The organism is Priestia sp. JV24, assembly GCF_025910025.1.
Classification (GTDB): domain Bacteria; phylum Bacillota; class Bacilli; order Bacillales; family Bacillaceae_H; genus Priestia; species Priestia megaterium.
Window position 1 is genome coordinate 403,317 of the sequence record NZ_JAPCIN010000023.1, and the last position, 442,586, is coordinate 845,902.

At 38.6% G+C, this 442,586-nt stretch carries 444 protein-coding genes, 8 tRNA genes, 1 other RNA gene, 4 pseudogenes, 4 riboswitches and 9 other annotated features (1 of these 470 only partly in view); of the genes and pseudogenes, 74 read left to right on the forward strand and 383 right to left on the reverse strand.

Going from position 1 to position 442,586, the window contains the following annotated elements:
* From OK414_RS23315 to OK414_RS23420, 22 genes are all read right to left on the reverse strand, one after another.
* Positions 1 to 423, reverse strand: partial view of a TlyA family RNA methyltransferase gene (locus tag OK414_RS23315; protein ID WP_013084988.1) — the 5' portion only. Its footprint begins 405 nt before the window's first position; 423 of the gene's 828 nt are visible here — the first part of the coding sequence; the start codon lies at positions 421 to 423; its stop codon lies beyond the left edge, outside the window.
* The gene (dxs, locus tag OK414_RS23320; protein WP_013059138.1) at positions 420 to 2,321 is read right to left on the reverse strand and encodes a 1-deoxy-D-xylulose-5-phosphate synthase; all 1,902 of its coding nucleotides are present in this window, start codon (positions 2,319 to 2,321) and stop codon (positions 420 to 422) included. The genes OK414_RS23315 and dxs overlap by 4 nt, the downstream gene beginning before the upstream one ends.
* Before the next feature lie 320 nt (positions 2,322 to 2,641).
* Positions 2,642 to 3,538 (reverse strand): polyprenyl synthetase family protein, encoded by an 897-nt coding sequence (locus OK414_RS23325; RefSeq protein ID WP_263045095.1) that lies wholly within the window; start codon positions 3,536 to 3,538, stop codon positions 2,642 to 2,644.
* Positions 3,538 to 3,771, reverse strand: a complete 234-nt coding sequence (locus OK414_RS23330; protein ID WP_013059140.1) for an exodeoxyribonuclease VII small subunit — start codon at positions 3,769 to 3,771, stop codon at positions 3,538 to 3,540. Before OK414_RS23330 ends, OK414_RS23325 begins: the two co-directional genes overlap by 1 nt.
* A 3-nt stretch (positions 3,772 to 3,774) precedes the next feature.
* Positions 3,775 to 5,115 (reverse strand): exodeoxyribonuclease VII large subunit, encoded by a 1,341-nt coding sequence (xseA, locus tag OK414_RS23335; RefSeq protein WP_016765542.1) that lies wholly within the window; start codon positions 5,113 to 5,115, stop codon positions 3,775 to 3,777.
* Between the two features lie 84 nt (positions 5,116 to 5,199).
* Entirely contained in the window at positions 5,200 to 5,592 is a 393-nt protein-coding gene (gene nusB / locus OK414_RS23340) for a transcription antitermination factor NusB (RefSeq protein ID WP_013059142.1), read from the reverse strand.
* A 221-nt stretch (positions 5,593 to 5,813) separates the two neighbouring features.
* The gene (locus OK414_RS23345; protein ID WP_013059143.1) at positions 5,814 to 6,215 is read right to left on the reverse strand and encodes an Asp23/Gls24 family envelope stress response protein; all 402 of its coding nucleotides are present in this window, start codon (positions 6,213 to 6,215) and stop codon (positions 5,814 to 5,816) included.
* A gap of 29 nt (positions 6,216 to 6,244) precedes the next feature.
* Entirely contained in the window at positions 6,245 to 7,597 is a 1,353-nt protein-coding gene (gene accC, locus OK414_RS23350) for an acetyl-CoA carboxylase biotin carboxylase subunit (RefSeq protein WP_013084993.1), read from the reverse strand.
* A gap of 12 nt (positions 7,598 to 7,609) precedes the next feature.
* Positions 7,610 to 8,116 carry an acetyl-CoA carboxylase biotin carboxyl carrier protein gene (gene accB / locus OK414_RS23355; RefSeq protein WP_034648955.1) on the reverse strand — a complete coding sequence of 169 codons (507 nt, stop codon included), beginning with the start codon at positions 8,114 to 8,116 and terminating at the stop codon, positions 7,610 to 7,612.
* A gap of 352 nt (positions 8,117 to 8,468) precedes the next feature.
* Positions 8,469 to 9,119: a SpoIIIAH-like family protein gene (locus OK414_RS23360; protein ID WP_272801048.1), complete on the reverse strand. Its 651-nt coding sequence runs from the start codon at positions 9,117 to 9,119 to the stop codon at positions 8,469 to 8,471.
* Between the two features lie 7 nt (positions 9,120 to 9,126).
* Positions 9,127 to 9,789: a stage III sporulation protein AG gene (gene spoIIIAG, locus OK414_RS23365; RefSeq protein WP_013084996.1), complete on the reverse strand. Its 663-nt coding sequence runs from the start codon at positions 9,787 to 9,789 to the stop codon at positions 9,127 to 9,129.
* Entirely contained in the window at positions 9,786 to 10,406 is a 621-nt protein-coding gene (spoIIIAF, locus tag OK414_RS23370; protein WP_013059148.1) for a stage III sporulation protein AF, read from the reverse strand. The genes spoIIIAG and spoIIIAF overlap by 4 nt, the downstream gene beginning before the upstream one ends.
* A gap of 5 nt (positions 10,407 to 10,411) precedes the next feature.
* On the reverse strand, positions 10,412 to 11,596 hold the full coding sequence (gene spoIIIAE, locus OK414_RS23375; RefSeq protein ID WP_013059149.1) for a stage III sporulation protein AE: 1,185 nt from the start codon (positions 11,594 to 11,596) through the stop codon (positions 10,412 to 10,414).
* Between the two features lie 24 nt (positions 11,597 to 11,620).
* Complete coding sequence (gene spoIIIAD, locus OK414_RS23380; RefSeq protein ID WP_013059150.1) at positions 11,621 to 12,004, reverse strand: stage III sporulation protein AD; 384 nt, start codon at positions 12,002 to 12,004, stop codon at positions 11,621 to 11,623.
* 20 nt (positions 12,005 to 12,024) lie between these two features.
* Positions 12,025 to 12,231 carry a stage III sporulation protein AC gene (gene spoIIIAC, locus OK414_RS23385; RefSeq protein WP_013059151.1) on the reverse strand — a complete coding sequence of 69 codons (207 nt, stop codon included), beginning with the start codon at positions 12,229 to 12,231 and terminating at the stop codon, positions 12,025 to 12,027.
* Positions 12,232 to 12,250: 19 nt separating this feature from the next.
* Positions 12,251 to 12,763: a stage III sporulation protein SpoIIIAB gene (gene spoIIIAB, locus OK414_RS23390; RefSeq protein WP_013059152.1), complete on the reverse strand. Its 513-nt coding sequence runs from the start codon at positions 12,761 to 12,763 to the stop codon at positions 12,251 to 12,253.
* 6 nt (positions 12,764 to 12,769) lie between these two features.
* Complete coding sequence (gene spoIIIAA / locus OK414_RS23395; RefSeq protein ID WP_034648949.1) at positions 12,770 to 13,717, reverse strand: stage III sporulation protein AA; 948 nt, start codon at positions 13,715 to 13,717, stop codon at positions 12,770 to 12,772.
* Positions 13,718 to 13,782: 65 nt separating this feature from the next.
* Positions 13,783 to 14,064 carry a YqhV family protein gene (locus OK414_RS23400; RefSeq protein WP_013059154.1) on the reverse strand — a complete coding sequence of 94 codons (282 nt, stop codon included), beginning with the start codon at positions 14,062 to 14,064 and terminating at the stop codon, positions 13,783 to 13,785.
* Positions 14,065 to 14,202: 138 nt separating this feature from the next.
* Positions 14,203 to 14,760 carry an elongation factor P gene (efp, locus tag OK414_RS23405; protein WP_013059155.1) on the reverse strand — a complete coding sequence of 186 codons (558 nt, stop codon included), beginning with the start codon at positions 14,758 to 14,760 and terminating at the stop codon, positions 14,203 to 14,205.
* A gap of 19 nt (positions 14,761 to 14,779) precedes the next feature.
* On the reverse strand, positions 14,780 to 15,838 hold the full coding sequence (locus tag OK414_RS23410; protein ID WP_047932624.1) for a M24 family metallopeptidase: 1,059 nt from the start codon (positions 15,836 to 15,838) through the stop codon (positions 14,780 to 14,782).
* Position 15,839: 1 nt separating this feature from the next.
* Positions 15,840 to 16,277: a type II 3-dehydroquinate dehydratase gene (gene aroQ, locus OK414_RS23415; protein ID WP_034648945.1), complete on the reverse strand. Its 438-nt coding sequence runs from the start codon at positions 16,275 to 16,277 to the stop codon at positions 15,840 to 15,842.
* Positions 16,278 to 16,398: 121 nt separating this feature from the next.
* Positions 16,399 to 16,935, reverse strand: a complete 537-nt coding sequence (locus OK414_RS23420) for a YqhR family membrane protein (protein ID WP_016765547.1) — start codon at positions 16,933 to 16,935, stop codon at positions 16,399 to 16,401.
* A 313-nt stretch (positions 16,936 to 17,248) separates the two neighbouring features.
* Between OK414_RS23420 and OK414_RS23425 the strand changes: the two genes are divergently transcribed.
* Both OK414_RS23425 and OK414_RS23430 read left to right on the forward strand, forming a co-directional pair.
* Positions 17,249 to 18,205: a DUF1385 domain-containing protein gene (locus OK414_RS23425; protein WP_263045096.1), complete on the forward strand. Its 957-nt coding sequence runs from the start codon at positions 17,249 to 17,251 to the stop codon at positions 18,203 to 18,205.
* Between the two features lie 48 nt (positions 18,206 to 18,253).
* A complete protein-coding gene (locus OK414_RS23430) occupies positions 18,254 to 18,652 on the forward strand; it encodes an SA1362 family protein (RefSeq protein ID WP_013059160.1) in 399 nt (132 codons plus the stop codon).
* A 30-nt stretch (positions 18,653 to 18,682) separates the two neighbouring features.
* On the opposite strand, the gene OK414_RS23435 is transcribed toward OK414_RS23430, so the two are convergent.
* The 5 genes and pseudogenes from OK414_RS23435 to OK414_RS23455 form a co-directional block, all read right to left on the reverse strand.
* Positions 18,683 to 19,564 (reverse strand): patatin-like phospholipase family protein, encoded by an 882-nt coding sequence (locus tag OK414_RS23435; RefSeq protein WP_016765549.1) that lies wholly within the window; start codon positions 19,562 to 19,564, stop codon positions 18,683 to 18,685.
* Between the two features lie 102 nt (positions 19,565 to 19,666).
* On the reverse strand, positions 19,667 to 20,098 hold the full coding sequence (gene mntR, locus OK414_RS23440; RefSeq protein WP_034648943.1) for a transcriptional regulator MntR: 432 nt from the start codon (positions 20,096 to 20,098) through the stop codon (positions 19,667 to 19,669).
* Positions 20,099 to 20,382: 284 nt separating this feature from the next.
* A pseudogene (locus tag OK414_RS23445) lies at positions 20,383 to 22,161 on the reverse strand (vitamin B12-dependent ribonucleotide reductase); the annotation flags it as partial.
* Between the two features lie 372 nt (positions 22,162 to 22,533).
* Positions 22,534 to 23,322, reverse strand: a pseudogene (locus tag OK414_RS23450) (ribonucleotide reductase N-terminal alpha domain-containing protein); the annotation flags it as partial.
* Positions 23,323 to 23,634: 312 nt separating this feature from the next.
* Positions 23,635 to 24,468 (reverse strand): biotin/lipoate A/B protein ligase family protein, encoded by an 834-nt coding sequence (locus OK414_RS23455; RefSeq protein WP_013085005.1) that lies wholly within the window; start codon positions 24,466 to 24,468, stop codon positions 23,635 to 23,637.
* Between the two features lie 230 nt (positions 24,469 to 24,698).
* Between OK414_RS23455 and OK414_RS23460 the strand changes: the two genes are divergently transcribed.
* Complete coding sequence (locus tag OK414_RS23460; RefSeq protein WP_013085006.1) at positions 24,699 to 25,082, forward strand: rhodanese-like domain-containing protein; 384 nt, start codon at positions 24,699 to 24,701, stop codon at positions 25,080 to 25,082.
* A gap of 44 nt (positions 25,083 to 25,126) precedes the next feature.
* Here OK414_RS23460 and gcvPB read toward each other — a convergent pair whose 3' ends face one another.
* Genes gcvPB through gcvT form a run of 3 tightly spaced genes read right to left on the reverse strand, consistent with a single transcriptional unit; the run spans position 25,127 to position 29,065 of the window.
* The gene (gene gcvPB, locus OK414_RS23465; RefSeq protein WP_013059165.1) at positions 25,127 to 26,605 is read right to left on the reverse strand and encodes an aminomethyl-transferring glycine dehydrogenase subunit GcvPB; all 1,479 of its coding nucleotides are present in this window, start codon (positions 26,603 to 26,605) and stop codon (positions 25,127 to 25,129) included.
* On the reverse strand, positions 26,598 to 27,944 hold the full coding sequence (gcvPA, locus tag OK414_RS23470) for an aminomethyl-transferring glycine dehydrogenase subunit GcvPA (RefSeq protein WP_043976247.1): 1,347 nt from the start codon (positions 27,942 to 27,944) through the stop codon (positions 26,598 to 26,600). Before gcvPA ends, gcvPB begins: the two co-directional genes overlap by 8 nt.
* Positions 27,945 to 27,964: 20 nt before the next feature.
* Positions 27,965 to 29,065: a glycine cleavage system aminomethyltransferase GcvT gene (gcvT, locus tag OK414_RS23475; RefSeq protein WP_034648938.1), complete on the reverse strand. Its 1,101-nt coding sequence runs from the start codon at positions 29,063 to 29,065 to the stop codon at positions 27,965 to 27,967.
* Positions 29,066 to 29,277: 212 nt separating this feature from the next.
* Positions 29,278 to 29,370, reverse strand: a riboswitch (glycine riboswitch).
* Positions 29,371 to 29,550: 180 nt separating this feature from the next.
* Here gcvT and OK414_RS23480 point away from each other — a divergent pair.
* Together OK414_RS23480 and OK414_RS23485 are read left to right on the forward strand one after the other, a co-directional pair.
* Positions 29,551 to 31,224 carry a DEAD/DEAH box helicase gene (locus tag OK414_RS23480; protein WP_013085010.1) on the forward strand — a complete coding sequence of 558 codons (1,674 nt, stop codon included), beginning with the start codon at positions 29,551 to 29,553 and terminating at the stop codon, positions 31,222 to 31,224.
* On the forward strand, positions 31,211 to 32,035 hold the full coding sequence (locus OK414_RS23485; RefSeq protein ID WP_016765555.1) for a YqhG family protein: 825 nt from the start codon (positions 31,211 to 31,213) through the stop codon (positions 32,033 to 32,035). The genes OK414_RS23480 and OK414_RS23485 overlap by 14 nt, the downstream gene beginning before the upstream one ends.
* A 24-nt stretch (positions 32,036 to 32,059) precedes the next feature.
* On the opposite strand, the gene OK414_RS23490 is transcribed toward OK414_RS23485, so the two are convergent.
* The 12 genes and pseudogenes from OK414_RS23490 to OK414_RS23545 all read right to left on the reverse strand — a co-directional run bounded on the left by OK414_RS23490 (position 32,060) and on the right by OK414_RS23545 (position 39,678).
* The gene (locus OK414_RS23490) at positions 32,060 to 32,245 is read right to left on the reverse strand and encodes a YqzE family protein (RefSeq protein WP_013059170.1); all 186 of its coding nucleotides are present in this window, start codon (positions 32,243 to 32,245) and stop codon (positions 32,060 to 32,062) included.
* Positions 32,246 to 32,288: 43 nt separating this feature from the next.
* On the reverse strand, positions 32,289 to 32,663 hold the full coding sequence (gene comGG / locus OK414_RS23495) for a competence type IV pilus minor pilin ComGG (RefSeq protein WP_095378815.1): 375 nt from the start codon (positions 32,661 to 32,663) through the stop codon (positions 32,289 to 32,291).
* Entirely contained in the window at positions 32,653 to 33,090 is a 438-nt protein-coding gene (gene comGF, locus OK414_RS23500; protein WP_095378817.1) for a competence type IV pilus minor pilin ComGF, read from the reverse strand. The genes comGG and comGF overlap by 11 nt, the downstream gene beginning before the upstream one ends.
* Complete coding sequence (locus tag OK414_RS23505; protein ID WP_016765558.1) at positions 33,087 to 33,425, reverse strand: type II secretion system protein; 339 nt, start codon at positions 33,423 to 33,425, stop codon at positions 33,087 to 33,089. Before OK414_RS23505 ends, comGF begins: the two co-directional genes overlap by 4 nt.
* A complete protein-coding gene (gene comGD / locus OK414_RS23510; RefSeq protein ID WP_016765559.1) occupies positions 33,409 to 33,846 on the reverse strand; it encodes a competence type IV pilus minor pilin ComGD in 438 nt (145 codons plus the stop codon). Before comGD ends, OK414_RS23505 begins: the two co-directional genes overlap by 17 nt.
* Complete coding sequence (gene comGC, locus OK414_RS23515; RefSeq protein WP_095378818.1) at positions 33,833 to 34,144, reverse strand: competence type IV pilus major pilin ComGC; 312 nt, start codon at positions 34,142 to 34,144, stop codon at positions 33,833 to 33,835. Before comGC ends, comGD begins: the two co-directional genes overlap by 14 nt.
* A gap of 14 nt (positions 34,145 to 34,158) precedes the next feature.
* Positions 34,159 to 35,205, reverse strand: a complete 1,047-nt coding sequence (gene comGB / locus OK414_RS23520; RefSeq protein ID WP_034648932.1) for a competence type IV pilus assembly protein ComGB — start codon at positions 35,203 to 35,205, stop codon at positions 34,159 to 34,161.
* Positions 35,196 to 35,813, reverse strand: a pseudogene (locus tag OK414_RS23525) (ATPase, T2SS/T4P/T4SS family); the annotation flags it as partial. The gene comGB and the pseudogene OK414_RS23525, both read right to left, overlap by 10 nt.
* 150 nt (positions 35,814 to 35,963) lie before the next feature.
* The gene (locus OK414_RS23530) at positions 35,964 to 36,788 is read right to left on the reverse strand and encodes a hypothetical protein (RefSeq protein WP_263045097.1); all 825 of its coding nucleotides are present in this window, start codon (positions 36,786 to 36,788) and stop codon (positions 35,964 to 35,966) included.
* 1,058 nt (positions 36,789 to 37,846) lie between these two features.
* A complete protein-coding gene (locus tag OK414_RS23535) occupies positions 37,847 to 38,224 on the reverse strand; it encodes an HNH endonuclease (RefSeq protein ID WP_263045098.1) in 378 nt (125 codons plus the stop codon).
* Between the two features lie 101 nt (positions 38,225 to 38,325).
* Positions 38,326 to 39,471 (reverse strand): hypothetical protein, encoded by a 1,146-nt coding sequence (locus tag OK414_RS23540; RefSeq protein WP_263045099.1) that lies wholly within the window; start codon positions 39,469 to 39,471, stop codon positions 38,326 to 38,328.
* A 24-nt stretch (positions 39,472 to 39,495) separates the two neighbouring features.
* Positions 39,496 to 39,678 carry a DUF5659 domain-containing protein gene (locus OK414_RS23545; RefSeq protein WP_263045100.1) on the reverse strand — a complete coding sequence of 61 codons (183 nt, stop codon included), beginning with the start codon at positions 39,676 to 39,678 and terminating at the stop codon, positions 39,496 to 39,498.
* Positions 39,679 to 40,025: 347 nt separating this feature from the next.
* Between OK414_RS23545 and OK414_RS23550 the strand changes: the two genes are divergently transcribed.
* Together OK414_RS23550 and OK414_RS23555 are read left to right on the forward strand one after the other, a co-directional pair.
* The gene (locus OK414_RS23550; RefSeq protein WP_263045101.1) at positions 40,026 to 40,292 is read left to right on the forward strand and encodes a hypothetical protein; all 267 of its coding nucleotides are present in this window, start codon (positions 40,026 to 40,028) and stop codon (positions 40,290 to 40,292) included.
* Positions 40,293 to 40,521: 229 nt separating this feature from the next.
* Positions 40,522 to 40,770: a helix-turn-helix domain-containing protein gene (locus OK414_RS23555; protein ID WP_263045102.1), complete on the forward strand. Its 249-nt coding sequence runs from the start codon at positions 40,522 to 40,524 to the stop codon at positions 40,768 to 40,770.
* A 40-nt stretch (positions 40,771 to 40,810) separates the two neighbouring features.
* Here the strand turns inward: OK414_RS23555 and OK414_RS23560 are convergent, their stop codons facing one another.
* The 4 genes and pseudogenes from OK414_RS23560 to OK414_RS23575 all read right to left on the reverse strand — a co-directional run bounded on the left by OK414_RS23560 (position 40,811) and on the right by OK414_RS23575 (position 45,525).
* Positions 40,811 to 42,496, reverse strand: coding sequence for a reverse transcriptase domain-containing protein (locus tag OK414_RS23560; protein ID WP_263045103.1), 1,686 nt, complete (start codon positions 42,494 to 42,496; stop codon positions 40,811 to 40,813).
* Between the two features lie 341 nt (positions 42,497 to 42,837).
* Complete coding sequence (locus OK414_RS23565) at positions 42,838 to 44,304, reverse strand: recombinase family protein (protein ID WP_263045104.1); 1,467 nt, start codon at positions 44,302 to 44,304, stop codon at positions 42,838 to 42,840.
* Between the two features lie 128 nt (positions 44,305 to 44,432).
* Positions 44,433 to 44,873: pseudogene (locus tag OK414_RS23570) on the reverse strand (ATPase, T2SS/T4P/T4SS family); the annotation flags it as partial.
* A 268-nt stretch (positions 44,874 to 45,141) separates the two neighbouring features.
* Entirely contained in the window at positions 45,142 to 45,525 is a 384-nt protein-coding gene (locus OK414_RS23575) for a Spx/MgsR family RNA polymerase-binding regulatory protein (RefSeq protein WP_013059178.1), read from the reverse strand.
* A gap of 262 nt (positions 45,526 to 45,787) precedes the next feature.
* Between OK414_RS23575 and OK414_RS23580 the strand changes: the two genes are divergently transcribed.
* Complete coding sequence (locus tag OK414_RS23580; protein WP_013059179.1) at positions 45,788 to 46,024, forward strand: DUF2626 domain-containing protein; 237 nt, start codon at positions 45,788 to 45,790, stop codon at positions 46,022 to 46,024.
* A gap of 37 nt (positions 46,025 to 46,061) precedes the next feature.
* Here OK414_RS23580 and OK414_RS23585 read toward each other — a convergent pair whose 3' ends face one another.
* Positions 46,062 to 46,694, reverse strand: coding sequence for an MBL fold metallo-hydrolase (locus OK414_RS23585; protein ID WP_034648929.1), 633 nt, complete (start codon positions 46,692 to 46,694; stop codon positions 46,062 to 46,064).
* Positions 46,695 to 46,902: 208 nt separating this feature from the next.
* Between OK414_RS23585 and OK414_RS23590 the strand changes: the two genes are divergently transcribed.
* Entirely contained in the window at positions 46,903 to 47,079 is a 177-nt protein-coding gene (locus OK414_RS23590; protein ID WP_013059181.1) for a DUF2759 domain-containing protein, read from the forward strand.
* A 35-nt stretch (positions 47,080 to 47,114) separates the two neighbouring features.
* Here the strand turns inward: OK414_RS23590 and OK414_RS23595 are convergent, their stop codons facing one another.
* From OK414_RS23595 to OK414_RS23705, 23 genes are all read right to left on the reverse strand, one after another.
* Positions 47,115 to 48,017: a M14 family metallocarboxypeptidase gene (locus tag OK414_RS23595; RefSeq protein ID WP_016765563.1), complete on the reverse strand. Its 903-nt coding sequence runs from the start codon at positions 48,015 to 48,017 to the stop codon at positions 47,115 to 47,117.
* Positions 48,018 to 48,128: 111 nt separating this feature from the next.
* Positions 48,129 to 49,097 (reverse strand): ROK family glucokinase, encoded by a 969-nt coding sequence (locus OK414_RS23600; protein WP_016765565.1) that lies wholly within the window; start codon positions 49,095 to 49,097, stop codon positions 48,129 to 48,131.
* Positions 49,098 to 49,099: 2 nt separating this feature from the next.
* The gene (locus OK414_RS23605) at positions 49,100 to 49,306 is read right to left on the reverse strand and encodes a YqgQ family protein (RefSeq protein ID WP_013059184.1); all 207 of its coding nucleotides are present in this window, start codon (positions 49,304 to 49,306) and stop codon (positions 49,100 to 49,102) included.
* Between the two features lie 181 nt (positions 49,307 to 49,487).
* The gene (locus OK414_RS23610) at positions 49,488 to 51,008 is read right to left on the reverse strand and encodes a rhomboid family protein (protein WP_034648924.1); all 1,521 of its coding nucleotides are present in this window, start codon (positions 51,006 to 51,008) and stop codon (positions 49,488 to 49,490) included.
* Positions 51,009 to 51,143: 135 nt separating this feature from the next.
* Entirely contained in the window at positions 51,144 to 51,320 is a 177-nt protein-coding gene (locus tag OK414_RS23615; protein WP_168797076.1) for a hypothetical protein, read from the reverse strand.
* A gap of 51 nt (positions 51,321 to 51,371) precedes the next feature.
* Complete coding sequence (locus OK414_RS23620; protein ID WP_034648921.1) at positions 51,372 to 52,169, reverse strand: DUF92 domain-containing protein; 798 nt, start codon at positions 52,167 to 52,169, stop codon at positions 51,372 to 51,374.
* On the reverse strand, positions 52,156 to 52,722 hold the full coding sequence (locus OK414_RS23625) for a 5-formyltetrahydrofolate cyclo-ligase (RefSeq protein ID WP_025750520.1): 567 nt from the start codon (positions 52,720 to 52,722) through the stop codon (positions 52,156 to 52,158). Before OK414_RS23625 ends, OK414_RS23620 begins: the two co-directional genes overlap by 14 nt.
* A 46-nt stretch (positions 52,723 to 52,768) precedes the next feature.
* A complete protein-coding gene (gene rpmG, locus OK414_RS23630) occupies positions 52,769 to 52,918 on the reverse strand; it encodes a 50S ribosomal protein L33 (RefSeq protein ID WP_013059189.1) in 150 nt (49 codons plus the stop codon).
* A gap of 242 nt (positions 52,919 to 53,160) precedes the next feature.
* Positions 53,161 to 55,440, reverse strand: coding sequence for a sugar phosphate nucleotidyltransferase (locus OK414_RS23635; protein ID WP_034648915.1), 2,280 nt, complete (start codon positions 55,438 to 55,440; stop codon positions 53,161 to 53,163).
* Positions 55,437 to 57,755 (reverse strand): glycosyltransferase, encoded by a 2,319-nt coding sequence (locus OK414_RS23640; protein ID WP_205661953.1) that lies wholly within the window; start codon positions 57,753 to 57,755, stop codon positions 55,437 to 55,439. The genes OK414_RS23635 and OK414_RS23640 overlap by 4 nt, the downstream gene beginning before the upstream one ends.
* Complete coding sequence (locus OK414_RS23645; RefSeq protein WP_013085028.1) at positions 57,748 to 58,242, reverse strand: DUF4912 domain-containing protein; 495 nt, start codon at positions 58,240 to 58,242, stop codon at positions 57,748 to 57,750. The genes OK414_RS23640 and OK414_RS23645 overlap by 8 nt, the downstream gene beginning before the upstream one ends.
* Positions 58,243 to 58,434: 192 nt before the next feature.
* Positions 58,435 to 59,094, reverse strand: coding sequence for a phosphate signaling complex protein PhoU (phoU, locus tag OK414_RS23650; protein ID WP_013059193.1), 660 nt, complete (start codon positions 59,092 to 59,094; stop codon positions 58,435 to 58,437).
* Between the two features lie 22 nt (positions 59,095 to 59,116).
* Positions 59,117 to 59,914 (reverse strand): phosphate ABC transporter ATP-binding protein PstB, encoded by a 798-nt coding sequence (pstB, locus tag OK414_RS23655; RefSeq protein ID WP_370506071.1) that lies wholly within the window; start codon positions 59,912 to 59,914, stop codon positions 59,117 to 59,119.
* Between the two features lie 345 nt (positions 59,915 to 60,259).
* On the reverse strand, positions 60,260 to 60,388 hold the full coding sequence (locus tag OK414_RS23660) for a hypothetical protein (RefSeq protein WP_256656505.1): 129 nt from the start codon (positions 60,386 to 60,388) through the stop codon (positions 60,260 to 60,262).
* A gap of 142 nt (positions 60,389 to 60,530) precedes the next feature.
* Positions 60,531 to 62,708, reverse strand: a complete 2,178-nt coding sequence (locus tag OK414_RS23665) for a peptidoglycan D,D-transpeptidase FtsI family protein (RefSeq protein ID WP_205661954.1) — start codon at positions 62,706 to 62,708, stop codon at positions 60,531 to 60,533.
* Between the two features lie 161 nt (positions 62,709 to 62,869).
* A complete protein-coding gene (locus tag OK414_RS23670; RefSeq protein WP_013059197.1) occupies positions 62,870 to 64,147 on the reverse strand; it encodes an MFS transporter in 1,278 nt (425 codons plus the stop codon).
* Between the two features lie 129 nt (positions 64,148 to 64,276).
* Positions 64,277 to 64,885: a superoxide dismutase SodA gene (gene sodA, locus OK414_RS23675; RefSeq protein WP_034648906.1), complete on the reverse strand. Its 609-nt coding sequence runs from the start codon at positions 64,883 to 64,885 to the stop codon at positions 64,277 to 64,279.
* 197 nt (positions 64,886 to 65,082) lie between these two features.
* Positions 65,083 to 65,175 (reverse strand) — tRNA-Ser (locus tag OK414_RS23680).
* 11 nt (positions 65,176 to 65,186) lie between these two features.
* A tRNA-Ile gene (locus OK414_RS23685) sits at positions 65,187 to 65,263 on the reverse strand.
* Between the two features lie 3 nt (positions 65,264 to 65,266).
* Positions 65,267 to 65,341: transfer RNA gene (locus tag OK414_RS23690), tRNA-Asn, on the reverse strand.
* 40 nt (positions 65,342 to 65,381) lie between these two features.
* Positions 65,382 to 65,455, reverse strand: a tRNA-Met gene (locus OK414_RS23695).
* 1 nt (position 65,456) lies between these two features.
* A tRNA-Asn gene (locus OK414_RS23700) sits at positions 65,457 to 65,531 on the reverse strand.
* A gap of 62 nt (positions 65,532 to 65,593) precedes the next feature.
* The gene (locus OK414_RS23705) at positions 65,594 to 66,079 is read right to left on the reverse strand and encodes a DUF456 domain-containing protein (protein WP_034648904.1); all 486 of its coding nucleotides are present in this window, start codon (positions 66,077 to 66,079) and stop codon (positions 65,594 to 65,596) included.
* Positions 66,080 to 66,426: 347 nt separating this feature from the next.
* On the opposite strand from OK414_RS23705, the gene OK414_RS23710 reads away from it, so the two are divergent.
* On the forward strand, positions 66,427 to 67,218 hold the full coding sequence (locus OK414_RS23710; protein ID WP_034648900.1) for a DUF1189 domain-containing protein: 792 nt from the start codon (positions 66,427 to 66,429) through the stop codon (positions 67,216 to 67,218).
* 147 nt (positions 67,219 to 67,365) lie between these two features.
* On the opposite strand, the gene OK414_RS23715 is transcribed toward OK414_RS23710, so the two are convergent.
* Complete coding sequence (locus OK414_RS23715; protein ID WP_034648898.1) at positions 67,366 to 68,577, reverse strand: MFS transporter; 1,212 nt, start codon at positions 68,575 to 68,577, stop codon at positions 67,366 to 67,368.
* Between the two features lie 76 nt (positions 68,578 to 68,653).
* Here OK414_RS23715 and OK414_RS23720 point away from each other — a divergent pair, with 76 nt between their 5' ends.
* Together OK414_RS23720 and ispG are read left to right on the forward strand one after the other, a co-directional pair.
* Positions 68,654 to 68,986, forward strand: a complete 333-nt coding sequence (locus tag OK414_RS23720) for a hypothetical protein (RefSeq protein ID WP_034648895.1) — start codon at positions 68,654 to 68,656, stop codon at positions 68,984 to 68,986.
* A 151-nt stretch (positions 68,987 to 69,137) separates the two neighbouring features.
* Positions 69,138 to 70,241, forward strand: a complete 1,104-nt coding sequence (ispG, locus tag OK414_RS23725; RefSeq protein ID WP_201763664.1) for a flavodoxin-dependent (E)-4-hydroxy-3-methylbut-2-enyl-diphosphate synthase — start codon at positions 69,138 to 69,140, stop codon at positions 70,239 to 70,241.
* A 37-nt stretch (positions 70,242 to 70,278) separates the two neighbouring features.
* Here ispG and OK414_RS23730 read toward each other — a convergent pair whose 3' ends face one another.
* A complete protein-coding gene (locus OK414_RS23730; RefSeq protein ID WP_013059205.1) occupies positions 70,279 to 70,644 on the reverse strand; it encodes a hypothetical protein in 366 nt (121 codons plus the stop codon).
* Between the two features lie 261 nt (positions 70,645 to 70,905).
* Here OK414_RS23730 and OK414_RS23735 point away from each other — a divergent pair, with 261 nt between their 5' ends.
* Complete coding sequence (locus tag OK414_RS23735) at positions 70,906 to 71,481, forward strand: 5' nucleotidase, NT5C type (protein WP_013085038.1); 576 nt, start codon at positions 70,906 to 70,908, stop codon at positions 71,479 to 71,481.
* A gap of 30 nt (positions 71,482 to 71,511) precedes the next feature.
* Here OK414_RS23735 and OK414_RS23740 read toward each other — a convergent pair whose 3' ends face one another.
* The 3 genes from OK414_RS23740 to OK414_RS23750 are packed head-to-tail and all read right to left on the reverse strand — an operon-like array spanning position 71,512 to position 73,540.
* Positions 71,512 to 71,925, reverse strand: coding sequence for a Fur family transcriptional regulator (locus OK414_RS23740; RefSeq protein ID WP_034648891.1), 414 nt, complete (start codon positions 71,923 to 71,925; stop codon positions 71,512 to 71,514).
* Entirely contained in the window at positions 71,922 to 72,764 is an 843-nt protein-coding gene (locus OK414_RS23745; RefSeq protein WP_047932605.1) for a metal ABC transporter permease, read from the reverse strand. Before OK414_RS23745 ends, OK414_RS23740 begins: the two co-directional genes overlap by 4 nt.
* Entirely contained in the window at positions 72,761 to 73,540 is a 780-nt protein-coding gene (locus tag OK414_RS23750) for a metal ABC transporter ATP-binding protein (RefSeq protein ID WP_013059209.1), read from the reverse strand. Before OK414_RS23750 ends, OK414_RS23745 begins: the two co-directional genes overlap by 4 nt.
* A 273-nt stretch (positions 73,541 to 73,813) precedes the next feature.
* On the opposite strand from OK414_RS23750, the gene OK414_RS23755 reads away from it, so the two are divergent.
* Entirely contained in the window at positions 73,814 to 74,065 is a 252-nt protein-coding gene (locus OK414_RS23755; protein ID WP_013059210.1) for a DUF2624 domain-containing protein, read from the forward strand.
* 49 nt (positions 74,066 to 74,114) lie between these two features.
* On the opposite strand, the gene OK414_RS23760 is transcribed toward OK414_RS23755, so the two are convergent.
* Together OK414_RS23760 and OK414_RS23765 are read right to left on the reverse strand one after the other, a co-directional pair.
* Positions 74,115 to 75,002 carry a deoxyribonuclease IV gene (locus OK414_RS23760; protein WP_034648887.1) on the reverse strand — a complete coding sequence of 296 codons (888 nt, stop codon included), beginning with the start codon at positions 75,000 to 75,002 and terminating at the stop codon, positions 74,115 to 74,117.
* Positions 75,003 to 75,030: 28 nt separating this feature from the next.
* On the reverse strand, positions 75,031 to 76,350 hold the full coding sequence (locus OK414_RS23765) for a DEAD/DEAH box helicase (protein WP_013059212.1): 1,320 nt from the start codon (positions 76,348 to 76,350) through the stop codon (positions 75,031 to 75,033).
* Positions 76,351 to 76,526: 176 nt separating this feature from the next.
* Between OK414_RS23765 and OK414_RS23770 the strand changes: the two genes are divergently transcribed.
* On the forward strand, positions 76,527 to 77,240 hold the full coding sequence (locus OK414_RS23770; RefSeq protein ID WP_234943173.1) for a YqfQ family protein: 714 nt from the start codon (positions 76,527 to 76,529) through the stop codon (positions 77,238 to 77,240).
* Positions 77,241 to 77,368: 128 nt separating this feature from the next.
* The gene (locus OK414_RS23775; protein ID WP_016765582.1) at positions 77,369 to 78,319 is read left to right on the forward strand and encodes a 4-hydroxy-3-methylbut-2-enyl diphosphate reductase; all 951 of its coding nucleotides are present in this window, start codon (positions 77,369 to 77,371) and stop codon (positions 78,317 to 78,319) included.
* 47 nt (positions 78,320 to 78,366) lie between these two features.
* Here the strand turns inward: OK414_RS23775 and OK414_RS23780 are convergent, their stop codons facing one another.
* The 35 genes from OK414_RS23780 to gpr form a co-directional block, all read right to left on the reverse strand.
* Positions 78,367 to 79,488: a Nif3-like dinuclear metal center hexameric protein gene (locus tag OK414_RS23780; RefSeq protein WP_263045106.1), complete on the reverse strand. Its 1,122-nt coding sequence runs from the start codon at positions 79,486 to 79,488 to the stop codon at positions 78,367 to 78,369.
* Positions 79,485 to 80,189, reverse strand: coding sequence for a tRNA (adenine(22)-N(1))-methyltransferase (locus OK414_RS23785; protein ID WP_128819619.1), 705 nt, complete (start codon positions 80,187 to 80,189; stop codon positions 79,485 to 79,487). Before OK414_RS23785 ends, OK414_RS23780 begins: the two co-directional genes overlap by 4 nt.
* 170 nt (positions 80,190 to 80,359) lie before the next feature.
* The gene (gene cccA, locus OK414_RS23790; RefSeq protein WP_034648875.1) at positions 80,360 to 80,719 is read right to left on the reverse strand and encodes a cytochrome c550; all 360 of its coding nucleotides are present in this window, start codon (positions 80,717 to 80,719) and stop codon (positions 80,360 to 80,362) included.
* 131 nt (positions 80,720 to 80,850) lie between these two features.
* Positions 80,851 to 81,990: an acyl-CoA dehydrogenase family protein gene (locus tag OK414_RS23795; protein ID WP_263045107.1), complete on the reverse strand. Its 1,140-nt coding sequence runs from the start codon at positions 81,988 to 81,990 to the stop codon at positions 80,851 to 80,853.
* 385 nt (positions 81,991 to 82,375) lie between these two features.
* Entirely contained in the window at positions 82,376 to 83,509 is a 1,134-nt protein-coding gene (gene rpoD / locus OK414_RS23800) for an RNA polymerase sigma factor RpoD (RefSeq protein WP_013059219.1), read from the reverse strand.
* 65 nt (positions 83,510 to 83,574) lie between these two features.
* Positions 83,575 to 85,383, reverse strand: coding sequence for a DNA primase (dnaG, locus tag OK414_RS23805; protein WP_263045108.1), 1,809 nt, complete (start codon positions 85,381 to 85,383; stop codon positions 83,575 to 83,577).
* A 41-nt stretch (positions 85,384 to 85,424) separates the two neighbouring features.
* Entirely contained in the window at positions 85,425 to 85,895 is a 471-nt protein-coding gene (locus OK414_RS23810; RefSeq protein WP_026106699.1) for a YaiI/YqxD family protein, read from the reverse strand.
* Positions 85,896 to 86,206: 311 nt separating this feature from the next.
* Positions 86,207 to 87,010 (reverse strand): pyruvate, water dikinase regulatory protein, encoded by an 804-nt coding sequence (locus OK414_RS23815; protein WP_013059222.1) that lies wholly within the window; start codon positions 87,008 to 87,010, stop codon positions 86,207 to 86,209.
* Positions 87,011 to 87,043: 33 nt separating this feature from the next.
* A complete protein-coding gene (locus OK414_RS23820) occupies positions 87,044 to 87,682 on the reverse strand; it encodes a helix-turn-helix transcriptional regulator (protein ID WP_025750542.1) in 639 nt (212 codons plus the stop codon).
* Between the two features lie 258 nt (positions 87,683 to 87,940).
* On the reverse strand, positions 87,941 to 88,705 hold the full coding sequence (gene recO / locus OK414_RS23825; protein WP_014458194.1) for a DNA repair protein RecO: 765 nt from the start codon (positions 88,703 to 88,705) through the stop codon (positions 87,941 to 87,943).
* A gap of 27 nt (positions 88,706 to 88,732) precedes the next feature.
* Positions 88,733 to 88,876 carry a YqzL family protein gene (locus OK414_RS23830; protein ID WP_014458193.1) on the reverse strand — a complete coding sequence of 48 codons (144 nt, stop codon included), beginning with the start codon at positions 88,874 to 88,876 and terminating at the stop codon, positions 88,733 to 88,735.
* A 155-nt stretch (positions 88,877 to 89,031) separates the two neighbouring features.
* A complete protein-coding gene (era, locus tag OK414_RS23835) occupies positions 89,032 to 89,937 on the reverse strand; it encodes a GTPase Era (RefSeq protein ID WP_016765588.1) in 906 nt (301 codons plus the stop codon).
* The gene (locus tag OK414_RS23840; protein ID WP_013059226.1) at positions 89,930 to 90,328 is read right to left on the reverse strand and encodes a cytidine deaminase; all 399 of its coding nucleotides are present in this window, start codon (positions 90,326 to 90,328) and stop codon (positions 89,930 to 89,932) included. The genes era and OK414_RS23840 overlap by 8 nt, the downstream gene beginning before the upstream one ends.
* Before the next feature lie 92 nt (positions 90,329 to 90,420).
* Positions 90,421 to 90,792, reverse strand: coding sequence for a diacylglycerol kinase family protein (locus OK414_RS23845; protein ID WP_016765589.1), 372 nt, complete (start codon positions 90,790 to 90,792; stop codon positions 90,421 to 90,423).
* Positions 90,776 to 91,246 carry an rRNA maturation RNase YbeY gene (gene ybeY, locus OK414_RS23850; RefSeq protein WP_014458190.1) on the reverse strand — a complete coding sequence of 157 codons (471 nt, stop codon included), beginning with the start codon at positions 91,244 to 91,246 and terminating at the stop codon, positions 90,776 to 90,778. Before ybeY ends, OK414_RS23845 begins: the two co-directional genes overlap by 17 nt.
* Positions 91,243 to 93,351, reverse strand: coding sequence for an HD family phosphohydrolase (locus OK414_RS23855; RefSeq protein ID WP_026106700.1), 2,109 nt, complete (start codon positions 93,349 to 93,351; stop codon positions 91,243 to 91,245). The genes ybeY and OK414_RS23855 overlap by 4 nt, the downstream gene beginning before the upstream one ends.
* Positions 93,352 to 93,414: 63 nt before the next feature.
* A complete protein-coding gene (locus OK414_RS23860; RefSeq protein ID WP_034648869.1) occupies positions 93,415 to 94,389 on the reverse strand; it encodes a PhoH family protein in 975 nt (324 codons plus the stop codon).
* A 3-nt stretch (positions 94,390 to 94,392) separates the two neighbouring features.
* Positions 94,393 to 95,580, reverse strand: a complete 1,188-nt coding sequence (gene yqfD / locus OK414_RS23865) for a sporulation protein YqfD (protein WP_263045109.1) — start codon at positions 95,578 to 95,580, stop codon at positions 94,393 to 94,395.
* 16 nt (positions 95,581 to 95,596) lie between these two features.
* Positions 95,597 to 95,881: a sporulation protein YqfC gene (gene yqfC, locus OK414_RS23870; protein WP_013059232.1), complete on the reverse strand. Its 285-nt coding sequence runs from the start codon at positions 95,879 to 95,881 to the stop codon at positions 95,597 to 95,599.
* A 59-nt stretch (positions 95,882 to 95,940) separates the two neighbouring features.
* A complete protein-coding gene (locus OK414_RS23875; RefSeq protein WP_016765593.1) occupies positions 95,941 to 96,402 on the reverse strand; it encodes a hypothetical protein in 462 nt (153 codons plus the stop codon).
* A 31-nt stretch (positions 96,403 to 96,433) separates the two neighbouring features.
* Entirely contained in the window at positions 96,434 to 97,417 is a 984-nt protein-coding gene (gene floA / locus OK414_RS23880) for a flotillin-like protein FloA (protein WP_013059234.1), read from the reverse strand.
* Positions 97,417 to 98,748: an NfeD family protein gene (locus OK414_RS23885; RefSeq protein ID WP_263045110.1), complete on the reverse strand. Its 1,332-nt coding sequence runs from the start codon at positions 98,746 to 98,748 to the stop codon at positions 97,417 to 97,419. Before OK414_RS23885 ends, floA begins: the two co-directional genes overlap by 1 nt.
* A 178-nt stretch (positions 98,749 to 98,926) precedes the next feature.
* Positions 98,927 to 99,370 (reverse strand): GatB/YqeY domain-containing protein, encoded by a 444-nt coding sequence (locus OK414_RS23890; protein WP_013059236.1) that lies wholly within the window; start codon positions 99,368 to 99,370, stop codon positions 98,927 to 98,929.
* Positions 99,371 to 99,385: 15 nt separating this feature from the next.
* Positions 99,386 to 99,559 (reverse strand): 30S ribosomal protein S21, encoded by a 174-nt coding sequence (rpsU, locus tag OK414_RS23895; protein WP_013059237.1) that lies wholly within the window; start codon positions 99,557 to 99,559, stop codon positions 99,386 to 99,388.
* A gap of 226 nt (positions 99,560 to 99,785) precedes the next feature.
* Positions 99,786 to 101,144: a tRNA (N(6)-L-threonylcarbamoyladenosine(37)-C(2))-methylthiotransferase MtaB gene (mtaB, locus tag OK414_RS23900; RefSeq protein ID WP_034648865.1), complete on the reverse strand. Its 1,359-nt coding sequence runs from the start codon at positions 101,142 to 101,144 to the stop codon at positions 99,786 to 99,788.
* Between the two features lie 5 nt (positions 101,145 to 101,149).
* On the reverse strand, positions 101,150 to 101,902 hold the full coding sequence (locus OK414_RS23905; protein ID WP_034648864.1) for a 16S rRNA (uracil(1498)-N(3))-methyltransferase: 753 nt from the start codon (positions 101,900 to 101,902) through the stop codon (positions 101,150 to 101,152).
* A gap of 19 nt (positions 101,903 to 101,921) precedes the next feature.
* A complete protein-coding gene (prmA, locus tag OK414_RS23910; RefSeq protein WP_263045111.1) occupies positions 101,922 to 102,863 on the reverse strand; it encodes a 50S ribosomal protein L11 methyltransferase in 942 nt (313 codons plus the stop codon).
* A 117-nt stretch (positions 102,864 to 102,980) separates the two neighbouring features.
* Positions 102,981 to 104,111, reverse strand: coding sequence for a molecular chaperone DnaJ (gene dnaJ / locus OK414_RS23915; protein ID WP_013059241.1), 1,131 nt, complete (start codon positions 104,109 to 104,111; stop codon positions 102,981 to 102,983).
* A gap of 235 nt (positions 104,112 to 104,346) precedes the next feature.
* On the reverse strand, positions 104,347 to 106,164 hold the full coding sequence (dnaK, locus tag OK414_RS23920) for a molecular chaperone DnaK (protein ID WP_013059242.1): 1,818 nt from the start codon (positions 106,162 to 106,164) through the stop codon (positions 104,347 to 104,349).
* Positions 106,165 to 106,194: 30 nt separating this feature from the next.
* Positions 106,195 to 106,755, reverse strand: a complete 561-nt coding sequence (gene grpE / locus OK414_RS23925) for a nucleotide exchange factor GrpE (protein ID WP_016765598.1) — start codon at positions 106,753 to 106,755, stop codon at positions 106,195 to 106,197.
* Between the two features lie 105 nt (positions 106,756 to 106,860).
* Complete coding sequence (gene hrcA, locus OK414_RS23930; protein WP_013059244.1) at positions 106,861 to 107,889, reverse strand: heat-inducible transcriptional repressor HrcA; 1,029 nt, start codon at positions 107,887 to 107,889, stop codon at positions 106,861 to 106,863.
* Between the two features lie 91 nt (positions 107,890 to 107,980).
* On the reverse strand, positions 107,981 to 109,120 hold the full coding sequence (gene hemW / locus OK414_RS23935; RefSeq protein WP_016765599.1) for a radical SAM family heme chaperone HemW: 1,140 nt from the start codon (positions 109,118 to 109,120) through the stop codon (positions 107,981 to 107,983).
* Positions 109,121 to 109,295: 175 nt separating this feature from the next.
* Positions 109,296 to 111,119, reverse strand: a complete 1,824-nt coding sequence (gene lepA / locus OK414_RS23940) for a translation elongation factor 4 (protein ID WP_013059246.1) — start codon at positions 111,117 to 111,119, stop codon at positions 109,296 to 109,298.
* A gap of 128 nt (positions 111,120 to 111,247) precedes the next feature.
* The gene (locus OK414_RS23945) at positions 111,248 to 111,583 is read right to left on the reverse strand and encodes a DUF3679 domain-containing protein (RefSeq protein WP_013085063.1); all 336 of its coding nucleotides are present in this window, start codon (positions 111,581 to 111,583) and stop codon (positions 111,248 to 111,250) included.
* Between the two features lie 84 nt (positions 111,584 to 111,667).
* Complete coding sequence (gpr, locus tag OK414_RS23950; RefSeq protein WP_034648856.1) at positions 111,668 to 112,780, reverse strand: GPR endopeptidase; 1,113 nt, start codon at positions 112,778 to 112,780, stop codon at positions 111,668 to 111,670.
* A gap of 256 nt (positions 112,781 to 113,036) precedes the next feature.
* Here gpr and rpsT point away from each other — a divergent pair, with 256 nt between their 5' ends.
* Positions 113,037 to 113,303, forward strand: a complete 267-nt coding sequence (gene rpsT, locus OK414_RS23955) for a 30S ribosomal protein S20 (protein ID WP_013059249.1) — start codon at positions 113,037 to 113,039, stop codon at positions 113,301 to 113,303.
* A 34-nt stretch (positions 113,304 to 113,337) separates the two neighbouring features.
* Here rpsT and holA read toward each other — a convergent pair whose 3' ends face one another.
* The gene (gene holA, locus OK414_RS23960) at positions 113,338 to 114,354 is read right to left on the reverse strand and encodes a DNA polymerase III subunit delta (protein WP_013059250.1); all 1,017 of its coding nucleotides are present in this window, start codon (positions 114,352 to 114,354) and stop codon (positions 113,338 to 113,340) included.
* 326 nt (positions 114,355 to 114,680) lie between these two features.
* On the opposite strand from holA, the gene OK414_RS23965 reads away from it, so the two are divergent.
* Positions 114,681 to 114,815 (forward strand): YqzM family protein, encoded by a 135-nt coding sequence (locus OK414_RS23965; RefSeq protein WP_013059251.1) that lies wholly within the window; start codon positions 114,681 to 114,683, stop codon positions 114,813 to 114,815.
* Positions 114,816 to 114,872: 57 nt separating this feature from the next.
* Here the strand turns inward: OK414_RS23965 and OK414_RS23970 are convergent, their stop codons facing one another.
* The 3 genes from OK414_RS23970 to OK414_RS23980 form a co-directional block, all read right to left on the reverse strand.
* Entirely contained in the window at positions 114,873 to 117,164 is a 2,292-nt protein-coding gene (locus OK414_RS23970) for a DNA internalization-related competence protein ComEC/Rec2 (protein WP_034654976.1), read from the reverse strand.
* A gap of 68 nt (positions 117,165 to 117,232) precedes the next feature.
* On the reverse strand, positions 117,233 to 117,799 hold the full coding sequence (locus tag OK414_RS23975; protein WP_013085067.1) for a ComE operon protein 2: 567 nt from the start codon (positions 117,797 to 117,799) through the stop codon (positions 117,233 to 117,235).
* 96 nt (positions 117,800 to 117,895) lie between these two features.
* The gene (locus OK414_RS23980; RefSeq protein ID WP_034648853.1) at positions 117,896 to 118,531 is read right to left on the reverse strand and encodes a helix-hairpin-helix domain-containing protein; all 636 of its coding nucleotides are present in this window, start codon (positions 118,529 to 118,531) and stop codon (positions 117,896 to 117,898) included.
* A 96-nt stretch (positions 118,532 to 118,627) separates the two neighbouring features.
* On the opposite strand from OK414_RS23980, the gene comER reads away from it, so the two are divergent.
* Positions 118,628 to 119,458, forward strand: a complete 831-nt coding sequence (gene comER, locus OK414_RS23985; RefSeq protein WP_013085069.1) for a late competence protein ComER — start codon at positions 118,628 to 118,630, stop codon at positions 119,456 to 119,458.
* Between the two features lie 40 nt (positions 119,459 to 119,498).
* Here comER and OK414_RS23990 read toward each other — a convergent pair whose 3' ends face one another.
* From OK414_RS23990 to OK414_RS24025, 8 genes are read right to left on the reverse strand one after another with little or no spacing between them, the layout of a single operon-like run.
* Entirely contained in the window at positions 119,499 to 120,257 is a 759-nt protein-coding gene (locus OK414_RS23990; RefSeq protein ID WP_013085070.1) for a class I SAM-dependent DNA methyltransferase, read from the reverse strand.
* A complete protein-coding gene (gene rsfS, locus OK414_RS23995) occupies positions 120,254 to 120,607 on the reverse strand; it encodes a ribosome silencing factor (RefSeq protein ID WP_013085071.1) in 354 nt (117 codons plus the stop codon). The genes OK414_RS23990 and rsfS overlap by 4 nt, the downstream gene beginning before the upstream one ends.
* Positions 120,600 to 121,172, reverse strand: a complete 573-nt coding sequence (yqeK, locus tag OK414_RS24000) for a bis(5'-nucleosyl)-tetraphosphatase (symmetrical) YqeK (protein ID WP_034648849.1) — start codon at positions 121,170 to 121,172, stop codon at positions 120,600 to 120,602. The genes rsfS and yqeK overlap by 8 nt, the downstream gene beginning before the upstream one ends.
* Positions 121,159 to 121,731 (reverse strand): nicotinate-nucleotide adenylyltransferase, encoded by a 573-nt coding sequence (locus OK414_RS24005; RefSeq protein WP_013085073.1) that lies wholly within the window; start codon positions 121,729 to 121,731, stop codon positions 121,159 to 121,161. The genes yqeK and OK414_RS24005 overlap by 14 nt, the downstream gene beginning before the upstream one ends.
* A 60-nt stretch (positions 121,732 to 121,791) precedes the next feature.
* Positions 121,792 to 122,091: a ribosome assembly RNA-binding protein YhbY gene (yhbY, locus tag OK414_RS24010; RefSeq protein WP_013059260.1), complete on the reverse strand. Its 300-nt coding sequence runs from the start codon at positions 122,089 to 122,091 to the stop codon at positions 121,792 to 121,794.
* A gap of 18 nt (positions 122,092 to 122,109) precedes the next feature.
* On the reverse strand, positions 122,110 to 122,949 hold the full coding sequence (gene aroE, locus OK414_RS24015; RefSeq protein ID WP_016765605.1) for a shikimate dehydrogenase: 840 nt from the start codon (positions 122,947 to 122,949) through the stop codon (positions 122,110 to 122,112).
* A 19-nt stretch (positions 122,950 to 122,968) separates the two neighbouring features.
* Positions 122,969 to 124,075: a ribosome biogenesis GTPase YqeH gene (gene yqeH / locus OK414_RS24020; RefSeq protein ID WP_013085075.1), complete on the reverse strand. Its 1,107-nt coding sequence runs from the start codon at positions 124,073 to 124,075 to the stop codon at positions 122,969 to 122,971.
* A 3-nt stretch (positions 124,076 to 124,078) separates the two neighbouring features.
* Positions 124,079 to 124,591: a YqeG family HAD IIIA-type phosphatase gene (locus tag OK414_RS24025; protein ID WP_013059263.1), complete on the reverse strand. Its 513-nt coding sequence runs from the start codon at positions 124,589 to 124,591 to the stop codon at positions 124,079 to 124,081.
* A gap of 549 nt (positions 124,592 to 125,140) precedes the next feature.
* On the opposite strand from OK414_RS24025, the gene OK414_RS24030 reads away from it, so the two are divergent.
* Positions 125,141 to 125,281, forward strand: a complete 141-nt coding sequence (locus OK414_RS24030; RefSeq protein ID WP_013059264.1) for a sporulation histidine kinase inhibitor Sda — start codon at positions 125,141 to 125,143, stop codon at positions 125,279 to 125,281.
* A 73-nt stretch (positions 125,282 to 125,354) separates the two neighbouring features.
* Here the strand turns inward: OK414_RS24030 and OK414_RS24035 are convergent, their stop codons facing one another.
* Positions 125,355 to 126,137, reverse strand: a complete 783-nt coding sequence (locus OK414_RS24035) for a phosphatidylserine decarboxylase (protein WP_013085076.1) — start codon at positions 126,135 to 126,137, stop codon at positions 125,355 to 125,357.
* A 114-nt stretch (positions 126,138 to 126,251) separates the two neighbouring features.
* Here OK414_RS24035 and pssA point away from each other — a divergent pair, with 114 nt between their 5' ends.
* Positions 126,252 to 126,791: a CDP-diacylglycerol--serine O-phosphatidyltransferase gene (gene pssA, locus OK414_RS24040; protein ID WP_034648840.1), complete on the forward strand. Its 540-nt coding sequence runs from the start codon at positions 126,252 to 126,254 to the stop codon at positions 126,789 to 126,791.
* Between the two features lie 175 nt (positions 126,792 to 126,966).
* Here pssA and OK414_RS24045 read toward each other — a convergent pair whose 3' ends face one another.
* Positions 126,967 to 127,116 carry a hypothetical protein gene (locus tag OK414_RS24045; protein ID WP_013085077.1) on the reverse strand — a complete coding sequence of 50 codons (150 nt, stop codon included), beginning with the start codon at positions 127,114 to 127,116 and terminating at the stop codon, positions 126,967 to 126,969.
* A gap of 216 nt (positions 127,117 to 127,332) precedes the next feature.
* Between OK414_RS24045 and sigK the strand changes: the two genes are divergently transcribed.
* Positions 127,333 to 128,061 (forward strand): RNA polymerase sporulation sigma factor SigK, encoded by a 729-nt coding sequence (gene sigK / locus OK414_RS24050; RefSeq protein ID WP_013059268.1) that lies wholly within the window; start codon positions 127,333 to 127,335, stop codon positions 128,059 to 128,061.
* Positions 128,062 to 128,231: 170 nt separating this feature from the next.
* Here the strand turns inward: sigK and OK414_RS24055 are convergent, their stop codons facing one another.
* From OK414_RS24055 to OK414_RS24080, 6 genes are all read right to left on the reverse strand, one after another.
* Positions 128,232 to 128,372, reverse strand: a complete 141-nt coding sequence (locus OK414_RS24055; protein ID WP_013059269.1) for a YrzI family small protein — start codon at positions 128,370 to 128,372, stop codon at positions 128,232 to 128,234.
* A 390-nt stretch (positions 128,373 to 128,762) separates the two neighbouring features.
* Positions 128,763 to 128,993: a YrhC family protein gene (locus tag OK414_RS24060; RefSeq protein ID WP_013085078.1), complete on the reverse strand. Its 231-nt coding sequence runs from the start codon at positions 128,991 to 128,993 to the stop codon at positions 128,763 to 128,765.
* Between the two features lie 81 nt (positions 128,994 to 129,074).
* Positions 129,075 to 130,208 (reverse strand): bifunctional cystathionine gamma-lyase/homocysteine desulfhydrase, encoded by a 1,134-nt coding sequence (locus OK414_RS24065; protein ID WP_016765606.1) that lies wholly within the window; start codon positions 130,206 to 130,208, stop codon positions 129,075 to 129,077.
* Position 130,209: 1 nt separating this feature from the next.
* Entirely contained in the window at positions 130,210 to 131,133 is a 924-nt protein-coding gene (locus tag OK414_RS24070; protein WP_034648836.1) for a PLP-dependent cysteine synthase family protein, read from the reverse strand.
* A 142-nt stretch (positions 131,134 to 131,275) separates the two neighbouring features.
* Positions 131,276 to 131,971 carry a 5'-methylthioadenosine/S-adenosylhomocysteine nucleosidase gene (gene mtnN, locus OK414_RS24075; protein WP_013085081.1) on the reverse strand — a complete coding sequence of 232 codons (696 nt, stop codon included), beginning with the start codon at positions 131,969 to 131,971 and terminating at the stop codon, positions 131,276 to 131,278.
* 17 nt (positions 131,972 to 131,988) lie between these two features.
* Positions 131,989 to 132,630 (reverse strand): class I SAM-dependent methyltransferase, encoded by a 642-nt coding sequence (locus OK414_RS24080; RefSeq protein ID WP_016765609.1) that lies wholly within the window; start codon positions 132,628 to 132,630, stop codon positions 131,989 to 131,991.
* A gap of 138 nt (positions 132,631 to 132,768) precedes the next feature.
* Between OK414_RS24080 and OK414_RS24085 the strand changes: the two genes are divergently transcribed.
* The gene (locus OK414_RS24085) at positions 132,769 to 132,984 is read left to right on the forward strand and encodes a DUF2536 family protein (protein ID WP_013085082.1); all 216 of its coding nucleotides are present in this window, start codon (positions 132,769 to 132,771) and stop codon (positions 132,982 to 132,984) included.
* Between the two features lie 13 nt (positions 132,985 to 132,997).
* Here the strand turns inward: OK414_RS24085 and OK414_RS24090 are convergent, their stop codons facing one another.
* From OK414_RS24090 to cymR, 21 genes are all read right to left on the reverse strand, one after another.
* Positions 132,998 to 133,666 carry a YrrS family protein gene (locus OK414_RS24090; RefSeq protein ID WP_034648833.1) on the reverse strand — a complete coding sequence of 223 codons (669 nt, stop codon included), beginning with the start codon at positions 133,664 to 133,666 and terminating at the stop codon, positions 132,998 to 133,000.
* A 117-nt stretch (positions 133,667 to 133,783) separates the two neighbouring features.
* Positions 133,784 to 135,550, reverse strand: coding sequence for a peptidoglycan D,D-transpeptidase FtsI family protein (locus OK414_RS24095; protein ID WP_263045112.1), 1,767 nt, complete (start codon positions 135,548 to 135,550; stop codon positions 133,784 to 133,786).
* Positions 135,551 to 135,671: 121 nt separating this feature from the next.
* On the reverse strand, positions 135,672 to 136,229 hold the full coding sequence (locus OK414_RS24100; RefSeq protein WP_026106703.1) for an isochorismatase family protein: 558 nt from the start codon (positions 136,227 to 136,229) through the stop codon (positions 135,672 to 135,674).
* 119 nt (positions 136,230 to 136,348) lie between these two features.
* Positions 136,349 to 136,825 (reverse strand): transcription elongation factor GreA, encoded by a 477-nt coding sequence (gene greA / locus OK414_RS24105; RefSeq protein WP_013059279.1) that lies wholly within the window; start codon positions 136,823 to 136,825, stop codon positions 136,349 to 136,351.
* 218 nt (positions 136,826 to 137,043) lie between these two features.
* A complete protein-coding gene (gene udk, locus OK414_RS24110; protein WP_013059280.1) occupies positions 137,044 to 137,679 on the reverse strand; it encodes a uridine kinase in 636 nt (211 codons plus the stop codon).
* A 7-nt stretch (positions 137,680 to 137,686) separates the two neighbouring features.
* A complete protein-coding gene (locus OK414_RS24115; RefSeq protein ID WP_034648827.1) occupies positions 137,687 to 138,949 on the reverse strand; it encodes a peptidase U32 family protein in 1,263 nt (420 codons plus the stop codon).
* A gap of 39 nt (positions 138,950 to 138,988) precedes the next feature.
* A complete protein-coding gene (locus tag OK414_RS24120) occupies positions 138,989 to 139,918 on the reverse strand; it encodes a peptidase U32 family protein (RefSeq protein WP_016765613.1) in 930 nt (309 codons plus the stop codon).
* Positions 139,915 to 140,571, reverse strand: a complete 657-nt coding sequence (locus tag OK414_RS24125; RefSeq protein WP_013059283.1) for an O-methyltransferase — start codon at positions 140,569 to 140,571, stop codon at positions 139,915 to 139,917. The genes OK414_RS24120 and OK414_RS24125 overlap by 4 nt, the downstream gene beginning before the upstream one ends.
* A 181-nt stretch (positions 140,572 to 140,752) precedes the next feature.
* Positions 140,753 to 141,856, reverse strand: coding sequence for an endolytic transglycosylase MltG (gene mltG, locus OK414_RS24130; RefSeq protein WP_013085087.1), 1,104 nt, complete (start codon positions 141,854 to 141,856; stop codon positions 140,753 to 140,755).
* Between the two features lie 412 nt (positions 141,857 to 142,268).
* Complete coding sequence (locus OK414_RS24135; RefSeq protein WP_013059285.1) at positions 142,269 to 142,553, reverse strand: DUF1292 domain-containing protein; 285 nt, start codon at positions 142,551 to 142,553, stop codon at positions 142,269 to 142,271.
* 154 nt (positions 142,554 to 142,707) lie between these two features.
* Entirely contained in the window at positions 142,708 to 143,124 is a 417-nt protein-coding gene (ruvX, locus tag OK414_RS24140) for a Holliday junction resolvase RuvX (RefSeq protein WP_013059286.1), read from the reverse strand.
* Positions 143,125 to 143,394 (reverse strand): IreB family regulatory phosphoprotein, encoded by a 270-nt coding sequence (locus OK414_RS24145; RefSeq protein ID WP_013059287.1) that lies wholly within the window; start codon positions 143,392 to 143,394, stop codon positions 143,125 to 143,127. It lies immediately after the preceding gene.
* Positions 143,395 to 143,478: 84 nt separating this feature from the next.
* Positions 143,479 to 146,112 (reverse strand): alanine--tRNA ligase, encoded by a 2,634-nt coding sequence (gene alaS / locus OK414_RS24150; protein WP_034648824.1) that lies wholly within the window; start codon positions 146,110 to 146,112, stop codon positions 143,479 to 143,481.
* Positions 146,113 to 146,500: 388 nt separating this feature from the next.
* Complete coding sequence (locus OK414_RS24155) at positions 146,501 to 147,562, reverse strand: AI-2E family transporter (protein WP_013059290.1); 1,062 nt, start codon at positions 147,560 to 147,562, stop codon at positions 146,501 to 146,503.
* A gap of 113 nt (positions 147,563 to 147,675) precedes the next feature.
* The gene (locus OK414_RS24160) at positions 147,676 to 147,810 is read right to left on the reverse strand and encodes a YrzQ family protein (protein ID WP_013059291.1); all 135 of its coding nucleotides are present in this window, start codon (positions 147,808 to 147,810) and stop codon (positions 147,676 to 147,678) included.
* Between the two features lie 25 nt (positions 147,811 to 147,835).
* Positions 147,836 to 148,027 carry a hypothetical protein gene (locus OK414_RS24165; protein WP_013059292.1) on the reverse strand — a complete coding sequence of 64 codons (192 nt, stop codon included), beginning with the start codon at positions 148,025 to 148,027 and terminating at the stop codon, positions 147,836 to 147,838.
* A gap of 141 nt (positions 148,028 to 148,168) precedes the next feature.
* Complete coding sequence (locus OK414_RS24170) at positions 148,169 to 150,526, reverse strand: ATP-dependent RecD-like DNA helicase (RefSeq protein ID WP_034648822.1); 2,358 nt, start codon at positions 150,524 to 150,526, stop codon at positions 148,169 to 148,171.
* A gap of 24 nt (positions 150,527 to 150,550) precedes the next feature.
* Positions 150,551 to 151,210, reverse strand: coding sequence for a tetratricopeptide repeat protein (locus tag OK414_RS24175; protein ID WP_013085089.1), 660 nt, complete (start codon positions 151,208 to 151,210; stop codon positions 150,551 to 150,553).
* A gap of 157 nt (positions 151,211 to 151,367) precedes the next feature.
* Complete coding sequence (gene mnmA, locus OK414_RS24180) at positions 151,368 to 152,480, reverse strand: tRNA 2-thiouridine(34) synthase MnmA (protein WP_034648820.1); 1,113 nt, start codon at positions 152,478 to 152,480, stop codon at positions 151,368 to 151,370.
* A 106-nt stretch (positions 152,481 to 152,586) separates the two neighbouring features.
* Complete coding sequence (locus OK414_RS24185) at positions 152,587 to 153,729, reverse strand: cysteine desulfurase family protein (protein WP_034648817.1); 1,143 nt, start codon at positions 153,727 to 153,729, stop codon at positions 152,587 to 152,589.
* A 23-nt stretch (positions 153,730 to 153,752) separates the two neighbouring features.
* The gene (cymR, locus tag OK414_RS24190; RefSeq protein ID WP_013059297.1) at positions 153,753 to 154,169 is read right to left on the reverse strand and encodes a cysteine metabolism transcriptional regulator CymR; all 417 of its coding nucleotides are present in this window, start codon (positions 154,167 to 154,169) and stop codon (positions 153,753 to 153,755) included.
* 226 nt (positions 154,170 to 154,395) lie between these two features.
* On the opposite strand from cymR, the gene OK414_RS24195 reads away from it, so the two are divergent.
* Entirely contained in the window at positions 154,396 to 155,673 is a 1,278-nt protein-coding gene (locus tag OK414_RS24195) for a replication-associated recombination protein A (protein WP_016765622.1), read from the forward strand.
* Positions 155,674 to 155,719: 46 nt separating this feature from the next.
* Here the strand turns inward: OK414_RS24195 and pstA are convergent, their stop codons facing one another.
* From pstA to OK414_RS24235, 8 genes are all read right to left on the reverse strand, one after another.
* Positions 155,720 to 156,649 (reverse strand): phosphate ABC transporter permease PstA, encoded by a 930-nt coding sequence (pstA, locus tag OK414_RS24200; protein ID WP_016765623.1) that lies wholly within the window; start codon positions 156,647 to 156,649, stop codon positions 155,720 to 155,722.
* Positions 156,646 to 157,533 (reverse strand): phosphate ABC transporter permease subunit PstC, encoded by an 888-nt coding sequence (gene pstC / locus OK414_RS24205; protein WP_013059300.1) that lies wholly within the window; start codon positions 157,531 to 157,533, stop codon positions 156,646 to 156,648. The genes pstA and pstC overlap by 4 nt, the downstream gene beginning before the upstream one ends.
* 124 nt (positions 157,534 to 157,657) lie before the next feature.
* Positions 157,658 to 158,542 (reverse strand): phosphate ABC transporter substrate-binding protein PstS family protein, encoded by an 885-nt coding sequence (locus OK414_RS24210; RefSeq protein ID WP_013059301.1) that lies wholly within the window; start codon positions 158,540 to 158,542, stop codon positions 157,658 to 157,660.
* 423 nt (positions 158,543 to 158,965) lie between these two features.
* Positions 158,966 to 159,730, reverse strand: a complete 765-nt coding sequence (locus OK414_RS24215) for a ThiF family adenylyltransferase (RefSeq protein WP_034648810.1) — start codon at positions 159,728 to 159,730, stop codon at positions 158,966 to 158,968.
* Positions 159,731 to 159,892: 162 nt separating this feature from the next.
* A non-coding RNA gene (gene ssrS, locus OK414_RS24220) (6S RNA) lies at positions 159,893 to 160,074 on the reverse strand.
* A gap of 118 nt (positions 160,075 to 160,192) precedes the next feature.
* Complete coding sequence (gene aspS / locus OK414_RS24225) at positions 160,193 to 161,971, reverse strand: aspartate--tRNA ligase (protein ID WP_028410587.1); 1,779 nt, start codon at positions 161,969 to 161,971, stop codon at positions 160,193 to 160,195.
* A gap of 12 nt (positions 161,972 to 161,983) precedes the next feature.
* The gene (gene hisS / locus OK414_RS24230) at positions 161,984 to 163,252 is read right to left on the reverse strand and encodes a histidine--tRNA ligase (protein ID WP_028410586.1); all 1,269 of its coding nucleotides are present in this window, start codon (positions 163,250 to 163,252) and stop codon (positions 161,984 to 161,986) included.
* A gap of 68 nt (positions 163,253 to 163,320) precedes the next feature.
* Positions 163,321 to 163,553: a binding site (T-box leader), on the reverse strand.
* 87 nt (positions 163,554 to 163,640) lie between these two features.
* On the reverse strand, positions 163,641 to 163,817 hold the full coding sequence (locus OK414_RS24235; RefSeq protein WP_013059305.1) for a hypothetical protein: 177 nt from the start codon (positions 163,815 to 163,817) through the stop codon (positions 163,641 to 163,643).
* Between the two features lie 166 nt (positions 163,818 to 163,983).
* Between OK414_RS24235 and OK414_RS24240 the strand changes: the two genes are divergently transcribed.
* Positions 163,984 to 164,868, forward strand: a complete 885-nt coding sequence (locus OK414_RS24240; protein WP_230586506.1) for an N-acetylmuramoyl-L-alanine amidase — start codon at positions 163,984 to 163,986, stop codon at positions 164,866 to 164,868.
* On the opposite strand, the gene dtd is transcribed toward OK414_RS24240, so the two are convergent.
* From dtd to OK414_RS24270, 6 genes are all read right to left on the reverse strand, one after another.
* The gene (gene dtd / locus OK414_RS24245) at positions 164,859 to 165,320 is read right to left on the reverse strand and encodes a D-aminoacyl-tRNA deacylase (RefSeq protein ID WP_016765630.1); all 462 of its coding nucleotides are present in this window, start codon (positions 165,318 to 165,320) and stop codon (positions 164,859 to 164,861) included. The genes OK414_RS24240 and dtd overlap by 10 nt on opposite strands.
* Positions 165,321 to 165,335: 15 nt before the next feature.
* The gene (locus tag OK414_RS24250) at positions 165,336 to 167,534 is read right to left on the reverse strand and encodes a RelA/SpoT family protein (RefSeq protein ID WP_013059308.1); all 2,199 of its coding nucleotides are present in this window, start codon (positions 167,532 to 167,534) and stop codon (positions 165,336 to 165,338) included.
* A 185-nt stretch (positions 167,535 to 167,719) separates the two neighbouring features.
* Positions 167,720 to 168,232 carry an adenine phosphoribosyltransferase gene (locus tag OK414_RS24255; RefSeq protein ID WP_013059309.1) on the reverse strand — a complete coding sequence of 171 codons (513 nt, stop codon included), beginning with the start codon at positions 168,230 to 168,232 and terminating at the stop codon, positions 167,720 to 167,722.
* Between the two features lie 15 nt (positions 168,233 to 168,247).
* Positions 168,248 to 170,590 carry a single-stranded-DNA-specific exonuclease RecJ gene (recJ, locus tag OK414_RS24260; RefSeq protein WP_034648802.1) on the reverse strand — a complete coding sequence of 781 codons (2,343 nt, stop codon included), beginning with the start codon at positions 170,588 to 170,590 and terminating at the stop codon, positions 168,248 to 168,250.
* Between the two features lie 140 nt (positions 170,591 to 170,730).
* Positions 170,731 to 172,968: a protein translocase subunit SecDF gene (gene secDF, locus OK414_RS24265; RefSeq protein ID WP_016765632.1), complete on the reverse strand. Its 2,238-nt coding sequence runs from the start codon at positions 172,966 to 172,968 to the stop codon at positions 170,731 to 170,733.
* A gap of 137 nt (positions 172,969 to 173,105) precedes the next feature.
* On the reverse strand, positions 173,106 to 173,399 hold the full coding sequence (locus tag OK414_RS24270; RefSeq protein ID WP_016765633.1) for a post-transcriptional regulator: 294 nt from the start codon (positions 173,397 to 173,399) through the stop codon (positions 173,106 to 173,108).
* Between the two features lie 64 nt (positions 173,400 to 173,463).
* Between OK414_RS24270 and spoVB the strand changes: the two genes are divergently transcribed.
* Positions 173,464 to 175,074, forward strand: coding sequence for a stage V sporulation protein B (gene spoVB / locus OK414_RS24275; protein ID WP_263045113.1), 1,611 nt, complete (start codon positions 173,464 to 173,466; stop codon positions 175,072 to 175,074).
* Between the two features lie 20 nt (positions 175,075 to 175,094).
* Here the strand turns inward: spoVB and OK414_RS24280 are convergent, their stop codons facing one another.
* A complete protein-coding gene (locus OK414_RS24280) occupies positions 175,095 to 175,748 on the reverse strand; it encodes a DUF421 domain-containing protein (protein WP_016765635.1) in 654 nt (217 codons plus the stop codon).
* 146 nt (positions 175,749 to 175,894) lie between these two features.
* Here OK414_RS24280 and OK414_RS24285 point away from each other — a divergent pair, with 146 nt between their 5' ends.
* Complete coding sequence (locus tag OK414_RS24285; protein WP_014458132.1) at positions 175,895 to 176,278, forward strand: TIGR04086 family membrane protein; 384 nt, start codon at positions 175,895 to 175,897, stop codon at positions 176,276 to 176,278.
* Positions 176,279 to 176,313: 35 nt separating this feature from the next.
* On the opposite strand, the gene yajC is transcribed toward OK414_RS24285, so the two are convergent.
* From yajC to OK414_RS24320, 7 genes are all read right to left on the reverse strand, one after another.
* Positions 176,314 to 176,577, reverse strand: a complete 264-nt coding sequence (gene yajC, locus OK414_RS24290; protein ID WP_013059316.1) for a preprotein translocase subunit YajC — start codon at positions 176,575 to 176,577, stop codon at positions 176,314 to 176,316.
* A gap of 72 nt (positions 176,578 to 176,649) precedes the next feature.
* Entirely contained in the window at positions 176,650 to 177,789 is a 1,140-nt protein-coding gene (gene tgt / locus OK414_RS24295; protein ID WP_013059317.1) for a tRNA guanosine(34) transglycosylase Tgt, read from the reverse strand.
* A gap of 23 nt (positions 177,790 to 177,812) precedes the next feature.
* Entirely contained in the window at positions 177,813 to 178,841 is a 1,029-nt protein-coding gene (queA, locus tag OK414_RS24300; protein WP_034648797.1) for a tRNA preQ1(34) S-adenosylmethionine ribosyltransferase-isomerase QueA, read from the reverse strand.
* A gap of 23 nt (positions 178,842 to 178,864) precedes the next feature.
* Positions 178,865 to 179,065, reverse strand: a complete 201-nt coding sequence (locus OK414_RS24305) for a DUF2905 domain-containing protein (RefSeq protein ID WP_028411697.1) — start codon at positions 179,063 to 179,065, stop codon at positions 178,865 to 178,867.
* Positions 179,062 to 180,063: a Holliday junction branch migration DNA helicase RuvB gene (gene ruvB / locus OK414_RS24310; RefSeq protein WP_013059320.1), complete on the reverse strand. Its 1,002-nt coding sequence runs from the start codon at positions 180,061 to 180,063 to the stop codon at positions 179,062 to 179,064. The genes OK414_RS24305 and ruvB overlap by 4 nt, the downstream gene beginning before the upstream one ends.
* A 16-nt stretch (positions 180,064 to 180,079) precedes the next feature.
* The gene (gene ruvA / locus OK414_RS24315) at positions 180,080 to 180,691 is read right to left on the reverse strand and encodes a Holliday junction branch migration protein RuvA (protein WP_013059321.1); all 612 of its coding nucleotides are present in this window, start codon (positions 180,689 to 180,691) and stop codon (positions 180,080 to 180,082) included.
* A gap of 297 nt (positions 180,692 to 180,988) precedes the next feature.
* On the reverse strand, positions 180,989 to 181,525 hold the full coding sequence (locus tag OK414_RS24320; protein ID WP_034648793.1) for a BofC C-terminal domain-containing protein: 537 nt from the start codon (positions 181,523 to 181,525) through the stop codon (positions 180,989 to 180,991).
* Between the two features lie 291 nt (positions 181,526 to 181,816).
* Here OK414_RS24320 and OK414_RS24325 point away from each other — a divergent pair, with 291 nt between their 5' ends.
* Entirely contained in the window at positions 181,817 to 182,896 is a 1,080-nt protein-coding gene (locus OK414_RS24325; protein WP_034648791.1) for a YsnF/AvaK domain-containing protein, read from the forward strand.
* A gap of 103 nt (positions 182,897 to 182,999) precedes the next feature.
* Here the strand turns inward: OK414_RS24325 and OK414_RS24330 are convergent, their stop codons facing one another.
* The 6 genes from OK414_RS24330 to nadB form a co-directional block, all read right to left on the reverse strand.
* Positions 183,000 to 183,659, reverse strand: coding sequence for a YhcN/YlaJ family sporulation lipoprotein (locus OK414_RS24330; RefSeq protein WP_013059324.1), 660 nt, complete (start codon positions 183,657 to 183,659; stop codon positions 183,000 to 183,002).
* Positions 183,660 to 183,753: 94 nt separating this feature from the next.
* On the reverse strand, positions 183,754 to 184,719 hold the full coding sequence (locus OK414_RS24335) for a phosphotransferase (RefSeq protein WP_230586505.1): 966 nt from the start codon (positions 184,717 to 184,719) through the stop codon (positions 183,754 to 183,756).
* Positions 184,709 to 185,983 carry a SafA/ExsA family spore coat assembly protein gene (safA, locus tag OK414_RS24340; protein WP_404932052.1) on the reverse strand — a complete coding sequence of 425 codons (1,275 nt, stop codon included), beginning with the start codon at positions 185,981 to 185,983 and terminating at the stop codon, positions 184,709 to 184,711. The genes OK414_RS24335 and safA overlap by 11 nt, the downstream gene beginning before the upstream one ends.
* A 220-nt stretch (positions 185,984 to 186,203) precedes the next feature.
* Positions 186,204 to 187,304 (reverse strand): quinolinate synthase NadA, encoded by a 1,101-nt coding sequence (nadA, locus tag OK414_RS24345; RefSeq protein ID WP_026106706.1) that lies wholly within the window; start codon positions 187,302 to 187,304, stop codon positions 186,204 to 186,206.
* Positions 187,261 to 188,154: a carboxylating nicotinate-nucleotide diphosphorylase gene (gene nadC / locus OK414_RS24350; RefSeq protein WP_034648782.1), complete on the reverse strand. Its 894-nt coding sequence runs from the start codon at positions 188,152 to 188,154 to the stop codon at positions 187,261 to 187,263. Before nadC ends, nadA begins: the two co-directional genes overlap by 44 nt.
* Before the next feature lie 36 nt (positions 188,155 to 188,190).
* Entirely contained in the window at positions 188,191 to 189,735 is a 1,545-nt protein-coding gene (gene nadB / locus OK414_RS24355; RefSeq protein ID WP_034648780.1) for an L-aspartate oxidase, read from the reverse strand.
* Between the two features lie 89 nt (positions 189,736 to 189,824).
* On the opposite strand from nadB, the gene OK414_RS24360 reads away from it, so the two are divergent.
* Together OK414_RS24360 and OK414_RS24365 are read left to right on the forward strand one after the other, a co-directional pair.
* Positions 189,825 to 190,961 carry an IscS subfamily cysteine desulfurase gene (locus OK414_RS24360; protein ID WP_034648777.1) on the forward strand — a complete coding sequence of 379 codons (1,137 nt, stop codon included), beginning with the start codon at positions 189,825 to 189,827 and terminating at the stop codon, positions 190,959 to 190,961.
* A 15-nt stretch (positions 190,962 to 190,976) separates the two neighbouring features.
* On the forward strand, positions 190,977 to 191,522 hold the full coding sequence (locus OK414_RS24365; RefSeq protein WP_034648775.1) for a transcription repressor NadR: 546 nt from the start codon (positions 190,977 to 190,979) through the stop codon (positions 191,520 to 191,522).
* Positions 191,523 to 191,551: 29 nt separating this feature from the next.
* On the opposite strand, the gene pheA is transcribed toward OK414_RS24365, so the two are convergent.
* The 23 genes from pheA to OK414_RS24480 form a co-directional block, all read right to left on the reverse strand.
* On the reverse strand, positions 191,552 to 192,424 hold the full coding sequence (gene pheA / locus OK414_RS24370; RefSeq protein WP_028410569.1) for a prephenate dehydratase: 873 nt from the start codon (positions 192,422 to 192,424) through the stop codon (positions 191,552 to 191,554).
* Positions 192,425 to 192,452: 28 nt separating this feature from the next.
* Entirely contained in the window at positions 192,453 to 192,902 is a 450-nt protein-coding gene (locus OK414_RS24375; protein ID WP_013059332.1) for an ACT domain-containing protein, read from the reverse strand.
* Between the two features lie 33 nt (positions 192,903 to 192,935).
* Complete coding sequence (gene obgE, locus OK414_RS24380; protein ID WP_013085117.1) at positions 192,936 to 194,222, reverse strand: GTPase ObgE; 1,287 nt, start codon at positions 194,220 to 194,222, stop codon at positions 192,936 to 192,938.
* Positions 194,223 to 194,273: 51 nt separating this feature from the next.
* Positions 194,274 to 194,810, reverse strand: a complete 537-nt coding sequence (locus OK414_RS24385) for a Spo0B C-terminal domain-containing protein (RefSeq protein WP_047932163.1) — start codon at positions 194,808 to 194,810, stop codon at positions 194,274 to 194,276.
* 171 nt (positions 194,811 to 194,981) lie between these two features.
* Complete coding sequence (gene rpmA, locus OK414_RS24390) at positions 194,982 to 195,275, reverse strand: 50S ribosomal protein L27 (protein WP_013059335.1); 294 nt, start codon at positions 195,273 to 195,275, stop codon at positions 194,982 to 194,984.
* A 16-nt stretch (positions 195,276 to 195,291) separates the two neighbouring features.
* Entirely contained in the window at positions 195,292 to 195,624 is a 333-nt protein-coding gene (locus OK414_RS24395; RefSeq protein ID WP_013059336.1) for a ribosomal-processing cysteine protease Prp, read from the reverse strand.
* Positions 195,625 to 195,633: 9 nt separating this feature from the next.
* Positions 195,634 to 195,942, reverse strand: coding sequence for a 50S ribosomal protein L21 (rplU, locus tag OK414_RS24400; RefSeq protein ID WP_013059337.1), 309 nt, complete (start codon positions 195,940 to 195,942; stop codon positions 195,634 to 195,636).
* Positions 195,943 to 195,956: 14 nt separating this feature from the next.
* Positions 195,957 to 196,028, reverse strand: a sequence feature (ribosomal protein L21 leader region).
* A 78-nt stretch (positions 196,029 to 196,106) separates the two neighbouring features.
* Complete coding sequence (locus OK414_RS24405; RefSeq protein WP_263045115.1) at positions 196,107 to 197,576, reverse strand: Rne/Rng family ribonuclease; 1,470 nt, start codon at positions 197,574 to 197,576, stop codon at positions 196,107 to 196,109.
* Between the two features lie 83 nt (positions 197,577 to 197,659).
* Positions 197,660 to 198,526: a M50 family metallopeptidase gene (locus OK414_RS24410; RefSeq protein ID WP_263045116.1), complete on the reverse strand. Its 867-nt coding sequence runs from the start codon at positions 198,524 to 198,526 to the stop codon at positions 197,660 to 197,662.
* Complete coding sequence (locus tag OK414_RS24415; protein ID WP_034648767.1) at positions 198,519 to 199,301, reverse strand: M23 family metallopeptidase; 783 nt, start codon at positions 199,299 to 199,301, stop codon at positions 198,519 to 198,521. The genes OK414_RS24410 and OK414_RS24415 overlap by 8 nt, the downstream gene beginning before the upstream one ends.
* A 120-nt stretch (positions 199,302 to 199,421) precedes the next feature.
* Complete coding sequence (gene minD / locus OK414_RS24420) at positions 199,422 to 200,222, reverse strand: septum site-determining protein MinD (RefSeq protein ID WP_013059341.1); 801 nt, start codon at positions 200,220 to 200,222, stop codon at positions 199,422 to 199,424.
* 2 nt (positions 200,223 to 200,224) lie between these two features.
* Positions 200,225 to 200,908, reverse strand: a complete 684-nt coding sequence (minC, locus tag OK414_RS24425; RefSeq protein WP_013059342.1) for a septum site-determining protein MinC — start codon at positions 200,906 to 200,908, stop codon at positions 200,225 to 200,227.
* 116 nt (positions 200,909 to 201,024) lie between these two features.
* Positions 201,025 to 201,543: a rod shape-determining protein MreD gene (mreD, locus tag OK414_RS24430; protein ID WP_013059343.1), complete on the reverse strand. Its 519-nt coding sequence runs from the start codon at positions 201,541 to 201,543 to the stop codon at positions 201,025 to 201,027.
* The gene (gene mreC / locus OK414_RS24435) at positions 201,543 to 202,424 is read right to left on the reverse strand and encodes a rod shape-determining protein MreC (RefSeq protein WP_013059344.1); all 882 of its coding nucleotides are present in this window, start codon (positions 202,422 to 202,424) and stop codon (positions 201,543 to 201,545) included. Before mreC ends, mreD begins: the two co-directional genes overlap by 1 nt.
* Before the next feature lie 19 nt (positions 202,425 to 202,443).
* Positions 202,444 to 203,469 (reverse strand): rod shape-determining protein, encoded by a 1,026-nt coding sequence (locus OK414_RS24440; RefSeq protein WP_013059345.1) that lies wholly within the window; start codon positions 203,467 to 203,469, stop codon positions 202,444 to 202,446.
* Positions 203,470 to 203,698: 229 nt separating this feature from the next.
* Positions 203,699 to 204,385 (reverse strand): RadC family protein, encoded by a 687-nt coding sequence (gene radC, locus OK414_RS24445; protein WP_034648765.1) that lies wholly within the window; start codon positions 204,383 to 204,385, stop codon positions 203,699 to 203,701.
* A gap of 15 nt (positions 204,386 to 204,400) precedes the next feature.
* Entirely contained in the window at positions 204,401 to 204,970 is a 570-nt protein-coding gene (locus OK414_RS24450) for a Maf family protein (RefSeq protein WP_034648762.1), read from the reverse strand.
* A gap of 110 nt (positions 204,971 to 205,080) precedes the next feature.
* Entirely contained in the window at positions 205,081 to 206,163 is a 1,083-nt protein-coding gene (locus OK414_RS24455; RefSeq protein ID WP_034648759.1) for an SPOR domain-containing protein, read from the reverse strand.
* A 118-nt stretch (positions 206,164 to 206,281) separates the two neighbouring features.
* Complete coding sequence (locus tag OK414_RS24460) at positions 206,282 to 207,037, reverse strand: prepilin peptidase (protein ID WP_263045117.1); 756 nt, start codon at positions 207,035 to 207,037, stop codon at positions 206,282 to 206,284.
* Entirely contained in the window at positions 207,034 to 207,228 is a 195-nt protein-coding gene (locus OK414_RS24465; RefSeq protein ID WP_034648756.1) for a hypothetical protein, read from the reverse strand. The genes OK414_RS24460 and OK414_RS24465 overlap by 4 nt, the downstream gene beginning before the upstream one ends.
* A 186-nt stretch (positions 207,229 to 207,414) precedes the next feature.
* Positions 207,415 to 207,972 carry a DUF420 domain-containing protein gene (locus tag OK414_RS24470; RefSeq protein ID WP_013059351.1) on the reverse strand — a complete coding sequence of 186 codons (558 nt, stop codon included), beginning with the start codon at positions 207,970 to 207,972 and terminating at the stop codon, positions 207,415 to 207,417.
* A gap of 156 nt (positions 207,973 to 208,128) precedes the next feature.
* The gene (locus OK414_RS24475; protein WP_034648752.1) at positions 208,129 to 209,427 is read right to left on the reverse strand and encodes a bifunctional folylpolyglutamate synthase/dihydrofolate synthase; all 1,299 of its coding nucleotides are present in this window, start codon (positions 209,425 to 209,427) and stop codon (positions 208,129 to 208,131) included.
* Between the two features lie 96 nt (positions 209,428 to 209,523).
* Positions 209,524 to 212,166 carry a valine--tRNA ligase gene (locus OK414_RS24480; RefSeq protein WP_263045118.1) on the reverse strand — a complete coding sequence of 881 codons (2,643 nt, stop codon included), beginning with the start codon at positions 212,164 to 212,166 and terminating at the stop codon, positions 209,524 to 209,526.
* An 82-nt stretch (positions 212,167 to 212,248) separates the two neighbouring features.
* Positions 212,249 to 212,493: a binding site (T-box leader), on the reverse strand.
* Between the two features lie 230 nt (positions 212,494 to 212,723).
* Here OK414_RS24480 and OK414_RS24485 point away from each other — a divergent pair.
* Positions 212,724 to 212,921, forward strand: a complete 198-nt coding sequence (locus tag OK414_RS24485; protein WP_013059354.1) for a hypothetical protein — start codon at positions 212,724 to 212,726, stop codon at positions 212,919 to 212,921.
* Between the two features lie 11 nt (positions 212,922 to 212,932).
* On the opposite strand, the gene ysxE is transcribed toward OK414_RS24485, so the two are convergent.
* From ysxE to hemA, 8 genes are all read right to left on the reverse strand, one after another.
* Positions 212,933 to 213,982 carry a spore coat protein YsxE gene (gene ysxE / locus OK414_RS24490; protein ID WP_013085128.1) on the reverse strand — a complete coding sequence of 350 codons (1,050 nt, stop codon included), beginning with the start codon at positions 213,980 to 213,982 and terminating at the stop codon, positions 212,933 to 212,935.
* A gap of 77 nt (positions 213,983 to 214,059) precedes the next feature.
* Entirely contained in the window at positions 214,060 to 215,247 is a 1,188-nt protein-coding gene (gene spoVID, locus OK414_RS24495) for a stage VI sporulation protein D (protein WP_205661964.1), read from the reverse strand.
* Positions 215,248 to 215,394: 147 nt separating this feature from the next.
* Complete coding sequence (gene hemL, locus OK414_RS24500) at positions 215,395 to 216,684, reverse strand: glutamate-1-semialdehyde 2,1-aminomutase (protein ID WP_013059357.1); 1,290 nt, start codon at positions 216,682 to 216,684, stop codon at positions 215,395 to 215,397.
* A gap of 16 nt (positions 216,685 to 216,700) precedes the next feature.
* Positions 216,701 to 217,681, reverse strand: a complete 981-nt coding sequence (gene hemB / locus OK414_RS24505) for a porphobilinogen synthase (RefSeq protein ID WP_014458109.1) — start codon at positions 217,679 to 217,681, stop codon at positions 216,701 to 216,703.
* Positions 217,682 to 217,698: 17 nt separating this feature from the next.
* On the reverse strand, positions 217,699 to 218,472 hold the full coding sequence (locus tag OK414_RS24510) for a uroporphyrinogen-III synthase (protein WP_016765661.1): 774 nt from the start codon (positions 218,470 to 218,472) through the stop codon (positions 217,699 to 217,701).
* Entirely contained in the window at positions 218,472 to 219,404 is a 933-nt protein-coding gene (gene hemC / locus OK414_RS24515; RefSeq protein WP_016765662.1) for a hydroxymethylbilane synthase, read from the reverse strand. The genes OK414_RS24510 and hemC overlap by 1 nt, the downstream gene beginning before the upstream one ends.
* A 13-nt stretch (positions 219,405 to 219,417) precedes the next feature.
* Positions 219,418 to 220,251, reverse strand: a complete 834-nt coding sequence (locus OK414_RS24520; RefSeq protein ID WP_013059361.1) for an inner membrane protein YpjD — start codon at positions 220,249 to 220,251, stop codon at positions 219,418 to 219,420.
* Between the two features lie 14 nt (positions 220,252 to 220,265).
* Positions 220,266 to 221,606: a glutamyl-tRNA reductase gene (gene hemA / locus OK414_RS24525; protein ID WP_034648743.1), complete on the reverse strand. Its 1,341-nt coding sequence runs from the start codon at positions 221,604 to 221,606 to the stop codon at positions 220,266 to 220,268.
* A 329-nt stretch (positions 221,607 to 221,935) separates the two neighbouring features.
* On the opposite strand from hemA, the gene OK414_RS24530 reads away from it, so the two are divergent.
* On the forward strand, positions 221,936 to 222,421 hold the full coding sequence (locus OK414_RS24530; RefSeq protein ID WP_013059363.1) for a LiaF transmembrane domain-containing protein: 486 nt from the start codon (positions 221,936 to 221,938) through the stop codon (positions 222,419 to 222,421).
* 93 nt (positions 222,422 to 222,514) lie between these two features.
* Here the strand turns inward: OK414_RS24530 and yihA are convergent, their stop codons facing one another.
* From yihA to OK414_RS24650, 24 genes are all read right to left on the reverse strand, one after another.
* On the reverse strand, positions 222,515 to 223,102 hold the full coding sequence (gene yihA / locus OK414_RS24535; protein WP_013059364.1) for a ribosome biogenesis GTP-binding protein YihA/YsxC: 588 nt from the start codon (positions 223,100 to 223,102) through the stop codon (positions 222,515 to 222,517).
* On the reverse strand, positions 223,099 to 225,423 hold the full coding sequence (lon, locus tag OK414_RS24540; protein ID WP_016765665.1) for an endopeptidase La: 2,325 nt from the start codon (positions 225,421 to 225,423) through the stop codon (positions 223,099 to 223,101). Before lon ends, yihA begins: the two co-directional genes overlap by 4 nt.
* 259 nt (positions 225,424 to 225,682) lie before the next feature.
* Positions 225,683 to 227,350, reverse strand: a complete 1,668-nt coding sequence (gene lonB, locus OK414_RS24545; RefSeq protein WP_013085136.1) for an ATP-dependent protease LonB — start codon at positions 227,348 to 227,350, stop codon at positions 225,683 to 225,685.
* Between the two features lie 152 nt (positions 227,351 to 227,502).
* Positions 227,503 to 228,768, reverse strand: coding sequence for an ATP-dependent protease ATP-binding subunit ClpX (clpX, locus tag OK414_RS24550; RefSeq protein ID WP_013059367.1), 1,266 nt, complete (start codon positions 228,766 to 228,768; stop codon positions 227,503 to 227,505).
* Positions 228,769 to 229,152: 384 nt separating this feature from the next.
* The gene (tig, locus tag OK414_RS24555; RefSeq protein WP_016765666.1) at positions 229,153 to 230,439 is read right to left on the reverse strand and encodes a trigger factor; all 1,287 of its coding nucleotides are present in this window, start codon (positions 230,437 to 230,439) and stop codon (positions 229,153 to 229,155) included.
* A gap of 221 nt (positions 230,440 to 230,660) precedes the next feature.
* Entirely contained in the window at positions 230,661 to 231,662 is a 1,002-nt protein-coding gene (locus OK414_RS24560; protein WP_034648738.1) for a tetratricopeptide repeat protein, read from the reverse strand.
* Between the two features lie 101 nt (positions 231,663 to 231,763).
* Entirely contained in the window at positions 231,764 to 232,354 is a 591-nt protein-coding gene (gene leuD / locus OK414_RS24565) for a 3-isopropylmalate dehydratase small subunit (protein ID WP_013059370.1), read from the reverse strand.
* A 14-nt stretch (positions 232,355 to 232,368) separates the two neighbouring features.
* A complete protein-coding gene (gene leuC, locus OK414_RS24570; protein WP_013059371.1) occupies positions 232,369 to 233,784 on the reverse strand; it encodes a 3-isopropylmalate dehydratase large subunit in 1,416 nt (471 codons plus the stop codon).
* Positions 233,785 to 233,842: 58 nt separating this feature from the next.
* Entirely contained in the window at positions 233,843 to 234,952 is a 1,110-nt protein-coding gene (gene leuB, locus OK414_RS24575; protein ID WP_013059372.1) for a 3-isopropylmalate dehydrogenase, read from the reverse strand.
* 19 nt (positions 234,953 to 234,971) lie between these two features.
* A complete protein-coding gene (locus OK414_RS24580) occupies positions 234,972 to 236,507 on the reverse strand; it encodes a 2-isopropylmalate synthase (RefSeq protein WP_095378878.1) in 1,536 nt (511 codons plus the stop codon).
* Positions 236,494 to 237,519 carry a ketol-acid reductoisomerase gene (ilvC, locus tag OK414_RS24585; protein WP_013085141.1) on the reverse strand — a complete coding sequence of 342 codons (1,026 nt, stop codon included), beginning with the start codon at positions 237,517 to 237,519 and terminating at the stop codon, positions 236,494 to 236,496. The genes OK414_RS24580 and ilvC overlap by 14 nt, the downstream gene beginning before the upstream one ends.
* Positions 237,520 to 237,583: 64 nt before the next feature.
* Positions 237,584 to 238,096, reverse strand: a complete 513-nt coding sequence (gene ilvN, locus OK414_RS24590; RefSeq protein ID WP_013059375.1) for an acetolactate synthase small subunit — start codon at positions 238,094 to 238,096, stop codon at positions 237,584 to 237,586.
* Positions 238,093 to 239,820 (reverse strand): acetolactate synthase large subunit, encoded by a 1,728-nt coding sequence (gene ilvB / locus OK414_RS24595; RefSeq protein ID WP_211186082.1) that lies wholly within the window; start codon positions 239,818 to 239,820, stop codon positions 238,093 to 238,095. Before ilvB ends, ilvN begins: the two co-directional genes overlap by 4 nt.
* A gap of 68 nt (positions 239,821 to 239,888) precedes the next feature.
* Positions 239,889 to 240,142 (reverse strand) — a binding site (T-box leader).
* Positions 240,143 to 240,461: 319 nt separating this feature from the next.
* Positions 240,462 to 240,535 (reverse strand) — tRNA-Arg (locus OK414_RS24600).
* A 125-nt stretch (positions 240,536 to 240,660) separates the two neighbouring features.
* Positions 240,661 to 241,173 carry a metallophosphoesterase gene (locus tag OK414_RS24605; RefSeq protein WP_013059377.1) on the reverse strand — a complete coding sequence of 171 codons (513 nt, stop codon included), beginning with the start codon at positions 241,171 to 241,173 and terminating at the stop codon, positions 240,661 to 240,663.
* Positions 241,174 to 241,188: 15 nt separating this feature from the next.
* Entirely contained in the window at positions 241,189 to 241,782 is a 594-nt protein-coding gene (locus OK414_RS24610; RefSeq protein ID WP_013085142.1) for an XTP/dITP diphosphatase, read from the reverse strand.
* Positions 241,783 to 241,791: 9 nt separating this feature from the next.
* On the reverse strand, positions 241,792 to 242,538 hold the full coding sequence (gene rph / locus OK414_RS24615; RefSeq protein WP_013085143.1) for a ribonuclease PH: 747 nt from the start codon (positions 242,536 to 242,538) through the stop codon (positions 241,792 to 241,794).
* A gap of 134 nt (positions 242,539 to 242,672) precedes the next feature.
* Positions 242,673 to 243,758, reverse strand: coding sequence for a GerMN domain-containing protein (locus OK414_RS24620; protein WP_013059380.1), 1,086 nt, complete (start codon positions 243,756 to 243,758; stop codon positions 242,673 to 242,675).
* A 113-nt stretch (positions 243,759 to 243,871) separates the two neighbouring features.
* Complete coding sequence (gene racE, locus OK414_RS24625; RefSeq protein WP_013085145.1) at positions 243,872 to 244,666, reverse strand: glutamate racemase; 795 nt, start codon at positions 244,664 to 244,666, stop codon at positions 243,872 to 243,874.
* A 10-nt stretch (positions 244,667 to 244,676) separates the two neighbouring features.
* Positions 244,677 to 245,120 carry a MarR family winged helix-turn-helix transcriptional regulator gene (locus tag OK414_RS24630; protein ID WP_013059382.1) on the reverse strand — a complete coding sequence of 148 codons (444 nt, stop codon included), beginning with the start codon at positions 245,118 to 245,120 and terminating at the stop codon, positions 244,677 to 244,679.
* Positions 245,121 to 245,331: 211 nt separating this feature from the next.
* The gene (locus tag OK414_RS24635; RefSeq protein WP_013085147.1) at positions 245,332 to 245,946 is read right to left on the reverse strand and encodes a PH domain-containing protein; all 615 of its coding nucleotides are present in this window, start codon (positions 245,944 to 245,946) and stop codon (positions 245,332 to 245,334) included.
* A 113-nt stretch (positions 245,947 to 246,059) separates the two neighbouring features.
* Positions 246,060 to 247,058, reverse strand: a complete 999-nt coding sequence (locus tag OK414_RS24640) for an inorganic phosphate transporter (RefSeq protein WP_013085148.1) — start codon at positions 247,056 to 247,058, stop codon at positions 246,060 to 246,062.
* A 15-nt stretch (positions 247,059 to 247,073) separates the two neighbouring features.
* Positions 247,074 to 247,706 (reverse strand): DUF47 domain-containing protein, encoded by a 633-nt coding sequence (locus tag OK414_RS24645; protein WP_029711160.1) that lies wholly within the window; start codon positions 247,704 to 247,706, stop codon positions 247,074 to 247,076.
* Positions 247,707 to 248,148: 442 nt separating this feature from the next.
* Positions 248,149 to 250,167: a penicillin-binding transpeptidase domain-containing protein gene (locus tag OK414_RS24650; RefSeq protein ID WP_263045119.1), complete on the reverse strand. Its 2,019-nt coding sequence runs from the start codon at positions 250,165 to 250,167 to the stop codon at positions 248,149 to 248,151.
* A gap of 240 nt (positions 250,168 to 250,407) precedes the next feature.
* Here OK414_RS24650 and OK414_RS24655 point away from each other — a divergent pair, with 240 nt between their 5' ends.
* Positions 250,408 to 250,614, forward strand: coding sequence for a hypothetical protein (locus OK414_RS24655; protein ID WP_013059387.1), 207 nt, complete (start codon positions 250,408 to 250,410; stop codon positions 250,612 to 250,614).
* A 66-nt stretch (positions 250,615 to 250,680) separates the two neighbouring features.
* Here OK414_RS24655 and ssuD read toward each other — a convergent pair whose 3' ends face one another.
* The 13 genes from ssuD to OK414_RS24720 all read right to left on the reverse strand — a co-directional run bounded on the left by ssuD (position 250,681) and on the right by OK414_RS24720 (position 261,750).
* Positions 250,681 to 251,805, reverse strand: a complete 1,125-nt coding sequence (ssuD, locus tag OK414_RS24660) for an FMNH2-dependent alkanesulfonate monooxygenase (RefSeq protein WP_263045120.1) — start codon at positions 251,803 to 251,805, stop codon at positions 250,681 to 250,683.
* On the reverse strand, positions 251,802 to 252,356 hold the full coding sequence (gene ssuE / locus OK414_RS24665; protein WP_263045121.1) for an NADPH-dependent FMN reductase: 555 nt from the start codon (positions 252,354 to 252,356) through the stop codon (positions 251,802 to 251,804). Before ssuE ends, ssuD begins: the two co-directional genes overlap by 4 nt.
* A 69-nt stretch (positions 252,357 to 252,425) precedes the next feature.
* Positions 252,426 to 253,280, reverse strand: a complete 855-nt coding sequence (locus OK414_RS24670) for an ABC transporter permease (protein WP_045291123.1) — start codon at positions 253,278 to 253,280, stop codon at positions 252,426 to 252,428.
* A 10-nt stretch (positions 253,281 to 253,290) separates the two neighbouring features.
* Positions 253,291 to 254,277 (reverse strand): aliphatic sulfonate ABC transporter substrate-binding protein, encoded by a 987-nt coding sequence (locus tag OK414_RS24675; RefSeq protein WP_034648719.1) that lies wholly within the window; start codon positions 254,275 to 254,277, stop codon positions 253,291 to 253,293.
* 33 nt (positions 254,278 to 254,310) lie between these two features.
* Entirely contained in the window at positions 254,311 to 255,108 is a 798-nt protein-coding gene (locus OK414_RS24680) for an ABC transporter ATP-binding protein (protein WP_370531020.1), read from the reverse strand.
* Positions 255,109 to 255,244: 136 nt separating this feature from the next.
* On the reverse strand, positions 255,245 to 256,456 hold the full coding sequence (locus OK414_RS24685) for a cation:proton antiporter (RefSeq protein WP_263045122.1): 1,212 nt from the start codon (positions 256,454 to 256,456) through the stop codon (positions 255,245 to 255,247).
* Entirely contained in the window at positions 256,457 to 256,957 is a 501-nt protein-coding gene (locus OK414_RS24690) for a cation:proton antiporter regulatory subunit (protein WP_013085158.1), read from the reverse strand. It abuts the gene before it with no gap.
* A gap of 148 nt (positions 256,958 to 257,105) precedes the next feature.
* Positions 257,106 to 257,435 (reverse strand): hypothetical protein, encoded by a 330-nt coding sequence (locus OK414_RS24695; protein ID WP_016765680.1) that lies wholly within the window; start codon positions 257,433 to 257,435, stop codon positions 257,106 to 257,108.
* Between the two features lie 200 nt (positions 257,436 to 257,635).
* Entirely contained in the window at positions 257,636 to 257,860 is a 225-nt protein-coding gene (gerE, locus tag OK414_RS24700; protein ID WP_013059396.1) for a spore germination transcription factor GerE, read from the reverse strand.
* Between the two features lie 174 nt (positions 257,861 to 258,034).
* Positions 258,035 to 258,484, reverse strand: a complete 450-nt coding sequence (locus OK414_RS24705) for an acyl-CoA thioesterase (RefSeq protein WP_034648717.1) — start codon at positions 258,482 to 258,484, stop codon at positions 258,035 to 258,037.
* 63 nt (positions 258,485 to 258,547) lie between these two features.
* Positions 258,548 to 259,321 carry a succinate dehydrogenase iron-sulfur subunit gene (gene sdhB, locus OK414_RS24710; RefSeq protein WP_013059398.1) on the reverse strand — a complete coding sequence of 258 codons (774 nt, stop codon included), beginning with the start codon at positions 259,319 to 259,321 and terminating at the stop codon, positions 258,548 to 258,550.
* 3 nt (positions 259,322 to 259,324) lie between these two features.
* A complete protein-coding gene (sdhA, locus tag OK414_RS24715; RefSeq protein WP_034648715.1) occupies positions 259,325 to 261,112 on the reverse strand; it encodes a succinate dehydrogenase flavoprotein subunit in 1,788 nt (595 codons plus the stop codon).
* Positions 261,113 to 261,141: 29 nt separating this feature from the next.
* Complete coding sequence (locus tag OK414_RS24720) at positions 261,142 to 261,750, reverse strand: succinate dehydrogenase cytochrome b558 subunit (RefSeq protein WP_013059400.1); 609 nt, start codon at positions 261,748 to 261,750, stop codon at positions 261,142 to 261,144.
* Between the two features lie 489 nt (positions 261,751 to 262,239).
* Between OK414_RS24720 and OK414_RS24725 the strand changes: the two genes are divergently transcribed.
* Positions 262,240 to 262,767 (forward strand): YslB family protein, encoded by a 528-nt coding sequence (locus OK414_RS24725; protein ID WP_013085162.1) that lies wholly within the window; start codon positions 262,240 to 262,242, stop codon positions 262,765 to 262,767.
* 49 nt (positions 262,768 to 262,816) lie between these two features.
* Here the strand turns inward: OK414_RS24725 and OK414_RS24730 are convergent, their stop codons facing one another.
* From OK414_RS24730 to OK414_RS24765, 8 genes are all read right to left on the reverse strand, one after another.
* Positions 262,817 to 264,049 (reverse strand): aspartate kinase, encoded by a 1,233-nt coding sequence (locus OK414_RS24730; protein WP_034648714.1) that lies wholly within the window; start codon positions 264,047 to 264,049, stop codon positions 262,817 to 262,819.
* Between the two features lie 141 nt (positions 264,050 to 264,190).
* A riboswitch (Lysine riboswitch) is annotated at positions 264,191 to 264,368 on the reverse strand.
* A 65-nt stretch (positions 264,369 to 264,433) separates the two neighbouring features.
* The gene (uvrC, locus tag OK414_RS24735; protein WP_013085164.1) at positions 264,434 to 266,200 is read right to left on the reverse strand and encodes an excinuclease ABC subunit UvrC; all 1,767 of its coding nucleotides are present in this window, start codon (positions 266,198 to 266,200) and stop codon (positions 264,434 to 264,436) included.
* Between the two features lie 224 nt (positions 266,201 to 266,424).
* Positions 266,425 to 266,739, reverse strand: coding sequence for a thioredoxin (gene trxA, locus OK414_RS24740; RefSeq protein ID WP_013059404.1), 315 nt, complete (start codon positions 266,737 to 266,739; stop codon positions 266,425 to 266,427).
* Positions 266,740 to 267,161: 422 nt separating this feature from the next.
* On the reverse strand, positions 267,162 to 268,142 hold the full coding sequence (locus OK414_RS24745) for an electron transfer flavoprotein subunit alpha/FixB family protein (protein ID WP_034648713.1): 981 nt from the start codon (positions 268,140 to 268,142) through the stop codon (positions 267,162 to 267,164).
* 33 nt (positions 268,143 to 268,175) lie between these two features.
* A complete protein-coding gene (locus tag OK414_RS24750; RefSeq protein WP_016765685.1) occupies positions 268,176 to 268,949 on the reverse strand; it encodes an electron transfer flavoprotein subunit beta/FixA family protein in 774 nt (257 codons plus the stop codon).
* Positions 268,950 to 268,967: 18 nt separating this feature from the next.
* Positions 268,968 to 269,741, reverse strand: coding sequence for an enoyl-CoA hydratase (locus OK414_RS24755; protein ID WP_013059407.1), 774 nt, complete (start codon positions 269,739 to 269,741; stop codon positions 268,968 to 268,970).
* Between the two features lie 79 nt (positions 269,742 to 269,820).
* Positions 269,821 to 270,405, reverse strand: a complete 585-nt coding sequence (locus tag OK414_RS24760; protein ID WP_013059408.1) for a TetR/AcrR family transcriptional regulator — start codon at positions 270,403 to 270,405, stop codon at positions 269,821 to 269,823.
* 112 nt (positions 270,406 to 270,517) lie between these two features.
* Entirely contained in the window at positions 270,518 to 272,215 is a 1,698-nt protein-coding gene (locus OK414_RS24765; protein WP_263045123.1) for an AMP-binding protein, read from the reverse strand.
* 211 nt (positions 272,216 to 272,426) lie between these two features.
* On the opposite strand from OK414_RS24765, the gene OK414_RS24770 reads away from it, so the two are divergent.
* Positions 272,427 to 273,533, forward strand: coding sequence for a 5-methyltetrahydropteroyltriglutamate--homocysteine S-methyltransferase (locus OK414_RS24770; RefSeq protein ID WP_263045124.1), 1,107 nt, complete (start codon positions 272,427 to 272,429; stop codon positions 273,531 to 273,533).
* A gap of 151 nt (positions 273,534 to 273,684) precedes the next feature.
* On the opposite strand, the gene OK414_RS24775 is transcribed toward OK414_RS24770, so the two are convergent.
* The 5 genes from OK414_RS24775 to zapA form a co-directional block, all read right to left on the reverse strand.
* The gene (locus tag OK414_RS24775; RefSeq protein ID WP_013059411.1) at positions 273,685 to 274,092 is read right to left on the reverse strand and encodes a DUF350 domain-containing protein; all 408 of its coding nucleotides are present in this window, start codon (positions 274,090 to 274,092) and stop codon (positions 273,685 to 273,687) included.
* A gap of 181 nt (positions 274,093 to 274,273) precedes the next feature.
* Positions 274,274 to 276,637 (reverse strand): endonuclease MutS2, encoded by a 2,364-nt coding sequence (locus tag OK414_RS24780; RefSeq protein WP_034648703.1) that lies wholly within the window; start codon positions 276,635 to 276,637, stop codon positions 274,274 to 274,276.
* Between the two features lie 19 nt (positions 276,638 to 276,656).
* The gene (polX, locus tag OK414_RS24785; protein WP_263045125.1) at positions 276,657 to 278,369 is read right to left on the reverse strand and encodes a DNA polymerase/3'-5' exonuclease PolX; all 1,713 of its coding nucleotides are present in this window, start codon (positions 278,367 to 278,369) and stop codon (positions 276,657 to 276,659) included.
* A 197-nt stretch (positions 278,370 to 278,566) separates the two neighbouring features.
* On the reverse strand, positions 278,567 to 279,124 hold the full coding sequence (locus OK414_RS24790; RefSeq protein WP_014458067.1) for a CvpA family protein: 558 nt from the start codon (positions 279,122 to 279,124) through the stop codon (positions 278,567 to 278,569).
* On the reverse strand, positions 279,121 to 279,381 hold the full coding sequence (gene zapA, locus OK414_RS24795) for a cell division protein ZapA (RefSeq protein ID WP_013059415.1): 261 nt from the start codon (positions 279,379 to 279,381) through the stop codon (positions 279,121 to 279,123). Before zapA ends, OK414_RS24790 begins: the two co-directional genes overlap by 4 nt.
* 143 nt (positions 279,382 to 279,524) lie before the next feature.
* Here zapA and rnhC point away from each other — a divergent pair, with 143 nt between their 5' ends.
* The gene (gene rnhC / locus OK414_RS24800; RefSeq protein ID WP_034648698.1) at positions 279,525 to 280,439 is read left to right on the forward strand and encodes a ribonuclease HIII; all 915 of its coding nucleotides are present in this window, start codon (positions 279,525 to 279,527) and stop codon (positions 280,437 to 280,439) included.
* Between the two features lie 33 nt (positions 280,440 to 280,472).
* Here rnhC and pheT read toward each other — a convergent pair whose 3' ends face one another.
* The 3 genes from pheT to OK414_RS24815 form a co-directional block, all read right to left on the reverse strand.
* Positions 280,473 to 282,887: a phenylalanine--tRNA ligase subunit beta gene (gene pheT, locus OK414_RS24805; RefSeq protein WP_263045126.1), complete on the reverse strand. Its 2,415-nt coding sequence runs from the start codon at positions 282,885 to 282,887 to the stop codon at positions 280,473 to 280,475.
* 13 nt (positions 282,888 to 282,900) lie between these two features.
* The gene (gene pheS, locus OK414_RS24810; protein WP_034648692.1) at positions 282,901 to 283,935 is read right to left on the reverse strand and encodes a phenylalanine--tRNA ligase subunit alpha; all 1,035 of its coding nucleotides are present in this window, start codon (positions 283,933 to 283,935) and stop codon (positions 282,901 to 282,903) included.
* Between the two features lie 54 nt (positions 283,936 to 283,989).
* Positions 283,990 to 284,225: a binding site (T-box leader), on the reverse strand.
* Positions 284,226 to 284,273: 48 nt separating this feature from the next.
* Positions 284,274 to 285,038: a TrmH family RNA methyltransferase gene (locus tag OK414_RS24815; RefSeq protein ID WP_263045127.1), complete on the reverse strand. Its 765-nt coding sequence runs from the start codon at positions 285,036 to 285,038 to the stop codon at positions 284,274 to 284,276.
* Positions 285,039 to 285,178: 140 nt separating this feature from the next.
* On the opposite strand from OK414_RS24815, the gene sspI reads away from it, so the two are divergent.
* Positions 285,179 to 285,385, forward strand: coding sequence for a small acid-soluble spore protein SspI (sspI, locus tag OK414_RS24820; protein WP_013059420.1), 207 nt, complete (start codon positions 285,179 to 285,181; stop codon positions 285,383 to 285,385).
* A 56-nt stretch (positions 285,386 to 285,441) separates the two neighbouring features.
* Here sspI and OK414_RS24825 read toward each other — a convergent pair whose 3' ends face one another.
* A complete protein-coding gene (locus tag OK414_RS24825; RefSeq protein ID WP_016765694.1) occupies positions 285,442 to 286,527 on the reverse strand; it encodes a M42 family metallopeptidase in 1,086 nt (361 codons plus the stop codon).
* 77 nt (positions 286,528 to 286,604) lie between these two features.
* The gene (locus OK414_RS24830; RefSeq protein ID WP_263045128.1) at positions 286,605 to 287,093 is read right to left on the reverse strand and encodes a dUTP diphosphatase; all 489 of its coding nucleotides are present in this window, start codon (positions 287,091 to 287,093) and stop codon (positions 286,605 to 286,607) included.
* Positions 287,094 to 287,225: 132 nt separating this feature from the next.
* On the opposite strand from OK414_RS24830, the gene OK414_RS24835 reads away from it, so the two are divergent.
* Positions 287,226 to 287,603, forward strand: a complete 378-nt coding sequence (locus OK414_RS24835) for a hypothetical protein (protein WP_034648682.1) — start codon at positions 287,226 to 287,228, stop codon at positions 287,601 to 287,603.
* Between the two features lie 18 nt (positions 287,604 to 287,621).
* Here OK414_RS24835 and OK414_RS24840 read toward each other — a convergent pair whose 3' ends face one another.
* The 23 genes from OK414_RS24840 to OK414_RS24950 all read right to left on the reverse strand — a co-directional run bounded on the left by OK414_RS24840 (position 287,622) and on the right by OK414_RS24950 (position 311,068).
* Positions 287,622 to 287,882: a DUF1294 domain-containing protein gene (locus OK414_RS24840; protein ID WP_013085180.1), complete on the reverse strand. Its 261-nt coding sequence runs from the start codon at positions 287,880 to 287,882 to the stop codon at positions 287,622 to 287,624.
* Between the two features lie 60 nt (positions 287,883 to 287,942).
* Positions 287,943 to 288,302, reverse strand: coding sequence for a 50S ribosomal protein L20 (rplT, locus tag OK414_RS24845; RefSeq protein WP_013059425.1), 360 nt, complete (start codon positions 288,300 to 288,302; stop codon positions 287,943 to 287,945).
* Positions 288,303 to 288,341: 39 nt separating this feature from the next.
* Positions 288,342 to 288,542 carry a 50S ribosomal protein L35 gene (gene rpmI, locus OK414_RS24850; protein WP_013059426.1) on the reverse strand — a complete coding sequence of 67 codons (201 nt, stop codon included), beginning with the start codon at positions 288,540 to 288,542 and terminating at the stop codon, positions 288,342 to 288,344.
* 21 nt (positions 288,543 to 288,563) lie between these two features.
* Positions 288,564 to 289,067: a translation initiation factor IF-3 gene (infC, locus tag OK414_RS24855; RefSeq protein WP_013059427.1), complete on the reverse strand. Its 504-nt coding sequence runs from the start codon at positions 289,065 to 289,067 to the stop codon at positions 288,564 to 288,566.
* Positions 289,068 to 289,136: 69 nt separating this feature from the next.
* Positions 289,137 to 289,259 (reverse strand) — a sequence feature (ribosomal protein L20 leader region).
* Between the two features lie 171 nt (positions 289,260 to 289,430).
* Positions 289,431 to 291,389, reverse strand: a complete 1,959-nt coding sequence (thrS, locus tag OK414_RS24860; RefSeq protein WP_211186090.1) for a threonine--tRNA ligase — start codon at positions 291,387 to 291,389, stop codon at positions 289,431 to 289,433.
* Between the two features lie 44 nt (positions 291,390 to 291,433).
* Positions 291,434 to 291,682: a binding site (T-box leader), on the reverse strand.
* A 60-nt stretch (positions 291,683 to 291,742) separates the two neighbouring features.
* On the reverse strand, positions 291,743 to 292,603 hold the full coding sequence (gene ytxC, locus OK414_RS24865; RefSeq protein ID WP_034648675.1) for a sporulation protein YtxC: 861 nt from the start codon (positions 292,601 to 292,603) through the stop codon (positions 291,743 to 291,745).
* Positions 292,604 to 292,699: 96 nt separating this feature from the next.
* Positions 292,700 to 293,632: a primosomal protein DnaI gene (gene dnaI / locus OK414_RS24870; RefSeq protein WP_013059430.1), complete on the reverse strand. Its 933-nt coding sequence runs from the start codon at positions 293,630 to 293,632 to the stop codon at positions 292,700 to 292,702.
* A gap of 32 nt (positions 293,633 to 293,664) precedes the next feature.
* Positions 293,665 to 295,092, reverse strand: a complete 1,428-nt coding sequence (locus OK414_RS24875) for a replication initiation and membrane attachment family protein (RefSeq protein ID WP_263045129.1) — start codon at positions 295,090 to 295,092, stop codon at positions 293,665 to 293,667.
* Between the two features lie 72 nt (positions 295,093 to 295,164).
* Positions 295,165 to 295,626: a transcriptional regulator NrdR gene (nrdR, locus tag OK414_RS24880; protein WP_013059432.1), complete on the reverse strand. Its 462-nt coding sequence runs from the start codon at positions 295,624 to 295,626 to the stop codon at positions 295,165 to 295,167.
* A gap of 243 nt (positions 295,627 to 295,869) precedes the next feature.
* Positions 295,870 to 296,256, reverse strand: a complete 387-nt coding sequence (locus tag OK414_RS24885) for a hypothetical protein (RefSeq protein ID WP_013085185.1) — start codon at positions 296,254 to 296,256, stop codon at positions 295,870 to 295,872.
* A gap of 93 nt (positions 296,257 to 296,349) precedes the next feature.
* A complete protein-coding gene (gene speD, locus OK414_RS24890) occupies positions 296,350 to 296,730 on the reverse strand; it encodes an adenosylmethionine decarboxylase (protein ID WP_013059434.1) in 381 nt (126 codons plus the stop codon).
* A 422-nt stretch (positions 296,731 to 297,152) separates the two neighbouring features.
* On the reverse strand, positions 297,153 to 298,184 hold the full coding sequence (locus tag OK414_RS24895; RefSeq protein WP_016765702.1) for a glyceraldehyde-3-phosphate dehydrogenase: 1,032 nt from the start codon (positions 298,182 to 298,184) through the stop codon (positions 297,153 to 297,155).
* Between the two features lie 218 nt (positions 298,185 to 298,402).
* Entirely contained in the window at positions 298,403 to 298,999 is a 597-nt protein-coding gene (gene coaE / locus OK414_RS24900) for a dephospho-CoA kinase (RefSeq protein ID WP_098314691.1), read from the reverse strand.
* Positions 299,000 to 299,022: 23 nt separating this feature from the next.
* Positions 299,023 to 299,652, reverse strand: coding sequence for a sporulation membrane protein YtaF (gene ytaF, locus OK414_RS24905; protein WP_016765704.1), 630 nt, complete (start codon positions 299,650 to 299,652; stop codon positions 299,023 to 299,025).
* A 60-nt stretch (positions 299,653 to 299,712) separates the two neighbouring features.
* Entirely contained in the window at positions 299,713 to 300,546 is an 834-nt protein-coding gene (gene mutM, locus OK414_RS24910; protein WP_013085189.1) for a DNA-formamidopyrimidine glycosylase, read from the reverse strand.
* Positions 300,547 to 300,566: 20 nt separating this feature from the next.
* Positions 300,567 to 303,194 (reverse strand): DNA polymerase I, encoded by a 2,628-nt coding sequence (polA, locus tag OK414_RS24915; RefSeq protein WP_034648666.1) that lies wholly within the window; start codon positions 303,192 to 303,194, stop codon positions 300,567 to 300,569.
* 328 nt (positions 303,195 to 303,522) lie between these two features.
* On the reverse strand, positions 303,523 to 305,295 hold the full coding sequence (pnpS, locus tag OK414_RS24920) for a two-component system histidine kinase PnpS (protein ID WP_034648662.1): 1,773 nt from the start codon (positions 305,293 to 305,295) through the stop codon (positions 303,523 to 303,525).
* Positions 305,288 to 306,004: a response regulator transcription factor gene (locus tag OK414_RS24925; RefSeq protein WP_013085192.1), complete on the reverse strand. Its 717-nt coding sequence runs from the start codon at positions 306,002 to 306,004 to the stop codon at positions 305,288 to 305,290. The genes pnpS and OK414_RS24925 overlap by 8 nt, the downstream gene beginning before the upstream one ends.
* Before the next feature lie 178 nt (positions 306,005 to 306,182).
* Positions 306,183 to 306,659, reverse strand: a complete 477-nt coding sequence (locus tag OK414_RS24930; protein WP_016765707.1) for a MaoC family dehydratase — start codon at positions 306,657 to 306,659, stop codon at positions 306,183 to 306,185.
* A gap of 133 nt (positions 306,660 to 306,792) precedes the next feature.
* The gene (gene mdh, locus OK414_RS24935) at positions 306,793 to 307,731 is read right to left on the reverse strand and encodes a malate dehydrogenase (RefSeq protein ID WP_016765708.1); all 939 of its coding nucleotides are present in this window, start codon (positions 307,729 to 307,731) and stop codon (positions 306,793 to 306,795) included.
* Between the two features lie 28 nt (positions 307,732 to 307,759).
* A complete protein-coding gene (gene icd / locus OK414_RS24940) occupies positions 307,760 to 309,052 on the reverse strand; it encodes an NADP-dependent isocitrate dehydrogenase (RefSeq protein ID WP_255255780.1) in 1,293 nt (430 codons plus the stop codon).
* Between the two features lie 75 nt (positions 309,053 to 309,127).
* Positions 309,128 to 310,246, reverse strand: a complete 1,119-nt coding sequence (gene citZ / locus OK414_RS24945; RefSeq protein WP_013059445.1) for a citrate synthase — start codon at positions 310,244 to 310,246, stop codon at positions 309,128 to 309,130.
* Positions 310,247 to 310,606: 360 nt separating this feature from the next.
* The gene (locus OK414_RS24950) at positions 310,607 to 311,068 is read right to left on the reverse strand and encodes a DUF441 domain-containing protein (protein ID WP_013059446.1); all 462 of its coding nucleotides are present in this window, start codon (positions 311,066 to 311,068) and stop codon (positions 310,607 to 310,609) included.
* 113 nt (positions 311,069 to 311,181) lie between these two features.
* On the opposite strand from OK414_RS24950, the gene ytvI reads away from it, so the two are divergent.
* The gene (ytvI, locus tag OK414_RS24955) at positions 311,182 to 312,291 is read left to right on the forward strand and encodes a sporulation integral membrane protein YtvI (RefSeq protein ID WP_034648659.1); all 1,110 of its coding nucleotides are present in this window, start codon (positions 311,182 to 311,184) and stop codon (positions 312,289 to 312,291) included.
* Positions 312,292 to 312,330: 39 nt separating this feature from the next.
* On the opposite strand, the gene OK414_RS24960 is transcribed toward ytvI, so the two are convergent.
* From OK414_RS24960 to dnaE, 7 genes are all read right to left on the reverse strand, one after another.
* Entirely contained in the window at positions 312,331 to 312,723 is a 393-nt protein-coding gene (locus OK414_RS24960; RefSeq protein ID WP_263045130.1) for an FxsA family protein, read from the reverse strand.
* Positions 312,724 to 312,802: 79 nt separating this feature from the next.
* Positions 312,803 to 314,563 carry a pyruvate kinase gene (gene pyk / locus OK414_RS24965; protein ID WP_013059449.1) on the reverse strand — a complete coding sequence of 587 codons (1,761 nt, stop codon included), beginning with the start codon at positions 314,561 to 314,563 and terminating at the stop codon, positions 312,803 to 312,805.
* Between the two features lie 479 nt (positions 314,564 to 315,042).
* The gene (gene accA, locus OK414_RS24970) at positions 315,043 to 316,020 is read right to left on the reverse strand and encodes an acetyl-CoA carboxylase carboxyl transferase subunit alpha (protein ID WP_034648654.1); all 978 of its coding nucleotides are present in this window, start codon (positions 316,018 to 316,020) and stop codon (positions 315,043 to 315,045) included.
* Positions 316,014 to 316,895 (reverse strand): acetyl-CoA carboxylase, carboxyltransferase subunit beta, encoded by an 882-nt coding sequence (accD, locus tag OK414_RS24975; RefSeq protein ID WP_013059451.1) that lies wholly within the window; start codon positions 316,893 to 316,895, stop codon positions 316,014 to 316,016. The genes accA and accD overlap by 7 nt, the downstream gene beginning before the upstream one ends.
* A gap of 228 nt (positions 316,896 to 317,123) precedes the next feature.
* Positions 317,124 to 317,726, reverse strand: coding sequence for a FadR/GntR family transcriptional regulator (locus OK414_RS24980; protein WP_016765715.1), 603 nt, complete (start codon positions 317,724 to 317,726; stop codon positions 317,124 to 317,126).
* Positions 317,727 to 317,805: 79 nt separating this feature from the next.
* Positions 317,806 to 319,035, reverse strand: coding sequence for an NADP-dependent malic enzyme (locus OK414_RS24985; RefSeq protein WP_263045131.1), 1,230 nt, complete (start codon positions 319,033 to 319,035; stop codon positions 317,806 to 317,808).
* A 200-nt stretch (positions 319,036 to 319,235) separates the two neighbouring features.
* Entirely contained in the window at positions 319,236 to 322,586 is a 3,351-nt protein-coding gene (gene dnaE, locus OK414_RS24990) for a DNA polymerase III subunit alpha (RefSeq protein WP_095378894.1), read from the reverse strand.
* A 141-nt stretch (positions 322,587 to 322,727) separates the two neighbouring features.
* Here dnaE and OK414_RS24995 point away from each other — a divergent pair, with 141 nt between their 5' ends.
* Positions 322,728 to 323,063: a YtrH family sporulation protein gene (locus tag OK414_RS24995; RefSeq protein WP_013059455.1), complete on the forward strand. Its 336-nt coding sequence runs from the start codon at positions 322,728 to 322,730 to the stop codon at positions 323,061 to 323,063.
* Positions 323,060 to 323,578, forward strand: a complete 519-nt coding sequence (gene ytrI, locus OK414_RS25000; protein WP_016765717.1) for a sporulation membrane protein YtrI — start codon at positions 323,060 to 323,062, stop codon at positions 323,576 to 323,578. Before OK414_RS24995 ends, ytrI begins: the two co-directional genes overlap by 4 nt.
* Before the next feature lie 38 nt (positions 323,579 to 323,616).
* Here ytrI and OK414_RS25005 read toward each other — a convergent pair whose 3' ends face one another.
* Positions 323,617 to 324,555 (reverse strand): DHH family phosphoesterase, encoded by a 939-nt coding sequence (locus OK414_RS25005; protein WP_034648647.1) that lies wholly within the window; start codon positions 324,553 to 324,555, stop codon positions 323,617 to 323,619.
* A 251-nt stretch (positions 324,556 to 324,806) separates the two neighbouring features.
* Between OK414_RS25005 and OK414_RS25010 the strand changes: the two genes are divergently transcribed.
* Positions 324,807 to 325,103: a YtpI family protein gene (locus tag OK414_RS25010; RefSeq protein ID WP_013085203.1), complete on the forward strand. Its 297-nt coding sequence runs from the start codon at positions 324,807 to 324,809 to the stop codon at positions 325,101 to 325,103.
* 26 nt (positions 325,104 to 325,129) lie between these two features.
* Here OK414_RS25010 and OK414_RS25015 read toward each other — a convergent pair whose 3' ends face one another.
* The 7 genes from OK414_RS25015 to OK414_RS25045 all read right to left on the reverse strand — a co-directional run bounded on the left by OK414_RS25015 (position 325,130) and on the right by OK414_RS25045 (position 332,099).
* Positions 325,130 to 326,446 (reverse strand): CBS domain-containing protein, encoded by a 1,317-nt coding sequence (locus OK414_RS25015; protein WP_013059459.1) that lies wholly within the window; start codon positions 326,444 to 326,446, stop codon positions 325,130 to 325,132.
* 81 nt (positions 326,447 to 326,527) lie between these two features.
* Entirely contained in the window at positions 326,528 to 326,764 is a 237-nt protein-coding gene (locus OK414_RS25020) for a hypothetical protein (protein WP_128819500.1), read from the reverse strand.
* Positions 326,765 to 327,110: 346 nt separating this feature from the next.
* Entirely contained in the window at positions 327,111 to 327,788 is a 678-nt protein-coding gene (locus tag OK414_RS25025) for a metal-dependent hydrolase (protein WP_034654962.1), read from the reverse strand.
* Positions 327,789 to 327,901: 113 nt separating this feature from the next.
* Entirely contained in the window at positions 327,902 to 329,023 is a 1,122-nt protein-coding gene (gene ald, locus OK414_RS25030; protein WP_016765722.1) for an alanine dehydrogenase, read from the reverse strand.
* Positions 329,024 to 329,173: 150 nt separating this feature from the next.
* Positions 329,174 to 329,341: a hypothetical protein gene (locus tag OK414_RS25035; protein ID WP_013059463.1), complete on the reverse strand. Its 168-nt coding sequence runs from the start codon at positions 329,339 to 329,341 to the stop codon at positions 329,174 to 329,176.
* A gap of 164 nt (positions 329,342 to 329,505) precedes the next feature.
* Positions 329,506 to 330,894: an argininosuccinate lyase gene (gene argH, locus OK414_RS25040; protein WP_013059464.1), complete on the reverse strand. Its 1,389-nt coding sequence runs from the start codon at positions 330,892 to 330,894 to the stop codon at positions 329,506 to 329,508.
* Positions 330,891 to 332,099, reverse strand: coding sequence for an argininosuccinate synthase (locus OK414_RS25045; RefSeq protein ID WP_013059465.1), 1,209 nt, complete (start codon positions 332,097 to 332,099; stop codon positions 330,891 to 330,893). The genes argH and OK414_RS25045 overlap by 4 nt, the downstream gene beginning before the upstream one ends.
* Before the next feature lie 314 nt (positions 332,100 to 332,413).
* On the opposite strand from OK414_RS25045, the gene OK414_RS25050 reads away from it, so the two are divergent.
* A complete protein-coding gene (locus tag OK414_RS25050; protein ID WP_034648645.1) occupies positions 332,414 to 332,728 on the forward strand; it encodes a hypothetical protein in 315 nt (104 codons plus the stop codon).
* Between the two features lie 25 nt (positions 332,729 to 332,753).
* On the opposite strand, the gene OK414_RS25055 is transcribed toward OK414_RS25050, so the two are convergent.
* From OK414_RS25055 to sppA, 8 genes are all read right to left on the reverse strand, one after another.
* Entirely contained in the window at positions 332,754 to 333,599 is an 846-nt protein-coding gene (locus OK414_RS25055) for an EcsC family protein (protein ID WP_234943467.1), read from the reverse strand.
* Between the two features lie 228 nt (positions 333,600 to 333,827).
* Positions 333,828 to 335,018 carry an acetate kinase gene (locus OK414_RS25060; protein ID WP_013059468.1) on the reverse strand — a complete coding sequence of 397 codons (1,191 nt, stop codon included), beginning with the start codon at positions 335,016 to 335,018 and terminating at the stop codon, positions 333,828 to 333,830.
* A 196-nt stretch (positions 335,019 to 335,214) separates the two neighbouring features.
* On the reverse strand, positions 335,215 to 336,207 hold the full coding sequence (locus OK414_RS25065; protein WP_013085210.1) for a class I SAM-dependent methyltransferase: 993 nt from the start codon (positions 336,205 to 336,207) through the stop codon (positions 335,215 to 335,217).
* A gap of 147 nt (positions 336,208 to 336,354) precedes the next feature.
* On the reverse strand, positions 336,355 to 336,849 hold the full coding sequence (tpx, locus tag OK414_RS25070; RefSeq protein WP_013059470.1) for a thiol peroxidase: 495 nt from the start codon (positions 336,847 to 336,849) through the stop codon (positions 336,355 to 336,357).
* A 177-nt stretch (positions 336,850 to 337,026) separates the two neighbouring features.
* The gene (ytfJ, locus tag OK414_RS25075; protein ID WP_016765725.1) at positions 337,027 to 337,494 is read right to left on the reverse strand and encodes a GerW family sporulation protein; all 468 of its coding nucleotides are present in this window, start codon (positions 337,492 to 337,494) and stop codon (positions 337,027 to 337,029) included.
* Positions 337,495 to 337,507: 13 nt separating this feature from the next.
* Positions 337,508 to 338,206 carry a DUF2953 domain-containing protein gene (locus OK414_RS25080; RefSeq protein ID WP_016765726.1) on the reverse strand — a complete coding sequence of 233 codons (699 nt, stop codon included), beginning with the start codon at positions 338,204 to 338,206 and terminating at the stop codon, positions 337,508 to 337,510.
* 406 nt (positions 338,207 to 338,612) lie between these two features.
* Entirely contained in the window at positions 338,613 to 339,116 is a 504-nt protein-coding gene (locus OK414_RS25085) for an RDD family protein (protein WP_016765727.1), read from the reverse strand.
* A gap of 10 nt (positions 339,117 to 339,126) precedes the next feature.
* Positions 339,127 to 340,137, reverse strand: coding sequence for a signal peptide peptidase SppA (gene sppA, locus OK414_RS25090; RefSeq protein WP_016765728.1), 1,011 nt, complete (start codon positions 340,135 to 340,137; stop codon positions 339,127 to 339,129).
* A 149-nt stretch (positions 340,138 to 340,286) separates the two neighbouring features.
* Between sppA and OK414_RS25095 the strand changes: the two genes are divergently transcribed.
* A complete protein-coding gene (locus tag OK414_RS25095) occupies positions 340,287 to 341,087 on the forward strand; it encodes an NAD kinase (RefSeq protein WP_016765729.1) in 801 nt (266 codons plus the stop codon).
* A 23-nt stretch (positions 341,088 to 341,110) separates the two neighbouring features.
* Here the strand turns inward: OK414_RS25095 and OK414_RS25100 are convergent, their stop codons facing one another.
* The 5 genes from OK414_RS25100 to ezrA form a co-directional block, all read right to left on the reverse strand.
* Positions 341,111 to 342,703 (reverse strand): amidohydrolase, encoded by a 1,593-nt coding sequence (locus tag OK414_RS25100; protein WP_095378900.1) that lies wholly within the window; start codon positions 342,701 to 342,703, stop codon positions 341,111 to 341,113.
* A 123-nt stretch (positions 342,704 to 342,826) separates the two neighbouring features.
* Positions 342,827 to 343,015, reverse strand: a complete 189-nt coding sequence (locus tag OK414_RS25105; RefSeq protein WP_095378902.1) for an alpha/beta-type small acid-soluble spore protein — start codon at positions 343,013 to 343,015, stop codon at positions 342,827 to 342,829.
* Positions 343,016 to 343,103: 88 nt separating this feature from the next.
* Positions 343,104 to 344,315, reverse strand: coding sequence for a tRNA uracil 4-sulfurtransferase ThiI (gene thiI, locus OK414_RS25110; protein WP_263045132.1), 1,212 nt, complete (start codon positions 344,313 to 344,315; stop codon positions 343,104 to 343,106).
* Between the two features lie 6 nt (positions 344,316 to 344,321).
* Complete coding sequence (locus OK414_RS25115) at positions 344,322 to 345,464, reverse strand: cysteine desulfurase family protein (protein WP_016765732.1); 1,143 nt, start codon at positions 345,462 to 345,464, stop codon at positions 344,322 to 344,324.
* 271 nt (positions 345,465 to 345,735) lie between these two features.
* Positions 345,736 to 347,427, reverse strand: a complete 1,692-nt coding sequence (gene ezrA, locus OK414_RS25120; RefSeq protein ID WP_016765733.1) for a septation ring formation regulator EzrA — start codon at positions 347,425 to 347,427, stop codon at positions 345,736 to 345,738.
* Between the two features lie 213 nt (positions 347,428 to 347,640).
* Here ezrA and hisJ point away from each other — a divergent pair, with 213 nt between their 5' ends.
* Complete coding sequence (hisJ, locus tag OK414_RS25125) at positions 347,641 to 348,435, forward strand: histidinol-phosphatase HisJ (protein WP_013085218.1); 795 nt, start codon at positions 347,641 to 347,643, stop codon at positions 348,433 to 348,435.
* On the opposite strand, the gene refZ is transcribed toward hisJ, so the two are convergent.
* Positions 348,427 to 349,074 carry a forespore capture DNA-binding protein RefZ gene (gene refZ, locus OK414_RS25130; RefSeq protein ID WP_013085219.1) on the reverse strand — a complete coding sequence of 216 codons (648 nt, stop codon included), beginning with the start codon at positions 349,072 to 349,074 and terminating at the stop codon, positions 348,427 to 348,429. The genes hisJ and refZ overlap by 9 nt on opposite strands.
* A 217-nt stretch (positions 349,075 to 349,291) precedes the next feature.
* Here refZ and OK414_RS25135 point away from each other — a divergent pair, with 217 nt between their 5' ends.
* The gene (locus tag OK414_RS25135; RefSeq protein ID WP_095378903.1) at positions 349,292 to 349,771 is read left to right on the forward strand and encodes a GAF domain-containing protein; all 480 of its coding nucleotides are present in this window, start codon (positions 349,292 to 349,294) and stop codon (positions 349,769 to 349,771) included.
* A gap of 416 nt (positions 349,772 to 350,187) precedes the next feature.
* Complete coding sequence (gene rpsD / locus OK414_RS25140; protein WP_013059485.1) at positions 350,188 to 350,790, forward strand: 30S ribosomal protein S4; 603 nt, start codon at positions 350,188 to 350,190, stop codon at positions 350,788 to 350,790.
* A gap of 71 nt (positions 350,791 to 350,861) precedes the next feature.
* Here the strand turns inward: rpsD and tyrS are convergent, their stop codons facing one another.
* Both tyrS and acsA read right to left on the reverse strand, forming a co-directional pair.
* Complete coding sequence (tyrS, locus tag OK414_RS25145; RefSeq protein WP_013085222.1) at positions 350,862 to 352,121, reverse strand: tyrosine--tRNA ligase; 1,260 nt, start codon at positions 352,119 to 352,121, stop codon at positions 350,862 to 350,864.
* Between the two features lie 75 nt (positions 352,122 to 352,196).
* Positions 352,197 to 352,407 (reverse strand) — a binding site (T-box leader).
* Positions 352,408 to 352,546: 139 nt separating this feature from the next.
* Positions 352,547 to 354,262 carry an acetate--CoA ligase gene (gene acsA, locus OK414_RS25150; RefSeq protein ID WP_034648635.1) on the reverse strand — a complete coding sequence of 572 codons (1,716 nt, stop codon included), beginning with the start codon at positions 354,260 to 354,262 and terminating at the stop codon, positions 352,547 to 352,549.
* Positions 354,263 to 354,546: 284 nt separating this feature from the next.
* Here acsA and OK414_RS25155 point away from each other — a divergent pair, with 284 nt between their 5' ends.
* From OK414_RS25155 to OK414_RS25165, 3 genes are read left to right on the forward strand one after another with little or no spacing between them, the layout of a single operon-like run.
* On the forward strand, positions 354,547 to 355,179 hold the full coding sequence (locus OK414_RS25155; RefSeq protein ID WP_016765738.1) for a hypothetical protein: 633 nt from the start codon (positions 354,547 to 354,549) through the stop codon (positions 355,177 to 355,179).
* Between the two features lie 30 nt (positions 355,180 to 355,209).
* Positions 355,210 to 355,851 carry an acetoin utilization AcuB family protein gene (locus tag OK414_RS25160; protein ID WP_016765739.1) on the forward strand — a complete coding sequence of 214 codons (642 nt, stop codon included), beginning with the start codon at positions 355,210 to 355,212 and terminating at the stop codon, positions 355,849 to 355,851.
* Positions 355,851 to 357,014, forward strand: coding sequence for an acetoin utilization protein AcuC (locus OK414_RS25165; protein ID WP_263045133.1), 1,164 nt, complete (start codon positions 355,851 to 355,853; stop codon positions 357,012 to 357,014). Before OK414_RS25160 ends, OK414_RS25165 begins: the two co-directional genes overlap by 1 nt.
* Before the next feature lie 29 nt (positions 357,015 to 357,043).
* Here OK414_RS25165 and motS read toward each other — a convergent pair whose 3' ends face one another.
* The 7 genes from motS to OK414_RS25200 form a co-directional block, all read right to left on the reverse strand.
* On the reverse strand, positions 357,044 to 357,700 hold the full coding sequence (motS, locus tag OK414_RS25170) for a flagellar motor protein MotS (RefSeq protein ID WP_016765741.1): 657 nt from the start codon (positions 357,698 to 357,700) through the stop codon (positions 357,044 to 357,046).
* A complete protein-coding gene (gene motP, locus OK414_RS25175; protein WP_016765742.1) occupies positions 357,690 to 358,493 on the reverse strand; it encodes a flagellar motor protein MotP in 804 nt (267 codons plus the stop codon). Before motP ends, motS begins: the two co-directional genes overlap by 11 nt.
* Positions 358,494 to 358,545: 52 nt before the next feature.
* The gene (gene ccpA, locus OK414_RS25180) at positions 358,546 to 359,544 is read right to left on the reverse strand and encodes a catabolite control protein A (RefSeq protein WP_263045134.1); all 999 of its coding nucleotides are present in this window, start codon (positions 359,542 to 359,544) and stop codon (positions 358,546 to 358,548) included.
* Positions 359,545 to 360,102: 558 nt separating this feature from the next.
* Complete coding sequence (locus tag OK414_RS25185) at positions 360,103 to 361,179, reverse strand: bifunctional 3-deoxy-7-phosphoheptulonate synthase/chorismate mutase (RefSeq protein ID WP_016765743.1); 1,077 nt, start codon at positions 361,177 to 361,179, stop codon at positions 360,103 to 360,105.
* Between the two features lie 328 nt (positions 361,180 to 361,507).
* Positions 361,508 to 361,831: a bacillithiol system redox-active protein YtxJ gene (ytxJ, locus tag OK414_RS25190; RefSeq protein ID WP_013059495.1), complete on the reverse strand. Its 324-nt coding sequence runs from the start codon at positions 361,829 to 361,831 to the stop codon at positions 361,508 to 361,510.
* A 213-nt stretch (positions 361,832 to 362,044) separates the two neighbouring features.
* Positions 362,045 to 362,500 carry a YtxH domain-containing protein gene (locus tag OK414_RS25195; protein WP_013059496.1) on the reverse strand — a complete coding sequence of 152 codons (456 nt, stop codon included), beginning with the start codon at positions 362,498 to 362,500 and terminating at the stop codon, positions 362,045 to 362,047.
* Positions 362,501 to 362,527: 27 nt separating this feature from the next.
* Positions 362,528 to 363,013: a DUF948 domain-containing protein gene (locus OK414_RS25200; RefSeq protein WP_013085231.1), complete on the reverse strand. Its 486-nt coding sequence runs from the start codon at positions 363,011 to 363,013 to the stop codon at positions 362,528 to 362,530.
* Between the two features lie 281 nt (positions 363,014 to 363,294).
* Between OK414_RS25200 and OK414_RS25205 the strand changes: the two genes are divergently transcribed.
* Positions 363,295 to 364,410, forward strand: coding sequence for an aminopeptidase (locus OK414_RS25205; RefSeq protein ID WP_013085232.1), 1,116 nt, complete (start codon positions 363,295 to 363,297; stop codon positions 364,408 to 364,410).
* Positions 364,411 to 364,450: 40 nt separating this feature from the next.
* On the opposite strand, the gene murC is transcribed toward OK414_RS25205, so the two are convergent.
* From murC to OK414_RS25245, 8 genes are all read right to left on the reverse strand, one after another.
* Positions 364,451 to 365,752 carry a UDP-N-acetylmuramate--L-alanine ligase gene (murC, locus tag OK414_RS25210; RefSeq protein ID WP_013059499.1) on the reverse strand — a complete coding sequence of 434 codons (1,302 nt, stop codon included), beginning with the start codon at positions 365,750 to 365,752 and terminating at the stop codon, positions 364,451 to 364,453.
* Between the two features lie 185 nt (positions 365,753 to 365,937).
* Positions 365,938 to 366,591 (reverse strand): hypothetical protein, encoded by a 654-nt coding sequence (locus OK414_RS25215; RefSeq protein ID WP_034648632.1) that lies wholly within the window; start codon positions 366,589 to 366,591, stop codon positions 365,938 to 365,940.
* Positions 366,592 to 366,930: 339 nt separating this feature from the next.
* Positions 366,931 to 370,038, reverse strand: a complete 3,108-nt coding sequence (locus OK414_RS25220) for a DNA translocase FtsK (protein WP_095378908.1) — start codon at positions 370,036 to 370,038, stop codon at positions 366,931 to 366,933.
* A gap of 429 nt (positions 370,039 to 370,467) precedes the next feature.
* On the reverse strand, positions 370,468 to 371,073 hold the full coding sequence (ytpR, locus tag OK414_RS25225; protein ID WP_013085234.1) for a YtpR family tRNA-binding protein: 606 nt from the start codon (positions 371,071 to 371,073) through the stop codon (positions 370,468 to 370,470).
* A gap of 2 nt (positions 371,074 to 371,075) precedes the next feature.
* Positions 371,076 to 371,888, reverse strand: a complete 813-nt coding sequence (locus OK414_RS25230; RefSeq protein WP_014457994.1) for a DUF1444 domain-containing protein — start codon at positions 371,886 to 371,888, stop codon at positions 371,076 to 371,078.
* Between the two features lie 72 nt (positions 371,889 to 371,960).
* Positions 371,961 to 372,278, reverse strand: coding sequence for a thioredoxin family protein (locus OK414_RS25235; RefSeq protein WP_013059504.1), 318 nt, complete (start codon positions 372,276 to 372,278; stop codon positions 371,961 to 371,963).
* A 153-nt stretch (positions 372,279 to 372,431) separates the two neighbouring features.
* A complete protein-coding gene (locus tag OK414_RS25240) occupies positions 372,432 to 372,959 on the reverse strand; it encodes a DUF84 family protein (protein WP_263045135.1) in 528 nt (175 codons plus the stop codon).
* Between the two features lie 58 nt (positions 372,960 to 373,017).
* A complete protein-coding gene (locus OK414_RS25245) occupies positions 373,018 to 374,091 on the reverse strand; it encodes a M42 family metallopeptidase (RefSeq protein WP_016765750.1) in 1,074 nt (357 codons plus the stop codon).
* Positions 374,092 to 374,243: 152 nt separating this feature from the next.
* On the opposite strand from OK414_RS25245, the gene OK414_RS25250 reads away from it, so the two are divergent.
* Entirely contained in the window at positions 374,244 to 374,555 is a 312-nt protein-coding gene (locus OK414_RS25250; RefSeq protein ID WP_025750689.1) for a PepSY domain-containing protein, read from the forward strand.
* On the opposite strand, the gene OK414_RS25255 is transcribed toward OK414_RS25250, so the two are convergent.
* Together OK414_RS25255 and trmB are read right to left on the reverse strand one after the other, a co-directional pair.
* On the reverse strand, positions 374,524 to 375,381 hold the full coding sequence (locus tag OK414_RS25255) for a YtnP family quorum-quenching lactonase (protein WP_263045136.1): 858 nt from the start codon (positions 375,379 to 375,381) through the stop codon (positions 374,524 to 374,526). The genes OK414_RS25250 and OK414_RS25255 overlap by 32 nt on opposite strands.
* A 75-nt stretch (positions 375,382 to 375,456) precedes the next feature.
* A complete protein-coding gene (gene trmB, locus OK414_RS25260) occupies positions 375,457 to 376,107 on the reverse strand; it encodes a tRNA (guanosine(46)-N7)-methyltransferase TrmB (RefSeq protein ID WP_263045137.1) in 651 nt (216 codons plus the stop codon).
* A 127-nt stretch (positions 376,108 to 376,234) separates the two neighbouring features.
* On the opposite strand from trmB, the gene OK414_RS25265 reads away from it, so the two are divergent.
* Positions 376,235 to 376,513, forward strand: a complete 279-nt coding sequence (locus tag OK414_RS25265; RefSeq protein WP_013059510.1) for a YtzH-like family protein — start codon at positions 376,235 to 376,237, stop codon at positions 376,511 to 376,513.
* Positions 376,514 to 376,519: 6 nt separating this feature from the next.
* Here the strand turns inward: OK414_RS25265 and OK414_RS25270 are convergent, their stop codons facing one another.
* The 4 genes from OK414_RS25270 to thpR form a co-directional block, all read right to left on the reverse strand.
* A complete protein-coding gene (locus tag OK414_RS25270; protein ID WP_013085241.1) occupies positions 376,520 to 377,314 on the reverse strand; it encodes a phosphotransferase family protein in 795 nt (264 codons plus the stop codon).
* Between the two features lie 191 nt (positions 377,315 to 377,505).
* Positions 377,506 to 379,647: a type I pullulanase gene (gene pulA, locus OK414_RS25275; protein ID WP_095378911.1), complete on the reverse strand. Its 2,142-nt coding sequence runs from the start codon at positions 379,645 to 379,647 to the stop codon at positions 377,506 to 377,508.
* A gap of 92 nt (positions 379,648 to 379,739) precedes the next feature.
* Positions 379,740 to 380,666 carry a hypothetical protein gene (locus OK414_RS25280; protein ID WP_013085243.1) on the reverse strand — a complete coding sequence of 309 codons (927 nt, stop codon included), beginning with the start codon at positions 380,664 to 380,666 and terminating at the stop codon, positions 379,740 to 379,742.
* A 135-nt stretch (positions 380,667 to 380,801) separates the two neighbouring features.
* Complete coding sequence (gene thpR / locus OK414_RS25285) at positions 380,802 to 381,356, reverse strand: RNA 2',3'-cyclic phosphodiesterase (RefSeq protein WP_095378912.1); 555 nt, start codon at positions 381,354 to 381,356, stop codon at positions 380,802 to 380,804.
* A gap of 190 nt (positions 381,357 to 381,546) precedes the next feature.
* Here thpR and cysK point away from each other — a divergent pair, with 190 nt between their 5' ends.
* Positions 381,547 to 382,479, forward strand: coding sequence for a cysteine synthase A (gene cysK / locus OK414_RS25290; protein WP_263045138.1), 933 nt, complete (start codon positions 381,547 to 381,549; stop codon positions 382,477 to 382,479).
* Between the two features lie 32 nt (positions 382,480 to 382,511).
* On the opposite strand, the gene pepV is transcribed toward cysK, so the two are convergent.
* Positions 382,512 to 383,915: a dipeptidase PepV gene (pepV, locus tag OK414_RS25295; RefSeq protein ID WP_263045139.1), complete on the reverse strand. Its 1,404-nt coding sequence runs from the start codon at positions 383,913 to 383,915 to the stop codon at positions 382,512 to 382,514.
* A 408-nt stretch (positions 383,916 to 384,323) separates the two neighbouring features.
* Between pepV and OK414_RS25300 the strand changes: the two genes are divergently transcribed.
* On the forward strand, positions 384,324 to 384,545 hold the full coding sequence (locus tag OK414_RS25300; RefSeq protein ID WP_013059517.1) for a DeoR family transcriptional regulator: 222 nt from the start codon (positions 384,324 to 384,326) through the stop codon (positions 384,543 to 384,545).
* Positions 384,546 to 384,767: 222 nt separating this feature from the next.
* Here the strand turns inward: OK414_RS25300 and OK414_RS25305 are convergent, their stop codons facing one another.
* Together OK414_RS25305 and OK414_RS25310 are read right to left on the reverse strand one after the other, a co-directional pair.
* Positions 384,768 to 385,484, reverse strand: a complete 717-nt coding sequence (locus OK414_RS25305; RefSeq protein WP_013085247.1) for a pseudouridine synthase — start codon at positions 385,482 to 385,484, stop codon at positions 384,768 to 384,770.
* A gap of 55 nt (positions 385,485 to 385,539) precedes the next feature.
* Positions 385,540 to 387,183, reverse strand: a complete 1,644-nt coding sequence (locus tag OK414_RS25310) for a polysaccharide biosynthesis protein (protein ID WP_263045140.1) — start codon at positions 387,181 to 387,183, stop codon at positions 385,540 to 385,542.
* 211 nt (positions 387,184 to 387,394) lie between these two features.
* Between OK414_RS25310 and OK414_RS25315 the strand changes: the two genes are divergently transcribed.
* Complete coding sequence (locus OK414_RS25315) at positions 387,395 to 388,666, forward strand: NAD(P)/FAD-dependent oxidoreductase (protein WP_013085249.1); 1,272 nt, start codon at positions 387,395 to 387,397, stop codon at positions 388,664 to 388,666.
* Between the two features lie 4 nt (positions 388,667 to 388,670).
* On the opposite strand, the gene OK414_RS25320 is transcribed toward OK414_RS25315, so the two are convergent.
* The 8 genes from OK414_RS25320 to OK414_RS25355 form a co-directional block, all read right to left on the reverse strand.
* Entirely contained in the window at positions 388,671 to 388,850 is a 180-nt protein-coding gene (locus OK414_RS25320; protein WP_013059521.1) for a sporulation protein Cse60, read from the reverse strand.
* A gap of 523 nt (positions 388,851 to 389,373) precedes the next feature.
* A complete protein-coding gene (locus tag OK414_RS25325) occupies positions 389,374 to 389,685 on the reverse strand; it encodes a rhodanese-like domain-containing protein (protein ID WP_013085250.1) in 312 nt (103 codons plus the stop codon).
* Between the two features lie 239 nt (positions 389,686 to 389,924).
* Positions 389,925 to 392,339 carry a leucine--tRNA ligase gene (gene leuS / locus OK414_RS25330; RefSeq protein WP_263045141.1) on the reverse strand — a complete coding sequence of 805 codons (2,415 nt, stop codon included), beginning with the start codon at positions 392,337 to 392,339 and terminating at the stop codon, positions 389,925 to 389,927.
* 64 nt (positions 392,340 to 392,403) lie between these two features.
* Positions 392,404 to 392,622 (reverse strand) — a binding site (T-box leader).
* Between the two features lie 243 nt (positions 392,623 to 392,865).
* Positions 392,866 to 393,054 carry a hypothetical protein gene (locus OK414_RS25335; protein WP_034648615.1) on the reverse strand — a complete coding sequence of 63 codons (189 nt, stop codon included), beginning with the start codon at positions 393,052 to 393,054 and terminating at the stop codon, positions 392,866 to 392,868.
* Between the two features lie 64 nt (positions 393,055 to 393,118).
* A complete protein-coding gene (locus OK414_RS25340; protein WP_013085253.1) occupies positions 393,119 to 394,441 on the reverse strand; it encodes a GntP family permease in 1,323 nt (440 codons plus the stop codon).
* 156 nt (positions 394,442 to 394,597) lie between these two features.
* Positions 394,598 to 395,785 (reverse strand): MDR family MFS transporter, encoded by a 1,188-nt coding sequence (locus tag OK414_RS25345; RefSeq protein WP_034648611.1) that lies wholly within the window; start codon positions 395,783 to 395,785, stop codon positions 394,598 to 394,600.
* 158 nt (positions 395,786 to 395,943) lie between these two features.
* The gene (locus tag OK414_RS25350; protein ID WP_013059527.1) at positions 395,944 to 396,099 is read right to left on the reverse strand and encodes a hypothetical protein; all 156 of its coding nucleotides are present in this window, start codon (positions 396,097 to 396,099) and stop codon (positions 395,944 to 395,946) included.
* A gap of 12 nt (positions 396,100 to 396,111) precedes the next feature.
* Positions 396,112 to 396,375, reverse strand: coding sequence for a YtzC family protein (locus OK414_RS25355; RefSeq protein ID WP_013059528.1), 264 nt, complete (start codon positions 396,373 to 396,375; stop codon positions 396,112 to 396,114).
* Between the two features lie 169 nt (positions 396,376 to 396,544).
* Here OK414_RS25355 and OK414_RS25360 point away from each other — a divergent pair, with 169 nt between their 5' ends.
* Both OK414_RS25360 and OK414_RS25365 read left to right on the forward strand, forming a co-directional pair.
* A complete protein-coding gene (locus OK414_RS25360; protein ID WP_013085255.1) occupies positions 396,545 to 397,507 on the forward strand; it encodes a TIGR01212 family radical SAM protein in 963 nt (320 codons plus the stop codon).
* Entirely contained in the window at positions 397,504 to 398,073 is a 570-nt protein-coding gene (locus OK414_RS25365; RefSeq protein WP_095378915.1) for a class I SAM-dependent methyltransferase, read from the forward strand. Before OK414_RS25360 ends, OK414_RS25365 begins: the two co-directional genes overlap by 4 nt.
* 12 nt (positions 398,074 to 398,085) lie before the next feature.
* Here the strand turns inward: OK414_RS25365 and OK414_RS25370 are convergent, their stop codons facing one another.
* Positions 398,086 to 399,144, reverse strand: coding sequence for a tetraprenyl-beta-curcumene synthase family protein (locus OK414_RS25370; protein ID WP_013059531.1), 1,059 nt, complete (start codon positions 399,142 to 399,144; stop codon positions 398,086 to 398,088).
* Between the two features lie 31 nt (positions 399,145 to 399,175).
* Positions 399,176 to 399,952 (reverse strand): alpha/beta fold hydrolase, encoded by a 777-nt coding sequence (locus OK414_RS25375; protein WP_013059532.1) that lies wholly within the window; start codon positions 399,950 to 399,952, stop codon positions 399,176 to 399,178.
* 107 nt (positions 399,953 to 400,059) lie between these two features.
* Between OK414_RS25375 and OK414_RS25380 the strand changes: the two genes are divergently transcribed.
* From OK414_RS25380 to OK414_RS25390, 3 genes are all read left to right on the forward strand, one after another.
* The gene (locus tag OK414_RS25380; protein WP_014457969.1) at positions 400,060 to 400,587 is read left to right on the forward strand and encodes a gamma carbonic anhydrase family protein; all 528 of its coding nucleotides are present in this window, start codon (positions 400,060 to 400,062) and stop codon (positions 400,585 to 400,587) included.
* Positions 400,588 to 400,778: 191 nt separating this feature from the next.
* Positions 400,779 to 401,303, forward strand: a complete 525-nt coding sequence (locus OK414_RS25385) for a phosphatase PAP2 family protein (RefSeq protein ID WP_016765763.1) — start codon at positions 400,779 to 400,781, stop codon at positions 401,301 to 401,303.
* A gap of 18 nt (positions 401,304 to 401,321) precedes the next feature.
* Positions 401,322 to 402,467 (forward strand): glycosyltransferase family 4 protein, encoded by a 1,146-nt coding sequence (locus tag OK414_RS25390; RefSeq protein WP_216875878.1) that lies wholly within the window; start codon positions 401,322 to 401,324, stop codon positions 402,465 to 402,467.
* Between the two features lie 32 nt (positions 402,468 to 402,499).
* On the opposite strand, the gene metK is transcribed toward OK414_RS25390, so the two are convergent.
* Positions 402,500 to 403,702, reverse strand: coding sequence for a methionine adenosyltransferase (gene metK / locus OK414_RS25395; protein ID WP_263045142.1), 1,203 nt, complete (start codon positions 403,700 to 403,702; stop codon positions 402,500 to 402,502).
* 132 nt (positions 403,703 to 403,834) lie between these two features.
* A riboswitch (SAM riboswitch) is annotated at positions 403,835 to 403,952 on the reverse strand.
* A gap of 374 nt (positions 403,953 to 404,326) precedes the next feature.
* Between metK and pckA the strand changes: the two genes are divergently transcribed.
* Positions 404,327 to 405,916 carry a phosphoenolpyruvate carboxykinase (ATP) gene (gene pckA, locus OK414_RS25400; protein ID WP_034648597.1) on the forward strand — a complete coding sequence of 530 codons (1,590 nt, stop codon included), beginning with the start codon at positions 404,327 to 404,329 and terminating at the stop codon, positions 405,914 to 405,916.
* A 34-nt stretch (positions 405,917 to 405,950) separates the two neighbouring features.
* On the opposite strand, the gene OK414_RS25405 is transcribed toward pckA, so the two are convergent.
* Both OK414_RS25405 and OK414_RS25410 read right to left on the reverse strand, forming a co-directional pair.
* Entirely contained in the window at positions 405,951 to 406,193 is a 243-nt protein-coding gene (locus OK414_RS25405; RefSeq protein ID WP_013085261.1) for a DUF2584 domain-containing protein, read from the reverse strand.
* 54 nt (positions 406,194 to 406,247) lie between these two features.
* Positions 406,248 to 407,030, reverse strand: a complete 783-nt coding sequence (locus tag OK414_RS25410) for an alpha/beta hydrolase family protein (RefSeq protein WP_034648593.1) — start codon at positions 407,028 to 407,030, stop codon at positions 406,248 to 406,250.
* A 172-nt stretch (positions 407,031 to 407,202) separates the two neighbouring features.
* Between OK414_RS25410 and OK414_RS25415 the strand changes: the two genes are divergently transcribed.
* Genes OK414_RS25415 through OK414_RS25425 form a run of 3 tightly spaced genes read left to right on the forward strand, consistent with a single transcriptional unit; the run spans position 407,203 to position 409,766 of the window.
* A complete protein-coding gene (locus tag OK414_RS25415) occupies positions 407,203 to 408,201 on the forward strand; it encodes an ABC transporter substrate-binding protein (RefSeq protein ID WP_034648590.1) in 999 nt (332 codons plus the stop codon).
* A gap of 1 nt (position 408,202) precedes the next feature.
* Complete coding sequence (locus OK414_RS25420) at positions 408,203 to 408,973, forward strand: ABC transporter ATP-binding protein (protein ID WP_034648587.1); 771 nt, start codon at positions 408,203 to 408,205, stop codon at positions 408,971 to 408,973.
* Positions 408,960 to 409,766 carry an ABC transporter permease gene (locus OK414_RS25425; RefSeq protein WP_034648585.1) on the forward strand — a complete coding sequence of 269 codons (807 nt, stop codon included), beginning with the start codon at positions 408,960 to 408,962 and terminating at the stop codon, positions 409,764 to 409,766. Before OK414_RS25420 ends, OK414_RS25425 begins: the two co-directional genes overlap by 14 nt.
* 46 nt (positions 409,767 to 409,812) lie before the next feature.
* On the opposite strand, the gene ytkD is transcribed toward OK414_RS25425, so the two are convergent.
* From ytkD to OK414_RS25450, 5 genes are all read right to left on the reverse strand, one after another.
* Complete coding sequence (gene ytkD / locus OK414_RS25430) at positions 409,813 to 410,283, reverse strand: RNA deprotection pyrophosphohydrolase (RefSeq protein ID WP_013059543.1); 471 nt, start codon at positions 410,281 to 410,283, stop codon at positions 409,813 to 409,815.
* A 104-nt stretch (positions 410,284 to 410,387) separates the two neighbouring features.
* Positions 410,388 to 410,708 (reverse strand): hypothetical protein, encoded by a 321-nt coding sequence (locus OK414_RS25435; protein ID WP_013085266.1) that lies wholly within the window; start codon positions 410,706 to 410,708, stop codon positions 410,388 to 410,390.
* A 74-nt stretch (positions 410,709 to 410,782) separates the two neighbouring features.
* Positions 410,783 to 411,208: a holin family protein gene (locus OK414_RS25440; RefSeq protein ID WP_013085267.1), complete on the reverse strand. Its 426-nt coding sequence runs from the start codon at positions 411,206 to 411,208 to the stop codon at positions 410,783 to 410,785.
* A 79-nt stretch (positions 411,209 to 411,287) separates the two neighbouring features.
* Positions 411,288 to 411,728 (reverse strand): Dps family protein, encoded by a 441-nt coding sequence (locus OK414_RS25445; RefSeq protein ID WP_013085268.1) that lies wholly within the window; start codon positions 411,726 to 411,728, stop codon positions 411,288 to 411,290.
* Between the two features lie 163 nt (positions 411,729 to 411,891).
* On the reverse strand, positions 411,892 to 412,365 hold the full coding sequence (locus tag OK414_RS25450) for an S-ribosylhomocysteine lyase (RefSeq protein WP_013059547.1): 474 nt from the start codon (positions 412,363 to 412,365) through the stop codon (positions 411,892 to 411,894).
* Between the two features lie 150 nt (positions 412,366 to 412,515).
* Here OK414_RS25450 and yidD point away from each other — a divergent pair, with 150 nt between their 5' ends.
* Positions 412,516 to 412,743: a membrane protein insertion efficiency factor YidD gene (yidD, locus tag OK414_RS25455; RefSeq protein WP_013059548.1), complete on the forward strand. Its 228-nt coding sequence runs from the start codon at positions 412,516 to 412,518 to the stop codon at positions 412,741 to 412,743.
* A 3-nt stretch (positions 412,744 to 412,746) separates the two neighbouring features.
* Here yidD and OK414_RS25460 read toward each other — a convergent pair whose 3' ends face one another.
* Complete coding sequence (locus OK414_RS25460) at positions 412,747 to 413,319, reverse strand: beta-class carbonic anhydrase (protein ID WP_013085269.1); 573 nt, start codon at positions 413,317 to 413,319, stop codon at positions 412,747 to 412,749.
* Positions 413,320 to 413,438: 119 nt separating this feature from the next.
* On the opposite strand from OK414_RS25460, the gene OK414_RS25465 reads away from it, so the two are divergent.
* Positions 413,439 to 414,626 (forward strand): GTP-binding protein, encoded by a 1,188-nt coding sequence (locus OK414_RS25465; protein WP_080743083.1) that lies wholly within the window; start codon positions 413,439 to 413,441, stop codon positions 414,624 to 414,626.
* 83 nt (positions 414,627 to 414,709) lie between these two features.
* The gene (locus tag OK414_RS25470; protein ID WP_013085271.1) at positions 414,710 to 415,669 is read left to right on the forward strand and encodes a metal ABC transporter substrate-binding protein; all 960 of its coding nucleotides are present in this window, start codon (positions 414,710 to 414,712) and stop codon (positions 415,667 to 415,669) included.
* Between the two features lie 29 nt (positions 415,670 to 415,698).
* Here the strand turns inward: OK414_RS25470 and OK414_RS25475 are convergent, their stop codons facing one another.
* A complete protein-coding gene (locus OK414_RS25475) occupies positions 415,699 to 415,944 on the reverse strand; it encodes a type B 50S ribosomal protein L31 (protein WP_013059552.1) in 246 nt (81 codons plus the stop codon).
* A 152-nt stretch (positions 415,945 to 416,096) separates the two neighbouring features.
* Between OK414_RS25475 and OK414_RS25480 the strand changes: the two genes are divergently transcribed.
* Together OK414_RS25480 and OK414_RS25485 are read left to right on the forward strand one after the other, a co-directional pair.
* Complete coding sequence (locus OK414_RS25480) at positions 416,097 to 417,431, forward strand: cytochrome ubiquinol oxidase subunit I (protein ID WP_013085272.1); 1,335 nt, start codon at positions 416,097 to 416,099, stop codon at positions 417,429 to 417,431.
* A 15-nt stretch (positions 417,432 to 417,446) separates the two neighbouring features.
* Entirely contained in the window at positions 417,447 to 418,484 is a 1,038-nt protein-coding gene (locus tag OK414_RS25485; RefSeq protein ID WP_263045143.1) for a cytochrome d ubiquinol oxidase subunit II, read from the forward strand.
* A 30-nt stretch (positions 418,485 to 418,514) separates the two neighbouring features.
* Here the strand turns inward: OK414_RS25485 and OK414_RS25490 are convergent, their stop codons facing one another.
* Genes OK414_RS25490 through OK414_RS25500 form a run of 3 tightly spaced genes read right to left on the reverse strand, consistent with a single transcriptional unit; the run spans position 418,515 to position 420,080 of the window.
* The gene (locus OK414_RS25490) at positions 418,515 to 418,973 is read right to left on the reverse strand and encodes a flavodoxin (RefSeq protein WP_034648580.1); all 459 of its coding nucleotides are present in this window, start codon (positions 418,971 to 418,973) and stop codon (positions 418,515 to 418,517) included.
* Between the two features lie 15 nt (positions 418,974 to 418,988).
* A complete protein-coding gene (locus OK414_RS25495) occupies positions 418,989 to 419,744 on the reverse strand; it encodes a hypothetical protein (RefSeq protein ID WP_263045144.1) in 756 nt (251 codons plus the stop codon).
* 54 nt (positions 419,745 to 419,798) lie between these two features.
* A complete protein-coding gene (locus OK414_RS25500; protein ID WP_034648574.1) occupies positions 419,799 to 420,080 on the reverse strand; it encodes a DUF2325 domain-containing protein in 282 nt (93 codons plus the stop codon).
* Between the two features lie 207 nt (positions 420,081 to 420,287).
* Between OK414_RS25500 and OK414_RS25505 the strand changes: the two genes are divergently transcribed.
* Together OK414_RS25505 and OK414_RS25510 are read left to right on the forward strand one after the other, a co-directional pair.
* Positions 420,288 to 420,446: a DUF1540 domain-containing protein gene (locus OK414_RS25505; RefSeq protein WP_013059558.1), complete on the forward strand. Its 159-nt coding sequence runs from the start codon at positions 420,288 to 420,290 to the stop codon at positions 420,444 to 420,446.
* Positions 420,447 to 420,512: 66 nt separating this feature from the next.
* On the forward strand, positions 420,513 to 420,716 hold the full coding sequence (locus OK414_RS25510; protein ID WP_013059559.1) for a hypothetical protein: 204 nt from the start codon (positions 420,513 to 420,515) through the stop codon (positions 420,714 to 420,716).
* Positions 420,717 to 420,745: 29 nt separating this feature from the next.
* On the opposite strand, the gene OK414_RS25515 is transcribed toward OK414_RS25510, so the two are convergent.
* From OK414_RS25515 to OK414_RS25550, 8 genes are all read right to left on the reverse strand, one after another.
* The gene (locus OK414_RS25515) at positions 420,746 to 421,789 is read right to left on the reverse strand and encodes a ribonucleotide-diphosphate reductase subunit beta (protein WP_016765777.1); all 1,044 of its coding nucleotides are present in this window, start codon (positions 421,787 to 421,789) and stop codon (positions 420,746 to 420,748) included.
* A 16-nt stretch (positions 421,790 to 421,805) separates the two neighbouring features.
* Positions 421,806 to 424,049 carry a ribonucleoside-diphosphate reductase subunit alpha gene (locus OK414_RS25520; protein ID WP_016765778.1) on the reverse strand — a complete coding sequence of 748 codons (2,244 nt, stop codon included), beginning with the start codon at positions 424,047 to 424,049 and terminating at the stop codon, positions 421,806 to 421,808.
* Positions 424,050 to 424,181: 132 nt separating this feature from the next.
* Positions 424,182 to 424,368: riboswitch (cobalamin riboswitch) on the reverse strand.
* A gap of 279 nt (positions 424,369 to 424,647) precedes the next feature.
* Positions 424,648 to 425,751 (reverse strand): o-succinylbenzoate synthase, encoded by a 1,104-nt coding sequence (menC, locus tag OK414_RS25525; RefSeq protein WP_034648570.1) that lies wholly within the window; start codon positions 425,749 to 425,751, stop codon positions 424,648 to 424,650.
* A gap of 3 nt (positions 425,752 to 425,754) precedes the next feature.
* On the reverse strand, positions 425,755 to 427,218 hold the full coding sequence (locus OK414_RS25530) for an o-succinylbenzoate--CoA ligase (protein ID WP_034648568.1): 1,464 nt from the start codon (positions 427,216 to 427,218) through the stop codon (positions 425,755 to 425,757).
* An 82-nt stretch (positions 427,219 to 427,300) separates the two neighbouring features.
* Entirely contained in the window at positions 427,301 to 428,119 is an 819-nt protein-coding gene (gene menB, locus OK414_RS25535) for a 1,4-dihydroxy-2-naphthoyl-CoA synthase (protein WP_013085280.1), read from the reverse strand.
* Between the two features lie 16 nt (positions 428,120 to 428,135).
* Entirely contained in the window at positions 428,136 to 428,945 is an 810-nt protein-coding gene (gene menH, locus OK414_RS25540; protein ID WP_128819467.1) for a 2-succinyl-6-hydroxy-2,4-cyclohexadiene-1-carboxylate synthase, read from the reverse strand.
* A 3-nt stretch (positions 428,946 to 428,948) separates the two neighbouring features.
* A complete protein-coding gene (gene menD / locus OK414_RS25545) occupies positions 428,949 to 430,703 on the reverse strand; it encodes a 2-succinyl-5-enolpyruvyl-6-hydroxy-3-cyclohexene-1-carboxylic-acid synthase (protein WP_016765782.1) in 1,755 nt (584 codons plus the stop codon).
* Entirely contained in the window at positions 430,690 to 432,111 is a 1,422-nt protein-coding gene (locus OK414_RS25550; RefSeq protein ID WP_034648564.1) for an isochorismate synthase MenF, read from the reverse strand. The genes menD and OK414_RS25550 overlap by 14 nt, the downstream gene beginning before the upstream one ends.
* A gap of 352 nt (positions 432,112 to 432,463) precedes the next feature.
* Here OK414_RS25550 and OK414_RS25555 point away from each other — a divergent pair, with 352 nt between their 5' ends.
* Both OK414_RS25555 and OK414_RS25560 read left to right on the forward strand, forming a co-directional pair.
* Complete coding sequence (locus OK414_RS25555) at positions 432,464 to 433,216, forward strand: TraR/DksA C4-type zinc finger protein (protein ID WP_013059568.1); 753 nt, start codon at positions 432,464 to 432,466, stop codon at positions 433,214 to 433,216.
* 94 nt (positions 433,217 to 433,310) lie between these two features.
* Positions 433,311 to 434,108 (forward strand): TIGR00266 family protein, encoded by a 798-nt coding sequence (locus OK414_RS25560; protein ID WP_263045156.1) that lies wholly within the window; start codon positions 433,311 to 433,313, stop codon positions 434,106 to 434,108.
* Between the two features lie 38 nt (positions 434,109 to 434,146).
* Here the strand turns inward: OK414_RS25560 and OK414_RS25565 are convergent, their stop codons facing one another.
* The 7 genes from OK414_RS25565 to OK414_RS25595 all read right to left on the reverse strand — a co-directional run bounded on the left by OK414_RS25565 (position 434,147) and on the right by OK414_RS25595 (position 442,586).
* Positions 434,147 to 436,558 (reverse strand): glycogen/starch/alpha-glucan phosphorylase, encoded by a 2,412-nt coding sequence (locus OK414_RS25565; RefSeq protein WP_263045145.1) that lies wholly within the window; start codon positions 436,556 to 436,558, stop codon positions 434,147 to 434,149.
* A 13-nt stretch (positions 436,559 to 436,571) separates the two neighbouring features.
* Positions 436,572 to 438,002 carry a glycogen synthase GlgA gene (glgA, locus tag OK414_RS25570; protein WP_013085286.1) on the reverse strand — a complete coding sequence of 477 codons (1,431 nt, stop codon included), beginning with the start codon at positions 438,000 to 438,002 and terminating at the stop codon, positions 436,572 to 436,574.
* On the reverse strand, positions 437,999 to 439,024 hold the full coding sequence (locus tag OK414_RS25575) for a glucose-1-phosphate adenylyltransferase family protein (RefSeq protein ID WP_263045146.1): 1,026 nt from the start codon (positions 439,022 to 439,024) through the stop codon (positions 437,999 to 438,001). The genes glgA and OK414_RS25575 overlap by 4 nt, the downstream gene beginning before the upstream one ends.
* A 22-nt stretch (positions 439,025 to 439,046) precedes the next feature.
* Positions 439,047 to 440,198: a glucose-1-phosphate adenylyltransferase gene (locus OK414_RS25580; RefSeq protein WP_016765788.1), complete on the reverse strand. Its 1,152-nt coding sequence runs from the start codon at positions 440,196 to 440,198 to the stop codon at positions 439,047 to 439,049.
* The gene (glgB, locus tag OK414_RS25585) at positions 440,149 to 442,110 is read right to left on the reverse strand and encodes a 1,4-alpha-glucan branching protein GlgB (RefSeq protein WP_263045147.1); all 1,962 of its coding nucleotides are present in this window, start codon (positions 442,108 to 442,110) and stop codon (positions 440,149 to 440,151) included. Before glgB ends, OK414_RS25580 begins: the two co-directional genes overlap by 50 nt.
* A 293-nt stretch (positions 442,111 to 442,403) precedes the next feature.
* Positions 442,404 to 442,475 (reverse strand) — tRNA-Glu (locus OK414_RS25590).
* A gap of 20 nt (positions 442,476 to 442,495) precedes the next feature.
* Positions 442,496 to 442,586 (reverse strand) — tRNA-Ser (locus OK414_RS25595).

A 442,586-nucleotide genomic window follows, 5' to 3' on the forward strand; every position in this document is an offset into this window, starting at 1 on the left:
AGCTGGCGTCACATAACGGAAATTGGTTCGTTCCATTACTTCTACTCGTTCATCTTGACGAAGCTTCCAAGCTAGCTGATTATAGCCTACGTCTAGCGCATAGGACATCTTCGCTCCATTTTGAAGCGCACAATCGGTAAAGCCTCCAGTAGAAGAACCAATATCAATCATGATTTTATCCGCTACATGGACATTAAATTCTTTAATCGCTTTTTCAAGCTTAAAGCCGCCTCTGCTGACGTAAGGCATCACTGCACCTTTAATTGTCAGCGGCGTATCGCGTTCAATTTTCTCTCCCGGCTTATCCAAACGGACTTCATTCGCATAAACGAGTCCTGCCATCACTGTACGCTTTGCTTTTTCTCTTGTTTCAATCAAACCTCGTTCTACTAATAATACATCTACTCGTTCTTTTTTTGTCACTTAACTTCAAGCCTCTTTTGTGTTGGTGTTACGAGTTTTTTAACTCGATTTATAATCTCTTCTTTGGTTAAGCCAATTTCTTCTAAAAGTTTTGTTACGCTGCCGTGCTCGATAAAGCGATCTGGAATCCCCATACGTTCAACGCGCGTATCATAATAGCCGTGCTCTGATGCAAACTCTAACACCGCGCTTCCAAAACCGCCTTGAAGTACCGCTTCTTCTACCGTAATCACAGGCTTACTAGTTTGGAAAATCTCATGAAGCATTTTTTCATCCAACGGTTTAATAAAACGAGCATTTACCACTTTGACGCTGATTCCTTGCTTCTCAAGTTCTGCTGCTGCATCCATCGCCATTGAAATCGTTGTACCAAACGTTAAAATGGTTGTATCTGAACCTTCTTTTAATACGTCCCATGTACCGATCGGAATGTTTTTCAATTCCGAATCTAGTTCAACACCTAATCCGTTTCCTCTAGCATAGCGCATAGCAATCGGACCTTCTTCATAAGTCAAAGCAGTGTGAACCATGTGCTGGCCTTCATTCTCGTCTTTTGGCATCATAATAACAAGGTTAGGCAAATGACGTAAGAATGCAATATCAAACACGCCTTGATGCGTTTCACCATCAGCACCTACTAGCCCAGCGCGATCAATCCCAATAAATACATTTAGCTTCTGACGGCAAATATCATGAACCACTTGATCGTATGCACGCTGTAAAAACGTAGAATAAATAGCTAAAAAGGGCTTCATATTTTGAGTTGCAAGACCCGCTGCCATTGTTGTTGCATGCTGCTCTGCAATCCCAACATCAAACATGCGATGCGGAAACTCTTTTTGAAATGCTTCGAGTTTTGAACCCACAGGCATTGCTGGCGTTACAGCTACAATGCGATCATCTTCCCTAGCCATCTTCAATACCGTATCACTTACTAGTTTACTCCAAGCAATCGGAACATTTTTGTCTTTAATAAAGTCACCGGATTCAATTTTGTAAGGGCCTGTACCATGCCATGCTCCGCTTTTATCGCTTTCCGCCGGCAAGTAGCCTTTCCCTTTTTTCGTAATAACGTGAATCAGCACCGGACCTTTTGTTTTCTTTGCATATTGTAACGTTTCCAATAAATCATCATAGCTATGGCCATCAACTGGGCCTAAATACGTAAAGCCAAGGTCTTCAAAGAACATGCCTGACACGACCATATACTTTAGACCATCTTTTACACGTTCTGCCGTTGCCGCAAGCTTACCGCCTACTGCAGGCACTTTTTTCAGCAAGACTTCAAGCTCATCTTTTACCCAGTTGTATTTGCCTGCCGTGCGCAACCGTCCTAGAATACTGTGTACAGCCCCCACGTTAGGAGCGATAGACATTTCATTGTCATTTAAAATAACGGTCATATCCGTTTGCTCGTGCCCGATGTGGTTAAGCGCTTCAAGAGCCATACCACCTGTTAAAGCTCCGTCACCAATGATGGGAACAATATGAGCTTTTGTTTTTTGCAAATCTCTTGCAGCAGCCATTCCCATTGCGGCTGAAAGAGATGTAGAACTATGTCCCGTTTCCCATACATCATGTTCACTTTCGTCACGCTTTGGAAAACCGCATAATCCTTTATATTGACGGATTGTATCAAACTCTCCCGCTCGTCCTGTTAAAATTTTATGGACATACGACTGATGCCCCACGTCCCATAAAAATTTATCTTTTGGGCTGTCGAACACTTTATGGAGTGCAAGCGTTAACTCAACAACCCCCAAATTCGGCCCTATATGACCACCAGTTGCAGAAAGCTTTGTAATTAAAAAACGACGAATCTCTTCACTTAGTTCTTCTAATTGTGTTACTGACATTTTCTTTAAAAACTCAGGATTTTTTATCGTTGTAAGATCCAAGGTGGATCACTCACTTTCGTACTTGTTATAAAGTTACCTTAATACATTGTCTATTGTTTTATACGTATAGTCAATTTTTAGTATTTCCTTATTACTTACAATACCTTTGATATTCTATCAGTAAACCAGTGATATTCAAAGGAAAACAGTGAAAAAATAGCCGCTAACACAAATGTGATAACGGCCACCAAGATATTGTATATGTCTTTCAAACCTATGCACTACGCTTTTATACAGTAGTAAAATCATTATAGCATAGCCCCTATTGGGACTCAATCTTATTTTACTGTATCACTCAAAAAACCTGACAGAGATCGTCATTAACTATCACGTTTTGCTATATATAAACAAATTTCTTCTAGTAATCCGTGCTTAATTTGAGCTTGACGTAACGAGAGAAGTGCTTGTTCAACATGATACTGTAACTTTTCTTTGGCCGCTTCCATACCTAACAAAGAAGGATATGTCGTTTTTTCATTTTCTGTATCACTGCCAATTGGCTTTCCTAATTTTTCTTCAGACCCTTCCACATCCAAGATATCATCTTGAATTTGAAACGCTAACCCTACATGCTTACTGAATTCTTCTAATAATTCTTGCTGTAGAGGCGTAGCTTTTGCAAGAATAGCTCCTGCTTTTACACAAAAACCTAGCAGCTTCCCCGTTTTGTGAAGGTGAATATATTCAAGCTCATCTAGCGTGAGCTGCTTTTTTTCGCCTTCCATATCCGCAACCTGTCCGCTGATCATACCTTCTGTTCCGCTTGCTTTTACCAGTTCTGTAATGAGCTGAAGCTTCATATGTGATGTAATCTCGGGATGTGCCGCTTCAGAAATGAGCTGAAAACTATTTGTTAAAAGAGCATCTCCAGCTAATATAGCCGTTGCTTCGCCGTACACCTTGTGATTCGTTGGTTTACCTCTTCTTAAGTCGTCATCATCCATGCTAGGTAAATCATCGTGAATGAGAGAATATGTATGAATCATTTCCACTGCACATGCTGTTTCTAATCCCATGCTCTCGTCTTTTCCAAACGCATGTAGCGTTGCAAACAACAGCACTGGGCGAAGTCGCTTTCCTCCTGCCGTAAGCGAGTAAAGCATGGATTCCTTTAAGTTAACCGGAGCATGTAATGCTTTTACCACTTCAGGCAAGCGTGTTTCTACTCGATCTTTTGTAAAAAAAATATACTCTTTTAAATTCATTTCATTCACCATCACTCTTCCTCCTGCACCGAGAATGGCTCAAGCGTTCCGTCTTCACGTAAAATAGTTTCCATTTGCTTTTCAATATGCTGAAGACGATCGTGACAGAATTTTGAAAGAGTCATTCCTTCTTGGAATTGTTGAATTGCTTCTTCTAAAGGCACGTCGCCTTCTTCTAGCTTGTTTACGATGGTTTCTAACTGCTCCATCGCCTCTTCAAACGTATACTCTTTATTTGTCGCCATTTTTCATCGCTCCTCTATTTTCGAAACTTCACACTGCAACTGTCCATCGGTCAAACGAACGTTTACCACATCGCCTTTGGATACTTGTTTGGTTGATTTAATTAACTCTTTTTCTTTATCGTATACTAAGCTGTAGCCTCTTTCCATTGTTTTTAATGGACTAAGCGTATGTAATTTTGACGTTGCCGTTGCAAATAAAAGCTGTTTTTGCTTTAGCAGCTGCTGCATCTCTTTTGTCAGCATTTTCGTCAGCTGCTGTTGACGCTCCGCCGCTTTCGTTAACTGATGCTCGGGGTGATTGCGCAACAAAGCGGCTGTTAGCTGCTCGTAGTTCGTCCGTTTATGTTCAATGTACCTTCTACCTTCACGATAAAAACGCTCCATCAACTGATCTAACTGCTGCTCTTTTTGCTCGACCAACTTTTGAGGATAACGAAAAGCATATGATTTCTGGGATCGTTCAAGCCTGCGGCTACTAGACTGAAGCATTTCTTTCATCGAACGAAGAAGACGGATGTTTCGCTGAGTCAATCTTTCTGTAATTTCACTGATATGAGGCACAGCTAATTCCGCAGCACCTGTTGGAGTAGGAGCGCGAAGATCTGCTACAAAATCTGCAATTGTAAAATCGGTTTCATGTCCAACCGCTGAAATAACAGGAATAGTAGAAGTGAAAATTGCACGAGCAACGCTTTCTTCGTTAAAAGCCCAAAGCTCTTCAATTGACCCACCACCGCGGCCAACAATTAATACGTCTGCTTCTTTACGACGGTTTGCTTCTTCAATTGCCTTAATGATAGACGGTGCCGCATTCACTCCTTGAACAAGAGCGGGCATAACAATAATGTTCGCATTATATCTGCGCTTTAATGTCGTAATAATATCACGTACGGCTGCTCCAGTTGGAGATGTAATAACACCTATTGTTGTTGGATACTTGGGCAGTTTTCGTTTCCTAGCAGGATCAAATAAGCCTTCTTTTTCCAGCTTTTTTTTCAGCTGTTCGTAGGCTAAGTATAAATTTCCAACGCCGTCAGGCTGCATTTCTTTTACGTACATTTGATAATTTCCGCTTGGTTCATAAACCGAAATTTCAGCTCGAATGAGTACATTCATTCCTTCTTCAGGCTGAAAATTAAGCAGCCGGTTATGCCCAGCAAACATAACGGCTGCGATACGAGCATTTTGATCTTTCAAGGTGAAATACATATGTCCCCGACTATGACGTTTAAAGTTGGAAATTTCTCCTTTAATCCATACATCTTGCATGTGAGGGTCTACATCAAACTTGCGCTTAATGTATCGTGTAAGAGCCGTAACGGTTAGATAACGCACTTCACTCATCGTTTTGCCTCCTTTGCAGTCACCCTCTCCCCTTTATATAAAGGAGAGAAGCATTTTGGTCACTTGATTTGGCAAGATGAACCTTTATTTAGATAAAGTTGTTAACACTTTAGACAATACGCCATTGATAAACTTGCTTGATTGATCATCGCCGAACGTTTTCGCTAATTCAATCGCTTCATTTAACGTAACGCTCGTAGGAATTTCTTCTTCATACTTCATTTCGTATACGGCAATACGTAGGATAACGCGGTCTACAGTAGCTACACGATCTAACGTCCATTTTTCTAAATGATTGCGTAAAAGTTCATCAATTTCTTGCTGATGTTCAACCACACCTAGCACGAGACTTTCTAAAAATTGATCAGACTTTTCATTTTGTACAACATTTCCGATTGCCTCCATTGGCTCGGTCTGCCCTAAATCATGCTGAAATAGTGCTTGTAATGCTTTTTGGCGTGCTGTATGTCTTTTCATTATTTTTGCTCCTTTATTTATCTTCTTCAACTAGTATACCTAGATAATAGCATAGTTTATGATACGATACTTCATTGTTCTTAGACGAAGTTTGTAGAACACGAAAAAGACCGTCTTTATGACGAGACAGTCTTTTTCACTTTACCATAGCTTGTGCTGAAAAGGAACAAGTAATCATACGTTATTCCATTTTAGCAACAGCCGTTAGGTAAACGTTTGTTTTATTCAACTTCTTCAATATCAGTTTTTTGCGTATCAAACTGAATCCCTACGATATGAATGTTTACTTCATCGAGATCAATAGCTGTCATATTTTTAAGGGCTTGACGAATGTTATCTTGTACTTGTTGCGCTACGTTTGGAATAGACACTCCAAACTTCATCATACAAAATACGTCTACTTTTATCCCGTTTTCTGTTAAGTCCACTTTTACACCTTTACCGTGGTTTTTCTTTCCTAGTTTCTCCACAACGCCAGCTGCAAAATTTCCTCTCATTGCAGAAACGCCTTCTACTTCAGAAGCAGCAATACCCGCAATGACTTCAATAACCTCAGGAGCAATTTCTACTTTGCCAAGAGAATTTGGGTGTTCTTCCATTTCTAATACATGATTTTCATTCATGTACAGCACCTCCTATAGTTTATATTATACTAAGAATTCATTACGTCATATAGCTCAAGAAACTTCGTGTTGAATTCACCGCTAACAAATTTTTCATGATTTAATAGTTTTTGGTGAAAAGGAATAGTGGTTGCAACGCCGTCGATAACAAATTCATCTAACGCCCGCTTCATTCGTTCAATAGCTTCCTCACGAGTTGGCGCATGAACAATCAATTTAGCCACCATTGAATCATAGTAAGGCGGGATTGCATAGCCCGGGTATGCAGCAGAGTCTACGCGCACTCCGTAGCCACCTGGCGGCAAGTACATTTGAATCGTACCTGGTGATGGCATAAAGTTTTTCTCTGGGTTTTCCGCGTTGATTCGGCACTCAATTGCCCATCCGTTAAATGTCACTTCTTCTTGCGTAAACGGTAAAGTTTCACCATTTGCCACTTTGATTTGTTCTTTAATTAAGTCAACTCCTGTCACCATCTCTGTAACAGGGTGTTCTACTTGGATACGCGTATTCATTTCCATGAAGTAAAATTTGTTTTCACGGTAATCATAAATGAATTCCACTGTTCCGGCTCCTGTGTAATTAACGGCTTGAGCAGCTTTAACAGCAGCGTCGCCCATTAATTCACGCGTTTTTTCGTCTAACGCTGGAGAAGGCGTTTCTTCAATTAACTTTTGAAGACGGCGTTGAATCGAGCAATCACGCTCTCCTAAATGTACAGTATTCCCATGAGAATCAGCCAACACTTGGATCTCAACGTGACGGAAATCCTCAATGAACTTTTCAATGTACACACCAGGGTTACCGAAAGCTGTAGCAGCTTCTTGCTGTGTAATTGTAATACCTTTAATAAGCTCTTGTTCATTTTTCGCAACGCGGATTCCTTTTCCTCCGCCTCCTGCCGTTGCTTTAATAATAACAGGATAGCCAATATCATTAGCGATTGACATACCGTCTTCCACTGACTCTACAATTCCAGTTGAACCAGGAACAATTGGAACACCCGCTTCACGCATCGTTTCTCTCGCTACGTCTTTTGTTCCCATTTTGTTAATGGCTTCAGGACTTGGTCCTACAAATGTAACGTTACACTCTCTGCATAGCTCTGCAAAATCAGCGTTTTCAGCTAAAAAGCCGTATCCAGGGTGAATAGCGTCACAGCCCGTTAGCATCGCAACACTCATAATGTTTGTAAAGTTTAAATAGCTGTCTTTAGATGACGTTGGTCCAATACAATACGCTTCGTCTGCTAATTGTACATGCAAAGAATCGCGATCAGCTTGAGAATGAACAGCTACTGATTCTACACCTAACTCTTTACACGCTCGAATAATTCGAACCGCAATTTCTCCTCGATTCGCAATTAATAGCTTTTTAATCATATTTACCGCTCCTTATTCAGGCTTTACTAAGAAAAGAGGTTGACCGTATTCTACAAGTTGTCCACTTTCAACTAATACGTCAACGATTTCACCTTTAACTTCTGCTTCGATTTCATTAAATAATTTCATTGCTTCTACGATACATACAACCGAATCTTTTTGTACTTTATCTCCAGGAGTCACGTATACATCTGATTCTGGCGATGATGACGCATAGAAAGTCCCTACCATCGGAGATGTAATTTTATGTAAGCTTTCATCAACCGCTGGGGCCGCTTGTTCTTCTTTTGGTTGAGCAGACTGTGCTGCTGGGGCTGGCGCTGGAGCCGCTGCTGCCTGCGGTGCAGGTGCTGCCACTTGTTCAGGTGCCGAAACCACTACTTGCTGCGCTTGTTTGGAAACAATTGCGTCTTTTTTCTTCATCTTAATTTTGGAGCCTTCGTGCTCATAGGTGAACTCCTCGATTGATGATTGATCAACTAGTTTAATGATCTCACGGATCTCTTGAATTTTTAACATATTGAACACTCCTACCTCATGAAAATAGAATTCTCTACAATGTTAATAATACGACAGATGGCTACAGCCATTCAATTCGTTTGGCAAACATTAAAAAGAAGTTCCACTTACTCTATAATAACTTTTTAGCGTTATCGTTTTATAAATGGAAACATAGCTTTACAGATGACAACACTTATGAAAACGTTTGTCACCTAGTACTAATATAAGATTATGAAACCTATTATAACCGAAGTAAAAAAAGAAAGCCATGTTAAAATTTTTACCGTCTCGCTTAAATTTTAGTCATTTCATAAAAAAAGAAGTGTAAACAACCCCAATTTACGGCTGTTTCACACTTCTTTTATTCCCTTTATTTAGTTGGTTGAAACTCTACCGCTACTTCTTTTGGACCCATTTCTTTTTTGACTAGCTGAATGATTTGATTTGCTTTTGTTTTTGAGTGTTTTTCTGTCTTAACCGTAATTTGTACTTGCTTTCCGTCTGCTCTTACTAGCGCGTCACTGTATCCTTTTGCTTTAATTAATGTTTCCAGCGTGGCTTCTTTTTCCCCAAGCTTTGATAATTCATCAATTTTATCCATCGCCTTGCTTACTTCCGCAGGCGTCACATTTTTTGATGCAGCTACTTCTTGATACTCTTCTTTTAATTGACTTCTTTCATCATTTAATTCCAAACGAAGAGCCGTAAATAGCTCGTCGCTGTCTGTGCTTGATACAACCGCTGATTCTTTTGCATTTTTAGCCGTTTCCTTCTTTACATTTCCTGCTGAACCTTCAGTTTTTGAATCTTCTTTTGTTCCTGATTTCTCATCTGTCTGTTGTTTTGTATCTTCTGCAGGAGCCTTGTCATCAGCCTGCTTTTCGCTCTGTTTTTCATTGTCTACTAGCGCAACATTACTCTGAGGATTTTCTGGCGTTGTCATATAATACACCGATAACACAACAACTAAACTTAACATTGTTAATAACCAAACCGTTTGCTTTTTTAATAACATATTCATTTCCCCCTCATCCTTTTTTCGCTAATACTGCTACTCTATGACTTGGTATATCGAGCGCTCTTGTCACGGCTTCAATAATAGATTTCTTTACCTCGATATTATCAGCTCCTTTAGCGACAACTAACACGCCTCTTACTTTTGGCTTTTCGGTTTTAACTACAACAGGCTTTTCTTGTTCTCCGCTTCTTACAATGACCAGCTGTTCGTCTGTTGAGGAATCTTCAACTTTACGAGTCCCTCCTTCACGGTCTGTTTCGTTGGTCGTTTGCGATTTTGTGACGCTGTTTTTTTCATATATTTTGGATTCTGTTGCATCTAGGTTCACAATTACTTTTACCTTACTTACGCCTCTAACTTGATCCAAAATATCTTTCAATTCTTCCTCATACCGCTCTTCATAGCCTGTCATTGTTGTTGTCTTTTTAGAGCTAAAAGCGGGAACATCCTGTGATACCGGTGGTGCGCTGGTTTCTTTGCTTGCACTCTTTAGTAATCCGCCTGAATTCATAGATGTTGTGAGTGAGTTGCTAAATACCATAAAGATAACGCCTGCAGCTAGTAAAATGCCTATATACATTAACTTTGAAGGTTTCTTCGTAGTTGATGACTGTTTAAGTGAAAAGAACCGCTGAAAAAATGATGGGTCACCTTTTTCTGGCTTTTGACTCATTTCGTGTCTCCCTCCTCCATATTCACAACAACTTGGCCTTGTTTTACATCCCATTTTGCTGCTAAATAGTTGGATAATTTCTTGGATTCTGTTGGTTTGTTTGTTTCGATCGGTGTGGAGGTATCAATAGAAATAACTTTCACAGCTGAAACAACCTCGGAATCATCCGATGCTTTTTTACTTACGGCAACTGAAATGGATTTAATATTATCAGCGGTAGGTTCGTCGTTCGGCTTTTTTGTTTCAATGTGAATTCGATCAATTGCTACACCATACTGATCCATCAACTCCTCTTTTACATCTGCCTCCATTTGGACAGCCATTTGTTCTAAAATATATGCACGTTGTGAAGCTTGTATTTCTTTTTTCTGATTTTCTATTGAATTTTCTACCTGCTGATCGGATCGAATAGATGATAAGCTAAGTGATTTCAGCATTTGATTAACATCCACTTTGAAAATTTGAAAAACGGGTGTAATAATAATCAACATTAAAAGAAGTCCAACCACCAGCTTTGTATATTTTTGAAAACTAGAATTGGGCAATAGTAAATTAATAATGGTAGCTAATAAGATAAAAAGAACGATATTAGTAATCCACGTCGTTAAGGCCTGCAATTTCTTCACCTCACCATCATTGTGACGTTGCTCGCTGTAATGATGACCGTTAAACATAAGAAAAACATAAGCGAGACAACCGCAAGCGCCGCAAAAATATAGATGACGCTTTTACTGATAATGCTCAAGCAGGAAATAACCGGTCCTCCTCCAATGGGTTGAAGAAGAGCTGCTGCTAGCTTATAGATAAAAGCAAGCGTTAACACTTTAATAGCCGGAAACGCGACGATTAACAGTAAGACTGCTACTCCAGCAATCCCTACTGAATTCTTTAATAGAAGCGAGGCACTGATGACTGTATCAGCCGCATCTGTGAACACACGCCCTACAACAGGTATAAAGTTCCCTGTGACAAACTTTGCCGTTCGAATTGTAATACCGTCGGCAACAGCTGAAGTAGCCCCTTGAACGGACAGCACTCCTAAAAAAACAGTTAGGAATATTCCGAGCACGCCAATGCTTATATTTCTCAACAGCTGCGCAAGCTGTGTAACCTTATGTTCATCTGAAATCGTACTCACAATGCTAAGCAGTGCTGAAAGAAAAAGCAGCGGCATCACTACGTATTGAATAAGCAAACCGCTTGTGTTCATTAAAAACAAAATCATCGGATGAAAAAAGGCTGCCGATACAACTCCTCCTGATGATGCCATTAAGGCAAGCAGCAGCGGCACCAGAGCTAAAATGAATTTGGTCATGGTCTCAATCGCTCCCGTTGCATAAGAGATAGCAATTTGAAAACTATTAAGAGCAATGATGATCAAAACCATATATACAAGCGCATACGCTACTTTACTTACGGTTTGCTGATTAAACGCACTTTGGAGTGTTTGTAAAAACACGCTAAAAACCGTTAGCATAATGAGTGTACCGAGGAGTTTTCCATTCGCTAATACTTCATGAAATAAAAACTTTACAAGACCTCCTAGCCATTCTTTAAGAGAGAACTCTTTTTCTCCTTTTAAAAAATCGACTAAACTTCCCTTCTGACTCTCCGGTAAAAAGCCGCCGTATTGGGTAATAATATCGTCCCAAAACTGTTTGACTTCATCGATACCGAGCTTATCAATTTGTTCATTGACAAGTTCTTGCTGCTTCGGGGGTTCGGAAGCTTGTACATTTTCTGGAAAGAAAAAAAAGAGGAACAAAAGAAGAGCGAGTATATTCACTTTAAACGTCCACCGCTTCATTTCGTCACCTCATATTAAGTAAAATTAATTGGGCAGCATTGAAATAATCGTTTCAATAATGACCGTTAAAATAGGAATTGCCATGGAGAGAATCAGCACTTTTCCACCTAATTCAATTTTAGAAGCAATGGCACCTTGCCCTGCATCTTTCGTAATTTGAGCACCAAATTCGGCGATATAGGCGATACCAATAATTTTCAAAATGGTTTCCACATAAATCATGTTAACGTGGGCATTAATCGACAGCCGCTCGACCATCTTAATAATTTCGTAGATTTGATCAATTAAAAACAGAAAGATCACGGATCCCACGAATACAACAAGTAAAAAAGCAATAGGTGATTTATGTTCTTTTAAAATAAGAGCCAAAAACGTAGCTACTAACCCTAAACCCACAATTTGAAGCATTTCAATGGCAACTCACCCCTCTACCCTTGAAATAAAAAAACCGATTTGATTTTTTGAAATAAGTCCTCTACAATCGAAGCAACCATAAATAAAATATAAATAAAACCGATGAGGGTAACCCAGTTCGCGTAATCTTTTTTTCCCATCTGTTCGAGTACGGTGACTAAAAAAGCTACGACGATACCAATCCCAGCAATCTGAAAAATGGTGTTCATATCAATTCCCACATTCAATCCTCCTCTATCGCTACATCAATAGAATGACCAGTAGCAATCCAGATAGAAAGCCTAAACTTTTAACCATTTTTTCATAGCGATTCTGCTTATCAACTGCATCTTGTTCTTCGCGTTCAAGATGATTCAGCGTCAGTAAGATATGCTTTTGCTGCGAATAACGATCATGCTGACCAAGCGTTTCACCAAATTGTTTTAAGATTTCTAGTTCTCCCGTTTTAAGTGCGGTTTGTTTCCAAAATTGGTCCAACGTCTTTTCCCAAGCTTCCTTGACACTTTCAGTACCTTCTTTTAATTTCATAGAAAACTCATTAAATAAAGAAGCCAAAGGATTAGGAAGCTGTAGAGATAACAAATGAGCAACTTCTTGAAGAGGCCGATTGCTGTACATAATTTCTGCTTCTAACGACCTCAGAGCCGTTTTTAATTGCCTGAGCTGCCTAGGTCTTGCACTAAGCTGCTTTGCAAACTCAAATCCTGTGTAAGTGGAAGCAAATAAGATAAAGATGGCACCAAACAGTTTCATACACCATCACCCTTTACTATTTTCAATAAGCGACTTTTCAGCGGACGTTTTCATGGAATTATAGTGCTCATCGTAGATAGCCTCAAGTGTTCCAGGACCTCGGCTGTTCGATAGCACAACATACCTTTTGAATACGTGAAGTTTCATTAAAGCTTGCAAAGTGGGACGCTTCATTAAATCGTCAATGTCATAGCCATGAACAGTCATAATGACACGAACGCCAGCATTAACCGCTTCAAGTACGGCCTTACAATCTTCTTCACTTCCCACTTCATCCACGATCAGCACATCGGGGCTCATGGAGCGAATCATCATCATCATGCCTTCAGCTTTCGGACAGCTGTCTAATAAATCCATTCTAGATCCGAATGTATGCTGAGGAACCCCTTTAACAGCCCCAGCAATTTCTGATCGTTCATCTACAATTCCGACTTTAAACGGAGGAATCTTAGAGCGCTCTATGCCTGTACTTATTACTCTGGCTAAATCGCGAATCATGGTTGTTTTTCCTGTTTGAGGAGGTCCTATAATGACCGTACTTTGCCAATAGCGATTGTATAAAAAAGGAATAAGCTGATTCGAAATACCAATCTTTTGTTTAGCAATCCGGATATTAAAGGATGATACATCTCGAATCACACGAACCTGTCCATTTTCCGTTACAACTTTTCCCGCTAGCCCAACCCGGTGCCCGCCTTCAATGGTGACATATCCTTTTTTCAATTCTTCTTCAATCATATAAATCGAAAACTGGCTTAATTTATTTAAGATAAATAAAGCATCTTCTGCACTTGGAAGATACGATTCGAAATATGGCTGATTGTTGATTGTAAATTCGACAGGTCTTCCTATGCGCACTCGAATTTCTTCTAGTAGATGAGAATGGTTTGTGACATAAAATTCAACAGTCTTTTTTAAATTAGGCGGAAAGATTGCAAGTATTTCGTTTAACATATTCATCCCCTCATATTTGAACTCACTTCAATGTATTATAAGCTTGACCATTTTATGCCTACCTTTTATTTAAAAACACCGATTAAAATGAAGAGCACTCCTACTACAATCATGATTAATTTCCCAAAAGATAATTGATCGGCTACGGACACTAAACCTATGGTAAAAGAACTCACCATTACAATCGGACCAACAAGCGCTAACATTCCATTAATCATTAACGCTTTTTTCACATCATTGTTTGTGACAATTAAAATAGCGGCAATAAACTCAATAAATGAAGAAATAAATCGAAGGCACGCCATCGTTAATACCGTACCGTTTAAATGATCCAACCACTGCTTCATAAGCCCCTCCTATACCTCTGCTTTGTTTAGTACAACCTATGCAAAATAAGGAAGAGTTAGCACAAAAAAACATACAAAAAAGGCAGAGAATGATTCTCTGCCTTTTTTGTATGTTTGCAGCTTGCTTACACGATCCAATTACGCGCGTGATACGTAGCTGCTGTCTGTTGTGTTGATAATTAATACGTCGCCTTCGTTTACAAAGAACGGAACGTTTACTGTTAAGCCAGTTTCCACAGTTGCCGGTTTTGTACCGCCAGAAGCTGTGTCACCTTTAATACCAGGTTCAGTTTCTGTTACTTTAAGCTCAACTGTGTTTGGAAGTTCAACACCTAATGTCTCACCTTGGTACATCATAATTGCTACTTCCATATTTTCTTTTAAGAATTTTAGCTCATATTCAATTGCACTTGCCGGAAGCTCTAATTGCTCATAAGACTGGTTGTCCATGAATACGTGCTGATCGCCGCTTGCATATAGATATTGCATTTTACGGTTATCAATTTGGGCTTTCCCTACTTTTTCACCTGCACGGAACGTTTTTTCTTGCACAGCTCCTGTACGAAGGTTACGTAGTTTTGAGCGAACGAATGCAGCGCCTTTACCAGGCTTTACGTGTTGGAAATCCATTACACGCCAAATACCTCCGTCTACTTCTACTGTCAAACCTGTACGAAAATCATTTACTGAAATCATGAAGAAATCCTCCTATATTTTATAAAATAATGAACTCTTTTGATGAGTGCGATAATGCCTCATTACCTTCTGCTGTGACGATCGTATCATCTTCAATACGCACGCCCCCTAAGTCTGGTATGTAAATACCTGGTTCAACGGTTACAATCATACCTGGCTGCAGTACATCTGTAGATTTCACAGAAAGTGATGGGCCTTCATGTACTTCTAACCCTACGCCGTGACCGGTCGAATGTCCAAAATACTGGCCGTATCCGTGTTCTGTAATATAATCACGCGTTAGCGCATCTGCTTCTTTACCCGTCATACCTGCTTTGATGCCGCTCATTCCGTTAAGCTGCGCTTGCAGTACGACATTATAAATTTCTTTTAGCTTATCACTTACTTCACCGACGGCAAATGTTCGTGTGATATCTGAACAGTAACCATTATAGTATGCGCCAAAATCAAGCGTTACAAGTTCGCCTTTTTCAATGACTTTGTCAGAAGCAACACCATGGGGTAAAGCCCCGCGATGCCCTGAAGCAACAATTGTATCAAAAGATGAAGATGTTGCGCCTTGTTTTCTCATAAAGAACTCCAATTCATTAGATACTTGAAGCTCTGTTAAACCAGGACGAACAAAGGTTAAAATATGTTCATATGCTGCATCTGCTATTTTTGCAGCTTCCTTTAATATCTTAATCTCTGAGTCACTCTTTATCAAGCGTAAGTTTTCGATTGCGTGCGAGATTGGAACAAGTTCCGCGCCGATATGCTTATCAAATAATTGATGCTGTCCATATGTAACATAATTCTGTTCAAAACCAAGCTTTTTAATTCCAAATTGTTTCACTACATTCGCTACTTCTTCTACAATAGGACCCTTGTGCTGAACGATATCAAAACCTTCTGTTTGACTAGTTGCTTGGTCAACATAACGAAAATCTGTTACAAATGCCGCTTTGTCTTCAGAAATAATAACGACACCAGCAGATCCTGTGAAATTGGTCATATAGCGCCTGTTATATTCACTTGTAATTACAACACCGTCCACATTCAACTTTGAAAACTGTTCGCGTAGTTTTTCGATTTTCATTTTATTTCCCCCTTAATTGTAAAAGTGCCTGCAGGGCAAGCTCATATCCATATAAACCTAACCCGACAATTTGACCATGTGTAACAGGTGCCGTCACCGAATGGTGGCGAAACTCTTCACGCTTATGTACGTTCGAAATATGCACTTCAATAACAGGAACAGATATACTAGCAATCGCATCTCGAATGGCATAACTGTAGTGAGTAAAAGCACCAGGATTGATCATAATCCCATCAAATTTCTCATCCGCTTCATGAATCCAGTCGATAATTACACCTTCGTGATTAGACTGTACGCACTCAACTTCTATCCCATGGTCTCTGCCTGCTCGCTGAAGTTTCTCTTCAAGATTTTGAAGATTATCTGTCCCATATACCGCTGGTTCGCGTACGCCTAAACGATTTAAATTAGGACCGTTTATTACTAAAATCTTATTCATCTTAATTCAACACTCTCCCCTACTACGAACCCTTTATGCAGCTCACTCATGTGAATTTGCACTTTATTTTTCTTTTTAAATCATTATATAGAATATATTAGCATACGTTGGAACATTCACACTACTTATTCGCCGTTTGAAAATCTGTAGATTCATCTTTTGTTTGAAGCTCTGCAGCTTCAAAAGAAATGGAATATCCGATGAATACACCATATAAAATATAAATACAGAGGGATGAAATAATCGTGTTAGCTGGAAGCTCTCCAATTGTTTTTAAGTTAGGAAAGAGCGGATTCAAAACAACGAATACAATTGCCCACCATAATAAGCCGTAAGCAAAACCTATCCAAATCGTTTTAAACTTCTTTAATAGGACGTAGTATAACAACCCGACAACAATAGATAATACCCCTATAAGAAAAATACTGACGATAACACCTATTCCTTTGTCCTTCCAATCACCTAATGCCCAAGGATCTAAAAGCATATTTGGATTGATAACACTAAAGCTGAACAAATAATTTAAATAGCCAATAAAGCTCCAGAAAATCCCTCCAAAAAAGGAAATAAAGATGGCTTTAAATAAAAAAGACATTTCCTGTTTATGCGTAGGGTGGTTATCCTGTTTTTTTTCATGCTGTTCTTTAGGTTCTGACATATTAATCACCTCTTGATGTAGTATGAACTTTTTTCTCATTTCCTACTGACTCATTTCTAAGTTTTTACGTTTATTACTCTTCCTATACGCAAGAAGGGAGCCTGATATCAAAGAGACATTTTAAAACTACTTCGCACAGAGTTTCATAAACAAATTTTATAAGTGAAAGGAAAAAAATTCATAACAAGGGTGTGGAGATGAAAAATATTGGCTAAACTAGATAACATGCATCCGCCTAGAGGTTTATTTGATTTTGCTGTAGAATATAAAATACTAAGAAGTCTAGTCTAGTTAAGTTAGGTTGGTGCCTGAAATGTCTAAATTACAAAAACCTGCGTATGGTGGTCAAGCCGTTATAGAAGGCGTCATGTTCGGCGGCAAACGTATGATGGTGACGGCTATTCGCCGCAAAGATCAATCTATTGATTATTTTCATTCAAAAAGAAAATCAAATTCCGTACTCGCTGCTTTTAAAAAAATTCCTTTTTTACGAGGAATTGCTGCTATTGTTGAAGCCAGTGCAAACGGTACGCAGCACTTGAACTTTTCCTCTGAACGCTATGACGTGAATCCAGAAGATGATGCTCAAGTAGCAGAAGAACAACAAAAAGAGAAAAAAGAATCAAAACTATCTTTAATATTTGGCGTTGCAACTATTGGTGTAATATCCTTTCTTTTCGGGAAAGTACTATTTACATTGATTCCTGTGTTTTTAGCACAATTGACACGTCCTGTTTTCACTTCAAGTGTAGCTCAGGTTTTTATTGAAGGAGTATTTAAACTATTATTGCTCCTTGGCTATATTTATGTGATTTCACAAACGCCACTTATTAAACGGGTGGTTCAATATCATGGAGCAGAACACAAGGTCATTAATGCATATGAAAACAATGCTGAACTTACGGTAGAAGCCGTGCAAGCACAATCTCGACTTCATTATCGCTGCGGAAGTAGCTTTATCCTCTTTACCGTAGTTGTAGGAATGTTTGTCTACCTACTCGTTCCAACGGATCCTCTTTGGTTACGAATTGTGGATCGCCTTGCATTAATCCCAGTTGTCCTTGGTTTATCATTTGAAGTGTTACAGTTAACCAATAAAGTTCGTCATGTCCCTCTTCTTCGCTTTTTAGGTTATCCCGGTTTATGGCTTCAGCTTTTAACAACCAAAGAACCAAAAGATGATCAAGTTGAAGTTGCGATTGCTTCATTTAAAGAACTTTTACGCGTTGAAAATGAACGTTCTTCTACCACTGACGAACAAGTTGTCTAATCCACACCGTTTTGCTTTCTTTTTTTACTATTTTAGGAGGTGAACAAAATGAGACGTCCATTCGTGAAACCACTTGTATATGGTCTAATCGGGTTAGGAGTCATTGGCTTTGCATTTACGTTGATTACAGATCCAGCTGTTTTATTACGTCAAGCAGGTTATATTTTTCTGTTTATCATTTTGTTTTACTTAGTTTATCGGTTTATTCTCCGCCCTTCTCAGACAAAAGGTCAAGATAGAGGCTATGTGCGCGCAGTAAAACAATCAAAACTGCGTCAAAAAGAAAAAGAGCGAGGAAGCAACAAAGTTGATATGCATACGTACCGAAGCTCAAATAAGCGCCCGGTATCCAAATCAACGAAACCGCTAAAGAAAAAGAAAAACAACTCACACTTGACCGTCATCGAAGGTAAAAAAGGAAAAAAGAAAAATAGAGCATTCTTTTAAAAAAACAAGGAGAAAAGCCTCCTTGTTTTTTTAATAGCACCATTTTTTCAAAAATGCCCTTGTACGCTTTTTTCCAAACGCAATCAGCTCTTCCTTCCGTTCTTCTGTGAGGGTAAATTCTGTCGCAAAAACTTGATTAACAGGTAAAAAGATAATATTTTTTTCGTGACGTTTTGAAATATGTCTTGCATCGTGCGCATCTTTCATCGTCTCAAAAAGCGCGCTGAATAAACCAACGGCATTTTTAATTTTATTCCGTTCCCTTTCTTCGTCCTTCGGGCTCAGCTTCACACCAATTACCGGTCGCTTCTTAAGACTTTTATCATCATCAAACAGAAAAATTGGAAAGTTGCTTAACACGCCCCCGTCGACTATTAAACTGCTTGGGGTAGATTTTAATTTAACCGGCTCAAAAAAATATGGAATGCTGCAGCTCATTCGAACGGCTCTTGCTACAGAAAAGCGATTCGGGTCGATTTGATATTTAGGCAAATCATCCGGAAGAACAAGCATCGTACTGTTGGTCAAATCTGACGCAATAATACGTAGCGACTGATCAGGCAAATCAGCAAATGTACGAATTCCTCTGCTCCGCAATTTCTCAGCAATCCACTTTTCAAGCCTTTCTCCTTTATACAATCCCATTTTCCAATATAAAAACAGCCACTTTGTCAAGCTTGATGGTAAAAAAGACATTCTTTGATCTAAAAAAGACGATAACTCAATTTCATTCATCATTTCAACAATTTCTTCACTTGTATAACCGGCTGCTACAAATGCACAAATAATGGAACCCGCACTCGTTCCGGCTAACCGCCGAAAGATCAAGCCTTTTTCTTCTAGAGCTTGTAACGCGCCAATCAGTGCAAGCCCTTTAATACCGCCACCTGAAAACACTCCGTCGACGTACACAGCCTCTCCTCCAAACTACCCACTCTACATTTGTAGTCGACTCAGCAACAAGTTATGATAAAAAGAAAAAAAGCAGTGACGCTATTGGCCGCTGCTTTTTTCTTATAATTTCTGCTCTTCTTCATTTTGTTTTTGTACATTGCGAAGATCTTGAATACGGTTATGATTTTCTTCAAAGTATTGAACCAAATCTCCAATTCGATCAATGGAATTCCAGCTTAAATGATGTTCAATTCCTTCTACGTCATCATAAATATTTTTCTCATCTACGCCAATGATGCGCAGCAGCTGCTCTAAAAGCTCGTGGCGATAAACAAGACGTTTTCCAATCTTCTGCCCCTTAGCTGTTAAAACAAGGCCTCGATATTTTTCATAAATTAAGTACTCATCTTTGTCTAGCTTTTGAACCATCTTCGTTACAGATGAGGGGTGAACCGCCAATGCATCAGCAATATCAGACACTCGAGCGTATCCTTTATCTTCAATTAGCATATATATTTGTTCAATATAATCTTCCATACTCGGTGTAGGCATGAAATCTCCCCCAATTAATATTATGTATTGCTAATAATAAGTCATAAATGTCTGTTTCTTATAGTGATATCGTGTTCATGTTTGATAATCTATGTGAAAAAAACGTGTAAATAAAGCGATGTCATAAGATAAAACTGGATAAAAGACATTCAATTAAAATCATACTACAATGCTTATTCAAATACAAGAACCGTTCGATCCCGCTTCTTATTTATGCCCCATTTTTATACATAATAAAAGCTGACTCGTTTGAGTCAGCTTTTACTAGTCAATCATGTTCAAAATTAAAGGCCGCATTTCAGCTGTGCACCACAGTTTGTACATGTGTTGCATCCGCCCATTTCTTCTACCGTTCCTTGACGGCAAACCGGACACGTATTACCTACTTCAGAACCGATTGTTACATCAGTTGAACGAATTTCATTAATTGTATCAACTAACACAACGTGCGGTTTCGTTTCTTCTTTTGGCGCTTCAATTTCTTCATCAAACGTATTTTCTTCTGCTTTTAGCGTTAAGACTTGTGCATCACGGCTGCCGTCTACATACACCGTACCGCCTTTTGCTCCGCCTTTATACAGACGCTCGTACACTTTTTGAACTTGCTCTACTGTGTAACCGCGAGGAGCGTTTACTGTTTTACTAATTGAACTGTCAATCCAGCGCTGAATCACACATTGCACATCCGCGTGAGCTTGTGGGGCAAGTTCCATAGCTGAAATGAACCATTCAGGAAGGTTGTTTGGATCTGCTTCTGGATGCTGATCTAAATACTCTTGAACGATATCAGCTTTTACTTCAATAAATTTACCTAAACGGCCGCTTCGGAAGTATGAGAATGAGAAATAAGGTTCAAGACCCGTTGATACTCCAACCATTGTTCCAGTACTGCCTGTTGGCGCTACTGTTAATAAATGAGAGTTTCGGATACCGTTCTCTTTAATGTTTTCACGAATATCTTCAGGCATTTTTTTCATGAAGCCTGTATTTGTGAATGCTTCACGTAAAGAAGCCGTTTCAGCATCTGTTTCGCCCACTAAGAACGGGAAGCTTCCTTTTTCTTTTCCAAGCTCTACAGACGCGCGGTAAGCCGTCGTTGCAATTGTTTCAAACACTTTATCTACTAACTCATTGCCTTTGTCAGAGCCGTACTCTGTTTCACAATAAATAAGAAGATCGTGAAGACCCATTACACCAAGGCCAACGCGGCGTTCGCCAAGCGCTTGCTTTTGGTTTTCTTCTAAGAAATAAGGAGTTGCATCAATAACGTTATCTTGCATTCTAACGCCTGTTTCAACCGTTTGACGTAACTTTTCAAAGTTAACAGTTTTCGTTTCTTTATCTGCCATTTGCGCTAGGTTAACAGCAGCTAAGTTGCAGACAGAGAATGGTGCAAGTGGTTGTTCACCACATGGATTTGTTGCAACAACGTGCTGACCATATGCTTGAGCATTTGTCATATCATTAGCATTGTCAAAGAAGAAAATGCCTGGTTCAGCTGAGTACGTTGCACAAATATTAATTAAGTTCCATAGCTCTTTTGCACGGATAGTACGATACGTACGAACTTTGTTTCCTTGTTTTGCCCATTCGCGCACATCGCCTACTTCGTGCCAGTTTTCATTGTAGTTAGCCATTTCTTCTTTTGAATAGCTTTCTACGTCTGGGAAGCGAAGTTCGTATTCTCCGTCGTTTTCAACAGCATCCATAAAATCTTTTGTTAAGCATACAGAAATGTTTGCTCCTGTTAAAAACTCTGAGTTATGAACGCTGTACGTTCCGCCTGTTTGCAGCTTTTCTTCTGCATCTTTGATGATTTTTTCACTGAACCCACCAAGACCAGGAATTTGTTTATAGTTAATGATTCCTTGGTACATCGCTTCTTCAGACTCTGTTAGCGGCGTGAACTTCAATTTATCTTGCGCATGTTTTTTAATCATTTCGTCATTTGTGTTTTCAATTAAGAAACGTAAAATGCGAGGGTTTTGCATTTTAGAAATAATAAATTCTACAATGTCAGGATGCCAGTCGGCAAGCATGATCATTTGGGCCCCCAATTTGTTACTCTTCGTTAAGAAGGGTACGGTCATTTCTGCCGTACTCTTACACTTTCATGTAAGATCAGACTATATCATCAAAGAAGAAAATTCCTTTGTCTCGTGCCCCATAGCGACGTTGCCGTTTGCTATGGTTTACTCCTTCCTTTGCTTCCATCATAACATCTACTTTATTCACTAAAGTTTTATTACATCAGAACTTTTAGGAAGTTTCAATAGTCGTTGAACCTTTATCTTCGTTTCCAAAGACACTTGGCTGCTGATTGCCCAATCTTTCCTCTTTTCTAACCATCACGCTCATCGTTGCCGATCACGTTGTGGTGAAGAAAGCTCTAAGGGTGTTCCAGCAATTCACGAGATTACGTCGCCGGTTTGTTAACGACGTGACCCACCTTGCTCAACAAGATGCGTCAATTTAGCAATATCATCTAACCATGAAACCGAACCAGATGATTTGCCGTTTACACCGCGAGCCAGCGTGTTGCGGGGGCGAAGAGTTGAACCATTCGTTCCAACACCGCCTCCACGGCTCATGATTTCCATTACTTGTTTGCGGTGTTCTGAAATACCTTCACGTGAATCTTTTACATAAGGCATTACATAACAGTTGAAGTACGTTACGTCCGTATCAGCACCTGCACCGTAAAGAACGCGGCCAGCTGGTACAAAGTTTAGCTGAACAAGCTCTTGATAGAACTTTTCAAACCACTCTTTGCGCTTTTCTTCTGTTTTTTCCACAGAAGCTAAACCTGTTGCATTACGTTTTGCAATTTGCTCGTAGAAGACTTCTAGAGGTTTTTCAATGACATCTAAAGAACGAGTGATTAATCCGTTTTCTGCTTCTTCAGGCGATAAAGCTCCTCTAAACTCATCTTCTACCTTGACAACAGCGGTTTTTTGCTCAAAATTAATGCTTTCCACATAGCCAAGTCCTCGTGCTGGAAATTTTGGATCTTCCTTTACAGTTAGAACAACAAAATCTCCTTCTGATAACGTTAATTTTCCCGTATCTTTAAACGCATAGCGGTCTAACATTACCAATCTTGAAACACCTTTATGAGTCAACTTCATATCCGGTGTAATCGGATGTACTTGCGGAAAGCGTTCAATATCTGAATTGAGCTTTTCAACATTCATATTCACTTTTTGATTTAACAAAACAGTCATTCTCACAACTCCTTACCTATCGAACATCTATAAATTTATTAACTCTATTTCCTTTTAAAGGAAATAGAGTTTTTCAATCAACTATCAATAACTTACCACACGGCTTGGACGAATTCAATATATAGTATTTGGCACTTCTCTAAACATCTACATATAGAAGGGTGTCAAGTGAAATATTTTTTTTTTCGTAAAAAAAGTGTTTGACTTTTCTTCCCTATGTATTCTATTAGCCAAGCATTGTTTCTAAAAATTCCAATAAAAAGTGCAACTTATAAGAAGTTGCACTTTTATCTATTTCCCATGGGCATCCGTTTAGCGCTTAAAGTTCCATTCATCCGATCCGTACTTTGTACGCGCTAGTTCTTCTACATATGCTTCCTCTTCTTCAGACAGTGTATACGGTTCTAAATCGATATCAAGAGCAGAAGCAAACCCTTTATAAAACGCTTCTTTTGCTTCTTCAATAGAGATTTTGCGGCCCGCAATTGCATTAATGGCTACCGCTTTAGAACGAAATGCGCGCTGCATTCTTTCTTTCACGCGATCATTTGGATAATTAAACACGCTGAATAATTTATCTTCGTCAATCTCTAACAGAATAGAGCCGTGCTGTAGAATAACTCCTTTTTGTCTAGTTTGGGCACTTCCAGCAATCTTGCGGCCCTCTACAACTAGTTCATACCAAGAAGGAGCATCAAAGCACACGGACGAACGAGGGTTTTTTAAGCTATTTTTTTCTTCTTCTGAACGAGGAATAGCAAAATAAGCCTCGAGCCCTAACGAACGAAATCCTTCCAGTAAACCTTCAGAGATTACGCGATATGCTTCTGTAACTGTCTTGGGCATGTTAGGATACTCTTCAGATACAATTACGCTGTAAGTAAGCTCTTCATCGTGAAGCACGCCCCTGCCGCCCGTTGGACGTCTTACAAAGCCTAATCCTAATTCTTTTACTTTATCAAAGTTAATTTCTTTTTCAGCTTTTTGAAAATAACCGATTGACAGCGTTGGAGGGTTCCATCCATAAAAACGAATCGTAGGTGGAATTTCTCCTTTACTATGCCATTCTAATAACGCTTCATCTAACGCCATATTGTAATAAGGCGAACGGTTGTTGGAATCAATAAATCTCCACTTTGCTTTCATCTACCTCATCCTCAGCTATATGTAATATAAAAAATAAATCCGTTTTTTAGTCTACCAAAAGATTGAGCTAAGGAAAAGCAAAGAGCAACATAAAACTGTGAATTCAAATGTGGTAGTTTTTTCATTTTCGGGAAGAAATCCGCTAGATTCAAGGCAAAATCGCTTTACTTCTAATTTCATTCACTTATATAATAAGAGTATGGATTTTGTCGAAGAAAGGAAGAATCAGCATGTCAGCAATTACAGCAGTACTCATTTTACTTGGAGTAATCATCATATACTCTGTCGTTATGTTCTTTGTCCAACGTCGCATTATGAAAACGTTAACTGAAGAAGAATTCCGCAGCGGCTACCGCAAGGCACAGCTAGTTGATATTCGTGAACCGAATGAATTCGAAAACGGACATATTTTAGGCGCACGAAATATTCCTCTTTCACAGTTCCGTATGCGCATTAAAGAATTTCGTCCAGATCAGCCTGTCTACATCTATTGTCAAAGCGGAATGCGCACAGGACGCGCAGCACAAATGCTTCGTCGCCACGGTGTTCAAGAAATCTATGATTTAAAAGGCGGCTTCAAAATGTGGAACGGTAAAGTGAAAAAGAAAAAATAATGGTATGTATATAGAAAAACCTCGCCTTTGGGCGAGGTTTTTTGTTAGACGTTTTGAACAGCCTGTTCTTTCTGGTAGCGAAGAACTGGCTTTCTCGCTGCCAGCGTTTCATCAAGGCGCTTCACAACCGTTGTATGCGGAGCTTCCTGTACGACTTCAGGCGTTTCTTCTGCTTCTTTTGCAATTTGAATCATCGCATCGATAAACGCATCTAGCGTTTCTTTCGACTCCGTTTCCGTTGGTTCGATCATCATGCACTCTTCTACGATAAGCGGGAAGTAGATAGTCGGCGGATGATAGCCAAAATCAAGCAGTCGTTTCGCAATATCCAATGTGCGCACGCCAAGCTTTTTCTGACGTTTTCCAGATAAAACAAATTCGTGCTTACAGTGACGGTCAAACGGAAGCTCATAGTGTTCTGCTAAACGACGCATCATATAGTTGGCATTTAGCACAGCGTTTTCCGTCACCGCTTTTAAGCCGTCTGGACCCATTGAACGAATATACGTATAAGCGCGAACGTTAATACCGAAGTTGCCGTAAAACGGCTTTACACGTCCAATTGACTGAGGACGGTTATAGTCAAAGTGATAGCCTTGTTCTGTTTTCACAAGCACTGGTTTAGGCAAATACGGAATTAAATCTGCTTTTACCCCTACCGGACCAGAGCCAGGACCGCCTCCTCCATGAGGGCCTGTAAACGTTTTATGAAGATTTAAATGAACAACGTCAAACCCCATATCTCCAGGACGGGCTTTACTTAATACTGCGTTTAAATTTGCACCATCATAATAAAGCTTTCCACCTGCTGCGTGAACAATTTCAGCCATTTCTAAAATATCTTCTTCAAATAATCCCAGCGTATTTGGGTTTGTTAACATTAAAGCGGCTGTATCTTCTCCTACTACGCGGCGTAAATCCTCTAAGTCCACTAAACCATGTTCGTTTGATTTTACCGTTACCGTTTCAAATCCCGCAACTGTTGCCGAAGCCGGGTTCGTTCCGTGAGCTGAGTCTGGAACAATGACTTTTGTTCGCTGCGTCTCACCATTTGCTTCATGATAGGCACGAATCATCATAAGCCCGGTCCACTCGCCGTGAGCACCTGCTGCTGGCTGAAGTGTTACTTCATCCATTCCTGTAATTTCTGTTAAATGCTCTTGTAAATCATATAAAAGTTCGAGAGCACCTTGAACCGTTTGCTCATCTTGAAGCGGATGAATATGCGCAAACCCAGCAATGCGTGCTGCTTGTTCATTCACTTTTGGATTATATTTCATCGTACATGAACCAAGCGGATAAAACCCTGAGTCTACCCCGTGATTTCGTTTTGAAAGCGCGGTGTAATGACGCATAATATCGAGTTCTGATACTTCAGGAAGCTCAGGAGCTTTGGTACGCACATACGCTTTCCCAAGCAGTTCTTCAGCATTTACTTGCGGCACATCTAACTCTGGCAATGAATAGCCGATTCGCCCTTCTTTACTGCTTTCAAAAATAAGTGATTGATTTTGATTAAGCATGAAGATCCCCCAATTCATTTACAAGTTGGTCAATTTCCTCTTTTGTACGGAGCTCTGTAAAAGCAAGCAGCATGTGATTTTCAAGCGCTTGGTTATCACGGCTAAGATCATAACCGCCAATTATTTTTGATGCTAATAAATGATTGTTTGCTTCTGTTACCGAAACCGGAAGCTTCACGACTAATTCGTTAAAAAACGGTCCTTCAAATGCTACATTTACCCCTTTTGCCTTTAACGCTTCATATGCATAATGCGTTTTTGATAAGTTTTGCAGCGCCATTTCTTTTACACCTTGCTTGCCTAAAGCTGTCATTGCAACTGATGCTGCTAAAGCATTTAACGCTTGATTTGAACAAATGTTAGACGTCGCTTTATCGCGGCGTATATGCTGTTCACGCGCTTGAAGGGTTAAAACAAACCCTCGCTTACCGTTTTCATCGACCGTTTGCCCTACTAATCGTCCTGGGATTTTTCGCATAAGCTTAGACGTAGTTGCAAAGTATCCGCAGTGCGGGCCTCCAAATTGACTTGGAATACCAAATGGCTGTGCATCTCCAATGACAATATCAGCTCCGAATTCTCCAGGAGGCGTAAGTAAACCTAATGATAAAGGATTGCTTGAAACCACAAACATGCATTTTTCTTGATGGGTAATTTCTTCAATTTCTTTTAACGGCTCGATTTGTCCGTAGAAATTTGGATACTGGACAATAACAGCTGCCACGTCACTCCCCATCTCTTTTTCTAATGCAATCATATCTGTTACGCCGTCTGCTGAAGGGATTTCTACCACTTCAATGTATTGACCCTTCGCATACGTTTTTAACACATCTTTTGACTCAGGGTGAACAGCCGCAGAGACAAGTACTTTTTTCTTTTTTGTTTGACCCGCACTGAGCATAGCGGCTTCTGCTAAAGCAGTTCCTCCGTCATACATAGAAGAATTAGCCACGTCCATCCCCGTTAACTCACAAATCATTGTTTGAAATTCAAAGATGGCCTGAAGTTCTCCTTGAGAAATTTCCGGTTGATACGGAGTATAGGCCGTATAAAATTCCGAACGAGAAATAACATGATCAACAATAACCGGCATGTAATGATCGTAAACTCCTGCTCCTAAAAAAGAAGCATAGTCTTTTAAATGAGCATTTTTAGCAGCCATACTATTTAATTCTTTTAACAGCTGAGGCTCTGAAGCCGCTTTTTTAATATTGTATTCTCCTTGAAAACGAACGCGCTGCGGAATATCTGAAAATAAATCATCAACAGATGAAACACCAATTGCTGCTAACATTTGCTGCTGATCTTGTTCTGTCATTGGTAAATAGCGATGTAACATGTTAAATTCCTCCCCAAAGCTTACTTTGAACGTTTATAAAAAGGTGTTGAAACCACTTTTGCTTTTAAGCGTTTTTTCCGAACCTGCACTTCCACTTCTTGACCAAGCTCTGTATACTCTGCTGACAATAGTGCTAGACCGATGTTTTTCCTTAATGTCGGTGACTGTGTACCTGTTGTCACAAATCCAATTTGTTCTTCATCTGCAAATACTTCGTAACCGTGTCTTGGTATACCTTTATCAATCATTTCAATTCCTACCAGCTTACGAGGTGCCCCGCTTTCACGCTGTTCTTTTAACACTTCTTTTCCAATAAAGCTGTCTTTGTTCGTTTTTACTGCAAATCCAATTCGAGCTTCAATGGGCGTAATATCTTTTGAAAGCTCTTGACCATATAAAGCCAAAGTAGCTTCAAAACGAAGCGTATCGCGAGCGCCTAATCCGCAAGGCAACACACCTTCATCACTGCCAGCTTCTAAAATAGCCGTCCACAAGTGAGAGGCGTCAGCTGAAGAACAATAAATTTCAAAGCCATCTTCTCCGGTGTACCCAGTACGTGAAACGAGAGCTTTTACATTCGCTACTTCTACATCATCAGCAAATGTAAATGGCTTTAACAAAGCTAAATTTTCGTTCGTTAACGTTTGTAAAACTTTTTCTGCTACAGGACCTTGCAAAGCTAGCTGCGCAGTTTCATCAGACTGATTAACGAGCGTTACATCTCCTTGTTTGTGAGATACCAGCCACTCATAGTCTTTTTGAATATTAGCAGCGTTTACGACTAGCAAATACTCTTGATCTGCTTTTTTATAAATCAGCAAATCATCTACCGTGCCTCCGTCTTCATAACACATAGCCGTATACTGCGCTTTTCCATCTACGAGGGCAGAAACGTCATTTGTCATCGTGTGCTGAAGAAAAGCTAAGCTATCAGCTCCTGTTACAAGAATTTCTCCCATATGAGAGACATCAAAAAGGCCTGCCTTTGTACGTACAGCTTCATGCTCTTCTTTAATAGAAGAAAATTGAACGGGAAGAGCCCATCCTCCAAAATCAATTGTTTTGGCACCATATTTTTGATAGGTATCATAAAGCGGCGTTTTGTGTAATTCTGTTGTCATTTTTATGTCCTCCTCTTTTTCACGTGAAACTTTTCATAACGGGGAGTTTTCAAATAGTGTGGGGATCACTATGTATCCAAACAAAAAAGGACAGAAAACCCCCTACTGTATTTAGTAGGAAGTCTCTGTCCTTTTCACCTGAAAGTTTACCTATAAACGAATAGGTTTGCCTCGTGGGTGGTCTATAAACGTATAGACACTCTCCAGAGCTGCGTCAAACAAGAGTCTTTTTGCCTGAGAGATTCACAATTTTATTGCTTGCTCCTTCGGCGCTACATTCAAGTAGTCTCTCCCCGTGTCGTCATTCGCTTCTATAAAATTGGTAAAGTTGGGCATACTACTGAAAGATGTATCTATCTTTATTCACACAATCATTTGTAAAGTGCTAATCTATTTTCTTTTTCAAATTTTCTAAATATATTTTTATCCTACCTGATTCTTATCATTTGTTCAATAAAAATTTTTTACAAAGGAGCATTTTTATCATGAAAGTGAAATTAAACATCGATGAAACATGGGAAGCAGCCTTCTCAACTAAATTGGAGCAAGACGGACCCTGGTCTGCATGGGATTTGTATAAACTTGCCTATGAAATAGAAGACCAAACGCTTATCTCAGAATTTGAAGGACTACAAAGCCCAAAACATCTAGCCGATTTAACGCCGCTTCCTCATCAGCTCGAAGTAGCCAAACAAGTAGTTGAAACAATGAATGGAAAAGCCATTTTAGCAGATGAAGTAGGACTGGGCAAAACGATTGAAGCAGGGTTAATTTTGAAGGAATATATGATTCGCGGACTTGTTAAAAAAGTTCTCATTTTAGTTCCAGCTTCGCTTGTTTCCCAGTGGGCTATGGAATTGAACCAAAAATTTTATATTCCCGCAGTCCCTCAAAGAAAATCATATGTGTGGGATCAGTGTGACATCGTTGTGTCTTCAATTGATACAGCAAAACGTTCTCCTCATCGAGAAATTGTGCTAGAACAAGACTACGACCTCATCATCATTGATGAAGCTCATAAACTTAAAAACAACAAAACAAAAAACTATGAATTTGTGCAAAGTCTAAAAAAGAAATTTTGTCTGTTGCTAACCGCAACACCGATTCAAAATCGAATTGAAGAAATTTTTAACTTAGTCTCTCTTTTAAAGCCTGGTCACCTCGGCAATAAAGACTATTTCGAAGAATTATTTTCCGCTAAAAAACGCTCTTTGCAAAACGATGAACACTTAAAAGAGCTTGTTAACAAAGTTATGATTCGAAATCGCCGCCACGATACGGGTATCGAATGGACGAAGCGAATTGTTCAAACCATTCCTGTTGAATTCTCGCCGAAAGAACGGGAGCTATACGATGCGATTACATCTTTTAAAGGAAACGGACTCCACCCTTCAAGCGCTTTTTCAATTTTAACCCTGCAGCGAGAGGCCTGCAGCAGCCGTGAAGCGGTGTATATGACATTAAAAAACATGCTGGAACGTCAGGAAGATCCAAACAGCGCATTAACGGAACATATGATTACTCCGTTAATGGAACTACTTCAGCAAGTGCCGCAAAATGCAAAAGCAGAAAAAGTTCTGGAGCTCGTTCAAAAAATTGATGACAAAGTCATTATTTTCACTGAGTACAGAGCAACTCAACTGTATTTACAGTGGTATTTAAAACAGCACGGAATTACCTCTGTACCGTTTAGAGGAGGATTTAAGCGAGGTAAAAAAGACTGGATGAAGCAGCTTTTTGAAAGCCACGCGCAAGTATTTATTGCCACTGAAGCGGGCGGAGAAGGAATCAATCTTCAGTTTTGTCATCATATTATTAACTATGATCTGCCGTGGAATCCAATGCGTCTAGAACAGCGAATTGGAAGGGTCCATCGTTTAGGTCAAAAACATGATGTTCACATTTACAATTTAGCCATTCAACATACGGTCGAAGAACATATTTTAAAATTGTTATACGAAAAAATAAATCTTTTTGAACGAGTTGTTGGAGAGTTAGATGATATTTTAACAAAGCTTGATTTAAAAAATATCGAAGAGCATATTCAAGATATTTTATTTCATTCACGGAGTGAAGGAGAAATAAAAATCAAAATGGAGAACTTGACGTCTATTATTCAATACGAAGACAGCGAGGAGGATCAGCATGCAGCAAACTGATATTCATCAATTTTTAAAGCGTTACTTTCTAGCTAATAATTGTTCTATTATCACAGAAACGCCATCTTATCTAACGGTTCAATTAACGATCGAACTTGACAAAGAGTTGATGAATCGTCCATTTTATTGGCATTATGTTGAAAAGACAGGCGGAGAAGCAAATCCTGCTTCACTCACTTTCATTACAGACCCAGCGTTTGAAGATGATTCTGTTCAAGGAGAACGAATTCATTTTGGTTCACCTAGGCTGCATCAAATTTTCGCTTCTACTCAAAAGCTAGGCGGATTTATTCATCTGTATGAACAAGTTGCATCAGCACAGCCAACAAATCAGCCTTTACACCCTTGGCTTGCGTTAAATATTAAAGTCTCGTACAAATGCGATCGTAAAAAAGATGAGCTCTTGTCGCTTGGCATTAATTTAATCAATGGACAAATTATTGAATCCTTTCATGAATTAATCATTCATCAAAATTTATCATCTAAAATCTCAGACTATTGCTTTACTCTTTCACCTTTTATTAGGCCGAAAAGTGCGATTGCACGACTCACATCATATGTGACTGACTATGTTAAAGCTCAGCCGACTGAATGGGCAGAAAAAGCGCAGGAAAGATGGTATGAAGACTTAGCGCTTCTTGATCATTTTTACGAAACAGCAGAAGAGCTGCCAGAAATATATGTGACCGAAAAAACAGCGCTTCAAGAGCTGTACGAACCGACTATATTATTTAAGTTTATAAACGGTGGCTTATTTTACATATCGCCTGAAACGATGTCTCGTCAATTTAACAAAACACAAGCCGGTTAAAAAAAAGATGAGCATATGATATGCTCATCTTTCTTTTTTCTTTCGATACCACAGCATAAACGACAGCGGAATCATTCCAAACCATCTGTTTGCAAAAGGTGCTCGTTCTTCTTTTTTTTGAATTTTTTTCGTTTTCCTCTCTTCTTTTGGCTGATCCATATATTGTACAAATTGCTGAGTCATATATTTTACATAATCATTCGTTTTCATATAATCATCTCCTCAGCACTATTATATCCGGAGAGAAAGAGACTTAATCCGTCCACTTCACAATGTGCTGATCCTTTTTTTGAATATATGCGGTTTCTGTCAATGCTCTTCCTTGCAATGTTTGACATTTTATTTTTAGGATGATCATCTGTTCATCTTCACTTACTACTTCGTATGAAACCGTACCAGTTTCTAATACTAAAGAGGCAGATGGAGATTTACTATGTTCTTTTATTTCTTTTTTTACATGTACAACCGCGTTTTCTAAAAGATGCTGCAGACGATTTTTCTGCTCTACTTCTTGATAAAATGAACTTTTCGTCACAAAATAAGTGGTTTGCTGAGCTACTAACAGAAGAAAAAGCGCACAAAATGCCAAAACAACGGGGAGAATAAATCCTTGCTCATTATGTTTCATGAGCAAGGATCAAAAACGTCGTAATGGTTTCTTCTCTAACTTTGTTAACACCGTCTGTTGAACGAATTAACAGCCTTTCTTTTTGCTGTTCATACATAATATTCTTAATATGCTGCAGCACAACTTCATGACCGCTTTCATCCACTCGTCTTCTTATCTTGTCTTCGTAGCGTTCATAAGTGATGATCTGATTATTTTCCATTTTAAACGTAAGCGTAGTCGCATGAATTCTCACTTCTTTTGCTTCTCGATATTCCATAGCAAGTTGATTCACAAAAATTTCCCACTCCATTTCATTCATACTAAAGTCTGGATTATATGTTTGCTTAGCTAGCGGAATAATAATGGGGAAAAATGAAACAATGAGCAAAAAAAGAGTAAAACTGACTAACATCTCTACAAGCGTAAAGCCTTTTTCACTTTTCACTTCAACATCACATCACACTTCTTTTTCATTTTATCAGCGGAATCTGTCCATTCTACACAAAGCTTTTGAGCACTTTCTCCGTTCCATTTCAGATAAAATGCAACGTTTTCCTTTACGATTTTTTCTCGCCGTTTATATCCTGTTTCATATTTATATTTCAATAGCTCTTCGTGCAAGATAGCATCGGCTTGATACGAGACATATTGCTTCTTTTCTGCTTCCTTCATCTGAACATACAAAGGAATAATTGTACCGGTTAGGAGTAAAAGCATGCTAAATGACACAAGCATTTCTAACAAGGTGTAGCCCTGCTGGCCCTTACATCTTGTCCACATAAAAACGTCCTCTACCTATTTGAAAAGTAACTTTGTATTTAAATTTTTGGCTGCTGATAAAAATGGTCTTTGCTTGAGAAATATTGCCGTTTTTGTTGTATTGTATCGTGGAATTACCGCTTCCAAACGTGATATGAATGGTGGAGTCATAGGCACGCTTATAAAGAACGGCACGAGAATCAGAAACAATATATTCTGTTCCCTTTGGTGCGAAGTTAATTTTAATTGGAGATTCGCGGTTCATGGCTGTCTGCTGCACATAAAACGTGTCACTTTGCAGCTGTCGCAAGAATAATGTGATTTTGTAATATTCCACAAGCGGCCGAATGGTTACGATAATGGAAAACATCATCACTTGCACAATAAATAAAACCATCAGCATCTCAATGAGGGTAAATCCTTTTTGCTTAAGAAGAACCATTAGCCGTAACCTTTCCGGTACCGTCAATTTGAATAGCTTGACCATTTGGACACACGGTGCCTTCTTTTAAGTAGCCTCCTGCTTCAAGCTCTTCTAGACTTGGTTTTTCGCCGTTTTCAAGTTCATATACTTGTACCTCAGCCTCTACGGTTTTGACAAGAGCTGAGCAGCCTTTGTTGTTAATAACCGTATTATGCTTTAATACATTTGGAATCATAATGAGCAAAAGCACGGTAATAACGAGCATAACAATGAGCATTTCAATAAGGGTAAATCCTTTATTACCTTTTAGAATCATATTCTTTCCCCTTTCTACAAGCTCGACATCACTTCTAACATCGGAAGCATAACGGACATATACATAAGCAGAATGACAATTCCGATGAATAAGAATGTAAGCGGCTGTACATATTTTAAAATACGAAAAATAAACTGTTCTATTCTTTCCATCATAAATAGACTGTAATCATACAGTTCTTGAGAAAGCTCACCGTTCTGCTGACCATGCACAATAACATGAGCCAAGTCTTTTTCATAATGAGATTTACCTGAAACGATATGATCTAATCGCATTCCTGAGGAAAGTTGATCTGTAAAAGCAAAAGCTTCCACTTGAAAAAACGGATGATGCTCTTGCTTTTGAAAAAGAGCAAAGCATTCATAAATAGATAAACCACCATTTAGTAAATTGCTCATATGAACAGAAAAAAAGTACGAGTTAAATAGCCGTGTGAACGTTCGGATAACGGGAACTCTCATAAAAAGCTGCATTTGAACTACTGGAGGCAATTTTTTAATGTACATCACATAAAACAAATACAGGATGATTGGCATACTGATGACTGCAGGCAACACAAAAGGAAAGAAAGACATCGCCTGCATAAATAAGAGGATAAACGAAGACTGCTTGTTTCCAAAGGATAAGTACAGAGCTTCAAACTGTGGAAGTAAAACCGTACTTAAAACAAATAAAATGGAAAGAATAAACAGCAGTAGCAATACGGGATATTGAACAAGCTTTTGAAATTTTTTACGATGCCTTACTTTTTCTTCAATCATTGAGCTACTTTCTTTTAAAGCAAATTGAAGGTTTCCATGTTGCTCCGCAAAATATAAATAGCTTAAAATATCACGGTGAAACTGAAGTTTAACAAAAGCATCGTGCAAAGATTCTCCTCGTTTTAACTGCTCAAGACATTTTTCAATATCCGTTTTTTCTTTGTTAGATACTTGAAACGTCAAAAACGAAAGAGCTTGAGAAAGAGTGTAGCCTTTTTCTAAGAGCTTAGAGACCTGCTTAAGAATTTTCGCTTGTTGAGCAAGAGACCACCTTTTTTGTCTATTTGTCTTTACCCCCATCCGTCTAGCGAATGCGGATATAAATAGCCTAGCGCGATTCCTTTTAGAATAACATCTCGGAGCGTCTTATAATCATAATCCGCATTTTCTCCTTTCACTTCTCTCATCACTGCGCTAAGCTCCTTGCCATAAAGCAATTCGTATATGCTGGACTGACGATGTTTTCTCATTTTTTTACAAGCGGGGTGGCATTTTCCGGAACACAGTGGACAGCGAATTTCTACAAGGCGCTGTGCAGCTACTGCTACAAGGGTCTGTTCCATTTCTTGAAAGCTAACGCCAAATTCAAGCAGCCTGTACAAAGATCCTTTTGTATCTTTAGTATGCATCGTTGTCAAAACCAAGTGTCCGGTAAGCGCTGCTCTCACAGCAATTTTGGCAGTCTCACTATCTCTTATTTCTCCCACCATGATAATGTCTGGGTCATGGCGCAATATAGCTTTTAAACCAGTCGTGTACGTAATCCCTGCCCGTTCATTTACCTGTACTTGAAGGACGGTTTCGCTCGGTTTTTCAATAGGATCTTCTAATGTAATAACATTTCGATTAAAAAGGTGCTTTACTTCGTGTAAAAGAGTATATAGAGTAGTGGTTTTACCTGATCCTGTTTGAAGGGAGTTTAGAGATAACTAATTAAAAAAATAAAACCCTAAGCTTAGTCACTTAAGGTTTTATTTAAACTTGTTTTGCAAAAATCCCAATGGATTTTCAGAAAATGTACATCATCACCATTAAGAATACTACCAGTTAGAAATCAGTTATTTTTTAAAATATTTTACATTATCAAAAATACTACCAGTAAGACGTTTAGCTGTTTCCCCATAAACCTTAAAGTCAACAATAATCTCGTCCTTCTTTTTTTCAAGAACAGAGGCCATCTCTTCTCCCCTTTGTTCAATCAATTTATAACCTTCATCTTTGAACTTTAAAAATTTCTCATCCATGAACTTAAAGATTATGTCTTCAGCTTCGCTAACCGTTTTCCGAGAAAGGGTCTGTTTACTCTTTTTCTCGTCCAATAGGTCATTCATAGAATTAGTCAACTCACTTATTAAATCTTTTACTTCTTTCCTTACTAACTCTACGAACTGTTCGATTAATATTAGTGTTACTGCATCTACATTCGCAGCTAACTTTATAATTTCTATTCCCTCTGTCTCTATCTCCTCCAATATATCTTTAGGACCTTTATACATTTCTGCCTGTAAAAGCTTTTTCATCTCTTCTAATTCAGATGTAATATTTTTTCCAGGTGGAGCGTCATAAACAATATATAAAAATTTTTTATGAAACAACATGGTATCTTCTTTCACTTTTTCGGGATGGGTACTTTCTTTATAATTCTCTACTTTCATTTTCAAAGTCTTAACAGCTCCTATTTTATCTGGAACAGCTGAAGCGAGATCCTTTCTGCTATTATATGAAAGATTTTCTCTCAAACTAATAAAAGTGATAAGACTAGCAGTCGTACTACCAATAATAGTAGCGATTATGGGGACAGGAACATTTTTACTCATTAAGAGATAAACTAGGATACCAAATACACTTGAAAAAAAAGCTAAAACGAAGTACTTTAGTCTCACAATACAACACTCCATAAATACAATATAGTTTAAAAACATACATTTTATTTTAATCTAACTTATATAAACTTCATAGAATTATTTCAATTTCTACCATTTTTATCAATATCATTCTATGGGAATTTAGGACAACTTTTGACCAATAAAAAAATAGCCGTGGTTAGGCTATTTTGGTTAAGTATTCTGCAAGATTTTTCATATTTTCAAGTGACGGTTGATTTGTCACTGTTACTTTAATTTTCGGTAGTCTTTTTGGCATATTGATTCCCCATTTTTCGATTTCTACTATTATACTGAGAAAAATTCCGATGTAAAGAAAGATCGGTAAAAAATTTAAAAACCTCTTGCCCCACTGGTGAATGTGCGTTTAATGTAGAATAAAATGTGGATTTTATTAGAATGAAAAATTAGTGTAAATATCTTGTAGTTGGGGAAGTTTAGGGTAATATGCAAGAAATGAATATGGAATACAGAAATGAGTTCCGATAACATATTCTATGTAAACAGTGGATTTTGAGCAACGTTGACTCTATAACGTTTGCAGAAGTGCGTTATTTATTGCGATATGCAGAATTTATACATTGTTGATTTATCAACGTTTCTGCGTGTCTTTGTAATTTATTTACATATTATTTTTGCATAAAATGTGTGCATGAAGCCCCCCCATCATTTCAGAAAAAAACGTTAAGGGAGTGAATGGACAGGAGGGTGGTAAACACCAAAAAAATTTTTCCCCGAAAAACGAAAAAAAGTAGGAAGTGCTGTTTTTTTTGTTTTCGGGAAAACTTCCGAGTTAGGGAAAATATCAAACTTCGGCAAAATGGTTCATGCAAAATTTTTGTTTTGGGAGAATCTCAAAAAATTCTGAGTTTCGGGGAAAAATTTTTTTTGTACTGACCACCCCTTAGTCCTTTCGTTCCCCGTTGTTTTTTTCTTTTGGACATAGGGGGCTATTCCTGAAAATTTCTGAATAAAGGGGAAACGTTTTTTTTGGCGTTGACCACCCCTTAGTCCTTCCCTGCCTACCCGAAAATAAAAACGCCCTCCCTAAGGGGGTGTCATAATGTTGGCACTCCTAATTCTGGAGTTTCCCATTTGAAATCAAGCTTATTACTGGTTCCTAGTTCTAAGTTACAATCACGACATACCGTTATCAGGTTTGATTCATCATAAGCTAACTCAGGGAAGTCCCTCCATGATTTGATATGGTGAGCTTGCAGGTTATCGAATCTCATCCAATCGTATTTGATACGACAGCGCACACAATGACCACCGTCACGTTTAATGATTTTCTTCCGTAGCTTTTGAAACTTCCTCGTACTACTTGGATGTCTTGTTTGTTCCCCTTGTTTATATGCTGTCCCTGTTCCCTTACATGAACATTCATCCCCTCGTATCACTAAATGACAATAATCACAAAATACAACTGCTGCCATAAAATCCACTCCTTTAAGTATGTATATATAATTTATACGTAATGAAAATGGAAATCAGCTACACCATAAAAATGGACAGACCAATTATGGCCTGCCCTACATTACCAATTCATTTCCGATAATCCGTTTCTTACAGATTCTACAAGATCCGCTTGATACTCCTGTTTTGCGTCATCCATTAAATCTGCATACAATTTATTAAATACCACATCATCATGGTCTCCGAACATTAAATCAAGTACTTCATCAGCAAATTTCAACATAATGTCTTTGTTAAGGAAATCTCCAGACACGCCCCGTTTGATGAGCAAGTCAATATGTTTAACGGACGTTTCTTTACGATGAGCCGTAAACTTCATCATAAATTCATCGGTCAGTTGCTCGATTAAGTCGGTTGTATTTTCACCGCAGTACTCGTAGCTTTCATCATCATAAATATACATATCTGGCAGTTCGATTGTTCCCTCGATTGCGTACTTGTAATAAAAATACGCAATGTCGTTATCTTTCAGAAGCTGATATCTTGCGTCAGAGCTAATCAATTCTTCGTATTCATAACCAATGTATTGCATTCGGGTTGCAAAAAACATTGATGTACCGTATTCGGCTTCAACGTTCAGCTTCGCCTCAGCTCTCGCCTGTTTATACAATGAATACAATACTTGAGGTTCGTTCAATATCTCGTCAGCATTGTGATGGCTTTCATCACTAAGCGCAACAAATAACTGTTCGTGTAGTGTTACACCTGGGAACGTTCCTTTACGAATTAAATCAAGAGCTTCATTCATTAATCGATTCAATGACAGCTGTGTGTTTTGTACCTGCTTAAATACGTACTTGTCAGCGGTGTCTAAGTCATGGTATTTCATATCATCAAATACGTTTCCCATATGCTTTATGTTTCTACCCGTTATGCTCAATATTTGCATGTAACTGTTTTTGGTTTGATAATCCAATAGATTGTTTGCTCCGAACGTTAGACCGAGCAACTCCGCTAATTGATATTTCAAAGAGCTTTTATCAATCTTCCCTTTGTTATGCGGTGTCTTCCCTGTGTTGCCATGTATCGTTTGTTTTGGTTCATCATAAACTTCAAGAATGTTATAACGGATACCACGGTTCTTGCCCGTTTTTTCATATCTACACAATAGCTGCGCTTTCTTTTCTTGTTTTTTCCATTTACTACCGTTCAATGAGCCATCTAAGTCCCATTTATCAGCAAACTGTTTCTTAGTGAGTGTTTCCATGTGAGTCTTGCTCCCTTAGTCATATTAAGCATGTGAGTTGGTTTTATAACTCATTAATGCTTCAGAAAGCTTCACATCATTTTTGAACAAAAATGTCTGACGCTCTGGGCGGTTTTGCACCTCCCCTGTTCGGATTTCAACTAATTCAGCTCCATTGGATATTAAAAAATTTGCGACCTTTATATTAAAAATGCGTTTGTTTGTCATTTAAAATTCCTCCTACACTACTATTATATTGTAAAGAAACGGAGGTGTAAGGATGAGTTCATAGAAAAAGTTATCTACTCAAATCGCAAGTGTATATAAGTTATTTATATATGAGGACGCGATTTTGGGAGATAACTTTGTTTGTTCATAACAATTTCAGGCTCCCTATTGACCCACTCAGAAAATAAATCTTATGATTATTTGGTATTTAATACCAAATAGGAGGGGTAAAAAGATGAATAAAACACTCGTTAGACTTGCTAGAACATACTCAACTGATTTAATGACACAAATCTACTTCATGGAATTAATCAAAGAAACCGTTGCGGAACTGGGAGGTAATTATAATGAATAAACAGCTCATGACAAACTTAGTAAACACGTTAACCAAATATAAAGATGGAACTGGAGAGCATGACCGAGCCGTATTTGAAACCTTTCTGCACGGTGTTTTTCATGAAAAGAATAGAAGATACACAGTAATACAACATTTACCGTTGCTTGCGGAAGTGCTTGCGGAGAAAAAACGTGTAGATTTAGTTGACGATATAACTTGTGCAAATCATAACGCAGCTTATGAACTTGATGTTCACTTACGAGAATTGAAGCATTAGAAGGCTATCGCGCTGCGATAGGTCCTTGCATATTGAACATCGTAATTTTCCGAGGTTAAAAAGATGTCTTCAATTTTGAAGAGATATCCTCGATTTTGAGGAGATGTCCCCACTTTTGGGGAGATGTGCCGAAAATTCGGCAGATGTATCCGATTTTGGATAGATGTATCGAAAATTCGATAGATGTCTCCGGTTTTGGAGATATCTTAGAGAGGAGCTAACACCGCCATTGAAAGAATTTGAACATATCAAACGAGAAGAAAAAAGAAAATTTATATATGAGTCTGTTTTGACTACTCCAGAGGCAATCGAGTTATTAGAGATCTCTAGAGCAAGAATAAGTAGGATGATACGCGATGGTAAACTACATCCTGTTAAGAAATCTGGAGCAATAAGTCTTTTTTTAAAAGATGATTTAGTGGACAAAAAGGAAGAGTTGATATTGCTACGGAAGAAATACCGTCCTTTTGAGTATTAGAAATAATAAAAAGCAGGATGCTTTTTGCACCCTGCTTTTATCATATTTGTTCAACTGAAGCTTCAGAAACCTCTTCAACTTGTTCTTGCTCTCTTAATAATTTAATAACATCTGATATCGGAATAACTTCATTTGGTGATACACCTCTTAATGTTGCACCTTTTACTGCAACCGCTATGACTTCATTATTTTCATTAACTACTGGGCCTCCACTGTTACCACCGTATATTGTCGTTGTTATCTCGTGACGTCTATACTTTCGAGTTCTATCTTCGTTTTCATGCATCCTAATCCCTTGTATAATACCATCTTGAACTCTAATTTCCTGTCCTTCTCTATAATCAGGAAAACCTACAAGCTCAACTTTCTGACCTTGTGTTATAGATTCATTAAGCTCATACCCTACTTTAGAAATATCAATATCTTTTGGACTTAGAATAGCAATATCTTTTTCAATATCGTGGTAAAGAACTTTAGCCCAGTGTTTAGTGTGATAGTCCGCTCCTCTAAAAAACGATACGTAATACTCTTGAGCGAAATCTCCTTTATTCTCTTTTATAACATCTATAACATCACTAATGACATGAGCATTTGTAACCAAGCCAATATTTTTCAAAAGAAAGCCCGTTCCTTGACCATATCCAACCTCATTGAACCCATCATCGGTAAAATAAATTGCATTTCTCTCAGCATCAACAACGTATGTATGATTTTCATGAAATGCTTTTCTAGTCATTGGCAACTTAAGAGGTTTTAAATCGCTCAACTCTAACTCTATGAGATTATTAAATCGATTCGCAAGTTTTAGATATACAGGATCTTTTTTCCCTTTTACGTTTCCTACATGCGATATCATCCCCTTCAATATTTGAAACATATCGGGGTTTTTATTTTCTCTCTTTTGACGATAAGGATATTTTGATTTGAATATTTCTTCAGCGCGCTCTACAGCGTCAATGTTCTTTTCAATACAATCTAAAATTGAACGTATTCTCCTGATGTATTTTCTATTTACATTCAATATTTGATTCACGGTTATCCCCGTAACTGTTTGGTTTTCTTTATTGCTTTGAAGTCTTGTTTTTGCATCATTGATTTTAAACCCATGCTTTTCTACGGTATTTAATATAGTTTCGCTGAGTACTACGTGTCCATCTAAAACTTGGGCAATTTCTTTAGGAAATTTCATACTGTTACTTGAAAGTGTAATGTCATCTACATAACGAGTATATTTACACCAATTAGCGTTTTTAGCAATTCTCATTAAATCTTTATCCAAGCCATTAGTAATGATATTAGAAACGATAGGAGATGTCGCTGCTCCCTGTGGTAGAAAACCTTTAGGGTGACAACAAATATTTGCGAAAGTGGTAGCCACCTTCTCATTTAATCCGAAATAAGATATAAACATATTTCTTACTCTAGGAAATTCAATACTTTCAAAGAAATTTTCCAAGTCAAAATTAAGGACATATCTTTTATTTAAATGTTCGGATGCATTTGTTACGATGCTTCGTCTTTTAGCAAAGCCATGAGCCCTTTGATGGACATTGTATTTTAAAGATAGGATATAAGCTAGCTTTTTTTGAAGGATTGCTAAATTCGATGTAGGAGAATAAATAGTGCGTTCGCCACCATTTTTTTTACGTAGTTTGAAGGTTCGATAATTAGTGGGCATATCTCGAAATAAAATTTTCCATAAAAACTCTACCGGTATTTCTAACAAAGATGCTATATCATCAAAATTTTCTAACTTTTTAAATTTTTCTTTTATCTGAGAAGCGTCGCTTTTTAGTTCAACATATGTACGATTAGATATAGCAATCTACCCCTTACAACTTAAAATGCGACAAGCAAAGAAATTCTACCTTTTTAATTCATCGGAAGATCCGGTAAACACGCTAACCATATTAACACATGACACAGCGCGCAGAATAAATGATACCTTTCAAAAAACAGGCAGCGATTTCACCGCCATCAAGTCAATGTACCTTTGCTTGTCTGCACCTATTATACTATAATTCTTTAAATTATAAAACAAATATGCATCAAAGATAATTTATAAAATCATTTTGTTTTATATATAATTTCTAACTTAGGTTCTACATCTTTTCCTTTCGGATATGTCCACTTAATACACTCAACTATAAAGTGTAAGCTTCGATTCACTTGTTCATCGGTCAACCCTTCCCCATCAATACACTCCCAATTATTTAACAGGTATTCAATACGCTTCTTCATTTCCTGCAAATCCGCTATTTTATCTTTAGGGTCTGTTTGTATAACCTGTTGAAGTTCGTACTTTAATTCCTTAATTTCCTGCTCACGGTGAGCTTTACGCTCCTTGAATTGTTTTAAATCAATAATATCTTCCTCATATAAGGGTAACAGCTTGCCCAATGCTACCGTGGCTTTTTGAATACGTTCTCCAATTTGTTGTTTCTTGTACTCCACTTCAGAAGTGTTACTTTTCTGCTGAATATCATTAATTTGAGCCGAAACTTCAGGAGTCCGTTCAACTATTTTCTTTTTAATTTCTCGCAATATCGGCTCATAAAGGAATGAACGATTTTTACATTTTGAACATATCTTTAGATACAACTTACCTGTATGAGCTAGCTGTGCTCCTTGAACTTTTCCGCAGTTCCCACAAACGATTAACTTTGATGTCGGATAAATTTTATTCTTACTTCGTAGAGCTGAAAAAGAGTATGTATTAACAATTTTGTTCGCCCTATCCCACGTTTGCTTGTCCACTATCGGCTCGTGTGCGTTATCAATGTAAATCCATTCGCTTTTAGGTTTCTGTTTGTCCTTCGCAATGTAGCGATTGCTAACGATAGTCCCTTTATATGCTTCATTTGTTACAATACGCATAATTGAGTTGAAAGCGAATTTGCTGTTGGTCCTTGTTTTAACGCCCATTTTGTTTAAAGCATGATAAACATCTGATACTGTTTTGCCGTCAACAATGGAGTTAAAAATAAATTGGACATGCTTTGCTTCATCATTCGGAAACAGTTTACGAGTTTTGAGATTTTTATCATACCCAAGTGGCGGTGTGCCGTGAACCCAGTAGCCCTTTTCTGTAGCAAATTGTTTACCACGTTGCATACGCTTTTTGATTTGTTTGTATTCTTGAGCAGCTACAATCGATTGGATCTTCAAGAGCAGGTTGTCTCCATCATTATCCCAATTATATATTTTATCTGGCGTTACAATAGCTGTATTGGAATCCGAGAGTGTTTTAAATATTACTGAAGCATCATAGTCGTTCCGAGATAATCTATCTACGTCCATAACTACTACCGCGTCATATTCGTCTTGCTTTACTTTCTCAAGCATTTCAGTCAATTTTTCACGTACCATGTCATAACTGGATGCTATCTCTTGGTATACAGTATATTTCCATTTATTTTGATTACAAAAATTTATTAATGTCTTCCGATGATTAGCCAGCACTGTATCAATGCCCTGATTTTCTTCATCTCGTGATAATCGCAAATACATCGCCACGTTTTTAATTTCTCTCACAACCAAAACTCTCCAATCATTCAAATGTATCCAGCTGTATTATATTGAGAAAAATCCCAATGTAAAGCACCGAATCAAAAAAAGTTGAATCATTTTTAATTGTAAGAGAAGTTATCCCTAAATTCAGGTCCTGTAGGACCGGTAAAAATAATTAATCCATGAGAGAATTTCAAGAGAGAAATAAGCTTTTTAGTATGTTCAGGAAAAAGAGATAAATGTTTGAGAGATGTAGATTGTTGATGAGGCAAAAGCCGAATAACAAGACTTTCATCATGAGAAGTAGGAAGAGTTGATAAACGCAAATTTACTTGATAGTGATCAATGGAAGTGGTCAATGCACCATTTTGAGGTTTTCTGCGCTCGCCAATATCCATTCCTCCTAAAAATTTAAAATGCGAAATGAGCCGTTCAGACATTTCCTTTGAAATAACCCTCTTTAAAATAAGCTCTTGGTCAATTCGCAGCTGAATCACAGCATCTTTCTTTCGGGGCACAATATGCACATCAGAACTTCGGCACTCATATGCATCTCGTATAACGTAAGTAGCAAACTGTTCAATTTCGGTCAAACGATCATCACTCCTTTATTTGTAATCAAGATGATTGGTAAAACATCTAGAAACAGTAATTTCGACCTTTTTCGAGATTTTCCTCCTTCTTTTTTCATTTTTTATAATTTTTTAGTATACGCTTCTTTTCTTCGCTTCAGTCCTTGTACACGATGTACAACTTCTGTACATCTCTAAACGACTACATAAAAAAAGACAACGTGATGTAAAACTCGACGCTGTCGTTTTATTCATTATTTACTGAATTGAGCTTCTTCATCATGTACGCTTACACAACTAGAGAAGCAAGACTTGTTTTTTTCTTGACTAAATTTTTAAGAGCAGATTCGTTATAGCCTACTACAAGCTTTTTACCATCTGTTAAAATTGGTCGGCGAAGCAAACGAGGATGTTCAATTAATAGATTGACCACTTCTGATAGCGTCATGCTATCCACATCAACATTTAACTTTTTATATTCTTGACTTCTTTTAGCAAGAAGTTCATCCATCCCTTCTGTTGTCATAGAAAGAAGTTCAAGCATTTCTTTATGAGTAGGTGTTTCTCTAAATAAATGACGCTCTTTAAAATTTACATCTTCCTTCACTAGCCACTTTTTCGTTTTACGACAAGATGTACAGCTCGGGTACGTATAAAATTTAATTTCTTCCATATGAAACCCTCCCGTTTTTTTAGTTATAGATTGTTTATATACATTGTACACGTTTTGTATAACTTTTGTATATTATTTTGCACATGTTTTGTATAACTTTTTTTCTTCTGTCGTATTTCAAGGAAAAGATAGCGTTTTCAGGAAAGAAAGGATGTATTATAATGGAAAAGTATCGATATAGTTTCATAAGTGCTTTCTAGTGCTTACACAGCGATGACATTCATCATGACACTAACTAAGTTTGATAAAGGAGGAAATGGACGTGGAACGAATGTACCGTGTAATGGGGTTCTGGACAGCAATTTTCACTGTAATGTTTTACCTCGGTCACATGCATAAGACTTCTTTACTCTTTTTAGCTCAAACAGGCTTTTTTGTAATTCTTAGTTATTTAAAGCTGTCTGAAAGAATGTACATTTACGTTTTCGGAGCATATTTGACCGTCTTTTTTGTGGGGTTCACGTACTGGTCAACTTTTATGATGACACCAGGACAGTAAAGAGAAAAGCGATGGGCTTCCATCGCTTTTTGTATTCTTAAAAACCATTTAGGAAAGGATTTTGATCCATTTCGTGTCCCACAGTTGTTTCAGGTCCGTGACCGCTTAGTACAAGCGTATCTTCTGGAAGGGACAGCAATTTCGATTCGATGCTTTCTAACAGCTGAGCTTGATTGCCTCCAGGTAAATCTGTGCGTCCAATGCCGCCTGCAAAAAGCGCGTCACCAGATACTACAAAGTTACCCGGTTTAAAATAATATGAAACGCTACCCGGAGAATGGCCAGGCGTTTCGTACACCTCAAATTGGAATGAGCCAATTGTTAAATTGCCTTCGATTGAAATAATATCAGTTGCATCTGGAGCCGTAATTTCTCCTAAATCAAAAAATTTCGAACCGTTTAAATCACTATTATGAAGCCATTCTTTTTCATTTTTATGTACATAAAGCGGGATAGAGTAGTGATTCATCACTTCATCTACTCCTCCAATGTGATCAAAATGAGCGTGTGTCAACAAAATAGCCAACGGTTTATACGTTTGTTTTTCTAGAAATTCAACGAGCTGTTTCCCCTGAGCTCCCGGGTCAAAAACTAAACACTCTTTTTTTTCGTTAGCAACGACATAACAATTCGTTTGAATAGGTCCTAGCGGTATACGATGATAGTTCATAATGTATCCTCCTTGTAAAATTTATTTCCGTTATATGCATTATCATACACACATCATCTTATAAATGAAAGTAAGGACCTTTCTAAGCTAATAAGACGAAAGAAAGATTGGTTTTCATCTCGACAAACGGTTAGAAAAGTTTTACAATTGAAGGGATAAGCTAATGATAGCGCTTTAATTTTAAGTTACCTAAAGGAGGTTTCTTCGAGTGGGTCTTATGATTATTTTTGCACTAACAACATTGCTAGGCGTATTTGCAGCTATTTCATCTTTTAGAAATAAAAACATATTAGGCATTGGTTTTTCGGTACTAACATTCGGTGTGTTCGGATGGTTTACCGTGATGACCATTATACATCACGGTTATCCGGCGGTACATCATTAAAAAAGCCACGCAAAGCATATGCTTTGCGTGGCTTTTCAAATAGATAGATATTCCATTGCCGCAACTAAAATAGCTTTAGTCGGATTATATACGCGCGATATTTGAGATAGAGGCAGCGGATTAATTCCTTTCCCCAGTTCTAAAGTGAACCCTAGCTTTTTCTTTTCTAAAATAAACCAATCCTTAAATCCAGCGTGACTATCAATCGTTTTGACTGCTTTATAACCGCTTACCCTTTCAAAATAATTGGCTATTTCCTCCGCTTCCTTCGGCTCTTCATTCATATACCCCCAGTAAAATTCTTCTCCTTGGGTATGTAAAGCTATCACACAATCAAAATCATGACGCTCAACGAGTTTTACCATTGCCTGCGCTTCAGGTTCAGACAGAGATTCATAGCCTGGAAAGTCCCGATAATGTGGAGCTTTAGGTTCTTTGCGCTTTTTTTCAATTTCCCAATAAGCCGGAAACTGATTGTTTAAGTCTACCCCTCGGATATTTGCTTTCCAGCTTTGAAAATCAGGAAAATCTCTTCCTATTTTAGAAAGAAAAGACGCATAAGGTTCACTTACAGCAGGACCTTTTAAGACCAAATCTACTCCGTCTGGATTAACAATCGGAACCGCAGAAAGCGTAATTTGATTAAAAAGAGCTCTTGCTTCCTGCCCGTTCAACGCCTTGTCGTAATGAAGAGCAGCTAAATAATCTTCAACAAACTGTAGAAGAACATTTGTCGTAATCCATTCATTGGCATGAAAAGACGCATTAATATGAACCTTTCTTTCTCCGTTTCCAATTAAAATATGAGGAATCGGCTTTCCAAGCACGCTGCACCCTATCCATTCAAGAGAACCATAGGGGTAGTACGTCAAAAGTGTTTGGATATCTTGTATTGTTCGCATGTAATCGTAGGGCTTTTGAATATCTACAATTTGCATAATCTTCACTCCTTTACACTATGTATATGTAAAGATTGAAAAGATGCATGATAAAAAAGCGCTTTGACTAAATGTCAAAGCGCTTTTTTATCTCAGTTAGATTCTTGCTTATTATTCAAAATAAGATTTAACTAACCAAGCTCCTCCAATAATTCCCGCATCGTTTCCTAAAGTAGCGATTGCTAGTTCAGCACCTTGCGCTACGCGAGGAAATGCAAAACGTTTGAAATAATCTCTTACCGGTGCAAGTAATACCTCGCCTGCACGAGACACACCGCCGCCTAGAACGATCTTCTCAGGATTTAATGCATTAGCAGAGTTTGCTAGTGCTAGACCTAAATGAAAAGCAACTTTATCTACAACATGCATAGCTAACTCGTCTTTTGAACGAGCTGCATCAAATACATCTTTAGATGTAACTTGTCCATTTTGTTCTAACACTTTGCGAAGCTCACTTGGTTTGTCCGTTTCCGTTAATTCTTCCATTGTTAAACGTACAATTCCAGTTGCTGAAGCAATTGTTTCTAAACAGCCGGTTTTGCCGCAGTTACACGGTGCCCCGCCTTCAGGAATAGAAGTAATGTGCCCGATCTCACCAGCGGCTCCATTTACGCCTTGTACAATTTCACCGTTTGCAATGACGCCACCGCCAACGCCTGTGCCAAGCGTAACGCACAGTAAATCTTTTGCTCCGTCTCCAGCACCCTTCCACATTTCTCCAATCGCTGCAATGTTTGCATCATTGTCTACTACAACAGGAAGAGAAGTTTCTACTTCCAAGATATCTTTGATAGGGAATTTTTCCCAACCTAAATTGACAGCTACTTCAATCGAACCGTTTGCAAAGTTAACAGGCCCCGGTGCACCAATACCAATTCCTACTAACCTTGATTTTACTTCTCCAAGATCGTTTAACTTTTTATCAATTGCTTTTGCAATATCCGTTGGAATTTTACGGCCTTGCTCGCTCACATCCGTATTAATTTCCCACTTGTGAATGATTTCTCCATAATGATTAATAAAGGCCATTTTTATTGTTGTACCGCCTAAATCAACTCCAACTAACCATTTGTCATCCATGTTCATTCATCCTTTTTCTCTTTTTGTTGTTTTAACTCTCGACGAAGCAAAAGAATTGCCATTTGGTAATCACGTACATCAATCAAGTTAGACTGATATAACTCTTTTACTTCCGCTTCCATCAGCTCTAAATCAGCAATACGATCGCCCACGTATATAAAAATGCCGAAGGACTTTAATAATTGTTGTACATCATATAACGTATTCATTCTGTCACCTTTATCCTATTTTTTAGGTGATATGATTCATTTATTTTGAGATAACTCAACAGTCATTCAGTCATAAACAGCGGCCGTATTTAACGCCCACTGCTAGGTCTACATATTAATATTCTAGTAAACGTTCTCACAATAGTAAAGTATAAAATATTAAATTCGTCATTCAACAGTTTTAATTTCCTATCTCTTGCTTCAGCTTTTCGTATTTTTCATTTTGCGGTTCAAGCGCAATTGCTTTATCGATATTTTGTGTGGCCGCTGGAATATCATTCAGTTTCATATTCACCAGAGCTAAATTGTAATACGCCTCATGAAAAGTTGAATCATACTTTACAGCTTGATTCAATTGCTGTTTAGCTTCTTTATAATTTTCAAGATAAAATTCTGCGTTAGCACTGACGAAATAAACGTTACTATTTCCTGTTCCTTTTTCAACAAAAAGCTTAATGGCATCTTTTGCTTCTTCATACTGCTTCTGCTGAAGATACGTGGCCGCTACGCTAAGTGCATAGGGCTCATCTTGATAAACAGAACGCTCATGATATCCATAAAAAAGCAGACTTCCTACTAATAAAAGCGTGCAAATGAAAGCCGGAATCTGAACATACAGCTTTTTTTGTTTCGGTAAACTGACGATGCTCGCAGCTAAAAATCCGCCAACCAAACCGCCAATATGCCCTGCATTATCGACGTTCGGCGCAACAAATCCAAAAATCAAGTTAATCACAATGATGACAATGAAACTCGATCCCATTGTTCGAAAAAAGAAGCGTGGATTTGTTCTTGCTAAAAACAGTAAAGCTCCAAAGCAACCGAAAATGGCCCCTGAGGCTCCTGCGGAAATGGACGTATTCCATATAAAACTTCCTAGAGATCCTGCAAACCCGGCAAATATATAAATAAAGACAAAACGCCCGCTGCCATATATCCTCTCTACAACCGTTCCTAAATAATACAGGGCTACACTATTCATAAGCAAATGCAGAAGTCCTATATGCAAAATTATAGGTGTAAAAAAACGCCACCATTCGCCTTCCATAATTAAGGGGTTGTATTTAGCTCCGTATTGAATCAGAGTGAGCGTATTTTGTGTACTGCTCTTCCATTCCAGAAATAGAAACATTAAGATTTGCAGCGCTAAAAATATATATGTAAAAATAGGCTTCCCGTATCCAGCTATTTGCTGTTCTTCGCTTTGCTTTTTCTGTACAAAAAGCACAATTTTATGTTTCCACTGCTCTATTCGCTGTGCTTCTTCTTCGGAAGAGAAATTGTCTGCGCTTTCTAATATAAGACCCAGCCGTTCGAATAGAGGTTCATAAGCGCTTGCTTTCTCTGCCGTTAATTGTTCAACGTAACTATTCACCTTAGAGGGACTTGGCGTACTTTCTAAGGACTGCTCTGTATAAAAAGGATCAAAATCAGCAAAGTAAATCGTGTTAAGAGTAAGCGTTGATTTACCTCTTTGCTTTCGCAAATTCTCAGCTCTTTGTAATGCATACAATACATCTTTTTGCTGCTCAACGGCTGATTTAAAATTTCGGCGGACTATGCGGACAATTGACTTATCTTTGCGATGCGAAGATTGAAACCATAGCTCTGAAGCATCAGCTTTCATCGAAATCAACTCATATGAAGAATGGCCAAGCAATTGCTGTGCCAGCTGCAAATAATAAAAATCTTGCCTAGACAAATAGTCACCTCCTCATACTCTCTATATGTAAAGATGGCAGAAAGCCAGGAAAAAAGCAACGATTTTCCCTTTTTCTTTTTCTACAAAAAAACACCTTACAGGTCTGTAAGGTGTTTTTTTATGTATCTTTCGCTCTTAGCGGAAGACCTGCTTCATTAAACGATCCCGAACAAACGGCAAATTAAAAAATGAACGAACAGCTAGACTGCGGATAAATGAATTTCCAAACAGCGAATTTAAAACACGGTATCTCATTTGATAGCCCAGCGTTCCAACAACTAAAAGCGTAAGTACTAATATAATATGTCTCATTTTCAAGCCTCCTTACGTTTACTTTGCTCCTATGATGAACATTTTATGCTCTTATATAGGTAAAAGCAGGATAAGGATTCCGCCTGTAAAAGAAGCAAGCAAAATAGCGGCAAGATTTACAACATCATTGTTAAAGAAAGTTATTCCTTTCTCTTTTATCGTTGGCTTACGGCAATGATCTTTCCGTTCCGTTTCAATACCGCAGCTTTGACAGTGAAAGCGAACTTGCACACTTGCTCCAAGAAGAGTGTCTATAGCGTTTCCAATAAAACCAAAGCACCCGACTAGCAATATACTACTTAGCGATACGGATGGAAAAGCAAAATAACAAGCGGCAGCAATAAGAAAAGCTCCGGCTGCTCCGGCTGCTGTACCTAAAAGTGAAACGGCTCCTGAGGTACCCGCTTCTACTCTCTTTAACGTCCAAAGGTAAAATGGCGGCTTTTTACTAAGAGACCCTATTTCAGATGCCCACGTATCCGCATTAGCAGCTGAGATGCTGATCATAAACATCCACATGTAAACAGGAAAAGCTGTTGCAGCATATAACACACCGCAAGCAGCAGCTACACCTCCATTAGCAAGGACTTGAATATAATCTCGCCTGTCGTGCTTCTCTAACTTTTCTTCTAATGCACGTTTTTTTTCTTTTTTGTACTTACTACACAACGTAGAAGTGCTAAAAAATAAGAGTAAGAGTAAAAAACCTTGAAGCGAAAAACCGATATAAACGCTCGCTCCTACGATAAAAGACATGCAGGCTCCCGATACTGTCAGTGCTTTTGCTATGTAGCCTGCTCCTGCCATGAGTAATATTACAATTATCATGACAGCATCAAACGGATTCACAGCAAATAAGCTCCTTCTCTGTCAAAATATATTCAACGGGAATATCATGAGATTCATATGGGACCTCTGAAACGACTTGACAATCAAACGCAAGGCTTAGCTTCTGTCCGCTATAATCTGTTAGATAACGATCGTAATAGCCGCCTCCATAGCCGATACGATATCCATTTTTGCTATATACCACGCCAGGCACAAGGAGTAAATCAATTGAAGATTTTGAAACGGGAACAGTTTCTTCAACAATTGGCTCCGCTAACCCGTAGTACACTGTTTCAAGCTGTGAAAAATTCGTAATCTCGTAGAAAACCATTTGAGATGTTGTGGGGTTGCATTTTGGAACAGCTACTTTCTTTCCATCTTTCCAAGCACGTTCAATGATGGCTTTCGTATTAACTTCTTTATTTCTTGAAACCGTAGCTGCAATGACTCTAGCTTCTTTCCATAAACAAGTTTCATACAGTGCATTTGCTATGCTTGTTGAATGTGCCTCGTGCTGCTCTTCAGAAATTAAATTAAGAACCCGCTTCATCTCTTTGCGCAGATGAGATTTCATTTTAATCCCCCCTATAAAAAAAACAGCAGGATTGTACTCCTACTGCTTACTTTGTTTCACGATGAAGTGTAACTTTTTTAAGTCTTGGGCTGTATTTTTTTAACTCAAGACGATCTGGGTTATTACGCTTGTTTTTAGTTGTAATGTAATTACGGTCACCAGTTTCAGTGCAAGCTAATGTAACGTTTACGCGCATCTATTTTCCCTCCAAACATTATAAACATAAATCAGACTTTAATATAATATCATTTTTCGAAAGGAAATGCCAGTCTGTTTTTTTGAAGAAAGTCATTTAATTTCATTTCTTCACTTTTTCTTTCCTCTTAGATCCCTGAGCCCCTTCTCTGCTACGCCTTATATATAGATGAAGTTTCTTGAAATAAGCGGAACTCTTTTTATGAGAGGCGTACTTCCTTTCTTTTAAATAAAAGCCATTATTTACACTCTTTGATACTCTTGTATTTTTTCTACAAAATATGCCGACAGCTTCTTGGCAGTCTGAGTGTTCAACGCCTCTGAATAAATATTTAATACAGGCAAGTGACCATCGGGCAAAATAAGCGTCCATTCATGGGGATCATGGTAAATCTTTAAGCCATCAATGACATACACTTGTTTACCAATTGCTTCTTCTAATAGTTTCTTCATCACTTGTTCTTGAATTTCTAGCGGACATGAAATGTACCGCCAGTTCATATAAGCGTGCGGGACATATTGAATCATTTCAGAAATTTTCCGCTGTTGCACCATAATTAATTCGATCAGCTGACATAAAGCGTACATGGCATCCAACTGAAATTGAACGGGCCCCAAAAGACTAAGCAAATCACGTTTTTTTGCTTTTGTCCTCATAAATGATTGATTGAGAGATTGAGCAAATGTTTCTAGTGTGGATGAATAGTGTATAGGAATAGGAACGAATGCTGCTTTTTTTGTCATGTATACGCTATAAATATAGAGCGACATAATTTCTGAGTCATTTACGCTGCAGCCTTTTTCATCATATAGAGCAAATGTTTCTCCATCTTCTTTAATCTGAATACAAAAAGACAGCTTATTTCGTTTAATTATTCGTTTGATTTCTTCTGTTTTCTCCCATTTGTTTAAAAATAAAACATGGACACGAAGACGCTTACATAATAGTTCGACAACTTTCTGTATAAACGGCGAACAAATCACGCCAATCCGCGTACTGTCTTCTAACAAAACATGCTGATTAATTGATTTTACTAAAGCATCACAATATTCTTCCCTGATATTTCTTATGCTTGTTTTTTTAAGTGAAACAGAAGTTGTTGTGTTTGCTTGTTTAGCTTGAAGGTACATCCGCTCAATCTTTTTTTCAATAAGCTGATTAACTAATTGCCCTTTCTTGTCATATATTTCTAAAAAGAGGCCGCTGTTTTTGCTATCCACACCAATATAAATACCAATGCTCGCTTGTGAAGTCATCATGTAATATCGAAATACCGGAAGAGCTTCTTTTTTAATATCATACACAGCTGAATGATTACTCCGTAAAAAAGAAAAGCATTCTTTGCGAAGTTGAATGGCTTCTCCTTCATCATCGCTTGCTAGACAGAACGCCCCTTGGTGTTTGCATACAAGTAATAACGCATTGTACAGTCTTTCTCGATCAACAGATGAATGTACATACAGGCGACCGTTTTTGAAGATAGAAACATCTGGTTTTACAGAAAGTTGAGGTAGTACTTGATTTTCAGCTACTGTATCTTGGACATACGTAGTCATTGCTTGAACATTTACATAGGGACCTATCGTAGCATTGTATAAAAACGATTCTGCCCCCACCGTTACGTTTTGAAGCAAAATTGTTTTATCGATTGCAGCATGTGCTTCTATGATACTATTGGTTCCGATAATCGTGTAAGGACCAATTGAAGCACCTTTTCTAATCACCACATTTTCTCCTACGTAAACCGGATCGTAAATAGTCACCCCTTCTTCTATAAGGGCGTCATCTGAGACAACACTTTCCTGTCTATTGCCAAACCACTTCCTCCACAAATCATAGTGTGCTTGACGATAATGGTGGATTTGCCCAATATCAATCCAATAATCTTCCGTTACAAAACTGCACACAGTATGATTATATTCCAAAAGAAGCGGGATAATGTCAAAGCTAAAATCTGTAGGACCATAAGAATTCACGTAATCAAGAACGGATTTTTTGATCACATACACTCCCGTATTAATCAATCGGCTATTGGCCTGTTCGTAGGTCGGTTTCTCTACAAATTCCGTGACTCGATGCCCTTCATCTATCGTCACCACTCCATAACCCCGCACGTCGTTTACTTCTTTTGTAACAATGGTCATTTCGCTTTTTTGTTCATAATGAAAATGAATAACGTCTTGAAGATTAATTTCTGTTAAGGCATCTCCACTAATAATAATACAGTCTTCCTCAATAAAGGCCTCTGCTCGCTTAATTCCGCCCGCTGTTCCAAGAGGCTCTTTTTCGATAAAATAAGTAAGCGTCACTCCCCACTGAGAGCCATCCCCGAAGTATTCAATAATTTGTTCATGCCTATACTGCAGCGTAATCCCAATCTCTGTAATTCCATGTTTCTTAAGCAGTTCAATGCTATATTCCATCACAGGTTTATCGTAAAGCGGCAGCATAGGCTTTGGAATCGTATAGGTCAAGGGCTGCAGTCTTGTTCCTTTACCGCCAGCAAGTATAATGGCTTTCAATTTTTTGCCTCCCTTCTTTTTTTATCCTGGCAAATCTGATGTTGAAACAGCTTACTTGTATCAATAGCGATTTTTTCCCAGCTAAACATAGTTGTTGCTTTTCTATACCCATTTTCGCTGATTTTTGCAGCCGTTTTTTCATTTTTTAACAAAAATTCAATACAGTTGATTAATTCGAGCGTATCTCCTCGGGCAAACGTCAGACCCGTGTCGAAATGTGAAACAATATCGCTTAGACCTCCTGTATCGGCAACGATAGTTGGCTTCTTGGCTACCATCCCCTCTAAAGCCACAATTCCAAAAGGTTCATATAAACTTGGAAAAACAACCATTTTGCAAGCTTGAAGAAGCTGATTTCGTTCGTTATCGGTAATGTATCCAATAAAATACACGTATTTGTCTAGTTGCTTTTCACTTACCTGTGTTCGAAACTCATGAAGTAAAGGCCCTTTTCCTGCTACAACGAATTGAACATCTATTTGTTTTTTCTTAAATAGTTCCGCTGCTTCAATAAATAGCTGAAATCCTTTTTCATATACAATTCGTCCAATTGAAAAAATAATAGGGGCCTTTCTAAAATTATATTTCTTTTGTAAACTTTCTTTTAACCGCTCATTTACTGCGTCGACTACCAGCTGCTTGTCAATTCCATTTGGAAATATAGCAATTTTATCTTGCTCTACGTGAAATAAAGTGATTAATTCCTTCTTCATATAGTCGCTGCAGACAATGATTGAGCTTGATTGTCGAATCAGCTCCTCTTCTTGCAAGTGAATTTTTTGCTGCATGTCATTATGAATACCATTATTGCGCCCATGTTCTGTCGCATGAATGGTCGTAATTAGCGGTCTATCCGTTTTATCTGCTAAACATTTTGCAGCGGAGGCAACAAGCCAGTCATGAGCATGAATAACGTCAAAAGACAGCTTGTAGCCTAACTGCAGTCCTCTAAGAGCCATAGCCACGTTCAAACTGTTTACCCATGTCAAAAAATCCGGATGATGAGGCTGCAGGCTTTTAACTCGGTAAACGTGAACACCGTATAAACGCTCATATTCCGGCAGCCCCTCTACATACGTTGTTAATACACTAACGTGATGGCCCGCCTTTGCTAACGCTCTGGATAAATCAAATACATGTCGTGCAAGTCCTCCGATAACTAGAGGAGGGAATTCCCATGCAAGCATTAAAATGGAGAGACCGCCTTTATATTGATTTACTGATAAAGCCGCCGGCTCTATCTCTTTTGCAGGGTATAAAAAAGAACTTCCTGAAAGAAAACTGTTTTCGCTATCCATCCTTGGATTCTCTTCGTGACAAAGAAAATCAAATAGTTTTACTTGCCTTTCGTATTCATCTTTGACTTTTTCAAAATTATAAAGCCAATCGCTGCTACTTAAAAGGAGCCACTGTCGGTAGATAGCATTCACCACGCTAGGATGTTTAGAATCGATAACATCTAGCATCGCCTCTGACTTCTGTACGGTTGAAATAAACAATTGATTGTTCTCACTGACAAATTCGGCGCTTTTTGTTGCACCGTAGAGTGCAAGAGTTTCGTTTTGATGAAACTCTATATCCCTCGCGTAATCTAAAGGATATTGAAATATACCGCTTGCTGCTTGCATTCGCTGAAAGCCAAGCGTGTCCTTAGCCTTCAAATCCAAAAAAACGCTCGCTTTATTGATTGTTCCTTCCTCAACTTGGTTTCCTTGCTTAGGATATGGAAACAAGATAATGCCAGCAGGCGACTTTTTTAGTTCATCTGTTGATGACTTCACAAAGGTATAGCGCATTTCATGAGATTTTAGGAGCATATCTACTTGATGGGTATACTCTCCTTGCTGTATAAAAAAACCGACGGGCTTTTTTTCAAAAAACTGTTGAAAAACACGTATTGCTTCTGTAGTTTGGAGATTTAATGTTTGTTCGGTTTTAAGGGTGGAAACGAACGCGTTCGTTACGGTAGTAGGAATACACTCCATCATGTCATGCTGAAAAAAATATTTGCAGGCTGAGAACAAGCTCCCGTTCCACTTTTTTAAAAAGGTGAGTGCTCTCTGATGCTGCCGGCTTGAAAACTGGTGTAAATATTGAGCGTAACGAGTATTAAACTCCTCGTCGTTTAATGTGTTCAAAAACACACAAGACATCACAACTGTTGCACCTATCAATTTCTTAGACTCAATTTGATCTAAAAAAGGGATGAACTCATTCGTTACTTGTTCAAACAGCAGATACTTATTCTCTGTTTGAAGTACATGTAGCAACGGACAATGCATATAAGTTAAAAGAATACAGTCATCACTATTCATATTGCTTCTTCACCTGCTCCAAGTCATTTGAATATAAGGAATATGTGCTAAATTCATTTTGAACACCCTGGTGAACTTTTACAGGTTCGTACATCCAGCCTAACGAAGTTACATTCACTTGTTCATATTTTTCTTTCATCAAATAAACTGGATTCGAACGAAGAAGGGAAAAAAAACTTCCTTCTTTATCTTGAATACCAATATCTATTACATACGTGCGCTCACTTTCCAAGCTGTTCATAAACATGAAGTCTTGCTTAGGAGTAAGACCCTTCATATAATAGCGGTTTGATTCATGGCCGTTAAAATGAAGACCTGTTATATCATACGTACACATAGCTAGGTTCAATTCTTCCCACCGTGTCGAAAACATACTTTCTACCATCTCTCGAATATGCTCAGAAAACGACCAGTGAACATAAATACGAGATGAGTCAAGCTGAGTAGCTATACACACATTTAAGTTTTGAATAAGGTTAGCAGCCACTGTTTTATCACTTCGTTTCTTAGAATGTTTTTTCTACATATAAATGCCGTATAAACTTATTAACATCTTACCATTCAGAAAAAGTTGCCACAATAAACGCAATTTGTCGATTTGTGTTAAAAATTCAGGTAACATAGTAATTATAATTTACTAACAAAAAAACCTCTTCGCTTATTAGAAGAGGTTTTTCTACTATTCGTTTAAGTCGTAGCGTTTGCCTTTTACAAGGTAAAATACGCTTTCTGCTACGTTAGTGGTATGATCAGCCATACGCTCTAAATAGCGGGCTACAAATAAAAGCTGCGTAATTTGGTTCATAGCCTCCTGCTTTTCTTTAGCAAGACTTAAAAGTTCTTTTATTGTTATTCCGTAGAGCTCATCCACTTGATCGTCCATTTCCGCTACTTTTTTAGCCAGCACAAGATCTTCCTCGTGATAAGCTTTTAACGAAAGGCTCAACATTTCAATCGAAATATCGTGCATTTTCTTTACGTGTTCTAACGGCTTAATTAATTCTTCGTTTCCAATTCGTATAGCTGATTTTGCTACGTTAACCGCAAAATCTGCCATACGCTCAACATCCGAAGCAATTTTAATTGCCACAATGATACGTCTTAAATCGATAGCCACCGGCTGCTGCTTTGCGATCAGTAAGATAGCTAGGTCATTAATTTCTTCTTCTAAGTCATCCACGTATGAATCGCCGTCGATAATTTCTAGCGCCAGCTCAACGTTGCTTGTTTGCAACGCTTCAATTGATTTTGATAGCGCCTCATGCGTTAAGCGCCCTATTTCTAATAATTTTTCACGTAATATCTTTAAATCACCATGAAACTTTTCGCGTACAACCACTCATCCCATCTCCTTGTATGTCTTAACCAAAACGACCTGTAATATAATCTTCTGTGCGTTTATCAGATGGCATTGAGAAGATTTTATCTGTTTCTGCGTACTCTACCACTTCTCCATTTAAGAAAAATGCTGTTTTATCTGAAATACGTGCCGCTTGCTGCATATTATGGGTAACAATAATAATGCTGAAGTCTTTCTTTAATTCTTGTACTAACTCTTCTACTTTTAATGTTGAAATTGGATCGAGCGCAGAAGTAGGCTCATCCATTAAAATAACGTCAGGTTCAATTGCCAAGCATCGCGCAATACAGATACGCTGCTGTTGTCCACCTGACAACCCATTTGCATTTTGATTCAAACGATCTTTAACTTCGTCCCAAATAGCTGCTCCTCGTAAACTTTTTTCAACAATTTCATCTAGTTTTTTCTTGTTGCGAACACCATGAATTCTTGGACCGTACGCAATATTATCATAAATAGATTTCGGGAACGGATTTGGCTTTTGGAAAACCATTCCTACTTGCGTGCGCAGCTCTTCCACGTGGTACGATTTATCAAAAATATTTTTCCCTCTATACTCAATCTCACCTGATGTACGGACAATTGGAGTCATTTCTACCATACGATTTAACGTTTTAATATATGTTGATTTTCCGCAGCCTGATGGACCGATGATCGCGGTAACTTCGTTAGCATGAATGTCTAAATCAATATTTTTTAAGGCATGTGTGTTGCCATACCATAAATTTAAACCTTTTGTTTTATATACAATTTCTTTTGTTTGTGGAGTATTTACTTTTTCTTTGTTAGTCAATTCCATTGTTATTGCCATTGGATAATCCTCCTTCATCGTCTTTAACCGTTTTGAGCACATTAAAAGTCTCTCTATGTCTATTTAATATCTATTGTTTACTATCACTGTAAATAAATACGAGAAGCAGAAACGCTTCCCCTTATTTTGATCATTTCTATTAACCCTTACACTTACAGAATAATAGCCGACTATTAATTGTGTTTTAACTCAATGTAAAGCTTTTGTAAACAAAGGTCTATCTGCGTGTTTTTCAGGTAAAAAACTAGTTCTTACGACCCATAAATTCAATAAAAAACCATATATGTAAAGATTTCTAACAAAAAGAAGAGGTAGAGACATTACTAAATTAATTCAATCTAAAAATGGATGTATTGGATAAATAATCCAGTATGAATCACTTCCGATACCGCTGTTGATTTTCGTTCCACGGGCGGCCGGTGAGTCTCCTCGTCGCTTCGCTTTTCCTGCAGAAGTCTTCACCTTGCCCTCCAATCAACCGCTAAAAGCACCTACATACACGAAATCTACTTTCATCCTATAAATAAAAGATCCGAACAAAGTTGATTCTTAATCAACTTTGTTCGGATCTTACTTCAACTAATATGCTTTTGTCCCAGCCTCTTTAATTGGCGTCGTTTGCAATGACAGCCTGTTGGTTCTCTTCTTGATCTTTTACTTCTTGTTCACCTTTTTTCTTTAAATCAAAATACGTATCGAGCGCAGAACGAGCAAGCTCTTTTGTAATGGTATTTGGTGCACTTGGCACAAATGCCGATGGTACCACCACAGCTACTGCAATTTCAGGATTATTTGCCGGAGCAAAGGCCACAAAGTTTGAATTATTAACTTTAATAGGGTCCCCTCCCCTAGGATTTTTCTCATAGGCTTGTGCCGTTCCTGATTTACCAGCAGGATTATAGTTCGCTGTATGGAAAGCTGCATATCCTGTACCGCCTTGTTCTTGCGTAACGCGCTTAAAACCACTTTGAACATCTTTAATGTATTGTTCTTTCATCGTAATACGATTTAACACATCAGGTTCAAATGAATGCTGCGTACCGCCAATTTCATCGGTTTTAATCGTTGGTTTTCGGATTTCTTTTACTAGCTGCGGCTTAATACGATACCCTCCATTAGCTATTGCAGAAGTATATTGAACAAGCTGCAGCGGCGTGTACGTATCATACTGACCAATTCCTAAATCAAGCGCCGTACCTGGAACATCGCTTCCACCTTGGACACCTGTTGATTCGTTATCAAGGTCTATGCCTGTTGATACGCCTAAGCCGAACTGACTGTAGTAAGAACGCAGTTCGCTGAATGTATCAGGTTTAATCGGTAAAGTCATGTTTTTATGATACTGTAACCCAGCCATAGCCATTACCGTTTTAAACATAAATACGTTGGATGAATATTTTAACGCAGATGAATACGTTAAGGGTCCTAACCCTTCGGCCTCAGCTGATTTTTTAACCGGTGTTCCTTTAATTTTTAACGGTTCATCAACGAACACTGTGTTTGGCTTAATAGCTCCTGAATCTAAGCCGGCTAAAACCGTTGCTCCTTTTACAACAGAGCCCATTGTATAAGATGTTGAAATATTTCCTAATGCAAAATCTTCTATTTTAGGCGCTCCAGTCTTCTTATCAATGGTGTATTTTTTACCTGCCATTGTTAAAATTTCTCCTGTGTGAGGATCCATCATAATAACAAAAGCACGGTCTAAAAATTGCGTTCCTTTCATTTGCTTTTTGGCTAAAAGCTGGTCCGTAATTTGCTTTTCTACCGCTTTTTGAAGCTCCATATCAATAGTTAAAACCAAATCACTGCCGCGTTCACCTTTAGACACTTGAATTGTATCAAGGAGATTTCCTTTTTTATCTGTTACATATTGGACTTTTTCTTTTTGACCGCTGAGCTGAGCTTCGTATTGCTTCTCTAAATAGCTCGTCCCAACTTGGTCATTTCGGCTATAGCCTCTTGACAAGTAATACTGTACTTTATCTTTAGGCAGTCCTTCGTTGGCAGATGATACATTTCCAAGCAAAGTACGAAGAGTACTGTTTTCTGGGTATGAGCGATCCCAATACGTTGTTGTATCAACACCTGGAAGTTCATCTAAGTGTTCACTTACAACGGCATACTCTTCATTTGTCACACCGCTCTTAACAATTTGCGGGGTGTTAGAGTAACCTGCCTCCATTTGGCGCTTAATAGCGAGAACTTCTAAATCACTCTTTAGACTTTCTAAATCTTTTTTAGAGATGCGGTCTAACTGACGTTGATACAGTTCGTCATCAGTCATTTCACCATCTTGAACTTTTTTGCGATCAGCTTGCGTAATTTTCTGTTCCGCTTCTTTAGGGTGAATCATAATCCAATAATCCTTCATATCGCGTTCTGTAATTTTTACCACATTTTTAGCATCTTTATTCTTTTTATTTTCCGGAATATCAATCACATTTGTGGTGTAAGGAACATCGATCATAGTGGCTAACTTTTTAGCGATGCGCAGCCTTTCTTCAGCTGTATTTCCTTGAAAACGAGTATATGTAATCGTATTTAAAGAGGTATTATCTACAATTACGCGGTTATAACGATCGTACATTTTCCCTCGAGGAACAGGCGTACTGACCGTAACGTCCTGTGTTTTTTCCACTTCTCGTTCGTAATTCTCACCGTATACAATTTGAACAAGTCCCAACCGCAAAATTAATACGGAAAATAGGGCAAATACGGTCAAGAAAAGTAAGTTCACACGAAAAGGCACGTGACTTTTTCTTCTTTTTTTCTTTTTCATACCAACACCTACACTTTATAAAACATATATACCATAACACCATAAAATCAGCCATTTAGCAAATAAATAGACACCTGGCAGGTGCCTATTTACACAACGTATTTATTCTAAAAGAAAAGCGAAGCATTTTCCATAGTACAAATGAAGGAGCTGACAACACTCTAAGCTGGAGACTCTCCGTCTCCTTCATTTAATACCGGAGGAGTAACAGTCGTTTCTTTTTTGTGCAGAGGCTGTGAGATATGTCTCACACAAAAATAAATGATCGTATGCCCTGCTCCAACAATAGCTAATAAAATGGGAATACTTTTTGCTTCATCAAAAAATAGTACAGCTATTAAAAATAAAGATATAGAAACGACGCGCCCGATATTCAGAAATACTTCTCTGACAACAATGTATTCAATTCTTTTTGAAACAACGTCTTTTGCTCGTCCAATCACATCGTACGTTAGAGAAATGAATGGAACCAATAAAATAGGATAGGCAATGGCAATACAAACAGCATATATAATTAACTTTGGATACGATAAGTTAAAGATAAGCAAAAAGACTGCTCCATAGAGAAGGAGGCCCCCTGTGAAGATAAACCGAAGGCGATTTTTTTGCTTAATAAACCTTGAGGCAACATAGTATCCCACAAATGCAACCGCTGAATTTACCAGTCCATATGTTCCTAAAGCTAATTCACTTCCCGTCGTAATAAATACCATGACGGATACAACAAAAATGAACGTACCTTCACGCAACCCTTGAAAGAAATGAGCCTGCAATATTCGATTCCAGTCTTTATTGACTTTTCGTTCAGCCCATACCTCTTTAAATTTGTATACTCCTTCCGCTGCGCGTCTTGTAATAAAAAAACTAAGCACAACGGCACCGATAAACAATAGCAGCGATACACCAAACACAATTTTATACCCAAGTGATTCATACAAAGCGGAAATAACAAAGCCCGCTCCTAAAGGACCAATCATCCCTGCAAAAGAGTTTAAGATCCCTAAAAATCCGTTAAAAAAGTCTCTTGTATCCGGTTCTGTAATTTCAAAAGTTAGCACATTAAAAGCTAGCCAATAAAAGCCGTATCCTATACCCAGCAGCCCACCAAGCAATACTAAATACTCGGCTGCGTTAGCTCCACTGACTAATACAGCGATATAAAAAACAGCTAAAAAAGATACACCTAACCTTAAAACCACAACCCGGTCAATTCGTTTGGCCCATTTACCTGCTAAAATAAACGTAAGCGGCTGAAGCACCACTACCGCTAAATTATAAATAGCGAGATCCGAAAATTCGCCTGATTGTTTCCACAGATAAATGTTAACAAACGAATTGGAAATTGAAATAGCCAAGGCATAAAGACCGCCTATAATTAAAAGCAAAAGTAAATCTTTACTAACTTCTACATCTCCAACTACTTTTTTTAATAAAGGCATATCAAAAAACTCCTTTTCTCTTCTACACCTAGTGTGTGAAAAAGAAAAGGAGATATGTAAAAGAATTGGAAAACAAAAAAGCCAGTAAAGGTAATAATTACTTTACTGGCTCTTAAATACGTCTTTAGCTTATTTTGCAGCGTCGTAACGCTTAGCAACTTCGTCCCATTTTACAACATTAAAGAATGCTGAAATGTAATCTGGACGGCGGTTTTGGTAATTTAAGTAGTAAGCGTGCTCCCAAACGTCTAGACCAAGAATTGGCGTTTTACCTTCCATTAATGGGCTATCTTGGTTTGGTGTGCTTGTTACTTCTAAATCGCCGTTGTTTACAACTAACCAAGCCCAGCCAGAACCGAAGCGAGTTTTAGCTGCATTTGCAAATTCTTCTTTGAATTGATCAAAGCTGCCGAATTTGCTAGCGATAGCGTCTGCTAATTCACCAGTTGGAGCACCGCCGCCGTTAGGGCAAAGGATTGTCCAAAATAATGAGTGGTTCGCATGACCGCCACCGTTATTGCGTACTGCTGTACGGATATCTTCAGGAACAGCATCTAAGTTTGAAATTAACTCTTCAATACTTTTGCTTTCTAAATCCCCTTTGCCTTCAACAGCAGCGTTTAGATTTGTAACATATGTGTTGTGATGTTTTGTGTGGTGAATATTCATTGTTTCTTTGTCGATATGTGGTTCCAGTGCATCGTATGCATAAGGTAGTTCTGGTAATTTGTAAGCCATGAATAATTCCTCCTTCAAAATATGTAAGCATTTTGGCGCGAAAGCACCATATACGTTTAGATTAGCAAATTTACCCTACTGTTTCAAATAAAAAGTTCCTAATCCATGATTTATATTTACCTAATTCCCATTCGCTATTCTTTTAAACATAAAAAAAGCTTCTTTTTCTCAAAAGAAGCTTTGAATAGACGATAGTATGGCGGAGGAAGAGGGATTCGAACCCCCGCGGGCTTTAACACCCCTGTCGGTTTTCAAGACCGATCCCTTCAGCCGGACTTGGGTATTCCTCCAACCTTATAAATGGTGGACCCTGCAGGACTCGAACCTGCGACCGGACGGTTATGAGCCGTCTGCTCTAACCAGCTGAGCTAAGGGTCCACATGGCTCCACAGGTAGGACTCGAACCTACGACCGATCGGTTAACAGCCGATAGCTCTACCACTGAGCTACTGTGGAACAATATGAATTATGTAAGTCACAAACGTAAATTGGAAAATAGCGGCGGAGGGGATCGAACCCCCGACCTCACGGGTATGAACCGTACGCTCTAGCCAGCTGAGCTACACCGCCATGGCTCCACAGGTAGGACTCGAACCTACGACCGATCGGTTAACAGCCGATAGCTCTACCACTGAGCTACTGTGGAACAATATAACATTTACTAGCGACATTAAAAATTTAACATGTTTCTAGTCTAAAGTCAATATATTATTTTAAAACAGCGTATAAAAAATAGGCAATCATCAGCAGTTGAATAAATCCTTTTGAAATAGCACCACTAAAAAAGCCAATAACCGAACCTACTCCAATTTTTACTGCGTTGCTAATTGTAGTCCGATGAACAATCAGTTCTCCTACAATCGCTCCGATAAACGGCCCTAAAATAATTCCAAATCCCGGAATGACAAACGGACCTACAAGCAGCCCAACTGTACTTCCCCAAACACCTGCTTTAGTGCCTCCGAATTTTTTCACACCAATAATATTAGCTATATAGTCTGCTAAAAAAAGTGCGACAACTAACAATCCTTGTACCACCCAAAATAACCAGCTATAGGAGCTAAAATCATAAAATAAACCGTATATAACAAATCCTAGAGCTACAAATAGCACGCTCGGGATAATGGGATAAACCAACCCAACAAACGATACAACAAAGCTAACGATAATTAATACCCAACATAAAATAGCCATGCCCGCACCTATCCTTTTTATTATTACTATTTATCATACAATAACCACTCCTATAAAGAAAGACCTTGCACGACGAGTACTTCCTTTATTTCACTTTCGAATACCTCTTCAAATAATAATTTTCGAGTGTACCTCTGCAATATTAACAGCACGGTCCTCAAGGCGCCCGTAATATCAAAAAAAACAATGACGGCAAAACCTGTACATATACGCATAAAATGTGCTTGTAACATAACGCTCCACCGCATCATTGTAATTGGTAACGGTTTCTAAAATCTATTGTAAACCTTAAATTTTCGCTATAAAATAAGGTATAATAAGAATCTTCAATAAGAGGAGGCTTTACAATGAGCATGCTGAAAAAGATGGCATGGAGTTTTATTTCCTTCAAAAAAATAAGGTCGCTTCGCTTTGAGCATACGAATAAAACAATTGGTTTTGTGCTGTTTCTAACATTTATTTCTTTGCTGCCTACATTTTTCTTTATGACTTTGACGATTGTAAACGGCTATCATATCGCTACTACAGATCTTCCGAAATCTGTTTCTTCTTTTTCTATTTCAAACTCACAGCTTACGTCAAGTCAACCTTTCACAAAAAAAGTAAACGGTACCGCTTTTATCTTAAACCCCTCACAGTCTATTGAACGATTTCATTCCCCTGCTCATGCCATTGGTTTTTTAAAGGATGGAATTTACATCACGACTAATTCACAAACACAAACGTATTCATATGAGTTGCTAAACTGGCATCATAAAGATAAAAATGAACTGTTAAACTTGCTGCACGAACAAAAATTTTCTTTATACATACTTGTCCCTATCGCTATGCTTTTACTGTACGTATTAACATCTGGACTAAACTTCCTTTCTATTACCTGCCTTGCTTATCTTGGAAAGCTGATTGCACTCATTGCTAAAAAGCAGCTTCCTTTCAAGCAGCTATGGGCACTGAGCGCTTATAGTACGGTAGCCTTCACACTGCTTTATACGCTTTTTGAAGCTTTTTCTTTGTCTCTAGCACTACATAGCTCTCTTTACTGGATAGGAACATTCTTCATTTACTTGTTGCTCGTCACAAGGGTTCCTATAAGAAGAAAGGTAAAACCTAATAAAGATGCTGGGACAAACGTATTTTAGTTGAAGGAGAATCCAAACGAGGAATCTAGATTCTTGATAGAGAATCCACCTCTTTTGGATTTTTTTATTGATATGGTGAACGCAGGTTTCATGTATGCGGCTGCTTCTAGCTGGTGATTGGAGTGATTTAGTTAAGTCTCAGCCTCTTTATTTCGGTACAACTTTTTTTCTTCCCATTGCACAAGGAAGAATTTTCAACTGATACAAAACCCACAAACCTCCTGCTGTGAGCAGAATAAAGCTGTAAACAAACATCAGCCTTTCAGCATGCATCCACACTTCAAAAACAACAGGTCCCAACGCTACTCCTAAAAATCTCACCGTTCCATAAATGGATACAATAAACCCTCTTTCTTCGTCTGAAGCCGCTGAAGTAATCATCATATTAATACACGGAAGAACAAATCCTAAGCCGCCAAAGGCGACTGTCAAACAAAACATCAGAACAGGAAGCGTATAAATAATCGTTAATACTCCAAACATCAGGAATAAAAGAGTTATCCCTACTATCATTAATTTTTTCATGAGCTCTACATCTGTTTTGATGCGTTGACCGGTCCAATAAGAAACGAGCGTCATCGCACCAAGAGGAAATAAAAAAGCGGTTCCTTTAAAAAAACCGTCTATATGATACGTTTCCTCTATTAGAAAAGATAAATAATATAAAATACCAAATAATAAAAACAACCCCAATCCCCCGACAAAGAATAAAGGAAAAAGCGATTTTCTTTTATTATAGACAATCCCATTGGCTCTCTTTAAATATTCTTGAACAGATACTGAATCCGAACCTGTTTTCCCTTCTCTCACATACAGCACTATACCTACTAAAGCAGCACCTGCAGCTAAAGGATAGACAAAAAACGCGGCATACCATACGACGAGTGCTACCGATGCTCCAATTATCGGCGCAACCACTTTTCCAACTCCGTTATACACTTCTAAAATCCCGAGGACTTTTGCTCTTTTTTCCCCTGTAAATACATCTCCAGTTAATGCCATTGCCAACGTTGTAGTACCTGCAGCTCCAATCCCTTGAATGACTCTGCCTGCCATCAACACAGCAAAGCTTCCAGAAGAGAATGAAGCACTACTAGCAGCGATGACACTACCTATTATCATCATGACGAGTGAATATATGATTAACTTTTTACGCCCATACCGGTCTGATAAAATCCCTACGGCAGGGATACACAATGCAGCTGGAATCGAAAATGCACTCAGTATCAAACTGGTTTGAACTCCGCTTAAGTGAAGTGACTTTTGAATGCTTGGCAGCAGAGGAATGAGCATGGAATTTCCCAGCACCATGATTAAAGGCAATAAGCCTAATGAAACAATCATTAATTTTTCTTTCAATTTTCGTTCTCCAATCATATTTAAGTAAGACAAGCATAGGCTTTACACATAAGCAAAAGAATGAAGGAGGAGCATAATGAAAAAGCTATGTGCATTAGCCGCTTTCGCTTTTATCGGATATATTTGTCACTACGACATTAAATACGGGACCATTCCCACTGCTACTGAAGCAGTTCAAGTCAGCAAAGCGCAGCCTGCAGAAACAAAAGCCGCCAGCTCTTCTTCCACCTATACAAAAATAAAAATTAAGCCAGGCGATACAGTTTTGTCCATCATTGAGGAGCTTACAAAAAAATCGATACCGGTTTCTATGAACCAAATGATTACAGACTTCAAAAAGTTAAATAACGGTACAGCGCCTGAGGATATTCAAATTGGAAAAACGTATAAGTTCCCTATTTACAAGTAATGACAGCATTCTTCTTGTCAAGATGGGATAGTCATTGTTAAAATAGCTAAGGTAGCACTTTCTACTAGTTATTTTGTTCATAAAGAGTTATTCTATTAATGAATTCAAATTCTTGATTTCATTTTGAAGGAGAGATTATCACGTGAGTGAAATTATACATCGTACAAAAACACGCCCCGTTAAAGTTGGAGATTTAACAATCGGAGGCAGCAACGAGTTAGTTATTCAAAGTATGACAACCACTAAGACACATGATGTTGAAGCAACGGTTGCAGAAATTAAACGTTTAGAAGAAGCAGGATGCCAAGTTGTTCGTGTTGCTTGTCCAGACGAGCGCGCAGCAGATGCAATCCCTGAAATTAAAAAACGCATTAACATTCCATTAGTTGTGGATATTCATTTTGACTACCGCTTAGCATTAAAAGCAATTGAAGGCGGAGCGGATAAAATCCGTATCAACCCTGGTAATATCGGTCGCCGTGAAAAAGTGGAAGCTGTTGTAAATGCTGCAAAAGCTAAAAATATTCCAATTCGTATTGGAGTTAACGCTGGTTCACTTGAAAAACGTATTTTAGATAAATACGGCTATCCGACAGCAGATGGCATGGTAGAAAGTGCACTTCATCACATTAAAATTTTAGAAGACCTTGATTTCCATGACATCATCGTTTCAATGAAAGCATCGGATGTTAACTTGGCAATTGAAGCTTATGAAAAAGCTGCTCAAGCATTTGACTACCCTCTTCACTTAGGAATTACAGAATCGGGTACATTATTTGCAGGAACTGTAAAAAGTGCAGCAGGGCTTGGCGCTATTTTATCTAAAGGAATCGGAAATACATTACGTATTTCTTTAAGTGCGGATCCTGTAGAAGAAGTAAAAGTTGCGCGCGAATTACTAAAATCATTTGGTTTAGCTTCCAATGCCGCAACGCTTATTTCTTGCCCAACTTGCGGACGTATTGAAATTGATTTAATTAGCATTGCTAATGAAGTTGAAGAGTATATTTCAACTGTAAAAGCACCGATTAAAGTAGCGGTACTTGGCTGCGCTGTAAACGGTCCTGGTGAAGCTCGTGAAGCTGATATCGGGATTGCGGGAGCACGCGGTGAAGGTCTACTATTCCGCAAAGGCGAAATCGTACGCAAAGTTCCTGAAGAAACAATGGTTGAGGAACTAAAAAAAGAAATTGATAAAATTGCTGCTGAATATCACGCAAAGCAAGAAGCTGAAAAAGCTGCAGCTAAATCATAACTAAAAAAAGCGAGGCGCATATGCGCCTCGCTTTTTTTTATGAAAAGAACGGTAATATAAACGTACCGACAATAATCGATACAACTCCGATCCCTATTGCCCATGCTCCTAGCGTAAGTGCTCCTTTTCTGCGTGCGATAAACCCTAGAATAATCCCAGCGGCACCAAGAATAATTGGTAAAAAGAATAGTGAAAGAATCGAAAGCACGAGTGCGAAACGACCGTATCCCGTTCCTTCTCCTCGCCCAGCGACTTCATGATTGCGATTGCGATCAATATCTATAACTTCACGCTCTGCATGAGGCTCTCCTACTCGGTAAGGAACGCCCACTTCAGCTGCAGTTTCTTCCATGAAATCAGCTTCATATACATCTTTTCTACGCCTTTGTTCTTCATTCTCCATGCTTAATCCCTCGCTTTCGTAAATAAGGAGCATTTATAGTATCTGAATGCGAGAAAAAATTATAAGTGTCAATCTTATACAGCCGCTCACTCTCTTACAAGAAATAGGTACAGACGCAATATCACCAGGCTATGCAGTGATCATTACGCTTTGCCAAAGGCGTATAAAAAGTATTACTGTTTCTCTTTGGGCTTTATGTTACACTAGACAAGAATAGTCAAGCACCTAAGTAGAATAAACGTATTAAAGGAGTGCACGTAGTTGACGAAAAAGTTTGGAATTGACATTGATGGAACTGTTACTTCTCCTGAAACTTTTGTTCCTCATTTAAATAAAGCCTTTAACTTAAATTTAACACTTGAAGACATTACAGAATATGATTTCAGCCCTTTTGTAAATGTATCACCTGCAGAACTCGGGAAATGGTTTAAAGCAAATGAACGCTCTATTTACGAAACCTCTCCACTTGCAGACGATGCAAAAGCTGTTTTGCAAAAATGGCATCAAAAGCACGAATTATTCTTTATTAGTGCAAGGCACGATAAGCTATTGGACGTCACGGAAGAATGGTTTCAAAAAAATGAACTATCGTTTCATCACATTGAGTTAGTCGGTTCTCATTTTAAAGTTGAAACAGCAAAACGATATGATGTTGATATCTTTTTTGAAGACAAACATGATAATGCTTGTGAAATCAGTGAAGAATGCAATATCCCCGTTATCTTATTTGATACTCCTTATAATCGCTTACCTGTTCCAAAAGGAGTGGTTCGCGTATACAATTGGCTAGAAGCAGATCAGTGGGTAGCCAGCTGGTTAAAAGAACAGCAAAAATAAAAAAGAGAGGTGCATAACGCCCTCTCTTTTTTATTGATTACATTCTATACATTGACCGTAAATTTCAAATTTATGGCCTGTAATATTGTATCCTCGCAAATCCTCGTCTACATGCTCCATCGGACAAGCTTCAATTTCTTTTGTTTTTCCACAATCTAAACAAATGAAGTGGTGATGATGATGGGCGGTTGCACATTTAAATCGAAAGTGCTTTTCGCTCGAAAGCTCCGTCATTTCAAGTACGCCTAACTCCACAAACAATGATAAATTACGGTAAATTGTATCAAAACTCAGACCGGGATAATCAGGCTTCATATATTCCAATACATCTTTTGCCGTTAAGTACTTATTTGATTTTGAAAACAAGGCAAGCATTTCTTCACGCTTTCCTGTATGTTTATATCCTTGATCTTTTAATAAATGAATGGCTTCAGTTAAATTCATTTTTGTTTCCCCTTCCGTCCTTTATTAATCATAATAGATATGATTAAAATAACAACAGCAATGACAACAATTGTACCGCCTGGTGCTAAATCCAAGTAGTACGCTGAAAATAATCCGCCTAAAACAGATATTTCACCAAAAATCACCGAAAGCAGAATCGTTTGTTTAAAGCCCCTAGCTAAGCGAATGCTTGCTGCTACAGGAAGAGTCATAAGAGATGACACTAATAAAATACCGACGATACGCATCGATACAGCAATGACAAGAGCAACCATCACAATAAATAAAAAGTGCATCCACTTCGATTTAATCCCAGAAGCAGAAGCGTGCTCTTCGTCAAAAGATAAAATAAACAATTCTTTATATAAGAAAAAGACAATAGCTATAACAAATACGGCTATGACAATAACTGTCCAAAGATCCGAACGACTCACCGCACTTACGCTTCCAAACAAATAGTTCATTAAATCATTATTAAAACCGTCCGCCAGCGAGATACAAATTGCACTAATACCAATTCCGCCCGATAAAATAATCGGAATGGCCAGCTCTTGATAATGCTTGTAGACGCTTCGAAGTTTTTCAATAAAAAGAGCGCCTGTAACGGAAGATACCATCCCTAAATAGACGGGGTTCACTCCTTGCATAAACCCTATTTTCTGACTAAGAAGCAAGCTCGCAGAAATCCCCGCTAGCGTCACGTGACTTAACGCGTCTGCAATTAAAGAAAGACGTCTTACTACGATGAACGTGCCCAATAAAGGAGCTAAGACGCCAATAATCATACCGGTTAAAAATGCATTTCGTAAAAACTCAAATTGAAATAAACTGCTTATCATACGTGCTGCCCTCCATGATGATGATCATGGGTTAACACATGAACATTATGACCATAAAACATAGATACGTCATGTTCACAAAGCTGTTCGAATTCTTTGGCATTCCCATGAAAGTGTAGAAATTTATTTAAACAAGCAACGTGGGTTACTTTTTCTGAGACAGTGCCAATATCGTGAGTAACAAGCACAAGCGTAATTCCTTTTTCTTTATTTAACTTTTCAAGAAGCTCATAAAAAGTGTACACATTTTGTGCATCCACTCCGACTGTTGGCTCATCTAAAATTAACAGCTCGGGTTCGCTGACAAGCGCGCGCGCAATAAAAATTCGCTGCTGCTGGCCACCGGATAGTTCTCCTATGTTTCGATTTAAAAATTCGCTCATCCCCACTGCTTCTACCGCTTCTTTCACTTTTTGTTTATGAGAAGCATTCATAAAGCGAAACAAACCTAATTTTGAAGTAAGACCCGTGGAAACCACTTCAAAAACGGTAGCAGGAAAGCCGCTGTTGAAACTATTCGCTTTTTGCGATACATATCCAATTTTACTTCGTTCTTTAAACCTTCTCTGATCTTTTCCAAATAAACGAATTGCACCTTGAGATGGTTTTTGCAAACCAAGCAAACATTTGATTAGCGTTGATTTCCCAGACCCATTTGGCCCAACGAGACCCAAAAAAGCTCCTTTTGGAATTGAAAAACTTATATCTTCTAATACATTTACTCCATCATATTGAAATGATAAATGATCGATTTCAATGATATCAGGTGTATTCATATGCGCCTCACCATTCTTTTTTTATATTTCTCCATACAAAAGAGGGCACGGTTTCTATCGTATACTCCGTTACCCATTTACTTTCTCAGAATCATTACGATTTAGTCATTAATGTAGTATACAGGATTGTCTTTTATTTGTAAACTAAGCCGTTTCACTCCTTCGCTTTCTTGCCTCCGTAAGTTCATCCGGCTCGAAATGTTGTTTTATTACACAATATAGTCACATCTTTCTTTTTTATTCATAAACTGTATATGACGAGGAGGTAATCATATGAAAATTGTACAGCAGATTGTCAATAAGAAAGTAAACAACATTACCCCGAAAGAGCTTTTAAAGTATAGCAAACAATACAACATCCCCATTACAGATCAGCAGGCACACACACTTGTATCCGTCATTAGACAGCAGCCCGTAAATATTTATAACCTTGAAGAGCGCCGAAATTTAATCAAACAAATTGCTCAAGTAACAGATCGTGAAACTGCCAGACGAGTGAACGAATTATTTCAGCAGTTAATGTAAAAGAAGAGGTCATGTCTATAGACATGACCTCTTTCAATCACATATGAAATTACATAAGCTTTTGTTTTAGCTCTGAATCAAAGCTTTGTGCACGAATCATATCAATTTCCAACTGATATGGCGCTTTTTTATTTTTCTTATCTTCTCCTACATAAGGAGTTTCTAGAATTTTAGGAACTTCTTTAAACGCTGGGTGATGAACAATATAATTCAGTGCACCAAATCCGATTTCACCAAATCCAATGTTTTCATGGCGGTCTTTTCGAGCACCGCGTACATTTTTACTATCATTGATGTGAAGCACTTTAATTCGCTGTATTCCTACGGTTTTGTCAAATTCATTTAATACACCGTCAAAGTCTTGAACGATATCATAACCAGCGTCATGAACGTGACATGTGTCAAAACAAACAGAGAGCTTTTCATTGTGCGTCACGCCATCAATAATCTGGGCAATTTCTTCAAAGCTTCTTCCACACTCTGTTCCTTTTCCAGCCATTGTCTCAAGCGCAATTTGAACTTCTTGATCAGCTGTCAACACTTCGTTTAGACCTTTGATAATTTGCTGAATACCGGCATCTGCTCCAGCGCCGACATGAGCTCCTGGGTGAAGAACAATTTGCTTTGCGCCAAGAGCATGGGTGCGCTGAATTTCAGACGTTAAGAAATCTACTCCAAGCTCAAATGTTTCGGGCTTTGTTGTATTTCCTAGATTAATGATATAGGGAGCATGTACAACAATATCTGTCATTCCATACTCTTTCATATGCAAAAGACCAGCTTCAATATTAAGCTCTTCAATCTTTTTGCGACGAGTATTTTGTGGAGCGCCTGTATAGATCATAAACGTATTTGCTCCGTAAGAAGCTGCCTCTTCACTTGCTCCTAAAAGCATCTTTTTGCCGCTCATTGATACATGAGAACCAATTTTCAACATTCCTTTTTACACCTCTAACCTATTGCGATTAACGATTGTTGCGTCTTTCACTACGCTTTTTCTTTTGCACATACTTTGTAATTTCACGAGCACGTTTTTTCTTGTAGCCAGGCTTTACTTTCTTCGGCTTTTGAATAAAGCGATGTGCCTCTTCTCCCACTTCATCCGCTTTCTTCACACGCTTTTTACGGCGGTTACGGTCATCGATGGAAACCCATTCTTGCTTTTGAAGATCTTTGTTTACAAACTCGATTCCCATTTTCTCTAGCTTATTTACTGCATCTTCATCTTCCACATCGAAGATTGTAGCAGCAATTCCAGAATGACCGGCACGAGCTGTACGTCCTACGCGGTGAATGTAGAAATCTAGATCTGAAGGAAGCTCAAAGTTAATGACGTGTGAAATTCCTTCAATATCAATACCGCGAGCTGCTAAATCTGTCGCTACTACGTATTGAAATTCTAAATTATTAATTTGCTTCATCATTTTCTTACGGTCACGAGGAGATAAGTCTCCGTGAATTCTTCCTACTTTTAATCCTTTAGACAGTAGGTCATCTGCTACTTCGTCCGCCATTTTCTTTGTATTTGTAAAGACGATAGCTAAATAAGGATTATAAGAAATAAGCATATCATGCAGTAGCTTAAACTTGTTACGATGACGCAGTGGAACTAATACATGCTCTAATTTAGCTGCTGCTGCTTGCTTCGGCGAAACATGCGTAAATTTTGGATTTTCCATGTATTTTTTTAAGAATGGCTTTAATTTTTCAGGAATAGTTGCTGAAAAAACAAGCATCTGTAATTTTTCAGGCATATTGCTTGCCAAACGGTCCACATCTTCTAAAAATCCCATATCAAGCATTAAATCAGCTTCGTCTACTACTAACGCCTTTGTTGTATACACAACTAACGCTTTTTCATTTACTAAATCAAACAAACGAGCCGGTGTTCCTACAACAACTTGAGGCTGCTTCTTTAATTTATCGATTGTACGCTGCTTATCTGTACCGCCGATAAAACATTTTGCTGAAATTTCTTCTCCTTCAGCACTGTGTTTTGTTAGCTTTAATACTTCTTGATAAATTTGAGAAGCAAGCTCACGAGTTGGAGCGGTGATTACAACTTGTACTTCTTCTTTTTTAGGGTCTACCTTTTCAAGTAAAGGTAATAAATAAGCGTGTGTTTTGCCGGTCCCTGTTTGCGACTGACCAATTACACTTTCCCCTTTTAAAACGGAAGGAATTAAGCGCTCCTGAATCTCTGTAGGCTGATAAAAACCTAATTGTTTAATTGCTTCTATTAAAAATGGTTGAAACTCAAAACGTTCAAAGTTTGTTTTTTCCATAATAGTCTCCTTTTTTACATTCACGTTCATCTTTTAAGGCACAATATATGATTATAATCGATTTTTCCTTCTGTGACTACTTCTCATTCATATTACTAAAACTTATTACCTGTTTCAAAAACATTTTATCGCGAGTTGCATACGATAGTAAAAGAAAATCTACTTTACTAAAGGAGGTGCGTCCTTTGCTACAGCGAAGACCACCATTTCCACCCGGTATGCAAAGAAGAATGATGCCAGGAATGCCACCACAAAACGGCTTTGGGCAACACCCTGGTAACTTTAGCCAATTTAATCCATTACAGCAGTTTCGTAACTTTGCCCAGCAAACAAATGCTCAACAATCATTTTACCCGAATCAGCAAGGCCTGAACCGTGGAGGAGGTAACTTCTTAACTCGCCTATTCCGAAGAGGCGGAAATAGAAACATACCATTTCAACAAGCGGCTGCAGCTGCTCCTCGAGGTTCTTTGTTTTCTGGCCTTTCAGGAGCCCAAGGTGCTGCAGGAGCGACTAACTCTTCTTCCCTGCTTGGAGGTTTGCAAGGATTAACGAACCCTGCTAACTTGAGCTCCATGATGGGAAATGTTCAGCGAGTACTAAAAGCAGCGGAAACGATGGGACCTATGATTCAACAATACGGACCTCTTGTCAAAAATGCTCCTTCTCTGTGGAAAATCTATCAGGCCTTGCGCTCAAGTGATAACACAGATGAAGTACTCGAAGCAGAAGGAACAGAGGTTTCTGAAACTGATGAAAGTAAAGATAGTAAGGTTTTATCAGCAGGCGCAGAAAGCACGGATTCATCCGATGATGAGCTGGATTTCTTTGAAGAAGAAATTGAACATTCATCCAGAGATCGGGTGTCTAAACCAAAACTTTATATTTGATAAATCTGCTGATTCCTTAAGGAAATACAGTGAGCAAAAAAAGAATATCTTTGTATTCTTCCTTCCTCTTTTATATAATAGAAGCGAGTTGAATTGCTCGTCAGGATTATGATGAGGAGGAAAGTGAAATGAAAGTTATTAAAATTGCACCGCGCGGCTATTGTTATGGTGTAGTAGACGCAATGGTCATTGCACGAAACGCCGCTTTAGATAAATCATTGCCTCGACCAATCTATATCTTAGGAATGATTGTTCATAATAAACACGTTACAGATGCGTTTGAAGAGGACGGCATTATCACACTGGACGGTGCTAATCGCCTGGAAATCTTAGACCAAATAAATGAAGGAACCGTTATTTTTACTGCGCACGGAGTATCTCCAGAAGTAAAAGAACGAGCAAAAGAAAAAGGCTTAACAACAATCGATGCTACATGTCCGGATGTTACAAAAACCCATGACCTTATTCGCCAAAAAGAAAAAGAAGGTTATGACGTTATTTATATCGGAAAACGAAATCATCCTGAGCCAGAAGGTGCACTTGGTATCGCGCCAGATATCGTTCATTTAATTGAAAAAGCAGAAGACGTAGCCCATTTAAATATTCAACGTGAGAAAATCATTGTAACAAATCAGACAACAATGAGTCAGTGGGACGTTGCAGAAGTAATGGAAAAGGTAAAAGAAAAATATCCGCACGCTGAAGTTCACAAGGAAATTTGTTTAGCTACACAAGTTCGCCAAGAAGCTGTAGCCGAGCAAGCAGGTGAAGCAGATGTTACAATTGTTGTAGGAGATCCTAAAAGTAACAATTCAAACCGTTTAGCTCAAGTATCAATGGAGATTGCCGGCACTGAGGCATATCGTATCGGTGACATCTCAGAGCTGCAGGTTGAATGGTTGATGAATGCGAAAACGGTAGCTGTTACGGCAGGCGCATCTACCCCTACTCCAATTACAAAAGAGGTCATCAATTTTCTAGATCAGTTCGATCCAGAAGATGAAACAACGTGGACACGTGAAAAAAGCGTGCCTCTTTCAAAGATTTTACCAAAAGTTCGAACAAAAAAATCGTCTTAATAGACACAAAAGAAGGTGTTGACATTTGTCAACACCTTCTTTCTTTGTTACATAAACGTAAATGGGTTTGTGTCTACTTTTGAATCAAATACTTCACACTCAAAGTTTTTCGCATCAAAAAGACTTGTTAATACACGCGTTACACCTTGTCTCATGACTTTTTCAACATGATGACCAGGATCTACAACGTTTAATCCCATTGCCATTGCATCATGAGCAACGTGGAAATACAAATCGCCTGTTACATAGGCATCTGCTCCGCTAAATTTTGCGTTTGTAATATATTTGTTTCCATCTCCGCCAAGAACAGCTACTTTTTTCACCGCGGCATCCATAGACCCTACTACTCTAACACCATCCACGTCCAATGCTTGTTTAACATGAGCGGCAAACTGTTTTAGCGTCATCTCTTCTTTTAACTTGCCAATTCGTCCAAGTCCAAGCGTCTCGCCCGTTTGCTCCACTGGATAAATGTCATAGGCTACTTCTTCGTAAGGATGAGCACTGAGCATGGCACGAATAATTTTATTTTGCTGACCCGCTTCAAAAATAGTTTCAACTTTTGTTTCATTTACACGTTCTAACTCTCCTTTCAAGCCAATGTATGGATTGGCTTCTGAAGAAGGTTTAAACGTGCCTTCCCCTTCAGTTGAAAACGTACAGTCGCTGTAAAGACCCACATGTCCAGCTCCCGCATCACAAATAGCTGTGCGCACTGCTTCAGTATGATTTGAAGGAACAAATACAGCAAGCTTTTTCAGCTGAATAGACGTTGTTGGAACCAGCACTTTTGTCTCTTGTAGCCCCAATGCTTCGGCCAACAAGTCATTTACTCCGCCTTTAGCTATATCTAAGTTTGTATGAGCAGCATATACAGCAATATCATGTTTGATGCATTTCTCTAAAATACGACCGTCAGGACGATCTGTAACCACTTGTTTTAGAGGTCTAAAAATAGGAGGATGATGAGCAATAATCAAATCCACTTGTTTTTCAATCGCTTCGTCTACGACCGTTTCAAGAACATCTAATGTTACCATTACTTTTTTTACAGGCTTGTTTAACGTTCCAATCTGTAAACCAATTTTATCTCCTTCAACCGCTAAATGCTTGGGAGAAAATGATTCAAATGCTTCAATTACTTGAAATCCGTTAGGGATTTTACTCATTTTAACGCCTCCTCAATTAATGAGATGTCTTGGGTAAGTTTTTGAAGTTTTGCTTTACTTTCCTCGGACTGAGCCTGCTCCATTTGGCTGACAATTTGTTTAAGATGATTTAGTTCATGCGTCCACTTTGTCATAAAAGCAGAAGAGCGCTTTTCTTTTAAAATAGGGCCCATTAACACACCGGCTTCCACTTCACCGTTATAAGGAGCTAAGGCGTTTCCAGGTTCAGCGACGATGACTTCATACATACGACCGTCTTCTTCGATGATTTTTTCATCAATGATTTCCCAGTTGTGTTCAATCAGCCAGCTGCGAATATGATGTGAACCAATATTCGGCTGAAGTACAAGCCTTTTTACTCCTTCTAACTTTGCTTTTCCTTCTTCTAAAATCATCGTAATAAGCGTTCCGCCCATTCCGCAGATTGTAATACAGTCTACTTCATTCGGTGATATTACTTCTAGGCCGTTTCCTTTTCGAACGTCAATAACGTCCGTTAAGCTTGTTTTTTCCACCTGCTGAATAGCAGATTGAAGAGGCCCTTCTGTAATTTCTCCTGCTACGGCACCGCTAATATATCCATTTAAATAAGCAAAACACGGCAAGTATGCATGATCTGAGCCAATGTCTGCTATCTTTGCTCCCAAAGGAATCGACTTTACTACTTCTTCAAGTCTTGTTGATAAGTTTAATTCATTCATTTTGTCACCTATTCTCTATGTGATTACTGTTCATTATTTTAACATAGATAGATGCATGATTCCTATTTCTCTTCATGTTTTCCTTCTAGCTGAATGCTTATAAAAAATCACACAAAAAAAAAGCCTGCTTTATAAATGAGCGGCTTTCCAGAAAATCATGTTTCTGAACTCTATTTAATTTCTGATACCCATTTAGCCATTTCCTTCGCTTTTTCCGGAGGAACCAGCCCAGGCGGCATGTTTCCTTTACCGTTTACAACAATATGTGCAATTTCGTCTTGAGAAACTTTTTTCCCAATTCCTTTTAACGAGGGACCTACTCCACCTTGATACTGATCACCGTGACAACCAATACAAGTTTTTTGATAAATTTCTTCTGGTTTAGCTGAAGCCTGCTGTTCCGCGCCACCGCCTTCTTTTTCAGCCGCGATTTCTTTTGCATTATTCAATCCGTTGAACGAAAGCGTTAACATTAAAGCAATCCCAATTACCGCAATTAATAAAAATGGTATTAGCGGATTTCGCTTCACTCACTATACCCCCTTTATGTATTCCCATCCCTAGAAATAACAAAATAGTATAAGCACTTTTATTTTACTTGAAAATGCTCATAAGTGAAAGGGTTTTATTTACATAATTAACTAATTTCTTATTGCGTATCTTAACAGCCAATTTGCCTTGCAATAACCGAGCGCTGAATTTCTGAAGTTCCTTCTCCAATTTCTAAAAGCTTGGCATCTCGTAAATACCGCTCCACGTGATACTCTTTCATGTAGCCATATCCTCCATGAATTTGAACAGCTTGACTGGCTACTTCCATACAAATTTCAGAAGCATACAGTTTACACATAGCAGCTTCTTTCGTAAATGGCTTTCCTTGGTCTTTTAACCACGCTGCTTTATACACCATATTTCTTGCTAACTCAATTTTCATCGCCATATCAGCTAATTTAAACTGAATCGCTTGAAACGATGAAATAGCTTTTCCAAATTGCTTTCTTTCCTGCGCATATGACAGTGCTTTTTCATAAGCCGCTTGAGCGATTCCAACGGCCATTGCGCCAATTCCAATTCTTCCCCCGTCAAGCGTCATTAGAAATTGTTTAAAGCCTTCTCCTCTTACACCGAGTAAATTCTCTTCAGGCACTTCAACATCCTCTAAAACGAGTTCAGTTGTATTTGAAGCATGTAGGCCCATTTTCTCGTAATTGTCTATTACAGTAAAACCTCGAGCTTCTGTAGGCACGATAATAGCTGAAATTTCTTTTTTACCTTCTGTACGATTTGTAACAGCTGTTAAAGCTAAAAACTTTGCATAGCTGGCATTCGTAATATAGCATTTACTTCCATTAATCCTAAATGTTCCATCCTTCAACACTGCTTCTGTCTCTGTTCCACCCGCGTCACTTCCTGCGTTCGGTTCGGTTAAACCAAACGCTCCAAAAGATTCCCCAGAGCATAAAGCAGGTAGGTACTGTTCTTTTTGCTCCTTTGTTCCGAATAAATAAATAGGTGCGCCCCCGAGCGATACATGAGCTGAGTATGTAATTCCTGTAGAGCCACAAGCTTTACTTAATTCCTCTACGACGATAGCAAAACTAACCGTATCTGCTCCTCCGCCTCCATACTCTTCAGGAAAAGGAAGACCCATTACCCCAAGCTCACCTAACTTTTTAAAAACATCAAGCGGAAATTGCTTACTTCGATCGCGCTCTAATGCATTCAGTGCTACTTCCGCCTCTGAAAACTCTCTCAGCGTCCGTTGAATCATCTTTTGTTCATTGGTTAATTCAAAATTCATTTTTATTCCCCCTAAAAAAATGTATACGCTTACATTATTTAATTATAATTCATTTTTGTAAATTTTCTCAACTTTTAAAACGTTTTAATTTTTTCATGTTATAATAGAGAAGTATCAATCAAAGCAAGAATAAAATGATAGCGATTCCATTTTTCAGATATTTAAAAGGAATTTGAACAGCTTATGCTCTGTAACAAAAGAATATAAAGGAGCATTTGCAAAACGAAGGACAATTCAGTAAAATATATGCAAGAAGAAAAGTTGGTAAAAAAATCAATATACTTCTTCAAAATGCGTTTTTATGAAATTTATTCCACAAAAAAAAATAGATAGCCCCTTTCCTCTAGGAAAGAAGCTATCTCATAAGCGTTATTTACGCTTTTATCTATTCTAAGAAATCTTTTAAACGTTTGCTTCGGCTAGGGTGACGAAGCTTACGAAGCGCTTTAGCTTCAATTTGACGAATACGCTCACGCGTTACGCCAAATACTTTTCCTACTTCTTCAAGCGTACGCGTACGTCCATCGTCCAGACCAAAGCGGAGTCTAAGAACATTTTCTTCGCGATCTGTTAACGTATCAAGGACGTCTTCTAACTGCTCTTTTAATAATTCATATGCAGCATGTTCAGAAGGTGATGTTGCATCCTGGTCTTCAATGAAGTCACCTAAATGCGAATCATCTTCCTCACCAATTGGTGTTTCAAGGGAAACCGGTTCTTGAGCAATTTTTAAGATTTCACGAACCTTTTCAGGTGTTAAGTCCATATCTTCTGCAATTTCTTCAGGAGATGGTTCGCGACCTAAATCTTGTAGAAGCTGACGTTGAACACGAATTAGCTTGTTAATTGTTTCAACCATATGAACGGGAATACGAATCGTTCTTGCTTGGTCAGCAATTGCACGAGTAATAGCTTGACGAATCCACCATGTCGCATACGTACTGAATTTATAACCTTTGCGATAATCAAATTTTTCTACCGCTTTAATAAGACCCATGTTTCCTTCTTGAATTAAATCAAGAAACAGCATACCGCGCCCGACATAGCGTTTAGCGATACTTACAACAAGACGTAAGTTTGCTTCAGCAAGACGACGTTTCGCTTCTTCATCGCCTTCTTCAATACGTTTTGCTAAATTGATTTCTTCCTCTGCCGACAATAGGTCAACGCGTCCGATTTCTTTTAAGTACATACGAACTGGATCATTAATTTTCACACCAGGAGGTACACTTAAATCATTTAAATCAAACTCTTCTTCTTTTGACAGTTCTTGAATATCGGGATCGGCATCGTCATCATTTGCTTCAGATTCACTCATTACTTCAACACCTTGTTCTCCAAGGTATTCATAATATTCATCCATTTGATCGGATTCAATTTCGAAGTTCGCCATACGCTCTGCAATTTCTTCGTATGTGAGCACACCACGTTTTTTTCCGATTTCGGTCAATTGATCTTTTACTTGTTCAATTGTTAAATCTGAATCAAGTTGTTTTGATTGAGCTGATTTTTCAGCCATCAGATCCCCTCCTTCCAAAATTTTAAGGAAAACCTTCTAAAAGTGGGACTAATACGCAATATCGTTTATTTTAACGTTTTTTTTAACTGTAAAATTTCCATTGCTATTGTCGCAGCTTTTAAATAATCTTTTTGACGCTCTGCTTCTTGCTTTTCTGCTTCTTTTTTTTCTATCGCTACCCTTTGTGGGTAAATCAATATCGTTTGGATATAATCATTTAAAGCTTGCTCCGACAATTCATCATTGATTGACATCATCGCCAATTCTGAAGCTAGACTAGACAACGAAGACTCGGGCAACCGTTCGATAAATCCGCTCGGATTAGGCTCGTGTCCTTCCTCGTAATAAGCATACAAATATAGAACAAGCGCACGATGTTCCTCAACATTGAACTGACCTTGAAGTCGGTCTTGAATTCTAAATGCTACATCCTTATCTTTCAACATATGAGCGATCAAAAAACGTTCTGCATTTTGATAAGCCGGTAATAAGCTTCTCTTTACGACTGGTTGTCTATTTATATTATTTCGATTTGGAGAATCATTATCCTTTTTCTTTTTTTCAGTTCGATACACTTGATACTGCTGTTCTTTAAGCGCATCTAATGAAATGGAAAACTCTTGTGCCAATTGGCGTAAATAATGATCTCGCTCTACAGCTTTCGTAAGGAGGCTTATTTCTTTCAAAACGTCTTCAATGTATTGCATACGTTCAGATTCATTTTGTAGATTTCGTTTTCGGCGGAGATACCTCATTTGAAATGCCATAAAGGTCAAGCTGCTATTAATAACATCATTTTGAAACTTCTCTGCCCCGTATTCTTTAATATAATCATCCGGGTCATAACCATCCGGCATCACAGCAATCTTAACGGTACAACCTACATTTGTTAAGATAGCAGTTGCTTTGTGCGCTGCTTCAATTCCGGCAGAATCTGCATCATAGCAAATGATAACGGACTCTACATTTCGGCGAATAATCTTGGCTTGTTCTTCTGTTAAGGTAGTTCCCATTGTTGCAATTGCGTTCGGGCACCCAGCTTTAACAGCCGAAATAACATCTGCAAATCCTTCAAATAAAATAACCTGCTGATTTTTGCGTATATGTTTTTTAGCGCGGTGAAAGTTGTAGAGTGTGCGACTTTTGTTAAAAATAGAAGTTTCGGGACTGTTTAAATATTTAGGCTGCCCTTTTATCTCTTTTAGCAGGCGACCTGAAAATGCAATTGTTTTGCCTTGCAAGTCAGCAATAGGAAACATAATTCGATCACGAAAACGATCAAAGTACGTTTCATCTTGGTTGCGTTTAATGATTAAACCTGCATGTTCCATCTCTTGCGGATTAAACCCACGTTTTGTTAAGAACTTACTTACAAATTCCCACGAATCTAAAGCAAAACCTATCTCAAATTCATCGATAATTTCTCGTGAAAACCCTCGATTTATTAAATAATCATAAGCATCTTGGCCTTCTTTTGTATTTACCAATAAATGATGGTAAAATTTCTTTAAAAGCTCGTGTGCTTCAATCATTTTATTGCTAGGCTTTTGATTATCTTCTTCATGAGGATGTATCTCATGTTCGAAAGGAATATCTCCTTTTTCAGCAAGCTGCTGAGCTGCTTCTGTGAAGGACAGTCCTTCTAATTCCATTATGAATGAAAATGAATTCCCCCCTGCACCACATCCAAAGCAATGATAAATTTGTTTATCAGGCGATACTGAAAAAGACGGTGTGCTTTCCCCATGAAACGGACAGAGTCCAAAATAATTGCGCCCTTGTTTTTTTAGTTGTACATAATCGCTTATGACGTCGACAATATCTACTGAATGCCGAATACGGTCGATTACTTCATCAGGAATTCGATTTGCCATAGTAACAGCTCCGTATTTCATATAATATTCTTCACTAAGTGCTAAATTCCTGCAAGTTTCGACAACATTTTTTCAAAAGCTTGAATGAAATGCTGGCGATCTTCTTCACTAAATGCCTTTGGGCCTTTAGTATGACGGCCTGACCGTCGCTCTTTTGCAGAAACATAACGAAAGAAAAGCACCGTATTCATTTCGTCGTCATTATAGTACTTTCCACGAGGAGACAGTGCGTAAACCCCTCGACTTACTAACATGCTTGCTAAGCCAGTATCTTGAGTTACCACAATATCCTGCTTGACTGCGTGATTTAAAATATATAAATCTGCGGCTTCCTTTTCTGCATCCACATAGACCCATTTTCCTGGTGTAGGATTTGTTTGCATGTGAGCATAGGAAGCAACAAACACAAGATCGATGTCATATGTATGTGTAAGTTCAACGATTTCTGCTTTAACAGGGCATGCATCAGCATCGACAAAAACTTTACTTTTTCTTTTGCTATAACTCTGTATTCTACATCCCTCCAGAGATTCCTTCTAACAATTTGTTATTTCCTGTAGATGGCATTTGTCGAATACTTTTTTCGATTTTGACTTGACTTTTATATAAATAGTTTATTCGTTCTTAACAAAGTCTAAACCTAAAACTATTCTTTTTTATCACAATTTTTTATTATAATATAAACAACCTATATTTTCTATACTAAAGTCACTTGTTTTTAAAAGTTCTGTCATATTCATCTTTGGGATATTTTCTTAGGCTTACAGCATACAAACATAAGAAAGCAATCTCCTTTATGTCACGCACAGAGGAGATCTATCGTTTATTTCTTTTTGATGGTATTAAGAATGATACCAGCTGTTTCTTCTACGGCTCTGTTAGATACGTCCACCACTTCACAGCCAATCTTATCTACAATCCCTTGGAAAAATTCAAGTTCTTCTTTAATACGACCAATATTAGCATAAATTGCTTTATCGTTTAGCCCAAGAGACTTTAAACGTTCTTTACGAATATCGTTTAACTTTTCAGGACTAATAGTAAGTCCTATACATTTCTCAGGTGATACATGAAACAGCTCTTCTGGTGGATCTACCTCAGGTACAATCGGAACATTGGCTACTTTCAAACGCTTGTGTGCTAAAAATTGAGAAAGAGGTGTTTTAGATGTTCTTGATACACCGATTAATACAATATCCGCTCTAAGAATGCCTCTCGGGTCACGACCATCATCATATTTCACTGCAAATTCAATTGCTTCTACTTTCTTAAAATAATCTTCGTCTAATTTTCTAGCCATTCCAGGCTCATAGCGAGGAGAAAGTTGATAAGAAGATTGAATTTTATCAATTAAAGGTCCAATAATATCAAATACCTCTACCCCGTTCTTGGACGCTTCTTGAATTAAAAATTCTCTCATTTCGGGCTTTACTAGCGTAAAGCCAATAATAGCATTGTTCATCTTCGCTACTGAAACCACTTCTGAAAGTGTTGCGATGTCCTCTACGTAAGGCACTCTTTTAATTACAAAGTCCGTCATATTGAACTGACTTGATGCAGCCTTTACAACTAGTTCAGCTGTCTCACCTACAGAATCCGAAATGACATAAAGACATGGGTTGTTCATATTTTGTGCATCCCCTTTTTAATCCTTTTTCACTTATAATACTTCATCATTTGCTAATGCTACTAGTAATTTTGTAATATTTGTTTTGGTAATGCGTCCCACCACTTCAAAATTGCCGTCTCCCTCTTTAATAACGGGCATAGCATCAATCTGTTTTTCAATTAAGATCTTAGCAATATCAATTAACAAATCTTCGCGATAGCAATATGTAATGTTGGGCATTCTCGTCATAATAATATGAACAGGAATAGATGTGAGCTCTTGCTTTCCGATACTCGCGCGCAATAAATCTTTACGCGACAGTACTCCCACTAGCTGGGATTTCTCATCCACTACAAAAAGGGTCCCCACGTCTTCTAGAAACATTGTACAAATAGCATCATATACTGACACATTTTCGTTCACAACCACCGGGATAGACTGATATTCTTGCACCTGTATTTTTTTTATTTTATCTGTAAGAAGCTGTGCTCCTGTTTTACCTGTGTAAAAGTAACCTACGCGCGGTCGCGCTTCTAAATAACCAGCCATTGTTAAAATAGCCAAGTCCGGTCTTAGTGTTGCCCGCGTAAGGCTAAGCTGATCTGCAATATGCTCGCCTGTAATAGGGCCTTCGTCTTTGACAATTTGCAAAATTTGTTCTTGTCGTTTGTTCAGTTCGATTGTACTCACCACCTAATCATTAAATGTGACATACTATTTATAAAACATTATATACTTTTTAAGCAAAAGTAAAAGCTATAACTGATTAATTTTAGCATTTTATCTTTTTAGAATGCCGTTTATTTTACCACGGCTTCTCAAAAAAAGCAGGCATTACGCTTACAATAAGCGAAGCTACCCCTTCGCTCCACAGTAAAAAGGGTGTCCCCTACACACTACGAGGCACCCTAGCGACAGCAATTCCTTGCATATCACTGATTATCTTTTCTATTTCTCATCAGACAGCGATTGTTTTAAAGACTCCATCTGATTCAAAAACCGCTTTGTTTTTAAAAACAATCCTGAATATTCTTCGTAATATTGATCAATTACGAACTTTAATTGTTTTTTTGTTTCGGGCTTAACAGAAATAGAACCTAATCGCTTTAAATCAATGTAATAAAATAGCCTTAATAGTTTAACCGTCATCGGACTAATTTTCAAATGATAAGGATCTTTTTCTAAGCACCGATGACAAATAAACCCGCCTTCTCGAATGGAAAAATGAAATGTTCCTTCACCTCGATGGCAGACTGCACATTCATTTAATGTAGGATGAAGACCTAGAACGTTTAACATTTTCATTTCATAAATAAATGTTAAGATCTCTGCATCATACTCTTCGTTCATATAATGAATGGTTTGGTGCAGCAGTTCAAATAGAAATGGATTTGGTTTATTGTTCTCAGTAGCTTTATCCGTTAATTCAAGAATATAAGAAGCATACGCTGTTGTGAAGATATCTTCGCGTATGCTTCTCATAGATGAGATAACTTCTCCTTGATGGAGAGTGCCCATTCCTGAACCTGCTTGTATAAAAAAGTATCCATACGTAAATAATTGTGTGACGGAAGCTAAGCGACTACTGGGCTTTTTTGCCCCTCTTGCCATGAGACCCACTTTTCCGAGTTCACGTGAATAAATGGTGACAATTTTATTTGATTCACCGTAATCATTCGTTCGAATGACAATTCCTTCACACTTTTTAAACAATCATCATCACCGCCATCTTACAGAAGGCTAAGACAAGGGAGAATTGAGACTTTCGCTGTTGTCCTCATATGTTTCGGGTCTTTCTTTCACTTCATTTTCAAGTTCCTTAAAAATGAGATAAGTATCAATGCTACCTGTTTGTGAAAAAATGTTCCAAGTAAAATTCAACATAGAACTCCCACCTTTCTAACCATAAAGATCAGATACATATTTCAATTCCTTATGTTTAGAATAGCCTTCCGACGTAAAATCATGTAACACAATTTTTTACAAATTACCTTCTTTTATGAAGGGATATAAATCGACGCAAACAAGAACACAAATGATTAATATTCGTCTTCTCTAAATCCAAAGTCACGGAGATGCGACGCTCGGTTTCGCCAATCTTTTTGAACTTTTACCCATAGTTCTAAAAATACTTTTGAACCTAAGAGGGCTTCAATGTCTGCTCTTGCTTTTCTTCCTACCTCTTTTAACATCTTTCCTTGCTTTCCAATTACGATGCCTTTTTGTGAATCTCTTTCGACGATAATTGTAGCGCCCACGTAAACAGCACCATTATCTCGTCTTTGCATAGAATCCATCACAACGGCAATAGAATGAGGTATTTCTTCCCTCGTTGCATGCAGTACTTTTTCACGAATTAATTCCGTAATAATAAAGCGCTCTGGGTGATCAGTTACTTGATCTGCCGGATAATATTGCGGACCTTCCGGCAATCGCTGCTTAATTTGATCAAGCAAACGCCCCACGTTATTTCCTTGTAAAGCTGAAATTGGCACAATTTCAGCAAAAGGATATAAGTCTTTATAATTCGTGATAATTGAAAACAATTCGTCTGGGTGAATTTCATCAATTTTATTAATCACAAGGAAAACAGGCGTTTTTGTGTCCTTTAAACGCTCGATAATAAATTCATCGCCTCGACCTAAGCCTTCTGTTGCGTTAATCATAAATAAAATTAAATCTACTTCTTTAAGCGTATTTTGCGCTACCTTCATCATAAAGTCGCCTAATTTATGCTTTGGTTTATGAATTCCTGGTGTATCAATAAACACAATCTGCGCCTGATCTTCCGTGTACACACCCTGAATTTTATTTCTAGTTGTTTGCGGTTTGTCACTCATAATCGCAATCTTTTGACCAATTACTCGGTTCAAAAAAGTTGATTTCCCTACGTTTGGTCTTCCAATAATTGAAACAAAACCTGACTTAAATTCATTATTACTCATGTAAATCCTCCGATGAAAATGCTCCTGGAAGTAATTCTTCCACAGTTAATTCTTGTATGTCATTTTTTAAATTAGTTAATATAACTTTCATTTCTTTTGGACAAAGCTCAGAGATTACTTGTCTGCATGCTCCACACGGAGAAACAGGACGATCAGTATCAGCTACTACAGCAAGTGCTGCATACTCTTTATCTCCTTCTGAATAGGCTTTAAATAAAGCCGTACGCTCAGCACAATTGCACATGCTATAAGCTGCATTTTCAATATTGCAGCCGCGATAAACCTTTCCATCTTTCGTCAATAAAGCTGCACCAACTTTAAATTTTGAATAAGGTACATAAGCCATTTCACGAGCTTTTTTCGCTTCATCAATCAGTCCGGTCTTATCCATTTATCCGCTCTCCTTTTTGCGCTTCTACATGTCTTTTAACTTGTCCTTTTTTATTATACCACGGGGGTGTAAAGAACCAAAAAGAATCCTTCTTAAAACAAATACTTTAAGAAAATAATTCCTCCTATAAGGACAGCAAAACACGCATAGACCAACACCGCGGCTGCGGCTGCATCTTTTGCGTGTTTTGCTAGTATGTGATATTCAGGAGAAACTAGATCGACAACTTTTTCAACTGCTGTATTCATTAACTCCAAGCTGAACATGCCTGCAATCAGAAGCAGCACAACCGTCCATTCACCAGCTGTAATTGACAGCACGGCGCCTAAGAGAAGGACGATGAAAGAAGCTGCTACGTGAATTTGCATATTTCTCTGTGTTTTACAAACATAGAGAAACCCTTCTATTGCATAACCAAAGCTACTGACAACTTTAGCTATCCCTTTTTTATCGCGAGAGTCCATATTGTTCTAAAATATCTTTTTGACGTGTAAACATCTCTTTTTCATCTTCTGATGTTTCATGGTCATATCCAAGCAAGTGCAAGAAACCGTGAACCGTTAAGAATCCTAGCTCCCTCATAAACGAGTGATTGTATTCTTCTGCTTGCTCATGAGCTTTTGGAATCGAAATGACAATGTCCCCTAGGACTCTTGGCATCTCATCTCCGATAATTTGCATTTCATCTTCGCCCATTTCTTCTAGCGCAAACGATATTACATCCGTTGGCTGATTTTTATGGCGGTATTGATGATTGATTTCTTGAATTCGATCATTATCCACAAATGTAACGGATACTTCTGCATCCTCTTGCAGATTTTCATATATAGCAGCAGCTTCAAGCAGCTGCTCAAGCTCTTTTTGCTGTTCTTCACTTACTTCGTTTGTTTCATCAATAAAATCAATAACTAAACTCATACCTTCACCTTCTCTTTTTTTATCTCTGGATATTCGATTCGGGAATGAAAAATCCCATTTAAAGTTTCACATAGTGCTTGGCGAATTAACTCTAGCTCTTTAAGCGTTACGTTACACTCGCTAAGCTGCTCATCCTGCAAGCGATCTTTAATAATATTTCGCACCAAGTTCTCAATTTTTTCCGGAGTCGGATTGGACATTGACCTTACGGCTGCTTCTACACTATCAGCTATGCAAATAACCGCTGCTTCTTTCGACTGAGGCTTTGGTCCAGGATAGCGATATTCTTTTTCATCAATTTTTTCTTCTGTTTGTTCAAGTGCCTTATGATAAAAAAACTTGAGCAAAGTCGTTCCGTGATGCTGCTCTGCAATATCTACAATCTCTTTTGGAAACTTGTGATTTCGCAAAATGGTAGCTCCATCTGTAGCATGTGCGATTATAATATTTTTACTAGTCTTAGGACTTAGTTTATCATGCGGATTAGTAATATTCATTTGATTTTCAATAAAATACTGCGGTCGCTTCGTTTTACCAATATCGTGGTAATAAGCCCCGACTCTCGCTAATAAACCGTTAGCTCCTATCGTTTCGCACGCCGCTTCAGATAAGTTTGCCACCATTACGCTGTGATGGTATGTTCCGGGTGTTTCGGTTAAGATTTTGCGTAATAGCGGATGATTAGGACTCGATAATTCAATCAGCTTCATCGTAGATAAAATGCCAAATCCACTTTCAAAAAACGGAAGCAAACCTATAGTTAAAACGGAAGCAATAACACCAGATGCAATTGACATCATGCTGTAATAGCCAAGCTCTACAGTGCCGATTTGGCCATTTTTAATGAAAATAATAGCAAAGCTGATAATTACGTTTACCATAGCCACAAATAGACCTGCCTGCAAAATCCGTGAACGTCTGTGCTGCCTGCTTAAAAATAAAATAGCAGCAATATTGCTAATTAAAAAGTAGATCCCAATGTTCATATTAAACGAGGTTGTCAATTCACCATTAAAAATAATGCTTCCACAAATAGCAAATACAACGCTTGATAAAATAGCAATACGTTCATCCATTAAAATTCGAATCAGCAAACCTCCCACCGCAACAGGAGCTAAGAAACCAATTTCTGATAAATCAATTTGCTGAAACAAGCTTAAGATTTTCATGAGGCCAATCGTAATGGTTGCTACCAATACATACAACAGCAAGGGCTGATATGTCTTGGTGTGAAATTCACGCAAATAGTAAATGAGGCCCGCTATCATCATTACAATCAGCAAAGCTAACCCTGCAAAAGGCTGAATAGAGCCTTTATTATTCAACAATCCCGCGAGCTGGAGCTGACGATATATATCAGGATTAATAAGCTGATTTTCTTCTACAATAATCTGGCCTTGTTTGATTCGGACAGGCTCCACTTTTTCCACAGCTGCTTGACGGTTTTCAGCTGTTTTTTGTGGATCATAAATCACATTTGGAATGATAGCGAATTTAGCAATTGCATTCATTGAATCCTTTAGAGAATTGCTGACATTGGTGTAAACAAGCTGACTTTCTACTTGATCTTTTTTCTCTTCTACATCGCTAATCTTCACTTGATCTTTCATCACATGATGAACGGCCGTGACTACAGCATCTTTCGCAATCGATAAATCACTGTTAGAAGACTGAAGCAGCTGCTTAATGGTATCTTTTGGCAAGTTTTTTTGAATGTCTTCAGGAAGCTTGTCCTCTAGCATTTTTTGTTTGGTTTTTAATACGGCATCGATACTGTCATCTTCATGATCTTCTTTTTCATATTCTGTATTAACTTCCATCATCGCATCAAAAATAGATGCAACAAGATCGACTTGGTTCTGTGCGTATTCTGTTTTTTGTGTATACACATCTTCAACGGCTTGTTCTGCCTCTGCCCGTTTTTTCTCTGTGCTTTCTTTATCTTCAATGGTAACGGGTGAGTAAATGGTTTGCGGGGAAATAGATAGTAATCTGAGATCTAATTCCTGCGGCTTTACATTGCTATACATAGACGCAAACATCATTACACCTAACAAGGCATATAACCCAATTTGAATTAACCGTAATCGCTCGATCTGTGCCATTGTTTGCTTGATTATCCGAAACGTTGACACAAACGTACCCCCTTTTACAAAAAATAGACCCTATTAAGAAAGGGTCTTTTGGTCAGCTTGTTCGTACGCTTGAATGATGCGTCCCACAAGTGGATGGCGCACAACATCTGACTGTTCTAGATGAACAAATGAAATACCTTTAACATTGGTCAGGATTTTCGAGACAGCCGCTAGACCAGACTGAGCTCCTTTTGGTAAATCAATTTGTGAAATATCTCCTGTAATCACCATTTTAGACCCAAATCCTAGTCGTGTTAAAAACATCTTCATTTGCGCCATCGTGGTGTTTTGCGCTTCGTCTAAGATAACAAACGCATCATCTAGTGTACGACCTCGCATATAAGCAAGGGGTGCTATTTCAATAACTCCGCGTTCGATTAGGCGTTGCGTATGTTCTGTTCCTAATACATCATGTAATGCATCGTACAGAGGCCGCAAGTACGGATCTACTTTTTCTTTCAAATCTCCTGGCAAGAAGCCAAGACTTTCACCTGCTTCAACAGCAGGACGTGTTAAAATAATACGCTGTACGTGACCATTTTTAAGAGCATTAACGGCCATGACAACGGCTAAATACGTTTTACCGGTACCAGCAGGCCCAATTCCAAATACCAAATCATTTTTCTTAATAGACGAAATGTATTGACTTTGTCCTAATGTCTTAACACGAATAGTCTTACCTTTTACATTTTTACCAATCTCTTCTTCATATACATCTTCAAAAAACTCAAGAGAATTTTTCTTAGCTAATTGAATCGCATACACAACATCTCGTTCAGATATGGAAATATTTTTTCGGATAATGTTCAGTAACTTTTTAAGCATTTCTTCCACTAGCTGAACATTTTCTGTACTTCCGGAGACTACAACAGTCTCACCTCTTGAAATGATAGAGACCTGCATTTCTTCTTCAATTCGCTTTAAATTCGAATCTTGTACGCCAAATAATGAAATGGCTTCGTTTGAATCATCAAGTTGTACGTTAATTGTTACTAGCTGTTCTGACATTCATCAATCTCCTTGAATAATTGGTTGAGTGTTCGCAATATTTTCTATAACTTGGTAATGTATTGATAATCTAACTTTACCATTGTCCTGTTCTTGGTGCAAAACTTTTTCACCTTTTATTTTAGCATCCTCACCTAAAGTTGATAGTAATTTTTTTCGACCGATTTCCAAAGCTTTTTCCACCGCCTCTTGTTTAGAATAGACGCGCTGCGAGTTTTGTTCTTCTCGTACAGCAACTTTCTCATACGACAGAGGTAATTTCCATTTAAAAAAATAGAGTGGATGCTCCACTTTTTCTGTCACCTTTGAGGCGTATTTTTCTTTGTTAAAAGCCCAAAGAGGCATTTTAAAAGCTTGAAAATCTAAATAGTGCTTCGTATATCCATTACCCGTTAATACCTGAAAATTAGTTTTTAAAGGCACTTCCACCTCAGACTTATACCATGTTTCACCGTAGACTTTCCCTTTAGCAGCTACTACCTTTTTATTTTTTTCGTTTCCAATAATACCGGAAACTAGGACCTCGCCTTCATTGACAAAATCATTAACCTTGACTAAAGGTTGTCCTTTTTCGACAAACAAATTCGTAATAATGGCTTTCTTTTTAGCAATCAAATGTTGGTAAGGTGTTTTTTGCTGAGGCTTGGGCTCATTTTTTTCAACCACTTGGAAGTGATAAGAAGTGCCGCGCACTTCTACTCCCACCCAGGTAATATTGTTCATATTATCCGTTAAATAGCGCTGAATTTTTTCAGGACTTTCTAACAGAAATTGAAACTCTCCTCTTTTTACACCTATTTTGGCAAGCTGCTTAGTCATTTGATGTTCTGTTTGTGGTTCTGCACCGCTAATTTCCACTTTCCACACCATGTTGGAAAGCAAACCAAGAATAATAAAAAAAGAAAGAAAACCTAAAGCAAATCCACTATTTTTGATCACTCGTTTTGTTAAAAAAGGAAAACCTCTGCCTCTTATAAAATAAATTTTACAATCTGCGTTGCGAATTAGTATACGAATTTTCTTTACATCTTTCAATAATATCGTTGCTGTTGCTAGTTGACCGTCAACTTTATGGACATTCGAAATCATAATCTGTTGTCTCACACAATTATTTAAAAAACGTTCAATTCCTTTTCCAACAATTCGAATACGTACGGTACCAATAACAAAGTTTGTCCATCCATTCTTCATTTTTTTCCTCCTTGTGTTATTGTTCTAAATAAAGAACTTGATTGATTTTACCTTCTAAAACCAGTTCTTCTGGCAGTATTACTTTAATGACCAGTCCTTCACCTCGAATTAACATTTGTCCCTGTTTTAGTAACACGCGTATTTCAGTATCAGAAAAGGCTAATAAACCTTTATGGTTTTCAATATAAATGTGTATTTGTCCAACTAACGTAATACGGGGAAGATCCATTAATACATCAGCGGGTAGTTCCATTGTTTTTGTCATCCATCTTTTCATTTGGTGTCTCCACTTTTTGCTCATAAAAAGAACCCCCTTTCATCTCATGTTTATGAGAAAGGAGGTTAATGTATCACATCTATTTATCGTTTATATTTACGTTGTTTCGATTTTGGAGGCCCTAGAATTTCGGACCATACCACTCCTTGAACAGCTTCTTTACGAGAAATGGGCTTGAAAACGTTTTTCTCACCCGTGATTTTTGGTTTGTCAACTGTGATTTTCTTTTGAATAGACGGTTCATGATACGAACGATTTTTTAGCTCTTCCAATTTTTCTTGCAAAGGATTTGTTTCTGCTGAAAGAACAGTTTCCGGCTCCCTACGAGCTGTTTTTGGCTCTTCTTTGACAGGTCGATATCTAGGTCTTTCCCGCCTTGAAGGATTGTTTACAGGAGGCATAGGAGCTCTTTTAGAACGCTGCTGTTCTTCCTCTTTCGACTGAGCTATAAAACGCTGCACAACGTTAAAAATAATCCCTCCAACGATGACAAAAATGAAAGCATTATTAATAATTAGTTTAATAAGCGTTTCAACGATATTCATTAGGAGAAAACCTCCTTGTTAAGCTGATTCATTATTTCTCATCGTCTTCTTTAGACATTTTTCCAATTGAATCACGCATATCCGTATCAGCAGTCAAGTTTTGAATATTCATATAATCCATGACGCCAATATTGCCAGAGCGCAGTGCTTCTGCCATCGCTAACGGTACTTCTGCTTCTGCCTCTACTACTTTTGCACGCATTTCCTCTACTTTTGCACGCATTTCTTGTTCTTGAGCAACGGCCATAGCACGACGTTCTTCGGCTTTTGCTTGTGCAATATTTTTATCTGCTTCCGCTTGGTCTGTTTGAAGAACTGCCCCAATATTTTTCCCAATATCGATGTCAGCAATATCAATGGATAAGATTTCAAACGCTGTTCCTGAATCCAGTCCTTTTCCTAACACCGTTTGAGAAATCATATCGGGATTTTCCAATACTTTTTTGTGATCTTTTTGCGAACCGATTGTAGAAACAATCCCCTCGCCAACACGGGCAATAATCGTTTCTTCTCCGGCTCCCCCTACTAGTCGATCAATGTTTGCACGAACGGTAATTCGAGCTTTTGCTTTGACTTCGATTCCATCCATAGCCACCCCTGCAATAAAAGGTGTTTCAATAACTTTTGGATTAACGCTCATTTGTACAGCTTCTAGCACATCACGGCCCGCTAAGTCGATAGCTGCTCCGCGCTCAAATGTCAACTCAATATTTGCTCGGTGCGCTGCAATCAACGCATTTACCACACGGTCAACGTTACCGCCTGCTAAATAGTGGCTTTCTAATTGATTAATGGTAATACCTAAACCTGCTTTACTTGCTTTAATTAACGGGTTCACAACGCGAGATGGTATCACTCGACGAAGTCTCATTCCGACCAGTGTGAAAATACTAATACGAACGCCTGCTGCTAATGCTGAAATCCATAGCATAATCGGTACAAAAGTAAAAAAAACAGCTAAAGCAATAATTGCTAGACCAATAACTACAAAAAACAATACGCTACCTACTTCCATTAATTAAGGTCCTCCTTTTTCAAAGGCTCTGTAAGCTTCCGCACCACAACCCTTGATCCCTCTACTTTTATAATATTTACTAACACACCTTTGTCTAAATATCCGCCTTCAGTGACTACATCCACATACTCTTCATCGATGAGCACGGTACCTGAAGGACGAAGCGGTGTCGTTGTTTTACCTTGTTTTCCTATTAATTCATAACGATTTTGATTCGACACGTAGCCAGATTCAGTATTAAGTGAATCATTAAGCACCATTTTTTTGAAAGGTGTAAGCTTTCTTTTAAAAAATTTCATCATCACAAACGCACCTCCCAGTGCCACCACTATTGCAATTACAAGAGAAATTCCCATTTCGATATTATTATCTGTTGACATAAAAAAACTTAAAATGATAGCTCCAAGCCCTAGCAGTCCTAAAACTCCGCCTGGTACTACAATCTCTAACAAAAGCAGTATAATTCCTGCTATAAATAAAACGAGGGCTTCCATTCCTGCTAATCCTGCTACCATATGACCATAGAAAAATAAAAGAAGTGAAGCTATTCCAATAGAGCCCGCAATACCAAATGAAGGCGTGAACAATTCAATTACAATTCCTAAAGCACCAATGGATAATAAAATGGGAACAACAAGCGGATGGGTAAGAAAACGAGCAATTTGTTCACTTACACTCATTTTTGCATACGTCAGTTTAGCATCTTCATAGCCAAGTACGCTCAGAAGATCATCTAAATTTTTTACAGTTCCTTCTGAATAACCAACTTGCTCGGCTTGCTTCGGAGTGAGCGTCAGCAATTCGTTTCCTTTTAAGTTGAGCTCAGGTATTACCATCTTCGTGTTTGCCATCGCTTCTGCATATTTAGGGTTTCGGTTATTTTGTTCTGCTGCGCTCTTCATAGCCGATAACCAATAAGACTGAGCTTTTTTTCCTGCTGCATTTCCCTGTTGGTCAATCACAGCTGCCGATCCCATTGTAGAACCGGGTGTCATATAAATTTGATCGGCGTTAAGTGCAATATACGCTCCGGCTGATAATGCTTTTTTATCGACAAAAGCAGCGGTAGGAATAGGTGTTGAGGTTAAGCTTTTAGCTATTTCAGAAGCTGCATCTACAGCTCCTCCAGGAGTATCTATGTCCAATATAATCAAATCTGCACCGTCATTTTCCGCATCTTCAATGGATCTGTTTAAAAAAGAAAGCAATCCATTTTCTACCGTTTTATTGACAGGAATAACGTGTACGCGCTTCACGTCAGCGGTGCTAATAGTGGGGAATAACCCAGTGGCTAAAATAAGAAAGCACGCGAAAGAAAATAAGGTTTTCACCGAATACACTTCCCTCCTTCCATAGATAGTATGAGTATGTACCTGTATATACGTATAACTTTAACAATAGTTTCAAATTTTTTAAAATTTATCTATTTTCTTCTTTACACTCGAAAAACAAAACATAAGTTCGATTATTATCCATATAAAAAACACCTTACACAAGGTAAGGTGTTTTTTATGATAAGTGTTGAAGGACAAGCTTATTAACAAGAGAGCCATCCGCTTTGCCTTTTACTTTCGGCATAAGCGCTCCCATAACTTTCCCCATATCAGCTTTAGAGGAAGACTGCGTTTCTTCAATCGTCGTTTTAATAATTTCAGATAACTCTTCTTCGGTTAGCTGTTTAGGAGCGTAAACTTCTAAAACCGCTAATTCAGAATGAATTTTATCAACAAGATCTTGACGACCTGCTTTCTCAAATTCATGGAGGGAGTCTTTACGTTGTTTGAATTCGCGAGAAATAACCGTCAACTCGTCTGCTTCAGTTAGGTCAGTCCCTAACTTAATGGCTTCGTTTTGAAGAGATGCTTTGACCATACGAATGACCCCAAGCTTCTCTTTCTCTTTGTTTTTCATCGCTTGTTTCATATCACTATTTAAACGCTCGAGAAGACTCATAAATCCACCCTCTTATTAGAACTTGCGTTTTCTAGCAGCTTCAGATTTCTTCTTACGCTTTACGCTAGGCTTTTCATAGAATTCGCGCTTTCTTGCTTCTTGTAACGTACCAGTTTTTGAAACTGAACGTTTGAAGCGACGAAGAGCATCTTCAAGCGATTCGTTTTTACGAACAACTGTTCTTGACATTCTAATTCCCTCCCTCCGAACAAAACCACTAACATCATAATGAAATGACATGTTAGACATGTCTTTTGCAATTATAATATAATGATTCCTTAAGGTCAACCGCTTTACATAAAGTAATGCAGTTATTCCCCCTTTATTTTATGAACTTTCTTGATAAAACATTACTCACTCAGCTGTTTTATACGTATGAAAAAAGCTGCGTAAACACGCAGCTTTCCAATAAGTGTTATGAGCTCATTTTTACCTGATCTTGAAGATGAACCTCATCTAGCACGCGAACAAACTCACCTTCATTGTACGGATATCCAGCTTTTGTAATTTTAACTTTTACAAGCTTTCCAACCATTTCTTCAGACGCTTTAAACACAACCTTTAAGTAGTTATCGGTATATCCTACGTATAAACCACTTTCAGGGTCTTCTTTATATTTTTCTTCCGGAATTACTTCTAGTACTTCTCCTTCAAACGTTGAAGCATATTCTTTTGCCAATTGATTTGAAAGTTCGATTAAACGATGCACACGTTGATTTTTTACTTCTTCATCAATTTGGTCGGTCATACGAGCCGCTGGCGTACCTGTACGTTTAGAATACGGGAATACATGAAGCTCTGAAAAACCGTGCTCTTTAATAAAGTTATACGTCTCCATAAACTCTTCTTCTGTTTCACCTGGGAAGCCAACAATAACATCGGATGTAATCGCTAATCCAGGAAGAGCTTCTTTCAGACGGTTTAAGCGCTCACCAAAGAACTCCATTGTATACTTACGACGCATGCGCTTCAATACCGTATTTGAACCTGATTGAAGAGGAATATGCAAATGACGTACAACCATTTCTGATTGATCTAGTACCTCAATCACTTCGTCCGTAATTTGACTTGCTTCAATTGACGAAATACGAATGCGTTTTAATCCTTTTACTTGAGACTCTAAATCACGAAGAAGCTGGGCAAGATTGTAATCTTTCATGTCTTCTCCGTATCCGCCAGTGTGAATACCTGTTAACACGATTTCTTTATAGCCCGCATCCACTAGCTGCTGCGCTTGTGCTACTACTTCTTTAGGATCACGAGATCGCATTAAACCGCGCGCCCATGGAATAATACAGAATGTACAGAAGTTGTTACAGCCTTCTTGAATCTTTAATGAAGCACGCGTACGGTCTGTAAAAGCCGGTACATCTAGCTCTTCATATACGCGTGTTTTCATAATGTTTCCTACGCCGTTAATCGGCTGACGCTCTTTTTTAAATTGTTCAATATAATCAAGCATCTTAACGCGATCTTGTGTACCTACTACGATATCAACACCAGGAATGGCCATAATTTCAGCTGGCGAAGTTTGAGCATAACACCCAGTTACACAAATAACCGCATCTGGATTTTTCCGCACAGCTCTGCGAATAACTTGACGGCTTTTTTTATCTCCTGTATTTGTTACCGTACATGTATTAATTACATATACATCGGCAGCTTGTTCATATTCAACACGCTCATAGCCTTGGCCTTTGAACAATTGCCAAATTGCTTCTGTTTCATAGTGATTTACTTTACACCCTAGCGTGTGAAAAGCAACTGTTGACATAATCGTCACCTCATTAACTCAGTTTGATAAGATATAGCAGACAGCGCATATAAAGGAGCTGTTTCTGCTCGTAAAATTCGCGGACCAAATCCGCTTATTGTAAATTTATTTTCTTCTAATACTCCTACTTCCTGCTCGGTCAAACCACCCTCGGGGCCTACAACCACAAGCACGGAATGGCCGGGTTTTAAAGCCGAAAGAACAGCGTGCAGATGAGATGTTTCTCCTTGCTTTGCTCTTTCTTCATAGGCTACAACTTTATGAGTATAGTCACCGCTAATTTCTACTAGTTTTTTAAAAGAAATTGGGGCTTCTACTGCTGGTACAATCGTACGATGAGATTGTTCTGCAGCCTCTTTAGCAATCTTGTTCCAGCGATCTACTTTTTTTTGACTCTTTTTATCATCCCATTTAACAACTGAACGAGCCGCAATAAAAGGGATAAACTTATACGCCCCAAGTTCTGTCCCTTTTTGGATAATAAGCTCGAGCTTATCCCCTTTAGGCAGACCGTTCACAATTGTAACATGGACTGGAAGCTCTTTTTCTTCGCTTATCCATTCTATAATAGATGCTTTCACTTCGTTAGCGGAAATATTTTCAATTTCACACAAAGCAGCTTGCCCCTGTTCATTACAGGCAATAAACTGTGATCCTTCATTCATTCTCATGACGCGTGAGATATGATGGGCATCATCCTGTGTCACTATGACACTTTGCTCTTGAAATTGATCATTTGGCAGAAAATAACGTTGCATCTTGACACCTTCTCACTTGTTAAGCTTGTTTTTGCGCAATAATTGCTACCCAGTCTTCCATAAGCGTTACTTCTTGAATAACAAAGCCCGCTCCCGTTAACGCTTTTTTGACATCTTCTTTTTTCGCACTAATAATACCTGATGTAATGAACATGCCTCCTGGCTTTAATACCTTTGCAGCATCGTCTACAAAACGAACGATTACTTCAGCTAGAATATTCGCCACAACAATGTCAACCGGTCCTTCTATACCTTGCAATAAGTTGTTTTGACCTACTGTTACGACGTTCCCAACTTGATTTAGTTCAATATTTTCGCGAGCAGAACGTACCGCTACTTCATCAAGGTCTAGAGCTTGTACATTACTTGCTCCTAACAGAGCTGCGCCAATGCTTAGCACTCCTGAACCTGTACCCACGTCAATAACGGTATCTCCTGCTTTCACTGTTCTTTCCAATGCTTGAAGAGACATAACCGTTGTTGGATGCGTACCTGTCCCAAAAGCCATTCCGGGATCAAGCTCGATAATCAATTCATCTGTGCTTACTTTTTCATAGTTTTCCCAAGTTGGTACAATCGTAAAACGCTCTGAAATTTTCACGGGATGGTAATATTTTTTCCAAGCAGTGGCCCACTCTTCCTCGTTCACTTCACTGATCGTAACTTTGTTAGCTCCTAAATCAAAGTCGTAAACAAGCAGTCCATTAATTTCTTTTTTGATACCATCCACAGTTTCTGCTAAAAAACTGTTAACTGGAAGATATGCTTTAATCACTACACCTTCTTCTGGGTAGTCTTCTACGTTTAAATCGTAGATTTCACCAAAAGTTGTATGTCTGTCTTTCACTAAATCAGCAGGATCTTCAATGACTACCCCGCTAGCTCCTGATTCATGTAAAATATGAGAGATGGGTTCAATTGCTTCTTGCGCTGTATGAATACAAATTTCAGACCATTTCATTGCTACCAACTTCATCCTTTCTGCCTTCAGTAATATAGGATTTTAAATATGAACATGACAGATGACAGGTTGGCAAAGTACCTTTACCAACCTGTCTCTGTTTACTATGAAAGACAATTATTCTCCTTTAATTGCTCGTTTTACTTTTGCAAAAAAGGAATCATGCTGCTCATCAACGGCTTCTTGACCGCTCAGTTCAGCGAACTCACGCAATAATTGTTTTTGTTTTTCTGATATTTTTGTTGGAGTTACAACTCGAACGTGAATATGCTGATCTCCTTGACCATATCCTCGTACGTTTGCCACACCTTTTCCTTTTAAACGGAATTTCGTTCCCGTTTGTGTACCAGCAGGAATCTTCAACTTCACCTTGCCGTGTAGAGTTGGTACTTCTACTTCATCACCTAGCGCTGCCTGAGCAAACGTCAAAGGCATTTCGCAGTAGATATCGTCTCCATCACGTTCAAAGAATTCATGAGTGCGCACGTGGAACACTACGTATAAATCTCCCGGAGGACCACCATTTACCCCTGGTTCTCCTTGAGCACTTACGCGCAGCTGTTGACCATCATCTACACCAGCTGGAATTTTAACATTAATTTTACGTCGTTTTGTTACTTTACCGTCACCGTGGCACGTTGCACATTTGTCTTTAATGATTTTTCCCGTACCATTACAATGATGACACGCACGTCGATTTACCACGCGGCCAAACGGCGTGTTTTGTTCAACGTTTAACTGACCTGAACCATTACAGTGCGAACATGTATCGACTTTTGTTCCAGGTTTTGCACCTGAACCGTGACATGTTTCACACGTTTCTTCACGTGGAATTTCAATTGTTGTTTCTTTTCCGAAAACAGCTTCTTCAAAAGAAAGTGTCATCGTGTATTGTAAATCGGCACCTTGTCTCGGAGCATTAGGGTCACGTCTGCGACCACCACCACCAAAGATCGAGCTGAAAATATCTTCAAAGCCGAAGCCGCCAAAGTCTGAGCCGCCTCCACCAAAGCCGCCAAAGCCTTGATTTGGATCAGTATGACCAAATTGATCGTATTGTGCTTTTTTTTGGTCATCACTCAATACTTCATATGCTTCTTTTACTTCTTTAAATTTGTCAGCAGCATCTTCCGCTTTGTTAATATCTGGATGATATTGTTTGGAAAGCTTGCGGTATGCTTTTTTTATTTCATCTTTTGTAGCGCTCTTACTGATACCGAGTACTTCATAGTAATCTCGCTTACTCATCAATACTCACTCCCGAATCGTTTCACATAAACGTAATTGTATCATTATTAATAATTCCATAGCAACATAAAAGTTACTTTCTATTGCTCCCGTGCACGCAGAGAGCCAAGTGAAAAACTTTCCCTTTCGCTTTTCCACGTTAAAAAAGTCAAAGCCAAGAAATAAGCTTGACTTTGACTTTTTAAAAAGATGTGAATCGCACCATGGCGTCATTCACGTTAGTCGTCAAGATGCATTATTTTTTGTCGTCGTTTACTTCTTCAAACTCTGCATCTACAACATCATCATTTTGAGCGCCTTGTTCACCTGCTTGCTGAGCTTGTTGAGCTTGCTCATACAATTTTACAGTTAACGCTTGAACGATTTCTTGAAGTTCATCTTTTTTCGCTTTGATTTCTTCAAGGTCATTCTTTTCAATCGCTGCTTTTAAAGCATCTTTTGCTTCGTTAGCTTTTGTTACTTCAGCTTCTTCTACTTTTCCTTCAAGATCTTTTAATGTTTTTTCAGTTGTAAACACTAATTGATCTGCTTCATTGCGTAGTTCCACTTCTTCTTTACGTTGCTTATCAGCATCTGCGTTTTCTTCCGCTTCTTTTACCATACGGTCGATTTCATCATCTGATAAACCTGTTGAAGATTTAATTGTAATAGCTTGCTCCTTGTTTGTACCTAAATCTTTTGCACGAACGTTTACGATACCGTTTTTGTCAATATCGAATGATACTTCGATTTGAGGTACTCCGCGTGGTGCAGGTGGAATATCAGTTAACTGGAAACGACCTAGCGTTTTGTTGTCTGCAGACATTGGACGCTCACCTTGAAGAACATGAATATCTACAGCCGTTTGGCTATCTGCAGCCGTTGAGAATACTTGTGATTTACTTGTTGGAATCGTCGTATTACGCTCAATTAGCTTTGTAAATACGCCACCCATTGTTTCGATACCTAGTGATAAAGGGGTTACGTCTAGTAATACAACGTCTTTTACATCACCAGTTAATACGCCACCTTGAATTGCTGCACCAAGTGCAACTACTTCATCAGGATTTACACCTTTATGAGGATCTTGACCAGTTTCTTTTTTGATTGCATCTTGTACCGCTGGGATACGAGTTGAACCACCAACTAAGATTACTTTATCAAGTTCGCTTGCAGAAAGACCTGCATCTTTTAAAGCTTGACGCACAGGAGCCATTGTACGCTCTACAAGACCTGCTGATAACTCGTCAAATTTAGCACGTGATAAAGATACCTCTAAGTGAAGAGGACCAGCTTCTCCAGCAGTGATAAATGGTAAAGAAATTTGTGTAGATGTTACACCTGATAAATCTTTTTTCGCTTTTTCAGCCGCATCTTTTAAACGTTGAAGCGCCATTTTATCTTTGCTTAAATCAACGCCGTTTTCTTTTTTGAATTCAGCTACTAAATAGTCGATGATTACTTGGTCAAAGTCGTCACCACCAAGGCGGTTGTCACCTGCAGTTGCGCGAACTTCAAATACGCCGTCGCCAAGTTCTAGAATAGATACGTCAAACGTACCGCCACCAAGATCATAAACTAAAACTGTTTGATCTTCATCTGTTTTTTCTAATCCGTATGCAAGTGCTGCTGCAGTAGGCTCGTTAATAATACGCTCTACTTCTAAACCAGCAATTTTACCAGCATCTTTTGTTGCTTGACGCTCAGCATCATTAAAGTAAGCAGGAACTGTGATAACAGCTTTTGTTACAGGCTCACCTAAATACTCTTCAGCATAACCTTTTAAATGTTGAAGAATGATAGCTGACATTTCTTGAGGGGTGTATTGCTTGCCTTCAGCTTCCACCTTATGGTCTGTACCCATATGACGTTTAACTGAAATAATTGTGTTAGGGTTTGTAATAGCTTGACGTTTCGCTACTTCCCCAACTTGACGCTCACCGTTTTTGAATGCCACAACTGATGGCGTTGTACGGTTTCCTTCTGGATTTGGAATTACTTTTGGTTCGCCGCCTTCTAATACAGCGACACAAGAGTTAGTTGTACCTAAATCGATACCAATGATCTTACTCATTGACAATGACCTCCTTCATAATATGTAGTGTTATTGATTCACTTTAACCATCGCAGGGCGGATGATTTTATCTTTTAATTTGTAACCTTTTTGAAGCTCTTCTACTACCGTGTTCGGTTCGTATTCATCGTCTTCTACTTGCATCACTGCTTGATGCTCGTATGGATCGAATGTTTTCCCGACTGATTCAATTGCTTCAACACCTTCTTTTTGAAGTGCCTCTACTAATTGACGGTATACCATTTCTACACCTTGCAGCACAGATTTAGTTTGTTCGTCCGCTGTGTTAACTTGTAATGCACGTTCGAAGTTATCAAGTGCTGGTAAAATATCCGAAACTAATGATTGAGCACGGTATTTTTGAGCAGCTTCTGCATCGAGACGTGAACGACGACGGAAATTATCGAAATCAGCTTGTAGACGTAAGTAGCGATTCTCTTCTTCTTCAAGCTGTTGCTTTAATTGATCATTTTCTTGTTGAAGAGGGTTTACTTCCTCAGACACTTCAGCTTCAGTTGCTTCAGCAGCGTCTGTTTGAACTTCTTCAACCACTTCTTCGTTTTGTTCTTCTACTTGCTTTTCGTTTGACAATTCATTCACCTCCCTTAAATGTTTACACACATTTTCACATTTTAAACAACGTTTTTTATTTTATCACAGGGAAAGGATGGAAGTAATATATTCCACCCGATTCCTTTATTCTTTATACAAGTTTGTTAATACTTGAGACATATCTGATGACAGCAGTGTAAGCAAACTAATCACACGCGCATATTCCATGCGGGTCGGTCCCAGTATAGCAATTGTGCCAAGCTGTTCGTGACCAAAGGAATAACTAGCTGTAATTAAGCTGCACCCTACCATTTCATTCAATTTATTTTCATGACCAATTTTCACATGTATGCCAGCCTCATTTGGGCTTAACAGCTTATAAAACTGCTGTTCATGTTCAATAATGTTAAACAGCCCGCGAATTTTATTAAGATCATGAAATTCCGGCTGAGCAAACATATTCGTTTTGCCGCCAACTACTAATTTGCCATTCATGTTGAGCTTTAATGCATCATTGAGTATATCCATCGTCTGCTCATACCCTTGAATGTGGCTTTTTAAGAGCGTCGCTACTTCTTTGTACATTTTATCATGTAAATCAGTAATGCGAACGCCGATGAGCTTTTCGTTTAAAATGTTAACCATTTTTTCAATATCGGAAGGTTGAATACTGCTCGGCAGTGTAATCGTCCGACTTTCAACGTGTCCTGTATCGGTCACAATAATGGCAACAGCTGACTGAGCCGTTAAAGGTAAAATCTGCAGCTGTTTTAACTTATGGCTGACCGCTTTTGGTCCTAGCACAATAGACGTTAAACTCGTTAAATCAGATAAAATTTGCGCTGACTTTTGAACGAGCTGCTCCAGTTCTACAATGCGTTCAGCGAATACCGAACGCACCGTGGAAACGTCGCTTGCTTTCAAGTGCTGCGGGGACACTAGATGATCAACATAATAACGATAACCTTTCTCAGACGGAACGCGCCCTGAAGAAGTATGAGTTTTTTCAATAAATCCAAGTTCTTCTAGGTCTGACATCTCATTACGAATCGTAGCCGAACTAAAATTAAACTCTTCTTTCTTAGATAATGTTCGAGAGCCTACCGGCTGCGCAGATCGAATGAAATCATCAATAATGACTTGTAAAATTAATAACTGTCGATCAGTAAGCACGCTTCATCACCTCTGTTAGCACTCTAAAACTCTGAGTGCTAAATCTAATAATAAATTACCAAATCACTATAGCGATGTCAACGATTTGATATTAGATTATCCCAATAAAGGCTTGAAAAACTTCATTCCCCAAAAATCGACCATTGTGTGTTAAAAAGACTGAGCTATTGTCTTCACCCAGAAGTCCTTTCTCTTTGTATTCTTGAATAGGTTCTCCAAATACATCTTTTAATTCTCGATTGAATTTTTTCTTAAACTCCTCTTTTGAGACTCCTTTCGTTTTACGAAGGCCCAAAAACATTTCTTCTTCCATTTTTTCAGCCTCGGTCACGCTCACTTCATTGAGATATGCATTTCCGTTTTGCTCGACCGAATCAATGTACTTTTTTAATGGTCCAATATTTGCTCGTCTTATTCCGTCTATATAGCTATGTGCGCCTGCGCCAATTCCGTAATAATCGTCGTTGTTCCAATATGTTAAATTATGAATACTCTCGTAGCCTGGCTTTGCGAAATTACTGATTTCGTATTGATGAAAACCTTGTTTGTCCATTTCTTTCATAAGCAGCTCATACATCGCTGCTTCTTCTTCTTGAGCAGGCAGCGGCAGCTTCCCCTTGTTCATTAGATTATAAAATACCGTTTTAGGTTCAATAATCAACGAATAGGCAGACATATGCTCTACCTCTAATGAAAAAGCCGTTTGAAGCGTCGAAGAGAAATCAGCTACCGTTTGTTCTGGCAGGCTATAAATTAAGTCTAAGCTTATATTCGACATTCCAATCTTTCTCGCTTGCTCAACACATTCAAATACCTGTCTGTTTGAATGCACACGTCCAATTTTCTCCAATAATCTTTCATTAAACGTTTGTACACCAATGCTTAAACGATTCACGCCATAATCATGGAGAAGCTGAAGCTTTTCTTTTGTCAATTCATTCGGATTGGCTTCAAATGTAAACTCACCTTTTTCGTCATAAGGGAGGTACATACGAATCGATTCTAAAAAATACTCCAGCTGCTGTTCATCTAAGGCTGTGGGCGTTCCACCCCCAACGAATATCGTGTTTAAATTGGTTGTTGGATAGCGTTCGACTGTCTGTTTCATTTCTTCTCGCATGCTTTCCAAATACGGCATAACGGGCTGATTTTTGAAAAACACTTTATTAAAGTCACAATAGTGACAAATATGATGACAAAACGGGATATGCAGATATGCTGCCTTCACCATGGACTTCCACCTCAATCACATTTATAAATGATAAAAATACCGCAGAGTCTCTCTGCGGTATTTTTATCTATGTTCGTTCACACTTATTTACAGCGCTCAAAACTCTTTACTATCGTATCAGATTAGCTTGATTTTCAAAACTAATTTGACATGTTAAATAATAGAATTTCAGCTATTAATCTTCGTCCATGCGAAGCACAGCCATGAATGCTTCCTGCGGTACTTCAACAGAACCAACCTGCTTCATACGTTTTTTACCTTCTTTTTGTTTTTCAAGAAGTTTACGTTTACGAGAGATATCTCCTCCGTAACATTTTGCTAAAACGTTTTTACGAATGGCTTTAATTGTTGAACGCGCGACGATTTTTTGACCGATTGCCGCTTGAATCGGCACTTCGAACTGTTGACGTGGAATAAGCTCTTTAAGCTTTTCTACAATGACTTTACCACGATCGTACGCCGAATCTCTGTGTACGATAAAGGACAGTGCATCGACCGTTTCGCCGTTTAAGAGAATATCCATCTTCACAAGCTTCGAAGGCTGATATCCAATAAGCTCGTAATCAAACGAAGCATAGCCTTTTGTATTTGATTTTAATTGATCAAAGAAATCATATACAATTTCAGCTAGTGGAATTTCATATACAATACTCACACGATTAGCATCCAAGTACTGCATATCAATAAAGTTGCCTCGCTTCTTCTGACAAAGCTCCATCACAGCACCTACATAATCGTTTGGTACCATCATCGTTGCCTTTACATACGGTTCTTCCACACGTTCAATCTTTTGTGGGTCCGGCATATTAGACGGATTATCTACAGACAGATGAGTCTCGTCTGTTAAATACACGTCATAAATAACGCTTGGAGCTGTTGTAATTAAATCAATTTTAAATTCGCGTTCAATACGTTCTTGGATAATTTCCATGTGAAGCAACCCTAAGAATCCACATCGGAAACCAAACCCTAAGGCCTGAGACGTCTCTGGTTCAAACTGAAGTGCAGAGTCATTTAGCTCTAACTTTTCTAGTGCTTCACGGAGATCGTTATACTTTGCTGTATCAATTGGATACAGTCCGCAGTATACCATTGGATTCAGACGACGATAACCAGGAAGAGGTTCACTTGCTCCATTTTTAGCAAGTGTAATCGTGTCCCCTACTCGCGTATCTCCAACGTTTTTAATAGCTGCTGTTAAAAACCCTACGTCGCCAACAGAAAGTTCATCTTTAGCAACGGCTTTTGGCGTTAACACACCTAGCTCCGTTACCTCAAACTCTTTTCCTGTTGCCATCATTTTAATTTTGTCGCCTACTTTTACTCGTCCCTGTACGATACGAATAGATGCAACTACACCTCGGTATGCATCATAAAATGAATCAAAGATTAGTGCTTGAAGCGGTGCATCTGGATCCCCTTCAGGAGCAGGAACTTTTTCAACAATTTGTTCTAAAATTTCTTCGATTCCAATTCCTGCTTTAGCTGAAGCTAATACAGCTTCCGACGCATCTAATCCAATTACGTCTTCAACTTCTTGACGCACTCGCTCTGGCTCTGCACTCGGCAGGTCAATCTTATTAATGACAGGTAAAATTTCAAGGTTGTTATCAAGCGCTAAATATACGTTTGCTAGTGTTTGAGCTTCAATACCTTGAGCTGCATCTACTACTAGAATTGCACCTTCACACGCGGCTAAACTTCGCGACACTTCATATGTAAAATCGACGTGTCCCGGTGTATCAATTAGATGAAAAGTATACTCTTCTCCATCTTTTGCTTTGTATTGAAGCTGCACAGCATTTAATTTAATGGTAATTCCACGTTCACGTTCCAAATCCATCGAATCTAAAAGCTGAGCTTTCATTTCTCGCTGTGTTAACGCATTTGTTTTTTCTAAAATACGGTCTGCTAATGTTGACTTACCGTGGTCTATATGAGCAATAATCGAAAAGTTTCTGATTTTCGATTGTCGTTTCAATCTTGCTTCTCTATCCATATTTTTTTCACTCCTACTGAAAATCGGCAAAATACACTAAACTAAATTATAACAACACATTCGTCAACATTCAATAAGCATTCCATTGGGGATTTTTCCATACAAAAAAGCAGAAAGAGATTCTGCTTTTAATTAAGAAGATGATGGATAGCCTTAAAAGCTTTTCCTATTGTACTTTTTACGCCTTCCGCTAAACTTTGACCTAGCGAGGAGAAAAAGTTAAAAGCCTTTCGTTTTTCTAGAAACTGCTGTTTTTCATCAATATTCACGACTTTTTTTGAACCTAAAACAGCAGCTTCCACCTGACCATCTGACGTTTTAGAAACATTAATAACATGTTCAATCGAAGGGTCATTATATCCCTTCATTTTAATCAACCCTTGCTGAGCCGTCTGCATCCCTAAAAATACAATGCACAGTAAAAAAATGGTTAGCACTACTGATTTTAAAGTAAATTTAATCATATTATTAGGCCCCTTACTTCTTTATCTTCTGTAGTACTAACCATTATGACTATATTGTGAAGAACTCATTCATCTAAAAGCGTATTAATGAGTATATGCCCCAAAGTTCTCTTGATCCACTTCATGATGCAAAGCAGCGTTAAGTCCGCCTGCAACTACATTAGCCATATCTTCAATAAACATATCCACTTCTTTTGGCGTAACCATCAAATTATGGCCTAAAGGTGCAAGCACTTCATGAATAAGACGTCTTTTTTCTTCATCGTGAAGGGTGCCAATCATACCGAGATACGTTTGACGCTGCTCTTCATTAGGTAAATCATCCTCCGTGAGCTTCTTTTTTTCTCCAAACGTCATACCAGACGGAAGCAGCGACTTAGACGGCTTTCCCTGCTCTTTCATTTCTCGGCCAAAATGTTTTAAGATAAAGTCAATTGTATCGCTTGTAATGGAAACAGCATCCACCACCGTTGGAATACCTATTGCAATAACTGGAATGCCAAGTGTTTCATAACTGATTTCTTTGCGTTTGTTTCCAACCCCAGACCCCGGATGAATACCTGAATCTGAAATTTGAATGGTAGCATTTACCCGTTCAATCGAACGAGCGGCCAGCGCGTCGATTGCAATGATAAAATCTGGATTCACTTTCTTTACAACGCCAAAGATAATATCACTTGTCTCAATACCCGTCATTCCCATTACTCCCGGAACAATGGCGCTAACGGGTCTAAAGCCATCTTGCACGCTTTCAGGCTGTAGCTCAAACAAATGTCTTGTAATCAACAAATTATCTACTGCCTTTGGTCCAAGCGCATCTGGTGTAACACTTAAGTTTCCAAGACCCACTACAAGACAGCTAGCATCATCTGGAATGTTGAGGCTTTTAATAAAAAAATTCAGCTCTTTAGCAAATACTTCTTCCATGGCCTCTTGCTTTTCAGTATCCTGTTCGCGAATGCCTACCGATTCAAGGGTTACATATCGGCCTTTTTTCTTACCGATTGCTTCTGCGCCTTCTTCCGTAATTTCTACCATTGAAATTTTGACACCTTGTTCTTCTTTTTCTTTTACAATTACGCCTTTGATTTCTGACTGATTATTCGGTTTAGGCTGATTTTCTAACGCTATGTCTTTTGCTTCGACGGCTAAATCCGTGCGCACGCTATATTGACTTAAATTAAGTTCTTTTTCCATTTCTTAACCTCCTAGACAATCTTTGTTGAAATTATTGTCACCGAGGACTGGCAGATTCATGCATTTAAGAAATGAAAAGTGGAAGGAAGGGCGCAATATCAGCTACAAGCTTTTAAAGAGAGCTCTGTCATATAAAATTCCTTTTCAAGGCTATTGCATTCTGTCCTTGTGTTTGATAAAATATCTTTTGTTCTTATTGTGAAGAATGTCGAGTTCTATATAATCTCGATTGTTATCATTTCGGGAGGTGAAACGGATGCCAAACATTAAATCAGCTATCAAACGTGTAAAAACTACTGAAGCTCGCCGTGCTCATAACATTCAAGCTAAATCAGCTATGCGTACTGCAATCAAAAACTTTGAAGCTTTAGTTGAAAACAACGATGTAGATAACGCAAAAGCAGCATTTGCTGTTGCTTCTAAAAAATTAGACAAAGCTGCACAATCTGGTATTATCCACAAAAATGCTGCAGCTCGTCAAAAATCTCGCTTAGCAGTAAAACTTAACGGTTTATCTGCATAATTGAGACAAAAACGATCCCATTAGGATCGTTTTTTTATTGCGCTCTTTTTAATAAAAACAGCTGTAAAATAAGCGCTTTATCCATTTTCCCCGTCTTCATTTCATAATCTGCCTCTGCTAAATCCTTTAAAATTTCTTTAAGCTGCTGTTCCTCAAAACTTCTGCTCTGCTGCAAAGCAATTTTCACACGAAACGGATGAACCTTAATCGTTTGAGCAATTTGCTGCTGACCGTACCCTTGACTAGACAGCTGCTTCGTATGATAAATCAAACGAAACTGCGTCGCTAACAAAGATAAAATTTTAATAGGCTCTTCGTTATTACGCAGTAAATCCTGATACATATTTAAAGCAGTAGAAACCTTTCGCTGAATAACAGCGTCAATAAGCGTAAATACATTTTGTTCAAGCGTTTTTGCCACAAGCTTAAGCACAACTTCTTTTGTAATGACTCCGTCTTGTCCAACGTATAATACCATTTTTTCAATTTCATTTGTTACAAGCGTTACATTAAGACCCACAAGCTGAATAAGCAGCGTCACAGCATCTTCATCCATATTCACTCCATCTTTTGAAAGTAAATTATGAATCCACTGCTTCATTTCTTTTTCACCAAATTCGTTCGCTTCAATGTAAGCTGCTTGTTTTTTTAATAATTTTGTTATTTTTTTTCTTTCATCCAGCTTTTCATAAGGGGCTAGTAGAATTAACGTTGAAAAAGACGGGGGCTGCTCCACATATTGCTGCAGTTTTGCTAGATCATGCTCGACTTTATCTTTCGATTTTTCAGCCGTTAAAAATGCTGCATTTTTCGCAACCACTACACGCTTGTCTCCTAAAAAAGGAAGCGTTTCAGCATCTTCTAGAACTTGATCAATCGATGTTTCTTCTAAATCGTATAGTGACAAGTTAAATTCTTTATCTTCTTCATTTAACGTATAGTCGACGATTTTATCTCTAATCTTTTTACTCATAAATGCATTGACCCCGTGTATTAAATAAACGGGGGCTATATTATTTTTGGTAATACTTTTTAAGCTATCAACTGCCAACGTATATACGCTCCTCTTTTTTATTCATCTATATTGATTATGTATAGTTACTGATAAACAAAATACAATTTCTATCGTAAAGGTGTTATGAGTTTTTGGCAACAATACAAAAGGAATTGCCTTAAAACGACAATTCCTCAGTTTATGATAAACATTAACAATATAAGCCCTAGGTTACTTATTTGTTAATGATTAAACCCTTATCTCTATTTTCTCCTCATGCTCGTAAAGTATAGTTGTTAACTGTTGTCAGTTTGTGAAAACGCTTTTAAATTGTCTAGATTTTTAAAAAAAGTTAGATTATACTGTAAACAGGAGGGGTGTTAATGAACCAATTTGAAGAAAGTGTCCAAAGTAAACGCAACGACGCTGTCGATTCCGCCGTAGGATTTGGTGTTTCATTTGGCTTTTTCACTGCCTTATTTGTTATTGCAACTGTGATTCACTACTTGGGTTCGTAAAATTGCTTCAAGGCTGCTTCTTAGCAGTCTTTTTTAGTTCGTTTTTCTTACTATAGACTATGGAAGTTGCTGCGAAAACGTTCCTGACTTTTTTGTAAATTCATACATTACCCCACCATCTTCATCCGTTCGATAAATATACACTCCGTAGCTTTTCAGAAGCTCTAATATTTCTTGATGAGGATGACCATAACGATTTTTTTGCCCCGCTGAAACAAGCGCTACTTTAGGATTTAAATGTTGAACAAACTCTTCTGAAGTTGAAGTTTTACTGCCATGATGCCCAACTTTTAATACATCTGCTTTAAGGTTTGGAAAGTCTTTCAATATTCTTTGTTCTCCTTCCTTTTCTAAATCTCCGGTGAATAGCCATCTTAAATTTCCTAACTTAGCGTCTATTACAATTGAGCCATTGTTGCTCGTTTCTTCGAAACCTGTCGGAGAAATAATCTGAAATAACACACCTCCTTCTTGCCAGCTATCTCCTTGTTGAACAATTTGAACAGGCACGCTTTGTTTTTGAGCAGCGATCACCAAGCCATTCTCTACATCATTTAATTCAGCTTTTTTCCCAAGCACCAGCTCTCCGACAGCCACTTGTGAAAATAAATGCTGTGCCGCCCCTGCGTGATCATAATCGCCGTGTGTAATAATCATTTTATCTACCCTTGTTATTCCTTTTGAATGCAAAAAGGGAACAAGTACATCTTCTCCCACGTCAAAAGAAGAACGACGTTTTTGCCATGGTTCTTTTGGAAATGAAACGGTTCCTCCGGTATCGATCATATACACACCTTTTCGATAAGGAAGCTCAATGATAAAGCAGTCTCCTTGTCCTACATCGACCATTGTGACCGTTCCTTTTGGATTCAAATAAGGATACATACATTGTGCGGCTAACAATGCCACGAGAAGAAACATATAGCGAACGAAAAATTCTCCTTCTTCGAGCGCCACAAATAAAGCATAAATGCATAAGTACATGCCCAAAAACAGCACAATGTGGGGTTTTCCCGTTACAAAACCAGCGGGAATCCACTCAAAAGAGCCAAGCAATTTTTCACAAAAAAGTAAAAGAACATGAAGAATCTGCTCCAGCAGTTCACTCACTCCCGGCAAGAGGATACGAACAAAAAGAATGAGCAAACAAAGAGGTAATATAACAAGAGAAAACAGCGGTACAAAAACCATATTTAATGGCAAACTGAGGAGAGATACTCCATAAAAATAGTACAACAATAAAGGAAGTGAACTGACTTGTGCAATCGCTGAAACAACCATGAGCTGGCTGAAAGAAGAATGAAAACGAGGTAAAATCGTCTGACTCGATAAAATCAATGCAAAACTAACGGCAAAAGAAAGCTGAAACCCTACATCAAATAAATAGTACGGCTTAAAAAGCAGCATGGCTATAAAAGCAAGGCTGATGCTATCAACCAAAAGAATTTTTCTTTGTATTTTTATCGATATAAGCATCAGCATACTCATAAAAACAGCTCGGACAACTGAAGCGCTGCCACCGGCCAAAACCATGTATACAGGAAGAAGCAAAAGTAAAAGCGTAATGGCTCGCTCGCGCGTTATTCCAATCCGAATGAGCAAATAAAAACACATTGCTGTCAGCAGTCCAACATGAAGACCTGATATGGCAAGCAAGTGTATTAAACCAAATTGCTGATAGCGCTTGATACTCTCTTCTGCGATGCCGGTGCGCTCGCCGTAAATTAGTGCCTGCATAAACCCAGCGCCTGGATCCGACATATTTTGTTGAATATAATTAATTCCTTTTTGACGAATAAAGGTAAGGTACGTAAGTGGAGTTAGAGTGGGGAGCTGGCATTTTACCAAATCAAGTCTCTTGACGTTAAGCTGCCAATGAATAGACTGATGGTACAAATATTGCTGATAATCAAATGCATGAAGGTTGCGAGCAGGTGAAGGAGAAGTTAATTGCCCCGCTAGTTGACAAACTTGATGAATCGTTAGCTTTTCGAGCTGCTGTTTCTCTTCCAACGTTTTTAGTTTATAAAAAGCCATGACCTCTTCATTTTGAACCGTAAACTTAAAAGTAAGTTTGTCGCCGTCACTATGCGGCACAGAGGAAATTTCACCTGTAAAAGAAGAAGATTCAGTTAAAAGAACCGTTTTGTTATGCTTATTTGTCTCAGCTAATAGGTAGACGCACAAAACACTCAACAGTGCAGAAGTAATAACCACTTTCCTCGGACATTGTAGCCATTGAAAAATGAAAAGTACGATTAGCAAAAACAGGCTTACAGCGGAATGATTATCATATACATATAAAGCTAGCATCATGCTAAAAGCACAGTAAATATAATATCCTTTCACTTTTAGCTCCTTTCTTCTTAAAAGAAAGAGGCTTCTTACTGTTACCAAGTAAAAAACCTCTTTTACCTTTAATTTGCCGTAAACAAAGCGAGAGCTTCACGCTGTAAATTCATCACTTCTGCTTCGTCCGCTCCGCTTTTTTCTAAACGAGCGAGAACATCCGTCACAAATTGAAGCTTCTCTTTACTTTTTAAGTCAATGATTGCGTCATCAAGTTCAACTTTTGCTGTTTTCACTCCCGCCTGTTGAAATAACTCAACAGCATACGGATGATTTTTGTAATCATTAGCGTAATATACTGTTTTAATTCCCGCTTGAATAAGGGCTTTACAGCAGTTTAAACACGGAAAATGCGTGACGTATACTTCCGCATCTTCTGTTTTCACACCAAACTTAGCACACTGCAAGAGTGCATTCACTTCTGCATGGACAGTTCTTACACAGTGTCCATCAATCACATAACAGCCTTCGTCAGCACAATGCACGCCTCCGCTGATCGAGCCGTTGTATCCTCCAGCTATAATACGTTTATCACGCACCACTGTAGCCCCAACAGCCAGACGTTCACAAGTGCTTCTTAAGGCTAGCAAATGGCTTTGTGCCATAAAATATTGATCCCATGAAATCCGGTTCATCTCATTCCCTACCTTTTTATTTAAAACTCAATAATTATAATTATACTTGTCTCTTTCATAGTGTAGCGTTTCTTTTCCTTTTTCGTCAATAAGTCTCTACTGTACCGTAATTTGAGCTTTGATTTTTTCTAGCGACTTCTCGCCAATACCTGATACTTGCCCCAAATCCTCTACTGTTTGAAACAAGCCATTTTCCTCTCGATATGAAACGATGGCACTCGCTTTTGAAGGTCCAATTCCATTTAGCGTTTGCAGTTCATCAGTGTTCGCTGTATTGATATTAACCAGGGGCTGATCATTTGAAGTTCCTGAGGAAGAGATTGAAGAAACTGGAGATGAAGGCGGGATTTCTTCTCCAGTAGCTGGAATGTAAACAGCCATTTCATCTTGTAGCTTGCTAGCTAAATTGAGCTGTCTTAAGTCCGCCTCTTTCGTAGCGCCTCCGGCTTGTGCTAGAGCATCTTTTACCCTTGCGTCTTTCGGAAGCTGGTATACACCAGGCTTCTGAACAGCTCCTTTAATATCCACCATAACAAACGGGGAATCTTGGCTCGAAATTACTTGATCAGACGACTCTCCTTCTTTTTTTGCAGCAGAAGATTCTGCCTTTATCATATCTGAGGTTTGAAGAGAACTTTCCGATTTCTCTCCGCCTGTGCGATAGATATAAAAAGCCAACCCAATTGCTAAACAAATACAGCCAATTAGCCATTGTTTTTTTGAAAAAGTCAAATTGTACACTCCTTTGAATTTTGAAGTAACGTCATAAATTCCATTACGTCTTCATAGTGTTTAGAAGAAAAGGCTTTTGAAGGAGGGAATGAATCAGTGAACATAGGGTTTATCGGAACAGGAAACATGGGGAAAATATTAATTGATGCGTTTATTGAATCAAAAGCCGTACGTCCTTCTAAAATCACTATTATGAATCGCACAAAAAAAAGAGCCAAAGAGATTCAACAGCAGCATAAAAAAATTAATGTTGCTGATACAGCTGAAGAAGTTGTTCACGCATCCAAAGTCATTTTTATTTGTGTTAAGCCATTGGATATTCACCCCCTTTTAATAAAATTAGAACCACTGCTGACGAAAGATCATTGCATTGTATCCATTACCAGTCCAATTAGCGTAGAACAAATCGAACGCCTCATTCCGAGTCAAGCAGCTAGAATTATCCCTAGCATTACGAATCGGGCATTAGCAGGTGTTTCTCTTTTCACGTTTGGAGAAAGATGTACGCCTTTTTACCAAAATTATTTACATGAATTATTTTCATCTATGTCAAAGCCTGTGGCTATTGATCAAACGATTACGCGTGTATCATCCGATATCGTAAGCTGCGGTCCTGCATTCTTCAGCTTTTTGCTTCAACGCTTTATTGATGCAGCAGTTCAAGAAACAAATATTTCTGAAGAAGAAGCTACCGTCATGGCCAGTGATATGATTATTGGAATGGGAAAACTGTTGGAAAAAGAAATATTTACGCTTCCTACCTTGCAGGATAAAGTATGCGTAAAAGGCGGTGTAACCGGAGAAGGTATTAAAGTTTTAGAAGCTGAACTCGGAGAGATGTTTGTGCACGTATTTCAAAAGACACATGAAAAATTTGACGAAGACATTGAGCTTGTTCACAATCAGTTTGATAGTCTTATTCCATAATTTCTGTAGAAATCCTGCTTTGAAACAAAAAAAGAAGCCTCTACTCGGCTTCTTTTTTTTGCGCAGAGAAAAAGATGCGCTCACTGTTTGAAGTAGGCTCACTCATTTTGAAATCTGCACTTACTTCTATATTTATAAAACCAGCTTCGCTCAGCCATGATTGATAATCGTCAATCGACCAAGTGCGCTGAGCATGCACCTCATCAAAGCGATGATATGCATCCATTTCTTCATCATAAGCAAAAAACGTAATATCATGCTCTACGCGCGTGTCTGTATCGTCATAGGTGCAGTTCCAAATATATGACACGTCTTCATCTACGTAAGAAAAAGATTGATTTCCAAATACGTCTTTCATCTTGTGCACTGAATGAACATCAAATATAAAGAGCCCACCTGGTTTTAAGTGCTTATATACACGTTGAATGGTTTCTTGAACTTCTTTATCACTTTGCAAATAGTTCAAAGAATCACAAAAGATTACTACACAGTCGAACTCTTTCAATAACTCAAGTTCCGCCATGTTTTGCTGAAAAAGAGATAGCGTTAACCCTGCTTCTGCCGCCTTTTCCTGGGCTACCATAAGCATATCATCAGACAAATCAACGCCTACTACGGAGAAACCTTCTTGTGCAAATCGAACGGAGAGTTCTCCCGTGCCGCAGGCAAGGTCTAATATACTGTCAGGCTTTTTTTTCGCTTTTGCCACCTGCTGATTAAAAAATTCAGCCCAATCGTCATACGGAACGTCTGCCATTAGCTGATCATATACGTAGGCAAATTCTCCGTACCTGCTCATAGCTGTAGCTCTTCTGAACTTACAAATGGTGCATCTCCCCATAAGCGTTCTAAGTTATAATATCCGCGCTCATCTTTATGGAAAATGTGAACCACAACATCTCCAAGATCAACAAGAACCCACTTAGCCTGCTCAAATCCTTCTAAACGCTTCACAGAAATGCCTTGTTCGTGTGCTTTTTCTTTAATTTCACGAGCGATTGCCTGCACTTGTTTATCTGAGTTACCGTGACAAATAACAAAATAATCTGCCACAAGTGAGATTCCTTCCATATTTAACGCTACGATATCGATTGCTTTTTTATCGTCTGCTGCTTCTACAACAAGAGATAGCAATTCACGTTCAGTCATGTGTTTGACCTCCTAAGATTAAATCATTATATGTCATCATCGTATCGGGATAAACGGCCTGATGTTTAGTCATTAAAAAAGAAATGGTGTTTTTCAGTGATTGAATAAGTGCTGCATTTAAGTCCGTTTTAGCTAACTCCCGCACTTCATCAACACCTGGAAATCTTCTTCCGGGTTCAATGTAATCAGCAACGTACACAATTTTTTCAAGTAACGTCATGCCAGGTCTTCCGGATGTATGGTAAGCAATCGCATCCAATACTTCCTTATCCGTAATCCCTACTTCATTTCTCACTAAAAACGCGCCTACTGGAGCATGCCATAATTCGGTATTGTATTCCAATAAAGAAGGGCTCATGTTTTGATCAATAATAATTTGCTTCATCTCTTCCTTTGGACGAAATTTGGCGTAGTCATGAAAAATAGCAGCCAGTTCTGCTTTTTTTTCGTCTGCTTCAAAACGCTTAGCTAATTCAATTGCTGTTTCCATTACCCCGACAGTATGAATATAACGGCGTTCTGTTAACTGTTTCTTTACGATTTCTAATGCCTCAGTTCGATTCATATAATTGATTCTCCTCGATATATTGTTTAACACCAGCAGGTATAAAATAACGAATGGTTTCTTTCTTTACTACTCGTTCACGAATAAAGGAAGAGGAGACATCAAACTGCGGAACTTCTACTTCTTTTATCGGGTAAGGGGACGTAATGGTATACCCCGGGCGTTTTACACCTACAAATGTAACCAAATTGACTAATTCATCAATTTCATACCACTTCGGCAAATATTCTACCATATCAGCACCAACGATGAAATGAAACTGATACGTTGGATATTTCTCCGTTAGTATTCTCATCGTATCGTATGTATATGAAGGCTCTTTGCGCTCAAATTCGATCGGCTGCAGGGTAAATTGATCATGTTCTTCAATAGCTAGCTTTAGCATGTGTAAACGATGATATGGCTCAATAGGCTCTTTGATTGTTTTATGAGGTGGAATGTACGACGGCATGAACCATATCTCATCTAATTTCAAGGCATGCAAAACCTCATTTGCCATCATTAAATGCCCCAAATGAGGCGGGTTGAATGTTCCACCTAAAATTCCAATACTCTTCAACAATCCCCGACTCCTTTAATTTACTTCATTTTTAAATAGAGCGGGTTTCCCCGCTCTATTTCATTTCACTTTTGGAAGCATTAACTGCTTATTTTCGCGTGATTCTTTATATAATACAATTGTATTTCCAATCACTTGTACAAGCTCTGCTTTTGTTCCTTTTGTTAATCGAGCAGCAACCGTATCACGATCTTCGTCACAGTTTTGCAGAATGCTTACTTTTAATAATTCTCTTGCTTCTAATGCATCAGCAATTTGACCAATCATATTTTCGTTGACTCCACCTTTTCCTACTTGGAAAATTGGATTTAAATGATGTGCTTTTGAACGTAAAAAACGTTTTTGTTTACCTGTTAACATAAAAACCTCCGTTGTATCTTATCTCTTAGTTAGTGTTGAAAGAACAATGTGTTCCATTGCCTCTTCGTCAGGACGGACGTTCGTCCACTTTTCAAATGCAAGTGCACCTTGCAGTACAAACATACCGACACCGTTATGAGTGCCTGCCCCTTTTGCTTCAGCCTCTTTTAAAAGCTTTGTTTTTAAAGGGTTGTAAATAATATCGCTGACTACGGCTTCTTTTTGCAATAAAGTAAGTGCTAATGGCAGCTCATCCACGTTAGGATACATTCCCACTGAAGTGGTATTAATAATAATATCGAATGTATCTAATTGTTTTTCTGCATCAGAAATAGACATCGCCGCCGTTTTCGTCGAAAAAGGCAGCTCGTTAGCTAATACAGCTGCTTTTTCGACGGTACGATTGCATATCGCAATTACCTCGGGAGCATGCTGAGCTGCAATTGTATAAAAAATAGCTTTTGCGGCTCCTCCAGCTCCAATAATTAAAATTCTTTTTTGGGATAAGCTTCCTTCTACTGCTTTGAGTAAAGACGTCACATACCCCTCTCCGTCGGTATTGTATCCAATATAACGGCCATCTTGATTAACAACTGTATTTACAGCGCCAATTGCCTTTGCTAATGGATCGACTTCATCCAAATGCTTCATAATATCAACTTTATAAGGAATCGTGACATTAAATCCTTGAATGTTTTTATCTTTTAGCTCTCCAATGGCTGACTCAAAATGAACAGGTTCAATTGGAAAAGCTTCATAATGAGCATCCATATTCAGACGTTTAAAGGCATCATTTTGCATCAATGGCGATAGTGAATGCCCAAGCGGATAACCAACTAGCCCATATAATGTACTCAAGATTTTTTCCCCTTTTTGTTTAAATTAAAGAATCGCGCACAAATACGCCGACTCCTTTTGGTGCATGCGCCACAACTTTTGAACCTGACTCATTAACCGTCACCCAGCCCAGCCCTGAAAAAACAATATCCGTTTTTTCATTTTTTATTGTAAATTCATGTGCAACCAGTTCAGGAAACTCATCCATTTGCTCTGGGCGCGGCGGCTGAAGCAGTTCACCTGCTTGCTTTTCATACAACTCATCTGCTTTTTCAAGCTTCGTACGATGGATATGCAAATCGTTTGATACATAACATGTTAATGATTTGCGGCCTCCCTGTACATAATCTAAGCGCGCCAGTCCTCCAAAGTATAACGTTTGCCCTTCATTTAGCTGATAAACCTTCGGCTTTATTTCCTTTTTAGGAGAAATCAGCTTTAAGTCTCGTTTATCTACATAGTGAGCCATCTGATGGTGATTAATAATACCAGGCGTATCATATAAAGACGCGCCGTTATCAAGCGGGATATCAATCATATCCAGCGTTGTGCCCGGATATTGAGATGTGGTAATAATATCTTTTTCTCCCGTTACTTCTTTAATAATGGCATTGATAAATGTTGATTTACCAACGTTTGTACATCCCACAACATATACATCTTTACCTTCGCGATAATGTTCAATGGCTTCGGCAATTTCTCGAATTCCTTGTCCTTTTTGCGCGCTCATGAGGAACACATCCACTGATTTTAGCCCAAGCTCTTTCGCTTCTCGCTTCATCCAATGAATTAGTTTATTTTTCTTTATAGACTTTGGCAGTAAATCTGCTTTATTTCCCACTAAAAGAACCTTGTTATTTCCAACAAATCGATGCAAACCAGGTAACCAGCTGCCGTTAAAGTCAAAGATATCTACAACTTTTACAACTAAACCGTCCGTTTGACCAATTCCATTTAAGATTTTTAAAAAATCATCGTCTGTTAAGGAAACATCTTGTACTTCATTATAATGCTTCAAGCGAAAGCATCGCTGGCAAATAATAACTTCTTTTTCTAGTGCTGATTTTGGAGCATAGCCAAGTTCATCCGGTCGTTCTGTTTGAATCTCCACTCCGCATCCTACGCACTGTAATTTTTCTTCACTCACGTTTTAATCCTCCCAGTTAATCATACCTTTTCGTTTCATCCAACCTAGAATTCTTCGTTCCATTTTACGATTAAATTTCGTTACAAATCCATCTGTTTGCGCAACTGGTACAACCAAAACCGTATATACGCCGAGACGATTTCCTCCTAATACATCCGTTAAAAGCTGGTCACCAATAACTACAACCTCATCTTTTTGCAACTCCATATCACGAAGAGCTCTTCTAAATGCTTTACGCATCGGTTTGCGTGCTTTATATACAAATGGAAGTCCAACTGGATCTGAAAACAGCTTGACTCGTTTCTCCACATTATTCGATACAATCGTAATTTTAATTCCACTATCTTTCATTAACTGAAACCACTCAATTAATTCCGGAGTGGCATCAGGGCGATCCCATTCCACCAACGTGTTATCTAAGTCGGTAATAATTCCTTTTATTCCGCGCTCTTTCAAATCGTCTGGCTTAATTTGAAACACGTTTTTCACATGTTCATTTGGTAAAAAAAGTTTCAACACGTATCATGCACCTCGAATATATAGTTACATACTAAAATTAACGCCGTCTATCATTATAACGACTTCTTGTTATTTTCCAACCTAAAATTTTATTCTCTTCAAAAACAGGTCTTTTCTTAGTATAAAGGATATGCCTTGTGAATGCTTTAACTTTATACAGAAAGTTATTGACAAAAGGTAGCAAACCTCTATTTGTTCGTAGGCTTACGATATATTCACTCTCTGCAAACTTAAAATAAAAAATAGTGCAGAAAACGTTTATTACTTATCAAATAGGGTAAGTGGTAAACAAATTCTGTTAAAAGTTTTCGACAAAAAATGATAAGCCTAATTATGTGGATAAGTTTATACACATTATCCTCTGTTATAGTTCAGCAATTAATGGTAATTATAAACAACATACCCACATTTTATCCACCGAAAGCTGTGGATAACAGAACGATTGTTCCTTTATTTGATTCATGTTAGATTATAAATAAGGAATTTATTAGCATTTAAATATAACTTTTTAGGATATTTATTTTAGTAGGAGGTGGCGGCAATCTTATGAGAAAATTATCAGATGAGCTGCTTATTGAATCATACAGCAAAGCAACCGAACTGCAGTTAAGCCCTGATTTTATAAAATTAATTGAAGAGGAAATTGAAAGAAGATCATTAAAGATTAGCATACAAATTCCTTCTTAACGAATAAAAGAGCCTTCTTAATAAAAGAAAGCTACATCTTCATTTATCTATCTACTCTTTTATTATATAGGCTCTATTTTTTCAAATGAGCAATTGGTTCTCCATACTTTACATAAGAACCTGAGTGAACGTTAGAATCAAAAGTGATTGAGTTCTTCTCAAATAATAAAATGACAGTCGAACCAAACGTGAAGTAAGCCATTTCTTCCCCTTTTTCGACTACTTCTTTTTTAGAAACCGCTTCAATGCTGTTGATAAACATGGCTCCTACTTTTACCATCAGCATGTGACCATTTTCAAATGTTAACTCCGTGAGCTTCCGGAAATTTTTCACCAGCGGTTCTTTCCCGTACTTGATTCCTAATGAATTTACTGGATAAGACTTTTGTCCAACAGTCCACGTATTCCCCACTTGGGCTTTAAGAGGACTGTGAATGCGATGATAGTCTTTCGGACTAAGATAGAGAATAATAAACTGTCCTTCTATATATTTTTCAAGAATGAGATCATTTGAAACCATTTCCTGTATAGAATAAGGTTTGTTTTTTACAATCATTTCTTTTTGAGGCGTAATGACTCCATATGCTTCTATCTTTGCATCTACAGGACTGACAACGCTGTCTTTCTGCTGATCGACCGGACGGGCAGAAGGATTCAAACGGCGAATAAATAGCTCGTGTAAGGTTTGATAGTGATGCAGAGGCTTGTCCATTTCTTCTTTATTTACTTTAAAAACTTTTGTATAGGAGGGTATAACAAACCGACTCCATTTAGAGAAAGTGAATTTTCGAATGAGCTTCGATGATCCTTGATGATTCGTAAGCTCAATAAATGTTCGATACAGGTGCTGCAACAATAATTTTACCTCCACATACTGAATAGTTCTTTACTAGAATAAGGTTTGCGTCTACAATGAAATTACCATTATTTTTACCTTTAGTTCATTCCATCCTTTAAAGGAGTGAGGAAATTGTTTTTATTAGAGTATCTAGATCATACAATTAAAAAGCTGAGATCCCAAGCAGCAAACTCCTTAACGATTGTTAATTTAAGTTTAGGAAGCTTTGCTATTTTATTTGTCATGAAAAATGAATTGAACTTAAGTTTATTACTAATTTTTTTAGCAGCGTTAGCAGACCGATTCGACGGCATGGTAGCCAGAAAGCTGCAAATTGAATCTGAACTTGGAAAACAACTGGACTCCATGTGCGATATTATATCATTTGGCATCGCTCCAGCTCTACTACTTTATCAAAGTATTTTGTCTCACTTTGGTGCTGCAGGTTCAATTGTTACCATCTGTTACATTGCTTGCGGAGCACTTCGTCTTGCCCGCTTTAACATCACAGAAAATACTGGGTATTTTACAGGGCTCCCTATTACCGCAGCAGGTTGTTTATTAACTCTTAGCTACTTGGGCGTCCCTTATTTGCCTTCACACTTTTATATGTTTTTAATTATCGTACTCGCTTGCTTGATGATTAGTACTTTCAAGCTAAAAAAAGTGTAGAGCTCCATTTACTTTTGCAGAGGAATATTATCGTCTTGCTTCTTTTCTTAATTATAGAATAAATCATCTTCTTTAAGAAACAAAGCGAAAATTCCTTAAGAATTCTTAAAAATGAATGATTCTATTCGGTAGGATATGTCATCTAAAAAAACTCATGCGCATGCATGAGTTTTTTTTAATACCAGCAGCTAAAAAACCAATAGAAGCTTCCGAAAATTAATAACAGGACAAACAGAACAATCAACAATCCAAGTCCCCAGCCGAAGCCTCCTCCACATGGGTAAGCTGGATAATTAGGATAACAGCAGCCTCCGTAACCGTACATACTTTCCCTCCTTACACTATGAACTACTATTAGCGTATGTACATACCTTTTCCCTGTATAGGCTGGTAACTATCTATAAAGAAAAATCTGTGGACTTTTTCAAACTCTCTTGTCCCCGGGGGGAATTTTAAACGTACAGGCAAAGACATCCTTCTTTTTACATATAGTGTAATGTTAGTCTCTCACAAGTTGATATCCCCTTATGGAGGTGAAGAGATGTCTGCATTATTTACCGCACTAGGCTATTTCTTTAAAGAATTGGTTTTCCTTGTTTCCTACGTAAAAAACAATGCCTTTCCTCAACCCTTGTCTGCTGCTGAAGAAAAGAGATATTTATCTTTAATGGAACAAGGAGATCAAGAAGCGCGAAACCTTCTTATCGAACACAATCTCCGGCTCGTTGCGCATATTGTTAAAAAGTTTGAAAACACGGGAGAGGATGCAGAAGATTTAATTTCAATTGGGACAATCGGTTTAATTAAAGCAATCGAAAGTTATTCGCAGGGAAAAGGAACAAAATTAGCTACTTATGCCGCACGATGTATTGAAAATGAAATATTGATGCACTTGCGAGCGCTCAAAAAAACAAAAAAAGATGTGTCTCTGCATGATCCAATTGGCCAGGATAAAGAAGGAAATGAAATCAGTTTGATTGATGTATTAAAATCAGAATCAGACGATGTAATTGATATGATTCAACTAAATATGGAATTAGAAAAAATAAAAGAATACATCGATATTCTCGATGATCGGGAAAAGGAAGTAATTGTTGGTCGCTTCGGTTTGGATCTGCAGGATGAAAAAACCCAGCGAGAAATTGCAAAAGAATTAAATATTTCAAGAAGTTATGTTTCGCGAATTGAAAAGCGAGCGCTCATGAAAATGTTTCACGAATTTTACAGAGCCGAAAAAGAGAAAAAAAAGAGCGGAAAGAAGGAGAATTAATCCTTCTTTCCGCTCTTTTTTTAAAATAATTTCCAAATGATAATCCGTAGCAAACACATCATTACTCCCCCTACTAATCATTTAGGTGGAATCTTTCTCCACAAGCAGCCATACAACGATATATCCTTTTTGATTAATCATCATTCATCCACTCCTTTCCACTGTTCAAATTAGAAATGACGGTAAAACTCATACTTGCGGTCTTTTATTTCTTCTTCTAATTGTCTTACATACTGTTCATGCTTAATTTCTGCCTCAGAGTATTGACGAGACTTTATGGTAATAGTTAAAAAGAAAATGTTCAGTGTCATTACAATCACCTCCTTATACACAAAAAAGCCACAGTAATGCATAAGCATCCTGTGGCTGAAAAATAATAAAAACCACAGGGCTACTATTCGCACCTGTGGTGAATTAACGTGTTTTAATGATCAAAGTAAGAAAGTTACTTGATACAGGAACACGGCCGAATAGTATACGTATATAGACGATTTTTGAACATAGTTGAAACTGGATGACCCATAACTGATAAACGTCTTAACATATGACTCGACCTCCTTTTAATAAAGTATTTTCCTTACAATGGTAATTATATCCACAGACTCATAAAAAGTAAACTGTTTTTTTGAAAAATAGGGAATTTTTTTATTTTTTCAACCCTCATAAAAAAAAGACGATATATGATCGCCTTTTTATATCTATTATTCTTTTTCTTTCATTAGTTCTTTTTTCAGTTTTTTAGTTTGATAACTAAAATAAAAGGCAAGGGCGGCAAAAAGAATAACGATGGCTTCCATTATTCCAAGCTGCATATCACTTTTTTCACCTTGGCCAATCATAACACCAATGTACAAGAATGTACTTACGGCTAGAAGGACGTAAATAAAGCGGCTGTAATCTTCAATTTTTGCTTTGATGCGTTGAGCTTTCATACAATCACCTTCTCAGTAGAATGTTATAACTCTACTCTATCATAGATCTATAGGTCTATAAAAATCCTATTTTTACCACCCTTATTTCAATGCCTCTTCTAAGTCTTCAATTAAATCTTCTACATCTTCAAGGCCTACAGAAATACGAATTAATCCATCTGTAATTCCTAGCTCTTTACGTCGGTCGCTCGGTATAGAAGCATGAGTCATTTTAGAAGGAATGGAAATAAGGCTTTCAATGGCTCCTAAACTTTCTGCTAATGTAAAATACTTCACTTTGCTCAGTACTTGTTCCGCTTTCTCTTCGCTTCCCACATCAAAAGAAACCATTCCCCCAAAACCTCTTGCTTGCTTTTTAGCAATGAGGTGGTTTGGGTGGGTGTTTAATCCTGGATAATATACTTTTGTAACAGCAGGATGAGCAAGTAAAAATTCTACTATTTTCCCAGTGTTGAATTCATGTTCTTCCATTCGTATTCCTAATGTTTTAATCCCCCTCATCAAAAGCCAAGAATCTTGGGGTCCTAAAATGCCTCCAGTCGCATTTTGAATAAAATGGAGGTCTTCTGCCAATTTAGGCGAATTCACAACGGCTAGCCCTGCTACAACGTCACTGTGGCCGCCTAGATACTTAGTTGCACTGTGCAGAACGATATCCGCACCTTTTTCGATAGGGTTTTGCCAATACGGGGTACTGAATGTGTTATCAACGATGGTAAGTAAGTGATGCTGTTTAGCTACTGAAGAAGCCTGCTGCAAGTCAGTAATTTTTAGGAGAGGATTCGTGGGAGTCTCGATATAAATAGCTTTTGTGTTGGGGCGAATTTCTTTCTTAATATTTTCGATGTCGCTTGTATCAATAAAAGTAGCTTCAATGCCAATACGGCTCAGCACTTTTGTAATCACTCGGTACGTTCCTCCGTATACGTCATCTGTAATTAGCACATGATCTCCGCTGTTAAACAGCATGAATACAGCAGTAGTAGCTGCCATACCAGATCCAAACGCAAACCCAGCATATCCTCCTTCAATTTCTTTGATAAGTTCTTCTAAGGCGTGTCGTGTAGGGTTACCGGTTCTCGAATATTCGTATCCCGTATGTTTTCCAGCTCCCTCTTGTTTATAAGTGCTCACTTGATAAATAGGAACAGAGACAGCACCCGTCTGTTCATCGCCAACAATTCCACCATGAATTAATTGTGTTTTACGTTTCATCTTATCTTCCTCCACTGTAAATATTTTTACTTAAGTACCGTTCGCTGCTATCGGGAAAAATAGTGACAATATGAGCGCCTTTTTCTGCATTTTTTGCTTCGAGCAGGGCTGCTTCGAAGGCTGCTCCTGAAGAGCTCCCTACTAGTAACCCTTCTTTTAAAGCCAGCTCTTTCACTCTTTGAAAAGCATAAACATCTTCAACAGTATGAATAGCATTAAAATAAGACCGATCCATATAATCAGGGATGAACTCCATTCCAATTCCTTCAGTTAAGTGAGGGCCGGATTTCCCACCGTTTAAAATCGAACCTTCTGGCTCAACAATGACTGCTTTTAGAGAAGGATTTTTTTCTTTCAAAAATTTTGCTGTACCCATAAATGTTCCACCTGTACCTGCTCCAGCTACAAACACGTCGATTTTTCCATCAAGCTGTTCATATATTTCTGGCCCTAAGGTTTTGTAATAAGTCATAGGATTAGCCGGATTAGCAAACTGCTGAGGACAATAAGAACCAGGTATTTCACGCAGCAGCTCTTGAGCCTTGTTTATAGCACCTTTCATACCAGCTTCAGTAGGTGTTTGAACCACAGTTGCCCCCAAAGCCTTCATAAGCTGCTGTTTTTCAATACTGAATTTTTCTGGAACACATAATATGACGTTTATTTCGTGCTGAAGAGCAGCTAAAGCCAGCCCAATTCCCGTATTTCCAGCAGTAGGCTCAATCACCGTTCCGCCTCGCTTCAGTCTTCCAGAGCTAAGAGCTTCTTTCAGCAGTTCTTTTCCTAAACGATCTTTTACACTTCCTCCTGGATTAACATATTCCAGTTTAGCAAATATCCTGATTTCTCTGGGTAAATCAAATTGTGTAATCTCAATCACAGGTGTGTTTCCAATCAATTCATGAACGTTTTTGGCTACCTTCATAATCTTGAACACCTCGCTAAAGAATAATATAACTTAACCTATAAATTAAGTCGGAATTAAAGTGAAAATATAGTCTACACCCCATGTTATGATAAACGATGCAGAGTGTAGACGAAAACAAACTCTATATTTTACGAACAGCTTATTTTAATTTTGTAATAAAATTCAATACTAATTTCGTTGAATTAACAGCTGCTTTTTCTAAAAATTGCTCAAAAGAAACATTTGATTCTTTGCCGGCGATGTCAGAAAGAGCACGAAGAATAACAAACGGTACGTCAAATTGATAGCATACTTGAGCAACGGCCGCCGCTTCCATTTCAGCTGCATACAGGTCTGGAAACTTAGAGCGGACAAACTCTACGCGCACAGGATCGTTCATGAACGAATCCCCTGTAGCAATTAGTCCTTTTACAATTTTCATATCCGTTACTTCAAGAGCGCTTTCTTCAGCAAGACGAACTAGTTTTTCATCTGCTTTAAAAGCTGCAGGCAAGTTTGGTACTTGACCGTATTCATAGTTGAATACCGTTACATCTACATCATGATGACGAACTTCTGTTGAAATAACCGCATCTCCTACGTTTAACTCCGGATGGAAGCCGCCTGCTGATCCTGTATTAATAACGTAATCAGGTTTGAACTTTTCTAGTAAGATGGCTGTAGATAACGCCGCATTTACTTTTCCAATACCTGATTTTAATAATACAACCTCCACACCGCTGATTGTTCCTGTCGAGTATTCACATCCTGCGATTACTGTTTCTTGACGATTTTCAATTTTATCGCGTAAAATCGTCACTTCTTCTTCCATTGCTCCAATGATTGCTACTTTCATTTTAAAACCTCTTTCTACTATTGTTTCGTTGCCTCCAATACCCACACAAAGTGATTAAATTGTGTAAAGGTTATGTGAAAACCATTGCTTTCAAAGATTTGCTTTAAGACGGGAATGGTTGTATAGTATTCCCTCTCTAGATCTTCTGCTAGTTGCGTATACCCTTTTCGTTTTGCCTGAACAATGGTATCAGCAAATGAATCCGCTGTTTCAAACATTGTATCAGCAAACACTATTTTACCACCGGTTTGAAGTAACTTTCCATAGTTTATCACAGCTTCTTCTTTTTCTTTATCTGTTAAATGATGAAAAGCATACGTACTAACTAAGCTCTCTGCTGGAAACAATGATGTATCAAATTGTAAAAAGTCTCCTGGTGTGACTAAAACATCTGCCCCTAATTTCTGGTGTGCCAATTGTCTCATTGGTACTGAAGGTTCAATTCCTACTACAGTCAGTTCTTTTTCTAACAGTTTTTTTGTTAAGTTTCCAGTCCCTGTTCCAAATTCTATCACATGCCCTATTGAACGGTCTGCTACATACTCTAAGATTTCATTATAATTGCGAAACACTTCTCTATACTGTTCATCTTTCCCGCTTACCGATGCATCATACTCATTCGCCCACTTTTCAAAGATATCTAAAAACTCTAGACCCATAAAAAACGCCTCCTTATAACTAATAATTCTTATGGATATAGTATGTTTTTAGCTATCGTTTGTTCTTCATTTATAAATATTTTAAGCTTTTAACTTTCTATTTGCTATACTATAGTAATGAGGTAAGGAGGTCGTAAGATGAATTTTGAATTTGAAATGATTGAAGATAAAATAGAATTTTTTGAAGCGCCTGATGTTAAAATGCTTGAGAAACAAATTGCGGAAAAAATTGATCAAAATAAAGCGATTTTGCTTGAGGTGCATAGCGTATCTCATCAAATGTCTGTGGACTATGAACAAGGTAAAAAACTGTACTCTGCGGTTGTTCATTTCAAATTAAAAAAGCAGCGCTAGCGCGCTGCTTTTCTTATTGAAGCTTATCCACTACTGCGGGCTTCCAGCCTTCTCCATCTACCCATTCAATTTGAACGCGATATTTTGTTGATGAGTTGCCTTTAGGACTAACCGTAGCTACGGCTTTACCTACGCCACCGTTATTCCCTAAACGCCATACGGTCATATTGCTTGGGCTAATGCCTGACCCTTCGCCTACAGCTTTTAGCATTTCATTCCAATCCGTTGATCCTTTTTTATAAGTTGCTGCAGGTGCATCTTGTGACGTACCTACTGAATCCCATGAAGGATCTACCTTGCGTTCTGCCACGCCAGGCTCTGGATTTTTCTCTACTTCAGCCTGTGAATCTGAGTCATTTGATTCTTCATCTGTTGCTTGATCATCTTCAGAGCTTTGGTCATCTTCAGAACTTTGATCGTCTTCAGAACTTTGATCGTCCGTTGCTTGATCATCTTTCGAAGAATCATCGTCTTTTTTAGCCGTCTTGTCCGTTTTTTGGTCATTTGTTTGCGGATTGTTTTGAGTTGTTTCCGCTTGGTTATCCGATTTATCCTTATTTCCAAGAATCATCGTACCACCGACAAATACAATTAAAACTGCTACGACAGCAATTAACAGATTATATAATCGGTTTACTTTTTTTTCTTTGTTTTCGTGTCTTGAAGAACGATTGTTATTCATTGCTACAATTTCCTCCAACTTTTATAATGCTTTATTCTAACATGTGTTTTCTTATACATGAAGCATCAAAATTTATTTGAAGTATATTTGTAATATTTTTTACAAATTCTTCTTGTTTTAACGTATATTTAAGTCATACATCCCTTTAACAATATCATAAAATACGCTGTTTGTGGGAGATATCGCACTTTTTGTATTTAAATCCACTACTACCATTGCATATTTTGGATCATCTGCAGGAAAGTAACCCGCAAACCATTTATTGACGATATCGTCTTTCACATTGATTTCAGCAGTTCCTGACTTTCCTGCCACTTCATAAGGAAGGGTTTGAAATCTTCTTCCTGTTCCTTTTTCGCTCTGTACGACACCTTTTAAAAGCTGCTGCATAGAAGCAGCTGTGGCTTTATTAATGCTATCTCCTTTTAGCTTATGCTCTTTAAACGTATACAATGACGTGTTGTTTTTATACTCTAGCGCATCTACAGCTTTTACCTGTTTCTTTTCTCCTCCGCGTGCAATTGTCGCCATCATATTTGCTACTGCAAGCGGAGTCACTTTTACATCAAGCTGTCCAATTGCCGTTTGAGCTACAGCATTTGGTACTTTTTTTTCTCTTTCATTTGTCCAAACTCTTCCCGATTTTTCTCCTAAAAACTGCTTAAAATGTTCAAAATGAAACACATCACCCGTCCATCCTACAGGCTGAATAAGCCCTAACTTATCGGCATATTGTTCAAGGGTATTCGGATTAGATATTATCATTTCTTTTGCTAGCTGTGCAAACGTTGCATTACAACTTTGCGCGAAGCTTTCTTCAAACGTCAGCTGCCCTTTTTGATGATCTTCTTCTACATTATTGCCATAAATACTTTTATCGCAGTTATAGGTAAAAGAAGGCTGAATTTTATTTTGTTCAAGCGCTGCAGCTGCTGTTACGGTTTTAAATATAGATCCAGGAGTTTGTGGCGTCAGCAAACGATTTTCTACGCTGTCTGAACCATTTTGCTTTTTAAATGGATCTTTCTTATTAATCGAAGGCCTGCTGGCCATCGCAATTACTTTATTGTTTTTTATATCAATTAAGACGGCTCCTCCGTCTTTTAACTTATAATGATTTAATGTATTCTCCACTAGCTCCTGAGCAGACAAATCAAGCGTCGTACGCACACTGACTGGATAATAAGGGTTAGCTGTGCCTGTGTATTTTACATCGATGCCAAACATAGGCCCACCTAGGCGATCAACATGATAAAGGAGCTTAGACTCCTGTTCCGGCAGCAAAAACTCGTCAAAAGCCCTCTGCATCCCTGAGATACCTACAGGCGTAGTTGATTTAATTGCTCCATTTTTCAATTTGTCACTATACTTCTCTTCAATTATTTGTCTGCTTTGTGCCTCTAGTCCGATTAAATGTTCAGCAAGAGGAACTGGACGCTCATCTTTTAGAGGAATTCCAAATACGCCAGGTACCTTTAATGCATTTATTTTTTCGACTTGTGCATGGGATAATTCTTTTGTAATAACAACCGGTGTTTTAGCATTCGCTAGTCTGTTCGTTAGTTCCTTTGGTTGCATTCCCACGATTTCACTTACTTGCTGAACAGGCCACTTCATTTTTTCTAAAAACGGAAACAGGACTAAGCGATTATGCGTGATAGATGTTAAAGACTGTCCATTTTTATCTTCAAATTTCCCTCGCCCGTCATCTACCACCATTTCCTGCGTACGCTGTTTTACGCTTCCTTCAATTAAGTTAATCTTTTTGTCAGTAAAAGATTCTGTGCTGACAAGCTGAAGTTGAACAAGCCGTGCTCCCAGTCCACTAATTAATAATAAAATAAAAATAAGAGTAATATAAATTCGCTTGTGAATTATTTTCATGACTACACCTCACTCTTTACAAGTGTCGACGTTGCCATTACTTTTAAAACCATTATCTTAAGAAATATTCATTCTTTTTTTCATTTCACAAAAAACTTGCTGATTCAGCAAGTTTTTATTATTAATTTTCTGTTAAAAATTGTTGAGTTGTTCTTAGCTTTCCTATTTTCGGAAAGATGTAAGAAAGAGTTGCTTCATGCTCTTCTTTTGTAAATGTCGCCATGGCATCCGTGATAAAAATTTGGTTATACCCATACTGAAATGCTTCACGAGCTGTGCTTTCCACACCAATATTTGTTGCAATTCCGCAAAGGACAATTGTATCAATTCCTCTTCGGCGAAGCTGAAGGTCTAAATCTGTCCCAAAAAAGGCTCCCCACTGACGTTTTGTCACAATATAATCATTCTCTTGAACATTAAGTCTTGGATCGAATTCCGCCCAGTCTGCAGGTCTTTCTTGAGGAGCAGATGGCTTTTGATCCGTTTCTGGCGTCAACGCATCTTTTCCATCTTGAAAATCTACTCGTACAAAACTAATAAATCCATTTTGTTCGCGGAAACGATTCACAAGCTGAACAGATTTCTCCACAATTTCGTCTCCTCCAATTGGAACAATCCCTTTTTGTAAATCAATTAAAACAAGCGCTGTTTTAGCAAAATCGATATCTTTCATTTTCATCTTTCCTTTCTTACATATCTTTTCTATTCTCTCCGCTTTTTAAAATCATATAAAAAAAGCTGACGCGTGTCAGCTTTTTTACTTACGAGCATTCAGTAGAACGCTTCCAACCAGATGTTTTACTTAACAGATACAATTTTCACTGACATATCTCCACCAGGAGTTTGAACAGTTACTTGATCTCCAATTTGTTTGCCCATTAGACTTTTAGCAATTGGCGAATCATTTGAAATTTTCCCTTCAAACGGATCTGCTTCTGCACTACCTACAATTGTATACGTTTCTTCATCACCATCTGGCAACTCTACAAATGTTACAGATTTACCTAATGATACAATAGAAGAGTTTTCTACATCTTCTTCAATAATTTTCGCATTGCGAATCATATTTTCAAGCGTTGTAATACGGCCTTCTACGAAAGCCTGCTCGTCTTTTGCAGAATCGTACTCAGAGTTCTCCGATAAATCTCCAAAACTGCGGGCGATTTTGATACGCTCTACAACTTCTTTACGTTTTACTGTTTTTAAATATTCTAGCTCTTGCTCTAGCTTTAGCTTTCCTTCTTCTGTCATTGGAAATACTTTTTCTTGTGCCATAATCCCTTCACTCCTTCTTGAACTCAAAATCTCTAGTGTATACAGTCCATTTCTGTATGTACAAAAAATTTTCCACTCTGTGGAAAAATCAGTTAATAGAGAAATGACAGCTTCAAAATAGAAGCTGCTCGTTTCTCTATTCTTTATAATGTTTGTGTTTAGTTAGCAGAATATGTCTGCATTGTCTTCAAAAAAATTCCTGCATCTATGCTATGTTATTATAAAATGGCATTTTGTTCAAGAATTGTTTGAATTTTAGTGACCATCAAGTCAATCGCTACGTGGTTTTGACCGCCTTCAGGAATGATAATATCTGCATAACGTTTTGTTGGTTCAACAAACTGATTATGCATCGGGCGAACGACAGATACGTATTGATCAACAACTGACTCAAGCGTACGCTCTCGTTCTTTAATATCACGAAGCATACGACGAATGATACGAAGATCCGCATCTGTATCTACGTATAGCTTGATATCCATTAAATTACGCAAGCGCTGATCTTCTAGTACAAGAATACCTTCTAAGATAATAACATCTTTTGGTTCTTCTCTAATTACCTTTTCAGAGCGCGTATGAATTGCGTAATCATATACCGGTTTGTCAATGCTCTCATAATTTAATAAGTTTTGCAAGTGTTCAATCAGCAAATCATTATCAAATGCTAAAGGATGATCGTAGTTTGTTTGCAAACGCTGTTCAAACGGTACATCGCTTTGATCTTTATAATAATAGTCTTGCTCAAGAAGCATAATAGAATGCCCTTTAAAATATTCATAAATAGCTTTGGTTACAGTTGTTTTACCAGAACCGGATCCACCAGCGATACCGATTACAACGGGCTTTTTCCCCATTTTATATTTAAATCCCCTTTCGCATCATGTTATATGAAAATAGAGGTTGGTCCACTTTAAATTTCACAATTTGCAGCGGATGACGCGCAGCATCTAGTTCATTGCCATCTTCGTCCCAAATTTTATCTATTTTTTGCGTAAAGTTTTTAATTTCCGGACCGAAAAATTCCACTTCTTCTCCCGGTTTAAAATAGTTACGCTGTTGCAATGTCACGATGCTTGTTTCTTCATCATAATTCAATACTAAACCAGCAAAATCAAATTTTGTTTTCTTGCCGTGTACGCCAAACATTTGCTCATCTACTCCAGGAACTCCTTCAAAAAAGGCAGGAGCCGTATCGCGGTTTGCACATTTGTCTAGCTCATCAAGCCATTCTTGTTGAATCACAAAATTCTCAGGATCTGCACAGTATGCGTCAATCACCTTGCGATACACGCTCACCACTGTTGCGATATAGTGAATCGACTTCATACGTCCTTCAATTTTTAAGCTATCAATACCCAGCTCAATCATTTGAGGAATAGATTGAATTAAATTTAAGTCTTTTGGACTCATTGCAAACGGATCGTCTTGCTCATCAAATAAAGCCGTTTCCGTTTTACCGTCTTCTACTTTAAATAAATCATAGTCCCAACGGCATGATTGACAGCAGCCTCCGCGGTTTGAATCACGCGCTGTCATATGGTTACTTAGCACGCAGCGGCCTGAATAAGCAATACACATCGCTCCGTGAATAAAAGCTTCAATTTCAATATCCACTTTTTCTTTCATTTCGCGCATTTCTTCAGCACCCGTTTCACGAGCAAGTACAACACGTTCTAATCCTTCTTCTTTCCAGAACTGAACGGCTTTCCAGTTTGAAAGTGATTGCTGCGTACTTAAATGTACTTCAAGCTTAGGTGCAACGCGTCGACAGGTTTCGATAATTAACGGATCAGCTACGATGATTCCAGAAACACCAGCGCGCTCTAATCCCATTAAATAATCTTCAAGTCCGTCCATATTTTCATTATGAGCAAAAATGTTTGTTGTAACATAAATACGTGCACCGTATTTGTTTGCAAACTGAACACCTTCTGCCATTTCTTCAAATGTAAAGTTATCTGCATTTGAACGAAGGCCAAACTCTTTTCCTCCGATAAACACAGCATCTGCTCCATAGTGTACGGCAACTTTTAATTTTTCAAGGTTACCGGCTGGAGCTAACAACTCAGGCTTCTTAGTAATAACTCGTTTACCTTCTACTACAGTATCGATTTGAACAGCCATCGTTTGTACCTCCTTTGTTTATCTTTCTTTGCATGCTTTTTAATATACCGTTTCTTTAAAGAAAAACCCTGTGTCTAACGGACGGTTAATCGGCTGTAAGCTTTCAATTTCTTCTAACAAATCGTCTTTAATGTTTTCGTATTCTTCACGGTCATCTACACATAAATCAATCGCTTGACGATATTTTTTTGTTACTTCTAAAATATATTGCGGTGACTTTAATACGCCGTCAATTTTGAATACATCTACTTCAGCATCAATCATTTCGGAAAGCTCATCGATAATGCACATATCATTTGGACTCATAATGTGCGTTCCATTTTCATCTTCGAAAATTGGATATTTATTGTTTCGCTCATTATCAAGTAAAAACATATCTTTTTCTACTTTACGATTTTCAATTTCCATGACTTTTCCTTGATACTCAAAGTAGTTGCCAAGAAGTGAACGTTTTGATTGGAACATACACGTCATGCCATGCACCTGAACTTCAATTTCTACTTCGGCTTTTTCTTTGATATCAATGATGCTATCCATGCTTAGCTCACGAGCAAGAACTGCGCGTTTAGCTCCTTTACGCCCCCAGTAGTTACATGAATACCAGTTTGTGCCCGTTGTTTCAGTACTCCAGTGCATCTTCATTTCTGGAGCTGTTTCACGCACTGCCATCAATACAGCAGGATCTCCAAATACAATCGCATCCACGCTTGCTTCTTTTAAGAATAAAATATATTCATTTAGTTCGGCGATTTTATCATTGTGAAATAATCCGTTCATCGCTACGTAGACTTTTGCATTATGCTGATGAGCAATATTTACAGCTTCTACGATATCTTCACGTTTGAATTCACCTGCTAAACGCAAACCGTAGCGCTGTTCACCAACCATAACAGCTGTTGCTCCAGCTTGTAGTAATGATTCAATTTCCGAAACTGCAGTGGGTGTCACTAATAGTTCTGGTTTTTTCATTCTTGGTCACCTCTTTTAATACTAATCGCGATTCCGTCTCCAATAGGGAGAATAGTTGTATAATAATCGGGATGATTCATCAGCCACGTATTGTATGCCTGAATTTTTTTAATTAAGCTGCGGCGTCGACGTGTTTCTACTTCGGCCAAATCGGTCGCTACGTGACCTTTAAATAGTACGTTATCCGAAATAATCATTCCTTTAGAAGACAGCATCGGCTCATAATGTTCAAAAAAACGCTGATATTGACCTTTAGCTGCATCAATAAAAACTGCATCATAAGGACCATGACGTTCAATCTCATCTCTAAGCTCTAGTGCATCTCCAAACAACGACACAATTTTATCTTGTTTTCCCGCCCGTTCAATAAATTCTTGCGCTTTTTGGTAACGCTCTTCATTTCGTTCTACCGTAACCACTCGTGCCTCTGGAAGCGCATGGGTCATTCGAATAGACGAATATGCAATCGCTGTTCCAATTTCTAATATATGTTTTGGCTGATGAAGACGAAGAATTTGCAATAGCGTTTCAACACCAATCAATTCCATAATCGGAACGTGATGTTCTTTTGCATAAGCTTCCATTTCTTCAATAAGCTCCTGGCGCTTAGGAATAAGCTTTTCCACATACTGCTCTACGTTTTGTAAAAGCAAAACACTTCCTCCGTTCTCAGAAGTACATTTTACATTATGTTTTCATAACGTTTCATTACTGCAAAATAGTAAGACAACTAGTCTATTATAAGTTTTTTTCGTTTTTACGTAAACCCGATATATTTTAACATAAAAGATGGGGAATGCGAAGTATCGCGATTCCCCAATTTTAAATTCCCACTTATTTTTCGGTATTTTGCTTTTCTTTACCTGTAATATGCTTGGCTTTTTCTTTGTTATGTTCTTCTAACGTTTTGGTAAAAATAACTTTCCCTTCAGGTGTGGCCAAGAAGTATAAATAATCTGTATTGGCTGGATGTAACGCAGCTTTGATTGACATCAAACCAGAGCTGGCAATTGGTCCTGGAGGCAACCCTTTTACTTTATACGTATTGTAAGGAGAGTCCACTTCTAAATGCTTATAGAACACGCGGTCTTTATGCTCTCCTAAGGCATATAAGACGGTTGGATCCGTTTGAAGCGGCATATTTTTTTCAAGGCGATTATAAAAGACGCTGGCAATTTTTTCTCGGTCGACTTTTGCAGTTGCTTCCTCTTCAATCAGAGAAGACATGGTTAACAATTTATGTGCACTGAATTTTTTCTTCTCCATTTGCCCACTGTACTGACCTAATACATTATTTGTTTTCCCTACCATTTTATCCAATATTTCATCTAACGACACATTTTTATCATAAAAATCATACGTAACGGGATATAAATAACCTTCTAGCGGATGTTTAATATCTTTTTGCATCACTTCATCCGTTACTAAATCTGGATATTTTTCTTTCATTTTATTGACGAATGCCTTATCGTCTAGCTTTTTCATGACTTCGTCTTTTGTAAACTTTGTATTTTTAGCAATGATATCAGCAATTTCGACAAGCTGACGTCCTTCTGGAATGGTGACACGAATATCAGGTTGTTTTGAAACCTCGCCTTTTTCCATTTTTTCAACCATTTCCCCTAAGCTCATGGAAGGAGAAAATAAATACGTTCCAGCTTGAAATCCAGACACATGGGTTAATTTTACGTAATAGCGAAATGCACTTTTGCTTTTAATTAAATCTTCTTTTTGCAATACCGTACCAATCGATTGGACGGAAGAACCTTGTGGAATGGTCACATTTACTTTTTTATTGCTGTTTCGATCCACGGGCGTTAAGCGGGATTGAGCATAGAAAAATGCACCGCCAACTAGTAAAAGAAGTACGATAATTGTAATAAAAATAACTCGTTTTTTTCTTGAACGATTAGGTGGTAAAAATGTTTGTTGCGACAAGCAGCTTCCTGGTTAAATCTACTTCTGTAAAAGAAGATACAACCAGTTTCACCTCTTTTCTTCTTGATTTTTTATAAGTATGAACAGAGAGGAGACATGAGATTGCGATTCATTCGTATCGCCTATAGGTGTGAGATGGTATCGCTTCCTTAAACTCTCGCCTCTTCTAAAATTTTTCCATGATTTATGTTATTGTCTGCCCAAAGTCTAGTTTCATCCGTTCAAACAATGAATTCTTTTATTAAAATGCACTCTCACACGCAGGAATTATTATACTACAATTTATCTTATTTTTCGTCATTATCATACAATCTGCCCTAAGAATGCAAGGAAAAACCTTTTTATATCTAAAAAGCACAGCCGCTATGTAAAAAAAAGCTGATAACGATTGTCATCAGCTTTTTTACTATAATTATTCGCCTTCTTCGTCAAGGAATGTATTAACCATTTCCTCAACCATGTCCCACTCTTCTTCTGTTTCAATCGGTTGTAGCTCACCGTCTTGACCATCTTCACTTGGTGTGAAAGCAGATGCATGAATTTCAATTTCCTCTTCATCATCTTGGTCTGCTCCGATTGGATAGTAAATTACATATGATTTGTTATATTGATCAGAATCAAATGTGAATAAAATTTCGCATAGCTGCTCATTTCCATTCTCATCGACGATTGTAATTTTATTTTCTTCTACGCTCATGTTTGCACCTCATTTTATATTGTAAGCTCTTAGCTTAACTTTTTCTTCAGTGAAAAGCAAGCCGTTCAGTTATTTCACTTCCCTTTTACGTACAAAAGAATATGCAAAAGGGAAATTCATAACTTTTCAGCTGAGGCAAAGCCTGCTGCTTTTCTTACTGCTTGCTGTCTAAGTATCCTTGAAGAATCATAACAGCTGCCATTTTATCGATTACTTTTTTGCGTTTCTTGCGGCTTACATCGGCAGACAGCAGTACTCGCTCTGCTGCCATCGTCGACAAACGCTCGTCCCACATCATCGTTTCAATGTTAAGTTTTTCTTTGACGTTGTCAGCAAACTCAATGCACGCTTCGCCTCGAGGGCCAATCGTACCATTCATATTTTTAGGAAGACCCACTACAATTTTCTCTACGGAATATTCGTCAATTAGCTGCTGTAAACGAGGATATGATTGCTCCATCTGCTCATCTGCAATTTTAATTGTTTCAATTCCTTGCGCTGTCCATCCCATTTCATCACTAACTGCCACACCAATTGTTTTGGTTCCTACATCTAATCCTAATACGCGCATTTATGAATCCTTTCGATGCTGTTGTAAATAAGATTTAACAAGTTCTTCAATGAGCTCGTCTCGCTCTAACTGGCGAATTGTGTTTCTCGCATCGTTATGACGAGGAATGTAAGCAGGGTCTCCTGATAACAAATACCCAACGATTTGGTTGATCGGGTTGTAGCCTTTTTCTTGCAGTGCGTCATAAACCGTAAACAATACTTCATGTACGTTTGTTTCAGCTGGCTCATCTTGAAAATTAAATTGCATGGTTTTATCAAATGAACTCACGGTCCCACCTCACTCTCTTAATTTGTGAACACATTGTGCACTATGCTAAGTCTTATTTATATTGTACACCAAGAAAGAGGAGAATTAAACGGATTTAACCCATTCTTCTACAGTGCCAAGTGCTTTTTCAATTTGGCTAGCATCTTTTCCTCCAGCTTGCGCCATGTCAGGGCGTCCGCCTCCGCCTCCGCCGCAAATCGTCGCTACTTCTTTAACAAGTTTGCCAGCATGATGGCCTTTAGCAATTAAATCTTTTGTTACACCTGCAATAATATTTACCTTTTCACCTTGTGGAGAAGCTAATACGATTACAGCGGATTCTAATTTTTGTTTTAAATCGTCAACCATTGCACGAAGGTTATTCATATCCGTTGCATTCACTTTCGCTGCTAGTACATTCACACCATTAATGTTTTGCACACGGTCAACGAGATTGCCAGCTTCAATATTGCCAAGCTTTGTAGATAGTGAATCATTTTCACGCTGAAGATTACGAATTTCTTCTAGTAATCCTTCAACGCGCCCTACTAAATCACGCGGGTTGGATTTTACTTTTGCCGCAGCTTCTTTTAGTAAGCCTACTTGATCGTTCATTAACTGATAGGCAGCTTTTCCAGTTACAGCTTCAATGCGTCGAGTACCTGCACCGATTCCCGATTCTGATACAATTTTAAATAAACCGATAACAGACGTATTTGGCACGTGACATCCACCACATAATTCTAAGCTGTAGTCGCCTACTTGTACTACGCGCACGATATCTCCGTATTTCTCACCGAATAGCGCCATTGCACCCATCGCTTTTGCTTCGTCAATTGCTTTGTTTTCAATTTGTACAGAGATACTGTCCCAAATCTTTTCATTAACGATTTGTTCAATTTTCTCGAGCTCTTCTTGTGTCACTTGACCAAAGTGAGAGAAGTCAAAGCGCAAGCGATCCGCTGTTACTAAAGAACCCGCTTGATTAACATGCGTTCCTAACGTATCTTTTAATGCTTGATGCAATAAATGCGTTGCCGTATGGTTTTTCACAATCGCACTGCGGTTTTCTTCATCAAGCGTCGCCGTATATGTTTCACCTTTTACAAGCTCACCGTGTGTTACAGCTACCGTTTGGACATTTTGGCCGTTTGGCGCTTTTTGAACGTCTTTTACTTCCGCTGTTCCTGCAGCACTTTGGATCGTACCTTGGTCCGCAATTTGACCGCCGCTTTCTGCATAGAATGGCGTGTGGCTTAAGATGACTTGCGCTTCTGTTCCAGCTTCAGCGCGGTCAACAAGCTCACCGTCTACAATAATTGCTTCAACAACTGTTTCTACTTCATTTTTATCATAGCCAACAAACTCACTTGCAACGGTTACTTCACCAAGTACGCCGCCTTGAACTTGCATAGAACTAGAATCTTGACGAGCAGCACGCGCACGCTCACGCTGTGCTTCCATTTCACGTTCAAAACCTGCATGATCAATTTTCATGTTCTCATCTTCTGCATATTCTTCCGTTAATTCAACAGGGAATCCATACGTGTCATATAAACGGAAAACATCTTCCCCTTGTACCGTATCACTGTTTTGCGCTTTTTCTTTTTTAATAACGGTTGCCAAAATAGCTAGTCCGTCATTTAACGTTTCGTGAAAACGCTCTTCTTCATTTTTTACTACGCGCTGGATAAAATCCGTTTTTCCCTTTACTTCCGGATAGAAATCAACCATGATTTCACCTACTACCGGCACTAGCTCGTACATGAACGGACGATTAATGTTTAACTTTTTAGCATAACGAACTGCTCGGCGTAACAAACGGCGCAGCACATACCCACGGCCTTCATTTGAAGGAAGCGCGCCATCACCTACAGCAAATGTTACCGTACGAATATGGTCAGCAATGACTTTAAATGCCGTATCTTGCTCATCATTTGTACGATATTTAGCGCCTGAAATGTTTTCTGTTGCTTCAATAATCGGCATAAACAAATCTGTATCAAAGTTTGTTTGCACGTCTTGAATAACAGAAACCATACGCTCTAAGCCCATTCCCGTATCGATGTTTTTCTTTGGAAGCGGCGTGTACGTGCCATCAGGATTGTGATTAAATTGAGAAAATACAAGGTTCCAAATTTCTAAATAGCGCTCATTTTCTCCACCTGGATATAATTCCGGATCAGTTAGGTCATTTCCATATGCTTCTCCGCGATCATAAAAGATCTCTGTATTTGGACCACTCGGACCTTCTCCGATATCCCAGAAATTACCTTCCAAACGAATGATGCGCTCTTTAGGCACGCCCATTTTTTCATTCCAAATCTTAAATGCTTCTTCATCTTCAGGGTGAACTGTTACAGATAGCTTATCTGCGTCGAATCCAATCCATTTATCGCTCGTTAAGAATTCCCATGCCCATTGGATGGCTTCTTCTTTGAAATAATCACCGATAGAGAAATTACCAAGCATTTCAAAAAACGTATGATGGCGAGCCGTTTTACCTACGTTTTCGATATCGTTTGTACGAATGGATTTTTGTGCGTTACAAATACGTGGATTTTGAGGAATAACACGACCATCAAAATATTTTTTTAATGTAGCTACTCCACTGTTAATCCATAATAAAGATGGATCTTCATGCGGGACTAAAGATGCGCTTGGTTCTACATCATGGCCTTTTTCTTTAAAGAAATCTAAATACATTTGACGAACTTGTGCTGACGTCAGTTTTTTCATGATTGGTCCTCCTTTAATACTCTTCTTATTTATAGACAAAAAAATGATGACATAAAAGCATCTATTTTCTCTGTGTACAAAAGCAATTGCTAGTTATTTGCACACAAAAAAACTCTCATCCCTGTAGCAGGGACGAGAGTTGAACTCGCGGTACCACCCTGATTATAAATGCCTAAAGCACTTATCACCTTCATAGCGTTAACGTTGCTGACACGGCAGGTTTTAGCCTGCACTCTGGACTAGCGTTCAGCTGCTCTTTGTTTAGCGCTTCTTTCAGCCAAGGAAGCCCTTCTCTAAAAACCAGTGTGCAACGTACTCGATCCATCATTGTGTTTAAAATATGTAGCGTTTTCTTATGGCGATATTATGACAAATTAACCGCTCTTTGTCAATGTTTGAGCGTATAAGAGCGGATATGCAAAATAGATATTTTAATGACTGCTAAAATTGGCACAGCCAAAATGAGACCCAATACTCCTCCAAATTCTCCTCCTAAAAGGAGCGCAAGCATGATAAACAAAGGATGAATATGAAGACTCTTTCCTACGATAAGCGGAGACAGCACATTTCCCTCTAGAAATTGCAGCACAAAGATTATAATGACAATGGTAATAACCAACTTTATCGAGATTGTGGCTGCAATAATAGCCGCTGGAACCGCACCAATAATCGGGCCAAAATAAGGAATGATATTCGTTACGCCAATAATGAAGCCTAAAAGAAGTGCATAAGGTACATGAAAGAACCACAGTGCTGCTGTGGCAATCACACCAATAATCAGACAAACAAAAAATTGCCCTCTAATGTAATTGCCGAGCGATTCATTCACATCCGATAAAAAACGTTCGCCTGGTTTGTGCCACTTTTTAGGCGTGACATAAGCTGTTGCTTTCTTAATAGAGGAAAAATCCTTCAGCATATAAAAAACAATAAATGGAATAATGATTAAAATCAAAAAAGAAGTAATCAATGACTTTAATCCTTCGGCCACTTTTGTAAGCCACACGTTGAGCGTAGCCTCTACATCATCAATGCTGCCTTCAATTTTCTCATGTACACCGTTTGGAAGTGAAGTTGTACGATCATGAATCGATTCTACCCAATGTCTATATGTATTCGTAAAATGAGGCAGCTGTTCGTTTAAATCTTTTACTTGTTCCACAAAAATAGGGTACGACTTATAGGCTCCAAACCCAATTCCTCCAAAAAAGATGATGTAGATCAGTAAAATAGCTAGAGGACGAGGCACGCCTTTATCATGCGTTTTTTCAATAAGCGGATGAAGTAAATATGTAATGAATGCTGCAATAAAAAAAGGCAGCAGTGCTTTTAAAAACATGTAAATAACAGGAAGCCATAAAAACTGGACTTTAAAAAAGACTAATATGCACAGCAGCGCTAATAACAGCAGTCCGAATCTATAGAACCATTTGAATGAACTATCTTTCAACGTAAACTCCTCCTCTCTTCTATTTTTTGATAAAGAAAGGAGTTTATACATGCTGTTGTCTCTTCTGCCTGCAAAAAAGCACTATTGCAGCTCAGTGCAATAGTGCTTTTTTATTAGTGAATAGCTTTCATCATACGTTTACGCATTTTTTTCATATTTCTTTTTGTAAACATCTCTCGATCATCTGCCATTTTAAATGCATAAGCTCCAAGACCGAAAGCGACTACTGACGGAATGATTCTGCCCATTGCTCTTCCTCCCGGTAAAAAAGAATTAGAAATTAATTGTGCGCTCGTCGTCTGAGAACAAATCATCAAGCGAGCTCAATGTTCCATCTTCTTCTACTTGGTGAGTATTAATTTGTCCTTTTGAAATAGTCATTTCAATAAAACAATTCCAGCAGTAATACTGATTTACACCAATTTTGCCAACGTCAATACTTTTACAGTTTGGACATTTAAACAAAGTCGACACCTCTTTATACGTTCTACTTATATAAACGCATTATGTCCACTTCTTTCCATGTCCATACTTTATTTTCTGACAATTAGCAAAGAAGGATGGCAACAAAGGAGTTTATTTAACTCTTTGTTAGCATACGAAAGGTTACATGAAATCATACGGCGTAACGTTTTCCATCCCAATATTTGCATCTTTCATAAATGGAATTTCGGGATCTTCTATGTCATTATCCAAGCTTTCTCGAAGCAACGGCTGTAAATTCGTTTGTCGGATGCTGTCTTCATTTCGGCTGACGCCAAGCTGAAACGCTTCGTCTTCGCCGCATAAAATTAAAAACTGTTTGCTTCGCGTAACAGCGGTATAAAGTAAATTGCGTCGCAGCATCCGGTAATAGCTTTTAACAATTGGAAGCACAACAATGGGAAATTCACTTCCCTGTGATTTATGAATGGAACAGCAGTATGCATGAGTTATTTGATTAAAGTCTTGCTTTGTGTAAGTTACTTCATTTCCTTCATATGAAATAACCAGCATATCCTGTTTTTCCGTATTTTCTTTGGCAAAGAAAACCGAGACGATTTCTCCCATATCTCCGTTAAATACGTTGCTATCCGGCTGATTTACAAGCTGCAGCACTTTATCTCCCACTCGGTACGTGATATCTCCGTGCTTAAGCTCTCTTCTTTGCTCGGAAGCCGGGTTGAATAATTCCTGAAGAACTTCATTCAGCTTATCAATACCTGCAGGACCTTTATACATAGGAGCTAGAACTTGAATATCTTTAGCCGTATAGCCTTTTTTTAACGCATTCCCGCAAACTTGTTGCACGACGTTCGTGATGTGCTGTCCTTGACAACGAATAAAAGAACGATCTCCTTGCTGCCTTGATAAGTCTTCCGGAAGCTTTCCTTTTTTTATTTCATGAGCCAAATCAATAATTGACGATCCTTCCGCTTGCCGGTATACATCTGTAAGACGGACGGTAGGAACTACTTCTGAACTCAGTAAATCTTTTAACACCTGTCCCGGACCTACTGAAGGAAGCTGGTCTTCGTCTCCAACTAAAATAACCTGTAAATTAGCAGGAAGAGATTTAAACAGCTGATGAGCAAGCCACAAATCTACCATTGATACTTCATCCACAATCAGTAATTTTCCGTCAATTGGATTTTCCTCATTATGATCAAATCCTTCTTGTCCGTTCCATTTTAATAATCTGTGAATGGTAACTGCTGGAAGTCCCGTCGCTTCGCTCATTCGTTTAGCAGCGCGTCCAGTAGGTGCCACAAGTAAAACAGGAAAAGCTTCATCTTTTTTATAATCCCCTGGATTTAACGAACATCCGTGAAGTTCTGCATAGAGTTCGACTATTCCTTTAATAACCGTTGTTTTCCCTGTACCTGGTCCACCTGTTAAGAGAAGCATCGGAGACATTAAAGCGGTTTGTATGCCCTTGCGCTGAGAAGGTGCATATTGCACGTCTAATCGCTCTTCTAGTTCACCCAGTGCCAATAAGAATTCTGATTCTGGAAACTGCTCTTCGTACTGCGTTTGAGCCATAATTTTTTGAATAGCTTTAACCAGCCCTTTTTCAGCATAGAAAAGGGGAGGAAAATAAATTTTTTCGTCTTGAATGATAAGCTTTTTGTCTGCTTTTAATGCGTCCACTTCTCTTGTAAGATCCATTTCAGACAGATTCTCATGCCTGCTTTTTCGAAGAAGCTCTGCTGTTTTTCCATACAGCTGATCTGCCGTGACGTATACATGTCCCATTTGATTGCATTCTTGCTCAATGACATATAAAATACCTGCACGCAAACGATCAGGATGATTGGTTGCCATACCAAGCCTCTTTCCAAGTTCATCGGCCCTGCTAAAGCCAATACCCTGAATATCTTCTACGAGCTGATAAGGATTATTTTGAACAATTTCAAGCGCTTCTTGTTTGTACGCTTGGAAAATCTTCATCGAAAGCTGCGGTCCAAATCCAAGGTCTGTCAGCTTTACCATTACTTCTTCTAACCCTTGATGTTCACGAAGCTGCGTGACTAAAGCTTCTGCCTTGTCGGCTGAAAGCCTCGGAACCTCTTTTAGCACAGACTCATTTTGCAAAATACGAAAAATAGCGCGTTCTCCTAGAGCGTCCACAATGTTTTCAGCAGTTTTTTTACCGATTCCGTGAAATAAATCGCTAGACAGGTACTGAACAACCCCTTGCCTTGATTGCGGAAGTTCTTTTTTAAACTGTTCAACATGAAACTGCAGACCAAACTTTGGATGCTCTTTGAAGTCTCCGTAAAACGTGTATACTTCATCTTCATTCAGCTTAGGAAAATAACCTGTGACGACCGTTTCTTTATCTTCAATCTCTAAATTTGTTTTTTTGATCCGTATCCGCGTAACGTTATATAAGTTTTCTTCGTTATGAAAGACGGTTACAATCGACGTGCCGCTTATATAATGACGTTCTGGCTGTGAAGGGTTCACTTGTTCTTCGTTCATGTTATCCTTCCTTTACCCGCTTTCTTAATGTTCTAATGTAGACAGAACTTGTTTGGCATTTGCTGCCATTACGTGATCTGGCTGCACGTTTAAAGCTTCATCTAACATCTCAATCGCCTTGTCTTTGTCATCTTTCATGGCATACGCTACGCCTAAATTATAAAAAGCATCGGCATGTTCTGGCTCTTGATTGACTACCTTAAGGAATTCAGCAATTGCTTCATCTACCATTTCGAGCTGTGCTAAACAAAGACCGTACTGAAATTTTGCTTCTACATCATGTTCGTTTAGTTCTACCGCCCGCTGAAGATAAGGCATCGCGAAACGAATTTCTTCCATATGAAACAGCGTTAAACCAAGCATAAAGTACGCATCGGATGAATCTAAGCCTTTTTTGATTGCTAAATCAAAGTAGTGCTTTGCCTGTTCAAGCTGCTCTGCATTAAAATAAATATTTCCTGCTCCGTAATACGCTGTTGCCGTTTCTTCATCTAATTCAATCGCACGTTCATAAAATTTCAAAGCACGATCCATCTCACTAACAGCCGCTAACAAATTGCCAAAATTCACATACACAATTGGATCTTTTGGATTATCTTCAATTGCTTCTGAAAATGTTTTAGCAGCCTCTTCAAATTTCCCTTCCTGCATATACTGAATTCCTAGCTGATTTTTATCTGTCATTTTTTCGTTCACTCCACTGTTTTAGTTATGATTTAAGAGATTTTCACATCATGAAAATCTAGAATATGTAAGTTATTAGTTTACCCAATAAGTAAAGTATATCATAGAAAAACCTCAGCTATATACGGCCGAGGTTTTTCGTTCTTGCTTATATGAATTATACGTACCAGATTTGCTCTTCTTCTTGAAATACTTTGTCAATTGTTGCTCCGCCAAGACATTCATCATCTTTGTAAAACACAACTGCTTGACCTGGCGTAATTGCGCGAACAGGTTCAGCAAAAATAACCTTAATTGTATTATCATCGACTTTTTCAACGGTTACTGCTGAATCAGTTTGACGATAGCGGAATTTTGCTGTGCACGTCATTGGTGACGACCAGTCACGTTCGCTTACCCAGCTGACATTGGTTGCTGTGAGAGATGTAGAATAGAGCAGCTCATTGTGAAAGCCTTGATCGACGTACAAAACATTTTTTTCTAAATCTTTTCCGACTACAAACCAAGGTTCACCGCTGCCTCCAATACCTAAACCATGGCGTTGGCCAATTGTATAGTACATGAGACCGTCGTGCTTGCCTTTTACTTCGCCGTCAAGCGTTTGCATTACACCTGGCTGAGCAGGAAGATACTGACTTAAAAATTCTTTGAAGTTGCGTTCACCAATAAAGCAAATACCTGTGCTGTCTTTTTTCGTTGCTGTAGCAAGGCCTGCTTCTTTCGCAATTTCACGCACTTTTGATTTCTCAATTTCACCAATCGGGAACATTACTTTTGAAAGCTGATCTTGTCCTAATTGATTTAAGAAATACGTTTGATCTTTATTTCCATCTACGCCTCGAAGCATTTTATACTCCCCGTCGCGGTACGCAACGCGTGCATAATGTCCTGTCGCTAGATAATCTGCTCCTAGCGTCATTGCATGCTCTAAAAAGGCTTTGAATTTAATTTCTTTATTACACATTACATCAGGATTCGGTGTACGACCTGCTTTATATTCATCTAAAAAGTAGGTAAATACTTTATCCCAATATTGTTTTTCAAAGTTGACTGCATAGTAGGGAATACCAATTTGATTACATACGCGAATAACATCGTTATAATCTTCAGTCGCAGTACAAACGCCGTTTTCATCCGTATCGTCCCAGTTTTTCATAAAGATTCCGATCACATCGTATCCTTGTTGTTTTAATAAAAGAGCTGCTACGGATGAATCAACGCCTCCGCTCATTCCGACTACTACACGTGTATCTTTAGGTGATTTTGTCAACTTCGCCACCTCCGTTTTCTTCATTTTAATTAAATTGTTCGCTAAAAAGCGAAAGAAACGACACAAACCATCAGTGAGGGATGAAGACCCTACTGATGGCTGCTATTTACATCGTTAGTCGCTTAACGATGTTTGCTGTTTGACGTGCGGTTTTTTCAATTTGCTCAGCTGTGTTTCCTAAGCCAAAGCTAAATCGAATAGAAGTTGTTAAACGTTCAGACCCTTTTCCAAACATAGCTACAAGCACATGAGAAGGATCGATTGCTCCCGCTGTGCAAGCTGAACCGCTTGATGCCGCAATTCCTGCTAAGTCTAAATTCACGAGCATCGATTCAACATTTGTTTTTGGAAATGATAAATTTAACACATGTGGCAGAGAATTTTCAAGATGTCCGTTAATTTCAAAGGAAATACCTTCTTCTTTCAACACAGCTACCATTATTTCTTTGTATCTTCTATATTCATCTGCACGTGTTTGCAGCGTTTGTTGCGAAATTTTCACAGCCTCTTCAAACCCGACAATACTTGTCATGTTCTCAGTTCCAGCTCGTCGTTTGCGCTCTTGTTCTCCTCCAAATAGCAAAGGAGACAGTGAAACGTGAGCAGCTGCATATAAAAAGCCCATCCCTTTTGGTCCGTTAATTTTATGAGCCGAAACGGATAAAAGATCGACACCTAATTGTTGCACATTTAACGGAATTAATCCATAAGCTTGCACTGCATCCGTGTGGAAATATGCTCCATGCTCTTTTAATAGAACTCCAATTTCCCCAATTGGCTGAATAGCACCTACTTCATTATTTCCAAACATCACCGACACAAGAATTGTTTGATCGGTTAGGGCTGATTTTATTTCATCTACAGATACTTGTCCGTACTCATTAACTGGTAAGTAAGTCACTTCAAAGCCCTGTGTTTCTAAATATTCACACGTATGAAGCACAGCGTGGTGTTCAATTTGCGTGGTAATAATATGATTTCCTTTATGGCGGTTTGCAAGAGCTACTCCGATCAGTGCCATATTATCTGCTTCTGTCCCACCACTTGTAAAAATCAGTTCATTTTCGTGTGCTCCAATACTTGCTGCAATCGCTTGGCGAGCTTCGTCTAAATAGCGTCGACTTTCCCGCCCATAGTGATGAATACTAGACGGATTTCCAAAGTACTCATGCATAAATGTCGTCATTTTCTCAACGACTGCTGGATGTATTGGAGACGTTGCTGCATGATCAACATAAATACGTTCCAAAATAAACGCCTCCTAGCTCATTATTAAATATAAAACATATAAGACGCTTGATCATCATCAGAATGATTTGCTAAATCTTCAAGCGTTGTACTATCTAGCACTTCTTTAACCGCATCTCGAATACGAATCCACAGCTCGCGTTTTGCAGGCTCTTCATCTTCAATTCCTTCTACAGGACTAATAGGACCTTCTAAAACAGAAATAATATCACCAGAAGTAATGTTAGCAGGTTCATGGGCTAAGATGTAACCGCCATAAGCTCCGCGCACGCTTTTTACAAGCCCAGCGTTACGCAGCGGTGAAATAAGCTGCTCTAAATAATGTTCAGATAAGTCATGCGTTTGAGCAATAGTTTTAAGCGAGATAGGACCTTCGCCAAAGCGCTTCGCAAGCTCAATCATAATCGTTAAACCGTAGCGTCCTTTTGTTGAAATTTTCATACGATACACTCCTTCAATACACTTTTTTTATTTATGAAAAAAATAAGACCCTCACGTTGTCACTGAATGCTGTGATGAGTCGTTTTTTACTAAGCTATATGAACTTCTCTATATGCATTTCTTGCAAATGTAACTGTTGATATTATAACATACTATGCCTATAAGATAAATTTCCACCACCTATTCACCGCTTGTGATACAGTGAAAGAAAAGAAAGGAGAAAAACATGGCTACAAAACCTCTCGCATTTCGAATGCGTCCGACTCATTTAGATGACGTTATCGGACAGCAGCATTTAGTTGGCAAAGATAAAATGATTTATCGAATGGTAAAAGCAAATCACTTAAGCTCGATGATTTTATATGGACCTCCAGGCGTTGGAAAAACAACAATTGCCACAGCTATTGCAAAAACAACCAACACGGCGTTTCGTCAGTTAAATGCCGTTGTAAACAATAAAAAAGATATGGAAATTGTCGCCGAAGAAGCCAAAATGTCAGGCAAAGTAATTCTGCTGTTAGATGAAGTTCATCGGCTTGACAAAGCTAAGCAAGACTTTTTGCTTCCTTACTTAGAAAACGGCATGATCATTCTAATCGGAGCGACAACAAGCAATCCTTATCACGCAATTAATCCTGCTATTCGAAGCAGATGCCAAATCTTCGAATTAAAATCTCTTACGCCAGATGATATCAAAATGGCGCTAACAAGGGCGCTCAACGATCCATCAAACGGATTTGGGGATAGAAAAATCATCGTAGAAGATGACGCCATGAACCACTTTGCCAATAGCTGTAACGGTGACGTGCGCTCGGCTTTGAATGCTCTGGAACTGGCTGTTTTATCAACAGGTGAAAGCGATGGTAAAATCGTTATTACCTTACAAACAGCAGAAGAATGTCTGCAGCAAAAATATTTTTCACATGATAAAAATGGTGACGCTCACTATGATGTATTATCGGCTTTTCAAAAATCGATTCGCGGCAGCGACGTAAATGCCGCTCTTCATTATTTGGGACGGCTAATTGAAGCAGGAGACTTGATCAGCATCAATCGTCGCCTTTTAGTCATTGCGTATGAAGACATTGGACTAGCTGATCCGGATGCCGGCATGAGAACTCTCGCAGCTATTCAAGCAACTGAGCGATTAGGACTCCCAGAAGCACGTATCCCGCTTGCAAACGCCGTTATTGAGCTTTGTCTATCACCGAAGTCCAACGCTGCTTACAAAGCATTAGATGAAGCGATAAGCGATATTAAAAAAGGGTTTTCCGGCGACGTTCCCCCTCATTTGAAGGATGCTCATTACAAAGGAGCAGAGAATCTTGGCCGAGGCGTTGAATATCAATACCCGCATGATTTTGATAACGGATGGGTCCTTCAACAGTATTTACCGGATCGCATCAAAAACAAACAATATTTTCATCCTAAACAAAATGGACAAGAAAAATACTTTTCAAAAGTTTTCAATCGTTTAGAGACATTAAAAAAAGAAAATGGCTGAAACTGTTGCTCAGTTTCAAAGCCATTTTCTTTTTTGTCTTTATCTATTAAGCTGCACTTTTAACTTCTTTGCGTTTTTTCGTTTTTGTTGAACCTTTAAAGTAGCTGTCTAAAAGTTTAGCGACTAAACGAGCGATTATGTTAAACAACAGAACCATAATGATTAGAATAGCAGCTGACTTTGTTGCAATCAATCTTGCATCAGGTACGATTCCTTCAGAGTTTAATTTCCAAATGTGAACGGCAAGCGTCTCTGCTGGTCGAAAAATATTAAACGGGTTTACAGGACTCGTTAAGTCAGCATTTGAATTTAACATCGGCGTGGTTAAGCCAGCCGTATAAATCAACGCAGCTGCCTCTCCAAAGATTCGTCCCGCTGTTAAAATAACGCCTGTGATAATTTGTTGAATCGCTGATGGAATGACGACTTTGACAATTGTTTGCCATTTAGTCGCACCCAACCCTAAACTCGCTTCTTTTACACTCGCAGGAACAGATGCAATCGCACTTTCACATACGCGCGTTAAACCCGGTAAATTTAAAATTGTAATCACAAGTGCTCCACCGATAAGCGTATAGCCCCAGCCTGAAAATGTGACAAAAATTAATAATCCAAATAAACCAACTACAATGGACGGTAATGACGCCATTGTTTCAATACATAAGCGGACGAAATTTAAGAAACGACCTTGCTTCGCGTACTCCGCTAAGTAAATTCCGGCTCCTAAACCAAGAGGAATAGAAATGATCAGCGTTAAAACAAGCATGTAGAACGAGTTAAACAGCTGAGGTCCGATACCGCCTCCCGCCATCGTATTGCTTGGCTTTCCAAATAAAAAGTTCGGGTCCCAAAATCCCCAGCCTTTAGCGATAATTTCAACAACTAAATACACTAATAGCAACACAACTAGAGCGGCAATGCCATAAAAAATACCTGTCCATATATTATTTACTGTGCGTGCATTTTTGTTTCTCATTGATGAGCACCTCGTTTCCCAATTGCTCGGATAATTAAAATGAACACGAAAGAAATAAGCAGTAAAATCATAGCTAACGTCCACAATGCGTTATTCCATGCCGTTCCGTTTAACGTATTAGACATATCCATTGTTAAAATACCTGTTAATGTTGCCGTTGGACTATATAAGCTTTCAGGAAGCTTAACCGTGTTTCCGATAACCATTTGAACAGCTAGCGCTTCTCCGAATGCGCGGGCAAGTCCTAACACGATACCTGTTAAAATACCTGTTTTAGCAGATGGAATAATGACTCGGCTAATTGCCTGCCATCTTGTTGAACCTAGTCCATAAGAAGCTTCTAAATATTCAGGTGCTACGCTTCGAATTGCATCGTCAGCAATACTTGCAATTGTCGGAAGAATCATGACGCTTAAGACAATAATTCCGGCAATCAAACTAAAGCCCACTCCGCCGAAGTTATCGCGAAGAAGCGGTACTAAAATGGTAACCCCTAAAAGGCCGTATACCACTGAAGGAACTCCGACTAAAAGTTCTAAAACCGGTCGTAAAACCGTTGAACCAAATTTAGGCGAAATATAGTTGTTAAAAATGGCGATAGCAATTCCAATTGGAGCACTTATAATCACGGCTCCGATTGATACAAGCATGGAACCCAGAATAAACACAAGTGCCCCGTATTCTTTATTGTTTGGGCTCCATTTTGTTGAAGTCAACATTTCACCGATTGATATATTACTTTGTAAAAATGACTGTATGCCTTTTTCACAAATAAATACGATAATAGCTAACGTAACAAGTACAATTAGAATACCGCAAAATGTAGAAAGCGTACGGCCAATGTATTCGCTTTTTACATAATTAATGGATTTTTTCCCCTTCATCGCTCTGTCTCCTTACATATTCAGTATATATTCGCTTTTCTTTTTATTCGCTATATACTTTATTAACATTCAAATAGAATAAGACTGACTGTGTTAGTCAGCCCTATTCTTTTTAAAAACACTCTTATTTTTTGAACTCAGTCATTGGGATATATCCCATATCTTCTACTTGCTTAGCAAAGTCCTTACCAGCTACGTAGTCAATGTACTCTTTTGCACCATCTTTTGGCTCACCGTTTGTAATCATGTACTCATAAGACCAAAACGGATATTTTTTAGAAACAATGTTTTCTGTTGTTGGCTCTACACCATCAATATTAAGCATTTTTAAACTTTCTTTTTTATCGCCAATTAAATACGACATAGCAAGGTAACTTACTGCTCCTGGCGTTGAGTTTACTGATTGCTCAACCGCTCCGTTTGAATCTTGAGCTGTACCAACGCTGTCATTTACTTTTGCGTCACCCATTAATGTTTTCTCGAATGTAGCACGTGTACCAGATGATGCTGGACGGTTGATTACGTTAATTTTCTCGTCGTTTCCGCCAACTTCTTTCCAGTTTTTAATTTCACCAGAGAAAATCTTTTGAATTTGCTCTTTTGTTAACGATTCTACTTTTACATCTTTATTTACAACAAGTGCGAACCCAATGCCCGCTACTTTCGTATCTACAAGTTTATCTGCTTTTGATTTATCTTCGATTTTATCGGCTGCTGGAACATCAGAGTTTCCAATGTCAACTGCTCCTGATGCTACTTGGTTAACACCCGTTCCACTACCTCCACCTTGTACCGTTACTGAAAGGTTTGGATATTTTTCAGTAATTCCATTCGCTGCTTCTTCTGCAAGTGGTTGTAAAGCTGTAGATCCCGCTGCTGTTAACGTACCTGACACTTCTTCTTTGCTGCCCGAACCACTGTCATTGCTTGCTCCGTCTTTACCACATGCTGCTAGTGCTCCTACCATTAAAAAAGCTGCTAATGTTACTTTAAAACCCTTTGTTTTCATTACATTACCCTCCAATAAATATATGTGTAATTAGTACTAGTCCTTTGTACTCGAACAACAGGTACAAGACACATTATACGAGTAGATTGTTGTCTTTATATGAAGTGAATTTTAAGTTACTGTAAACTTACTTATTTGGGGTTTATTTTTTCTTATTTCTATTAAAACCCTTGAGATATAAGACTTTCTGGATATTACTGTAGAAGATACAAAAGAAAGAAAGCCAAAACGTAAATTTTATGTAAATAAAGCGTTAAATAAATTTACATAAATCTCTTTTTTTTAATACAGTGTAAATTCATCATCAATCCATATTTTTCAATTTATTAGTACTTTTTATACATATCAAACAGAAGATTCCATCCAAAGCATAAATAGAACAGATATTTCCATAAAAAAAAGAAGGCTACGATAGCCTTCTTTTTATTGATCACCTACGCGGCGAATCTTAATATCACTTAATAATTCATTGATAACATGACCGCCCATAATTAATCCTGCTACAGATGGAACAAAAGCATTAGAAGATGGGGGCATTTTCGCTTTTCGAATTTGCGCTTGATCGTTTCCTACTTCTTTGCGAACTTCTTCGCGAATAACGATTGGACGTTCATCAGAAAAAACGACGTTAATTCCTTTGCGAATTCCTTCTTTACGCAGACGAGTACGAACCACTTTTGCAATCGGATCTGTATGTGTCTTTGAAATGTCTGCAATTTTGAAACGTGTTGGATCCATTTTATTCGCAGCACCCATACTTGAAATAATCGGAATATCACGTTTTAAACATTCTTTCATTAAATGAATTTTATACGAAATCGTATCGGATGCATCCACTACGAAGTCCGGTTCGTAACTAAAGAACTCTTCATACGTTTCTTCCGTATAAAACATTTGAAGAGAAACGACGTCACAGTCTGGGTTAATATCCAAAATACGTTTTTTCATTAATTCTGTCTTGGGCTGACCTACCGTAGAAAGCAGCGCGTGAATTTGACGATTTACGTTTGTAATATCAACATCGTCTTTATCTACAAGAATTAAACGCCCTACTCCTGACCTAGCCAAAGCCTCAGCAGAAAACGACCCTACTCCTCCTATCCCTAAAATAGCAACTGTGCTGCCTTTTAAAGTAGCTAGCCCTTCTTTTCCTATCGCCAGTTCATTACGCGAAAACTGATGCAACATGTTAAAACACTCCTCTATTAAATACACTAACGTATATGAATAATTCAAATAAACAACGAAATTGACTATACCATATTTTTAGCAAAACGAACATGAGCATTCGTTATTTATCCATAAAAAAACTCTATGCAAATAATTACATAGAGGATTTTTTATATGTATGCTAGTCCCGATCGTGCCGTCTCGAGTGCCTTCGTTTTGAACCCGCTCTCGGCAGGTGGGTGCTCTGCTTTAACCATTGTAAGTCCTCGAGATGAGGCATGTACGCTCGTTAAAAACTCCGAGCTCCCAAGCAAAAAATTGTTCGGTCAAAACTGGATTAAGGACGAACACATCAGGACTATTTAGTTCTTGAAAGTATCTTATCACAGAAAAAATCACTTTGCAATTAATAAGTAAAACAAAAAAATCGGGCCTGTCACTGGAACGTGACAAGCTCGATTTAACAGACGGTTCAATCGATTACGCTTCTGTTTTTTGCTTTTTTACCTGCAAATGCAGCTCGTCTAATTGCGCTTCACTTACTTCACCAGGTGCATTTGTTAATAGACAGCTTGCACTTGCTGTTTTAGGGAAGGCAATTGTATCACGCAAGTTTGTGCGTCCTGCTAGAAGCATAACTAAACGGTCAAGACCTAACGCAATTCCGCCGTGAGGAGGAGTACCGTATTCAAATGCTTCAAGTAAGAAACCAAACTGCTCATATGCTTCTTCTAATGTAAATCCAAGCGTTTTAAACATTTTTTCTTGAATATCACGCTCGTAAATACGTAAAGATCCTCCGCCAAGTTCGTAGCCATTCAATACTAAGTCATATGCTTGTGCACGGACTTGTCCAGGATCGCTTTCTAACATTGGTAAATCTTCACGAACTGGCATTGTGAATGGATGATGAGCCGCGTAGTAACGGTTGTCTTCTTCGTCATGCTCAAGAAGAGGCCAATCTGTTACCCATAGGAAGTTAAATTTCGTTTCATCAATAATTCCTTGTTCTTTTGCAAGCTTTAGGCGAAGAGCGCCAAGTGCATCTGCTACAACTGACTTTTTATCAGCTACAAATAAAAGTAAATCCCCTTCTTCCGTTTGAAGAGCTTCCGCAAATTGCTTTTGCTCATCTTCATTGAAGAATTTTGCAATCGGTCCTTTTAAGCCGTCAGCTTCAACTTTCAGCCATGCTAACCCTTTAGCACCGTAAATTTTCACGAACTCTGTTAGAGCATCGATATCTTTACGTGAATAGCTAGAAGCGGCACCTTTTACGTTAATGGCTTTTACTTCTCCGCCGTTTTCAACTGCTGCGCTAAATACTTTGAACCCGCAGTCTTTCACAAGCTCTGATAAGTTGACTAGCTCCATTTCAAAACGTGTATCCGGCTTATCTGAACCGTAGCGACTCATCGCTTCATCATATGACATGCGCGGGAAAGGCGTCGTTATATCTAAATCTTTTACGCGCTTCATTACTTTAGACATCATTTCTTCCGTCATTGTCATGATGTCCTCTTGAGATAAAAATGATGTTTCAATATCGATTTGAGTAAATTCAGGCTGACGATCTGCACGCAAGTCTTCATCACGGAAGCAGCGAGCGATTTGATAATAACGCTCAACTCCGCTTACCATTAGCAGCTGCTTGAAGATTTGCGGTGATTGAGGAAGAGCATAAAACTCCCCTTCGTGCACGCGGCTTGGTACAAGATAATCACGTGCGCCTTCTGGCGTACTTTTCGTTAAAATAGGTGTTTCAACATCTAAAAAGTCATTTTGATCTAAGAAGTCACGAATTGTTTTTGTAATGTCATTGCGCATTTTAAGCGTGTTAAACATCTCAGAACGTCGAAGATCTAAATAACGATATTTTAATCGAACATCTTCTGATACTTCCGTTTGATCCGCAATAGCAAAAGGAGGTGTTTTGGCTTTGTTTAATACCGTAATCTGCTCAGCGTGAACTTCAATTTTACCTGTTTTTAAGTTCGGGTTAACGGTTCCCTCTTCACGAGCTACAACAGTTCCTTGCACTTCCAGTACGAATTCATTACGTACATCTTCAGCAATTTTTAGCGCTTCAGCAGATTTTTCAGGATTAAATACAACCTGTACAACTCCGCCGCGGTCGCGTAAATCAATAAAGATTAATCCCCCTAAATCACGGCGTTTTTGAACCCATCCTTTTAATAGAACTGTTTCGCCAGTTGCTTGTTCTGTTACATCACCACAGTAGTATGAACGTTTTGTCATCATGGTTCCCCCTTATACTTGTTCTTGCAAATAGCTGACCAATTGATCAATTGATACTTCTTGCTGTTCGCCAGATTCCATATTCTTTACGTTTACAACTTGTTTTGCTAGCTCATCTTCACCTAGAACAACAACAAATTTTGCTTGTACACGATCAGCTGCTTTAAACTGAGCTTTCATTTTTTTATCTTGATAATCTTTATCGGCTACAAAGCCTGCACGTCGAAGCGTATTTACAATTGAAACGGATTTTTCTTTTGCTTCATCGCCCATAGTTACTACATAGCAATCTACGCCTGTTTCTACCGGAAGCTCAATTCCTTCTGCTTCCAATGCAGATAATAAGCGTTCGATACTTAAAGCGAATCCGATACCCGGTGTTTCAGGTCCGCCGATTTCTTGAATCAGCCCATTATAACGGCCTCCGCCACAAAGAGTTGTAATGGCGCCAAATCCTTCTGCTTCACTCATTAGTTCAAATGCTGTGTGATTATAATAATCTAACCCGCGTACTAGCGTCGGATCTACAACATAGTCAATGTCTAAATCGGTTAAGTACTGCTGTACTTTTTCAAAATATTCTTTTGAATAGTCATTTAAATAATCAAGAATAGACGGCGCTGTAGCCATCAGTTCATGGTCCCGATCTTTTTTACAGTCTAAAATACGAAGAGGATTTTTCTCCAATCTGCTTTGGCAGTCGCTGCAAAACTCTCCAATGCGAGGTGCAAAGTGGTCAATAAGCGCTTGACGGTGAGCTTGACGACTTTCTGTATCTCCTAAACTGTTAACAACCAACTTTAATTTTTTCAATCCAAGCGATTGGTAAAAACTCATTAACAGGGCAAGAACTTCAGCATCAATAGCTGGATCATTTACCCCTAATGCTTCTACACCAAACTGAACGAATTGACGGAAACGTCCCGCTTGAGGTCGTTCATAGCGAAACATAGGACCAATATAAAACAGCTTTGTTGGCTGCGTTGGATTTCCAAACATCTTATTTGAAACAAATGATCGTCCAACTGCAGCTGTTCCTTCTGGACGAAGCGTTAAGCTGCGGTCACCTCGATCTTTAAATGTGTACATTTCTTTTTGCACGATATCTGTTGTTTCTCCCACTCCGCGCAAAAATAATTCAGTGTGTTCAAACATTGGTGTACGAATTTCTTGGTAGTTGAACGCACGGCAGATTTCTCTTGCTCGCTGTTCAACAAACTGCCAATATTCTACTTTGCCCGGTAAAATATCTTGTGTGCCTCTAGGTATTTGAACTGACATAACGTGATATGCCTCCTATTTTTTAAATTTACAATACAAAAAAACTCTCGCCTCTACTATTTTTCCATAGTAGGGACGAGAGTTAATCTCACGTGGTACCACCCTAATTGAAACATATGACATGTTTCCACTCATTTCGTTAACGCACGAACACGTTCATCTCCTACTAAGTTTCCCTTTTCAGAGTGAAGCCTCCTGAGTGTTCTTTCATAAAGTCATCATGTAGAAATGCTTTCAGCCTAAGACATTTCCTCTCTAGCCATGTGTCATCTTTACTACTTTTCTCGATCTTTGGCTTATCAATATAAAAATGTTATACATTCATTTTAATTTAGCAATTGCTTTCTATATTACGAATGAAATGAGCAGTTGTCAAGCACCTTTCATGTTAAGAGCGGTCTAATTGTTTTCTTAGTTTCTGAATATCTCGAAGCGTTAAACCAAATTCAGAAGCCAATTCAAGGGATGAAGCTTCACTTTCTCTGTCAATAAAATCATGAAAATGAATGCCAAATACCGGATTTACCTGCTGAAATGATTGTTCACCTTTTTCACTAAACTTCATCGTTTCTTCCTCCCTGCCTACACTTACTTATCCTTTTATTAGCATTGCCCAGAAAAGATGTTTTTACATAAGAAAAAGGATTTTTTTTATTTTCATCGAATACTCTATTTTGTTATAAAAAGGAGGTCTATCTATTCGCCATCTAAACATGAAGTCTGTATCTGTTTTGGCTGCAAGTATCCTTTTATTACTGTGTTCTTCCTCATTTGAGCGCCCAAATGTACCGGTCCATCAACCCATTATTGTAACAGCTGACTCTCTTCATGTACGCAGCGGTCCAGGACGTTCATTTTCAATTACAAATAAATTGACGAAGAATACAAGACTATCCGTTTCAGACCGTCAAGGAGATTGGTATTATGTAGAAAGCTCGGATATTCAAGGATGGGTGTTTAAAAAATTCACGAAAACCGTAGCGCTTCGCAGCGTTCAGCCTAGCATGCAGGTAGCGCAGCGCCAGCCTGTTTATACGCTGAGTAAAAGCTTGCAGCACTTAAAGGGCAAAACAATTATTATTGATGCAGGCCATGGAGGAAAAGACAAAGGAGCCATCGGCACACAGGGCACATATGAAAAAGACCTCACTCTTCGAACAGCACTTATTTTACAAAACAAACTTCAAAAAGAAGGCGCACACGTCATTTTAACCCGCACCCATGATGAGTACCTTCTACTTTCACAGCGCACGCTGCAATCGACTAAAGCAGATGCTTTTATAAGCATTCACTACAACAGTACGAACAGCTCACAGCTAACTGGCCTTATGACGTATTATTACCATCAGCATCAGGACAGTCCACTCACACATTCTATTCATCAGTCCCTTATTAATCATGCAAAATTAAAAGACAAAGGAGAACGTTTTGGAAACTATTATGTTCTTCGCGAAAATACACGTCCGAGTACATTAATTGAACTAGGCTTTTTAAGCAACGAACGGGAAGAAACGTATATTAATTCCATCAGTTATCAGCAAATGATTACGTCCGCTATCGCTGAAGGATTAAATCACTACTTTCAAAGCAAAGAAAAAACGCAGACTCATCTGTGAGCCTGCGTTTTTTCTTTGCTTTCTACAATAAGCGTGACCGGTCCGTCATTTGTAAATGATACGTCCATCATTTCACCAAATGCGCCGGTTTCTACTCGAACATTTTTTTCTGATAATATTTTATTAAAATAGTTGTAAAGCGTTACAGCATGATCTGGCCTAGCAGCTCCCATAAAGTTTGGTCTTCTGCCTTTTCGGCAATCTCCGTACAGCGTAAATTGAGATACCGATAAAATTTCTCCTTCTACATCTAGAAGCGACAAATTCATTTTGCCAGACTCATCATCAAACACTCGCAAATTCACAATTTTATCCGCTACATACTCTGCATCAGCTTCAGTATCGTCATGGGTAATGCCCACTAAAAGCATATATCCGTGCTTAATCTCACCGACCGTCTCACCTGCAACAGTTACTTTTGCATTCTTTGCTCTTTGTACGACTACTCTCATGTATAACGACCTTTCTTAATGCATAATTCGGCGAACTGAATAAATGTCTCGAAGCTGCTTAATGCGCTCAACCACTTTATGAAGGTGACTGATGTTATGAATAGAAATTGACATATGAATCGTAGCCATTTTGTTTCGGTCCGATTTTCCTGAAACGGCTGAAATATTCGTTTTAGTCTCGTTTACAACCTGCAGAACTTCATTTAGTAAGCCCCTGCGGTCGTATCCGGAAATTTCAATTTCCACGTTAAACTCTTTGCCTTCTTTAATATGTGTTTCCCACTCTACAGGAATAAGGCGGCTTTCAGCATCATCTGTGTGAACGTTTAAACAATCTGCTCTATGAACAGATACTCCTCGCCCCTTTGTAATAAAACCAACAATCTCATCTCCAGGAACTGGATTACAGCATTTAGACAAGCGAATCAGCATGTTCTCTACACCCGGTACAATAACCCCGGAATCTTTTCGTTTATGCTGGCGAACACGCTTGGCCGCAGTGTCGCGTGCAATATCATCAATTTGGATCTCTTGTTCTTGATCGCGCTGCTTTCTCCACTTCTCGGTTAAACGATTAGCTACTTGAGCCGCAGTTAATCCGTTATACCCAATAGCTGCATACATATCGTCTTCGTTTGAGAAATTAAACTTCTCCGCTACTCGTTTGATATTATCAGCTGTTAATACTTCTTTTAAGTCAAACTCCATTTGACGAATTTCTTTTTCAACCAGCTCTTTGCCTTTTTCAATATTTTCATCGCGGCTTTGCTTTTTAAAGAATTGGCGAATTTTATTTTTGGCTTGAGACGTTTGAGCAAGCTTTAACCAGTCCTTGCTTGGACCATACGAATGCTTAGACGTCAAAATTTCGATAATGTCCCCCGTTTTCAAACGGTAATCAAGCGTAACCATCTTGCCGTTGACTTTTGCTCCAATAGTTTTATTTCCGATTTCAGAATGAATACGATAGGAAAAATCAATTGGAACAGAACCCGAAGGAAGCTCAATGACGTCGCCTTTTGGCGTAAAAATGTAAACCATGTCGGAAAACAAGTCAACTTTTAGAGATTCCATAAATTCTTCTGCATCGTTTGCGTCATTTTGAAATTCTAAAATTTCTCTAAACCACGTCAACTTTTCTTCAAATGAAGCATGCTCAGCTGTTTTTCCCTCTTTGTAAGCCCAATGAGCAGCAATTCCATACTCAGCAATTTGGTGCATGTCAAACGTTCGAATTTGAACTTCTAACGGATCACCTTTTGGTCCGATAACCGTCGTATGAAGAGACTGGTACATATTTTGTTTTGGCATTGCAATATAATCTTTGAAACGTCCCGGCATTGGCTTCCAGCACGTGTGAATAATTCCTAACACCGCATAGCAGTCTTTAATGCTATTTACAATAATGCGCACAGCTAGTAAATCGTAAATTTCATTAAACTGCTTGTTTTGCAGTGCCATTTTACGATAGATGGAATAAATATGTTTTGGACGTCCTGAAATTTCAACTTTAATCGACACTTCATCTACTTGCTCTCGAACTTCATCAATAACTTCAGCCAAATACTGCTCGCGTTCCGCACGCTTTTTCTTCATCAAATTTACAATGCGATAATATTGCTGAGGATTTAAGTAACGTAAAGCTGTATCTTCAAGCTCCCACTTAATTTTTGAAATACCGAGACGATGAGCAAGAGGAGCAAAAATTTCAAGCGTTTCATTTGAAATGCGTCGCTGCTTTTCCTGCGGTAAATGCTTTAGCGTACGCATGTTATGAAGACGATCCGCAAGTTTGATCAATATAACTCGAATATCTTGAGCCATTGCCACAAACATCTTGCGATGATTTTCAGCCTGCTGCTCTTCTTTAGACTTATATTTAATTTTCCCAAGTTTCGTTACGCCGTCTACTAACATTGCTACTTCTTCATTAAAAGCTTTTTCTAAATCCTTTAGTGTTATCTCTGTATCTTCAACCACATCATGTAGAAATCCAGCTGCAATTGTTGCTGGATCCATATCTAGATCAACTAAAATTCCTGCGACTTGAATCGGGTGGATAATATATGGTTCACCCGACTTGCGATATTGTTCTTTGTGAGCTTCTTTTGCAAAATCATATGCTTTTTGTACAAAAGCCACGTCTTCTTCATTTAAATATCGCTTCGTATTGTCAATGACCTGTTCCGCTGTTAGGACTTGCTCATTTGCCATGAAATCACCTTTTATCAACTAGCATTTTTAATTCATATTGTAACTATTATCTTGAAAAAATCCAAGGATGTAAAGCCTTTGCGTCTAATTTATGAAATTTACATCATTTCCATTTTACGTATTAACGTTTTTTAACGAAAAAAGAGCACCTGTATCAGGTACTCTTTTTTATGTGATCGTTCTTCTTAATACGTCATTAATGTGAATACATCGTAACCGTCTAGTTTGTCACGGCCGTCAAGGTAAGAAAGTTCAATTAAGAACGCAGCTCCAACAACAATTCCGCCTAATTCTTCGACAAGCTTAATCGTCGCTTCAATTGTACCGCCTGTTGCTAATAAATCATCTGTAATCAACACGCGCTGACCTGGCTTAATTGCATCTTTGTGAATCGTTAATACGTCTTTACCGTATTCTAAACCGTAATCTACTTTGATTACTTCACGCGGTAATTTTCCTTCTTTACGAACAGGTGCAAAGCCGATACCTAGCGCGTATGCTACTGGACAACCAACGATAAATCCGCGAGCTTCCGGTCCTACGATAATATCAACTTGTTTATCATTGGCATATTTTACAATCTCATCCGTTGCGGCACGGTATGCGTCACCGTTATCCATTAATGTTGAGATATCTTTAAATGTAATACCTGGTTTTGGCCAGTCAGGTACAATTGTAATATAATCTTTAAAATTCATTCTAATGTTGCCTCCTCATTCAATCGAACGCTTAAAAATATCTTGAAAGTGATTTTTAAGCTGTACATATGACGTATAAATAAAGTTTTTTTCTATTTCAATCTGCTGCTGCTTTTGGCGATAAGTCGCAGATTCTATTAAATCACGTTTCGCAGAATTTTTCACTAACGAAATTAAGCCATTGTTTATTGTAACAAATTCTAACTCAAAAAACACCTTTGCCATAAAATCAATCGTTTCTTTCGACCAGCCCTTATGAATCGCTAAATCTTCTTTGTAGCGTTTTAAATCAAAAGGACCCTTTTTCGCTAAAAAGCCATAGAACCATTTAAAGTGATCGCGAGTTGGGATTGTATCAAAATAATGGTCTTCTTCCGTTAAGAAAATAGCGTATATTCTAGAAGGAATACCTTGGAAAAACAAAGCTTCAAGCCACTTCTGTGAAGGAGGCAAATCTAATAAAACAATCTGTTCCCCTGCAAACATACATGCTTTTGCCTGTTCTTCATCTTGAATAAGAACAACATGCTCCATCGGCAGCATCGACTTGTATTTATCAATTGTTGAATCGTGAAAAGCAACAACTTTCATTTGATCCGTGAATACCTGCTCAAAGAAACGTTTGACATCAATAGCACTGCGATAATCAAACATCTGCCACTCATCTACAGAGATATCTTCTACCATCAGCTGCGGTTTGCGCATATTGTTCCACTCATTAATAGATAGTTCACCTACTAATGATACTTTAGCTATAGGAGATACTTCATCTAATATATAGCCTAACCCAAATCCTACTGCATCAACCGATACACCGCTGTCTTCAAATACCAGTTTTAAATGATTTTTATTAGCACCAATTTTCCGCATAGATGTTGTATGAACATCTTTAATGAGAACTTTTGGCTTCGGGTTATGCATACCAAATGGAGCAAGCGCACTCATTTGTTCAATGTTTTCCAGCGTAATTTCCTCTGTTGTGCATACTGTATCAACTGATGTAATTGGAATAAAATCCTGTTCGGTTAACACGTTGCTTGCTTGTTCATTAAGACGTGTGCGCAGCTCTTCTACATCATCGCTGTTTAACGTCATGCCGGCTGCCATTGGATGCCCTCCAAAATGCGGCAAAATGTCACGGCATTTAGATAAGTTCGCGAATAAGTCAAAGCCTTCGATACTTCTTGCTGAACCTTTGGCAATACGGTTTTCAGAGTCAATACTTAGTACAATTGTTGGTCTGTAGAACTTTTCTACGAGCCTAGAAGCGACAATTCCAACAACACCTGCATTCCATCCTTCTCCCTCTACAATAAGAACGCTGTTTTCATCCGGAGGATACATATTTTCAACAAATTCAACGGCTTCTTCCGTAATATCGTTTACGATTTGCTGCCTTACCTTGTTTAACGCATCAATTTCTTTAGCTAAACCTTTTGCTTCTTCAGCATTTGTTGTCATAAGCAAGTGAACAGCTGGATCAGCATCTTGAAGACGTCCTACTGCATTAATGCGAGGAGCCATAGCAAATCCAATTGTATCTTCAGTAATTTCTTCGCGTTTTACTCCACATACGCTCAGCAGCGCTTCAATTCCAGTGCGCTTCGTGAGCTTGAGATAGTCAAGACCTTTGCGAGCAATTAAGCGGTTTTCGTCGACTAAAGGAACCAAGTCAGCAATCGTCCCAATCACTGCTAGTTCTAACAAATGTTCCGGAAGCTCCCCTAACAGCGCATGAGCGAGTTTAAAAGCCACTCCTACACCCGCCAGTTCTTTAAATGGATATGTACTTCCCGGCAGCTTTGGATGAATAATTGCATACGCATCCGGTAAAATCGGACCCGGCTCGTGGTGATCCGTAATAATTAAATCAAAATCTAATTCACGTGCATACGCCGTTTCTTCGACTGCCGAAATACCTGTGTCTACCGTAATCACCAGCTGATAGCCACCTGCGTTTATTTTATCAAATGCTGCCTTATTCGGCCCATAACCTTCTGTAAAGCGATTAGGAATATAAAAATCAGTATCAGCGCCGAGCTGCTGTAAAGCAGATAACATAACAGAAGTACTGCTGACGCCGTCCGCATCGTAATCTCCATAGATCATAATTTTTTCATTATGATCAATTGCTTGCTGAATACGAGCTACCGCTTTGTCCATATCGTGCAATAAAAACGGATCGTGGAACGTTTGTGCATCAACGTGTAAAAACTCACGTGCCGCTTCTACTGTTGTCATGCCTCTATTAAGTAATAACGAAGCTACTAGAGGTGTAATATTGAGGTTTTCTACAAATTCATTAACAAGTTGTTCATCACATTCTTGAACATTCCAACGTTTTTTTGACTGTAACATGTCTCTTCACCCCTTAACCCACATTATTATACTAGAGTGGATGAAATGGAGCAACGAAAGAAAATAAGCATATTTTTCTGACAGTGCGCCTTGAATTTTCACAAACAAAAAAACGTGCGAACACTTCGCACGTTTTTGAATTACTTGCTTTCTACTTCTTTTTGTTCCTCGCGCTTCAACTGTTTCCCTTTCCACACAAGCCATAGCTGAGCAGCAATAAACACAGATGAATATGCACCAAGAATTAAACCTACTAACAGGGCAATTGAGAAGTTTTGAATTGATTCACTTCCGAATACAAGAAGTGCTACAACTGCAATCACAACTGTTAACACGGTGTTCATTGAACGAGTAAACGTTTCACGCAAGCTTAAATTTACGATAAACGCCAAATCGTCAAACGTTTTGGATTTGAATTTCTGCATATTTTCACGAATGCGGTCAAACGTAACAATCGTATCGTTAATTGAGTAACCAACAATCGTCAAGACAGCGGCGATAAACGTTAAATCTACCTCTAGCTTTGTTAAGCTAAAGACCGTAACGATAAAAAACGCATCATGCAACAAAGCAAGCACGGCTGCAAGCGCCATGTAGAACTCGAATCGAATCGTTACATAGATGATAATTCCAATTGAAGCAATTACAATCGCCATCATTGCATTTTTCGCCAGTTCTTTTCCAACTGTCGGCGAAACGGTGCTTACGTTTGGTTCAGAACCGTATTTATCTTTAAAGTGATCTTTTAAGTTGGCAATTTCTTTTTTATTCAAGACCCCAACTACACGTACAACACCCGTATCATTACTTTTTCCTGTAATGACTACGTCATCCGTTTTGATATCAAGAGACTTCATTTCACGCTGTATCTCAGCCTGCGTAACGGTATGATTTGCCGGAATCTCTATGCGAGTTCCGCTCGTAAAGTCAATACCTAGGTTCAGCCTAAACACAGCAACCGAGATAATACCGATAATGACGAGCACGCTTGAGAATGTGAAGAACGCTTTACGGTATTTAACAAAGTCAATTTTATCCCACACTGTAGGTAAAACGGTTGTGCCGTCATCTTTGCTTAAATCGTGAATTTGCTCTTTCTTCACGCCAAAGTAGCCTGGTTTTTTATCAAACCAGCGGCTGTTTACTAAAAGACTCATTAATAATCGCGTACCGTATACGGCCGTAATAAAACTTAGCACAATCCCGATCATTAATGTTGTTGCAAATCCTTTTACTGAACTTTGACCATAAAAGAATAATACAAGAGCCGCTAACATCGTTGTAATATTGGCATCAAAAATGGTCGCAAGTGAGCGACGATTTCCTGCCCGGTAGGCCGATATAACAGACCTTCCTGTTTTCAGTTCATCTTTAATCCGCTCGTACGTAATGATATTCGCATCTACTGCCATACCTACACCGAGAATAAGAGCCGCGATACCTGGAAGCGTCATAACCACATGCATCAAGTCAAATACAAGCAGGTTTAAATACACGTAGAAGCTGAGTGTAATAATGGCAATAAGCCCCGGTAAACGGTAGAAAAACAGCATGTAAAGGAATATAATTCCAATTCCAATAATACCCGCTAATATAGTCGTGTGAAGAGCTTCTTCCCCAAACTGCGCTCCAACGGATGTAGAGTATAGCTCATCTAATTTAACCGGCAACGACCCGGCATTTAGCAATTCCGCCAGCTGCGTTGCACTTTTCACTGTGAAGTTGCCACCTGAAATCTCAACATCTGGCTGTGTTAACACGCTGCTAACAGAGGCTGCAGACAGGTACTTCGGATTTTGTTTTGTCGCTTCTTTTTGGTACGAGTCTTTTCCTTCTTCATAGTCCAGCCAAATGACAATTAAATTGTTAGGTGCTGGTTTTTGAGAAAGCTCTCGCGTGATCTTTTCAAATTTTTTCGCATTTTTTAACTTTAGTGAGACGCTAGGCTGATTGCTTTGGTCAAACGATTGCTTTGCTCCGCCTTGCGCTAAGTCTGTACCATCCATCAGCACCTTATCGTTCACGTCACGGAACGTTAAGTTTGCTTGAGTTGATAACAGATCCCTGGCTTGCTTTTGATTCGTGACACCAGCTAGCTGAACGCGGATGCGGTCGTTTCCTTCAATTTGAATGCTGGGCTCACTAACTCCCAGTACATCGACACGTTGACGCAGCGCTTCAACCGTGCTGTTAAGTGCCTTTTTGTCAATGACATCGCCTTTTTTAGCTGGACTGACTTTATATAAAATTTCAAATCCACCTTGAAGGTCGAGGCCAAGTTTAATATCTTTTGTAATTCCAGTCATCGTTGTTCCGATTGTACTAAACACAAGCAGTACTAAGAGGAAAAAGGCAACGATACGTCCTCTTTTAACCATCGACAGAAAATCCTCCTTCTTATGTAAAAAACATGAAATGATAACAATAGATAAATGACCAATCTAATTATCATTCATAACCTAATGTCTGTCAAATAAAGACCTTATCAAATTTTAATACATGTATTTTACAAACTCTACTTTAATAATTCTTTCCAGTCTTCTCCATTATTAACACTTGAGAACATATCAGATTTATAAGATTCAATTGTTACATAGCTCATCACCTGCGTGATCTTAACAGATAAAATATCATTTACCACTTGATGGAGAGATAGCTCTCTTTCTTTTTTCCATTTTTTCATTTCTAAATAACCCAATAAATCGTTCTCCGTTACTTCTTCATATCCAAGCATATGAAATTCTTCCATTTTGCTGGATAAGACAGGCTGTATAAGTTCTTTCGAAGCTGAAATAAATGGATGTGTCATATCGATCCTCCTTCCTGTTTGACATTTTGCGTAAAATTTCTTTCTCGTATGAGGAATACTTGTCATGCTTGGACACCGACGGCGCATATATTCACTGTATAAACCTCAAGAAAGCAGTGAGTATATGTCTAAATTTTTACAGGGAACTATTATTTTAATAATTGCTGGCTTAATTACACGTGTACTCGGGTTTGTCAATCGAATTGTGGTGGCTCGAATGATTGGAGACGAAGGTGTGGGACTTTATATGATGGCGGTCCCCACGCTGGTATTAGTAATCACCTTAACACAGCTTGGGCTACCGGTTGCCATATCCAAGTTAGTGGCAGAAGCAGAAGCTTTAGGTGACAGGCATAAAATAAAAAAAATACTTGTCGTCTCTTTAAGCATTACGTGTACGCTTAGCGTTTTATTTACGCTCGGATTAATATTATTCGCTCCCGTTGTAGCAAAAACCTTCTTTACAGATTCACGTACGATCTATCCGCTGCTGGCGATTATTCCTGTTATTCCAATCATCGCCGTTTCGTCTGTCATCCGCGGATATTTTCAAGGAAAGCAGCAAATGAAGCCTGCTGCTTATTCTCAAATTATCGAACAAGTGGTGCGCATTACGTTAATTGCCGTATGTACAAAAGCATTTTTGCCCTATGGAATTGAGTACGCTGCGGCTGGTGCTATGCTATCTTCCGTATTTGGAGAACTAGCTTCACTGTTTTACATGATGTTTATGTTCAAGCGAAAGAAGAAAATAACGGTAAGACGAAAATTTTTTGCTTCTTTACATGCGGGCAAAGATACGTTCTTTGACTTAATGGGAATTGCTCTTCCCACGACAGGAAGCCGCATGATTGGGTCAATTTCTTGGTTTTTAGAACCGATTGTAGTAGCTCAAAGTTTAGCAATTGCAGGAGTAGCGACAGCTGTAGCAACGAAGCAGTACGGAGAATTAACAGGCTTTGCACTCCCTCTCCTGATGCTGCCTTCTTTTGTAACGGTGTCTCTATCCACGTCTTTGGTTCCCGCAATCAGTGAATCTCTTGCACAGAATCAAATGAAGCAAATCGAATATCGACTTCATCAAGCTCTCCGCTTGTCGTTTGTAACAGGCGGGCTAGCCGTTGTTGTTCTTTATGTATTTGCTAATCCGGTAATGGAATTGATGTATGGTTCTGACAAAGCTGCTATTTTTGTCAAAGTAATGGCGCCTTTTTTTATCTTTTATTACTTTCAAGGGCCGCTTCAAGCTGTTCTGCAGGCGCTAGACCTTGCAAAAGCCGCCATGATTAACAGTTTTATAGGAGCAGCGGTCAAAACATCTCTTATCTTCTTACTCGCAACTCAGCCAAATCTAGGCATTCTGGGAGCTGGTCTTGCAATTGTTGTGGGAATGATGCTTGTCACTCTTTTACACCTGTCTACCGTCATGAAAAAAATCACGTATAAGATTCATGTGTTTGAGTATCTTCGCAGTTTTTCTGTAATGGGGATATCAGGTTTTACCGGACACTTCGCTTATATGAACCTTTTCACTTCCATCCCTTTGAGCTTACGAACCGTTTTATCGATTGCACTTACAAGCATTGTATACGTACTGTTTTTGCTGCTTTTTAGACTGATAACAAAAGAAGAATTAAACCGTTTTTCTGTTTTACGCTATTTTAAACGAAAATAAAACGCGGAGCAATCCGCGTTTTATTGTTTCACATCTACCAAATCTATAAAAAATTTTCCGTTGTCATAGCTGCAATATGAAACCTTATCTAAGTTTGAATACCCTAGCTTTTCCAGCTCTGTCTTTAACCATTCCGTCGTTTTATGTTCATGTAGCAGATGCTCTTCTTGAATAATGCCATCAATGATAAAAGGCAAATTCAAATTGCCTTTTTTGCCTGATTGCTGATCTTTCTCAAACACGGACAGCCTTCCTGAAGATTCTAAAATAGCAAATTCAACATCAGCTACATTTTTTATATTTTTATCACGCAGCTGCACGAGCAAGTCATTGAAGTTATATCGCTGCCTTTTCATTTCATGTTCGTTTATTTTTCCATTTTCAATGATAATACTAGGTTTGCCATCAATAAAATTTCGCATTCGATTGCTTTTAAGAGACCATATAGCTAAGCCGATTTGAATAATAAGAAGCGTTAACATCGGAAGAATTGAATACAGCAAAGGATCTTTTGGGTTTTCAATAGCCATTACTGCCATTTCAGCAATCATAATAAAGACAACTAAATCCAAAATGCTCAGCTCTCCTATTTCCCTTTTACCCATGACGCGAAAAATAATTAAAACTACTACGTATAAAAGCACGGTTCGCGCAACCATGATCAATAGTTCCACTGCAAAGACCTCCTTTATGTATTCCCTTGTAGTTTGTACCATTTATTTTAAAATAGCCTTACTTTTATGCGTCTATTTTGAAGTCATCCCGAATATGCTCGTACTAAGGGTTCACCTATCTTTTTATTTCATGGGGGGGAAACAAGTTGGGTGCAAAACGAATGAGCAATGCTGTATTTGCAGGAGTAGCAACAATCTTAGTGATGGCTTTAGCGATTAGCATTATCTTTTCGCTTATTTTAAAATTTACATCGCTTGAAGAACAGTCGGTCCGTTTATTTTTACTTATTCTCTCATTTATTACACTGTTTATCGGAGGATTTATCGCGGGAGGACGAAACGGTTCAAAAGGACTTCTCGTTGGAGGAGCCACTGGTATTTCTTATTCTTTTTTAATGTTTTTACTACAATTTCTCGGCTATAGTCACCTGTTTTCTGCACAGCAGCTCTTATTTCACGCTGGATTTATTGGAGTCGCTATTCTAGGGGGAATTGTTGGCGTAAACATTGCCGGTTCACGAGAAGCATAAAAAAACGTCACGTACATGTACGTGACGTTTTTTTATTAATCTACGCTTCTTACTTCACGAATAGCATTGCGGTCAAACGTTAATTTTGAACCGTCAGTGCTGCGAACCACAACTTGTGACTCATCGATTGCGTCTACCAAACCGTGCATACCGCCAATTGTAACAACCTTATCACCTTTTTTAAGTGCTGATTGCATTTGCTGTACGTTTTTTTGACGTTTTTGCTGTGGACGGATTAACAAGAAATAGAAAATGACAAACATTAAAAGTAATGGCCAAATATTTTGTAAAACACCCATGAAAACTCCTCCTTTTATTTATATTATCAACAGGTACTCATTCATAAATTTGATGAAAATTCCTGTAGTGACCTAGAAATTCTTTGCGTCTGGACCGTTAAACCCATATTTTTCAAAGAACTCATCACGGAAATCGCCAAGTCGGTCTTCGCGAATGGCTTCACGGACTTGCTCCATTAAGTTTAGCAGAAAATATAAGTTATGGTAAGATGTTAAACGAATTCCAAACGTTTCATTACAACGAATTAAGTGGCGAATATACGCTCTTGAATAATTTTGACACGTGTAGCAGTCACAGTTTGGATCAATCGGACCGAAGTCTTCTGCATATTTTGCATTTTTAACAACAAGACGACCTTCGCTTGTCATAAGCGTTCCGTTACGTGCAATACGCGTTGGTAATACGCAATCAAACATATCGATCCCGCGAATCGCTCCATCAATTAACGAGTCAGGTGATCCTACTCCCATTAAATAACGTGGTTTATCGGTTGGTAAGTATGGCGTCGTAAACTCAAGCACACGATTCATCACATCTTTTGGTTCTCCAACTGACAGCCCTCCCACAGCATAACCTGGGAAGTCCATTGAAACTAAATCAGCTGCACTTTGACGGCGTAAATCTTCAAACTCTCCGCCTTGAACAATTCCAAAAAGACCTTGGTCTTGAGGGCGGCTGTGAGCCTCAAGGCATCGCTCTGCCCAGCGGCTTGTGCGTTCAACTGAACGTTTTAAGTAGTCATATTCTGCTGGATAAGGTGGGCATTCATCAAATGCCATCATAATATCAGACCCAAGCGCATTTTGGATGTCCATCGCTTTTTCTGGAGATAAGAAAAGCTTGTCTCCATTCAAATGGTTGCGGAAATGGACGCCTTCTTCTTCAATACGGCGCAAATCACTTAAGCTAAAAACTTGGAAGCCGCCTGAATCCGTTAAGATGGGACGATCCCAGTTCATAAATTTATGAAGGCCTCCCGCTTTTTTAACAATTTCATGACCAGGACGAAGCCATAAATGATACGTATTACTTAAAATAATGCCTGCTCCCATTGCTTTTAAATCTTCCGGAGACATTGTTTTTACTGTAGCTAATGTGCCTACTGGCATAAAAATAGGCGTTTCAAATGAGCCGTGAGGCGTATGGACAATCCCTAAACGCGCTCCTGTTTGTTTACAAGTTTTTATATGTTCGTAACGAATTGCTGTCATTGATGTATTCCTTTCATGTTAAATTACAAAATTAGCATCGCGTCGCCGAAGCTGAAAAAGCGATACTTCTCTACTACAGCTTGTTCATAGGCAGAAATGACGTTTTCTCTTCCTGCTAAGGCACTTACAAGCATAATGAGCGTAGATTTTGGAAGGTGGAAATTTGTAATCATTCCATCAATTGCTTTAAATTCATACCCTGGGAAGATAAAAATGTTGGTCCAGCCTGAAGAAGCAACAAATTTGCCGTTATGCTCAGTTGCAATCGTTTCAAGGGTACGGGTAGAAGTTGTGCCTACTGAAATAATGCGACCGCCTTTTTCGCGTACGCTGTTTAGTAAAGCAGCGGTTCCTTCACTCACTTGATAAAACTCTGAGTGCATATCGTGCTCTTCTAAGTCGTCAACGCTGACTGGACGGAATGTACCCAATCCGACATGAAGCGTTAAAAATGCAATATGCACACCTTTTTCTTTTAACTGTTCAAGCATCTCTTCTGTAAAGTGAAGACCTGCTGTTGGCGCTGCTGCAGAACCTTGTTCGCGAGCAAAAACCGTTTGGTAGCGTTCTTGATCATCCAAGCGCTCTTTAATATAAGGAGGCAGCGGCATTTCTCCCAGTTGTTCTAGAACCTCATAAAAGATGCCTTCATAGTTGAATTCTAACAAACGTCCGCCTTGGTCGCTCGTTTCTTTACATACAGCTGTCAGACGTCCGTCACCAAACGAAATAACCGTGCCTTCTTTTACTCGCTTAGCCGGTTTTACAAGTGTCTCCCACGTATCGCCTTGTGTTTGTTTTAAAAGCAATACTTCAATATTAGCACCTGTATCTTCTTTTGTCCCAAATAACCGTGCAGGAAGAACACGCGTGTCGTTTAACACTAAACAATCTCCTTCTTGCACATAATCAAGAAGGTCATGAAACATATGATGCTTCACACTTCCTGTTTCTTTGTTTAATACCATGAGTCTTGACGCATCTCGCTGCTCAAGTGGTGTTTGCGCAATCAATTCTTCTGGTAAATGAAAATCAAATAAATCTACTTTCAAAATGTTCACCTGTTTCTACTTAATTATTTAAATCTGCCAATTACATAAAAAATAAGTGATAACACAACGCTTACTAGAATACATGTCACAATCGGGAAATAAAAGGTTGTATTTCCTTTTTTGATAAAAATATCGCCAGGAAGCTTGCCAACGAACTGCCATAACAGCCCAATGACGACTAAAATGCCCCCTAATGTGATAAGCATCTTAGGCATATCATTCACTGATCAGGCACCTCCAGCTGAAAATGATCATAAACCAAAGGCGTCACGATTCGTCCTCGCGGCGTCCGCTGCAAAAAGCCGATTTGCAATAGATACGGCTCGTATACGTCTTCAATTGTGTGAGACTCTTCTCCAATAGTAGCCGATATGGTGTCTAACCCTACAGGTCCGCCCCTAAATTTTTCGATAATCCCTCTTAATAATTTATGGTCAATATGATCAAGACCTAAACGGTCCACCTGCAACATTTCTAATGCTTCGTTGGCAAGCCTTTCGGTTATGGCTCCGTCTCCTTTGACCTGAGCAAAATCTCTGACTCTTCGAAGCAAGCGATTCGCAATACGCGGAGTTCCCCTAGCACGCCTAGCCATCTCAAACGTAGCTTTCTCATCAATCTCTACATCTAAAATAGCGGCTGTCCTTTCTACTATCGAAGCAAGATCTTCTTCTTGGTAATATTCTAAACGGCTTAAAACGCCGAAGCGATCACGCAAAGGAGAAGATAAAAGCCCGGCTCTTGTCGTTGCACCTACTAGCGTAAACGGAGGCAAATCCAGACGGACGGAGCGTGCACTCGGTCCTTTTCCAATAACAATATCCAAACAGAAATCTTCCATTGCTGGGTATAGTACTTCTTCAACCGAACGATTTAATCGATGAATTTCATCAATAAAAAGCACATCTCCAGGCTCTAAGCTGGTTAAAACTGCGGCTAAGTCGCCTGGACGCTCAATGGCTGGCCCTGAGGTCGTTCGGATTTGCACGCCCATTTCATTAGCGATAATAGTAGCAAGGGTTGTTTTCCCCAATCCTGGAGGACCATATAAGAGCACGTGATCTAACGTTTCGCTTCGCATTTTGGCAGCTTTAATAAAAATGTCCAGATGGGATTTTACTTTATGCTGACCAATATACTGCTGTAAGGTTTGCGGCCGCAAACTTTGCTCGATGATTTCTTCTTCACCAAGAACATCTCCCGTTACAATACGATCGTCCATTTTACTCCTCCCTTACTTATTGTTTCAATAATCGTTTTAGCGCTTCTTTAATATACTGATCCGTTGTCATCGTTTCCTTCATTAAAGCCGGAACAATTTTTTTGATTTCTCTTTCTGCATAACCTAATACTTTAAGTGCTTCAATCGCTTCATCGAGGGCTTCTGAACTTTGAGATTTGACTTCTTGTGCGTCCAAATCTGCAAATAAAGAAGGGACGGCATCTGGTACAATATCATGCAGCTTTCCTTTTAAATCTAGAATCATCTGTCGAGCTGTTTTTTTACCTACTCCTGGAAACTTAACTAAAAACTTCTCGTCTTCCTCTTCCACAGCTTGGACAACCTGCGCTGGATTACCTGACGCTAAAATAGCTAAACCGCCTTTTGGGCCGATTCCTGACACGCTAATTAACTTCATAAATAAATCCTTTTGTTCTCGGGAAGCAAACCCGTAAAGTGCAATTACATCTTCTCTTACATATTGATAGGTGTAAACCGTCTTTGGTTGTTCATCAATTGAAAATACATATGGATTCGGCGTAAAGACTTGATAGCCTATCCCGTTGTTTTCGATTACTACATACTCAGGATTTATATATGTAACAGTGCCTTTGATATAATCAAACAATAAGCTCTCTCCTTAATCACGTACGCGCGGGCAGTGACCTTCAACTTTGCCTACGAAGAATCCTGCCCGCATCGTTCTCTATTTTCCTTTAAAGTTGCTTTTTAAAAAGACGTTCAAGAGAACGTTTGCCTCTTTTCATCTTTGTCAACCTATTTTTACAATAGCTATAAAAAATAGAACCGCACATTTTTATTGATGAATGACCTTTTAAAATATATACAATACTAGACTGCTGAATACCATTTTAACATATCGCCAAAAGCAAATAGAAGCAATTTAGAATGTTGAATTCAATAATTATTTTACCATACTAAAAAACGGCTGCTTGATTGAAAGCGGCCGCTGCTGGAGCTGATAGATTTTATAGAAATTAATGAGGGAAAGATATTCATCTTTTGATTGAACGCGAATACCTTTCTTTAATTGTTCATGCTGATAGCTCTCAAGCCTTTTGATGTCAATTTGAAAAAACGATTGTATAATATGCTGCGACGCAGCTGGTTTGCCTTCAAATGCTGAGAGAATACCGTTAACAGAAAGCCCTACATAACCGTTCTCTTTTAAAATAGGTGAAATATCGTCTATGCTTGTTCTAAAAACTAGCTCTTGATCCGTTTCTTTAAGCAGTCGCCAATTTTTATATTTTTTCATTAATTGTTTTTTCGTCATAGAAGGGCTTTTGATCATCTCTTGACTTATAACTCCATCCACATACACGCGCTCAAGAAATAATGTCATCGGCTCCTTTTCATTCGCATCTGCACGGTATGGCATTATACAAAGCACAATACTTACTATCATTAAAAAAGCTGCTTGATGAATGACTTTCTTCACTCACCTTCACCTCACACGTTAATCATACTCTTTTTAGTATTATCTAAAAAGGTTTTGTGAAAATCTACACTAATAGTTTGACCTACTTATTTTCTTTTATCCTCTTATTTTATGAAGCAAATCCCTTTTACGATATTATGTTAAGAAAACATGGAGTATTTGTTACATTTGCACACTATTTGTAAAATTTTCTCTTGAACGTTTTAATTAAATTTTCGCAGGGTATGTACATAGTGGAAGTAATTGTAAGGACTTCTATTATCTATTTTAATAAAAAAGGGAGCTGAAGTAATGAGAATGAATAAACGTGTAGTCGGAACTTTTTTTTCAGAGAAAGAAGCTTTAGATGTTATCAATAATTTAAAGCGTCAAGGTTATCGAGAAACAGACATTATGGTTATTTCTAACAGTAAAAGCAATACATTTCAAATAGGTCACGATACAAATGTAATTATTGAAGCTGGTTCACCTGCCGTAAGTTCATTAGCTGGCGTCATGATGGATAACTTTTTTACCATGATGACAGGCGGCATGGGGCTCAAACAAGGAAACGGCTTGAAATCAAAATTAATCCGCATGGGCATACCAGACTTCTCAGCCGTGCAGTGCGAGACAGATGTAGCTGCTGGTAAAATTCTAATCTTGATAGATGCCGTAAGCTCTGAACAAACTCCAGCGTACGGAACCTATACGGAACACAACGAGCATAGAGCCGTCCAACTACGTGAAGAAAAATTAGATGTCTTAAAAGAACGCGTCCAAGTCGGTGAAGTAAAACTCCACAAAAAAGTAATAGAGGAAGAAAGAACTGTACACGTTCCTGTTACGAGAGAAGAGTTTTATATTGAACGTCGGCCTGTAGTTGACGGAGACTATAACGCTGGGCCACTTACAGAAGATGAAATTATTCGTGTTCCAATCATGGAAGAACGAGTGGAAATAACCAAACGACCAGTTATTGTTGAAGAAGTAATTATAGGAAAAAAACTTATTCAAGAAACAAAAGAATGGACTGAAACAATTAAGAAAGAAGAAGCAAGCGTAGAACCTGATGGACTCGCGAGCCCTGAAGTATACGAAAATATGATGAACTATACAGACCATACTTACGCTCAAGTTTCTGCAGCTCTAGCAAGCGACGTGGAAGCTGAATACGAAAATAGTCAGACAACTAACAACGAGAAGCCAAACACACAAGCTAATGAGACAAGCTCTTCTGCAAAAAATGTAAAAAATACAAAGAGTGTCGCTACGGCACCAGCAGATACGAAAAAAAGAGAAGGTCGCCTCAAACAAAATGAAACTAACGCTCAAAAGGAAGAAGCGGAATCCAAAACAACAAACAAATCTGCTTCTAACAAGAAAAATTAATAGTTACATGTTCGAGGAATAGCTGCCTGGCTTCAATGGCAGCTTTTTTATATGTCTTCTCATCAAAAAAACAGCCGTCCTTCACAGACAGCTGCTTCTTCATTTAACGATGTTTATGATTGACATTCTCATCCACTGATTCAAATAGACCATTGAAATTAGTTTGAATCGTATTACGGTCTTTTCCATTTCGAATATCGTCATCAAGAGAGCGAGCGTTCATAAATACATCATGATCTACTTTTACTTGAACATTGTAGTCCTTTGCAATAGGCTTTACTTTATCGAGCACGTTTTGTTTTAAACGGCCGTTATTTATGTCTTTGGCCGGATCCACAGCAACTAATAGCTGATCTCCACGGACAACGGCGCGACTATTTTCTACACCTTTAACGCTTGCAGCCCGATCAGCCACTTTTTCCGTAAAGTCTCTTGGATAATCTTCACCATAATACATATTAGCAACGCCATTTGTACGATCATTTGTATTATTGATGTTTCCATAAGGGTTTGTCGGATTATCAAAACGTCCATCACTTACGTTTAACGGATAATTAGGTGTTCCATTCCCATCTAAAACTTCAGTCATTGGACCTTTCGGATTATCTACGCGATGTTCATTCGCTTTTTCATTTGTATGATACCCAACAGGCTGTGTCGTATCTGTATAGCGCTGTTCCATACCTTGGTCTTTGTTATTGCAAGCGCCAAGTCCCATCATACATGCGAAAGCTAAAGAAGTTGCTACATACCTATTCAACATAATCGCCCCCTAATTTAAGCTCTATTTACTCTGAGCTTACTATTAGGATTAAAAGACGAGCCGTTTCTTATTCGATGAAGTGTTTATAAACTCTTTACATGTCATGTAGGTTTTGTAAGTGCTGGTAAATCACTCGATAAAAATGTGTACGCTGTGACCATTCTTCTACTGATTGCTGCATTAACCTTTGGCGATTTGCCCATGATAAAGCAGAGACATTTATATTCCAGTTTCTCATCAGCATCGATGGAAATAGTAAAGAAGCAAGAAAAAAACGCTGCTTGCTTAATTCTTTTATTTTCGAGTGTTGAAGTAGTTCTTTCATCGACCACTGGACGTAAGGCAAAAAGCGCTGCACAAGCTGAACATAGTCATAAAGAGCAGGAGCTTTAGCCGATAAGTCAAAATCAATCATAACAATACCCAAGTGGTTTGTTTTCAAGAAATTATGTGAAGCAACGTCACCGTGAATAATGGAACAGTTCAACCCACTATCTTTGAAACGTTCCATTAAGACTAAAGCTTTTTCTCCCCAAGTCACAATGTCTTTATATACATGAAATTGATTAAATTCCCTGAATATATGTGAGGTTTCTCGAAAAGAGGAAAGCCGCTTTTTCCATTTTAAAATAAGGTCATACTCAGAAAGCTTTGTATACGCGGCTAGTTTCTTTTTATGAACTTCTCCATGATAGCGGATCAATGTTTGTAATACTTCTTCCCGATCCTGAAAACTTTCATACGTTACCTCTTTTACTTGCTTAACAAAAGGCATCATCGCCCAGTACAAATGACGGTCCTTTATATAAAGTTCACCTTCTGGGTAAGCTTCGAAATTAACAGCATACCCTTGTTGAATCTGAGATAAAAAATGATAAACATGTTCAATTTTACTTTTGTCTCTGTATGCTTTTATTACTTTTTTTCCTTTATTCGTATCCGCTATGATGACATGAGGCTTTTTCATACGATAGGTCTCAACGTGAATATCTCTTTTTTTCAAATAGAGAAAGAGACGATTTAAATTAAAATCGTCTCGTGTATAATAATCAATCTTCATCTTCGTCGTACTCATCGTATTCTGGAATACTAAATGCATTTGGATCAAACGCAGGATACGGAGGTACACCAATCATGCCATATGGGGCTGGATAGGGTGCCCTTGGGTCCTGAAAGCCATAAGGTACCTGCTGTTGGTACTGTGGATAAGGCTGCTGTGGTGCATAGTCGTCAGGTCTTGGTTCACCGCATCCGCAGTCTCCTTGCTGCTGTGGCGCATATTGCTGCCCATAATGGTAAGGCGCGTTTCCAAAACCATCGGAAGAACTTTCATAATGGCCACCTGTCATAGCTCCTTGTACTTGTGGATACATCGGTGCTTGATGATAGGCCGGATAAACGGGCTGCTGATATCCCCATGGAGGCGGACAAGGAGAACATTGTACCGGTCCATAGCAGCTGTGTGGCATCATTGGATACATTGGCATCGGTGCCATGTGAGCGCCCATCGCATGTTCTTCAAACGATTCGTGTTCATAACCGTGATGATACATTGGAGCCTGTTGATACATTGGCATTGGATATGGTTGCGGTGCATACATTGGCGGATGACACGGCATATAATTAAATCCGCAGCCTGGCATCACAGGCGATATCGGCATGATTGGGTAACATGGCATTTGAGGAGGCATTTCTATACTCTCCATCTCAGCACTTTCTGGCGATTCATGCTTAGGCAGTTCTTTTGGTGCTTCTTTTTTTGGAGCCTGCATCGCCATATTAACGGTGTAATAATTGTTAATATCAATCTCAGGTGCAATTGGCTTTAATTTAGGAAGCTTTGGCGCAACTGGCATTTCTTTTTTAGGCTGCACAATTGGTGCTTCTTTTTTAGGCTGTGCGACCGGTGCTTCTTTCTTTGGCTGCGCAATCGGCGCTTCCTTTTTCGGTTGAGCAATCGGTGCTTCTTTCTTTGGCTGCGCAATTGGTGCTTCTTTTATCGGTTGCATAAACGGTGTTTGAGCAGGCTGATTAGCTGACTTTTTCTCATCCGGACTTTCATCAATTTCCGTTACTGGATAAGCTTTTGTGGATTGGTCACTATAAGGGTGTTGAACTTTAGGCATTTCTTTTATACCAGGTGAAGGAGCTCCTTCTTTTTGAACAGGCACTCCGCTTGTCGGCACTTTAATTTTCATTCCAGGCATGATCATGTCTGGATTGCTTAATTGAGAATTCGCTTTTTTTAACTCTTCAAAATTAACCCCATACTTTTCAGCGATTTTCCAAAGGGTATCCCCTTTTTGAACGATATGGATTTTCAACGTCATTCCCCTCCCGAGTAGAGTCTCTGCCATCTATATGTGCAAAATCAAAGTAAGTTCTGTTTGTTCATCACAAGATATGCCTTGAACCATTTTTTTATTCATTTTGCCCACAGTTTGGTTCAAGTTTTTATGATAAAGAAAAAAAGACTTATCAACACAAACAATATGTCAATAAGTCTTCTTTTAGACCTTCTCTTTTTAATTGTCTTAAAAATCTTTATGCTCGTTCTAACATATTCGTTAGCGCTTTGATCGCTCCTTGTGCTGTATGTTTATCCACTTTGATTTGATTCACTTCTGTTCCTTCTTCTATGCTTTCTAAAGCCCACAGCAAGTGAGGCAAATCAATTCGGTTCATCGTCAAACAAGGACACATATAGGGATTAAGCGAAACAATTTCTTTATCCGGATGACTGTTGATAATCCGTTTCACTAAGTTCATTTCCGTGCCAATAGCCCATTTAGAGCCTGAAGGAGCTTTTTCAATTGTATCAATAATATATTTTGTAGAACCTGCATAATCTGATTTTTGCACCACTTCATAAGAACACTCCGGATGAACAATAATATTCATCTCAGGCTGCTTCTCGCGTAAATAATCAATATTTTTAACCGTGAAATTTTCGTGCACAGAACAGTGACCTTTCCATAGAATCACCTTGATGTTGTTTATATCCCCTTCATATTCAAGTATTTCTTCAATAGGATTCCAAATAGCCATTTCATCTAGTCCAACACCTAAATCATAAGCAGTGTTTCTGCCTAAATGCTGATCTGGCAAAAAGAGAATGCGCTCTTTTTTAGAAAATGCCCACTCCACCATATTTTTTGCATTTGAAGATGTTACTGTTGCTCCATCATGTTCACCTACAAAAGATTTAATTGCAGCTGTAGAGTTCACATACGTAAGCGGAATAATCGTATCTCCGAAAAGATCCTGTAAGACAGGCCATGCCTTTTCTGTTTGCTGAATAGTAGCCATATCAGCCATTGAACAGCCAGCTCGCATATCGGGTAAAATGACTTTTTGATTTTCAGCTGTTAAAATATCAGCTGTTTCTGCCATGAAGTGAACGCCGCAAAACACAATATGCTCAGCTTCTCTATTTTCAGCTGCTATTTGAGCCAGCTGTAAGGAGTCTCCTACCGCGTCCGCGAACTCGTACACTTCGTCTTTTTGATAATGATGGCCGAGCAGAAACAATTTGCTTCCGAGCTTTTTCTTGATTTCTAGTACTCTTCTTTTCATTTCATTTTCTGTGAGCTCCGTATATTTAGCGGGGAGCGTTTGCTGCTGAAGCGTTTGTAATAAACTCATCATTTTCTGTTCCCCTTTCTGTTAATAAGTCCAAGCTGATATCGATAGACCCTGCTGAATGCGTTAAAGCTCCAAGTGAAATATAGTCCACTCCGCTGTCTCTAAAAGAATGGAGCGTGCCAAGCGTGATTCCACCAGATGCTTCTGTGACAATATGAGCGGGAACCAGTGGTATCCAACCTTTAATGACTTCTGGAGAACAGTTATCGAACATAATAACATCTGCTCCTGCCTCTATTGCTTCTAGCAATTGACTTTTGTTTTCAATTTCCACTTCCACCTTAACCATATGTCCAACCTGCTCTCTTACTTTCACAACAGCGTCTAGAATAGATCCTGCATGTGCAATATGGTTATCTTTTAACATGACGCCATCGTACAATCCAAAACGATGATTATAACCTCCTCCAGCACGAACGGCATACTTCTCTAACATTCGCATACCAGGCGTTGTTTTTCGCGTGTCACATATACGCGTATGTGAGCTGCCAAGCAGCGCTACGGCTTTGTGCGTCATCGTGGCAATGCCACTCATTCTTTGAAGTAAGTTTAAGATTACCCGTTCACCGGTCAAAATAGATCGCACGGATCCTGAAACGGTAGCTATTTTATCTCCAGGCTTAAGAACATCTCCATCTTTTTTCTCGAAATTCACTTTCACGTTAGGATCTATTAAATGAAATCCTTCTTTAATCAATTCCACTCCTGCAATAATACCTGATTGCTTTGCCGTGAACACAGCCTTCCCTTGGTCAGACGGAGAAAAAATAGCTTCACAGGTTATATCTCCATCTCCAATGTCTTCTATAAAAAAAGACTGCAATAGTTTTTGTAATTTCAACGTGTTCATTGTGCTACCTTCACCTTTCTTTTTAAATTTCCTTGCTTATAAAATCAATGATTGTTTTGTTGAAATAGCAGACTGCTTAATAATTCGCTTATGCTCCCATTCTTGCTTTTCATGCGGAAAGTCACTTCGGTAATGACCTCCTCTACTTTCTTTTCTTGCAAGAGAGGACTCAGCAATAAGCAGACCTGCAGTTAGCATATTGCAGATGGTCGCTGCTTCCCTCGAATATATAACTTCTTGGTCAAGAGGTATTCCATCCAGATGATTTGTGAATTCATGCACAATAGTAGCCAATTCGTTTTCATGACGAATGATGCCTACACAATCCATCATCTTATGCTGAATTTGTTTTGTGGCAGGCAGTATTTTAGGCATGCCTTTATACACGTAACGGACGGGGGGATAACGAGATATCGTTCTCGCTTTATGTAAAATATGACGCCCTGTCCGTTTTCCAAATACAAGACACTCTAACAATGAATTGCTTGCTAGACGATTTGCTCCATGAACGCCTGTAAAAGAAACTTCCCCCACGGCATACAATCCTTCAACGCTTGTTTGTCCATAACCATCTACTTCAATTCCACCCATTAAAAAATGTGCGCCGGGAGTAACAGGTATTCGTTTTTTGTCCAGTTGAATTTTATACTTCCGACACAGTGCCGTAATCGTAGGAAATTTTTGTTGAAAATGAGCCACTTTTTCAATGTCTAAAAATACGGATCTTCCTTTTTTCATTTCATTAAAAATTGTCCTTGCTACAACATCTCGCGGTGCTAAATCCTTAAAGGGATGAACTCCTTCCATTATGCGTTCATTCCATTCATTTACCAGTACGCCACCTTCGCCTCGAACCGCTTCGGATACTAGACCTTTCGCTTCCTTTTGATACAAAAGCGTCGGATGAAACTGAACAAATTCTAAGTCCGCTAATTTTGCTCCAGCCCTGTACGCAAGCGCTAGCCCATCTCCTGTCGCCAGCGGCTGGTTAGATGTATGCTTGTACAAAGCGCCGATTCCTCCGGTAGCAATAACCGTTTGACGAGCATGATATATAGTAATTTTGTTGTTTTCACCTTGTCCGATAGCACCTCTGCACGTTCCATCTACAGTTATTAAATGCTGAATCATTTCGTTTTCAATGACTGTAATATATGGCAGTACTGCTTTTTTCAAAAAAGCGAACAGCGCTTGTCCTGTTGCATCCCCACCTGCATGCAGAATACGATTCGTACGATGGGCTCCTTCTTTTCCAAAATGCAGCGTACCATCTGGATTTTTATCAAACTTCATTCCTTTATGAATCAATTCATTTACTACAGCCGCACCTTCTTCCACTAAAGTGCGTACCGCTTGTTCATTGCAATGCTTATTGCCCGCAACCAACGTATCATAGAGATGTTCACTCCAGTGATCGCTGCTTCCAATAGCAGCTGCTACTCCGCCTTGAGCAAGAACTGAGTTATTGCGGTCAAGTTTCCCTTTCGTTACCATTACAACTCTGTTATGACGACACAGTTCATAAGCTGCAGAAAACGCTGCTAATCCGCTTCCAATAATTAAAACATCCGTCTCTAACATTTCACACCTCTTTATTTACATGTGTCTTGACACCTATATTTACATATTATTAAATGAAAGACAAGAAGTTTTTTTATCGGAGGGAGAAAATGATTTATCTGGACTATGCAGCGACAACGCCAATGAGACAAGAAGCAATTGAGGTATATACTGAAGCGGCAACAAGCTATTATGGAAACTCCAGCAGTCTTCACACACTTGGAACACAAGCAGAAAATTTACTGACTCTATGCAGAAAAAAATTAAGCCTGTTAGTAAATTGTCGAGAGGATGATCTTTTTTTTACAAGCGGGGGAACAGAAGCTAATTACTTAGCTATTCGTTCTCTTTTAAAAGGAAAAAATGATGAAAGAAAACATATAGTGACAACGAAGCTTGAACATTCTTCGGTGCTTCATACGTTGCAGCAGCTTGAAAAAGAAGGATTTTCCCTATCTTACGTACCTGTAGATCAAAACGGAGTTGTGTCTGTAGACGACTTAAAGAAGACGATTCGACCTGACACTGTGCTAGTAGCCATTCAGCATATCAATCATGAGCTCGGTACAATTCAGCCAGTTGAGGATATTGGCCATTTTTTATCTAAAAAAGAAATTCTCTTTCACTGTGATTGTGTTCAATCTTTTGGTAAGCTTCCTATTGATGTTAAAAAGCTGAAAGCTGATAGCATCTCAGTCTCTAGTCATAAAATTTACGGACCAAAAGGTGTAGGAATGGTATACATGAATTCAAGTTCTTCTTGGAAGCCTATTTACCATAAAGCAACTCATGAAAAAGGCTTTCGCCCTGGGACTGTAAATACAACGGGCATTGCTGCCTTTACTGCAGCAGCTGAATGCGCATATGCAGAAATGAAGACCGCCCGAAGCCATTATGAGCGCTTAAAATCGTACTTACTGGAAAACCTAGAGCCTCTTGCTCCTTTTATAGAAGTAGAAGGCCTTGGGAACTCTCATTTTCCTGGAATTATGGGACTGACGTTTTCAAACATACAGGGTCAATATGTTATGTTACAATGTAATCGTCACGGAATTGCTATCTCTACGGGAAGTGCCTGTCATGTAAATCAGCAGGAACCATTAGCTTCTCTGCTTGCGATTGGCAAATCGACTGCGAATGCTAAGAATTTTGTCCGTATTTCATTCAGTCAACATTCAACGTTTAAGCATATTGATCGACTCATATCCGTTTTTCATTTATTACAGCAAGAATTTATGACAGTGTAAAAGGAGGGATTAAAGGTGCCAGGAACTCAAAAGAAAATTCTTGGAGAAGAAAGAAGAGAACTTATTCTACAATGGTTAAAAACAGAGAGTAAACCAATGACAGGCAGTGAGCTTTCGAAACGAACGAACGTTAGCCGCCAAGTCATTGTACAAGATATTTCGCTGCTTAAAGCTAAAAATGAGCCCATTATCGCAACAAGCCAAGGATATATTTACATTCAAAATCCATCTCAAACTACCGTGCATCAGCGAATTATTGCCTGTCAGCATACGCCAGAAGATGCTGAAAAGGAGCTTCTCCTGCTTGTTGACCACGGCGTTCTCGTAAAAGATGTAACCGTTGAACACCCTGTGTATGGTGAATTAACCGCTTCCGTTATGATTCAAACCCGAAAAGAAGTAGAAACGTTTATAGAAAAAATTCAAGAAACAAACGCAACTTATTTATCTCAGCTAACAGATGGGATTCACCTTCATACGATTGAAGCAGATACAATTAAAAAACTGAATGCTGCCTGCTTAGCTCTTGAAGCGGAAGGCTATTTAGTTTCGAATGAATAAAAAGGTGTTATAACAAAAAAAATCCCGCTTTAAAGCGGGATTTCTGTTTCAAGTAGTGTATGGGGATAGCTTCCTAAAAGCTCTACGCTACAGCCTAGTGCCTCAAGTTCAGCCATAGCCCCAGGGATTAATACTTCATCCATTTTTTGTTCAATATCAACGATAAAGAAATAGTTTCCAAGCCCTGTTTTCATAGGACGGGATTCAATTTTAGACAGATTTAGCTTACGCCAGGAGAAGGCTGAAAGCACTTGATGAAGCGCTCCTGCCTGATCAGATGGAAGTGTAATCATTAACGTTGTCTTGCACCCGTTTCCAGCTAAAAATGGCACCTCTTGCGCTCCATCTTTATGCAAAATAACAAACCTTGTTGTATTATGATCATAATCATGAATGTTCGGGCAGGCAATATGTAATCCATATTCATGGGCTGCTAACCCATTCGCAATAGCTCCAATATTAAGCTCAGGGTGTTCGCTTACATACTTAGCAGCAAACGCCGTTGATGTCATCTCTTCTACTGCAGTTGACGTACATTCTCCGTGTAAAAATTTATGACACTGCGCAATTGCATGAGGATGAGAATAAATCGTTTCAATGTTTTTCCACTGTTCTGCACGAGATGGATGAACCATTAAATGCTGACGAATCGGAAGCACAATTTCCCCAACAATCGGCAGACGACGTTCATGAATAAGATAATCAAGTGTTAAATTTACAGATCCTTCAAGTGCATTTTCTAACGGTACAATTCCATACTCAATTTCTCCGTTATCCACTGCATCAATGCATGCTGGAATTGTCTTGTATGGAATATGGTCGTGCTGTTTAAATACGCCTTGGACGGCTACATGTGTAAATGTTGCCTTTGGTCCTAAATATCCTACTTTCCCCACAATCATGCCTCTCCTTATCTATATCTGTTTGCCATTATGCCCCTGAACCAAGCACGTCCACTTTATCTACAAACTCTAAGCTTTTCAGTCTTCGCAGCATTTCATTTAATTCAACATTCATGCTTGCTGTATCTAATGAAAGAGTTACGTTGGCACGCCCTTGTAAAGGGATGGTTTGGTGAATCGTTAACACATTGCATCCCGATGATGCAACGGTGCTCAATAAATGTGATAAAGTTCCTGATCGATCTTCAATATGAAAAAATAGTGAAATAATTCGCTGTTTGACAACCGTCTGAAACGGAAAGACCGTGTCGCGGTACTTATAAAAAGCACTGCGACTCAAGTCTACGGCTTGTACAGCATCTGCTACCGATTCAGCTTTTCCCCGTTCAATTAACAGCTTCGCATCCAATGTTTTTTTCATCGCTTCTGGTAATACATCTTCGCGAACTAAATAAAACTGCTTATCGCTCTTATGCAAGTAAAGCCCCTCCCCTTATCCTATGAACAACAATTAGTCAATAAATTCAAATTCATATTCAAACAGCTTTACAATATCGCCATCTTTTGCTCCTCGTTCACGAAGGGCTTCATCGACGCCCATGCCTCGAAGCTGACGCGCAAATCGACGAACTGATTCTTCACGTGAGAAGTCGGTCATCTTGAATAATTTTTCGATTTTTTCACCGCTTAATACGTATGAGCCATCGCTATCACGCGTAATAACAAATTCCACTTCTTTCTTTTCATGCTTGTACAGTACGCGGTGCATAGATAGATCTTCCTCTTCTTGCATTGGGAATTCCGGCGTAGTTTCTACAAGATCAGCTACTGTAAATAACAGTTCGCGGATTCCATTACGCGTTGCTGCAGAAATTGGAAAGACTTTCACTTCGTCTCCTACTTTTTCTTTGAATGCAGCTAGATTCTCTTCAGCTTGCGGGATATCCATTTTATTTGCTACCACTACTTGCGGACGTTCTGTTAAACGCATATTATATTGACGCAGCTCTTCATTAATGGTTAAGTAATCTTCATATGGATCACGGCCTTCTAAACCTGACATATCGATTACATGGACAATAACGCGGGTACGTTCAATGTGACGTAAAAACTGATGACCTAATCCTACACCTTCATGTGCACCTTCGATTAGCCCTGGTAAATCTGCCATCACAAAACTGCGGTTATCTTCTGTTTCAACTACTCCTAAATTCGGATTAATTGTTGTAAAATGATATTCAGCAATTTTTGGCTTTGCAGCAGACGTCACGGATAATAACGTTGACTTTCCAACACTTGGAAAACCAACTAATCCTACATCGGCTAATACTTTTAATTCAAGAATTACATTTCTCTCTTTACCTGGCTCTCCATTTTCTGAAAGCTCCGGTGCTGGATTTGCAGGTGTAGCAAAACGCGTATTCCCACGCCCTCCGCGTCCACCTTTAGCAATCACTGCACGCTGGCCGTGCTCAACTAAATCAGCAATCGTTTCGTTCGTATCTTCATCTAACACAACCGTACCTGGTGGAACTTTTACAACCATCGGCTCAGCGTTACGTCCGTGCTGTCCTTTTGACATTCCATGTTCACCGCGGCTTGCTTTAAAGTGACGCTTATAGCGGAAATCCATCAGCGTACGCAATCCTTCTTCTACTTCAAAGATGACATCTGCACCGTGACCACCGTCACCACCTGCAGGACCTCCTTTTGGTACGTACTTTTCGCGACGAAAGGCAACCATTCCATTTCCTCCGTCGCCACCTTTTACATATACCTTGACCTGATCTACAAACATTTCTTTTTCACTCCGTTCTATATCTTAGCTCCTGCAATAGCAAAAGCGCTGTTAACTTATTGTGAGCATAAGGCTAAATTCATCTTCAGACATATGCTGTTGAACCAATGCAACTCCTTGAGCGCACTCATAACATTGTAGCTTGTTTTGTAGCTTCTGTATATCTGTTAGTATTCCACTAAAGTCAAAAAAGAAACGAATTCCCTGTTCTTCAATGCATACTGAAATACTCAAATAGTTTTCTGCATGATAATCAACATATTTTTCGAGTGCTTCTGTCAAATAGCAACACCAGTTGTATACGAACTCATCGTATTGTGATAAATCCTTCAATTCTCCCAGCACTTCCACATCTAAGCGAACAGCATGGTTATTCCAATGATAGGTCATAACAAAGCCCGCAAACAGTCGCATATTGATGTTTGTTAACTTGGATTCATGTTTGGATTCATTTACAATTTCTTCAATGATTTCATTCGCTCGATCAAGCCGATTCAACGCTAGATTGCCTTTGATTAATTGCAGCTTATTTAACCAATCATGCCGCGCGTATCTTAATACTTCTACGACATCCCATTCTTTTTCCATCTTAGCACTCCTAACTTTGACTCGAGCATAAGTATTTCACAACGCTGACAAACATCTCGTATCAATCTTCTTAGATATGTTCGATTATAACAAATTCCAATGGGTAATAGGTGAAATATTCTACAAAAAGAAAACTCTAACCTACTTGGGTTAGAGTTTTCTTTTTGTATCTTATGCTTCTTGAGCAACAGGGTATACAGATACTTTTTTACGGTCACGACCGAAACGTTCAAATTTAACGATACCGTCGATTTGAGCGAATAAAGTATCATCTCCACCACGACCTACGTTTGCACCTGGGTAAATTTTAGTACCGCGTTGACGGTATAAAATTGAACCACCAGATACGAATTGGCCATCAGCACGTTTAGCACCAAGACGTTTCGAGATTGAATCACGACCGTTTTTAGTACTACCTACTCCTTTTTTAGAAGCGAAGAATTGAAGGTCTAATCTTACTAACATGACATCCACCTCCTGTTTAGTTGTCGTTAATTTTTATATAATTACTGTAATCTAATTCGATCGTTTTCAGTGAAACAACCATACCTTCTAATAGCAATTGAATCTGTTCCAATGTGAACGAATCCACATCTTTTGGGATCTCACAACGGAGATACCCACCATCTCCACCTTGCTCTAAGTGCGGTTCAACCCCACTTATTGAAAAGATAGCATTAATTGTCCCAAATGAAACTGCAGATGCTCCCGCACAAACAAGATCTTTTCCGTGTTCGGAAAAGTCAGCATGTCCACTCATCGTGAACCCGTCAACTTTCTTATTTGCATCACGAGAAATCGTCACCTTAATCATTTGTTATAATTACGCGTTGATAGCGTCGATTACAACTTTTGTGTAAGGTTGACGGTGACCTTGCTTACGACGATAGTTTTTCTTTGCTTTGTATTTAAATACAGTGATCTTTTTAGCGCGACCTTGTTTTTCAACTTTAGCCGTAACTGTTGCACCTTCTACGAAAGGAACACCAACTTTCACGCTGTCGCCACCTACAAATAATACTTTGTCAAAAGTAACTGTTTCGCCTTGTTCACCAGCAAGTTTTTCAACGTAGATTGCTTGACCAGCCTCTACTTTAATTTGCTTACCACCAGTTTCAATAATTGCGTACATTCTCTGCACCTCCTCTAAAAACTAAGACTCGCCATCACAGGTGTTCAAGTGAACTTAAAACCTGTTCTGAGCGGTTGTAGCACGGGTGCTACAAACCAACATATTAAATCTTACTACAAATCAAAGGTTAGTGTCAATTGGAATTCATGTTTTCTTCTAAAATTTTATATAGAAGCAGAGACCCTTTTTTGAATCTGCTCATTCGACCCCAATTGACGCAAAACAAATGCGTTTGTATAATCATCGCTTGGCGTAAGATATACGGTTTTTTTTACCATTTTCTCTAGAGCGTTGAGAAATCCTTGCGCCTTCATTTCATTTATAACATCACTTCGCGTCTCAATCCAAATAGCCTCTTCTTCCGCGCCTCGATGTTCCCAAATTACACGTTCAATTTGAAAAGCAGCCGTTTTGGAATCAATCATTTTACCGGTTCCTTCACACACTTCACAAGGCATAGTTAATGTTGATCCAATACTATTGCGCACTTTCTTCCTCGTTAATTGCAATATGCCGAGCTCTGTAAAGCCAACTACATTCGTCCGCACTTCATCTTGTTCACATAGCTTTTTCATGTATCTTTCTACTTCTGTCCGATCTTCTTTGTGAGGCATATTTATAAAATCAATTAAGATCATGCCGCCTAAGTGACGTAATTGCATCTGTTTGGACAGTTCATACGCAGCTTCCATATTTGTTTGAAGCATTGTCTTTCGAATATTATCTTTTCCTGAAAACTTCCCCGTGTTCACGTCCACGACCGTCATCGCTTCCGTTTCGTCAATAACGATATAGCCTCCGCTTTTGAGCCATACGATTCGCTTTAAAAGCTTCTCTATTTGCCGTTCCACATCGTAAAAAGAGAAAATATTTTCATTTCCTTTATAGTACTCTATTGACGAGTTAGGATAGGTAGTTTGAAGGTGCTGATATAGGTCGAAGTCATCTACTACTATCCCATCAATTCCTTGTTGAAGTGCAGCTTGCACTCTTGTTTCAAGAAAATCTTGTCCTTTGCTGACTAGGGTAGGAGCTTTCATTCCCTGTGTCTGTCGTTCAAGGCGCTCATATTTTTCCTGTAGCTCTTTTATTTCATGTTGGACCGCGGCTTCTGATTTTTCTGCAATCGCTGTTCGAAATAAAAAGCCTTCCATCCCTTGTTTTAACCGCTCACCAAGCTGTTTCCACTGTTGTCGTTTTGGCTCGGCTATTTTTTTGGATACAGCGACATAGTTTCCGTGCGGTAAATATACAAGCTCATCAGAAGAAAATTCAATGATACCCGTCAGCTTGGGCCCTTTTGTCCCAATGCCTTCTTTTACAACTTGAACCAATACTTTTTCTCCTTCACGAATAAAAGCAGACATCGGCTGCTGATCTTTGTGAGGATTCTCTGACTGCTGATAGGATACAAGTTCATTTCGATGAATAAATCCGTTCATTGATAAACCGATATCAATAAAGGCTGCTTGCATATGCGGCAGTACTTTTACTACTTTACCCCAATATATATCACCAATAATTTGATTCTCGCTTTGTTCTTGTAAATAGATTTTTTCTAGTGCTTTATCGTTTATCACGGCTATACGTTTTGAAGAAGTAGCCGCGTTAATAATACATGCCTTCACATACATTGCCTCACTTTAATCTAAATTCATAGGAAAAAGTTCGGTCAGTGCAACCGAACTTTTTTCATTCTATTCTATGTTACTAGAAATCAGTAAACTGTTACAAGTTCGTCTAGTTGGCTATTTGTTCTTTTTTCTACGAAGTAAGCGTGTAAAAGTTCATTTTCATCAATTTGTACATGCTCGCCTGTTTGAGATGTAGCAATAATCATATGCTTACAACCTCTTTGGAATTTTTGCAGAACTTGATGGAGCGTCTCACTGGTTGATACACTTAGTGTTTTTAAAGCTCCAATTGGATGCTCTTTGCCATGATATCTCTCCAACAAAAAGCGCATGTAGACAAATTGCCTCCTCTTCCATTCCAAATATCCGGATATAATTAAAAATGAAATAACAATCCATAAGTGCAGCTGAAAAGGATGCATAATGACGGCATAAATAATACCGACAGCTAAAAAAAACGTTGATAACCGGAGCGCAAGCTTATGCGCTTCTATAAATGGTAAAGACCGACTGCAAATTAAAAAAAGCAGCTTCCCTCCGTCCAATGGCCAAATGGGCAAAAGATTAAACAGGAAAATCACCGTGCATTGAAACATAAATTGCTCATACGTTTCGAAGGACAACACATTTATTTTCATTAATAAGAAAGCAGCTCCAAACATCCAGAGATGCTGAAGAGGTCCACTTATTGTCACAATAAACTCTTCTCGAAATGGACGATTCCCATGTTCATCTACTTCTGCTACTCCCCCAAAAGGTAAGAGCATAATTCTGCGAATCCGCCAAGAAAAACACTGAGCCGCTACGGCGTGGCCCAGTTCATGAATAATTACAATAATAAATAGCAAAAAAAGCTGCTTTACCGTAGCGGTTAAGATACCAATTACGAAAATCCCCCAAAACAATGGATGAATGTGAATTTTCATCAATAACGAAAAAGCACTATTCAAATTGAATCACCTGACTAGGATCAACAAACTTATCGCCTTTTTTAATAGCAAAATAGAATGTTCCAGCATCGCCTTTTTTACTGTTTTCCACAATTCCTACTTCTTTGCCTTTATTCACAAAATCATACATACTAACATTGATTTTTTTGAGCTGTCCATACCAAGTTTCGCTTCCATCGGCGTGTTGAATAATAACGGTATTCCCAGTATCATCACGTTTTCCTACATACCTTACGATACCTTCACTCATTGCTTCTACAACCGAATCCACTCCTGTTTGAACCGTCACGCCTTGCTTACTTTGAGCAAATGTTTCCGTTACTTTCCCTGAAGCTGGAGTAGCATATTCTCCGCTTACACTTTGCTCCGTTTTTCTAGACTCTTTATTCGGCAATAGCGTTAACGGCTTCCCAAACTTATCTTCATACCAGGAGGAAACAGCTGCAAACTGAAATTCTTTATCCATTGTTTGTTGAACCACTACTCTGGCCTGGTCAAAAGTAGGAGAAGCGTTCTTGAACATAATTCCTACAATTAACACTAAGCAGGCTGAAGCTAAAATTTTAAATAAAAAGCGTTCTTTTCGAAATAACGGGTGGTATTCCTTTGCTGATGGTGTGTATTCAACCGCAGAATAATCCATCGATCCATATTTTTCTTCTTCACTCATTAAGGACGTATGAAGAGGTTCTTGAGGAAGACGCTTCGTTGTATTTAATTGTTTTCGCTTACGCTCAGCAATTCGTTTACGGATTTCATCAGCACGTCGATTCATGATTCATCATTCTCCTTGTTCTTATCGTATAATCAACTATATGACTTGTCCGTGGAGCTTATGACAGCTTGACTCTACAAAATCAAACAAATAAAAAAAGCTTCCTCTATCGGAAGCTTTTTAAGAACGAACACCAAAGAATCGTTTAATACGTGCAAACATTCCCTTATCTTCTTCATCTAACGATTGAAGAGGAACCGTTTCACCTAGAATACGTCTTGCAATATTACGATATGCAATTGATGCTTTGCTTGATGGGTCCATGACAATTGGTTCACCGTTGTTAGAAGCACGAATAACATTTTCATCGTCAGCAACGATTCCAATTAAATCAACAGCCAGAAGCTGAGAAATTTCTTCCACATCCAGCATGTCTCCATTTTTCATCATATGACTACGGATTCGGTTAATAACCAGTTTTGGAGACTCGATATCCTCTTGCTCCAATAATCCAATAATACGGTCAGCATCACGAACAGCTGAAACTTCCGGTGTTGTCACAACGAGTGCCTTATCAGCGCCAGCTACGGCGTTCTTATAGCCTTGTTCAATACCAGCTGGGCAATCAATAACCACATAGTCATAGTCTTGCTTTAACTGAAGAACTAACTCTCGCATTTGTTCTGGTTGAACAGCTGTTTTGTCACTCGTTTGAGCAGCAGGAAGTAAGTACAAACATTCAAAACGCTTGTCCTTAATCAAGGCTTTTTGCGGTTGGCATCGACCTTCTACCACGTCTACAAGATCATAAATAATACGATTTTCAAGCCCCATTACAACATCCAAGTTGCGTAAGCCGATATCAGTGTCTACTAGACACACGCGCTTTCCAGCTAATGCTAGAGCAGTACCTAAATTGGCTGATGTCGTTGTTTTTCCAACTCCACCTTTACCAGACGTAACAACAATAGCCTCTCCCACTGTCAAATTCTCCTTTCTACCCTGGTCAAATTCGGTCTTAGATGCGGTAAAGTTTGCACGCGATCTATCACCATTTGATCATTATCATCTAAGTATGCACATTCCATTATATTCTCTTCCTTCTCACTGCGCTCTTCTTCTGATCGGGTAATGATATCAGCAATGCGCAGCTGTGAAGGTTTCATTAACGATGCAGCAATAACGGCGTTTTTATTGCCGCGATATCCTGCATGAGCAATCCCTTTTAAAGCACCTAATACAAATAAATTTCCTCCAGCTACAACGGTTCCTCCGGGATTTACGTCTCCGACTAGAAGCAAATCGCCTTCTACATGGAGAACCTGTCCTGAACGAACTACCTTTGTAACAGATACTAATTCACTTTCTTCTCTTACGCGGACTGCATCTTGCTTTAAAATAACGTTACTATCAATTTGTTTAACTACTAAATACTGATTTTCTTCTATGAGCGCCTTCAATTCGGTTTCCTGCTCTGTAGTTAAATAACGATTTCCGATTTTGACATACACTGTGACGATCTGATCGGCATCGCCATGCTTATTTGTCAAAAGCTTCGTCTTAAGTTCCGTCAAAAGCTCTGCAAATGAACATGTATCATTGAGATGCAACGTTAATCCATCTTTTGTTCCTTTAATTGTCACATTTTGTTGCTTTTGTTTATTCAAGACGCTCACCTCAACGAATATATAATTTCGACAGAGACTTACTCAATTCCTTTTTTTCGTTTCTTCAATCAGCATTTTTATCCTATCACGAACGAGAAGCGTAATATATGTTCCGATCAGCGTTCATCGATAAATTTAGCAAAATATTGAAAACATCTTTGAAGCGGAAATGCAAAAATGAGTGCAAATATGGCATTTAAAATGATGGTTGCGTAAAATCGCTCTTGCAAGAAGCGACCAATGGTCATATCAGATATATTAATAATGCTATTAATTCCATATACATAAAACTCAATAATGGCTACAGCTAATAGCGACATGCAGATTACGATAAGCGTATTTTGCTGAAAAATCTTCATTAGTTTTGATACGATATAGCATACGGCCGGTAATCCAAGCGCGTATACTCCTAAGACATCCGTAAAGGCAATATCGTACATGAATCCAAGGATTACCCCATATAGCATCGCTTGCTTTGGGTGATAATACACTGACATAAAAGCCAGTACCACTACAACAAAGTGAGGCGATAGAATCCAGTCTCGCCATGGTGATGCCATGGCGACAAAATTAACAAAGATACTTTCAAACATAAAAACGACAAGCACGAGAATAGGAAGGACAAACCGCTTCATCAGTTAGCCTCCTCCGCCCCTAAATCGTCTTCAGCAGCGGGCGCACTTCTTTTAGCTACAACTACGTTATCTAAGTCATACAAGTCAGCAGCAGGTTTGATATAAGCTTTTTTCGTTAATCCATATTCATCAGGCTCAATTTTTGTGATAACGCCAATTGGAAGATTGCTAGGAAAAATGCCGTCTTCTTGTCCTAGACCAGACGTTACTACTTTTTGCTTTTCTTTAATATCAGCATCAAATGGAATACGACGCATAACAAGCGCCTGTTCTTTATCATCATAGCCTTCAATTAAACCAAATACTTCTTTTTTAGCCTGAATTTTAGCAGATACACGGTTTGTACGATCTGATGAACTAATTAACTGCACAGTAGATGTGAACTTAGATGCATGCTTCACTTTACCAATCAGCCCTTCAGGAGTCATAACAGCCATATTTTCCTGCACATTATGAACCGTCCCTTTATCAATGGCAATTACCTCATGCCAACGGTCTGGATTACGAGCAATAACTGTTGCTTCGATTGGGTTGTATTGACTTAAATCCGTTTTTTTGTCGAGCTGTGCTCTTAATTTTTTATTTTCTTGCTGCAAAGCGTTGGCTTTCGTTTCTAATTGCATGCGTTCGTCTAAACGGGCTTTTAATACCTCGTTTTCTTCGTATGTACGCTTTAAGTCACCTACATTCTGAAAGAAACCCGCTACAAATTGTGCGGGTTCATTAAAGGTAGCCTGAACAAGACCAACCGTATCTTTGACAAACTGTTCAGGCCACGTTACATTTTTACGACCATTTAACGAAAAACCAATCAATGCCACTAATACAATAATACTGACTAATAAAATAACTAAACGTTTATTTAAGAAAAATTGTGGCACGATCTACACCTCTTAATATTTAGCGATATGAATCGCTTGTACGATTTTTAAATAAATCAATGTGTTCTAACGCTTTACCAGTTCCAATTGCAACACAGTCAAGCGGATCTTCTGCGATGACAACCGGCATATTTGTTTCTTCACTAATAACTTTATCTAAATTACGTAGCAATGCGCCACCGCCTGTTAATACAATACCGCGATCCATAATATCTGCCGCAAGTTCAGGTGGTGTTTTTTCTAATGTACTTTTTACTGAATCTACAATAGAAGCCACTGTATCTTTTAGCGCTTCTGCAATTTCTTCTGCTGAAATTTCGATTGTTTTCGGTAGACCTGTTAGTAAGTCACGTCCGCGAATTTCCATGTTTTCAATACCTTCTGGAATTCCGGCAGAACCGACTTCTACTTTTAATGCTTCTGACGTACGCTCACCGATCATTAAATTGTAATTCTTGCGAATATATTGAATAATCGCTTCATCCATCTCGTCCCCAGCGATACGGATTGACTGACATGTTACGATTCCTCCTAAAGAAATAATCGCAACTTCTGTTGTTCCTCCGCCAATATCTACTACCATACTTCCCGTTGGCTCCCAAACCGGTAGATTGGCGCCGATTGCTGCAGCAAACGGTTCTTCAATTGTATACGCATCACGCGCGCCAGCCTGACGAGTCGCATCAATAACGGCACGTTTCTCAACAGCTGTAATGCCAGAAGGTACACAAACCATTACATACGGCTTACCCGCAAACAAACTTTTTGTTTTTTGAGCTTGATTGATGTAATATTTCATCATCGTCGCAGTTGTTTCGTAATCTGCAATAACTCCATCTTTCATTGGACGAAGGGCTACTACGTTCCCAGGTGTACGACCAATCATATTTTTTGCATCGTTACCTACCGCAACGATTTGTTTTGTATCAGTTTGCAAAGCCACAACAGACGGCTCACGCACAACAATTCCTTTTCCTTTTACATAAACGAGCGTATTTGCAGTACCCAAATCTATTCCAAGGTCTCTAGTACCGATTCCAAACATGTGTCTCTTCCTTTCTCTTACCAAAATGCAAAGGTAAAAATTCCATAATTCAATTTCTTCATTTCATAAGTAACATTTTTTATTTTCTATACTTTTTTCATAGATGTCAACGCCAAATATTGTATGATAAAAAGTCATACTTTGTCTATTAATAACGAATGATTGTAAAGAACTTGTCATTTAAAATCATGACTACTATTATAACCCAAGGATTTTAAAAAGCATAGCCTTACATGTATCCTTTTTCTTTTAAACTAATATATTTTCGATCTCCGATAATTAAATGATCTAACAATTCAATTCCTATGATAAATCCGCACTCTTTTAAGCGCTTCGTTACCTCTATATCTTCTCTGCTGGGAGTAGGGTCGCCGGAGGGATGATTATGAATACAAATAAGGGATGCAGCTGAACGACGAAAGGCTTCTTTAAATACTTCTCTTGGATGGACAATAGATGAATTGAGGCTTCCGATAAAAATGGTTTGCTTGTGGAGAACTTGATTTTTCGTGTTGAGGTATAAACAGACGAAATGCTCTTGAGACAGCACGCGCATTTCTTCCATCACATAATTAGCTCCGTCTTCAGGGCCATGAACGGTATATCGCTGACTAGATTTCCGCTGTACAATCCTCTTACCTATTTCAATAGCCGCTATAATTTGAATTGCTTTTGCAGGTCCGATACCTTTAATATTCATCATTTCATCAAGCGATGCATGCTGCAAAAGTTGAAGACCTTCAAAATGCGTTAATATGCGATTGGACAGCTGAAGAACAGATTCATCTTTGGTTCCAGTGCGCAGCAAAATAGCAATAAGCTCGTGGTTAGAAAGACTAGAAGCACCCATTGACATAAGGCGCTCTCGAGGTCTTTCATCTTGAGGAAAATCTTTAATTAACAATGATTGATCCAATTTCGCCACTCCTTTTTAGTAAACGAAACCGTATTGTTTTAGCTCACGTATTGTTCGGGAGAGCGGCAAGCCCACCACGGAGAAATAGTCTCCTTCAATTTTTTTAACTAGCGCAGCACCGAGACCTTGAATTCCATAAGAACCAGCCTTATCCATAGGCTCTCCTGACTCTACGTACTGTACGATTTCATCTTGTTCAATCGGCCAAAACTCTACATCTGTTTGTTCATAAAACGTATGAACTTTTGCATTTGATACGAACGCTACTCCAGTTAATACCTGATGTTTTTGACCTGACAGCATCGTAAGTGTTTCAATCGCTTCTTGTTTCGTTTTTGGCTTTCCTAAAATACGATTGCCATATACGACAACTGTATCGGCACCTAGGACAATATCCTCTTTATGATGCGAAGCGACGTCCACGGCTTTTTGCCTAGCTAAATCCATTACTACCTCGGACGGTGTGTATAATGGATTGACGATTTCTTCAATTGTACTAACGTGAACGGTAAAGGGAATGTGAAGCTGCTGAAGTAATTCTTTTCGACGAGGAGAGCCTGAGGCTAAAATTAATGTTTGTTTCATACATCTCACCTTTGCATTTTGATTTAAAAAAGAAGGACACACCGTTATTTTAGCAATTTCATCCCCAAATGACAATAAACAAGTGAGGCAGCATTACACTACCTCACTTGTTAAGACGTTACAAGGCTTTCATACTGCTGAAGAGCTTTTAACACGTATCGCTGAGCAAGCCAAGCATCTTTACTGCTTTTATTGTCTTCATATGAAGAAAGAGAAGCAGCAGCTTTTTGAAGGGTGCTCACCATGGTTTTAATGTCTTCATTTGACGCTTCTTTCTGAACTTTTGTCAGCTCTTTTTTCAGAGATTTGATATCGGCTACCCGCTGTCCTTCAATCGCTTTAACAGATTGATCTAAGAGATTAGCCATAAACGGCTGCGCTGTGGTTATAACCGTTTGATCTTTTTTCCCTAATTCGCTAGTGGGCTTAATTTCATAAGACTTTACATATACATCTTTACCTTGTTGTTTATACGTTTTACTAAGTGCGTTCGCTTTTTCTTCTCCAGTGGCAGCACCAACGACAAGAGAATAGGTTTTAGGTGAAAAGATCTCGCCTGCTTCGTTCTCTTCTTTCCATTTATCCATTGCTTTATTTGCAGCAGTTTTTGATGAAAAAGCACCTGCTTGAACAATGTAAAAGGAAAAAGGTTCTAAAGTAGAAACAGCAGCTGATGTCCCCTTCGATTCCTGTTCGTTTTTCTTTTCAGCTTTACCAACACTTTCAGTGGCAGACGCTGTTTGAGAAGTTTTTTCTTCTTTCGTTTGCTCACTTGTTTGTGCTTTGCTTACAGGCTGTTCGCTTCCTGTCATCATTTTCACACCAACCATACCGATGCCGCTGCCTATTCCAACTGCTAGCAGTACAATCACAGCTGTTCGTTTGATCACACCGCCGTTTACCGTTTTAATCGAAACATTTTTAGGATGTAATCGCGGCTTTTTCTTTTTTTCATTTCTTACATCTTCAATAAATACCACTTTATTTTCTTCCACATGAGAATCTTTGGATGCCGGCTCCGGAAGAACCCATGTAAATTCGTCTTTTTCTGGCGCTTGTTCTTCCTTCTCATCCTTGGATTGACCATTGATTTTAATTGAAATTTTTCGTTCCTGCTTGTCCACTTCCCCACCGCCTTTAGTTAACGTAGTCTTAATACCGGTTGCAAGCTGAGGTAAACCGACATAAAACATACACTTTTTTCCATGCTATCATAGAAGAAAAAAAAAATAACAAGACATTTGTCGTCTTGTTACAAAAGGTTTTCGCTATTTAGTTACAGAAATTTCAAATTTGTCGAAGATTTGAAGCTCAATAAAAATAGTTGCTAACATACCAATCTATCAATTCGTTTCCATGAAAATAAGCAGCGATTGTCCCTATAAAAATAAAAGGAACGAAAGGAATTGGTACACCTACCTTTGCCTTTTTCATTAATAACGCTCCTATGCTAACGGTTCCGCCTATTAATATAGCTAAAAAAAGCGATAGCAAAACAAGCTTTACTCCAAGCACAATACCAATCAAACCATACAATTTAATATCTCCTTCTCCAAGGCCTCCTCTGCTGAGAAATGCGACTAGAAAGAGGAGAAAAAATGCTATTCCTCCTCCCATTAAGGAATCACTCCACGAAGTTAATGGAATGAAAAGACGCTCAAGAAGAAAGATAGGCAAAAAGAAAAGCAGTACCTTATTTGGGACAATCATATAAGCTATATCTGAGACAACTATAATTGTAAAAAAAGAAACAAAGGTTAATATGACAATCAGTTCTAACGTCATATTCAACCTAAAAAAAGCATATACAAATAAACTTCCTGTCGAAAATTCTACGAACGGGTAGATGAAGGAGATTTTTTTGCGACACATACTACATTTTCCTGCATTTTTAATGTAGGAGACTATGGGAATTAACTGTTGTGGAGAAAGAACGTATAAACAGTGTGGACAATGAGATCTTGGAGATAAAATAGATTTTTTCTGAGGAATTCTAAGGCCTGCTACATTATAAAATGAACCTAGAGTGAGACCTGAAACAAATAGATAAAGGTAAATTAAACTCATACGACTCCTTCCATTTCAGGGGTACAGAATATTAACTGTAGATTTTCTTTTGAATGAGGCAATGTATCTTTTCCTTTTAAATAGCTGCCAATAAACGGAATGAGAAAAGCTGCTAGAAGACCTATTATGATAACCAGTATGATCACTTGCATTAGAGAAAGTCCTTTATTCTTCGTGGACAGTTTATCCATTTCCACACCTCTCCTTTATTGATTAGTATCAAACAGCTCCTTGATTAATACACTGAATCATAATACCCATAAAAGTCATATTCTGTATGCCTCCTTCCTTAAAACACACCTTTTATAGGTAATAAGGATTATACCACTAAAAAACAATAACAGCATAAAAAAAACGTCTGCAAAAGCAGACGTTTTTTAATAGTAAGGAGCCATAAATAAGTAGACAATTACACCTGTAAGACTTACATAAAGCCAGATTGGCATTGTCCATCGCACAATTTTTTTATGTTTTTCAACTTGCATTGTCCATCCCCACACAAGTGCAAACAGTGCCAGCGGAACAATAATCGCTGCTAGGAAACTGTGTGTGATCAAAATAAAGAAGTAAATGGGACGAACGATTCCTTCTCCACCGAACGTGGCTGTTTCTGTGGAGATGTAGTGGAACGTTAAATATGAAACTAAAAAGAGCAGTGTGGAAGTGAATGCTGCTAAAATAAAACCTTTATGAGCATTAATATTTTTCCTGAAAATTGAAATCAACGCTGCAACTAAAAAAATAAACGTAAAACTATTCAAAATAGCATTTAACCGTGGAAAGATAGTCAAATCAAAACTTACTTTTCCTTGATAGCCAATATTCGAAAAGAATAGCAGTAAAATAATAACATTCGCTATCACTGAAAAGGTAAGAATAATACCGGTAAAGTTTTTATTACTTTTCGGTACAATTTTTTCATTATTCTTACTCATGTTAACAATCTCCTTATTTAGTGATGTACATGTTTATTATATATCACTTACCTAGGGGGTGAAAGTGACAATACTTTGAACTTAGTGCTTACTTATTATCCCTATTCCTTCCTTACATTGTGTTAAAAGCAGCAAGATTCCACTTGCTGCTTTTGCTCATTTGAGAAGAAAAGCCCGCACTTCTGATATAAAATACAGAGACCCTGTAATCACGACCATGTCTTGTTCACCTGTCGCCTTTTCCTTTACGTAAGCAATTGCTTTTTTCCAATTCTCGTCCATATGCTTATTATGATGAGTACTCATCTCATAAAGCTCCGCGGCTGTGCGAGCACGAGGAAAGTCAAACGACGTAAATGTAATACTTGCAGCGATTGTTTCAAGTTCTTGGACCATTCGATCAGCGCTTTTATCATTTAAGCAGCTGAAAACTAAATGAATGTTTCGATCTTCATAATGAAGGCGTAAAGTAGATAACAGGCTATCAATGCCTTCTGCATTATGAGCCCCATCAATAATCGTTAAGGGATGCTCATTTACTATCTCAAAGCGGCCGTTCCACTTTGTATGCTGAATCCCTTTTATCATTTGCTCTTTGGAGATAGAAAGCTTTTTCTTTTCTTTTAAATAACAAACGGCCATGAGAGCCAAAGCTGCATTTTTAACTTGATGATAGCCAAGCATATTTAATTGCAAGTGTTTAAATGTGCCATACGGCGTTTTTAACGTAAAGCCTTCTCCATTTGCTAAGGGCTCATAGTTTTCAATTTTAAATTCTTTTCCTAACACAAATAACGGAGCCTGCTTCGAATTTGCCTCTTCTGTAATGACGTCAAGCGCCTTTACCTGCTCGGCACCCGTAATAATAGGGACTTCTTTTTTAATAATCCCCGCTTTTTCTGCTGCAATTTCTTCTACCGTATCACCTAGTATCGCCATGTGATCAAATCCAATGTTTGTAATAACACTCACCATAGGACTCACAACGTTTGTTGAATCATATCGTCCCCCAAGACCTGTTTCAAACACAGCATAGTCAACTGAATCATGATAGCCGAAATAAAGAAAAGCCATGATTGTAATCACTTCAAATTCCGTTGCTGACCCTAAGTCCGTATGTTCTAGTCGCTCCACTACAGGCTTTACTTCCTGAACAAGAGCGGTCATTGCTTCATTTGAAATAGGCTGTCCATTCACGCTAATCCGCTCATTAAATGTTTCGATATAAGGGGAAGTAAACGTTCCAACTTTATACCCTGCTTCTTCTAACATGTTTCGCAAATAAGAAACAGTAGAACCTTTACCATTCGTCCCAGCAACATGAATAGCATTTATATTTTGCTGCGGAAAATCAAGCTGCTCTAGCATCCATTCCATTCGTTCTAACCCCGGCTTGATTCCAAAGCGAAGTCTGTTATGAATCCAATCAAGCGCTTCTTCATATGTCGTTATCATCTTTTATTCACCTTTCTTTTCCATCGCTATTATTATGTAAAGAAAAAGCGTCGCTATACAAGCCACGCTTTTTCTGTTCATTCATTAACCCATTGATTATCCGCGTAATTCAGCAATACGAGACTGAACAGCTTCACGTTTTTCAACGTAATCTTGCTCTTTTGCACGCTCTTCTTCTACTACTTTAGCAGGCGCTTTTGCAATAAAGCCTTGGTTGTTTAATTTCTTTTGTACACGTTCTACTTCTTTGTTTAACTTGTCGTATTCTTTTTCTAAACGTGCGATCTCTTCTTCGATATTAATTAAACCTTCAAGAGGTAAAATTAATTCTGCTCCTGTTACAACAGCACTCATCGCTTTTTCATCTAATGAAACATCGGTTGAAATCACAAGCTCACTTGGATTACAGAAACGTTCTACATACGCACGGTTCTTTTCAAGCTGGCTTTGAATATTTTCATCTTTAGCTTTAATAAATAATTTTACTTGTTTGCTCATCGGCGTGTTCACTTCAGCACGAATATTACGAACAGCACGGATAATATCTACAAGTAAACGCATATCGTTAGCAGCTTCTTTATCCGAAAGCTCAGCGCGTACTTCCGGCCATTTAGCTACTGTAATTGATTCGCCTTCATGCGGCAAGCTTTGCCAAATTTCCTCAGTAATAAACGGCATGAATGGATGTAAAAGTCGCATTGTGTTATCAAGTACATAAGCTAAAATTGAGCGTGTTGTCTTTTTAGCTGCTTCATCTTCTGCGTAAAGAGGAAGTTTAGCCATTTCAATGTACCAATCGCAGAAATCATCCCAAATAAAGTTATAGAGAATGCGTCCAACTTCACCGAATTCATATTTGTCAGCTAATTTTGTTACGTGCTCAATCGTCTCATTTAAGCGCGTTAAAATCCATTTATCGGCAACGTATTTTTCGCCTGATAAATCAAGCTCTTCAAATGTGATGCCATCCATGTTCATTAATGCAAAACGAGAAGCATTCCAAATTTTATTTGCAAAGTTCCACGTCGCTTCGACTTTTTCAAAGCTGAAGCGTAAATCTTGTCCCGGTGAGCTTCCTGTAGATAAGAAGTAGCGAAGAGAATCCGCACCGTATTTCTCGATTACTTCCATTGGATCTACGCCGTTACCAAGTGATTTACTCATTTTACGACCTTCAGCATCTCGGACAAGACCGTGAATCAGTACATCGTCAAACGGACGTTTACCCGTAAATTCAAGACCTTGGAAAATCATACGAGATACCCAGAAGAAGATAATGTCATAGCCTGTTACAAGCACATTTGTTGGGTAGTAGCGTTTGAAATCAGCTGCATCCACATCCGGCCAGCCCATTGTTGAGAACGGCCATAGCGCTGAGCTGAACCATGTGTCTAATACATCTGAATCCTGTTCCCAGTTTTCGATATCTGCTGGAGCCTCATGATCTACGTATACCTCTCCAGTTTCTTTGTGATACCAAGCTGGAATGCGGTGTCCCCACCAAAGCTGACGCGAAATACACCAGTCGCGAATATTTTCCATCCAGTGTAAGTATGTCTTTTCAAAACGGTCAGGTACAAAGTTTACTTTTTCTTCTTGTTTTTGAAGATCTACTGCTTTATCTGCTAACGGCTGCATTTTTACAAACCATTGAGTTGATAAATAAGGTTCAACAACGGCACCGCTTCGTTCACTATGACCTACTGAATGCATGTGGTCTTCAATGTTGAACAATACGCCGTCTTCTTGAAGGTCTTTAACAATTTGCTTACGACAAGCAAAACGATCCATTCCTTCATATTTACCTGCTTTGTCATTCATCGTACCGTCTTGATTCATCACTAAAATACGCTCTAAATTATGACGGTTTCCAATTTCAAAATCGTTCGGGTCATGAGCAGGCGTAATTTTTACCGCACCAGAACCGAATTCCATATCAACATAATCATCGCCTACGATAGGAATTTCACGCCCTACAATCGGAAGGACAACCTTTTTGCCGATTAAGTGCTTATAGCGATCATCTTCAGGGTGAACAGCTACAGCCGTATCTCCTAGCATCGTTTCAGGACGAGTTGTTGCGATTTCAATATGTCCAGAACCATCTGCCAACGGATAGCGCATATGATAAAACGCACCTTGTACATCTTTGTAAATAACCTCGATGTCTGAAAGAGCTGTTTTTGTAGCTGGATCCCAGTTAATAATATATTCTCCGCGATAGATTAACCCTTTTTTGTAAAGCGTTACGAATACTTCGCGCACTGCTTTAGAAAGGCCTTCATCAAGCGTGAAGCGCTCGCGTGAATAGTCTAAGCCAAGTCCTAGCTTCGACCACTGCTGGCGAATAAAGCTTGCATATTCTTCTTTCCATTTCCATGTTTCGGCTACAAAATTTTCGCGGCCTAGATCGTAGCGGCTTTTCCCTTCGCTGCGAAGCTTTTCTTCTACTTTTGCCTGCGTTGCAATCCCCGCATGGTCCATGCCAGGAAGCCATAAAACGTCATAGCCTTGCATGCGCTTCATACGCGTTAAGATGTCTTGTAACGTTGTATCCCAAGCGTGGCCTAAATGCAGCTTGCCCGTTACGTTTGGGGGTGGAATTACAATTGTATATGGCTCTTTTTCAGGATCATTTGTTGCTTCAAAAAACTTCCCGTCTAACCAATACTGATAACGATTTTCTTCAACGGCTTTTGGATCATACTTCGTTGGAAGAGTCACTTCTTTTTCAGACATAATGTATACCTCCATAATATAAAGTTTCAGTCTTTAGAAACTGTGTAAAGCTTTTATAAACATAAAAAAACTCCTTTCCTAATAAAAGGACGAAAGGAGTTGATTTCGCGGTACCACCTTTTTTTATAGACCTATCCCGTTTGATAAGCCTATACACTTCATTTCATAACGGTTGATTAACCGGCTTTTTCTACTGAGCTATGCAGCTGTTCAAAAAAGCTACTCATAGGCGACATTCCGAGTGCACATTCTTAAGAAATCTCACAGCAGCTGATTTCTCTCTCTGAAAGACGAACATCCCGTACTCTTCCTATTCACTGTATTTATGTATGAAATTCTCTTAATTATACTATATGAAAAAATGTTGAATCGTCAATAATCTTCTCCACTTTTTTACGATTATATTCATAATTTTTTTGTTCTGCTCTTTATTTTTTCATTCACTCGCTAATTTTGGAAATAAAATGAAGAGTCCGCTCAAAAAAATGGCACCATTTCTTTCTTTTTTCATATACTTACTTTAACCTGGGCACGTGGATTGAAAGGGGCATGTACAAATGAAGAAACGAATAAATGTAAATTCGTATCAGCTGCAGCGGTGGCTCAAAACAGCAGGAGCGGCTTGTGGACAGTTTATCGTTCCTTTAACAATTTTTCAAGGTATACGTACACTATTTTTCCCTACAACCTTTGATGTACTGTTGTTGGCACTGCTTGCCATACTAGCGGTTGCTTTATATTCGGACTGGATTTAAAAACCCAAGCGCTATTCGTTCGCTTGGGCTTGTGCAGCTGCTTCCGCTGCCATTTTTTTTTGCTGATCTACTTCAAATATTTTAATATTGAGCTGTTCAATGTTTTTCGTCAGCCAGTATGCTCGAATAAATGACTGCATATGTTCAAGCTCTGTTTTACTTTCTTTATGCTGCCTATATTGAACGATACACTGATACAAGGGTTCTGGAAACGCCAAATAACTGTGTAAAAGCAGCCGTTCCTCTTCTCTGAGAGCAAAATGTTTTTCATACGTACTAAACCACTCATAGCTGTCATAGGTAGTTACTGGGTATGTGCGAAGAGTACGGAAATAAAATGAGACCAAATCATAAATCGGTGAAGCATCTTTTGCATGTTCAAAATTAATAAAAAAACCATTTCCCCGTTCGTCATAGATAAAATGTTTAGCCGATAGCTTTCCATGAGACGTAACCAGCCGGATCTTTTCCTTTTCTTCCATTTCATCGTTCCACTGATCGAGCTTTCCAAAACCAAATTCAAGCGCTCTTGTCATTTCATAATAAAATGTACAGTAGTGCAATTCAAACGGGGACATATAAACTTTCTTCTCGCATTCTACTACGTACTGCTTCAGCTCTTCCTGACGTTTTTCCCACGTTTCTTTCATCGATGTATAATGATTTTCTATATCTTCTTTTTTCACTTCTACTTCCTGCGCCGAAGCGCCGTGAAGCTTAGCAAGCTCTTGAAATAATTTATGATATCGAATATCACGCTCTTCGGTTGGATTATTTGGGAGCCACGGCATTAAGTAATACGAGCCGCTTTCATCTGAAACAATGGGCTGAGAACGCTTCGTCTGATAAATAGGGACAAATCCCATCCATCCTTTTTGATACACGTTCTGCAGCTTTTGAATGAAGTTTTGATTTCGTTCTTGATGATTCGCCATTTCTTTAAGCGCAAACACGCCGGTTTTCGTATAGACTTTTTTTACTTTTCCGTAGTCTTCGATAAAGTCAACATCTAAGTCATATTCTTTTAACAATACTTTATAGTCTGCTACTGTCCGCTGCATCTATATTCTCCTTCCTCGTAAAAAATAAAGAAAACAGTTAAGACATTATATGCGTCAAAACTGTTTTCTTTCCGACTTTAACGAACGGGAATATTTAAGATGCTTCCTTCTTCCAGCTCATATTCATCTTCTAAATTATTTACTCGTAAAATGTTTTGTACATTCGTATTATAGCGGTTTGCTATCGTATCAAGCGAATCTCCGTCTTGAACAATACAAAGCTTCCAAGTTGAAAAAGCTTCTTCTTCCCGCGAAAAGAGCTTTGTTAAATAAAGGGCGTTTTCATTTCGGCCGCTTTCATTTTCTTCTTTCCGAAATTCAACAATAATCTTTTCCTCTTCTTGTTCAGCTTCTTCTTGTTCAGCTTCTTCTTGCTCAGCCTCTTGTTGAACGTCAGCATACGTATTCAATTCACTAGCTTGCGATTCTTCGAAGCTTTCTTGCTCTTGACGAAGCTGAAACAGTTCAATCACATTGTCTTCTCTTTCTTCCTCGATTTGGGCCTCTTTTTTCACTTCGACTTCAAATGGTTCATATGCTTCCTCTTCATATTCCACGACCGGCTCAGCACGAGATTCTTTTTTAAATACAGATGAAAAATAACTAGGGGTCTCTTCTGAATGCTCTTCTTCTGAATGCTCTTCTTCTGAATGCTCTTCTTCAATAGCCTCTGCTTCTAAAAGTGCGGGAGCTTCACGATAGCTTACGTCAAACTCTTGTTCCTCTTGTTCTTCTTCTTGAGCAACGTTTTCAGTATATACCTCTTCAGCATCGTCCACTTCTTCATAGGAGACGATGTGCTGTTCCTCCGAAAACTCTTCCTCTTCTTCTCGTTCTTCATGCTGTTCGTACAATCCTGTGATGGACAAGTCAGCCATTAGCTGCAGCTGATTTGTGCCTGGCAATTCATAATCAAATAAATCAATAGATACATATACGTCTTCAATACTTTGAATACGATTTTTAGGAATGGTAATATCAACAGGAAATTGATGTGATAATTCAGCCGTTCCGTCTTCACGGACAGAGATAGATTGCACTTGATTCTCATTTGTATATTCGCGTAACGAGTGCTCTCCCTCGTACGTTTCGTATTCACCTGTTAATTGTAATGCTCCTCGAATAGACACGTATTGGTCATATTCTTGAATAGATACTTGAGGCTCTAAGGAGATAGACAAAAGTTGTGAGACTTCCTGTCCTTTTTGAAACCATACTGATTCTTCTACGGAAAAACGCAGACATGATAAATTATCCTGCGACAAATTGTTCTCCCCCTTCCAACACCCGCCAGGTAATAGCGCGGTCATTAAAGATGTATGAACAAATAAATTAAAATATGTCTTTAAAACTAAAAAAGCTTACGGAATCCTCCGTAAGCCTTGATATAAAAGTCAATCTTATTTAGCTGTTTATCCACGTAACTTCGAAAAAGCTTTTTCAGCTGCTGCAATTGTATGTTCAATGTCTGCATCTGTATGAGAAGTTGATAAAAACATTCCTTCGAATTGAGAAGGAGGTAAAAATACGCCTTCATTAGCCATTTCACGATAGTAAGCTGCAAAATAATCTAAATTCGATGTTTTCGCTGTTTCGTAATTTATTACCTGTTCGTTTGTAAAGAAGAAACCAATCATTGAACCAGCTCGGTTTACGGTAAACGGCACATCATATTTTTCAGCTGCTGCCATCAATCCTTCTTCTAAGCGATCTGCTTTACGAATGAACTCATCGTAGGATTGAGGTGTCAGCTGCGTTAACGTCTCGTATCCAGCTGTCATCGCAAGCGGATTACCTGATAATGTACCTGCTTGATAAATCGGGCCGCTTGGTGCAACTCGCTCCATAATTTCAGCTTTACCACCGTAAGCACCTACTGGTAAACCACCACCGATTACTTTTCCTAAGCAAGTTAAGTCAGGAGTAATATTGTAGTATCCCTGTGCACAGTTGTACGCTACGCGGAACCCTGTCATTACTTCATCAAAAATGAGCAGTGAGCCATATTCTGATGTGATATCACGAAGCCCTTGTAAGAAACCTGGCTGAGGGGGTACCACACCCATATTTCCTGCTACCGGTTCAACGATTACTCCGGCAATGTCATCTCCGAATTCTTTAAAAGCATATTGTACGCTTTCTAGATCATTGTACGGCACTGTAATCGTGTTTTTAGCGATTCCTTCAGGCACTCCCGGACTATCTGGTAGGCCTAACGTTGCAACGCCTGATCCAGCTTTAATTAGAAGAGAGTCACCGTGTCCGTGGTAACAGCCTTCAAATTTTAAAATTTTGTTGCGACCCGTATAGCCACGTGCTAAACGCAGTGCGCTCATCGTTGCTTCCGTACCTGAACTCACCATACGGACGATTTCGATTGAAGGAACGCGCTCAATCACAACCTTAGCAAGCTCATTTTCAATTAATGTTGGTGCACCAAAGCTTGTACCAGATTCCGTTACTTTTTTGACTGCTTCAACTACTTGATCGTTGGAATGTCCGTGAATTAAAGGTCCCCATGATAAGACGTAGTCAATATATTTGTTGCCGTCAATATCGTAAATCGTAGCGCCTTTTCCTCGTTCCATAAAAATAGGATCCATATCTACTGATTTAAATGCACGAACAGGACTGTTTACTCCACCCGGCATTAATTGCTGCGCTTCTAAAAAAGCTGCTTTTGACTTTTCATAACTTCTCATGTGTAAGCCTCCTTAATTACTTGTCAGATAACCAGCGTGCTGCGTCTTTAGCATGATACGTTACAATTAAATCCGCTCCTGCACGCTTCATGCTAATTAATTTTTCAAGAACAATCTCTTTTTCATTTACCCAGCCGTTTTGAGCTGCCGCTTTAATCATCGAATATTCACCACTCACATTATAAGCCACTACCGGTAAATTAAATGTATTTTTCACATCGCGCATAATATCTAAATAAGATAGAGCTGGTTTTACAATTAAGAAATCTGCTCCTTCTTCTACATCAGATTCCGCTTCTCGAAGTGCTTCTAAGCGATTGGCTGGGTCCATTTGATATGTTTTACGGTCTCCAAATTGAGGAGAAGAATGCGCTGCATCGCGGAATGGTCCGTAAAAAGCAGATGCATATTTAACAGCATAAGACATCACAGGCACATCTTCAAATCCAGCTTCGTCTAGACCATGGCGAATAGCTGCCACAAAACCGTCCATCATGTTTGAAGGCGCAATAATATCCGCTCCTGCTTTAGCTTGACTAACCGCTGTACGCGCTAATAAGTCAAGGCTAGGATCGTTTAAGATTTTTCCGTCTTCAATTACACCACAGTGGCCATGATCTGTGTATTGACATAAGCATGTATCTGCGATAACAACAAAGTCTGGAAAATTTTCTTTAATTTGACGAATACCTTTTTGAACAATTCCGTGGTCATGGTATGCCTGTGAGCCGACCGCATCTTTTTCAGCGGGAACACCAAATACCATAGCTGACTTGATTCCTAAATCGACTAACTCTTGGATTTCATCATTCAAGTAGTCTAAAGAAATTTGATCCACACCTGGCATTGATTTTACAGCATTTCTTTTTTGTTCACCTTCTACAATAAAAATAGGATATATAAAGTCTTCAGGATGTAAATGTGTTTCACGTACAAGCGCACGCATATTTACAGAATTACGAAGACGACGATGACGTGTAAATTGTAAATCTTTCATGTTAAAATCCTCCTTTATTATTCAAAACAACTAACCAACATATCTATCATACCATTTATTGTGTATGTGTTAGGAACAAGATGCTTAATTCCATATTCGCTCGCTGTCTGACTGGTAATAGGACCAATGCAAACAACTTTGGTTCTATTTATAAGCTCAAGCCAATTCGGAATATCTTTAATTGACTCGACAAAAAATTTCACTGTAGAAGAACTTGTAAAAGTAATGGCATCAATTCCTGTTTCTAAATGTTGCTTAACCAAGCGTTCAGAGTCTTGATTTCGAATGGTCTGATATACAACTAAATCCGTTACCTCACACTCTTTTAAGCCATCTTTTAAAACAGAGCGGGCTAATTGTCCTCGTACAAGGAGAACTCGCTCGTGATGTGACACATTTGCTTTTAACGACTCAAGAAGTGATTCCGCCACGTATTCTTTTGGAACAAGTTGCACGTTAACATCATGTTTTTCTAGCAATTTTGCGGTTTTTTCTCCAACCGCAGCCACTTTTAATCTTTTTAAAGCACTCCAACTGATATTTAACTCTTTTAGCCATTCAAAGAAAAAAGAAATGCCGTTTTGACTTGTAAAAACAATCCAATCAAAACAGTCAATTGACAGCAGGACCTCTTCCACTTCTTTTTCATTGTTAGAACGTGCGAACGTGAGGACTGGTAAGCTTAAAGGTATGCCTCCAAGCTTTTTAATCTGTGCTGCAAATGAATGAGCCTGCTTCGCTTCTCTTGTAATCAAAACTGTTTTCAAAAAAAGAGGAGCCTCATGACTCATTATTTGTCCAGCTCCTCTTTTACACGGTCAATTAAAAGCTTAGCTCCTTGAGATGTTAAGCGCTCAGCAGCTTCTGAACCGATAGCAACCGGGTCTTTTCCCGTAATTTGCTCTTTGTAAATCGTTTTGCCATCAGGAGACGCGACTAGCGACGTTAGCTCAATGTTTCCGCCGTCCAATATACGCCCATAACCCGCAATCGGCACTTGGCATCCGCCTTCCATCTCTTTTAAAAATACGCGTTCAGCTCTAACAGCACGAGCGGTTTCATCATGATTTAGAGCTTGAAGAAGCGATAATAATTCATGGTCATTTTCTCGGCATTCGATAGCTAAAGCTCCTTGTCCTACAGCGGGAACGCTTATTTCCGGCTCTAGGTACTGAGTGACCGTATCTCTCGACCAGCCCATACGAGATAACCCTGCAGCTGCCAAGATAATCGCATCGTAATCTTCATTTTTTAATTTCTCTAGGCGTGTGTCGATATTTCCTCGAATCCATTTAATTTCGATATCTGAACGCATAGATAGAAGCTGTGCCCCTCGACGCAAGCTGCTTGTCCCAATCACAGCACCGCTTGGTAGCTCCTCAAATCGTTCACCATTTTTTGAAATAAGCGCATCACGATGATCTTCTCGTAAAGGAATACATCCAATCGTTAATCCTTCTGGCAAAACAGCTGGCATATCTTTCATACTATGAACGGCCATATCAATTTCTTCATCTAACATGGCTTGTTCAATTTCTTTTACAAAAAGACCTTTACCGCCTACTTTGGACAGCGTTACATTTAAAATTTGGTCCCCTTTTGTAACCATTTCTTTAATTTCAAACTCAAAAGGAAGACCTTGTTTTTTTAACTGTTCAATGACCCACTTGGTCTGTGTTAACGCAAGTTTGCTTCGACGAGAGCCGACAATAATTTTTCGCATGTTGTCCTCCTAATTACGAACCCCAAAAGTGAAAATTCGATAAACTGCCAAATAAAAAGAAATTAATAAGTAAGACTAGGAACAATCCAATATTCCACATTGCGATTGCCTTTCCTTGAATACCTCTACGCAGTCTAGCATACAAGTAAGCGCTGTATGCAACAAACATTAAAAATGAACCTAACACTTTTGTATCGTACCAATGAAAATCTACGTATTTAATATAAGCCCATATGATTCCTAAGATTAACGAAAGCAATAACAGCGGTACACCAATTAAAATTAATACATAGGACATGTAATCTAGCTTTGTTAAATCTTCAATTCTTAGCAAGCGCTTGCCCCACTTCTTCTTTTTCAATAAATTATACTGAACAAGATACAGAGCGGAAAAAACAAAAGAGACTGAAAAAGCGCCGTAAGATAAAATAGCCATGGTAATATGAATGATTAATAATTCTGACACAAGGCGCTCCGACTGGACAGCAGTGTATGTTTCAAGTGGAGCAAACGTATGAATAGCCATAATTAAGAAACCAATCACATTTGTAAAAAACACCATAAAATCAACGCGAAACAGGCGATTAATCACAAGTGAAAGAGTAATTAAGACCCACGCGTAAAAATACAGCCCTTCAGAAACGGTAAGAATAGGAAACCTTCCCGTCTCAAACATTCGTAAAATTAAAAAGGCTGTTTGCAAAACCCACACAATAGAAAGTAACCAGAAGGCTATCGAGTTTGCCTTCCGGTTATTTTGTACAAAATCAATAAAATATAATAAAACGCTCACCGCGTACAAAATCACAATCAATTCATAGATTCTGGTTAATTCCATATCAACCATTATTCAATCCTCACTTAAGACTGATAAGCTACTGAATGAGACGTAATCGATGTATGAAGCTGCTCTTCTTTTTCTTTTTGCAAAGCAACTTCCTGTTCAATATTAAAAATCTTCATGAACAGCTCTAAAGACTCTTCAGCATGTTTCTCTCCAGCCAATTCTTTCGCGTATAAAATTGGATCGCGAAGAAGTTGATTAATTATACTTTTTGTATGTTTATTTAAAACTTTGCGCTCGCGCTCAGATAAATCTGGGAGCTTACGATCAATGCTTTTCATCGTTTCAGCTTGAATGGTAAGTGCTTTTTGACGAAGTGCAGAAATAACAGGCACAACGCCTAATGTACCAAGCCAAGACTTGAAAGCAACAATTTCAGCTTCAAGCATAATTTCAATTTCATCCGCAGCTTTTTGACGCTCTTGCAAATTGGTTTCTACAATCCCGTTTAAATCGTCGATATCATATAAAAAGACCGTCTCTAGCTCATCTAGTTCTGGATCTAAGTCACGTGGAACGGCGATGTCTACCATAAACAATGGACGACCTTTACGCGTACGCTCGGCTTCACTCATCATTTGTTTCGTTACTACATAGTCATTAGCCCCTGTTGAACTAATTAAGATATCTGCTTCGCTTAAAGCATGTTGAAGATCAGCAAATGGTTTGGCTTCTCCAGAAAAACGGTTTGCTAGCTCTTGTGCCTTTTCAAATGTTCGATTCACTACCGTTACTTTTTTAGCTCCGCTGCCATATAAATTCTGTACGGCAAGCTGACCCATTTTTCCCGCACCAAGAATCAACACATGTTTGGACGATAAATCTCCAAAAATCTTTTTAGCAAGCTCTACGGCTGCATAGCTGACAGAAACTGCATTTGCACCAATTTCTGTTTCATGATGAGCTTTTTTGGCTAATGTCACAGCTTGTTTAAACAGCTGATTAAAAACCGTTCCAATTGTTTCTTCTTCTTGAGCAAGCAAAAAGCTTGAACGCACTTGTCCAAGAATTTGTGTTTCACCAATCACCATTGAATCTAATCCACATGCTACTCGGTATAAATGTTCGATGGCTCCATCATTTTCATAGATGGTTAAATAAGGCGAAAACTCTTCTTTATCTATTCCGAACCATTCAGCTAAAAATGCTTTTACATAATAACGGCCCGTGTGTAATTGATCAACAACAGCATAAATTTCCGTACGATTGCATGTTGAAACAATGATGTTTTCCAAAATACTTTTTTGGCCGCTTAACGTTTTCATGGCAGATGCTAGTTCTTGCTCATTAAAACTAAGCTTTTCTCTTATTTCAACAGGGGCTGTTCGAAAGTTTAAGCCGACTGCTATAATATGCATTTGTACATACCCCCTATAATTGAAATGTGCTTATTTATCCGAATTTGACGGGCAGTAACCCCTAAATTCCCAAAGAGCTACAGTGAGATAACTGCCCGTAAAATCCGGCGTTCTTCATTCTACTATTCGTAAAAAGCGGCGTACATTACACAGGTGTAAGCTTCGCCTTATCTCTAACTATTATAACATGTTCTATAAGTCATTCGAAAAAAAAATGTGAACAGTCTTTGAAAACATGTGTTAAGATATTAACTGTTATTCCGTAATAAATTGTATCAAAAAAGCAGCGTTTTATCACGTTTTCTGTTTTGAAACACCTGGAGGTTACTATGAAAAAGCAATCAATGTTTTTTGGTGTCTTACTAGTTGGATTTGGAATCTTTTTCTTACTGAATGAACTACATATGAGCATTGCAGCAAAGGTATACACGTGGCCTGTACTGTTAATTTTAATAGGAGCAGCCCTGTTAACTGAGTCTGCTTTATCTCAAGATCATTCAAACTTGCTTGCAAGCTACATATTAATCACTTTAGGTATTCATTTCTATGTAAGTGAACAAATTCCCTTTTGGCCTACGAATATTAGCATGGTCGTTTTTATGGTGGCTATTAGCTTTTTACTTAGTGCTAGAAAAGCCAAATCAGGCTTTTTCCAAGGCGGCACCCTTTTAATTATTGCCATTTTAATGATGTTTTCAGACCGTCTTAAACTATTTTTGCCAAAAGTTGAAGACGGCGTAAATTATTTAACAACCTTCTGGCCTATTTTATTGTTACTAGTTGGGCTATATTTATTATTTTTCAAACGAAAGTAATCTATGTAAACAAGTTAAAAAAATGGAACGTTTGACTCACTTCCTGTTAGAGTGATGATAAACGTTCCATTTTTTTAGCTTCTATTCCTTTGTTTAGTGAGTCATGCGATACTGCAAAGATTTCCACGCTTTATCTTTTCCTTCACCTGTTTCAGATGAGAAATGAATTAATTCATCATTTGGATCCAAGTCCAGCGTTTCTCTCACTACTTTTAAGTGCTTTTGCCATTTCCCTTTAGGAATTTTATCAGCTTTCGTCGCGATAACCATAACGGGAAGGTCATGGTGCTTCAAAAACTCATACATCATAACGTCATCCTTTGAAGGTGCATGGCGTAGATCAACAATCATTAACACAGCTTTAAGCTGCTCACGATTTGTTAAATACGTTTCAATCATTTTCCCCCATGCTTCACGCTCTTTTTTAGACACTTTTGCAAATCCGTAGCCAGGTACGTCTACAAAGTGAAGGATTTCATTAATTAAAAAGAAGTTAAGCGTTTGAGTTTTTCCAGGCTTAGACGACGTACGCGCTAAGCTTTTGCGATTGAGCATCTTATTAATAAAAGATGATTTTCCTACATTTGAACGGCCTGCTAACGCAAACTCTGGCAGGTTTTCTTTAGGATATTGTTCAGGGCGTACAGCACTGATGACAATATCGGCTTGAGTTACTTTCATTTTACCTCTCCTACTAGCGCATGTTCCAATACTTGGTCCACATGTGACACAAGAACGATGTCTAATTCCTCTTGTACACTGTCAGGGATATCTTCAATATCACGTTCATTATCATGAGGGATTAATATTTTAGTTAATCCGGCACGATGTGCACTAAGTGACTTTTCTTTTAAACCGCCGATTGGTAATACGCGACCTCTTAGTGTAATTTCTCCTGTCATTCCTACTTCTCTACGCACCGGTTTACCCGTTAGTGCTGATACTAGAGCAGTGGCAATGGTAATTCCTGCAGAAGGTCCATCCTTTGGTACAGCTCCTTCTGGAACATGGATATGAATATCATGTTTTTCATAAAACTTTTCATCAATTCCTAGTTTCTCTGCATTTGAACGCACGTAGCTAAATGCTGCCTGAGCTGATTCTTTCATCACGTCTCCAAGCTTTCCAGTTAGCACTAGTCTTCCTTTACCAGGGGACAAGCTTACTTCAATGGCTAGCGTGTCTCCTCCTACAGTTGTGTAAGCAAGACCTGTAGCAACGCCGACTTGATCTTCCGTCTCAGCCTGTCCGTAACGGAACCTAGGCTTACCAAGGAATTCTTCAAGCGTTTTGGCCGTCACCACCACGCGTTTTTTCTCGCCAGAGACTACGATACGAGCTGCTTTTCGACAAATGGAAGCAATTTCGCGTTCAAGGTTACGAACACCAGCTTCTCTCGTATATAAACGGATGATTGCTGTTAATGCGTCATCACGAATCTGCAAATTGCCCTTTTGCAATCCGTGATTTTCTAGCTGGCGCAGCAATAGGTGACGCTTCGCGATTTCAAGCTTTTCCAGCTCCGTGTAACCAGCAATTTGAATAATTTCCATTCGATCGCGCAGCGGCCCTGGAATCGTAGCTAAGTTATTAGCTGTAGCCACGAACATCACTTTTGATAAATCATACGTTTCTTCTATATAGTGATCGCTGAAATTATGGTTTTGTTCAGGATCCAATACTTCTAACAAAGCAGAAGATGGGTCTCCACGGAAATCATTTGACATTTTATCGATTTCATCAAGCAGAAATACCGGATTAATCGTTCCCGCTTTTTTCATTCCTTGAATAATGCGTCCAGGCATAGCTCCCACGTACGTGCGACGATGACCGCGGATTTCTGACTCATCTCTCACGCCGCCTAGAGACACTCGTACAAAATGACGATCTAGAGACGTAGCAATTGAACGGGCTAGGGATGTTTTCCCTACGCCAGGAGGTCCTGCTAAACATAAAATAGGACCTTTAAGAGATTTTGTCAACTGCTGCACAGCTAGATATTCTAATACGCGTTCCTTCACTTTTTCAAGGCCATAGTGCTCATCGTTCAGCACTTGTTCAGCATTATGAATATTGAGCGTATCTTCCGTTTCATTTGTCCAAGGTAGCGCAATCAACCACTCGATATAATTTCGAATGACTGAGCTTTCAGCGGAGGTAGCAGGAATTTTTTCATAGCGATCCAATTCTTTAAACGCCACTTGTTTGACGTGGTCCGTCATCCCACTTGCTTCAATTTTTTCGCGAAGTGTTGCTACCTCTCCCGTCTTTCCTTCTTTGTCTCCAAGCTCTTTTTGAATCGCCTTCATTTGCTCACGAAGATAATACTCTTTCTGAGTGCGTTCCATTGATTTCTTTACACGCTGTCCAATTTTTTTCTCCAGCTGCAAAACTTCTTGCTCGTCTTGAATATGAGAAATGATCGTATTTAATCTTTCTTTCACATCAGTTATTTCTAAAATTTCTTGTTTAAGCTGAATTTTTATTGGTAAATGAGAGGCTACAATATCCGCTAATCTTCCTGGTTCTTCAATATCGCTTACGGTTGAAAGAGTTTCAACGGACACCTTTTTGGAAAGTTTTATGTATTGTTCGAAATAGTCTAAAAGCGTGCGCATCAGCGCTTTATCTTCTACATCAACCTGATGTTCTTCGTTTTGCTTTTCCACGTGCACAACAAAATATTCTTCACTGTCTTCAAATTCTGTAACGGTTACGCGATTTAGTCCTTCTACTAAGACGCGCATCGTTCCATTTGGCAACTTTAGCATTTGTTTAATTTTTGCTAACGTACCGGTTCTATATAAATCCTCTTTTGTTGGTTCATCGATACCCATATCTTTTTGTGATACTAAACAAACTAAGTGATCATCCATCATTGCTTTTTCTAATGCTTGCACAGATTTATCTCGCCCAACATCTAAATGAAGCACCATTGTCGGATAGACGATCAAACCTCGTAAAGGCAATAGCGGCATTGTCAATTTTTCTTTTTCTGCCATGCAATGAACACCTCCAATGCTCGTCAATTAAAGTATGTAAAGTGTGAATTCTTTTAACAATTTTATCTCATTTGTATACACATGTCTAACAATAGTAATTACTAATTGTACCATGAGAAAGAATTAAAAGGCAAAATATATCTTTTTAAGCTCTTTTCATAAAAAAACGCCTTTTTCGTTGGCTGTGTATAAAGGTTTTATACGCGAAAAAGGCGATGAATATTCATCTGACCATTAATTTTTAATTATCATGATAGAATTAGCTAGATTCTCTAGTTGAAATAGCTGGATCTACCGACAAATGTGCAACATGCTCATGTACAGACAATAGCGCTTGTTCAAACACCTCTGTTAAATGATGGACAGGAATAATATCGATACCTTTTACCTTTTCTACCATTGCATTCATATTTTCCTTTGGTACAATCACCGTCTGAACGCCTGCTTGTTTTGCTGCCTTGATTTTTGGAATCACACCGCCAATTGGCTTTACGTTACCGTGCAGACCAATTTCTCCTGTCATTGCTACCGTATGTTTAATTGGCACTTCATAAATCGCTGAGTAGATACCTGTTGCCATCGCAATACCAGCAGAAGGCCCATCAATTGGCACGCCCCCCGGAAAGTTTACATGAATATCATACTCATCGGCTGGAACATCCATGGAACGAAGAACCGTTATGACATTTTCAATTGAGCTTTTAGCCATACTTTTACGGCGAATAGACTTCCCTTGAGTCCCTATACTTTCCTCTTCAACGATACCTGTAATAATAATGTTCCCTTTCTCTTTTGCAGGAATCGCTTTGACTTCAATTTCTAAAAGTGCTCCAGAGTTGGGCCCGTACACTGCTAATCCATTAATAAGTCCCACTTTTTCCTCATCTGCAATTTTCGGATCGTGCCTTGGAGATAGTTGACTAGAATGAACAATCCATTCAATATCTTCATTTTTAATGTCCGTTCGTTCCTCTGATATCGCTAATCCAGCCGCAATTTGCATCATATTAACCGTTTCACGTCCATTGCGTGCATATGTAGAAAACAGAGATAAACCTTCTTCTGATATATCCATTCTTACTTTATTTGCTGCTTTTTTTGCAACTGTAATAATTTCGTCGCGATCAAGCTCACGGAAAAATACCTCTACGCACCTGGAACGGATGGCAGGCGGAATTTCATTAGGCGTTCTAGTCGTCGCACCAATCAAACGAAAGTCTGCTGGCAACCCATTTTGAAAAATATCGTGAATATGTGTTGGGATTTGTGTGTTTTCTTCGCTGTAATAGGCGCTTTCCATAAACACTTTTCGATCTTCTAGAACCTTTAACAGCTTATTCATCTGAATAGGATGGAGCTCTCCAATTTCATCAATAAATAAAATTCCCCCGTGTGCATCTGTAACCGCTCCTTGTTTTGGCTGCGGAATTCCAGCTTGGCCCATGGCACCTGCTCCTTGGTAAATAGGATCATGAACAGACCCAATCAAAGGATCAGCAATGCCTCGCTCATCAAAACGCGCCGTAGTTGCATCTAACTCTACAAATACAGCCGATTGTTTGAAAGGTGATTTTTTATTTTTTTTTGCTTCTTCTAACACTAAACGTGCTGCTGCGGTTTTTCCTACTCCAGGCGGCCCGTATACAATCACGTGCTGTGGATTAGGACCGCAAAGGGCAGCCTTTAGTGACCGAATTCCATCCTCTTGTCCGACAATATCGGAGAAGCTAGACGGCCTCACACGTTCGGCAAGCGGCTCAGTTAAAGAGATGGCTCTCATTTTCTGCAATTGCTCCATTTCTTTCTTTGAATCCCGGTCAATTGAGACTTTTTGCGTACGCTGATTGCGTAATAAATTCCAAAAATATAAGCCAATGATGATACCAAAAAAGAGTTGGACCATTAAGGCAATATTCGTCCAGTTCATAGATAAACCTCCTGCGCAGTTTAGTAAGATAATTATCAGTTATTATCTCCCTGCAGCAGTAGGAATAAACAAGATTCTAGTAAAAAGTAAAATTTAGTTGTGCTTCATCACCAGAAAAAAGCCGGGTACTCAAATTGAGTACCCGGCTTTTTTTATGCTGATGTTTTGCTGCCTTCTTGAATAGTAGATCCGTCTTCTAATACGAACTTAGGAGCCGCTTGATCACGAACAGTTTCACCTGTGATAATACATTTTGTAATATCATCACGTGAAGGAAGATCAAACATTACATCTAACATAATACCTTCAATGATTGAACGTAGACCACGAGCACCTGTTTTACGCTCGATTGCTTTTTTAGAAATTTCTACTAAAGCCTCGTCTTCGAACTCAAGTTCAACGTCATCAAGTTCAAGCATTTTTTGATATTGTTTCACTAGTGCATTTTTCGGTTTTGTTAAAATCTCAACTAGCGCTTCTTCATCAAGAGGCACTAAGCTAGCAGTAACCGGTAAACGACCAATAAACTCTGGAATTAAACCAAATTTTAATAAATCTTCCGGTAATACTTTTGCTAGTAACTCTTTTTCTGTAAAGTCTTGTTGTTTTGTTTCTGAACCGAAACCAATTACTTTTTTACCTAGACGGCGCTTAATAATAGGTTCGATTCCGTCAAATGCACCACCGCAAATAAATAAGATATTTGTTGTATCAATTTGAATAAATTCTTGATGAGGGTGTTTACGTCCACCTTGAGGAGGAACGCTTGCTACAGTACCTTCTAAGATTTTAAGAAGAGCCTGCTGCACACCTTCACCTGATACATCACGTGTAATAGATGGGTTTTCAGACTTACGCGCTACTTTATCAATTTCATCGATGTAGATGATACCTTTTTCAGCTTTCTCCACATCGTAATCAGCTGATTGAATTAATTTTAATAAGATGTTTTCAACATCTTCTCCTACATAACCCGCTTCTGTTAGAGATGTTGCATCTGCAATCGCAAACGGTACGTTTAAAATACGAGCCAATGTTTGAGCTAGTAAAGTTTTACCACTTCCTGTAGGTCCAATTAATGCAATATTACTTTTTGATAACTCAACGTCATCAATTTTGCTGTTTGAATTGATTCGTTTGTAATGGTTGTATACCGCAACGGATAACGATTTTTTCGCATCCTCTTGACCAATTACATACTCATCTAAAATGTCACGAATTTCTTTTGGTTTTGGTACATCTTTAAATTCTACTTCTTCTTCTGTACCTAACTCTTCTTCTACGATTTCCGTGCAAAGTTCAATACATTCATCGCATATGTAAACACCTGGACCCGCAACTAACTTGCGTACTTGTTCTTGTGTTTTACCACAAAATGAGCATTTTAACTGCCCTTTTTCATCGTTAAATTTAAACATAATTTTCACCCCTTGTAGTATTTACTAAAGTGCTCGAAGCTGATTTCTATCCGCGCTATAGCCCAACAACATGAACAACTCATCTATTTGTAGGTAAATGCCCCTCTTTATTACATAGTAAAAGCGCTATGAAAAGATTTGTATTGCATTTTACCATACATTTTCTTGAATAGATACTAAAACGTTTTATGTATATGTTGTTGATGAGCATAACAGAATGGAGATCTGCTATTATATAGTGTCCTCTTATTGGGCCTATTTCATAACCACGGATTTCAAACAATGGGTTAAAGCTGCTTCTACGGTGTTGGTTATGATATAAAAAAACTATTGAAGTTTATAAAACAAGGCACGATCAAGTCGCGCCTTGTTTCTTACTTACTATTATGCAACAGCTTTGCTGTTTTCTACAAGAAATTCAACTGCTTTACGTACTTTCATGTCTTCTTTAATGCTATCAAGACTGCCAAGCACTTTCTTAATTTCTTCGACAGGCATGTTGTACATTCCTGCCATGTTTTCTAATTCTTTTTCTACTTCTTCTTCGCTTACTTCAAGATTTTCAGCTTTTGAAATAGCTTCTAGCGTTAAGTTGATTTTCACACGCTTTTCAGCATCCGGACGCATTTGGTCGCGAAGAGCTTTTTCATCTTGACCTGAGAATTGGAAGTAAAGTTCAAGGTTAAGACCTTGCATTTGTAAACGTTGTTCAAACTCTTGCATCATACGATCCATTTCAGTGTTGAACATTGCTTCTGGAATTTCTACTTCAGCGTTTTCAGCAGCTTTTTCTACTAAAGTGTCGCGAAGAGCTGATTCCGCTTGATTCTCTTTATCGCTTTGTAATTTTTCTTTTGTTTTTGCTTTTAACGCTTCTAAAGTTTCTACTTCTTCATCTACGTCTTTTGCAAACTCATCGTCTAAAGCTGGAAGCTCTTTAGATTTGATTTCGTGTAATTTCACTTTGAATTTAGCAGCTTTACCAGCTAGCTCTTCAGCGTGATACTCTTCAGGGAATGTTACTTCCACTTCTTTTTCAGCGCCTACTTCAAGACCAACTAGTTGCTCTTCAAAGCCAGGGATGAATGTGTTAGAACCGATTTCTAAAGAATAGTTTTCGCCTTTTCCGCCTTCGAATGCTTCGCCATCAACGAAACCTTCAAAGTCGATTACAGCTGTATCACCTTCAGCTACAGTTCCTTCTTCTTTAACAACTAGTTCAGCGTGACGCTCTTGAAGTGTTTTTAATTCAGCTTCAACGTCTTCATCTGTTACAGTTGTATCTACTTTTTCTACTTCTAAGTTTTTGTATTCGCCTAATTTAACTTCAGGCTTAACAGTTACTTTAGCAGTGAAAACTAGAGGTTGTCCTTTTTCGATTGTTTCAACATCGATTTCTGGACGATCAACCGGCTCGATACCAGCTTCAACAATTGCATTGCTGTAAGCTTCAGGTAATAAGATGTCTAGTGCATCTTGATATAAAGATTCTACGCCAAAACGTTTTTCGAAAAGTGGACGAGGCATTTTACCTTTACGGAACCCTGGTACGTTTACTTGTTTTACAACTTTTGTGAATGCTTTATCTAAGGCTTTATCAAACTCAGCAGCTTCAACTTCTACTGTTAAAACGCCTTGATTTCCTTCTTGTTTTTCCCATTTTGCAGACATGAATGTTTCCCTCCAAAATCATTTTAAGTAGTGATTTCTAAACTAGATAATGCAGATAGCCTATCAGTTCAACCCTCAATCATTATCTATTTAACTCCCTATTACTTTAAAGTAAGTAGGAATGTAATGTAAAGATGAAATTCTACTATACGTATTTAAGTGCATTTTACAACCATTATATTATAACATACAACAATGACGTTTCAACTAAACACCACATTTTATATAAAAGAAATTTCTTCAATTTCTTTTAGCTCTTTAATTGCCTTTCTTAATTCAGCTGCGGAGAAACTTCCGTCTTCCTCTGCTACAGCTGCATCTGACTCTTCTCCTTGCATCATCAGACTAACAGCATACACCGCTGCCGTCCAAAGTTTTACATTATCACCCGGTAAAAACGGAAATGTAATAAATAAATGACGCTGCCATATTTCAACGGCAACCTGCAGCAATGTAGGATTTTCATGCTCCAGCTTTTCCGTCAGCTGTGCTTCTACTTGCTCGGCAAACAAATACGGTGTTGTTCGTTGAAGCTGAAGCGCATTTACTTTTTTCGTCTCTCCAAACTTAGTAATCATAAAATCAATGTCTACTTCTTCTTCCATAACTGTTTTTAAAGCGACTGTTTTTACGATAGGGTGAACAGCTTCAGATGAAAATAGCTGTTCCAGAAAGACGCGCTGCTTTTCAATTCTCTTTGTTTTTAATGAATGAACCCATTCAAGCTGATCCTGAATATTGTCTAGAGCTGTGAATGATTTAAACTGCTCTAGCTGTTCTTCTTCTGTTTGTTCTTCTATGACTTGTTCTTGATTCATTCTATTCTTGCAGAACTCCAACAGCTGATAAAGCTGTTCAGCATGTTCAGAAGGGAGTTTGTGTTCTTGAATAACTGCTTGTAGAGTGACATATCCTTCATGATAGTGACCAAGCTGAATTAACACCATGAGGTACATTTGCAAATTATGATAATAATCGCCAATATCTTCTTTCAGCATTTGCTCACATAATTCTTTAGCTATGCCTGCATCACCGAGCTCCACGTGACAAATAACAAGGCCAAGCAAGATTTCATGATGCTTATTATCAAGTTCGTAGGCCTGCTCAAATAAAGGAAGTGCTTCTTGAAATTGCTTGTGCTGCATATGATCTGTAGCTTTTTCAACCAACCGTTCTTTTAATAGAGGAAAAGCTACAATTTTGTTTTGTTGTTCATTCGACATGTTTTCTCCCCACTTCGCGGTCCATTTGCTTTACAGTTTAGCAATTCGGTTAACGGAACGCAAAAAAATCGAGCAAAATCATAATTTTGCTCGATTTTTGGTTAATATCTTACCGTTTTTGCTTCATAAGCAGAAATGTCGTCTTCAAAAGAAAGCGTATAGCCAATTTCATCATATCCGTTAACAAGCATATATTTCCAATGACCATTGATATCAAACGTACGTTCAAAACCTGCTTCATCGGTAATTTTTTGCTGATGAAGATCGATTGTACAGGCGTAAGAAGCACTTTGAGACTCTTTCATTAAATAGGAAACATCTTCTTTTGGTAAAACAATAGGTAAAATACCATTTTTTAGACAGTTTTGTTTAAAAATATCCGCAAATGAAGGTGCGATAATAGCACGAAACCCGTAGTCTAAAAGCGCCCATGGCGCGTGTTCACGTGACGAACCACATCCGAAGTTCTCGTCAGCTACAAGAATTGTTGCTCCTTGATTTTGAGGCTGATTTAATTCAAACGTTTCATTTAACGTCTCATCTTCATTATATCGCCAATCAAAAAATAGAAATTGGCCAAAGCCAGTACGCTCAATTCTTTTCAAAAATTGCTTTGGGATAATTTGATCAGTATCTACGTTTGCTCGGTCGAGACCTGCTACTTTCCCTGTATGGATTGTAAAAGCATTCATCTGTGTTCTCCTCCTTATCGCACCGCTTGTTCTTGTAGTTTGCGTACATCAACAAAATGTCCATATACCGCTGCCGCTGCTGCCATTACCGGGCTTACTAAATGCGTTCTGGCGCCTTTTCCTTGACGTCCTTCAAAATTCCGGTTAGAAGTGGACGCACAGTGTTCGCCTTGTGGAACTAAGTCAGAGTTCATGCCTAGACACATGCTGCAGCCTGAGTCTCTCCAATCAAAACCTGCTTCAATAAAAATAGCAGATAACCCTTCTTCTTCAGCCACTCGCTTTACTTTTTGAGAACCTGGTACAATGATCGCTCGCACATCTGGTGACACTTTCTTTCCTTTAATAAAGGCTGCCACGTCACGAAGATCAGACAAACGAGCATTCGTACATGAACCGATAAATACATGCTGAACTGGAATCTCTTCTATTGCCATGCCAGGCTGTAAGCCCATATACTCAAGTGCTCGTGACAAAGACTTTCTCTCAGCTTCTGTTTTACACTCTTCTAATGTAGGAACTTGCTTGCTAACATAAGAACTCATCGCCGGGTTTGTTCCCCATGTTACAACAGGTTCAATTGTATCTGCATCAATTTCCAGCGTTTCATCGTACGTTGCACCTTCATCTGTTGCTAAAGCTGCCCAAGCTTCCACTGCTTTTTCAAACTGTTCTCCTTTAGGAGCATACTGACGTCCTTTAATATAAGAGAACGTGACATCGTCTGGACTGATTAAACCAGCTTTTGCACCGGCTTCAATAGACATATTACAAATGGTCATGCGCTCTTCCATTGAAAGATCGCGAATACATTCGCCCGTAAATTCCACAATTGAACCCGTTCCAAAATTCACGCCGAATTTTTGAATTATTGCTAACACAATGTCCTTAGCATAAACGCCAGGCTGCTTTTTGCCATTCACTTTCACTTGTAGCGTTTTTGGTTTCGCTTGCCATAGCGTTTGTGTTGCTAAAACATGCTCTACCTCACTAGTTCCTATCCCAAAAGCAAGCGCTCCAAATGCACCGTGAGTAGATGTATGACTATCTCCGCACACAATGGTTTTTCCAGGCTGAGTTAATCCTAATTCCGGTCCAATGATATGCACAATTCCTTGCTCTTCACTTGTTAAATCTAAAAGCTTCACACCAAACTCATGACAGTTTTCAGATAGTTTGTCTACTTGTTTCTTTGCAATCGGATCTTTAATATTAAAACGGTCAACTGTTGGAATGTTGTGATCCATTGTAGCAAACGTTAAGTCTGGACGCTTCACTTGGCGATTTGCCACGCGAAGACCTTCAAATGCTTGAGGAGACGTTACTTCATGAATAAGATGAAGATCGATATATAATAAGTCCGGCTTCCCCTCTTCTCGACGTACAACATGTTGTTCCCAAAGCTTATCAATAATTGTTTTTGGTTTCATACTGCTCCTCCTTTCTGATTATGAAAAACGTTTCTCACAAAACGTGAGAAACGCATGATTAACTGTAAGCTGTCATAATGCTTGAAATGGCAGAATCATTGGCAATTACCGCAGTTATCGCCTCCACCATTTTATCGGTACCTAAATAATGATTACCGTCTGCTAAGTCAGCTGTTCGATGACCTGCATGTAATACACTTTCAACCGCTTGTTCAATCACTGCTGCTTCTTTTTCTAATCCAAACGAATGTCTAAGCAACATTGCTGCAGATAAAATAGCAGCAATCGGATTAGCTTTGTTTTGACCAGCAATATCTGGTGCAGAACCGTGAACCGGTTCGTATAGAGACGGACCATCAGCCGTTAAGCTCGCAGATGGCAACATTCCTAACGATCCTGTCAGCATAGAAGCCTCATCACTCAAAATATCACCAAACATATTTTCAGTTACCACTACATCAAAATACTTCGGATTACGAATTAACTGCATAGCAGCTGAATCTACAAGCATATGCTCAAGCTCTACATCCGGGTAGTCTTTTGCTACTTCTTCAGCTACTTCACGCCACACTCTACTAGACTCAAGCACATTCGCTTTATCAACAGACGTTACTTTTTTACGTCGATTTACAGCCGTGTCAAATGCTTGGCGAATAATTCTTTCTATTTCTGTACGCTTATAAAATAATGTGTCGACAACTGTTTCTTCATTTCCTTCTGTTCGGCGCTCGCTAGGCTTACCAAAATATAAGCCTCCTGTTAGCTCACGGACGATAATGAAGTCAACACCTTCAATGTATTCTTTTTTCAGAGGAGAGGCATCCGCTAAGCTATCATAAAACGTCACTGGACGAAGATTAGCATATAAATCCAGTTCTTTTCGAATAGCTAGCAAACCTTTTTCCGGTCGCAAATGTGAAGGGTTACGATCCCATTTTGGCCCTCCCACCGATCCAAGTAATACAGCATCGGCCTGCTTACAAGTCTCAATTGTACTTTCTGGAAGAGGTGTGCCCGCTTCATCAATTGCAGCTCCGCCAATTAGTCCATACGTAAACTCAAATTGATGATCAAAGCGCTCTCCAATTGCTTTTAAAACGGCAACAGCGCCTTTGGTTACTTCTGTTCCTACGCCGTCACCCGGTAATACAGCGACTTTTTTTGTCATGGTGGTCTCTCCCTTCAGTTCACATTACTTCTTGCTTTGTACGATGCTGCTGAATAGCGATTAAACGATTAATGGCGTTCAGATATGCTTTCGCTGACGATTCTAATACGTCAAATGCTACTCCGCGTCCGCTTGCTTCAGTTCCTTCACTTTCAACCTTCACAAATACTTCAGCCAGTGCATCCGGCCCACCGTTAATAGACTGAATACGATAGTCTAATAGTTTTACATCTTGTTCAACACAGCGCTGCAGCGTATTATAGATAGCTTCCACGCTTCCAGATCCGGTAGCTGCTTCTTGAATCTCTTCGCCATTTTCTTTGCGAAGCGTAATCGTAGCCGTTGGAATATTGTTCGTACCATACTGAACTTGCAGACTTTCAAGCTTATATTCACTTTCTTTGCTAACTTGCTTTTGAATGACTAATGCCAATAAATCATCATCGGTAATGTCTTTTTTCTTATCTGCTAAGTCTTTAAACTTCTCAAAAAGCACGTTTGCTTCTGTATCTTCCAATGTGAATCCAAGCTCTACTAAGCGTGTACGGAACGCATGACGGCCTGAGTGTTTACCAAGCACAATTGGATTTTGTTTAACACCCACAAGTTCTGGGGAAATAATCTCATATGTTAACGGATTTTTTAAGACGCCATCTTGGTGAATACCTGATTCATGAGCAAAAGCATTTTTTCCGACAATTGCTTTATTGGGTGCAATATTCATCCCGGTAAGCTTACTGATAATGTCACTCGTACGCTTGATTTCAGGCAAGATAAGACCTGTGCTCGCTTGATAGAAATCTTGACGGACATGAAGCGCAAGTGCTACTTCTTCAAGAGCTGCGTTACCCGCACGTTCTCCGATTCCGTTAATCGTTCCTTCAATTTGAGTAGCTCCTGCTTCAATCGCAGCCATTGAATTGGCCACAGCTAGCCCTAAGTCATCGTGACAGTGAGCTGACAAATCAACTTTATGAATATTTGACACATGTTCTTTTAAGTAATTAAATACTGATTGATAGTCACCAGGAGTGATAAATCCTACTGTATCTGGAATATTAACGACTTTTGCACCAGCATCAATAACTGCTTCTACAATTCTAGCTAAAAACGGTAAATCTGTTCGACATGCATCTTCAGCAGACCATTGAACAACTGGGAATTTTTTACTTGCGTATTTCACCATTTCCACTGCTGTTTCAAGTACTTCATCAGGTGTTTTTTTCAATTTATGCTGCATATGAATTTCGGAAGTAGCGATAAAAACATGCAGTCTTGGTTCTGCACTTTCTTTTAACGCTTCCCATGCAATGTCAATATCTTTTGTAACAGACCTTGCAAGACCTGTTACAGAAGAATTTTTGACAATAGACGCAATTTCTTTTACGGATTGAAAATCACCTTTTGAAGAAGCGGGAAATCCGGCTTCAATGATGTCGATACCTAATCGCTCTAACTGCTTAGCAATTTCAAGCTTTTCTTGTAGGTTTAAATTGACTCCAGGTGACTGTTCACCATCGCGTAGCGTCGTGTCAAATAGTTTAATTTTTTGCACTAGCGATCACCGCTTCTTTCTTTTGTTTTTTAACAAATGGCATCATTTCACGTAATTGAGCGCCAACTTTTTCAATTAAATGTTCATTTTCACGGTTATTGATAGCAGTGAATTCTGGACGATTTGCTTGGTTTTCTAAGATCCAGCCTTTTGCAAATTTACCTGTTTGGATATCTTCAAGCACTTTTTTCATTTGTTCTTTTGAACGCTCATCTACAACGCGTGGTCCTGAAACGAAGTCACCCCATTGAGCTGTATCAGAGATTGAATAACGCATGCCTTCCATTCCGCCTTCATACATAAGGTCAACAATTAATTTTAATTCGTGTAAACACTCAAAATATGCAACTTCCGGTTGGTAGCCAGCTTCTACAAGCGTTTCAAAACCAGCTTTAACTAATGAAGTTAAACCACCACAAAGTACTGCTTGCTCACCGAAAAGATCTGTTTCTGTTTCTTCTTTAAATGTTGTTTCTAATACACCCGCACGAGCTGAACCGATTGCTTTAGCATAAGCTAACGCTACGTCTTTTGCTTCTCCAGTTACATCTTGGAATACTGCGAATAACGCCGGTACACCAGCTCCTTCTTCATACGTTCTTCTTACAAGGTGACCAGGGCCTTTTGGAGCTACTAAGAATACGTCAACAAATTCAGGTGCTACGATTTGGTTAAAGTGAATGTTGAAACCGTGAGCAAATACTAAAGATTTTCCTGGTTTTAGTCCTGGAAGAATTTCTTCGTTATAAACTTTTGGCTGATACTCATCTGGAAGTAATACCATTACTACTTCTGCTTGTTGAACTGCATCTTTTACAGATAATACAGTGAAACCGTCTTGCTCTGCTTGGTCCCATGATTTACCTTTACGTAATCCTACTACCACGTTTACTCCGCTGTCGCGTAAGTTTTGTGCATGGGCGTGACCTTGTGAGCCATAACCTACGATTGCTACTGTTTTACCTTGTAATAATTGATCCTTTGCATCTCCGTTATAATATACCTTTGTCATAATAAATCTCTCCTCTTAGTTTATATAGTTTTATATAGTTTACTTGGTTAGTAACTAGCTAGAATTAAATGATTGATGAAAGTTTGGCCGCTGCTTTTTGCGTACCACGCGGAACAGCTACTGTGCCCGTGCGCGTTACTTCTTTTAATCCATAAGGCTGAAGCAGATCAATCATCGCTTCAATCTTGCTGGATTCACCTGTTACTTGAATAATTAAGCTGTCGCGGCTTACATCAATGATGGTTGCACGGAAAGGTTCAATTACTGCATAAAGTTCGTTACGGCTCGCTGGGGTAGAGGCTACTTTCATTAAAGCAAGCTCTCTTGATACCACCGCTTGATCCGTAATATCTTGAACCTTCAACACGTCAATCTGCTTATTTAACTGCTTAATCACTTGTTCAGCAGCGTTATCATGCTCTACGTTCACAACAAACGTCATGCGTGATACATCTTCAGATTCAGTGTGACCTACCGAAATACTCTCAATATTGAAATTTCTTTTTGTAAATAACCCCGTCACGCGATTTAATACGCCCGCACGGTTTAATACAGTTGCTGTAATAATTCGCTTCATGGTTTCACCCCCACCATTTCATGTAATCCTTTTCCAGGTGCAACCATTGGATATACGTTTTCTTTAGGTGCGACAAAGAAATTTAGTAGAACAGGTCCATCTGTTTCCATTGCTTCTTTCAAAGCCGCATGCGCTTCTTCTTCAGTAGAAGCTTGTAAACCTTTGATATCATAAGCTTCTGCAAGCTTCATTAAATTAGGCTGATTCGGAATTAAAGAGTGTGAGTAGCGTTCTTCATAGAAGATTTCCTGCCACTGACGAACCATACCAAGCGACTGATTGTTAAGTACAACCACTTTTACAGGTAAATTTAATTCTCTAATAACTCCTAATTCTTGAAGCGTCATTTGAAATCCACCGTCACCAACGACTGCTACAACTGTTTTATCTTTGTTTGCTAGCTGAGCGCCGATTGCAGAAGGTAATCCAAAGCCCATGGTGCCAAGACCACCTGAAGTTACCCATCGATCTGGATTATTAAATGTGTAGTATTGAGCTACCCACATTTGATGTTGCCCAACGTCCGTTGTAACCACGGCATCTCCATTTGTATACTTGTGAAGCAACTCAACTACTTTTTGTGGTTTTAACACGTCCGCTGAGTTCTGATACCATAATGGATATTCTTGCTTCCACGCCGCTAATTTCTCATGCCATTTCGTATAATCTCCAACTTCTCCTTCTTGCAGAAGCAATTGCTTCAATACTTCTTTTGCATCTCCAACAATTGGAATCTTGGTTGGAACATTCTTTCCAATTTCCGCTGGGTCGATGTCAATGTGAGCAATTTTTGCATTTGGTGCAAAATGCTTTAAGTTACCTGTTACTCGGTCATCAAAGCGTGCACCGATACTAATGAGAAGGTCACTCTCATAAATTGCCATGTTTGCTGTGTATGTTCCGTGCATGCCAGCCATTCCCAAATGAAGCGGATGATCTGCAGGAAAACAGCCCAATCCTAAAAGCGTATTAATAACGGGAATATTTTGACGCTCAGCATAATTTTTTAATTCTTCTGAACCTTTACTCAATAACACTCCCGCACCTGCTAAGATAACAGGTTGTTTTGCAGCTGCTACTGCGTCTGTTAATTTTTTAACCTGCAGCTGATTTGGAAAATAAGTTGGCTGATAGCCAGGTAAATCAATTTCTCCTTCGTAATTAAATGTTCCATCACCCTGTGCCATATCTTTTGGAATGTCGATTAAGACTGGACCAGGTCTTCCTGTTGTCGCAATATGAAATGCCTCTTTGATGATTCTTGGCATATCGCTGATATTGCGTACTTGATAGCTATGTTTTGTAATTGGCATTGTGATCCCTAATACATCTGCTTCTTGGAACGCGTCAGAACCAATTACACTTGAAGCTACTTGACCAGTAAAAACAACTAAAGGAAGTGAGTCAATCATCGCATCTGCCAAACCTGTTACGATATTTGTTGCACCAGGACCACTTGTTGCGATAACTACACCGGGTTTGCCTGAAATTCTTGCGTACCCTTCTGCTGCGTGAATTCCACCTTGTTCGTGACGAGCAAGTACGTGAAACATTCCTGAACCATATAGCTTATCGTAAATCGGTAAAACGGCTCCCCCTGGGTAACCGAAGATGACGTCAACATTTTCTCTTCTTAGAGATTCAATCAACATGTCAGCTCCATTCATTTTTGCCCCAGTGCTTACAGGTTCTTTCGTTTGCATATTGGCTCCCACTTTTCTCATCCTTTCGTTTTCTAGATAAAAGAAAAAAGACTTCTCACCCCTAAATAGACCCTATCAAATGATATAGGTCAAGGGGCGAAAAGTCTTTTGTACTTTACGCGGTACCACCCTCGTTTGTAATCGTAATGATTACCTTATGAATGTATACTGTACATTCTTTTTGATAACGAGTGCTTTGGAAGTACACTCGGTCACCCTTACTGAATTTCAGGGTGACACTCTGAGGTGAGTTCATTTTGAGTTGGTAACGTCGGCTTCCAGCAACCCGACTCTCTGTTGATACCTAAACATCAAAACTACTTATCCTCTTCAACGTTTTAAAACGCTATATGCTTTTTGAACAATGCTTTACACATCATATTTTAAATTAATTACAATTAATTAAAATTTTTAGAAAACTTATATTTGAGGACTATCTTACGCCCATTTCTATGCATAGTCAACCACTTTTCAAGATTTTTTTAGACAATTTAGACTAAACAGAATATTTGAATGCGTTTTCATTATTGATGTAATAAGGGTTTACAGCAGTTCAAAAAGTTTTTCTGAAACGTTCATTTGTACACACCGAATGAACAAACATTCACTTTTAAGATAAAAAAAAACGGTTTTTACTTTTTAGTAAAAACCGTTTTTTTGGACGTCCCAGGAGAGATTCGAACTCCCGACCGACGGCTTAGAAGGCCGTTGCTCTATCCTGCTGAGCTACTGGGACATAATGTTAAAGTGTATCAAAGACAATACTTATTATATTCAAATATAATTTAAAAGTCAACGTTTTTTTGAAATTTTATGAGAAGAGAGGTAAAAAACCTTCTCTTCTCCCTATATTTGGCTATATTATGCTGAAAGTGTACAGGTTAACTGCATGCTAGGAATATGTTTACCGCTTATATCGTAAAACTGCACGGTAGCTTCTGTACCATCCATTACTAGTATAGCATACGTACGTTCTTTTCTCATACGAGGAAGTAACATACTTCCTGGATTGATAAATAAAACTCCGTCCATGAGCTCAGCTCCCGCTATGTGAGAATGCCCAAAACAAACCACGTTTGCCCCAACTTCTCTCGCTTTGTAATGCAGATTCATCATAGACATTTTAACATTATATAAGTGACCGTGTGTAACCAGACACGTAGCTTCTCCAAGCGACTCTACTCGATCATTAACGTAAGATGCATCGTAGTCACAATTTCCTCGAACGCCTAAAAATGCAGACATTTCTTTGCTGTCTTGCGGCAACTCAGAGTCCCCACAATGGATCATCTTATCTACATCAGCATGTCTCTCTCTGATAGTGAGTAGCTCTTCTTGTAACCCGTGGCTATCGCTTACAATTAATAGTTTCACACGTCATCACTCCTTCTAAAATTGCGCATCAATTAGCGGTGCTAGTCTTTTTAACGCATTTGCTCGGTGACTAATCTGATTTTTTTGCTCTTTGGTCAATTCTGCCATGGAGCATCTCCATTTTTCTACAAAGAAAATGGGATCGTACCCAAAACCGTTTTCCCCTCTTTTTTCCTCCAAGATGTGCCCTTCACACGTGCCTTCTACAATTTCGGTTCTCTTTCCAGGCACTGCAATAGCAAGAGCACAATGAAAGCGTGCCGTGCGCTTTTCAAACGGCACGTCATTTAATTTTTGAAGTACCTTCTCTATATTAGCATTATCATCTTTATTTTCACCAGCATAACGCGCGGAATAAACGCCTGGCTCCCCGTTTAAGGCATCAATAGCAAGCCCCGAATCATCGGCAATGACCGGCTTATTTAATGCGGATGAAATGGCCTCTGCTTTTAGCGTGGCATTCTCTGCAAATGTAACGCCCGTTTCTTCCACGTCTTCAATCTCAGGAAAATCAAGAAGCGATTTTACTTTAAATCCCTTCGGTGAGAAAAGTGTTTCAAAATCTTTTACTTTGCCTGCGTTTTTAGTTGCAATAATGATTTCACGCACGTTAATCCCTTACCTTTCTTTAACCGGAATGTAGGCAGCCAGGTGATCAAGAACTTCCTTTTGCTGTTCAATCAATTGATAAACACCCTTTTCCCCTAAATCTAGAAGATGGTTTAACTGTTCTCTCGAAAACGTCGATTCCTCTCCCGTTCCCTGTAATTCTACAAACTGTCCGCTTCCTGTCATCACAATATTCATGTCAACTTCCGCTGTCGAATCTTCTTCATAATTTAAATCTAAAATCGAATTTTCTCCATGAATACCTACTGAAGTCGCAGCTAAGTAGTCACGAATAGGAATTTCTGTTAGCTTGTTCTCTTCAACCAGCTTTCCAAACGCTAAAACCATAGCCACAAAAGCACCTGTAATCGATGCTGTTCTTGTGCCGCCATCTGCTTGAATAACATCACAATCAATCCAAATTGTCTTTTCTCCGACCTTTTCCAGATCGACTACAGAACGAAGAGCTCGTCCGATTAGACGCTGAATTTCCATTGTTCGTCCTGTGACTTTACCTTTTGATGATTCACGTATATTTCTTTGTGCCGTAGCTCGAGGCAGCATAGAATATTCAGCTGTAATCCATCCTTTTCCTTGCCCACGCATAAAAGGAGGCACTCTGTCGTCTATGCTTGCTGTACAAATAACCTTTGTGTCTCCCACCGAGATTAATACAGATCCTTCTGGATGCTTTAAGTATGAAGTATGAAGAGATACAGATCTCAATTCATTAAATTCCCTACCGTCCAAACGCATTAAGCATGTCCTCCTATTCATTCATTTATATGTAATAGTCTCTTCCATTTTAACTATAAAACAGCGGAAAGAGGTCGCTATTTCAGCAGACCTCTTTCTACTTAGTCCTTTACTAGTATAACAAAAATTTGTTTTTAAAAACTACCTGTGTTCACATTTTTAGGTCTTGAAACTGGTTCCGTTAATTTTTTCCCTTTTTCATCTTTTAGCGTTTTTTTGCCATTCACCTTAATGGCAACGCTGTCTACGGCTTTTTGTTCCGTCAGAGATAACACTAAGGAGTCGAGAACATGCTGAGAAATTTCCGTTCCTTTTAAATTCCCAAAGATGTTTTTATTAAAGTTCAGCGTTAACTCACCGTCCGCATACTTTGGAGCTGCTACGAGCTTTGCATCAGGATTAAAGTCTGTCACTAAACCTGATGCAGGCGCAGGTCCTTCTACAAGCTCGTTCACAATTGCAGTGTACATATCTTTGTCATCAGAAGCAATTCGTTTTGTGACAGGAACATAGTAAGTTTGTTTGCCCTCTTGAGCTAAGTAATAAATCGTAACTGGCTTCGTTTGAGTTACGTCAACTACTCCAGTATTATCAAAGTTAATGCCATCTGCTCTGCTCAACCCTTTACTGATTGGCGTATGATTTACAGGCATCTCATCTTTATCATAGCCGTTAATGCGAATTTTAACTTTATTTACGCCTTCAAACTGCGTCAGCGTCCAAGTGACGGCCTGCAGAATACGGAGTTCATCTTCTTTTTTATACTCAGCAAATTCAGGTGAAAAATCTGCTACCATCGTACCGTCACTTTCCAGCTTTGTCCCTAAAACTCTTGTATCAGCAGGAAGAACCGCTCGGAAATTATTTGGCAATAAGTTTGTGACCGGTCCACCCTCTACTAAATATTCAAGAGACTGTTTAGCGACACCTTTTGATTTAGGAATTTCAAGCGTCTGGGGAACAACGTACCCGTTTTTATCAATTAAGTAGAGTTCTCTTTTGGTAGGCGCAGATGTTTCTGCGGCTTTACTTTGTTTTTTATTAGCTTCCGTTACTTTCGCTTCAGTCGCTAATGATTTTTCATCTTTCACATAGGTGACATCCTTTGGCGGATCAATTTCCTTTGCTGCGTTATCCCCTCCGAAAAGTCCACAGCCGGATAACAATACAGACGTGGTCACCACGGCGGATATGAGAACAAATTGGGTCTTTTTGGACATTCCTTTCCCTCCTCAGACTGTTTGTACTACTATGTATACGAGCTTTTTTGCATTTTAGACCAGCTCAAAAAAGTTTTTGTCCGCAAAAAAAACCGAGCATGATATGCACGGTTTTAAAGCTTGATATGTTCAACATTATATACAGGGTGCTCAAACCATTTAGATGCAATAGATTGAAACAGTTCTGTTGATCCTGTTGTAAAGAAGTAGTGTTCAGGCTCCATGTTTCTAGGAGCTAGTAAATTGCTATAAGAAAGAATGGCACTTACCTCTATTGCCGTTTCTTCGCCAGAACTGATTAACTGAACTCTAGGCCCAATTGCTTCTTGAATAACTGGCTTTAATAACGGATAATGCGTACATCCTAAAATAAGGGTATCCATATCTGTATGATAAAAAGGTTTTAATGTTTCTTTTACAATTCGCTGTGCTTCCGGTCCTTCATAATTACCGCTCTCTACAAGAGGTACAAACAAAGGGCATGCTAAATTTTCCACTTCCACTCTCGTATGAAGAGCGCGGAGTGCATGTGTATAGGCTTGACTTTTCACGGTTCCGTTTGTGCCGATTACGCCTATTTTATGATTTTTAGTTACTTTAAGCGCAGCGCGTGATCCTGGTTCAATGACGCCTATAACGGGAATATCGAGCTGTTCTTGAATTTCATCCAGCACAACTGCCGTAGCCGTATTACACGCAATAACCAGCATTTTAATATCTTTAGCTATTAAATAATTAGTCATTTCCCATGTGAAAGCTCGTACTTCTTCACTAGGACGGGGACCGTATGGGCAGCGGGCTGTATCTCCAATGTACATAATTTGTTCTTTCGGAAGCTGTCTCATAATTTCCTTTGCTACCGTTAATCCGCCCACACCTGAATCTATAACACCAATTGGTCTACTCAAAACAATCGCCTCATTTTTCTTTCATTTCATCATGCAATTTTCGTAACGTTACTCGTAAAACTTCCGTTTCACTAGGGGAGAAGTTTGCCAGTACGCCATTTAAATACGTTTGTCGCTTTTCAATCACTTCTTCGATAACACGTGCTCCTTCAGGAAGCAAATGAATACGCACTACGCGGCGGTCTTTTGGATCTTTCACCCGAACCACCAACTTATTTTTTTCCATACGATCTACTAAATCTGTCGTTGTACTACAAGCGAGAAAAATACGATTTGATAAATCGCCAATCGTCATATCTCCACGTTCAAACAGCCACTGCAAAGCAATAAACTGAGGTGGCGTAATCGTATAATCTTCTAAAATTTCTCTTCCTTTTTGCTTCACAATCGCTGCAATATGTCGAAGTGACTTTTCTAATTCTGCCACTGTATCCTCATTATTTTTTGCTGTCATACCGTAATCCTTTCCACCTATAAGTCTTATTTTCTATTATTTCTTTCAGTTAAACCCGTCTCTACTGTTTCTCTTTTCTATTTTATATTGTGCTCTTTTTTCGGTGATTTTTCAAGGTTAACATGAGGATTCTACGACGTTCATCATAAGTCTACATACTCTCATTCAGCATCAAAAAACAGCTGCTCCATAAAAGGAGCAGCTGTTTCTATTAATTATTGATATACAGCTCGAAAACTGAGCTGAAATCTTTTGTTGTGTAGGCTGTTTTTTTATCTAATAACCAAGAAAACGCAGCTTCGTTAATTTCTTTAAATTCACTAGCAACACTTCCACTTGTATTTCTTGTACTGCTTAGTGTAGAAGAAGCTAGCTGAATGCTTTGTTTAGCAAAATCGAGCGCAATTTCATTTTCACGCGTTATTTCAGACATTTTAAACAGCGCTTTATATAAATCTTTTACCTCTTCTATATGCTTTTTGTGTACATCGATAGAAAAAGTCTCCGAGCCAATTTTAAATTTAATTTCCACATCTAAATCGACAGTTCCAGCCGTTTCTAGCATCACGTTTGAAATGTGATTTGTGCTGTAGTTATAGCGGCGAAGCATTCGCTTTTTACTTGTAGCACTTGTTCCATCAAGGTGAATGAGCGCTTTATTGGTAAAGCAATATTCATCTGACTTTGATTTGATCAGAAAATAAATTTTTTCTTGTTCTTCATGCATAACGTAATCGTCTGCATCTACCTTGTCATAATCAACTGGCTTAATAACAGAACCAATATCACTTAGCCCCAATACATCAGCAGCTACTTTTCCAAACATTTCCCCATCTCCCTTTTAAAAACGATTGTGTTATTTTCATGCTTTAAGTGTACTGTGCAAATGAGGGGATGTAAATAAAAAAAGGAGCTTCTTTACAAGAAGCTCCACATTTATTAAAAGAACAAATTTAAAATCATATAGATAAGTGCAGCTAATGAAGCTGAAATTGGCAGTGTGATAACCCATGTAATCACCATGCGCTGTGCAGTTCCCCATTTTACACCTTTCACTCGGTGAGCAGAACCTACACCTAAGATAGAAGATGAAATAACATGAGTAGTACTGACAGGTAGATGAATAAACGTTGCTCCAAAGATAATGGCAGCACCTGTTAAGTCCGCAGCTACTCCATTAACAGGACGAATTTTCATAATTTTACCGCCGACGGTTTTAATGATTTTCCATCCACCAATTGACGTTCCAAGCCCCATTGCGACCGCACAAGCCAGCTGTACCCACCACTGAATATCAGTACCGCTTTGCATATTGTTAGCAATAAGCGCTAGCGTAATGATACCCATTGCTTTTTGCGCATCATTCGTACCGTGTGTGTAAGATTGTAGGGCTGCAGTCAGGATTTGAACGCGTCGAAAACGCTTATTCGTTTTCGTCAAGTTATGGTTTTTAAACGTTAGTTTGATAATCGTATAGACAATATAACCTACTACAAAGGCTAGAACTGGTGAAATTAGAAGGGCTTCAATGATTTTGATGAAACCTTTGTAATTTAAAGCACCAAATCCAGCAGCTGCAATAGCTGCTCCTGCAATCGATCCAATAATTGCATGAGAAGAACTACTCGGGATACCGAAATACCATGTGATTAAGTTCCATGCAATAGCAGAAATTAATGCTGCTAAAATAACGACAGAACCATTTTGAAGCGTATAAGGATCAACGATATCCTTTGTAATCGTTTTGGCTACGCCCGTAAACGTCATAGCACCGACAAAGTTCATGGTTGCGGCTAAAAGAATTGCATGTCGCGGTTTTAAAGCTTTAGTTGAAACAGAAGTCGCAATGGCATTGGCTGTATCGTGAAAGCCGTTGATAAAGTCAAAACCAAGTGCACCAACTACAATTAGAATGGTTAATATTAGCATCGAATCCATTATAATATAGCCCCGTTACGCATTCTTCATAATAACTGATTCTAAGTTGTTCGCAACCGTTTGACAATAATCCGCAATTTCTTCTAGCGTTTCATAAATTTCTTTATATTGAATAACTTTAATTGGATCTTTACATGTTGCAAATAATTGTTTTAGTGCACGACGATATAATGTATCACAATGTGACTCATACTCTTTAATTTTAATTGCATGCTCACTAATTTGAAGAAGCTTTTTCTCAGACAACAAATTAATCGTAATTAAAATTTCTTCAGCACAGCCTTGAATATTCTTAACAAATTCAGCTACATATTCATCAAATGTTGTAATTGAATGAATTTCCATTAAAGCAGCAAAGCTGTCGATGCCATCAAGTACATCATCCATGCTCATCGCTAGCTGTAAAATATCTTCACGCTCAATTGGAGTAATAAATGCTTTGTTCAACTCAGTAATCACTGTATGCACGTATTTATCACCTTTTGATTCATACGCTTTTAAAACGTTGGCAAATTCCTTTAGGTCAGATACATTTTGAAGTTCAAAGCTGCCTAAAAACTCCGCTGAGTCCTTAATATTTTGGGCAATGTCCATTAACATTTCAGAAAACTTGTCTTTTTTTCTTTTGATCACGTTGCAATCCTCCATCCAATTTATCGAAACTTTACCACTCGTTTTTTCTCTCTATCTTTTTATATGTGTTCTAGTTTCTTTTTTCATTTAAAGTAATGGATAAAACTTAGCTGTTCATTACTATAACGAGAGAAACCACCTCTCTTGTGTATCAAAAAATTCTAAAAAAACAAACGTTTACCAGAGCAAAAGTCCCAAAAAGTGGTTCTTTCACCTATAGGTTATGCGATTCATTTTTTTACGCCAAGTCAAAAATTACTCCTATTATTGTTAATTGTCAATAACTTTTCAAACACATTTTTTTAAGCTTATTTACAATACATTAACAATAATACGTTGATTCCTTTTAAAATAAGGGTTTTCAGAGTTTGTATAAAACTGGGATTTACAAAAACTTAACATTACTCCCCTTGTGTAAATAATAAAAGCCAGCTCTTTTAGAACTGGCTTTTATTATTTACTTATTATATTGCTGAAATACATTTTTTACTTTCGGCACGACGTAATGACTTCCGCCTTTATCTTCTACCCCTTCAACCATCATTGAAACGAGTAAGTTTTTCTGTTTTGTGTCCACAGCTACAAACCATCCGTTTTCCTGTCCTTTTTCACCTTGAGTTTTCTTTAGCTCTGCCGTTCCAGTTTTTCCAGCCAGGGTTAACCCATCTATCTTTGCAGCATGACCCGTACCGTTTTTATCTTCAATGACATCAACTAAATCATTTTGAATTAATTGCGCCGTTTCTTTAGATATTACTTGTTTTTTCCATATCCCACTCTCATCACCGTTCATAAGAATAGGCTTTACTATGTTTCCATCGTTTACAATCGATGTATACATCAATGCTAAGTGGAGAGGATTCACTTGCAGCTTCCCCTGGCCATAGCCAGAGTTTGCTAATACTCCCTCATCTTTAATATCTTGATCACCTGCAATTTTAGACGTTTCAAAAGGGTAATTAACAGGCATTTTTTGATTGAACCCAAACTGTTTTAAACCACTGTTAAATTTGTCTAAACCTAGCTTCAAAGCAGTCTGCGCAAAATAAATATTATCAGATGTAACATAAGCATCACGTAAATTAACATTCGGCTTGCTTCCCACTCGTGTTACGTAGAAATTCCCCCAGCTTTTATCTTTTTGCCATTTCTTCCCGCTGATTGATATACTTTCGTTTGGATTTACCACACCTTCATCAACCGCTAAAGCTCCCGTGACTAACTTAAATGTAGATCCCGGAGAATACGTTTTGGTAAAGCGATTCATTAACGGCTTATCGGGATTCGTTGAAAGGGATTGGTACGTATTAGCATCGATTCCAAAAGAAAAAGAATTCGGATCAAAAGCTGGCGTGCTTACAAGACCTAATATTTCTCCCGTTTTAGGTTGAAGAGCAGTAGCTACTCCTTTTTCATCTTTTAACTGTTCATAAAGGGATTTTTGCACATTCGTGTCTACCGTAACTTGAATGCTTTCCCCGTCTTTTGGATTCACTTTTGCAATTTCATTCTTTTTATTACCATCTTTATCTACAGTATAAATCATGACGCCGTCTCGAGCACGAAGCTTATCTTCATATAAAGACTCTAAGCCAATCATTCCAGCTTTAGACTGAGCATTATAGCCTTCATCTTTATGCTCTTTTAAATATTCCGCTGTGACAGGCGCAACGTATCCAACTAAATGGGCACACGCTTCTTCACAAGGATATACGCGCGCATTTACCTTTTTTTGTTGAATGCCTTCTACTTTTTTCAAAGAATTCTCTAAATTAGAGGCGTCTTTTTGACTAACTGTTTTAATAGGAACAAATTGATTCTTTTTCACCCAAGAAGCGCTCAGTGCTTGATTAATACTTTTTTCTGAAAGAGCAAGAGTCTTGCTTAATTGTTGTATAGCTTGCTCGCCGCCTTTAGAAAACTGCTGTGGAACAACTCCAACTTGAATCGCTTCTCCGTTTTGAGCTAAATATTTCCCTGAACGATCCATAATTTCTCCACGCACAGCTGACTGAGTAGCTACTCTTACTTGCTCTCCTTGCTTAAGTCCTTTAAAAATCATATTAGGCTTCCAATTAATATACCAATTCTCTGTATCCCCTTGTTTTTCTTGAACCACAGCAGCATTTTCTTTAAATGAGATTTCACCGGCTACAGAGTTCATGTTTACTTCAAAAGGTAAAACAGCTTTATAGTCTTTTATTTCTAAGTCTTCTATTTTACTTGCCTTCACTTTAAGCTTGTCCGCTTCAATTGCATCATAGATATTTTTATATCGATTTACAAAATCTTTTTCTGAAATCGTCTTTTTAGCATCTTTAGACAAGTATCCATACATGCCTTTAAAATCTTCTTTATTCCACATGGCTACATATTTATCAAATCGTTCCTGTGCTTTCTGTTGATCATTTGAGCAACCGGCAGTTATTAATAAGAGAATTGCCATAGTAAAAAATAGCCACCCAATTCGTCTCATGATGATTTTCCCCCTTTTTTCAATACCATTTCTCTATCATATAAAATTTTACATAAACTTTCCATCGGAAAGTTACAATCAGGAATTAATTGGTATTACAACCCACTAAATTTACATATCGACAAAAAAATCAATAGGTAAATAAGAAAAAAATTGAACATTTTGTGAATATTTTGTGTCTTTTTTGGAAAGTATTTGATATAATAATTGTAAGAAGAAAAAGAATAGGAGGCGACTAAAATGAGAAGATTCTTACAGTTTTACTTTATGTTTAGTTCTCTGTTCTGTTTTGGAAGCGTTTTCGTCCTACTTATGTCTCAAGAATATTATTTTGCACCGTTATTCCTCACACTGGGCTGTTTAAATATTTTTCTCTTTAAAGTATATATTCAAGAAAGTCGAAAAGATAAACAAGCTGCACCTGAAAAACCAAAACCAACAATTTAACAGACTCGTCTCTCGGCTGAGATGAATGTAAAAGAAGAACCGGTGAATTTTTCACCGGTTCTTCTTTTACGACGTTGAAGCTTTTGGAAACCTATCGTTTGCAATAATCTCTCCGATGCTTCCACTCTTTCCTTCACCCTCATCAATATTTAAAAGCGGGAACAATAACTCCCCTACGTGATAAGCTTCTTCTAAATGCGGATAGCCTGATAAAATAAAAGATTCAATTCCTAAAGCTTCATACTCTTTTATTCGTTTCGCTATATTTTCAGCACTGCCTACTAGTGCAGTTCCTGCACCTCCCCGGACAAGCCCTACACCTGCCCATAAGTTAGGGCTAATCGTAAGTTCCTCTCGGGTTCCTCTATGAAGGCTCGCCATTCGCTGCTGCCCAACTGAGTCGTACCTTGCAAAAGTACGCTGTGCAGCTTGAATCGTGTCGTCGTCCAAATGCTGAATTAATCGATCGGCTGCTTGCCAGGCTTCTTCTTCCGTTTCGCGTACAATAATATGCAAACGAATCCCAAACTTAACGGTTCTGCCTTCTGCTTCTGCTTGCTTTCTCACAGCCGTTATTTTTTCTCTTACTTGTTCAGGAGGCTCCCCCCATGTTAAATACACGTCAGAATGTTTTGCTGCCACTTTTTGTCCTGCGGGTGAAGATCCGCCAAAATAAATAGGTGGAGAAGGTTTTTGAACAGGTGGATATAACAGCTCACTGTTCTCTACATGAATATGTTTTCCTTCATAATTAACTGTATCTCCAACCAATAACCCTTTCCACACATCTAAAAATTCATCCGCAGCTTCATAACGTTCATCATGTGATAAGAAAAGGCCGTCTCCGGCTAATTCAGCTGGATCTCCTCCCGCTACTACGTTGACTAATAAACGACCGTTTGAAATTCGATCAAGAGTTGACGTCATGCGCGCTGCCACAGAAGGAGCCATAATGCCGGGACGTACAGCTACTAAAAATTTCAAACGCTCTGTTTCAGGTATAAGTGAAGCAGCCAATAGCCACGGGTCTTCGCATGATTTCCCCGTTGGAATCAGAACTCCTTCAAATCCTAACCGGTCTGCTGCTTGAGCAACTTGCCGAAAATATGAATAGTCTGCTGAACGACCTCCTCGATTTGTCCCTAAATATCTTCCATCTCCATGGGAAGGAATAAACCATAACATTTTCATGATTCAACACTCCTTTTCGTTTGTTCTAGATGATATTCCAGCTCTTTTAATGAACGTTTAATTCTAGTTTCTGCTTCTTCCGCAATAAACTCAATTTCATTTTCTTTCGTATAGGCCACCTCAGAATCAACAATATAAACTCCATGAATAAGAGCAGTAGCGCCTAAAACGGATAAGGTCGGCTTAAATACATAATCAAGAGCTAGCAGATGAGCAATGGTTCCCCCTGTAGCTATCGGTAGCACGGTTTTATTGTGCAAACCTTTTTCAGGTATTAAATCTAAAAATGTTTTTAAGATTCCTGTGTAGCTGGCTTTATAGATTGGGCTGACAATAATAACGGCATCAGCATCTGACACTTTCTTTTGAGCTTCTTGAATCGCAGGGCTAGAAAAGTTAGCATATAGTAAGTCTTCAGCCGGTAGATCGCGGACATGTACGGTTTTCACTTCATATTTTTCATTTTGTAGATATGCTGCAATATACTCACTTAAAGCAGCTGACCTTGATTGTTTTGAAGGGCTTCCTGTAATAATTGTAAACTGGCTCATTATCATCTCTCCTTTTAACTTACAAAACTGATAGATTTACAAGTATTAATAGCTATATACATCCTTATTTTATTTTTCACCTGCGTAGCTGTCTCTCCATTTAAGAAGACGCTTTTCTAATACTCTGACAAATGAATCGGTTAATTTGCCTACAACAGCAAAAATGATAATTCCCACAAAAACTACGTCCGTTTGAGAAAACTGCCTAGCATCCATAATCATATATCCTACACCTTCACTTGCTCCCATTAATTCAGCGACTACTAGTCCGAGCCATGCAATACCTAAAGACAATCGGACACCAAGTAAAATATTAGGAAGAGCGGCTGGTAAAATGAGTTTCGTGATTTGTTTCCATTTACTAAATTGCAGAACACGCGCAACATCAAATAATTTCGAATCAACGCCGCGAATGCCTAAATACGTATTAACATAGATTGGAAAAAACGCACCGTTTGCTATTAACAATATCTTTGAGATTTCTCCAAAGCCAAACCATAAGATAAATAAAGGCGCCAAGGCAAGGTGAGGAACAGTTCTAAGCATTTGAATGGATGGATCCATATAGTGCTCCGTTTTCTTTGAGAAACCGACAACAACACCAAATAGTAAACCTAGACCAGCTCCAACGGCAAAACCTATGGCAGCACGCAAAATACTGATTTGAAGGTTAGCTCCGAGTTCTCCCGATACGATGAGCTGTTTAAAAGAACGTACAATATCAACAGGTGTAGGAAGAACAGTTTTGGATACATAGCCCGCAGAACCAATGATTTGCCACACGACAATAAGCAAAATTGGCACGATAAGAGAACGAAGGAAAATCCCTTGCTTATTTTTCGCTTCTTCCTTTCTTTTTTTCACTTTTTGCAAGTGAGCTGCTGAAGACTGGACATGTCCTGAAACCACAGATGTTTTACTCATTTTCATCACCTCATTTTTCTTTTAATGCTTTTTCAATAAATGAATTATCAACGACATCTCCCGTATCAATTTTCTTTTTAATAACGCCTAAAGATTGTTGAAAATCAGCTGTTCGCTGTTGTTCTGCAATAATTTCTTTAGAGGTTGGGCGATTATAGGCAGGATTATTTTTCAACACTTGTCTTACTACGTCTTTATCTAGATTTTTTTGTTTTGCTAAAATATCCACAGATTCTTCAAAATGTTCATTTTGCCATTCAAGTGCTTTTTGATAAACTTGTAAAAACTTAACGACTAACTCTGGATGATCTTTTGCAAAGCCTTCTCTTACAATAGTAAAACCTGGTGAAGCAACCTTTAACGAATCGCCGTCTGCTAAAATACGAGCATCATTTTTTAAGTTTTGCAGTGAGATAAACGGTTCCCAAATTGACCATGCATCAACTGACCCATTTTCAAATGCTGGCTGAGCTTCGTCTGGCTGAAGCTGAATGATCTTTACATCACTTGGCTTCAAACCATTTTGGTCAAGAGCTCTATACAATAAATTAAAACCGCTGCTTCCTTTCGCGACCGCAATCTTTTTACCTTTTAAATCTTTTATGCTTTTAATCTTGCTATTTTTTCCTACTAAAATAGCATTTCCTTTTAATCCATCGCTCGAATTAGCAATTTCTAAAAATGGAATGTCTGCGCCTTGACCAGAAATAACCGGTGAATTTCCAACTTGGCCGAAATCCAAATGTCCAGATGCTAAACCTTCAAATTGCGGAGGTCCGCTTTGAAACTCTGTCCATTTAACATTTACACCTATTTTTTTAAATTCTTTTTCAAACCATTTTTGGTTTTGTGCCAGCATTAAAGGGCCTAAGCTTTGTTGGATACCAATATTGACTGTAACGTTTTTTGAACCTTCTCCGCTCGCTTTTTCTTTCGTCCCGCACCCAGCCAATGCGAGAACAAGTACAATAGCTGCAGTTAAAAGTAGCTTTTTCATCTGTTCTGTCTCCTTCTCTGTCTTATTGAACCTTTAATGTTCTCCTGCTTCTTCAAATTCTTTCAGCACTTGCTGCCTTAGCTGCTGAAAAGGTAGTTCTGTCTTTTTTCGCGGATGACTAATTTCTACTGGAACGCCCCGGCTAATTTCCCCTGGTCTGGCACTCATAATCACAATTTTAGTTCCCAAGTAAATGGATTCATCTAAATCGTGGGTAACAAAAATCATGGTTGTTTTTTCTTTTTTCCATATGTCTAGCAGCACATCTTGCAAATGAGTGCGAGTGAAAGCATCTAACGCGCCAAACGGTTCATCTAACAATAAAACCTCTGGATTTCTTAAAAGAGCACGCGCAATAGCAACTCGTTGAGCCATCCCCCCAGATAGTTCTCGAGGATAAGCTTTTTCAAATCCTTTCAGCCTGACAACATCAATTAGCTCATCTACGCGGCGCCGAACATTCGAATCTTTCAAAGATAAGTCAGCCGCTATATTTTGCTCCACATTAAGCCATGGGAACAAGCGGTGTTCTTGAAAGATCATTCCTTGTTTAATGCTAGGTCCAGCTATGTGCTTCCCGTTGATTTCAATGCGCCCTTCATAATCTATATCAAGTCCAGCAATCATTTTAAGCAGCGTACTTTTTCCGCATCCGCTCGGACCAATGATGGTAATAAATTCACCTTTATTAATCGTAAGATTTACATTTCGCAATGCTTGAGTTACTTGTTCTCCTTTTTGAAATGAGCGGTTAACCGATTGAATCATGACACTCACAGCAATTCCTCCTTCTTGAATTTTTAAATCAAAAGCTATTTCACCTAAAAACATAAAAGCTCCTACCTAAAAAAGGTAGGAGCTTTCGGTTGACCGATCAGCCCGTTGCTATAGTTAACTGATTTGTTATTGGATTATTTTGAATTTTATCATATTAATCCGATTTGTCAACTGTGTTTTATATATTTTATCACTTTGATTCTTGAGGATTTGGCTTTTTCCATTTAAATACTGAGTTTAAAAATCCGTATATATGCTTAGACTCCTTCGTTAACAAAGGGCCAATAATAGCTAAAATCAATACATAAAGCGCGGCGAATGGCTGAAGAATTGCGGATAATCCTCCTTCAATTCCAATGTTAGCCATAATGATCGAAAACTCGCCTCGTGACATGATTGTTAACCCAATGTTGGTAGAGGCCTTGTGTGACAGCCCGCTTTTTCTTCCTGAAATCATACCGGCTGTAAAGTTACCAATGATCGTAAGCGCAACTGCGCCAAGCGCAAGCCATCCTGCATCCCACAGCGTAAGAGGATCAATACTTAACCCGAAGCTGAAGAAAAAGATAGCTCCAAAGAAATCACGAAACGGTACGACAAGATGTTCAATCCGATCGCGATGTTCCGTTTCAGAAAATACAAGTCCAAGCAATAACGCACCAATTGCTTCTGCCACGTGAATTGTTTCAGAGAAGCCTGCCACAAAAAACAATACCGCAAAAACGACGATTATAAAGATTTCGTTTGATGAAATATTTAAAAGTTTATTTAGTAGCGGCGTGGCTTTTCGAGCAATGATAAAGAACAGCATCATATAGCCAAACGCAATTAAAATAGATGTTAAAGATCCAGCAAGCGATCCGTGGTCTCCAAGCACCAACCCTGAAACGACAGAAAGATAAACGGCTAAGAAAATATCTTCAAACATGATGATCCCTAATATCAGTTCCGTTTCTGGATTCGCTGTTCGTTTTAAATCAACCAATACTTTTGCGACAATTGCGCTGGACGAAATCGTAATAATTCCAGCGATAATCAGCACTTCAAGAAGAGGATTTCCTGTCAGGTATCCATACAATAATCCTAAAGTGAAGTTAATTAAAATATAAATAGATCCTCCCGCTGCTATGGACCTGCCTGATTTAATTAGCTTTCCAACTGAAAATTCTAATCCTAAATAAAAGAGTAAAAAGAGAACTCCAATTCTCCCCATGAATTCAATAATCTCTTGGCTTTCAATAAACTTTAAACTGAATGAGCCAAACTCAGGAGCATGGGGACCGACCGCCATGCCCAGCAGAATGAGGAATGGAATAATCGTAAATTTAAATTTATGTGCTAGTATAGCCGCTAAAGCCACTAGTAACAAAGCTGTCCCAACTTCAAATACTAAATGATCCAATTATGAACTACCTCCTTGTGAAAGCAATTCTTTAATGAGCGTTTTTAAATTTCCTCGTTCTCCAGAGATAACAAGCGTATCTCCTTCTTCAATTAACGTATCTGGTCCTGGAGTTGATAATTTTTTTTGCGTGTTTTTAATGACGGCGATGATAGTGACATCATAGTTGCTGCGAACGTCAATTTCACCAATTGTTTTACTGTGAGCTTTCGCTTGTTTTTCAACTTTGTACCATTCAATAACTAAGTCATTGAATGCCACTTCAATGGTTTCCATTGCTTTTGGCTTGTAAATCATGCCGCCTAAAATTGCAGCTAGCTGTCTTGATTCCGTATCTGTTAACGTAATATCAAAAATGCTTTCTTCTAAATCTTTTTGATCGAAGTGATAGATTTCACGTCGTCCATCATCATGAATGATAACAACTACGCGGTTTCCTCCGCTTGTCTCAATTTCAAATTTACGGCCGATTCCTGGCAATTCCGTTTCTTTAATCATCATTGAATGATCACTCCTATAAAGTTTTTAAAAAGAATTTTTTAATTTTGCCGCGTTATTTGCCTAGAAAATCCGCATAGCAAATAAGCCTAAGAATAGTTGGTAATTTTAGGTTTGAAGAAAAGGCTGTTGAAATTTCAACCTTTTTTATTTAATTGAGGTAACTTGATTGAAAGATTTTTGGATAAAAAAGTGTTTTCTTGAGGATAAAATACGCAATTTGATGCGTCGGAATGATGAGTTTGGCACTCACCCATACTAAAGCAAAAGTTACTATCACACTTTGTATGAGAGATCCTATTTGTTTAACGCTGTGCTTAGCTCCTGGAGACATGTGCACGATATCCGTGTAATGCTGAACCGAACTTTTTGTGACCTTCACTTTTTCAAAGTCGTTATCAATAAATTTATCTGGCAAACTCGCAAAAGGCAAACAGAATATCATGCATAACAATAAGCTCATCCATATATTTTTCATCATCTCACCTCTCTTTCTTCTGAACTAGTATCTCCTCACTTAAAAGTATACGTACTCTGAAATTCAATTTCAAGCAATAAGTTTTTTTTATAAAGATTTACCTTTTTTATAATTTTTTCTTAACGTTATTCTTTTTAGATATGTATGCGACACTGAAAAAAATATACAAAAAGCTGGCTTTCTAAGAAGAAAGCCAGCTCATGTTATAGTTCAAGTTCTCCCATTCGAAGGAGTTCTACGACTGCTTGAGAACGCCCCTTGACTCCAAGCTTTTGCATCGCATTAGAAATATGATTTCGAACTGTTTTTTCGCTAATGAATAGTTCACTCGCGATTTCTTTTGTTGTTTTGTCCTGTACTAAAAGCTCGAATACTTCTCGTTCACGCTTTGTAAGTAGCGGTTTAGGTTGAAACTCTTTTTCTTTCAATGTAACCCTCCTTGCCTGATCCTGAGTTGAACTATCGGATGGGTGTAAATTTAGTCAACATATCTTATGTGCGGTATGCCTACGCGGTTACTAGTTTTAGAAAAAATATGCAAAAAACTCTTTTTCACTTTTAAAAAAGAAAAAAAGCCTGAAGAAAGAGCCTTCAAGCCATTTTCATATATTTGATAAACACCTTTTCATCTCTTCATTCCAAGGGACGCTTTTTCCTGTTTTTTTAGAAATTTGCACCATTGTTCCTCTCCCGGTGAGTACAACCTCTTTTTGCTCATTTTGAATCATATAGTGTAAATCAACCGACGAACGTCCAATTCTATGAGCTTTTACAAAAACAGATAGCGCGTTGCCAAAATAAACTTGTTTGACATAATCGCACTGCAAATCAGCCACCACCGGTATCGTTCCCTCATGCTCACTCGTCCACTTTTGCATAAAGCCAATATGGTGAAAGAATTCAGTACGTATTTGTTCAAAATACACAAAAGGGACCGTATTATTTAAATGCCCAAACATATCTGTTTCCGAAAATCTTACCTTGATCTCCTGCTTAAACGAAAATGACTCTTTCCAATGATCCATGTCTTCAATATACGAAATATTATTCATCTGTATTTCCTCCGTTCGTCATAGACAAAATAAAACCTCTCCGCGTGGAGAGGTTTTGAGTGATTATACTTGATCGCTACCAAAGAAACTTCTGAATGCTTGAATTGTTGTATCGCGGTTCAAAGCTGCAATTGAAGTAGTCAATGGAATTCCTTTTGGGCATGATTGAACGCAGTTTTGAGAATTCCCGCAGTTCGCTAGTCCTCCATCACCCATAATCGTCTCTAAACGTTCTCCTTTATTTAACGCACCAGTTGGATGGGCATTAAACAGGCGAACTTGAGAAAGCGGTGCTGGACCGATGAAGTTTGACTTGTCGTTTACATTTGGACAAGCTTCTAAGCAAACGCCACATGTCATACATTTGGATAACTCATACGCCCACTGACGTTTCTTTTCAGGCATACGCGGTCCTGGACCTAAATCGTATGTGCCATCGATTGGAACCCAGGCTTTTACTTTTTTTAGTGAATCAAACATACGGCTGCGGTCTACTTGCAAATCACGAACCACAGGAAATGTTTTCATTGGCTGTAAGCGAATTGGCTGTTCTAGTTTATCAACAAGAGCTGTACATGACTGACGAGGTTTACCGTTGATGACCATTGAACAGGCTCCGCATACTTCCTCTAAACAGTTCATTTCCCAGTTTATCGGAGCAACCTCTTTACCTGAAGCATCAACAGGGTTACGTCTGATTTCCATCAGTGCTGAAATAACGTTCATATTCGGACGATACGGAATTTCAAACTCCTGATTGTAAGGAGCAGATTCAGCTGAATCTTGACGTGTAATAATGAAGCGCACTGTCTTTTGGACTGTTTGTTGTTCACTCATTGATTAACGAACCCCCTCTTGTTGTTTTTTTGGTTTTTCATCTTTTTTCTTTGTGTAGTCGCGCTTACGCGGTTTAATTAACGATACGTCTACCTCTTCATAATGGAAAGAAGGAGCCGTTTTCTTATCCACAAAAGCTGCCATTGTTGTTTTTAAGAATTCTTCATCGTTACGATCTGGGAAATCTGGCTTATAATGAGCACCGCGACTTTCGTTACGGTTGTAAGCTCCTAGCGTTACAACACGTGAAAGCTGAAGCATGTTTTGCAGCTGACGAGTAAATGTTGCCGCTTGATTACTCCATTTAGCTGTATCATTAATGTTAATACGATCATAGCGTTCAATTAATTCTTGAATCTTTTCATCTGTTTTTAACAGTTTGTCATTGTATCGTACGACTGTCACGTTGTCAGTCATCCATTCCCCTAGCTCTTTATGAAGAACGTATGCATTTTCTGTACCTTGAAGATTCATGATATTGTTCCATTTCTCTTCTTCTTCTTTCACATGACGATCATATACGCTTGAAGAAATAGCGTCTGCGCTCTTTTCTAAACCATTGATGTATTCAACCGCTTTAGGACCGGCAACCATACCACCATAAATAGCTGATAATAATGAGTTTGCTCCTAAACGGTTCGCTCCGTGCTGTGAATAATCACACTCACCAGCTGCGAATAAGCCAGGAATATTTGTCATTTGATCGTAATCCACCCATAAACCGCCCATTGAATAGTGTACGGCTGGGAAAATTTTCATTGGTACCTTGCGCGGATCATCGCCCATGAATTTTTCATAGATTTCGATGATACCTCCAAGTTTAATGTCTAGCTCTTTTGGATCTTTATGTGAAAGGTCCAGATAAACCATGTTCTCTCCGTTGATTCCTAACTTCTGCGCTACGCAGACGTCAAAAATTTCACGAGTTGCAATATCACGAGGTACTAAGTTACCGTATGCAGGATATTTTTCCTCTAAGAAATACCAAGGTTTACCGTCTTTATATGTCCAAACGCGTCCGCCTTCTCCACGAGCAGATTCACTCATAAGACGAAGCTTATCATCTCCTGGGATAGCAGTTGGATGAATTTGAATAAACTCTCCGTTTGAATAGTATGCACCTTGCTGATACACGATAGATGCCGCTGAACCTGTATTAATAACTGAGTTCGTCGATTTTCCAAAAACAATCCCAGGTCCACCTGTAGCCATAATAACCGCGTCAGCTGAGAACGTTTTAATTTCCATTGATTTTAAATTCTGTGCAGAAATTCCGCGACAGCTGCGCTCATCGTCAAGAACAGCACCTAAGAATTCCCATCCTTCATACTTTGTCACAAGTCCGGCAACTTCATAGCGACGAACCTGCTCATCTAATGCGTACAATAATTGTTGACCCGTTGTTGCTCCAGCAAAAGCCGTACGGTGATGCTGCGTCCCGCCAAATCGTCTGAAGTCTAACAAACCCTCAGGAGTACGGTTAAACATAACACCCATGCGGTCAAGTAGGTGGATAATACCAGGAGCTGCTTCACACATTGCTTTTACAGGTGGCTGGTTGGCTAAAAAGTCTCCGCCGTACACTGTGTCATCAAAGTGTTCCCATGGTGAATCCCCTTCACCTTTTGTGTTTACGGCTCCGTTGATTCCACCTTGCGCGCAAACTGAGTGAGATCTTTTTACCGGAACTAGTGAAAATAAATCTACTTGCTTGCCAGACTCAGCAATTTTTATTGTTGCCATCAAGCCAGCTAAACCGCCACCGACTACGATGATTTTTCCGTTACTCATCGGAACCCCACTCCTTCAAAACCTTAATTTTATGCAAATGCGAATAATGTACGAACACCTACAAATGTAAGTGCTAAGAAGATTGCTAATGTCACATAAGTTGAAATTCTTTGAGAACGTGGTGTTACAGTTAACCCCCAGCTAACTCCAAATGACCATAGACCGTTTGCAAAGTGGAAGATCGTAGATACAACACCAACTATGTAGAATGCAAGCATTGCCGGGTTGCTTAAAATTCGTTCCATCATTTGAAAATCTACTTCTTTTCCAAGCGCAGCTTGTATTCTGGTTTCCCATACGTGCCATGTGATGAAGATAAGTGTGATTACACCTGAAACACGCTGAAGGATAAACATCCAGTTACGGAAAAAACCGTAGTTGTTAACGTTTGTTTTAGCAGTGAATGCGATGTAAAGACCGTATATTGCGTGAAAAACGATTGGTAAGAAAATAATGAAAATTTCTAGAGCATAGCGGAAAGGTAAGCTCTCCATGAAGTGAGCTGCTTGATTAAATGATTCTTCTCCCTTTGTCGCGAAATGATTCACAACTAAATGCTGTGTTAAGAAAATCCCGATTGGTATTACCCCAAGTAATGAATGGATTCTCCGATATTGAAACTCTCTGTTTGCCGCCATCTGCGTAGACCCCCCTTAGTTAAATGAACATAGTTTGTGAAGAACTTTCTTACTCCCACTAGACAAATAGATTAATCGTGAATACAGGAAATGAAAACCTTTGCATTTCCTAATAAAGTATGTGACAGGTTAATTTTACTCCCATCGATTAAGAGCGTCAAGGCAAGATGTTTAAATCTTCTATAAAATATAAATTTATAAAATTTTATATTTGTTAACGCTTACTGTATTGATGTTACAGGTTTTTTCTTTCTATTATAATATTGCTTGCCACAAATAAGTAAGCGTTTACTTTACATTTTTATTGTAAACAAGTTCACAAAACATTTACACAGGTAAAAGTACCCTTTTAAAAGGTATATTATGGATTTTTTATCTTTACATCTAACTCTTTTTACCATAATAAAGATCCTCTTACATTTTATTAAAAAAATGCGTGAGAGGTTTTTTAGATTTGTATATAATAGTAGTAAAGAAAGAGGGGAAACCATGAGCAATTTACAAACAGAATCACAGCAAGAACTTGAAGAGACGATGGAAACATCAGAACCTAATGTCACAGCTGAAACAGAGGGAACTCTTGATCACGTTTCATATTTCGGATACAGCCTTTTGCGTGATGTGTTAATTCCAGAGCTTCTTGGAGACGAGACGAATGCCATTTCATACTGGGCAGGAAAACACCTTGCGCGGAAATACCCGTTAAATACAATGGATGAAATCGTCGCTTTTTTTAAAGCAGCTTCCTGGGGAACACTGACACTTGCAAAAAAAGATAAATATTCACTAGAACTTGAGTTATCAGGTGATGTGGTCAGCAAAAGATTTCAGCAGGAAACTTGTTCGTTTCATCTTGAGTCAGGATTTGTGGCTGAACAGATTCAGCGTCAAAACAACTGCCTAACAGAAGCCTACTTAACACATAAAGAAAAGAACGGAAAAGTGCTGATTTCCGTGCAGTGGGACCGAAAAGATATCTTACCTACCGAAACACGCGCGGAGCGTTATAAAAAGTAGGAAATACGTATATAAAAGACGTGGAGATACCACGTCTTTTTTCTCTTCTTTATACTTGCACTGCTTGCTGCTCTTCTAATTCAAATGCTATGTGAAGCGTCTCAACAGCTTTTACCATATCAGCATGCGGTACAACTGTAGATACTTTAATTTCAGACGTGCTGACCATCTTCACTTCAATTTTCTCTCCTGCCAGCACTTCAAACATTTCCGCTGCAACGCCTGGATTAGAAATCATGCCAGAGCCAACAATTGATACTTTAGCCAGACCGCTTTCATGTTCAATACGCGTATATCCTAAAGTAGATTTATACTCTTTTAAGACGGCAAGAGCGGCGTCTACATCTACGGTTTTAATAGAAAATGAGATAGAGAGACGATTATTAGCGGTTACGTTTTGAATAATAATGTCCACATTTAACTGTTCTTTTGCTAATGCTGTAAAAATAGTAGAAAGAGTTTGCAACTCGTTGTTTAACCCTTCAATTGTTACTCGTGAAATATTATCTTCAAACGCAATTCCTCTTACGACCAAGTTTTGTTCCATTGAAACTTCCTCCTCAACAATCGTTCCATTCTCGTTTTCTAAGCTTGAACGCACTTCTAGCGGTACCTGATAATTTTTTGCAAACTCAACAGCGCGCGGATGCAGCACCCCTGCTCCTAAATTAGCTAATTCTAACATTTCGTCATATGAAATAGAGTGAAGCTTACGAGCATCTTCTACATAGCGCGGATCTGTCGTAAACACTCCTGTTACGTCTGTATAAATATCACATTTTGCAGCTTTTAATGCTGCGGCAAGAGCTACTGCCGTCGTGTCAGAGCCGCCTCGACCTAATGTTGTAATGCTTCCATCTTCTGAACAGCCTTGGAATCCAGCTACTACTACGATTCGGCCTCTATCTAATTGGCTTTGAATACGAGTCGTGTCAATGTGCTGGATTCGTGCATTGCTGTGAACTGCTTCCGTCTGGATACCAGCTTGCCAACCTGTTAGCGAAGTTGCTTCATACCCTTTATATTGAAGGGCCATTGTTAACAGGGAAATCGTTACTTGTTCTCCAGTTGTAAGAAGCATATCCATTTCGCGTTTGCTTGGACTGTCCGTAATATCACTTGCTAATTTCACCAGTGCATCTGTAGTTTTGCCCATTGCCGATACAACAACTACTACTTGGTTACCGCGCTCTGCTTCTTGAATAACACGGTTTGCTACATTTTGGATACGTTCAACAGAACCAACAGATGTTCCACCAAATTTTTGAACGATTAATGCCATAATTTTGTTCATTCCTTTTCAATAAATTTGCATATGCAGGATGATGAGAAGCTAAATTTTTTTACTCAGACAATAAAAAAAGCAATGAGATGAGCTCTCATTGCTTAACGAACGAAAATTATAAAACATAACCGTCCACTGCCGTGAGATAGCTCTCCAAGAATCTACATCTTGACAATCCTACGTTTATTCAACGCAGAACCAGCAATCATTACTATGAGGTAATGTTCACTTCGGCAAATTTCCCTTTCCGCATCATTCATAAGAGCTCATACCCTTCCTGATACGTACTGATTAAATTTGCACCTCTATCTTCACTTCATTTGATGAAGTGTCGTATGAAATTAGTTAATAGCTTATCAAATATTTTCTATTATTTCAAGACTATTTTTGCAATGTTTCATAAATTTTTTCAGCGATGTTTTGAGGAACACCTGAATTTCGAATATCATCAACCGTTGCTTCTTTCAATTTTTTCACGGAACCAAAATACTTTAACAAAGCTTTTTTACGCTTTTCGCCCACTCCCGGAATATCGTCCAGAACAGACTGAAAAGCAGACTTAGAGCGCACTTGACGGTGGAAGGTAATCGCAAAGCGGTGAACTTCATCTTGAATTCGCTGAAGCAAATAAAATTCTTGACTATTGCGTTCAAGCGGTATGATTTGAGGAGGCTCACCAATCATCAGGTTGGAGGTTCTGTGCTTATCATCTTTGACAAGACCTGCTGTAGGCACTAAAAGTCCCAATTCATTTTCGAGAACGTCCTGTACTGCAGCTAAATGCCCTTTGCCTCCATCTACAACAATTAAATCTGGAAGCGGAAGACCCTCTTTTAACGCTCTGGAATACCGTCTGCGAACGACTTCTCTCATGGAACTGTAATCATCTGGTCCCTTTACCGTCTTAATTTTATATTTGCGATATTCTTTCTTTTCCGGTTTCCCATCAACAAAAACAATCATCGCAGAAACGGGATCTGTCCCTTGAATATTTGAATTATCAAATGCTTCGATCCGATAAGGAGCGGCAATTCCAAGCTCTTCTCCTAACCGTTCAACTGCGCCAACCGTGCGCTCTTCATCTCGTTCAATTAAATAGAATTTTTCACCGAGCGCAATTTTTGCATTTTTACACGCAAGTTCTACTAATTCTTTCTTTTTGCCTCGCTTTGGATGCTGAACCTCTACTTCCACTAATTTCTCAGCCAGCTCTGCATCAATCGTTGCTGGAACCATCACTTCTTTTGGCTTAATATTTTTGGCATAAAACTGACCGATAAAAGTTAAGAAATCTTCTTCTGGCTCTTTATAAAAAGGAAACATAGAAACTTCTCGCTCAATTAACTTCCCTTGGCGAATAAAGAAAACTTGAACACACATCCAGCCTTTATCATAAGAATAGCCAAACACATCTCGATTAACAAAATCATTAAACGTTACTTTTTGCTTTTCCATTGTCGCTTCGATATGAGCAATTTGATCTCGATATTCTTTAGCCCGTTCAAAGTCAAGTTCTTCTGAAGCTTTTAACATTTTTTCAGTTAACTCTGTTTTGACATGCTCATATCCACCATTTAAAAACCGCGTGATATTTTCAATAATTTGTTTGTTTTGCTCTTCTTTTACTTCTTTTACGCAAGGAGCTAGGCATTGCCCGATATGGTAATACAAACAAGGCCTGTCTGGCATGGTAGAGCACTTTCTTAATGGATAAATGCGATCAAGAAGCCGCTTTGTTTCATTTGCAGCTTGAACGTTAGGATAAGGACCGAAGTATTTCCCTTTATCTTTTTTTATTTTTCTTGTAATAACAAGTCGGGGCTGTTTTTCAGCTGTAATCTTAATAAAGGGATAACCCTTATCGTCTTTAAGCATGATATTGTATTTTGGATCATGCTTTTTAATTAAATTCATTTCTAAAATAAGCGCTTCTAAATTAGAAGATGTGACGATATATTCAAAATCGACAATGTCGTTTACAAGTCGAAGTGTCTTTCCGTCATGAGATCCGGTAAAGTAGGAGCGCACTCGATTTTTTAATACTTTTGCTTTTCCTACGTAAATGACCGTTCCATATTTATCTTTCATTAAGTAACAGCCGGGCTGATCCGGTAAAATAGCCAGCTTTTCTTTTAAATAATCGTTCATATTTTTCTCCTTCCTCTTCTCTTACTCTGTCCATCTATACATTCGCTTATGAAGCGTAACCTACATTCTTTCCTGCCTTACAATACATGCACATAAGCCGGATTTATGGCGGTGTTCCTTACATCTAGTATAAAACAAACGAACGCATATTCGCTAAATAAAAGTATTCCCAAAAGAGAAAAAGTGGAGAAAAAGAAAAAACCTAGCCTGAGCTAGGTTTTGACTTACGCGTGTTTATTAATTAATTCTGTTAATGCTTCTTTTGGTTGGAAACCAACTACTTGGTCAACTTTCTCTCCATCTTTAAATAATACTAAAGTTGGGATACTCATAACACCAAATTTTCCAGCCGTTTCTTGGTTTTCATCAACGTCTACTTTCACGATTTTAACTTTATCGTTAAGTTCGCCATCGATTTCTTCAAGAACTGGAGCAATCATTTTACAAGGTCCGCACCATGGTGCCCAAAAGTCAACAAGCACTAGGCCTGATTTAATTTCATCTGTAAAGTTTTTATCTGTAGCATGTGCAATAGCCATTTTAATTCCTCCTAAATATATGCAATATCCAAATTCTACTCACAGTATATCACCTTCAAATAAGGTTTGCTAACTTTTTGCTTACATTTATACTGTTTATTCTCCGCTCTAGTTTGTACAATTCACATAAAAACATACGTAGAAAATTTCGTTTTCCAAGAGGCTGAGACATAACGAAATGAATCCTATCTAAAGACGAACGAATAGTATACAAGGGCTGAACCACTTGCGACACCGCAGATGATTTCTGTGTAAGACTTCGCTTTCTGCAGGAGTCTTCGCCTTGCCCTCCAATCAACTGCTAGAAAGACCCACACACATGAAACCTGCGTTTACCCTAACAAAAAAACGAACCACTAATCAAACATCTTGATCAATGGCTCGTTCTTCACTTCGTCTAAAAATCCTTTTGTCCCAGCCTCTTACGCAGACTGTACTTTCAGCTTTTTAAATTCTTCCGTTAGCAGAGGCACCACTTCAAATAAATCTCCAACGATTCCGTAATCAGCTACTTTAAAAATATTTGCCTCAGGATCTTTGTTAATGGCAACAATAATTTTTGAATTTGACATGCCGGCCAAATGCTGAATGGCTCCCGAGATTCCGCAGGCAATGTATAAATCTGGTGTGACTACTTTGCCCGTCTGACCGATCTGAAGAGAATAGTCGCAGTAATCTGCATCGCACGCTCCGCGAGACGCCCCAACAGCTCCATTTAACACGTCCGCTAGTTCTTGGAGAGGTCCAAAACCTTCCGTGCTTTTTACACCTCGACCACCTGCAATCACGACTTTTGCTTCGGATAAATCAACCCCTTGCGTTGCTTTCCGTACAACTTCTTTTACAACTGTACGCAGGTTTTTGATTTCAACATTTAAATCCTCTACATGGCCTGTACGTCCCTCATCTTTTGCAAGCGGTGAAATATTATTTGGACGAATCGTGACAAACGTAAAAGCATCGGTCATGATTTTCTTTTCAAATGCTTTACCAGAATAAATTGGGCGGGTGAAGACTACTTGATCCCCTCCAACTTCTACATCCGTCACATCTGAGATAAGTCCTTTGTCTAAGCGAGCTGCCAGTTTTGGCGCTAGATCTTTGCCAAGAGCCGTATGGCCAAATACGATAGCTTCAGGCTGTTCACTTTCAATGATGGCTAATAACGCCTGAGCATAACCATCCGATGTGTAAGCAGCTAAATCTTCATGCTCCGTCACAACAACTTTATTCGCTCCGTACGCAATAAGCTCTTCACTTAAAGCTTTTACGTCCTTTCCTACTAAAGCTGCAACAATTTCCCCACCGTCAGCTACAGTAGACGCTGCGGAAATCGCTTCAAACGATACGTTTCGTAATCCCCCATCACGTGCTTCTCCTAGAACTAACACTTTGCGTCCCATTGCAATACCCCCATTGTTTTGACTTTTGACTTATTAAATGACTTTTGCTTCTTTATGCAGTAAATTGACCAGTTCTGTCACTTGATCTTTTATATCTCCTTGTAGTACGCGTCCTGCGTCTTTTTTCGGAGGCAAATAAATTTCAATTGTCTTTGTTTTTGCTTCTACATCATCTTCATCTAAATCTAAATCATCCAATTCCACTTCAACCAACGGTTTCTTCTTCGCTTTCATAATCCCTGGAAGAGATGGATAGCGAGGTTCGTTAAGTCCCTGCTGAGCTGTTACTAAAAGAGGAAGCGACGTTTCGATAACCTCGGAGTCACCTTCCACATCGCGTACAACAGTCACTTTTTCACCTTCGATATCCAATTTTGTAATCGTCGTAATATAAGGGATTTCTAACTGTTCTGCTACGCGCGGCCCCACTTGGCCCGAACCTCCGTCAATCGCTACGTTTCCTGCCAAAATTAAGTCAGGAGATTGTTCTTTTAAGTACTGTGCCAGCAGCCTAGAAGTCGTGTACTGATCGCCATCTTCTATGTCATCTTCCGTATTGATTAAAACCGCTTTATCTGCTCCCATAGCCAAAGCTGTTCGGAGTTCTTTTTCTGATTCTTCCCCTCCTACACTCACGACCGTAATCTCCCCACCATGCTTTTCCTTTAGCTGAATAGCTTCTTCAACTGCATACTCATCGTAAGGATTAATAATAAATTCAGCCCCATCTTCAACAATTTGACCATTTTTTAATGAAAGTTTCTCCTCTGTATCGAATGTTCTTTTTACTAACACGTAAATATTCATTCAATTCCCCTCCTAAGCTTATTTTCCTAAAAATTTAGGCTGGCGCTTTTCAATAAAAGCGGCTACGCCTTCTTGAGCATCCCGGCTTTTGAATACGCTTCCAAAAAACTGCGCTTCTTTTTTGATACCGCTGTAATAAGCATCTGTTTTTACATGCTGAAGCAGCTGCAAGGTAGCTTTAACAGAGATTGGGCTTTTTTTGGCAATTTTTCTAGCAAGTAAAAAAGTTTCATTGATAAGCTGACTTTCTTCAAAAGCTGCATTTGCCAATCCTAACTCCACTGCCTCGCTTCCGGATATTGGATCACTTGTCAGCATCATCTCACAAGCCTTATGAACTCCTACATAACGAGGTAATCGCTGAGTTCCTCCAAATCCTGGTATAATCCCTAACTGAAGCTCAGGCAAGCCCAGCTTAGCATTTTCTGTTACCAAACGGATATGGCAGCTCATAGCAAGCTCCAACCCTCCGCCTAAAGCAGCTCCATGAATAGCTGCAATCACTGGTTTTGGGTAATTTTCAATATACTCAAAGAGCTCTTGACCGTTAACAGCAAGCTTCTCGTATTCTTTTTCCTGCTGAAGTGATGTGAATTCTTTTATATCAGCCCCGGCACAAAAGAATTTCCCTTCACCTTTAATGACGATAACCCTTGTCTCTTTGCTATCTTCTAAATGTTTTAAAACACTTGAAAGATCTTTTAATAAATCTTGAGACAAAGCGTTAGCAGGTTGTCTATTCAACGTAATGAAGCTTATTGCATCAACAGTTTCAACCTGGATAATCTCCATTTGTTTACGCCACCCTTTCTTTCTATTTTCATTACCTTGCGCTTTTCCCCTCGCGGGGGAGCAGCAGGCTCACTTACGATTATGAGCCGCTGCAGCCGTTTAACAGCAGGGAATGGACTTTATCTACCGATTCTATTAGACCATATCGATGATCGTTCATTACCCATGTTGTGACAGTTTCATCAATCGTTCCAAAAATCATCTGTCGCGCAAGACGAATATCTATATTTTCAGAAAACTCACCCGTTTCGATTCCTGTCTGCAAAATAGAATCAATGAGAGTCAGATAATCTTTTAATACATCGTTAATTTTTAATCTTAAATCTTTGTTCGATTGACGCAGTTCGAGCTGTGTCACTGTAGCTAAATGATGATCCTCCGCTAGAAACGAAAAATGTTTGTCAATTAACACATGAAGTTTTTCTGCCGCGGTTTCAATTCCCGCCAGTTCTTCATAAATTTTTTCTACAAATTGTCCCATCTTCTCTTGAAATAAGGAAATCAAGACATCTTCTTTGTTTTTAAAATATAAATATATCGTACCGTCTGCAACTCCAGCCTGCTTAGCAATTTTAGAAACCTGAGCATTGTGGTATCCGTTTTCTGCTATTACTACTACAGCTGCATCGATAATCTGTTTATACTTTGGCTTATTTCTTCTCAATCTTATACGCTCCTTTAAAATATGAATGATTATTCATTCATATCTTTATAATAAAGAAACCGCAAGTATCTGTCAATTATGTTTCAGTAAAAAAATCAAAGGCGACGATCGATTACGTCGCCTTTTTATGCTTTTCATTTTCTTCATCAATCAGCGCTCGTCGCAGAATCTTACCGACCGCTGTTTTGGGAAGCTCATTTCGAAATTCATAAAGGCGCGGAACTTTATAAGCAGCTAAATACTTTCTAGAAAACTCATTTAACTCTTCTTCAGTACATCTTACACCATTTTTTAATACAATGTAAGCCTTCACCGTTTCTCCTCTATATGGGTCAGGAACACCCACCACTACAGCTTCTTGAATTTTTTCATGCTCATATAATACTTCTTCAACTTCTCGAGGATAGATATTATATCCCCCGGCAATAATAATATCTTTCTTCCGATCTACTACATAAAAATAACCTTTATCATCCATATAGCCAACATCACCTGTTAGCAACCATCCGTCTCGCATAACAGCCTCCGTTTCTTCAGGCTGCTTCCAATATCCTTTCATTACCTGAGGACCTTTAACCGCAATTTCTCCTACTTCGCTTACAGCAGCTTCTTTACCTGTTTCAAACGAGAGAATTTTGGCATCTGTGTCTGGCCAAGGCACCCCAATGCTTCCTGGTATTCTCTCTTTCCAAAGAAAATTAGCATGAGTAACAGGAGAGGTTTCCGTTAATCCATATCCTTCCACTAATTTACCTCCGGTGAGCTTTTCAAACTGCTCCTGCACTTCCACAGGAAGTGGAGCCGAACCGCTCATACATGAATCAATAGAAGATAAGTTGTATTTTGCTAAATCAGGATGGTTTAATAATGCAATGTAAATCGTCGGAGCACCTGGAAATAAAGTAGGCTGCTGCTTATGGATGGTTTTGAGCGTCGTTTTTGCATCAAATTTAGGCAGAAGAACCATCTCATAGTTTTGCAAAACTGATAAAACAAGAACCGTTGTTAAACCATACACATGAAAAAATGGAATAATTCCAAGTACTTTTTCTTCTCCATACCTGCAGCGGTATAACCAATGTGAACACATTGTTGCATTGGCTACCAAGTTTTTATGAGTAAGCATGACTCCTTTTGGAAAACCTGTTGTTCCCCCGGTGTATTGTAAAATGGCGATATCTTCGTCTGAAATTCCCTCAGCGTTACATACTGCGGGAGAGGATTCATTTATAATACGTTTAAATAAATGAGTAGTCTCCGTATGACTCACATCCACACTTATCTTCTGCTGCTTGCGCTGAATAAATGGATAGATTATGTTTTTGGGAAATGGGAGATAATCTTGAATGGAGGTGATAACTACGTGCTTTATCTTTGTTAACGCTTTCATTTTAACTACACGCGGATATAGCAAATCGAGTGCAATAATCATGGTCGCTTCTGAATCATTAAGCTGATACTCTAACTCTCTTTCCGTATACAAAGGGTTTGTTTGAACGACTACTCCTCCGGCAAGAAGAACAGCATAAAAGGAAATGACAGCTTGAGGGCAATTTGGAAGCATAATGGCTACTCTATCCCCTCTTTTTAATCCCAGTTCAATAAAGTAAGATGACAGCTTCAGAGAATCTTGATGCAGCTGGGAAAACGTCATTTTTTTCCCTAGAAAATAGATTGCGCTTTTTTTAGGATCCTTTTGAACTGCTTCTTCAAAAAGCTGTGCTAAATTTTTTTGTTCATAATGAAGCCTATCAGGTATTTCATCCGGATATTGAGAAAGCCATATCTTTTCGGTGGATTCCACACGCATCCTCTCCCTCAAAAAAATAAAAAATTAGAATTTTCTAATTAAAATTATAGTTCATTCTTTTTTTAGATGCAATCGTTATTGAATGTTCTCTTTCCTACCTAATCACTCTTTCATTCTGCAGCGTAATAAATAAAAATTGGATTTACCCCTGTACATTATCCGAATTTTTTGTATATAATAAAAATTAGATTTTTTTAAGGAGCTGTATGAATTGACAACAACATTGACTAAAGGACCGTTCAAAGCAGATCACGTTGGAAGCTTTTTGCGTCCCGAGCGTATCAAACAAGCACGATTACAAGTGGAAAACGGGGAAATGACAAAGAAACAGCTTCGAGCAATTGAAGATGAAGAAATTTGTAAACTCGTAGAAAAGCAAAAACAAATTGGATTAAAAGCCGTCACAGACGGTGAGTTTCGCCGCGCGTGGTGGCACTTTGATTTTCTGTCAGAGCTTGTTGGCGTAGAACTTTACGAAGCAGAGACGGGAATTCAGTTTCACGGAGTCCAAACAAAAGCTCACGGTATAAAAGTGACTGGAAAACTAGATTTTAATCACCATCCTATGATTGAAGATTATAAATTTCTTCATCAAGCTGCTGGAAAAGAACACGTAGCTAAGTTCACCATTCCAAGTCCTAATATGCTGTTTTTCAGAGGTCATATTGAAGAGTCTGCTTACTCGGATACGGATGTATTTTTTGCTGATTTAGTTAAAACATATCAAAAAGCCATTCAAGCATTTTATGATGCCGGATGCCGCTATTTACAGTTAGATGATACTGCGTGGGCAGTCTTTTTCTCAGAAAAAGGACAAGAACAAATCGCGTCAAAAGGTTTCACGCCCCAAGAATTACTGAAACGTTTTACAGATGCGATCAATGAATCCATTGCGCATAAGCCAGATGATATGGTCATTACAATGCATATTTGCAGAGGGAATTTCCAGTCCACTTATACAGCAAGCGGGGGATATGAAAATGCGTCCAAAGCTATTTTCAGTCAGTTAAACGTAGATGGATTATTTTTAGAATTTGATGATGAACGCTCAGGAGGATTCGAACCTCTTCGACATGTAAAGCGAGATGATCTTCAGATTGTCCTTGGTCTTATCACATCAAAATTTGGAGATTTAGAAGATCCTGAAGCAGTGAAAAAACGAATTGCTGAAGCAGCAGAATTTGTTTCTCTTGATCAAATCTGTTTAAGTCCCCAGTGCGGATTTGCTTCTACAGAAGAAGGAAATTTACTAACTGAAGAACAGCAGTGGGATAAAGTAAAGCACGTGATTTCAATTTCTGAAGACGTATGGAAGTAATTATTAAAAAAGCTGACCTGCTTTAAGGTCAGCTTTTTTGCTGTCATTATGATGTTAGGAAAAGCTATATAGATAAATAGATAAGACCAATAAGCATAAACACTCCGCATAAAACGAGTAAAATTTTCGCTAACTTCTCCATGACTCTCTCCTATCCTATCCCTGCTCCTATTACATAGGACATACCGATTGAAATAACAAGTGAAATAAACCCAACGGCTCTGTTATCTTGTTCAATTTCGTCATCGATTCGAAATTTTGGCGTCAAAAATTCGAAAATAAAATAGCTGACTAGTAAAAGAACGAATCCATATATTCCCCATCCTAGCATTCTTAACAAGTTGTCGTTATGCTCAATCGAATAGCGAAAAATATTAGCTAATCCAAATATTTTCCCACCTGTTGCCATCGCAACAGCCATATTTCCTTTTTGAATCTCTTCCCAATTCTTATACTTAGTAACGAGCTCAAACACAACAAGAAAGACGACAATACTCAAGACAACCACGCTGTAATAAGCGGCGGATTCAATATACGGGTCTTTCCAAAAATCCCTCATTTTTGCATCACTCCTAATTTATATTACGCTCCACGCAATGAACTGGCAGGTCTCTTTCCTTTACTTGTATCGTTCTTAAAAGAGATAGAAAACCCAGCATAGTCCATGAGCCATGTCGGATTTTCTATCTTCACATATGCTTGTTCAGCGCATCGACTGACACCTTTATTTCAGCGTTCTTTTATTTAAATTCCACAACCGTAACGCCAGAACCTCCTTCAGAAGCTTCTCCGAAACGAATATTTTTGACAGAACGATGATTTTTCAAATATTCCTGTACACCTTTACGAAGAGCTCCAGTTCCTTTACCGTGGATAATCGAAACGCGCGGATAGTTGGCTAATAAAGCATCATCAATATATTTTTCAACTCGAATCAGCGCATTTTCATAGCGCTCTCCTCTTAAATCCAGTTCTAGATTTACATGATAATCTTTTCCTTTTACCGTAGCAAGCGGCTTCGTTTCTACAGGTTTTGGAGAACTGATATATTCGAGGTCTTTTTCTTTCACCTTCATTTTCATAATTCCCATTTGTACTTGCCATTCATTATTGCTTACTCGTTCCACAAGCGTTCCTTTTTGTCCCCAGCTTAAGACTTTCACTTCATCTCCAGCTTGAAGAGTGCGCTCTTGTTTTTTCGGCACAGCCGGTTTCTTTTTACTTTTTTCAAGAGTTGGAACTGCATCTTCTAGACGCTTACGCGCCTCAATCAATTCATGCTCTTTTACAAGCGCATGATTTTTTTGACTCATTTTACGCAAATCGCTAATGATTTTCTCTGCTTCTTCAGATGCTGCTTTAACTGTGGCTTGAGCTTTTTCTTCAGCTTTTTCGTACAGCTTATCTCGTTTTTCATTAAACTCAATAATCTGACTCTGTAATTCTTTATGAAGCTTCTGAGCCTCTTTTCTTAGTTCTTCAGCTTCTTCTAGCTCGTGTTCAGATTGACGGCGGCTATCTTCAAGAGAGGCAATCATATTTTCTACTTTATTTGTTTCTGAGCCAATATAGCCTTTGGCACGTTCAATTACTTCAGCACTTAAACCTAAACGTTTTGAAATCTCAAAAGCATTGCTTCGGCCCGGTACACCAATCAGCAGCTTGTAAGTAGGGCTCAATGTTTCAATATCGAACTCTACGCTAGCATTGACCACTCCTTCACGATTATAGCCGTACGCTTTTAATTCAGGATAGTGAGTAGTCGCAACTACGCGAGCGCCTCTTTCATATACTTGATCTAAAATCGAAATCGCAAGCGCTGCACCTTCTTGAGGATCCGTTCCTGCTCCCAATTCATCGAACAAGACCAGACTTTCGTGATCTACTTTTTGTAAAATATCTACAATGTTGACCATATGAGATGAAAAGGTACTCAAACTTTGTTCAATCGACTGCTCATCTCCAATATCAGCAAATACGTGTTTAAACACAGCCATTTCCGATCCATCCAGCGCAGGAATCTGCAAACCTGCTTGAGCCATTAACGTAAATAATCCAAGTGTTTTTAACGTTACGGTTTTACCGCCGGTATTTGGCCCTGTAATAACGATGGACGTATATTGATCACCTAGCTCAATATCATTCGCAACGACATCTTCCTGTGCAATAAGAGGATGTTTTGCCTTCACTAGCTTAATATAGCCTCGATCGTTCATTTTAGGTTTTGAAGCTTTTAGCTCATGGCTATAGCGGCCTTTAGCAAACATGAAGTCCAGCTCACCTAACAGATAAACGTTTTGACGGAGTTCATTTGCCACTTCCGCTACCTGAACGGTTAAAGCAATGAGAATACGCTCAATTTCTTGTTTTTCTTTTACTTTTGCTTCTTGAAGCTCATTGTTTAACGTCACAATCGCCTGAGGCTCAATAAATAAAGTTGCTCCGGATGAAGATTGATCGTGCACAATGCCTCCATACGCACTGCGATATTCTTGCTTAACAGGAATAACAAAACGTTCGTTTCGAATGGTAACAATTGCATCTGACAACATTTTTTGAGCAGACGAGGAGCGAATAAGGCTCTCTAGCTTTTCTCGAATACGAGACTCCGTTGAGCGAAGTTTTTGACGAATGCCTCTTAGCTGGTCGCTTGCACCGTCTAGCACTGTGCCATTCTCATCAATACTCATTTTAATTGTTTGTTCTACCTCAGGAAGAGGCATTAGTTTTTCGATATGTTCAGTTATAATTGAAAGCTGTAAATCTTCATCTTCCACTACTTGCTCGATAAATTGCTTGACTTGTCTTGCAGCATAAATAGTGCTTGCTACATCAAGAAGTTCATTAGAGCTTAGCGTTCCCCCAATTTCAGCGCGCTTCACGCTAGGTCGAACGTCAAAAATGCCCCCTAGCGGTACGTTGCCACGCAATCGCAGCACGGTTGTAGCTTCATCTGTTGCTTCCTGCCATTTAACTACTTCTTCATACTGAGTCGAGGGAATCAAATTCGCTACTTTTTCTCGGCCTAAAGAAGAAGCTACTTTTTTCTGAAGCTGTTCCTTAACTTTATTAAACTCTAGTACATGAAAAATACGTGATTGCAAAACTGATTCCTCCTGTTGCTTATTTATGTCGATTTAAAAAGGCGGTTAATTTTTTGAGGCTATACGTATTTAATACCGTTTCTGGTTTAAGCCAGCCTTTAATTCCCGTAGATATTCCAATTTCCATATGCTCTAGCATGTCTAGATTGTGAGCATCTGTATTAATAGCAATTTTAACTCCTGCCTCTTGGGCTTTTTTTATGTGCTCAGCAGCTAGATCTAAACGGTTTGGATTCGCGTTTAGTTCAAGAGCCGTTTTTGTTTCTTTAGCTAATTCAATCAGCATATCAATATCTACATCATATCCGTTGCGGCGACCAATCAAACGACCGGTCGGATGAGCGATTAAATCTACATGAACATTGTTTAACGCTTGCTTTAAGCGATTCATAATTTCTTCGCGTGATTGCGAAAAACTAGAGTGAATAGACGCAATAACAAAATCTAGCTCAGCTAGCAGTTCATCATCATAATCAAGTGTTGCATCAGGCAAAATATCCATTTCAATTCCTGCTAGTATTGTAAAATCATCGAACTGTGCGTTTAAACGATTAATTTCTTCACGCTGTTTACGAATGCGTTCAGGCGTTAGACCGTTAGCTACTTTTAAATACTGAGAATGGTCTGTAATCGCGATGTACTCATAGCCTCGCGCGCGACATGCTTCCGCCATTTCTTCAATCGAATACGCCCCGTCGCTCCACGTGGAGTGCATATGCAAATCACCTTTTACGGCACCGTAGGTCACAAGCGTTTGAGGCTTTATAAATGCATCTACTTCGGTTCCATCTTCACGAAGTTCCGGCGGAATAAAAGACAGCCCAAAATGTTCATAGAATGCTTGTTCAGACTCAAAAGTCATAACTTCGCCTGTATCCGCATTTTCAACGCCATACTCGCTAATTTTTTCACCGCGCTCTTTTGCTAATTGACGCATACGCACATTATGATCTTTTGATCCTGTAAAATGGTGAAGCGTTGTGGCAAACGCTTTATCTTCTACAAGACGAAAATCCACAGACACATCGTACTCATAGGCTAACGTTACCGATACTTTTGTATCTCCATTTGCAATGATATCCTTCACATTTGGCAGCGATACTAGCTGTTCACGGACAGCATGAGGCTCAGCTGTTGAAATAATAAAATCAAGATCTTTTACGGTTTCCCTCATGCGGCGAATGCTCCCTGCTTGAGAAAAACGCTCAATGCTATGCATCTGTTTAAGGGCTTCTAAAATTTCTTCCGCTATTGGAAGCATAAAAGCAAGAGGCAAACGATCAGGACGCTTCCCAAACTCTTCAATAGCAGCGATAATTTTTTCTTCGGTCTTTTTACCAAAACCGCTTAGTCCCTGCACTCGATTTTCCATACAGGCCTGATGCAGTGATTCCATATCTCGAATATCTAGTTCTTTATATAATTTAGCAATTTTTTTACCTCCAAGCCCCGGCAGCTTAAGCAAAGGAATAAGTCCTTCAGGAACTTCTTGCTTTAGTTCTTCTAATACGCTTGACTCATTTGTTTCCATATACTCTGTAATGACTGCAGCCGTTCCTTTTCCAATCCCTTGGAGCTTGGTAAAATCCTCAATCTCTGTCAGCGTTCTTTCGTCCGTTTCTAGCGCTGCAGCTGCTTTTCGAAAAGCGGAAATTTTAAAAGGGTTATCTCCTTTTAATTCCATATATGTAGCAATTGTTTCTAACAATTTAATAATATCCTTTTTATTCATCTCTTTTCACCAGCCTATTATCATAATAACGAACTTCCAAAAACATGATGAGTGACATATTTACTCTCTCAAATTTTCATCTAGACATACTTTTATCCTCGTGAAAACCGCAGATTAGACTGCGATAAAAAAAGAGGGTATCTCAAAAGTATTATGACACTTTCGACACACCCTCTCAACAAGCTATTGTAATTTCATTACATTACACCATACTGAGTCCACAAATCTTGAATCGCAGACGATAAGTATGGAGTATTTTGTACGATATTGATTGCAATTGAAGACTGTTGAATTGGCGTTTGAATTTCACTTACAGGAATCACGGCTCCAATGTATAACAAAATAAAAACGATGATATACACTTCAACGAATCCAAGTGCACCTCCGCCCCATTTATTTAACTGGCGCAGAATGGGCAGTTCGGTTAAAGCCGTTAAAACAGAGCCTGCAAGGCGAAGTACAATGTGAGTAGCAAAAAATAAAATCGCAAATGCAATCATTCGATAAAAAGCGTCTTCTATCGTTCCAGAATCAAATACAAACGATGCGACACTTTGCTGCTGAATATTGTCCGGAAACGGAATCAACAAGCGAAGTCGGCTTGCCAAATCTCCACTAAACATATAAGCGACGATAAACGAAACCGCAAAACTGACAATATGAATGAGCTGCAAAATAAATCCTCTTTTAAGACCTGTTACAAAGCCTAAAAGAAGCAATATAATTAAAATGATATTAAGCATTGACTCAGTCATTCCTCTTTTCCATAAAGTTTTTGTTCAAGTCTCTCATAGTCTTCTTTCAGTTTTATATATTCGTGTACAGCATTCACAGCTGTTAATACTGCTAATTTATTGATATCTAAAGAAGGGTTTTTAGTACTGATTTCACGCATTTTTTCATCCACTATAGAGGCGACAAGTCGAATATGGCTTGTACTTTCGCTACCGACGATGCTGTACTGCTGACCAAAGATGTCAACTGTCGCACGTGTTTTATCTTGTCTTGACACGAGAAAATCCTCCGTTCCACGAAAAATCCTAATCCCTATCATACCACGAAGAAGACTTCAATGGAAACATATCTATATTTAAGCTATCATAAGGGATAGTGCTTATAAAGTAAACTAAAATACCCCGAAAGGAGTGAAGCATTATGTCACATGCTGTTATTAAGGTATCAGCTGATCAAATAGCTAAAATGAAGCTTCATTACACATCCTATCTGCAGCCTAAACTGCCGCAGGGAAGTATTTTTTCGGCTAAAACTCCCGGCTGTTCTATCACTGCGTACCGCTCTGGAAAAATACTTTTTCAGGGAAAAGAAGCTGAAACAGAAGCGGCTAAGTGGGGAGGCTCTTTAGATGCTGCGAAAAAGGCTCCTGTCTCACACCTCCCATCAAACTTCAGCTCACTATCGGTCATCGGTTCTGACGAGGTAGGGACGGGAGATTATTTTGGTCCTATGACCGTAGTTGCTGCCTATGTTCAAAAAGAGCAGCTTCCTTTGTTAAAAGAATTAGGAGTACGAGATTCAAAAGAGTTAACGGATGCTAAAATTATTGAAATTGCCAAACAGCTTGTTTCGTTTATTCCCTATAGTTTGCTTGTTTTACATAACGAAAAGTATAATGCATTTCAAGAAAAAGGAATGTCACAAGGTAAAATGAAAGCTCTATTGCACAACAAAGCTTTATCCAACGTGTTAAAAAAATTGGATCCTGAAAAACCTGATGCCATTTTAATTGACCAGTTTGTCGAAAAAAACACCTATTATAAACACGTGGTAAAGGAAAAAGAGATTATCAAAGAAAATGTCTTTTTCAGTACAAAAGGAGAAAGCGTTCATTTATCTGTAGCTGCTGCTTCCATTATTGCCAGATACGCATTTTTAAAACAAATGGATTTGCTGACGGAAAAGACCGGGATGGTTATTCCTCGCGGAGCTGGCGCACAAGTTGATATCGCTGCTGCTAAAATTATTAAGAAACATGGCGTCAATGCGCTGAACTCTTTAGCTAAAATTCATTTTGCTAATACAGAAAAAGCTTTAAAATTAGCTAAAAAATAAGAGATGTGGAAATCCACATCTCTTTTCTTATTCTTATGAACGAAGCGTTGCACCAAATTCTTTTTCTACAGCTTCTAACACTGCACCATGTGCTTTTGCTACTTCTTCATCTGTTAATGTACGTTCAGGATCTAAGTAACGTAAAGAGAAAGCTACAGATTTCTTGCCTTCTTCCATACGCTCGCCTTCATATAGATCAAATACCGTCACGTCTTTTAAAAGTTCTCCGCTCGTCGTATAGATGACGCGCTGAACTTCTCCTGCAAGAACGTTTTTATCTACCACAAGTGCAATATCACGTGTAATAGATGGGAATCTTGGAATAGCTGAATAACGAACTTCTTCGACATCTGCAGCTAATAGCTCTTGAAGGTGTAATTCAAATACGTATGTTTCACGAAGACCATACTGTTTCTGAGCAACAGGATGAACTTGACCTACGTATCCAATTTCTTTTTCATCTAACCATACAGCCGCTGTACGTCCAGGGTGCATACCGTCTTTTTTAACGGGAGCATATGAGATTCGTTTCTCCAAACCAAGCTGTGCAAATAACCCTTCTAGTACACCTTTAATCACATAGAAATCAACGACTTTCTTTTCACCTTGCCAGCCGTGAGCATGCCATAGACCCGTGATTGCACCAGCTACGCGCTCCTGCTCATCCGGTAATTCTCCTTCACCTTTAGATAAGAACACTGAGCCTGTTTCGTATAGCGCAATAGAATCCGACTGACGAGCATTATTATGCTTCACTGCTTCTAGCAAATGAGGCACTAAGCTTTGACGAAGGATACTGCGATCTTCACTCATCGGCATTGCTAAACCAATCGTACTTGTTGCATTTAGTGCAAACTGAGTAGCTTTTTCAGCGCTCGTTAGCGAATATGTTGTCGTTTGTGCTAATCCCGCACCTTCTAAGAAACGGCGAACTTTACGGCGTCCAAGCTGATACTCTGTTAGTTTTCCTGGCGTTGCCACTGTCACAGGAAGCGTTGTAGGAAGGTTGTCATAGCCATACATACGCGCTACTTCCTCGACGATATCTTCTTCAATTGTAATATCGCCTCTACGAGTTGGCACTGTTACAACAATGGTTTCGTCTTCCACTTTGTTTTCAAATTGAAGACGGTTCATAATGTCTTGTACTTCTTCCATTGATAGCTCTGTACCAAGCACATCGTTAATACGTCCAAGTGACACAGCTACAACAGCAGGTTCCACAGTTAGTGTATCTACTTCTACAGTACCGCTTACCACTTCACCTGAAGCGTATTCAGCCATTAATTCTGCTGCGCGGTCAGCAGCTACACGCGTACGGTTAGGATCAATTCCTTTTTCAAAACGAGCGCTTGCCTCACTGCGAAGACCGTGGTCTTTTGAAGCTTGGCGAACCGTTAAGCCTTTGAAGTAAGCTGATTCAATGAGAACATTTACCGTATCGTCTTTTACTTCGGAGTTCGCTCCGCCCATTACACCTGCAAGAGCTACCGGCTCACTGCCGTTTGTAATGACAAGCTGATTGTCTTTTAATACGCGCTCTTGATCATCAAGTGTTACAAACTTTTCGCCTTCTGACGCGTGACGTACAACAATTTCTTTTGAACCAAGACGATCATAGTCAAAAGCATGCAGCGGCTGGCCGTATTCAAGCAAAATATAGTTGGTAATATCAACAACGTTGTTATGAGGTCGAATACCAGCTGCCATTAAACGCGTTTGCATCCATAATGGTGACGGAGCAATTTTTACGTTTTTCACAACGCGCGCTACGTAAAGCGGATTGTCTTCTTTTGCCTCTACTTTAACGGAAATATAATCAGCTGCTTGCTCATCAGACGTTTGCACGTTTACTGACGGATACTTCACTTCACGACGTAAAATAGCAGCCACTTCATGTGCTACACCTAACATACTTAAGCAGTCTGACCGGTTTGGTGTTAGCCCTAGTTCTAATACTTCATCGTTTAAGTTTAATGCATCTAGTGCATCCGCTCCTACTTCAGCATCGCTTGGGAACACGAAGATACCTTCTTGATAATCTTTTGCCACAAGCTTGCTTTCAATGCCAAGCTCTTGAAGAGAACAAATCATACCGTTCGATTCTTCACCGCGAAGCTTAGCACGCTTGATTTTAAAGTTACCTGGAAGTACAGCTCCCACTTTTGCAACCGCTACTTTTTGACCTTGTGCCACGTTCGGTGCTCCGCACACGATTTGAACGATTTCTCCTCCGCCAAGATCTACTTGACAGCGGCTTAATTTATCAGCATTCGGATGCTGTTCACGTTCTACAACGTGACCAATTACCACTCCGCTGATGCCTTTATTTAAGTTTTCTACACCTTCAACTTCAATTCCACTTTTTGTGATTTTATCTGCTAACTCTTCTGCCCTTACGCCTGATAAGTCAACATACTCTTGTAACCAACGATAAGATACAAACATCGTAGTCCCTCCTTTATACTTGTTTAAATTGATCTAAGAAACGAACATCATTTGTATAGAAATGACGAATATCATCCACGCCGTGTTTTAACATAGCAATACGCTCTACACCGATTCCAAAAGCAAAACCACGATATTTAGTTGAATCGTATCCAGCCATTTCAAGAACATTTGGATGAACCATGCCAGCTCCTAAAATTTCAATCCAGCCTGTTTGTTTACACACATTACAGCCTTTACCTCCACATTTTGCACACGATACGTCTACTTCTACAGACGGCTCAGTGAATGGGAAGAAACTTGGACGAAGACGAATTTCACGGTCTGCACCGAACATCTTTTTCACAAATACTTCAAGCGTGCCTTTTAAATCGCTCATACGAATGTTTTCGTCTACTACAAGACCTTCAATTTGCATGAATTGATGAGAATGCGTAGCATCATCGTCATCGCGGCGATACACTTTACCTGGGCAGATAATTTTAACAGGTCCTTTGCCTTCATTCTTGTTCATAACACGAGCTTGAACAGTTGATGTATGCGTACGAAGAAGCGTTTCTTCCGTAATATAGAACGTATCTTGCATATCACGTGCTGGGTGACCTTTTGGCAAGTTCAGCGCTTCGAAATTATAGTAGTCCTGCTCTACTTCCGGTCCTTCTGCTACTTCATAGCCCATTCCTAAGAATAAATCTTCTACTTCTTCAACCACGCTTGTTAGCGGGTGATGCGTACCTGCTTTAACAGGGCGTCCTGGCAGCGTTACGTCGATTGTTTCTGAAGCAAGTTTACGCTCTACCTCAGCTGTTTCTAACGCCGTTTGCTTTTCTTCAATTTTAGATGCAATAGCTTCACGCACTTCATTTGCAAGTGCTCCCATTACAGGACGCTCTTCAGCTGAAAGTTTTCCCATACCGCGAAGTACTTCTGTGATAGGGCCTTTCTTTCCTAAATAAGCTACGCGTACGTCGTTTAATTCTTTTAAAGCACTTGCTGCTTCGACTTTTGCAATTGCTTCTTGTTGAAGTTCTTGTAAACGTTCTTTCATCACTTATTCCTCCTTTTAACGTAAAAAATGACAAATAAAAAAACCTCCTCCCAAAAAAGGGACGAGGATTAGTCGCGTTACCACCCTTGTTAACTATATACACAGACGTATACAGTTCACTTCATTCAAGTTAACGGAATCTCCGGAACACCTTTACATCTATGTAAGATGGTCTAAGTGTCAACTCAAGAGGTGAATTCACTTATTACATTTATAAAAATGCTTTCAGTCGCGGCATTTTCTCCCTGCATAAACGGACATAAGCTACTGCTCTCTTTCATCGTTTTTTACATATGTAACTATTGTATTATTATAGTGAAAACACGTTCTCGATGCAACTACATTCCGCGTAAATAATAAAGTAAGATTCCAGAAGCGATGGCAACATTTAGCGACTCGCTCTTTCCATAGATGGGAATGTACAGATTCTGATCCGTTTGTTCCAGCACTTTCTCGCTTACGCCGTTTCCTTCATTTCCCACAATCAGCGCAAATTTGTTTGAAGGTTTTACGTGTGTGTAGACCTTTCCATTTTGTAACGACGTGCCGTAAACTGCGATGCCTCTTTCTTTTAACAGTGAAATCATTTCGAGTAAATCGCCTTTTACAATTGGAAGATGAAAAATAGCTCCTTGCGTTGAACGAACGACTTTTGGGTTGTACACATCCACGCTGCCCTCTCCAACGATAATAGCGTCCACTCCGGCAGCATCAGCAGTTCGAATAATCGTACCTAGGTTACCTGGATCTTGCACCGCATCTAAAAGCAATACTTTCTGTGCTGTATGAATGATTTCTGCATGCTTCGTTTGAAAACACACAGCGATAATTCCTTGAGGTGTTTCGGTGTCAGATAATAATTTGATTATTGCTTCGTTGACAACGGTTATTTCGATACCGTCTATGTTCCACTGTGCTGGCACTTCGATCGATTCGCGTATAATTAGTTCCTTTACGCAATCCTTATTTTTGATAGCTTCTTCGACTAAATGAAAGCCTTCTACCATAAAAAGGCCCTGCTTATCACGGTCTTTTTTATTATGCAGCTTTTTCCACGCTTTTACCTGCGGATTTTTAACTGAATCAATTTGTTTCACAAACATAACTCCTTTATCTATATAAAAATAAATAGTTCGATTACATTTTGCTCAATAATCATTAGATAAGTTTCACTTTATTGTACATAGAAATCGCAAAGAAAACAAAAACTATTGGTAACTTTACGATAGCTGAGGTGAAAATGATGGATCTTAATTTACGAAATGCTGTTATTGCAAATGTTTCAGGAAACTCAAAAGAAGAGCTTGAAGCTACAATTTCTGACGCTATTCAAAGCGGCGAAGAAAAAATGCTCCCTGGACTTGGTGTTTTATTTGAGGTGCTTTGGGAAAAGTCTCCAGAATCAGAAAAAGAAGAAATTCTGACAACGCTTGAAAACGGTTTAAAATAAATAGCCTTGTCCTATGTACAGCAAAAAGCTCATTCTCCTAGGAGAATGAGCTTTTTTTAATTATACGTAATTGCGTTCACCGTATTTCGGTCTAAGCGTTTAATTACTTCCGCAATTAATTTAACTGCATTTTCATAATCATCACGATGAAGCATCGCTGCATGAGAATGGATATAACGAGTTGCGATCGTAATCGAAAGTGCTGGCACCCCGTTAGCTGAAATATGGATAGAACCTGAGTCCGTACCGCCTCCGGCGATTGCATCAAATTGATATGGAATATTTAATTCATCTGCCACATCTACCACTGTATCTCGAAGTCCTTTATGAGAAACCATGGAAGCATCATATAAAATGATTTGCGGACCCTCTCCCATTTTAGAAGATGCTTCTTTATCAGAAACACCAGGTGTATCTCCAGCGATGCCGACATCAACAGCAAATGCAATATCCGGTTCAATAAAGTTAGCGGATGTTTTTGCACCTCGAAGTCCAACTTCTTCTTGCACAGTTCCTACACCATACACAACATTTTCATGTGTTTCATTTTTTAAAGCTTTTAATACATCGATAGCGATTGCACAGCCGATACGGTTATCCCAGGCTTTCGCTAGCAGCATCTTTTCGTTGTTCATAACCGTAAATTCGAAATAAGGCACAACCTGATCACCAGGTTTCACTCCCCACTCCGCTACTTCTTCTCTGCTAGAGGCACCAATATCGATGAACATATCTTTAATGTCAACTGGCTTTTTACGAACTTCTGGAGGCAGGATATGAGGAGGCTTTGAGCCAATAATCCCCGTCACCTCTCCTTTAGATGTAACGATGGTTACGCGTTGAGCAAGCATCACTTGAGACCACCATCCGCCTACCGTTTGAAAACGAATAAAGCCGCGTTCATCAATTTGAGTCACCATAAAACCTACTTCATCTAAGTGACCAGCTACCATAATTTTAGGCCCTTGTTCGTTGCCCACTTTTTTTGCAATCAAACTGCCTAGCCCATCCGTCGTTACTTCATCTGCATAAGGTGCAATATATTTCTTCATAACCTCACGCGGTTCACGCTCATTGCCAGGAATTCCTTTTGCATCTGTTAGTGCTTTAAGCATCGTCAATGTTTCATCTAACTTTGTCATATGGATTACCCCTTTCATATGTATACCTCTATTATAGCTAAAAAGAGGTTGAAGTAAAATTTCCCATCCCTTTATTTCTAGTATCCTTGTTCTTGGCGTTTAAAATTCACTTCATTTTTTGAGATGTACGCCTTTTCGATATGTTCAGCGGAAAAACCAAACATATCGCCAAGCGTCATGTAAGATACAAACATGTCCACATAGCTTTCTTTCGACTGATCCTGCTCGAAAGCAGCAACTTGTGCAAATACCTGTAAAAATTGTGCTGTTTTTGAATCACTTGCTTTTGCATTTGGTAACTCAGTTAAATCATCGTATCCTTTTTCAATCCCTAAAGAAAGGATAAAATGTACGCCGTCCACAAATTCTTCTAAAATAACAGCGTCTTCAGCCGGAGGTTTGACGCTCCAAAATTTGAAGCAGCGCGTTTCGTTTGCCAGCTCTCCCATTTCGACAAGCAGTGCTAAAAGCTTTCTCGGAATCAAATCTTCCTTTTGAAGCTCATGCTTATCCTCTATATGCTGATCCAGCTGGCGCTGCATGGTAAATAGCTGTTGTAAATTCAATGTAATCACTCCTGTAATTATGTATATCTTCTTCTTTTTAAACCAATAAAGAAATTATATCAAAAATCATGAAACTTTTTAGAAACTCGAACGTAAAGTAAGAAAACTGTGCCTTGTAAAGGAGGGAGCGTTATGTTTGTTATTGTTATCGTTCGCGTGTTCATTTTCGCGCTTGTTGCTTACACACTATTAAAGCTGGTTCAGCATTTTCGCAGTCCAAAGCGGAAGCTTGTAGCTGCTCAGGAACATCAGCAATTTTTTGTCGTTGACGAAAAAACGAATATCCGCAAAAATTTTCTACTAACGTATAAAGGTATTTTATTTGAAGGAGAAAAATACAGCAATCCCAATGAACCAGAATCTTTGTCAATTACAATGGTGTTAACAGATCCATCTCGATTACATGAACTGCAAAAACAAGATTTCAAGCTGCTGGAAAGCCACGTACACGAAATGTATCCAAATGCTCCTATTCGCTGGAAAAGCCCCGTTCGAGAATTTTTACACTGAGCACAAAATCATTTGTGCTCAGCTGATAACAAAAAAGAAAAGTAAATCAAGAGCAGCAAGAATAGGAAAACCTACTGTAAACGATGTATGCTTCGTTTTATGACGATAGCAATACATACCAATCAGTCCTCCAAGAGCTCCTCCGATAGCAGCTACCGTCCACAGTGTGCTTTCGGCAATTCTCCACTCATGTCTTTTCGCTTTTTGTTTATCTCTATACATCATTCCTACCCCTACTATATTAATAGCAATAAAATAGGTAAGCAGCAGTTCATTCATGATAGGTCCTCCGATAGCAAAAAAGCCTCATCATCTAAAGATGACGAGACTTTATATTCATTACTTATCTAAGCCTTTTTTAGCAGCAGTTGCTAATTCAGCAAATGCTTTTTCATCAGCTACAGCTAAGTCAGCAAGCATTTTGCGGTTAACTTCAATACCTGCTAATTTTAAACCGTGCATTAAACGGCTGTAAGAAAGACCGTTCATACGAGCAGCTGCATTAATACGTGTGATCCATAATTTACGGAAGTCACGTTTTTTCTGACGACGGTCACGATAAGCATACATGTGAGATTTCATAACTTGCTGATTAGCAACTTTATATAATCTATGCTTCGAACCGAAGAAACCTTTAGCTAATTTTAAAACTTTTTTACGACGTTTGCGTGTTACTGTACCGCCTTTTACGCGTGGCATAATTGTTTACCTCCTGTATTGTTTCTATCTCAACCCAAATTACTTAATGTTATCTAATAAGTGACGGATACGTTTGAAGTCACCTTTGCTTACTAAAGAACCTTTACGTAATTTACGCTTTTGTTTTGTAGATTTGTTAGCGAATAAATGGCTTGTATAAGCACGAGCACGTTTTAATTTACCGCTTCCAGTCTTTTTGAAACGCTTTGCAGCGCCACGATGTGTTTTCATTTTTGGCATGGGGTGTTCCTCCTCGTTCTATTACTTTTCGTTTTTAGGTGCCAAGACTAAGAACATGCTGCGGCCTTCCATTTTAGGAGCCGATTCAACTGAACTTACATCTTCGCAAGCTTGTGAAAAACGTTCAAGTACTTTTTGGCCAATCCCTTTATGAGTAATGGCACGACCTTTAAAGCGAATAGACGCTTTCACTTTGTCACCTTTTTCAAGGAACTTGCGTGCGTTACGAAGTTTAGTGTTAAAATCATGTTCATCAATTGTTGGACTTAAACGAACTTCTTTTAAGTTTACAACTTTTTGGTTTTTACGAGCTTCTCTTTCTTTACGTTGTTGCTCATAGCGGAATTTACCGTAGTCCATAATACGACATACCGGCGGTTTCGCATTTGCAGCAACCATTACTAAGTCAAGATTTACTCGTGAAGCAATTTCTAATGCTTCATTTTTTGATTTAATTCCTAATTGTTCACCGTTTTGATCAATTAGACGAACTTCGCGAGCTCGAATGCCCTCGTTTACCATCATGTCCTTGCTAATAAGTAGCCACCTCCAAGGTTTAATGAGCGAATACGCTTGCTTAGACCGATTATTAACTCACACAAAAAAGTGTGAGTACATACTGCACCCACACTTCTATCGTTTTAATTAAGATACGATGTACCTGCTAACTGCTCTATGCGTCACTCAGGTGAGAAGCGGGTGCTTCTTCTTCTGTATAAACAAGTATTCAATTACTTAAGCTATTATAGTATCAACAAAGACAAAAGTCAATGATTTCGTTCTTTTTTCACAACAAAAATTATTGTATCAAAGGAAAAACATTTATGCAACAGTTTTTTATAAATGTTAGATAAAAAAGCAGAGAATTTCAATTCTCTGCTTTTTTCATTAGCGAGATGCTTCTGCTTTTACATTTTGTAAAAAGGCTTGGAAGTCCACTGTTTCTGAATTCTGCTCACCGTATTTACGTACGTTTACTGCTTTATCTTCTACTTCTTTATCCCCTACAACAAGCATATAAGGAATTTTTTGCATTTGAGCCTCACGGATTTTATAGCCGATTTTCTCATCGCGAGAATCAAGTTCCACACGAATACCCGCCAGCTGAAGCTGTTCTTGCACTTCTTTTGCATACTCAAGGTGAACGGTAGGTGATACCGGAATCACTTGAACTTGTACAGGTGCTAACCACGTTGGGAAAGCTCCTTTGTATTCTTCGATTAAGAAAGCTACAAAACGTTCCATTGTTGACACCACGCCGCGGTGAATAACAACCGGTCGATGTTGTTTTCCGTCTTCTCCTACATACGTTAAATCAAATCGTTCAGGAAGTAAGAAATCCAATTGAACCGTAGATAGCGTCTCTTCTTTACCAAGCGCTGTTTTAACTTGAACGTCTAGTTTTGGACCGTAGAATGCCGCTTCGCCTTCAGCTTCATAATAATCAAGGTCAAGCTCATCCATTGCGTCTTTTAACATGCTTTGTGCTTTTTCCCACATTGCATCATCATCAAAGTATTTTTCTGTATCTGCAGGGTCACGGTAAGATAGACGGAATGAATAATTTTCAAATCCAAAATCTTTATAAACCGCTTCAACTAAGCGAACTACACGAATAAATTCTTCTTTGATTTGGTCGGGACGTACAAAGATATGCGCATCATTTAGCGTCATGCCTCGAACACGCTGAAGTCCTGATAATGCTCCTGACATTTCGTAGCGGTGCATCGTTCCAAGCTCAGCAATACGGATTGGAAGCTCACGATAGCTGTGAATACCTTGTTTGTAAACCATCATGTGATGAGGACAGTTCATCGGACGAAGAACCAGGTCTTCGTTATCCATTTCCATTGCAGGGAACATGTCATCTTGGTAGTGCTCCCAGTGACCAGACGTTTTGTAAAGTTCTACACTTCCGAGCACTGGAGTGTAAACGTGCTGATAACCAAGGCTTACTTCTTTATCTACGATATAACGCTCGATAATACGGCGGATCGTCGCACCTTTTGGAAGCCATAAAGGCAGACCTTGTCCTACTTTTTGAGAATTTGTAAATAAGTTTAGCTCTTTACCAAGTTTACGGTGATCACGTTCTTTTGCTTCTTCAAGAAGACGAAGATGCTCGTCTAAATCTGCTTTTGTAAAGAATGCTGTACCGTAAATACGCTGCAGCATTTGATTATCGCTGTCTCCGCGCCAATAAGCACCCGCCACGCTTAATAGTTTAAATTCTTTAATTTTGCCTGTTGACGGCACGTGCACACCTCGGCAAAGGTCAAAGAATTCGCCTTGTTGGTAAATCGTAACCTTTTCACCTGCTGGAATCGCATCGATCAATTCAAGCTTCAGTTCATCGCCAACTTCTTTAAAAAGTTGAATGGCTTCTTCACGAGAAACTTCTTTTCGTTCAATTTCAATATTTGAATTAACGATTTTTTTCATTTCTTTTTCAATTTTACCTAAATCTTCAGGAGTAATTGATTCTTCCATATCGATGTCATAGTAAAAACCGTTTTCGATAACCGGCCCTACACCTAGCTGTACTTTTGTATCTTTGTATAAACGTTTGATTGCTTGAGCCATTAAATGCGCTGTACTGTGACGCATAATTTCAAGCGCTTCAGGAGCATCTTGCGTAATGATTTCAAGACTGCCATCTTCTTCGATTGGCGTACGTAAATCCAGCAGCTCGCCGTTTACTTTGCCTGCTAATGCTTTTTTCTTTAATCCCGGGCTAATAGAAGCCGCAATATCTTCTGTTGATGATCCTTTTGGATACTCTTTAACAGCTCCATCAGGGAATGTCATTTTGATTACTTCTGACACAACTTTCCACTCCTTTAACATAACTGAATAAACTTTTTGTAAAAACAAAAAACTCGTCCCTTATCAAAAGGGACGAGTTGTGTATACACGCGGTACCACCCTTGTTTCCTCTTCGTATCTTGGATAACCCAAAGAACCCGAAGCGGCTCGAGGTTTTATAACGGAAATTCCGTCAGTAATTACTAGAGGCTCTGCTCGTTTACTACTGAAGTTTAGAGGTGGTAAGAATATATTCCGTGTTAGGAGATTTTCAGCCTAGATCTCCCTCTCTACAAACCGTAAATATAGACTCATGTCCTCATCATAACTTGTAACATATAGCTGTTTTTCAATATGCATTTATTATATTCATTTTCAAAATAGAAATCAACCTTTCACGTTATATTTTGCTTTTGATCAAAAGGAAATTCATTTTTTTCGTATAACATAACTTTTTCTTGGAAGATATTTTGAATGGTATAAACAAAATCATGATCATGCTGGTCGCTATACAGATGAATAGCAGCTGGAGATAAACTTAGCAAAGGCGCGATAATAGTTGAGTCTATGTATAATGATTCTTGTTCAGATAAAAAGGCCTCTGCTAGAGCTGCACATTCACGTTCAGGAACATATCTACTGTTGTGGTCGTACAACACAAACTTGTTTTTATTCACGTGCATTACATACACGTTACCTGTAGATGACTGTCTTTCATTAGCTGCTTGACGCAGCTGATGAATAAGAATTTGATAGTCTTGTTCAAGCTTATATTCATCAATCGCCAGCTCGGCATAATAGCGCAGCCGCTCTTGATATTCTTTTAAACGGAATTGGAGAAAAGACTCAAAGGTGAATGTTACATTATGAATGAAGAAATCTTGAAGAGCCTGGCGGATAAGTAATTCTCTTGGAAGAGAAAATGTTTTTTGCGGAATTTCGCCTCTCTCTCCTTCCATAATCCCCCCCATAATTTGAAGCAGCAAATCTTGTTCTTCCTCTTCTGAATAGAAAAATTGTTCTTTTAATATGTTTACCATCATCTTTTTTTCTTTCTTTTTTAAAATTACGTGCGTTAATACCGGTATCACCATGTCTTGTAAAATGGCCTCTCTATTGTATGTCTCATCAATGACTAAAAGCTGATTATTCACCAGCTTCAAGCACTGTGAACCATATGATAAAGCGCTTCGCTTCGCGCATAAAGACTCATATACAATGACTGCGTCTTCTACATATTTAAAGAATATTTTCATTCCTCATAGCCCCCCTTTGGACACGCTTTATTAATGTATATGGGGCAACATGCAAAAAAATGAGCAAGTCGTTACAAGAAATGTAAAACGACCTGCTCATCTATTTCGTTTATTCTCTCCATTCATTTCAACAGGAATGGCTAGAGACTTAATTCGTTCCATGACACGAGCGGCTTTTAGCTCTTCCTGCTCGCCTCTTTGGGTATAAGTCAAATGATGTTGAAGCTCTTTAAAATTTAAATTCGAGCTGAAAAATGTCGGCAAATTTTCGAGCATGCGGAATTGTAAAATGGTTCCGAGCACATCGTCTCGCATCCAGCTCGTTACGGATTCTGCTCCGAGATCATCAAGCATAAGAACCGGTACTTTTTTAACATACTCTATTTTCTCATTAAAGCTTTGATCTTGAAACGAACCTTTTAACTCACGCAAAAACTCCGGGACGTATAAAATTGTGGACTTCACTTTCTTTTCGGCTAACGCATTGGCAATTGCTCCAAGAAAATACGTTTTCCCCACACCAAACGAACCGTGTAAATATAAAGCTTTCATTTTCTTATTTGGCTCATATTCTCGAACAAAATCTCTTACTAGTTTAATGGCTTCAAATCTTCCCTGCTCAATTTCAATATCAGACATCGTTGCCTGTAAAATTTCTTTGGGCACGTACATACACTGAATAAAAGATTCTTGTTCTTTCCGCTCATCTTCTTGTACTTTTCTAGGACAGCGTTCATACTGTAAATCAATATTACGGCCTTTTACAACCAGCTGAGGGTGATACCCCTTCACCATATTGACACAGCTTTGCAGAGAAGGACACTTGTCACAGCATTTGCTTTGGTCGATAAATTCATGCATCTTCATCAGACCTCGGTCAACCATTTGCTCATCTAACTCATGGCGATGCTCTTGCAGAAACGTTTTAACTTCGGGATTAGATAGAATACTGTTTCTTAATGCTTCTAAGCGTGCTTTAAAATCCTTTTTGTTCACCAACTGATTTAGTGAATCATTGATAGGCTTCATCTTTTTCACCTCATCTCTATCATACCTGCTTTTTATTCTTTATGCTTTTGTTTTAGCTCTTGATCTAACTGCTTGAGCTCTTCTTGTAGCTTTCGTTTTTCTTCTTCAAATCCATCCACTTCTTTTGAAGGCTGCTTTTTCTCTTCTTTTTCTTCATCGCTCAGCCACTCTGGCACCATTTCTTTACGCACAATTTTTCGTCCGGCCGTTTTTTTATTTTGCTTTGCTTCGGTCCAATTCTGATATTCTTTCTGTTCATTTTTAGCTAAATTCATGGCATCTTGAACAGTTTGTACCTTTTTGCGCGCCCAGTGTCCAGCAATTTTCTCTACATAGCTCTTAGATAATTTCATATCGGATCTTAGCATAACATAGTAAATCAGAACATTTACTACCCCTGGTGAAAGCTTTTGATTAAACATCACTTCTTCAATCATTTGCAAATCTGCTTTTGATGGCTCTGCTCCCCCTGAAAACTCGATCAACAGCTGTCGAGGAGAGGTGACTTCAAGCTGTTGAATGAGCTGCTCTTCCTTCGTCTGAGGCTGCTTTTCCTGCATGGTACGAAGCATAGGAGGCTGAATTTGTTCGCTTAGATTTGGAAGTGCTTCTCCATTTTCAAATTGGTAAAAGGACTGTGCTGCTTTTCTAAGCAATTCAATATCAACTTGATCGTTCTCATTTAGCGAATCGAGCACTACATTTTTCATTTGAAGAGGATCGATGCCGTATAAAAAGGCTAGCTTTTCAATCGCTTGTTTTACTTTAGATGTAATGGACCTTTTCGAAATCATTGAATCTGTTAGGCCTGCTAAAAATAAATCAAAATCAAAGGAATCCGGGCTCATCTCAATAGAAGCACGGTTTGAAGAATCCATAAAGTCTGTTTGAGCATCGGGAGAAAATACATCCTTGCTTTCAGACTGAAAACTTGGAGCCAGCTCTGTTGCTTTAACTGATTTAAATACATCGTTAAATGAATGCGTCACATCTTTGAACGATTGGTCATCGACGAGTGAATCAGAAAAATAATTTTTTACTTTTTGAAAGATAGATTTTCCGAGTCGGTTATATAAATATACATTTAACACGCCATCGTTAAAAAACTGATGGGGCGTCAGAGGAGGAATGAGCTCATAAATAAACACACGAACATCATCTTCTTCCTTAATATATGTTTTTAACAAACCAATGCCTTCTAATTTTAACCGCTCATGGTAAATAGCTTTCAAATTAATTTGCATCATTGACATTAGATGATGATGCGTAGACTCTTTCCCCCATAAACGATCTTGTTCCAGCTCGCTCCATAACGTCATATACAGACCAAAGCACGTTGTACCCACCAACGGCTGATAGAGCATGGTTAAAATCTTTCGGTCGTATTCCTGCAGTATGCCGTTCGAACGAACAACATAACGATCGACCGGTATCATTTCTTTCCAATGTTGTTCTTTCATGTCGTTCCCTACCTACTTTTAAAGTAATAGAAATGACAAAAAAAGAGCCTAAAGAATACTTCAATAGCTCTTTTACAGTCGTTCCTTCTTAATTAAATCTTTTAATTCATCAATAAATACATTGATGTCTTTAAATTGTCGGTATACAGAAGCAAATCGAACATAAGAGACTTCATCGATAGCAGCTAATCGCTCCATCACCATTTCTCCTACCACATCTGACTGCACCTCTGATGTACCCTGACTGCGCAGCTCTGTTTCAATATCGTGTACGGTATCTTCTAATTGTTTTAAGCTTACTTGGCGTTTTTCGCACGCCTTGATTAACCCTCGAAGGATTTTGTCTTTGCTGAACTCTTCTCTCGCTCCATCTTTTTTTACAACAATTAACGGAAGTTCTTCTACTTTCTCAAAAGTTGTAAAACGATAGTGACACTCTTCGCATTCACGTCTTCTACGAATAGAGCGGCCTTCTTCTACAGGGCGCGAGTCCAGCACTCTCGTTCCATTGTAATGACAGGATGGGCACTTCATATTCTCAGCTCCAATAATAAACCTTGTTTTTCTTTTTGTTTTCTCTTATATAAGTTAATTTCCATCTATGTTAGTCGGCTATTCACCATTTATTATGATTTTTATCATCATTTCCTTTAACAAACACGATGCTGTATTAAAGGATTTGCTTTATTCCATCTTATAGAAAACAAGGCTTGAATACAAGTAAAGGAAAAGGAATTTCCCCATTTTATTTCCTGAAATTCAAAAATGATAAGGAACTTACGAAGAAAGAGGAATAAGTTTTTGATCAAAGCTCTTATAAAGCGTACGTACAAGTTCTTTACTAAAACCAAAATCAACCGGCACCACTTTTGATTCTGTTGTAGCAGAAAAATCGATAGCGGTTTCAAGAGGACGTACGTTAATAATGGTAATCACAACAAAAGCTTTTCTTCCTTTTACAACGTTTAAGCTAATCTCTCCTCGCTCTTCATATGCAGCAAGTATCTCTATCCCTTGCATGTGCTTCAACATTTCATGAACTTGCTTAAATGCATTCCCGGCCGTTGTTTTGTAATAATGCGTTTTTAGAGTCGGATCTGAATGGTGATCGCTTGTTTCTACATGATTAGAAAATAAAGATTTAACTGCTTGTACTACCCCCATGTTCTTATCCCCTTTGTGTTTGCGTATTAAAAATTTATATACCAAAAAGAGGTGTGTAATACACCTCTTAACTTACGTAATCAATCGACACTATTAAAGTGCATTCGCTTTAGTTTGTTTTACCTGAACAGGACCCATTCCACGTGGTAATTCAATTGTTTCACGTGTCTGTGCACTTAGAGCATCTGCAATATAATCTGCTGCGATTGTAGGATCTAAATGACCACAAGTATAAACATCGATACTTGCATAACCATGCTCTGGGAAGCTGTGAATCGTTAAATGTGATTCTGAAATAATAACAACGCCACTTACACCTTGAGGTGCAAATTTATGGAACGCTACTTCGCGAACTTCCGCACCAGATTTTAAAGCTGCATCAACAAACGTTTTTTCAATATAATCAATATCATTTAACTTATCGAAATCGCATCCCCATAATTCTGAGATGACATGACGACCCATTGTTTCCATAATGATATTTCCCCCTTTAACAATTTTTAATCGTTAAACATGAAGTTCTTTCGCCATATAGCATGTTAACTACCACGGGGGAAAGTTAGTCCAAAGAGGTCCTAACCCTTTAAGTAGCCACATCACCGAAAGGTACACAAGAAGTTCACGAAACATAGTATACTTTGTTTACATTTATTTTGCAATACGTGTTTTGATTTTATTAAAGATTGTTCTTGCAGATAGACCTATACAAATTACCCCTGTATTCTCGTGAGACAGTGTGTAAAAGCTGCTAAACGACTATTAATTTTTTATTAAAATTGAGGAAAATAAACACTCCTTTGCATGCTTATCTTATTGCTTTTCCCTATTCTTTCGAATAAAAACAAAAAAAACAGGGCGACAGCTCCCTGTTTTTTTAAAAGCAATCAATAGCTTTCTTAGCTTACTCTTATTTTTGATCCATTACGCATTTCTGCAGCAATATATCTTACCAAATCGACTACGCGCTGCGAGTAGCCCCACTCGTTATCGTACCAAGCTAACACTTTAATTTTATGATCTTCCATTACGATCGTGGATAGTCCATCTACAATAGCTGAATGAGGATTTGTATTAAAGTCAATTGATACGAGTGGTTCCATTGTTAAATTTAAAATATTCTTTAATGGTCCTTCAGCAGCTTTAATAAACGCTAAATTAACATCTTCCATCGTCACAGGTTTCCTTACATCCACAACTAAATCGACAAGCGATACGTTCGGCGTTGGCACACGAAGCGCCATCCCATGAAGTTTTCCTTTTAAATGAGGAAGAACTAATGAAAGTGCCTTGGCTGCTCCAGTGGTTGTAGGAATAATTGATTGAGCACATGCACGAGCTCTTCGCAAATCTTTATGCGGATTATCGATATTCTTTTGATCATTTGTATATGCATGAACGGTCGTCATTAAACCGTTTTCAATTGTGAACGCTTCGTCTAGTACCTTGACAACTGGAGCTAGACAATTTGTCGTACAAGAGGCATTGGAAATAATGTTATGCTGATTCACATCAAACTCTCGTTCATTTACGCCCATCACAATGGTGATATCTTCTTGTTTACCCGGTGCCGTTAAGACAACTTTTTTCGCACCTGCTTCAATATGTAACTGCGCTTTTTCTCTTGAATTAAATTTTCCCGTTGCTTCAACAACTAGATCAATCCCAAGCTCTTTCCAAGGCAAATTCAGCGGATCACGTGAATTTAATAGCTGAATTCTTTTACCGTTAACAATTAGCGCATCATCATCACATTTGACATCTCCATTAAATGCTCCGTGTATAGAGTCATATTTGATTAAATGTGCTAACGTTTCTGCTGGATAAGATGCATTTATTGCAATAATATCTAAATTCTCCTCTATAATCGCTGTGCGAAACACCATTCTTCCTATTCTCCCAAAACCATTAATGGCAATACGTGCTTTCATGGCTATACCCCTCTCTATATGTGTTATACTATTTAACTTTTTATATTGAATAGTATAACATAAATATTTAAAAAGTGAATAATATTAATTTTTTTTAATAAATTATTTTAATTAAGTTTTACTATATGTATATAGCGAGAACAGATATTTAACACATTCTTTTTTAGAAGCCCTTAAATATTCCCAATAAAAAAAGAGTGAATGCAATCATTCACTCTTTAATCTAGCCATAGGGCTAATATACTTAAAAGCTGTTGTTTTGTTTCTTCCACAGGACCGTTGTTATTGATCACCGCATCGGCTAAGGCTACTTTTTGAATCAAAGGCAGCTGTGCATGGATACGTGCATAAGCATCCTCCGTCGAGAGGTTATTACGCGACTTTAACCTTTCTAGCTGCACAGACTCATCGACATATACAACCACTACTTTATCGACTAAATGTGTCAAATCGCTTTCAAACAGCAGCGGAATATCTAATACAACGGCTTCGTAACCTTCCTCTATATAGCTTTCCTTTTGAGAAAGCATTTCTTTTCTTACGGCAGGATGTACAATTGCATTCAACTTTTTACGTTCTTCCTCTTGATAAAACACAATTTCTCCTAAAGCCGCTCGATTGATCTCCGCGTTCTCGTGAAGAATAGAACGGCCGAACGTCTCGACAATTTGTTTGTATGCTTCTTTTCCTGGTTCTACGACTTCTTTTGCAATGTGATCAGCGTCGATTACTGGAATATTGATATCTCGTAGCATTCCGGTTACCGTACTTTTCCCGCTTGCAATTCCGCCTGTTAATCCAATTACAATTGACATCGGCCTCTCCTTTATCTCTTTATTTAAAATCTAAAAATACCTAAAATAATGAGCAGAACTCCTGGTACAAATGAGAACATTTTCATCCATGATAAACGTGAAAAAACCTTACCAAATTGTATGCCCGCACTTAAAAAAAGAGAACTCATAAGAGCTACAGCAATTGCTAGAGCATACGGCGAATAACCTAATAAAGCCGCTCCAAACCCCGCTCCAAATGCATCAAGAGATAATGCAATTCCAAGTATAAATGCTTCAATACCATTGATGGAACCTGAATTATCTAAATCTGCTGCAATTGGCTTTTTTAATACGTTAATGACTAGGCCAATTGACTTAATTTCAATTTTTACTAATGTTTTTTCTTCTTTCACTCGAGGTGAATCTGCCGGACAAAAAAACTGGTATAAAATCCACATCCCAAGCAGAACAAGAATACCTCCGCCTACTTTATTTAGTACATCCACTGAAAATAGATGCGTAAGTACTTTTCCTAAAAACATAGAAAACATTAAAGAAAATGCTGAGCAACATGAAATAATAAAAATGGATTTCAGCGGGATTTTCACCTTTCGAAGTCCGTATGTCAGGCCAACGCTAAAGCTGTCAAGACTTACGGCAAAAGCAAGAATAAGTAAAGAAAATGTTATCATGATGAGAGGACTCCTTTCCTTTCTGTCTATACGTAGTATATGAAAGGAGCCCATCCATTGTTATTTTTTAGCCGGCTGACAATTTGGGCAGATATGTGTTCCTCTACCGCCTACAACAAATTTTTCAATTGGGGTACCGCACATTTTACAGGATTCGCCTTTTCTTCCGTACACATAAAGCTGCTGCTGAAACATGCCTATTTGTCCCTGTGTATTTACATATGTGCGAATTGTGCTGCCTCCTTGTTTCACAGCTTCTTGAAGAGTCGCTACAATTTCTTTGTACAATTTTTCATACTCTTCGTCTGTTAATTGGCTGGCCACTCGTTCAGGATGAATCCCTGCGCGAAACAGTGCTTCATCTACATAAATATTTCCAAGCCCAACCACGACATTTTGATCGAGTAAAACCGGCTTGATTTTTCGAGAGGTTTTTCCGATTCTCATTTTTAATTGACTAGGATTAAATGTTTCGTCAAACGGTTCAGGTCCAAGGCCAATAAGAGGAGGAAACAGATCTTCCTCTCCCTTTTTAAATAAGTGCATAGTGCCAAATTTCCTTACATCCCGGTATCGCAATTCCGTTCCATCCGTGAAGTGAAAAAAGACGTGTACATGCTTATCTGGTTCTTCTGCATTCTCATGGAGAGCATATTTACCTTCCATACGCAAATGAGAAACCATCGTATAATCATCGAGCACAATTTTCAAAAATTTACCTCTTCGTTCAACATCTCGAATGGTTTGTCCAACAAGCGCATCGCAAAACTGTTCAACTTGTTCAGGGCGTTTGATAATATTAGGCCATTTAACTGTTACACGCTCAATGGTCTTTCCACTGGCTAATTCAATTAACGTACGTCTGACGGTTTCAACTTCTGGTAATTCTGGCACGTTTGTCACATCCTTTTCCACTACTTTGCTTCGTACCAAGTCTTTCCGTAAGAATAATCTACTTTCAATGGAACTTCTAGCTCTAAAGCGTTCTCCATTACTTCTGGTACGATTTTCTCTAAAATTTTAATTTCTTCTTCTGGGGCTTCAAAAATCAGCTCATCGTGTACTTGAAGCAGCAGCTTAGCCTGAAGGTTTTCATCTTTTAAGCGCTTATCCATTTCAATCATTGCTTTTTTTATAATATCAGCTGCCGTCCCTTGGATAGGCGTATTCATAGCCGTACGCTCAGCGAAGCTGCGGAGGTTAAAGTTTCGGCTCGTGATTTCAGGCAAGTAACGTCGGCGGTGCAAGAGCGTTGTTACATATCCCTTTTCTTTTGCATCTCGTACAATCGTATCCATATACTCCTGTACACCAGGGAAGCTTTTTAAATAGCGTTCAATAAAAGTAGCCGCTGCTTTTCTTGTAATTCCTAAACTTTGCGATAAACCGTAATCACTGATGCCATAGACGATTCCAAAGTTAACTGCTTTAGCCTGACGGCGCATATTCGACGTTACTTCTTCTCTTTCGACGTGGAACACATCCATCGCTGTTTTCGTATGGATATCTAAGTCATGCTTAAACGCATCGATTAGCTTTTCATCATCTGCAATATGAGCCAGTACGCGCAGCTCAATTTGTGAATAATCCGCCGCAAATATTAACCAATCAGGCTGTGAAGGCACAAACGCACCTCTTATTTTTTTGCCTTCTTCAAGACGAATCGGGATGTTTTGCAAGTTAGGATCTACTGAGCTTAGCCTTCCCGTTTGAGTTAATGTTTGATTAAAGCGGGTATGAACTTTTCCATCGCTTTCATGAATAACCTTTTTTAATCCTTCAATATACGTAGACTGTAATTTTCCTAGCTGACGGTATTGTAAAATCTCTGGGATAATATCATGGGTACTAGCTAATTGCTCTAATACATCAGCTGATGTGGAATAGCCTGTTTTTGTTTTCTTTATGACTGGAAGCTGCATTTTTTCAAAAAGAACAACTCCTAGCTGCTTTGGCGAATTAATATTGAATTCTTGTCCAGCGTATTCGTAGATTTTCGCTTCAATTTTTTCAAGCTGTTCTCGAAGATCTTCGCCCATTTCATCCAAACGCGCGCGGTCAATTTTCACCCCTTGATATTCCATATCAGCAAGGACAATGGCAAGAGGCATTTCAAGCTTCTCAAACAGCTCAAACTGTTCATTTTCTACCAATTCTTTTTCTAGCACTTCTTTTAAATAAGCTACGGCGGCTGCTTTTCTTATAACATGCTCAGCTAGCTGATCAGCTTCTGCAATACTTCGCTTAGCTCCTTTTCCATACACAGCTTCATCTGATTGCACTTGATGGTATCCTTTTAATTTTGCAATTGTCGCTAGGTCATCATTTGCCTCAGCAGGATTCAAGATGTAAGAAGCAATCATTACATCATGTTCAATTCCTTTAATTTCATGCCCCGCCCATTTTAACGATACAATCGTACGTTTCCCATTAAACACCGTCTTTTTTACACGTCCATCTTCTAACCATGCTTTAAATTTAGAAGATGAAAGAGCTGTATCTTTATCAATAAAATAGTGGCCATTTTTGTTGCTGATTCCAAAACCGAGCAGCTGATTGTGATGGTAGTTTTCTTCATACCCTTCTACGATCAGAGCTGCTTCGCTTGTTAACATATCATCGTGAACTTCCTGCGCTACTTCAAACGTTAGTTCTTCAAAATCTGCTTCCTCTTCTGCTGATTCACCAAATTTAGCAAGCAAAGAATTAAACCCAAGCTCTTTAAATAATGAGATGACCTTTGAAGATTCAAACCCGTCATACTTTGCATCTTCTACAGATACTTCAAGAGGCGCTTCGCAATAAATAGTTGCAAGCTTTTTACTCATGATAGCTGATTCACGATTATCTTCTAGCTTTTCTTTTAATTTTTTACCGCTGACTTGATCGATAGATTTTAATACATTTTCAACCGTTTCGAACTCTTTTAATAACTTTAAGGCTGTTTTTTCGCCGACTCCGGGCACGCCTGGGATATTATCTGAGCTGTCCCCCATAAGGCCTTTCATATCAATAATTTGTGCAGCCGTAATACCATACTTCTCATCAATGGCTGCAGGCGTATAGGAATCGACATCCGTAATTCCTTTTCTCGTAATATCTACGGTTACATGTTCTGACACAAGCTGAAGTAAATCTTTATCACCAGAAATGACTTTTACGGCCATTCCTTTTTGTTCAGCTTGTTTTGAAAGCGTACCAATAATATCATCTGCTTCATAATCAGGCAGTTCATAGCGCTTAATCCCATATGCATCTAATAACTCACGAATAAAGGGAAACTGCTCTGAAAGTTCAGGAGGCGTCTTTTGTCTTCCTCCTTTGTATTCTGTAAATGTTTTGTGGCGAAACGTTGTTTTCCCTGCATCAAATGCCACAAGTAAATGTGTCGGCTTCTCTTCCTCTAAGATACGTGTCAGCATTGTAGTAAAGCCATATATGGCATTTGTATGTATTCCTTTATCATTGTTTAAAAGCGGCAAAGCAAAAAATGCACGGTAGGCAATACTATTCCCGTCAATTAATACTAGTTTTTGTGTCATTCATGTTCCTCCATTTCGCTCTCTTCTTATCTTACCTTTATTTTAGCAAACAATAAGCTTTAAGGACAAAAAGTAATCTTGAGTTCAACGTTTTATTTTCATGTGGTGATAAGATCTGTACATCATAAAATAAAAACACCGCCTAGTTATTTTAGGCGGTGTAACATGTGAATGGATAGAAATTGTCAAAAAGAATCGGCGAAAATAGCACGGTTAAAGCTATTTTCGCCTTACACATTGGCTCCTTGGATGAAGGGGTTTCCATGAAAAATTGTATCAATTAATTATTAAGCTACATTAAATAAATTGTAAAAGGAACGTAAACATTTTACATCTGCGGCAAATACTTGTGCAGCTTCACCGAAAAAGTTGTCCCTTTATTGACTTCACTTTTCACTTCAATTTCCCCTTTATGAGCTTCAACAAGATGTTTAACAATTGCTAATCCAAGACCTGTTCCTCCGGAATTACGGCTTCTTGCCTTATCTACTCGGTAAAAGCGCTCAAAAATACGTGAAATTTCATCAGAATCAATACCGATACCTGTATCTTGAACATGAACCGTAATCGTTTCTTCTTCCTCTTCAAGCGAAACGTGAACAGTTCCTCCAGGCATTGTATACATGAGCGCATTGCCGATTAAGTTAACAAACACTTGCATAAGGCGCTGACTGTCACCATCAATCCACGCTTCTTCTGGAAGCGTATCTAACGTTAGCGTGATTTCTTTTTCAGTTGCTCGGTTTGATAGCACGGTCGTCACTTCGTAAAGAAGCGTATTCAAATCTACTGAATGAATGCTTAGTTTAAAGCCTTGCTGTTCAACTTTAGACAAATCTAAAAGATCTTGAATCAAGCTCTCCATGCGCTGACTTTCCGTTAAAATGATCGATAGAAACTGCTGGCGCAGCTGTGGATCTTCCATGGCACCGTCTAACAATGTCTCACTAAACCCTTTTATAGACGTAATAGGAGTTTTTAGTTCATGAGACACATTCGCTACAAAGTCACGGCGAACTTGTTCTAGTTTTTTTAGCTCGGTAATATCATGAAAAACAAGCACAATCCCTTTCCATTCATCGTTTAAGCCAATAATCGGCGCTCCGTAAACATCAAAATATCTTCGTTCAATATTTAAAGGCAGGACCACTTGTTTTCGAACCTTTACTTCCGTCATAAATATTTTTTCCACAAGCTTAATGATTTCTCTATGCTCAAATACCTCGTAATACAAATGATAAAGGAAGTCATCCGGATGTATATGAAACTGCTCTTTATAAGCTCGATTCACTAAGTTTATATAGCCTCGACTATCAATAAGAAGCATGCCGCTTCCCATATTTTCAATTAGCGTGCGCAGCCTGTCCTGCTGCATTTCTTGATTAGTGATAGACTCTTGCAGATTACGAGCAAGTGCGTTAATAGACTGACTCAGCATCCCTGTTTCATCTACATAATCTTCATATGTACGAGCTTTATAATTCCCTTTTGCAAGTTCCATAGCCACTTTGGTTGCCGATTCAATAGGACGGGTATAGCGTCCCATAATCTTTACACCTAAAAGTAAAATCACAATCAAAGCTAGACCTAAGCTTCCAATAAGAAGGCCCCAAATTTGCTGATTTACTTGTTTTAATGAATCAAACGATGTACTCAGCACAACAAATCCCTCTTGCTTACCTTCTATAATCAGCGGGATACCATAGTAATATAAGTCATAATCTTCTTTAATTTGATCAAAGCTTTTTTTACTGTTTAACTGCTTTTTTAATACTTGTTGGATTACGATACTTTTTTCGATTCTTTGCTGCTTGCTGCCTGGATTTGAGTCAACTAATATTTTTCCGTCTTTTTGAACGATAGTCGTTCGTACACTTAACGAATGGCTGATTTGATCAACTTTAGATTTTAAAGCAGGACTTGTGATACCTTCTTCGCTAATGTACATTTCTACAAGCTTTGCCTCTTTTTCCATTCGCTCTTGAAACGTCTGAAAATAAAAGTTTTTAAACAACTGTCCCAGCAGCAGGCCAAGACCTACTAATACAATAATAATAAGTACTAATAGAGCCAAAAGTAGCCTTGAACGAAATTTATTCATCTACCTTTGGTTCCTCCAGCTTATATCCTAATCCTCTAATCGTTTTTATATAAACAGGTTTTCGCGTATTGTGCTCAATTTTCTCACGCAAATGGCTGATGTGAACATCTACAATTCGCGTATCTCCGGCAAAATCATAATTCCACACTGCACTTAGCAGCTGATCACGAGTTAATACCCGTCCTTTGTATTTTGCCAAATATAATAATAACTCAAATTCTTTCGGAGTAAGCTCAAGCTGCTCTTGATTAAAGTAGGCCTCATAATGATCTGGAAGAATTTTTAAATCACCGATCATGATGCGCTCGCCATCTTCCTCTTGTTCATTTTCCTGAGCAATGATTTGTGTTCTGCGTAAAATGGCTTTTACACGCGCTACTACTTCTCGAGGGCTAAATGGTTTCGTCATGTAGTCATCTGCGCCAAGCTCTAGCCCTAATACTTTGTCGAACTCATCGTCTTTTGCAGTTAACATTAAAATAGGCGTCATCACTTTTTGCTGACGAAGCTTTTTACAAACTTCAATTCCATCCATCTTAGGAAGCATCAAGTCTAACACAATTAAATCCGGTTTTCCTTCTAGTGCCTTGTTGTATCCTTCTTCCCCGTCTTCAGCTGTTTCTACTGTAAAGCCAGCTTGCTGTAAATTATATTGTAATAATGTTGAAATTGATTGTTCATCATCTACGACTAATAATTTCTTACTCATATTAACGATATAAGCCTCCATCTAGTTAAATTAAACCGCAGCTTCATCCAAATGATATTATTTTCTATTTATCTTCTCTTATCATACAATGTTTTAGCCTCGTTCTCCAATACATTTCAACATTTTCAGAAAATATGACCAAACAGTTTCTTCTATATTTATAAATATTTAAGGTGTTTTAAAAATTTTCAAAGTCGTGTGTCTCTACTGATGGAAGTCTAAACGGCGGATAAACAAGAAACCGCGCCGTTACTACTTTCTCTTTTTGCTCATTGACCGCTTCCACCTCAATCGTAACAGTTCTAGAAGAAACATCTACCTCTGTCACTTCAAATAAAAATTCAATCGTGCTATAATGATGAATCTTTTTGGGGAAGGCTACCGTATGTTCTGCAACGTGGCTTCCAGGTCCAGGCAAATACTTTGAAATGGCTGCTGTCATAATACCGGTAATCATAATACTTGGCACAATAGGTTTTTTAAAAGGGGTCTGAGATGCGTAATCATGCTGAATGTATAAAGGGTTAGAATCATTTGTCAGCCCTAAGTACAATAAGATGTCTTTATCTTCAATTCGTTCCGTTAGCGTTAATTTTTCTCCAACTTTTATATCTTCAATACTTCGGCCTATTTTTTGTTTTTTACCTAATACCATCATCATTCCACCTTTTGTATAAAGTAATAGCTTTTCTTTATATACAAGAAAAATTCGAGGTTTCCCTCGAATTTTCCTTGTGACTATTGTTTGAATATTGATAAAAACCTATACTCAAACCTATTTTATTGTATTAAGCTAATACACCCATGACAGTTTTAACTGATTTTGCTGATTGATCTAAAGAAGCTTTTTCAGACTCAGTCAGTTCTAATTCAATTACCTGCTCAATTCCTGCAGCTCCTAATACGGTTGGAACACCTAAGTAGATCCCGTTATAACCATATTCACCCTCTAGGTAAGCAATCGCTGGTAAAATACGACGCTGATCTTTTAAGATCGCTTCTGTCATTTCCACTAAGGAAGCAGCAGGCGCGTAGTATGCACTTCCGTTACCTAATAAGTTAACGATCTCGCCGCCGCCTTTGCGTGTTCTTTCAACAATTGCTTCAAGACGCGCTTTTGGAATAAGCGTTTCAAGAGGAATACCGCCAGCATATGAGTAGCGTACAAGAGGCACCATATCGTCGCCATGTCCACCAAGTACAAAACCTGTGATATCTTTTACTGAAATGTTTAACTCCTGCGCTACGAACGTACGGAAACGTGCAGAATCTAATACGCCTGATTGACCGATTACGCGGTTTTTAGGAAAACCAGATTCTTTAAATACTGTATACGTCATAGCATCTACCGGGTTTGTTAACACGATGATGTGACAGTTTGGCGAGTATTTAACAACTTCTTGAGTAACAGACTTCATGATTTTTTGGTTCGTTGTTACTAAATCATCGCGACTCATACCTGGCTTGCGCGCGATACCAGCTGTAATAATGACAATGTCAGAATCAGCTGTGTCTTCGTAGTTGGCTGTTCCTGTAATGTTAGCGTCAAATCCTTGTACAGGACTTGCTTCTAACATATCCAGCGCTTTACCTTTAGCTGGATTTTCTAATTGCGGAATATCAACTAATACAACATCAGCTAACTCTTTTTGACCAATTAAAAAAGCAGTTGTAGCTCCCGTAAAGCCTGCTCCGATAACAGATACTTTTTTACGCATATTTGCCATTATAATTCCTCCCCTAAATGAATAGCTATTAAACTGTTACTTGTTTTCCTAGATTGCTAATTAATTCATCAGCGAACTCTGAACACTTCACTTCTGTTGCACCATCCATTAAACGTGCGAAATCATATGTTACTACTTTTGAAGCAATTGTTTTTTCCATTGATTTCATAATTAAATCCGCTGCTTCGTTCCAGCCAAGGTGTTCAAGCATTAACACACCTGATAATAATACAGAAGATGGGTTTACTTTATCTAAACCAGCATATTTAGGTGCTGTACCGTGAGTTGCTTCAAAGATAGCATGTCCAGTTTCATAGTTGATGTTTGCTCCTGGAGCAATTCCGATACCACCAACTTGTGCTGCTAATGCATCTGAAATGTAATCTCCATTTAAATTCATTGTTGCTACTACATCGAATTCACGTGGACGAGTTAAAATTTGTTGTAAGAAGATATCTGCAATTGAATCTTTTACAATAATTTTTCCTGCTGCTTCCGCTTCTGCTTGAGCTTTGTTTGCAGCCTGTGCACCTTCTTTTTCAACGATACGGTCATATTGAGCCCAAGTAAATACTTTATCGCCGAATTCTTTTTCAGCTAGCTCATAGCCCCAATTTTTAAATGCGCCTTCTGTATATTTCATAATGTTACCTTTGTGTACAAGCGTAACAGACTTGCGGCCTTGTTCAATTGCATAGTTGATTGCTGCACGCACAAGACGCTCTGTTCCTTCAGAAGAAATAGGCTTAATACCTAATCCAGAAGTTTCAGGGAAACGGATTTTATTTACGCCTAATTCCGTTTGTAGGAATGAAACAAGCTTTTGTACTTCTTCAGAACCCTTCGCATATTCAATACCAGCATAAATATCTTCGGTATTTTCACGGAAGATAACCATATCTGTATCTTCAGGGCGCTTAATTGGAGAAGGTACGCCGTCAAAGTAGCGAACAGGACGTAAGCATGTGAATAAGTCTAATTCTTGACGCAATGCCACGTTTAGAGAACGAATTCCACCGCCTACTGGTGTTGTTAATGGTCCTTTGATTGCAATTATGTATTCGCGAATTGCATCTAACGTTTCTTCCGGTAACCATTCGCCAGTTTGATTAAATGCTTTTTCACCTGCTAATACTTCTTTCCAAACGATTTCTTTTTCACCATTGTATGCTTTTGCAACCGCTGCTTCTAATACGCGAGAAGCTGCTGCCCAGATATCCGGGCCAATTCCGTCACCTTCGATAAATGGAATAATTGGGTTATTTGGTACGTTTAACACGCCGTTTGCTACAGAAATTTGTTCACCTTTTGTCATGAGAATGACCTCCTTAAAAAATTTGTCTACTTTCACTTATGGAAAAGTGCTCAACGAACGTGAGCACCTTCGTCACATTGTTTAGCTGCGCTCTTCAAGCGGAATGTACGTTTGTTTTCCAGGACCGATATAATCAGCTCTTGGACGAATCAAACGATTGTTTGAATACTGCTCTAAAATGTGAGCAATCCATCCTGATACGCGGCTTACGGCAAAGATCGGAGTAAATAGATCGTGATCAATCCCTAAGCTGTGGTATACAGAAGCTGAATAGAAATCAACGTTTGGCGGAAGTTTTTTCTCGCCTGTTACGATCTCTTCAATTTTCACTGACATATCGTATAGCGTTGTATCTCCTGCTTGTTTGGTAAGTTTTTCAGACATTTCTTTCAAGTGCTTGGCACGAGGATCACCCTGCTGATACACACGATGTCCAAATCCCATAATCTTTTCTTTTTTCGCGAGCTTTTCGCGAATATAAGGTTCCGCGTTTTCAACTGTTTGAATGTCAGACAACATTTTCATAACAGCTTCATTCGCTCCCCCGTGAAGAGGACCCTTTAACGCTCCAATAGCGGCTGTAATTCCTGAATAAATATCGGATAACGTTGCCACACAGACACGAGCTGTAAAAGTTGAAGCATTTAGCTCATGATCAGCATGTAAGACAAGTGCTTTATCAAATGCCTCTACTTGGATATCAGTTGGCTCTTCGCCGGTTAACATATATAAAAAGTTAGCGGCAATGCTATAGTTTTCGTTTGGTTCAATTGGCTCTAATCCGTTACGGACTCTTGAAAAAGCCGTTACCACCGTTGGTAATTGTGCTTGCAAACGAACAGCTTTGCGATAATTTGCTTCTTCATCCATTAAATCAGCTTCAGGATCGTACAACCCCAATAGTGATACGACTGTTCTTAAAGCTGCCATTGGATGAACATCTTTAATTGGATAAGTTTTGAAATGCTCTAAGACTTCTTGGGGTAATTTAGCGTTTTCTGCTAGTAATCTAGAAAACACAGATAATTCTTCTTTGTTAGGTAATTTTCCGTGCCATAGTAAATACACCACTTCTTCAAATGTTGCATAATTCGCTAAATCATCAATATTGTAGCCTTGATATGTTAAAGTGTCATCAATAATTGAACTTACTGCTGACGTTGTAGCGACTACCCCTTCTAGACCTCGAGTTGCTGTCATAAATCTCCACTCCTTTACAGAAAAAATTCCCCATACCTTTCTGTGTAAAACGTGAAAAACAAAATTGAGCCTCTGCTCAACTAGACATTAAATGATATACGAAGCGCCTCTTTTGAATATATATCTTGGAAGAACATTCCTTCACCCCACGTAAAGAAAATGCTTACATTTCCATTTGTTTCAATAACACACAAAATCAAAACATCTGCATGTGTCATTGCTTTGTTACAGCCCTATAGGTAAAACATACAATTGTATGTAAAAAGATGCGGCCTCAAAATATATTATAAACAATTATCTGACTTTTGTGAATCAAAAGAGAGAAGAAATTTTAAAAAAATTATTATTATACAAAAATTTCTACGAAAAAAGTTCGGTTAATTTCATAAATAAATAAGCGATTCCAGCACCGATTAACGGACCTACTGCTACCCCTTGAAACAGCGCCACAGCAAGAATTGTGCCAAAAACTAAAGCGGTCGTAATATGCGGATCATCTTCCAAGAGTGTAAGTCCATATTTAGCAATAATTGCTACAGCAATTCCGGCTCCTAGAGCAATCCAGGCATACGAAGATTTCACAGCTTCTCCTAATTGTTTGAACCCTATGTCTCCTGTTGCAATTGGCACAAGAACGGCAATTGTAATAACCGTTACTCCAATATTAATTCCTTTTGATTGTAGAAACGGAAAAACCTTACCGTCTAACCCGATTAATTTTAAAATAAGTAAAAATGCAACTGCAATGATTAATGATTGATTTTTAGCCACTAATCCAATTACGAGTAAAACAGCTAAAAAAAGCATGGGTTGTGAGAACATTTTACTCATCCTTTCTTTTTTTATTGTGATAAATCTAAAGCGTATTACGTAAATATTTTATGAGTAGCTTTTTCTTTTGTTGACTATCGTTTACAAGGAGGCCTCTATTTATTGTGTACAAGCTTCATTTACATCGACTATTTCGCTTAGCTTGTGTGTTGGTAATTATTGCAGCATCTATATTTCTTAGTTATTATGTCTCTTCTCTCATATATCCATTTATTATCGCCTGCTGCATCGCTTTTTTTATAAATCCTATGGTTAATCTATTTGAATTGAAGCTGCGTTTACCTCGCTACTTAGCTGTTTTACTGTCAATGGTTCTTATCTTCTCTCTTTTGGCCGGACTTATTACGTTACTTATCACAGAAATCATTGCAGGAAGTACGTATTTAGCGAAAGTTGTTCCCACAAATTTCAAAGAAGTGGTCATATTTATTGAAAATATTGCTACAGAACAAATACTTCCGTTTTATGAACGTATTACTTCTATGTTTAATAACTTAAATACTGGTCAGCAAGCAACTATTTTATCGAACATTAAAGGGGTAGGCAACCATATCGCTCAAACGGTGGGCGATTTTCTGCAAAATGTATTGCAAAGCATCCCAGTACTTTTATCCGTATTGCCTAATGCAGCTACTGTGATTATTTTTTCATTGCTGGCTACTTTTTTTATTAGTAAAGATTGGTACAAGCTGATGGCTAAAAGCAGCATGTTTATTCCTAAAAAAGTAAGAGAAAATGGACAGACAGTTGTTCTGGAGCTTAAAAATGCACTGTTTGGATTTATTAAAGCTCAGCTTACGCTTATTTCGATTACCACAATCATCGTTCTTTTTGGTTTACTTGTTCTTAGGGTTGATTATGCTATTACAGTCGCTTTATTGATTGGCCTAGTAGATATTCTTCCTTACCTCGGAACAGGACTGGTTTTTGTTCCTTGGATGATTTATGCCTTTGCCACAGATAACGTGTCATTTGCTGTAGGGCTTTCGGTACTATATGCTGTAGTACTTGTGCAGCGACAAATTATGGAACCAAAAATTTTGTCATCAAGTATTGGTCTTGATCCTCTCGCTACATTAATTTCTTTATTTGTAGGATATCAATTGATTGGATTTTTCGGATTAATAGCTGGCCCTGTGATTCTTGTTATTCTAAAAACACTTCATACAACGGGGGTTTTTAAAGAAACGTGGGAATTTATTATAGGAAAATGAAAAAGTGTGTGAAAGAAGCTTCTTTCACACACTTTCTAGTTAACGAATAGTCGTCATTCGATTACGTCCTTGAAAAAATCTTCTTAGCCACGTTAAAAGAAAAGGCTTAACGATTCTGCGTGTAAACGGCAGTAAAAAGATAAAGCCCACAACATCTGTCAAGAAGCCTGGAAACAGCAGAAACAGTCCGCCAAATAGTACACACATACCATCAAGGATTTCACCGCTTGGAACATGTCCCTGGCTCATCTGACGCTGTGCCTTTTGAAAAAGAGATGTTCCTTGTTTTTTCGCTAGAAACGCACCAATAAAACTGGTAGCAATAATCAGTAAAAATGTTGACATTACACCAATGAGATGACTTGAATAAATCAAAATCATTACCTCAACAGCAGGTACAATAAGAAGGAGCGGAAGGAGCTTCCTCACCATCATCACCTCTTCGCTTATTGAATTGGCTAAACAAAAAGAGAAGGATTCCCCTTCTCTTTTTTCTATCATCTACGTGTTCTTACAGTACGCTTGCGTGTCCGTTGTATACGACACCACGTGAAGCATCAACTGTAATATCTTGATCTTCTGAGAATACGCTTGTTGCATTTTCTACGCCTACAATGACAGGAATGCTTAAGTTTAACCCTACTACAGCTGCATGGCTTGTTAGACCACCTTCTTCTGTAATAAGAGCTCCTGCTTTTTCGATTGCACTGATCATATCGCGATCTGTGCTGTTTGTAACAAGGATAGCACCTTCAGTCATTTTTGCATTTGCTTCTTCAGCAGTTTTAGCAATAACTACTTTACCAACTGCTGCTTTACGACCAATTCCTTGTCCTTTAGCAAGAACGTCACCTACAACTTGAACTTTCATTAAGTTCGTTGCACCTGATTCTCCAACTGGAACACCAGCTGTAATAACCACTAAGTCGCCGTGTGCTACAACGCCTGTTTTTACTGCGTCATTTACAGCGTGATCTAACATATCGTCAATTGTATTTACGCGCTCACCAACAACTGGTGTAACACCCCATACTAGAGACAGACGACGTGCAACAGAATCGTTTGCTGCAACAGCTACGATTGGAGATTGCGGACGATATTTAGAAACGATTTTCGCTGTATAACCACTTTCTGTTGGCGCTACAATTGCACTAGCGTTTAAGTTAAGCGCTGTGTGTACAACAGATTGTCCAATTGCATCTGTAATAGATGGGCCAACTTGCTTGCTGCGCTGTTGTAAAATCTCAGAGTAGTTTAGAGCTTGCTCAGCACGAGAAGCAATTGAATGCATTGTTTGTACAGCTTCAACTGGGTAAGAACCTGCAGCTGTTTCACCAGATAACATAATTGCATCTGTACCATCAAAGATAGCATTGGCAACGTCACTTGCTTCCGCACGAGTCGGGCGCGGGTTGCGTTGCATTGAATCAAGCATTTGTGTAGCTGTAATAACTGGTTTGCCAAGCGCATTACATTGTTTGATTAGATCTTTTTGTACTAATGGTACTTCTTCAGCAGGAATTTCTACTCCTAAGTCACCACGAGCAACCATTAAACCGTCTGAAACTTCAAGAATTTCCTTGATGTTATCTACGCCTTCTTGGTTTTCGATTTTTGAGATGATTTGAATGTGAGCTGCATTGTGTTTTTCTAGTAGTTCACGAATTTCTAATACATCAGATGCGCGACGCACAAAAGAAGCAGCGATAAAATCAATGCCTTGTTCGATACCGAATACAATATCGCTTGCATCTTTTTCAGTGATACCAGGAAGGTTTACACTTACGTTTGGCACGTTTACACCTTTTTTATTTTTTAATGTACCAGGGTTAAGTACTTTTGTTTTGATTTCACCATCAGTTTTATTGATGTCGAGTACTTCAAGACCGATTAAACCGTCATCTAAAAGGATTTTTGATCCTACGTGTACGTCATCGATTAGACCTGGATATGTAATTGAGAATTTTTCAGTTGTTCCCACTACTTCTGTCATAGAAACAATGATTTCAGAGCCTTCTTCTAACTCAATTGCACCATTTTCCATTGTGTTTGTACGAATTTCAGGTCCTTTTGTATCAAGTAAGATACCTACTGTTTTACCTGTTTGTTTCGCAGCTTCACGAATGTTAACAATACGTGCACCGTGCTCTTCAAAGTCACCGTGAGAGAAGTTTAGACGACAAACGTTTAAGCCTGAGTTAATTAGTTCAACTAATTTTTCTACACTTTCACTCGCTGGTCCAATAGTACATACAATTTTAGTTTTACGCATTCAAATTTCCTCCTATATATTTACTATTTACTCTTTAGATAGGGCAAATAGCTATTTCTTTTACTAACCTTGTACTAGCAGGCTGTGAACAAATATTTTGTTGTCCTGACTTGTTCACCTTGCTTTACGTGTAACTTATGAAATACCTATGTAGCGCTGAATCAAATAGCAAACAAATACACAGCACTTTAACGATGAATTTCTTCATCGTTTGCTTCTTGTTTTACTATTCCCTGCAATTCATACAGCAATACTTGCTGCCTGATTTGTCTTATATATCTCACGTTTTAGAGAAAAGACAAACGCTAGCACAGCTGCTAATAACCATAGGAAATTTTTTAAAAACACTCTTTTTCTACTTTTACTTAAAGGTTTTTGCTGTCTATAAAATACCACGAAGAACTTGTAAACACAATAGAGAAGGGCTATACAAACCGCACAAAAACGCGCACCCTTATTTTTCAAGAGTGCACGTTTCTTTATTTTATAGTAATGGCATCGTTTTCAGCTACAAATTGTCCGATTTTTTTGTATTTTAAATAACGCTCTTCCACTAGCTCTTCTTTTGATAAATTCATCAGCTCTTTTAATGATTTCTTGATAATGCCCTCCATGTATCCAGCTTGTGCATCGATATCTCGGTGAGCTCCGCCTTTTACCTCTGAAACCATTTCATCTACAATACCCAGTTCTTTCAAATCTGGTGCTGTAATCTTCATCGTTTCAGCAGCTTTTTTCGCAAGAGAAGAATCTTTCCAAAGAATGGCTGCCGCTCCTTCTGGAGAAATAACTGAATACGTCGAGTTCTCAAGCATATGAAGGTGATTTCCTAAACCTAATGCCAAGGCTCCCCCGCTCCCTCCTTCTCCAATTACAATGCAAATAACAGGTACAGTTAAGCCAGCCATTTCGAAAAGGTTTTTCGCAATAGCTTCGCTTTGTCCGCGCTCTTCTGCCGCTTTCCCTGGATAAGCTCCTTTTGTATCAATAAAGCAAATAATTGGGCGGTTAAATTTCTCCGCTTGCTTCATTAGACGCAGTGCTTTACGGTAGCCTTCAGGATGAGGCATACCAAAATTACGGCGAATATTTTCTTTCGTATCTTTACCTCTCTGATGTCCAATCACGGTAACAGGCACGCCATTAAACTTAGCAATTCCTCCTACGATTGCTTCATCATCTCCATAAAAGCGATCTCCATGACACTCTAAAAAGTTTGTAAACAAGCGAGAAATATAATCGAGTGTTGTAGGACGCTCAGGATGACGAGCAATTTGAACACGGTTCCATGGGCTTAGATGATTGTAAATATCGTTTTCTACTTTTTCTAAGCGATTTTCTAACTTATCAATTTCGCTAGATAAATCCACTTCTGTATTTTTAGCAAACTCTTTAAGCTCTGCAATCTTGTTTCGCAACTCAACAATTGGACGTTCAAATTCTAATTCGCTTACCACTCGATGTCACCTCCTGCTACGTGTATATCTAAAATAGTTGTTAACGTTTCTTTTAAATCATGACGGTCAATAACTCCGTCTAGCTGACCATGCTTCAACAGAAATTCTGACGTCTGAAAATCTTCTGGAAGCTCTTCTCTAATTGTTTGTTCAATAATACGTCTTCCAGCAAAGCCAATTAACGCGCCCGGCTCGGCTAAATTATAATCACCTAACGAAGCAAAGCTTGCTGACACGCCTCCTGTAGTAGGATGTGTCATAATCGAAATGATTAAGCCGCCTTCATCACTGAACATTTTAAGAGCTGCGCTAGTTTTAGCCATTTGCATCAAGCTCAGAACACCTTCTTGCATACGTGCACCGCCTGAAGCTGTGAAAATAAGGAATGGAACATGCATTTCCTTCGCTTTTTCAATGGCGCGAGTAATTTTCTCGCCGACTACAGAACCCATGCTTCCCATACGGAAGTGTGAATCCATAACAGCAACTACTACTTTAATGCCTTCAATATCTCCTTCACCCGTAACAATCGCTTCACTTAAATTAGTTTTCTCACGATCTTTTTCGAGCTTTTCAAGATAATCGGGGAACCCAAGAGGATTTTCTGACGTCATATCTTTGTCGTATTCAACAAACGTTCCGCTGTCGATTAAGCTTTCGATACGCTCTGGTGCTGTCATTTGGTGATGATATCCACAGTTTAAGCATACTTTTAAGTTTTTATTTAACTCTTTCGTATACATTATTTTTTTACACTTTTTACACTTGGTCATAATTCCTTCAGGTACATCTTGTCTCATATGCTCAGAAGGAATCGTAGCATATTTTCGTTTTTTTGGAGTTTTTGTGTTTTTTGTAAATAAATCTCGTAACAAGGTGTAACCTCCTTTTGGTTCTTTTCTTTATCATAAGAACCTTTATTCTTCCTCTTCTTCTACTATTTACAAGTTGTGAAAATCCGCCTCAAATACAAATCAAGTGACGGATAGACAAAAATTGGACGAATTGTTCGCTTCACTTTAGTTAGTTGCTATTTACTTTACTAGATGACTGTTTGATTTTGTGTAGAAAGATGGCATGTCTCTTTCGACAAATTCCTTCTTTCACACTTGTTTGTAGCACTGATGGTGAAGATTTAATACAGCTGCTTCATCTTTTTTAGCTAACGCCTCTACTAATTCACTTATCAGAATGTCGCTTGGCGCTGAGTTTTGTTGAAAAGTTTGAGAAAAACGGCAAATAATCAGCCAGATTCGGTGTAATAGCCGATTAGGCTGCAAAGAAAACAAATAGTCAAACAAGTTCTTCAAACAATCGTCATTCTGCTTTTGAATTGCTTTCGAAACATTGATTTCGTCCTGTTCCGCTAAAACAAAATACAAACAGCTCTTTTCAAGAATATATCTAGTCTGAATTAAATCTGATTTTGTTTTACCGTCTTGTACTAAAAAAGTAGCTAATAAATCAATAAATTGATGATCCCCTACTTCTTTAATAAACGTACCTTCACCTCTTCTAGTTTCAATCAGCCCAATTAGCTCTAACGCTCTGAGCGCTTCTCGAACGGAAGAACGTCCTGCGCCTAACCGTTCAGAAAGCTCTCGTTCTGACGGGATTTTATCCCCCGTAGTTAAACGATCGTCTTCCATTAGTTGGCGAATTTGTTTTAGAATTTCTACATATACTTTTGAACGTTCATTCTTCAAGTTTACTACCACTCACTTTACATTACTTTAACAGGCATGCTTGAAGCATCATGCCTGTCAAAGAACAGTTGATGTAACCTTATTCAATAATCGCTAAGCGACGTGTGTTTTCAGCTACGGCTTCTGGCTTTACCTTTATCCGAGCAACGCCTGTTTCCATAGCTGCTTTTGCAACAGCGGCGGCTACTGCCGGAGCCACTCGTGCATCAAATGGACCTGGAATCACATAGTTTGTATTCAAGTCCTCTTCCGTAATTAAATTAGCAATGGCCTCAACTGCAGCCATTTTCATTTTTTCATTAATATGAGTAGCACGTACATCTAGTGCACCTCGGAATATCCCCGGAAACGCTAAGACATTGTTCACTTGATTAGGAAAATCAGAACGTCCGGTGCCGATTACTTTCGCGCCAGCTTTTTTAGCTTCTTCTGGCATAATTTCAGGCACCGGATTTGCCATTGCAAAAATGATTGGGTCTGGATTCATCTTTCCAATCATCTCCGGTGTGAGTGCTCCTTCAACCGAAACTCCAATAAATACGTCAGCTTCTTCTAAGGCATCAGCTAACGTACCTTCTACTTTGCTTCGATTTGTATAGGCTGCAACTTCATCTTTTATACGGTTCATGCCGTGAGGACGCTTGTCATAAATCGTTCCTTTGGAATCACACATAATGATATCGCGCACTCCATAGCTGTATAATAATTTAATAATAGCAATGCCAGCAGCTCCTGCTCCATTCGCTACCACTTTGATTTGTGACATTTTTCTTCCTGTCAGCTTCAGGGCATTAAGAAGGCCCGCTACCGTAACAATAGCCGTCCCATGCTGATCATCATGAAAAACCGGGATATTTGTTTCCTTTTTCAACCGCTCTTCAATTTCAAAACAGTTAGGAGCCGCAATATCTTCTAAATTAACGCCTCCAAAAGTAGGTTCTAGCAATTTAACAGTTTCTATAATTTTGTCCACATCTGTCGTGTTTAAACAAATTGGGAATGCATCTACGCCGGCAAAACTTTTAAAAAGGACAGCTTTCCCTTCCATTACTGGCAGAGCAGCTTCAGGACCTATATTGCCCAAGCCCAATACGGCAGTGCCATCAGATACAACAGCTACCATATTTCCTTTCATCGTATATTCATATACATTGTTTACATCATCATATATTTCTTTGCAAGGTTCTGCTACACCAGGGGAATAAGCAAGGCTTAAATCCTCTGCGTTTCGAACAGGAATTTTGGACTTTGATTCTAGTTTACCTTTGTTAATGCGGTGCATATGCAATGCTTCTTCACGTAAAGACAATGAATTTCACTCCCAATAAACAAAATGATAACAAATACTGCGCCTGAACCATGTTCTTTCCCACACTCATATGATGTTATAAATCCAATTGCATTTCATTTCAAGAAAAACGCATCTAATTCGTATATTTCATAAAAAACGGTGGTCAGACCACTTTTTTAACTATTTTACCATATAACATCACATGAAATCTGTAAAGACTATATCTTCTTGAACACAACGTGCTTCTCTCCTAGCATTGCTTTTAAAGTTTTTATTAACTCGTCGCTTCGTTCAATAGAATAGTGAACGGGAAGCTTGACCAATTGACTTTCTGCCTCATAATAAATTTTCACGGGAATTTTCCCTCTATGAGACTGAAAGTGCTGGTAAATAGTATGAAGCAGCTTTTCTGTACCTTGCTTTGTTTCTATACGTAAGTATAATTCTTCTGACGGTAGTTTTTGAACCGCCTCGCTAGCAGCTTCAGCACGTTGACAAACAATTTGCTGCTGCCCATTTCTTTCATCTATCTTTCCCTGTATCAGTAAAACCGTACCTTGTTCAAACAGCAGACGATTCTGCTCAAATACGCGAGGAAACGCAACAACTTCTCCTTCTCCACTTTCATCCGTGATGCGTAAAAAGGCCATTTGCTCTCCTTTTTTCGTTCGAATGACGCGAATTTCCAACACAAATACTAAAAGAGAGACCGCTTTTCCTGAAGCGTATTCTTTCATATCGTGAAGAGAAACAACAGAATAAAAGGAATTCAGTGCTTCATACTGAGAAGCAGGGTGGCTTGATAAATAAAAACCTAGCATATCTTTTTCATACTGAAGCCGATCTTCTATTTTCAGTTCCTCTTTTTCCATATATTTAGGTTTTAACGAAAATTCATCTCCAAATCCAAAGTCATCATCTGGGAGTACCAAGCTTGCATGTTCAAACGCTACATCAATCGTTGCTAATAAAGTAGCTCGATTTTCTCCGAACTCATCAAAGCCTCCAGATAGAATCAAAGCTTCAAGCCCCTTTTTATTCACGGCTTTTTGTGAAACACGGGCACAAAAATCAAATAAGTCTTCAAATCTTTTTTTCTTTCGCTCTTCTGTTATTTCCTGCATAGCTGCTGCACCAATATGTTTAATCGCTGCAAGGCTATACCTTATACTTTCACCTTCTACGTTAAACGAATACATGCTCTTGTTAATAGAAGGTGGGAGAACTTGTATTTTTTTTCTTTTTAGTTCATTAATATATTGAGCAATTTTCCCTTCATTTCCAATAACGCTCGTTAGTAAAGCTGAAAAGAACTGCAGCGGGTAATGTGCTTTCAAATAAGCTAACTGATAGGCTACCATACTGTAAGCAACAGCATGACTTCGGTTGAAGCCATAATCAGCAAAACGCACAATAAGGTCATACACTCGATTAGCAACGGATAGGTCATACCCTTTCTTCTTGCTTCCTTGGATAAAATGAGCTCGTTCACGATCCAGCACTGCCCGTTCTTTTTTACTAACTGCTCTTCTCAACAAATCTGCTTCTCCAAGAGAAAAACCGGCCATTTTTGAAGCAATCTGCATAATTTGCTCTTGATACACGATAACGCCGTGCGTGGATTGTAAAATGTCTTTGAGCGTAGGATGATCATATATTACCTTCTCCACTCCATGCTTGCGCTTAATATAGGTTGGAATATTTTCCATCGGACCAGGTCTATACAGCGCGTTAACTGCTACAATATCTTCTAGCTCTGTAGGTTTTAATTGCTGAAGCACTCTTCTCATTCCATCTGACTCTAGCTGAAAAATACCGGTCGTATCCCCTTTGCTCAGCAGTTCAAAAGTTTTCTGATCGTTAAATGGTATATGAGACAGTGACAGCTTTCGATTCATATCCCGCTCAATTTTCTTTAAAATATGATCTAAAATGGTTAAGTTGCGCAAACCTAAAAAGTCCATTTTCAAAAGCCCAACGTCTTGCAGAGCTTCCATTGGATATTGAGTCAGATATACATCGTCATGTCCTTCCTGTACAGCTACAGATTGCGTCAGCGGCTTCTCACTAATCACAACGCCTGCTGCATGCGTAGAAGTATGCCTTGGCAGTCCTTCTATCTTCATGGCAATGTTGTACCATTGTTTTCTGGCTTCATTTTCAGATAAATAGTCTTGAAGAACTCTTGAATCACGAAGAGCGCTTTTCAACGTTGTACCTGGTTTAGTTGGAATGGCTTTGGACATTTTGTTTAGCGCTTCTTGATCAAATCCCATCACTCTCCCTACATCACGTACGGCTGCTTTAGCTGCTAGTGTTCCAAATGTAATGATTTGAGCTACATGCAGCCCTCCATATTTTTGCGCCACATACTGAATGACTTGATCTCGTTTGTTATCAGGAAAATCAATATCAATATCAGGCATCGAAATACGTTCAGGATTTAAAAAGCGCTCAAATAAAAGCTGATGCTGAATTGGATCAACATTTGTAATTCGCAAGGCGTATGAGACCAGTGAGCCTGCCGCTGAACCTCGGCCTGGACCCGTTAAAATACCGTGTTCATGAGCATAATTCATAAAATCCCATACGATAAGAAAGTAATCACTAAAGCGCATATTTTCAATAATGTTTAGCTCATAATCCAAGCGTTCCTCATATTGTTCCGTGATCACTTGAACTCTTTCTTGCAATCCTTTTTCGCAGAGAGTGCGCAAGTAGGTTGATGATGTAACAGACGGGGGAACAGGATATTTTGGAATGGACATTACGCCTAGAGAAATTTCGAGCTCGCATCGTCTTGCGATTTTTATACTTTCTTCTATTAAAAAATGCTGGTCATGAAAGAGATCTTCCATTTCATCAGGTGATTTGAAATAGTACTCGCTGCTCTTACTTTTTACCTCTTCATCGCTATGTAATTTCTCTCCGTCTCGAATAGCTGCTAAACACTCATACGCATCCCGATCTTCTTTTTTTAAATATTTCACTTGATTCGTCGCAACAAGCGGAATATTTTCTTCAGCGGCAAGTTCCGTTAACTGCTGATTTATAAAAGCTTCATCCTGTCCGTGGCGCTGTATAGATATATACAAAGACTGCGAATATACTTTTTTAAAGAATTGAAGCACTCGCTTAGCATCTTGAAGTTTGTTTTCTGCTAGCAGGGTTTCAACTTCTCCAGTTACACCGGGTGTAATAGCAATCAACCCTCCGCTGTAATGATGGAGCCATTTTTTATTTACACCGTGTTTTTCCTTGGTTTGAACTAAACTGCTTAGTTTTAATAGATTTTCATATCCCTTATCATTTTCCGCTAACAAAACTAAAGGGTACGCTCGCTCGCTTTCTTCATGTTCTAGGATTGATAATGTGAGCCCAATAATTGGCTTGATCCCCGCTTTCACGCAGGCTTTATAAAAAGGAATGACTCCGTACATCACGTTTTCATCAGTCAAAGCAATCGCTTCATAGTTCATTTTCTTAGCTGTTTCTACAAGTTCATTAATACGAACGGAACTGCTTAATAAGCTATAAGAACTTTGAAGCTGCAAGTGAACAAAAGGCACAGGACTTCCCACCTTTCTTTAATTCTTTATTCTTATTATAAATTTTGTTGCCGGCGTAGACAAATTACATAACTCTGAGCGTTTGTCCATATATATGTAGGAAGCGTGATTCATTGATAAAATAGTAAAGGAGGACACGTCATGACAAAAGAGCCTTTTATGTCTCTTTTCATTTGGAGTTACTTCACTTCATTAGGTATTATTTTAGGCGGTTCATTAATTGGAGCATTTGCGGGGTTTTTAATTGGCAAATCTCCTTTATACGTCATGCATACCCTCAGCAATAGTTTGAAAATCTGGGCAATTGTCGGAGCAATTGGAGGAACATTTGATACGTTTTACAGCTTTGAGCGAGGACTCTTTGAAGGGGCCACAAAAGATGTATTCAAACAAATCCTTTTAATTCTATCCGCTATGGGAGGAGCTCAGACCGGGGCTCTTATCATCAAGTGGTTAACTCAGGAGCATTTTGTATGAGGGTACCCAGCGAGCGAATGTTCAAGCGCTCCGACTGGCAGCGTTTTTTTGCCGGCATAGTCATTGGAGCAATTGTTAGCTGGGGGGTGTTTTTAACGATTTATGGCGTTTCAAGAGATAGAGAGCTAGAAGAAATTCGAATTGCTAATGATAAGCTAGAAAAAGCAAATTTGCAAATTAGCGCATGGCAAGAAGATGTAAAAGCATTAAACAAGGAAATGAAGCAGCATTTAATTATTCAGAATGTGAAAGTAAAATTAGTAAACGGCAATCGTTATAAAGTAAACTCTGTGGTTGAATACAATATTCAAAAAAGCGTGGACAAAGAAGCACAGCACTTAATTGCCCAAGATATTGAAAGTGCATATCGAAGCAGGGATATCTTAAAAAAAGCAATTGAAAATAAAAAATACGAATTCGATAAAACGATTTATGAAGTTGAAGTTCATCAAATTTATTTTTATACAACGCTTTCGATTGAAGTTCGAATTAAAAAGATGGAAAAAGTACTATAATAAGCCGCTGATTTAAAATCAACGGCTTATTTTACAGATTACTCCTGACTGCAGAGCTCTTCTAAATCAAGTAGTAAAGGCTCTACTTCTTCCCATGAATAAATGGAAGCGCCGGACGCAAGAGGATGGCCTCCTCCGTTGTATTTTCTAGCAATTGTATTAATGACAAGCTCTTTTGAACGAAGGCGAACACGAATTTGATTTTCTTCTTCCACAAAAAACACCCACGTTTTTACTCCATCAATTTGCCCTAACGAACCGACTAGCTGAGAGGCATCAGCTGGTGTCACATCATATTTTCGAAGAATTTCATTCGGAATTTTCATATGAGCCACTCCTGCTGGAGACATCGTAAAGTTTTGCAGCACATATCCGTGTAAGTGAGCGACGTTTTCTTTTGTTTTGTATAACTGATCATATACATCTTTAAAATCGAAACCATATTGAATCAATTCACTTGCATAGCAAAACGTTTTCGGCTTTGTATTTGGAAATAAAAATCGACCCGTATCTCCAACGATACCGCTGAAGATCAGCTTTGCTCCTTCATCATTCAGAGATAATCCCTTTTCTTTTCCTTCCAAGTAAAATTCATAAATCATTTCGCTTGTTGAAGAAGCAGACGTCTCAACCCAAAGCAAATCACCGTAAGGAGTTTGGTTTGGATGGTGATCAATTTTAATGACCATTTTCCCATTTACGTAGCGCTGATCTGATACTCGTGCTTCATTAGCCGTATCACAAACGATGACAAGCGCATCCTCGTAGGTGTCATCAGCGATGTCATCCATCCGGTATAAAAATTTTAATGACTCCGCTTCTTCTCCCGTTACGTATACCTTCTTCTCTGGAAAAGATGTTTTTAACAATTCCGCTAATCCGCACTGAGATCCGTATGCATCTGGATCTGGACGAATGTGCCGGTGAATAATGATGGTGTCAAACTGCTTAATAGCTTCTAATATTTTTGCTTTCATTTTCTCTCTCCTGTCAATACTGTTCTTGTTTTATGTACGTACCGCATGCACTTACATTTCCGCAGCGCTGTATCCATATTATTTATTAAATCATATCTCTTCTCTTTTTTGAAAGAAGAATCAATCAATAGTAGAATTTTCTGTCATCTGCCTGTAAAATAATAGATACTACTGTAAACACTTTCAACACTACGCATTACTAACATCTAGAAACATTATGGATAGAAATACACCGGACTGGAGGGGCGTCTGTGCCATTTTTTATGATTTTAATCGTTGTGTCCTTTGTTTTCTACATGTATTTAAAAGTAAAATACGTACGTTCGAAACGCCCAATGGAACGAAAGTGGATTTCCGCTAAGTCGAGTATTTGTCTTGGCTCTTTTGTATTATTTTTTGGAATCAATCAATGGTTTATTTACGAAACAAGCCTTTCGCTTATCATCGGCATACTATTTGTATTATTCGGTTCAGGCAGCATATTAGCAGGTATCAAAGCTTACAAGTACTATCAGCCTTATGCAATAAAAGAAGCTGGTCAAATGTAAAAGAAGCTGCAAAGCAGCTTCTTTTTTTATACTCTTTCCAATAACTGAGCCATCATCATCGCTTTCCCTACTACAACCCCGGCATTGTAGACTTCTACATCTAATTTAGCAAACTTCCGACCAAGTTCTAATAGCTTAGGGCGAATTTCAATTACGCTTTCAATTTGAACTGGCTTAATAAAATAAACGGTGATGTTTTCAATAACCAAATCACCTTTTTTATATAAGCGAAGAACACGATTGGCGGCTTCCGTTACAATAGTAGTGAAAACTCCGTATGAAATAGTCCCCATATAATTCGTCATTTGCGGCGTTACTTCACAGCGATACACCGGTGCTTCTTTTGTCTCTTGCACGTCCATAAATTGATTGGTTACAATGTCGTCAATAGTTTCTCCTACCTGCGGTTGACGCTGAATCATTTGCAGCGCCTTTAAAACATCTTGACGGCTGATAATGCCCTCTAGCCGGTGGTAATCATCCACTACAGGCAGCACTTCAATCCCTTCCCATACCATCATATGCGCAGAAGAAGCGACCGATGTTTTCCCGTGAACCGTCATCGGATTTTTCGTCATTACTTTTTCAATTGAAGTAGAAAGGTCATATCCAATAACATCTTTTGAGGTGACCATACCGTGAACTTTCATATGCTGATCCACTACAGGAAAACGACTGTGGTGAGTCTTATCGTTACATTCATGCCATTTTTCAATCGTATCGGTTAACTGCAAGCTAACCGCTTCAGAGATAGGTGTTAAAATATCCTCTACAAGCACAATTTCTTTTTTTATCAGCTGATCATAAATAGCACGATTAATCATCGTTGCAACTGTAAACGTATCATAGCTCGTTGAAATAATAGGAAGCTTAAGATCATCCGCAAGCTTCTTAACCCATTCTTCCGTATCAAAGCCGCCCGTAATTAACACGGCTGCTCCTGCTTCAAGAGCTAATTCATGAGCGTTTACTCGATTCCCTACGATAAGAAGGTTTCCGGCCTCGGTATATCTCATCATAGCATCAAGCTTCATCGCTCCAATAACAAACTTGTTTAACGTTTTATGCAAACCTTCACGTCCGCCCAGCACTTGTCCATCCACGATGTTTACTACTTCAGCAAACGTGAGCTTTTCAATGTTTTCTTTCTTCTTTCGTTCAATTCGAATGGTCCCAACTCGTTCAATCGTTGAAACATATCCTTTATTTTCCGCGTCTTTTATTGCTCGGTACGCCGTGCCTTCACTGACATTCAGTTCTTTGGCAATTTGGCGCACTGAAATTTTTTCACCAATTGGAAGCGAATCGATATACTGTAAAATTTGCTCATGTTTTGTCGCCACGTGTACTTCACCCTTCTAAAACGTTTTTACGTTTCATATGTCTTTTCTTTTATTATACGGGGGAAGTGAAATGGATTCAATCTAACCTCTTTGACGCAAAGGCTTTCTTGCCCTATTTTTTTGAATACCTGCCTTCTTGCGGCGCGGTGCATAAAGCAGTGATGACAAATTGCCTCCGGCTACAAAAAGAGCAAAGGTAAGCCAGCTTATGCTAAAAACCCCTTGCAAACTCGAAGTTGTTAACACTAAGTGCGGCATTGCATAGTAAAGCATCACTCCGCATAATAAAAGCGATAAAATAACTCGATTTTTTTCCATAGCTCTCCCTCCTTATTATTACTATCGTATGCAGGGAAGTAAAAAAAGCAGAACGTTTCTTTACAAATAAAAAGAGATTAAGACATAACTGCATCGATTCAATCTAAAGACGAACAAATGTGAGGCATGAGCTGAACCGCTTGTGACACCGCAGTTGATTTGCGTGCAAGACTTCGCTTTCCGCGGGAGTCTTCGTCTTGCCCTCCAATCAACAGCTAGAAGCCGCTACATATATGAAACTTCCGTTCACCTTAACAATAAAAAAAGAACGGGTAATCGATATTATCGATTACCCGTTCTTTTTTAACTTTAACTGAAATCGTTTTGTCCCCGCCTTTATTTATGATTAAAGATCCAATCCTTCTCCAACTTTTAATACTTTTCCTTCAATACCAGATAAAGACTCAACAAATTGATGAGGATCTTGCTTAATTACAGGAAATGTATTGTAGTGAATTGGCACAACAAGCTTTGCCTGCACCCATTCCGCTGCGATAGCCGCATCTTCAGGTCCCATTGTAAAGTTATCTCCAATTGGAAGAAATGCTACGTCAGGCTCATGGCGACCAATTAACTTTAAATCAGAAAATAAAGCCGTATCTCCAGCATGATAAATTGTCTTTCCTTCAATAGTTAAAAGCAAACCAGCCGGCATTCCTGTATAAATAATTTTCTCATTATTTTCTGTATAACTTGAACCGTGGAAAGCTTGTGTCAATTTTACCGTACCAAAATCAAATGTATAGGCTCCTCCTATGCTCATTGGATGTACGTTTAAGCCTTGCCAGCTAAGATATGTAGCTAATTCTGCTACTGCCACAACAAGTGCACCGCTGCGCTTAGCAATTTCCACCGTGTCGCCTACATGATCATTATGGCCATGAGTCAGTAAAATCACATCTACTTTTACATCTTCAGCATTTAAATCTGTTAATTCATTTCCAGTGATAAACGGGTCAATTAAAATTGTTTTTCCTTTTGTTTCAATTTTAACAACAGAATGTCCATGATAAGAAACGTGCATCATATATTCTCTCCTTTTACACTAACCTTTTCTATATTCTACCCGTCTGTTTTGGTTACAAAACAAGTGAATACGCGGCTATCATATCACAAACTGCGCAAAAACATGCCTTATTATGCTTGCTCTAATAAAGTTGTTGCATCAGCGTAAGTGAGACCGTGTGCATCTGCAACAGCCGCGTAAGTGACAAACCCATTTAAGGTGTTGATGCCTTGAAGAAGGGAAGGGTTTTTTAAGCACGCTTTTTTATATCCCTGATTTGCTATTTGCAGAGCATAAGGAACCGTTACGTTGGTCAGCGCTAAGGTCGACGTACGTGGAACAGCTCCAGGCATATTAGCAACAGCATAATGCAAGACCTCATGCTTCGAATAAGTCGGGTTATCGTGAGTGGTAATGCGATCAGTTGTTTCAAAAATCCCCCCTTGATCAATAGCAATATCAACTACAACGGACCCTTTTGACATCGTTTGAACCATTTCCTCGGTGACAAGCTTGGGCGCTTTAGCTCCTGGTATGAGAACCGCTCCTATCACTAAATCTGACTCTTTTACAGATTGTGCAATATTGTAGTGATTTGACATTAATGTCGTCACTTCTTTACCAAATAAATCATCAAGCTGGCGAAGGCGATCAGCGTTTAAATCAATTATTGTAACATCAGCCCCTAATCCGACCGCAATTTTAGCAGCGTTGGTTCCTGCTACTCCTCCTCCAATAATTGTTACTTTTCCTCTTTGCACGCCTGGAACTCCACTTAATAAAATCCCTTTGCCACCTTTGGTTTTCTCCAAAAATTGAGCTCCAATCTGAGAAGACATTCTTCCTGCAACTTCGCTCATCGGAGTTAACAGAGGCAAGCTTTTGTTTGGAAGCTGTACAGTTTCATAAGCGATGCCTATCACCTTTTTATCAATCAATGCTTTCGTTAATGCTTCTTCAGCTGCCAAATGTAAATAGGTAAACAAAATAAGTCCTTCACGAAAATATCCGTATTCTTCTGAAATCGGTTCTTTTACTTTCATAACCATTTCAGCATCCCATGCTTCTTTTGCAGTATTTACGATAGAAGCTCCTGCATTTGTGTAATCTTCATCATGGAATCCAGAGCCTTCTCCTGCCTGTGTTTCAATATATACATCATGCCCACCGTTAACTAAAGCTGTAACACCAGCTGGAGTAATAGCCACGCGATTTTCATTGTTTTTTACTTCTTTCGGCACTCCAATTTTCACCTTTATCCCTCTTTTCTTATATCAGTGATTAACTAAAAAAAGAACGCCACACCAAATCCTTTAGAAAACCGGATTTACTATGACGTTACCTTTCGATAGAGCTCAGCATAATCCTGCTTTTCTTAGTCTATATACAGTATATGCATCTAGTTATTCATATAGTTCGTTATCACTCTGTGCTTCTGGATTTTCCACTACAGAAGCCATAGCATCGCCAATGACGCCGCTTGAATAAGAATCCATTAGCTGTCTTGATGTCTCTTTTTCTCCTTCAAAATCATATTCATATACATGCTGCGGATGTTTTTTGTCTTTCATATGTCACTTCTCCTTTTTCACTTTATTTTCTTTATGAATGTAAACTTTACTTCATAATCCCTTACTTGATCTTTTCTATTTTCTTCTTAAATGCTCTAGTTATACCATTTATCTCACATCAAAAAACGCCCGCAGATTTTTCTGCGGACGTTTTGATAACTTTTTTATATCGATGTTTTTTCATGCAATTCATCTTTAGCTAGCTGAATTGCTTTTTTTACTTGTTCAAATCCTGTTCCTCCCGCGCTATTGCGGCGATTAACAGCTGTTTTTGGACTTAATACATGATAGATGTCTTCCTCGAATAAATCTGACGCTTCCTTATATTGTTCAAGCGGCAAATCCATTAGGTAGATATTTTTCTGAATACAAACGAGAACCAGTTTCCCAACCACTTCATGTGCTTCACGAAACGGCATACCTTTTGAAGCAAGATAGTCAGCTAACTCCGTTGCATTTGAAAAATCTTGTTTCGTAGCTTTTTCCATAACATTTGTTTTTACTGTCATTGTTTCGATCATGCCAGCAAAAATGGTCAAACATCCTTCAATCGTTGTAACCGTATCGAACATGCCTTCTTTATCTTCTTGCAAGTCTTTGTTGTATGTTAAAGGCGTGCCTTTTAACACAGTCAATAGGCTAAATAAATGACCATATACTCGTCCTGTTTTACCACGAATTAACTCCGCCATATCAGGATTTTTCTTTTGAGGCATAATACTGCTGCCCGTTGCGTACGTATCATCCATTTCAATAAATTGAAATTCTTGACTAGACCATAAAATTAACTCTTCACAAAAACGAGATAAATGCATCATTAAAATAGAACTGTTGCTTAAAAACTCTAAAATAAAGTCACGATCGCTGACAGCATCCATACTGTTTTGATAAATCCCATTAAAGCCTAGAAGCTCAGCGCTATAGTGACGATCAATTGGGAATGTTGTACCAGCTAAAGCTCCTGCTCCCAAAGGAGATAAATCAATACGCTTCAGCGATTCTGCATAACGTTCAGCATCGCGCTTGAACATTGAAACATAAGCCATTAAATGATGAGCAAAAGAAACCGGCTGCGCGCGCTGCAAATGTGTGTAGCCTGGAAAAATGGTTTCAACATGCTGATCTGCTTTTGTAAGCAATACATCTTCTAGATTTTCAATCAGACCTACAATTTGCTGAACATGCTTTTTTAAATATAAGTGCATATCTGTAGCAACTTGATCATTACGGCTTCGACCCGTATGAAGCTTCCCTCCAACCGGACCAATTTCATCAATTAATAACTTTTCTAAATTCAAATGAATATCTTCATATTGAGCAGAAAATGTTAATTCTTTCTTCTTAGCTTTTTCAAGCAGTGTTTGAAGGCCTTTTTTAATTTGTGACGCTTCATCTCCAGAAAGAATACTGCATTTCTCAAGCATTGTTACATGTGCTAAACTGCCTTCAATATCTTCTTCTACAAGATGCTGATCAAATGAAATCGACGCACCGAACTCGTCAATCCATTGTTCAGGGCGTTTTGTAAAACGCCCTCCCCAAAGTTTGGTCATACCGTTGTCACCTTCTTTTGATTTACCATGCTGCTCACTTGTGTTGGAAGTCCCCATAATGAGATGAAACCAACTGCTGCATTGTGATCAAATTCATCTTCTTTTGTATATGTTGCAAGTTTTTCATTGTATAAAGAATTAGGAGATTTACGTCCCTCTACGATAGCATGCCCTTTAAATAGTTTTACTCTCACTGTTCCGTTCACATATTGCTGTGTATCTTTTAAGAATGCAAGCAGTGAATTTGTTAATGGAGAGAACCATAAACCTTCATAGATAACTTCTGTTAATTTTTTTTCAATCACTGGTTTAAAGTGCGCTACTTCTTTCACTAATGTTAAATCTTCAAGCTCTTTGTGTGCTTTAATTAATGTCATAGCAGCTGGACACTCATACACTTCACGTGATTTAATTCCCACAAGACGGTTTTCTACATGATCAATACGTCCGACTCCGTGCTTACCTGCAATTTCATTCAATTCTAGAATTAACTGAGCTAGCGTGTAAGATTGACCATTTAATGATACTGGAACACCTTCAACGAATTCAATTTCTACTACATCCGCTGTGTCCGGAGTGTTTTCAAGAGAAGCCGTTAGGTCATATGCTTCTTCAGGTGGAGCTGCCCAAGGATCTTCAAGAACGCCACACTCGTTACTTCTTCCCCACAAGTTTTGGTCAATTGAAAATGGGCTGTCTAAGTTAATTGGAATTGGAATATTCTTTTCTTTTGCATACTCGATTTCTTCTTCACGAGACCATTTCCAATCACGAACAGGAGCTAAAACTTCTAAGTGTGGATTTAATGCTTTAATTGATACTTCGAAACGCACTTGGTCATTTCCTTTTCCCGTACATCCATGTGCGACAGCTACTGCATTTTCTTGCTCTGCTACTTCTACAAGCTTTTTAGCGATTAGCGGTCTAGATAGTGCAGATACTAATGGATATTTTCCTTCATATAATGTGTGTGCTTGAAGTGCTGCTAACGCAAATGTATTGGCATATTCTTCTTTTGCATCAATCACATATGATGATACTGCTCCAACTGTTAATGCTTTTTCTTTAACGAATTTTAAATCTTTTCCTTCGCCTACATCTAAACAGCAAGCTACCACATCGTACCCTTTTTCCTGTAACCATTTAATTGCAACTGATGTATCTAAACCTCCGGAATATGCTAAAACAACTTTTGGATTACTCATTATCTATTCCTCCTACAAATTATATATATATTAATACAACCGTTTTAATTTTTATTCATTTAATCTACTATTACTTTAACAACTTTTTAATCTATTTTCAATAGTTATTCAAAAAAAAGTATATAAATTCACATTTATTTTAATTTAATAGGGTAAAATCTCTTAAAATACTGTAAAAATAGACATGAATGAATATGCCTTTCTTACATACTGTGTATATTTATATGCATAAATCAAGTATAAATGATTTATTTTTCACTTACAGTAGCTCTGGCTTTTGTCATTGTATAAAATGGAAGGGAAGAGGTGAAAAAATGGAGCACTTTTTTACTTATGACAACAGACTCGGTATAAAAATTCCTGCTCTCGAAAGAGAATGGACATTCTATTCTGAAAAAGTTCAGCAGGATATCCTCCTAACATGGGAATCCATTCGGGGGCAGATTCCAGACAAAATTCAATCTTTAGAAAAGAGTATTAATCAAAAACAAGCGGCGTTAGAAGATGAGACTAATTTTATCCGCTCCTGTGAATTAAATAGCGAGATAGGAGAACTTGCTTCTATTATTAATGATTTGTGGATTTGGTATCGAACAAATGAGGAAATATCAAAAGAAGTTCACGGATAGACAAAAAAACGAGTCTCATGAAAAATTAATGAGACTCGTTTTTCTTATCCAGCAAATAGCGGTATTGGTAAAAGCGCTTCGCATAATCTGTCACTTGTTTGGCCATTCGATAATTCATCCCTCCGCCAACCATCATACTCACAATTGGCAAACGATTATAAACTTTTCGCTTCGCAGCAAATATAGCTAGCGTTTTCCCAATTTGTACAACGATTTTTTGCAGCCACGTTTTATCTACAATTTGATCAACACCTTCATAAAAATACGGGTCAAATTCTTGGCTTAACTCACCCTTTAATTGATGCCAACCCTCAGCCTGAAGGTGTCTAGGTAACGTTGCTGCATGGAACACTTTTAGCGTTAGCATAAGCTCTGAAGGAGTCTGGATATGATAGCCGTAGCTCATTGCTGCCTGTTGCACCGCTTGAATATTCATGCATAAAACAGCAGGTATATCAATACCGACTAGCAGCGATTGTCCCGTTCCTGAAAGTGCTCCTTGACTCAGCGCATACAACCGAAGCTTGGCCATTTGCTGTTCGCATATATAAGAAAGCTGATCTACTTGAAGGGAATTCATTTCTGACAGCTCTGTGATATCCTCTTTGAATACACGAGCGGTTTCAATAATTCGTTTTGTCGCTTGAGTTTGCATTTCCGTACCTTGAATTAATGCGGTTAACTGAAAGAGTCCTTCATCAATTTTATGTAAATAGGTCTCACGAACAGAAGCTGGAATTAAGTTAAGCCCTTTTTCTAACCACTCTTCGTACAATAACTCCATCTCAGTTGCTTCTACACTCTGTAAGCTCTCTTCCCATTTATAGATTTCTTCTAAAAGCTGTTCTTCGCGATTCGTTAGTATCATCATGTCACCCTTTCAAGAAATAAGTAGTTTTATTTTTATTATAACAAATAATGCATCCGTTACATTTTGCTTCCTATATTATTTCTTTCTTCTATACGTTGTAAACCTTCTTTCAATCGTTAGCTACTTACGCTATATAAAAAAGCTGATTTCCTAACAAGGAAATCAGCTTTTCGTTAGTTTGCCTGACAATTTATGAGAATTCATGCATTGAAGAGGCACTTTATGAACTTAAATATTCGCTAAACGAGTAACGTCACGTGCAATCATAACTTCTTCGTCTGTAGGAATAACCATAACTTTAACTGGAGAATGAGGGTAGCTAATAAATGCTTCTTCTCCTTGTACACTATTTAAAGCTGGATCCCAATAAACGCCCATGAACTCTAAACCGCGAAGAACGCGAGCACGTACAACATCACTGTTTTCTCCAATACCTGCTGTGAAGATGATTGCATCTACACCAGACATACGAGCAGCATAAGAACCGATATATTTATGAATACGGCTAGCAAATACTTCAAGTGCTGTTTCAGCGCGTTCATTGCCTTCAGCGCTTGCTTTGATTAGATCGCGTAGGTCACTAGAAATACCAGATACACCTAAAAGACCACTTTCTTTATTTAATACATTTAATACTTCGTCAGCAGTTTTTCCTGTTTTCTCCATAATAAATGGAATTAATGCAGGGTCAATGTTACCTGAACGAGTTCCCATTGCTACACCAGCTAATGGCGTGAAGCCCATTGATGTATCAATTGACTTGCCGCCTTCAATTGCAGCGATACTTGCACCGTTACCTAAGTGACAAGAAATTAAGCGCAATTGTTCGATCGGACGGCCAAGAAGCTCAGCTGCACGCTCAGAAACATATTTATGAGATGTGCCGTGGAAACCGTATTTACGAACGCCATACTTTTCATAGTACTCGTACGGTAAGCTGTACAAGAATGATTTTTCTGGCATTGTTTGATGGAATGCTGTATCGAAAACTGCTACAGCTGGAACATTTGGAAGAATATCTTGGAACGCTTTAATTCCCACAATGTTTGCTGGGTTGTGAAGCGGTGCTAAATCAGATAAAGCTTCAATTTCCGCTAGTGTTTCATCTGTGATTAAAACAGAATCAGCAAATTTCTCTCCGCCGTGTACTACACGGTGACCTACACCAGTGATTTCATCGTATGATTGAATGATGTTTTGAGAAAGTAACTTTTCAACTAAAATTTTAACTGCAACAGCATGGTCAGGGATTTCTGTAATATCCGTTTGTTTTTCACCATTTACCGAGATCGTGAAAACAGCGTTATCTAAACCAATTCGTTCTACTAAACCTTTTGTTAATACCGTCTCACTTGGCATTTCAAATAATTGAAACTTAAGTGAAGAACTGCCGGCGTTGATTGCCATGATTTTTGACATAAAAAAACAGCTCCTTCTTTATTATACGTGCATCATAAACATAACGAACAGAACATAAAAGTGTAATCTCTACAATATTCTATGCATTTCGACACGATTTCTATCCTTATTCATTTAATCATTCACGACAATAGATTTCAAGAGCTATACACCATGAAAACGCTACCGGAAAATATTCATTATTTTCGAAAAAGACTTACTTTTTATTCACTCGGAACCATTGGTCCATTTGAGCCATAATATCACTCATTGCTTCCCGATTACTGAACTTCGGCAAATTCACAAGCAGCGCGTTCTCAGGTGCTGTTACTCCTTCTCCCTGCTTTTGAAGAACCATAATACTTTTAGCAGCCTGCTCTTGTTTGAACATTGAAAGTGGCAGCTGAATAATCCCTTGCACGATTGCTTCCTCTTTTAGCAACGGCTGTAATAAATGAGACTGTTCAGATTCAAACAAGTTATTTGGAATAAGGGCTACTACGTATCCTCCATCTTTTACATGACGCAAGCTTTGTTCAATAAATAAGTGATGAGCATAGGTGTGACCTTCTTCAGCTCTTACCTTATACTCTTTTACCCCTTCGTCGTTTGGATAATAACCAACCGGAAGGTCACAGACAACTAAATCAACAGGATCAATAAAAAGCGGCTGTAAGCTGTCTTGATTGAATAATTGAACGCCGTGCTTCTGTAAATTTGCATTTACATATGTTAATTGAAGTAATAAATCATCCACGTCTACACCGTATACGTGTTCAATTGACGCAGCGTGTGTGTTTAAAATGGTTGTTAATAAGTTCCCTGCTCCTACTGCGGGATCTAAAAGCGTATATTTATCTTTTCCTGCCATGAACTTTCCAACTAGATAGCTGACAAATAGTCCTACAGCATCAGGCGTCATTTGGTGGTTAGGCTGAACTGCTTCTTTCATGCCTTTTAAAATAGCTAGCTGATACGCTTTTCGAATCGTTTCTTTTTCAAAATGATCAAGCGTGATTGAATCGTATTCTTTTTTTAAACGTTTTTTAGTTACCTCATCTAGCTCTTCTTGTAAAATAGTTCCTTGAAACAAATTTTCTCCCGTTTCAGCTACTGCTTCTAAATATACGCAGTTTAGTTCTTTTCTTAAAATAATAGCTGTTTGATCAATTACACCAAATAGCTTTTCCATACTAGCTAACTGACTCATATTCTGCCTCCTGTGTAATGAAATAATATCTATATAAATGAGTAAACGTCCTATTTGGAACATCATATTTTATCATAAAAACTTCTTAAAACACAAAGAAGGCGAAAAACATTGTTTTCCGCCTTCTGCCGAACGCCACTGACAATCTTACTTAGCTGTTTTAGCTGCTTCGATTGCCGCTTCGTAGTTCGGATGCTCAGTTACTTCTGGTAAGTACTCAACATACGTTACGTTGTCATTTGAGTCTACTACAAAGATTGAACGAGCTAATAAGCGTAATTCTTGAATAGCTACACCATATGCTTCTCCGAAAGATAAGTCGCGGTGGTCAGATAAAGTTTGAACATTATCAATGCCATTAGCACCGCACCAGCGCTTTTGAGCAAAAGGTAAATCTACGCTTACTGTTAATACTTTTACGTTATCTAATTTAGCTGCTTCTTCGTTGAAGCGGCGAGTTTGCGCATCACAAACTCCAGTATCAATAGAAGGAACTACACTGATTAGGCGAACAGAACCCTTTGTGCTGTCAAGCGTTACTTCTGATAAATCATTTGCTAAAACCGTAAAGTTTGGCGCCTTGTCTCCAACCTTCACTTGATTTCCTAATAATGTTACATCGTTACCTTTAAATTTAGTCACGAATAATTCCTCCTTTAAATAAGTATGTACACTGTTCATATTAGCTTGTCTGTCTCTATATTGCAATTAAATGACATACAAAACATGGAGCTGTATCCTAAAAAATAAGCGCAATAAAAAAAGACTTTGCCTGCTTCTTTTACGATTTAAAGAAGCAGGCAAAGCTTTATATTATTTCTACAAATTAAAATCATTTGAACTGTCATGATGCTGATTTTGTTGATTGTGCTGATCCTGCTGATGATTGTTGCGCTTGAACATTTGCTGCACGCGTTCAATTGCTTGAGGTGCTGTATCTAGAATCTTTTCATATAAATGTGTACTTTCGTTAAGGTGAAGCATTTTAATTCCGCTTCCACTCACAATTAAAAAGGCGATGGGCGTAATTGATACACCGCCACCGCTTCCTCCGCCAAACGGATGACTTGATTCTTGCTGATGCTGTCCTGGAGAAGATGGTGCATGCCCTTCTACTCCAAACTCGCTTCCGCCCGCTGCAAAACCAAACCCTACTTTTGATACAGTTAAAATAACACTGCCATCAGGTGTTTCTACAGGATCACCAATGATTGTATTAACATCAATCATTTCCTTTAAATTTTCCATAGCTGTCGACATTAAACTTTTAATTGGATGTTCTGCCATTAAGATAACCTCCTTATGTTTTCACAGAGTGTGTCTTGTTCTTATTTGACGACTTCCATCTTTTGCGACGCTTTTTGGACGTATGCCGCCAGTATCTCAAGGTCCGTAAACCTACTAGAATAGCTTGACCAACTCGAAAAGAAATTATGCACTCAAATACCGTTTCTGACCAAAGATGTTGAAATACAGGAGTAACGCTCATGACAGGCATATCTTTTAATTTCATATAACGGCTGATTATACCAACTATGCCCCCCTTTGCAGACCACACAGCCCCGGTAAGGACGCCTGTTAACGCAGCGTCACCTAAGCCGAAACGGCTGTGCCATCTAATATCACTTACCGTCACTTTCTGTAAGAAACGACGAAAAATTTTATGAAAACCGACTACCTGTTCAAGGAATTGCTTCGCATTTTCTAACATGCTTAGCCCGTCTTCTACAGAATAATCACTCCATGAATTCTCGTCTTCTTTTCCTTGATCACCCATTCCTTTCTTCTTTTCAACAAGCAAACGAGGAGAATCTTTTTTCACTTTCACTACCGGAATTTCATATGTATAGCGAATAAGACCAAACCAAGCCCTGAGTCTCACTCTGTAATAATCGTTATCTCGGACATGGTGAAGATCTACAAACAGCGTGATTTTTGTCCATATAATAAGTATAATAACAATTAAAAGTGCTAGCAATATCCATAAAAGCCATAGCACATCCTTCACTCCTTCTTAGCTTCACATTATCTCCAAAACACAGAATATTAAACCTTATGGAAACAATAAAAAGAAGTTGATGAGATATAACGAAATGAATCCAATCTCAGGACGAACAAATGGGATACATGAGCTGAACCGCTTGTGACACAGCAGTTGATTTCCGTGCAAGACTTCGCTTTCCGCGGACGGGCGCTGAGCCTCCTCGTCGCATACACTCCTGTGGGGCCTCACCTGCTCCGCTTTTCCTGCAGGAGTCTTCGCCTTGCCCTCCACTCAGCAGCTAGAAGAATCTAAACTAATAAAACCTGCGTTTACCATAAAAAAACGAACCACTAATCAAAAGTCTTGATCAATGGTTCGTTTTTCACTTCGTCTAAAATCCTTTTATTCTAGCCTCTTTTGATTATCTGCTGATTGTACCTTCATGTATGACAGTTGTATCTGCGTAGTAATCGTGTGCTCCTTGCTTCTTAGGTAAAAACGCAACTAATAAATAGCCAAGTAAAAAAACTGTTTTAGAAATATAGCGTCCAACTCCTTCACGAAACAGCACAACAGGCCAAGTTAAAGTGGAGTCTTTCAGCGATACTACTTTAAGCCCAAACACCATCTTTCCAAGCGTTTGTCCAAAATACTTGGTCATTAAAACAAAATAACCATAAAAGATAATAACCGTTACAATCGTATAGGGAGAAAAAAATCCATCTCCTCGAGAAATACCTGCTAAATGGAAAATAGGCTTGATCAGCAGAGAGTTCAAGCTAGCTACCACAGCTAGATCTAAAAGATATGCCCAAAAGCGCATCCAAAAGCCTGCATAATGGAAGTCACTACCTATTGGCGTACTTACCGCTGGCTCATGTTTTATATTGTCGTTTGATTCGGTTGAATGAGACTGATTTTCCATGTTCCCACCTCTATTCTGCATATAAATACATCAGACGCGGAGAGCTTGGCTGCGCAAATGTTTTTAACATTGCAGTAACTTGTTCATCTCCACCTATTACTTTTTGCATGCTCATTGAAAGCCAAGAAGGCAGTCCGAATCCTTGATTGTATTGAATTACTTGTGCACCTTTTAACTTATAATCTTTCTCCATTCCTGTTACCGCATCTTCAAAATAGCCTAGTTGATCGACCAGCTTCAGCTCTTTAGCCTGACGTCCATCGTACACTCGTCCATCTGCGATAGAACGCACTTTTTCTTTAGACAAGTGACGTCCCTCAGAGATAACATTGACAAAACCATCGTACGAGTTGTCTACAAGTGTTTGCATAATTTCTTTTTCTTCTCCGGTCATTTCTCTTGTTGGAGACATAATATCTTTATGAGCTCCGCTTTTAATCACGACAGATTCTACTCCTAGTTTATCAGCCAGCTTGCCGTAGTTAACGCTTTGCATAATTACACCTAGTGAACCTGTTAAAGTGTCCGGGATTGCATAGATTTTGTTAGCCGCTGTTGAAATGTAATAGCCTCCTGAAGCAGCCATTGATCCCATTGAAATATACACTGGCTTTTTCGTTTCTTTCTTCAGCTCTTCAATTTTTTTATGTATTTCAGCACTTTCAACGACGCCGCCGCCCGGTGAATTCACCTTAATAATGACTCCTTTAACTGTCTTATCATTTTTTGCAGCCTCTAGCTGCTTTAAAAATGCTTGGTGGTTATAACCATTTTGGGACATAAGCGGAGAGGAACCGCTTCCTGTATCTTGAATCGTTCCATTGACCTCTAGCACTGCAATTTTCTTAGCTGCATTCCCTTTTTCAATAACTGTTTCTGATAGTTCGCTGTCGTCTCCTCCAAAGATGCCTGCCAGACCGTCATCTTTTTCTTCTTTGACTGAAAAACCAATATTAACAATCGCAGAAAAAATGAATAAGCAGGCCGCAATTAAAAGAGCAATCCACCTTTTTTTATTCATGAAAATCCTCCTTTTTAGGTGTCAGAATTAAAAGATTATTCTTTTAATTCTTAAAGCAATAATGCTATAATTATTGTAACAAACTTTTTTTAAAAAGTTTACTTTATCGCTAATATTTTACATATCAGACAAACAAGGGGGAACTATCTATGCCAAATCGTCGCAACGTTTATTTCTTTCATCCAAAAAACCAGGAAACAAAGGCGCTCGTAAGTCCACTTATTGAACTTGCAAAACAATATGACTTTCAAGTAGTAGATCATTTCGACAGCGCTAGCATCATTGTAAGTATTGGCGGTGACGGAGCTTTCTTACAGGCTGTCCGTCAATCTGGCTTTCGAGATGACTGCTTATATGCTGGTGTCACAACTTCAGATCAACTAAGCTTTTACTGCGATTTTCATATCGATGAAACGGATAAAATGATTGAAGCTATTACGACAGAAAATATAGAAGTACGTCGATTTCCCGTTTTACAAACTCAAATTGATCAAGGAACTTCTTTTTATTGCTTAAATGAATGTTCGATTCGATCAGGAGTTATAAAAACACTCAGTCTAGATGTTTTTATTAATGAAAATCACTTTGAAACATTCCGTGGGGATGGGATGATTATTTCAACACCAACAGGCAGTACGGCTTATAATAAATCGGTAAGTGGAGCCGTAGTTGATCCGTTAATTCCTTGTATGCAAGTCAGCGAATTGGCATCGTTAAATAATAATAACTATCGTACATTAGGATCTTCATTCATTCTAAGCGCTGAGCATACGCTCACTTTAAAACTATCCAATGACAACAATCACAGTCCAATTATTGGAATAGATAACGAAGCATTAAATGCACGTCAAGTTGATCAAGTTCAAATTCGTTTAAGCGACCGTCAAATTAAAACGGTTAAGCTGAAAGATAACTCTTTCTGGCAAAGAGTTAAGCGTACGTTTCTATAATAAAAAGCGCCCTTGGGCGCTTTTTATTTTTGATATACAATTTCTCCATTAATAGCAGTCATCTGCACCTGTACCCCTGGAATATCATCTGCAGGTATCTCAAACAGATCTCTTTCTAATACGGTAAAATCAGCTACATAGTCTTTTTGAATATATCCTTTTTTATGCTCTTGATGAATGGCCTGCGCGCTTCCTAATGTAAACAGCTGAACAGCTTCAAATACAGTGAGTCGCTCAGAAGGTATGTAAACGACCGAGCTGTTCGGAGAAGTTTTTCTAGAAACTGCTGCATGAATCGTTAACATGGGATTGATAGGTTCAATAGGCGCATCCGATCCGCCTGCACACATAACGCCCTCGTCCAATAACGTTTTCCACGCATAGCAATAGTCCAAATGCTCTTCTCCAATTTTTTCAATAACCCATGGAAAATCACTGGCTAAAAACCGAGGCTGGATATCCAGCACAACCGGGAGCTTTTTTACACGATCAACTAAATCTTTTCGTAGGATTTGCGCATGAATAATACGATCTCTTTGCCCTGTTTGAGGAGGATATTGTTCGATGCTTTCTACTACATATTGAAACGCTAAATCACCAATCGCATGAATTGCAACGGTCATATTCAATTCCCTCGCTTTTCTCACTAGCTGTTTTAATTCATCGAGTGATTGAATAGCTACACCTCTTGTAGAAGGGTCGCTTTTGTATGGAAAGCTTAAAAGAGCAGATTGACTGCCGAGCGAACCATCAGCAAAAATCTTCATTGGCCCTATTTCAATAAAAGCGGATGTGTCTTTCTTTTCTTCAACGTATGTATACATATCATCTACAGCTTCATGATGAACAAGTAAATGAGCACGAAACAGCTGCTTTTCTTTATGAATAACGTCTTGAAATGCTTGATATGTACGCAAAAAGCCTCCATAATAATTTAAATCTTCCGTATGTCCACCCGTCAATCCGTACTGAACACAATCTTTAATAGCTACTGAAAGAGCTTGTCGAATGTATGCTTCCGTTACTTGAGGAATATGAGCCGTTACTAATTCTTGCGCTTGATCAGCCAAAAAACCAGTAGGATTTCCCGCTTCATCCCTCTGGATAATACCTCCTTCCGGGTCGCGTGTTTCAGCTGTAATCCCGGCTATTTTAAGAGCAGTCCCGTTTACTACTAATCCGTGACGACAGACTCGCTTCAACATAATAGGATGTTCTGTTGAAAGTTGATCAAGATCTTGATAGTGAATCAAAGAGGAATCTTCCCACTGATTTTCATCCCAACCTTCTCCAATTACCCATTCTCCTTTTGGTGTACTCTCTACTTTTTGCCGAACGCGCATCAGCACGTCTTCCCTAGAAGTAGCTTGAGACAAATCAAGCCTAATGAGCTTTTCACCATGACCAATTAAGTGAAGATGGCTATCTACAAAGCCCGGATACATTGGATATCCCTTGAGGTGTACTTCATTGTCAATCTCAGCACCCCATTTGATTCTTAGATCTTCTTCTGCGCCTATATCTTCAATGAATCCTTTTTCAATATATACGCTTTCTACATGCTCATCTTCTTTTAGCATCGTATATATTTTGCCTCCGTAAAATAAAGTCCCCATCGCCAACATCTCCTTTACTTTATAAAGCTTGATCTTGTCTCTATTATACGTGACAAAACAAACAAGACAAAAGAGTGAGGTTTCCCCCACTCTTTTTAGCCATCATTATTTAGTTAATATGACTTATTTACCACCAAGTTGTTGCTCAGCCATTTGAACTAAGCGTTTAGTGATTTCTCCACCAACAGATCCGTTAGCGCGAGCTGTTGCTTCTGGTCCAAGATTTACACCGAATTCAGAAGCGATTTCGTATTTCATTTGGTCGATAGCAGCTGCTGAACCAGGAGCTACTAATTTGTTTCTGTTTGCCATGTGTTTTCACCTCCTTGTTGAATATAGATTGTGTCAAAACACATGGCATCATACATTATTTTTTTGGTAATTTTATGAAATTTAACTTTTAAAATAAATCTTCTACGCTGTCTGCGGTATTTGTAGCCGAAGAAGCTGTCATCTCAAGCGTTTCTACATTATTTACCGCTTCTTGAATTAATGTTTCAAAATCATAAAATTGTTCGTATCGATTTATTTTTTCACGCTTTGGCTTCGTTTTTGGTGAGCTTGGCGTAAAAATTGTACAGCAGTCTTCATACGGTCGATTCGAAATTTCATGTGTATCAATTTTGCGGGCAATTTCAACAATCTCCGTTTTATCCATTGTTACAAGCGGACGCAAAATTGGCGTATTAGTCACTTCATTAATCGCATACATGCTCTCAACCGTTTGACTAGCTACTTGCCCTAAGCTGTCGCCAGTTACGATAGCTAACGATTCATTTTTTTCACGAATAAGGTCCGTGATTCGAAGCATCATACGGCGTGTAGAGGTCATGGTATAATTCTCTGGAATTTGCTTTTGAATCGCTTGCTGTACAGCTGTAAACGGTACAATGTGAAGCTTTACTTTTTCGTGATAAGCCGTTAATTTTTGCGTTAAATCGATGACCTTTTGCTTAGAACGTTCACTTGTAAAAGGCGGACTGTAAAAATGAACCGCTTCTATTTCTAAACCGCGCTTCATGGCTAAGTATCCTGCAACCGGGCTGTCAATTCCTCCAGAAAGCATCAGCATCGCTTTTCCACTCGTACCAACTGGAAGACCTCCTGCTCCGCGATAATCAAAACATGTAATATACGTTGCTTCACTTCTCACTTCTACTCGTACATTTACGCTTGGTTCTTTTACGTTTACCTTTAGATGCTCTGTATTTCGTAGAATATGACTTCCTACTGCATAATTTAATTCGTTTGTATCAAGAGGAAATTGTTTATACGCTCTCCGAGTAGATACTTTGAATGTTTTTCCTTTTATATCAAATTCTTTCATTGCTTCTAACGCTGCTTCTTGAATCGCTTCAAGCTCATTTTCAACTTTTAATGCTAAACTAAAGCTTTGAATACCAAAGATTTGCTGAAGACGTTCGACGATAGGCTCGTGATTTTCACCGTTTAAGTGAATATACATGCGGTCTCTTGTGTATTTTACGTGAATATTTTGGAATGCACTAAGAGCCGTTACGATATTTTTTCTTAGCTGGGCAACAAATTTTTTTCTATTTTGTCCTTTGGTTGAGATTTCTCCGTACCGAATTAAAATATGGTTATATATCATAATCATTTACCTCATTACTTTCTTTAGATCTTCAATTACTGTGAAAATAGCATTTACAATGGGCGTTACTTCATTATAATCATTTAAGCCTGACAAGCTTAATCGAATGGATTGATCGGCTTCTTCGTAATTTTTACCGATAGCTAAAAGCGTTTTGCTTGGCTTTTTTCGCTTTGATGAGCAAGCTGATGTAGTGGATACAAACACTCCTTTTTCTTCAAGAGCGTGAACAAAAACCTCACCTTTAATACCTTGTGCTGTAAAATTTATAATATGAGGTGCCGAATGCTCATTCGGCGTATTAACCGTGATTCTTTCGTGAGCAGAAAGTTTGTCCATCAGTTCTGCTTTTATTTCCCGCATTTTTTGCTGATTTTGAGCAGCATGTTCAAGTGTTAAACGAAGTGCTTTAGCAAATGCTACGATTCCCGGCACATTTTCCGTGCCTGATCGATGCTGCATTTCCTGAGAGCCTCCGCTAAGCAGCGGATGAAGCTGAACTCCATTTCGTTTATATAAAATTCCCGTCCCTTTTAAGCCGTGAATTTTGTGCCCTGATAATGTGCATAAATCAATTTTATGATCCGCTAAAGAAAGCGGAACTTTTCCAATCCCCTGCACATGATCGACGTGAAAAAGCACCTTGGAATAGTTCGTCAGCATCTGTCCAATTTCTTCAATTGGCTGAATGGTGCCAATCTCATTATTTACATGCATAACAGATACTAAAATGGTTTCATCCGTAATAGCTGATTCAATAGCCGCAGGTGATACAAAACCACTGGAATCTACCGGAACATACGTAACGTTAAATCCTAGGACTTCTAACTGCTTGAATGGTTCATGAACAGAATCATGTTCAATATTTGTCGTAATGATATGCTGACCTCGGCTTTTATATTGCATCGCTACGCCTTTAATAGCCAAATTATTTCCTTCCGTTCCTCCAGATGTAAAGATAATTTCATTTGACGATACGTGCAGCAATTCTGCTACTTGCTCACGCGAACGGCTCAACAAATTCTCCGCCTGTACGCCAAACTGATGGAGGGAGGATGGATTGCCATAATAAGTTGTAGCTACTTTGGTAAAAGATTGTATGACTTCGTTATAGGGTTTTGTTGTAGCGCTATTATCTAAATAAATCAAGGATGCGCGCCCCCTTCTTCATTTTTTCGGAACAACGTATTATCATAACATACCTTAATACTTTTTTAAATTAGGTTTTGCCTTAGTAATCATAACAAGGATAGACGATCTTTTCAAAGCTATTTGCCACTTTATAAGCAAGGTCTCCCCTTGCTTATCCTAACAGTTGCTGCCGTATTTATAGACTATACCATTAGCATTGAAAGAGATACGAGATAGTATGCAAAGAAAAGCATCATAAAAAAGCTCGTGTCCAAAGGACACGAGCTTTTTAACTCTGTGAAGATACAATACGCTGTATACGATCCAGCGCACCGGGATCTACTTGCTCAATAGCTGCAGATGCCTGTTTTAATGCTTCTTTGTATTCATAATGACGAAATGCTTCTTCTGCTTCTTCTAAAGACTGTGCAATTGAGTGATGAGTACTTCTATAGCGGTTACCGTATTGAATCACTCTTTCAACGAGTCGCGCTTCTTCTAACATTGCCTCTGTTTCATCAAATGTATCCTGAACAAAACCAACAGCATCTTCAAGTAAAGATTGAACAGCTTGAATATTAAGCGGTTTTTCTTTCAGCTTAGCGGTTACTTCATTTAAGATATGAACCGTTTTTTCAAGCTGCACTTTATATTCTTCAGGAACACCAGGAAGGTTGCTTTTTTGAATAAGGCGTCGTGCTTCAATCAACTGAGATTTCAGTTCTTCTATTTTGTCCTTAGCTGAGAGCTCATCTTTGCGAAGAGCTTGTAGCATATCGCTATAGGATTCCTGAGATTCTTTTAATTGGTTAAGCTGTTTGGAAACGTCTTCGAGTTCTTCTTGGATCACACTGTAGGCTAAATTGTGCTCCGCCACCTTGTCCGAAATATTATAGTACAAGTTAGTCAATCGTTTTAGTTCGCGGTCCATTTTATAATATACGTCTAAATCGCGCTCTTTAAAATGATAGCTTTGCTGTACAAATAGCGTTTCTTCACGAAGTTCACGGTTTCGTTCTTGAAGCATACGAAGGAAGTTAGATACCGTATGAGATTCACGGTTCATTTTATGATAGGAGAAAACCTCATGCTCAAGTGAGTCATATAACTGCTCTAAGCGTTCGTTCACATCATCTAGTTTTGTAATCGCTTCTTCCACATATAATTCTTCAATATCTGCAATAATTTCAGCAGTTTCTTGTTTTAAAAGCTCTACCGTTTCTTCTACTTGCAGATGATCTAACACATATCCCTGCTCACTCATTTCGTGGAACCCGTCAAGCAGTTCATTGAACTGAACAGGAAGAGTGGTCTGACACTCAACTAACACTTTTGGAATTTGTTCTAAATACGAATCAATAGCTGTTAAATCAGTTTTTAATTGAAGAACAATCTCACGTGCTTGAAGATAGTTTCCGTTAATCGTCTCTTCCTCGTATTTTTTAAACTGCTCTTTAGACGTATTAATTGCGTATTCTAACGTTTTTTCAGCATTTCCATAGGAATACCGATGTGCGAGCAATTTTTTCTTCACATGGCGGTGAAGCTGATTTAATTCCTCAATATCATATCGATTATCTTGTTCGCTACCAATTAAATTTTGAAGTTCAGTAAGTATGTTTTCAATATCTATCTTGGTTTGTTCTAAGGCTTGATCAATATGTATAGATAACTGCTTCGCTTTTTTAAATCGGTATTTATCCGCTGCTTCTTCCGTTTCAAACAGTTCTTTATCAATTTTCGGGAGATTAGTTGATATAATTTCATCCCACTGCTCACGCCAACGTTCAAATAGCTCTTCAGTTTGACCTGTCATGTTCAATTCTTTTACTTTTGAAATTTCCTCTGCAACTGGCGTATTTGCTAATTCGACTTTGATCGTTTCCAGGCGATCAATTTCTTGATAAATCTTTTTACGTGAAAACATTCCGTACACAACTAATCCGATAATAAGTATGATTAGTGCTATAATGAATTCCATACTAAGCCCCCTTACAGTGCGTTCTACATGACAAGTTTCTTATTTATAAAAAGGGTCAATTTAATCCTTTAAATTTTTTTGCGTCAATGTTTTTATGATACCATGTAAAGTCCAACTTTTGAGCAAAAAATTAAATTTTTTTATACAAAATATTGGCATGGAGTCACTTTGTGTCGTTACAATGGAAAAAGAAGAAAAAAGGAGGCATTTTTTATGAAAGTTGACAAACATATTCATACTCCATTTTGCCCACACGGCTCACCTGATTCATTGCAACAATATGTTGAACAGGCGATTTCCCTGAACTTTTGCGAGATTTCGTTTACAGAGCATGCTCCATTACCAAAAAGCTTCAGTGATCCGACGCCTGATCGCGACAGCGGAATGGATCCTGACAAACTTGATCGCTACATTCAAAACGTACAGCAAGTTAAAAAAGAATTTGAGCCCGATATTCGTATTAATATCGGATTGGAAGTTGACTTTATTGAAGGATTTGAACACGAAACAACAGATTTCTTAAACGAATATGGTCCTTATCTCGATGACAGCATACTTTCTGTCCACTTCTTAAAACATGAAGAAGGATATGATTGCCTAGATTTTAGCGCTGACGTATTTGCACATATTGTACAGAAGTTTGGCAGCGTAAGCAAAGTATATGATAAGTATTACAACACCGTATTACGCTCTGTACAGGCCAATTTAGGCGTTTATAAGCCTAAGCGCATTGGTCATATGACGCTCGTACATAAATTTCAAACTCGCTTTCCATATGAAGACACACTTTCACCTATTATTTTAGCAATACTCGATGAAATAAAAATGAAAGATCTGGCTTTGGATTATAATGGTGCAGGGTTGTTTAAGCCTTTGTGCAAGGAAGCGTATCCAGCTCCCTTTGTCGTAAAAGCAGCCCAACAGAAAAAAATCCCTCTCGTATATGGGTCAGATGCCCACTGTGCGAAGGATTTAGGCCAAGGCTATGGAGAGCTCCATTTAGGATAATTGAACGCGCAGTTTGTTTGTCCGTTCATATGGCAAACATACCGTAGTGTGCACCCATTGCTCAAGCTCAATCGCATATTGCTGAACAAAATACGGTTCGTGAGGCAATATATGAAGAACTTCACTTAGGTACTGAGGATGAAGATAAGGCATAGACAGCATGCCCTTAAGCTCAATGATTGTAAAGGAAACGTGCAGCTTTCGAAATTCCTTTTCTTTCATCCCTCTTTCAAGGATTGTTTTTAAGTAGTACTTTTCCTTGGTTAAATACGTAGTCATAACTTCTCGAATTAAAATCGTGTCAAGAGAGATTTCTCTATATACGAGCCGGGCAATATGCCTATTTTCGTGCTGGTAATGTAAGATAGCTCGAATCATCACGATCATACTTTCTGTTGAAGACAGCTTTTTCATTTCTTGGAATGCTTGCTCCAGTACCGCAATATAACCTTCAAAATAAGAAATCACTAAACTTTCAAGCAATCCTTCTTTGCTATGAAAATAATATGAAATATTCGCTACGTTCACTTTCGCTTTTCCTGCAATCTCGCGCACCGACGTACCATCAAAACCTTTTACGTTAAAAAGAGAAACAGCCGCATCAATAATTTTCTCTTTCGTTTTTGACTGTACAGCCATCTATCTACACCTCATTTCGATTTATTTTTACAAAACACATATGATTGCAAAATTGTGTAGAAATCGTTACAGTATTTAAAAAGGATTTTAGTAGCCTCTCTACATAATTCGTGATAGGCTTTTTAGTTCCTGTAATCTTTTATCGACAAAGTAGCGTTAAAACTGACGTTTCCTGATAAAAACTCATTAAATCTTATGTTGAATGGAGGAGAATACATTGTTTAATGTCGAAAACTACAGCGGCTCAAAACAAAAGGATTATGAATTAGTAATTAAGCAATTACGTGCCTTATTAGAAGGAGAAAGTAATACAATTGCTAATCTAGCAAATGCTTCAGCGTTACTAAATCAATTTTTAAATGAAGTAAACTGGGTAGGCTTTTATTTAATGGAAGACGGCGAGTTAGTACTGGGCCCTTTCCAGGGGCTGCCGGCTTGTGTTCGCATTCCACTTGGAAAAGGCGTATGCGGTACAGCAGCTCAAAATCAAAGAATAGAGCGAATTGAAGATGTTCATGCATTCCCTGGCCACATTGCATGTGATGCCGCTTCTCAATCTGAAATTGTTGTACCAATGGTAAAAGACGGTAAACTTTTAGGTGTTCTTGATATTGACAGTCCAATCAAAAATCGCTTTGATGAAATCGATCAACAGTATCTTGAAGAATTCGTCAAAGAACTCACTTCTTTTCTTTGAATATGAATAAGCAAAAAAACCGCTGCAAATCAGCGGTTTTTGCTTATTAAACAAACGTTTGATTAGCCCATCACCACCGTTTTCTTATGTTCTTTCTTCTCCTTTCATACTTCAAAAGAATATATCCTTTCTTTTACATTCTTTTAATCTTCAATCTTCCTTGACTTTATACGAGGAAACACCTATAATACTCGTTGTGTGAAATATTGCAGCTTATACAATCTTCTTTATGTTTTTTCATTTTGTTCCTCATTAAAAGGTTGTTTTACAGAAGTAGCAATTCTTTTAACAAGATGGTGTATCGTGTAACTCTCTGCTGCTAGAGCGATGGTACATGAAAACAAAATGAGCATATCGCTAGAATGTGTCTGTTTTTGTTTTGCATAAAATAAAAACACAAACAAGGAGGAGTCATCATGGCTCGTTATACAGGTCCAAGTTGGAAAATCTCTCGTCGCTTAGGTCTTTCTCTAAGTGGTACAGGTAAAGAATTAGAAAAACGCCCTTACGCTCCAGGTCCACACGGCCCAGGTCAACGTAAGAAAATTTCTGAGTACGGTTTACAATTACAAGAAAAGCAAAAATTACGCCACATGTATGGTGTAACTGAGCGTCAATTCCGTAACTTATTCGTTGCTGCTGGTAAATTAACTGGTAAGCACGGTGAGAACTTCATGATTCTTTTAGAAGCTCGTCTTGATAACTTAGTATACCGTATGGGTCTTGCACGCACTCGTCGTCAAGCTCGTCAATTAGTTAACCACGGTCACGTTTTAGTTGACGGTAAACGCGTTGACATCCCATCTTACCGTGTACAACCTGGTCAAGTGATCGGTGTTCGCGAAAAATCTCGCAACCTTTCAATCGTGAAAGAAGCGCTTGAAGTTAACAACTTCGTACCAGACTACTTAACAGTAGACGCTGAGAAATTAGAAGGTACATTCACTCGTTTACCAGAGCGTTCTGAATTATCTGCTGAAATCAACGAAGCACTAATCGTAGAGTTCTACTCTCGTTAATAGTAAAAAGCCGTTCCTTATGGAGCGGCTTTTTTGCTATCTATATAAAAAAAAGGCCTTTCGGCCTTTTTTTATGCGTATTGAATAAGCGTATATTTTTTCTTGCCTCGACGAATCACTGTGAATTGACCTTCAATACGGTCTTCTGCACCTACTGTTTTTTGTAAATCTTGTTCACGCTCACCATTTAAGTAAATCGCGCCGTTTGAAATATCTTCACGTGCTTGACGTTTAGAAGGAGAAATTTTACTTTCTACAAGTAAATCAATTAAACCAATATCTTCACCTGTATGCGTGTAAGAAGGAACATCCTTGAATCCTTGCTTAATTTCTTCTGCTGTTAATTCTGAAATACTTCCGCTAAATAAAGCTTGCGAAATACGAATTGCTTGCTCAAGAGCTTCTTCACCGTGTACAAGCGTAGTCATCGCTGCCGCTAGTGCTTTTTGTGCTTCGCGTTTTTCAGGAGCTTCTTTTGCAGAAGCTGCTAATTCATTAATTTCCTCGTGTGATAAGAATGTAAAGTATTTTAAATATTTTATAACATCACGATCATCTGTATTAATCCAGAATTGGTAGAATTCATACGGACTTGTTTTTTCAGGATCTAACCAAATTGCTCCGCCTTCTGTTTTACCGAACTTCGTCCCGTCCGCTTTTGTTACAAGCGGAACTGTTAATCCAAATGCTTTTGCATCTTCTTCTGATTTACGAATTAATTCTAAGCCAGCTGTAATATTTCCCCATTGGTCGCTGCCGCCAATTTGAAGCTTACAGTTATATGTTTGGTATAAATTCAAGAAATCGTATGATTGTAAAATCATGTAGCTAAATTCCGTAAATGAAATGCCTGATTCGATACGAGATTGAACAGAATCCTTTGCCATCATATAGTTAATACCAAAGTTTTTACCGATATCTCGTAGGAATGTAATAACATCTAATGAGCCAATCCAGTCATAGTTATTTGCAATAACTGCTGCATTTTCACCTTCTTCGAAATCTAAGAAGCGTGAAAGCTGACCTTTAATACGCTCACTAAACATGGCAACCGTTTCTTTTTCATTTAATGTACGCTCTGCTTTTTTACCGCTTGGATCTCCAATAAGCCCCGTACCTCCACCAACTAATGCAATTGGTTGGTGGCCAGCTTGTTGAAAGCGACGCAAAATTAAAACAGGAAGCATGTGGCCGATGTGAAGGCTGTCGGCTGTCGGATCGAATCCACAGTACAAACGAACAGACTCTTTACTCAAAAGTTCACTTAAACCTTTTTCATCCGTTTGTTGGTTAATGAGCCCTCGAAACTCAAGATCTTGTAAAATATCCATGTTATATATTCTCTCCTTTATCTAATTGCTCGTTACAATTTGTTGAACAACATAAAAAACGCCCCTTCTTAAAAAAGAAGGGACGAAAATATCGCGGTACCACCCTATTTGGAAATAAATTATTTCCCACTTAAATGATGTAACGGTCTACCCGTCTTTTGCTACTGTAAGTTCACAAAAGATGCTCAAGGACGTATTTCATATTTGTCTATGTACTGATTTTCAGCAACCATCAGCTCTCTTAAACAGGGAGACAAGTATTACTTCTTCCTATCACTGCAGTTTATTTTATTTAAAAGTTTACACCCCACAATTATGAATGATTTTATTTTAAAATTCAAGTCCAAAAAAAAGTTCAAACAGCTGGCTGTTTGAACTTTATAAAAATCACTTATTTTCCCTACAAAGATTGAAACATTTACTCCTTAGTCTTCCATCGTTGACAAATCGCCCGTTGGCAAATCTAATTCCCACGCTTTTAAAACGCGACGCATAATTTTACCACTTCGTGTTTTAGGTAGCTTATCTTTAAACTCGATTTCACGCGGGGCTGCATGAGCAGCTAACCCTTTTTTCACAAATTGACGAATATCTTCAATCAGTTCATCTGAAGATTCATACCCATCTCTAAGTGCGATAAATGCTTTAATAATTTCCCCGCGCACAGGGTCAGGCTTACCAATAACACCCGCTTCTGCTACAGCAGGATGTTCAACAAGCTTACTTTCTACTTCAAATGGACCCACGCGTTCTCCTGCCGTCATAATAACATCATCGATTCGGCCTTGGAACCAAAAATAACCTTCTTCATCCATATACGCCGAATCACCTGATACGTACCAATCACCTGGCATAAAATATGACTCATACTTTTCTTTGTTGTTCCAAATCGTATGCATCATAGATGGCCAGCCTTTTTTAATTGCTAAGTTCCCCATTCGATAAGGTGGAAGCTCTTGCCCTTGATCGTCAACGATTGCTGCTTGTACGCCTGGAATTGGTTTCCCCATAGATCCTGGCTTAATTTTCATGGACGGATAATTACAAATCGTCTGACCGCCAGTTTCAGTCATCCACCACGTATCATGAATACGTTTTTGGAACACCTTCATTCCCCAGCGTACCACTTCAGGATTTAACGGTTCTCCCACACTTAATACATGTCTGAGATTGCTTAAATCATAGCGTTTAACTAAGTCATCACCAGCACCCATTAGCATACGAAAAGCTGTAGGTGCACTGTACCAAACCGTTACGCCAAAATCTTCAAGTGCTTGATACCATGCATCTGGACTAAAGCGTCCTCCTACAATCACATTGGTTGCTCCAGCAAGCCAAGGACCAAAAATTCCATAGGAAGTCCCCGTTACCCAACCGGGATCTGCTGTACACCAATACACATCGTCATCTTTTAAGTCGAGTACCCACTTTGCAGTTTGATAGTGCTGAAGCATTGCGTTGTGAACATGAAGTACGCCTTTTGGTTTGCCAGTTGAACCTGATGTATAATGAAGCAGCATACCATCTGTTCTATCTACCCACTCAATTTCCACCTCTTTATTCGCCGCTTCTAATCGCTTTAGAAAATCTAGTTGAATGCCTTCTTCTTCTACATTTCCCCCTACAAGGAGAATGTGTTTTAAAGCTGGCAAATCTTTCACCGGAACGCGGCTCAGCAGTTCAGGCGTTGTAATTAACACTTTTGCATCACTGTCTTGCAAACGATCTTTTACTGCACCTTCCATGAACGCTTCAAATAAAGGCCCAACAATAGCGCCAAGCTTCACCGCTCCTAACAATGCAAAATAAAGTTCCGGAGAGCGAGGCATAAAAATAAACACGCGATCTCCCTTCTCTACGTCTGCTTGTTTTAGCACGTTTGCGGCTTTGTTTGACCATTCTTTCATTTCTTTGAATGTATATTTTTCATTGCGCTGCGCATCTCGATAATAAAGCGCAACTTTATTTTTACGCGTAGAGTTTGCGTGCTTATCAATTGCTTCATAAGCTGCATTTAATTTACCTGTTTCATGCCATGAAAATTCCTTCTCCACTTGTGACCAGTCAAAGGTTTGATACGTTTTATCGTAGTCCTGTAAGTTGTATACCCCTTCAATTACAGGAAGCGCTTCCACCTTCATCACAAACTCCCCCTTATGTATAAAATTTACAAACCTATTATATAACAAAAATAGACTTTTCACAATTTTATAAAAATTATTTGTCGGAATTGGGATAATAGTCTCCCTTGTTATATGACAACCTTGTTTATATAAGTGTCGAATTAACAAGAATCTCTTTTAATTTTCTATTCTATGTTTTTAAAAAAACTCCTTTTCTTTTATTTAATTTTTTGAAAACGCTTTAATACAGAGTTTTTTTTATATTATAATACAGATAAGACTGCTTGAAGGTGGTGATTCATGTGAAACATTCCCAAACATACAATATGAAAGAACTAAAAACAGCTGTTGGAGCAATTGTTATTGAAGGACCTGTCTCCTCACAGACCTTGCAACAACTTGATTTTCATGAGCAACTAACGGCCTTTCGTCCACCTGAACAGCAAAAAGAAGCATTGATCGAGATTGCCAACTTGCCTGAAGGTAGAATCATTATTGCTCGCCATCATCATACAATCATTGGTTACGTAACCTTTTTATATCCCGATCCTCTAGAACGATGGTCGGAAGGAAATATGGAGAATTTAATCGAATTAGGAGCTATAGAGGTAGCTGCTCCATTTCGCAGCTACGCTGTTGGTAAAAACTTGCTTATCGTATCTATGATGGATGATGCAATGGAAGATTATATTGTCATTACGACAGAATATTACTGGCATTGGGATTTAAAAGGAACAGGGCTAAATGTGTGGGATTACCGCAAAATTATGGAGAAAATGATGAATAAAGGCGGACTTACGTGGTTTGCCACAGATGATCCGGAAATCAGCTCCCACCCTGCTAATTGTTTGATGGTAAGAATTGGGAGAAGAGTACCTCAAGAAAGCATGCAAGAATTTGATAGCCTGCGCTTTCGAAATCGCTTTATGTATTAAGCTGACCTTTAAGAAAAGGAGCCGTGTCTGATGATTGTTGAAGAAATGATGAAAACCGATCTCGTTACCTTAACCCCCGACCATACGATTGCTGAAGCTATGAAACTTTTAGATACACATAAGATTAGACATATTCCTATCGTTAATGACCTTCATCACGTAGTTGGCATCATTTCTGATCGAGACGTAAGAGATGCAAGTCCATCTATTTTAGATAATACTTATACGTCTGCTCTTCTATCCGAGCCCGTGCGGATGATTATGCAAACAGAAGTCATTACAGCTCACCCTCTTGATTTTGTTGAAGAAATTGCAAGTATTTTTTATGAACATCAAATCGGTTGTATTCCCGTCACAAAAAACAAGCGGTTAGTAGGAGTTGTTACCGAGAGAGATCTATTACATACGTTTATTCAGCTTACCGGTACCAATAAACCAGGTTCACAAATTGAAATAAAAGTAGAAAACAAGGCTGGCGTGCTCGCTGAAGTTACATCCCTTTTTGGTTCAACGAGAACAAACATCTTAAGCGTACTTGTCTACCCTGATGTAGATGAACGATATAAAATCCTTGTGCTTCGCATTCAAGCTATTAATCCATTAATTAGTATAAATACATTAAAAGAAAACGGCTATGAGGTGTTGTGGCCTAAATTACCGGAGATGACGTAATGACTAGTAATGCTGTATTTATTTATTCAGATGATATTCTTTCGTACAAATTCAGCAATAATCATCCGTTTAACCAGCTTCGTGTTCAACTAACATATGAACTGTTACGGGAATTTGGCGCTTTAGGCAATCAAGATATTGTATTACCGCGGATGGCATCTGATGAAGAACTTCAGCTTGTCCATGATACTAGCTATATTCAAGCGGTAAAATTAGCAGGAAGCGGCGAGCTTTCTGTTGAAAAAGCAGCAGATTTTGGTCTTGGAACAGAAGATACACCTATGTTTCCCAACATGCATGAAGCCAGTGCATTTTTAGTTGGAGGTACACTTACTGCTGTAGATTATGTGATGACTGGAAAAGCTAAGCATGCTCTAAATTTAGGAGGAGGATTGCACCACGGCTTTCGAGGAAAAGCTTCCGGCTTCTGTATTTATAACGATAGCGCGGTAGCCATCAAATATATGCAGCAAAAGTACAACGCGCGCGTTCTCTATGTCGATACAGATGCTCACCATGGTGACGGCGTTCAATGGATATTTTATGACGACCCTTCCGTTTGTACTCTTTCCATTCATGAAACGGGACGCTACTTGTTTCCAGGTACGGGAAACGTTAACGAACGCGGGCACAGTGAAGGCTATGGTTATTCATTTAATGTGCCTGTTGATGCTTATACCGAAGATGAGTCTTGGCTCGACGTTTATAAGACCTCTTTAAAAGAAGTAGCTGCTTTTTTTAAACCAGATGTTATCTTGACACAAAATGGAGCCGATTCTCATTATTACGATCCGCTCACTCATTTATGCGGCACCACGAAAATATACCGTGAGATTCCTAAAATTGCTCATGAAATTGCCCATGAATACTGTCAGGGAAGATGGATTGCGGTTGGCGGAGGAGGTTATGATATTTGGCGGGTTGTTCCTCGGGCTTGGTCATTCATTTGGCTTGAAATGATTGAACGAAAGGCAGAAGGCATGCTTCCTCTGTCATGGCTTGAAAAATGGACAAAAGTATCGCCCCACCCCGTTTGCACGCAGTGGGATGATGAACCTAATATCTATCAGCCAATTCCAAGAAAACCAGAAATAACAGAAAAAAACGCTCAAACTCTTGAGCGCGCTCTTTATCCTATTCGTTCTCATACATCTCATTCTTAAAAAAAGGCTATACAAGCGTATGGCCTTTTTCACTGTGCTTCGGGATCTGAAATAATAATTTCGACGCGTCTATTTTTTTGTAGATTGTCATTAGACGTGTTCGGAACAAGCGGCTTTGTATCTCCATATCCAAGTGCTTCAAAGCGGTTAGCAGAAAGAGAAAAATGGTTCGTTAAATAACGTATGACGCCGCTAGCACGCGCTGCCGATAGTTCCCAATTAGATGGATAACGATAGGTGTGAATGGGTCGATTGTCGGTATGACCTTCTACTTTAATATCATTTGGAATAGTACTGAATAACCTTCCTAATTCATCTAGAAAAGGAGTACCTTTTTTCAAAATGTCCGCTTGTCCTGTTTCAAACAGCACCTGTTCTTGTAAAATAAGCACAACTCCGCGTTTATCTCGCTTAGCAGTAATGACATTCTGAAGCTTATTTTCCTTCAGGTAGCCCTGCACTTTCGCTAAAATGTTATCCAGCTTTTGAGACTGCTGGCTCTTTTCTACAGAAGCTAATGAGCCACCGCTTGTAAGCGAATTGACAACGGTCTGAAACTTTTGATTATCAACGCTAGACATTGAAAATAGTAAAATAAAAAAAACTAATATTAACGTCACCAAATCAGCAAATGTTACCATCCATTTTGGCGACTGTGCCGAATACCTTTTTCTTCTACGCTTCACGAACGTGTTCTCTCTTTTCTTCCAGCTTTCGTTTTTCAACAGGGGCAAATACTTTTAGCTTTGCTTGCACAAAGCGAGAATTTTGACCCGCCAGCAAGCCGATGACACCTTCAATAATCACTTCTTTAACAAAAAGCTCATGCTCCGTTTTACCAGCTAATTTAGCTGCGATTGGCTGAAAAAACAAGTTTGAAAGCAGCGCCCCGTAGAAAGTCGTTAAAAGAGCAATTGCCATGTTAGGCCCAAGCGACGAAGGAGTATTAAGGCTTTTAAGCATTAGCACTAGCCCAACGAGCGTCCCAATCATTCCCCAAGCGGGGGCATAATCGCCTGCTTTTTCAAACATACTTCGACCTCTCGCATGTCTTTCTTCCACTGCAGCTATTTCAGCTTCAAGCAGCTCTCGAATCATTTCTGGTTCTACTCCATCAATGGCTAGCAAAATACCTTTTTTCACAAATGAATCATCGATTTGTTCAAGTTCTGCTTCTAACGATAGAAGCCCTTCTCGACGCGCTTTCTCCGATAAATGTACAAATGTTCCTACAATTTCTTCTACGTTTATTTCTTTCGATTGAAACGCTTGTTTCCCTACTCTTCCCATATTTTTTAATTGTTTTAAAGGAAAGCTCACGCACAGCGTACCAAAAACGCCTCCCAGTACAATTAAAATCGATGGTACATCAATAAAAGCTAAAAAACCGCTCATTCCCCCACTTGAAATAACCCCAAACACAACCATAGAGATACCAATTAGTATCCCTATAGGTGTGAGCATATCAATTTTTTTCATATTCTATCTCCCCGTGTCTGAACTTGGATTCGTTCTTATTCATTCACAGGTATTATTTTGTTGATTGTCTGAACTCGATGCGGTGAGGAAGCTGTACAATGCTGCTGTCTACCGTTTCTTTGTTCATGTATTTTGTTAAGAGACGCATCGCTACTGCACCAATATCATACATTGGCTGTACAACAGATGTTAACTGAGGACGAACCATTGTTGAAAGTCTTGTGTTATCAAAACCGATAACTTCTAGATCGTTTGGTACATTCAACCCGCGGTCTTGTGCCCCGTGAATAACGCCTAATGCCATTTCATCCGTTCCAACGAAAATAGCAGTTGGTTTTTCATCTTCTTCTAATAGTTTTTCAACCGCTTCAATACCTGAATCGTACGTGTAGTCTCCTTCTACAATATAAGAATCACCTACAGGCAATCCGCTTTCCGTAAGAGCACGCTTGTACCCTTTTACTTTTTTCGCATGATTGATCGGTTCTTCTAACGTACCTGAAACGAATGCAATATTTTTATGACCGCTGTCAATTAGTGATTGCACTGCATCAAAAGCTGCTTGTTCATAATCAATAGTTACAGATGGGATTTGGTTAGTTGATTCGATTGATGCTGCAAGGACAACTGGAACCGGTGATTTTTTTAGCTCTTCTACGTGTTCTTCCGTTACATTCCCACTCATGAAGATGATTCCATCTACTTGTTTACCAAGCATGTTATTTAAAAGGTGAAGTTCTTTATCTTGATTTTGATCGGAGTTACTTAAGATGATATTATATTTGTACATTGTTGCAATATCTTCGATTCCGCGCGCTAACTCTGCATAGAAAATATTTGAAATATCAGGAATGATAACTCCTACTGTCGTTGTTTTTTTACTTGCTAATCCACGCGCTACTGCGTTCGGACGATAGCCTAGTCTTTCAATTGTTTCTAATACTTTTTTTCTAGTTGATGGTTTTACATTTGGATTTCCGTTTACCACACGAGAAACCGTTGCCATCGACACGCTTGCTTCCCTTGCTACATCATAAATTGTTACGTTCACAACAAACACTCCTTATCGAAAAACATTTCGTTTATTTTATCCTTATTTCATTTCTTGTATTTACGTATATAAATCCATCTTCCTTTATAGAATGGCTATTTCTAGCTCCTTCACTCTTACATACAGCTTAGATACCCTGTATGCATCTAAATCATTCCTGTTATGCCCTTATTATTACGTGGCAAAGACAATTTTACCAGTTTATATGTAACAATGTAAAAGACGGTGTATATTAAGTAAATAAAAAAAGTGAATCGCGAATTTATATCATATGCAATCACAGAATGATAGCGAATATCTGTAACTACTATACGATACTATGTGCTTCATCGCAACGTATTTACCGCCTTTTTCCGACAAGTTTCACGAGAATTTCATAAATTCTTGTTTTTTGGATTTGCACTTATTCTTTCCTATTTTGACAAAAGTTATCGACTGTTTTCAAAATACGTAATAATTTCGCTTATCTTTATTATAACGAAAGGCAAACAAGCTTGAAACCATTAAGTGCCTCAAACTTGTCATAAAAGTATACGAATTTTTCATTTTTACGTTTTTTTATAAATTTAAGTTACATATAGGTTTTAGCTGCTTCATAAATTCTGTAAATTGCGGGATATCCATTTGCTGAGCTGAATCAGAAAGTGCTACCGCAGGATCTGGATGAACTTCTGCCATAATTCCATCTGCACCGATGGCAAGAGCTGCTTTAGCCGTTGGAACAAGTAAATCTCGTCTTCCCGTTGAATGGGTGACGTCGACTAAAACAGGTAAATGAGTTTCTTGTTTTAAAATGGGAACAGCTGAAATATCTAGCGTATTTCGCGTTGCTCGCTCATACGTACGAATTCCTCGTTCACACAAAATCAGCTGATCATTTCCTTTTGACACAATGTATTCAGCAGCATTAATAAACTCATCAATCGTAGCGGCTAAGCCTCGCTTTAATAAGACAGGCTTCTTCATCGCACCCGCTTCTTTTAACAGCTCAAAGTTTTGCATATTACGAGCACCAATCTGAATCACATCTACGTATTCTACAGCTGTTTCAATATCAGCAGGGTCGACAATCTCACTAATAACGGCTAAATCGTATTCGTCAGCTACTCTTTTTAAAATTTGCAATCCTTCTAAGCCAAGGCCTTGAAAATCATAAGGAGATGTTCTTGGCTTGTAGGCTCCGCCTCTAAGCATCCGCACACCCTGCTGCTTCACGACTTTTGCTACGGCTGCTACTTGCTCATAGCTTTCAACGGAACAAGGTCCTGCTACAAAACGCTGAAGTCCGTCACCAATTGTTTCTCCTTTTACCGTAACAATTGTATTTTCCGGCTTCTTTTTACGGGATACAAGAAGTGCTTTACGATGATCATCTTCTTGAAGCTCTAAATGAGCTTTGAAAATTTCTTTGAAAATATGTTGAAGCGTAGACGTTTGGAACGGTCCTTCATTCTTGCTTAAAATCGCATCAAGCATTGCTCGTTCACGAACGGGATCAAACCGTTTGGTTGACTGCATGCCTTTTAACTTTCCTATTTCTTGAACAAGCTCGCCTCGCTCATTAATAAGCTTTAACAGTTTCATATTTACTTCGTCAATTTGAGATCGCAAATGCTGAAGATTTGAATTCGTCATGTACGTCCACCCTTTCACTGATTTTAAAAAATCCGTTTAGCAGGGTTACTACATAAGATGATAGATGATGGAGGATATATGTAAGGGGCTTCTCTGCTTTTATGTGCTAAACTACATCTATTGTACGAAAAAGCGGATGAAACCGCAATCAGCTTATAAAAAAAAGAGGTTGAGGCATAGCTAAATCGCTCCAATCTAAAGGCGAAAAAATGGAATAAACAATCTATTATGGATTGCTTGTCATACAGTAAACCTACGTTCACCCTTTCAATGAAAAAATCCGAACGATTAATGTTCGGATTTTTCTTTTACTAAAATACTTTTTCGGTTAGTGAGCTACGTTTTTCGCTAATTCGTCTTCATTAATGTTCCAGTGAGAAGCATGCCACTTCACTTTTCCATCTTCAAACAGAAGCGCTTGAGGTGATTCATGCTTCACTTCATAGGTCTCAGCGATATAGTTAGATACATCACGTGAATCTTGAACATGAAGATAATAAGAAGGAATGTCTTCATGACTAGAAGCAAATGCTGAAAATGCCTCATGACCAGCTGCACTAATTGGACACGTTGTACTGTGTTTTAAAAATAAAAAGCGATTGTTTTCCTTTACAACTTGTTCGAACTCTTCAACTGTTGAAATTTTTTTCATTTTTTTCACCCTTTCTATACTTACTCTTAAGTTTACATGGTTTGAGCGTTTCCATACAAAAAGAGTGCTCAGCTTTATGTATGATGCTCATAAATTCATTTATAAGGTGGGGGTTTTTTCTGCAATGAAACGATTATTTACTTGTTGTTATCCAACCTAAATTACATACAAAAAAAGCGTTCACCCTATACGGTAAACGCTTTTGATTCTTTATTATGGCCGTGGCACTGTGCTTTCCACTTCATCTAGTGCTTTTTGAGCTTCTGTTAGCTTTTGCTGAACGTCTTCGTTGCTTTGAGACTCAACTTCATCAGCAAGCACTTCTAAGCTTGTTGGCGGTAATGCTTCGTGTTCAGGATCTACTTTACGGAAGTTTTTCACCTTGTCCACTACTTGTGAAGATTGCTCAGACAGTGTTTGTGATAAACCAGCTGTTTTTTCTTTAGCCGTTTGAGCAAACCCTTGTCCTTTTTCAACAGCGCTGTTTTTCGCTTGCTCTGTTTTTAAACGAACGTAAGCTGCCTGCTCATTTAAATCAGAACGGAACTCTTTACCTGATTTTGGAGCAAGTAGTAATGCCGTTGCAGCTCCTACAACTCCTCCAATCACTGTTCCTACTAAAAAGCCTTTATTTGAAGTGTTGTTTGGTTTATTTGGTTTGTTTGACATATGCGTCTCCTCCTTTAAAGTTCATCCTTATGAAAATGAGCGTGAGCGTTGAACCGCTTTTTCTTTTACTTCAACAGGTACAGGCTCTGCTTCAACTTTTTTCTGTTTTCTTAATTTTATACGTTCCCATACGTCTAATGCAACATTGCTCCATTGAACAACTTGAGCAACAGTTTCTTTATTTTCTTCTACTTTCTCTGAAACGCTTGATGATACGCTTTTAATAGACTTATTTAGGTCTTGGATTGAGTCACCTACGCCTTTAACAGAATCCACCACTGTGTTCAGCGCTTCGGATTTACGCTGAATATCTTCAGCTAACAGATTAGTCTTATGTAAAAGTGCAGTTGTTTCAGCTGTGATTCCTGTCATTTGCTTTTCTACACCGTCTAAAGTACCTGCCACTGAATTTAATGTGTGCTGAACGGATTTCAATGTTTTGGACACGGAAACCACCAGGTAAAAAATCGCAATGGCAACAATAGCAGCGCTTAAATAAAGAATAATAACCATCTGTGCAAGGCACCTCCTATTTTCTTCTCTCTTGTTATAACTACTTTCCCAATTTTATAAACAATTAAACCTTCTATTCCCTATAGACTCTTTAACTTTACCATATCCTCTCTGCTTTTATTCAGAAAAAGGGAAGATTGTACATTATTTCGCGATATATGAGTTATTTCCCTTCCTAAAGAAAAAAAGGATTTTAAAGCATAAAAACAAACAAAATAAGCTCAGTGGGGTACAATAGAAAGTGAATCACCAATCATTGCTATTTTAAGGAGGCACTATTTATGAAAGACCCTAGAATTGCGACATTAGCTAAAAATTTAATTAATTATTCTGTTCGCCTTCAAAAAGGAGAAAAAGTATTAATCGAAAACTTTGGACTTCAGCGCGAACTTGTGACAGCACTTGTAGATGAAGCGTACAAGGCGGGTGGTTATCCATTTGTACTGCTAAAAGATCATTCGGTAGACCGCGCTCTTTTAAACGGTGCACAAGAAGAGCAGTTCAATATGATGGCAGACTTCGAAGCAAATGTGATGAAAGAAATGAATGCTTATATTGGCTTGCGTTCTGGTTCAAACATTTTTGAACAATCAGATGTTCCGGCAGATAAAATGAAAATCCAAGGGAATACGATCGGTAAAAAAGTACATAGAGAAATTCGCGTTCCAAAAACAAAATGGGTTGTTCTTCGCTATCCAAACGATTCAATGGCGCAGCTTGCTAAAATGAGTACAGAAGCATTTGAAGATTTTTATTTTGATGTATGTAACTTAGACTATGGCAAAATGAGCAAAGCGATGGATGCTTTGGTTGAGCTCATGAACCGTACGGACAAAGTGCGTTTAACAGGTGAGAATACAGACTTAACGTTCTCTATTAAAGATATTCCTGCAGTGAAGTGTGCCGGGGAAATGAATATTCCGGACGGTGAAGTATACACGGCTCCTGTACGTGATTCTGTAAACGGAACAATTTCTTACAACACTCCTTCTAACTATCAAGGCTTTACGTTTGAGAATGTATCCTTAACATTTAAAAACGGTAAGATTGTTGAAGCAACCGCTAATGATACAGAACGCATCAACGGCATTTTTGATACGGATGAAGGCGCACGTTTTGTTGGCGAATTTGCGATTGGCGTAAATCCATATATTCAACATCCAATGCAAGACATCTTATTTGATGAAAAAATTGACGGAAGTTTCCACTTCACTCCTGGCGAGTGCTACGAAGATGCGTATAATGGAAACAAATCAAATATTCACTGGGATATGGTGATGATTCAGCGCCCAGAATACGGCGGCGGTGAGATTTATTTCGATGACGTGTTAATTCGTAAAGACGGGTTATTTGTTATTGAAGAATTAAAAGCGTTAAATCCTGAAAATTTAAAATGAGTTTTGAAATAAAAAAGGCACTCTCCTGAGTGCCTTTTTTTTATGATACGGTTTGCTGATATAGTTTTTCAAACTTTTGAATGTCTCCAGCACCCATAAATACTAATACAGCTTCATTATGGTCTTTTAACGATTCAATTGTTTCTTCATTAATTAATTCAGCTCCGCTGATTTTGCTTCGTAAATCTTCAATTGATAACTTACCTTGATGCTCACGAGCTGATCCAAAAATATCACATAGATATACTTTATCAGCGTGCTGTAAGCTTGCTGCAAAGTCCTCTAAGAACGTTTGTGTACGCGTAAAAGTATGCGGTTGGAAAACAGCCACAACTTCACGGTTTGGATACTTTTGACGAGCAGCTGAAATCGTTGCATTAATTTCCGTTGGATGGTGTGCATAATCATCAATTAGCACTTGTTTGCCAACGTTCTTTTCACTGAAACGACGTTTTACACCTTGATATGTTTTAAAACGCTCTTGCAGCACAGCAACGTCAATTTCTTCATAATGACAAAGTGCAATAACAGAAAGTGCATTTAAGATGTTATGGTCGCCATACCCTGGAATTTCAAATGATGCGTGGAATGTATTACGAACGAACACATCAAATGTTGTGCCTGTTGTGCTTTTTACGATATTACGTGCTTGGAAATCATTTTCTTCGCCTAATCCATAATAAAGAACAGGTACCTTCGCCTGAATTTGCTGCAGATGTTCATCATCACCACAGGCAATAATTCCTTTTTTGACTTGAAGTGCCATCTCTTGGAACGCGCTGAATACATCGTCGATATTGGCAAAATAATCAGGGTGATCAAAATCAATATTCGTCATAATTGCATAGTCTGGCGTATAAGATAAGAAGTGGCGGCGATACTCACATGCCTCAAACGCAAAATACTTGCTGTCTTTTACACCTTTACCCGTACCGTCTCCAATTAAATATGAAGTAGGTTCAGCTCCTTGAATCACATGCGCTAACATACCCGTTGTGGATGTTTTTCCGTGTGCTCCTGTTACGGCTACACTCGTATACTGTTTCATAAAGTCACCTAAGAAACGGTGATAGCGTACAAGCTTGACTCCTTCTTTTGAAGCTGCTTCTGCAATTTCCTCATGCGTATCAGGAAAAGCATTTCCTGCAATTACAGTCATGCCGTCTTTAATATTATTTTTATCAAATGGTAAAACAGGAATTCCCTGCTGTTCTAGTGCTTTTTGCGTAAAAATTTCTTTTTCAATATCCGATCCTTGAACTTGAAAGCCCATATCGTTTAGGATTTGCGCAAGCGCACTCATTCCTGTTCCTTTAATACCTACAAAATGGTAAACTGTCATATAAAGAACCTCCAACATTCGTCTATCTGTAAGACAGTATATGACGGTTATCTAGAATTGCTCTTACAAACGTATATAAATGTCGTTTGATTGCTGATTTCACGATAACATCCGTACATTATATCACTTCTTATAACATAACTCCATGACTCCATTTCTACTCTCTTCCCTTGCGAAACGGCCTTTTATTTTGGCTTCATCACATAGTATATAGCCTGCTGTTTTAAAAATGAGCGCCATGTCATTGCATTTTTTTTGTCATTATATTGCGTTACTAACTGTTCAATGCGTTGTTTATGTCCTAAAAAGAAAGAGTCAATTAACACGTCATATCCGATTGATTTTATTTTTCGAATCCAAATTACTTGTTGTTCCTCTAAATTTGCAAATCTTCCTCTTACATCTTTGATGATAACCTGCTCATTTGTCAATGGGGTATATCCTTTTAAGAAAAACGAATTAGGTACTTTAGACACAATAATTGGCTCTAGTACACTCGTCAAAAAAAAGGCTCCTTGAATCAAAAACGACTCTGTTTTCTGCTTCGCCTGATCAGCTAAAAAAAGCTGCAGCAGGGTTTTCCCCTGAATGGTTACATATTCAAATGCAAACCACTGAAAAAATAATTGTTCATAGGAATCAGACAGAGGCGCCTCATGAGGTAAGTTTACTAACTCTTTAAATAAATGTGAAGCCCGCACTTTTTCTCGTATATTCGTATAGCGGTTCACAAAAAAGAAATATTGATTGTAAAAGTCGCAAATAGCATTATCAGACTGAAGCTGCTTTTGTTCACGAATTTCATTAAAGTTAATCAGTTCATGATTTTCTTCTCTCATTACTCTTCACTCGTACTCTAATTATTTTAGTTTGTCCTCTTTATACGCCTTCAGCTCATATGTTTCTGCTGGTGAGAAATGATAGCAAACTATCACATGCTAAAAAAGCAACACACACATTATCCTTACATATAGTAAATCATTTTACTAGTTCTGACAAACCTTTTCCTTTTTTTCTTCATGGATTTCTTCCAAAATCTCTACTCAAATTCTGTATAAACGAACTTAAAGCAGAAAAAAAAGAGGCGACGGATACAGTGACAGAGCGTTAACTCACACAATGCTGTATCCTGCTGATCTTGCATAGCCTCTTTTTTAACCTACATGTAGAAAAACAGCTTAAAATGTAGAAGTGGCTGTTTGACTTTCCATTTCCTGAAGCTCGTTTTCGGTAATGAGCACATCTCTCGGCTTGCTTCCTCTTGCTTCTGAAATAATTCCTTGCTGCTCCATCATATCAATTAGGCGTGCAGCGCGATTGTACCCCATTCTGAAGCGTCTTTGCAGACTGGAAGTAGATGCACCGCCTTGGTCTAGCACAAACTCGCATGCTTCATAGAAAAGCTCATCTTCTTCATTTGAAGCAAAGCTTTGCTGCTTTTTCAACAAATCTTCTTGATCAAATAGGTATGTTGGCTTCATTTGTTTTTTGACATGATCTACAACGCGGTCAATTTCTTCATCTGAAACAAAGTTCCCTTGAATGCGAACGCTTTTAGAAGAGCCGTTTTCAAGAAGCAGCATATCACCTTTACCTAGTAGCTTCTCTGCTCCCCCTGTGTCGATAATTGTACGTGAATCAACTTGCGAAGAAACAGAAAATGCAATACGCGTTGGCACATTCGCTTTAATTAAGCCCGTAATCACATCTACGGAAGGACGCTGCGTTGCAAGCAATAAGTGAATGCCACATGCTCTTGCCTTTTGTGCAATACGGCAAATAGCTTCCTCTACTTCCCCAGGAGATACCATCATTAAGTCGGCAAGTTCATCAATAATAATAACTAGATATGGGAGCTCCCCGCTTTTTTCATTATGTTCTTTTACACGTTCGTTGTATTTTGTAATATCACGTACGCCCGCATGTGCAAACAATTCATAACGGCGCTCCATTTCCTCTACTGCCCATTTTAAAGCTGTAGTAGCTGCTTTAGCATCCGTGATAACCGGGCTGACTAAATGCGGAATACCGTTGTAAGGAGCTAGCTCAACCATTTTAGGGTCAATTAACATAAGCTTGACTTCGTGCGGCGCAGCTTTATAAAGCAAGCTGACGATAATAGTATTAATACACACGCTTTTACCAGACCCTGTCGCTCCGGCAATCAAACCATGAGGCATTTTATTCAAGTCAGTCACAACCGGCGTTCCTGAAATATCTAACCCTAACGCCACCGTTAAAGGAGAGTTATCTTTTCTAAAAGAAGGATGCCTCAAAATTTCACGAATTAACACCGGCTTACTTTGACGATTTGGCACTTCAATTCCAATCGTATTTTTCCCTGGAATTGGCGCTTCAATTCGGATATCACGCGCGGCTAGGCTCAGTTTAATATCATCTGTTAAATTCGTAATTTTGTTCACTTTCACACCGGGTTCAGGATGTACTTCAAATCTGGTCACGGTAGGACCTTGCGTGACGTTTACGACCTTAGCTCGAACGTTAAAGTTTTTTAATGTCATATCCAAAAGCTCACGCTGCTCATCCGCCCATTGATTATCTTCTTCAATAGTAGCTGGAGGAATGTTAAGCAAGTTCATTCCAGGAAATGCATAAGGAGAAGAAGCCTTTACATTTACAGGTTCTTCAGCTTTTAACGAAGCCTGCGGAACTGCTTCTTTGGTTTTTTCACCGTGAACTTCTTCTTGCCTACTTACTTCCGTTTTTTTTTGCAGAGCTTCTGTCTCCTGCCTTTGGTATGAACCTTGAGACGGCTGACTTTTTTCTCGAGGGCTGTTATTCATCTTTGTGCGGTCTTTTTTCAGCATCATCACGTTAAAAGGTACTAATCGCTTACCGCGAACTCGTTCAGCATTTCCTGGCTGTTCTGCAGGTACAAGAGGTTCTACAGTTGACTCTTGCTGTACTTGTTCTTGTAACTCTTGACTTTCCTGCATACTGCTCTCTTCCTCTTTTATCACCGAATTTTCAAGTTCTTGGTGAACAACAGCCGATGCCGCTTCTGGTTGCCATTCATCAGCTGCGGGTTGCGATGAATTTAAACTTTCAGAATTCAGCTCATGTTCTGCTTCCATATGAACACTGTTTGCTGGCTCTTCTAGAATGACGTCACTTTCTTTCTCAGCAGCTGGAGCTTCTTCTTTCTTTCTAGGCTTTAGTACTTCTACTTCTTCTGCTGCTTCTGCTGCTTGTAAAAACCCTGCGCTTCCGTCCATCAACGTTTCTACTTCTTCAGTCTCATTTCCTATCTCTTGTTGGAGAGAAACTGATGGTTCAGACGGACGCGTTTCCTCTGAAATTGGAACTTCTTCGGGCGCTGTCATACCTTTCGCTAAATCCCAGTCAAGAGTGCTCTCTTGTCCGACTAACGGTTCGACCGCGTGTGATTCTTCAAAAGTTGGCACCTCTTCTTGTTCTTTTACGGCTACTGAAGAACTTGGCTTTTCTTCAGGAAATGATAGCTTCTCTTTTTGATTTTCCTCATATTGCTTCCACTGAGCAAAACGCTGAGAAGACAGTTGCATCATTTCTTCTGTTTCTTGAATCGGTGCTTCTTCGGCCATAGGCTTAGAAACTGGTTTTCTTAACGGCTCTACAACAGCTGTATTCATCGCTCGTCGGTAAATTTCATCTTCAAACGCTGCTTTTGATAACTGTGTACTCGGAAGCTCATATTCTACTACTTCCTCACTTCCGTTTTGTCCAACATTAGAAGGCCGCTTATTAAACCCATAGACAGGTGAAGGAATTTCAGTCGGACGAAACGGACGTTTTCTTACTTGCGGAACCGCTTCTTTCTTTTCAGATACCGTTTTTAACGGCTGAGATACTGACTTAGGCTGTGTTAGCGCCGACTTGCGAACAGGCTCTTGATAAAACGGAGCCGGTGCCTTTTTTGTTACAAGCCTTGGTTCATTTTTAGGCGGTGCTGCCTTTTTTGCTTCTCCCGTATCATCAATTAAAGGAAAACGAAACGTTCCTTTTGGATATTGATAAGCTACTTTTGTATGAACATCTTGCTGTTCTTCACTGTAACTCCGCTTTTGCGTTCTGGCTGAGTGTGGAACAGAAGGTTTTGGCGCTGCTTTCATCACTGGCTTTTGATGAACTGACTGCATTTGTTTAGGCTTAGGAGCCTTCTTTTTAGGAATTGTTTTTTCTCTATTTAAAGGGTATTCTTCCGTTGTATTTCCATGTTCGTCTACAACAATTTCTTTCACTTCGTATCCTAGTAAATAATCCATTACTTTTCGTACAAAACCCATTTTTATCACTCTTTCTATCAGACTATCTTACTTCGTGTAGCCTCTTATACCGCAGTGCTGCGATATCTACAAAAAGCTATCCATGCATCCTTTATTTACCTTTGGCCTCAAAGTATTCTCTGAGATGGATATATATACTATCTTTTCATTTATCATTCTATCACGTATGCTTGAACTCTTACTATAAAATCTACTATTTTGCTTCCCTTATTTATACAGTAAAATTCCTCTTTGCAAAAATATTTTTTTGCGTCTAGTTAGCACTCATAATTAAACGCGAAAAAAGCCACTAGTATATACTAGTGGCTTTTAATTTTATCAAACCTTTTTAAGAATTGACAATTGCTTTTCAGCAACTGTAACGCTTTGAAATATACGTGTAAAAAAACATCATGCTTTTGCCCTATAAATCAGTATCGCACTCTGCTTTTATGCTTGAAAAGGCTGACCTACTTCATATTTGTCTTCAAGTACTAGAATTCCTTTTTCTTGAGGAGCGTTCGGAAGCGCCAGCTCTTTAGCAGAGCAAATCATACCTGAAGAAGGCACACCGCGCAGCTCTGCATCTTTAATGATCATACCACTTGGCATAACCGCTCCTACTTTTGCTACCACGACTTTTTGACCTGCGTCTACATTTGGTGCTCCACACACAATTTGAAGTGTTTCTGTGCCAACATCTACTTTACAGATGTTCAGCTTATCTGCATTCGGATGCTTTTCTTTTTCTTGAACGTATCCCACTACAAATTTAGGAGATAAATCCACTTCAAGTTTACCTTCAAAACCGCTTTCGCTAAGTACACGATTTACTTCTTCGACCATTTCTTCTGTTAATTCAAGAGAACCATTTCCCTCTACTTTTAACTTAGAAGAAGCATGAAAAATGTTATAGCCAGCTGTTGTATTTGATTTTTGATCAAAGATACGCACAACGTCGCCTTTTGTTTCAAACGTGCGATTTTCAATTGCGATATCTTCTAGCTTGACGATTAACGTATCGCCGATACCTTCTTTATTATAAAAAAGATTCATAATTAGTCCCGTCCTTTACTGCGATTTTTCCCTAGAATAAAAATAGGTTCTAGCTCACCGTTTTCGTATAAAAATGAAAGAGCTGTGATGGGTACACGTCCACTTGCAAAAAAGCTCATGGTCATTTGCGCAAGAATATCATAACCCGTTTCGTTTTGGATATCAGCTAGAATCAGCACATCTTGATGAGGTACTGCTACAGCCATTGTGCCCGAAACACTAGAAGCAAAATCTTGCAAAAATGCCTCGTTAAGAATTCGGCTTGCATCGTATCCATCGTTCTGATTTACAAAATAAAAGTCATTGCCTGCTACCGTATCTTTTTTATGTGAAATCGGCAAAGAGCGAAGATTAAATTTAGCCATTTCCCGCACTGCGGATAGATCTAAATTTTCCTTACGAATTAGTTTCTCATCTAATAGACGATATGTATTGCCTAAATCAAGCGCATAATAAATGCGTGTTTCAGCTGTATGTTCATCATAAATCAACGGCACGTCTTCATTCGATTTATCTGGAAAAGACGTTGAGCGAATAACTGGATAAATGCGCTTTTCTTTTCCCGTTACCTGCTGTTCATCGTTCATAACACGAAGAGCTTCTTTTATATAATATACCATTTCATCTAGAGCCGCTTCCTTTTTTTCTTCCCATTTTGCAATTAGCCCAGGTAAAGAAATGGTTACACCTTTTTTCGTTTCCTGATGTTCAACGCGCAGCGTATCTTTTTCACGATCAAATAAAAATGACCAATCCGCACCCGTTAATCGCTCTTCTAGTAGTTTTCTCATCTTTTGACTATTCATTTTCGCCATATTTACGCCTCCTTTTCTCATTTTTATGTATGAAGACTGATAGCTGTAGATCGCTATCAGTCTTCACTTGATTTATGCATTTAAGCCGTTAATAAACTCTTCAATTTCTTCTTTTGTTTTACGGTCTTTGCTGACAAAACGCCCTGTTTCTTCTCCGTTGCTGTAACCAACAAAGCTTGGTATTCCAAAGATGCTTAATTCTGCACAAAGATCGATAAAGTCGTCGCGGTCGACATAGTGAAATGTATACTCGCTATGATTCGCCTCAATTTCTGGAAGTACGGGCTCGATTACTCGGCAATCTGGGCACCAGTCTGCTGAAAACATCATGATATGTTTTCCTTCTTTAATGATTTCTTTGTATTGTTCAATTGTTTGCATTTTTTCCATTTTTCTTTCCTCCACTTTTTCTTTTACTTTCGTATTTAAACGGCTAAAGCCCTATACATTATTTAATCCTTCTACATCAAAACATAGTATATGAGTTGTTGCAACTATCATACACTGATGCTTTTCTATTATAAAGGGTTACAAAGAAATTTCCTATTGAACAGCTTGATCCGTCCTAAAATCAAGCTGTCCTTTTAGCATTAAAACAACCTGATAAAACATAGCGGTCCGATCTAAATTCCCATTGGTGAAAATACCGATTGCTCCTTCTTTTTTTCGAATATTCTTTTGGTTTGTATACACTTCCATAGCTTCGGCTAATTCTTTTTTATCATGACGAAGCATACCGGCTACCGCTTCAGGAAGCCGAATACGAGCCCCTCCACCTAAAATCGGTTCAACAAGGTCCTTAGAGGTAACAAGACTTCCCCAATTGCAAAGGAATAAGCCATGAGGCGTTTCCTGCACCCCTCCTTCAAGCCCAATACCAATATCAGCACCTGTCTCTTTCACAGCAGCACGCGCGCGATTAACCGCTCCTTGGATGGTTTCTTCGTCAGAAAAAGGCTGTGGCGACACCCCGGACTGCACGGCTACCTCTACATATGTAAAAGTATCTCCAAATACTTTTTTTACTGCATTTACTTTTGTTGGATTTTTCGTTCCGATTGCAATTTTCATTTTTTTCTCCTGTCATTATGAAACAAAGCAACCGCAAAAGCAGCTGCTTTGTTCTTTTTTATCCGTTTTGCTTAATCGTATCGAGCGTTGTTTGGTCTGTAGAACGTACAAGTTTGACTAGTAATTCTTTTGCAGCTGCATAGTCATCTACATGAATCATAGAAGCATGAGTATGAATATAACGTGAACATACGCCGATGACCGCAGAAGGAACTCCATTATTAGAAGTATGAACGCGCCCTGCATCCGTACCTCCTGGAGAAACAAAGTATTGATAAGGGATGCTGTTTGTCTCAGCTGTATCTAAAATAAATTCTCTCATTCCTCTATGTGTGACCATCGTACGGTCAAAGATACGAAGTAATACGCCTTTTCCTAATTGTCCAAACGCATTTTTGTCGCCTGATGTATCGTTAGCTGGACTAGCATCTAGTGCATAAAACAAATCCGGTTTAATCATATTCGCAGCTGATTGAGCACCGCGAAGCCCTACTTCTTCTTGCACAGTAGCTCCAGAATATAAGATATTTGGCAATTTTTCATTTTTTACTTCTTTTAATAATTCAATCGCAAGTCCGCACCCATAGCGGTTATCCCATGCTTTCGCCAGTATTTTCTTTTCATTTGCCATTGGCGTAAACGGACAAATCGGTACAATTTGATCGCCAGGACGAATGCCCATTTCTGCTACTTCCTGCTTACTATCTGCGCCCACATCAATCATCATATTTTTAATGGCCATTGGCTTGTTGCGCTGTGATTCGTCTAATAAATGAGGAGGGATAGAAGCAATTACGCCGGTGATAGAACCTTTTTTTGTAACAACATGGACGCGCTGAGCTAGCAGTACTTGACTCCACCATCCTCCTAGAGTTTGAAAACGAAGCATTCCTTTATCTGTTACAGACGTCACCATAAATCCTACTTCGTCCATATGTCCCGCTACCATTACTTTAGGACCTTTTTCCTCATTATAGCGAACGCCGAATAAACTTCCTAACCCATCTTGAATGACTTCATCTACAAGGGGTTCAATTTGCGAGCGCATAAATGAACGTACTTGATGTTCGTTTCCAGCGGCACCTGGTAACTCCGTTAATGTTTTAAATAGAGATAGCGTTTCATTGTTCATATATACTCTCCTTTATGTATCATTTTCTTTATTGTATCGAAAACCGGAAATAGTTGCTAGTTCCGTCCTTCTCTTCTACAACTCAACTTAACAAAGCATTCGACAATTTGATATAATGATGAAAACATATCCTTAAAAAGCAGGTGAATAACGTGAAATGGACTCAACTAATAGCAGGAGCTGCAGTCGGATTTGCAAGCGCTTATATTCTTCAAAAAAGAAAGTCGTCAATTTCCTCATCGGAAGCCCTTACGATTGTTAAAAGCGCTTTTAAACAAAATGGGGCAATCGATGGCTCATGGATTGAAACAACGACTAAAGTCATTCAAAAACATGGTCTCTCTTTTTATGGTTATACAGGTGGAATTATCAGAACACGTGATGCAAAACAGGAACATTACGAGTTTTTCATTGATAAAAAAAGCGGTTCTATTATTGAATTGACGCTGAATGCACCCGTTTAATTTCGTCAACTATTTCTCCTTTGTTATCCCATTTTACAGCTCGATAAAAAGCATCATGATAAAAACTTAGCCAAGCTTGATTCTCATAGGCATAAGCTAGCCACTGCTGCTTTTGTTCAATCGAAGTCATTGGATAATCATCATATGCCATTACCCATAAGACATTTTGATGTGCATGTGTTGGCAAAAGATCGCCCATGTGCACTAAGATGTCATTGTTTCCTTTTAATACAACTACAGCATGACCATCGCTGTGACCGCCGGTATGATGAACCGTTACTCCAGGCACAATTTCATCTTTATCGCTAAATGTTATTACTTGATACTGAATAAATTCCCAATTTTGTTTCCAATACGTATTTTTAGAACGTATATTAGGATTTCTCATTTCATTCCACTCGATTTCACTAACAAAGATTTTTGCATTTGGAAAAACAGAGGAAAAATGTCCGTTGGTACACTTTGTTAAGCCTGACACATGATCAAAGTGAAGATGCGTCATAATGACATGAGTAATATCTTCGCACGTAAACCCTAACTTTTGTAAATCTTCAGCAATAAATGATTCTTCTGTTACACCAAAATGACGCTTTTTTTTCTCATCCAACATACCATTCCCTATACCTGCATCAATTAACATGAGGTGTTTTTCAGTTTGAACGAGCAAAGGATCAGTCCTCATTGGAATTCGATTTCCTTCTGAGATAGGATATTTTTTTGTCCAAAGCTCTTTTGGAACAACACCAAACATTGCTCCTCCGTCTAAATGATTATTCCCTCCACGAAGCCATGTCACTTTTAACTCGCCTATTGTTAACGTTTCCATTTTGCACCTCCATTATATTCCTTTTTATTTTATCACTATCTCCTTCTCTTTTTGAACAAAAAAAGACTGAGGAACTCAGTCTTTTTCGTTCAGGTATTTTACTTCACAGCGGTAAATACGGCTGCCTTTTTGTGAAAATTTCTCTTCATATTCCGTCATAACATTGCCTTCAAAATCGCTTTTATGCAAATCTAAGCTAATGTATTTGAGAAGAAGCCCATATTCTGAAAAGGTTGTCAATGAATATTCAAATAGCCCTTGATTATCTGTTTTAAAGTGAATTTCTCCACCATCAACCAGCAGGTTTTCATACATGCTTAAGAACGTTTTGTATGTCAAACGGCGTTTGGCATGTCTCTTTTTTGGCCATGGATCAGAGAAATTGAGATAAACGCGATCCACGTCATTTTTTGCAAAAAACTCACTAAGCTGGTTAGCATCTACATTCAACAGCTTTAAATTTGGAAGCTCTTCTTCAATCAATCGTTCTAGAGCACTTAAGATGACACTTTCATACATTTCAATTCCAATATAGTTGATATGCGGATTTTGTTTAGCCATCCCTACTAAAAATTGGCCTTTTCCTGTTCCTACTTCAATATGGAGAGGATTTTCGCTTCCAAAAACCTCTTTCCAGTTCCCTTTATACTCTGCTGGGTTTGGAACCACGTATTGGGGATTTTCAGCAATTTTATCTTTTGCCCAAGGTTTGTTTCGTAATCTCATGTTGCACCTCTTTAATGTATTTTGACGCATTGAAAATGTCGGTTATTCGAAACAACCGACATTCTCATGCATAATTGTGTTTAGATAGAAAAAAATAAGAGCATCATACGAGAAAGGATGATGCTTAATGCCTTTAAATGCCGAACACCAAATGAATATATTAAAAGATATTTTATCTAATCATCAAAGTGATTGCTGCGGAACGGTTGCGGAATGTGAACAGGTTGAACGTTTAATTCAATCAATGTTAGCAAAAGGATACGCTAGCACAGACGTACAAGCAACACTACAAAACGTGTATAAATACACGCAAGATGCAAAAAGTGCTGCTCATTTAGACGAACATATTCAAACCAATCAACAAAATTTATCACAATGGGTCCAAGAACTATCTACCTTGTCATAATCTTTGCTACTGTGCTTGAATGTCGTTGACGAGCAAAATCCGGAGATATTCAAGCCAGTAATTCATTTCAGAATGTTCATTTTTCGAACGATGCCATTCAATGAATAAAATGGTTTGACTTATCACATACCACTTCATTCTCTTTTTCAAGTTCTCGGTTAGTTCAACCCCATAATGCTCAAGCCATTCTTCCCACTGAGATGGATTGATGTACCAATAAAGCAATAAACCTAAATCAATAGCAGGATCTGCAATCATCGCTCCGTCCCAGTCGATTAAATATAGCTGCGTATTCTCTCCAAGCATCCAGTTATTGTGGTTCACATCACAATGACACACAACATATTTATCTGTCTGAACGGACAGAAGCTCTGCTTGTAAATAACTGATTCCCTGCTCTACAATACTTTCTTTTTGAAGTCGCTCGTCCACATTCTCTACAATATCGGCTAGCACGTCTTCGGGAAGAAGCGGTGTTTTCCCCAACCTTTTCAACATATCTAATAACTCGTTTGAATGATGAATTTTACTAAGCAATTCTGTCACTCGACTCGAATTCATATCTTTTGGTTTTAATTCTCGACCATCTAGCCAGTGCTGAGCTGTGATCACATCTCCATTTTCCATTCGTCTTGTCCACACGAGCTTCGGTACAATTCCTTCAGCTGACAATACTGCTAAAAAAGGTGATGAATTACGCTTTAAAAAAAGCTTTCGGTCTTGAAATTTTGCAAAATAAGCTTCTCCTGTCGCTCCGCCAGCAGGAGTAATTTCCCATTCGCTTCCTAATATATCTTCCAACCAATTCACCTTCAATTTCAACACACACATTTCGTTTAAAAATTTCACTCAATAAAGCAATCTATTAAGACATCATGACGTTATTTTCTTAGTAAATAAAAAAGACGGCTATTGAGGATATGTATCAATAGCCATCCTTTATAAATATTATCTCCATCATACTTTTTTCGTCAAGTGGTTGAAGACAATAATTACGTTTGAAATAAAATAAGAACGCTAAGCTTTGAAACGTTTATAGCATTATCCTCTATAGTAGGATACCCATTTTTATATACTTTACAATGATCAAGTGCTATTTTCCATGGTCCTTCTGGCAAAACTACTTTTTCTTCCATTAGGCCTTGATTAAAAAACACAATAATATTCTTCCACGGACCGTAAGCCAATACGTTTGATAAGCAATAGCCAATAACGGATTGCGGCGTATTTAGGAAAGAGATATGCTGCCTAATCGCTGAAGCATCTCCCAAGCGAAATGCACCGTGCTGTTTGCGAATACGAATCAGCTCTTGAACCCAATTCACGTCAGGAGAAAATTTGATCCGTCGATTCCAATCAAGTGCATTAATATCATCGGGTGAATTATAGCTGTTCTCTACGCCTTGTTTAGTGCGGTAAAACTCTTGACCACTATGAAGAAACGGTATGCCTTGCGAAAGAAGTACAATAGCAGTAGCAAGTCGGTGACGACTTCTACGTGTATCTTCGTCTTCTTCTCCATTTGAATTCGTTAACTTATCCCACAGCGTATGATTATCATGTGATTCAACGTAATTAACTGATTGTGCTGGATTTATAAATAAAGCCCGGCTGTCTTCTTTATCCAGAATGCTCCCCGCTATCACAGATTGCACGGTCTCTTTTTGATGAATACTTCCGCTGATAAAACCTTTTTCATATACATCAAACGTGCTTCCTTTTACAGAATCTCGAAAGCGATCATTAAAATAGCCGATTTGAGGCGTTTGGCGGGCATTCGCCATAATTGCTTTTTGATTATAGGGAATAGGAGTATTTAAATCCCAGCCTTCGCCAAACACCAAAATAGTAGAATCAATTTCATTTATTTTTTCCCGAATAATGTTCATCGTTTCTATATCTAAAATCCCCATGAGGTCAAAGCGAAGCCCATCAACGTCGTACTCTTTTATCCAAAACAATACTGAATCGATAATAAACTTTTGCGCCATTTTCCGTTCAGAAGCAAAATCATTTCCTACTCCCGTCCCGTTCGAAGGCATCCCAAACTCATCATGTCGAAAATAATAGCCCGGAACAATTTTTTCAAAAGGTGATTCCTCTCGTACAAATACGTGATTATAAACTACATCTATAATAACACGGAATCCCTGTTGATGAAGTGTTGATATTAATTGTTTCACTTCAGCAATACGAGTGGCAGGATTTGAAGGGTCAGCGGAGTAGCCTCCTTCTGGTACATTAAACAACAATGGATTATACCCCCAATTATAAGAAGCATGAGGGTTTAATTCATCTACTCCGCCAAAGTCGTTAATAGGAAGAAATTCAAGGTGGGTCACTCCTAGCTCTTTTAAATAATGAAGACCTGTTGTTTTGCCTGGCTGCCCGCTTGATTCAGTAACAGCTAGGTACGTGCCTTTTTTTTCTATCCCGCTTGAAGGGTGAATAGAAAAGTCGCGAACGTGCATTTCGTAAATAACGGCATCCGTTGGCTGAAGGAAAGGTGGCTTTTCATGGGGATGAACATAAACTGTATGAAGATTTATCAGAACTCCGTATTCACTATTTGCTGTAGCTGCAACGGCATAAGGATCCACGGCTTCATTTGTCCGGCCGTTTACATCTATTAAAAATCGATAATAATACCCTTCTTTATCTAAGGGAAGTTTCTTTTCCCATACGCCTTTTCTTTGACGAGCCATGACGTACAGTTCTTCTTTGCCGCTGTTTGCATGTATTAATTTTAAAATCACTGCTGATGCAGTCGGGGCCCAAATTTTTATCATAATATGATCTGAATAAAAGGCTGCACCCAAATCATTTTGATTATAATAAAATCTCTCATCAAACTCTTTGGTTCGTATAACAGCCCCTACCTGCAGCGGAACTTTCTCTCCGTAATTATCACAGATAACGTACGACTGTCCAATTTCTATGCTACCTTCGACCTTGCCTTCATATTTGATAAATCCTTCTAATTCATGTACGTTTTCAATAGAGATGGTCTCATGCATTTGTGTACTTTTAATCACAAAAAAATCAATTTGACCTTCATGATAAGAAGTTGGAACTAAAAGAGTAATACGATCTATTTGATCTAAATAAGCTTGAAACTTATTATCACCAGTCATCCTTTTCTCCTCCTTATGCCAATTACCTCTTTAGTAGCATTATATGTAGTAAACGCAAAAACGAAAGCACTTTCATAGCTTGAATGTTCGTATTATTCACCTGCTTCGAATTCCCGGTCAAAATAAATACTCTGGCTGTGTTCGAGCAATACTTGAGCTGCTTTCATCTGCTTAAACTTTAAAGGTGCTTTAGATTTCCTAAGTTCATAAAACCACTCTTCGTACTTTCTAGCATCTACAAATTCAACCTGATAAGGCTCAGCAGCGTAATCAATATATCCATTTCTGCTCAGTAATATTTTCTTTACGTTATGTTCAATATCGTGAGTACGATAGATGCTTCGGACAATTTGCTCCGTTCGATTTAACCCAATTAAAGGATTTAATATCTTTTTTTGATCTCTTCCTCTTAACTCTGTCCAAAAATTTTCTTTTGAATACTGAAAAACAGCGCTTTTATATGTTTCTATTAAACAAATACAGAGGGTTTCCGTTGGAGTAACAATAACGATATCTCCTTCTACCGGAGCTTTATTAATCATGAAAACAGGCTTGTACATCACGAGACACGTATCAGGAAAGCGCTGAATAAAATAACGGAGAGCTTCATCATGGTAATATTTACGATCTGCTTGTGAGAACTCAAATAAAGTGGATGTAGCCCATTTCATTTGAAGATCAAATACATTTTCTAAAAACAATATTTTCAAGTCTTCCGCTGTTTGTGGAAGAGTTGTAAACCTCAATAGCTCTTGATTTTCCACGCTATCGCTAGAGAACGCTTCTTCCACTTCACACGTTTCTTTTTTTCTTGTAAACCGCTCTTTTGCCTTTTGCAAAAATGAACGTTGAGCTTTTATTTCTTCTTGTACAGGCGGCTCATGTAATAGCCCTTCTTCAAATAATTGCTTTGCTTTCTTCCAATTATGCTTTTTTAAGTGATTAAACTGAGACGTGTAGTGATAAACGTCTTTTTCATAACGGGAAATATAATCTTGCACCTTAAGTAGCTGCGCCACGTTTACATCAATCCCCTAATTAAAATTCCTCTAAAACTTTGTTCGCCGATGATTTCTCTATTATCATCGGCGTTTTCTTTCCTTTGATAAGAGCGATTTTTAAATAACCTCTCTCCATGCTTTTATGTTCATATGCTACTGTGACTGCAAGGAAAAAGATAGTATTTTTTTATATTTAGGTTTGCTAGCAGGATGAACTTCAAAAAGGGCAAACGAACTTACTTGAAACTGTTCTTCAATCGACGTTTGCTTTAACTGTTCTTCCAAAAGTCCGGCTTCCCCTCCCCACTTCTTTGCAATCGTAATATGAGGACGATAAGGACGTTTTTCGTACAGGCCGCTTAGATCTTCCCATACGGCCTGTATATCCCTTTGCAGATTCATAAGCTTATCATTTGGCCTAAGGCTTACATAAAGCACTCTGGGCTTCTTATACGCACCGAACACATCGTACTGACCTGTCTGCAGCGAAAAACTTGAATGACGGGAGGCTACTTCTTTTAAGCGCGTAATCAGCTTTTCCTTTTTGTCATCTAAAAACCCTAAAAATTGTAGCGTTATATGATAATCGTCAGAGTATGTCCATTGTTTGAAAGGAAAAGGTATTAATTCCTTTGCCCAATTTTCTGCCTGATGTGCAATGGATACAGGCACGTTGATTCCAATAAAATAATGTTTATCGCCTTTCATCAAATCTCTCCTTTTCTTTTTATTATCTTTCCCCAATTGGTTATGTTCAAAAAGAGCTAGATCTATTTTAAAGGTTTTTTCGGATGAAATAGAGAGGTTTTTCTGAAAATTTGTCATGTGCTTAAAAAATAAGAATTTGTGTTATCATAGAAACAATACAGAGAATTTTTATAAGAAAAGGATGAGAAGAATGAAAGTTGTTAATAGTATGGCTGATTTGATTGGCGAGACACCTCTTGTTAAGTTGAATCGTCTTCAACCTGCAGATGGAGCATCCGTTTACTTAAAACTAGAGTTTTTTAATCCAAGCCGTAGTGTGAAAGACCGTGCTGCTTTTAATATGATCTTGGAAGCTGAAAAAGCAGGCTTGCTCAATGAAAATTCTACTATTATTGAACCAACGAGCGGAAATACAGGTATTGGCTTAGCAATGAATGCAGCGGCAAGAGGTTATCGTTCTATTTTAGTTATGCCAGATACCATGACTCAAGAACGAATTAACTTGTTAAAAGCATATGGTGCTGAAGTTGTTCTAACACCGGGCGATGAGAAAATGCCAGGAGCAATTCGCAAGGCAGAAGAGCTTACAAAAGAAATTCCAAATGCATTTATGCCCATGCAGTTTGAAAATAATGCAAACCCTGACGCTCATCGAAAAACGACTGCTAAAGAAATTATCGAGGCAATGAACGAGTTAGGCAAAGACCTATCTGCTTTTGTTGCTACTGCTGGAACAGGCGGAACGATTACAGGAACTGGTGAAGTACTAAGAGAAAACTATCCAAATATGACCGTTCATGTTGTGGAACCAGCCGGGTCTCCTGTATTATCTGGAGGAAGACCTGGGAAGCACAAGCTTGTAGGAACAAGCCCTGGATTTATTCCTGATACGCTTAATGTAGATGTTTACGACGAAATTTTAAAAATTAAAGATGAACAAGCCTACGATATTACGCGACGCTTGGCTTCTGAAGAAGGAATTTTAGTCGGTCCTTCATCTGGCGCTGCGTGCTATGCTGCTATCGAGGTAGCCAAAAAATTATCTCCTGATCAAGTGGTCGTATGTATTGCTTGCGATACAGGTGAACGTTATTTATCAAGTGACCTGTTCTCATTTGAATAATAAAAAAGCGAACGCAAAGGCGTTCGCTTTTTTTATTTAGCTAATTCGTAAATAGCCTGTGCATAAATAGCTGTTGCACGAAGTAAATCTTCAATTACCATGTACTCGTCTTTTTCGTGCGCTACTTCTTCACGGCCTGGGAAAAGAGGTCCAAATGCCACACCCGCTTCCAATGCTCTGGCATACGTTCCTCCTCCAATTGAAATAAGTGTAGGTTCTTCATTTGTTTGTTCTTGGTAAACCTTTTGAAGCGTTTGAATAAGCTCATGTTTTTGATCGACATGATGTGGTTTAGAATCTGTAAAATGTTTGATGGTCATTTGATAAGATTCACTTTTTTCTTTAATCGTATCAATAATGTCGTCAATATGAGCTGATACAGGATAGCGAATGTTTAAACCAAAGTGCCCCGCTTCTTCTTGATAGTAAGACATGATTCCAACATTTATCGTTAAATCACCCGTGACCTCATCTTTGCGATTTAAGCCCATTTTTTCTCCTAGTGCATCTTGGACTAAATACGCATTTGCATAACCTACAAACTGATTAGCTTGTTCATCAAGTTCTAATGTGTGTAAAAAGCGAAGAAGCATAAGTCCAGCATTTTTCCCTTTATCTGGCACACTGCCATGTGCTGAAACGCCTTCTAAAGTAAGTGTGTATACACCGCTCTTTTCTGTTATTGAACCTTTTAAAGACTGATCCTTTAAAAATTGATCATATTTATTTTTAATATCCGTTTCACTATGGAATTCAAGAACAGCTGTTGCAAGATCAGGAACCATATTGTAGCGTCGCCCAGAGACAAATGATGTAAGCTGAACGCTTCCCTTTGTTCCTTCAATTGGCTGCTGGCGAATTTCTACGTCTGTAATGCCTTTTTCAGCAAAAATGATAGGAAAATCGGCATCGGGCGCAAACCCCATAGTTGGCATCTCTTCATGATTGAAGTAGTGGTCCACACATCTCCAGTCACTTTCTTCATCCGTTCCAATGATCATTCGAACCCGTTTAGATAGAGGAAGCCCTAAATCTTTCACAATTTTCATTGCATAATAAGCAGCCATCGTCGGGCCTTTGTCATCGATTGCTCCTCTAGCAAAAATTTTCCCGTCTTTTATTTCACCGCCGTATGGATCAACCGACCACCCGTCTCCTTCAGGAACAACGTCTACGTGACAAAGAATGCCAAGAAGGTCTTTCCCTTCTCCTGCTTCAATATGACCTGCATATCCGTCTACGTTCTTGACAGAAAACCCGTCATTTTTTCCTTTATTTAAAAGAAAGTCAAGCGCTTGAGCAATTCCAGGTCCAAATGGCTCTTCTTGTTTTTCTGTGCTTGTCAAAACACTTTTAATTTGTAAAAAACGCTGCGTATCAGCTAGAATTTCAGCTTCTCTTTTTTGAACTTCCTCTTTCCAATTAATTGCCGTCATCTGTTTGTCTCCTTTTCCTGCTTTTACAGATTGTATCTATCGTTACTATTGGTAAATTTAACTTTATCATACCTTTATATAGAAAGAAATAATTGTCTCTTTCCTTTCATATCAAAGGTTTACAGAGTCAAAATTCCGGGAAATAAATTGTAGGCACAATCGATAAAAACGGATTCTATTTGTTTATTGTTTACATATACTATAAAAAATGTGCAAATAGAGGAAGGAGATGTTACGAAAGGATTACATATTTATATCATTTTTTGTAAATATTGTGTTAATTTGCGTTTTCTCTTTTATTTTTCTGTCGATTTTGTGTACAATAAGGATAAGGACTGAAATAGTGCTTGACATCTCAGAGTTATAAAGAAGTTGTGCCTTACGAAAAACGAATAAGGAAGTGGTTTTTTGAAACCTTCAACTAATCGAATGCTAACTCGTATCAAATCGGTCTATATGTTCATTTGTAAAAATGGAACAGTTACAACGCAAGAGCTTGTAGACGAATTTGGTATTACACCAAGAACCATTCAGCGTGACTTGAATGTGTTAGCATATAATGATTTAGTTCGCAGCCCAAGTCGCGGTACATGGACGACTACGCAAAAGAAGGTCAAGATGTCATCCTAGTAAGTTTATTTCAAGGGTAGTAAGTGATTTATATATAGAGATAAAATTCTACGCAGTAGAAAGTCAAGACTTGGACGAGTGCATAGTCCCCCGCTCCATTTGCACGTCAAGCAGAGTTGGTACTCGTTTAAGTGCTTTAACGTGAAATGTTTCACTTGTCTAACAAAGTGGACAAAAAAAGGAACCATTTTAGACTTAGGTTCCTTTTTCTTTCGCCTCTTCTTAGGCATTTGATTTTTGCAATAAAGCTAGTTCTTCTTCCGTTAACTCCCTATACTCTCCTAAATCTAATGACTCGTCTAACAGCAAAGCTCCCATAGATAAACGTTTTAAATACGTTACTTTTTTTCCTCTTGCTTCAAACATACGCTTCACTTGATGAAATTTTCCTTCAACGATCGTTAATTCAATTTCTGATTCCACACCGCTTGTTAGTATCTTTAACTCTGCTGATTTTGTTACATATCCATCATCAAGAGTGACACCTTGTCTAAATGCTTCAGCATCTTCTTCAGTCACCGGTGCATTAATTTTTGCAAAATATGTTTTAGGAACGTGTTTTTTAGGAGATAGCAGCTGATGTGCAAGCTGACCGTCATTCGTCAGCAGCAAGAGCCCTTCTGTATCTTTATCTAAACGCCCTACCGGAAATGGGTCATACACAGCATCGTCAAGTTCAAGTAAGTCCAAAACTGTTTCATGAAGAGAATCTTCTGTTGCTGATATGACGCCTTGAGGCTTATGAAGCATAAAGTAAACAAATTCTCGGTAAGAAACGGCTTCGCCATGCACAGTGATTTCTTGTTCATCTGGATTAACGTGGACCTTAGCATCTTTAACTGCTGAACCGTCTACCTTAACAGCTCCAGTCTTTAAAAGACCTTTAACTTCTTTTCGGCTTCCGTACCCAATGGTAGAAAGCAATTTATCCAAACGCATGTAATATCCTCCTCTTTTTTGAAAAGAAGATGACTCTAACGAGTCATCTTCTTACTTAGGCACTGCGCTGTTTATTTCGGCGCAGTATCTTTCTTTCAATTGCACCAGTTACCCTCGCTCCCATTACTTTTTCAAGCAGGCTTGAACGATAGGTAATAATAAAGTAAATAAGGCCGCCTACTGCTGCTCCTATAATTGTAATAACAGTGGCAGAGAATCGTCCTGGCGTTGTAAACAGACCAATCACTGCTGCGACAATTTTTACGCTGATTCCCATAATCGCAACAAAAATGAGAATAAGCACAGAGCGTTTTATAAACTCACTGTAGTTATATTTTGCGTGTTTTTGAATAAGCGCAAACATATAAACAAGAGATACGATATAGCCTAGTGCAGTCGCTAAAACTGAACCAATCTCGTGGAACATAAGAATAAATGGAACGTTCACGACAATTTTCACAATCAATCCAAATAATAGACTTAAAACAGCATATTTTTGTTTGTTGATTCCTTGTAAAATAGCTCCATTCACCGTAAAAAATGAGAACAATAAAGCTACCGGTGCATAGTAAAGCAAGACATTTCCACCCGCATCCGATGCATCTGTTCCAAAGAAAAACGTATAGGCTGGGCCAGCTAAAGCCATTAATCCTACAGATGCTGGCAGCACAAGAAACATAATCGTTTGATATGTTTGGTCAATTTGCTTTTGCAGTACGTTATAATCTTTATTCACAAAGGAACGTGTAATCGTTGGTACAAGAGTCAAACCGAACGCAGTAGCTAATGAAACGGGAATCATCACAAGCTTTGGAACATAAGACTGAACAATTCCGTTCATTGACTCTGCTATTTCTTTTTGTCCAGCCGCTACCATTGCACGGTTAAATGTGAATTGGTCCACATATTGATAAAGCGGAATAGCCAAGCTGACAAAGACATATGGCAATGAATACGTAAGCAGCTCTTTAAAAATGGATACGGTAGAAATACGCGTAGGCGTTACCGTCTGCTCGTTCACCATTTTATCAAGATAAGGCTTTCGTTTTTTCCAGTACCAAATTAATACAGCCAGTCCAGCAAGAGCTCCTACAAAAGCCCCCATCGTAGCAAATCCAACGGCTAATGCAAGACTTCCATGGACAACTTTGATGACGATATAGGTAGATGCCAATAAAAAGACAACCCGCACAAGCTGTTCAACTACTTGTGAAACAGCTGTTGGTCCCATAGACTGGTGACCTTGGAAAAATCCTCGCATTAAACTCATCATCGGTACTACAATTAACGCAACACTAACCATTCGCATAACCATTACTACATCTTCTAAGGAGTTATTTAAATCAGAACCTCCCAGTGTAATTCTAGACATAACAGGAGCTAACGAATATAAAAGTAAAAATGCAAGTATTCCTGTGACAAACATTAATTTCATGCCGGCCCGATACATTCTTCTACTCGTATAGTAATCACCGAGTGCATTATATTTTGATACAAATTTCGATACGGCCATTGGCATACCGGCTGTAGCAATACTTAAATAAATAGCATATTGGTTATATCCGTAACCAAACAGTGCTCCCCCTACGGTTCCAACAAGGATCGCAAATGGAAATAAATAAATCATTCCCAAGATTCGGGATACATAAGTGCCAAGCGTTAGCACAAAGGTCCCTCTTAACAATTTTGAATCAGACATACGTTTGCCTCCGATACTTAATGTTACATACTGATAATAATGATAGAATTGAAAAGAAGCAAGTGACAGTATACACTAAGAAAGGTCTTATACTCACTCGCACTCGTCAACAAACTAAAAAAACAAAGACTATAGCCCATTTTATCCAATGTTGAGAGATTTGTCAGTGAACAAACTAAATTTTTTTAAGAATAGACAGGTTGGTGAAAGTATGATATATGATGTAGTCGTAATCGGAGGAGGACCTTCTGGTTTGATGGCATCGATTGCAGCTGGTGAGTCAGGTGCAAACGTATTATTAATTGATAAAGGCAATAAACTTGGACGAAAGCTTGCCATTTCTGGAGGCGGACGCTGTAATGTGACAAACCGTCTTCCCATTGATGAACTTATTAAACACATTCCAGGAAACGGACGCTTTTTATACAGTGCGTTTTCTGTTTTTAATAACGAAGATATCATCTCTTATTTTGAAGGCCTTGGAATTAAATTAAAAGAAGAAGATCACGGCCGTATGTTTCCGGTCAGCAATAAAGCGCAATCTGTTGTTGACGCATTAATTAGCGAACTTCACCGTCTTCGTGTGACAATTCGCACAAACACAGCCGTTAAACGCGTACACTATGAGAACAACACCGTGAAAGAAGTTGTGCTTCAAAACGGGGAAGCAATCCAAACAAAAAGCGTTGTGATTGCAGTAGGTGGAAAATCAGTACCTCATACAGGTTCCACAGGAGACGGTTATCAATGGGCAAAAGATGCGGGGCATAAAATTACTGAACTTTACCCAACAGAAGTTCCTATTACATCTAGCGAACACTTTATTAAAACCAAAACGCTTCAAGGTCTATCGCTTCGCAATGTAGGACTAAGCGTGCTTAATAAAAAAGGCAAGCCTGTCATTACTCATCAAATGGATATGATTTTCACTCACTTTGGCATCTCTGGCCCTGCCGCTCTTCGCTGCAGCCAATATGTTGTTAAAGAGTTAAAGAAACAAAAAAGCAATACTGTTCAAATGTCTCTTGATTTATTTCCTAGCCAAAATGACGAAGATATTTTCCAAAAATTAGTCAAAACAACAAAAGAAGAGCCGAAAAAAGCAATTAAAAATGTCTTAAAAGGTTTTGTATCTGAACGCTATCTATTGTTTTTACTCGAGCAAGCAAGCATTGATAGCCAAGCGCTAGCAGGACAGCTTCAGCATGAGAAACTGAGAGAATTTGCAAGACTGTGCAAACGATTTGAATTTGCTGTAAACGGCACGCTTTCTTTAGAAAAAGCATTCGTCACAGGAGGCGGCGTATCTGTTAAAGAAATTCACCCAAAAGAAATGTCTTCGAAATTTATGCAAGGCCTTTACTTCTGCGGGGAAATTCTTGATATCCATGGATACACTGGAGGATATAATATCACTTCTGCTCTTGTAACAGGCCGTTTGGCTGGAAGTAATGCAGGAGAATTTGCAACAAGCCTAGCATAATATGCTAGGCTTTATACATAACCATGGCTGAAAAACAGTACACCTGCTCATCACGATCAACATCCACTGTCACTTGGTATTTAATATCAACGACGTCTTCATCCTCTAATTTCCGTAAAAATCGGTTCACCGCAAATTCTAAATCTTTTTCGTGCTCTTTATCAAACATTTTCACTTGTATCACAGCTTCTACCACCTTGTCCTATCAAATTTGTTTCAATCAGAATGGACTGTTTCTCTTGATGATGGTTTTTGTACGGATTTTCAATCTCTTACTACCTCTATTTTTATGAGAGCTTTTATAGATTTAGTCATCATTTGTTTTCCTGCTATCATTTTAGTCGGATGGCAGAAGTGTCATTCAAAAAAGAGGTTGAGACATAACGAAATGAACTCAATCTAAAGACGAACAAATGGGATACATGAGCTGAAACGCTTGTGACACGGCAGTCAATTTCCTTTCAAGACTTCGCTTTCCGCGGGCGGCCGGTGATCCTCCTCCTCGCTTGCGCTCCTGGGGGGTCTCACCTTTTCCGCTTTTCTCGCAGGAGTCTTCGCCTTGCCTTCCAATCAGCTGCTAGAGGAGAGGAAACGAAACAAATAAAACCTATGTTCACCCTAACAAAAAAAATGAACCACTAATCAAATATGTTGATCAAAGGTTCATTTTTCACTTCAGCTAAGATACTTTTGTCCCAGCCTCTTTTTTATTTATTAACCGTTTTTCCTTCCCACTCTAACATACCGCCAACCATATTTGTTACTTTATATCCTTGTTCTTGAAGGTAGTAACATACGTTTTCACTGCGGCGGCCCGAACGGCAAATGAAAATATATTCTTTGTCTTTATCGAAATAATCCACATTACCTGGAATATCATTCATACGAATGTGTTTAGCAGTTGGAATCATTCCTTCTGCTACTTCTTCATCTTCGCGCACATCAACTAAATGAAGTTCTTCTCCATTTTCAACGCGTTTTTGAAGTTCTTCAGGCGTAATTACTTTTACTTCTTCCATCTTCGTCATTCCTCTCTATTCTTTCATTCAGCTTGCTATCGCTATTGTAGCAAATTCAAATACCTTTATGCCACTAAATAAGAAAAGCTTAAGCAGCAGCCTGCCTAAGCCCTTCCAATCGTAGTTAAAGGTTTGACTAAGCGCCTGATGTCAACCCGGAAAGGCGGACATCAGGCACTTAGGTCTAGAACAGAACCCCTGACTAAAGAGCAGTCAGGGGTTCTGTTCTACATCAATACTTAATTAGCTACGATGTTTACTAATTTACCAGGCACAGCAATCACTTTGCGCACTGTCTTACCTTCAATGAACTCTTGAACATCTTCATTAGCCATTGCAATATCTTGAAGCTCTTCACGAGACGCCTCAGCAGGTACGTTTACTTTCGCACGTACTTTACCGTTAATTTGAACGACAATTTCCACTTCATCATCTACAAGTTTTGCTTCGTCAAACGCAGGCCAAGCCTCATACGAAATTGTATCTTCGTGACCTAGTTTGCTCCATAATTCCTCAGTCGTATGAGGACAAATTGGTGCTAATAGCTTCACAAATCCTTCTACGTATTGCTTTGGCAGCACGTCAACTTTGTATGCATCATTGATGAATACCATAAGCTGAGAGATACCTGTATTAAAACGGAGGCCTTCGTAATCTTCCGTTACTTTTTTCACCGTTTGGTGATACACGCGTTCAAGCGTAGTGTCATTGCTTTCTTGAACCTTGCTGCTTAATTCACCGTTATCGTCAACAAGTAAGCGCCATACACGATCTAAGAAACGGCGTGCACCATCAAGCCCTTTTGTTGACCAGGCGATTGACGCATCTAAAGGCCCCATGAACATTTCATAAAGGCGAAGCGTATCTGCTCCGTGGCTTTCTACGATCTCGTCTGGGTTTACAACGTTACCTTTTGACTTACTCATTTTTTCGTTGTTTTCTCCAAGAATCATACCTTGGTTAAACAGTTTTTGGAACGGCTCTTTTGTTGGAACTACGCCGATATCATATAAAAACTTATGCCAGAAACGAGCATATAATAAGTGAAGAACAGCGTGTTCAGCTCCACCGATATAAATATCAACCGGCAACCATTCTTTTAATTTATCTGCATCTGCTAACACTTCACTGTTTGTTGGATCAATGTAGCGTAAGTAATACCAGCAGCTGCCTGCCCATTGAGGCATTGTATTTGTTTCGCGGCGCCCTTTTTTGCCTGTTTCCGGATCTACTACGTTCACCCAGTCATCAATGTTTGCTAACGGAGATTCACCTGTGCCTGACGGTTTAATTTCAGTCGTTTTTGGTAACACAAGCGGAAGCTGATCTTCAGGAACTGCAGTCGTTGTGCCATCTTCCCAGTGAATAACAGGAATTGGTTCACCCCAGTAGCGCTGACGACTGAATAACCAGTCACGCAGACGGTATGTTACTTGTTTTTCACCTTTTTCATTTGTTTGAAGCCACTGAATCATATTTGAAATTGCTTCTTCTTTATCTAAACCATTTAAGAAGTCTGAATTAACGTGCTCGCCGTCGCCTGTATAAGCTTCTTTTGAAACGTCTCCGCCCGCTACTACTTCTTTAATCGGCAGTTCAAATTTAACAGCAAATTCATAATCACGCTCATCATGAGCTGGAACAGCCATAATTGCACCTGTGCCATAGCTCATTAAAACATAGTCAGCAATCCAAATTGGCATTCTCTCGCCGTTTACAGGGTTAATTGCATAAGCACCAGTGAATACGCCAGTTTTGTCTTTAGCTAAGTCTGTACGTTCTAAATCGCTTTTGCTTTTAATTTGATCTAAATACGCTTCTACCGCTTCTTTTTGTTCGGCTGTTGTAATTTTTTCTACAAACGGATGTTCAGGTGCTAAAACGGCATACGTTGCTCCAAATAGCGTGTCAGGACGCGTTGTGAACACAGTAAATGTGTCCTTGTATCCATCGATTGTGAAGTGCACGTGAGCTCCTTCAGAGCGGCCAATCCAGTTGCGCTGCATTTCTTTAATACTTTCTGGCCAATCAAGCTCATCTAAATCTTCTAGTAAACGATCTGCATAAGCTGTGATTTTAAGCATCCACTGCTTCATTGGACGACGCTCAACCGGATGTCCCCCACGCTCACTTTTGCCGTCAATAACTTCTTCGTTCGCAAGTACTGTTCCTAGAGCAGGACACCAGTTAACAGCTACTTCATCCACATAAGCTAAGCCGTTTTTATATAGCTGTAAGAAAATCCACTGTGTCCATTTGTAGTAGTTTGGATCAGTTGTATTAATTTCTCGCTCCCAATCGTAAGAGAAACCTAACGATTTGATTTGACGACGGAAATTATTAATGTTAAGTTCAGTGAATTCAGCCGGGTCGTTTCCTGTATCTAATGCATACTGTTCAGCAGGTAGTCCGAATGCATCCCATCCCATCGGATGAAGTACATTGTATCCTTGCATACGCTTCATACGAGATAAAATATCCGTTGCTGTATAACCTTCTGGATGCCCAACGTGTAAACCAGCGCCAGATGGATAAGGGAACATATCTAATGCGTAAAATTTACGCTTTCCTTCATCTTCTGTTGTTCTAAATGTTTTATTTTCTTCCCAAACTTTTTGCCATTTTTGTTCGATCTTTTCATGATTAAAAGCCATACATAATCCTCCTTGTACGCTCCAGCTGTATTTAATTAAACTAAAAAACCCCTCATCCCTCAAACAAAGGGACGAGAGGTTGAATAAACTTCCCGCGGTACCACCCAAATTAGCACAATTATGTACTCACTCATTTTCCTTAACGCGGATAGACGGCAAATGTTACTTTACTTCACATTTACAACTCCAAGGTGAGTTCATGAACGCTCGTTTGCTGACTCGCACCACCCGTCAGCTCTCTTAGCTCGCTTCGTTCACTACTATTCCTTATCATAGTTTTTACATCATACTACCTTGTATTGTAAATAATATGTTCGTAAACTGCAAGTTGTTCAAGGGATTTTGTAAAAGTTTCTGCAATGCAGCACTGCTTTGTTGCTAAATCCTCTCTTTCATTCTTATATATGAACAACTTCTCCCAAAAACATACATCCACGGCCAAACAAAAAAGGGATTGAGACATAATTAAATCAATCCAATTTAAAGACGAACAAATGGGATAAATGCGCTAGTATGAATTTCTTGGTTACACCGCTGTTGATTTCCGTGCAAGACTTTTTCCGCTGGCGGCCGATGAGCCTCCTCGTTTCTTACACTCATGCGGGGTCTCACCTACTTCAGGAGTCTTTACCTTGCCCTCCACTCCGCAGCTAGAAGCACCTAAACAAATGAAACCTACGTTCACCATAAACATGAAAAGATCCGAACGATTCATCGTTCGGATCTTCCTTCAACTAAAATACTTTTATCCCAGTCCCTATTTTCTTTAGCTGCTATTATTAAATGCCAAATCCAAAAGAAAACAGGATGATCGCAAGTACAAGACCAACAAGCGGCACAATCACCGTCATTGCTGCAACTGATCCATACGCATCTTTATGAGTTTCTCCGCAAATAGAATTAATTGTTGTTACGACATAACCATTATGAGGCAAGGAATCTAATACTCCAGAGGAAATAGCTACTACGCGATGGAGAGCTTCTGGATTTACACCAGCATCTAGATAGTGAGGTGCTAAAATTGGCAAAGCAATCGCCTGACCTCCTGAAGCCGAACCTGTCATCCCCGCGATAACACTCACGGCAATAGCTCCTCCAATCAACGGACTTCCTGGAATATGCGTCATGGCATCTACAGCCACTCCAAACGCGGGAACAGCCTTAGCAACTCCTCCAAAACCTACGACAGCCGCTGTATTCCCAATAGCAATTAACGCACCCAGTGTTCCTTCTGAAGCTGCATTCCAAAATCCTTTAAAATGCTTTCGGTTCACAATATAAGTGACAATGATCCCGCTTAAAAGTGCGACAATCAGCGCAGATTGCTGAAGTGGCTTATGAAGTGCAAAAGAAATAATGAGCACGACCACAAGCGGAAGCAAACTTAATAAAGGATTAGGAAGAGACTGATTTTCCGTTACTACTGGATCTTTCTTGCGTGATATAAAACGCTCTCCATTTTTAACTGCTTTTGAAATCAAGCGCTTTAACCACCAGTAGCCGAATACAGCCATCACTACTGCTACAACTAAACTAACTTCCCATCCTGCATACGGACTAGTCTTTAAGTATTCAATTGGAATCCAGTTTTGGATTTCAGGCGATCCAGCCGAGGTCATCGTAAACGTAACGGAACCGAATGCTAAAGCAGCAGGGATAAACCGCCTCGGCAAATCGGCCTGTTTGAATAAGCTTAAAGCCATTGGATAGACAGAGAATGCTACTACAAACAGACTGACTCCTCCGTATGTCAAGACCGCACAGGCAAGTACAATCGCCAACACTGCTCTTTTCATTCCTAGTTTACTGACAATCCAGCGAGAAACACTATCAGCAGCCCCGCTGTCTTCCATCACTTTTCCAAAGACGGCGCCCAATAGGAACATTAAATACCAAGAAGCAATAAATCCTGTGAAACCAGACATGTAATTTCCAACAAAATTTGCTTCTCCTTCTTTCACCAGCTGTGGAAATAAAGGCATTCCGCTTGTTAACGCAACAACTAAAGCACTGAGCGGACCTGCTATAAATAAATTCATGCCTCTCATCGTTAATACAATGAGCAGCAATAATCCTCCAATTAATCCAATCATACTAAGCATGTTTAGCCCCCCATGAAGTCATATAATTAGAAAACGCTTACACATTTACAGGTATATACTCCTTTCTTTGCTTGTCACAACCCTTATTATATTATTAAAGGAATACTGAAGACATTCCTACGTTTATTAAGCATTCAAAAATAAAACCATCTCTATTTATTTAGAGATGGTTAATGAACGCTGACGTTTTTCTTTTAATTTATAATCGTATATCCATGTTGTACACATGCTGAATAGCAATAGTCCAATTAATAAATAGCACAGTGTAGACATATTAAACGCATCGAAAATAACGCCTCCAAAGAGAGGACCAATCATTTTACCTGCAGTAGCCATGCTGTTAACTACACCTTGATAAAATCCTTCTTTTCCAGATGGAGCCAAATGACTTGCAACAGCCGGAATGGCTGGCCAAACGAACATTTCTCCAATTGTTAACACAACCATTGCTGTTAAGAACTGCGGAAATGTTGTAGCATTCACCACGATAACAAAAGAAGCCACAAAAATAACCGTTCCAATTAGGACCTGTACTTTTAATGTTTTTGCTACTTTTTGAATGATGGGTACAATCAAAGGCTGACCGACTACAATTAAAATCCCGTTAATTGTCCAAAGCAAACTGTAGCTAGAAAGAGGTATATTCAGCTCACGCGTATGCGTAGCAATCGTTGTTTGCCACTGAACATACGCCACCCAGCATAAGACATACCCCGTACATAAAATAAGAAGAGCAGTCAGCTTCGTTTTATGCCCAATGCTCCCTGCTTCATTAAGGACATTCGTTTGTCCAACGGTAACCGAAATATGACGATATGAAAAAATAGCAATAAGCAGAAAAATAACGTATAAAATTGTATTAGCTAAGAAAATATACGTAAATGAATAAGACGCTACAATGCCCCCTACCGCGGCGCCAATAGCTACTCCTGCATTTTGAGCAACGTACATCGCATTAAATGCTTTTCTTCCGCCTTGTGGCCAAACGGACCCTGCCATTGCATACATAGATGGAAACACAATACCAGATCCAAACCCTACAACAACCAAGAGAACAACGTATGTAGGCCAACCATGGAAAAACACGAGTCCCACTAATGCAATAAGAGTAATAATAATTCCTGATAAAATGGATTTATATCCTCCGATTTTGTCAAAAAGCGTTCCTCCAAGCAAATTTCCTACTACGCTTGCCGCAGAATTCAGCATAAGAACCACTCCTGCGACGGATAACGACTTTCCTAAATGTTCATTTATATAAATTGTATTGAGAGGCCATAAAAATGAAGCTCCCGTTACGTTTACAAGCATACCAATAATCAAAAACCAAAGTGATTTGGGCATTGATCTCCCCCCTATCTATTCGAATGCCAACGTACATTCTAGTCTTTTCTTAAAGGGTTCGCAATGCTTTTACATATAGACAATTTATTTGAAATTCGCTGACTATTTAAAAAGGTGATTCCACATGACAATATCATGCAAAATCACCTTTTTATCGCTTATTTTTGCTTCGAACGAACCGGCTGTGCACGCTTGCTGTTTCGTGCTTTTAATTCTTTTACCGGATCAAAATCTTTTCCTAGCTCAATGTCATTGCTGTTGATCCCGTTTTTTGTTTTTTGTTCCGGATTATTTTGATTTGAACGCGTTGCCATAAAATCCTCTCCTTAATGCTGAGTTGTGATCAATTTATTTTGCAGCTGCTGAACTTGCAGGCGCATGCGATATAGCTGCTCTCTTTGCTGTGCATTTGCACTGTGAGAAAACTCTTCAATTTCTTTATAAGCATTTTCTAATTTTTCCTGTGCTTTTGTATATTCAGTGTCGTTATAATGTTCTTGCTTCATGCCTTCCTGCAACTGACCTTGTCCAAAGCGAATAGCATCTTCACACTGTTGCATAAGTTGATCCACTGCTTGACGAGTTGTCATTCTCTATTCCTCCTATTCGTTCATTTCTGTCTTATTTTGCGCAACTTTACTTCCCTTTACGACAAGAAGAACCTGTTAAATATAAGCATCCTTAAATTTGTTTGGCACTTTTTCACGTTTTTGATACAATTTGTTGATGTATATTGCATGTAAAAAGGAGGTTGCTGATTTGAGTCAGACAAACCCATTTCCGTATAAATCTGAAAACAAACGTTATCACACCTGGAATTACCACTTACGTAACCACTTTGGCCATAAGGTATTTAAAGTAGCCTTAGATGGAGGATTTGATTGTCCAAACAGAGACGGCACGGTAGCTCACGGCGGCTGTACGTTTTGCAGTGCTGCTGGCTCAGGGGATTTTGCTGGAAACAGAGCGGATGACCTCGTGACCCAATTTAATGAAATCAGTGAAAAAATGCATCATAAATGGAAAGACGGAAAATACGTTGCTTATTTTCAAGCATTTACTAATACTCATGCTCCTGTCGAGGAGCTTCGTGAAAAATATGAAGCCGTCTTAAAGCTTCCCGGAGTTGTTGGGCTTTCTATCGCCACGCGCCCTGACTGTCTCCCCGACGATGTGGTGGAATACTTGGCTGAATTAAATGAACGAACTTATCTATGGGTAGAACTTGGACTCCAAACTGTTCATGAACGAACTTCACTGCTTATTAACCGGGCACACGATCATCAATGCTATGTAGATGGGGTAGCAAAGCTTCGAAAACACGGTATTCGCGTATGTTCTCACATCATTAATGGTTTGCCTTTAGAAACACCTGATATGATGATGGAAACCGTACGTGAAGTAGCAAAATTAGACGTTCAAGGAATTAAGATTCATCTGCTTCATTTACTAAAAGGAACTCCTATGGTCAAACAGTATGAAAAGGGCCTTGTTGAATTTCTTTCATTTGAAGAATACGTAAAGCTTGTATGTGATCAGCTCGAAGTAATCCCTCCTGAGATGATTGTTCATCGTATTACAGGCGATGGACCGATAGACCTCATGGTTGGACCGATGTGGAGCGTAAATAAGTGGAGCGTATTAAATGCCATTGATCAAGAGCTCCAACGTCGTCAAAGCTATCAAGGAAAATATTACGAAAAAGAGTTGATGGAAAGATGAAAATAGAACGTATCCTGCCTTTTGCCCGCACATTGCTGACTAATGCTGTGGCCCAAGGAGATGTCGCGATTGATGCCACAGCAGGAAATGGACATGATACATTGTTCTTAGCTAACTTAGTCGGAGATACAGGTCATGTATATGGATTTGATATTCAACCTCAAGCCATTCAAGCAACTCAACAGCGATTGACAGAACACCATATAGAAAACAGAGTAACACTTATCCAAGAAAGCCACAGCAATATAAACATGCTTCCTCGTTCTATCAAAAGACGAGTCACGGGCGCTGTCTTTAATTTAGGTTATTTACCAGGTGGAGATAAAGACATTGTCACCACTTCTGAAACAACAATCTCTGCAATTGAGCAGTTACTTGATTTGCTAGCACCTGAAGGAGTGATTGTGCTCGTTATTTATCATGGACACGAACAAGGGAAACAAGAAAGAGACGATTTACTAACGTATGTCCAAAATCTTGACCAAAAAGACGTTCACGTTTTACAATATCGTTTCATGAATCAGCAAAACAACCCTCCCTTCATCATTGCTATTGAAAAAAGATAAGCCGCATATGGCTTATCTTTTTAACATTCGGTACAAGCGTCCGTTGATATAGAAAAAGTAGCTGAGGGCTCCCCCCGCTTTTATTAACCTACGTGCATTCACATGAACATGTTTTTGTGCCCGCACTTTTTGATCCGACAAATAAACGCCCAAGAGTCCTTTATAGATAAAGCAGTGAAAGTGATAATCCGGCAGTTTTTTAGCATATTCGTCTGCTTTTACGACAAAATGCAAAAAGCGATCCATCATTTGCTGATAATGAGGATAATAAAAACAAAAGTTCAAATCTCCTCCTGCTTTATCTTCTTCTTGGTCAATTAAATAATCGAGTAAAATATGTAAGCCTTGAATATAAGGAAAATATCCTGCTTTTATTTTCTGCGTCATTTCTTCCGTCATCTCTTCTTGAAAGCTATAAGCAACTAAACAAAAAATTCCTAACGTTGAACCAGAGCACGCTGAAAATTCATACCACTCCATTTCAGGAACACTGTGCCGGTGAGCATCGAACCAATTCTCTAATCGTGGAACTCTTTCCTTGATTTCAACATGCTTATGTATTTGCAAATCACAATAATAATTAGCTAGTTCTAATAAATGTGAAGAGACTATATGGTAATTACAAGCTTTTCGCAAGGACTGCTGACAAGTCTGGACAAGTCCGGCTAAGTATCCTCCGTCGTCTTTATCCGCTCGAAAACGATAGTAATCCCCAAGAGGTGCATGAGGAGTCAACGCATCTGGCATCGATTCATGTAAGGCAGCAAAATCTTTAGGGTCTAGCGAATTGCTGCGGTCACATAAGTTATCTAAGTAATCGCTGATTGTTTGGTAGGCAACAATAAATTTCACGCATTCAATCATGTTTTCTTTCGCTAAAATCGATAGGATACCGCCTCCTTCACAATGAAAAGTTTTTGTATCGATACTTGCCAATGCTTGAGTACGCAATTCTTTATTAGGAATCTCTTTTGCTCGTTCGCGCCAATGATTAAGCTCATGATGAACGACAGGAAACACTTCTCGATAAATTTTTCTCATTAATGAAATAGGATGAGACGGAATCTTCATTTATTTTCACCTCAATTTCTTACCGCATTTATTAAATGTGAAGATCGACAAAACTTTTCGCATATGTAAAAACGTATTCTCTTTCAGGCTCATTAAAGATTTCGTGATACAGCTGAGACCATTCTTTGTAGATTTTTTCACTTAGCTCTATTTCATCAAACCACTGCCTAACAATCAGCTTTTCAATAATTTTATCTTCTCCTGCCTGCATCACAAGAAGCGGGACATCAGGCAAACGATCGATATCTTTAAAAGCTAAGTTGACAGCTTGGATCAATTCCCGGTACCATCTTACAGAAACTTTTGTAACATACAGTGAGTCATTTTCATCTTCATCTCGAACTTCTTGGTTTCTTGTTGCTTTTTCAACAGTGAGACCTAAATCGAAAAGTTTGTTCGGCATGACTTTATTTAACCCTTTAGATAGCATATCTAAATAAGCCGGTACTTGCTCTTTTAATCCTAGACAAGGAGAGGAAAGAATCGCACCCCATATAGGAAGGTTTTTTGTCTGGAGCGTACGAATAACCGCCAGTCCTCCCATACTGTGGCCTAACAGGAAAATAGGCAAATCATATTTTTGCGCTTCACGTACCCATTCTTCCACTTCATACACATATTCATCAAAGGATAGGATATGTCCTCTTCTTCTTGTTGTTAAGCCTTGGCCAGGAAGGTCTCCCATAATTACGTGCATTCCAACCGAACGCCACATCTCAATCAGCCAGCGATAGCGTCCGTGATGCTCCGCTGCTCCATGGACCATGACAATAACGCCTTTTGGATTTACTGCTTCCCATTTATGCATTTGAGTTACTCCTTCTTCCTTTTTTTGTTTACCTGCTTAAAAAACCTTTGTACACTTACATTAGAAGATTTACTACTTTTTTTCAACTAATAAAGGGAGATGATTTGATGATTTATCCGTATAAAGAAAAAATGCCTACCATTGCACCCAGCTGCTTCATCGCAGACTATGTCACGATTACTGGAGATGTCACCATTGGTGAAGAAAGCAGCATTTGGTTTAACACTGTTATTAGAGGAGATGTTTCACCTACGATTATTGGTAAACGAGTAAATATACAAGATCAATCAACACTCCATCAAAGCCCAAATGCTCCTTTGCTTATTGAGGATGATGTAACAGTAGGACATCAAGTTATTTTACATAGCTCCATCATCCGCAAACGCGCGCTCATTGGCATGGGTTCTATTATTTTAGACGGGGCGGAAATTGGTGAAGGTGCTTTTATCGGTGCTGGAAGCTTAGTGCCTCCCGGTAAAAAAATACCCCCTAATACTCTCGCACTCGGCCGACCTGCTAAAGTGATCCGCACACTGACAGAAGAGGATTTAAAAGATATGCAGCGCATTCGTACAGAATATGTAGAAAAAGGGCAGTATTATAAATCTATTAAGAAATCTGATTCTTCATTATAAAGGAAACGTTCCCTCAGAAAGCCATACTGAGGGAATTTTTTTATTATCTCCACAAACTCTCCAATCATGCTCTATTCTCTCCACAATTGTAAAGAAATTTCCATATTAATTTACATCGTTTTAGTACTGCCTACACAATTAAAGATTAAACTGAATAATAAAGACGTATTTATTGAAAAGGGAGCGACTCTATGAAAGCCAAGTTAATTCAGTATGTATATGATGCCGAATGCCGATTATTCAAAAGCGTAAACCAACATTTTGATCGAAAGCACTTAAATAGATTTTTACGTTTACTAACTCACGCTGGCGGAGCCACGTTTACCATTGTGATAGCGTGCTTGCTGCTATTTCTGCATCCTTCATCTGTCGCTTACGCTTGTGCGTTTTCTCTAGCCGTTAGTCATATTCCTGTCGCCATTGCTAAAAAACTATATCCGAGAAAACGACCTTATATTCAATTAAAATATACAAAAGTATTAGAAAATCCATTAAAAGATCATTCATTTCCATCTGGGCATACAACAGCTATTTTTTCGTTGGTTACCCCTCTTATGATTGTTTATCCAGCCTTCACTACCGTTCTTTTGCCTCTTGCAGTAACGGTAGGAATTTCAAGAATTTATCTCGGTCTGCACTATCCGACGGATGTCATGGTAGGCCTGATACTGGGCATCTTTTCAGGTGCTGTGTCACTGAACATATTTTTAACTTAATTGATAGGAGGAGTACTAATGAGAATTGCTTTATTTACGGATACATTTGCTCCAGAAGTTAACGGAGCTGCTAAAACACTTTATCAGTTTACCCAGTATGTCAAATCAAAGCAAATTCCCATCCAGGTATTTGCTCCTGAATTTGCTCATGATCAGTCATTTTCAACGTATATTCACCGCTCGCCCAGCATGCCGTTTTTCCTTTATCCAAACAGCCGCTTTTCATTGCCAAACGTTCTAAAAATTAAAAAGCAGCTGCAGGAATTCAATCCTTCTATTATTCATTTGGCCACTCCTTTTACAATGGGGCTTTGCGGCTCCTATTACGGGAAAAGATTAGGTGTTCCTCTTGTCGGCTCTTATCATACCAATTTTGATGATTATTTATCTCACTATGAACTTGAAAAAATGCGTGTACCACTGCAAAAATATATGAAATGGTTTTATAAACCTGTACAAAAAATATTCGCTCCCTCTGAAGTGACCAAACAGCAGCTAGAAGAACAAGGGTTTCACAACGTATCTATTTGGTCGCGAGGAGTAAATCATAAATTATTTCATCCCCACTATGACCGCTTCGATATTCGTATTAAATATAATATTAAAAAGCCCTACATTTTAACATATGTAGGAAGATTAGCTAAAGAAAAGAACGCTGATTTTTTAATAAAAATTGCACGATCTCTACCTGATCATATCCGCCATCAAATTCACTGGGTTATTGTGGGAGACGGCCCTTTAAAAGAACAAATGCAACAGCAAGCATCTGAGCATATGACATTTACAGGCTTCCTTGAAGGTAAGCAACTTGCTCATATCTACTCATCATCTGATTTGTTTGTTTTTCCTTCAGAAACAGAAACCTTCGGAAATGTTGTACTGGAGTCTCTTGCTTCTGGAACTCCTGTAGTGGCAGCAAATGCAGGAGGAGTTAAACAGATGGTTCAGCACGGGCGAAACGGCTACCTTTGCAAACCTCACTCCTTAGAAGAATTCAGTTCGGCTATTACAGGTTTACTCGATGATTTGCACCAGCGGCTTCACTTTGGCCATGCAGCGAGACACTATGCTCTTACTCAATCATGGGACGCCATTTTTCAGCATTTGCTTTCAGAATATGAAGGCGTCGTAGAAAAATCTGCTGCAGGTATTCAATGGGCATAAAAAAAATCTCCGTTTTCACGGAGATTTTTTTATTATTTAGCTAAAGCTTGAGCTTTTAATGCTTCCGCTTTGTCTGTGAACTCCCAAGGAAGCTCCACATCCGTACGACCAAAGTGGCCGTAAGCTGCTGTTTGCTTATAAATTGGGCGACGTAAATCAAGCATTTTAATGATGCCTGCTGGACGTAGGTCAAAGTTTTTGCGTACTACGTCTACTAGTACTTCTTCGGAAACTTTTCCTGTACCGAATGTATCAATTGAAATAGATACTGGTTGTGCAACACCAATCGCATATGCTAGTTGTACTTCACATTTATCAGCAAGATCAGCTGCTACAATGTTTTTCGCAACATAACGAGCTGCATAAGCTGCTGAACGGTCTACTTTTGTTGCGTCCTTACCAGAGAATGCACCGCCGCCATGACGAGCATATCCGCCGTAAGTATCAACGATAATTTTACGACCAGTTAAACCAGCATCTCCTTGAGGACCGCCGATTACGAAACGGCCTGTTGGGTTAATGAAATACTTTGTATTTTCATCAATTAACTCGTTTGGAACAACTGGATTAATAACATATTCTTTTAAGTTACGTTGAATTTGCTCTAACGTTACTTCTGGATGATGCTGAGTTGAAATAACAATTGTATCGATGCGAACAGGTTTGTTGTTTTCATCATATTCAACTGTTACTTGTGTTTTACCATCCGGGCGAAGGTAAGGAAGAATTTCTTCTTTACGTACTTCTGTTAGACGGCGAGCAAGTTTATGAGCTAATGAAATTGGAAGAGGCATTAATTCTTTTGTTTCGTTACATGCATAACCAAACATTAAGCCTTGGTCTCCAGCTCCGATTGCTTCGATTTCTTCATCTGACATTTGACCTTCACGTGCTTCTAACGCTTGGTCTACACCAGCAGCGATATCAGCTGACTGCTCGTCGATAGATGTTAATACTGCACAAGTTTCAGCATCAAATCCGTATTTTGCACGAGTATAGCCAATTCCTTTAATTGTTTCGCGAACTGTTTTAGGAATATCTACGTAAGTAGAAGTTGTAATTTCACCACTTACTAAAACTAAACCAGTTGTTACGCTTGTTTCACAAGCAACACGAGCATTTGGATCCTTTGCTAGGATAGCATCAAGAATTGAGTCAGAAATTTGGTCACAAATTTTATCGGGATGTCCCTCTGTAACAGATTCTGACGTGAACAGACGACGTTGTGTTGACATCAGTTTTCCTCCTTATAAATACGATACATTGTGATACGGTACTCATTCCCTTATTTTCATTACACGCTAAAAAATATAAAAAAACCTTTCCTTGTATCGAGGAAAGGTATCAAATTCTACATAAGCCTTTCACTCTTATCGATCAAGGTTGTGCCCTTGCATCAGGTTAGCACCTTATCGTCTACACAAAAAAATGACGATGGTTGCTGGGTTTCATAGGGCCTGTCCCTCCACCAGCTCGGGATAAGAGAGTATCCGTTCAAGGACATATAATACATGAAAAAGCGCTTCACTGTCAACAACATTCAAATGGAAATCATCTCTTTAGGTTTGAATCTGTTTTAATGTAACATACTCAAATTCCGAAATAGTACACCTTATTAAGAATCATCACTAAGTTTAGTTAATAAGACAGATCAAAATGAGGCTTTCACTTAAAATAGCTTCACTTTTTTCGCTCCTAGCACATATACAGGTGTCCCAAATAGGTATAACGTACATTTTTTTATAATACACAAACATTTTTAGTTAAATAGTATAGAATAATTAAATAAATGTGTTATACTAATTATAAATTTCAAACATTAATGAATAAATAATAGCTAAAAAAGGAAGGTAGTGCACATGAGTACTGTTGATATGTCTATCGAATTAAATGGTTTGCTTCAATTAAAAACAACAAAACACCAATTATCTGTTCCACAACTTGTTGAAAAAATTCTAGCTCGACGCGAAGGAACGTTGACTTCTACAGGTGCTGTGTCAGTCGAAACCGGAAAATATACAGGTCGCTCTCCTTTAGATAAATTTATTGTAAGCGATGCTGTGTCTTCAAAAACGGTTGAATGGGGACCTGTCAATCAGCCAATTTCTGCTCAGCGATTCGATGCGCTATACAAAAAAGTCTTAAACCACTTAAAGAAGCAGGATGAACTTTTTGTTTTTAATGGATATGCTGGAGCTGATAAAAAGTATCAGTTACCAATTCAAGTAGTTAATGAATTTGCATGGCACAACCTATTCGCTCAGCAGTTATTCATTCGCCCTTCAGCCGAACAAAAAACAAATGATGATGTGAAGCCGTTTACAATTGTAGCAGCTCCAACGTTCAAAGCTGATCCTGAAACAGACGGGACGAATTCTGAAACCTTCATTATTCTTTCGTTAGAGCGACGTATTGTGCTAATTGGAGGAACTGAATACGCTGGTGAAATGAAAAAATCTATTTTCTCAGTGATGAACTTCTTGCTTCCTCAAAACAATATTCTATCCATGCACTGTTCTGCCAACGTAGGAGAAGAAGGTGACGTTGCATTATTCTTTGGTTTATCTGGAACGGGTAAAACAACGCTTTCTGCTGATGCAAACCGTCGTTTAATCGGAGATGATGAGCACGGTTGGTCAAGCTCTGGTGTATTTAATATTGAAGGAGGATGCTACGCGAAGTGCATTCAGCTTTCCGAAGAAAAAGAACCGCAAATTTTCAATGCAATTCGCTTCGGCGCCGTACTGGAAAATGTAGTGTTAAATCAAAATACGAAAGTAGCAGATTACAATGATAATAGTTTAACAGAGAATACTCGTGCCGCTTATTCAATTGACTCTATTGATAATACGGTATTGCCAAGCGTTGCTGGGCACCCTACAGCTATTGTCTTTTTAACTGCTGATGCTTTCGGCGTCTTGCCTCCAATCAGCAAGCTTACAAAAGAACAAGCGATGTACCATTTTCTGAGCGGATACACTAGTAAGTTAGCTGGAACAGAGCGCGGCGTAACATCGCCACAGGCTACTTTCTCTACATGCTTTGGTGAGCCTTTCTTACCTCTTGCTCCAACAACTTATGCAGAAATGCTAGGAAAGAAAATCGATGAACATAATGTAAATGTCTACCTTGTAAATACTGGATGGACCGGTGGTGAATACGGCATCGGCGAACGAATGAAGTTAAGTTACACTCGAGCTATGGTTCAAGCAGCCCTTGAAGGAGAACTAGCTAATACCGAAACAGTAACAGACGCTATTTTTGGTTTATCGATTCCAACTCATGTTCCGGGAGTTCCTGATGAAGTGCTTCAGCCTTCTAAAGCATGGAACGATGCAACAGCTTATAATCAAAAAGCAACTGAGCTTGCTGCTAAATTCAAAGCTAATTTCAAGCGTTTTAATGATGTGGCATCTGATATTTCAACATTAGGCGGACCTAGGGTCTAATAAAAAACCGATCGTCTTAGAGACGATCGGTTTTTTAGTTAGTCGAATGTAATTTTGTCAGTTCATATGTGACAATGGTTTTTTCCTGCTCCATTTCTACCTTACGCACAACAGCAGTTCCAATACATTCTCCAGTTTTCGTTTTGTGAATGTTTAATGGAATATCTAACGGATACAAGCGATATCCTTTTTTCTCAATTTGAAAAATGTTATCCGTTACACGTTTTTCATTGCCTTTTGTCACAATCATTGTATTTAATTCTAGCGGCATCCCCATTTTTTCTCACTCCTCACTGTTATTCTACTTGTTTTCTCTATCGTAGCATATCTTTTATTGCGCTTTCATCCACTTCGTTAACTTCTTCACCGTTTCTCGGTTTTCTTTTGGTGGAAAAGCATGTGGAAAGTTTTCGAAGTACCAGCTGGTAACTTTTTTATTGGACTTCTTTAATTTAGATTCGAGCTGATAGGAATGATCAATCGATACGTTTTTATCTTCTAAACCATGAATAAGCAAGACCGGCGGCTTGACGAGATGAGCACGATGCAAAGGTGTCCTCCATTCATATCTTTCAGGATATTTAGAAGGAGTTCCTCCAATCACTCGCTTCATCATTCTTCTTAAATCTTCTCTTTCTTCATATGTCAGCACCATATCCGTGACGCCTCCCCATAACACAAGAGAGCGGCTGTCGTTTTTTTCAATGGCTGTGAGTAAAGCCATCACTCCCCCTCTTGAAAACCCAAAAATATGAATGCGGTCACGGTGGACGTTAGGGAGCTGTTTCAATAAATCGTAAGCAGCAAAAGCATCGTAACGATCATCTCCTGCAAAATCTTCGTTTCCTTCGCCTCCTTGATTTCCCCTATAGAACGGAGCCATCACAATAAAACCTTGAGAAGCAAATTGAATGAGTCGAGCAGGACGAACCGTTCCTACGTTCTTAATACCTCCTCTTAAGTATAAAAAGCCGTCATACATTCCTTTTTCTTTTGGCTCTGCGAGCATTCCTTTAATCTTAAGCCCTTGACATGCATATGTAATCACCCACAGCGCCACGCGAGGGTTTGATGATGGGAAACGCTGTTTATGAAGAATTGTTCCATCTTTCATTTTTTTCCTCCATTCTTTATATGACTGGTATATTTTTTCCCGCCACGGTGGACTTTCAATCGTTGGCTAATACTTCTTTGATTTTCCACATAGTTATGTAGGCACTCACCTTCTTCTACTTTCTTACATACATTATCATAAAATATTTTATTCTTTTAAGGAGGTTTGCTTTATGAAACCAATCAAATGGCTCTTTTCTTTGCTTGCTATTATGATTTTACTCATCCCAATAATTAGCTGCGGCAAAACAACATCTGTACAGACGGTTCGTGTCGGCGAAGTAACTCGCTCTATCTTTTATGCTCCCCAGTACGTTGCTATTTCAAAAGGCTTTTTTGAAGAAGAAGGACTAAAGGTAGATTTAAAAACAACGTGGGGCGGAGATAAGACAATGACGTCACTTTTATCTGACGGCATCGACGTCGCCTTAGTCGGCTCGGAAACTTCAATCTACGTATATGCACAGGGGTCTAGTGATCCCGTCATCAACTTTGCACAACTAACCCAAACCGACGGAACATTTCTAGTATCGCGTAAAAAGGTCGATCAATTCTCATGGGATCAGCTTAAAGGCAAAACGTTTCTTGGTCAACGTAAAGGCGGCATGCCGCAAATGGTAGGGGAATATGTGTTGAAACAGCATAATATTGATCCTAAAAAAGATGTAAAACTCGTTCAAAACATTGATTTTGCTAATGTTGCGAATGCTTTTGCTTCTGGTACTGGAGATTATGTTCAATTATTTGAGCCAACGGCTAGTATTTTAGAGCAACAAGGAAAAGGACATATCGTTGCTTCCTTCGGAAAAGAATCAGGAACAGTTCCTTATACAACATTTATGGCCAAAGAAAGCTATTTAAAAGATAACCCTGAAGCAGCGGCTAAATTTACTCGAGCTATTTACAAAGCACAAAAATGGGTGAATACACATAGCACAGATGAAATTGCCGAAGTGGTTGCACCGTATTTCGAAGATACTCCTAAAGAAACGCTGAAAACTGTTATTGACCGCTATAAATCTCAAAAATCCTTTGCAACTAACCCTTTATTAGATCAAAAAGAGTGGGATCATTTACAAAAAATCATGGACGAATCTGGAGAACTTCCAAGACACATCGATTACAACAAGCTAGTCAACACAAAATTCGCAAAAGATGCAATGAGTGAGTAATATGACAAAACTTCACATTCAAGATGTTCAGCATATGTATCTTACGACAAAGTCTGCTACCACTGCACTTGAACATATTAATTTGTCTATTGAAGAAGGAGAATTTGTTTCCTTTCTCGGCCCAAGCGGATGTGGAAAAACGACGCTTCTATCGATTATTGCAGGCTTGATTGAACCAACGTCCGGCTTTGTCACAATAGACGGTGAAAATATCGGAACATCAGTCCCAAACATCGGTTATATGCTTCAACAAGATTATTTGTTTCCGTGGAAAACCATTAAAGAAAATATTTTACTTGGGCTTGAAATTCGCGGACAGCTAACAGATAAAACAGAGAGTAAAGCACTGTTACTCCTAAAAGAAATTGGTTTACAGGGCGTAGGTGACCTATATCCGCATCAGTTATCCGGAGGCATGAGACAGCGTGTCGCTTTAGTCCGAACACTTGCCATTGACCCCGCTATTTTACTCTTAGATGAACCTTTTTCAGCACTTGATTTTCAAACAAAACTTAAGCTTGAAGAACTTGTCTCCAAAACGCTGATGACCTATCAAAAAACGGCCGTTTTGGTCACGCATGATATCGGCGAAGCTATTGCCATGAGCAGCCGAATCTTTTTATTCTCAGCAAAACCGGGAAAAATCGCAAAAACATTTACGGTTCCTTCTATTTTACGAACTCTCTCTCCGTTTGAAGCACGACAGCATCCTGTCTATAACGATTTATTTATGGACATATGGAAGGAGCTTGATCAACTTGAAACCCACTAGCTCCCTAGATACTCTTCACGAAAGCTACCTTCGCAAGGTTCGGGGTGAAAAACGATTAGTACTGAGCGTACAGCTGGTCATGTTCTTAGCCTTTTTTAGCTTCTGGGAACTGGCTTCTCGTTTAAAGTGGATTGACCCTTTAATTTTCAGTTCCCCTACTAAAGTATGGCATTTATTTTTAATTAAACTTACCGACGGCTCGCTGGCAGCGCATATTGGTTTTACATTATTTGAAACGATTCTTGGCTTCATTTTAGGCACATTACTAGGTATTTTACTTGCAACGGCCCTTTGGTATTCAACGAGGCTTGCAAACATATTAGACCCTTACCTCGTTATTTTAAACGCCATGCCAAAAGTAGCGCTGGGCCCTATTTTAATTGTAGCGATCGGTCCAGGATTTTTCTCAATCTTAACGATGGGGGCGATTATATCCGTTATTATTACATCCATCGTCGTTTACACAGCATTTAAAGAAGTTGATCCAAACTATATTAAATTACTAAAAAGCTTTGGGGCAACGAAAACCCGCTGTTTTAAAGAAGCCATTTTGCCAGCTTCCATGCCCGCTATTATTTCCACATTTAAAGTAAATGTCGGCTTATCTTGGGTAGGAGTCATCGTAGGAGAATTTTTAGTTTCTTCGAAAGGGCTTGGATATATGATTATTTATGGTTTCCAAGTCTTCAACTTTACTCTTGTTCTTCTCAGCTTATTATTAATTGCCATTTTCGCTACGATTATGTATCAAGGCGTTGCTTATTTAGAAAAGAAATTGATCCGACGCTCATAAAAAATCCCCCCGTACAAACGGGGGGATTTTCATTGATAGGACACTTTTACAAAAATGTTCGCTTTACATATTTCATTACATATTGTAAAACATTATCTTTCATGATGAAGCTGTATGCATCATCTTGTTGAATGCCCGAAGGTAATTCATCAATCATTACGGGACCATCCGTTTCCATGTAGTCTTCTTTTTTAATTACATTTCCAATAGTAGCAAAATAAATGTTTTTAATAATGGTCTTTCCTTTACTTACTACTTTATATTGCCCAATATAAGTTAAAGAAGAGACTTCTCCGCCTGTTTCTTCAAATACTTCTCGAACCGCTGCTTCTTCTGGTACTTCATTGCCTTCTAGTTTTCCTCCGGGAAATTCTAAACCTCGTTTTGAGTGATTCGTTAGCAACCATTGATTTTCATACCTGCATACGACCCAAACATGACGTGGAGTTTTCGAGAATGGATTTTTTTCAAATGATAAAAATACTTGATTATGATATGCATCCTTAAATGTGTACATGGTCGACTCAAACTCCATTTGATTTTTCCCTTATTTTATCATACATTACGGCCATACCTGATAAGAAAAGTATGCTCGTACTTTTTTTGTTTGCTTTTTACTCCTTATTCCATTCTATCTGAAGATAAAATATTCATCTGTTTGATATGTGATTTTGTTTCATCGTCTCCTAGCTGATAAAGCATGGCATATATTTCAACTGTCGTTTTATCGTACATATCATTTTGAGAATCATGATGATATTCCAGATACGGAATATGTGATCGCCAAAAGCTTGACCAATCGCTTGAAGCACGCTGATCTAAATACGTTCTCAGCTTCTCGACTTCTTCATCTGTTGCTTCAATCGCATAATTCCAATCTGAAGCAGTATTTGACTGATTGATTTCTCCTGAACTCAAAGATATATAATATTTTTTTGTCATGAAAGATATTCAGCTCCTTCTTTCTAGTGCCAACTTATCTTTCTTATTTGTATCTTATTCTTTTTTTATACACTTTACGATTTAAAGCGGTCTTTTAAAATCGCTATTGCTTTTTTTAGCGGCTCTGGAATTGGAATTCCTACAATTCCTGCATTTTCTGTAATTGAAATCATTTCGTTTAAAATATAGAACAAAGTAGCTCCATCTCGAATAATATGACCGTTTTCCCAGAATACGGAATCGATAAAGTTTGCTACAGCAATCATGGCAAAAATAAAAATCTTTTTGGCAATTCCTTTAAAACCTACTTTGCTAGATAAACGTTTATTTATAAAAGCTGCAATCGTGCCTGTCAAATAATCCATTGTCACTAATGCTACTAAAGCCATTAGTAAATAGTCCCACTCTCCAAATAAAAAAAAAGCCAGTGAACCTAAACTTGAGATTATCAAGACAGAAAGCTTCTGCATATCCACTTTTTTCACCCTTTCAGCAGTCATATCCCTACAGTATATGCTGGTAAAAAAAAAGTGTTCGTCCATCTTACCATAAAAAAACCTGCGATTACTCGCAGGTTAGTTACTTGCCTAGGAATGATTTTAACATCCACGTATGCTTTTCTAAGCTTTGATGAATGGCTAACAGCATGTCTCCTGTTGTTTCGTCGCCCGCTTCACCGGCTGCGTCCATTCCTTCTTTTAATTCAGCAGTTAGCGTATCAAAATCGCTTACTAAAGAAGCGACCATATCTTTAGCCGTTTCGCTTCCATCCGCTTCTTTAATAGAAGAAAGTTCTAACGATTCTTTCATTGTTGCCACAGGTTTTCCTTCTAATGCTAAAAGGCGTTCTGCAAGGTCATCAATAATTGTAGCTGTTTCCGTATACAGCTCTTCAAACTTTTCATGAAGAGTGAAGAATTGTTCACCTTTTACGTACCAGTGAAAGTTATGAAGTTTTATGTACATTACACTAAAATTCGCTACTTGTTTATTAACGATTTCATTTACATTTACTGCCATGTTTTTCGCTCCTTTGTGAAGTCTTTGTATAATATAGTTGTACCCTTTTTTAGTTCATTAAAACATTTTTTTCATAAAAAGAGACATTTCCCTTTCTTTAGACTTAGAGAAACTTCTTCATCTTTTTTCAAATAAAATAAGCAGCCCAGCGGACTGCTTATTTTTAGCCAAATACTTTTTCTAAATCTTCTTTGTCCTGTTCTAGCCAGAACTTCATCAAGCGTTTTGCTCCTTCTAAATCGTGAAGTTTCGCTTGACCGCACTGCTTTTCGTTTGCTGCTGGAATTTCAGTAATGTTAATTGCATCTTTTAACGTATCGTCTAACAAATCAATAATTTCACGTACAGTCGGCTCACCGCTCACTACTAAGTAGTACCCTGTTTGACATCCCATAGGCGAAATATCAATAATATCAAAGTGATCGTATTTTTCTACATGAGTACGAATATTAAAAGCTAATAAATGCTCTAGCGTATGAATAACGTCCGGCTTCATTGCTTGTTTGTTTGGCTGGCAAAAACGAATATCAAATTTATTTACAACGCCGTCGCTTCCCACTTTGTGAACACCGCAGTGTCTTACGTAAGGTGCTTTAACTGCATTATGATCTAGCTCAAAACTTTCTACTGATGGCATAATACCACTCCTTTTTTCTTCTTTCACCTATCATAACATGCAATTCCGATATATTTCATCCATTTAATAACCTTTATTTCTTTTAGTTGCTTTTTATTCCTTCTATCCCTTATAGTATGAGCAAACACGAAAGAAAGAACGTGATAATAAATGATTGCAAAGCTTTTGCTTTTACTTATAAAAGGATATCAAAAAGGAATTTCACCTTTTCTTCCGGCAAGGTGCCGGTTTTACCCTACTTGCTCCCAGTACGGAGTTGAATCCATTAAACGCTTTGGTGCCGTAAAGGGATCTTATTTGACTGTAAAACGCATTTTAAAATGCCACCCGTTCCATCCGGGTGGCATCGATGAAGTACCTGAGAAAAAATCACACTAAGCTTTAGTTGTTTTCGATTGCTTCATACCCATTTACAACAACATCTAGCTTTCCTGTATTTGGATCAATAACTAGTCCATGTACAGGAGTATCTTTTGAAAATAGAGGATGATTACGGATTGTCTCTACACTATGCTGAACAGTCTCTTCTACTGAATCAAAACCCGTTAACCATTGTTTCAAGTCCATAGAATATTCAATAGTATTAATCACTTCATCTGAGATGCCTTTTGCTCTTACTTTCTCTAAAAAAGGTTCCGCTTGAAGTTTACCTGCTCCACAGTCGTGGTGACCAATTACACATACCTCATCTGCTTGAAGCTCGTACACAGCTACTAAAATGCTTCGCATAATACTTCCAAATGGATGTGAAACAAGCGCTCCTGCGTTTTTAACAATTTTCACGTCTCCGTTGCGCAAATTCAAAGCGTGTGGAAGTAATTCTACCAATCTTGTGTCCATACACGATAAAATAACCATTTTTTTATCAGGGAATTTGCTTGTTTCGTAAAGTTCATACTTCTTTTCTTCTACAAATTTTTGGTTGAATTCTAAAACATCTTGTAATAAGCTCATCTGCTGTCTTCTCCTTCATAAAAAAAATTCTTTCTTGTATTATAATACTTTTTCCTATAAGATGAAAAGTGTTAAATCGTAATCATTATTATTTATAAACAAGAAAGTAGGTTATAACAGTGAAAAAAATTCCCGTTACCGTTTTAAGCGGATACCTTGGTTCAGGTAAAACAACTCTTTTGAACCATATTTTAAAAAATAAAGAAGGTTTAAAGGTCGCGGTCATTGTCAATGACATGAGCGAAGTAAATATTGATGCAGACTTAGTTAAACAAAGCGGATTCTCTCGAACAGAAGAAAAACTTGTTAAAATGCAAAATGGCTGTATTTGCTGTACGCTTCGAGACGACCTAATGACAGAGGTAGAACGCCTAGCAGACAATGGTGATATTGATTATATTGTCATTGAATCTTCCGGAATCAGCGAACCTATCCCTGTTGCTCAAACATTTACTTATATTGATGAAGAGCTTGGCATTGATTTAACTCAGAAATGTTCGTTAGATACGATGGTCACTGTAGTAGATGCCAATCGCTTTTGGGAAGACTTTTCATCCGGCGAAAGCTTATTAGACCGCAAAGAAGGAACGGATGAAAACGATACAAGAGAAGTGATTGATTTGTTAATCGATCAAATTGAATTTGCAAACGTCATTTTGTTAAACAAAGTTGATTTGTTAACAAAAGATGATGCAGATGAGCTGCAGGCTGTTCTTCACAAATTAAACTCAGAAGCCACTGTTATCCAAACAATTAATAGTGACGTAAGCCTTGAAGCCATACTTCATACCGACTTATTCGACTTTGAAAAAGCTAGTCAAGGAGCCGGATGGATTAAAGAATTAAATGAGGAGCACCATACGCCTGAAACGGAAGAGTTCGGTATTTCTTCTTTTGTATACAGAAGGAATCGTCCCCTTCATCCTGAACGCTTTATGAAATGGTTAGAGAACTGGCCGGTTGATATTGTACGTGCAAAGGGATTTTTCTGGCTTGCTTCGCGTAATAATATGGCAGGACTTCTTTCTCAAGCCGGTACGTCCATTATGATTCAAGCAGCGGGTGAATGGATAGCAACTTACGAACCGGAAGAAAGAGAACAAACCTTAAAAGAAGAGCCTGAATTACGAGCAAAATGGGATGAACAATTTGGAGATCGTATTAACGAGCTTGTGTTCATTGGTATTGATATGAACAAAGCTGAAATAATTGAAACTTTAGACCGCTGTTTGCTGACAAATGAGGAAATGAATCAAGATTGGGCTACTCTCAAAGATCCCCTTCCTAAATTTACAGTAAGTGCGTAAATTTTTAGTTTTCAAATCGTAATAATTACGATATAATAACATAGGTCATAAATGGTTACGATACGAACGGAAGGAGCAACATAATGAAATTCAAACCACTTTTAATGGTGCTTGCATTAGGAATTGGAACAGCTCTTGCAGGGTGCAGTTCAAGCAGTGCAAATAACGCATCTGATAATAAAAACAAAAAATTAGAAGTTTATACAACAATCTACCCTTTACAGGACTTTACTGAAAAAATCGGTGGAAAATATGTAGAAGCTAAAAGCATTTTACCAACCGGTGTAGACGCGCACTCATTTGAGCCTACAACAAAAACAATGGTCAAAATCGCCAACGCGGACGCATTTGTTTACTCAGGAATTGGACTTGAAGGTTTTGCAGATAAAGCACAGTCTACACTTAAAAATGAAGATGTAGCTTTAGTAGAAGCTGCAAAAGGAATTAAATTAGCAAAGAGTTCTGAAGATGAGCATGCCCACGAAGACGAACATGCCCATGAAGAAGAGCATAACCACGGAGATACAGACCCTCACGTTTGGCTTGATCCTGTTTTAGCTATTCAATTAGCAGAAAATATTAAAGACGAACTTATTGAATTAAAACCAGATAAAAAAGCAGAGTTTGAAAAGAACTTCCAATCGTTAAAGACTCAGCTTGAAGATGTGGACCAAGAGTTAAAAACAACGATTGGCGACGCACCTCATAAAGAAATTTTAGTATCACATGCAGCCTATGGCTACTGGGAAAAACGATACGGCTTAAAACAAATTAGCGTAGCGGGTTTATCTCCTACAAATGAGCCTTCTCAGAAACAATTAGAAAACATCGTAAAACAGGCAAAAAAAGACCATATCAAATACTTTATCTTTGACCAAAATTTAAAGCCTAAAGTGTCTACGCTTGTAAAAAATGAAGTAGGAGCTCAAGCTTTAACACTTCATAACTTAGAGTCATTAACAAAAAACGATGTTAAAAATAAAGAAGATTATTTCTCCATTATGCAACACAACATTGATACGTTGAAAAAAGCATTATATTAATAAAAAAACTAGCCTCCCGGCTAGTTTTTTTATTGTAATTTATATTTTTGCTTAAAGCGTTCTACACGGCCGCCTTTATCAGCAAATTTTTGCTTTCCTGTATAAAATGGATGTGTATCCGAACTGATTTCAACTTTTAAAAGCGGATATGTGTTGCCATCTTCCCATTGAACGGTCTCATTTGATTGTTTTGTAGATCCTGATAAAAATGATGTTCCGCTATTTGTATCCATGAATACAACTTTACGATAGTCTGGATGAATATTTGTTTTCATTAAATATCTCTCCTTTAAAACAATATATACTTATTATAATCGTAATGATTACTATTTTCAAGTTATATGTTTTACCAATTCTGATGCATAAAGCGTGGTAAAAAGTGGACAATAAGGTTTATCAATACTTTACTGGAAAGGTTGAAAAATGAATGGATCATTTAGTTACTGCACGTTCAATGTTTGGTCTGAACATGGGAGTACATATCATTTTTGCCACTCTTGGCGTCGGCATTCCTCTCATGATTTTATTGGCTGAAATTCTTTACTACAAAACAAAAGATAAAGATTATGAACTTATGGCACAGCGTTGGACAAAAGGAGCTGCTGTCCTGCTTGGAGTCGCCATTCCTACGGGAACGATTGCTGGTGTACAATTAGCGTTGCTTTGGCCGGGTTTTATGGAAATCGTAGGAAAAGTGATGGCTCTTCCCTTTCAAATTGAAATTTATGCTTTCTTTATTGAGGCTCTGTTTCTCTCTATTTATGTATACGCAGCGGACCGTATTTCTCGAAAAATGAGGATTATCAGTCTAATTTTAGTAGCAATAGGCGCTCTTGCCTCTGCCGTTTTAATTACCAATGTGCACGCATTTGAAGGAACACCTGCTGGCTTTCGAATTTTAAATGGAGACATTGTAAGCGTAGATCCTTGGGCAGCTTTCTTTAATCCGAGCTTCTTTGTAACGTCCGGTCACGTAGCGGTTTCTGCTTATACAACCGGAGGCTTCGTCATTGCTTCAGTCGCTGCCTTTAAAATGCTTCGTGCGCGAAAACATAATCCAAGAGAATATAAGTTTCATCATAAAGCGTTGATGATGGGGTTAGTAATCGGCGGGATTTTCTCTTTTGTAACGGCTTTGAATGGACATGAATCTATGCAAAAAGTATACGAATATCAACCCGAAAAACTTGCAGCAGCTGAAGGTCTATTTGAAACGCAAGATCATGCGCCATTAGCTTTAGGCGGATTCACAGATGAAAAAGAACAGCGAGTCAAGTATGGAATTGAGTTTCCATGGATGCTCAGCTTCTTGTCGGGTAATAGCTTTAATACAGTGATTACTGGACTCAATGACTTCCCTAGGGATTATTGGCCGCCGCTTTTTGTGCATACCTTGTTTAACGGTATGGTCATTATCGGATCGATTTTAATTTTAGTGGCGTTAGTGGGCGTTGTTTGGTACAAGTTTTTAAAGAAGAAAAGCTTCCCTAAAATTTTCATGTGGGCATTTGTCGCAACGGGCCCTCTCGCGATCATGGGCATTGAATTCGGATGGATTTTCGCATGTACCGGAAGACAGCCCTGGGTCATTTACCGCATCATGCGTACATCAGAAGCAGTTACCACTTCTGCTAATTTGCATATTTTATTTTTTTTATTTTTGCTTGTTTATATCGTACTCGTGGCCGCAGTCGCCCTTGTACTGGTGTTTTATTTTAGAAGAAATCCGCTTTCTAAAGAGCTTGCTGCGCAAGCAGATTAAAAAGGATGTGAGAATATGGGTGATTCATTACTAGCAATTACTGTAATATGGGGCTTCATTTTTATCTATGCCGTAATGGGAACGATGGACTTTGGAGCTGGCTTTTGGTCGATGGTATATATTAATCGTACGAAAACAAATGCTACAGATGTAGCAAACAGATATCTATCGCCTACTTGGGAAGTAACCAATGTATTTATCGTTGCGATTGTTGTTGCGCTGTTTAGTTTTTTTCCTCGAGCTACATTTACGCTTGGCACAGTGTTACTAATACCCGGAAGTATCATTTTACTTCTCTTATCTATTCGAAGCGGATTTTTAGTGTTTTCACACTATGCTAGCAGCTTCAAATATCGGAGAGCGTTGGTTTATATATCCGGTATATCCGGCGTGTTAATTCCTGCTTTTTTAATCGCTGTACTGCCAGTAAGTCAAGGTGGATTTATTGATATAATAGATGGCACGCAGCAATTAAATTTAGCAAAAGTATTTTCAAGTCCGCACGTCTATTCATTTATCGGATTTGCCATAAGCTCTTCGCTGTTTCTATCGTCTCTGTTATTAGCAGATTACTCGAAGTCATCTGACGAAATGGAAGCTTATGCGGTCTATCGGCGTGATACGCTCATTACAGGACCTCTTTCCCTGCTAATGGCTATCTTTATTATGATTACAATGCAATCAGAAGCAAGCTGGTTATATGATAAAATGATGCAGTTTAAGCCCCTTCTTTACGGATCTGTAGGTCTATTTGTAGTAGCTGGTATTGCTCTGCTGCTACCTTCTCAAAAAGGAAAAGGCATGCCTCGTTTAGCCGTGGTATCCATTATCCTTCAATATTTCTTAGCAAGTTACGTATACGGACGAAGTCATTTACCTTATGTTGTCTATCCAAACGTAACGATTGAGAATGGATTTACACATCCCGATGCGTTTCATTCTTTATTTATTGTGTATATTGTTGGTTTTGCTATTTTATTTCCTGGATTCTTTTATTTCTGGCGTCTATTTATGAAAGATAATAAAGAATACAGCAAAAAGAAGCCATATTAAAAAACCCGGTCAGCACTTGACCGGGTTTTCTTATGAAGCAGCAGATTTTGCTACTACTTGAGCAAAACCTTTAGCAAATATCTTACATTTTTCTATATCTTCTCCAAAGGGAGAGAGCTCGATTTTCAAACCGGGAACGGCTATATTTCCATTACGTCTCTTTATTTTTTCTTCAATTAGATCAACTGCTCCGCAAAAAACATCATATGATGAATCACCTGAGCCAAATACAGCCATCTGCTTTTGACTGAGATCTATATCATCCATTTCATCATAAAGATCTAAAAAATCATCTGGCAGCTCTCCATCTCCCCACGTATAAGCTCCAAAGATAATAGATTCTGCGGATACAAGGTCAGAAGCATCAATGTCATATACTTCTGCTCGTTTCACATGTAATCCATGCTTGACTAATTCTTCTTCGATCAAATCGGCTATCGCTTCTGTGTTACCTGACATACTCGCATAAGCTAGTAAGATTTCCTTCATGTATATGACGCTCCTTTACACCAGCAGTGTCGGCCGCATCTCCCCTTCTTCAACGCATTCTCGTTGAAGAGGACAGTTTTCACACTCACTGGATGCATAATTCTTTTGAAAATGTTTTGGTTCCATTAACACACTTTTGACAATATGTAGTTGAAGTATGGATTTTTGATAATCGTCTGGTGCAATATGATAAGTTGTTGTTTCTCCAGTTAATAATGAATAAAAACGAATTTGTTCAGGAACCTTTTTAAAAGCTTGTTTCGAAAAAACGATAATAAAGTCTTTCATGGCGTTTTTCACTTCTTCATGGTCATCTAGAATGAATTTTGTTACCGTATAAGACTTCTCTGTCCATGCAGCAAAATCAATGGTTAGAGAAAGGTTGCTTTGAATTTCTTCTACATAAACGCTGTATTTCTCAAACACAAAAAGCGGTAATTCCATATGTGCTTTCTTTCCTAAAAACCTTAGTAAATAATCACTTACTTTAGCTAACACATCGTAATAGTGAACGGGTGATGAAAACATATTTGGCTTTAGACGCCAATATTTTTCAATAAGCTGTAAAACATAGAGGTTTGAGCGATACTCAACTGGCTTGCTATAGTATGTTTTAATGATTTGATGGACAGTTACTTGAACGAGCTGTTTCCAATCTATAGATGTTTTTTTCAAAAGAAGCTGCTGCTGATAAAATTTGTACGGACATCGAATAAATTGTTCGATGTGGTCGTTAGAGAGTGTCTTTATATGCACTTTTATCGGTTCCACCTATGTCTCACCACCCTAATTGAAATTCATTCTCAATAATAAATAAAAATTAAATCATGAAATTTGCTCAATCACTTTACGAATAGCACTCCATGAATGTTTGACGAAATAAATCGGTTTTTTTTGTTTTTTTGCTTTCTCTTTAATGACTTTTGCCATATTGTGATTAATAAAATCCGTAATAACTAATACAAACCCAATATGTTCGGGTATTTCTCGCTTCACCATATTGCTTTTACGGCCATCTAAATGAATTACTTCATTAAATCCTTCTCCCTCTAAACGATCTGTAATATGCTTTAACCTGTCTCCTCCTACAACCATAACTGATGACATGTTTGTTCCCTCCCAATTAATTATTCATTTAATGATTTGCCAACAACTTGTATTCTTTACTATATACACAGTTTAATTGAGAATGATTCTCTTTGTCAATGTTTAATTGATAAAAATTCTCAATTAAAATGAAAGTCTACCACCTTTCTTATAAGTTAGTTGAATTTTGACCATACTATAGCTATCACATACAAAGGAGGGTTAACGTTGGAACAAAACATTCTTTGTGAAGTAAATAACTGTCACTTTTGGAAAAATGGAAATCACTGCAGCGCAGAAGAAATTTACGTGGTAAGTCATAGCGGAAAACATGCAGCAAGCAGTTATGAAACAGACTGTAAAACGTTCAAGCCAACTGAAGCGTAACCCGCAAAAGGACAGCCTCTGGGTTGTCTTTTTTCTCTCTTCAAGATCATAAAAAAGGAGACTATTATGAAAACTGAACAACTGATTCATTTTTTTAAAGAAGAAGCAATAAAAGCAAATGAACAAACCTTTCCAATCTATGTACAATCTTTTACTCATTTATGGACATATAAATGGGGAACACTTGAAAACATTCCAGAAGAAATTGATGACTTAATTACCACACGTGCGTTAGAACTTGGACTTATTCACTTAAAAAAAGCTGACTAATCAATAAGGAAATTAGTCAGCTCTTGTATTTATAGATCATCAAATCCATTCGCATCTGATGCTTTTGTATATTGTCTTGATTTCTGTTCAAAGAAATCCGTTTTCCCTAAATCTACCTCTTGATAAGCAATAATCCAACGAAGAGGATTTTCAATCGGTGCTTCTGGGAAAGCAGCTCGGCCAAAGCCTAATTGATTACAGCGTTTATTAGCCATGTATTCAATATACTGCTGCAGTTCTTTCATCGTGATCCCGTCGAATTTTTCTCCGATAACAGATTCTGCCCATTCAATTTCAAGACGAGCTGCCTCTTGGAACGTTTCAACTACAAATGTTTCTAGCTCCTCCGTACGATAAGCTGGATTTTCATTTAGGACTTCCTTGAAAATCTTTTCAAATAACCCAACGTGAAGCTGTTCATCACGATTGATATAGTTAATCATCGTAGATGTCGCCACCATCTTTTGATTTCTCGCAAGATTATAGAAGAAAGCAAATCCGCTATAGAAGAAAAGGCCTTCTAAAATAACATCATATACCATAGACTTCAAAAAGTTTTCAACCGTTGCTTCTTCGCTAAATGCTTTATATCCGTTTGTAATAAAGTCATTTCGAGCACGAAGCTTTTCGTCTGTGCGCCAGTATTCAAATACTTCATCTTGTTTTCCTTTTGGTACAAGACTTGATAAAACATATGAATACGAATGATTATGAACCACTTCTTGTTGCGCTAAAATAATCATTAGAGCATTAATCGAAGAGTCGGTTACATAATCAGCTACTTTGCTAGCATAATCTGATTGAATACTGTCCAGTAGCGCCAGCAGGCCAATAATTTTTAAAAAGCTCTCTTGTTCGTCAGCCGTTAACCGAGGGAACTGCTTAATATCTTGACCCATATTAATTTCAAACGGCGTCCAGAAGTTAGCTAGCATACGCTTGTATTTAGGGAACGCCCATGAAAATCGGACGTCATCCCAGTTTAGAATATTTGAGCTCTTGCCGTTGATGATTCCTGTCGAACGGTTCGGAGCTGTTTCGTTCATTAATTCTCGTTTTAACATGCTTGTCATTAATTATTCACTCCTTTTAACTATGACAGCTTTCACATTCTTCAATCACTTCACTTGATGTTGAACGTACGTAGTAGGTCGTTTTTAACTTTTCTTTCCATGCCGTCATATGAAGATCCAGCAGCTCTTTTGCTCGGATATCATTTTGTACATATAAGTTGAATGAAATGGATTGATCAATATGGCGCTGGCGCTTGGCGTTTTGCTTAATACTCCAGTGCTGATCAATTAAATAAACGGACTTATAATACCAGTTTGTTGCTGGCGATAAATCTGGTGCCGTCACTGGGATTTTATAGTTTTTCTTTTCCTCTGAATAAAACTTACGGAAAATCGGATCAATACTTGCAGTAGAACCCGCGATAATAGATGTTGATGAATTAGGTGCTACAGCCATTAAGTAGCCATTTCTTATCCCATTGCTTTGAACTTCGTTACGCAGTTCACTCCACGCTTCGCTTGTGTATTTACGTGTTTCAAAATAAGCGCCTGACTCAAAATCTGAGCCTTTAAATAATGGATATGCACCTTTTTCTTTAGCTAAGTTCATGCTTGCCTGTACGGTTAAGTAAGCAATTTGCTCGTACAATTCATCGCAATATGCTACCGCTTCATCTGTTTCCCATGCTATTTTCTTTAAGGCAAGCAAATGGTTCCAACCAAATGTGCCAAGTCCTACTGCGCGGTACTTTTGGTTTGTTAGTTTTGCTTGAAGTACTGGCAAATCATTTAACTCAATAACGTTATCAAGCATGCGTACTTGAATTGGAATTAAACGTTCAAGCACATCTTCAGTTACGGCTCTCGCTAAGTTGATAGAAGAAAGATTACATACAACAAAATCGCCCGGATTCTTTGTAATAATAATTTTTCCGTCTTCCGTAATTTCCTCTGTTACGACCGTTGTGCTTTGGTTTTGCGTAATTTCTGTACATAAGTTGCTGCAGTAGATCATGCCCTCGTGGCGGTTTTGATTAGCTCGGTTAACCGTATCACGATAAAACATATAAGGCGTTCCGGTTTCAAGCTGGGAAAGCATAATGCGCTTGAAGATTTCAATAGCAGGTACTGTTTCTCTTGAAAGCTGTTCATTATTTACACACTCAGCGTAACGAGTGCGGAACGAACCGCTGCCTTCTTCTTCATCATAAAAATCTTCTAACGAGTAGCCCATCAGCGTACGAACTTCGTGAGGATCGAATAAGTGCCAGTCTTCACGTGCCTCTACTTTTTCCATAAACAAATCTGGCAAACATACACCAGTGAATAAATCATGCGTGCGCTGACGTTCGTCACCATTGTTCAAACGCGCATCTAAGAATGAAAAGATGTCTTTGTGCCATACGTCTAAATATACGGCAATAGCTCCTTGGCGTTGACCTAGCTGATCGACACTTACAGCCGTATTATTTAGCTGTTTCATCCATGGAATTGTTCCTGATGATACGCCTTTAAAACCTTTTATATCACTTCCTCGGCTTCTAATATGACCGAGGTAGACACCAATTCCGCCTCCATTTTTACTAAGCGTGGCCAAATCTGTATTGCTATCATAAATACCGCGTAAGCTGTCATCAATCGTATCAATAAAGCAGCTAGATAGCTGTCCGTAGCTCTTTCCTGCGTTTGAAAGTGTTGGTGTGGCAACCGTCATATATAGACTAGAAAGCGCCCAATACGCTTCTTTTACTAATGCTGTTCGATTTTCTTTCTTTTCTTGAGACATCAGCGTCATAGCAATGATAAGAAAACGTTCTTGCGGTAATTCGTATACGCGCTTATCATGTGATGTCGCTAAATAGCGATCTGCTAATGTCAACAATCCAATGTATGTAAATAAACGATCGCGTTCAGGAATAATGACTGAAGCAATTTCATTAATTTCTTCTTCTGTATATGTTTTTAATAGCTGCTTATTATAAATGCCGATTTTTGTTAGTTCTTGAATAAGCTGATAAAACGAACCGTACTTCTCTTTTTTATCGTAACCTCGGTTGTCCGCTGCTTTTCGATATAGTTCGTTTAAGTAGACGTCTGCCGCTACGTACGTCCAATCGGGTTCTTCCATTGAAATACGCTCTAAGGCTGCCAAAATTAGGACGTTTGCAACCTTTTCGTCCGTCATATTTTCCTTTACTGTAACAGTTTGAATAACCTTTTCCTCATACAAAGAAAAATCAAGCTGCGTAAATTCTTTTTTTAAACGTTCAATATATGCAGTTAATTCATGTAGAATTGTAGGCTTTAATGTATTCACCATAAATATGGCTCCTCTCTTCACTTCAAAATAAAAAATCGCTCACCGTACCTCGGTGAGCGAATAGAACGAAGATAGAAGAAGACACTAAGTCTTTTCTCAATCCTCGCTCTACCCTCTCACCTCCCGAAGAAGATAAAACGACATAAAAAAGGCAGGTCTCCTGACTTATGCTTCTTTTTACTTTAAGGCCTTCCCATGATGTTTACTCACAGTGGATCTCCTTATTTCATCAGCATTCACAGTTGCGGGAACAGCTTTGGATTTTCACCAAATTCCCTTTTAAGTCTTTTTATCAGACACCTTTTTCACTGGAAAACACAAAATATAGTATTTTATTATAGATTTCAAAACAACATATTGTGTTATGTTATAAACACATTATATAGGACAACTTAGAAAACTATCAACCTATTTTCAAAAATAATTTTGTTTTTTACGATAAAACTCTTCGACTTTTTTCATCAAACTATTCCATCATAACATGTTTTGACACGCTTGATGGAACAATGTGCTCTTTTTAAAAAATTTGTCCTATTTTTCTACTAAACATTGACAACCTCAATAAAAAAACCGTTTTTCATCAAAAAACGGTTTTTAATTATTTGTATTCTTTTTCAAATGATTTGATTGTTTTGATAAACTTTTTATCAATATCGTATCCTATCCCCGGTTTTCCCTTCACCTTTATTACTCCGGCTTCTACCTCTACTTCGGGCTTAATAATATCTTTTTCCCAATAGCGAGACGACGCAGAAATATCACCTGGTATCGTGAAAGAAGGGAGTGTGGCAAGGGCGATGTTATGAGCTCGTGAAATCCCTGCTTCTAACATTCCTCCAACCCAAAGTCTTACACCATGCCGGACGCATAAATCATGAATTTGCTTTGCTACGGACATTCCGCCAACTCGCCCGATTTTCACATTGATAATCTTACAGCTTTCTTGTTCGATTGCATGACGTGCATCTTCACAGCTCACAATACTTTCATCTAAGCAAATTGGCGTCTTTATTTGCTTTTGTAACAATCGATGATCAAGGATATCATCAGAACTTAACGGCTGTTCGATCATCATTAAATTCAATTCATCTAGTTTCTTTAATGAATCACTATCGCTTAAAGTATAGGCTGAATTGGCATCAGCCATAAGAGGAATGCTTGGAAATTCATCTCGAATTTGTTTCAGTAGCTCATAGTCAGCACCCGGCTTAATTTTCACTTTAAAGCGCTTATAGCCATCTTTCATGTAAGTCTTTATTTGTTCTTTCATTACGGAAATGTCATTTAAGCCAACTACCACTCCAGCTTCTACAGCAGACCTTACTCCGCCAATTACTTCAGATAACGGCTTGTTTTGCCGCTTTGCATACAAATCCCATACAGCACAGTCCAAAGCTGCTTTAGCCATGTTATTTCGCTTTAGAGGTTTGAATAACTTTTGAACATCCTCTGGTTTTTGAAGCTGCTGATGAAGAAGCGAGGGAATTAAAAAATCGTCTAACATATGAAAACATGTCTGAATCGTTTCTTCCGTATACCAAGGAGATGAAAAAGCAACGACTTCTCCCCACCCTGTAAATCCTTGTTCATCTTCTACTTCAAGCAAAATCAATTCTCGATCCTGTACTGTACCATAGCTTGTTGAAAAAGGAGAAAGAAGCTTCATGTCAATTTTATAAAGATGTACTTTTTTTATAATCATCGATTAGCTCCTTTTCTGTATGAACGATGATAGCTTCCGGCGTATGATTTTATTAGAAGCTGTTCGCGGCAGCTCCTCTACTCGAACGAAATACTTTGGAAGTTTGTACTTTGCTAAAAATTGTTGAATGTGTAAAGATAATTCTTCATCTGAAACGTCTTCGTTTACAACAATACATGCAGCTGGAACTTGTCCCCATTTTTCATCACCTACTCCCGTTACACCGGCCTCTTTAACAGCGGGATGCTTCAACAAAACATTTTCAATTTCAGCTGGATATACATTTTCTCCACCTGAAATAATAAGGTCTGAACGTCTGTCTAACACATATAGAAAGCCTTCTTCATCCACTTTCCCGATATCTCCTGTATAGAACCAGCCTTGTTGAAGGGCTTTTTCAGTAGCTTCTGGTTTATTTAAATATCCTTTTGTAACATTTGGACCTTTAACAATGATTTCTCCTGCTTCGCTGGTCTCATTTCCTTTTTCATCTACAATTTTCATTGCACATGGAAATAATGGTTTACCTGCTGATCCCAGTTTTCGCAAACTATCTTCAGGTGAAAGCGTAACGAACTGTGAAGATGTTTCTGTCATTCCATACGTTTGATAAACAGGAATTTCTTTATTCACACAAGCCTCTAAAATAGTAAGCGGTGCAGGTCCTCCTCCTAAAAGCATGCATCGAAACGTATGCGGATATTTTCGTTCCCCTAACTCATCGAGCATGTTGGACAGCATGGAAGTGACAACCGAAATAATCGTTACCTCTTTGTTTTCAATTGCTTCATTTACTGCTCTTGCTTCAAACCGTTCTTCTAAAATGATTTTCATTCCGTAAAAGACGCTCCGCATTAAAATAGATAAGCCGCTAATATGAAACAAAGGAACCGCTATAAGCCAGCAGTCTTTTTCGTTTAATCCTAAATTAAGCGCTGAGCCAACGGAACTCCACCAGTGATTTCCATACGTCTGCAGCACTCCTTTTGGATGACCTGTTGTTCCGGACGTATACATAATGGTAAATGTCTCCTCGAGATTCCACGTTTTTTGAAAATCCGTTTCTGCTTCTGGAGAACTTTTTAAAGCAGGTAAAGTAAGCTGAGTAATGGAACTTTGGAATTCTCTCATTAAAAATGTTTCATCCGCAATAAGCAACGACACGTTTGCATCTGTTAGCTGATAATTAATTTCTTCGTTTGTCAAACGCGTGTTGACGAGCAGCAACCTTGCACCAATATAAGAAACCGCATGTAAAATCTCAATAAACTCCACTCTATTTTTCATGTATAAAGCAATGGTATCGTCTTGCTTTACACCGTTAAACGAAAGCTGCTGTGCTACTTTTTGAACACGTTTATGAAGCTCTTGAAACGTAAGAGACGTTTGGGATGTTTCTACCGCCACTCGATTTGGCGTCAAATATGCTCTTTGCATAAGCCCATTGGGAATCGTTTGGCTACTCATGAATTTCTCTCCTTTTTATACTGATTAACTAAATTAAATTGAAAAAACAGCCTGATGATAATCACCAAGCTGTTTCAGCTGTTTAAGGGAAACGTGGGAACTGTTGGAAGTCTGGATTGCGTTTTTCCTTAAATGCATCGCGACCTTCTTTTGCCTCATCGGTTGTGTAATAAAGAAGCGTTGCGTCACCCGCAAATTGCTGGATACCAGCTAAGCCATCCGTATCAGCATTAAATGCTGCTTTTAAGAAACGAAGAGCGGTTGGACTTTTTTCTAACATCTCTTCACACCATTGAATTGTTTCAGCTTCAAGCTGTTCTAATGGAACGACCGTGTTTACTAATCCCATGTCTAGTGCTTCTTGAGCGTTGTACTGACGGCATAAGAACCAGATCTCACGCGCTTTCTTATGACCTACGATGCGAGCTAAGTAACCAGAGCCATATCCTGCATCGAAGCTTCCAACTTTAGGACCTGTTTGTCCAAATACTGCGTTATCCGCTGCAATTGTTAAGTCACATACAACGTGAAGAACGTGGCCACCACCAATTGCATAGCCTGATACCATCGCAACAACCGGCTTTGGAATTACGCGAATTAAACGCTGTAAATCTAGAACGTTTAGACGTGGAATTTCATCTTCTCCTACATAGCCGCCGTGGCCGCGAACTCTTTGGTCTCCGCCTGAGCAAAATGCTTTATCTCCAGCACCTGCTAATACAATTACTCCAACGCTTGCATCGTCACGAGCATAAGCAAATGCATCGATCAATTCCATTACTGTTTTTGGACGGAATGCATTGTGCACTTCCGGACGGTTAATCGTAATTTTAGCGATTCCGTTATATGTTTCGTATAAAATGTCTTCATACTGACGTACTGATGTCCATTCAACTGTCATCTTTATTTCCTCCTAATTATGTAGTAGCTAAGAACTCACTTACTATTCTACCAAAAATCTCGGGTTGTTCCACGTGAATTGCATGGCCTGTCCCTAAAATAATTCTAGAAGTAGCATTTGGTATTAATGTTTGCATTTCTTTGGAAATTAAACAAAACTTTTGATCTACTTCTCCTGTAATAAGCAAAACCGGCATCAACAGATCGTCCAGCTTCTCCCAAAGGGACGGCTGGACTCCTGTTCCCATTCCTTTCAAACTGTTGGAAAGGCCGATTTCTGTATGCGAAAGTCTTTCTTTACGCACCGCTTCTTGAACATGGCTAGGCAATTGCTTTTGAGAACGAAAAAGAGGAATTCCCTCCCAAAATTTAACAAATTCTTCAATTCCATTTTTCATAATGCGGCTCGCCAGCTGTTCATCTTTTTCTTTTCTTAGCTTTTGTTCTTCCCGCGTTTTTAAACCAGGCGATGCGCTTTCTAATACCAACTTTTTCACATGGTGTGGATATCGCTGGGCAAATGAAAGAGCAAGCCTTCCTCCCATCGAATATCCAATTACATTCACCTGTGATAAAGATAGCTGTTGAAGAAGCTCATGCAGTGCTTCAACAACTGCTTCCATTGAATATGGTTTGATTTCTTTGGGAGCTGCTGATTGGCCATGACCAATAATATCAACAGCAATTACCTGATAGTCTTTAACGAATTTCTTCATAAAGGTACGCCAAGTTTGAGAAGAGCCGGTAAAGCCGTGAAGCAGAAGCAGCGGCTCTCCTTTTCCCTCGGTGTGCACATGGTAAGATACACCACTTAATTTATACCTCATTGCCTATTCCTCACCGTTTGACAAATTTATTTCCTCGGAAACAAGTTTCCACAAACTGCGATGAGTCTCTACATTTTCTGTACGAGTTGTACGAATCTCTACAACATGCAACCCGCCCTTTGTGAAAGCATGGTTCATTGCATGTCGAAATTCTTCCCAGCTGCTTGCTGAAGAAAATGTGCCATCATACAGACGAGTGGCATGCTCAAAGTTTAATCCAGTTGGCGTACCGAATAAAAATTCAAAGTGCTTTTCTTGTTTTGACTGCGGTAAAAATGAAAAAATTCCTCCGCCGTCATTGTTAACTAGCACAACGGTTAAATTTAAATTATGCATTTTAGCTGCCAGCAGACCATTTAAATCGTGATAAAACGATAAGTCACCAATAAATAAAACGGTGTGATCGTAAGCCGTGCTTACGCCTAGAGCAGAAGAAACTACACCATCAATTCCATTTGCGCCCCGATTTACAAAGAGTGGAATATCTTTTTCCGTATTTAAGAAGAAAGAATCAATATCTCGAACAGGCATTGAATTTCCAGCAAACAAAGCCGTGCCTTCAGGTACTACATCAACAATTTCTTGAACTACTTGTCCTTCGAACCATTCCTGGCCAGAAGTTAGTGTTCTCAGAGCCTGTGCAGTTTGAGCATTAATCTTTTTCCACAGACTCAGCCATGAAGTAGATTCCTCTTGATTCGCTGAAAGACGCTTGATCAGTTCTTCACAAAATAATGTCTCATCGGCTTCAATCATCACTGTCGAACGTAAAGTAGGGTCTCTCCAGCCTTTACCTTGGTCAACTACAAACATTTCTGTCGGCTCGTGTGCTTTCAAAAATTGCAATAGCGGTTTCGATACCGGCATCGCGCCAAAACGAATGACAACTTCAGGGTAAAAACGCTCATCAACCTTATCACTTTTTAAAAATGTATCATATGTCTCTATTACATTTTCTTTTGAATGCTTGCCGCTTCTTAATTGTGATAACGGATCTGCGAGCACTGGAAAGCTTAAAGATTCAGCTAAACGGCATACGCTGTCTACTGCTTTTAAAGACATTTGATCTCCGCATATAATAAGTCCTTTTGTTGTTCCCTCTAAGCGCTTCGCAATTTCTTCGAAACCTTTTTCAGATAGAGATGCTTCTCCATGAATAGCAGACACATATGATTTACCGCGTTTCCCTTGACTCCATAAATCTTCAATAGATAAATCTGGTACAATCGGTTCACGTAAAGGTACGTTAATGTGTACAGGACCGCTCGGTATAGCTTGAGCTGTATGAACAGCCCTTGAAGCTACTGTTCGAATATAACGATTCATATCTGCACTTTCTTCTGGTAAAGCTGTATCTACAAACCACTTCGCATATTGACCGAAAAGATGATTCTGATTAATGGCCTGCGGGGCACCTATATCCCTTAACTCATGGGGACGATCCGCTGTGATAACTACTAAAGGAATGCGTGAGTAGTGAGCTTCAATTACTGCAGGATAATAATTCGCTGCAGCTGTTCCGGATGTACATACAAGCGCCACTGGTTTTTTCTTTGCTTTTGCTATTCCTAGAGCAAAAAAGCCGGCGGAACGTTCATCAATATTTAAGTGCACATGAATATCAGGGTGCTCAGCCATAAGCATCGCAATAGGCGTTGAACGTGACCCTGGACTGACCACTACTTCTTCAACATTTGCTTCTACTAATTCATCCACGAATGACGCAATATACGTTGTTAATGATTTAATGTGTTCCACGCATAATCCCTCCTAAAGCTGAAAGCATCGGGTTGAATTTAATTCTTGTTTCTTCATATTCACTTTCAGGCGTAGAATCTGCTACAATTCCACAGCCCGCAAATAAAACGGCTTCTTTTTGCTGAATAACACCAGAGCGGATTCCTACTATAAATTCACCGTTTCCGTTGATATCCATCCATCCTAAAGGAGCTGCATACCACCCTCGGTCAAAGGATTCTAGCTGTCGAATAATAGGCAAGGCCTCCTGTTGAGGATATCCTCCTAGCGCTGGTGTTGGATGGAGCTTTTGAATAAATGAAAATAGCGTTACATCTTCCTTTATACGCCCTTTAACAGGTGTATACAAATGTTGAATATGCTTTGTTTTATATAAACTTGGCGTACTTGGAATTTCTACTTCATAACAATAAGAATTCATCGCTTCTTTAATCATATGAACAACAACATCGTGTTCAATTAAGTTCTTGGGATCTTGAAGCAGTTCCTCACCTAGTTCGTGATCTTCCTGCCTTGTCTTTCCTCTTGGAATCGAACCCGCTAAACATGTGGAAAACACATAATCTCCTTGTTTTTGCACTAGCCTTTCTGGGGAAGCGCCGATAAAATGCTGATGCTCTCCCTCTAAAATATATGTGTAGCTAGTTGGCTGTTCCTTCAACAGACGCTGAAGCACGTATTCAGTAGAAATATCTTCATTAAATTTCACTTTTAATTGACGAGCAAGAACTACTTTCTCTATAGCCTGTTGCTTAATTAAAGTAGTAGCTCTTTCAATATTTCCTTTAAATTTCTCTACCCCAATTTCCTCTTTTTCCAACACCAAAGGTGAAATATGGGATTCTCCGTCGTACTCTTCACAAAGAACAAGTTTTTGGACCTCTTCGAAATAATTGATGTGCTTTTTAACAGAATCTTGTCCTTTAACCATCATATTAACGGTAAGGTATCCTTCTTTGTCTACCTGAGTATATAACACAGTTGGAATCATAAATTTTGAACTCGGGAAATCACTCCAATAGTTTTCTTGATACTGATTTGGGTCAAATGAAAATCCTCCAAATAAAAGAGGACCTGTCCCATCAGGGGAAATTTGGTTATTTTTATAAAAGTCTTCTTTTATAAAGCGCTTCCATTCATTTTCAATGTGGAAATAACGTTCTTTTGCCGCATTGGTGCAAATAGTATGCGCATATCCTAATCCAACAAATGTATAATAACTGTTGGGATCTTTCCAAAAAAAGCGTTCTTTATAAAACTGGTCATGTCCGTTCGCATAAAAAATAAGGGGGTCAATAGGTCTTACTTTTTTCACTAAACTGACCAATTTTGGGTGATTTTCATTTTTTGCACACTCAATCGCATCTTTAATGTATTCTTGTACTAACTGTTCGGTCGTTGCAATCACACTACGTCCCCCCGTTCATCTTTTTTTCTTAAGTCTGTAACTAACTTATTATAAACTTTCAGTTCAAAAAAATCTAGCATCGCGATTCACGAGAAAAAATTAATTTCGCTTGTCTAAATTATGCCTTTTCATTAAATGAATCAAAAATCTTTATGATCTATTCAGTACTCTTTAGACCTCGAGAGCGTTATTTTTATCATACCCTTTTCTATAACCTTTAACTTTCTTTAATTTTCCACTCCTTTTCTCTCTTAGCTTCATGAATACCCCAAATACTCCTAATATGAATCGTGTTTTTTTGAATTTTTAACACATACTACAAAAGCACAATAAATTTTTAAGGGGGAGCTTCATGACACTTTCAAAACAAGAAATCAGTCAGTTAAAACAAAATTTACAGCAGCAGCAGGCTGATATTCAATCGCACTTTGATCAAAATGATCATTTTGGTCTAACTCGAAGCGACGCTCACGATGCTGTAGGAGAACTTTCAAGTTACGATAACCACCCTGGTGACACAGCCACGGAAACATACGAGCGTGAAAAAGACCTTGCATTAAATGAACATGCAAAACAAGAGCTACATGAAATAGAAGAAGCACTTCAGGCAATCGCTCACAGCACGTATGGAACGTGCAAAGTATGTGGAGCAGATATCTCGTTTGAAAGACTTCAGGCTGTACCAACTACTTTATACTGTAGAGAACATAGCCCATCGCAGGATATTCCAAAGCACAGACCTGTAGAAGAAAATGTTCTCCATCACCCATTTGGTCAATACGACTATGACGATACCGAAACAACAGGATATGACGCAGAAGATTCTTGGCAAGACGTTGCGCGTTACGGGACGTCTGAATCTCCTTCTGATTTTATAGAAGATACGTCTAACTATAGTGAAACCTATATTGAGGCAGATGAAGCTATTGGATACGTTGAAGATTATGAAAACTTTGCCGCTACCGATTTATATGGACAGCCTCTTCCTATTTACCCTTCAAAAGAGCATGAGCGATATGAAAATGCACTGGATGAAGAAGGTACGATGACCATATTTGGAGATTTACCGGCCTATGAGAAAGATCCATACACTGAAAAGGAGTAGTTCTTCATACTACTCTTTTTTCTATTTTTTGGAGGAGCTATAGGAGATGATATCGAATAAATAGGAGATTAGAATTAATAATGAGGTGAAAATGATGAATGCACATGAAATTGATTATAAATTGTATGGAGATGACATGCAGTTTGTTGAAATTGAATTAGATCCTTCAGAAAGTGTTATAGCAGAAGCTGGAGGAATGATGATGATGGAAGATGATATTGAGATGGAAACCATTTTTGGTGACGGTTCTTCTTCCACCAGCAGCGGGCTGTTTAATAAACTAAAAGGAGCTGGGAAACGCGTATTAACTGGTGAAAGTTTATTTATGACGGTATATACAAATAATGGATATCACAAACGAAAAGTATCCTTCGCTTCACCTTTTCCAGGCAAGATTATTCCTGTCGATTTAGAGCAGCTCGATCATAAAATCATTTGTCAAAAGAGCTCCTTTTTATGCGCTGCCAAAGGCGTATCCGTTGGCATTGATTTTCAAAAAAAACTAGGAACGGGCTTCTTTGGCGGTGAAGGTTTTATTATGCAAAAATTAGAAGGTAATGGCTTGGCATTTTTGCATGCAGGCGGAACCATTCATAAAAGACAGCTGCAGCCGGGTGAACGCCTTCGAGTGGATACTGGATGTTTAGTGGCCATGACCCGTGATGTAAACTACAACATCGAATATGTAGAGAAAATTAAAACAGCTCTGTTTGGAGGGGAAGGCATGTTTTTTGCTACTCTGTCAGGACCGGGAACAGTTTGGATTCAATCTCTTCCTTTTAGCCGACTAGCCGATCGCGTTTTATCAAGTGCAGTTTCGCCAACGGGAGGTAAAGGTGAAGGCAGTATCCTTGGTTCTTTAGGTGATTTCTTAAACGGTGACAACAGATAAAATAAAAAAGGTGTAGTCTTTGACTACACCTTTTCTATTTATTGATTTAATAAATTTTTAGTGGAATCAATCCCCCAAATATCAGATGCATATTCCTCAATCGTTCGATCACTAGAAAAAAAGCCGGAGTGTGCAATGTTCGTCGCACTCATTTGAAGCCATTTATTTTCATTTCTATAAGCTTCGTTTACTTTTTGCTGTGCCGTAACGTATGAGTCAAAGTCACGGAGTACATAGTATTCATCATTTTGCATTAATAATGAATCATATATAGGCTCGAATAAGTCATATGTGTCAGGCAGGAAGCCGTTTGTAAGCTGCTCGAGCACTTGGCGAATACGCTTATCATGATGGTAATAATCATAGGCACGGTATCCTCCATTTTGCTGATAGCTCAACACTTCTTCGGCTTTTAATCCAAAAATAAAGACATTATCTTTTCCTACTGCCTCGCTAATTTCGACGTTCGCTCCGTCCATCGTGCCAAGAGTTAACGCTCCGTTCATCATGAATTTCATATTTCCCGTTCCCGAAGCTTCTTTGCTGGCGGTTGAAATCTGTTCACTGACATCCGCTGCAGGAAAGATATACTCAGCAAGTGACACACGATAGTTTTCTAAAAAAACGACTTTTAAAAACGGTGATGTTTGTGGATCATTATTGACAACATCAGCTACAGAGTTAATTAGCTTGATGACTTTTTTTGCATAATAATAGCCGGGAGAAGCTTTCGCACCAAAAATAAATGTACGAGGAACGATTTGAAAATTAGGGTCTTCTTTTAATCGATTGTACAAATACATAATGTGCAGCACATTTAAAAGCTGCCTTTTGTAAGCATGAAGCCTTTTAACCTGTACATCAAAAATAGAATTAGAATCTATTTTAATTCCCGTTTGCTCTTGAATAATATCCGCAAGCAGCTTTTTACGCTGTTGTTTTACTGTTTTTAGTCCTTGTAAAAAACTTGGATCTTCCACGTACTCTTGGAGCTTTATAAGAGAATGCGGCTGTTTAATCCATTTATCTCCTATCACCTCGGTAATAAGGGAGGAAAGCTGCGGGTTAGCTTTTAACAACCAGCGCCGGTGGGTAATTCCGTTCGTTTTATTGTTAAATTTAGCAGGATAAAACTGATAAAAATCTTTCATTTCTCGTTCTTTTAAAATATCAGTATGAATCTTTGCCACACCGTTTACTTTATAACTTCCCACAATTGCTAAATGAGCCATCTTTACTAATCCGTGCGCTAAAATAGCCATATTTTCAATCCGCTGCCAGTCACCTGGATATGATTCCCATAATTCTTTACAAAAGCGCTCATTAATTTCTTCAATAATCATATACACGCGTGGAAGCAAGGGTTGAAATAAATCAATTGGCCATTTCTCAAGGGCTTCAGAAAGAGTGGTATGATTTGTGTATGATATGGTATTGGACGTAATATGCCATGCATCTTCCCATTCCATTTTTTCTTCATCCAGTAAAATTCTCATTAGCTCAGGAATCGCAAGTACAGGATGAGTATCGTTAATATGAATGGCTACTTTTTCGTGAAAGTTTGTAAGTGTTTGATAGGTATTTCGATGTGCTCTGATAATACTTTGTAAGCTAGCTGACACAAGAAAATATTGCTGTTTCAATCTTAATATTTTACCATCTTCATGTGTATCATCTGGATATAAAAATTCTGATACAGCCTCTGTTTGACGCTTATACTCCATCACATCTTTATGTACTGGAAATGATGAAGGCTCCGCATTCCAAAGGCGAAGTGTATTAACTGTATCTGTTTTATACCCGATAACCGGGATGTCATAAGGAACAGCAGAGACGGGTTCTCCTTTTACATGACGAAAAGAGAATTTTTCGTCTTCCTGTACCATTTCAACTTCGCCCCAAAAGTTCACTTCTATGGCTTGATCTAATTTGCGTACTTCCCATGAATTCCCATGCCTTAACCACTGTTCTGGGAGCTCAATTTGAAAGCCGTTTACAATCTTTTGATCAAACAAACCGTGTTTATAGCGAATCCCATAACCGTGGCCAGGAAGATTAAGTGAAGCAAGAGAATCTAAAAAACAAGCAGCAAGCCTGCCTAATCCGCCGTTTCCTAATCCTGCGTCTACTTCTATCTCTTCAATATTTTCAAGTGAAATATTCAGATCACTTAATCCTTCTTTTACAACTTCCCGAATTCCTAAATTCAACAGATTTTGACCCAATAGTCTGCCTAGTAAAAATTCGATAGAAAGATAATACACTTGCTTTGTATGTGAAGACCTATGAATTTCATTGGTTGAAATCCAATCGCTGCTAATATACTCTCGCACCATATTTCCTAATGTATGATAGTGATCTTGAACAGTAGATTCTTTAAAGCTCTTTCCATATGTCATTTCCAGCTTTTTTAAAAAAGCCTCTTGAAAGCTTTTTTTATCAGAGAACAATCTGCTCACCCTTTCACGATGGAGTAGATGTCAAATTTGAATACAATTGATTATATTTAAATGCCGATTGCCCCCAGCTATAATCCTGACTCATAGCATCCATCATTAATTTTTTCCATACATCTTTCTGGTGATAAAATGAAACAGCTCTTTCTAACGTATGAAGCATGTCATGAGCATTATAATTCTTAAAAGAGAAGCCATTTCCCTCTCCGCTATATTCATTATAAGCTTTGACCGTGTCATTCAGGCCGCCCGTTTCACGCACGACTGGAATGGTTCCATATTTTAAGGCTATTAATTGTCCGAGTCCGCAAGGCTCAAAACGGGAAGGCATTAAAAATAAATCCGTACCGGCATAAACTTTATGAGCAAGTTCTTCATTAAAACCAATAATAGCTTTTACTTGTTGCGGGTACGTATCTTCCATCTCACGGAAAAACTGCTCAAACTCGTGTTCTCCAGTTCCTAAAATAACAATTTGGGCTCCTAAGTTAACCGTCTCATGGAAAACGTGCTTAACTAAATCCAATCCCTTCTGCTGAGTTAACCTTGTAACCATCGAAATAATTGGAACATCCTTATTTTCTTCTAATTCAAGATAGCGCTGGAGCTCTTTTTTATTTTTATATTTCCCTTCAATCTTTTCTACCGAATAAGGATAAGATATAAGCTGATCTGCGTCTGGGCTATAAGCTTCTTCATCGATTCCATTTACAATCCCGATTAAATCTTGATTTCGCTGACGTAATAATCCATCTAAACTTTCTCCGTAATATGGCATTTGAATTTCATCTCGATATGTAGGACTTACCGTGGTAATTTTATCAGCTGATACAAGCGCAGCTTTCATAAAATTAATATTCCCATAAAACTCGAGCTGGCTTGTAGTAAAATAATATTCATTTAAATTTAATAACTCATATAAATTGCTCTTAGGGAAGATTCCTTGGAATTGCAAGTTATGAATCGTAAAGACCGTCTGAATATGATCATACATATCATAATTAGCACGAAGTAAAAATGGAATCATAGCCGTATGCCAGTCGTGACAATGAATAATATCAGGCTCATTCTCTAAAAACGGGATAGCTTCAAGCACGGCTCTGCTGAAAAAAGCAAATCGTTCAGCGTCATCGTAGTGCCCATATAAGCTATCTCTTTTAAAATAATATTCATTATCAATGAAAATATATTTAACGCCATCCATCGTTAACGATTCAATTCCGCAGTACTGTCTTCTCCACCCAACCTGTACATGAATAACTTTTTCAAGCACCATTTCATCTTGATAATGTTGAGGAATCGTTCCGTACTTTGGCATGACTACACATACGTTCGTTCCTAACTTTTTTAATTCTTTAGGCAGGGCACCAGCTACGTCTGCTAATCCTCCTGTTTTAATAAAAGGTACACATTCTGATACAGCAAATAATACATTCACGACTTCATCAACGCTCCTTGAGTTGTTCCTTTAGCAATGACTCTAGGTAATCCTGACTCACCTAGCAACGTTTCATTACTTCCTATTTTCACATCTTTGTCTAAAACAACATTTTCTAATACACTATTTTCTAAAATAACGCCTTTTTGCATCACAATGCTATTCTTAACGACCGTACCTTTTCCAATTTTAACGCCTCGGAAGATAATACTATTTTCCACATGCCCTTCAATCACGCACCCGTTTGCAATCATTGAATTTTTCACAACCGCTTTTTTTGCGTAACGAGTAGGCGGTTCATCTTTTACTTTAGTGAAAACAGGACGTTCGTTGATAAATAACTGCTTCCAGACATCTGGAGATAAAATTTCCATACTTGTTTTATAGTAGGCATCTAAGCTAGAAATCTCAGCCGTATATCCATGGTGCTCATACTTTTCTACACGATGAGATTGTGCCATATATCGAACCAATTCTTTAATCGTATAAAAATCATGGGATTCATTTTGCAAAATATTAACTAGAATAGATTTATTAATAATATACATATTAAGCGATTTATCACCCTGCTTCATTTCAGTAATATCTGCATTTGAAGCAATATGACGTTGCAACACGTGCTCAAAGTCAACTGTACATATCGTATAACTATTCGCAATTAATACGTATTCCTGCTTACTTCTTAAGAAATAATCAATATGATAACGGAACTGCGTGAATAGTGATGGACTTTCTAAGTGTAAATCACTTGTCATAGGAGGGAAGATAAACAATCCATCTCGCTTCCGATCCAAATCCCACTCTTTTCCTGAACCTATATGATCCATCAATGCGCGATAGCGATCACGAGGAAAAATGGCAACGCTCGAAATTCCAGAGTTCACCATATTAGAAAGCGTAAAATCGATTAATCGATAGCGTCCTGCAAAAGGAATGGCAGCAATCGATCTATAAAAGGTTAAAGGCTGCAGCGCTGTTGTGTTTGTACAAGCATCAATAATACCAAGCATTTGATTATTCAATGTCGTTCATCCTCTCTGTTCGTTAAATGCATTTAGCAACTGATTCAATCAATTCTTGAGTAACAAGAATTACTTCTTCGCTTCCTTTGGTCGGTCGAATAATAGTACCGTCTGGAACTTCAATGTCCGATGGAACAATTGCGTTTTCAATATATACGTTAGAGCCTATCTTTGCAGTAGGCATGACAACCGTTTTCTTAACCTCAGAACCTGAGCCGATTTGTACACCTGGAAATAACACGGACTGCTCTACGTTTCCTTCGACAACGCACCCTTCATTTACTAATGACTCCACCACGCAGGCGTTTGGCGCGATATATTGAGGAGGCTGATTAGGGTTAACAGAGTATACTTTCCATGAAGAGTCAAATAAATTAAGCTCGTCTTTATCACATAACAAATCCATATTCGCTTCCCACAAGCTTTTTACAGTTCCTACATCTTTCCAATAACCTTGAAATGGGTATGCAATTAGCTTTTTCTTTTCATCTAGTAAAAGCGGAATAACATCTTTACCAAAATCATGGCTTGAATATGGATTGCGTGCATCCATTTCTAAATATTCTTTTAAAATACTCCATTTAAAAATATAAATTCCCATGGAAGCTAGATTATTTTTAGGACGCTGTGGTTTTTCATCGAACTCCATTACGTCTAGGTCACTATTGGTATTTAAAATACCAAAACGGCTCGCTTCTTCCCAAGGTACTTCAATAACAGAAATCGTTACGTCTGCTTCTTTGTTTATATGATAATCAAGCATATTTTCATAGTTCATTTTATAAATGTGATCACCTGATAGAATCAGTACGTACTCAGGATCATATTGTGTCAAATAGTTTAAATTTTCATAAATAGCACTAGCCGTGCCTTTATACCACTTTACTCCATCTGACTCCGCGTATGGAGGCAATACCGTGACGCCACCATTCCGTCGGTCCAAATCCCAAGCGCTTCCAATTCCAATGTATGAATTGAGAACTAGCGGTTGATATTGGGTTAATACACCTACTGTCTCAATACCTGAATTTGTACAATTACTTAAAGCAAAATCAATAATTCGATACTTACCACCAAATGGTACAGCTGGCTTTGCTAGATTTTTTGTAAGCGAACTGAGCCGACTACCTTTTCCTCCTGCCAATAACATCGCTACGCATTTCTTTTTTAACATGTTGTTTTCTCTCCCCTCGTTTTCTCTTTGCTCGTAGTATACTAATGCCAAACGGCGGAATATTCATTTCAATGCAAAAAGGTTGACCGTGAAACGATTCATCCACTGATTTTAATGCCTTTTTATTTATAATGCCTGAACCGCCGTACACTTCGTCATCACTGTTAATAACTTCAATGTACTCTGTCTCAACTGGAACTCCAACTTTGTAAGAATGATATGGATGCTCAGAAAAATTGCTAACAACTATAAAAATCTCCTGATTTTCTTTTGACTTACGAATAAAAGAGAAGATTTGTTGATGATGGTTGTTAACATCAATCCATTCGAATCCATCTGGATTATGGTCTAATTCATATAAAGGCTTGCTTCTCTTATAAATCTTGATGAGATCCTTCATATATCCGTTAAGATTGCGATGCATATCAAAGTCATAAAGCATCCAATCCAACTCCTCTAAATCTTTCCACTCATCAAATTGGCCAAACTCTCCGCCCATAAATAAAAGCTTTTTTCCCGGGTGTGCAAAGAAGTATCCATATAGCAGTCGAAGCTGTGCAAACTTGCGCCAGTAATCACCTGGCATCTTATTAAGTAATGATTTTTTTCCATGTACGACTTCATCATGGGAAAGCGGCAAAATAAAATTTTCGTTAAACGCATACATTAGTGAAAAAGTCATTTTATCGTGAAGATAGGGACGTCTTTCCACGCCAGCTTCCATGTATGTTAAAGCGTCATTCATCCATCCCATATTCCATTTATAATTAAAGCCTAAACCGCCCTCATACGTAGGTGCCGTAACAAGCGGCCAGTCCGTGGAATCTTCTGCCATCATTAATACCGTTTCATCAGATTCAAAAACAGCTTCATTCAACTTTTTCAAGAAGCTGACAGCTCCATCATTCACTGCTTTTCCAGAAGAATTTTGCCAATAAAGCATATTAGCTACAGCATCTACTCGAAATCCATCTATATGGAAGTACTCCAACCAAAACAAAGCATTCGAAATCAGAAAACTTTGTACTTCAGGCTTTCCTAAATCGAAATTAGCTGTTCCCCAAACGTAGTTTTCACGATCGGATTCTTGTTTGTATTCATAAGTAGGTTCTCCATCGAACATATACAGACCATGTTCATCCTTACAAAAGTGCCCGGGTACCCAATCTAAAAGAACTCCTATATTGTTTTGATGACACTCATCTATAAAGTTCATCAACTCTTTAGGTGTACCGTATCGACTGGTGGCGGAATAGTATCCAGTTCCTTGATATCCCCAGGATCGGTCGAGCGGATGCTCAATGACTGGTAATAACTCAATATGTGTAAAACCTTGTTCAGCAATATAAGGAATAAGCTCCTGTGCTAATTCACTGTATGTATAAAGGCTGCCATCTTCATGAGTCCTCCAAGACCCTGCATGCAGCTCGTAAATACACAGCGGTCTTTCATATATATTTTGCTGTTTTTTCTTTCTACGCCAATATTGGTCGTTCCATTTGTACCCATCCAATGAGTAAACAATAGACGCAGTGTTTGGGCGCACTTCGCTGAAGAAAGCGTATGGATCTGCTTTTAATTTTTTTTGATTGCTTTGTGTGATGATTTCATATTTATAAATAGTCCCTTGTTCTAATTCAGGGATAAATATCATCCAAATACCTTCTTCATTAACTTTGACCATGGAATGTTGAAAACCGTTCCATTTATTAAAATCACCTACAACGCTTACACCCTTTGCATGAGGTGCCCACACGCAAAATCGTACGCCTTCAATCCCTTCTACCGTTACCTGATGCGCACCGAAAATAGAGTAACTGCGAAATAAGTTTCCTTCGTGATACAAATGAACATCAAATTCAGTAGGCTGAACCGCTAGATTCACTTTTGCCACCCCTTTAACTTCAAACATAATATACGCACATAATATACGCTTCTTACCACTCATTCCCTTTTACAGTAAAAACATAAACCTTTTCTACAAATATAATAGAATAAAAGTTCTTTTAAATGACTCTTTATCCCATACTCTTCATACTTTATTACTTTATGAATAATTCCATATGACATAGGGAAAATCCTGCTTAAAACTTACTTTTTATTCTGAAAATTCATGGTAATTATTCCTAACTATTATTTCTGTTTACTTAATCTTTAAAAAAGCTCAAATAAAAAAGGTTTGCATATATGCAAACCTTTTTGAGATGACCCGTACGGGATTCGAACCCGTGTTACCGCCGTGAAAGGGCGGTGTCTTAACCGCTTGACCAACGGGCCATATTTAAATTTAAAACGACTGGCGGAGAAGGAGGGATTTGAACCCTCGCGCCGCTTACACGACCTACACCCTTAGCAGGGGCGCCTCTTCAGCCACTTGAGTACTTCTCC

What these genes read in the sequence shown, in the direction of transcription:
- OK414_RS23325 (WP_263045095.1), bottom strand. Translation starts at nt 3,538, where the DNA reads ATGGTGAATGAAATGAATTTAAAAGAGTATATTTTTTTTACAAAAGAT.
- OK414_RS23330 (WP_013059140.1), bottom strand. Translation starts at nt 3,771, where the DNA reads ATGGCGACAAATAAAGAGTATACGTTTGAAGAGGCGATGGAGCAGTTA.
- xseA (WP_016765542.1), bottom strand. Translation starts at nt 5,115, where the DNA reads ATGAGTGAAGTGCGTTATCTAACCGTTACGGCTCTTACACGATACATT.
- nusB (WP_013059142.1), bottom strand. Translation starts at nt 5,592, where the DNA reads ATGAAAAGACATACAGCACGCCAAAAAGCATTACAAGCACTATTTCAG.
- OK414_RS23345 (WP_013059143.1), bottom strand. Translation starts at nt 6,215, where the DNA reads ATGAATGAAAATCATGTATTAGAAATGGAAGAACACCCAAATTCTCTT.
- accC (WP_013084993.1), bottom strand. Translation starts at nt 7,597, where the DNA reads ATGATTAAAAAGCTATTAATTGCGAATCGAGGAGAAATTGCGGTTCGA.
- accB (WP_034648955.1), bottom strand. Translation starts at nt 8,116, where the DNA reads ATGTTAAAAATTCAAGAGATCCGTGAGATCATTAAACTAGTTGATCAA.
- OK414_RS23360 (WP_272801048.1), bottom strand. Translation starts at nt 9,119, where the DNA reads ATGAATATGTTATTAAAAAAGCAAACGGTTTGGTTATTAACAATGTTA.
- spoIIIAG (WP_013084996.1), bottom strand. Translation starts at nt 9,789, where the DNA reads ATGAGTCAAAAGCCAGAAAAAGGTGACCCATCATTTTTTCAGCGGTTC.
- spoIIIAE (WP_013059149.1), bottom strand. Translation starts at nt 11,596, where the DNA reads ATGAAGCGGTGGACGTTTAAAGTGAATATACTCGCTCTTCTTTTGTTC.
- spoIIIAD (WP_013059150.1), bottom strand. Translation starts at nt 12,004, where the DNA reads ATGCTTCAAATTGTGGGTTTAGGGTTAGTAGCTACGTTTTTGGCTCTT.
- spoIIIAB (WP_013059152.1), bottom strand. Translation starts at nt 12,763, where the DNA reads ATGAAACTGTTTGGTGCCATCTTTATCTTATTTGCTTCCACTTACACA.
- spoIIIAA (WP_034648949.1), bottom strand. Translation starts at nt 13,717, where the DNA reads ATGTTAAACGAAATACTTGCAATCTTTCCGCCTAATTTAAAAAAGACT.
- OK414_RS23400 (WP_013059154.1), bottom strand. Translation starts at nt 14,064, where the DNA reads ATGAAGCAGTGGTTGGATCATTTAAACGGTACGGTATTAACGATGGCG.
- efp (WP_013059155.1), bottom strand. Translation starts at nt 14,760, where the DNA reads ATGATTTCAGTAAATGATTTTCGTACAGGTTTGACAGTAGAAGTAGAC.
- OK414_RS23410 (WP_047932624.1), bottom strand. Translation starts at nt 15,838, where the DNA reads ATGAAAATCGAAAAACTACGCGAACAGTTTTCAAAGTTGAATGTGGAC.
- aroQ (WP_034648945.1), bottom strand. Translation starts at nt 16,277, where the DNA reads ATGAATAAGATTTTAGTAATAAACGGTCCTAATTTAAATCGTTTAGGC.
- OK414_RS23420 (WP_016765547.1), bottom strand. Translation starts at nt 16,935, where the DNA reads ATGTCAGAACCTAAAGAACAGCATGAAAAAAAACAGGATAACCACCCT.
- OK414_RS23425 (WP_263045096.1), top strand. Translation starts at nt 17,249, where the DNA reads ATGTCTAAATTACAAAAACCTGCGTATGGTGGTCAAGCCGTTATAGAA.
- OK414_RS23430 (WP_013059160.1), top strand. Translation starts at nt 18,254, where the DNA reads ATGAGACGTCCATTCGTGAAACCACTTGTATATGGTCTAATCGGGTTA.
- mntR (WP_034648943.1), bottom strand. Translation starts at nt 20,098, where the DNA reads ATGCCTACACCGAGTATGGAAGATTATATTGAACAAATATATATGCTA.
- OK414_RS23455 (WP_013085005.1), bottom strand. Translation starts at nt 24,468, where the DNA reads ATGAAAGCAAAGTGGAGATTTATTGATTCCAACAACCGTTCGCCTTAT.
- OK414_RS23460 (WP_013085006.1), top strand. Translation starts at nt 24,699, where the DNA reads ATGTCAGCAATTACAGCAGTACTCATTTTACTTGGAGTAATCATCATA.
- gcvPB (WP_013059165.1), bottom strand. Translation starts at nt 26,605, where the DNA reads ATGCTTAATCAAAATCAATCACTTATTTTTGAAAGCAGTAAAGAAGGG.
- gcvPA (WP_043976247.1), bottom strand. Translation starts at nt 27,944, where the DNA reads ATGTTACATCGCTATTTACCAATGACAGAACAAGATCAGCAGCAAATG.
- gcvT (WP_034648938.1), bottom strand. Translation starts at nt 29,065, where the DNA reads ATGACAACAGAATTACACAAAACGCCGCTTTATGATACCTATCAAAAA.
- OK414_RS23480 (WP_013085010.1), top strand. Translation starts at nt 29,551, where the DNA reads ATGAAAGTGAAATTAAACATCGATGAAACATGGGAAGCAGCCTTCTCA.
- OK414_RS23485 (WP_016765555.1), top strand. Translation starts at nt 31,211, where the DNA reads ATGCAGCAAACTGATATTCATCAATTTTTAAAGCGTTACTTTCTAGCT.
- OK414_RS23490 (WP_013059170.1), bottom strand. Translation starts at nt 32,245, where the DNA reads ATGAAAACGAATGATTATGTAAAATATATGACTCAGCAATTTGTACAA.
- comGG (WP_095378815.1), bottom strand. Translation starts at nt 32,663, where the DNA reads ATGAAACATAATGAGCAAGGATTTATTCTCCCCGTTGTTTTGGCATTT.
- OK414_RS23505 (WP_016765558.1), bottom strand. Translation starts at nt 33,425, where the DNA reads ATGTGGACAAGATGTAAGGGCCAGCAGGGCTACACCTTGTTAGAAATG.
- comGD (WP_016765559.1), bottom strand. Translation starts at nt 33,846, where the DNA reads ATGGTTCTTCTTAAGCAAAAAGGATTTACCCTCATTGAGATGCTGATG.
- comGC (WP_095378818.1), bottom strand. Translation starts at nt 34,144, where the DNA reads ATGATTCTAAAAGGTAATAAAGGATTTACCCTTATTGAAATGCTCATT.
- comGB (WP_034648932.1), bottom strand. Translation starts at nt 35,205, where the DNA reads ATGGGGGTAAAGACAAATAGACAAAAAAGGTGGTCTCTTGCTCAACAA.
- OK414_RS23535 (WP_263045098.1), bottom strand. Translation starts at nt 38,224, where the DNA reads ATGGCAGCAGTTGTATTTTGTGATTATTGTCATTTAGTGATACGAGGG.
- OK414_RS23540 (WP_263045099.1), bottom strand. Translation starts at nt 39,471, where the DNA reads ATGGAAACACTCACTAAGAAACAGTTTGCTGATAAATGGGACTTAGAT.
- OK414_RS23545 (WP_263045100.1), bottom strand. Translation starts at nt 39,678, where the DNA reads ATGACAAACAAACGCATTTTTAATATAAAGGTCGCAAATTTTTTAATA.
- OK414_RS23550 (WP_263045101.1), top strand. Translation starts at nt 40,026, where the DNA reads ATGAATAAACAGCTCATGACAAACTTAGTAAACACGTTAACCAAATAT.
- OK414_RS23575 (WP_013059178.1), bottom strand. Translation starts at nt 45,525, where the DNA reads ATGGAAGAAATTAAATTTTATACGTACCCGAGCTGTACATCTTGTCGT.
- OK414_RS23585 (WP_034648929.1), bottom strand. Translation starts at nt 46,694, where the DNA reads ATGAACTATCATCGTATACCGCTAGGACCTATTCAAACGAATTGTTAT.
- OK414_RS23595 (WP_016765563.1), bottom strand. Translation starts at nt 48,017, where the DNA reads ATGCAAATTGTAGATATTCAAAAGCCCTACGATTACATGCGAACAATA.
- OK414_RS23600 (WP_016765565.1), bottom strand. Translation starts at nt 49,097, where the DNA reads ATGGATGACAAATGGTTAGTTGGAGTTGATTTAGGCGGTACAACAATA.
- OK414_RS23605 (WP_013059184.1), bottom strand. Translation starts at nt 49,306, where the DNA reads ATGAATACGTTATATGATGTACAACAATTATTAAAGTCCTTCGGCATT.
- OK414_RS23615 (WP_168797076.1), bottom strand. Translation starts at nt 51,320, where the DNA reads ATGAGACATATTATATTAGTACTTACGCTTTTAGTTGTTGGAACGCTG.
- OK414_RS23625 (WP_025750520.1), bottom strand. Translation starts at nt 52,722, where the DNA reads ATGAAATCTCATCTGCGCAAAGAGATGAAGCGGGTTCTTAATTTAATT.
- rpmG (WP_013059189.1), bottom strand. Translation starts at nt 52,918, where the DNA reads ATGCGCGTAAACGTTACATTAGCTTGCACTGAAACTGGTGACCGTAAT.
- OK414_RS23640 (WP_205661953.1), bottom strand. Translation starts at nt 57,755, where the DNA reads ATGAATAGTGATGACTGTATTCTTTTAACTTATATGCATTGTCCGTTG.
- pstB (WP_370506071.1), bottom strand. Translation starts at nt 59,914, where the DNA reads ATGGAATTGACTAACAAAGAAAAAGTAAATACTCCACAAACAAAAGAA.
- OK414_RS23665 (WP_205661954.1), bottom strand. Translation starts at nt 62,708, where the DNA reads ATGAAAAAGAAAAAAAGAAGAAAAAGTCACGTGCCTTTTCGTGTGAAC.
- OK414_RS23670 (WP_013059197.1), bottom strand. Translation starts at nt 64,147, where the DNA reads ATGCCTTTATTAAAAAAAGTAGTTGGAGATGTAGAAGTTAGTAAAGAT.
- sodA (WP_034648906.1), bottom strand. Translation starts at nt 64,885, where the DNA reads ATGGCTTACAAATTACCAGAACTACCTTATGCATACGATGCACTGGAA.
- OK414_RS23705 (WP_034648904.1), bottom strand. Translation starts at nt 66,079, where the DNA reads ATGGCTATTTTATGTTGGGTATTAATTATCGTTAGCTTTGTTGTATCG.
- OK414_RS23710 (WP_034648900.1), top strand. Translation starts at nt 66,427, where the DNA reads ATGAGCATGCTGAAAAAGATGGCATGGAGTTTTATTTCCTTCAAAAAA.
- OK414_RS23720 (WP_034648895.1), top strand. Translation starts at nt 68,654, where the DNA reads ATGAAAAAGCTATGTGCATTAGCCGCTTTCGCTTTTATCGGATATATT.
- OK414_RS23730 (WP_013059205.1), bottom strand. Translation starts at nt 70,644, where the DNA reads ATGGAGAATGAAGAACAAAGGCGTAGAAAAGATGTATATGAAGCTGAT.
- OK414_RS23740 (WP_034648891.1), bottom strand. Translation starts at nt 71,925, where the DNA reads ATGAATTTAACTGAAGCCATTCATTTATTAAAAGATCAAGGATATAAA.
- OK414_RS23745 (WP_047932605.1), bottom strand. Translation starts at nt 72,764, where the DNA reads ATGATAAGCAGTTTATTTCAATTTGAGTTTTTACGAAATGCATTTTTA.
- OK414_RS23750 (WP_013059209.1), bottom strand. Translation starts at nt 73,540, where the DNA reads ATGAATACACCTGATATCATTGAAATCGATCATTTATCATTTCAATAT.
- OK414_RS23755 (WP_013059210.1), top strand. Translation starts at nt 73,814, where the DNA reads ATGAAAATTGTACAGCAGATTGTCAATAAGAAAGTAAACAACATTACC.
- OK414_RS23760 (WP_034648887.1), bottom strand. Translation starts at nt 75,002, where the DNA reads ATGTTGAAAATTGGTTCTCATGTATCAATGAGCGGCAAAAAGATGCTT.
- OK414_RS23765 (WP_013059212.1), bottom strand. Translation starts at nt 76,350, where the DNA reads ATGGAAAAAACAAACTTTGAACGTTTTGAGTTTCAACCATTTTTAATA.
- OK414_RS23775 (WP_016765582.1), top strand. Translation starts at nt 77,369, where the DNA reads ATGAAAGTTATTAAAATTGCACCGCGCGGCTATTGTTATGGTGTAGTA.
- OK414_RS23780 (WP_263045106.1), bottom strand. Translation starts at nt 79,488, where the DNA reads ATGAGTAAAATCCCTAACGGATTTCAAGTAATTGAAGCATTTGAATCA.
- OK414_RS23785 (WP_128819619.1), bottom strand. Translation starts at nt 80,189, where the DNA reads ATGAATGAATTAAACTTATCAACAAGACTTGAAGAAGTAGTAAAGTCG.
- OK414_RS23795 (WP_263045107.1), bottom strand. Translation starts at nt 81,990, where the DNA reads ATGAATTTTGAATTAACCAATGAACAAAAGATGATTCAACGGACGCTG.
- rpoD (WP_013059219.1), bottom strand. Translation starts at nt 83,509, where the DNA reads ATGGCTGAAAAATCAGCTCAATCAAAACAACTTGATTCAGATTTAACA.
- dnaG (WP_263045108.1), bottom strand. Translation starts at nt 85,383, where the DNA reads ATGGCAAATCGAATTCCTGATGAAGTAATCGACCGTATTCGGCATTCA.
- OK414_RS23815 (WP_013059222.1), bottom strand. Translation starts at nt 87,010, where the DNA reads ATGAACAACCCATGTCTTTATGTCATTTCGGATTCTGTAGGTGAGACA.
- OK414_RS23830 (WP_014458193.1), bottom strand. Translation starts at nt 88,876, where the DNA reads ATGTTGAATTTTACTTGGAACATTTTTTCACAAACAGGTAGCATTGAT.
- era (WP_016765588.1), bottom strand. Translation starts at nt 89,937, where the DNA reads ATGAGTAATAATGAATTTAAGTCAGGTTTTGTTTCAATTATTGGAAGA.
- OK414_RS23840 (WP_013059226.1), bottom strand. Translation starts at nt 90,328, where the DNA reads ATGGATAAGACCGGACTGATTGATGAAGCGAAAAAAGCTCGTGAAATG.
- OK414_RS23845 (WP_016765589.1), bottom strand. Translation starts at nt 90,792, where the DNA reads ATGGACTCTCGCGATAAAAAAGGGATAGCTAAAGTTGTCAGTAGCTTT.
- ybeY (WP_014458190.1), bottom strand. Translation starts at nt 91,246, where the DNA reads ATGAGTTTAGTTATTGATTTTATTGATGAAACAAACGAAGTAAGTGAA.
- OK414_RS23855 (WP_026106700.1), bottom strand. Translation starts at nt 93,351, where the DNA reads ATGGCACAGATCGAGCGATTACGGTTAATTCAAATTGGGTTATATGCC.
- OK414_RS23860 (WP_034648869.1), bottom strand. Translation starts at nt 94,389, where the DNA reads ATGTCAGAACAGCTAGTAACAATTAACGTACAACTTGATGATTCAAAC.
- yqfD (WP_263045109.1), bottom strand. Translation starts at nt 95,580, where the DNA reads ATGAAGAATGGATGGACAAACTTTGTTATTGGTACCGTACGTATTCGA.
- yqfC (WP_013059232.1), bottom strand. Translation starts at nt 95,881, where the DNA reads ATGAGCAAAAAGTGGAGACACCAAATGAAAAGATGGATGACAAAAACA.
- OK414_RS23875 (WP_016765593.1), bottom strand. Translation starts at nt 96,402, where the DNA reads ATGAATATCGTTGAAACGCTTATTAAACTAATTATTAATAATGCTTTC.
- floA (WP_013059234.1), bottom strand. Translation starts at nt 97,417, where the DNA reads ATGGAAGTAGGTAGCGTATTGTTTTTTGTAGTTATTGGTCTAGCAATT.
- OK414_RS23890 (WP_013059236.1), bottom strand. Translation starts at nt 99,370, where the DNA reads ATGAGTCTTCTCGAGCGTTTAAATAGTGATATGAAACAAGCGATGAAA.
- rpsU (WP_013059237.1), bottom strand. Translation starts at nt 99,559, where the DNA reads ATGTCAAGAACAGTTGTTCGTAAAAACGAATCGCTTGAAGATGCTCTT.
- mtaB (WP_034648865.1), bottom strand. Translation starts at nt 101,144, where the DNA reads ATGTCAACAGTTGCTTTTCACACGCTAGGGTGTAAAGTAAATCACTAT.
- OK414_RS23905 (WP_034648864.1), bottom strand. Translation starts at nt 101,902, where the DNA reads ATGCAACGTTATTTTCTGCCAAATGATCAATTTCAAGAGCAAAGTGTC.
- prmA (WP_263045111.1), bottom strand. Translation starts at nt 102,863, where the DNA reads ATGAAATGGTCTGAAATTTGTATTCATACAGCGCAAGAAGCAATTGAA.
- dnaJ (WP_013059241.1), bottom strand. Translation starts at nt 104,111, where the DNA reads ATGAGTAAGCGAGATTACTATGAAGTACTCGGTATCAGTAAGAGCGCT.
- dnaK (WP_013059242.1), bottom strand. Translation starts at nt 106,164, where the DNA reads ATGAGTAAGATCATTGGTATCGATTTAGGTACAACTAACTCTTGTGTC.
- hemW (WP_016765599.1), bottom strand. Translation starts at nt 109,120, where the DNA reads ATGGTGAAGGCAGCATATCTGCATATCCCGTTTTGTCATCATATTTGT.
- lepA (WP_013059246.1), bottom strand. Translation starts at nt 111,119, where the DNA reads ATGGATAGAGAAGCAAGATTGAAACGACAATCGAAAATCAGAAACTTT.
- OK414_RS23945 (WP_013085063.1), bottom strand. Translation starts at nt 111,583, where the DNA reads ATGATTAAATTTACTTTAAAATCAGTAGTGCTAACCATTTTTTTACTG.
- gpr (WP_034648856.1), bottom strand. Translation starts at nt 112,780, where the DNA reads ATGGAAAAAGAACTTAATTTAAGTCAATATAGCGTGCGCACGGATTTA.
- rpsT (WP_013059249.1), top strand. Translation starts at nt 113,037, where the DNA reads ATGCCAAACATTAAATCAGCTATCAAACGTGTAAAAACTACTGAAGCT.
- OK414_RS23965 (WP_013059251.1), top strand. Translation starts at nt 114,681, where the DNA reads ATGAACCAATTTGAAGAAAGTGTCCAAAGTAAACGCAACGACGCTGTC.
- OK414_RS23975 (WP_013085067.1), bottom strand. Translation starts at nt 117,799, where the DNA reads ATGAACCGGATTTCATGGGATCAATATTTTATGGCACAAAGCCATTTG.
- OK414_RS23990 (WP_013085070.1), bottom strand. Translation starts at nt 120,257, where the DNA reads ATGAGCAGGTACGGAGAATTTGCCTACGTATATGATCAGCTAATGGCA.
- rsfS (WP_013085071.1), bottom strand. Translation starts at nt 120,607, where the DNA reads ATGACTGAACGTGAATTGCTATCTCTTGTTGTAGAAGCAGCAGACGAT.
- yqeK (WP_034648849.1), bottom strand. Translation starts at nt 121,172, where the DNA reads ATGAATCGAACTGAGGCATTAGAAATCGTAAAGAAACAGTTAACAGAA.
- yhbY (WP_013059260.1), bottom strand. Translation starts at nt 122,091, where the DNA reads ATGTTAACAGGTAAACAAAAACGTTTTTTACGTTCAAAAGCACATCAT.
- OK414_RS24030 (WP_013059264.1), top strand. Translation starts at nt 125,141, where the DNA reads ATGAGAAAATTATCAGATGAGCTGCTTATTGAATCATACAGCAAAGCA.
- OK414_RS24045 (WP_013085077.1), bottom strand. Translation starts at nt 127,116, where the DNA reads ATGTACGGTTACGGAGGCTGCTGTTATCCTAATTATCCAGCTTACCCA.
- sigK (WP_013059268.1), top strand. Translation starts at nt 127,333, where the DNA reads ATGTCTGCATTATTTACCGCACTAGGCTATTTCTTTAAAGAATTGGTT.
- OK414_RS24055 (WP_013059269.1), bottom strand. Translation starts at nt 128,372, where the DNA reads ATGACACTGAACATTTTCTTTTTAACTATTACCATAAAGTCTCGTCAA.
- OK414_RS24060 (WP_013085078.1), bottom strand. Translation starts at nt 128,993, where the DNA reads ATGAAAGCTCAACGCATCAAAGCAAAAATTGAAGATTACAGCCGCTTT.
- OK414_RS24065 (WP_016765606.1), bottom strand. Translation starts at nt 130,208, where the DNA reads ATGAAACGTAAAACACAATTAATTCATGGTGGAATTGTTGGCGATGAA.
- OK414_RS24070 (WP_034648836.1), bottom strand. Translation starts at nt 131,133, where the DNA reads ATGAAGGTAGCCAAAAACGTTCATGAATTGATTGGAAACACACCTGTG.
- mtnN (WP_013085081.1), bottom strand. Translation starts at nt 131,971, where the DNA reads ATGAAAGTAGCAATCATTGGAGCAATGGAAGAAGAAGTGACGATTTTA.
- OK414_RS24080 (WP_016765609.1), bottom strand. Translation starts at nt 132,630, where the DNA reads ATGGGTCTAGAGTTTTTAGATATCTTTGAAAAGTGGGCGAATGAGTAT.
- OK414_RS24085 (WP_013085082.1), top strand. Translation starts at nt 132,769, where the DNA reads ATGAATTTTGAATTTGAAATGATTGAAGATAAAATAGAATTTTTTGAA.
- OK414_RS24090 (WP_034648833.1), bottom strand. Translation starts at nt 133,666, where the DNA reads ATGAATAACAATCGTTCTTCAAGACACGAAAACAAAGAAAAAAAAGTA.
- OK414_RS24095 (WP_263045112.1), bottom strand. Translation starts at nt 135,550, where the DNA reads ATGAAAATAATTCACAAGCGAATTTATATTACTCTTATTTTTATTTTA.
- OK414_RS24100 (WP_026106703.1), bottom strand. Translation starts at nt 136,229, where the DNA reads ATGAAAATGAAAGATATCGATTTTGCTAAAACAGCGCTTGTTTTAATT.
- greA (WP_013059279.1), bottom strand. Translation starts at nt 136,825, where the DNA reads ATGGCACAAGAAAAAGTATTTCCAATGACAGAAGAAGGAAAGCTAAAG.
- udk (WP_013059280.1), bottom strand. Translation starts at nt 137,679, where the DNA reads ATGGGGAAAAAGCCCGTTGTAATCGGTATCGCTGGTGGATCCGGTTCT.
- OK414_RS24115 (WP_034648827.1), bottom strand. Translation starts at nt 138,949, where the DNA reads ATGGCTGTTCAAATCGATACTGTAGTAGAAGGTAAACGAGTTATTACT.
- OK414_RS24120 (WP_016765613.1), bottom strand. Translation starts at nt 139,918, where the DNA reads ATGAAAAAACCAGAACTATTAGTGACACCCACTGCAGTTTCGGAAATT.
- OK414_RS24135 (WP_013059285.1), bottom strand. Translation starts at nt 142,553, where the DNA reads ATGAGCGTAGAAGAAAATAAAATTACAATCGTCGATGAGAATGGAAAT.
- ruvX (WP_013059286.1), bottom strand. Translation starts at nt 143,124, where the DNA reads ATGCGCGTATTAGGATTAGATGTAGGAACCAAAACAATTGGTGTGGCA.
- alaS (WP_034648824.1), bottom strand. Translation starts at nt 146,112, where the DNA reads ATGAAAAAACTGACGTCAGCACAAGTTCGTCAAATGTATTTAGATTTC.
- OK414_RS24160 (WP_013059291.1), bottom strand. Translation starts at nt 147,810, where the DNA reads ATGGGCAGAATCATTCCGTCAGTAGTCGCTTTCGGTCTTGGAGCTTAT.
- OK414_RS24170 (WP_034648822.1), bottom strand. Translation starts at nt 150,526, where the DNA reads ATGAACGAAGAACAAGTGAACCCTTCACAGCCAGAACGTCATTATATA.
- OK414_RS24175 (WP_013085089.1), bottom strand. Translation starts at nt 151,210, where the DNA reads ATGACAGATAAAAATCAGCTAGGAATTCAGTATATGCAGGAAGGGAAA.
- cymR (WP_013059297.1), bottom strand. Translation starts at nt 154,169, where the DNA reads ATGAAAATTTCAACAAAAGGACGCTACGGTTTAACGATTATGATTGAG.
- OK414_RS24195 (WP_016765622.1), top strand. Translation starts at nt 154,396, where the DNA reads ATGGCTACAAAACCTCTCGCATTTCGAATGCGTCCGACTCATTTAGAT.
- pstA (WP_016765623.1), bottom strand. Translation starts at nt 156,649, where the DNA reads ATGAGAAACAAAAATGCACGCACAGTAAATAATATATGGACAGGTATT.
- pstC (WP_013059300.1), bottom strand. Translation starts at nt 157,533, where the DNA reads ATGAAGGGGAAAAAATCCATTAATTATGTAAAAAGCGAATACATTGGC.
- OK414_RS24210 (WP_013059301.1), bottom strand. Translation starts at nt 158,542, where the DNA reads ATGAAAACAAAGGGTTTTAAAGTAACATTAGCAGCTTTTTTAATGGTA.
- OK414_RS24215 (WP_034648810.1), bottom strand. Translation starts at nt 159,730, where the DNA reads ATGTTGCATCAGTTTTCGCGTAATGAACTGGCGATAGGAAAAGAAGGG.
- aspS (WP_028410587.1), bottom strand. Translation starts at nt 161,971, where the DNA reads ATGACAAAACGTTCATACTACTGTGGTGATGTAACAGAACAAGCAACT.
- hisS (WP_028410586.1), bottom strand. Translation starts at nt 163,252, where the DNA reads ATGTCAGTTCAAATACCTAGAGGCACACAAGATATTTTACCGGGCAAA.
- OK414_RS24235 (WP_013059305.1), bottom strand. Translation starts at nt 163,817, where the DNA reads ATGAAGTTTAGTGAAAAAGGTGAACAATCATTTCAGCAGGTAAATCCG.
- dtd (WP_016765630.1), bottom strand. Translation starts at nt 165,320, where the DNA reads ATGAGAGTAGTCGTACAAAGAGCAAAGAATGCAAAAGTAACTGTTGCA.
- OK414_RS24250 (WP_013059308.1), bottom strand. Translation starts at nt 167,534, where the DNA reads ATGGCAAATGAGCAAGTCCTAACAGCGGAACAGGTCATTGACAATACG.
- OK414_RS24255 (WP_013059309.1), bottom strand. Translation starts at nt 168,232, where the DNA reads ATGAATTTTAAAGATTATATTACAATTGTACCTGACTGGCCAAAACCA.
- recJ (WP_034648802.1), bottom strand. Translation starts at nt 170,590, where the DNA reads ATGTTACAGTCAAAAAAACGTTGGAATGTTCAAGAATGTGATGAACAA.
- secDF (WP_016765632.1), bottom strand. Translation starts at nt 172,968, where the DNA reads ATGGTTAAAAGAGGACGTATCGTTGCCTTTTTCCTCTTAGTACTGCTT.
- OK414_RS24270 (WP_016765633.1), bottom strand. Translation starts at nt 173,399, where the DNA reads ATGACACATCCATTTATTTCAGCTTCGAAAGAACTTATACAGCCTGTC.
- spoVB (WP_263045113.1), top strand. Translation starts at nt 173,464, where the DNA reads ATGCTTGGACACCGACGGCGCATATATTCACTGTATAAACCTCAAGAA.
- yajC (WP_013059316.1), bottom strand. Translation starts at nt 176,577, where the DNA reads ATGGGTGTTTTACAAAATATTTGGCCATTACTTTTAATGTTTGTCATT.
- tgt (WP_013059317.1), bottom strand. Translation starts at nt 177,789, where the DNA reads ATGACAGCAATTCGTTACGAACATATAAAAACTTGTAAACAAACAGGA.
- ruvB (WP_013059320.1), bottom strand. Translation starts at nt 180,063, where the DNA reads ATGGACGATCGTATTGTAACGGGAGATGTTCTTGGTGAAGAAGAAATC.
- OK414_RS24325 (WP_034648791.1), top strand. Translation starts at nt 181,817, where the DNA reads ATGAGAATGAATAAACGTGTAGTCGGAACTTTTTTTTCAGAGAAAGAA.
- OK414_RS24330 (WP_013059324.1), bottom strand. Translation starts at nt 183,659, where the DNA reads ATGTTGAATAGGTATGTAGCAACTTCTTTAGCTTTCGCATGTATGATG.
- OK414_RS24335 (WP_230586505.1), bottom strand. Translation starts at nt 184,719, where the DNA reads ATGAAGATTGATTATTATACACGAGACGATTTTAATTTAAATCGTCTC.
- nadA (WP_026106706.1), bottom strand. Translation starts at nt 187,304, where the DNA reads ATGAGTTTATTACAAACGCTTCAGCAGCAAACGCTCCCCGCTAAATAT.
- nadC (WP_034648782.1), bottom strand. Translation starts at nt 188,154, where the DNA reads ATGAACACGTTGAAATTACAAAAACTATTGCAGTCTTTTTTTATAGAA.
- nadB (WP_034648780.1), bottom strand. Translation starts at nt 189,735, where the DNA reads ATGTTAGAGACGGATGTTTTAATTATTGGAAGCGGATTAGCAGCGTTT.
- OK414_RS24360 (WP_034648777.1), top strand. Translation starts at nt 189,825, where the DNA reads ATGATTTATCTGGACTATGCAGCGACAACGCCAATGAGACAAGAAGCA.
- pheA (WP_028410569.1), bottom strand. Translation starts at nt 192,424, where the DNA reads ATGATTGTGGGGAAAGTAGGATATTTAGGACCAAAGGCAACATTTACA.
- obgE (WP_013085117.1), bottom strand. Translation starts at nt 194,222, where the DNA reads ATGTTTGTAGATCAGGTCAAGGTATATGTAAAAGGTGGCGACGGAGGA.
- OK414_RS24385 (WP_047932163.1), bottom strand. Translation starts at nt 194,810, where the DNA reads ATGGAAAAAGAATGGGATGTCGTAGAAGTATTAAGATACGCGCGGCAT.
- rpmA (WP_013059335.1), bottom strand. Translation starts at nt 195,275, where the DNA reads ATGTTAGTAAGATTAGACCTTCAATTCTTCGCTTCTAAAAAAGGAGTA.
- OK414_RS24395 (WP_013059336.1), bottom strand. Translation starts at nt 195,624, where the DNA reads ATGATTAAGGTGACGATTTCTCGTGATGCAAATAAGAAAGTTGACGGG.
- rplU (WP_013059337.1), bottom strand. Translation starts at nt 195,942, where the DNA reads ATGTACGCAATTATTGAAACTGGTGGTAAGCAAATTAAAGTAGAGGCT.
- OK414_RS24405 (WP_263045115.1), bottom strand. Translation starts at nt 197,576, where the DNA reads ATGTATGTGAAGGCATGTATTATTAACGCGGCTACTTCTTCAAAACGT.
- OK414_RS24415 (WP_034648767.1), bottom strand. Translation starts at nt 199,301, where the DNA reads ATGAATCGACGTGCTGATGAAATCCGTAAACGAATTGCTGAGCGTAAG.
- mreD (WP_013059343.1), bottom strand. Translation starts at nt 201,543, where the DNA reads ATGAAGCGGTTTGTCCTTCCTATTCTCGTGCTTGTCGTTTTTATGTTT.
- OK414_RS24440 (WP_013059345.1), bottom strand. Translation starts at nt 203,469, where the DNA reads ATGTTTGGAATCGGTACTAGAGACCTTGGAATAGATTTGGGTACTGCA.
- OK414_RS24450 (WP_034648762.1), bottom strand. Translation starts at nt 204,970, where the DNA reads ATGAAACAAACATTAATTTTAGCCTCAGGCTCTCCTCGTCGAAAAGAA.
- OK414_RS24455 (WP_034648759.1), bottom strand. Translation starts at nt 206,163, where the DNA reads ATGTTTTATGTCGGTTTACCTCAGCTTGCAACCGGTATTAAGACTACG.
- OK414_RS24460 (WP_263045117.1), bottom strand. Translation starts at nt 207,037, where the DNA reads ATGAGTTTAATTTACCTTTATCTATTTGTTTCAGGTCTCACTCTAGGT.
- OK414_RS24465 (WP_034648756.1), bottom strand. Translation starts at nt 207,228, where the DNA reads ATGGATAAACTGTCCACGAAGAATAAAGGACTTTCTCTAATGCAAGTG.
- OK414_RS24470 (WP_013059351.1), bottom strand. Translation starts at nt 207,972, where the DNA reads ATGAGTAAGAATAATGAAAAAATTGTACCGAAAAGTAATAAAAACTTT.
- OK414_RS24475 (WP_034648752.1), bottom strand. Translation starts at nt 209,427, where the DNA reads ATGATAACGACATATGAAGAAGCGCTTGATTGGATTCATAACAGACTT.
- OK414_RS24480 (WP_263045118.1), bottom strand. Translation starts at nt 212,166, where the DNA reads ATGTCTGAAAAAGAAGTGACTCTTCCAACGAAGTATGATCCAAAAGCC.
- OK414_RS24485 (WP_013059354.1), top strand. Translation starts at nt 212,724, where the DNA reads ATGAAGAAACGAATAAATGTAAATTCGTATCAGCTGCAGCGGTGGCTC.
- ysxE (WP_013085128.1), bottom strand. Translation starts at nt 213,982, where the DNA reads ATGCAGCGGACAGTAGCAGACTATAAAGTATTGTTAAAAGAATATGAC.
- hemL (WP_013059357.1), bottom strand. Translation starts at nt 216,684, where the DNA reads ATGAGAAGTTATGAAAAGTCAAAAGCAGCTTTTTTAGAAGCGCAGCAA.
- hemB (WP_014458109.1), bottom strand. Translation starts at nt 217,681, where the DNA reads ATGAAAGATTTACAATTTACACGTCATCGTCGTCTTCGTAATTCTGTA.
- OK414_RS24510 (WP_016765661.1), bottom strand. Translation starts at nt 218,472, where the DNA reads ATGAGTCATGAGGCTCCTCTTTTTTTGAAAACAGTTTTGATTACAAGA.
- hemC (WP_016765662.1), bottom strand. Translation starts at nt 219,404, where the DNA reads ATGCGAAAAATTATTGTCGGCTCTCGTCGAAGCAAACTTGCGTTAACA.
- OK414_RS24520 (WP_013059361.1), bottom strand. Translation starts at nt 220,251, where the DNA reads ATGGTTGATATGGAATTAACCAGAATCTATGAATTGATTGTGATTTTG.
- hemA (WP_034648743.1), bottom strand. Translation starts at nt 221,606, where the DNA reads ATGCATATTATAGCAGTCGGCTTAAACTTTCGAACAGCCCCTGTTGAA.
- OK414_RS24530 (WP_013059363.1), top strand. Translation starts at nt 221,936, where the DNA reads ATGAAAAAGCAATCAATGTTTTTTGGTGTCTTACTAGTTGGATTTGGA.
- yihA (WP_013059364.1), bottom strand. Translation starts at nt 223,102, where the DNA reads ATGAAAGTAACTCAAGCCGATATTGTCATCAGTGCTGTACGCCCTGAA.
- lon (WP_016765665.1), bottom strand. Translation starts at nt 225,423, where the DNA reads ATGGCAGAAAAAGAAAAATTGACAATGCCGCTATTGCCTTTACGAGGT.
- lonB (WP_013085136.1), bottom strand. Translation starts at nt 227,350, where the DNA reads ATGAACTGGACGAATATTGCCTTAATGGTCCAACTCTTTTTTGGTATC.
- clpX (WP_013059367.1), bottom strand. Translation starts at nt 228,768, where the DNA reads ATGTTTAAATTTAACGATGAAAAAGGGCAGTTAAAATGCTCATTTTGT.
- tig (WP_016765666.1), bottom strand. Translation starts at nt 230,439, where the DNA reads ATGTCTGCAAAATGGGAAAAACAAGAAGGAAATCAAGGCGTTTTAACA.
- OK414_RS24560 (WP_034648738.1), bottom strand. Translation starts at nt 231,662, where the DNA reads ATGTCGAATGAACAACAAAACAAAATTGTAGCTTTTCCTCTATTAAAA.
- leuD (WP_013059370.1), bottom strand. Translation starts at nt 232,354, where the DNA reads ATGAATGCTTTTACAATCCATACAGGGAAAGTAGCAGGTCTCGACCGA.
- leuC (WP_013059371.1), bottom strand. Translation starts at nt 233,784, where the DNA reads ATGAAACCAAAAACAATTATTGATAAGCTTTGGGAACAACATGTTGTA.
- leuB (WP_013059372.1), bottom strand. Translation starts at nt 234,952, where the DNA reads ATGACAAAAAAAGTCGCTGTATTACCGGGTGACGGCGTAGGAACAGAA.
- ilvC (WP_013085141.1), bottom strand. Translation starts at nt 237,519, where the DNA reads ATGACAAAGGTATATTATAACGGAGATGCAAAGGATCAATTATTACAA.
- ilvN (WP_013059375.1), bottom strand. Translation starts at nt 238,096, where the DNA reads ATGAAGCGAATTATTACAGCAACTGTATTAAACCGTGCGGGCGTATTA.
- ilvB (WP_211186082.1), bottom strand. Translation starts at nt 239,820, where the DNA reads ATGAGAAAAGTGGGAGCCAATATGCAAACGAAAGAACCTGTAAGCACT.
- rph (WP_013085143.1), bottom strand. Translation starts at nt 242,538, where the DNA reads ATGCGTTTGGACGGTAGGGAATTTAATGAATTGAGATCTGTATCTCTT.
- OK414_RS24620 (WP_013059380.1), bottom strand. Translation starts at nt 243,758, where the DNA reads ATGTCCAAAAAGACCCAATTTGTTCTCATATCCGCCGTGGTGACCACG.
- OK414_RS24630 (WP_013059382.1), bottom strand. Translation starts at nt 245,120, where the DNA reads ATGACAGCAAAAAATAATGAGGATACAGTGGCAGAATTAGAAAAGTCA.
- OK414_RS24635 (WP_013085147.1), bottom strand. Translation starts at nt 245,946, where the DNA reads ATGTTTGGAAAAGTAGCTGCTGATGTATTGGGGCTAAGTGATATTGGT.
- OK414_RS24640 (WP_013085148.1), bottom strand. Translation starts at nt 247,058, where the DNA reads ATGGATTCGATGCTAATATTAACCATTCTAATTGTAGTTGGTGCACTT.
- OK414_RS24645 (WP_029711160.1), bottom strand. Translation starts at nt 247,706, where the DNA reads ATGGAGGATTGCAACGTGATCAAAAGAAAAAAAGACAAGTTTTCTGAA.
- OK414_RS24650 (WP_263045119.1), bottom strand. Translation starts at nt 250,167, where the DNA reads ATGAGACGAATTGGGTGGCTATTTTTTACTATGGCAATTCTCTTATTA.
- OK414_RS24655 (WP_013059387.1), top strand. Translation starts at nt 250,408, where the DNA reads ATGAGAAGATTCTTACAGTTTTACTTTATGTTTAGTTCTCTGTTCTGT.
- ssuD (WP_263045120.1), bottom strand. Translation starts at nt 251,805, where the DNA reads ATGAAAATGTTATGGTTTATTCCTTCCCATGGAGATGGAAGATATTTA.
- ssuE (WP_263045121.1), bottom strand. Translation starts at nt 252,356, where the DNA reads ATGAGCCAGTTTACAATTATTACAGGAAGCCCTTCAAAACAATCAAGG.
- OK414_RS24670 (WP_045291123.1), bottom strand. Translation starts at nt 253,280, where the DNA reads ATGAGTAAAACATCTGTGGTTTCAGGACATGTCCAGTCTTCAGCAGCT.
- OK414_RS24675 (WP_034648719.1), bottom strand. Translation starts at nt 254,277, where the DNA reads ATGAAAAAGCTACTTTTAACTGCAGCTATTGTACTTGTTCTCGCATTG.
- OK414_RS24680 (WP_370531020.1), bottom strand. Translation starts at nt 255,108, where the DNA reads ATGTTTTTAGGTGAAATAGCTTTTGATTTAAAAATTCAAGAAGGAGGA.
- OK414_RS24690 (WP_013085158.1), bottom strand. Translation starts at nt 256,957, where the DNA reads ATGATGATTAAAGAAACGGAATTGCCAGGAATCGGCCGTAAATTTGAA.
- OK414_RS24695 (WP_016765680.1), bottom strand. Translation starts at nt 257,435, where the DNA reads ATGATGAAAAATATATGGATGAGCTTATTGTTATGCATGATATTCTGT.
- OK414_RS24705 (WP_034648717.1), bottom strand. Translation starts at nt 258,484, where the DNA reads ATGAATAATATTTCGTATATTGAAGACATGGATCATTGGAAAGAGTCA.
- sdhB (WP_013059398.1), bottom strand. Translation starts at nt 259,321, where the DNA reads ATGAGTGAACAACAAACAGTCCAAAAGACAGTGCGCTTCATTATTACA.
- sdhA (WP_034648715.1), bottom strand. Translation starts at nt 261,112, where the DNA reads ATGAGTAACGGAAAAATCATCGTAGTCGGTGGCGGTTTAGCTGGCTTG.
- OK414_RS24720 (WP_013059400.1), bottom strand. Translation starts at nt 261,750, where the DNA reads ATGGCGGCAAACAGAGAGTTTCAATATCGGAGAATCCATTCATTACTT.
- OK414_RS24725 (WP_013085162.1), top strand. Translation starts at nt 262,240, where the DNA reads ATGAGCAATTTACAAACAGAATCACAGCAAGAACTTGAAGAGACGATG.
- OK414_RS24730 (WP_034648714.1), bottom strand. Translation starts at nt 264,049, where the DNA reads ATGGCATTAATCGTTCAAAAATTTGGTGGAACATCTGTTGGTTCTGTT.
- uvrC (WP_013085164.1), bottom strand. Translation starts at nt 266,200, where the DNA reads ATGAACGATTATTTAAAAGAAAAGCTGGCTATTTTACCGGATCAGCCC.
- trxA (WP_013059404.1), bottom strand. Translation starts at nt 266,739, where the DNA reads ATGGCTATTGCACATGCTACAGATAAAAACTTTACAGATGAAATTAAA.
- OK414_RS24745 (WP_034648713.1), bottom strand. Translation starts at nt 268,142, where the DNA reads ATGGGACGCAAAGTGTTAGTTCTAGGAGAAGCACGTGATGGGGGATTA.
- OK414_RS24750 (WP_016765685.1), bottom strand. Translation starts at nt 268,949, where the DNA reads ATGAATATTTACGTGTTAGTAAAAAGAACATTCGATACAGAGGAGAAA.
- OK414_RS24755 (WP_013059407.1), bottom strand. Translation starts at nt 269,741, where the DNA reads ATGGAGATTATCCAGGTTGAAACTGTTGATGCAATAAGCTTCATTACG.
- OK414_RS24765 (WP_263045123.1), bottom strand. Translation starts at nt 272,215, where the DNA reads ATGCGTGTGGAATCCACCGAAAAGATATGGCTTTCTCAATATCCGGAT.
- OK414_RS24775 (WP_013059411.1), bottom strand. Translation starts at nt 274,092, where the DNA reads ATGAGGGATTTTTGGAAAGACCCGTATATTGAATCCGCCGCTTATTAC.
- polX (WP_263045125.1), bottom strand. Translation starts at nt 278,369, where the DNA reads ATGAATAAAAAGGATATTATTAAATTGTTAGAAACAATTGCTACATAT.
- OK414_RS24790 (WP_014458067.1), bottom strand. Translation starts at nt 279,124, where the DNA reads ATGACTGAGTCAATGCTTAATATCATTTTAATTATATTGCTTCTTTTA.
- rnhC (WP_034648698.1), top strand. Translation starts at nt 279,525, where the DNA reads ATGTCACATGCTGTTATTAAGGTATCAGCTGATCAAATAGCTAAAATG.
- pheT (WP_263045126.1), bottom strand. Translation starts at nt 282,887, where the DNA reads ATGTTTGTATCTTATCGTTGGTTACAAGAGTATGTTGACTTATCAGGC.
- pheS (WP_034648692.1), bottom strand. Translation starts at nt 283,935, where the DNA reads ATGAAAGAACGTTTACAAGAACTTCAACAAGAAGCAATTGCAAAAGTC.
- OK414_RS24815 (WP_263045127.1), bottom strand. Translation starts at nt 285,038, where the DNA reads ATGTTTGTGAAACAAATTGATTCAGTTAAAAATCCGCAGGTAAAAGCG.
- sspI (WP_013059420.1), top strand. Translation starts at nt 285,179, where the DNA reads ATGGATCTTAATTTACGAAATGCTGTTATTGCAAATGTTTCAGGAAAC.
- OK414_RS24825 (WP_016765694.1), bottom strand. Translation starts at nt 286,527, where the DNA reads ATGACAAAGTTAGATGAAACATTGACGATGCTTAAAGCACTAACAGAT.
- OK414_RS24835 (WP_034648682.1), top strand. Translation starts at nt 287,226, where the DNA reads ATGTTTGTTATTGTTATCGTTCGCGTGTTCATTTTCGCGCTTGTTGCT.
- OK414_RS24840 (WP_013085180.1), bottom strand. Translation starts at nt 287,882, where the DNA reads ATGAATGAACTGCTGCTTACCTATTTTATTGCTATTAATATAGTAGGG.
- rplT (WP_013059425.1), bottom strand. Translation starts at nt 288,302, where the DNA reads ATGCCACGCGTAAAAGGCGGTACAGTAACACGCAAACGTCGTAAAAAA.
- rpmI (WP_013059426.1), bottom strand. Translation starts at nt 288,542, where the DNA reads ATGCCAAAAATGAAAACACATCGTGGCGCTGCAAAGCGTTTCAAAAAG.
- infC (WP_013059427.1), bottom strand. Translation starts at nt 289,067, where the DNA reads ATGATGGTAAACGAGGGCATTCGAGCTCGCGAAGTTCGTCTAATTGAT.
- thrS (WP_211186090.1), bottom strand. Translation starts at nt 291,389, where the DNA reads ATGTTAAAGGAGTGGAAAGTTGTGTCAGAAGTAATCAAAATGACATTC.
- ytxC (WP_034648675.1), bottom strand. Translation starts at nt 292,603, where the DNA reads ATGAAAATATTCTTTAAATATGTAGAAGACGCAGTCATTGTATATGAG.
- dnaI (WP_013059430.1), bottom strand. Translation starts at nt 293,632, where the DNA reads ATGAAGCCTATCAATGATTCACTAAATCAGTTGGTGAACAAAAAGGAT.
- OK414_RS24875 (WP_263045129.1), bottom strand. Translation starts at nt 295,092, where the DNA reads ATGAAAGAACAACATTGGAAAGAAATGATACCGGTCGATCGTTATGTT.
- nrdR (WP_013059432.1), bottom strand. Translation starts at nt 295,626, where the DNA reads ATGAAGTGCCCATCCTGTCATTACAATGGAACGAGAGTGCTGGACTCG.
- OK414_RS24885 (WP_013085185.1), bottom strand. Translation starts at nt 296,256, where the DNA reads ATGGGGGTAGTACAAGCAGTTAAATCTTTATTTTCTAATCATGTAGAA.
- speD (WP_013059434.1), bottom strand. Translation starts at nt 296,730, where the DNA reads ATGGAAACAATGGGTCGTCATGTCATCTCAGAATTATGGGGATGCGAT.
- OK414_RS24895 (WP_016765702.1), bottom strand. Translation starts at nt 298,184, where the DNA reads ATGAAAGCACGTATTGCCATTAATGGTTTTGGGAGAATAGGAAGAATG.
- coaE (WP_098314691.1), bottom strand. Translation starts at nt 298,999, where the DNA reads ATGTCAATTGTAATTGGATTAACAGGCGGAATTGCAAGCGGGAAAAGT.
- ytaF (WP_016765704.1), bottom strand. Translation starts at nt 299,652, where the DNA reads ATGATAACATTTTCTTTACTTATTCTTGCTTTTGCCGTAAGTCTTGAC.
- polA (WP_034648666.1), bottom strand. Translation starts at nt 303,194, where the DNA reads ATGACACAAAAACTAGTATTAATTGACGGGAATAGTATTGCCTACCGT.
- pnpS (WP_034648662.1), bottom strand. Translation starts at nt 305,295, where the DNA reads ATGAATAAATTTCGTTCAAGGCTACTTTTGGCTCTATTAGTACTTATT.
- OK414_RS24925 (WP_013085192.1), bottom strand. Translation starts at nt 306,004, where the DNA reads ATGAGTAAGAAATTATTAGTCGTAGATGATGAACAATCAATTTCAACA.
- OK414_RS24930 (WP_016765707.1), bottom strand. Translation starts at nt 306,659, where the DNA reads ATGGTATTAGGTAAAAAACAAAAAATAGGCCGAAGTATTGAAGATATA.
- mdh (WP_016765708.1), bottom strand. Translation starts at nt 307,731, where the DNA reads ATGGCAAATATGCGTAAAAAAGTATCTGTTATCGGAGCAGGCTTTACG.
- citZ (WP_013059445.1), bottom strand. Translation starts at nt 310,246, where the DNA reads ATGACAGCAACTCGAGGTCTAGAAGGGGTAGTCGCTACAACGTCAGCA.
- OK414_RS24950 (WP_013059446.1), bottom strand. Translation starts at nt 311,068, where the DNA reads ATGTTCTCACAACCCATGCTTTTTTTAGCTGTTTTACTCGTAATTGGA.
- OK414_RS24960 (WP_263045130.1), bottom strand. Translation starts at nt 312,723, where the DNA reads ATGGTGAGGAAGCTCCTTCCGCTCCTTCTTATTGTACCTGCTGTTGAG.
- pyk (WP_013059449.1), bottom strand. Translation starts at nt 314,563, where the DNA reads ATGCGTAAAACTAAAATTGTATGTACTATTGGACCAGCGAGTGAAAGT.
- OK414_RS24995 (WP_013059455.1), top strand. Translation starts at nt 322,728, where the DNA reads ATGACAAAAGAGCCTTTTATGTCTCTTTTCATTTGGAGTTACTTCACT.
- ytrI (WP_016765717.1), top strand. Translation starts at nt 323,060, where the DNA reads ATGAGGGTACCCAGCGAGCGAATGTTCAAGCGCTCCGACTGGCAGCGT.
- OK414_RS25005 (WP_034648647.1), bottom strand. Translation starts at nt 324,555, where the DNA reads ATGAAAGCAAAAATATTAGAAGCTATTAAGCAGTTTGACACCATCATT.
- OK414_RS25020 (WP_128819500.1), bottom strand. Translation starts at nt 326,764, where the DNA reads ATGGAAAAAAATCGAGTTATTTTATCGCTTTTATTATGCGGAGTGATG.
- OK414_RS25025 (WP_034654962.1), bottom strand. Translation starts at nt 327,788, where the DNA reads ATGCACGTTTCTTATCATGGACATTCTGTTGTTAAAATTGAAACAAAA.
- OK414_RS25035 (WP_013059463.1), bottom strand. Translation starts at nt 329,341, where the DNA reads ATGAAAGACAAAAAACATCCGCAGCATGTATATGAATATGATTTTGAA.
- argH (WP_013059464.1), bottom strand. Translation starts at nt 330,894, where the DNA reads ATGACCAAACTTTGGGGAGGGCGTTTTACAAAACGCCCTGAACAATGG.
- OK414_RS25045 (WP_013059465.1), bottom strand. Translation starts at nt 332,099, where the DNA reads ATGAGTAATCCAAAAGTTGTTTTAGCATATTCCGGAGGTTTAGATACA.
- OK414_RS25050 (WP_034648645.1), top strand. Translation starts at nt 332,414, where the DNA reads ATGGAGCACTTTTTTACTTATGACAACAGACTCGGTATAAAAATTCCT.
- OK414_RS25055 (WP_234943467.1), bottom strand. Translation starts at nt 333,599, where the DNA reads ATGATGATACTAACGAATCGCGAAGAACAGCTTTTAGAAGAAATCTAT.
- OK414_RS25060 (WP_013059468.1), bottom strand. Translation starts at nt 335,018, where the DNA reads ATGTCAAAAATCATGGCAATCAACGCCGGCAGTTCTTCACTTAAGTTT.
- OK414_RS25065 (WP_013085210.1), bottom strand. Translation starts at nt 336,207, where the DNA reads ATGAGTCAGTTAGCTAGTATGGAAAAGCTATTTGGTGTAATTGATCAA.
- ytfJ (WP_016765725.1), bottom strand. Translation starts at nt 337,494, where the DNA reads ATGGCAGAACATCCAATTAAAAGTTTAATGTCGACAGCTATGGAAAAT.
- OK414_RS25085 (WP_016765727.1), bottom strand. Translation starts at nt 339,116, where the DNA reads ATGGAAAATCAGTCTCATTCAACCGAATCAAACGACAATATAAAACAT.
- sppA (WP_016765728.1), bottom strand. Translation starts at nt 340,137, where the DNA reads ATGAATAAAAAAAGGTGGATTGCTCTTTTAATTGCGGCCTGCTTATTC.
- OK414_RS25095 (WP_016765729.1), top strand. Translation starts at nt 340,287, where the DNA reads ATGCCAAATCGTCGCAACGTTTATTTCTTTCATCCAAAAAACCAGGAA.
- OK414_RS25100 (WP_095378900.1), bottom strand. Translation starts at nt 342,703, where the DNA reads ATGGGGACTTTATTTTACGGAGGCAAAATATATACGATGCTAAAAGAA.
- OK414_RS25105 (WP_095378902.1), bottom strand. Translation starts at nt 343,015, where the DNA reads ATGGCAAACAGAAACAAATTAGTAGCTCCTGGTTCAGCAGCTGCTATC.
- thiI (WP_263045132.1), bottom strand. Translation starts at nt 344,315, where the DNA reads ATGATATATAACCATATTTTAATTCGGTACGGAGAAATCTCAACCAAA.
- ezrA (WP_016765733.1), bottom strand. Translation starts at nt 347,427, where the DNA reads ATGGAATTCATTATAGCACTAATCATACTTATTATCGGATTAGTTGTG.
- hisJ (WP_013085218.1), top strand. Translation starts at nt 347,641, where the DNA reads ATGAAAGTTGACAAACATATTCATACTCCATTTTGCCCACACGGCTCA.
- refZ (WP_013085219.1), bottom strand. Translation starts at nt 349,074, where the DNA reads ATGGCTGTACAGTCAAAAACGAAAGAGAAAATTATTGATGCGGCTGTT.
- rpsD (WP_013059485.1), top strand. Translation starts at nt 350,188, where the DNA reads ATGGCTCGTTATACAGGTCCAAGTTGGAAAATCTCTCGTCGCTTAGGT.
- tyrS (WP_013085222.1), bottom strand. Translation starts at nt 352,121, where the DNA reads ATGGATATTTTACAAGATCTTGAGTTTCGAGGGCTCATTAACCAACAA.
- acsA (WP_034648635.1), bottom strand. Translation starts at nt 354,262, where the DNA reads ATGAAGGTGGAAGCGCTTCCTGTAATTGAAGGGGTATACAACTTACAG.
- OK414_RS25160 (WP_016765739.1), top strand. Translation starts at nt 355,210, where the DNA reads ATGATTGTTGAAGAAATGATGAAAACCGATCTCGTTACCTTAACCCCC.
- OK414_RS25165 (WP_263045133.1), top strand. Translation starts at nt 355,851, where the DNA reads ATGACTAGTAATGCTGTATTTATTTATTCAGATGATATTCTTTCGTAC.
- motP (WP_016765742.1), bottom strand. Translation starts at nt 358,493, where the DNA reads ATGAAAAAAATTGATATGCTCACACCTATAGGGATACTAATTGGTATC.
- OK414_RS25185 (WP_016765743.1), bottom strand. Translation starts at nt 361,179, where the DNA reads ATGACGAATTCAAATCTTCAGCATTTGCGATCTCAAATTGACGAAGTA.
- ytxJ (WP_013059495.1), bottom strand. Translation starts at nt 361,831, where the DNA reads ATGAAAAAAATTTCAACAGTTGAAGAGTTCGAACAAGTTGTAAAGGAA.
- OK414_RS25195 (WP_013059496.1), bottom strand. Translation starts at nt 362,500, where the DNA reads ATGTCAAACAAACCAAATAAACCAAACAACACTTCAAATAAAGGCTTT.
- OK414_RS25200 (WP_013085231.1), bottom strand. Translation starts at nt 363,013, where the DNA reads ATGGTTATTATTCTTTATTTAAGCGCTGCTATTGTTGCCATTGCGATT.
- OK414_RS25205 (WP_013085232.1), top strand. Translation starts at nt 363,295, where the DNA reads ATGAAAGACCCTAGAATTGCGACATTAGCTAAAAATTTAATTAATTAT.
- murC (WP_013059499.1), bottom strand. Translation starts at nt 365,752, where the DNA reads ATGACAGTTTACCATTTTGTAGGTATTAAAGGAACAGGAATGAGTGCG.
- OK414_RS25215 (WP_034648632.1), bottom strand. Translation starts at nt 366,591, where the DNA reads ATGAGAGAAGAAAATCATGAACTGATTAACTTTAATGAAATTCGTGAA.
- OK414_RS25220 (WP_095378908.1), bottom strand. Translation starts at nt 370,038, where the DNA reads ATGGGTTTTGTACGAAAAGTAATGGATTATTTACTAGGATACGAAGTG.
- ytpR (WP_013085234.1), bottom strand. Translation starts at nt 371,073, where the DNA reads ATGAATCTTTTTTATAATAAAGAAGGTATCGGCGATACGTTAATCGTC.
- OK414_RS25230 (WP_014457994.1), bottom strand. Translation starts at nt 371,888, where the DNA reads ATGGCGAAAATGAATAGTCAAAAGATGAGAAAACTACTAGAAGAGCGA.
- OK414_RS25235 (WP_013059504.1), bottom strand. Translation starts at nt 372,278, where the DNA reads ATGGAAAAAATGCAAACAATTGAACAATACAAAGAAATCATTAAAGAA.
- OK414_RS25240 (WP_263045135.1), bottom strand. Translation starts at nt 372,959, where the DNA reads ATGAAAATTGCAATCGGAACGAAAAATCCAACAAAAGTAAATGCAGTA.
- OK414_RS25245 (WP_016765750.1), bottom strand. Translation starts at nt 374,091, where the DNA reads ATGAACAATGAAACGCTATCTCTATTTAAAACATTAACGGAGTTACCA.
- OK414_RS25255 (WP_263045136.1), bottom strand. Translation starts at nt 375,381, where the DNA reads ATGGAAACGTTAACAATAGGCGAGTTAAAAGTGACATGGCTTCGTGGA.
- trmB (WP_263045137.1), bottom strand. Translation starts at nt 376,107, where the DNA reads ATGAGATTACGAAACAAACCTTGGGCAAAAGATAAAATTGCTGAAAAT.
- OK414_RS25265 (WP_013059510.1), top strand. Translation starts at nt 376,235, where the DNA reads ATGCCTTTAAATGCCGAACACCAAATGAATATATTAAAAGATATTTTA.
- pulA (WP_095378911.1), bottom strand. Translation starts at nt 379,647, where the DNA reads ATGACTGGTGATAATAAGTTTCAAGCTTATTTAGATCAAATAGATCGT.
- thpR (WP_095378912.1), bottom strand. Translation starts at nt 381,356, where the DNA reads ATGAAAGGCGATAAACATTATTTTATTGGAATCAACGTGCCTGTATCC.
- cysK (WP_263045138.1), top strand. Translation starts at nt 381,547, where the DNA reads ATGAAAGTTGTTAATAGTATGGCTGATTTGATTGGCGAGACACCTCTT.
- pepV (WP_263045139.1), bottom strand. Translation starts at nt 383,915, where the DNA reads ATGACGGCAATTAATTGGAAAGAGGAAGTTCAAAAAAGAGAAGCTGAA.
- OK414_RS25305 (WP_013085247.1), bottom strand. Translation starts at nt 385,484, where the DNA reads ATGCGTTTGGATAAATTGCTTTCTACCATTGGGTACGGAAGCCGAAAA.
- OK414_RS25310 (WP_263045140.1), bottom strand. Translation starts at nt 387,183, where the DNA reads ATGTCTGATTCAAAATTGTTAAGAGGGACCTTTGTGCTAACGCTTGGC.
- OK414_RS25315 (WP_013085249.1), top strand. Translation starts at nt 387,395, where the DNA reads ATGATATATGATGTAGTCGTAATCGGAGGAGGACCTTCTGGTTTGATG.
- OK414_RS25325 (WP_013085250.1), bottom strand. Translation starts at nt 389,685, where the DNA reads ATGGAAGAAGTAAAAGTAATTACGCCTGAAGAACTTCAAAAACGCGTT.
- leuS (WP_263045141.1), bottom strand. Translation starts at nt 392,339, where the DNA reads ATGGCTTTTAATCATGAAAAGATCGAACAAAAATGGCAAAAAGTTTGG.
- OK414_RS25335 (WP_034648615.1), bottom strand. Translation starts at nt 393,054, where the DNA reads ATGAATCGTTCGGATCTTTTCATGTTTATGGTGAACGTAGGTTTCATT.
- OK414_RS25340 (WP_013085253.1), bottom strand. Translation starts at nt 394,441, where the DNA reads ATGCTTAGTATGATTGGATTAATTGGAGGATTATTGCTGCTCATTGTA.
- OK414_RS25345 (WP_034648611.1), bottom strand. Translation starts at nt 395,785, where the DNA reads ATGCCCAAATCACTTTGGTTTTTGATTATTGGTATGCTTGTAAACGTA.
- OK414_RS25350 (WP_013059527.1), bottom strand. Translation starts at nt 396,099, where the DNA reads ATGGCAACGCGTTCAAATCAAAATAATCCGGAACAAAAAACAAAAAAC.
- OK414_RS25355 (WP_013059528.1), bottom strand. Translation starts at nt 396,375, where the DNA reads ATGACAACTCGTCAAGCAGTGGATCAACTTATGCAACAGTGTGAAGAT.
- OK414_RS25365 (WP_095378915.1), top strand. Translation starts at nt 397,504, where the DNA reads ATGAAAATAGAACGTATCCTGCCTTTTGCCCGCACATTGCTGACTAAT.
- OK414_RS25370 (WP_013059531.1), bottom strand. Translation starts at nt 399,144, where the DNA reads ATGAAGATTCCGTCTCATCCTATTTCATTAATGAGAAAAATTTATCGA.
- OK414_RS25375 (WP_013059532.1), bottom strand. Translation starts at nt 399,952, where the DNA reads ATGCATAAATGGGAAGCAGTAAATCCAAAAGGCGTTATTGTCATGGTC.
- OK414_RS25380 (WP_014457969.1), top strand. Translation starts at nt 400,060, where the DNA reads ATGATTTATCCGTATAAAGAAAAAATGCCTACCATTGCACCCAGCTGC.
- OK414_RS25385 (WP_016765763.1), top strand. Translation starts at nt 400,779, where the DNA reads ATGAAAGCCAAGTTAATTCAGTATGTATATGATGCCGAATGCCGATTA.
- OK414_RS25390 (WP_216875878.1), top strand. Translation starts at nt 401,322, where the DNA reads ATGAGAATTGCTTTATTTACGGATACATTTGCTCCAGAAGTTAACGGA.
- metK (WP_263045142.1), bottom strand. Translation starts at nt 403,702, where the DNA reads ATGTCAACACAACGTCGTCTGTTCACGTCAGAATCTGTTACAGAGGGA.
- pckA (WP_034648597.1), top strand. Translation starts at nt 404,327, where the DNA reads ATGAGTACTGTTGATATGTCTATCGAATTAAATGGTTTGCTTCAATTA.
- OK414_RS25405 (WP_013085261.1), bottom strand. Translation starts at nt 406,193, where the DNA reads ATGGGGATGCCGCTAGAATTAAATACAATGATTGTGACAAAAGGCAAT.
- OK414_RS25410 (WP_034648593.1), bottom strand. Translation starts at nt 407,030, where the DNA reads ATGAAAGATGGAACAATTCTTCATAAACAGCGTTTCCCATCATCAAAC.
- OK414_RS25415 (WP_034648590.1), top strand. Translation starts at nt 407,203, where the DNA reads ATGAAACCAATCAAATGGCTCTTTTCTTTGCTTGCTATTATGATTTTA.
- OK414_RS25420 (WP_034648587.1), top strand. Translation starts at nt 408,203, where the DNA reads ATGACAAAACTTCACATTCAAGATGTTCAGCATATGTATCTTACGACA.
- ytkD (WP_013059543.1), bottom strand. Translation starts at nt 410,283, where the DNA reads ATGTACACATTTAAGGATGCATATCATAATCAAGTATTTTTATCATTT.
- OK414_RS25435 (WP_013085266.1), bottom strand. Translation starts at nt 410,708, where the DNA reads ATGACAAAAAAATATTATATATCTTTGAGTTCAGGAGAAATCAATCAG.
- OK414_RS25440 (WP_013085267.1), bottom strand. Translation starts at nt 411,208, where the DNA reads ATGACTGCTGAAAGGGTGAAAAAAGTGGATATGCAGAAGCTTTCTGTC.
- OK414_RS25445 (WP_013085268.1), bottom strand. Translation starts at nt 411,728, where the DNA reads ATGGCAGTAAATGTAAATGAAATCGTTAATAAACAAGTAGCGAATTTT.
- OK414_RS25450 (WP_013059547.1), bottom strand. Translation starts at nt 412,365, where the DNA reads ATGCCATCAGTAGAAAGTTTTGAGCTAGATCATAATGCAGTTAAAGCA.
- yidD (WP_013059548.1), top strand. Translation starts at nt 412,516, where the DNA reads ATGATTGCAAAGCTTTTGCTTTTACTTATAAAAGGATATCAAAAAGGA.
- OK414_RS25460 (WP_013085269.1), bottom strand. Translation starts at nt 413,319, where the DNA reads ATGAGCTTATTACAAGATGTTTTAGAATTCAACCAAAAATTTGTAGAA.
- OK414_RS25470 (WP_013085271.1), top strand. Translation starts at nt 414,710, where the DNA reads ATGAAATTCAAACCACTTTTAATGGTGCTTGCATTAGGAATTGGAACA.
- OK414_RS25475 (WP_013059552.1), bottom strand. Translation starts at nt 415,944, where the DNA reads ATGAAAACAAATATTCATCCAGACTATCGTAAAGTTGTATTCATGGAT.
- OK414_RS25480 (WP_013085272.1), top strand. Translation starts at nt 416,097, where the DNA reads ATGGATCATTTAGTTACTGCACGTTCAATGTTTGGTCTGAACATGGGA.
- OK414_RS25485 (WP_263045143.1), top strand. Translation starts at nt 417,447, where the DNA reads ATGGGTGATTCATTACTAGCAATTACTGTAATATGGGGCTTCATTTTT.
- OK414_RS25490 (WP_034648580.1), bottom strand. Translation starts at nt 418,973, where the DNA reads ATGAAGGAAATCTTACTAGCTTATGCGAGTATGTCAGGTAACACAGAA.
- OK414_RS25500 (WP_034648574.1), bottom strand. Translation starts at nt 420,080, where the DNA reads ATGTCATCAGTTATGGTTGTAGGAGGAGACAGGTTAAAGCATATTACA.
- OK414_RS25510 (WP_013059559.1), top strand. Translation starts at nt 420,513, where the DNA reads ATGAAAACTGAACAACTGATTCATTTTTTTAAAGAAGAAGCAATAAAA.
- OK414_RS25515 (WP_016765777.1), bottom strand. Translation starts at nt 421,789, where the DNA reads ATGACAAGCATGTTAAAACGAGAATTAATGAACGAAACAGCTCCGAAC.
- OK414_RS25520 (WP_016765778.1), bottom strand. Translation starts at nt 424,049, where the DNA reads ATGGTGAATACATTAAAGCCTACAATTCTACATGAATTAACTGCATAT.
- menC (WP_034648570.1), bottom strand. Translation starts at nt 425,751, where the DNA reads ATGATTATAAAAAAAGTACATCTTTATAAAATTGACATGAAGCTTCTT.
- OK414_RS25530 (WP_034648568.1), bottom strand. Translation starts at nt 427,218, where the DNA reads ATGAGTAGCCAAACGATTCCCAATGGGCTTATGCAAAGAGCATATTTG.
- menB (WP_013085280.1), bottom strand. Translation starts at nt 428,119, where the DNA reads ATGACAGTTGAATGGACATCAGTACGTCAGTATGAAGACATTTTATAC.
- menH (WP_128819467.1), bottom strand. Translation starts at nt 428,945, where the DNA reads ATGAGGTATAAATTAAGTGGTGTATCTTACCATGTGCACACCGAGGGA.
- OK414_RS25555 (WP_013059568.1), top strand. Translation starts at nt 432,464, where the DNA reads ATGACACTTTCAAAACAAGAAATCAGTCAGTTAAAACAAAATTTACAG.
- OK414_RS25560 (WP_263045156.1), top strand. Translation starts at nt 433,311, where the DNA reads ATGAATGCACATGAAATTGATTATAAATTGTATGGAGATGACATGCAG.
- OK414_RS25580 (WP_016765788.1), bottom strand. Translation starts at nt 440,198, where the DNA reads ATGTTAAAAAAGAAATGCGTAGCGATGTTATTGGCAGGAGGAAAAGGT.
- glgB (WP_263045147.1), bottom strand. Translation starts at nt 442,110, where the DNA reads ATGTTTGAAGTTAAAGGGGTGGCAAAAGTGAATCTAGCGGTTCAGCCT.